This is a genomic window from Burkholderia sp. M6-3, assembly GCF_050858985.1.
In the GTDB taxonomy this organism is placed as follows: domain Bacteria; phylum Pseudomonadota; class Gammaproteobacteria; order Burkholderiales; family Burkholderiaceae; genus Paraburkholderia; species Paraburkholderia caledonica.
Genome location: NZ_CP110091.1, coordinates 1 through 461,373 on the forward strand (window position 1 = coordinate 1; position 461,373 = coordinate 461,373).

The following is a 461,373-nucleotide window of genomic DNA, read 5'->3' on the forward strand; positions in this document are numbered from 1 at the left end:
ATGGCCACGAAGCGCGCCAAGAAAACCGATGTAGTCAGCCCCAGCTCGGCGGAATTGCGCAAGGCCGTCGAGGCGATCGCTATTCAGCCGAAGAGCGGCAAGATCACGCTGCTGACACGCAAGCTGTTCAATGTGCTGCTGGCTGTCGCGCAGCAAGCCGACGAATCGGGCGATACCTATCGCGCGTTACTATCGGACATCGTCGCCAACTCTGCGTTCGATTCCAACGACACCGCTCTCGTCAAGGAGCACCTGCGCCGGATGGTTTCGGTTCAGGTCGAATGGAGCACAGGCACGTCCAGTCAAAAGCCGGGCCGGAAGTGGGGCATCTCCACGCTGATCGCAGACGCGGAAATCCTCGAGGATCCGACCACTCGCAGGGTCTGGGTGGAATTTTCGTTCGCCCCGAAGATCAAGAAGAAGCTGCTCGATCCGGTTCAGTATGCGCGCCTTAGCCTGCAGTTCCAGAGCCAGCTGCGCAGTAGCGCCGGCCTCGCGCTGTACGAAATCTGCGTGCGCTATCTGACCAATCCAAGCCATCTGACGATGCGCGAGTCGTGGGAGTGGTGGCGCCCTATCCTCTCCGGCACGCCGGACACGGAAGCGGGCGACGAAGCGAAGCGCGAATACAAATACTTCAAGCGCGATTATTTGCGGCCCGCAATCGCGGAGGTGAACGCAGTCACAAATATCTTCGTAGAGCTGATCGAGCACCGCGAGGGCCGGCGTGTTGCCGAAATCCAATTCCGCGTGACCGAGCGCAAGCAGCCTATGCTCGCTCTTGACGAGCATCCGAACGTGTTCGACAGCACACTGGTGGATCGGATGGTCAAGATCGGCATTCCGCTGAAAGAGGCGCAAACGCTCTACGCGGACAGCGAGGAAAACCGCATCCGTGCGGCTTTGCAGATGACCGAGCAACGCATGCGTAGCACGTCATTGCCGCCGGTTCGCAGTGCGCCGGCGCTGTTCAAGGACGCACTGAAGAAAGGGTACGCACCGCCTGTCGAGACTGTGGCATCTGGTGGTGGCGCTAAGGCTGCCGTCGCGGCACCCGCGGACGATCTGAAGGCGCGCCTCTTGGGCGAGTATTCTGCGTATCGCCGAAGGGAAGCACGCGAGCTCTACGACGAACAGGGTGAGTCCGAACGGGACATCGCGCGGCAGTCGTTCGAGGAAGAAGAGTTGCCGGGGCTCGGCGCCCATATGCGCGACGATTGGCGTCGCCGGGGACTCGACTCGAAGATCGTCGAGACGGCGTTCTTTGATTGGCTGGCTCGCAAGACGTGGGGCGAGCCGACCGACGGCGATCTGCTCGCATTCACACTTAGTCAGTCGCGCGCTGCCTGATTAGCCGGCACGCGGCCGGCAATTATGGTCGCGGCGGCGCATCTGACGGCGGCTGCCGCCAGACCGCTTATTGAGCGACTATTACTTCAACATCTTTTCGATCTGTCGAAGAATATCGTCCCGCTTCTCACGCGTGAGGCCCTTGAGGCGCAATTCGATGCGGTCCTCTCCGTAGGTCTTCAAGTCGCCGACCGCCACTCCATCGAGCTTTACTTCCAGCCGCTGCGCATAGCGCTGGCGACCTGCCGGCTTGGTGCTTTCCTGTGCAGTCGCTCTGCCCTTGACGATGTCGGCAACCTGCCGCGTGCTGAGGTCGTCAGAGAGGATCTTGTTGATCAGACGCAGCGTCGCGTCGGCACCACGAGCCGCGTGATATCGGCCGACCTGATACGCCATGTTGGAGCCAAAACGGTCAGGCCGCGCAACCATCTCATGCATGACTGCTTCCGGCAACTTGGCAATCGACAACGCCACGGCCACCGTCGACTCGTCCAAACCAAGATGCTCAGCCAGTTCCTTCTGGCTTTGGAAATGGCGGTCGTCCAGAAAGCGTTTCCAGACCACCGCATTGTCGAATACTGTCTGCGAATCTCGCTGGACGTTGAGATCGTAGCCGAGCTTGTAGCTCTGGATTCCAATTGGCAGATCGATAACGATCGCCTTCACTGATTCCTTGTTTGCTTCCTTCAACGCCCGCACACGTCGACCGCCGTCGCTGACGAAGTAGGTGCCGGGATTGTCATAGTCAGGAATGACGTGGATCGCCTGCTGTTGCCCTTGCTTCGCCAGATTCACGGCGAGCTCGGCAATCGATGCCTTCACGTAGAAGTGTCGTGGATTGAAGGGGCTCGGCTTGATCATCTTCAGTGCAAGCTCGATGACCTGACCCGGGCGATATCCGTGTTCAACTCTCCATGCACGATAGGCGGCGGACTCGTGTTCGGTATCGATGGTGTCGAGGCCCGAATCGGTTTGCGGGACTATGCCCGGAAGTGGTCGCACGGTGCCGTCGGTGGCTTTCGAGGCATTGCTTTTGACCAGCCCGTCGATCGCATTCAGTCGGTCTAGAGCCGTTCGCTTCTCGCTGCTGGTCGTATCAGGACGTGCTTGAAAGCCTTTGGCAAATTGGGAGGGTTTCATTCAGGGTCCTTTATGCGCATAAATTCACGGGAGCAAGGCGGCGATTTCATTCGCGCACGCCCGTACTTCGATGGCGGCGAGCTTGGCGCCGCGATCGCTCATCTGTAGTACTGTTTGACCCAATGCCATTGCCTGCTTGTAGGCTTCGCGGGTAGGAATCTGGGTCTTGAGGAGAGGAAATCCAAGCTCTTCCAACGCACGCTTGAGCTCGCGCGTGAGCATGCGCTTTTCTTCCGTCTTGTTGAGCAGGAAAACTGCGCGTAGGTCTTCGTTCATGACCTGCGCTTGCTGGACGAGTTTGACTAAGCCAATGCTCGACCAATAATCAGCGGGCGACGACGACGTCGGGATGACCGCAACGCTCGCCGCGAGCAGGACGACGCCCGAGACTTTTTCCGTAATGGAAGGTGGGCAGTCGACGACGATGATGTCGTAGTCGCTAACGAACTTTTTGATCTCACGGTGAATCTGGCTGCCGGCTTCAGAAAGATTGACGACGGGGAACGGGATGCCGGTGTCACCGTCCGAGGATGCACTGGCCCAGTGGATCAATGTGTTCTGACCGTCGGCATCCACGACCAGGACTCGCTTTCCTTTCTCGTGGAAAGCCGCCCCGAGATGCATCGCGATTGTGCTCTTCCCGACTCCACCTTTTTGCTGAGTTACCGCGATGATTTCAGCTGCCAATGTTCACCTCTCTTTTTTAAGCGCAGATGGATTTTACCTGGAAGAATTCGTATTTCAATCGTTTCTTTGGAATCGAGATGGCATTAGCCGTTCAGCCTAGGTTTATGCGCATAAAGATGCGTGGGACGCGGCGCCACGTCACGCGAGGCGACGAGGCGATGTCAAGTGAGGCGTGGCGGAGGCATAGGTGGACACACGCGCCGCCGGGTAGATGATCGGCGTTTGTGAGCGGTCCTTTTGGCGTAAGTGCCAATCGCGTTGCGGCGGGTACCCGGCAACTTTGTTGCACCGCAAGTGTTGACCGCAGAGCAAGTGCGCACGCCCCGCTGCTACTCCGCTGCGCTATATAGGTTGGCAAGCGGTGTCGATAGGACGTCAAACCCTAGCGCGCTCGTTGGCGATAGACGGTCCACCGGTTTATGCGCATAAACTGCCCTTGCCGGAGTGCGCATCTTTGTTCGCTGCGTCACAGCGGCAAGTGGATCAGGACTCATGCCTCATTGCGGCAGCTACGGACCTGGGCCATCGCGCGTCGGCAAGATAACGGGCGGTCTGATGACGGGCACAAAACCCGACGTCCACCCATTCCGGCGCCGCAGGTGCGGGAAGATGAGCCGGGCAAACCTCGGCGGCTTTATGCGCATAAAGTTGCTATCTCCAGCGCACGAAGTAGATAGGGCCGACGGAGATAAAATCGGTTCGCGGACCCGAAAGAGCGGTCCCGCCGCCGCATCGGGACTACCCATAAATCTGGCATTCAAACCAGTTCTGACCCGTGCGAGCGGCTGTCAGCATCGAAGACTTTGCATTCGCAACCGGCCGCTTCGCAGAAGCCCAGAACAACGCGTTCCTCACAAACGACGTGGCGACCGCGCCTCGCCGTCAGTCACGCACCGAGGCTGCGGCGGACGGCACCGAGACCAGTCCGACCGGACAACAAAGCATCCGCCGATAGCGGATAAAATCTGCAACAACGTCCCCGATGTAGCAGCCTCACTCCTCCAAACCAACAATGGCAATATGATCACCATCTACCACAACGCTCGCTGCTCCAAATCCCGTGCGACCTGCGATCTGATTACCAGTACGTATAGCGACGGCAAAGAGATTGTTGAGGTCATCGAATATTTGAATCATCCGCTCACCGTCGCCCAATTGCAGCAGTTGAACATCCAGCTGGCTTGTCCGGTGCGCGCTATGATCCGCGACACCGAGCCCGAATACGAGTCGCGAGGCCTATCTGAGCCCGCGTTAACCGACGCTCAGTTATACGAAGCATTGGCTGCGCATCCGATACTTCTGCAACGGCCGATCGTCGTGCGAAACGGGCGCGCAGTGATCGGCCGTCCGCCCGAGAACGTGGCGAGCTTGTTCGTCGAGGACCTCACCAGAGCGCAGCAATGAAGGGTACGGCGTAGCCCCTACGCAATGCGGTTTGGGGAGAGACGTCGGCGACCGGCGCCACATTCTTGCGCAACCGTGTTGACGGCCATGATTTGCAGTTCGTCTGAACCTCTCGGCGGTCCCCTGCGTTCAGGCAATATGCTTGCACCGACGAGTATCCGCATGCGTTGCACCGGCTCAACCAAATGCAATGACACTCGCATCGAGGCGGTGAGTCGGCGCCGGTGGAAATGAAGGCAACGCCCCGGGCAACGACAACGTGCCCAACAAAATTGACCGCCCTGGCAGTAATTAACGCAGACCTGTCCCTTCCCGATACACGACACGAACTACGCTAGCGCAGCAGGAACAGACATGTGACACCCCCGCGCGTGCGGCTCACACACACAAAACGGAGTCCGAATGCTTGAACTACGCCCATCTTGTGAAGGATGCGGAAAGTCGCTGCCGCCGAATGCGTCCGACGCGATGATATGCACCTACGAATGCACTTTCTGCGAAGTGTGCGCGCTGACGACTCTGCGCAACGTATGCCCTAACTGCGGCGGAAATTTTGCACATCGACCGATACGCACGCGTGCTCAGTTAGCAAAGCACCCGGCCCGTAGCGAGCGAACCGCCGTTGCGATCGACGAAGCCTCGCACTCCGAATTCCTCGAGCGCTATCGCGCCACGCCACCCAGCGAACGTTGACGCTTCGGGGATATCCGCAGCCACCAGGAGCAGTGCGGCAAGCACCGCGAGTCCACTGGCACCGCAGCATCAATCGTCGCCGTTCATCCCGTCCGGCGTCGAGATGCCACTCATGGTATGAGCGGCGTCACGCAGCAGGCGAATCTGCTTGCGATAGTTGCGGCAGCCGCTGCAAGTCGGCAGATGCAGCCGGATGGCGACCCATTCGCCAGTCGTCAACGGACGGTCCAACGCGTCGGACAGCAGCCGGGTGATGTGCTTACATTTCCCCATTTGCATCCTCGCTGGATAGGCCCTTCTCGCTCAGACAGGTGCGCAAGCGAAGGCGCGCGCGATAAATCAGCACGCTGCAATGGTTGGCGGTCAGTTGCAGTTCCGCGCAGATCGCATCGGTGTCGAGGTCGAGAAATTCGCGCATCATGAAAACGCGCCCAATATGCTCGGGCAGATGCTCAAGGCATGCCTCGAAGAGCGCCCAGAATTGCTGCTGACGCAGCGCCGTTTCGGGCGTCGGCCACGGGCGCGGCTTGGTCTGTTGCGACCAGTGGCCGTTGTCCTTGAACAACTCGCGATCGAGTAGCGCCTCGCCGTCGAGTTCTGACTCGAGGGCGGAGAGGTTCACCGTGCGTTGCCGGGCGCGCAGCGTATCGACGAGCTTGTGCCGCAGGATGCCGAATACCCACGTCTTATGTTCCGACTGTCCGACAAACCGGTCGGCTTGCGTCCAGGCTGCGGCGAGCGCTTCCTGGACAGCATCTTCGGCAGCCGCGGCATCGCGTAATTGCAAACGGGCGAAGCGCACCAGGTCGCGACGCAGTTGAGCCAGATAAACAGGGTCGCCGAGTGTCCCGGCGCTCGCCTGCGTCACGGTAGGCTCCGCTGCACGCTCCGCGAAGCGTGCGCGCGGTCGTCTGAATGGTTGTCGCTCATAAACGGAGAGTTTGTCTCGCACGGGGTTCGGGCACGAGCGCCATTCTGCCGCAGCTTGCGGCGCAAGCGAATGGATATTGGACATACGCGGTCTCCAACGCGGGAATTTGTAGGCGTTAGTCGCGCGGGGCGGGCATCTTGTGACAAACAGAAATCGACTATTGCGAAAAACGAAAATAACGTTCGTGGCTCGTGCACCAGGTGTTCCTCTCCCGTCAAAGGCACGCCTGTCAGGGGATAGGCTAGCGAAGCATTCGTTGCGTTTGCATTATTTCAGTTAGTGAAAAGAAGTCTTCCCATCCAGCCCATTTTTAGGCAGGCATTGAATCGCTATTCTTCGGCCATCGATCGCACCAGATCGCCAGCCAACACCACGAGGAGTAGCACCATGAAACGCATTCTGTCCGCCCTGATCGCTTCCGTCGCTTTGTTCGCCGCCGCTTCGGGCGCAGCTGAGGCTGCTGCCCCGGCGCAATGCAATGGCCCGGCATCTTACTGCAACGTGTTTTTCGGCAACTAAGCTCCGGCTGCCGGCCCCCTGCATCGATGCAGGCGCCAGAGACTGACCGCGGAATTCGCCGAGGCAAACTGTCCGAAGCAAAAAAGGGCGCCCAGATGGGCGCCCTTTTTTCGTAGCAACGTCAGAACAAAACCAATCACGGGCGGGACGCCCGTTACCGAACCCGCGCCGCTGCCTAGGCCACCCGCACATTCCTGCGCTCTGACCACGCGTTTTCACCTGTGCGGTTGCGGCCGAATCCACTGCACGCCTGCTTGAACGTGCGGTAAATCGCACACCGTCACCCATCTCGATTGATCGCCGAAAAACTGCCGCTGCCTCCAAATAGCGTAGGCCGGAGGCAGGCTTGATTGACAAGGCAAAAGTAGCACTTATCCACAAGGTTATTCAGTAAAACTGTGGATAACTTTTGCACCTGCCGCGTTATCCACCGCGCCAGCGCAAAACCGCCATACTTTTCCGCCACTTTTTTCCATGGCGGCGCGGACGGACGCCCTACGCCCGGCTTTTTGCCTATGATGACAGTCCGTACCCTTCGCGCGTCGAGCGCCTTATTCAAGGAAGCGAATCATGGCCTTACACATTGCAGTCGTCGTTGGCAGTTTGCGTCGCGAGTCGTTCAACCGTCAGTTGGCCCAAGCTGTCGTCTCGTTGGCGCCGTCCGACTTTACGTTCGAGTTCATCGACATCGGCTCACTGCCGCTCTACAGCCAGGAGTACGACGCGGATTATCCCGAAGCGGGCAAGCAACTCAAGCAGCGGATCGAGGCGGCCGATGGCCTGCTGTTCGTCACGCCGGAGTACAACCGCTCGATTCCGGGGGTACTGAAGAACGCGCTCGACTGGGGCTCGCGCCCGTGGGGCACTAATTCGTGGGGTAATAAACCGGGTGCGGTGATCGGCACCTCGGTGGGCGCGACTGGCTCAGCCCTCGCGCAGCAACATCTGCGCAATGTGCTGGCTTATCTCGACGTCGCAGTGCTCGGTCAACCCGAGGTGTTCATCAAGCACGATCCCGCGATCATCAACGAGAAGGGCGAGATTCTGAACGATGGGACGCGCAAGTTCCTGCAGACTTTCGTCGACCGCTACGTTACGTGGGTCAAGCGGCATACCGCTGCCTGACACTGTGTAGCTCCGACCGTCCTGAAGGCGGTGGCGCCGCCGCACCTCCCGGTGCGCCGCCGCTACCGCTGCTCTCGTTTGCTCTTATACGTGGTGATGCCCGGTCACGCGCTCCCAGCCGTGACGCACGGCAAGCTTGAAGCGCTCCCAGGTGCTGTCAGGCGACGTCGTCTCCCAATGCCGTCGTGCTTCCGGTTCGACGTCGTCCCACGCCCTGTCCCGATAACGCACGTCCTTGCCGATTTCCGCACCATAGCGGTAGGCCGGAACGTAGTCTTCGTAGCGCGCGTCGTCGGCGGCGTACTGCTCGTCGTAATGCGTGCGGAAATCTTCTTCGTACTCCAGGTATTCGTTCGGAATCTGGCCGCTCAGGCCGGCCGTCGGTTGGGCCGACCCGGAAACCACTTCGGACGGCTGCATCACAGCGCCTGAGCCCGGCGCAGACCCGGCTGCAATCGCGCTGCGTCCCGCGTCGGGCGCCAGCGGGTCCGCCAGAGGCTCGTTCAGCGGATCGGTCTCGCGGCTTCCGGTGAGCGGCGGCGGGACGAACGGCTCCGCGTCGGTGCTGCGAGGCGAGGTCGTGTACAGCGGATCAGCCGTCGTAGCACCAAGCCCGCTGCTCGCACTGAAACCAGGCGAGGCAGGGGTTCCGACGCCGCCTGGCGCCGCGGTTTCGGTTCTGACGGATGCCGGCGTTTCGCGGACCGTCGAAGTCGTCATTCCGGGTTCGGGGCCGCGCGGTGTTCCCGGCGTGACCGCACCGATTCCCAGTTCGTCGAGTAACGAATGCTCGCGGGCATTCTCGGTGGCCGGCTGCGTGCCCCAGTCCGGCGAACGCTCGCCGATATCGGTAGCGCCTAGCCGCGTCAGCGTGTTGCGAGCGAGTTCCGCATGCGATTCGCTGGCAGCGTCGATTACAACGAGCACGGCTCCGCGCCGCACGGCTTCGGTGTAACGCGCGGTCTCCGGCGCACGTGGGCCGCTGGCAAAGAGGCTCGAAAGAAAGCGCTCTATGTTCGCGAGAACTCCCGAACCCGCGACCTCGGCGGTGGCGGAGCCGACTGACGGTTCGGCATTGGCCTGCAACTCGATTGTCTCGCGTGCGAAACCGGTCTGTACTAGCGTCTCCCGAGCGGTTTCGGCCTCAGGATAAGTATTAAACAAACCAATCACGGTATGTCGCATGGCTGTCTCCCGTTTTTGGGTAGGACGGATAGCGCGGCGCGCGCCATCCTGACTATCCAACGGTTGCCGCAACCTTCATGCCGGATTCCGGGTTCAAGCGCCGCGCGCCCCGCCCTGCTTGCCTGCGCGAAGCGCTTCACATCGACGACGCGGCAGCCTGCCCGCCGCGCTTTTTACAATCCAGCGCAAATTGAGCAAAAACGGGGATGGTGGCGGCTGAAGCCTCTGCCCACGGTCGGTCCTATTGCGCTTGATGCGCGGCCGGATCGAGCCCGGTCGGGGCGAGTTCGCGCTGGATGCCTTGCAGAAGACCCTCAAGCAGCGCGATGTCGAAGGGTTTGGACAGTACTCGCACGTTCACGTGTCGTGCCCGATCGAGTTCTTCCGCATAGCCGGTGACGAGAATGACGGGCAGCGTTTCATCGAGCGTTCTGATCGCCTCGGCCAGATCGATGCCGTTAAGGGCGCCCGGCATATGAATGTCGGACAGCACGAGTTCGAACGGCACCGGGTCGCCAGTGCGCGCCCGCTGTGCGTAAGCGTCGCGCAGCAGACGCAGCGCCATGTCCGCATTGAACACGCATGTGACCTGGTGGCCCATCATCTGCAGCAACGCTTCAGTACCTGCCGCTACTTCCTCGTTGTCCTCGACGAGCAGGATGCGCAGCCCCTGCAGCGCGCCCTGGTGCTCTGCATCCGTTTCAACCGGCGCGTCGACCGCTGACTCTTCGGGAGCACGCGGCAGATACAGCCGCACTGAGGTGCCGGCACCCACCGCGCTGTCGATGGCCGCAAGCCCGCCTGAGCGCTCGCAGAAGGCAAAGACCTGCGGCAGGCCGAGTCCCGTGCCCATGCCCTTCGCCTTGGTCGTAAAGAGCGGCTCGAAGGCGCGCGCGAGCACCTCGGGCGCCATCCCCGCACCGGTGTCCTCCAGCGACACCTGGACGAAGTCGCCTGTCAGCGGAAAGCCGTCTTCGTGACGGAACGTAATGTTGCCCGCACGCACGGTGAAGCGCCCGCCGTTGGGCATGGCGTCGCGCGCATTGACGGCGATGTTGATGAGCGCAAGCTCGAGCTCGGCAACGTCCACGCGCATCGGCCAGACGCCGGCGCCGATATCCATCACCAGCGAAACCTTGGCGCCGAGCGACGCGCGCAGCAGGTCGCGGCATGCGGGCAGCCAACGCTCGAGCGCGACGGTTTCGTTGCGCAGCGGCTGCTTACGCGCGACGCCCAGCAACTGCCGCGTGAGCGACTGGCCGCTCTTCAGCGCCCGCTCCATGGCCGACAATTCGCGGTCCAGCCCGGGCGCGCCGCGCCGCCGTGCGATCTGTACGTTGGCGGCAAGAATCATCAGCAGATTGTTGAAGTCGTGAGCGACGCTGCCCACCAGCGTGCCGAGCGCTTCCATCTTGCGCGACTGCCGGTACGCGGATTCGATTGAACGGCGCATCGACGCTTCCGCCTGCCACCGTTCCCACGCCTCTTCTTCGGCGCTGAGCCTCCGCAGTGACAGCCAGATCACGCACCATAGCGCGACGGACGGCGTGAATATCGACAGGATCAACACGGCCAGGTGCCGATACCAGGCGGCCCACATCGCCGATGCGCGATACCCGCACATGACGTAGACCGGATAAGAGCCGACGTGCCGGAACGCGACGATCATGTTGTCGCCGTCGACATTCGAGCGCATGCGCGCGACCCCGGCGCGCCGTCCCTGGTTCATGGCCTCGGCGAACGGCGAATCTGCCGCGACGACCGCCGGTTCGCGCGGGCGACGCGGATAGTGTGCGAGGACCGCGCCGTCGGAGCGCACGAGGCTCATGGTCATCGGCGCGCCGTCGTTGCCGCCGAGCAGTTCGCGATAGAACGCGTCGAAATAGCTCGGGCGCAGCGCGACCGACACCACGCCGGCAAAAGTGCCGTCGGGCGCGCGCCGTTCGACGCCGGTGTTGAACACCTGTTCGCCGGCGACATGTCCCGTCATCACCTTCGACACGTGTTCGAGGTCGTGGCCGTCGCGAAGGCCCACAAAATCGTCGCGCTCGCCAATGGAAATCGGCGGTGCCGGATAAACGCGGCTACTCACGAGAAGCGCGCCGTCGCGGCCGAAAATGGACACGGCGGCCACTTGCGGATAGCCGCCGCCCATTGTCCGCACTTTCCGATGAATGGCGGCCTCGCGCGCGCGAATGCCGTCGTCGTCCAAGCCTTCCGTCATATCGACGATGCGCGTGTCGAGCGTCTCGTTCATGTCGAAGACCTTCAGCGCATGCTCCTCGGCGACGCGCACGGTGCGCAGCGTCATGTTGGTGGCATCGGCTTCGCGGGTTCGCAGGTCGCTGAACGCCATGATCGCCACATAGAGGCATGGCAGCACGATCGCGGCGACCAGCAGCGCGATCAACGTCATTCGCCGGATCTGGAAGTTCTGCTCCGGTACCGCGGGAAACACGGCCTCATCCTGCCCATCAGCGGAAAGGCGGCTCGCTCGGTGCGGGTCGAACCGGTTTTGGGTCATTTGTTAAGCGCTCAGGTCTTCAGGGCTGGGAGGCACGGCGGATACGAGAAGCATAGTCGCAGAATGGCGGTAGAAGTTACCGTAATTGAAGGTGCCAGACATTTCGACACCTATTCATTGCCCTTTTAAAACAGTGAAGAATCAGGAAGCGCAAACGTACACAAAAGTATAAACGGGATTGAAACTATTATTATGCGGGGCGTATTTTTTCAAATAACGTCCGTGTAAGGAAGATATTGTTATCAGGACGAAAATACCGCGTATTGCATTTCGACTGGTTTGCTTTGAGAATCGACGCAATGAGAAAAAGTGCGTCCGCTATGTTCGGACGCATACGCCGCGAGGGCATCGGATCATGCGTTTACGCGTGAGTGCCGGCGTTCGCGGAAAACAAGCGCGCGGCACGGGACCAGCCGATCCAACCAGCCGCGCCTCATCTACGGGGTAGGCTCACATGCCGGTCATAACCGTCGTCCAGCGCACGCAGCCTTGCGCGCGCCATGGTTTCGCCAGACGCGCGTCGTCGCGCCACCTCCCCGCGCGGCCACAAGCAGCCCTCCAACGAGGCAACGCACAGCTCGCGGCTTGCCAGACTCCGCCCTAAAGGAATTCCACTATCCGCCGTTAACCCGTACGAGCTTATTCCGTCTTTCGACCCGCCATGCCTTTGCCAATCGTGATCGCCGATGATTCATTGCTTGCCCGCAAGGTGCTCACCAAGGCATTGCCGCCGGACTGGGACGTCGACGTGTCGTACGCGTCGAACGGGCGCGAAGCCCTCGCTCTGTATCGTCAAGGGAAAGCCTCAGTGATGTTCCTCGACCTGACCATGCCGGAAATGAACGGCTATCAGGTGCTCGAGGCGCTGCAGCATGAGGATCTGAACACCTTCGTCATCGTCGTCTCGGCCGATATCCAGCCGATGGCCCAGGCGCGCGTACGCACGCTCGGCGCCGCGGCGTTCATCGCCAAGCCCGTGACGCCGGAGGCGGTACTGCCCATCCTCAAGGAGTACGGGTTGTATGTCTGAGCCAGTCCTCACCGAAGATCAGCGCGACGCGCTGCAAGAGGTCGCCAATCTGGCGATGGGTCAAGCCGCGACACGTCTCGCGCGGCTGCTCGATTCGTTTATCGAATTATCGGTGCCGCGCGTGAGGGTGGTGGCCGTCAGCGAGGCCGCGCAAGCGCTCCGGGACATGACCGGTATTGAAGACCGGGTCAGCGCGGTGCGCCAGGGCTTTCGTTCGGACATCAAGGGCGAGGCGCTGGTGATTTGCCGCAGCGACAGCGTGGAGGACTTGTGCGCGCTGGTCAGCGACCCGTATTCGCGCTCCGCTTACGAAGCTGTGAGCCAGAAAGAACTGATGTTCGACGTGGCGAACGTGCTCACCGGCGCGTGCGTGTCGTGCATTCTCGACCAGCTCGGCCGCACGCCGGTGTTCTCCGCGCCCGGCCTGCTCGGCGACGCCTTGACGCTCGACGAAGTGTTTCAGCCGGGCGTGCTGCAATGGGAAGTCGCGTTGCTCGTCGAAGTCAATTTCGCCCTGGAAGACCAGAGCTTCCGCGCACATCTCGTGATGCTGATGGCTGAAGAGTCCATCCGTCATATGAGCGACGCGCTCGATGCGTTGTTGTCCAGCCTATGAGCGCGCCTGCGGAGTCGTTAAGCGATCTGGTCGTCGAGCGGGTGGGCTTCGGCATCTTCGTGCTCGATCGCGACATGAACGTGTTGATGTGGAACCGGTTCATGCAGGACCACAGCGGTCTGTCCGCGGAGCAGGTGGTCGGCAAGTCGCTGTTCTCGCAGTTTCCGGAACTGCCGCGAGTGTGGCTGTCGCGCAAGATCGAAAGCGTTTTTCAGCTGGGTAGCTTCGCGTTCAGTTCGTGGGAACAGCGCCCGTATCTGTTCAAGTTCGACCACGACCGGCCGATCACAGGCGGCGTCGATTATATGCAGCAGGACGTCACGTTCATGCCGCTCACGCGCGATCGGGAGGTAGTGGCCGTTTGCGTGACCATCTCCGACGTGACCCATGTGAGCATCGTGCAGCGAGAGCGCGAGGAGGCTGTCGCCAAGCTGCAGGAGTACGCCGACCGGGATGGCCTGACCGGCATTGCCAACCGCCGCTTCTTCGAGGCGCGGCTGCTCGACGAATATACGCGCTGGCAGCGCTATGGCGGCGACATGTCGGTGCTGTTGTTCGATCTCGACCACTTCAAGAAGATCAACGACCAGTTCGGCCACGGCGTCGGCGATACCGTTTTGCGCGTGATGGCGCAGCGCGTTGCCGGGGTCGTGCGGGCGCAGGACACGTTCGGGCGTTTCGGCGGCGAAGAATTCGCGTTGCTGCTGCCGTGCACGCCGTTGGAGGACGCCATGCGCGTCGCGGAAAAAATCCGCCGCACGATCGCCGATACGCCGGTCGAGGTGCAGGGCACGAGCGTGCCCGTTACGGCGAGCGTGGGCGGCGCGGCGGCGCGTGCCGGATCGCCCGCGTATGACGTGCTTATCAACGAGGCCGATGCGGCGCTCTACAGCGCGAAGCGGCAAGGACGCAATCGCTGCGTCGCGTTGACGTGAATGGCGGCGATTGACGTTCGCGCATAGCGCCCGGTTGCGCCAGAAAGCCGGTTCTGCCCGCGGCATCACGCGCCGCACGTCGCACCGGGCTCGCCGATCACAGCGGTTGTGTCGGTCATTGCTCTGTGGAAACTGCGTCGTCGGACAAACGTTGTTATACTTTTCGCCGTTTCCGGCATCCCAGCCGTGTGTTTCGCGCGTGTCCGCGCGCGCGGGTCGCCCGCCCTGCGGCGAGGCATAAAAATTCCTGTACGCCTTTCAGCGGGCGCCCTCCTGCGGAGATCGTCTTGGCTGTATCCAATCTTGTCGTGGACGATACTGAAATCGACGCCGCTGCCGCCACGTCCGGCAGTTCGTTCTATCTCGCAATGCGCATCCTGCCGGCCGCGCAGCGCGACGCGATGTATCAGGTCTACGCTTTCTGCCGCGCTGTCGACGATATCGCCGACAGCGACATGCCGCGCGCCGACCGCGCAGCGGCGCTCGAGCGCTGGCGCGCCGACATCGACGCGTGCTATACCGGCTCGCCGCGCGCCTCGTTGCGCGCGCTGACGCGGCACATCCACACGTTCCATCTGCAGCGCGAGGATTTTCACGCAATGATCGACGGCATGGCGATGGATGCGGCCGCCGACATCTGCGCCCCCGACGAGGCCACGCTCGATCTGTACTGCGACCGGGTCGCGAGTGCGGCGGGTCGTCTATCGGTGAGGATATTCGGGATGCAGGAGGAGCCGGGCCGTTTGCTGGCACACCATCTCGGCCGCGCGCTTCAGCTGACGAACATTCTTCGCGACATCGACGAAGACGCGGGCATCAACCGTTGCTATCTGCCGCATGAGTTGCTGGCGCGTGAAGGCATCGCGGTGAAGAATCCCTCGCAGATCGCCGACGATCCGTCGCTGCCGCGCGTCTGCGCAACGCTCGCTGAACGCGCGAAAGAGCATTTCGCCGCGTCCGACGCGATCATGGACCGCGAGCCGCGCACTCAGGTGCGCGCACCGCGCATCATGTCGGGCGTGTACCGCTTGCTGCTGGAACGCACACTCGAACGCGGCTTCGACATTCCGCGCACGAAGGTCAGCAAGCCGAAGCTGCGCATGCTGTGGATCGTCGCGCGTTACGCGCTCTTCTGAGCCGATGCCGAGACTCGTACATGTGGTCGGCGCGGGCCTCGCCGGCCTGGCCGCCGCAGTGCAGTTGCAGCGGCGCGGTGCGCGAGTCGTGCTTCACGAAGCGGCGCAACAGGCCGGCGGCCGGTGCCGGTCGTACTACGACGCCAAGCTAGGCGCAACGATCGACAGCGGCAATCACCTGATGATGTCGGGCAACGCCGCGACGCTGAATTACGCGCGTGCTATCGGCGCCGTGGACGAACTGACGGGACCGGCTCTGCCCGAATTCCCGTTCGTGGACCTGGCCACTCACGCGCGCTGGACCGTGCGCCTGTCGTCGGGACGGCTGCCCTGGTGGATCTTCGATCAGAACGCGCGTGTACCGAACACTGGCCCGAGCGACTATCTGAGTCTCGTGCCGCTGCTTTTCGCCAAGCCCGGTCGCAACGTCGCGCAAACCATGCGCAGCAATGGCCCGCTGTGGGACCGCCTGCTCGCGCCGTTGTTTCGGGCAATGCTCAACGCTGAGCCGCGAGACGCGTCGGCGCTGCTGACTGGGGCAATGGTGCGCGAGACGTTGATGGCGGGCGGCCTCGCGTGCAGGCCGCTCATCGCGCGGAACGGTTTGAGCAGCGCTTTCGTCGATCCGGCGTTGCGACTGTTGCAGCATGGCGGCGCGACGATCGAGATCGGCTCGCGGCTCGAAAAGATCCGGTTTGCGGCGAACGGCAGCCGCGTAGAAGCGCTTGATTTCGCCGAGCAGAGCGTCGCGCTGGACGTCAACCAGGCTGTGATTCTGGCCGTGCCGCCGGACGTCGCGCAGACGCTGGTCCCTGGCCTGCGGGCGCCGTCCCGCTTTGCCGCGACGCTCAGCGCGTATTTCGCCGTGGAACCGCCGTTCGGCTTGCCGCCCGTCACCGGTCTCCTGAACGGCACCGCGCAATGGCTGTTCGCGTCCGACGGACGTCTGTCCGCAACGGTATATGGCGTCGGGAATGTTGTCGACACGCCGCGCGAAGAACTGGCGGCGCGCTTATGGGCCGAGGTGGCTCAGGCGGCCAATCTGCCCGCCGCGCCGATGCCGGCCTGGCAGATCGTCGTCGACGAACGTGCGACTTTTGCCGCGTCGCCGGAACAGGAAACGCTGCGTCCCGGCACGCGCACTCGCTGGAATAATCTGATGCTCGCGGGGGACTGGACGGCTACCGGCCTGCCCGCGACGATTGAAGGCGCGATCCGCTCAGGCCAGAAGGCCGCGGATACGTTGCTGAATCAACCGATGGAACGCCGATGAACGATTTATCTCAAGCCCACATGCTGGGTGCCGTCATGCCCGATTTCGCCGACGAAGCGCGAGGCACGCCTGCCGTTTCGACCGATGCGCCCAACGCGGCTATCGCATCCGCAAAATCTGCGGGTTTTGCCTCTTCGCTCGACACCTCGATCACGCGCGCAACCGAGGCGATCCTCGCCGCGCAAAAGCCGGACGGCCACTGGGTCTACGAACTCGAAGCGGATGCGACGATCCCCGCCGAATACGTGCTGCTCGTCCATTACCTTGGCGAAACGCCGAACGTGGAGCTGGAGCAGAAAATCGCGCGCTATTTGCGCCGCATTCAGCTAGCCGACGGCGGCTGGCCGCTCTTTACCGACGGGGCGCTCGACGTCAGCGCGAGTGTGAAGGCGTACTTCGCGCTGAAGATGATCGGCGACCCCGTCGACGCCGAGCACATGGTCCGCGCGCGCGAGGCAATTCTCGCGCACGGCGGCGCGGAGGCGGTGAACGTCTTCACGCGGATCCTGCTGGCCTTGTTCGGCGTGGTGTCGTGGCGCGCGGTGCCGATGATGCCCGTGGAAATCACGCTACTGCCCATGTGGTTTCCGTTCCATCTGTCGAAGGTGTCGTACTGGGCGCGGACCGTGATCGTGCCGCTGCTCGTGCTCAACGCGAAGCGGCCGCTCGCGCGCAATCCGCGCCGTGTGCGCATCGACGAATTGTTCCGCGGCGCGCCCGTGAACACCGGCATGCCGCAGCGGGCGCCGCATCAGCATGTCGGCTGGTTCCGCTTTTTCCGGGTCGTGGATACGGTGCTGCGCGCGGTCGACGGTCTGTTTCCGAAGGCCACGCGCGAGCGAGCGGTCCGCGAGGCAGTGGCCTTCGTCGATCAGCGGCTGAACGGCGAAGACGGCTTGGGCGCGATTTTCCCGGCCATGGCGAATTCGGTAATGATGTACGACGTGCTCGGTTATCCGGCCGACCATCCGAACCGGGCAATTGCGCGTCAGTCGATCGAAAAGCTGCTCGTTATCAAGGATGACGAAGCATATTGTCAGCCCTGTTTGTCGCCGGTGTGGGACACGTCGCTTGCCGCGCACGCGTTGCTCGAAACGGGCGAAGCGCGTGCCGAGCAGGCAGCAGAACGCGGCCTTGCATGGCTGCGTCCGCTGCAGATTCTGGACGTGCGCGGCGACTGGATTTCGCGCCGGCCGAACGTGCGGCCGGGCGGCTGGGCCTTCCAGTACAACAACGCGTATTACCCGGACGTCGACGATACAGCGGTGGTCGCGATGGCCATGCATCGCTCGGCCGCGCTGACGCAGTCGAGTGTCGATCGCGAGGCGATTGCGCGCGCGCGGGAATGGGTCGTCGGCATGCAGAGCAGCGACGGCGGCTGGGGCGCGTTCGAGCCTGAGAACACGCAGTATTACCTGAACAACATTCCGTTCTCCGATCACGGCGCGCTGCTCGATCCGCCGACGGCGGATGTGTCGGGTCGCTGCCTGTCGATGCTCGCGCAACTCGGCGAGCTGCCGCAAAACAGCGAACCGGCGCAGCGTGCGCTCGACTACATGCTGAAGGAACAGGAGCCCGACGGCAGCTGGTACGGCCGTTGGGGTTTGAACTACATCTACGGTACGTGGACCGCGCTGTGTTCGTTGAACGCGGCCGGCATTTCGCACGACGACCCGCGCATCAAACGCGCCGCACAGTGGCTGCTGTCGATCCAGAACGAAGACGGCGGTTGGGGGGAAGCCGGCGAGAGCTACAAGCTCGACTACCACGGTTACGAACGCGCGCCGAGCACGGCTTCGCAAACGGCATGGGCGTTGATGGGCCTGATGGCGGCGGGTGAAGTGAATCACGAGGCGGTCGCGCGCGGCATCGACTATTTGCAGCGTGAACAACGCGAGCACGGCTTGTGGGACGAAACCCGTTTCACTGCCACCGGTTTCCCGCGCGTGTTCTATCTGCGTTATCACGGCTATCGCAAGTTCTTCCCGCTGTGGGCGCTGGCGCGTTTCCGTCACCTGAAGCGCAACGGGCTTACGCGCGTTGCCGTCGGGATGTAACGGATGCTTCGCCCGACAGCGCCGTCCGCCGATGCCGACGGCAATAGCTTTCCAGTCATCGTCGTAACTGGCATGGCGTTCGAAGCGCGAATTGCGCGGGGCCAAGGCGTCGAAGTGGTCTATGCGGCGCGCGCCGATCTGCTGGAACGCGCGCTGAGTGCAGCGGTGGCGCGGGGTTGCTCCGGGATCGTCAGCTTCGGTACCGCGGGCGGCCTGGCACCGGATTTGCAGCCGGGCGCGCTCATTGTTGCCGACGCCGTCGAAGGTCCGTTTGGCCGCATTCCCACCGATCCGGCCTGGACGAACAGGCTTGCCGCCGCGCTGGCGACCGGACCGCTCGCGTCACGCTTGCGGCGCGGTTCAATGGCCGCGGTAGCGGCGCCGCTTATGTCCGCCGACGACAAGCGTGCGCTGCATCGCTCGACGGGTGCATTGGCTGTGGATATGGAATCGCATCTGGCTGGCGCAATGGCGGCCGCCCGTGGGCTGCCGTTCGCCGTGTGCCGTGCAATTGTGGACCCCGCGTGGCGTACGTTGCCGTCGGCGGCGACCGCCGGGTTGCGCGATGACGGCAGCACCGCGCTTGCGCCGATCCTGCGCGAGCTGATGCGGCAACCGTCACAGATCGGCGCGCTCATTCAGGTGGCGATCGATGCGCGCGCGGCGCGCATCTCGCTGGTGCAGGCCCGGCAAGCGCTGGGTGCGGCTGAGGCCTTGCTGAAGCTAGCCTAGCGGTTCAGCAGCATCGACGAACGCCTTGGGCGTGTGTACGCCGATCTTATTGCGCAGCCGGCGCTGAAGCCGGTTGCTGATTACCAGCAGGCGCAGACGTGGTTGGGACAGCCGTGCCCGTACTGGGCGCTGAAGCCGCACCTGGCGCTGTTGCCGGAGCCGCAGTGGTCCCTGACTTAGCCCCCGTCGTTTCACTCGCTGGTACCGAGCCCGCAGCGCCGCTTGCCGGCGCGGGCGACTCACCCGGATCCGTGTAATTCGGCACGCCCGCCGGTGCGCCCGTAGCGGCACCAGAGGCCGCATCCGGCGTGTCGGCCGTATCGCCCGGGTCTGCGTAGTTCGGAAGCGTCGCCGGCGCGCCGGCCGCGGCGCCCTTCGCTGGAATGGTTGCAGCGCCCGAGTCGTCCTGATCGTCGTATTCCGGCAGCGGCGCGGCATTGTCGCCGGTGCCGCGCAGACGCGCCCGCCGTTGCTGCGTATAGGCGTCCCGCACGAACGAGTATTTATCCAGCGCCGCTTGCTGCAAAAGATCGGTCGCGCCCAGCAGGTCGGAGCGGACGCTTACGAACTGCAGCAAGTACAGCGGATTGCGCACCGCCGGCTCCATGTAGTTCAAGGGATTGAACTTCACGTCCACCACCAGCCCCATGCTGTCGCGCACGGTGCTCGGCCCGAAAAGCGGCAAGACCAGATACGGTCCGGATGGAATGCCCCAGTGTCCAAGCGTCAGGCCGAAATCCTGATGATGCTTGGGCAGCCCGGCCGGCGTCGCCCAATCGAGCAGGCCGCCCAGACCAAATGTGGAGTTGAACGCGAAACGGACGAAATCCTCGGTCGCGTCGGTGATCTTCAACTGCAGCAGTGCATTCGCGGCGTTGGTCAAGTCACCCAGGTTCGAAAAGAAGTTGCTGACGGCCGTGCGCAACGGCTGCGGCGTCACCTTCTGATAGCCCTTCGCGACCGGCACCGCGACATAGCGGTCGAGGCCTTCGTTGAAATTGAACACCGCCCGGTTCATCGGCTCCAACGGGTCGCCGGGCTTGCGGTCGGGACCGGTTGCGCAGCCGGTTATGAGGCCGGTGGCAGCAAGCGCTAGCACAGTGGTACGCAGTTTCATGCTTATATTCCTTTGTGCTTCGCGCGACGTGGGCGCGGCTTGCCCATCAGCACGGGTTGGAAAACCACTGCACCGATGAGCGTGCAAAACAGCGACAACGCCAGCAAGCGGCCCATGCTGGACGTCCCCGGATGATGCGATAGCCAGAGGCTGCCGAACGCCGTCGCCGTAGTCGCCGCGCTGAACAGTACCGCGTGCGTCAGGCTCGACTGCAACAGGCCCGTCTGCCCATTGCGCCACGCCATCACGAAGTAAATCTTGAACGCCACGCCGACGCCGAGCATCAGCGGCAATGCAATGATATTCGCGAAGTTCAGCGGCATGCCGAACACCACGCACAACTCGAGCGTGACCAGCGCCGACACAAGCAGCGGAACCAGCGTGCGCAGCATGTCGCCAACGCGCCGCAGCGCGACCCACAGCAGGATCGCGATGGACAGCAGCGCCCAGCCCGCCGCCTGCAAGAACGCCTTGATGATCGTATCCGCGGAATGAAGGATCGAGATCGGGCCGCCAATCGCGCCGGGCTCGGCCTTTTTCACGGCATGGGCGAAGCGGGCGAGCGTGGCGTCGTCGTTCGGATCGGCGCCCGGCTTCACCTTCGGCGCGATGTCGACGAGGGCGCGGCCGTCCTTCGACACCCAGCCCTTCGAGATTTCCTTCGGCAGATTGTCCCGCGTGATCTCGGTCGGCTGCAGCAGGTTCTCCAGCTGCTTGAGCGCAATGCGCAAAGGCTCCGACATCGCGTGTTCCGCGCGGTCGCGCGTCGCGGAGTCGGCCGCGGCGAGCTTTTGCAGCGTGACCGACAGATGTTGCGCTTCGGCGGCGCCTGGACCCGGATGATCTTCGGCGGCGAGAGAAAGTTGATTCGACGCGCGCTTGAGCGCGGCGACGCGCACGGCGTCCGTGGCCTGTGGCGCGGGTTGCTGTTGCAGCGCGGGCAGCAATTGCTGCGCGGCGCTTGCGATCAGCATCATCTTTTGTTGCTGCTGCGCGGGAACGAAGGTGTCCAGAGTGGTGACGCGGCCCACTTCGGGCAACGCACGCAACCGCTCGGCCATGCGATCGGCGTCGGCAAGCGAGGGCGCGAGCACATGCACGTTGTTCACCGCGGCCTCGGGCGAATCCTTCAGCGACAGCAGCGTGGCCATCGACTCGGTATGCGGATCTTTCAGATGCAGCGGATTGAAGTCGAAGTGCAAACGCGTGAGCAACGGCGTTGCGCCGATCACGACGATCAGCGTGCCGATCAACACGGGCTTGCGATGATGGGCGAGAAAGTCGTCGACGGGTGCCAGTTGCTTGAAACCCGGCGACGCGGCTTCGCCCGGCGGGTTGAAGATCTTCAGCAACGCGGGCAGCAGTGTCATGTTGGTCAGATACGCGACGAACATGCCAACGCCGGCGATCTCACCCAACTCCGACACGCCGCGGTACGCGGTCGGCAAAAACGAGAAGAAGCTCAACGCGACCGCAACCGCGGCGAGGGTAAGCGGCACGCCGATACTGTGCGCGGTATGAGCAAGCGCGGCGGAGAGACGGTCGTCGCGATTGCGCTCCTCGCGATACTTGACGCCGAACTGCACGCCGAAATCGACGCCCAGCCCGACGAACAGCACCATAAACGCAACCGAGATCATGTTCAACGCGCCGACCATCATGAGGCCGAGCGCGGCGGTGATCGCGAGTCCAACGAACAGCGTGATGAAGACTGCCGCGATCATGCGTCCTGAGCGCAGCGCGAGCCACAGAATGACCAGCACCACGACGAACGTGCCGATGCCGTTGAGCACCGCGCCATCTTTGACTGACGCGAATTCTTCGTCCGCGAGCGGTTGTTCGCCGGTCAGACGGACGGTGGCGCCATAACGCGAGTCCAGATGCAGCGAGGCCGCCGTATCGCGAATCGCCTGCGACGCGGTCGCGCCCGGCTCGAGCGCATCGTAGTTCACGACCGGCTGCACGATCACGAACGCACGCGCCGGATTGGTCGCCGCGCTTTTGTCGACGAGCGCGCGCCACGAGAAAGCGGCTGGCTTGCCGGCCAGTACGAGGTCCAGCGTGTTGGCGCTTTGCGACAACAGGCGGCTCATGTCGGAGAGCTTCACCTGACCGATCTGCAGCGGCAGCAACAAGCTCGTGGTGAGCGTGCCCGCCAGTCCCGTGAGGCTGGGGTCGTGCGCGAGCGTGTTTACGAGCGGACGCGACTGCACGAGTTGCGACGTGGTCGACATGACCTCTTCGGTCGATGGGAAAAGCAGACCGTTATGTTCGAAGAACGGCCCACCGGCGGGTTGCGAGACCGCGACGAATTCTTTTGGCTCGGCTTTGAGCGCCGCCGTCAGCGCATTCGCTGCGGCGTCGGCAAACTCGGGCGCGCGCGCCTCCACGACGACTAGCACCGTTTGGCCGCGATCAGGGAAGGCCTGGTCCATCGCGTGCTCGAGCGTGGACCATTCCTTGTCGGTTTCGATCAGACGGCTGATGTCGGTGTTGATCTTGAAGTGATGCGCGACATAGATCCCGCTCAACACGGCGAGCACGATCGACAGCGCGATGATCCGCAACGGATGGCGCACCGAATAGGCGACGAGGCGAACAATAGATGACTTCAGCATGTAGGCGAACTTGGCCTTATCACGGGTGGCATTTTGACGAAAGTGCACAAGTATACAGAGCCCGAGCAAACCGGACCGTATTCGGCAGCAATGCGCGTAGCAAAAGCGGCTCCCGGTGCAACGTGAAGGGGCGGGAACGCAATGTCGCTATACTGGTCTATCCAGCTTTCGCCCCGATCTTACTGGTCGGCGGCGCACACTCTTTTCGGGTCTTGTCCAGCGTATGAAACGTTATCTGTCTGCTTTTCTGGCCGCGGCCGTAGTCTCAACGGCTGCCTATGCGCAAAGCGCGCCCGACGCGGTGGTAAAAAGTGCCGTCGAAGGCACGGTCTCAGCGATGAAGGCCGATCCGCAAGCTCGCGGCGGCGATATGGCCAAGATCACGCAACTGGTCGAGACGCGCTTTGTGCCGGCCACCGACTTCCAGCGCACTACGCGCATCGCGGTCGGCAAGGCATGGAGCACCGCCACGCCCGATCAGCAAAAGCAGCTCTATGAGCAGTTCACGCTGCTTCTCGTGCACACCTATGCTGCATCGCTTTCGCAGTTGCGCGACCAGGACGTCAAGTTCAAGTTTGCGCCGGCCAATGCATCGGGCGCCGCGAAAGACGTCGTGGTGCAGTCGCATGTGATCAGCAATGGCGGCGACGACGCGATCGACTACCGGCTCACCAAGGGCCCGTCGGGCTGGAAGATCTACGACATCAATATGATGGGCGCATGGCTGATTCAGGTGTACCAGACACAGTTCGCCGATCAGCTTTCCAAGGGTGGAGTCGACGGCCTGATCAAGTTCCTCACCGCGCATAACGCACGCAGCGGCGGGTAAGCCGGATCGGCAAGCCGATTGCCTGCGAGGTAGAAGCAGACAGGCAAAAGAAAAAGCGCGGTGGCCTTAAAGCCACCGCGCTTTTTTATGCATGTTTATGCAACGCGATTCTGGAGCGGCGCAGGGCCGCCCCGATTCGACGCTCAGTGCGCGGCCGTAGCCGTCTGCACCTTGTTGCCCTTGCCGGCCACCTTGATCTCTTCAAGCTTGATCTCGACGTGGCGCGAGAACACATATTCAGCCGGGCGCTGCTTGTCCAGCGGGATGTCTTTGGTGAAAGCACCCGAAGTCTTCGGGCCGCGCAGGCTGACCTTCAATGCCTTCAGCGGATGCGCAACCGTATCCATCACGGCCGTGGCTTCAAAGCCGCAGTGGACCATGCAGTCGGCGCACTTTTCGTAGTTGCCGGTGCCGTACTTGTCCCAGTCCGTGGTTTCCATCAATTCCTTGAAGGTCTTCACGTAACCTTCGCCGACCAGATAGCACGGCTTCTGCCAGCCGAACACCGTACGCGCCGGGTTGCCCCAAGGCGTGCATTCGTAGGTCTGATTGCCGGCGAGGAAGTCGAGGAACATGGCCGACTGGCTGAAAGACCAGTTCTTGCCATTGTTGCCGCGCTTGAAGATCTCGCGGAACAGATGTTTGGTCTTGTCGCGATTCAGGAAGTGCTGCTGGTCCGGCGCACGCTCATAGGCATAACCCGGCGAGACGGTGATGCCGTCCACGCCCATCGGCCCGACCGTGTCGAAGAAAGCGGCAACGCGCTCCGGCACAGCGTCGTTGAACAGCGTGCAGTTGATGTTCACGCGGAAACCGCGGCGCTTCGCTTCCTTGATGGCCGCGACCGCCTTGTCGTACACGCCGTCTTGCGACACCGAATGGTCGTGCATCTGCTGATCGCCATCCAGGTGAACCGACCACACGAAGTACGGATTCGGCTCGTAGTCGTCCATCTTCTTTTCCATCAGCAGCGCGTTCGTGCACAGGTACACGAACTTCTTACGCGCGATGATGCCCTTCACGATCTGCGGCATTTCCTTGTGCAGGAGCGGTTCGCCGCCTGCAATCGACACCACCGGGGCGCCGCATTCGTCAACGGCGCCGAGGCATTCTTCCAGCGACAGACGCTGATTCAGGATGGGGTCCGGATAGTCGATCTTGCCGCAGCCATTGCAGGCGAGATTGCAGCGGAACAGCGGCTCCAGCATCAGAGCGAGCGGATAGCGTTTGTTGCCGGAGAGGTGCTGACGCATGATGTATGCGCCGACCCGGACTTTCTGTAGCAGCGGAATAGACAAGACGTCCTCCTTAAACTTCGCGTGCGGCGAGTGGTTGCATCAGCTTCGATGGCAACTTGAATTCAACCTTCTCTTCACGGCCCGCCATCGTCGTGACATCGACGGGTCCCATTGCGCTTAGCGCATCGATTACGTTTCTGACCATTTCTTCCGGCGCCGAAGCGCCGGCCGTGATACCGATGGTCTGCGCATTCGCAAACCACTCCGGCTTCACTTCTGAACCGTCGGCGACGAGATAACTTGCCACGCCGCTTTCGCTGCCAATTTCCCGCAGCCGGTTCGAGTTCGAACTGTTCGTTGCGCCCACCACCAGCAACACATCCACCTGCTTGCTCAACTCGCGCACCGCGGCCTGGCGGTTTTGCGTCGCGTAGCAGATGTCGCGCGTGTCGGGGCCGACGATGTCGGTGAAGCGGCGCTGCAAGGCGTCGATAATGCCACGGGTGTCGTCTACCGACAGCGTGGTCTGCGTGACATACGCGAGCGGCGTATCGACCGGCAGCTGCAGATGCTCGACTTCGGCTTCGCTCTGCACCAGCAGCACTTTGCCCGGGATCTGGCCGATCGTGCCTTCTACTTCCGGGTGCCCAGCGTGGCCGATCAGAATCAGCGTGCGCCCGGCGCTCACATATTGACGCCCTTGCACGTGCACCTTGGTGACGAGCGGGCACGTTGCGTCGAGCACGTCGAGACCGCGGGCTTCTGCGTCGCGCTCAACCGTTTGAGCAACGCCGTGAGCGCTGAAGATTGCCACGGCGCCTTGCGGCACTTCATCGAGTTCTTCGACGAAACGCGCGCCTTTCTGGCGCAGATTATCGACCACGTGACGATTGTGGACAATTTCGTGGCGTACGTAGACAGGGGCGCCGTGCTGCTGCAGCGCCCGATCGACGATCTCGATCGCACGAACAACGCCCGCACAAAAGCCGCGGGGTTGGGCAAGGATGACTCGCATAAGTTGGCGGACTCCGACTGACGCGGGTTTCGAGCAAGTCGGAAATTCTGACTTTATCGCCGCGACCATCTAATTAGTTGACGTCTTGAGCCCCGGCGACGTGCCGGTACAGCAAAACCAAACGCGCATTCTAACGCTATCACGCCAGCTTTGCTTTGCCGGGGCCCCTACAGTGTTGGGCGCACGCGGCACATGCCCCTCGACCCGCCACAACTCATGCGGCAAAAATTGCACGCTGCACCGCTCTGGCGGAACCCTTAAACTACGTCGTCCTGTGAAGCGCTCGCGCCTCGCAATACAAAATGGTCGACGCTTGCTGCAAATTCGAGGGTAACGCTTAATGGGGTTGATGGCGGTGATTCTGTTTTTCCTTTCCTGTTTGTCCTTGCTCATCTGGATCGTGCTGCTGTTCGCCCGCGGCGGCTTCTGGCGCGCGCGTCCCGCCGCGCCGCTTACGCCCGAAGCGCGTAGCACATGGCCCGGCGTGGCCGCCGTGGTGCCTGCCCGCAATGAAGTCGATGTCATTGCACAGGCCGTTACGACGCTGCTTCAGCAGGATTATCCCGGCGAATTTCACGTGATCGTGGTCGACGACCACAGCACCGACGGCACCGCCGACGCTGCCCGCGCAGCCGCACTGCAGTTGCAATGCCCGGACCGTTTGACCGTGCTGAGCGCGAAGCCGTTGCCGCCGGGGTGGTCCGGCAAGGTGTGGGCGCAGTCGCAAGGCATCGAGGCGGTACGCACGCTCGGCTTGCCGGCCGACTTCTTGTTGCTGACAGACGCCGATATCGGTCATCCCGCGGAGGCCGTCACGCAACTCGTCGTCCGTGCCGACGTTGAGAAGCGCGATCTCGTCTCGCTGATGGTGCGGCTGCGCTGCGACTCGTTCTGGGAGAAAGCGCTTATTCCGGCCTTCGTTTTCTTCTTCGCGAAGCTGTATCCGTTCGCATGGGTCAATAATCCGCGCAATCGCACGGCGGCTGCGGCAGGCGGCTGCATGCTCGTGCGTCGCAGCGCATTGGAGGAAGCCGGCGGCATTGAATCGATTCGGGCCGAGCTGATCGACGATTGCAGCCTCGCGGCGCGCATCAAGCATCGCGGCACCGGGCGTCACCCGATCCGGCTCGACGTGGCGGCGCGAAGCGTGTCGTTGCGTCCTTACGATAGCTGGCGCGACATCTGGAACATGATTGCGCGCACGGCGTTCACGCAGTTGCATTATTCGCCGCTGCTTCTCGCGGGCACGCTTGCCGGCATGACGATCATCTATCTGATGCCGCCGGTCGCCGCCATCGTGCTCGGGCCAACGGGCTGGCCCGCCTGGCTCGCGTGGGCGGCCATGTGCTGCGCGTATGCGCCAATGCTCAGCTATTACCGCCGCTCGCCGCTATGGGCGCCGTTTCTGCCGCTCATCGCGCTGTTTTATGTGGGGGCGACGTTTGCGTCGGCGGTGCGCTACTGGCGTGGCAAAGGCGGGCAATGGAAGGCGCGGGTTCAGGCGCCCATGCAGGAACGTTGACGCGAGGCAGTAACGAAAAAGCGGCGCATTGCGCCGCTTTTCTTTTAGCCCTTTGTAAGCAGCATATAGAGTTGAATCACCATGTCCGGTGAAAACGTAAACGGCACCCAGCCGTGACCGGTATGGCGCATTACCAGCAAACGGTCGCCGTTCGACTGCTTCTGCACGGCCATGACCGGATTTTTCGTCGACACGAAACGCCAGCCCGGCGGGATGCCCGGAGGAGGTTCGGGTGTCATCGAGGCGCGCGCGTTCGACAGTTCCTCGATGAGCTGGCCGATCTGCTCCGCGCGCAATGCGACGGTCTGGCCGCCGATGGTCATGGTGATTTCGTTCTGCGCCGGACGGTTGATTTCCAGCGTGGGCAGAGCCGGAGGCGCAGCGGTTTGCGCACCGGCTTCGCTGACCGTGGCCTCGGCTTGGGCTTGAACTTCGACCGTTTCCGATTCGACGTCGGGCACCGCATGTTCAGCCGGCGCGTGCTGCGCGTCAGCCTGGTTGCGTGTCTCGGGGATGCTTTGGGCCTGCGGGGCCACGACAGCCTGAATGAGCTGATCGACGCCCACTTCGAGCGCGCCGAGCTGTTCGTGAAGGTTCATGCGAGATTTCTCTGGTAAGACCCGCGATTTTAACTGCTGCGCGTAGGCTTTACCTTCCGCAAATACAGCGACGTTGTAACAAAATGCTCGCGCTACGGCTTGAGATAGCCCGCATGCCGGAACCAGTCGAGCGCATCGCTCAGGCCCTCACGATACGGACGCGCCCGGTAGCCCAGTTCGCGTTCCGCCTTGGCCGAACTGAAGTACATCTTGTTCTTAGACATCTTCAATCCGTCAACGGTGACGAACGGTTCGCGCTTCGTGAACTTCGCGACCGCTTCCGCACCCATCGCGAGCGGGTAAAGCGGCCAGCGCGGCAAGCTGATGGTGGGCGCCTTACGGCCGGTGAGTGCCGCGATGTCCGCAAGCATCTGTTGAAGCGGCAGATTTTCGCCACCGAGAATGTAGCGTTCCCCGATCTTGCCGCGCTCCAGCGCCAGAAAGTGCCCGGCTGCGACGTCGTCGACGTGCACGAGGTTCAGCCCCGTGTCGACGAAAGCGGGAATCTTGCCGAGCGCCGCTTCCACGATGATGCGCCCGGTCGGCGTCGGCTTGACGTCGCGCGGGCCGATAGGCGTGGACGGGTTGACGATCACCGCCGGCAGACCCTCTTCGGCGATCATGCGTTCCACCGCGCGCTCGGCCAGCACCTTGCTGCGTTTGTACACGCCGATCGCCTGATCGGCTTTGAGCGGCGATGTTTCGTCGGCTGAATTGCCGGCGCTCGTCACCTTGAGCGTAGCCACGCTGCTCGTGTACACGATGCGCTCGACGCCTTCCTTCAACGCGGCGCGCATGGTCGCCTCGGTGCCTTCCAGATTCGAGCGCTCGATTTCGCTCGGGTCCGGCGCCCACAGCCGGTAATCGGCGGCGACGTGCAGCAGATAGCGCACGCCGCGCAGCGCGTTGCGCATGGACGCTTCGTCGCGCATATCGCCGACGACGATTTCCGCGTCGAGCGACTCGAGGTTCTGACGCGGGCTGGTGGCGCGCACCAGTACACGCACCTTGAAACCCTTCTGTTGCGCGATGCGCGCCACCGACGAGCCGACAAAGCCGGATGCGCCGGTCACGAGCACGAGATCGCCATTCTGTTCGGTCATTCTGTTTCCGTTCCCTGCGTGACAGTCGGGGGATTGTACGTGGCGAGCGGCGGCCGCGTCGTCCTCGCCTTGCGCACGGACCGGTCACGACCGTCGACGCGGCTATTTCAACCCGCGTTTCGCAAGCAGGCTCGCCGCGACGCGACTAGAATGCCCGCTTGAAAGATTGCGAGGAGAGAACGGCATGTCCCCAGATCTGGATGAGCGGATCGAAACGTATTACGTGCGCGTGCGTGGCACCGTGCAGGGTGTCGGCTTTCGTCATGCGACCGTGCGGCAGGCGCACGCGCTCGGCATCAAGGGATGGGTTGCGAATCTCGACGACGGTTCGGTCGAAGCGATGTTGCAGGGCACGGCGAATCAGGTCGACCGGATGCTGTCTTGGCTGCGGCACGGGCCGCCGGCCGCGCGCGTGACCGAGGTAGCCGGCGAAGAGCGCGTGACCGAAAAACGCTACGAGCGTTTCGAACAGCATTGAACGGCGCGTAGCCACATCGGCGGGTCGAGAGCCCGCCGCCCCTTTAGCCGTTGTGCGCTATTGCGCCACCAACAGGCTTTCGGCAAATCCCCACTCGTTTTCCAGCCACTGATGGCTGCACACGAATCCCGCATCGTCGGCGATCGCTGGCATTTCGTCGGCGCGATACTTGTGGCTGCTCTCGGTCCAGATCGTTTCGCCTGCCTTGAGCGACACCGTCAGCTTTGCGGCGGCAACATGCGCGGTAACGTCTCGCGTTGCACGCAAGTGCATCTCGACACTGCGTGCGTCCGGATTGAAACGCGCGACGTGCTCGAATGCGTCGAGCGGAAAATCGCCGCCGAGTTCGCGATTGATCCGCGCGAGCAGGTTCAGGTTGAACGACGCCGTGACGCCGATTGCGTCGTCGTAAGCGGCGATCAGCATGGGCGTGGGCTTGATGAGGTCGGTGCCGAGCAGCAACGCGTCGCCGGGCGCCAGCATGTTGCGAATGTCGCGCAGAAAGCGCGTCGCGGCGAGTCGGCCGAAATTGCCGATCGTACTGCCGAGAAAGAGTACGAGTAAGCGTTCGTCGGTTGCGCGCTTTTTGCTGACTTCCGCGAGACCTGCCAGATAATCGCGCTCATAGCCGACAATTGAAATTCTTTCGATATCGCCTAGTTCGCGCCTGCACAACTGCAACGCGGTGCGCGAAATTTCAATCGGGCAGTATGAAGTGGGGCGCTTTTTACACAGCGCTTCGAGAATGCGGCGCGTTTTGCGGCCGCTGCCGCTGCCGAGTTCGGCGACGGTTACGTCGTGCGGAAGATGCTCGACGATGTCCACCGCGTGCTTCGCCAGCAGCCGCTCCTCAGCGCGTGTCACGCCGTATTCGGGGAGCACGGTGATCACTTCGAATAACGCGGAACCGACTTCGTCGTACAGATACTTCGAGGGCAACTCTTTCTGCGGCGCATGCGTGAGGCCGCTGCGGACGTCGGCGGCGAAAGCGGAACGTTGATCGGGTGATGCGTCGAGCGAGAGGGCTGGCTGGGTCATGCTGGCTCCAGTAGTCACATGCGATGAGCGGGATGGTTGGCCGGAGGCGGCACGCGGGATCGAAACGATTGGTGCGTGCCGCGGAGGAAGCGGGCCGCCATGCGGCCGGGCTCGTTGATGTCGCAAACGCTGGTTGCAAGCGCTGCAGCGGAAGCTGGAAGCAAGATTCGCGCTTGATCGACGGAGTTGCTCGTCGAACGCGCACAGCTGACTCCCCGCGCGCGTGAAGTTATGTTCTAGTTCATCGACGCGCGTTCTGCACGGATTAATTGATGCCGCAAGAATGAAAGCGACGCGTAGTGTGTCCGTGCCACGTCGATAATCCGGCTAGAATGCCCGGCTTGCATCGCCGGATAAAACTACAAGAAGCGGCGCGCGACACGCGCTGCGGCTCACGGGACCTTTACTTCCAATGACAACTAGAATCGCGGTGCGCCGCCGTGTTGCGCCACGTGCGCATGCGCTCGCGCCGCAAGGCGAAGCTCTCGGCCAGCGGGGCGCACGATGAATCAGTATTCGCCGAAACGCGGCATCGCCTTATCGGTTAGCGCCTGCGCAATGTTCGCTCTGCTGTCGGCTTACGCGACGCTGCTCGCACCGCTCACCGGCCTCGATATTTTCGCGTGGCGTATCGTCTGGACCGTGCCGGGCGCACTGCTGCTGGTCGCGTCGCGCAAGCGCATGCCAATCCTGCGGCAACTTCTTTACCGGATGATGACTCAGCCCGCGCTCGGCGCCGCGATGCTCGCCGCCGCCGCGTTGCTCGGCGCGCAATTGTGGGTGTTTCTGTGGGCGCCGTTGCATGGCCGCATGCTTGACGTATCGCTCGGCTATTTCCTGTTGCCGCTCGTGATGGTACTGGTCGGGCGCTTCTACTATCACGAGCGTCTCGACGGTTTGCAGTGGGCAGCCGTGATATGCGCGGCTGCGGGCGTGGGTCATGAACTGTGGGTGACGGGCGCTTTCTCGTGGCCGACGTTGCTCGTTGCGCTCGGCTATCCACCGTACTTCGTGTTGCGGCGCAAAATCAAACACGATTCGCTCGCGCTATTCACCGTCGAGATGATCTTGTTGCTGCCCGTCGCAGTGGCGATGATCGTGACCGGCGGATCGCTCACGCTGATCTCCGGACGCCTCGACATGTGGCTCCTGCTGCTGCCTGGGCTGGGCGCGTTGAGCACGCTCGCGCTGGCTTCGTATCTGACGGCGAGTCGCTTATTGCCCGTCGCGTTGTTCGGCATTCTCGGCTATGTCGAGCCGGTATTGCTCGTGCTGGTGTCGATCATGTTGCTCGGCGAAACCTTGAGTGCCGCGCAGTTGGCCACGTACATCCCGATCTGGATCGCAGTCGTGCTGACAGCGTTGCACAGCATGCGGATCGTGCGCTTTGCGTGAGACTCAAGCGCCTGCGACGACCGTGCCGCTTTGCGCTCATTGGTGCGCTCACTTGTGCGCCGCCGCGCGCTGGTCTTTCGTCGGCGACGGCCCCAACTGGCGCTCTATCGCTTCACGAAGCGCAGGCCGCCAGCCAATGTAGAACATCGCTTCGGCCAGCACGAACAGCGGTCCGATCAGAAGACCGATCACGTCATCGACAAAAGCCGGCTTACGGTGCTCGTAGGCAATGTGGCCGATGAACTGAAACACCCAGCCGACCGCGAAGAGGCCGACGCCGGTTGCCAGCCACATCGCCGTGGACTGCGCCGCGATCCATTGGCCGAACACGATGCAAAGCGCGGACACGGCTGTCATCACCAAACCCAAAGGCACGTCGAGCACCAGGTAATAGAGCGTGGCCGCCGAGAACAACAGCCATGCGGGCGATAGGATCAACGGCGGCGCGGTTAGCGCGAAAGCCGGACGGCTCAGCAACACTGCCAATGCAAGCACGATCATCGGGATGCCGACGAAATGCGTGGCGATATTGCGCCGGTCGCGATGGTACGCCGCATACTGCGTAAGCTGTTGCGTCAGCGTTCTCATGGATGCCGCTCCTTCATCAAAGCCAGCATAATCGCGGCGATTGGAATCTGAAACCATCGGGTAGCCGACAATCGGTATAAGCGCGATTCAATGACCGCAAATATTCCTCGAAGTGAGCTTGCCACGCTGCTTTCGAACAGTGCATGGTTTCGGTCGGCACCGACCGTTTTGCAGACGCAATTGATCGACGCGGGCCGGGTCGAGCGCCTCGCCGCCGGCCAGCGTCTGTTCACGCGCGGCGATGCAGATGACGGCATCTATTGCGTGCTTGGCGGCGTGGTGCGAATCGGCGCGGCGAGTGAGAGCGGCAAGGAAGCATTGCTTGCCGTGATCGAACCGGTGAACTGGTTCGGCGAGATCGCGCTGTTTGACAATCGTCCGCGAACGCACGACGCGTATGCCGAACGCGATACCGAACTGTTTCATGTGACGCGCGCGGCACTCGTCGCGCTGCTTGAACGCACGCCCGCCCATTGGCACACCTTCGGCTTGCTGCTCACGCAAAAACTGCGTCTTGCCTTCGATGCAATAGAGGAAGCCGCGTTGCTGCCCGCAGCGCAACGCGTAGCGCGACGCCTGTTGCTGATGGCGGGTGGATATGGCGAGGGGGAAGCCATGCGGCGTGTCCTCAACGTGCCCCAGGAAGATCTCGCGATGATGCTCGCACTGTCGCGGCAGACCATCAACCAGGTGCTCAAGCAGTTTGAAACGCAGGGCGCGGTGAAGCTTGGTTATGCGGAAATCCAGATAGTCGACAAGGGCCGACTTCGCGAGCTTGCGCAGTTGAATCCGGATACACATTGACGGCTTGAGAGCGGCGTTGCCGCGTGATTGCCGCACGTTTCCACCGCTACGGCAACGCGAAAGCTTGCGCAAAAAAAAGGCGAGTCATGCGACTCGCCCTCCCTGAACGGCATTGCCCGGCTTCGATTAATAGCTTGATTCTTCTAATGCTTGGATGGCCGGTGCGTGCCGGAACCGTGCACGTGTTATTGCGTTTTGGTCGTGCCGGTCTTTGCGCCGTCAGCGCTCACCGGCGCATTGCTGGCCTCTTGCGCGCCGTCCGTTTTCTTGTTCGCTGCGCTGGAGTCGGCCGGAGTCTTCTTCACGGCGTTGTGCTTTTTCACAGTGTGCTTGGAAGACGTTTTCACATGCGACTTCGCGGTCGTGCCCGAAGGTGCTTTTGCGTGAGTGTTGGTGTCATTCGACGCGCCGGATTGCACGGCGGTGCTTGCCTTGAGATTCGCCTGGCCCGCGGGTTGCGTTGCTTCGGACGGTGCCGGTGCGGCAGTCTGAGCGAAAGCGGTTGACACGAGCAGAGCGGAAGCGAGAGCAGCGAAAAGCGTCTTCATGGTGTGACTCCTTGTTAAACCGGTGGATTCCTGCGAGCTTCTATTTCGCGGCTGGATTTATTCAGCGCTGCCGGTTTAACGCAGCCCGGAAGACAGCAGTTGACGATGTTCTGGTGACAAAACGTAACGGCAGAAACATATCGGGCTGCTGACCACTCTTCCGGCCTTCCTGCTCTCGACGATTCAAGACTTCAAAGGTTAGTTGAATGGATTGTCCACGACACCCGGTTTCGCATCTGGTTCGTCTTTCACTTTAGCGGGCAGCCCCGGATGCGCCTGCAAAGCTGCGACGATTGCATCCACCGCTTCCTTCAATGCGAGCGCAGCCTTCAGCCCTCGCTGGTCTTGCGTCAGTTCGAGCGTGCCGTTCAGCACGACGCGCTTCATACCGTTGCTCACGGTCATCGCGTCGCCCTGAAGGTTGAGTACGTCGTCGTCGTTCGAATAGGGTTTAAACACCTTTGAGTCCTCCCGGTCGCTGATCTTTGAGGTTCTCCGGAATGCCCGGAAAGCGAATGCCCGATGCTGCTTCGAGTTCGTGAATCGTTCTGATTTCGTAGCGATTCGTCGACACATTGTCGACCACTACCGCGAACGCGAGTTGCCGCGAAGGTACGTAGACGACCTTGAACAACTGCGTTGGAACGAACACGTGCGTGGGACCGATCGTCTGCAGTTGCTGACCGCTGAACATCGGACCGGTGACGACATATGTGTCGTCATAGGCCATTGCGATTTTGCGCACTGATGTTTCGATGCGCGCCCACAGTCGTTGATTGTTTTCGCGATTTTGCGGCACGATGTTCGCGAGCGAAAACGATTGTGCCATCGCTTGCTCATTCCAGCGATTTCCCGCAGGGCTCATATGTCCGCGATCGAATCCGCTGCGCTTGTAGTCGGCGAGCGTTGCGCCTTCGCCGTCGGGCAAGCGCGCGTCTTCGAAGAACTTGTTGGTGCGCACCATGTCTTTCGCCGCTTCAATATGATCGCGCGTCAAATGTTCGGCGGACCACAATGGACCGTGTGTGATGCCCGAATGCATGACGGCGAAATCGCTATAGCAAAGCATGCGCGTTTTGGGCGCCATCTTCTGATTGGTCAGAACGGGCCATTGCGCATTGGGTGTGAACTGGGTGCAGGAAGGCGCCGCAGTTGCGTGAGCGGCAACTGCAACGAGCAGACAGGCGAACCACTTCTTCATGGGTTAATCGGTGAAAAGAGAGGGGCGCAAAGTATAGCGTCGAGCGCGATGATCGAGCGATGTAAAAGCGAGGAGGAGAGCGTAGCGAAGAACGGCAACGTGACGCGACGTCGCGCGGGCAAAAAAATGGGCCGCCTTGCGGCGACCCGAATGCGTGGACTTCCGACACTACGCACGCAAACTTAAGGCAGGCTTAAATGCATGCGCGCGGAAAACGGTCCATCAATCGGCGAAAGGAAACGGTGCAGAGTGCTAAGCCAACGGATTCCGCACGCGCGTCGTGCGACGCGCGTGCGGGAACATCGACCGAGTAGAAAGGGTGTGGGAATTAATTGCCGAACACGCTGTTTTCGGCGTGCACGTTTTGACGATCGACCGCTTGCAAGCGCCAGAAGCCGCTTGTAGGCGCGCGGTTGCGCACGGCGGTCCACGCTGCGTCGCCTTGGGCAGCGCTCACGCGCTGCTTACGGTCGACGTGCAATCCACGAAGCGTACACAACGGCGCGTCCGTGCTCGGCGCGCACAGTGTCGTCACGTCACCTTCGTCGCGCAATTCGCCCCATGGGGGCAGATCGATCCCTTGATGCGCTTCTCTCGACCATCGGCGTTGGTCGGTGTCGAGCCATAGCACAGCGTAGTCGTGACTGACGGTGGGATCGGAACCGTTAATGAGAATGGTCAGGCGCATATCAGTTCCGTGCAAAGTACTCAGAATTGCCTTAACAGTCTATGTCGCAACGCCGGTTATTCAAGGCAAATGGTAAGACTTGTGCACGAAAATACGGACGCTACATGCACACGGCTGTACCATGTTCGCGTCGCGATCCGACCTCCGTTTTTCACCGCGCCATCTTGCTTTTTCGTTGCCGCTGCGCCGATCCTGGAGACGTGTCATGCAGCATCAATTTGTGCGTTTTGTGGCGCTGGCGGCGTGCTTAAGCGTGGTGCCGGCGACTGGTTTTGCGGCGGATAAAGCGTCGTTCGCCGAGCCCGCGCCGATCGTCTACGTGTCGGATTTCGAACTGGACGTTGCGAACGTTGCACCTGACAGTGGCCCCGGCCAACGCGTGCGCCGTCTGCGCGGATTATTGCCAAGCGGGCCGGGACCGTTGGACCACAACGCGAATCCGCAGGAGCACGCAAAGAACATCGTCAACGAAATGGCGGAGGCGCTCACGGCCGATCTGCGCGAAGGTGGCGTCGACGCACGTCGCATCGCGCCAGGTCAAACTTCGCCGGCCGCGGGCTGGCAAGTGCGCGGTGTGTTCCTGAGCGTCGACGACGGCAACCGTCTGCGGCGTGCCATGGTCGGTCTCGGCGCCGGTCAGACCGACATTCAGGTCGCCGTGTCATGCGACAGTCTTGCATCGGCGAGTTTGCCGCCTCTCTATGAAGCCGTGGAAGAGGCCGACAGCAAGCACGGGCCGGGCGCTGCCATCAAGCTCAATCCGTATGTGATCGCAGCGAAGTTCGTCATCGCAAGCGGCGACGAGAAGAAGACGATCAAGAAAACGGCTCAACAGATTTCCGATGCCGTCATCGCCAGGCTTCACGCCGCGGCGCCGTGATCGTCAAGCGAGATCCAGCGGCGCGGTCAAATCGCCAAGCGGCGCCAAACCGTTCTTTGCGAACGCACGATCACGCGCCACGACGCCGTCGAGCGGTGCCAGTCCATGCACGCGGCTGATCAGGCGAAGAATCGAGTTCGTGTCGTACACGGTGTGATCGACGTGGCCTTTTTTGGCGAGCGGTGAAATGACCAGCGCCGGAATCCGCGAGCCTGGACCCCAGCGGTCGCCATTCGGCGGCGCGACCGGATCCCACCAGCCGCCGTTTTCGTCGACGGTGACGATCACGACCGTATTGGCCCATTGCGGACTCTTCTGGATATGCTCGATCACAGTTGAGATGTGCCGGTCGCCGGATTCGACGTCCGCGTAGCCGGCGTGCATATTCAGATCGCCCTGCGGCTTGTAGAAGGTGACCGCGGGCAGACGTCCCGCGTCGATGTCGGCGATCAGGCGGTTGGTCGATGCGTCGCTGCCGAGGCCTGCATCACGCAGATATTTACGCCGCGCGGCCGTGCCAGGCGCGTAATTGGCGAAATAGTTGAACGGCTGGTGGTGATACTGGAAGTCGGGCACGGCACCGGTGTCCCGATGTTCCAACGCATATTGCCAGGCCCCGCTGTACCACGCCCAATCCACGCCCTTGTCCGTGAGACGGTCGCCAATCGTCGCGTAATTCTGCGGCGGGAGCACCCGCGGATTCGACGCATCCGCGAAAGCCGGGTTGCCGCCTTCCGCCGGGCGCACGTTGCTCGGCTGGTATGGCGGAGCCATTGTATTCACGGCATAGCCATCGGCGGTAAATGCGCCGTCGTTCACGAATTTCGGCGGACCGTCGATTGCCGATGCCGGGGAGTCCGGCGCGAGCTTCAGCCGCGCACCGGTAAGGTCGTCGCCCTCCACCACGGAGACCATTTTTTTCGCTGGGCTGTTGTGCACGTCCGGATAGAACGGCGCCTGCGCCGAGATCAGGAAAATGTGGTTCAGCCACGAGCCGCCGAACGCGGCCATGAAAAAGTTATCGCACAGCGTGTACTGCTGCGCGAGGCTCCAAAGCTTGAGCGTATCGGCGGAATTTCGGTAATGCCCCATGACGAGCCCGCCCGAATCGCCCCACGCGGCGAACTGGTTGTTGCGCCCGGCGTTGATCTGCATCTGGTTCTGATAAAAGCGATGCACGAGATCGCGCGTGATCACGCCAGTGGGCAACGGCGCGCCTTGCGCGTCGGTCAGGTGGAAAGGCCCATTGCGCAAATTGCCGATGTCCTTCTGGCCGATCATGTAGCGCTTGCCGTCCACTTCCTGCGCCTGCGGCACAAGGCCGCCCCAGATGGCAGGCAGGCGCTGCATCGGCGTCTTGCCGTCGCGGTCGAGTTGCAGATATCGCTCGGCGGTGACTGCATCGAGCGGATGCTGGATGCCTGGGAAATTGCCATACAGGTTCGCGAAGCTGCGGTTCTCCGCGTAGATCACCACGATCTGCTTGACCTGATCGCGCAACGCGGCGTCAAGCCGTAAGTCCGCGGCGGTACGCGGCGCTACGTCGCTCGCAGCCTGCTCGGTCTTGCAGCCGGTCAGTGCAAGCCCGATGCCGACGGCCGCGAGGCCGGTAAGAACACGGCGGCGTTCGGGATTGTGTGGATCGTCTGCGGTGCTGGAGGCGTTGTCTGAGCTACCAGCGTTCGGCGGCAGGGAGGAGTCGTGGTCTGTCATCGGTCGGTTCCGAAGTGTGCGTGGCGAGCGCTCAGGTGCGGCTCGGGGCGGCGCGCAAAACGCCGGCGGAAGCTATGATTCGTTGCGGATACGGCTGGACGTGCAGTCGAACTACTGCGTCAATAGATGCGGCGGTTTTTCGAGCTAGGGCAATCGGCGTTTGACACGCCAACTGTTGTGCGTTGCATCGACGGCGAGCAGCAGCCAATGTCTCGCGTTGACAGGGTGGCGCTTCTGCGTCGCATAACCGTCTACCGTCAGTTCGAGTTCGTCGTGCGCTCGCAAATGACAGGTGGCATTCGCGCCGGAGCCGTCTGCGAACTCGACGACAGCGACCACCGCGGCGGCCGCTCGCTCCGACTCTGGTAAGTGCGCTATGTGCACCGCACACCCAGGATAGAGATGCGAATCGGCAACCTGAATCTGCACGGAATCAGACATGAGCGTGGCCTCCGGACGCTTGTGCGGAACGAAGGCGCGGCAGCGGGGCCTCGCGCAGCGGACCGCATCAAAGCATAGCACCGCAAAGACGCTATGATGCTGATCTGACCTCGATGAACAGCAGAAAACGGCAGCCAAGATGGCAAAAGAAGAGCAGACAGGAGCGGGACGCAAGCAGACAAAGCCACGCGCTATGGCGGCGCCGGCTTCGCATCACGACGAGATGTCGTCGGCGCACAAAGGCGGCGCCGATTCGGCGCATTCGGTCCGCTCCACGGCCAGCGCCGCCAGCGCCGCCAGCACCGCAACTGCCGACGAAGACAGCGCCGGCGGGTCGACCTATCTCGTGCCGGGCCTTGAGCGCGGGCTGCGCATTCTCTCGGAATTCAGCGCACGTGAGCCGGTACTGGGTGCGCCGGAACTGTCGAAGCGCATTGGCATTCCGCGCACCACCACCTTCCGCTTATTGCAGACGCTCGAAGCGCTCGGCTTTCTGGAGCGCGTCAATGGCGACCGTTACTTCCGCCTGAGCGTCGCTGTGCTACGACTCGGCTTCGAATATCTGAATTCCCTGGAATTGACCGACGTCGGCACGCCGATTCTCGAACGTCTGCGCGACGCCACCGGCCTGAGTTCGCATCTGTTGATCCGCGATCAACGCGACGTGGTGTTCGTCGGCAAAGCGCAAACCCATGAGCCGATGTTCAGTTCGGTGAAAGTGCACGTCGGTACGCGTTTGCCCGCGCATGCCACTGTGCACGGCCAGGTGCTGATGGGCGACCTGACTTTCGACGAGTTGCGCCAGTTGTATCCCGAATCGCAACTGGAGCGTTACACCGAGCGCACGCCGGCCACCGTCGAAGAGTTATATGGAAGAGTGCGCGAGAGCGCGGCGCTCGGTTATGCGCTGAGCGAGGCGTCGTTCGAGCGGGGCATCTCCGTGGTGAGCGCGCCGGTGCGCGATCAGAGCGGCAAGATCGCGGCCGCGTTGACAGTCACGATCCCACGTTCCGATCTCGGCGAGACGGAAGAACGCGAGCGGCTCGTTACCGCCGTTTGCCAGGCGGCGCTTGAGTTGTCCGAGCGGCTCGGCCACCGTCCGCGCGCCGACGAACCGACGGTGATGCAGGCTCGCCGCAAACCCGTCGCGGCGAGCTAGTTCCGAGCTTCGGATCAGAACGAGTGGTGGATACCGGTCAGGATGATCGTCTGGTTCCGGCCACTCGACACACCCGCCGTAAAGAATGCGGCGTCGGTATTGGACCCCGCGCGCTCGTACAAAGCATTCACGTACAACTGCGTCGATTTCGACAACGCATAAATGTCGCCGATTTCGAACTGAGTCCAGCGGTGGCCGGCCAGCGTCGTCGTTGCCGCGCCCCCGGCTACGCTGTTAAACGGTGTGAACTGATAATTCGCACCGACGTCGTAGCTCTGATACGTGTCAGAGTGTCCGGCCGACTCCAGCTTGACCCGCGTGTACAAACCATGCACGAGCAGCTTGCCGAACTGGTATGACGCGCCCGCGCCCATGTTCTGCACCTTGTCGGCGCTGTAGTTCGCTGCCGGCACGCCCTGGAAATTCGTAATGCCGGTCGTCACGATCGACGGCGTTCGATTGTGCTCGTTCGCATACGCTGCGCCGGCCTTGAACGGACCGTTCGCATAGCTAAGCGCGAAACTCAACGTCTTGCCGGTCGAAAAGTTAGTCGTGTTGCCGAGGCCCATCATCGCGCCGACTGAAAAGCCGTTGAAACTCGCAGATCGGAACTTCACCGAGTTGTCGAACGGCACGACACCCGTGTCCGCGAGTTCGTCGATATTACCAGGGTGGAACGCGTACCAGCTGGCGGCGAGATAAGCGGTGCTCAGCGGACCCAGCACATCGAAGCTGAACGGTGTCTGATGGCCGAGTGTCACCGTGCCGATCTTGTCCGAGCTCAGACCGACAAACGCCTGGCGATTGAATAGCGTGCCCGCCTTCGCGAAGGCTCCGGTGTTCGTATAAATGCCGTTCTCCAACTGAAAGATCGTCTTCAGACCGCCGCCGAGATCTTCTACACCCTTCAAGCCCCAGCGGTCCGGCTGCATGTTGCCCTGTTCCTCGATCCACTTCGTGTGGCCGCCGACATTGCTGATATACGCGATCCCGGCATCCAGGCTGCCGTATAGCGTCACACTGCTCTGCGCCCATGCGCCTGTGGTTGCGCAGACTGCCGTCAAGCCGGCTGCAATGATGTGCTTCACCGTTGGTTCTCCTGATCACGCGACCCGAATCGCTCGCACGAATCCGACGTCCCTGATCCTTTGCTGTGGGTTGATGCAGCTTGGGTTTATGCGCCAAAACTGCTACGCTTTATGTTCCACCTATGGGCGTCTGTATCACCTATGGAAAAGTATAGTGACTTCAAAAGCGATCAAAATAAATTTTCGGTGTCCGTAGAAACCCGAATGCGCGCGGGGCGTCTTCAGTCCACAAAGCGCTCAAAGCCCCGTGCTGTAAGCCACCGCAAGGAGGACCCTCAAGCCTCGCTGTACTCACAATGATGTGTTGCAGATGCCACACATAGTGTTTTCCCCTAACCGTCCAGATTTTTATTTTTTCCCGCCGACGACACTCCTATAATTATCCATACACGAACTGATGTTCCTTATGTGGAACACGGTGCTTCAGGAGAAGGCGAGAAATGACTGAACAATGGCGCTGCGCCGGCCATGCCGGCGACCTGTCCGAAGATGCGCCGCTCGAGTTCAAGCTCGACGGCACGGAGATCGGCATCTACAAGGTGGGCGATGCGCTGTATGCGCTCGAAAACGTCTGCCCCCACGCGTATGCGCTGCTGACGCAAGGTTTTGTCGACGGCGACACCGTCGAATGCCCGCTGCACGAAGCCGTATTCCATATTCCGACGGGCAAGTGTTTGAAAGAGCCCGGCGGCCGCGACCTCAAGATGTATTCGGTCCGCCTTGCCGGCGAAGAAATCCAGATCAAGGTGGAATGACATGCGAGAGGTAGCCGTGAACTTCAATCCCTTCCTGAAGCCGTGGCTTGCGCCGCAGCCGAACAACGTCGCTGGCAAGGGCGTCATCGAAAAGCCGGGCGAGACAGAAAACTTCATCTGGCAAACGCGCAAGGCCGAGCCGACCCAATACGAAAACGACTTTGGCGATGCGCTCGAAAAAGTCTTCGAAGCGGGCGCGGTGGAGTTGCAGGAAGTCGTCGACGGTTTGAACGGCATTGGCTTCCGCACGCCGGAAGGCAATGCGTGGAGCGCCGATCGCCTCGCCGCCGAATTCCGCCTGCTCGCCGAATAAGCGCGCTTTTCCGAACACGTTTCCTCGCATCTGCATCCGGAGTCTCTTCATGACGTCCCCCGCTACAAGTCAACATGCGGCCGATCCGATCCAGTCGTATCTGGACCGCGGTCTGCGCAATTACTGGTATCCCGTCGCGCCGAGCTGGCAAGTCGGCGACGCGCCGGTCGGCATTACCCGCCTCGGCGATCAGATCGTGCTGTGGCGCGACAAGGAAGGCAAAGTCCACGCGCTCGAAGACCGCTGCCCGCATCGCGGTGCGCGTTTGTCGCTCGGCTGGAACCTCGGCGGCAGCGTCGCGTGCTGGTATCACGGCATTGAAATCAACGGTGGCGGCACCGTCACCAAGGTGCCGGCCGTGTCGGCATGTCCGCTAGAAGGTCAGAAGTGCGTGAAGTCGTATCCGGTGGAAGAACATGCGGGCGCGATCTTCCTGTGGTTCGGTGATGACGCACACAAGGAACCCGCACCGCTCAGGCTGCCGGAGGAACTGGTCGGCGAGGAGTACGCGAGCTTTCTTTGCATGTCGAACTGGAAGTGCAATTACCAGTACGCGATCGACAACGTCATGGACCCGATGCACGGCGCCTATCTGCATGCAACGTCGCATTCGATGGCCGAAGGCGACAAGCAGGCCGACATGCGTGTGCGCAAAACCGAAACGGGCTTGATGTTCGAAAAGGTCGGCCAGCGCGATGTGAACTTCGACTGGGTTGAACTCGGCGAAACCGGTTGCCTGTGGATGCGACTCGCAATTCCGTACAAGAAGAAGTTCGGCCCCGGCGGCAACTTTGGGATCATCGGCTTCGCCGTTCCGGTCGACGAAAACAACTGTCAGGTCTATTTCTGGCGTACCCGAAAGGTGCAGGGCTGGCAGCGCGACGCATGGCGCTTTATGTATCGCAATCGCCTGGAAGGCTTGCACTGGGCCGTGTTGGAACAAGACCGCTATGTGCTCGAAAGCATGGCACCGAATGCGCGCGAGCACGAATTCCTCTATCAGCACGACGTCGGCATGACGCGAGTGCGCCGCATGTTGCGTCAGCGTGCGCAACAGGACTTCGCCGCGCTCGAAGCGCATCGCGCCGAAGCCGCGCAAACCGAAGCGGCAGGCCACAGCCATGCATAACGACGCGTCCGCGACGCTCAACGGCCGGCGCGTCCTTGTGACCGGCGGCGCGCGCGGCCTCGGCGCGGCGTTTGTGCGCGCGCTGGTGCAAGCCGGGGCTCAGGTCGTATTCGGCGACGTGCTGCACGAAGAAGGGCGCGCGCTCGCCGCGTCGCTCGCGGGGGAAGGTCACGCGGCGATCTATCTTCCGCTCGACCTCGCCGATCCCGAAAGCATCAAGCAATTCGCGGAACAAGGTGCGTCGCGACTCGGCGGAATCGACGCGCTGATCAACAACGCGGCCATCACAAATTCGGGCGGCAAGTTTGCCGACGAATTATCCGTCGATACCTGGGATGCCGTAATGAATGTGAACGTGCGCGGCACCTGGTTGATGAGTACGGCCGCATTGCCGTATCTGCGCGACTCGGGTCGCGGCAGCATTGTGAACATCGCTTCTGACACAGCAATGTGGGGCGCGCCGAAGCTGCTCGCGTACGTGGCGAGCAAAGGCGCAGTGATCTCGATGACGCGCTCGCTCGCTCGCGAATTCGGCGCGCATCAAGTGACAGTCAACGCGATAGCGCCTGGCCTCACCGAAGTCGAGGCGACTGCGTATGTGCCGGCCGAACGTCACGAGTATTACCTGCAAGGCCGCGCGCTGACGCGTGCGCAGGTGCCCGACGACGTCACCGGACCCGTGCTGTTCCTGTTGTCCGATGCCGCGCGCTTCGTAACCGGCCAGTTGCTGCCGGTCAACGGCGGCTTTGTGATGAATTGATCTTGTCGAATCCAAAGGAGAAAGAGATGGCTGACGCCGATATCGAACGCAAGTCGTGGGAACAACCTGCGGACGCGAGCTTTGCACAGTGGCTGGACAGCCGCGTCGCGCGCCTGGAAACGCGTCGCTACGACTGGGACGCGCTGAAGTTTCAGGCCGACTATGACCCGAAGTATCGCCGCGCGCAAATGCGCTATGTCGGCACCGGCGGCACCGGCGTAGCGAAGGACATGAATACGGTGCCCGCAGGCGGCTTCACGTTTTCGACGATGGTGATTCCGGCCGGCAATATCGGACCCAGTCATATTCATATGGACGTCGAAGAAATTTTCTTCGTGCTGCGCGGCAAGATGAAAGTGGTCTGCGAAAAGGATGGCGAAACGTGGGAAGCCGTGCTCGGCGAGCGCGATCTGATTTCGGTGCCGCCGGGCGTGTATCGCACGGAAATCAACGTCGGCGAGGAAGACGCATTGATGTGCGTGATGCTCGGCTCGCCGAAGCCGATCACGCCCACCTATCCGCCGGATTCGCCGCTCGCGAAGCTCAAGCGCTAAGTCGTCCCTGTACAGATACCACGAAGGAAATCATGTCCGCAGTCCCGTCCGCCGACGTCGATGCAAACGCCACGCTTGAAGCGCGCCTTGCGCGCTTTCCGGCGCGGCAGATCGAACTGGCGAACCAACGTGTGCTGAGCTATCGCGAAGCGGACGGCGCCGCTGCAAACGACGCGTTGCCGCTCGTCCTGCTGCACGGCATCGGATCGGGCGCGGCTTCGTGGGTGCAGCAACTCGAAGCGCTGGACGCAAATCGTCGCGTGCTTGCATGGGACGCGCCTGGTTATGGGATGTCCACGCCGGTAGCGCCGGAGTCGCCTGTCGCCGCCGATTACGCAAGCGTGCTGACGGAATGGCTCGACGCACTTCACATTGAACGTTGCGTGCTGGTCGGCCATTCGCTTGGCGCGATCATCGCCGGTGCGTTTGCTGCGATGCATCCGCAGCGCGTGTCCGGCCTCTTGCTGCTATCGCCTGCAGGCGGTTACGGCGCGGCCTGCGCTGACGTCCGCGAGACGAAGCGCGATCAGCGCCTCGCCATGTTGAACGAACTCGGCCCGCAAGGCCTCGCCGACAAGCGCAGCGCCAACATGTTGTCCTCACACGCAAGCGACGAAGCCCGCGCATGGGTGCGCTGGAACATGTCGCGCGTGATTGCTCGCGGTTACGCGCAGGCTACGCATCTGCTTGCCAACGCCGACCTCGCCGCCGACCTCGCGCGCTTCAAAGGCCGCGTCAATGTCGCGGTCGGTGCCGACGACACCATTACGACTCCCGCGGCCTGCGAGCGGCTCGCGCTCGTCGCGGGAACCCAATTGCAAGTCGTGCCACGCGCGGGGCACGCCGGCTATATCGAAGCATCTGCCGCGTACACCGCGATCATCGACACGTTCTGCCGCGCAAGCGCCGGACAACGGAGCCAATGAATGACGTCCGACACCATCAACGAGCGTGACGCCGAAGACGACCGCAACGACAGCAACGACAGCAATACCGACACGGGCTACCGCGTGCCGGGTCTGGAGCGCGGCCTGAAGATCCTCACGGAGTTTTCGCCTCGCGAGCCGGTGCTCGGCGCTCCCGAATTGTCGCGTCGCTTGAAGATTCCGCGCACGACCGTCTTCCGTCTGCTGCAAACGCTCGAATCGCTCGGCTTTCTCGAACGCGCCGACAAGGACCGCAACTACCGACTCGGCGTCGCGGTGCTGCGCCTCGGCTTCGAATACTTGAGCTCTTTGGAACTGACCGACCTCGGCTTGCCGATCATCGAAGCATTGCGCGACGAAACGGGCCTCACGACGCACATCGTGATTCGCGACGGACGCGATGTCGTATTCGTCGCCAAGGCGCAAAGCCACGCGCCGATCTTCAGTTCCGTGAAAGTGAACGTCGGCACTCGCTTGCCCGCGTATGCAACGACGCACGGCCAGGTGCTGATGGGCGACATGACGCTCGACGAGTTGAAGAAGCTCTATCCCGAGCCGGAACTGGAACGCTTCACGAGGCAGACGCCCGCGACCGTGGAGGACCTCTATGAACGGGTCCGCGACGACGCGCGGCGCGGTTTCGCAATCAGCGAGTCGTCGTTCGAGCGCGGCATTTCGGTGGTCAGCGCGCCGGTGCGCAACGACACCGGGCGCATCGTCGCCGTGATCACGACGACGATTCCGCGCCAGGAGATCGACGCATCGCTGCTCGACAGCGGTCTCGTCGACAAGGTGCGGCGCGCGGCCGACGAACTGTCGCAACGGCTCAACTACCGGCCGGGCAATGCATCGAACGCGGGCAGCAAATACATGAAGGCATTGGGACTCAAATGATTCAAATCGATCTGAACGGGCAGGTGGCGGTGGTGACGGGCGGCTCGTCCGGCATCGGCCTCGCGACAGCCGAACTGTTCCTGCGAGCCGGTGCGTCGGTTGCGATTTGCGGCCGCAATACCGAGCGTCTTGCGCAAGCCGAGGCAGCGTTGAACGCGCAGTTTCCTGGCGCGCAACTGCTCGCGCGCCGCTGCGACGTGCTCGACGCCGAAGACGTCAGCGCTTTTGCGCAAGCGGTGCAAGCCCGCTTTGGCCGCGCTGACATGCTGATCAACAACGCGGGCCAAGGCCGCGTGTCGACCTTCGCCGACACGAGCGACGAAGCGTGGCGCGAAGAACTCGACCTCAAGTACTTCAGCGTGATCCGCCCAACCCGTGCGTTTCTGCCGATGCTTCGAGATACGGCGAGCGCCGGCAATAACGCGGCCGTGGTCTGCGTGAACTCGCTGCTCGCGCTGCAACCGGAACCGCATATGGTGGCGACGTCGTCGGCGCGTGCGGGCGTGCAAAACCTCATCAAGTCGCTCGCGGTGGAACTCGCGCCGCAGCGCATCCGCGTCAATTCGATTCTGATCGGCATCGTCGAATCGGGGCAATGGCGTCGCCGTTATGCGAAAGAAGCGCAGCCGGACCAGAGCTGGGAAGACTGGACCGCGGAACTCGCGCGCAAGAAAAACATTCCGCTAGGCCGCTTCGGCAAGCCCGAAGAAGCCGCTCAAGCGCTCTTTTATCTGGCTACGACGCCGTCGTCCTACACGACAGGCAGTCACATCGATGTTTCTGGAGGCGTTGCACGACATGTCTAACAAAACCACCGTTGGCGAACTGATCGCCGCTTTTCTCGAGCAATGCGGCGTGAAAACCGCATTCGGCGTGATCTCGATTCACAACATGCCGATCCTCGACGCGATCCACAACCGCGGCAAGATTCGCTACGTCGGCGCGCGCGGCGAAGCCGGCGCCGTGAACATGGCCGACGGTCTTGCGCGCGTTTCCGGCGGCCTCGGTGTGGCATTCACGAGCACGGGCACCGCTGCGGGCAACGCAGCGGGCGCAATGGTCGAAGCGCTGACTGCGGGCACCGCGCTGCTGCACGTGACCGGTCAGATCGAGACCGAATATCTCGACAAGGATCTCGCCTACATTCACGAAGCGCCTGACCAGTTGTCGATGCTCCAGTCCATTTCGAAGGCTGCGTACCGCGTGCGTTCCGTCGAGACCGCGCTGCCGACGATCCGCGAAGCCGTGCGCGTCGCGCAAACCGCGCCGAGCGGTCCGGTGAGCGTCGAGATTCCCATCGATATCCAAGCCGCGGAAATTGAATGGCCCGCGGATCTGGCCGCGCCGCATATCACCACGCTCACGCATTGCAGCCAGCGCGTCGCGCGACTCGCGGATCAACTGGCAAACGCAAAGCGTCCGCTGTTGTGGCTGGGCGGCGGCGCGCGGCATGCGGCAAAAGCGGTGGAACGCCTCGTCGCGCTGGGCTTTGGTGTGGTGACGAGCGTGCAGGGCCGCGGCGTATTGCCGGAAGATCATCCGGCCACGCTCGGCGCGTTCAACGTGCATCCGGCGGTCGAAAGTTTCTACAAGACGTGCGACGCGTTGGTCGTCGTCGGCTCGCGTCTGCGTGGCAATGAAACGCTGAAGTACAAGCTCGCACTGCCGCAGCCGCTCTATCGCATCGATGCCGACGCGCTCGCCGATAACCGTGGTTATCGCAACGAGATGTTCGTTCACGGCGATGCGTCGGCGGTGCTCGAAGAACTCGCCACGCTGCTGGAAGGCCGCCTGAAGGTCGATCCCGCGTTCGCGCAAGACCTGGCCTCGGCACGCGAAAGCGCCGTCGCCGATGTGGGCAAAGGCCTAGGTCCGTACAAGCGCCTCGTCGACGCGCTGCAGGAAGCAGTGGGCCGCGACTACAACTGGGTGCGCGACGTCACGATCTCGAACAGCACGTGGGGCAACCGCATGCTGAAGATCTTTTCGCCGCGGGCGGGCGTGCATGCGTTGGGCGGTGGCATCGGCCAGGGCATGCAGATGGGTATCGGCGCGGCGCTCGCGAACAGCGCGGCGAAAACCGTGTGCCTCGTCGGCGATGGCGGCTTGATGGTGAACGTCGGCGAACTCGCAACGGCTGTGCAGGAAAACGCCAACGTCATGATCGTGCTGATGAACGACCAATGCTATGGCGTGATCCGCAACATTCAGGATGCGCAATACGGTGGACGCCGCTGCTACGTCGATCTGCATCAGCCGGACTTCGCACAGTTCTGCGACAGCCTGAAGCTCACGCATTACCGCATCAAGTCGCTCGATCAGGCCGACGCGATCATTCGCGAAGGCATGGCGAAGACCGGACCGGTGCTGGTCGAAGTGGACATGCTGTCGGTCGGCTCGTTCGCGACCGCTTTCGCGGGGCCGCCGGTCAAGGAAGAGGAGCCGGAACATGCGTGAAGCGTGCTACGCGGGGCACCACGCTCCCGTCGACGTCGCGATGATCGGCTTCGGCGCCATCGGCCAGGCGGTGTATCGCTCGGTCGCCGCCGATCCGACGGTACGCGTGTCGCACGTGATCGTGCCGGAGCGTCATATGAACTCGGTGCGCGAAGTGGTCGGCTCGACGGTGGACGTGGTGGCTTCGGTGTCCGCATTGAGCAGCCGCCCGCATTTCGCTCTGGAATGCGCCGGTCACAGCGCGCTGGTCGATCACGTGGTGCCGCTGCTGAAAGCCGGCACGGATTGCGCGGTGGCGTCGATCGGTGCGTTGTCCGATGTGATGTTGCTCGACGCGTTGTCAGCCGCTGCCGATGAAGGCGACGCGACGTTGACGCTGTTGTCCGGCGCAATCGGCGGAGTCGATGCACTGGCCGCGGCGAAACTCGGTGGCCTCGACGAAGTGCTGTACACCGGCCGCAAGCCACCCACGGGCTGGCTCGGCACGCCCGCGGAACAGGTCTGCGACCTGAACACGTTGAAGGAAGAGAAGGTGATTTTCGAAGGCAGCGCACGAGAAGCGGCGCGGCTTTATCCGAAGAACGCCAACGTTGCGGCGACGATCGCTCTCGCGGGGCTCGGTCTTGACCACACGACAGTTCGACTGATTGCCGATCCGAACGTGACCCGCAATGTGCACCGCATTCTCGCGCGCGGCGCATTCGGCGAGATGTCGCTGGAAATGTGGGGCAAGCCGCTGCCCGACAACCCCAAGACGTCGGCATTGACCGCGTACAGCGCGATTCGTGCGCTACGCAATCGCGCGGCCCGCTGCGTGATCTAGTGATTTAGACGATTCAAGCCAGCAGCTTGAGCAAAACCGGAATGACCGACATGACTCACTTCGATACCAGCCTTGTGCCGACCGGCGATATTTTTATCGGCGGCGAATGGCGGCAGGGGCGTGGCAACCCGTATAAAAGCCTGTATCCGGCGGACCAGTCGGTCAACATGGAGATTTCAACAGCCAATGCAGACGACGCCCGCGAAGCCGTGGAAGCGGCCGATATCGCATGGCGTAAAGCAGATTGGTCGGGTTTGAAGCCGCATCAACGCGCGCTGATTCTGTATCGCATCGCCGATCTGATCATGGCGCGTCATGAAGCGCTCGCGCAGTTGCAGCGCCGCGACAACGGCAAGCCAATTGGCGAAACGCGCGTGCTGGTGGCCAGCGCCGCGAACACGTTTCGCTATTTTGCGGCATGCCTCGAAACGCTCGACGAAGAAGTCACGCCCTCGCGCGGCGATTATCTGACCATGAGCGTGTACGAACCGATCGGCGTGATTGCCGCGATCACGCCCTGGAATTCGCCGATTGCGTCTGACGCGCAGAAGCTCGCGCCGGCATTAGCGGGCGGCAACGCCGTGGTGCTGAAGCCCGCTGAGGTGACGCCGCTGGTATCGCTGGCGTTGGCCCGCATCTGCGAGGAAGCGGGCGTGCCGAAAGGCGTGATTAGCGTGTTGCCGGGCAAAGGCTCGGTGATCGGCGACGTGCTGGTGCGTCATCCGCTCGTGAAGAAGGTCTCGTTCACCGGCGGCACGGAGGTCGGACGCGGCATCGCGCGGATCGCTGCGGACAAATTGATGCCGGTCTCGCTTGAACTCGGCGGCAAATCGCCGACCATCGTTTTCGACGACGCCGATCTCGATCACGCGGTCAACGGTGTGCTGTACGGCATCTTCAGTTCGTCCGGCGAGGCTTGCATCGCGGGCTCGCGTCTTTTCGTGCAGCGCTCGGTCTACGGCGCTTTCATGAAGCGTCTCGTTGAAGGTGCGCGCAAGTTGCGCGTGGGCGATCCGTCGCGAGTAGAAACACAGATGGGTCCGTTGATTACGCAAGCCCACCGCGAAACGGTCGAGCGTTACGTGGCGCTGGGTCTCGAAGAGGGCGGACGTCTGCTGTGCGGCGGCGAACGCCCGGTTGGCGATGGCCGTGAACAAGGCACCTATTTTCAGCCGACGATTCTCGAAGGCCTTTCAAACAACGCTCGCATCTGCCAGGAAGAAATCTTCGGGCCCGTGCTGGTCGCAATGCCGTTCGACGACGAAGCATCGCTGCTGAAGGAAGCGAACAACAGCGTGTTCGGCCTCGCTGCCGGCATCTGGACGCGCGATTACAAGCGCGCCTACCGGACCGCCCGCGCGCTGGAAGCCGGCACCATCTGGATCAACACCTACAAGCTGTTCTCGATCTCGACGCCGTTCGGCGGCTGGAAAGAGAGCGGCATGGGACGCGAGAAAGGCCGGCTCGGCATCCGCGAATACATGCAACAGAGGAGCCTCTACTGGGGCTTGAACGACGCGCCGCTGGCGTGGGCAAACTAGGCAAGAGGCAGGTTATGACGATTCTCGGCATTGAACAGATTATCTACGGCGTGACGGATCTCGATACCTGTCGCCGCTTCTTCGCGGACTGGGGTTTGAAGGAAGTTGCGCACGACGAAACGCATGCGCGTTTCGAAACGCTCAACGGCTGCACGGTTCTCGCCGTGGATGCAAACGACCCGTCGCTGCCTCCCGCGTTCGAAGACGGTCCCACGCTGCGCGAAGTGACGTGGGGCGTGGCGAGCAAAGAAGAGCTCGACGAATTGCGTGGGCGCTTCGCCGGTCAGCCAGGCCATTTTGAAACCGACGACGCCGTCGGCTGCATCGACCCGAACGGCATGGCGATTCGCGTGGAAGTGACCCGCAAACGCGCGCTCGACATTCACGGCTCGCCGTCGAACGTGTGGGGCCAAACGTTGCGTGTGGATCAGCCGTCGCCAATCTATGAACACGCCGAACCGGTTGAAGTGGGCCACGTCGTGTTCTTCACGAACAAGCTTGCCGAACAGGAAAAGTTTTATCAGGAACTGCTTGGATTCGAAATGTCGGACCGTTATCCGGGCCGCGGTGCGTTCATGCGCTGCGCGCCGCACGGCGGTCATCACGACATTTTCCTGCTCGCGCTGCCCAACGGTAAGCGCGGTTTGAACCACGTCGCATTCACCGTGCGCGACATCCACGAAGTTTTCGGCGGCGGCATGCATATCAGCCGCTGCGGTTGGGACACGCAGCTTGGGCCGGGACGCCATCCGGTTTCGTCGGCGTACTTCTGGTACTTCCAGAATCCGGCGGGCGGCCTGATCGAGTACTACGCAGACGAAGATCAACTCACACCCGAATGGCAACCGCGCGACTTCGAACCGGGCCCGACCGTGTTCGCCGAATGGGCGATCGACGGCGGCATCGACGGCAATACGCGCCGACAGAAAAACGCGAAGGCGCCGGAAGGCAAGTTCATGACGGAGCGCAAAAATGACTGATGCTGCTACCGCAAAAGCGCAAGCCGCCCATGCCGAACTCGAAGCGCCGCGCACGATCGTCGTGATCGGCGGCGGCCAGGCCGCTGGTTGGGTCGTGAAGACGTTGCGCAAGGAAGGCTTTGACGGCCGCCTCGTGATGATCGCCGACGAAGTGCATTTGCCCTACGAACGCCCGCCGCTCTCAAAGGCCGTGCTTTCCGGCGAAGCGGATATCGACACGGTGCGTCTCGTGAAGCCCGACGATTTCGACGCGCTGAACATCGAAGCATGGCAGCCGGATTGCGCGACGTCGATCGATCGCGAGCAGCGCATTGTACGCCCGTATCGATCACCGCATCTGCACCCGTGTGATTCGGCGTGAACGCGGTGCCGACAGGATCGAATCCGGCCGACTGGATGCCGTTTTGCGCGAGCACGTTCGTGAGAATCGCGTCGAGCGTGATGATGGCGATCTGAACCGAGGGCAACGTCACTTTAGCGAGTGCGGTGCTCGACGCGAGATCGGACGGATTGCCCGATGCCGTCAACATCGCGGCAATCGCGGTGGTGAGCGTAGTGATATTGGCAACGGCGGGCGCCGTGCCGTTGGGTAGCTTCGCCAGCACGGAGACAAGCGGACTCGAGAGGCCGGTCGCGTCGTTTGCCATCAGCAGGAAAGGCGCGGTCATGCCTTTGACGGAGATGCTGTACGCGCCTTGTGCGTTGGTGGTGGCGGTCGCTTGTGCCCCGGTGGAGTCCATCAAGGTCACACTGGCGCCGGCCCATGCGCTGCCGCTCGCTACGGTGCCGGTAACCGATGTCGCGGTGGCAGTTTGCATATTGGACGAGCCTGACCCCGACCCCGAACCCCCGCCACAACCGCTCAGTTGAAGAAACGCAAAAGCCACTGCGGCCGCGACGGCGCTGCGCACTAACGTTCGATGCATGAAATCCCCGATGCTGTGATTCGTTTTGATATCGGCCCGTTATGTCGATGAGCGTTTTTCAATCGTCGTGGTGTCGTCGGATTGGAAACGATACATATGTTTTTCTCGAGCTCTAACGGCCGTTTAATTAGCGGCTGATGGCGCGTTGGGAGAATACTTCAAATCGACGCAAGTGTGCCGCGTGGCAAAAGTGAATCCGCAACGCGTTGAAGCTTACGAGTCTCCGTAAAAGCGCGGGGTTAGCCGCCGATTAGTCCGCGGTTCAGGCTTACCGGAACGATCCGCGCTTGCTAGACTGGTTTTCGGCGCTCATCTCAAGCGCATTTTTCTTCCGCCATACGACTGCCGGGCGCCTGTCCGCAGCTCACTCATTGGAGACGCCATGTCTTATATGCTGCTGATTGTCGAGCCCCCGGAACAGCGCATCGAGCGCGGCGAGGCGAAAGGCCGTGAAGTCTACGATCAGATGGTGCGTTTTGCGGCCGACCTGAAAGAGCGCGGCAAATTGCTCGCAGTCGAATCGCTCACTTCTTCGCGCGACGCCGTGCGGGTGCAGGTGCGCGACGGGCAGCCGAAACTGGTCGACGGACCCTTTGCAGAAGCAAAGGAAATGGTCGGCGGCTTTTTCCTTCTGGATTGCGACTCGCGCGAGGAAGCGGTGGCCATTGCGCAAGCGTGTCCGGCGGCCACCTGGTGCACCGTCGAGGTACGCAAGCTCGGCCCCTGCTTCGCCTAGGCTATCGGCGGCTGTTTGCTCGGGGTTTTCACCAGGCGCCCGAGCTGTCTGTCGAATCGCTCGTGCATTGCTCGTCGTGTGAGTAAGAGCAGGCCAACGCGGCACGCTCAACGAGACATCCTCGAACCTCACGACGAAAGGAGTAACCGCGATGCGATTCATGATTCTGGTGAAGGCGACTGCCGCGAGCGAAGCCGGCGAGATGCCAGAAGCGTCCTTAATGGCCGCGATGGGCGCGTACCACGAAGAACTCGCCAAGGCAGGGGTGCTGCTGGACGCCACGGGCTTGCAGCCCAGTTCGAAAGGATGGCGCGTTCGCTACAGCGGCGGTCAGCGCTCGGTGATCGACGGTCCGTTTGCTGAGACGAAGGAACTGGTCGCCGGCTACACACTGATCCAGGTGCGTTCGCGCGAAGAAGCGATGGAATGGGCGCGGCGTTTTCCCGCGCCGTTCGGCGAACAGGCCGACGGTGAAATCGAGGTACGGCAGCTCTACGAACTCGAGGACTTCGAGCCCAGCGCAGAACTTGAGCGCTTTCGTGAACTGGAAGCGGGCCGCCGCTGATTCCACGCCAATCGATTACTGGACTCATCATGCACAAGCAGATCTTCGTCAATCTCGCGGTCGATAAACTCGATCGGTCAAAGGCATTCTTCAGCGCACTCGGTTTCAATTTCGATCCGCAATTCACCAACGATCAGGCGGCGTGTCTGATCCTCGGTGAAAATCTATATGCGATGCTGCTGGTCAAAGACCTGTTCAAGTCCTTCACGCGCAAGTCGCTTTGCGATCCGAAGGAAAGCACCGAAGCGCTCGTGGGCCTGTCATGCGAAAGTCGAGGCGAGGTCGATGCGCTCGTTGCCAAAGCGCTCGCTGCGGGCGGCACCGCGCCGCGTGCGCCGCAGGACTACGGCTTCATGTATGGCCACGGTTTCGAAGACATCGACGGGCATATCTGGGAGCTGATCTACATGGACCCCAACGCGAAGGCGCCGGGTTGAGCCTGTGACGAAACCGGCCACTCACCGTGCCATCGAGGCAGTCTGGCGGATCGAGTCCGCCAAGGTCATCGCCTATGTCGCGCGAATGGTGCGAGACGTCGGGCTCGCCGAAGAACTGGCGCAAGACGCGCTCGTGTCGGCGCTCGAACATTGGCCCGACGCGGGTGTGCCCGACAATCCCGGAGCGTGGCTGATGGCGACCGCAAAGAACCGCGCCCTCGATCGCTTGCGGCAGGAAGCGTTGCACGCGCGCAAGCGCGAGGAGTTGGGACACGATCTGGACGCGCTCGAGGCGCATGTCGTGCCGGATTTCGTCGATGCGCTCGACGCCGCGCGTGCCGACGATATCGGCGACGATCTGCTGCGGCTCGTCTTCACCGCATGCCATCCGGTGTTGTCCACCGACGCGCGTGTCGCGCTCACGCTGCGTTTGCTCGGCGGCCTGACGACGGACGAGATCGCCCGCGCTTTTCTTGTGCCGGAACCGACCGTCGCACAGCGCATTGTCCGCGCGAAGCGGACGCTGTCGGCCGCGAAAGTGCCGTTCGAGGTGCCGCAGGCGGAAGCGCGTGCGCCGAGGCTTGCGTCAGTGCTGCAGGTGATCTACCTGATCTTCAACGAAGGCTATTCGGCGACGGCCGGTGACGACTGGATGCGCCCCGCGCTCTGCGAAGAAGCGCTGCGGCTTGGGCGCGTGCTCAGCGGTCTCGTGCCTGACGAAAGTGAAGTGCACGGCCTCGTCGCGTTGATGGAAATTCAGGCGTCGCGCACGCATGCGCGCACCGATGCACAGGGGCGCCCCGTTCTGTTGCTCGATCAGGACCGAAGCCGTTGGGACCCGCTTCTGATCCGTCGCGGGCTGGCCGCGCTCGACACCGCGCACGCGCTTGGCGGCGCGAGCGGGCCATACGCGCTACAAGCCGCGCTGGCCGCGTGTCATGCCCGCGCGCATCGAGCCGAAGACACGGATTGGGCGCAAATCGTCGCGCTGTATGACGCGCTTTCGCAGGTGGCGCCGTCGCCGGTTGTCGAATTGAACCGCGCGGTTGCGGTGGGTATGGCCTTCGGACCGGCGGCAGGCCTGGAGATTGTCGATGCGCTCGCGGCAGATGCGGCGCTCGCTCACTATCACTGGCTTCCGAGCGTGCGCGGCGATCTGCTTGCGAAACTCGGTCGCATGGATGAAGCGCGCGCGGACTTTGAACGTGCTGCCGCGATGACGCGCAACGCACGCGAGCGCGAGTTGTTGCTCGAACGCGCGCGGGCGGTGATGCAGTAGGCTGCCGAAGTTTGTGCGCATAAACCGGGCATAGCCGCCGCACTGCGCGCGGTTGTGCGCCGACGACGGTGTTCTCTCAGGCACTGTGGGAAGTATCACCGAAGACGCAATGGAACCTGCTAGCGGATTAACTGACGCAAGCCCAACGCGATAATAAGGCCGCCGCACACCCGGTCGACCCATGCCTTGCTGCGCCGGTACGCGGACGCGATGCGCGCGTGCGACAACGTCAGCGCAACGAAGCCATACCAGCTGCTTGCCACGACGAACACCATGCCCAGCATCGCGACGAAAGTGCCGACGCTCTCATGCGGCGGCGCCGCCGACGAAAACACTGCGGCAAAAAACGCGACCGACTTTGGATTCGCGATATTCGTCGCGAAGCCTTGAGCGAATGCCTGGCGGACGCTGCCGCCAGGTGCTTGCACGTTCTGTTGCGGGTTGCCTGCGGAAGCCTTGAAGATCAGACGTCCACCGAACCAGATCAGATAAGCAGCGCCAGCCACTTTAACGGCGAAGGCCAGCCACGGAAACGCCGCGAACACAATACCGACGCCGAGAATCGCGCAGCTCGCCCAGAACAGATTGACGAGCACAATGCCCGCGACCACCGCCAGCGCTTCGGTGCGTGTAGCGGAGGCCGCCTTATGCGCGACCGCAACGAAGTTCGGACCAGGAATCACAACGCCGGCCACATACACGGATAACACACCTAGGGATGGTCTGCAAAAGTCCTGGCGTCGAAGTCTGGTTGTCCTATCCTGGAAGAACGGGAATTAAAGGAGTTCCTCGATGACACAGCTCGGTCTTGGCCTGGATCTTTCAACGAAACGCACGCGCAAGCGGGAATTTCTCGATGAGATGAGGCGCGTTGTGCCATGGTCGAGGTTGATTGCGTTGATCGAACCGCACTATCCGAAGGGTAAGACTGGAAGGCCGCCGTTTCCGGTTGCGACGATGCTGCAGATTCACTTCATGCAGCAGTGGTTTGGGCTTTCGGACCCGGCGATGGAAGAGGCGCTTTATGACGTGCCGCTGTACCGTGAGTTTGCGGGGCTGGACGAAGGTATGACGCGTTTGCCAGACGAAAGCACGATTCTGCGGTTCCGCCACCTTCTCGAAACGCACGGACTGGCCGCGCAGATGCTCGCCCTGGTCAATGAGATCCTGAGTGAAAAAGGCTTGATGTTGAAGGCAGGGTCAGCGGTCGATGCGACCTTGATTAGCGCACCGAGTTCGACAAAGAACGGCTCTGGCAAACGGGACCCGGAGATGCATCAGACGAAGAAAGGGAATCAATGGTACTTCGGGATGAAAGCGCACATCGGCGTGGACGCAGAGTCGGGGCTGGTCCACACCGTCATTGGTACGGCAGCCAACGTGCACGACATCAATGCGGCCGAAGCGTTGTTGCACGGCCAGGAAAAGGATGTGTACGCTGACGCCGGATATCAGGGTATAGAAAAGCGATGTCAGGCGAACCCGGTACGCTGGCATGTCGCGATGCGACCGGGCAAGCGTCGACAACTGGACCTGACCAATCGTCTGGACGCGATATACAACCAGATTGAGCGCCTGAAGGCTGGCGTGCGCGCCAAGGTTGAACATCCGTTTCGCGTGCTCAAGCAGCAGTTTGGTTACACGAAGACCCGCTACCGAGGATTGGTGAAGAACACCGCGCAGATCACGACACTGTTTGCGCTGGGCAACCTCTGGATGGCGCGCAAGGCTTTAAACAAAGCGTGAAACGCCCGGCGCATCAGGCCGTGAGTCTCGGCAAACGAAGGTCATCATGCTTCAAAAGCCGCACGATCAACCTGCTGGCAGACTCTGCGGCCGATACGCCCAACGTGAAAAAAGATCGGCGCACATGAAAACATGTTGTGCAGACCTTCCCTAGAACGGCCGAACTATCTACCACGCGAAGCTCCGATCAAGCAGAGAAAAAGGCCATTGCACCGGTCGCGACGCCGGCTGCGGCAACCACGAACGACACATTGCGCAACCATTTCTTGCGCGTAAGCAGCGTGATCGCGCATAGAGCGATGGCAACCTGAATCAGCGTAGTCGCCTGCGCCCAGCGATGGTGGCCATGCAGCAGCGCCTCGCTCTTCGCGTCATTGTCGAGCACCTCTTTTTCTATCGCTTCAGCCTTCGCGCGGATCGGCTCTTTTTGCTGCTTGTACTTGTCGACATCTGCGAGAAATTTTGCATGCTCGTCAGAACTGGCGACCGACAGCGCCGCGCCCAGCTCCGCGAGGTTCTGCTTTTCGCCCTTAGCCTGGTAGTAGTTCCATTGGTTCGACGCTTCGGTCTTTTTGATCGCTGCTTCGTTCTTGTAGTACAGCGCGAGGTTCTCGCTGTTTCCGCTTTGGTACGCGCACAACGCGCCAATCGTCGCGAGAACTGCCGTTATCACGGCCATTCGGCTCCCGAAAGGGTCCGCGTCGTGGTGGCCGGCGTGCTGCACCGCATGGTCGTGTGGACCATGCACTTCATACTCTTCAGGCATCAGATTCTCCGAGGCAAACTCTTTTGTCGTATCCGGGCGTCGCGCGGGCCCGGCGGCCTCAATCTTAGCGCGTGACGTCACGACGATGGAGAAGCATGCATTCTGCGAGTGCCCCGTTGTTCGGGTTCAGGTGCGATGACCCATCCATAGCAGCAAGAGCGACAACGTCACGACAGAACCTACGGTCGATAGAAGAATTGTGCGCGATGTGATCTGTGCTTCGCGCTCATAGAACTCGGCCAGCATGAACGGGCCGGTGCCGGTGGGCAGCGCCGCGAGCACGACCGCCATTTCGACCAGCGCGGGCGAGAGCCGGAAGACGCGCGCCGCGAGCCACCATGTCAGCGCCGGCTGCACGACCAGTTTGACGAGCGTCAGCAGCAACGCAATGCCCCGTGTACCCGATTCGGACGGACGCTTTTCGGCGAGAAACAAGCCGAGGCTGACCAATGCGCAAGGACTGGCCGCGCCGCTCAGCAACTTGAGGAACGTCTCCGCGCTCGGCGGCATGGCCACGTGCAGACCGGCAAACAGCGCGCCCGCGATCGGCGACACGATCAACGGGTTGCGCGCCAGCGAGCGCAGCACTTTCAAGCCGAGCCTGTGCGGCGTGCGTTCGGTCTGCAAGCCGATTTCGATCAACACGATGGCGCCTGCAAACAGCACACAGGCGACGAGGATCGTCGCGATCGTGGTGGGTGTCAGGCTCGCCTGGCCGAACGCAATCATGCCGAGCGGAAAGCCGATGTAGCCGGTGTTCGGATACGACGCGGCAATCGCGTCGACGCTTGCATCGGCGAGATGGCGGCCGCTCAGCAGCCGCATGACGAGAATCACAGCAAAGACGCCAGCGCATGCGATCGAAAACGTGACGACAAACGCCGGCTGGTACAGCTGCTCCCATGTGGCGCGCGCCATGGTGTCGAACAGCAGCGCGGGCAACGCGAGCCAGACCACGAAGCGATTGAGTTCCGACGCCGAGTTCGGCCCGAGGACGCCGCGCCGCCGACAGGCGAAGCCCGCGAATATGAGGCCGAAAACGGGGAGCAGGATCTCGAGGGTGGCTAACATCGGTGGGAAACGCGCGAGCGATACGGCGTGTAAGAAGGCAACCCGTCAGCGTAGTGACTTGCGTTGATACAATCAAATACCGTTTTTTACGCTCGACGATACCTTTTATGCATCGTTGCTTGACTCAGGTGGACACGTGATCGACATCAAGCCGCTGCGCTATTTCGTGACGCTTGCCGAGACGCGCCATTTCGGACGGGCGGCGGCGCGCCTGAACTTGTCGCAGCCTCCGTTGAGCCGCCAACTCGCGGCGCTAGAAGCGAGCCTCGGCGTGATGCTTGTCGAGCGCGGCCCGCGCAGCGTCACGCTGACCGCTGCAGGCGAACGCTTTTACGCGGATGCAAAGGCGATTCTCGCGTCGGTCGAACAGGCGGTGAGCAATGCGCAGGCAGCAGCGTCGGGCGACGCGGGCAAGCTCGCGATTGGCTTCACGATGTGCGCCGCCTATAACGTCGTGCCCGGCTATGCTCGGGCGTTCGGCGCGGCGTACCCCGAGGTCGCGCTGAATCTGCGCGAAGTGGTGTCGAACGACCTGGCCGCGCAGGTGGTGGCGGGGCACATCGACGCCGCCATCATGTTTCCTCACGTGCCCGATAAGGGACTCGCCACGCGCACCATCTTGCGCGAGCCGCTTTGCGTCGCGTTATCGCGAGGTCACCCGCGGGCTCGTGCCCGGCGGCTCAAGATCGCGCAACTTGCCGGTGAGCCGTTCGTGCTGGCGTCCGCGGAAGTGGCGCCCACGTTACGCACGACGATCCTTGACCATTGCCGCTCAGGCGGCTTCGAACCGGACATTCGCTTTGAAGTGCAGCTGCAACAGACAGTGTTGAGCCTCGTCGATGAAGGCGTGGGCGTTGCACTCGTGCCCGCTTCCATGCGCAAGGCCCAGCTTGCGGGCGTGGTGTTCAAGCCGCTGGTGGACGCGCCTTTGATCGAGCAGGTGCTGGCCTGGTCGCCGGCGAACCGGAATCCGTGTCTGACGCGGTTCCTGGAGTTGGCTTCAGTGCGTGCTTGAGTGCGTATAACGCAAGCGCGAACGCAAGTGCAAACGCGAGTGCAATTTTTTTCGGCGAGGAATCTGCGATCATCGAAAGCACGCGCCTTAGCTAACCTCGCCTTTCCGCTGATCTTTCAATGCCGACCCAGCCGCCTGTTCTCACCACCGCCCGCTTGATCCTCCGCGCTCACACCCGCGACGACTTCCTCGACAGCCACGCGATGTGGTCCGATCCCGAGGTGATCCGGTATATCGGCGGCAAGCCATTTACGCGTGAAGAAGTGTGGGCGCGTTTGCTGCGCTACGCCGGCCATTGGGCGATGCTCGGCTACGGATATTGGGTCGTGCGCGACAAAGCCAGCGGGCGTTTCATCGGCGAAGTGGGCTTGGCCGATTATCAGCGCGATATCGAGCCCTCGCTGGCGGGCATGCCGGAAATGGGCTGGGCTTTGAGCCCTGCGCTGCATGGCCACGGCTATGCGACGGAAGCCGTGCGTGCCGCGTTGAATTGGGCAGACGAAAGATGGCCACACGCAGAGACAGCTTGCATCATTGCGCCGGAGAATGAAGTTTCGCTGCGAGTCGCGCACAAGGTCGGCTATCGCGAGCACCTTCGCACCACATACAAGGGGCAGCCGACCATCATGCTTCGGCGCGCACCTCATGCGGCGAAATAAGCCAGCACAAAGCTGGCTTATTCACCCTTGGATAGGTTGTCACTGACCTTCGCGAGACGCTGCTTTTTGTCGCGCGATGAGATCCGCTAGCCGCTCGACTTGCCGGCCTTCGGCGTCGAAGTTCGAGTTGTCGAGCCAACGTGTATAGCTCGGACGCAGCGCAGGCCATTCGCTGTCGATAACTGAAAACCATGCGGTGTCGCGGCTGCGCTGACGATAAACAATCGCCTGGCGGAAGATGCCCTCGAAGGTAAAGCCATAGCGCAATGCCGCAGCACGCGACGGCTCGTTCAGCGAGTCGCATTTCCACTCGAAGCGCCGGTAGCCGAGCTCGTCGAAAACGTATTGCATGAGCAGAAACATGGCTTCGGTCGCCACGCGCGTTCGCTTAAGACGCGGCGAATAGGTGACATGCCCGACTTCAATTACGCCGTTAGCCGGGTCGATGCGCATCAGCGCCAGCGTGCCGACCGCCTTCCCGCTTGCGGCGTCGATTACTGCGAAGTGCAGCGGATCAGCCGACGCGGCGATGCGCGTCAGATGCTCACGATAGGCGTCGACGGTTTCGAACGGGCCTATCGCGAGATACGTCCAGTCACGGGCGTCAGGTGCCGAGCGGTAGGCGTCGAAGAGATCCGCCGCGTGAGCTTCGACGTTGACCGGTTCGATCCGGCAGTAGCGGCCGGCTAGCGGCGTCCGCGCGGGCGGCTTGGCGCCGTTCCAGTCGGGCAACGGGGCTCCGATCGGCTGTTCGAACGCGTTACGTCGGGGTTCCATGTCTGCACTCCTGGCGTCTGGGGTTATCGTTGATCACAAAGAACATCATGAACGATACGGCAATCGTGGTATGTTAAAAAGATCCACACGAACCGTATCTGATAGGTCCAGCCGTCCATGATCGAGATTATTGGCCCGCTTGCTCATACAGCCGCGAACCGCGGGCTCACGGCGGGCGCCGGTATCGGCGACGCGCAGAAGCCCGCGCCGCTGCAGAAGCAGTTGATCGAGCGTTTGCAGCAGGCGATTCTCGGCGGGCGCTTGCCGGCCGGGTCGTTGCTGCCGTCGTCGCGACTGCTTTCGGCGGAAATGGGTGTGTCGCGCAACACCGTGGTCATTGCCTATGAACACCTGGCGGCAGTCGGTTATGTGGTGGCGGACAAGAAGGGCACGCGCGTAAGCCCACTGTCGAGCCGCGCGGCGCGTGGCGAGCCGCCCGCTCGATCTGCCTCGCCGAAAGTGGCCTACGCGGCCCGCGTCGGCCAGTTCACGGCGACGCGCCCGCCTGTGGATGCTGCGTTGCCGCTCACGCCCGGCACACCGGCGCTGGACCGCTTCCCGTTGGCCGCATGGCGGCGCGCGCTAGAACGTTCGATGGAGCGCGCGTTGCCGCTCGCGCTCGGCTACGGGACGCCAGCGGGTGAGCCGGCGCTGCGCGACGCCATTGCCGCGCATCTGCGGATGGCGCGCGGGGTGCGCTGCGAAGGCTCGCAGGTGGTGATCACCGAAGGCGCGCAGGAGGCGCTGAACCTATGCGTGCGCCTCTTCACGAATCCCGGCGATGTCGCGTGGATCGAGGACCCCGGCTATCGCGGCGCGAAGGCGGCGTTCAACCAGGGCGATCTGACAACGGTGCCCATGCCCGTCGACACGGAAGGCATGTCCGTGCCATCCGGCGCCTGGCGCGCGCATCCGCCGAAACTGATCTATACGTCGCCCGCGCACCAGTATCCGACGGGCGCGGTGTTGTCGGTAGCGCGGCGGCTCGAATTGATCGCCGAGGCGCGCCGCTGCGGCGCATGGGTGATCGAGGACGATTACGACGGCGAGTTCCGCTACGCCGGGGAACCGATTGCGAGCATGCAGGGGCTCGTCGACGACGCGCCGGTTCTCTACGTCGGCTCGTTCAGCAAGACGATGTTCCCGGCGCTGCGGATCGGCTTCGTCGTGTTGCCGCAGGCGATTGCCGCGCACGTCGAGGGAGCCTTGTGCGAAATGCTGCGTGGCGGGCATCGGCTGGAACAGCTTGCGCTCGCACATTTCATGGAGAGCGGCGAATTCGGGCGGCATCTTGGCCGCATGCGACGGCTGTATCGTGAGCGGCAGCAGGCGCTGCGCGAAGCGCTTAGCGAACACTTCGCGTCGTCGGAGATACTGGGCGGCGATTGCGGCATGCATTTGACACTTCGCTTGCCGCCGGGCATCGACGATCAGGCGCTTATCCCACGCGCACTGGCGAAAGGGCTAAGTCCGCGTGCGCTGTCCGGATTCGCGCTCGAGCCGCACGCCGGAACGAACGGCCTTGTGATCGGCTATGGCAATACCTCTGCGGAGGAACTCGCACCGGCCGTGCGGACCCTGTCCGAGCTCGCTGCCGGCATGGAAAAATCGCGTCGGCGCCGGGCCTGAGTTTTAGCGTTTGTCCGCGCGGCCCATGTCGCGCTATCGTGTCGTTTATGCGTGGCGGTTGCGACCAGGCAATGTCGACGGATCGCCCGCATCATGTTCCGCGCGCCGTCTGGTGCGCGTCGCCGGATGGCTGCGCAGTCTGGGCATGAAGCATCCCTTTGGTGTGGTTTTCTATGACGATTTATCCGATTGGAGATGACATGAAGGAAATCGAACCGACCCCGTGGTTTGAACTGGCCGCTGACTTGCCCGCGCGCGACGGCTGGTACGAGGTGCAATTGGCGAGCGGGGACACGGCTTTCGCCAAATTCGGCAAGGGCGAGTGGACCGAGAAGCCGGACGATGAGTTCACGCACTGGCGCGGGCTTTCCGCCGATCCATCGCAGGCGGGTGAGGGCGGCGCTGAAGACGAGGCCAAAGCAGTGACCGACGGGGCCGAAGCCGCCGGTGATGCCGACGCCAAAGGCGCAGACGAACCCATCGACGCTGAGGCCACCGCGGCGAACGGCGTACGAGCCGCATGGAACGCGTTCTTCCCAGGGCTTGGCGAAGAGCAGCACAAACCGGTGGATGCCGTTCCCAACGGAAAAGCGCCGCATTGATGCATGCAAGGGCGGCGGCTCATGGGTTGCCGCCCTGACAGATCAGACCTTCGGGCAAAACAAAGTATGAAAGTTACGCGGGAACCGGTGGCATTGCCACGCGCCACGCAGTTACTCAATCATGGACCGGTCACCATCATCACGAGCGCGCACGAGGGCCGCTCGAACGTCATGGCAGCTTCATGGGCGATGCCGCTCGACTTCGATCCGCCGAAGGTAGTGGTCGTGGTGGACAGCCGCACGCTGACGCGGCAATTGATCGAAGCAAGCGGTGTGTTCGGACTGCAACTGCCGAGCCGCAAATTCGCCGCGCAGACGCTTGCCGTGGGCACCAACGCGGGGCTCGAACTCGACAAGTTTTCGGCCTTCGAACTCGAAACGTTCTCTGCGGAAAAAATCGACGTGCCGATGCTGGCCGGTTGCATCACGTGGATGGAATGCAAGGTGAAACCCGACGATAGCCAGCGGCACGATCTGATTATCGGCGAAGTGGTGGCCGCCTACGCCGACAGTCGCGTGTACTCGAACAACCGTTGGCATTTCGGCGAAGATCCCGATCTTCGCACCTGCCATTACGTCGCCGGCGGGACGTTTTTTGCCACAGGCGACGCCTTCGAAGTGTCACCTTCGGCAAATGCTCTGAGCGCGTCGCCGGCGAGCCGGTAACGAACCCATTCGCTTTGCGCGCTCGCGCCGATCGATTCATAGAAGCCGATTGCGGGCGCATTCCAGTCGAGCACGCTCCATTCGAAGCGGCCACAGCCTGTCTCGCATGCGATGCGCGCAAGGTGGCGCAGCATCTGTTTGCCGGCGCCGCTGCCGCGCGATTTCGGCGATACGTACAGGTCTTCCAGATACAGGCCTTTTTTGCCGAGCCACGTCGAGTAGGAGAAGAAATAGACGCAAAAGCCGATCGGCTCGCCGTTCATTTCGCAGATGAGCGCGGTGGCCGTGGCTGCGGGCGAGAAGAGACTTGTTTCGATGTCTTGCACGGTGGCGACGACTTCGTGCTCAGCCTTTTCGTAGACCGCGAGTTCTGTGATGAAGCTGAGGATGAGCGGGGCGTCGGCGGCGGTGGCGGGGCGGATTCGGATGGTCAAGGTGGGTTCTGTTGTTGCGTTGAATGATCGAGTGTCGGAGCCTGATGCGCATGCAGCACGTCGGGTAGGCTAGCGCTCCTTTAGTTTGAACAGCGAGCATAGCAGTGACTGCGCGGAGGTTCCATGCGACGGACTCGTAACGGTGCTTAGTAAAGATGAAAGATCTTCAACCTGTTGTCCCATCGCGAGTTCAGGTACTCAACTGCGAGGCGGCGGTGGCACCGGTGAGGTTTGTCCTCACTGCATAGCAAGCATCCGCGATGGAGGTGTCAGGAATTTTGTGTGCTGAGGTCGGTTAAAAAATCTCAGCTCATGGCGGCGGTGAATCGCTCGCCGAACAGAATGGCGAACTGATTGACAGCTTGCCGCCAGGTGATAGGCGGCATCTTCCAATCCTTTTCGATGTTGCGCAAGGCCAGATACAGCAGTTTGCTGGCGGCTTCGTCGCTGGGGAAGTGGCCGCGATTCTTGACGATTTTGCGCAACTGCATGTGCATGCTCTCGATGGCGTTGGTCGTATAAACGATTCGACGCACCTCGGGGGGATAGGCGAAGAAGGGAATCACCTGTTCCCATTGGCGTTGCCACATGGCCGCGACGGTAGGGAATTTGCGGCCCCATTCGCTTTGCGCAAAGGCGTCGAGCGCCACTGCCGCCGCCTCGGCCGAGGCGGCCTGATAGACCGGCTTGAGCGCAGCCGCCAACGGCTTGCGGTCCTTCCAGCTCGCCAGATTCAGCGAATTGCGGATCAGATGCACGATGCAGGTCTGAATCTGGGCGGCCGGATAGACCGCTTCGATCGCCTCCGGGAAGCCGCGCAAACCGTCAACCACCGCGATCAGGATGTCGTGCAGGCCACGGTTCTTCAGTTCGTTGAAGACCTTCAGCCAGAACTTGGCTCCCTCGGTTTGCTCGATCCACAAACCCAGCACTTCCTTGCGGCCGTCGGCGCGAATGCCCAGCGCGAGATACACCGCCTTGTTCCTGACCGTGCCTTCGTCGCGGATCTTCAGCCGAAGTGCGTCGAAATACACGATCGGATACATCGCCTCAAGCGGGCGTTGCTGCCACTGTTCGACCTCGGCCAGCACTTCATCGGTGACAGTCGAAATCAGATCGGGCGACACCTGCAGGCCATACAGTTCCAGCAAATGGCCCTGGATCTCGCGCACGCTCATGCCGCGCGCGTACATGCTGATGACGTGATCGTCGAAGCCCGGCAGCCGGCGTTGATACTTGCCGACCAGTTGCGGCTCGAACGTTGCCTGCCGATCACGCGGGATATCCAGATTCAGTTCGCCGTTGGGCGTGATGACCGTCTTATGGCTCGTGCCGTTGCGGTGGTTGCCGGCCTTGCCTTGCTCAACCTCGTTCTCCAGGTGATGCGTGAGCTCCGCCGCCAGCATGCGCTCAGCCAGTTGCTTCTTCAGTTGCCCGGCCAGGCCCGATTCGCCGAGAACCGACTCCGCATCCTTGTTTTGAATCTGCGCCAGCAGTTGATCGATCAGTTCATCGGGAAACAGCTTCGGCGCCTTCGGGTTCTTGATCTTCTTAGTCACAGTTGCTTCGGTCATAGGACGTTGTTTCCGTTATCGTCTCATGACCTCGGCACACTAAAATTCTGACAGGCTCTCCGCGATCGAACAGCGCGATATCCAGATTGCTTTCCACGCGCCGTTTGGCGATCAGCTCTGTGTATGCGTCAGCGTAACTGTCCCACGTCATCTCTCTGTCCTGATACCGCCTCAGCATGCCTTTCTCCGGAGCCAGGTCTCTCAGTTCCACAAATTCAGCGCCGAGCAGCTCAGACAGAAAAAATTTCAAATCCGCTTTCTTTGCGAAGCCGGCCAACTGAGATGTATTGTTCAGACGGACGTCAAGCAGTGTGTGCACACCAGCCCCGCGCAGCAAGCTGAAAAACTTCTCCGCGGTCTTGTTCGTGAACCCAATCGTTGAAACGTCGATGTTTGTCACTTGCCTGGCGTCCTCGCTGCGTCATTTTTGGTCAAGTCATTCTTGATTCTTGGAACCAACTTCGATCACCCCTTCAAAGGCAACCATATCTCAAACCCGCCCATCCCACTAACCGGATCAAACTTCTCGTCATAGCGCTCGAAGTTAGGCGCATCGGCGGGAAGGTGTCCCGACGCCGGCAGCCACTTGTTCCAGATCGTGTTCCAGGTGCGCCGCACCGTCGACACATGCTCGCGATGACTGAACACCGCATATCTGTTCGCCGCAATGCGCAAACGACTGAACTCGCCCGGCAATGAAGAGAAGTCGTTCACTTCCACGCCGCACAGGTAGTCGATGTTGCCGGCGTCGTCCGCGTTGTAGCACACGCCATACGCGACGTTGCCCACCTGGCCCGGCACTTTGCCGACGTATGCGTTGAAGCGCTGCCATTGCGATGGAATCGCGGCGGCGCTCTCGCACGTATAGCGCGCACTTAGACCCGCGACGAGAAACGGCCTGCCATCCTCAAAGCGCGGCGGCTCCAGATGCGTAAGAAGGGTTTCGTCCATTTTGATCGGCTCCACGACGACAAGATTGTCGAGATGACCACGCGCGCGCAACGCCTCGGGCGTAAGCCCAAATTGCTCGCGAAACGCGCGCGTGAATGCTTCGTGAGAGCCGTAACCAGCGTCGATGGCGACCGTCAGTATGTCCGGCGCACCATTCGCGAGTCGCCGCGCGGCCTCGCTCAGGCGACGGCCGCGCATGTAGCGCATGACCGGCGCGCCGGTCGCTGCTTCGAAAGCACGCGCAAGGTGAAAGCGCGACACGCATGCACAGTGGGCGATGTCATCGAGAGTGAGTTCGTCGGCAAAGTGGCTTTCGATAAACCACAGCGCTTTTCCAACCGGATTCATAGCAGCTCTCATGTCAGCATGAAACCAGCATAGCCAGCCGCAGACGCGGGCATTTGATCGCGCTTGCGGTCTTGCAACGATGCAAACGACTAATCGACGCAGGCTGCGTGACCGATGCCACGAGCGCGAGCAAAGCGACCAGCTCACGCCGGCTGACAGCGCCGCGCGTGCATGTCGATCAGACGTTCTCGGTCGCCGTCGTATTGCCCGTGGGACGAGTCCGCCCGGCGGCGGACGCGCCGTGTGCTTCCTCCGCATCTGTATGTGTAGCGGCGTCCGCACCGCCTGGCCGTCCCGCGCGCAACATCGCACCGCCGATCACGCCTGCCGCCGCCGCAAAAATCGCGCCGAAGGCAAACGCCACGTGATAGCCGCTGTTGAGCGCGGCGAGCGCGTTTTGCGTCGCCAGCAAGTCACCGCTGCGCGCGGCCGCGAGACTCGCGAGTACAGCGAGGCCCAGTGCGCCGCCCATCATGAACGACGTATTGACGATGCCTGACGCGAGTCCCGAATCGGCGGGATCGACGTCGCTCATTGCGGCGAGCAGCATCGGATTGAAGGCGATGCCCGCGCCGAAGCCGAGCAGCATCATGCCCGGCAGCACATCGAGCACGAAGCTGCCACCCAGAGGTGCGCGCGCGAACAGCGCGAGCCCGCACGCGGCAACAAGCAGGCCCACCGCGAGCGGAATACGCAAACCGAAGCGCATCACCACACGCGCCGACAGGCCCAGCGAGAAGAACGCCATGATGAGATTGGCGGGCAAAAATGCGAGCCCGACTTGCAGCGGTCGATAGCCAAGCACGCGCTGCAAGTAAAGCGCGGAAATGAAGAACCACGCAAACATCGCGGCTGCCCACAGTACGCCGACGACGTTCGCCGTCGCCACGTTACGCAGACGGAACAGGCCGAGCGGCATCAACGGATGTTGAACGCGTGATTCGATGATGAGAAACGCCGCAAGCAACGCGAGCGCAACGAGCAGCAAGCCAAGCGTTTGGCCCGAAGTCCAACCAGCTTCATTGCCATTGACCACTGCATACACGGCTAGCATCAGCGAAACGGTGACCGTGACCGCGCCGGCCACGTCGAGCCGTTCGCCGTGCGCATGACCCCGTGCGGAAGGCAGCAGCGCCACGCACAACGCATACACGGCAACGCCGATCGGCAGATTGACGAGAAAGATCCAATGCCAGCTCAGCAGATTGGTCAACAGACCGCCGAGCAACACGCCGATGCTGCCGCCGCCCGCGCAAACGAAGCCATAGACCCCCATCGCTTTCGCGCGTTCGCCGGGTTCGGTGAACAGATTCATGATGAGCGACAGCGACACCGCGGACACGATAGCGCCGCCCAACCCTTGGACCGCGCGCGCACACACGAGCAAAATCTGTGAGTTAGCGAGGCCGCACGCGAGCGATGCCACGGTGAACAGCGTGATGCCGCCGAGAAACAGTCTGCGATGACCGTACAGATCGCCGAGCCGTCCGCCCAACAGCAGACACCCGCCGAAGGTCAGCATGTACGCGTTCACGACCCACACGAGCGACGTTTCCGTGAAGCCAAGATCCGCAGCGATAGACGGCAACGCGACGTTCACGATTGTCGTATCCAGCACGATCATCAGCACACCGAGGCACAGCACGATCAGCGCGAGCCAGCGTTTGTTGCCGTGAATGGAATGGGTCATGCGAGAACTCCTGAGCCGCGGTCGATGGAGATTGCCGGCGGCTTCGAGCATAGGTGCGCCGTTTCAATGCGATGCCGGACGGGCCCACGGCCCGGCGCGATGTTGATCAATCCGATGTTGATCAAGCAATTGGCAAGTTGTCGAGGGCGAGGGGTTTTTCAGTTTAGCACTCGCGAGTTTTGCGTCACAACTACGAATTCCTGGGCGGGTGGATTTTCTTTGATGTCCAAGCTGCCTTGAGACGGACTCAGACGCAAGTCGCCGATTCTGCAATTTTCCTAACGCTGCCGGGAATCACGACAGGTACGCAGGCAACTTCTCACACAGAGAAGGGGCGAATGACGGGCTGGTTTCAATCGAGTGCAAGCTGACCGTAGTTTTAAGAGTTGTCGGATGTAAAGATATTCAAATCTCCTCAACAGTTGCTACGTCGACTCCGGTCATAACAATCCAAGCCTAGTGCCGGACTTGTCGGCTTCTGCTAAGCGGTCGGCGCTTTATAGTGCGCTGTTCGCGGCCGGAGGCGACGGCGGGGGGATGGTTAAATGTAGTGGGAGAGAAGCTCATGAAAGCGAGTGCTTCGCGCAGTATGATGCTCACATGTCAATGTGCAATGCGATAGCGCCGTACATGGGAGGAGCGCGAGCCATCGCTCTGTGCAAGCAAAAGGCATTTCAAATCTATCAAGAATGTAGAGGTCATTAATGGCTAACCATCCACCATATTCTGTAGTTCTGACCTACCTCGAAGACCGTCAAGAGTTCTCCTTACAGGCCATTGATCGAGCCAAACTAACGTCTGTCGTGGCAGGCTCACTCGAGATTCCTGTTCTGCTTGACGAGCACAAATTTAACCTTGACGATGCATTCGCGCGACGGCTCGGTGCGGCAATGCTGGCCCTGATCGCACTTGGTCAACCCGCTATCGAGCAATACATGAACATTACCAAAGATCCAATCGAATAGCCGCAAGTAGCCGCGAATAGGGTGACTTGAAACCACGCGGACTGGGAGGGGCCAAGAACAAATTGGCCCTCCCCCTATGTGCACGGCAATTTACAAGCCAATGCTCGATGTCATGCGCCTCGCGCTGTGGTGGGTGCGAGCACCCCAGAGATGCCAAACATGCCGAGGATCTTGATGGCGAAACATCAACCGTATGATGTAGTCTTAAGCTACCGAGCGATCTTAAACAGTTGATCGTACATACCGTAGAAGTTGCAAAGCTCGCTCCGCTGTTGGCTGAAAGAATGGAGCTGCCTGTTTGGGATGAAGGCGACTCAACGATTGACGACGAGTTCGCTCGACGGCTTGGAGTCGCCATGCTCAACCTCATCGCTTTGGGTCAACCGGGCATTAAGCAATACATGAGGGTTACGCAAGACCCGACCGGCAGCCCGCCAAGTCCTCCAGGCAACAATTCATAAGAAAGTGACTCGGAGCCGTAAGTAAAAAGGGCGGACAGGTCGTCTGCCCTTTTTGCTTCTCATCACGCTCGGCTAGCCGGTTATCGAACAATGCGTGAGTTTACGATTCCATAGACTGGTCATACCGACTGCCTCGATAAGACCCTTTCGACCATCAGCCTTATCCGCCGCGCGTAGAAGACATCGCCCAAACCCGGGTATAACGACTGGTCGGCGAATTCGTTCATAGTAGTCCCCACGACTCTGGCGACCTTCCGGCGATTTGCCGAGCGGATGCACCGCGCGTAACTCGGGCGGCGCGAGCATGGTTTTCGGATCGCGCTCGTAACGCTTCACCTCGTACGGCACGCCGAGTTCTTCGAGCAGCCACAAGACGCGTTGCGAGCGGGAGTTATTCAAATGATGGACGGTCAGCATGGGTCGATAGATGGTGGCCAATGGAACGTCACATCATAAGGATATTGCGCAGAGGCAGGCCTCTAGCAGCTTGCCAACCTGGTCATACTCGCGACTTGCTTCCCATTAATTCGTTCGACGGTAACGTTTCGTCCAGCAATTTGCGCGCGCTTTCAATGCCGGCCACGGGCAGTCCTTTCGGATCGAGCAAGCCCACCTGCACGAGCACGCTAGCCTGATCCCAATAGATGTGCTCGTTATAAAGCTTGTCGCCGCGGAAGCACACGACCGCGAGCATAGGCACCTCGAAATATTTTCCCGTTGGCGCCACGCCCGGCAACAGCCAGTCGATTTCGCAGTCATGCGTGCAGCTGAAAATGAATTCGTCGACGATACGATCTGCGCCGATGGTCCGCGAAATCGGAATCAGCTTTGTATCAGCCGGATTCGAGTTGACGAAGTGATGCGTATAGAACCGCTTGAGGTTGTCGTGGCCGACACCGCCTGTCATGGTCGGCACGTGATTGACGTAAGGCTGCGCGACCATTGTGGGCATGACCGCTTCCACGTCGCGCGTGGCGAACTCGTGATAGCAATGCGCCTCCCACAGCGCGTTCAGATCGTAGACCGGTCCCAGCACTTTGCGCAGTAGCGCAAGCGTTCGCGAATACGCCATCATTGCCGCGGGCTTGTCGTATTGCGGACGCGCGGGCGCCGCAAACGCATGATCGCAACCGGGGTACACATACTGCTCGATTTGCGGACGTGCGCGCAGTGCAGCGCTGATTCGTTCGCGGGTTTCCGGCGGGCAGAGCGCGTCGTTTTCGGGGAAATGAAACACCATAGGGCAGCGCACGGCGGGCACTTCGTCCAGATAGGCATCGAGACCCACGCCGTAGTAGCTCACTGCGCAATCGACGTCGGTGCGTGCCGCGCTCAGGAACGCGAGCTTGCCGCCCAGGCAGTACCCGACTGCGCCGACCTTGCCGGCCTGCTCGGGCATCGCGCGCAGTGCGGCAATGGTGGCCGCGATATCGTCCACCGCCAGATCGGTGTTGAACTGATTCAGGTAGGCGAGCGCCTGCTTCATATCCGCTTCGCCATAGCCCAGTTCGATGCCTGGCTTGATCCGCCAGAAAAGATCGGGCACCAGCACCACGTAGCCTTCCTCGGCGAAGCGGTCGGCCGTCGCCTTCATGGTGTCGTTGATGCCGAAGATTTCCTGCAACAGAACGAGCCCGGGGCCCGAGCCTTGCGCGGGACGAGCAACGTACGCGTTGAAACGGCCGCCGTCCTGGGCGACGACTTCAATGAAAGAGCCGGCCATGCGTTTGTCTCCTGAGGTTTGCGAGGAATAGCGAGGAAGAGGCTACGCCATCGTACGCAATTCGAAGCGCTTGAGCTTGCCTGTTTCGGTGCGCGGCAGTGAATCGACAAAAGCGACCACGCGTGGATACTTGTAAGGCGCCACAGTGTTCTTCACGAAGTCCTGCAGTTGCGCGACGAGATTGTCGTCGCGGATGTAACCGGGGTTCAGCACTATGAACGCCTTCACGATTTGCCCGCGCGTTTCATCCGGCACGCCTATTACGCCGCATTCGGCCACCGCTTCGTGTTGCAGCAAAACGCTTTCTACCTCAGGACCCGAAATGTTGTAGCCGGCTGAGACGATCATGTCGTCGGCGCGCGCCTGATAGAAGACATAGCCGTCCGCGTCGAGATATACCGAATCGCCCGGTAAATTCCAGCCGTCGCGCACGAAATTCATTTGCCGTTCGTCTGCGAGATAACGGCAACCTGTCGGCCCGCGCACCGCTAGCTTGCCTATCGTGCCGGGCGCAACGGGTTGCATTGCGTCGTCCACGGCTTGCACGATGTAGCCCGGCACCGCGCGTCCAATTGCATGCGGACGAATCTCGTCGCCCTGCGCCGAAACAAAAATGTGGATCAACTCGGTGCCGCCAATACCGTCGATCATGTCGATGCCAGTAGCGCCGCGCCACAGCCGCCGTGTCGAATCGGGCAACGCCTCACCGGCGGACACGGTTTTCTGCAAGCTCGACACATCGTGACTCGCGACGAGCGGTGCCATCTGCCGATAGAAGGTCGGCGCGGTGAACATGATGGTTGCGTGAAAGCGCTCGACGGTCTGCAATAACGTCTCGGGCGTGAGCTTCTCGATCAATACCGTCGACGCTCCCACGCGCAACGGAAAACACAGCAAACCGCCGAGCCCGAATGTGAAAGCGAGCGGCGGCGTGCCGCAAAATATATCGCTCGCCGAAGGCTTTAGCACATGACGCGGAAACAGATCGCACATGGCGAGCACGTCGCGATGAAAATGCATGCAGCCTTTCGGCGCGCCCGTCGTGCCGCTTGTGAAGGCGATCAGACACACGTCGACGGCTGCCGTATCGCATGCGGCGAAGTCAGCGGGTTTGTTGATCGCAAGCGTGTCGAGTGAATCCACGGCATCGTCATGAAACAGCAGCGTTTGCTTTAGCTCAGCACAATAAAATTCGTCCTGAGGATCGGTGCAACGCGCGAGTTCTTCGGTCAGGCGTGCATCGCAGAGCGCCGCGCTCACTTGCGCCTTCACTATGATCTGCTTCAACTCCTTCGCGCGCAGCAGCGGCATGGTCGGCACGGCAACCAGGCCCACCTTAAGCGCAGCGAGTGCAGCAACTGCCATTTGCAATGTATTAGGCCCCCGCAACAGAATGCGATTGCCCGGTTGCAAACCCATCTCATCGACGAGTACGTGCGCGCTGCGATTGACCATCGCAAGCAATTCTTTGTAGCTCGTAGCACGCGGCTCGTTGTCGACCAGTGACCAGATAGCCGTACGCTCGCCATGACCCGCTTCGATCGTCCTATCCAGAAGTTCCGTCGCGCAGTTGAAACGCGCCGGATAAGCGACATCCGGATTGTCCAGCAGAAATACAGGCCATTGATCCTGCGGCGGAAGATTGTCGCGCGCGAAAGTATCGACGTGTGCTGACGGTTTCATCGTGGTCTCCACGGTTTCAAGCCGGCTCTATGCGCTTCAGTTGACGAGGGCTGCGTGTCCTTACTGCGGAATGACGGCGGTTGCTTCGATTTCGACCTTGGCTTGGTCTTCGATCAGCGCAACCACTTGCACCGCGCTCATTGCGATGTCGTAGTCGCCGATCAACTCGCGAAACGCACGGCCTATTTCCTTTAACGAAGCGAGGTACTCGCGCTTATCCGTCACGTACCACGTCAGGCGCACAAGATGCTCGGGCCTGCCGCCCGCTTCGTGCAGTACGGCCAGTACATTCTTGAGTGCCTGAATAGCCTGGCCCGCGAAGTCCGAGGTTTGAAAGCGCGCTTCTTCATTCCAGCCGATCTGGCCTGCAATGAAAACTTGCGTGCCGACCGCCGCGACGCCATTCGCATAACCGCGCGGCTTGACCCATCCGGCGGGGAGAAGAGCTTTTTTCATGTGCGTTGCGCCTCGCTGAGTTCAGGCTGTGGGGCGAACTTCGCCAGTGAGCCGGCGATGTCGGTGGGAATGTCGATCGAGCGGCCGCTTTCCAGCGAGGTTGTGACGAGCACCTGCTTTGCTCTAAACCGCGCCTCGCCGTTGCAGTGACCGAGAATATCGATGGTGATAGAACGCCGGCCGATAGCGGCAACGGTTAGCGTCAGCGTGATTGTTTCGCCCATCTGACTCGGGCGCGAAAACTCGCATTCCAGTTTGACGATCGGCAGGCCGAGGCGGCGCTGGCCGATCATCTGCGCGTAGTCGACGTGCAAACCCTCGTTGAACCAGTCTTCCACAAGCGCATTGGTCATCACCAGATATTGCGGAAAGAACACGATGCCCGCAGGGTCGCAGTGCGAAAAGCGGATACGTACGGGCCGTTCGAAGTGCATGGTCATTTCGCGCGTTCTCCAGCGCTTGTCGCCGCATGCTCTTTCAACAGATCGCGGCCCACGATCAATTGCTGTACTTCCGTCGCACCTTCGTAAATGCGCAGTGCGCGAATCTCGCGGTACAGCACTTCGACCGCGACGCCGCTTTGCACACCCATGCCGCCGTACAGCTGAACGGCAGCGTCGATCACCTGCTGTGCACCTTCGCTCGCGTGCCACTTGGCCATGGCTGCTTCGCGAGTCACGTTTTCACCCTGGTCGCGCAACCATGCCGCGCGATACACGAGCAGCGCACTGCTATCTATGGTCAACGCCATTTGTGCAAGCTTTGCTTGCGTGAGTTGAAAATCGCTCAAGGTCTGGCCGAACATCTTGCGCGATGCGGCTCGCGTCAGTCCTTCAGCCATCGCATGTCGTGCGAAGCCGAGCGAGGCAGCCGCCACGGACGTGCGGAAAATGTCGAGCGTGCGCATTGCGAGCTTGAAGCCTTCGCCGGGTGCGCCGAGCATCTGGCTGCGCGGCACGCGCGCGCCTGCGAAATGCAGGCGCGCCAGCGGATGCGGTGCGATTACGTCGATGCGTTCAGCGATTTCCAGTCCCCGCGTATCCGCATCGACAATGAACGCGCTGATGCCGCGCGCGCCGGGCGCTTCTCCGGTGCGTGCAAAGACCACATAGAAATCGGCGATGCCACCGTTGGAGATCCACGTTTTGTCGCCATCGAGCACGTAGGCGTCACCATCTTCGCGTGCAACGAGCGCCATTGCCGCAACGTCTGATCCGGCTTCTGGCTCGGACAACGCGAACGCCGCAATGGCGGTGCCGTTCGCCACGCGCGGCAAGTAGCGCGTTTTCTGTTCATGCGTGCCGCCAAGCGAGATCGCGCCGGAGCCAAGCCCTTGCATCGCGAGAGCGAAGTCTGCGAGGCCCGAATACCTGGTTAGCGTTTCGCGCAGCAGACAGACGGCGCGTGTGTCGATCGTGTCACCGTGGCCGCCATAGGCTACGCCGCCCACGCCATATTTCAACCAGCCGGCAGCGCCGAGTTCGCGCACCAGCTGACGACAGGTCGAATCGACATCGCCGTGTTCGACATGCGACAAATTCGAGCGGCACCATGATTCGATACCGGCAGCCAGTTCGCGATGCCGTGGCTCGAAAAAAGGCCACGCGAGCGCACTGTGCAAATCAACGTCTCTTTCAGCGCTCACCTCAGTCTCCCTCGAACACGGGGCGCGACTTCGCGGCGAACGCCTGATAAGCGCGCCCGAAATCGCGAGTACTCATGCAAATAGCTTGAGCCTGTGCTTCGGATTCAATCGCTTCGTCGATGCTCATGCTCCATTCCTGGTGCAGCATCTTCTTCGTGATGCCGTGCGCGAATGTCGGACCGGCGACGAGATCGGCGGCGAGCTGTTGCGCGTCCTCGAGAAGTGCAGAAGGCTCGCACAGCCGGTTATAGAAGCCCCATGCGTAGCCTTCGTCGCCGCTGGCGGAGCGTCCCGTGAAGAGCAGTTCGGCAGCACGTCCTTGACCGATGATGCGCGGCAGGATCGAGCACGCGCCCATATCGCAACCCGCCAGGCCGACGCGCGAAAATAGAAACGCGAGCTTGCTGCGTGCAGTGCCGAGACGCATGTCCGAGGCCATCGCGAGAATCGCGCCTGCGCCGGCGCATACGCCGTCGACTGCTGCAATCACCGGCTGCGGACAATGGCGCATAGCCTTGACGAGGTCGCCCGTCATGCGTGTGAAGAGAAGCAGTTCAGGCATTGGCAAATCGATCAGCGGTGCGATGATGTCGTGCACGTCGCCGCCCGAGCAGAAGTTTTCGCCCGCGCCGTGGATCACAATGGCCTTCACATCGGTCGCATAGGTGAGCTGGCGGAACAGATCGCGCAGCTCGGCATACGATTCAAAAGTGAGCGGATTTTTGCGCTCCGGCCGGTTCACCGTAATGGTCGCGACTTTGTTCGCGACCGACCAGCCGAAGTGCTGCGCTTCGTAACCTGCGAGTGTCAGGCGATTACCGGCCAACAGCGCGTCGGCGTTTGAATGTGGCATGTTCGTGTCTCCTGTCGCCGGGCGTTAGTCTTTCAGACTGTCCAGCAGATGTTTTTTCAATTTGCCGAGCCGCTGGTGCGTGCGCGACTTTTCCTCGAGACTGAGTCCGCCAAACAGTTCAACGACCCACTGCTCATGCGCGACCGCCATTCTGTCGAACGCTTTGCGGCCTGCGGGAGTAAGGCACACGCTGATTGAGCGGCGGTCGTTAGGGTCGGTATCGCGAGAGACCAAACCTTCTTTCTCCAGCTGATCAGTAATGCCGGTCACGTTGCCGCCCGTCACCATCAGGCGTCGGGACAGTTCCGTCATCTTGAGTCCTTCCGGATGACGTTCGAGTTGGGCCATCAGGTCGAAACGCGGCAATGTAGTGTCGAATTCGTTACGCAGACGTTTGCGCAATTCGGCTTGCACGAGGTTCGTCGTGGTCAACATGCGCAGCCACAGGCGCAAACCCATGTGGCTGTCCGCGCCAGTGCTCATTTCCAGATCCACGACGTTCTCCGCAGGCTTCGCAACGCCTTTGCGGTGCGCTTTCGTTTCTGCTGCCTTTGCATCGCTTGCTGCAATCTTCTTGACGTTGGCTGACCTGGTCACATTACTTCTCCACCGGAGATGGAAACGGATTGCCCCGTGATTGCATCGGAACCCGGCTGACACAGCCACAGCACGGCATTCGCGACCTGCTCTGGACTCACAAAGCGACGTTGCGGATTCGAGCGAAGCAGGCTTTCGCGAGCCTGCTCCTCCGTGCGCGACGTCTTGGTGGTGATCTGCTCGAGCGACGCGTGCAGCAATTCGGTCTCGGTATAGCCGGGGCAAACGGCGTTGACCGTCACGCCTTTCGTGGCAACTTCAAGCGCAAGAGAGCGCGTGAGACCGATCACGCCGTGCTTCGCCGCGCAATATGCGGCGACATACGCGTAGCCAATTTGTCCCGCCGTACTCGCCACGTTGACGATGCGCCCGTGTCTGCGTTCGAGCATGCCTGGCAGCACGGCGCGCGTGCCGAGAAAAACGCCGGTGAGGTTCACGTCTAGCATGCGCTGCCATAGCGTCATGTCGGTATGCGTGAACGGCGCGGCCTGTGCCTGCCCTGCGTTGTTGATCAGTATGTCGACGGCGCCAGCTTCGTTGAATGCTTGTGCAACGGACTCTTCTTGCGTGACATCGACGGTAATGCATGCAACGTCGCCCCATGCGCGGCATTTTTCGCGCTGAGCCTCTAGCCGCTCCGGATTGCGGCCCATCAGCGTAACGCGCGCGCCGGCGTGCAGCAGCGCTTCCGCAATGGCCGCGCCGATGCCGCTCCCGCCGCCAGTGACAACGGCATGTTGTCCCGCAAGGGGATATCGAATCGAGTTCACGTGGTTCCTTCCGCGCGCTGCGCGCGCTCTTGCGCCGAGAGGCCGGCATTTGCCGCAACCTGTGCGCGTTCACGTTCCAGATTGCGTTCGAGTTGCGACTTTGCGGCGGTGTACTGATTCGGCCATGTCACGTCGAAGTAGCCGATCTTCGCGGCCTCGTTCAATGTCCACGATGGATTCGCGAGATGCGGACGCGCGATTGCGCACAGATCGGCGCGACCGGCCGCGATAATGCTGTTCACGTGATCCGCCTCCGAAATCGCCCCCACCGCGATAGTTGCGATGCCGGCTTCGTTTCGCACGCGATCGGCGAACGGCGTCTGGAACATGCGGCCGTATACGGGCTTCTCGTCCTTGCTGACCTGGCCCGAGGATACGTCGATCATGTCTGCGCCCGCCGCCTTGAACGCGCGCGCGATCTGCACGGCGTCGTCGGGCGTGGTGCCGCCTTGGACCCAATCGTTCGCTGAAATGCGCACGGAAATCGGCTTGTCCTGCGGCCACACTGCACGAATCGCCTTGAAGACCTGTAGCGGATAACGCAGACGGTTCTCCAGCGAGCCGCCGTATTCATCGGTGCGATGGTTGGTTAGCGGCGAGAGGAAGCTCGATAAGAAATAGCCATGTGCGCAGTGCAGTTCGAGCCAGTCGAAACCTGCTTCAGCCGACATTTGCGTCGCGCGCACGAACTGCGCTTCTATCTCGCGGAGCTCCTCGTGTGTCGCTTCGCGCGAATGCTGGCTGATGCCCGGCAAATACTGCTGCGGTGATGCCGAGATGAGCGGCCAGTTGCCTTCGGTGAGCGGCTGATCGATGCCTTCCCAAGCCACGCGCGTCGATCCTTTTGCGCCGGAATGTCCGAGCTGAATGCCAATCCTGGCGTTGGACTGGACGTGCACGAGATCGACGATACGTTTCCATGCAGCGAGGTGCTCCGGCGCGTACATACCGGGGCATCCCGGCGTGATGCGCGCTTCGGGCGACACGCATGTCATCTCGGTCATAACGAGCGCCGCACCGCCCATTGCGCGCGCGCCGAGATGCATCAGATGATAATCGCCGGCGACTCCGTCGACGGCTGAATACTGCGCCATCGGCGAAACGACAACTCGGTTTTTCAACGTGACGCCGCGCAACGTGAATGGGGTGAACATTGGCGGAATAGAATGTTTTTGCGGCGCGCGTTCTACGCCTGAACGCCGCGCGAGCCAATCTTCGAAGCTGGACACGTAGCGCGCGTCGCGCTCGCGCAGATTTTCGTGCGAGATGCGCTGCGAGCGCGTGAGCAGCGAATAAGCGAACTGGTCCGGCTCGAACGATGTGTACCGGTCCACGTGTTCGAACCATTCGGTCGAATTGCGGGCGGCGTTCTGAATGCGCAATACGTCGACGCTGCGCACGTCCGTGTAATGCTTTAACGCAGCATGCAAATCGCCAGGATGCGCGCCGATGCTGTTGGCGAGTTCAATCGAATCTTCGAGCGCGAGCTTGGTGCCCGAGCCAATTGAAAAATGCGCGGTGTGCGCGGCGTCGCCCATCAGCACGACGGGTGTTTGCGTGCCGTCCGCATTGCTCCGCCAATGCACCCATTCCTGGTTGACGACACGCGGAAAACGGATCCATTGCGACGAGCCGCGCAAATGCGCGGCGTTCGACAATAGCGCGTTGCCGTCCAGATACTTCGCGAAGAGCTTTTCGCAGAATGCAATGCTCTCTTCCTTGCTCATTTCGTCGAGTCCGGCGGCGCGCCACACACGCTCCGGTGTCTCGACAATGAACGTGGACGTTTGATCGTCAAAACGGTAGGCGTGGGCCTGGAACCAGCCGAACTCCGTTTGTTCGAACGCGAACGTGAAAGCGTCGAACAGCTTCCGGGTGCCGAGCCAGACGAAGCGGCAATCGCGCATGTCCACGTTGGGCTTATAGGTCGGCGCGTACTTTTGACGAATCGCGCTGTTCGCTCCGTCGCACGCGACGATGAGATCGGCCCGGTATTCGGTGTCGTCGGTGACCTGCGTTTCGAACACGAGCTTTACGCCCAGTTCCTCGCAACGGGCCTGCAAGATATTCAGCAGACGCTTGCGACCTATGCCGCAAAACCCGTGGCCGGACGAGCGCACCTGACGTCCGCGGAAATTGATTTCGATGTCGTCCCAATGATTGAACGCGTCGAGTATTGCGTTTGCGCTTGGGGCATCGGCGGCGCGCAAGTTGCCCAGCGTCTGATCCGAGAACACTACGCCCCAGCCGAAAGTATCGTACGGGCGGTTGCGCTCCACGACGATGACCTCGTGCGCCGGGTCGCGGCTTTTCATCAACAGGCCGAAGTACAGCCCGGCCGGGCCGCCGCCGATACAGACAATGCGCATGCTGCTCCCCACTGTGAACTTGCTCGTGGAGTTAATTTAGGCCTAGATAGTTTAGGTGTCAAGCAAATATAGAGGCGAGGGTGGGGATTGGCTGCAAGGGATATTTTCGCAAGTTGTTGCCAAAGCCGAAAATGGCTCATGGCTACGTTCAGGCACTATCTTTTACCGCCAGTGAGACTCGCCCGAAATCAGGCCGGTACCAGTGGCGGCATGTCGTCGGGCGGCGACTGCACCGAATCGGAAGAAAGCGCAGCGTGCAGTGTAGCGGGATCGAACCGCCAGGACTCTGGCATACCCAGCGCTGCCCCGATCGACTCCGAACAGTGCCAACGACCCCGATGACGGCCGCGGCGGCGCAGGAAGGCGAAGAAGGGCGCGAAATCGTACGGTTCGCCGAAGTGGTCGTTGAACCACTCCACTGCGGCCCGCTCCGTCACCGGGTCGGTGGCGAATCCGACGACATCCCATCGGGCTGGGTCTAGTTTCGTAGTGATGAAGCGCACGCTCCCGTCCTCGAACGACGACGATGCACATAGATGCGCGTCGATAATTGGAGCGACGACAAGTTCGCAATGCGAATAGGGGCTGTTTGTCCACCACCGGATCAGGCGGTTTAATTTCCCGGCCAGGCCGGGACGCGTTCCCTTATAAAAAGCAACCTTCATCGATTAGCTCCAGGTGGTAACTCGCACGCGGCCGATCGTCGTCGCGGATTAGGTTGAAACACGAGCCGCTTATTCTTTCTTGCGTGAATGTGACATTCGCCGCTGCGCGATCGATGCCACTCTTCGATGCTCTGCATTGTATGAAGCCCATAGACCAATCCAGGGGCCTGCCGTCGTGCCGCTGCCCGGCGCAGATCTAACTATTAGTCGTCTGACCTTGCTGCCTTTTGAGTAAAACGGTTAGCAATATCGGTGTCCGAATCGCAAGGAGCAAGTGGCAAATAGATCCGGGATTGGCTTTGCCGTTTCGCATTTGCAATTCGCATTTTGCGATTAGAAAGCAGTGCTTATCCTCTGCCGAAGCCCCGCCGTTCAACTTTTTGCGCCTTTATCGCCCGATTTTAGGCCGCAATCGCACACTTCGAAACCTTTGAACTTAAATAGTTGCAACCAAGGTGCCACACGCGGCACCGTTAGCCGCGCCAGCTTTAGCGGCGACATCCATCAGGTTGGCCCCTAGCGCTGGTCAATGCAGCGCATCTCGCAGGTTCAAGGACTCTGATCGTCAGAGAAGCCGGAGGCAGTCGATGAACGCAGGACGGAGCGGATCTATGGCTAGAAGGGACCTCTTTTTCTCGATCATCATCGCCAACTACAACTATGGGCATTTCCTTCGACAGGCTGTCGAAAGTGCCTTGACGCAAGATTGGGACCGGCTGGAAATCATCGTTGTGGACGACGGATCGACCGACAACTCGGCCGACGTCATTCATTCGTTTGGTGAAAAAATCACGGCGATTTTCAAAAAGAACGGGGGCCAGCGGGACGCCAACAACGTAGGCTTCGCGAGAAGTACAGGCGACGTCGTCATATTCCTCGATGCTGACGACGTGCTAATGCCCGGTGCGTTGCGCGCCATTGCTTCAGTATGGCGAACCGGCCTGAGCAAGGTACAGGTGCTGATGGAGCGCGTCGACGCGCAGGGCCATCGCATACACAATGCGATTCCAAAGATTCGAAATGTGATCCCGAAGCTCCCGCCTGGACTATCGTCGGAAGCGATCCGCCACTGGGCTTATGAAACGTCCGAATACCCTACGCCGCCCGGCTCGGGAAATGCCTATGCACGCAGTTTTCTGGAAAAAATCTTTCCACTGGATGCGAGCTACGATTCGTTCACGGATTCAACCTGCATCGCCATGGCCCCCTACCTTGGCGACGTAGAAACGATCGCTGCACCCTTGGTGCTCTATCGCATGCACGGCGCTAATGACAGCGCCATGAGCGCGAGCACGAGCAACTTTGGACGAGAAATCGCGCGTGCGCTCAAGCGTCACAGCGCAGCCTGCAAGGCGTGCGCAATGACCGGCCGGCCGGCACCGCCGCTCAGCACCCTTTTCTGTGCGCCTCACTTGTTGCAATTGCGCGTTGCCTCGTTACGGCTCACACCGCGACAGCATCCTCTGCCCGGCGACAGCAGAGTTAGAGCCCTGCGCGACGCCCTTTCCATTCCTTTTCGCGCAAGTTTCGAGCGCCCGGCTTTCCGCTGTCTTATCGCCGGTTGGAGCATTGCCACCTTGCTCGCGCCGAAAAACATTGCCAGCACGCTAATCCGCCGACGGTTCATATGACAGCGGTCGCAGGCCGTCAGATCCCTTCTTACCTTCGCGCGTGACACATCATGAAGGACATGACAGTCATCATCTGCAATCACAATTACGAGCAGTTCCTGGCGGAGGCAATCGATTCAGCGCTTGCACAGGACTACATGAGCACTGACGTCATAGTGATCGACGACGGATCAACAGACGGCTCGCGCGCAATCATCGAAGGCTATGGCGCTCGCGTTAGTTCCGTCTTCAAGAACAACGGCGGCCAGGTGTCCGCCTACAATTTGGGGCTGCATCTCGCCAGAACGGATTACGTGCTGTTCCTCGATGCTGACGACGTCTTATATCAGGGCGCCGTGTCGGAGGTGATGCAGCGCTTCGAGAGCGGAAATCTTGCAAAAGTGCAGTTTCAGCTTGACGTGATCGATCATACGAGCAAGCAGATGGGCGCTTATGTACCTCATTCTCGAATCGATGGTGATTGTCGAAAGCTTCTGCTCGATGGGTGGCTCTATCCGTCACCGCCGGCGTCTGGAAACGCCTATAGCGTCAGTGCTCTTAGAAAGATCTTTCCTGTGCCAGAAACGATCAAGGACCGATATGGCGCAGATTTCTATGCAATTTATGGGTCGGCTCTAGTTGGGCCAGTATCGAGTATTCCGGTGTCACTCGGCGGATATCGCGTATATGCAAGCGCCGGGAGAGACGCATTGTTTGCTAACTCCGATCAACAGGAAAAGGCCCCCAAGGCATTCCCGTCCCGCTGGGTTACCCTTCGGGAACTGGCCTGGTGCCGCATGGGAATGCAATTGCCCGCCGACTTCCACGATTTCGCATACGAACGAGCTCATTTCTATTCAAATGTCTACCATGCTCCGTTGACGACCCGTTGGCGTTGGATGCTGAGAGATTCGCATCGGTATCTGCATGCCATTGTCGCGAACCCTTTCTGGAGCCTGAAGAAGAAATTGGGGACGCTCGCGCTATCCAGCTTGTGTCTTTTTCCATACTCCCCTGTCGCAGACTACGCGGTTCGCTACATCTGCAATCCACTGGCCCGGTGCAGCGCCGCCCGTTAGGAAGAAGACCAGTATTCACTCGTTATGCAAGGTTCGCGCATAACGAGGGCTCGAACCCTAGCCATCCTCTCACGTTTAGTAAGCTTGTCTAACTTCGAACGGCGCTGATATGCCTCATCACCAGTCACAGTCAACCGTCGGCCTGTCTAGCAACCAATACCTGGCGGGCGAAGACCTTTCGTTGGCGCAATCTGTTGGGGATTGCGCGCCGACAGATAAAGCAGTCACAGGGATAACGGATGCAGCGGCCCCAACTGTCACTGTCGTCATGGCGAATTTCAACGGCGAACGCTGGATCGGCGAAGCCATTCAGTCGGTCCAGCGACAGAGCCTTGCAGACTGGGAGCTGATCGTCGCGGATGATGCATCAACTGACGCTAGCGTCGAAATCGTCCGCGCCTTTGCCGATAACGACTCCCGAATCAGGCTTCTGACCGCGTCGTTCAACGCGGGGCCGTCCACTGTTCGTAATCGTGCGCTGGAATGCGCGCGAGGACGCTGGATCACGTTTTTGGACAGTGATGACGTCCTCGCGGAAGGACGCCTCGAGTCGCTGCTGCAGCGCGCGGAGAGTTCTGGTGCAGGCATCGTAGCGGACGATTTACTGATCGTGGACGAGGAGGGCTCGCTCACTGGACATTCCCTGCTCGGCCTTGAAGGCTTCGAAAGTTTCGATGCCGTTTCCCTGATTCGAGCGCCACGCCTGGCGTATCTTAAGCCTATGATCAACGCTGGATTCCTGACAGGACTTCGGTATGAAGAGCGACTTCGTTCCGGAGAAGACTTCGATATCCTGTTGCGCTTATTGGTCAAGCACGATGCAAGGATTGGCGTCTATCCGGCTATGGGTTACTGCTATCGGCGCCGTGGTGGTTCGCTTTCCTCTGATAAGTCAGCGGACCGACAGACGCTACGAGGCATGCTTGACGCAAATGCGCGTTTCCGCGCATCGCACACGCTTTCTGCAAGTTTGGCCGCCGCGTGCGCGCGCCGGCATCGGTCTCTCAAAGCGTCTCTTCACTGGGTCGATGTGACCGAAGCGATTCGTGAAAAGCGTTTCGTGACAGCTGTTAGACACGTAATCGATCACCCGGGAGTTCTCAGTTGCGTTATACAGTTCTTCAACAAGCGGCTTTCCCTACTCATATCTCGGAGCAAGCGCCGCGCTAGAACATTTGGCCTGTGAACTGAGTGACGCGACAACGGCAGCCGTGCACCGCGTCCGTTTCTTGATCCACCCGCATCTCTTACACATCAGGTGATGGAAATATGTTGCGTAAGCTATCGCCTGCTTGCCACCGTCGGAATCGCATCCGCGTTCGTGAATATAATCCTCGCGCTTGTGCTCGCTCCCCACTACGGCGCCGTCGGACTCGCTTTCGCCAGGGTGATTGGCGAGATAACGCTCTCTGCCATGTTGATGGTAATCATGATTCGACTTCGACTGGTTCTCTTGATACCCGGTTGCGAGCGAGCGCTAATGTTCATCAGGAACGCGTGTGGGATCCATGATCCGGCACCGGCCCCCGAGGACAAGTAACCGAGTTGCGAAGCAACAGTAGCGGCGTGAGCACCACCGGTGGAGGAGTCCTGGTACGACCTGCCGTCCGGAAAGGGCGGTGGCCGAGCGTCGGCCGCCGTCGCCGTCGCCACCCTTGGGTGTTCAACCATCCGTCCTCAGACTGATGCCCGCCAGCAACGTCGCCAGGTGTTCGATGACGATCGGTTTCACCAGATGGTGATGGAAACCGGCGTGCGCACTGCGGTGACGGTCCTGGTCCTGCCCGTAGCCGGTGACAGCGATCAGCGTCGCGTCGGCCATCTCAGGGGACGCACGCAGATGCCGCGCCAGTTCGTTGCCGTCCATACCCGGCAGGCCGATGTCCAGCAGGCACGCATCGGGGCGCTCCCGCAGCGCACGCTCGAGCGCGCTCCGCGAATCATGTTCGATGATCACCTCATGCCCGCACGACGCGAGCAGCATGCCGAGCGCTTCCGCAGCGTCGACATTGTCGTCGACGACCAGCAGCTTGAGGCGCGGGCTCGGCGCCGAATCCGCGTTCTCCGCTTGCCGTTCTGAGGCTGCGGGCTGCGCCTGCATCAATGGCAGTCTGACCACGAAGGTGCTGCCGGTGCCGGGTCCCGCGCTGAAGCAGTGCACTGAGCCGCCGTGCAACTCGACCAGATGCCTGACTAGAGCAAGACCGAGCCCAAGGCCGCCCAGCGAGCGATCAGCCGAGCGCTCTGCCTGTGCGAAGAGGTCGAACGCGCGCGCGGCCAGCTCGCGTTCCATGCCGATGCCTTCGTCGCGCACTGTAATCACCAGTTCGTCGCCCTCGGCGTCGGCGCATATTTCGATGCGGCGCCCATCGGGGGTGTACTTGGTCGCGTTGTGAAGCAGGTTGGCGGCAACTTGAATCAGCCTCGCCTTGTCGCCCAGGACGGTCGCCTCCTGCGATGGCATGTGCACCGACAGTTGCTGGCCGCGCCCCTGCATCAGTGGGCGGACCTGCTCGATCGCTTCGGCGATGACGGTTTGCGTATCGACCGGCGCCCGCGCCAGCGTGACCAGCCCGCTCGTGACCCGCGACACATCGAGCAGGTCGTTCACGAGTCTGGTCATGTGGGCGACCTGGCGCGAAATGATTGCGCTGCTGTGGCGCACCTGCGCTTCGTCGAGCCTGCTGATCTTCAGCAGTTCGGCTGCGGCGGAAATGGGCGCGAGCGGGTTGCGCAACTCGTGCGCAAGCATCGCGAGGAATTCGTCCTTGCGCTGATCAGCCGCTCTGAGCTTCTGTTCCGCCTCCTTGCGGTCGGTGATGTCACGAAAAAACGAAGCGATGCCGCCTTCGCCGGTGGGATAGGCGCGCACCTCGACCCAGATGGCGTTACCGTCCGGATGGCTCTGACAATACTCCGACGCGCCGGCATCGCCGCTTTCCATCACCCGTCTATACATGTGCGCGCAATCGGAGTCGACCGCTTCGGGCCAAAGTTGCCAGTGGCTGCGGCCGATCACCTGTTCCTTCGTGCGGCGCGCGATACGCAGGCCTTCCGCGTTGATGTAAGTGACGTTCCAGTCGCGGTCCATCAGCATGAAGCCTTCGCCGATCGTGTCGAAGATATAGCGGCTGCGGTCGCGTTCGGCGCGCAATTCGGCCTGCGCACGCGCTGCCTCCACCGCCGACCAGGTGCGCTCGGCCATCTCGCGCGCGAGCCGGATATCGCTCGCGGTCCACTGGTACGGTTCGGCGCGGTGCAGGCCGAGGAAGGCGACCAGACGCCCGGCCTTGATCAGTGGCACCGCAACGAACGCGCGGATGCCGGTCAGCGTGTATGAGCTTGCGAACTCTGCGGTGCGGGGATCGGTCGCGCTGTCGTTTGCGGTCACAATCTGGCCGGCGCGCAGCGGGTTGATGATGGCCGGGCCGAAGTCGTCCAGTGCGAATCTCTTGCCGGCGAGACTCGGCAACGGTGGCACGGCCCAGTCGCGCGGCACGAAAAAGGTGTCGCTGGTTTCCCCGCATTCGCCGTAGATCACGCGTGCGAGTTGCAATTGCTCGCCGAGCAGCGCGCTCGCTCGGGTCACGACGTCCTCGGCAGAGGTCAGCGGGCGCAGTGCCTCTGACACCTTCAGATCGAAGATCGCGCGCCGTTCTGCCAGTACGCGTTCGGTCGTCTCTATCACTGTGCAGTACATGCCGCCGACGCGTCCGGAGTTTTCGTGCAGCGGCGAATACGAGAAGGTGAAGAAGCTTTGCTCAGGGTAGCCGCGGCGTATCACGGTGAGCGGCAGGTCCTCGAAGTAGGTCGACCGGTTCGACATTGCGCCGTCGATAATGGGCGCGATGTCGGGCCAGATTTCCGCCCAGATTTCCTCGAAACGGCCACCGAGCGCAGTCGGATGCTTGTCGCCCAGGATGACCGCGTATGCGTCGTTGTAGAGAAAGCCCAGCTCGGGGCCCGACGCGACGAACATCGGAAAGGCGGAACTGAGCACCATGCCGACTGCGGTGGTCAACGGAGCCGGCCATTCCGAGGGATGCCCGAGCGGCGACGTGCTCCAGTCGAGTTCGCGTAGCAACGCGCGAACTTCGCCGCCGCCTTCGAATGCCGTGCGCCAAAAATCGGGCATTTGTACTGCTCCAGGATCGTTTTGTACGCGCTTGCCGTGATTTGGAAACACTGCTTCGCGTGGTTTTTTGTCCGGTCGAGCTTTCCCGTTTCGATGCTTGAATGCGACGAACCGGTAGCGGAAGCGGGGTAACGGACGACGGCGACGAAACGCAAATGCCACATGTCGCAAGGCCCCGTTGGGCCAACAGGGGCAAGCTCCAGCCGTTGGGGCGGCTCGCACGAAAGTGAACACACTGTCGATTCCAGCGCTCCACTATTGAACGCTGTAGCGCCGGACGTCTCGGCCCTATCGCAAGCGTTGTGCCAACGCCTGATAACCTCGTCGCCCTCTCTTCAGCGTATGCCCGTAAAAACGGTCGCCGGATTCTACAAGGCGCCACTGCATTTCTTCAAAACTCTGGGTTGACAGAGACCCGCGCCTTTTCCCCCGAGCGTCATCGCCCATAAGTTCAGGAATACACTCAGAAGCGGAAGTGAGGCCGGTGAAGTCGTGATCGAATTGAATCCGAAGAAGTTGACGTTCGACCGCCGCGCCGGGGAAGCAACCTTCGATGCCGTAATCGATCGTCCGACCGCGTTGGGTCAATCGCGTGCTGTCCTGGCATGGGCAAAACGCGGCATTCGAAGTGACCGGTGCTCCATCGATCACAATGCGTCCCGCAGCGGTCGCATGTTATCGAACGGTAGTTAAGGGTCCGCCACGGTCGTTGAGCATCTGAAGATGGCTTCGTACGGAACTCGCGGCGGCCCATGACTCTGCGCCACACCACAGTGGTTGCTCTCTCATGGGCACCGAGAGTCGCTCCGACTGTTGCTCGGAAGCCTGGCCGGTGAACGTTCCCATATAGACCAACAGTTCATGAGAGGCCGCCGTGATTGACCTCATTGTCCCGCATCAAAAAAAGCGCATCGGCCAAGCCCGCTGCGTCCGAAAAGCGATCCAGCAAACGCGCAGAGAGCCCAGCCCAATGCCGGCGCCGCTTTAAAATGCGCTCTTTATGACCCCTCCGTCGGCCCGCAACGCAGCTCCGGTTGTGGCCGACGCAAGCGGACTGGCGACATAGGCCACGAGCGAGGCGATTTCCTGCGGCGTGCCGAATCGCTTGATGAGCGATGTGGGACGCACCTTCTCGAAGAACTCCTTCTCGAAGGCTTCGAACGACTTGCCGTCGGCCTTGGCAAGGGTCTCCACAAAATCGCCGACGCCCCGCGACTTCGTCGGTCCGGGCAGCACGCTGTTGACCGTAATGCCCGTGCCCGCAACCGCCTCCGCGAGTCCGCGCGAGACCGCCAGTTGCGCGGTTTTCGTCATCCCGTAGTGGATCATCTCGGCTGGAATCTGCACCCCGCTTTCGCTCGAAATGAAAATAATGCGGCCCCAGTTGGCTTTTTTCATCGCGGGCAGAAACAGGCGAGCGAGACGTACGCCGCTCAAGACGTTGACGTCGAAGAAACGCTGCCAGTCCGCGTCGGAAATCTCTTCAAAGGGCTTGGGCTCGAAGATGCCCAGGTTGTTCACCAGAATTTCCACGTTCGGATAGCGCCGGGCGAGTTCTTCCGCCGAAGCGGCCGTACTGAGGTCGCCGGCGAATCCCTGCACGTCGGTGCCGGTTTCCGCTTTTAGCTGTGCGACCACGTCATCCACGGATGACTGCGAGCGGCCGTTCACGATCACGCGTGCGCCTTCCTTTGCCAACGTGCTCGCGATAGCGAAACCGATGCCGGCTGTGCTGCCGCTTACCAGTGCGAGTTTGCCTGTGAGATTCAAGTCCATGAGTGATTTCCTTTCCGTGGATGAAGTAAGAACGGCGGCAGCGAAGCTTTGATGCCGGATGCCGCCAAGGGGTTCACGTACGTGTAATGGATGCCCCACCATCGACCAGTGAGGCCGTACCGGTCACGAAGGACGAATCGTCAGACGCGAGATAGAGCACCGAACGCGCCAGTTCTTCCGGCTTGGCGACGCGCTTGAGCGCATGCAGCCCGGTCACGAATGCCTGCGATTCGTCGCTGTCGTTCATGCTGCGATACATCTCCGTATCCACGGCGCCCGGCAATACCGCGTTGACGCGCACCCCTTGCGCGCCGTATTCGGCGGCAAGCGCCTGCGTCAGGCCAATCAGCCCGGCCTTGCTCGCCGCGTAAGCCGCAGTACCCGGAAACGCGAACGAGTAACCGACGAACGTCGACGTGAAGATGATCGATCCGCCACCTTGCTTGAGCATTTCAGGTATCTGGTGTTTCGCTCCGAGGAACGCACTCGTTAGATTGGTCGCAAGCGCGGCGTTCCAGCCGGCTTCGGAAATGCCGGTGCTCGGGCCCATCTCACCCAGTGTACCGGCGTTGTTGTAGGCGATATCCAGACGGCCAAAGCGCCCAATTGCAAGTTCCACCAGCGCTTTCGCGAAGTCTTCCGATTGCACGTCGCCCGCCAGATATGCGGCTTCGCCACCTTCGCTTGCGATCTCGGCAGCCAGCGCTTCGAGTTCCGCCGCGCGCCGGGCGGCAATGACCACCTTGGCACCTTCCTTCGCGAACAACTTTGCAGTAGCGCGGCCAATACCTGCACTGGCACCTGTCACGATAGCGACTTTTCCGGTCAAGCGTTGCATGTTCTCTCTCCTGATGCATTCGGCCAGTGCCCTATGCCTTGGCCCGTGGAAGCAATATAGGCTTCAGTCCTTATAGCGGAAAGGTCAAAAACATGGTCGTATCAGTCAGCTTTTGTGAACGATCGGAGTTGGGATGGACCGCTTGCGCGCCTTTGAAGTTTTCGTGACCGTGGTGAGCCGCGGCGGCTTTGCGCGCGCGGCCGAAGTGCTCGGCACGTCGCCCGCCAACGTGACCCGCTATGTGAACGAACTGGAAGCACACCTCGGCACGCGTCTGTTGAATCGCACATCCAGAACGCTCTCTCTGACCGAGGGCGGCGAGACGCTTTACGCCCGTTGCAAGTCCATTCTCGACGATGTCGCCGATACAGAAGGGCTGGTGTCGTCGGCGTCGGTCCAACCCCGCGGGCGCCTGCGCATCAATGCGCCCGTGAGCTTCGGCATTCAGTATCTGGCGCCGCTATGGCCGGAGTTCATGCGAAAGTATCCCGGCATCGAAATCGACGTTGGACTGATCGACCGCGTCGTCGATATCGTCGATGAAGGCTACGATCTCGCCATCCGCATTTCGCGAGCCGGTTCCTCCAACCATGCAGCCCGCAAACTGGCGACATCGCAGAACATTCTATGCGCCTCGCCGGACTACCTGGCTCGCGCGGGAGTGCCGGCGGCACCAGCCGACCTGATGGAACATCGCTGCATCGGGTACACGTATGCAGCCACCGGCGATGAGTGGCAACTGATCGATGCTGGCTGCAAGACCCACATAGTGAAAGTCGACTGTCACATGCATACGAATAACGGCGATACGGCGCGCGCAGCAGCACTCGCCGGGCACGGAGTGATCTGGCAACCCACATTCCTGATCGGCAACGACCTACGTGCCGGCACGCTCGTTCGCGTGTTGCCCGAGTATTGTCTGCCTGAGATCGACATACTCGCCATGTATCCGAGCCGCCGACACCTGAGCGCCAGGGTGCGGGTGATGATCGATTTCCTGGTCGATGCATTCGGCGGGACGCCCCCATGGGATCGGGACGACGAGAGCCGGACAGCTGTCACGTTGAGGGCCGGTTAAAGGCGCGTCTGGAGCGATCTTCCGACACATGCGGACGATGCCGGGCCGCTGCCTCGCCAGTAGCCCATGGTCATGCCACAAGCCGCGCCTCGACCGACGACAAAGTTTATCGCGGTAGGGCGGTTTCGATCACCGCGGCCATCGCTTCCGGGAGACAACGGCGAAACTCACCGCGATTGCCCCTTCTTTAGCGTGGCTTTCCTCTGCCAGTATCAGGTCAGCGAGGCGAGGGCGACGGGAGCGGCGCTCGTGACCGGCCGAACAGCGCGGCGTCGAATCAGGTTCTCCCGTGTCGTCACCTGCTGCGATTTCTGCAGGCATAGGCCCATGTGATTGACGTCTGGAGTTTGTCGAAGCCATTGATATTCGCTCGCTGAAAGATGTACTCGCATTGAACAACCTGGCTATCGATTAGTAAAATGAATGATTTGACCGATACGATAACGGCACAGAATGGAACTGAAGCTCTTAAGGACGTTTTTGTCCGTCGTCGAATTGCGTCATTTCGGGCGGGCGGCAGACGCTCTGCACATTAGTCAGCCGGCGTTGAGCAAACAGGTTGGCGCACTCGAGGCGAGTCTGGGCGCGAAACTGTTCGAACGCGGTCGTCATGGCGCGGAGTTGACGCAGTTCGGAGAAACCTTTTTGCCCGATGCACGCGCGCTCGTCGACGATGCGGACGAGATTCTTGCGCGTGCGCGAGAGGCGGGCAGCGGCAGGCGTGGACAATTGCGAATCGGCATTTGCCTGTCGGTGCTGACAATTGCGCCGCAGATCATCGCCGACTTCCGCCAGCAATATCCGGGTGTTGCGATTGCATTGAGCGATCTGTCTTCCGATGAGCAAGCCCGCCGTATTCTGTCGGGGAAGCTGGATGTGGGCTTTATGCGGGCGCCGTCGGTCGAGGGTCTTTCGTCAGTTCGCGTGATTGACGAAACATTGGCCCTCGCGTTGCCTCCCAGTCTGGAGCGTGTGCGTCTGCCCGCCGATTTCGGCAAGTTGAACGAAATGGGTTTCCTGGCGTTGCGTCGTGGGCGCGGGCCCGGACTCGCTGCTCAAGTCGACGCCTGGTGTCGCGAACAGGGCTTCGTACCCAATGTGACGCAACAAGCCGATGATGTGCAGTCCGTGTTGGCATCTGTCGCTGCAGGCGTCGGCGTTGCATTTGTGCCTTCAAGTGCGCAACATTTGCTCCGGAATGCTACGGTCCTGCCTCTGCGCGGAACGCATGCGAAGTGGCGTGTAGGGCTGGTGTGGGCGGATAAGCAGAAAAATCCCGTTACTTCACGTTTCGTCCCGTTCGTGCGCGCTGCGCTGAAGAACCTCTAACTCCGCATCGAATTGTCGATCAGTCCGGTTGCGCGTCAACCTGAGTTCCGCGCGACCGTTCCCCGACCCGAGAACCCTGCTTCTGAGCGCGTGCGCCATGGCCAAACTTCGCCCGATATGCGGCTGGACTCGTGAGCGCGATACGTCGGAAATGCCGTCGCATTGACTCCTCCGAGCCGAACCCCGCTAGCTCGGCGACGCGGCCAATGGGTAATGCCGACTGTGCCTCGAGCATCTCACGAGCCACCGTCACGCGTTCACGCACGAGCCATTCGTATGGCGCCATGCCGGTGGCGTCATGAAATTGCCGTTGCAACGTGCGCGGACTCATTGCGGCCCATTCTGCAAGCGAGCGCAGCGTGTGCGGCAAAGCGGGATGCTGGCGCACCCAATCCATCAATTTCGCGAGACGCCCGCTGTCGTCCTGCGGCATTGGACGCGGTACGAACTGCGCCTGTCCACCCTCCCGATGAGGCGGCACCACGAGCCTTTGTGCGACGCGATTCGCGACCGCTCCACCGTAATCGCGTCGCACCAGATGGAGCAGCATGTCCAGCCCTGCCGCGGAGCCCGCCGACGTGATGATCTGTCCTTCGTCGACATACAGCGCATCGGGCTGCACTTGAACTTGCGGGTAACGCTGCTGCAGTTTCGCGGCGTAGCGCCAGTGGGTCGTCACAGTCTTGCCGTCGAGCACGCCGGCCGCTGCCAACACGAACACGCCGGAGCAGATCGAGCAAAGACGTGCTCCACGGCGGTAAGCATTGCGGATCTTCTTAAGCAGCGCCTCGGGCGGCAATTCGTCCGCATCGCGCCAGCCCGGCACCACGATGGTATCTGCGCGGTCGAGCAATTTGAGCGTGTAGGGCGCAGCGACCGTGATGCCGCCCGCGGCGCGGAGCGGGCCCGGCTCGCTCGCGCAAACCGCGAATCGATACCAGTCGACACCGAGCTCCGGACGTTCGAGCGCGAACAGTTCGGTCACGCAGCCGAACTCGAAAGTACAGAGCCGGTCATAAGCCAGCGCAACGACGAGATGATTATCCATGGCGTGATGTTACCGAAGATTGACGATTACGCCACTTATCCGGATCGCCACTCGACGCCAGAATAGGTCTCCTGGATCACTTCGCCAGGCGCTATGTTCATCCGAGGATTTATGCAGAGTTCAAACATGTCGACTACCAACGCCGTCACCGCCGTGCCCCCAGCCGACAGCGCAGCCGCACTTGCCCACTTCCGCGCGACGCTCCAATTCGAGACCGATTGCTCCGATGTCGCCAGCGCGCTCGCCAGCGGCACGCCCGGATTCGTGCTGCTCGATGTGCGCGGTCCGGCGCTGTTCGCGCGGGGCCATGTGCCGGGCGCGATCAACCTGCCACACGGCAAAATAGTCGAGTCCAAGCTGGCGGACTATCCGCCTGAAACGGTCTTCGTCACGTACTGCGCGGGTCCCCATTGCAACGGCGCTACGCGTGGTGCAATACGGCTTGCTCTCCTGGGGCGGCCGGTAAAGGTAATGATTGGTGGGATCACCGGATGGCTCGACGAAGGCGGCAGCCTCACTGTGAGCGAAGTGGAGTAGTCACGCTTCTAGCTCCCGTCAACGTTAGCTCCCAATCCGGAACGGACGATGCCTTAGGCATCGTCCGACTGCTCCGGATCGCGCGGCACGGTCATCCACCGCAAGGCCGCGCGTGTCCTCTATAACCGCTCCTCAATAAGCCTGTTACTCGCGTTGCTCTCATCGCCCGTCCATCGCCGATTGTTGCCCTTCGGACAACATGGTGAACACCTTCGCGGTGCTACTGGCGTTCGCCACCCCTAACTACAATGCGTCGCAGGCTCGGTCGAAAGGCGAGCAACCGAAGCGCGCGAGATTCGTGGTCGTGCTCGTGAGCCGCACCGTGCGGCTTACCCCACTTAATCAACAGGACTATTGAAGATGAGCGAAACAACCCGCAATGTGCAGCCTGTGATCGCCGGCCTTGGCAAAGAGGGTGCAGGCGAACTCGTGTCTTCCCGCTACGCCGTGCGCGTGGGCGATGTCGACGTCGTGCTGATTAGCGACGGCGTTCTGCCGCTGCCGACGTCCACTATGTCCACCAACGTGAGCGAAGCGGACCGCAACGAATGGTTCGATGGCCGCTTCCTGCAGCGTGACATGTTCGACTGGGCGCTGAACGTCGCACTCATGCGCAGCGGTGACCGCCTGATCCTGGTCGACTCCGGCGTGGGCGATGGTTTCGAATACTTCTCTCGCGCAGGCCGGTCGGTGATGCGCCTGGAGTCGGCTGGCATCGACCTCGCTGCAATCACCGATATCGTGATTACCCACATGCACATGGATCACGTTGGCGGACTGAACGTCGACGGCGTCAGGGCCAGGCTGCGCCCGGACGTGCGCATTCACGTATCGCGCGCCGAAGTGGAGTTCTGGAAAAATCCGGACTTCAGCAAGACGGTGATGCCTGAAGCGGTTCCTCCCGCGCTGCGCAAGGCTGCTGCAAAGTTCGTCAAACTGTACAGCGAAAACATCGTACAGTTCGATCAGACTGTGGAAGTAGCAGCGGGCGTATCGGCACGGGTGACGGGTGGTCACACGCCGGGGCACTGTGTGGTGGACGTCGCATCGAACGGCGAGAAGCTGACGTTCGTAGGCGACGCGATTTTCGAAGTCAACTTCGACAATCCCCAATGGCAAAACGGCTTCGAACACGATCCTGAAGGGGCAGTAGACGTGCGCATGTCGCTGCTGAATGAAGCTGCCAATACCGGTGCTCTGCTGGCCGCAGCGCATGTCGCGTTCCCGTCCATCGGTCATATTGCAAAGAACGGCGACGGCTTTCGTTTTGTGCCGGTTCAGTGGGACTACTGATTGATACCTGAATATCAATCGTCGTCGTATAGATTGCAATGACGGTGGCAGACAACCGCCGCGAGTTCACGAGGCTTGCGGCGGTTTTTTGTAACCGGATGCGCGACGGAAACGGTGCGTCGAATCCTCACACAATAGACAGTACCCGCGGCATGCTGATCCATGTCCAGGCACAAGCGATTCCCGATCGCCCAAAGCACATGAGTTTTAACGGTGCCGTGGCATTTAATAAGCATATCTGATCAAGCAGCCGGATAACCGGAACCTCTGCGTGTCTTCACGGTCAATATTAAATGTCGCCCTATTCAGGGGATGCCAAATGACTGCCACTCAACCGGGAGCGGTGCTCCTTTCCGACGAGGACGCCCGGCGGCAACTGCGTCGCGCCGTCGTCGCCAGTACGATCGGTACTACGATCGAATGGTATGACTTCTTTCTCTACAGCACGGTTACGGGTCTCGTTTTCGCGAAGCTGTACTTCCCGCAGTCGGATCCATTGGTCGGCACACTTCAAGCGTTCCTGATTTATGCGGTCGGCTTCATCGCGAGGCCGGTCGGTGCGGCCATTTTTGGACACTATGGCGATCGCATCGGGCGCAAAGCTACGCTGATCGTCACGCTGCTGCTAATGGGACTCGCCACATTCGCCGTCGCATTTGTTCCAACGTACGCGTCGATTGGCATTTGGGGCGCCGTCCTGCTTACGGTGCTGCGCTTCATTCAAGGCGTCGGCGTGGGTGGCGAGTGGGGCGGCTCCGTGTTGATGTCGATGGAATGGGCCCGCACCGACGCGCATCGTGGCTTCGTCGCATCGTGGCCGCAGTTTGGCGTACCAGCGGGATTGTTCCTCGCCAATCTCGCCGTGCTGGCAATGAGCGCGATTTCTGGCGACGCCTTCATCACCTGGGGTTGGCGTGTCCCTTTCTTTCTCAGCATCCTGCTGGTTGGGATCGGACTTTATATCCGGCTGAACATCCTGGAGACGCCGATCTTCGCGAAGCTTCTCGCTGAGCGCAAGATCGAAAAGACACCGATGCTCGAAGTCTTGCGTCGCCAGCCGAAAGACATTCTTCTTTCGGCCGTGGCGCGTATGGCGGAGCAAGCGCCGTTCTACATTTTTACGGCCTTTGTCTTCACGTATGGCGTGACGACACTCGGCGCGTCGCGCGATCTGTTGCTGACGGCGGTCCTGGTGGCTTCAGTGCTGGAATTCGGCACCATTCCGCTGTTCGGCCATATTTCCGATCTGATCGGACGTCGCCGCATGTATATGATCGGCGCCGCGGCGGCAGGCTTGTTCGGTTTCGTCTATTTCGCCATGGTCGACACGCGCAATCCGACGTTGATTTTCCTCGCGATCGTACTCTCGCTCGTCCCGCATTCGATGATGTACGGCCCTCAAGCCGCACTGATTGCAGAGTCGTTCACGGGGCGGCTGCGATACAGCGGTGCGTCGCTCGGTTATCAGTTGGCCTCGGTGATCGCGGGCGGTCCTGCGCCGCTGATCGCGACCGCGCTATTCGCTTACTATCATTCCGGCTACGCGATCGCGTTCTATGTGTTCGTTTGCGGAGTGCTCAGCCTGTTCGCCGCTTCGCGACTCGGCGACTACACGAACAAGGACATTTCGCAGGAATACGACGAGCCGCGCTCGATGGGCGAGAGCGGGCACGGTCATCGCCACGCCTGACTGTCAGGTGCGGCGCGGCAAAGCCCGCTGCATCGTGTAACTCGCGCTTTCCCGCCGGTGAAGCCGTCGCCGCGCCGGCGTTTTCCGACACCACGTAGTGTGACGTGCCAGCCCGTGCGTCTGTGAGATCATGCAAATCTCCATACGGATTGCGTTCTCACATGCCGACTTCCGCGTCCACCCACGGTAGTTCACTTTCGCTTGGCAGCGTCGGCACCATCCTTGCCTCGATGTTCTGCTTTGCAGTGGTCGATGCGTTGGCCAAGTCGGTTGCGCTGCAATATCCGGCCAACGAGGTCACGTTTTTCCGCATGCTTTTCGGCCTGGTTCCCGCCATTTTGCTGTGTTGCGGAGGAAGCCGGCCGCTCTCCGACCGCTTGCGGAATATCGACGTTAAAGGGCAGACCACGCGCGCGATCGCACTCCTCGGCGCCTCGGCTCTGTTCTTTGCCGGCCTGCCGTATGTGCCGCTCAGCGAAGCGGTGGCGCTCGCCTATTCGGAGACGCTGATCGTCATTGTGCTCGCCCCGCTAATGCTCAACGAGCGCTTGACGCCGCGCGGCGCCGCAGCCGCGATTGTGGGTTTTCTGGGCGTACTGCTCGTGGTACGGCCCGGCGGCGCGCAGACGTCACGGCTAGGGCCCGCGATTCTGCTGGCAAGTGCGTTTTGCGGCGCACTCTCTATCGTCCAGATCAAACGCATTCGTTCGACCGACGACTCCGCCACCACCGTTCTCTTTTTCACAGCAATGGGCACCGTGGTGATGGGTTGCACGTTGTTCTTCAGATGGCGCACGCCTTCGGTGGACGCACTGCTCGTGATGGCTGCACTCGGCGTCTTCGCGACCGCGGGCCAAATGTTGATGACGGTAGCCTTCCGCCGCGCGGATGCAGGCGCGCTTGCTCCGTATAACTACACGAGCATCGTCTGGGCGGCGCTTTTTGGCTATGTGCTGTGGGGCGAAACGCTGGAGCTTCTGTCGGTGGCCGGCATATTGATGATCGTGGGCAGCGCCATTGCGGTCGCGGTGCGCCGCAAAGCGCCCGAAGGACCTCTCGCCTGATGCGATGGCCTCCGGGCGCCGAATCAATGCAACTTGCGGCTAACGGGCGAATCGCGCTTCCGATGCAATTTGCACGAATTCGCCTCGATCAGCCGCCACTTTCCACCGTCGTCGGTCAAGCCACCTTGTAGCGCGGCGCCGGCGCATTGGTCGACAACAGCGAGAACATCGCGCGGCGCGCAGCCTCGTAGTCTTCCCACTTCTCAACCGCATGCAGTGACGGAATCGTGATCAGCTCGCCGCGATCGAAGCCGACCAGTGCTGCGTCGACCATGTCGTCGGCGGACATCACGATTGCCTTGTCGAGGTTTTCCAGCGGCAGGCCGCCGGTTTGCCAGAACTCGGTCGCGGTCGCGCCCGGCAAAACCGCTTGCACCTGAATACCCTTGTCGGCCAGTTCGTGCTTGAGCGACTGGCTGAAGGCCAGCACGAACGCCTTGCTACCGCCATACACGCCGTTGAGAACCTCCGGCGCAATAGCCACAATGGACGCAATGTTGATCAACGCTCCCTTGCCACGCGCGACGAAGCCGGGCACGGCCGCATACGTGAGCCGCGTCAGCGCGCTGACATTCAGGTCGATCATGCGCTGCATTGCATCGACGTCGCTGTCGACGAGCGACGTATGCGTGCCGACACCGGCGTTATTGACCAGAAGCGTAATGCTCGCGTCCTGTTTCAGTTTCGCTTCGACCGTTGCGAGCCCCGCTTTGTCGCCCAGATCGGCGTCCAGTATCTCGACGCTACGGCGCGTTTCGGTCGTGATGCGATTGGACAGCGCGGCAAGGCGCTCGCGGTTGCGGGCAACCAGCACGAGGTCGTAACCGCGGCGCGCAAGGCGGTCCGCGTAGATTGCGCCGATTCCCGACGACGCGCCCGTGATCAGTGCAGTGCCCTTGTGTGCTTCAGTCATGATGTCACTCCTTTGCAATGAATCGTTGATGGTGTGAACGAATTCTGTCCCGTTTTGACGGCGACGCAAATGACATATATGGTTAGGTTTCAGGACATACACTTGGACGGAGAACGGACATGCACCGCGTGGGATATTTGCTGAGCGACGGCTTTCAGGTCATGGCGATCGCCACGCAAGCTGTTTTTGAATACGCGAACCTCGTAGTGGGCGAGCCGTTCTATCAGGTGGAGAATTTTTCGCCTGCGGGCGGCGAGGTGCGTTCGTCGCTAGGTATGACCATGAACACAAGTCCGCTCAACTCGCGCCGTCAAACGGACACGTGGATCGTCGCAGGCGTGAACGATCCGCTCGCATTGCCGGCGCCCCAAGACGTGCTCGCGTTCCTGCGTAAAACCGGGCCGCGCGCGCGGCGCATCGGCGGCATTTGCACAGGCGGCTTTGTGGTGGCTGAGGCTGGTCTGTTATCGCAGCGTCGCGCCACGACGCACTGGGCCTACGCGCGTGAACTGCAGAAACGCTTTCCCGACGTTCGCGTGGAAGACGACCGCATTTATATCGTCGACGGTCCGATCTGGACGTCGGCCGGCATGACCGCCGGGCTCGATCTTGCGCTTGCGATGGTCGAAAAAGATCTGGGCGCCGAGGTGGCGCGCTCCGTTGCGCACAAGCTCGTCATGCATCAGCGGCGCTCGGGTGGCCAATCGCAGCATTCGGAAATGCTCAACCTCGCGCCCAAGTCGGACCGCATTCAGAGCGCGTTGAACTACGCGCGTGAGAACCTGAGCCGGCCACTTACCGTCGATGAACTGGCCGACAAAGCAAACCTGAGTCCGCGGCAGTTTAGCCGTGTGTTCACGCTCGAAACGGGGCAATCGCCTGCGCGTGCTATTGAGAGCCTTCGCCTCGAAGCCGCGCGCCTGATGATCGAGCAAAGCCGGCATCCGCTCGACGTCATTGCGAAAGAGACTGGGTTTCGCGACCGTCGCCATTTGCGCGAGGCGTTCATACGCGGATTTGGCGTGCCGCCGCAGGCGGTGCGTCGCGAAGTGCGTAGTGCAGCGTGAAAAAGAACGTGGTTTGCGGCGCGAAGGCAGCGCGAATTAACTGACGTCGCCCGTCTCGCGTTGCGGACGGCGCACAGCGCGCACCTTCCCGCTGTTTCCGCCGCCGCAAAAGAACTGCCCGCTGCCATCGGATTCGAGACCCGACACGCCGACGCCCTCGGGCATCTCGACGCTTTCCAGTACCTCGCCGGTACGTGGGTCGACGTGCCTCAACTCGCTTGCATCGTCTTCCCAGGTGCCGTGCCAAAGCTCGCCGTCTACCCAAGTGACGCCCGTCACAAAACGGTTCGACTCGATGCTCGAAAGCACCACGCCGGTCTCGGGATCGACCTGATGGATCTTGCGCTCGCGATACTCGCCGACCCACAATGATCCTTCGGCCCACGCGAGTCCCGACGCGCCATTGCCTCCCGGCGCAGGGATGCTCGAAAGCACGCGGCCGGTTGCCGGGTCGAGCTTGTGGATGCGGCCCGCGGCAATCTGAAACAGATGCTGGCCGTCGAAGGCGGTCCCCGCGTCGGCGGCAATTTCGATTGCGCGCAGAGTCTCCCCGCTCGCGGGATCGAATGCGTTCAGCGTCTTGCCCGTCGCAATCCAGACCTGCTGGCCGTCGTAGGTGACGCCAGCCACTTGCTGCACGTCTGGGAACGGACCATATTCGCGGATGATAGTGGCGTTCGATCGATTCATGCTGCCATCCTAATTGAGCGTGACGGGCGAGGGGAGTAACAACGTTGTCGCGAATCCAGCCGCTGGCGGGGCCATCCAGCGGCGCGCCCGGCCCCGGCCGAACGACTGGGCCTTGCCAACGGCGGCGAGCGAATCGAGGGTGCGCTGCACGGTGCGCTGGCTTGCGCCGAGTGCGAGCGCGAGCGCAGAACTCGACCACGACTCGCCATCCGCGAGCAGCGCGAGCATTGCCGCATGAGTCTCTTCGACGGGCCGCGCGAGTACCCGAACCTCTTGCCCATCGCGCGGCGCCAATGCAAAGCCACGCGGCGTCGCGCTGATATCGGCCAACGTGCCGAGCACCGTGCGAAGCCGGCCGATCTCCACCCGCAGACGCGCGCGGTGCGAGTCATCGGCATCTCTCGTTCTGAATGCGCGTGCGATCAGCGTGTCGCGCGACACGTCCGCGGGCCATGCTTCGGCAAGCTGATACGCGAGATTGAACAGTACCGGGCGCCTTGCCAGCGAGACAGCCGTACCGGATTTCTGCACGACATTGCGACAGGCGTCGACTACGAGTGCGTTAGACATTAACAGTGCTTCGACTTCGTCGAGCAGCAGCAGCCGTTGTTCGTCTCTTGCGATCAGGCGCGCGGCTGGCACGTTCAACGTATTCGATGCGCTCTCGATCTCGGCGATCAGCGCGGGAATTTCGGCGGCTCTCGCCGCGTGCCTGGCTCGTGTGAAGGCGGCGCGAGCCTTGTTGGCCTGCAAACGCCGTAGCGCGATGCTCGCCACCATGAGCTGGTGCGATGCTCGGAGCACGGGCGGCAAAGGCGCCGAATCGAATGTGCCGAGCATGCGCTCAGCCTCGTCGATATGTCCGATCAGAACAAGCCTGCGAACTTCCAGATAGCCGGCATGCGCGGCATTGACACGGTCGCCGTGTGCTTCGAGCGTCGCGCGCGCAGCGCCGAGCGCTTTCGCCGGCCACGCAAGATCGCGCGACGCCAGCGCGATCTCTGCCTCCGCCACGACACATCTCGCGCGGGCGACGGCTTGCTTCGAACCGAACGCGCGCGCCGCGCTTCGCACGAGCGCCTTGGCCCGGATGAAATCGCCCAGTTGCGCCATCGCGATGCCGCGAAGCGCGAGCGCGGGCGCGTCGCCGCGTAACGCGACGCGCTTCAATGCGCCGAGCGGATCACCCGCTGCGAGCGCCTGAGCGGCGGCCTGGATTAGCGGGTCCATGCTGATTGAAATCGCGCCACACTTGTCACTCCCACCGTCCGGAATCCCGACACTAATCTAGCACGACCGCCAACCAGTACGTCGTATCGAAAGCAATCGAGCGACGAGGAAACCGAACGGAGAGAACCATGACCACGACACATACGACCGGAACACGCGAGCAGTGGCTGGCAGCGCGCATCGATCTGCTCAACGCGGAAAAAGAGCTCACGCGGCGCAGCGACGAGCTGGCGCGCCGACGCCAGGAATTGCCTTGGGTCCGCATCGACAAGACGTACCGCTTCGATACCGAGCAGGGTATCGCGTCGCTTGCCGACCTGTTTGGAGGACGCTCGCAGCTTCTCGTCTATCACTTCATGTACGGGCCGGACTACAAGGCAGGATGCCCGTCATGCTCGTCGATCGCGGATGGCTTCGACGGCATCGCGATTCATCTGGCCAATCACGACGTGGCGCTGACGGCCGTATCCCGTGCGCCGCTCGCGAAGCTGCAGGAGTACAAGCGGCGCATGGGCTGGACGTTTCCGTGGGCTTCGTCGGCGGGCAGCGACTTCAATTTCGACTTCAACATTTCGTTCACCGAGCAGCAGCAGCGCGAGGGCACCGTCGAATACAACTATCAGCGCGGGCGTCATGCAATGGACGCGGTACCGGCGCCGGAGCCCGTCGCGCAATTCGCGGCGACTTGCGGTACCGACGCATCCACTTACGCGCGCGACCGGCCAGGACTAAGCGCCTTCGTGCTGGAAGACGGCGCGGTCTACCACACGTATTCCACGTACGCGCGTGGACTCGACGGCCTGTGGGGCATGTACCAATGGCTCGACCGTGCGCCGAAAGGCCGCAACGAGACGGGCATCTGGTGGCGCCGTCACGACGAATACGCAACGCGCTGAGGTGCATGATGAAGCCCGTGCACGCAAGCCGATGCGGTGACTTCGCGACGCAATACCTCGACATGCGTGCTTCTCGTTCGCGCGCATGCTTTTACGGTGTCTGTGCGTTGCTGTTCGCAGTCTGCGCGGCGGCAACCCTCGTTGCTTGCGGGTCAATGTCGACCATGGACGACATGCCTATGCCCGGCGGCTGGGCCATGTCGATGATGTGGATGCCCATGTGCGGCCGCACGTGGCCGGGCGGGGCGGCACGGTTCGTCGGCATGTGGGTCGTCATGATGATCGCGATGATGCTGCCGTCCCTCGCACCCGTGTTGTGGCGTTACGACGAGGCGCTTCGCAGAGCAGGGCACGCGCGAGTAGCGCTTATGACGTTGCTTGCCGGCGTGGGCTATTTAGCTGTGTGGGCCGCGTTGGGTACAGCGCTGTTTGTGTTCGGCGCGACGTTAGCGGCGCTTGAGATGCGCGTGCCCGCGGTTTCTCGCGTTGTTCCCATTGTGGCCGGCGTAATTGTGCTCAGCGCGGGCGCGTTGCAACTCACGGCGCTGAAGGCGCGTTATCTTCGCTGTTGCCGCCAGGCGGCTCAATCCTGCCTTCATGCGCTGCCTACGCGCGCGGTCGCCGCGATAAGATATGGTGTGCGGCTAGGCGTCCATTGCTGTGCGTGCTGTGCAAGCCTGACTGCGGTGCTTGCCGTTACCGGCGTGATGGATCTGCGTGCAATGGCGGCGGTCACGGTCGCTATTACGCTCGAACGCGTGGCGCCACACGGCGAATTCTTCGCGCGGGGCGTTGGATTTGTGGTGATCGGCGCCGGCTTGTTTATGATCGTGCGAGCCGCGGCGCTCGTCTAAGACTTGTATTCGACATCAGAAGAACTCACTCGATGACCCGATACGTTGCTCTTCTCCGTGCCGTGAATGTCGGCGGCACCGGCAAGCTTCCAATGGCTGAATTGCGAACTATGTGCGAAGCCGTTGGCTTCACCAATGTGCGCACGTACATTGCAAGCGGCAATGTCGTGTTCGACAGCAAGCTTGCCGAGGCATCGGTAAAAAGCCGGCTCGAGCGTTGCCTTGAAGAGTACGCGGGCAAGCCGGTGGGCGTGGCGGTGCGAACGAGCAAGGAACTTGCGCAGGTGCTGACCGCTAATCCGTTCAAGGCCGCCGCGCCGAACCGCACGGTCGCGATTTTTCTCGACACACCGCCGCCCGCCGACGCGTTGACTTACGCGAGCGGGCAGCGCGAAGAAGAAATGGCGCTCGGCGCGCGAGAAATCTACGTGCATTACAACAACGGAATGGCAGACACGAAGCTCAAAATCCCGGCCGCCAGAACGGGAACCGCACGCAACATGAACACGGTTGCGAAGCTGGTAGACATGGCAAACGAATAGCGCATGCGGGTTGTGGCATCGGCGGCATTGGCGGCATTGGCGGCATGAAAAAAGGGCGGGACGCAGGGTGCCGCCCGTCTATTAACCGCCAATTTTCAGATCAGCCGCCTAGCGCACCTTGCCCGCCTTCCACGCCGACAGCAACTGCTCGTACTTGACCGTCTCGCCCTTCGGCTTCTCGCTGGCGAGTTTCTTCCACGGCGCGTGTTGATCGGACAACCACTTCGACGGATCGCTTTGCGCATTCAGCTCCGGCGCACACACTTTCATGCCGGCGCGTTGCAATCGGGACAACACCTGGTCCATTTCCTTCGCGAGGTTATCCATTGCGGCCTGCGGCGACTTTTCTCCGGCGACTGCCGTGCCGACGTTCTTCCACCAGAGCTGTGCCATCTTCGGATAGTCGGGCACGTTGTTGCCGGTCGGCGTCCACGCGACGCGTGCCGGGCTGCGATAGAACTCGATCAGACCACCGTACTTGTCCGCGTTCTTCGTGAAGTAGTCGCTATGAATATCGGAGTCGCGAATGAACGTGAGACCGACAATCGATTTCTTCAGCGATACGCTCTTGGCGGTCACGAACTGCGCATACAGCCAGGCCGCGGCGCGCTGATTGGGCGGCGTCGACTTGAAGAAGGTCCACGAGCCGACGTCCTGGTAGCCGTTCTGCATGCCGTCTTTCCAGTATGCGCCGTGCGGCGACGGCGCCATGCGCCACTTTGGCGTGCCGTCCGGATTCGTGACATTGCCGGGCTTGAGCATCGACGCGGTAAACGCCGTGTACCAGAAGACCTGTTGCGCGATCCTGCCTTGTGCGGGCACCGGACCCGCCTCGCTGAAGGTCATGCCCGAGGCCTCGGGCGGCGCGTATTTCTTCAGCCAGTCAATGTACTTGGTCGTTGCATAGACCGCCGCGGGACTGTTGGTGCCGCCGCCGCGCGACACCGACGCGCCCACCGGATGACAGCCGTCCGGCGTCACGCGTATGCCCCATTCGTCGACCGGCATGCCGTTCGGGATGCCCTTGTCGGCTTCGCCCGCCATTGAAAGCCATGCGTCCGTGAAGCGCCAACCGAGCGACGGGTCTTTCTTGCCGTAGTCCATATGGCCGTAGACTTTTTCACCGTCGATGCTCTTCACGTCGTTGGTAAAGAACTCGGCAATGTCCTCATACGCGGACCAGTTCACCGGCACGCCCAACTCGTAGCCGTACTTCGCCTTGAACTTGTCCTGCAAGTCCTTGCGCGCGAACCAGTCGGCGCGGAACCAGTAAAGGTTGGCGAACTGCTGGTCGGGCAGTTGATAGAGCTTCTTGTCCGGCGCGGTCGTAAAACTCGTGCCGATGAAGTCTTTGATGTCGAGGCCAGGGTTCGTATAGTCCTTGCCTTCGCCCGTCATGTAATCGGACAGCGGCACGACCACGCCGTAGCGATAGTGCGTGCCGATCAGGTCGGAGTCGGAAATCCAGCCGTCGTAAATGCTTTGCCCGGATTGCATCGACGTCTGCAATTTTTCGACGACATCGCCTTCCTGAATGATGTCGTGCTTTACCTGAATACCGGTAATTTCGGTGAAGGCTTTCGCGAGTGTCTTCGATTCATAGATGTGCGTGTCGATAGTTTCCGACACCACATGTATCTCCTTGACGCCTTGCGACTTCAGTTTGGCAGACGTGTCGACGAACCATTTCATTTCGTCCATCTGCTGCTGTTTCGAAAGGGTGCTTGGCTGAAATTCGCTATCGACCCATTTTTGCGCTTCGGGTATGCCCGCTTGTGCCTGATTCGCAAGGGCACCTGACACGATGCCTGCCACTGCGAGCGCGACGATCCGTCTCCTCTGTTGCATGGTCTTCTCCTGTGTCTTTCGTGCCCCTTGAATCCGGCCGGAGCCCGCTCGGGGCATCAGCGGAACCGGGAGTTGCCAGCCTTCATTGCGTGTGTCGACTTGCTAGCCTTTCCACATGATCGCGAGCAGAACGAGCACCGAGGCCACGAATCCCGGCCACGAATTCGAGCCTTCGGCGCTGATGCCGATCCATGCGAGGTTCACATACGCCGCCGCGAGAAGACCGATGAACAGGCGGTCGCCGCGTGTGGTTGAGATGGGCAGAAAGCCCTTGCGTTCGGTCGTCGGCGAGCGCAGTTCCCACATCGTCATGCCGGCCAGCATTACGACAATGCAGCCGAAGAAGAGCGCCACTTCGGGCGTCCAGTACATCCACGTGAACATCAGACTCTCCCCATCGCAAAGCCCTTCGCGATGTAGTTGCGCACGAAGTAGATCACTAGCGCACCAGGAACGATGGTCAGCACGCCCGCCGCGGATAACACGCCCCAGTCCATGCCGGCCGCCGACACCGTGCGTGTCATCACCGCTGCGATTGGTTTAGCGTTCACGGAGGTCAGCGTGCGTGCGAGCAGCAGTTCGACCCAGCTGAACATGAAGCAGAAGAAAGCCGTCACGCCGACGCCCGACTTGATCAGCGGCAGGAAAATTTTCACGAAGAAAGCGGGGAACGTGTAGCCGTCGATATACGCTGTTTCGTCGATTTCGCGCGATACGCCCGACATGAAGCCTTCGAGAATCCACACCGCGAGCGGCACGTTGAACAGCATGTGCGCAAGCGCAACGGCGATGTACGTGTCGGTCAACCCGACGCTCGAATAGAGCTGGAAAAACGGCAGCAGGAACACGGCGGGCGGTGTCATCCGGTTGGTGAGCAGCCAGAAGAACATGTGCTTGTCGCCGAGAAAGCGGTAGCGTGAGAACGCATAAGCGGCAGGCAACGCGACGAGCACCGACATCACCGTATTCATCAACACGTAGATGATCGAATTGATGTAGCCCCAGTACCAGGACGGATCGGTGAAGATGATCTTGTAGTTCTCGAACGTCACGTGCTGCGGCAGCGTGGCGAATGCCGACATGGTTTCTTCGTTCGTGCGCAACGAAATCGACAGCATCCAGTACAGCGGAATCAGCGCGAACAACATATAGACGACGAGCACCAACGTGCGCATCCAGCGGCGCTTATCCTGCATGTTCGTCTCCTTCCGCAGCGGGGCCGCCTTTGCCTACACGGCTCATCCAGTTATAGAGAATGAAGCACAGCAGCAGGATGATGAGGAAATAGATCAGCGAAAACGCGGCGGCTGGGCCGAGGTCGAATTGGCCGACCGCTTTTTGTGTCAGGTACTGGCTGAGAAACGTCGTGGAATCGCCGGGACCGCCGCCTGTCAACACAAACGGCTCCGTGTAGATCATGAAGCTGTCCATGAAACGCAGCAGCACGGCGATCATCAGCACGCCGCGCATCTTCGGTAATTCGATGTAGCGGAACACGGCAAAGCGGCTTGCGCCGTCGATTTCGGCGGCCTGATAGAACGCATCGGGAATCGCGCGCAGGCCCGCATAGCACAGCAGTGCGACGAGCGGTGTCCAGTGCCAGATGTCCATCACGAGCACGGTGAGCCACGCGGCCGTGGGGCTCGCCGTGTAGTTGTAGTCGAAGCCGAGGCTATTGAGCCAATAACCAAGCAGACCGATATCCGGGCGTCCAAAGATCTGCCAGATCGTGCCGACCACGTTCCATGGAATGAGCAGCGGCATGGCGAGTATGACGAGCGCCGCGGATGCGCGCCAACCCGAAGCCGGCATTGCGAGCGCCAGGCCCACGCCGAGCGGAATTTCAAACAGCAGCACGCAAGCGGAAAATATGATCTGCCTGCCGAGCGCGTCGCGCAGATCGGGATCGGTCGTGATGTTGCGAAACCACTCCGTGCCGACGAACACATGCTGTGTCGGGCTGATGATGTCCTGCACCGAGTAGTTAACTACCGTCATCAGCGGCAGAATCGCGGAGAACGCGACGCAGATAAACACGGGCACGACCAGCAGCCACGCTTTCTGATTGACGGGCTTGTTCATCTCGCCGCTCCTTCGGAGATGCGTGCGTCGATTCTTTCGTCGTTGCAGAAGAACACCGTTTCAGGCGCGGCGAGGCGCAGCCAGGCCGGTCCGTCGACCACGCGCACATGCGGCTCGAGCTTGGCGTTGAACAGATGGCCGTCGCATTGTGCTGTGACGAGTTGATAGTTGCCGAGCTGTTGCGCGCGCAATACCTGCGCCTTGACCGCACCCGTTTCGCCTTCCTGTGCGAGCCGCACGAACTCGGGGCGAATGCCGAGTGTGAGCGAGCCGTTTGCATGGTCATGCGCGTGTCTTAGCGTGGCGAGTGTGTCAGTGTCCAGAGCAAGCCGTTGGGCGCCGATCCTCGCGCCTTCCGCGTCAAGCTCGATAGGGCAAAGATTCATGCCGGGACTGCCGATGAAGTAGCCGACGAACGCGTGATCCGGCCGTAGAAAAAGCGCATCCGCGCCGCCCTTCTGAACGACGCGACCGTTTGTCATGACCACGACTTCGTCAGCGAAGGTGAGCGCCTCGACCTGATCGTGCGTCACGTAAATCAGCGTGAGCTTCAGTTGCTGATGGATCTTCTTCAGCTGCCGGCGCAGCATCCATTTCATGGCCGGATCGATCACGGTCAGCGGCTCGTCGAACAGGATCGCTGCGACGTCCTGGCGCACGAGGCCGCGTCCCAGCGAAATCTTTTGCTTCGCGTCCGCTGCGAGGTTGCTCGCCTTATGCGGCAGATCCCGCGTCATATCGAGAATTTCGGCCACTTCGTGCACGCGCTTCCTGACTTCGGATGCTGGTATTTTGCGGTTGCGCAGCGGAAACGCGAGGTTGTCGAACACGCTCATGGTGTCGTAGATCACCGGGAACTGGAACACTTGCGCGATGTTGCGCTCGCGTGCGCCCAGCGCGGTCACGTCGCGTCCGTCGAACAGCACCTTGCCTTCGGAAGGCTTGACGAGACCCGACACGATGTTCAGCAGCGTGGTCTTGCCGCAACCGGATGGTCCGAGCAACGCATACGCACCGCCGTCTTCCCAGACCATGCTCATGGGTTGCAGCGCGTAGTCGTCGAGCGTCGCCGGATTCGGACGATACGCGTGCGCGAGATGCTGAAACTCAATGCGCGCCATAAGCGGCCTCCGGGCTAGATACGAGCTTCGTATCCGCGCCGAACACAAACAGTTCGTCGGGGTCGATGAATACGTCGAGTTCCGTGCCGAGTTCGATCTGATGCACGCCTTGCAACTGCGCGACGAGATCGATGCCGCCATTGAGCGTGTGCAGATGCAGATAGGTTTCCGAGCCGCTCAGTTCGGCTAGTTCGAGCCGGCATGGAACGGCGATCGCATGCGGTGTCTTCGCAGCAAGACGCAAGTGCCCCGGCCGGATGCCGATACGGCATGTGCCGTTCGCGGCGGTGCCGCGGCGGATCGGCACGTCGATGCCGATCGGCAGTCGTGCGCTGCCGTTACCGTTCAGTTCGCTCGTCAGCATGTTCATAGGCGGATCGTTGAAGACGGCTGCGGCGCCCACGTCAACCGGTGCGTTGTAGACGTCGAGCGTCGGGCCGAATTGCAGCACGCGGCCTTTATCGACGATTGCCGTATAGCCGCCGAGCAGCAGTGCTTCAAGAGGCTCGGTGGTCGCGTACACCACGGTCGTTTTGCCGTCCGCGAAAAGCGTGGCGAGTTCCATGCGCAATTCTTCGCGCAGCTTGTAGTCGAGATTGACGAGCGGTTCGTCGAGCAATACAAGCGACGTGCGCTTCACGAGCGCGCGCGCCAGCGCGCACCGCTGCTGCTGGCCGCCCGACAGTTCACTCGGCCGCCGCTCCAGCAGATGCTCGATATGCAGTTTTGCCGCGACTTCCTGCACGCGCCGGCGAATTTCGGCGGGGTCGGTCTTCTGTAGCTGGAGCGGCGAGGCGATGTTCTGAAACACAGTCATCGCCGGGTAATTGATGAACTGCTGATAAACCATAGCAAGGTTGCGCTGGCGCACACTGACGCCTGTCACGTCCTGACCGTCTACGAGCACGCGGCCCGCACCCGGCCTGTCCAGTCCCGCCATGACGCGCATGAGCGTGGTCTTGCCGGCTTGGGTAGGTCCAAGCAACACATTGATGGTGCCTGGCACGAGACGCAAATTCACGCCGTACAGATACGGTTGCCCGCCAGAAACGACACTCACTTGCTCCAGTTCCAGGACCAAATTGCTCTCCTTTCGGGCGCGAGATATGTCTGGGTGTCCGCGGAGCCGGAGCTTCGCGAAGGCGTCAATTGGTTTGCACTCGGATTACACTCAGCAAACAGAATGTCCCTTTTGTTGGTTTGTGTTTAAATCGGGGTTAACCTTACGAAAGGCGGAAATAGAGAACCTTGTCAATTTGGATGCTCTTAAGCTCGGCCAGCAGCCTTGAACTTCATTAGATGCCCAACAATTGGGAAGGCGATTTACGCCGCTTCCCTGTCCGATTTAACCTTTCGACTTAGGTTTACGTAATAATCGGCCCACGCTGCCCGTTTCGATTCACTAACCATTAAAAATGCGTAGGTCATGGCTTTTAGCGAACCAAGGTCTCCATTTTTCAGGTGGATCGTCTCTTCCGCTCAAAACCTGAGCGCCGAGAACCGGCAAATACTCCTCTCCAATCTTTTCACGCGAACATGGTCAATCGTGTTCGCGTCGATCTGCGAAATCAGCGTCTGCGCGACGGCCTACTATCTATATCCAAGCCTGCTATACGCGAGTTGGACAGGCGCCGTTGTTGCGCTACTCATGGTGCGCCTCTGGCTTATCTGGCTGTGTCGCCGCTGTAGTGCGCGGGATTTGCCCACGCCTACCTCCGCGTTTGTGCTCGCAAGCATTCTGTGGAGCGCGTTGTTCGGCTTTGGTAGCTTGCTATGCAATATCAGCGGCGACGCGACGCTCTTTCTGCTTGGCAATGTTTGCGCTGTCGGCGTTGTCGGCGGGCTGGCCGGACGCAATGCGGCCACGCCCCGGCTGGTCATGCTGCAGATCCTCTTTATTCTCGGTTTACTGGGAGTTGGTGCCGCGCTGTCGCCCGGCTCGGGGAAACTCGTGCTGCTGTTTCAGGCGCCGTTCTGTGCCGCTGGTTTCCTGACCGTTGCGCTGCGCAGTAATCGCGACACGGTCGCGCTGCTGCTCGCGCGCGAAAACAGTCAGCGGCTCGCGCATCACGATAGCCTGACGGGCTTGCCGAATCGTGCGCGCATTAATGAACTGTTGCTGGAGCGCACGGCGGTAGGCTGGTCGCATCGCGAGCCATTGTTCGCCGTTCTATTGATCGACCTGGACGGCTTCAAGGCAATCAACGACAGCCTGGGTCATGCCGCCGGCGACCAGATTCTCCAGGAGGCCGCGGTCCGCTTGCGTGAAGTGCTGCCTGCCGCCGACATCGTCGGACGCCTTGCAGGCGATGAATTCGTGGTCATTTCAGAAGCACCCGACCCGTCCCGCGATGTCCGCGTGCTGGCGGACAGAATCGTCAAAACGTTGGCCCGGCCCTTCGCGTTGAGTGAGGCGCTCGTTCATATTGGCGCGAGTGTGGGCGTCGCGCTGTGTCCCGAGCACGCGACGACCGGGCCGCAATTGCTGATCTGCGCCGACCGCGCGTTGTATGCGGTCAAGCGCAGCGGCAAGAGCGCGTACGTCATTTTCGACGCGGAGCAACACGTATCCGACGAAAACCTGAGCCTGCTGCGCAGCGACCTTGAAGGGGCGCTGCGTTCGTTCAGCGGACTGCGCATGGAGTATCAGCCGATTGTCGATGTGGCCAGCGGCTTTGTAACGGGCCGCGAGGCGCTGATTCGCTGGACGCATCCAACACGCGGCGAGCTGTCGCCCTCGGCTTTCATTCCGACTGCGGAGCGTACCGGCCTGATCCTCGCGCTCGGCGAATGGGCGCTATTGCAGTCGTGCAAGGAAGCGGTCATGTGGCGCGACAAGGTGCCGGTTGCGGTCAATGTATCGCCGGTGCAATTGCGTGAAGAGACGTTTGCGTCGATCGTTGCGGGGGTGCTTCGCAAGACGCGGCTTCCGCCCGAGCGTCTTAACATCGAGGTCACGGAGACGGTGCTGCTGAACGACGACGTCGTGACCCGGCGCAATATTTCGCGGTTGCGTGCACTGGGTATCGGCCTTGCACTCGACGATTTCGGCACGGGCTTCTCGACGATGTCGACGCTGGTGCGTTTCACATTCGACAAGCTGAAGATCGACAGTTCGTTCGTCAAGGAGTCGGTGCATCGGCGCGAATCTGCTGCGGTCGTGCGAGGGATCGTCGCATTGGCGCGCGAAATCGGCATGCCGACCACGGCGGAAGGCATCGAAACCGAAGAGCAACTCGACTTCGTGCGCCGTTCCGGCTGCACACATGCGCAGGGTTTTTTACTCGGCAGACCGGTGCAAGGCTGCGAGATCGCGCACATCGACGAAAAGCTGCCCGCGCAATCGGTGAATCCCGCCTAAGCGGTTCCATGACTGCGGCGCAGTATGGCGCCTCTATCCGACAGTGAGGAACACGTGGACTCGACACTCAAATTCCAGCTACGGCTCACCGTCTCGCTAGAACTTGCCGGCGCATTGCGCGCCGACTCTTCCGGCGCGGCGCATGTCCAGCTTCAACGAATTTTGCATCGGCATAACGCGACCGTGATCTGTCAGTACGACGCATTCGCGGACTACGTGAGCGAGGCGGAGCGGCTCGGCATCGAAAAGTATCCGCTCTATCAGTGGACGCGCGAGACGATCGAAAGCCCCGAGAAGAAAGCGAAGCACCTGCGCTCGTTCACGGTCTACGTGAATGGCGAACAGATCTACGACAAACAGACCGCCGATGCAATGGAGACCGAATTATTAGCGCTATGCAGCGAGAGCGGCGCATCCGGCGGTGTTGGAAACGGTATCGAAAGCGGTATCGAGCGCATTTCGAAGTTCGATACGAATCCTGCCAACAACCCACAGCCTCCCAGTCGTTAGCGTTTGACCCGTTTCATTCAACTGTCACTGTTTCGCGACTAGGATCACTGGTCAAGCCGCCAGTCCTTCCTACCCACAAAACACAGACATGTCGAACACAAAAAACGCTAAGGCTTCGCCAGCCGATCAGGGTGCTTCCATCGTTTCGCGTCGCGGGTTCCTGAAGTTCGCCGGCGCATCGAGTCTCGCAAGTGCAGCCAACGCGCTGTCAACGGCGCGCGCAGCAAGCGCTACGCCAGACGGCACACCGGAACAGGTACACCTGACCTGGGGCAACGATCCATCCAATGAAGTCACGGTGTCGTGGGCGTCGCTCGCGGCTGCCGTGAAGCCGCATTTGCGTATTGGCCGGGTTGGAGAAGGCAAACGGATCGTGCATGGCGTGCAGACCACGTACACCGACGGCCTCAACGGCGAAGTGGTATTCAACTATCACGCGCGTCTGCGCGACCTCAAGCCAGACACGAGTTACGAATACGAGGTCACGGCCGATAACGACAGCAACGCGGCGCGGCCCTTCAGCGGCAGCTTCCGCACCGCACCGCGAGGCCGCGCACCGTTTCGCTGGACGAGTTATGGCGACCTCGCCACGCCGAATACCGGCTGGGTGCTCTCGTCGCCGCAAAGCCGCTTCGCCGTGCAGGCGGTCGAGCGCTTTCAGCCGCTCTTTCACCTGCTCAACGGTGACCTCTGTTATGCGAATCTGAACCCGACACAGCAGCCCGAAGTGTGGCGCGACTTCGGCAACAACTGTCAAACTTCAGCCGCGAATCGTCCGTGGATGCCATGCCCCGGCAATCACGAGATCGAGTTTCACAACGGCGAGCAAGGGCTCGCGTCGTACCTCGCGCGCTACGCGTTGCCTGACAATCACACGCGATTTCAGGGGCGCTGGTACAGCTTCCGCGTGAGCTCGGTGCTGTTCATTTCGCTCGATGCCGACGACGTCGTCTATCAGGACGCCGCCGCGTTCGTGGCTGGGCCGGCACCGCTCGTGCCGGCAGCGAGCACCGGGAATCCGCCGATCGAGCCGGGCACGTCCTTCTATGTGCGCGGCTACAGCGGCGGCGAGCAAACGCGCTGGCTGGAGAAGACGCTCCGGCACGCGGCCCAGGACGACGACGTCGACTGGATCGTCGTGCAGATGCATCAGGACGCGTTGAGTTCTTCGAAGACGGGCAACGGTTCGGACAAAGGCATCCGCGAAGCCTGGCTCCCGCTTTTCGATCGTTATGGCGTGGACCTCGTGCTATGCGGCCACGATCACGACTATGAGCGCAGCTATCCCGTGCGCGGCTGCAATCACGATAAGGGCACCGATATCGCAACAGGTCGTCCCGTCGATACATTGCAGCCCAAGCCGGTGATGTCGGCAATTTCCGCTGGGGCGTCGACATTCGATACGAGCCATGGCACGATCCACCTGATTCTCGGCGGCGGCGGCACGAGCGCACCGCTCGACGTGTATGGCCTCGACGCGGGCACGGGCCTGCCGCAAGCGCGCATTTTCACGCGGCCTAACCGTCCGGTTCCAGGCAGCACGGCGGGCACGTTCGTGCGAGCGAGCGCCGATGCCGTTGAAGACGCAATCTGGTCCGCGCAACGAGACACCGGCACCGGCTACGGCATCGCCGTGTTCGATCACGAGCCGGGCCATCCGGGCGGCGAGACGACCATCACGATGAACTACTACCACGCACCCGGCGCGGACCAGACGCCTACATCGAACTACGAGCTGTTCGAAACCATCGAGCTGAAGAAGAAACGCAAGCGCTGACGCGCGAGCCGGGGAGAGGCAAGAAGCAAGAAGCAAGGGGAAGAGACGGCGCGGCAGGTTTTGTTACACGTCTTACCGGTACGCGATGAGGCGGTTACAGAAGCCTTTCGAATCGCCGGTTATACTCGCGCCGTCTCATAAAAACCAAAGACCTCTTATGTCGAAGCGAATTCTAAAAATTGTGGCTGTTGCAGCGCTCACGAGCGCGGCGTCGTTGTCGGCTGTGGCCGGCGATATGAACAATGCGCTTGGCGGCGCGCTCGGCGGCGTAGCGGGTGCGGCACTGGGCGGCGCGGTCGGCGGCAGCACGGGCGCTGTAATCGGCGGCGCGGTTGGCGGCGGCGCGGGCGGCGCGGTGACATCTAACCGCCGCGAGCGCACGGGCGCCATCGTAGGCGGCGCGCTGGGCGGCGGTGCGGGCACCGCAGCCGGCAACGCGATGGGCGGACGTGGCGGCGGCCTGATCGGCGCAGCACTAGGCGGCGGCGCGGGCTCCGCGCTCGGCGGCAATATCTCGCGCTCGAACTCGTATGCCGACGACTACTCGCGCGATTACCGGTCGGGCAAGAAGCGTCATAAGCATCGGCACTACGATTAAGCGGTGCGCCTGAGTGCGTCGGGACCGCACCGGCAATACACGTGCGGCCCGGGCACTTATGCCTTCGAAGACCCCGACGTAAACGCCAGCACCGCTTCCTTGAAGCGGGCGCTGCCATACACTTCTTCGATCAGGTCGTCATCGTCGAGTCGTTGCTCGACGACGATGCGGCGCAAGCTCTCCTTCACTGCTTTCTGCGTGACGGGCGAGAGCACCATCAACCGTTGCGCGAGCGTATGCGCCGCTTCCTGCAGCAGGCCAGGCGTGCAGACCTGATAGACGTATCCGCAGGCCAGCGCTTCGCCGGCCGTCAGATAGTCGGCGAGCAACAGCATCTTTTTGACACGCGGCGTGCCCAACGCCGCCTGGAGCCGCGCGATGTTGCGCGATGAAAGCGTATTGGACAGCGTCTTGGCAATCGGCGCGCCAAAGCGCGATGCATCGCTGCAAACACGGAAATCGCAGGCCGTGGCAAGCGCCAGACCGCCACCTACGGCCCAGCCGTCTATCACCGCGATGGTCGGCTTCGCAATTCGCTCGACTGTGCCGATCACGCGCTCCACGAACGCTTCGTATGCAACGCCATCGCGACCATCGCGGAAGCCCGTGAAGTAGCCGATGTCCGTGCCGGAGATGAAAGACTTGCCGCCGGCGCCGCGCAACAGAATGCAGCGCACGCCGCTATCCGCTTCGCACTGCGCCACGAGTGCGAGTAGCGACTCGTACATGTCGAGCGTCATCGCGTTGTGCCGCTCGGGTCTGTCGATCAGGATCTCCGCCGCGCCCGAAGGGTCGACGCTCAGGCTGACCAGTTCGCTCATGATGCGGCTCCGTTGATCTCCGCGAAGATCTCTTCGTTATGTTCACCGAGTAGCGGCGGATGGCGGCGCACGGTCGGCGGCGTGCCGAGCAGCTTGACGGGAAAGCCGATGTTCTTGACCTTGCCCTCGTTCGGATGATCGATTTCCATGCACATGTTCCGATGCCGGGCGTGGTCGCTTCCAAACGCTTCGGGATACGAAAGAATGGGGCCTGCTGGTATGCCGGCCGCGAGCAATACGTCGACCCATTCGCTGCTGTCGCGTTTGCCGAATTCCTGCTCCAGCACTTCGATCATCGCCTCGCGATTTTTCAGACGCAGCGACACGTTGGCGTAATCGGTATGGTCGATCAGATCCGGCCGCTCCAGCACGCGGCACAGCTTGGACCATAGTTTCTGGTTCGTTGCGCCCATGACGAAGTAACCGTCCCGGGCCTTCACCGCCTGATACGGCGCGCTCATTTTGTTGCTCGTGCCGAGCGGCGTCGGCGGCACGCCCGTGCCCCAGTAGTCGGACATGTCCCAGATCGAGAAGGCCATGATGGAGTCGAACAGCGACGCGTCGATATGCTGCCCTTCGCCGGTTTTCTGCGCACCGATATAAGCCGACAGGAGACCGTACACTGCAAACATCGCGCAGCCAATATCGGCAACCGGCACGCCCGCCTTGACAGGCTTGCCGCCTTTGTAGCCCGTCACGCTCATCACACCGGACATGGCTTGCGCCATCAGATCGAAGCCGGGCCGCGACGCCCACGGCCCGCTTTGCCCGAAACCTGAGATGCTCGCGTAGACGATCTTCGGGTTGATCGCCTTGATCGACTCGTAGTCGATCCGCAAACGCTGCACGACGCCGGGGCGGTAGTTCTCGACGATGACATCGGCCGTTTTGGCAAGCTTATAGAACAGCTCGCGCCCCTCGTCGCTCTTCAGGTCAAGTGTGACGGAGCGTTTGTTACGGTTGAGATTGAGGAAGCCCATGCTGTCGGGGCCCTTCATCTTGAAGCCCATTGAACCGCGCGTCTGATCGCCTTCTGGTGGTTCAACCTTGATGACATCCGCGCCCAGGTCGGCCAGCATCATGCAGGCGAACGGTCCCGCCATGACCTGACTCACGTCCAGCACGCGAATGCCCTGCAGTGGGAGATGCGCAGATTCCGTCATGTCGAGCTTCCTCCTCGGATAGTGGTGTGATGTAGCTCCACTGTCGCCGAGTGCGCAGGCTGCCGCAAGAATCGCCGCGTCATGGCTGGTTTCGCGGTTGGCGAAACCGTCGCCTGTCGCCCGGCTAGGCGCCGCCCTCCAGCAATTGAGCCACGACGTTGCGCAGCGTTTGCTCCTGAGCATGCCCTTCGACGCAGGACAATACGTAGCTACGCCGGGACCAGTCTGCGTCGAGCTCAACGGAAGCGAGCGAATCCTCGGGATGGAAGCTCTGTAAAACATCGGGCGGCATCAAGCCGACGCCGAGCCCGTGGCGCACCATGGCGAGCATCGTGTCGAAGCCGTTCACCGTGAAGTTGTTCGGGAACAGCCGCCCGCGGCTGCGATACGCGCGCTCGACCGCGGACAGCACCGCCGAGCCTTTGCCCAAACTCACAATGGGAAGGTCGAGAATGTCGTCGACGCCCACGGGCACCCGGTCGAATTCGAAATGTGCGCGGCTATAGACCAGCACGAGCCGGTCCTCCCTATATGCGGACTTGTCCAGATCCAGAAAGCCGCTTTTCTTCTCGTAGATGCCCACGTCGATCACTTTGTCGCGCAGCAGTTGCTGCACGATCTTGCTGTTCTCCTCGACAATTTTCAGTGCGATGCGGGGGTACTTGCGCTGGATCGCGGCGATTTCACGAGCGAGGAACTGAATGACAACCGCTTTCGGCGCGCCGATGATGATGCGTCCGTCGAGCCCATGATTGAGCGCCTGTGCATCGCCTTCCATGCGGTCAATCAGGTTGTCGATCTGCCGGACATACGCCAGCAACTTCGCGCCTGACTCGGTGATCTCCACGCCGTGCGGCACGCGCCTGAAGAGCTTCGCGCCAAGTTGGTCCTCCAGGTCCGACACGCGCCGCGAGGCTGCCGCGACTGCCAGGCTCAGCTTGTCGGCAGCGCGCGAGATGCTGCCTTCTTCCGCAATGGTCAGCATCAGCCGGACGGTTGTCGTGTCGAATTTCACTTTGTCTCCACATGTATCGAACGATGATGGGCGCTCGCTTCGCCCGATAGTTTAGTGTGCCGCGACAGTCGGCATCCGGAACCGGTGCGTCGGACGACCGGCACGCATCGATCGCCGCATTGGCCATAGCGTCCTGACCGTAACGATAACGAAAAGGCTATCGCCACATCCCGTTTCGACATTGGAGCTCTCGCGTTTGCGTCCGAACACTTGTCATTCAGTATGTGCATACAAGTACAGCGTCACGCTGCACCGCGCATGCATACCGGCAACGATGAATGGTCTTCAACGGCCATCTTGACGGAGACACGTTTTGGACAAGTCCACCGGTTCGCTCACGGCCGCCGCAGTGCGTCCCGCCCGGTTCAACTTCCGTTGGCATGTGCTCATCTGGCTGCTGATCGGCGGCATTATCAACTACATGGACCGCGCGAGTCTTTCCATCGAAGCGCCGGGCATGATCCAGGAACTTGGCCTGACTCGCACGCAGATCGGCCTGCTAGGCAGCGTATTTGCATGGACGTATGCGGTGATGCAATTGCCGGCGGGCTGGGTGATCGACCGCTTCGGCGCAAAACGCGCTTACGCGTTCGCGATGATCTGGTGGAGTGTCGCGACGTGGCTCACCGGTGTGGTCGGTTCGATCTCCGGACTCATCGTGATGCGCGCGTTGCTCGCGGTGGGCGAGGCGCCATGCTGGCCGACGTCGGCGAAGATCACTGCCGCGTGGTTTCCGGCGAAAGAGCGCGGCTTTGCGACGGGCGTATGGGATTCGTCTTCAACGTGGGGACCGGCCATCGCGCCGGCCATGCTCGTCGCGCTGATGGTCGCGTTCGGCTGGCGCTCGCTGTTTCATGTGACGGGCGCTTTCGGCATTGCGTTCGCGCTGCTGTTCCTGATGTTGTATCGCAACCCGATGGACAGCAAGCATCTTTCCAAAGACGAGGGCGAATACATCGAAGCAGGTGGCGGCGGTCACGAACGGTCGCTGGTCAATTCAAAGCTGCGGTGGCGGTCGCTGTTCGCGCGACGCAGCGTGTGGGGCATGAGATAGCCAACCGCGATCTCGCCGAGGGCGCCGCCCGCCCAAGGATTCGCGTCGCCCGTCGCCGCGAAACGGTTATTGATTGCGTGCGTTCGCGCAGCTTGGCGTGTATGCGGGCATTCCCGTACCGGTTCGTATGCGCTTGCCTTCATCTCGGGCGGCGCTATTGCCGGATGCGCGGCACTGTTCTACTGGTTCATGGCTCGCGAACCGATTGTGGACGACGAGGTTGCGTGAACGAGGCGGCACCAGGAAAGGGTCGTCTTCGTGGGAACGACAGGCCGAAGGTCGGGAGACGGAGTAGCCACGAGGTAGTGTCTGCGGCATCCAGCGAGAAAACCGCCGGATGCCGTTTCAAATGAAGATGTACGCCGAACACCGAGATTGCTGGCGCAACCCAAAGCGGCCATCCGCTTGAGCAGTCGGCGGCTATTGCGTGCCCGGCTGCCTCTGAGCGCCTGAAGCGGGCGTCACACGGGCGGACTCCTTGACCAGCTGATCGGTCATCGCAGCCGCGACAGGATTCGAGTTGCGCCGATTGGTCGGCTCGCGATCCGTCACGGACGGCGGCGGCGGTGTCGGAGACGCGGGCGGCGGCGGCAACGACGGATCGAGCTTCGCCGACTCGCGGACGAGCAACTCCGTCATCAAGGCGCCGACGTCGCTGGAACCATGGCGACGCAAATCTTCATGGCTACGGGCGTCGTCCGTATGCTGCGTGGCCTTGGATCTGGCGCTGTAGCGTTGAGGCTGCGATTGGGTTTGAGGTTGCACCTGCGTCTGCTGAGTCTGCGTCTGCGGTTGTGCCGGTTGCGCGAGCTGGGCTTGAGGTTGCATCTCCGCCGCTGGGATATTCGACAGTGTGGTGGCCGGTGCCGTTGTAACTGCAGGCGTCGTCGGCATAGGCGCCGCCGGTGCGGGCGCACGCACATCCCCGCCACTCACAATCGTGCCGCTATTGGTTTTGGCGCTCGCGTTCGCGTCCGGCGAACCAGGACGCGCGATACTGCCCGCGATCACATGGCTTTCGCCGTAGGAGCGCGAATCGGTCGTGTCGGGCGCGGTCAGGGCCGCTTCGGCTGGGGGCGCCGACTTCCTGTCCTCGCGCGGATAAAACAGATAGCCGCAGACCACCAGGTCCGCTAGCACCAGACCGATAATCAACGTCTTGCCGGTATTCGTCATATCTAAACTGAAGCTTCATTCAAGGCAGTGTAAGGTCCATGATAAACGACGACTCGTTGCCTCACCGTGACGCACTCGGTTGCAAATCATGCGGGAGCGGCCAGGCGTCGACGCATTACGTGGATCGTACGAAGAGTTTCTAGAGAAGTCCGCTATTTGTCACCCGCCGTTATTCAACGTTTCGGGCCATCTTTTGTAGTCGTGTGGCGCTATTTGTAGAGGTGCATCCCGGCGCTTTGCTGGTTTTCCGGAGAACCCGCAACGCATCGGGGCAATAAAGGCGCGCCGAGCATTCTCTGTTACGCTGCTCGACTCATGGCCAACACGTAGAAGGAGCGTCAAATGAGCAAGGGGTATTGGGTAACCACGTATCGCAAGATCAAAGATCCGTCGAAGCTGGCGGCCTACGGTCAGTTGGCGGGCCCGGCCGTGGCCGCTGCCGGCGGCAAGTTCCTCGTGCGCGGTGTCGCGGACGAAGTTCACGAGCAGGGCCTGAAGGAGCGGACGGTGGTGATCGAGTTCCCGTCGTATGAAGACGCAGTCGCCGCGTACGACCGCGACGACTATAAGAAGGCGCTCGCAGCTTTGGGCGATGCGGTAGAGCGCGACCTGCGGATCGTTCGCGGCGCCGAGTAATTCGCTGAGAATGCGCTAGATAAAGCTGTTTATGGCGGTCGACACCTCGACCGCCGTGACTGTACCTGGAGCAGTGCGCAACAGCGCGGTCCGCAAGGACCTATTTCACCGCGCCCAACGCCAGCCCTTTCACCAGATACCGCTGCAACCACGCGAACACGATCGACACGGGCAACGTCGCGCAAAGCGTAGCGGCCATCACCAGATGCCATTCCACCACGTACTTGCCGGCGACCATGTCGGTCACCTGCACGGTCAGCGTCTTGTTCTCCGGCGAGCGGATCAGCGTGTACACCACGGCGAACTCATTCCACGCGTTGATAAACGTGAAGATCGCCGTGACGACGATGGCGGGCACGGCAAGCGGTAGAAACACCTTGAAAACGGCCTTCGTGCGGCCGCATCCTTCGAGCCACGCTGATTCTTCGAGATCGCGCGGCACCGTTTGGAAATACGACGACAGCATCCACACAGCGAATGCAATATTGAAGGCCGCATAGGAAACGATCACGCCGATTTTCGAATCGACGAGGTTGCCGTCGCCATAAGGAATCATGGCCGCGAGCCTGAACAGGCCGACCACCAGCAGAATAGGCGACAGCATCTGCGTGACGAGCAGGAACTGGCGATACGTTCCGCGTCCGCGAAACGGGAACCGCGCCAATGCGTAAGCCGCCGGCAAGCTCACTGCGAGCGCGAGCAGCGTCGAAAGCAAGCTGATCACCGTGCTATTGCGCAGCGCCACGCCAAAATTCGCGGCTTGCCACATATCGACGAAGTTGCTCCATTGCCAATGCACCGGCAGCCAGCGCGCCGGATATACGAAGATCTCCGAAGCACGCTTCAATGCGGTGAAGAGCATGATTGCGAACGGGAACAGCACGACCACCACGAGCGGCGACAACGCGAGCCAGCACCACAGCGAGCGTTTCGCTTTTGCACTGAGCGTCATGACGGTTCTCCTTCTTTCGCTGGCTGCAAGCGCAGATACGCCATCGAGAAAACGAAAAGCATGACCAGCATGATGAGCGAAACGGCCGCGGCTTCGCCTGGACGTCCGAGCCTGAAGCCGAGTTCATACAGATACGTGACGAGAATATGCGTGCTGTTGTCCGGTCCGCCTTGCGTCATGACCCAGATAATCGGAAACGAGTTGAACACATAAATGACGTTCAGCAGAATGGTCATATTGATGAAGGGCCGCAGCAACGGCAGCGTCAGCTTGCGAAACTGCTGCCATGCGCTGGCGCCGTCGATGCGCGCCGCTTCGTAGATGTCGCCTGGCACCGATGACAATCCGCCGAGCAGAATCGTCACGGTAAACGGAATGGAGACGAGAATGCCGACCGCGATCTCTACCGGAAAAGCGAACTCGGGAGTCGCGAGCCAATGAATCGGTCCGCCGATCAAGCCGAGGCGCTGAAGTGTGACGTTGACCATGCCGTAGTCGTCATTGAAGGCCCAGCGCCACACAACGGCGGTCATCGTCAACGAGACAGACCACGGCAGCATGACGATCGTTCGCGCGACGCCGCGTCCATAGAAATCCTGATTCAGCACGAGCGCAACGGGCACGGAAATCAGCACCGTGCCGCCCACTACGAACACGGTCCAGACTATCGTGCGCCTCGCTGCCGCGAGAAACGCGGGATCGCCGAAGATCGTGTAGAAGTTCTGCAGGCCCGTGAAATCGCGAATGGCGCCGAAGCGCGACACCTCATGCAGCGATTGCCAGACAATGTTGAAAATCGGATAGCTGATGATAAAAAGCGCCAGCACGAGGCTCGGCGCAATCAGCAACCAGGGCGCTTGCAGGCGTGAAGAAGCGGAACGGCTCATACGTGCTCGATCGTGAGACGCGCCTGCACAACGGAGCGGGCGCGACGGAATGGGCCGGATAGTCGATAACGTCGATGACAGTCTTACGGCCAGCATGATGGCCGGGATGCGCGCCGCGCGTTTCTATCCGGCTGCTATTGCAGCCGCGCGGCGCGCGTCCCGTGTGCAACGAATTACCGCAACCTCACCGCGTAGGGCCGCTCAATGACCGAGCGACTTGTTGGCTTGCGTGGCCGCCGCATTCAACGCGTCAGCCGGCTTGGCTTTACCCAGATAGATCGACTGCATTGCATCGGTCACGGCCTTCGCGGTGTCTTCCCAACCTGTTACGGTCGGCGCGAAGCGAGCCGTGGGCAGCAATGCGACGAATGCTTTGGTATCCGGATCGTTGAACGCCGGGTCCGACGATTCAGCCTTTGTGGTCGGCAGGAAGCCCTCGGTCGTCGTGAACTCGACGCGCGGTTCTTTCGTGAACAGATAGTCGAGGAACTTCCATGCGGACTTCTTCACCTTCGAGTTCTTGAACATCACAATCGAGTCCGTGACCGCGTAGGTGGCGTGAGTGGTGCCCATCGGAATCGGATCGATGCCGTACTTCAGGTTCGGCGCTTCCTTCTTGATCTGTTTAGCGAGGAACGGTGCTGAGATCATCATCGCAACGCGGCCCTGCTTGAAGAGGTTCTGCACGTCTTCGCGGCTATAGCCGGTGACGCCAGGCTGCGTCAGGCCCTGATCGATCATCGACTTGTAGAGCGTCGCCGCCTTGATGCCCGCGGGGGAGTTGAACGCCGCCTTGTTGTCCTTGCCGATTACTTCGCCGCCGTTCGTCCACAGTGCGTAGTAAAAGTAGACGTCCGTTTCGATTTCCTTGCCCTGCAGACCGAAGCCGGCAATACCTTGCGCCTTCAGCTTCTTCGACGCTTCGATTACGTCGTTCCATGTTTTAGGGCCGTCGGGATAGCCGACTTTCGCAAGCAGGTCCTTGTTGTAGTAGAGCGCTCGTGCGGAAGCCGCAATCGGCAGGCCGTAGACCTTGCCGTTGATCTCGCCCGGCGCGAGGAACGGGCCAATGAAGCGGCCTTTGAAGCTTGCATCCATGTAGCCGTCGAGCGGCTCCGCCACGTCGTCCTTCACGAAGTCGAGCAGCCAGCGCGTGCCCACGATCGCGAGATCGGCATTCGCGTTGCCGGAAATATCCGTCTGGAGTTTCTGTTGCAGCGTGTCCCAGTTCACGTCTTCGATCTTGATGGTCGTGCCGGGATTGGCTTTCTCGAAGTTGCGAGCCATCTTTTCGAAGTACGGCGCGGTCGCATCGCTGTAGTGCGCGACGGTCACGCGAACCGTGTCGGCGTGAGCCGCCACGGCAATACCTGCAAACGCGAGCGCCACGGCAACTTTGCCGAGCGCGAGGGAAGCACGGGCATGCAACGACATTTCTCTCTCCTGTGTCGACCTTAGTGAGTGCATTAGCGCTTACCAAGGTCCCATCAACGATTGGTGGGATGGTCCGCTGCCGTCGCCGGCCGCTGTGGTTGAATTGTTTGAAAAAATCCTACACGGCTAAAAATGCATTGTCACGTAGGGTCTGCGATATTTCGTTCGCGGCAGGTTTTGTGCATAAGATGACTGTAGGCAAGGCATATTCTGCGTGTGGCACGTGGCGCAAAAACCCAATATTCGGGATGACGAAATGCGACGCGGCTTCCATGCTGTAATAAATTTACAGGCGATTTAGATTGGCGCGGCAAGCGTGAAAAGCGAGGCGGACATGAATCGTGTGGTGTTGGTGACGGGCGCGTGCGGCGGCATCGGCAGCGTGTTGTGCAAGCGTTTCGTCGAGCAGGGCGACTCGGTCCTCGCGCTCGACATCGATGCGGCGGCGCTGGAGCGCTTGACGAAGCAACTCGGCGAAACGCAGGTCAGCCCGATTGCGGTCGATCTGGGCGACGCGGCCGCGGTGCAGCAAGCCGTTGCATCCGCCGTTGAAAAACGCGGACCGGTGGATGTGCTCGTCGCCAACGCGGGCGCGGCCGAAGGTCTGACGCTGGCCACGACCGATGCCGCGAGCTGGCAGCGCGACATTCACCTGAACCTGAACGGCACGTATCACACTGTCGAGGCCGTGCGTTCGTCGATGATCGAGCGCAAGAGCGGAGCGCTAGTGCTGATCGGTTCCGTGAACGGTTTGGCCGCACTCGGACATCCCGCGTATAGCGCGGCTAAAGCCGGTCTCATCAGTTACACAAAGGCGCTTGCTGTGGAATTGGGCCGCTACGGCATTCGCGCGAACATCGTCTGTCCCGGCACCGTGAAGACGCAGGCATGGCAGGCGCGCGTCGACAAGAACCCGCAGGTCTTCGAAGATCTGAAGAAGTGGTACCCGTTGCGCGATTTCGCAACACCTGACGATATCGCCGACGCGGTGCTGTTTCTCGCTTCGCCAATGGCGCGCGTGATCACCGGTGTAGCGCTGCCTGTCGACGGCGGATTGATGGCCGGCAACCGTCTGATGGCTCAAGAGTTGACGCTCGAATCGCTTTGATAGAAACCGCAAGACGATGAGGAAAGCATGGCAGCAGTGCAACTGAGCGGCATCTTCAAACGCTATGGCGACACGCAGGTCGTGCACGGCATCGACCTTCATATCGACGACGGCGAATTCGTCGTGCTCGTGGGCCCGTCGGGCTGCGGCAAGAGCACGTTGATGCGGATGGTCGCGGGCCTCGAGGAGATCAGCGGCGGCGACCTGATGATCGGCGGCACGCGCGCGAATAATCTCGCGCCGCAACAGCGCAATATCTCGATGGTGTTCCAAAGCTACGCGCTGTACCCGCATTTGTCGGTGTACGAAAACATCGCTTTCGGCCCGCGAATCCGCAAGGAGTCGCCGGCCAATTTCAAGCCTCGAATAGAGGCCGCCGCGAAGATGCTCAATCTCGGCGGCTATCTCGACCGTCTGCCGCGTGCGTTGTCGGGCGGTCAGCGCCAGCGCGTCGCGATGGGCCGCGCGGTGGTGCGCGAGCCGTCGCTGTTTCTGTTCGACGAACCGTTGTCCAATCTCGACGCGAAGCTCCGCGTGCAAATGCGCACGGAGATCAAGGCATTGCATCAGCGCCTGAAAAACACGGTGATTTACGTGACGCACGATCAGATCGAGGCCATGACGATGGCCGATCGCATCGTCGTGATGAACGCCGGGCGGATCGAACAGATCGGGCGTCCGTTGGAGCTTTACGACCACCCCGCGAATCTTTTTGTTGCAAGTTTTCTCGGCTCGCCGTCAATGAACTTTGCCGAAGGCGTTCTCGTGAACCGCACGCAAGGATCGGGACTCGCATTGAAACTCGCGGACGGCGGCGAGATCGTGCTCGAAGGCGCGCCGGCTTCCGCGGCGGTCGGCGCAAAGGTCACGCTGGGCGTGCGGCCCGAACACATCGAGACAATGACGCAGACACCCGACGTGACAATGCAGGTCGAAGTCGTGGAGCCGACTGGCGCCGAAACGCATCTGTACGGGAAGATAGGCGGCGACACGTGGTGTGTGACGACACGTCAACGTTCGAAAGTCGAGCCTGGCGAGCGCGTCACGCTGCGCTTGCCGGCCGCTCATATTCACCTGTTCGATACGGAGAGTGGGCGCAGACTGGTCTGAGCCGCGTGTTGCCGATCGAAGCTGCGACCCACGCGGATTCATTTAACCCTTAAGGAACACCGGGTGTCCGCACCGAACTTGATTCCCCACATCCGCAGCGCACTCGCCAATTTGCGGCCAGCCGAACGCAAGGTCGCGGACATGGTGCTGAGCGATGTCGACTTCGCGATGCGTGCGAGCATCACTGAACTTGCGCAGCGAGCGGATGTGTCGGAGCCCTCTGTCACGCGGTTCTGCCGCGCCATCGGGGCGCACGGTCTGCGCGACTTCAAGATGCAGCTGGCGCAGAGTGTGGCGGGCGGTTTGCCGTATGCGTCGGCGGCAATCGCGCGCGACGACGACGTGCAAACCTTGATGGACAAAGTGGGCGAAGCCGCCGTCGATGGCATCACGCATGCGCGCGGCGCGCTGGATCCTGCGGTGGTCGAAAGCGCGATTGCTGCGCTATCGAGCGCACGACGCGTGTTCTTCTTCGGCGTCGGCTCGGGTTCGGGGCTGGTCGCGCAAGACGCGGCGCTGCGGTTCCTGCGCCTCGACATCGCCGCCACGGCTTTTACCGACGGTCACTTGCAGCGCCTGTATGCGGGCATGATGGAACCGGGCGACGTCGCCTTTGCCATTTCGCATTCCGGACGCAGCACGGAAGTGAACGAAAGCATCCAGATCGCGAAAGAGCGCGGCGCGACGACAATCGCGCTCACCAACGTCGGCTCGCGCCTCGCGTGGCTCGCGGACATACCGTTGCTGCTGCGCGTGCCGAGCCCGATCGATCCGAATACGCCCGGCGTCTCACGGCTCGTGCACCTTTGCATCATGGACGCGCTGGCAATCGGCGTCGCGCTCAAGGCCGGGCCGAAGACGCTGGAGAAGATGCGGCATGCGAAGGCGAGGCTGTCGTCGCATGAGCCGCAAACCGGCGATTAGGCGCTCACCCCGCTCCCATCCACCCAAATCTCCGCGACAACCTCAACGTCGCCGCGCACAGCGTTTGCGCGGGTTCGCCCGTCGCGTCGCTGTCGAAACTGCCGCTCGGTCCCATCAACGCGAGCACGAGGCAGATGCTGCCGGTGTGGTCGAACACAGGCGCGGCCAATGTGTCGATGCCGGGCACCGGCCGGCTCAGCGCACTGTCCATGCCGCCCGCGCGAACTTGCGCGAGACGCTCCCGGTACGCTTCCTTCAGCGTTGCTCCGTGCTTGTCCGCTAGCGCATCGGCAGCGTTCGAGCCCGCCAGCCGCAAATGATCCTGCGCGAGCAGACCAGCACGGACATCGTCCGCTACATAGGCGGCGAACACGCGGCCGATCGCCGTATTCACCAGCGACATGACCGTGCCCACCCGCAAGCTCACATGCAACGGCCGCGCCGATTCTTCCAGCCGCACGACCGTCGGTCCGAGCGGACCGAGCACCGCCATCGCGACGCTCATGGCCGTCGATGCCGCCAGTTCGACGACTTCCGGCTCCGCCTCGCGCGTGGGCGAGAGTCGCTGCAGGCCGATCAATCCGAGTTCCAGCGCCAGCGGCCCGGCAGCGAAACAGCCGGACGCATCGCGGCTCAGCAAGCCGATTTTCAGCAGGCTCACCAGATGCGGGAACGCTTTCGCCGGCGGCATCCCAGCCGCGGCCGCGAGATCGCGCAGCGTCAATGGCCGCGCGGCCGCGACGAGCGCCGCCAGCAGCTCGCCGGTGCTGTCGAGTGACTGAATGCCGCGCTGCGGCTTCGCATCGGAGGAAGCGGGCGGCGGAGAAGAGGTATCGGTAAGTGCAGTCACGGTGCGGTCGATGCAAGCAGGTAAGATCCGGCGGCGAGTTCACCGCCAATGTCGCGAGCCGTTGCGAGCAACGCGCGAGCGACGGGGCCATCGGCGGTCGCGTCGATTGCGCCGGTCGAGCCGATCACCGTCAACGCCAAGGCTAGATGACCGTCCGGATCGAACACTGGCGCGCTCAGGCTGCTGATGCCCGGACTCGGCGCGTCGACGCTGCACTCCAGACCGCGCGCGCGAATCTTGTCCACCGCCGCCTGAAAAGCGGCGTCTTCGCCCGGTTTGGTGGACATGCTCGGCGCAGCGCCAGACTGATTCGCCCACATCGTGTCGAGCGTTTCGCGCGGCAGATAGGCACAAAACACGCGTCCCGTGGACGTTGCCGACAGCGACATTACCGTGCCCACATGCAGATTCACATGCAATGGAAACCCCGCATGTTCGTAGCGGACAATGGTCGGCCCCTGCGGCCCCGCAATGCAGATCGCGACGCTAAACCCGATTGCCTCGGCCAGCGCGGCCACGCGCGGCACGGCGGCGCGAAACGCCGGTTGACTCTCCAGATGCAAGAGCCCCAGACGCAACGACAACGGACCGGGCTCGTAGCGGCCGGTGAGTTCATCCCGCTTGATGAGGCCAAGGCGGCTCAAGCTGACCAGATACGCGTGCGCCTGCCCCGGCGCGAGTTCGGCGGCGGTGGAGAGGTCCGACAGTGCCAACGGCGCGCGCGCCCGCGCCAGCGCGAGCAGCACCCGGCCGCTGACTTCGACGCTCTGAATGCCGCGCTGCGTCTTGCCGCTGTCCGTCGTCTGGCTGCCGCCCGAGCCTTCGCCCGGGGATGGTTTCGCTGCTTTGCCCACGCCCGTGTTCGTCCGAAAAAGCGTCCATGTTAACCGAAGCCCGCGCTACAAACCCCGCTGTCCACACCGTCATGTTAGACGTTTCGATATTTGCGTATAGCGATAGATTTCGCTATTGACAAATAAACTGACGCGGCCATAAGATGCATTCACCCCGATACACCGGCGCAGTCACAGAGTCAAAAACGGGGCGAGACAACCTTCAATAACGTCAGCCCGCGCCAAGGCGCGCCGCCGGCCGTCTCGCCTCACGTCCAACTTTTGAGGGAGACAAGCATGGCAAAGGCATTCGCATCTCAGGCCGATCTGGAAGTCAAGAAGGTCACGTGGACGCAGTTGTCCGAGAACGCCTACGCGTACACGGCGGAAGGCGATCCGAACTCGGGCGTGATCATTGGCGACGACGGCGTGCTGATCGTCGACACCACCGCCACGCCGGCCATGGCGCAAGACCTCATTGCGAAGATTCGCAGCGTGACCGACAAACCCATCAAATACGTCGTGCTCTCGCACTATCACGCGGTGCGCGTGCTCGGCGCGTCGGCGTATTTCAAGGAAGGCGCGCAGGAAGTGATTGCGAGCCGCGGCACGTACGAGATGATCGTCGAGCGTGGCGAGGCGGACATGAAGTCGGAGATCGAGCGCTTTCCCCGTCTCTTTGCCGGCGTCGAAACCGTGCCGGGCCTGACGTGGCCGACGCTCGTGTTCGAAAAGGAAATGACGCTGTTCCTCGGCAAGCTCGAAGTCCGCATCGCGCATCTTGGCGCGGGTCACACGAAGGGCGACACGGTGGTGTGGCTGCCGTCGCAGAAGGTGCTGTTTTCCGGCGATCTCGTCGAATACGACGCGGCATGCTATTGCGGCGACGCCCAACTCGAACAGTGGCCCGCCACACTCGAAGCACTGCGTGCGCTCAATGCGGAGAAGCTGGTGCCGGGCCGCGGCCCAGCGCTGACCACGCCCGAAGATGTCAACAAGGGCCTCGATTACACGAAGGATTTCGTCACCACGCTGTTGCAGCAAGGTCGCGAAGCCGTCGCACAGAAGCTCGATCTGAAGGCCGCGATGGCGCACACGCGTAAAGCAATGGACCCGAAGTTCGGGCACGTGTTCATCTACGAACATTGCTTGCCGTTCGACGTCTCGCGTGCTTTCGATGAAGCGAGCGGCATCACACATCCGCGCATCTGGACTGCGCAACGCGACAAGGAAATGTGGGACGCACTGCAAGCCTGATCTGCATACGAATAGAAGCGAATAAAAGCAGGGAAGCACAGCAGAGCAAAGCGGAGAAGGACGGAGACACAAGATGAGCATCGACTACCAGAGGCTGTCGTTCGAATACCGGCCATGCCGTGAACAGGGCGCGCAAGGCGTGCACAGCGGAGCGGAGCAGCCGGCCTACCCGGTAATCGTGGTTGGCGCGGGCCCGGTGGGCCTCGCCACGGCGATCGACCTCGCGCAGCAGGGCGTGCCGGTCGTACTTGTAGACGACGACTGTTCGTTGTCCACGGGCTCGCGCGCGATCTGCTTCTCGAAGCGCTCGCTCGATATTTTCGATCGCCTCGGATGCGGTCAGCGAATGGTGGACAAGGGCATCAGCTGGAATGTCGGCAAGGTGTTCCTCAAAGACGAACTGGTCTATTCGTTCAATCTGCAGCCGGAAGCGGGCCACCATCGGCCCGCGTTCATCAACTTGCAGCAGTATTACGTCGAAGGCTTTCTGCTCGAACGCGCGCAGCAAATGCCGAACATCGAGATTCGCTGGAAAAGCAAAGTCGTCGGTGTGGAGCAAAGCGGAACGCCGGGAACGTGCGACGCAGCCGTGACGTTGACCGTCGACACGCCCGACGGTGAGTACGCTTTGCGCGGCCGCTACGTGGTCGCCGCCGATGGCTCGCGTAGTCCGATTCGCAATTTGATGGGACTCGACAGCAAAGGCGTCACGTTCAAAGACCGGTTCCTGATCGCGGACGTGAAAATGGAAGCGGACTTTCCGACCGAGCGCTGGTTCTGGTTCGATCCGCCGTTTCATCCGAATCAATCGGTGTTGCTGCACCGTCAGCCGGACAACGTGTGGCGAATCGATTTCCAGCTCGGATGGGACGCCGATCCGGTGCTGGAGAAAACGCCGGAGCGCGTCATTCCGCGTGTGCGCGCGTTGCTCGGACCCGATGCAAAGTTCGAACTGGAATGGGTCAGCGTCTATACGTTTTCGTGTTTGCGCATGGAGCGCTTCCGGCACGGCAACGTGCTGTTCGCGGGCGATTCCGCACATGGCGTGTCGCCGTTCGGCGCACGCGGTGCCAATAGCGGCGTGCAGGACGCAGAGAACCTCGCATGGAAACTGGCGATGGTGCTCGAAGGCAAGGCATCGGACGTGTTGCTCGACACGTATGCAAGCGAACGCGAATTTGCCGCCGACGAAAACATCCGCAACTCGACGCGTTCCACCGATTTCATCACACCGAAGAGCCCCGTGAGCCGCGTGTTCCGCGACGCTGTGCTGAAGCTCGCGCGCCACCATCCGTTTGCGCGGCAGCTGACGAACAGTGGCCGCCTCTCCGTGCCCGCGGTGCTGAGCGACTCGCCGCTGAACACGCCGGATAGCGACAGCTTCGAGGGGGCGATGGTGCCGGGTGCTGCCTGTGTGGATGCGCCAGTGCAGGCGACGCGCGAACCGGCGTGGCTGCTCGCTCATCTTGGCCAGCAATTCACTGGCGTGCTTTTCTGTGGCGAACACGGCATCGACTCCCAAACCGAAGCCGCGTTGAATGGCCTTCGCACAGGCGCGATTCCTATGAAACTCGTTGTGGTCGCGCGCGGCGAAGCGCCGGCGCCCGCGATAACGGACGCAAAAATTTTGCGCGACGTGGAAGGCGTGGCGAGCGCGCGCTACGACGCGCAACCCGGCACGTTCTATTTGATCCGGCCGGACCAGCATGTATGCGCACGTTGGCGGCGACTCGACGCGAGCACGGTGGAGAGCGCGTTGAAACGCGCGTTGTGCGTGGAAGGTACGGCCTGAAACCACCGCAAGCGTAGCGATAAATAGAATCTGGAGACACGACATGGCACTGAACACGCAACCGAATCTCGCGCGTCCCGACGATTTCTACGAGGCGTTGATCGACATGCATCGCGACCTCGACGACGCGCGCAGTCAGTCCGCCAACGCGCAACTCATTCTGTTGCTCGCCAACCATATCGGCGATCACGCGACGCTGCTCGAAGCGATCCGTCTCGCACGCGAAGGCGTCGCGGATCCAGCGACACAAGGCGGCGAGATTCATCCACTGGCAGCGTAATCGACGCTGCATGTAGCGTGAACGCGCGCCCGGCTCCCTGAGTCGCGCGCACTTCATCGCGACAGTAGGGCGGTTCCGCGCATTCGCACGCCGCCATCTCAGCAGACAACAACGCGGTGCATCAAGACACCGGACCCGCGGGTCCGTAGGACCCTTCACGCCTCATGTTTGGAGATAACCGATGAGTCAATCCCTTGCCCCCGCGCTTGAGCCGAGTTCAAGCACTGCCGCGCACGACGATCTGCTGTATCGCAAAGTATCGCTGCGCATCGTGCCGTTTCTGTTTCTCTGCTACGTCGTGTCGTTCCTGGATCGAATCAACATTGGCTTCGCGCAATTGCAGATGAAGCACGACCTTGGTTTCAGCGACGCCATGTACGGTCTCGGCGCCGCGGTGTTCTATATCGGCTATGTGCTATTCGAAGTACCCAGCAATCTCCTGCTGTCGCGATTCGGCGCACGCCGCACGTTCACGCGGATCATGCTGCTGTGGGGCGTGGCGTCGGTCGGCATGATGATGGTGTCGACACCCGCGCACTTCTATCTGCTGCGGTTCATGCTCGGCGTCTTCGAAGCGGGCTTTTTCCCCGGCATCGTACTGTATTTGACCTATTGGTATCCGGCGCGCCGGCGCGCGGCCGTGCTGTCGGTTTTCTTCGCGGGCGTCGCGGTTGCGGGCGTGCTTGGTGGCCTGGTGTCGGGCTGGATCATGCGCGATATGGGCGGCGTGTTGGGTCTGTACGGCTGGCAGTGGATGTTCGTGATTGAAGGCGCGCCGGCCGTTGTGTTGGGACTCGTCGCCGCGTTTTATCTCGTCGACGGCCCGCAGCACGCAAAATGGCTTACGGCGGGCGAGAAAGCTCAACTGATCGCCGAGCGCGATGAGGACCGCACGGCATCGTCGCATTCATCACACTCGTTCATGCAGGCTTTGCGCAATCCGCGCGTCTACCTGTTTGCGTTCATCTATTTTTCGCTGACGTGCGCGTCGTTGACGCTCAGTTTCTGGATGCCGTTGATGATTCGCGACTTCGGCATTCGCGATGTTCTCTCAATCAGTCTTTACAGTGTCATTCCGAATGCAATCGGCGCGCTTGGTCTCGTGCTGATCGCGCGTCATTCCGACCGGCGCGCAGAGCGTCGGCGGCACTTCGCCGTATGCACCATTGGCGGGGGCATCGCGCTGTCTCTGTTGACGCTGCATTTAAGCAGTTTTCCGGCGATGCTCGCGATTCTGTCGCTCGCAACGCTGCTGATCTTCTCTGCGTTGCCGATCTTCTGGACCGTGCCGTCGAGTTATCTATCAGGCGCTGCGGCGGCGGGCGGGATAGCGTTGATTAGTAGCATCGGTATCACGAGCGGCATTGTCAGCCCGTGGGCGATCGGGCAGATCAAGATGCACACCGGCAGCATGGATACCGCGCTTTACCTACTGACGGCATTGCTGTTCGCGAGCGGTGTCGCGCTATTAATCGGCGTGCCGAAAGAGTCAAAGAGCGCGTGAGATCCCGCCGCTCGGAACGGGAGCCATCATGTAGAGTCGCAGTAATTCCACTGCGCCCAGTTCTGCCGATGTCTGACACCATCGAACCGCATCCGCTTCAGCATCAAGGCCCGCCCGACGTTTCGTTGTGGCGGATCGATCTGCATTTCGACATGTCGCTCGATGCCGCGGCGTTCGCGTGCCTCAGTCACGACGAGCGCGACAGAGCGCTCAACTTCCGCCAGCTTGACGACGCGCTGCGCTTCGCCTCGACGCGCGCGGCGTTGCGCGAGTTGCTCGCGCAACGCATGAGCGTCGAAGCTCACGCTGTGCGCTTCGCAATGGACGCAAACCGGCGGCCACGGCTCGCGGATTCGACAGCGCCGGATTTCAATGTGTCCCATGCGGGACGATTTGCTTTGATCGCGATGTCGAATGTTCGGCGCGTCGGTGTCGATATCGAACAGCACAGCGGCAGATTCGACTGGCGTTCCATCATGACGCTGACGCTCGACCCAGACGAAGCAGCGTGGATCGAGCGCCTCGATTCTTCCGAACAGATGGCTGGGTTCTACGACGCATGGACGGCGAAGGAAGCGCTCGTCAAAACTACGGGCGTCGGCATCACGCGAGGCTTGCAGCATCTCGCCGTACTGCCGCGCGAAGGCAATCGCGTGACGTTGCGCAATGCCATTGCGCACGACATGCGTGAGATCGCCGCGCAATGGATAGAAGCGCCGCATGGCTACGCGGCGTGCGTTGCGTGGTCGCTGCCGACGTCGATCCGGCCGCTCGCGCACTAACACGCGGACTGCCAGCACGCGCGTTGCCGCGCATCACAATGCAACTAACTGTCAGCCCCGCACCGCGCCTCCCGATATGATGGCGAAGCGCGACAACGCCGAGCAACAGAACCGCTTAGCAGCAATGCTTTCCCATCCAGACTAGCCCATGCCGACACATCCGCCCGACGCTGCCGCAGCTCCCATAGCCGACCACGCGGCGCAGCGCCTTCCTATGCTGATGCTGGCGGCCGCGTTGTCGCTGGGGAGCGCGATTGCGCTAGGCCTCGCGCGCTTCGCCTACGCGCTGCTATTGCCGTCGATGAAACTCGACCTCGGCTGGACCTTCGCTGAAGCAGGGGCAATGAACACTGCAAATGCGCTTGGCTATCTGCTCGGCGCGCTGGCGTTTCCGCGACTCGCGCGTCGCTGGCAGGCAGACAAACTGTTCGTGGCCGGGTGCGTAGCCACTGCGTTTCTCATGGCGACCAGCGGCCTGCTTGCCGATACCAATTCGCTGCTTGTGCTGCGCGTGATCACTGGCGCGAGCAGCGCTGCGGTTTTCATTAGCGGTGGCGTGCTCGCCGCGAGGCTTGCGTCGGCGAGTCCGCGCGATGCGGGCCTCGTTCTCGGCCTGTATTACGGCGGCACGGGATGGGGCATTGTCGCTTCGTCCGTACTGGTGCCGTTGACCATTCTCAACCGTGCGCATGGCTGGCAGTTCGCCTGGTTTGCGTTGGCTGCCGCATGCGCGGCATTTAGCGTGGCCGCCATCGGCGCCGCGCGCAAGATCGAGGGTGTGCACGCGGTGGCGGCAACGGCACCGGCGCACATGGGCAATACAGACGACGCCCAGCGCTGGCCGCATTTCGCTCGCGCGCTCGGCGGCTATGCGCTGTTCGGCGTCGGCTATATCGGCTATATGACGTTCATTGTCGCGTTGTTGCGCAACGCGGGTATGAGCGCCACTGTCGTCACGGGTTTCTATCTTTTGCTCGGCATCGCGACGGTGCTCTCCGCGCGCCTGTGGTCAGGGCTGCTCGACCGCATGCGTGGCGGTCAGGCGCTCGCCGTGCTCAATGCGTTGCTGGCGGTCGCGACATTGTTGCCCGCGCTATTCACGCAACCGTGGATCGCGTTCGTATCGGGCGCGCTATTCGGCGCGACGTTCCTGTCCGCCGTTGCATCGACGACGGCGTTCGTGCGCCACAACCTGCCGACGAGCCACTGGGCAAAAGGCATCAGCGCATTCACGATCGTTTTTGCATTCGGACAGATCGTTGGGCCGATGGTGATCGGTTGGGTGTCCGACGGAGCAGGTCTTGCTCGCGGCCTCATCTATTCCGCGCTGTTGCTGGCGGGCGGCGCTGTGCTCGCGGCATGTCAAAGACCGCTGCGTCGGAACTGAATGCGTGTATTGACCGCGAGCGGAGTCGGCTTATACCTGCACCGACGGAATACTTTTCATGCAGCGCAGCGCAAACATTGAGCGGCTATGACGAATGCCCGCGATCTTGTATAGCTTCTCGCGCAAGAAGCGCTCATAACCTGCGGTGCCATCGACAGCGACTTTGACCAGGTAATCGTAATCGCCCGACACAAGGTACGCTTCGAGAACTTCGGTGAGCGTCGCGAGCTCGGCGCCGAAGCGCGCGAGTGCGTCGTCGTCGTGACGGTCGAGCGTCACTTCGAGCAGCACGATGTCCGCAAAGCCGAGCTTCTGTTGATCGAGCAGCGCGACATAGCCGCGAATGTAGCCTTCGTTTTCCAGTTGACGCGTGCGATTCCAGCATGCCGTGGTCGACATGCCGACCAGTTCCGCCAGTTCCGCATTGCTTAAGCGCGCATTCTTTTGTAATGCGCGCATGATCCTGCGATCCTGATTGTCCAGCGCGCGATTTTTGGGGCTCATGGCCGACCCGGAAGGTTGTTCGTCTAACCTTGATTCTATCGGAAGAATGTCCCGAGAGTCGCTGCAACGCGTGTCGGATTTGGAAGCCTATCCAGCACGGTGGCCGGTATATTTTCAGGGTGCATTCGTGCCCGGGACAACCATCAGGCTCGACGCTAACGGGCCACTCGCGGCCACAAGCCGCTATGGGTGATCGCTGCCTTTACCGAAGGCGGCATGAGAGAAACTGCGACGCTACCGTATTGCAGCGAATGCTCGCTCTTGCACGAATGCATGTATCGCATGTATCGCGCGTATCGCGACGAGCATCACGAGGCGCATCTAGACCCGCATTAAAAAACGCGCGGCCACCTAAGGGCCGCGCCACGGGACAGGTCTCACGTGATCAATGGAAGATGAGGTACAGAATTACCAGCACGATTACCGGAACACCGAGAAGCCAGCCAAGTAGGTAAGGCATGATGTATCTCCTTTCGTATAAGGTTGGAACACGAAGGAGATTGAGCATCTCGCGTGCCCGGGTGATTTCCGATCACTGTATGCGGACGTCGAGCGCGCGCGAAAGCCCGTAAATCAAGGCAGATTCTCGCGCAACACAATACTGAACTGCACCGGCTTCACGTCGCTCATTGCATCGCGTTTGTCGCGCACGTTGCGGAAAATGCGCAAACAGTTTCCCACCATTGCTTGCGGCGTCTGTGTGATCAATGCGTCCATTGTTCCGTCGATTAGCAACGCTCGCGTGTCCGGCGTCAGACCATGTCCTACGAAAAGAATCTTCTGATCCGAGCGCGCTTCGACGATTGCGCGCCCCACGCCGTCCGATCCGCCGCCTCTGTTGTAAATGCCGGCGAGGTCTGGATGCTGCTCCAGCAGCCTGCGCGTCTGCACATAATTGCGCTCGCTGTCGTCCTGTCCTTCACGTAGTCCGATTGCGCGCACTTGCGGGAACGTGGATTCGATCAAATGAAGAAAACCGATCTCACGTTCTTCGTAACGCCGGGTCACGTTGCGGCCCGATGCGGTGCTGTTCGACGTGCTCGACGATTCGCATCTTCAAGCGATTGGGCGTTTGCTGACGCACCAGGCGAGAAGCGCCGCGCAGGCGTATGTCTCCGCGCTCGGGGACTCGGCCGCGAGTGAAGCAACGCCGCAGCGCGAGCGGTTGGCTCCTGCGCGCGGTCCCGTCTTCGTGATGGCGGGCAGCCTGTCGCCGTTGACTCAAGTGCAGATCCGCACCGCGCGCTCATATCGCCACATTGAACTGGACGCGCTGCAGATGACGGGCGAATCAGCACACAGCTATCTCATGGTGCAAGTGGCAGCAATCGTCGACGCGTTGCGCAACGGAAGCAACGTACTGGCCTTCACGTCGCGGCGCGAACCGGGCGCGATTGAATCGTCCGGCGCGTTGCCTCGGCTTGCGCATGCTTGCGCGGCATTGTTGAGGCAAGTGCTCGACGCGGAGAAATTGCAGCGTGTCGGCATTGCGGGCGGTGACACATCGAGTATCGCGGTGCGAGCGCTCGGCGCATGGGGTTTGTCGTACCTTGCGCCGCTGTCGGCTGGGGTGAGCGTGTGCCGTGTCCACGCCGACAGTCCTCAATTGGATGGCACCGAGCTAATGCTCAAAGGCGGTCAAATGGGCGATATAGATCTGTTCGAAAAACTGCTGGAAGGTCACGGCGACAACGAGCCTACTGGCTTTAGCCATTGTCGGCGAATCCCGGATACAACGTCATGCCGCCGTCGACAAACAAGGTTGTGCCCACAACGTAGTCGCTTTCATCCGATGCGAGCCAGACGGCAGCCTTGCCGATGTCTTCCACTTCGCCGACGCGGCCATAAGGAATCAGTTGCAATAGTTTGTCGCGCGCCGCGCTCGTGTCCCACGCGTCCCGGTTGATCTGCGTGCGAATCGCGCCGGGCGCAATCGAATTCACGCGGATGCGCTCCGGCGCCACTTCCTGCGCGAGTGACTTCATGAACATCTGAATCCCGCCCTTCGACGCGGCATAGTTAACATGTCCGGCCCACGGAATCACCTCGTGGACGGAACTCATGCAGATGATCTTGCCAACCGCTTTCGACACCGACGTCGGTCCGCGTCGGCGAAATTCTTTTACGGCTGCCTGAGCGGTGAGAAATTGCCCCGTCAGGTTGGTGGCCATCACCGTTTGCCAATCCTCCAGCGTCATTTCGGCAAAAGCACTGTCCTTCTGCAAACCGGAATTGGCGACGACGATATCCAACGTGCCGAAGCGAGCGCGGCACGCTTCGAACATTGCGTCGACTTCGACGGGATTCGACACATCCGCTTTAACCGCGATTGCGGCGCCGCCGGATTGATTGATTTCATCGGCGAGATTCTCGGCCGATTCAGCGTGCGAATGATAATTCAGAGCGACGGACGCGCCCGCATTCGCGAGCGCCTTTGCAACGCCATAGCCGATGCCCGAGCTTGCGCCAGTGACCAATGCAAATTGATTGGCGAGTAACTTTTCCATCGCAATTCCTCGGGCTTTGAACGTGCCTTTTGTCTAAGTACGAATATAGCGAGGCCGCCGGATTTGCGCGCAGTTCACTGCATCGCAATCCGGCGGCCTGGCCTGCGGGGACTTATTGATGATGTGACCGCATCACGAATCGGCTAAACGACGCCGGCGACAAGCAGCACGATCACAACGATGAGCACGATACCGAGACCACCCGTCGGCGCATAACCCCATGAACGGCTATGCGGCCACGTCGGCAACGCGCCAATGAGGAGAAGAATCAGCACAACCAGAAGAATAGTTCCCAACATATATGACCTCCGCTTGGTTGATGGAGTTGCCTATCGAGGAGCCTCGCACGCTTTATTGCCGTGCGTGGGACCAGGCAGCGTCGTCAACCTGCTGGAGCAAGCGTCGTGCCCAGCGTAGAACGCGAGGCGCGGTTACGCGCGTTGGCTACGCTCATATACCGGTTGCAGGTGCGGTCCTGGTGCCCGACGCGACGATGTCCGCGATGAACGCAAGGGCGAGCGCGACGCCGCCGCAAGCAAAGATCAACGCGTAGTTGTTATGCGAGTGTGAGAACAGATACGAGTAGCCATAACCACCGAGCGCCTGGAAGAGCGCAAATGCGGTTGTCGCGCGACTCCACGAGGCCCGTTGCTCGGTGTGATCGTGCGGCACGAGTTCGTGAATGCGACCGAGCGCGAGCGGGACGATACCGGGCGTAAAGACGCCGAGAATCACAGTCGACAATCCAAGGACCCATGCGTTGCCGGAAAGCGCAAGCATTGCAACGGCTACCGCTTGCAGTAGCAGTGCGACGCGATAAGCCTTGCCGTAACCGATACGATGCGCAACGTTGCCTGCGATGACTGGTCCCACGATCGCGGCAAGCCCATAGAGCACCCAGTAGTCCGCGCCAATTGCCGCGCCTCGACCGAGCCCGCGCGCCACGTAATCGACAAGCAGGATCATTGCCGGCACGAGACCGAGCGCGTTCGCCGCGTATTGCGCATACAGCGCACGCAGCCCGAGATTGCTGGCGTGTGAAGCATGACGATTGCCGGCTGCTGCAGCGGGTGCGGGAGGATTCGTCGACGGCCAGCCGAACCAGCTTACCGCCGTCAATGCGAGCGCGACTGCGCCAAGACCAAGCCATGTGGTTCTCAGCCCGAAATGCAGCAGTTCGGGTATGAGCGTTCCGGACGCTGCAATGCCAAGGCCCAGTCCGAGAAAGATCATGCCGCTGACAAAGCCGCGCCGCGGCGCGGGAATGTGCGGAAGAATAGAAGTCGCGACGAGCACCATGATGGCACCGCCGGAGATGCCCGAAAGCAGACGCCATGCGAAGAACCAGTTGATCGAGAGCGGATATGCGCAGGCGAAGAAGGCTGCGGTCACAACAGCCATCAGCAGACGCAACGCGGTACGGTTCGACAGCGCCGAGGCAAGAGGTCGCCCGATCAACGCACCGATCAGATAGCCCGCGAAGTTGGCGGCGCCGAGTGTCACTGCTTGTGACGACGTGAACCAGTGCGCCTGAATCAGTGACGGAATCAGCGGCGTGTACGCAAAGCGCGCGAGTCCGATTGCGACGAGGCTGCCGCACAAGCCGGCGAGCGTCGCGTAGAGCGATCGGGCGTCGAGCGATGTAGAGACCGGAGAGGTCAATGAGGGCGCTGAAGACATGACGATTCCTTTACCGGCCAACGTGCTGAACGTGGATTCGGCTATGGGTAAAAATGCGATGGTGTGCGCCCCGTTAGGCGCGTGATTTAGACGCCGCCGTGTCTGGCAGGTATCGCCGGCAAGCCGAGCAGCGCGAGAGCGGTTGCGGCAGCGCTCGTCAGCACGTCTCGTTGCGGATCGACCCGCGCCAACACGCGCATGCCTAGTACCGTGGCGAGCAGATGAGTGGCCGCATCGGCGGGCGATACGGTCGCAGCGATTGCGCCGCCCTTCTGCGCGGCGACAAGGCAACGATAAAAGAACTCGCGGATCTCGGCGATCTCGGTCGCGACGAGCTTACGAAATGCTTCGTCCTCCGACGAAATTTCGAGCGCCGAATTAACCAGCATGCAGCCGCGTTTGTGCGGATCGGAGACGGAGCGCTCAATTGTCTCGTCGAAGAAACCCGTAATGGCTTGAGCCGGCGGCACCGTGCTTTCGAAGCGCCTGATGCGCTCGCGCAGCGTGCAGTCCAGGTAGTGCTCGAGCGCGCGCAGATACAGCCCGCGCTTATCGCCAAATGCGTTGTAGAGGCTCGGCTGCGTGAGACCCGTCGATTTAACCAGGTCGCGTGTGGAGGTGGCCTCGTAGCCCTTGAGCCAGAAGGTCGCGCTTGCTGCTTCGAGCACCTCTTGCTCGTCGAATCCGCGGGGTCGCGCCATGATCCATGTCCTTTACCGCCTGTGCGGCAAATTCTGTATCGAACGATATAAAACTGGATTATATATCGATTGATACAGAACGCAAGGGCAATTTCGCCGGCGCATGTCCGGACCGCCGCGCCCCGCCAGCAAGGGCGCGGCGCGGCGGTTTCCAATTGCGGACATCTCACGCGTCCTACAGATAGGTGCCTTTGATGCGCCCTTCGAAGATGGCAGTGTTGACGTCGAAGTCGTCGACGTGGCCCGAGGCGCCGCCGTCGACTGTGACGACGACGGAACGGCCCCCGCGCACGAGTTTCATCTGCTCGGCGTCGAGCGTGGCTTCCTCGCGTGACGCGTCCGCGCAGCGGGGTAGGTCCTTGATAATGACGGTGGATTTCATGGCGATACTCCTCGAAGTGGGCGGGCGAGCACGGCAAGGTGCTCGCTTCTATTTCTGCAAGGTGTATGCCAATTTTCGTTCGATGAACGCGGAAGCTGTCATCTCATCGGCGACGCCGCGCCAGGCAACGATATGCGCGGCACGGCCGCCAGAAGCGCATTGCGATGAGCGAAAGACAGAAGCGAAGTGTGCGGACGTAACCCACATTTCACGTCCGCAATGTTGGGCAGCGGGCACGCGGGCAGCGCTGCGAAACAGTCCGCGCGCTGCGCCTCGCGCGACAAAAACAAAAGCGGCACGCGTCGATGACGCATGCCGCCGCACTGCTGATGTGAAAGCGAATCTAGCCGCGCCGCTTATCGCGCGTAGCGGCTACTTTTCCGATCGCCTGATGCGCGGCCGGAAAGCCGGGTGGATACTCGACGACCCGCGCGGAAACCGGCACGAGCGGCGCGGCGCGCGTCAGGCGCGTGCCAATGCGTGCACCGCCGACAATGGCGGCCATTGCCTCGCGGTCGAGTTCCACGCTGTCAGTAAGGTCGTTGATGAGAAGTCTGGCCATGGTGTGTCCGCCGAAGAAGCCGCGCGCTGCGACCGTTCACTGGTCTCGTCTGCGCTCACGGATAGGGTCAAGTGTGCTGAGGTCTCGTCGCGCTATAAGTATAGGAAATCTGTTTTGTGCCTGCCTGGCGGATATGGGCAGGCGGCATTAGGGAAGCACCCGGTCCTTCGTTATCGCCGGGACGTTGACGTTGGCAATGCCGATTAGACCGCCTGCCGAGGGCAGGCCGGCGCCGCCGGACACAGGCTTAGCCTCGGTAGGCGGCTGAGTACGCGGACTCGGGAAGGTCGCGAATCATGAGGGACGACATGGTATTTCTCCAAAGTGACGCAGAAGAAAAAAGCAACTGGCGCGAGGCGAAGCGGCATGAAGAAGCGGCCGCTTCGCCTCGCCGCTTATCGCAAGCGGATGTTGTTGCTCGCAACGTTGTTGCCGTTCGATCCGAGCAACCTGTCTGCTCAGGCGTCACTAATGCACGGCGTTTGCCAGATTTAGTAAAGGTTCCTAACAAAAGTATCAGCGCCTTTCTGGATGCGGCTTGCAGGCTGACTCGCCGTATTTGCGGCTCTCCGTTGCGGCCGGCGCAATCGCAGCGAGTGGTGACACTCTCCCGACAACCCGTCTGGTTGTGTTGGAGCATGCCCGACATTGGCTGCTCATGCATCGCGCGGGGCAATCCTGGTTTGCGAAAGCGCAGGCCGGGAGCTAGTATCGAAGCGGCACATGTAACTGGTTACGACAGCTTTCCTATCGGCCTCGGGAGCCTCGGTCGCGTGCGATCGGGGTCTATGGCAGCGGCGGCATCTCGCACAAAATGGCTAGCCTTGCGCGTGTGATTCACGACTTCCAGAACGGCGAGCTGTCCCGTGACGAGTTCGTCGCTCAACTCGACAGCACGTTGGTGACCGAAGGACTCGGTCCCGCGCAGCTGCTGGATATGCTCGGCGCCGCGCATCGCAAAGCGCCGCTGCCCGAGGACATTTACGTCGAAGTGCGGCGGCGTATCGAGCAGTTACGTTTGTCGAATGTGGCCGCTGGCGGCGACGAGACCGGCATCCAGACTACGGTTGAAATTCCATCCGCGCGCTCCGCAGGCGCAATACCCGCAGGCACCGGCGCGAGTGCGCCTAACGCATCCATCGGGTTAGGCCATGACCAGATCAAAGGCACCGGCGACACGCTGAACAACCGCTTTGTACTTGAAGAATGCCTGGGCGTCGGTGGAATGGGCACTGTTTACAAGGCGCTCGATCTGCGAAAGCTGGAGGCGTCGGACAGAAAGCCCTATCTCGCGATCAAGGTTCTCAACGTCCAGTTTCGCGGTAATCCGAATTCGCTAGTTGCGTTGCAGCGTGAGGCACGCAAGGCGCAGGTGCTCGCGCATCGCAACATCATCACGGTGTACGACTTCGATCGCGACGGGCCCATCGTCTACCTGACGATGGAGTACTTATCCGGCAAGCCACTAAGCCAGTTGCTGCGCACCCCGGGCTATCAGGGCATGCCAGTACGCGCGGCATTGCCCATCGTGCGCGGCATGTGCAGCGCGCTCGCGTATGCGCACGAACGCGGCTTCGTGCATTGCGATTTCAAACCCGCCAACGTCTTTCTCACGACGAATGCCGAAGTCAAAGTGATCGACTTCGGCATTGCCCGCGTGTTTCAGCGCCCGGAGGAAGAGAGCGATGCAACGGTCTTCGATCCGGGGAGCCTCGGCGCGCTGACGCCCGCGTATGCGAGCCCGGAAATGATCGAGCATCGCGAGCCCGATCCACGTGACGACATCTACGCGCTGGGCTGCATCACGTATGAACTGTTGACGGGGCATCATCCGTTCGACCGGTTGTCCGCCACGCAGGCGCGCAACGCAGATTTCAAGCTGCAACGACCGGCGAATCTCGATACGAGACAGTGGCGCGCGCTGCGCGCCGCGCTCTCCTTCGACCGCGCGACTCGCATGCCGAGCATCGCGCGCTTTATCGCGGAGTTCGACAACGAAGCGCGCGCCGAGAAATCGGGCACGTTGGCGAAGGCGGGGCTGGCGGGCTTCGCGGTGGTTTGCGCCACGGCTGTCGGCGTGTACGCGTGGAAGTCGGCGCCGAATCGTCAAAGTCCGGCGCAGTTGGGCGCGGGCTCGTCGCAGGGGCGCGTCGATCGGGGCGCCTCGTTGTCCACGCAATCGAGCGCTTCGGTGGCGACAGCGGGCGTGGTGTCGACTGGTTCGTCAACGGGCGCAACAACCAATGCACCAACGAACGCCTCGACGAACGCACCAACGACTGCACCGACGAATGCGTCGACAATTGCCCCACCGCCCGCATCACCCTCAGCTCCAAAGCCCGCATTGACACTCGCCGCCGTGACGCCGATGCTCGCCCAAGTGCCGTGTTCGGCGCTAACTGGATCGACGCAGGATCACACGTTGACGGTGCGCGGTTATGTCTCCCAACGCTACGGCGCCGCGCGTCTGAAAGATGGGCTGCGGGCGCTTCCCGGCGTGGATGACGTGAAACTCAACGTTCAGTCCGTGGCGGACGATAAATGCGACACCGTTAAGGCACTCGCGCCGTATTGGACGCAGAACTGGCAGGCCGGTCACATCGCCGGCTTGCAGGTACGTCCCCCGAGCGGTCAGTTGAGCGAGGGCGATCCGCTGGTTGTCGACGTGAGCACGCCCGGCTATGACTCATACGTGAACCTCGACTATTACCAACTCGACGGTAACGTGGTTCATATGGTGCCGAGCCCGCGCGCGAAGGACAATCAGGCGCCACCGCGTTATTCGGCGACGATCGGCAGCGCGGGCGACTGGGTCATTTCCAAGCCGTTCGGCTCGGAGATGGTCGTGCTTCTGATCACGCCCGCGCCGCTATTCGACAAGCCGCGCCCCGAAGCGGAATCGCGAGCCGATTATCTTCGAGCACTCGACGCGCGTCTCGCCCAGATCGGCGCGAAGTATGGCCGGGAGCGGATCGTCGCTGACTTCGCGCCGATCACCACGAAGCCTCACGCGCCATAAACCGCGCGTGCTCATCATCTCAACCGTGAAAGCGGTTGTAGCCCTGCATCACTTCAATTCTTTGACTACGCGAAAGCCGTCTTGCGATTGGCGCACACCTGAGCTGTATTTAAAGCGAGTCGCGCTGAGCATGTAGCCGCTGCCTTCCCGCCACGAGCCACCACGAATCACGCGCATGTCGCAAGTGGGGCTCTCCCACGCGCGGCCGTCTGCGGGCGCGGACTGGTACGAGTTGTGCCAGCAGTCGGCGGTCCATTCCCAGACGCTGCCGTTCATGTCGTGCAAGCCATATGGATTGGGCGCAAACGAACCTGCCGGCTCGGGGCCTTCCTTGTGCCACGGTTCGCCGCAATCCTTGCAGTTGGCGGTGCCCTTGCGCATCTGATCTCCCCACCAGTAAGCGCTTGTCGTGCCGCCACGGTCGGCGTATTCCCACTCCGCTTCAGTGGGCAGACGGTACGGCTTGCCGGTGGTTTTGCTGAGCCACTTTACATACTGCTGCGCGTCATCCCAACTGAGATCGCGAGCGGGTGCCGTCTTGTTCGCATTCGTTTCGGGAGTGAGTTTCGCACATGCGTTCGCAGCGACACATGCATTCCACTGCTCGACGGTCACCTCGTATTTGCCGATCGCGAACGGTGCCCCGATCGTCACGTGATGAACGGGCTTCTCCGATGGATCGTCGCTGCTGCTGCCCATCAAGAATGAGCCGGCGGGCAACGCGATCATGATTGGACACGCCGCACAATCGCGGCTTTCGCCCGCGACCGGCGCATGCGCTGCGGGCTTCTGAGCGGTTGCCGAGGCAGGCGGCGTTGGCGGTGCCGTAGTGCTCGCAGCGGGCGGTGTAGAAACGGCGCGCTGCCGATCTGGCGTCGCGGTAGCGGGGGGCGCTACAGGCGTTGAAGGGCGTGCGGCTTGCGGTGTCGGTGTAGCAGGTGGCGCTGCCGGTTGCGCGACGGGCGGCGCGGGGGAAGGTGCTGCAGCGGCCGCAGGCGCGTTCGATGCCGCCGCCCGCAAGCGATCTATGCGGGCATGCGCGAGCGTGGCGAAGCGCCCGTTGGGATAGGCCTTCAAATACGCTTCGTAGTCGCCGGGATAGTTACTGTCCTTGATCGAATTCCAGAACGTGATTTCGTATTGTTCACTGCTGTCTTTTGGCAGAATGCCGCGACTGTGCAGTGTCACGACAGTATCGTCGTGGGACTCGACAGTCATGACCGGGGTTTTGACCGCGTTGATTCCTGCATCTGCCGATGCCGTCAGCGTCGACGCAATCGAAGGACTCTGTTCGCCGCGCGTTACGTCGCGAACCTGGGACGCAACGTTTGCAAGCAGGCTCATCAGAGGCTGTGCTGGTGTTTCGTCGACTGTCCGCAGCAATGCCTGTGTGTAAATGCCATGGCGTATGCCGTCCGCCGCAAAACCGCCCGGCGCGGTCGCATAGGCAACGACCGTGTTCGGCGGAAGTGCGGACGCATCCGGCGCAACAGCGGCGGCGAATGGATTGTCGAGACAGGTATCGAGGATTACGAGGTTGAGTTGGCTGTCGCGTGAATGCATTGCTTGCACGACGTCATTCAGGTCGACGGCCTGGCGAAGCAACGAAGCCGGCGAGCGCATGTCCAGTCCGGCGGGAATCAGCAACGTCTGCCCCCCGATCCGCATGCCGTGACCGGCGAAATAGAATAGGCCGATACCACCTGTGGTCAAACGATCGCGTAGTTCGGCAATCGATCGTTGCATCAAAGCCGGCGTTGCGTTCGAAAGCACGGTCACGTCGTAGCCGAGCGCACGCAATGTTTTGCCGACGACTCGTGCGTCGCGCGGCGCGTTTTGCCTGACGACGTCGTGTGAATTGTTGCCATATTCGCCATTGCCTATCACGAGTGCAATGCGTGGCGCGCCAGGATAATCGTGTGCGGCTACAAACGGCGCGATTGCCCGGTCCATCGCACCAGTGCTTTCACGCGGCGCAGCGGCAAATGTATTGCCGCAATCCACCAGAATGGCCCCGGCCATCCACATCAGCAGGAATATTCGCCACATCTTCGGATCCTGTTTGTTCCGGACAGAACATAGGCATTCGCGTACAGCACCGGTCGGCGCTATGCGTCGCCGCCGCACGTACCGCGCACACGTATGGAACGCACGACGCGCTTTGGACCATCCACGTTGCAACGTATCAACAACCATAGCACGCACTTGGCGGGTCACAACCAACACTTCTACCGAGTGCGCTATACGGTTAACGAGTGTGGCGTATCTTTTTGGCAAGTTACGTCCTAAGCTGATTCACAAAGTAACGCGGCACGGTCGTTTTAACTACGCGGCCGCCGCATCGCGTGCGCGCTCGCGAACGCAGCAGAATTTGCCCGCACTGCCTCGCGCAGTCGAGGTGACCACGACCGCTCTTCGGGAGAGTGCGCTATGCGAATAACCAACGTCCCCGCTGTTCTCACCTGGAGTCTGACGGCCGCAACGCGGCTATGTGCATGGCGCACGGTTTTGCGCACCATGCTCGCCGTGATGATCGGTGGCGCGGCGCTGCCCGCCGTCACATTCGGCGCGTCGACTGCATCGCCCGCGGGCGCCGAGGAGTACATCATCTGGCCGCCCGATGGCGCCGTGATTCATGGCGGCAAGCTGTGGGTCCGCATGGGCTTGCGCAACATGGGTGTGTGTCCGAAGGGCGTCGTGTTTCCGAACACCGGGCATCATCATCTACTGATCGACACGGACCTGCCGGCGCTCGACCAGGAAATTCCATCGGACCGCAATCATCTGCATTTCGGCGCGGGTGAAACCGACGCGCGTATCGAGTTGCCACCAGGCAAACACACATTGCAACTGATTCTGGGCGATCACAATCACGTGCCGCACACGCCGCCCGTGTACTCGAAAAAGATCACCATCACCGTGCAATAAGACTAGCGCGAGCCGCGCGTTCATCGCGGACCGCTCGGAACGGAGAGACGTTCATGTACAAGCTCATCGCAGTCGCGGCGCTGGTGGCGTCGGCGACATGGGGTACGGCGGATTTTGCCGTGGCGGGAACCCCGGCGCCTGCGGGCGCTTATGCCTATATCGGCTATCCGAACGATGGCCAGGTTGTTCCAGCCAATAAGCCGTTTCGCGTGTGGTTCGGATTGCGTTACATGGGCGTAGCGCCAAAGGGCGTGAAGTATCCGAACACAGGACACCATCATCTTCTGATCGACACGGACCTGCCGCCACCGGACCAGGAAATACCCTCGGACCGCAATCACCTGCATTTCGGCGCCGGCGAAACCGAGACGATGGTCCAGTTGCCTCCCGGCAAGCATACGTTGCAGCTATTAATGGGCGACGATATGCATATTCCGCACAATCCGCCGGTGTACTCGAAGAAAATCACCGTCATTGCGCGTTGACGTGCAGCGCGTATGGCATAGACATCGAGCGGGCGGTGTCACGCGTTGACCAACCATTGCACGCAGGTTGTTGGTTGCAATCCATCATGTCGAGGCAGCCTCTCTTTACAGATAGAGCACCATCGCGAGGCTGCAATCTTCCCCAACGCCTTGCCAGCGACGTCTCGGCAAATCTCTTAGGATTGGAAAGCAAAACTGGCACAGCCTATGCGTTAGTGATACTCGAGTAGACAAGTTGCTCGAACCCAGACCGCAAGGCTGCGACTTTCCCTTTCAGGAGATTTGCCATGAACACGCTGATGATCCAGGACCTGTCCATCACCGAACAACTCGACAGTAAGGCGATGAGCGCCGTGCGCGGCGGCACCGGTCTAATGTATCCGCCGTCGTACGTGAACTTCGCACCGTTCTTTGCGCCGGACAACAGCAAGAAGGTCGATGCGACTCAACTGATCAGCACGACGCTTAATATTCAGAACGGCAACTGCAACAACGCAGCCTTCGTTACAGACGTCTCGGCCAAAATCGATCCACATGTGACGGCAAGCAACAACATCTACATGTTGTAAGCGGCGCGAGCCGACGCCGACGCCTCCCGTCCCGTGCGCGCCGGCATCGATCCTCAAAAGTTTGCGCGTCTAATCGTTCTTTTCACGCGACACCTCGTTACCGCACATCTCCCGAACCCATGTTCATGCACTGCTTCGATGGTGAAGCGGCGGCGGAGATGCTTTACTTGAAGCGTGCGTTGCGTCGTGCTGTGAAGTTGGCGTCATCGGAGAAAATCGTGTCAGCGTTGCTTGATTCACTGGTCCGTCAGCGCTCGTTCAATCACTCCACCGCGACGACGTTGCGCGGGCTGTGCGCGGCAACTGTCTGCGCCTTTTCATTGTGCGCATGCGTCGACGTCAGCATGCCCGACTACAAGCGGCCCGATACGCCTGCCAAAGCGTCGTGGTCCGATCACAAAGGCTCACCGATATCCGCGGCGGCCACCATCGAACCGGAATGGTGGAAGGGCTTCCAGGATTCGACTCTCGATTCGCTGATCGACAAGGCCATCAGCGGCAACTTCGACATCAAGGTGCTGGCCGCGCGCATCGACGTGGCCAGCACCCAAATAGGCGAAGCCCAAGCCGGCGCGTTGCCGACGATGGACCTCGGCGCCGGCGCAAGTTTTCAGAAGACCACCGGGCAGACTTTCGCGAAGCAATACAACGTTGCGGCGCAGGTCAACTGGGACATTGACATCTGGGGCAAGGTCGAGAAAGGCGTGCAGGCGCAAAAAGCCGAGTTTCATGCGAGCGAAGCCGACTGGCGCGCCGGCTATCTGGAACTGGTGTCGAATGTGTCGAGCACCTATTTCCAGCTGCTTCAGTTCGACGACCAGATAGACCAGCAGCAAAGAACACTCGTCACCAACCGGCAAATCCTGACGATCTATGAAGGACAGCGCCGCAGCGGTCTCATCCCGCAGACGCAGGTATTGCGTCAGCAGGCAGAGATCAATCGCCTGACGAATCAATTGCTCGAACTGGGACGCTCGCGCGATCTCGCGAACAACGCGTTGTGTACGCTGATCGGCGTACCTGCCGGCGAGTTTCGGTTGCCCAAAGGCCATCTGCAGCAGCGCGTGCAGTTGCCCGCCGTACCCGACGGCCTGCCTGCCCAACTTCTGGCGCGGCGCCCCGACGTGGTGGCCGCCGAGTTCAGAGTTCTGGAGGCGTACGACCTTGTCGGCGAGGCCAAGCTCGCGCAGTTGCCAACGATCAGCCTGACCGCGCATGGCGGCACGGCGAGTTTTGCTCTTACTGATTTGCTTAAGTCGTTCACATACGGCTTCATGCCCAGTATCAACATTCCACTGCTCGACCCCTCGGTGCGCGCCCATGTGAAGGTAACGCAGGCGCAATCGACAGTTGCAGAGCAGCAATATCGTGCAACGGTGATGGGCGCATTCGAAGAAGTGGAGAACGCATTGGTCAATCTGAATGCGCATAAGGCGCAGCGGGTTGAATTGCAGCAAGAGGTGGATCGTCTGCAAATCGTGGCTGATCAGATCCAGTCTCAGCTGAGGCTTGGTCTCGTGTCGCAACTGGAAGTGTTCGAAACCGAGCGGACGCTACTCGAGGCGCAGCAGTCTTTGCTGGCCAACCATGAACAGATTTTGTCCGACACGGTGCTGCTATATAAGGCACTCGGCGGCGGGTGGCCCAACGTCGACGTGCAGGCGCAAGTGAAATAGCAATAGGGCAGTACAACGCAAGTAAAGGAACACTGAGCTAATCCGCAATGTAGCCAGTGCGAGCTTTATACGGGTTTCATACCGGGCGCCCACTGGCTTCATAACCGACGACAGGGATTTGACACTCGCGATGCGTGACTTACAATCGTTGAGGAGCCGGCTTTGCAATGGCTCGCTAATAAAAGACCTTCTCGCCGTCGTCCTTCGTGCTGAATCCGCTGCACTCTCGCTGCAGCGGGTAAACGATTAGTGATCCGGATAAAATGGCCGACGGAGAAACACCCATTGCAGAGACGCGCGCGACTGTCGAAGCCGCTTTCGACGTGCTGTTGTCTCCGCTTGCGTCCGCGCAACGACCTGCGCTGGACACAATCCGGATTGTCGACAACCTGTTTGCAATTGGGCGCAGCGAAGCGCCGTTTACCGATTACCCTGCTGAGCGGATTGCGCGTCTATCGCGCCGTCACGCGCGGGTCTTCGTCGAGCACGGCGCGATTTATGTTGCGGACCTCGAAAGCAAGAATGGCACGACGGTAAACGGCACCGCAGTGCGCCAGACGCCGGCGCGTGTGCGGGCAGGCGACGAACTGTGTTTCGGCGGCGAATTGTGTTATCGCGTGAGCATTGAACCGCGCGCGCGCATCGTAGCGGCTGGCAGCACGGCACAAGCCCCTGCCTTGTTGCTCGTGCCGCAGCGCGACGATCTCGGTCTTCAGCCGATCGAAGTGCAAGCGTTCCCGTTCCTCGTCAGCAAAGCCGATGATGTCTTTTCGCGCTACAAGGACCGGTACCCACATCAGGTCAATTACATTTCCCGGCGACACGCGCATATCTTTCTGAAGGGCTCGGAGCTTTACGTCGAAGACCTGGGCAGCACGAACGGCACATTCGTCGGTGGCAAACGTCTCGACGAATCAGCGCTGCCTCTGACGGACGGCGACGTCGTTGCATTTGGCGGAGACCACTTCGTCTACAGGGTGACGCTGCAAAAACCGCCCGAAAACGAGCCGACCGTGACGCAACTGCTCCTCAATCCCTCAGTCGACGAAGCCGCGGACCCCGACAAAACAACGTTCGTGGGCGCTGCGAATTCGTTTCTCGACATCTTTTGCGTCGACCCTGCGCGGCAACGCGAGGACGAGATCAACGAGTCTGCACACGCGGCGTCGGCGCAAGCAAGACGCGCGTCGCCGGGCGGCGGGGTGCCGGCCGGCGTTGCGAAGGGCGCCAACGGGGGGCGCGATGCCGACAGCGGCGCGAATGGAGCGGATAACAGCCAGAGCGCGAGCGTTTCGAAGCGCAGGCAGCGCCGCTGGCGCCTCGTCGCGAGCGAGCTTGGCAAGACATTTGCGGGCGACGATCGTGCGGGCATGAGGCGCGTCGCCGCGTGGAGCGGCGTGGCCGTCGTGTTTTTCGCAGCCGCGGCGTTGGCGCTCTATCTGCGCGGTTCACCCGAGCGCGAGGTCAAAAATCTGCTCGCGAGCGGCGACTATACAAACGCCGTGCAGTCGGCAAAGAGCTATCTGGCGAGCCATCCCGCCGACACCAAAGTCAGCGCGCTTGCGAGCGAAGCACTGCTGAAAGCGAAGCTTCCTAGCTGGCTCAATGCACTGCAAAAGGCGCAGTTCGACCAGGCCGACGCAATGCTTGCCGACATGAAGTCGTTGAGCGCGAACAATGCGGATGCTGCGTCGTTGCTCGGTGAACTGCAATGGGTGGGCGATCTGGAGCGTTTCGTGGCGGGGCGAGGCGGCGTCGAAGCGCCGATCCACATGTACGCGGACGAAGCGACTATAGGCGGCTTGCTGCAGCGTTGGGACGACGATCCCAAGAGCCATCAACGTGCTCTCGACAGGATCGCGACATACGTACCCGTTTTTTCGGAACCGTACGCGCAGGCCTTGAGCCATCTGCGCAAGCTGGAGAGCGACGATTCGGTCTATCTCGCTGCGATCGAACGGTTAGACGGAATCATTCGCACCGAATTGGCGCGCGACAAACCAGAGGCACTGCCGTCTGTACTGGATGATTACGCGCAACGCTATCCGCGCCTCGCGGGGCTCGATCGTGTACGCGACGATCTGCGTCAATACACTGCTTTGCTCGAAGCCGCGCTGGCTCGCCAACTGTCCTCACTGCTTTCGCAGATGAAAGCGGCGCGCTTCAGCACGCTGCCGTTTCAGCAGCAATACCGGCAACTTGCGGCAACGCGTCTGCCATCGGCAGATGTAATCCAGCGGCTGGACGCTGTGTCCGAAGCGTGGAAGCGCGGCGACGCGCAACAGGCGCTGGCCGGCTTGCAGTCGATGCCAGCCGGTCCATGGTCCGATATGCTGAGCGCCGACCTGACTCGCAAAAAAGCGTTGCTCGACCAATACAGCGATTTGCAAAAAACGCGTGGTGGCAAAGATTACGACCAACGTCTGTTGTCGTTCTATGCGAGCCTGGATCCGTCGGCGGACGTCTGGTTCGCGCACTCGATCGAGAAGGACGTCGCCGCGTTGCACGATAAAGCACTGGCGCGTGCGCAAGACCTGATGCTGCGGGCGCAGAGCCTGTGGAAGCAATATCGCGCGAGCGGCTCGATCGGTGGGACGCAGCGGCTCGAAGCCGGCATCTCGCCGGGATTTCGCAACGAGGCCCGTTTGCTGTCCGACGCTCAAAGCGCAGCGCAACAGGGCATGCGTATCTATTCGCAATTGAAAGCGGACCATCCTGCCGACTTCGACCGCCTGCTCGCGGATATCGAAGCCGAAACAAGCTTGCAGCGCCGCTCGCTCACCGAGTTACGCATGGTGCTGGATCCGGGTCTTCTAAAGGCGAAGCTGGCGTTGATTGGAGGCGAGCAGAGTGAAACGCGACAGTCACCCTAGGCTGCTTTCGGAAGCGCTGGAAGATCACAGCGTCGAAGGTATCGCGATACTGACCGCCGAGCCGGTGCGGCTCGCGCGTGCGCTGATCTGGGCAATGGTCGGCTTGGTGGTGGCGGGACTCCTGTGGTCGTTCGTGGGCCGCGCGGACGTGATCGTGAGCGCACAGGGCACGCTATCGCCGGATTCGGAAGTGCGCCGCATTTATGCGCCGATCGACGGCGAGCTGGCCGACCTGTATATCGCCGAGGGCCAGCCGGTGTCGAAGGGCGACGTGCTCGCCCGGCTGAACGCGCGCGGCGCTATCGAGGCCGCGAGCAATGCGCTGCAGGCGCAACTGAAGCTCGAAGATGCGGAGCGCGACTGGAAGCAGTTTCCGCAAAAGAAGGCGCTCCTGGAACGAAGAGCCGCCGCGCTAAAGGCGCAAATGGAAGTCGAGGCCCGTCTGCATGAGAATCGCATTTCGGAAGGCACGAGCAAACTCGCGGAGGGGCAGAAAGCGGAACTCGACGAAGCGCGCAGCGTGCTCGATAACGCGCGGCGCGTGCGGGAGGCGGCGCGCCAGGAACTGGACCGCTATTCGCAGTTGTTCGCGCAGCCGGGCGGCGGCGGAATAGCCGAACTGCAGGTCGAGCAGAAGCGAACCGCTGCGATGGAAGCGGATAACGCCTATCGCGTCGCGCAATCGAAACTTGCGGAACTGGACTTCCGTTTGAGCCACGAATATGCAAAGGCGAATGCGGAACTGGAAACAAGCGGCCAGCAAACCACCGACCTTCAGCTTCAATATGACGCGGCCGTGCGCGACGTCACCGACGTCGAAGACAAGTTGCGGCTGCAACTACAGAGCGCGCGGCTTGTATCCGAAGCCGCCGCGCGGATACGTTTCGAGAACATCGACAAAGACAATTTCCTGCTGATTCTCTCGCCCGTTTCAGGTGTGATCACCGACGTCACGTCGACGCAGCGCGGCGACAAGATTCAGGCGAACTCGCCGCTCGGCGGCGTTGCGCCCAAAGACGCGAAGCCCGTGTTGAAGATCGAAATTGCCGAACATGACCGCGCGTTCCTGCACGAGGGCCTGCCGGTCAAGCTGAAGTTCAATGCGTTTCCCTACCAACGTTACGGGTTGATTAGCGGCACGCTTGCTTATATTTCGCCGGCCACCAAGCCTTCATTGCAGGACAAACAGCCGGTTTACGAGGGTCGCGTCACGCTCGATAAAGACTACTACGAGATTGCCGGCACGCGTTATCCATTGCGTTATGGCATGACAGCGAGCGCGGAGATCGTGGTGCGCGAGCGGCGGCTAATCGACCTGGGTCTCGATCCGTTCAGACAGTTGGCGGGTTGACCGTGCGGATCACACATCAACCATGGGAGCGGACAACATGACCGCGATAGTGCGAATCGATGATGAAGTTGTGGATGTCAGCGAATTCATTCGACTTCTGAAACTGACTGGCCAGTTCGAAAGCCTGATTGAGCAGATCGTGCGCGACAAGCTCACCGTGCATGCGGCGAAGAAGCAGGGCATTGCTGTCAGCGCCGACGAAATCCAGGAGCGCGCGGACCAGTTCCGGCGCGTGCGAGGCTTGCATCGGGCGACCGATATGAACCAGTACCTGGATGTGCTCAACGTGAGCCTCGACGAATTCGAGGCGTTCATCACTGACGGGTTGTATCAGGAGAAGATGCTGGAGGAGATCGGCAACGAGGCCGCCGTCAGAGACTACTTCGCGCTGAATTCACCGAAATTCGACGCGATCGAAGTGAGTCATATCGTGCTCGATAGCGAAGGCAAGGCGAAGGAAATGATCTCGTATCTGCGCGACGATCCCGACAGTTTCGCCGACATGGCTCGGGAGCATTCCATTGCCGATACGCGCGAGGCGGGCGGCGTAATAGGCAAGGTGCTGCGCGGCTCATTGAAGCCGGATATCGAGGCGAAGATCTTCAATGCGGCGGTTGGGGATCTGCTTGGGCCCTTCCCGTCAGCTGATCGATCGTGCTTTGAAATCTTTGCGGTGACGGCCAAATACCCGGCCACGCTCGACGCCGATGTCGCTGCCGAAGTGAGGCGCCTGCTGCGCGAAAGCTGGCTTATCGCGCGTGCGCAGGAACATGTGATCGAGGCGCGCTAACCGGGCGCAACCTGAAAAGCCGAATCGAGGTCCGCAAGCTTATGGATGCACCCCAGACCGCACCGTCCGCCGCCGAGTTTCTCGCTTCGGTGGAAATACTGTCGCCTTTTTCTCGCGATGAGATCGACCGCCTGGCTGAATATGCGCAGGCGCGCTTTTATTCGTTTGGCGAAACGGTATGTTCGGCAGGGGAGACCGCCGACGGCTTATACGTGGTCCGCTCGGGCTCGGTGCGCATCTTTGCCGAGGAGAACGGCAAGGAAACAAGCATGGGAGTGCGCAAGTCGGGAGAAATCTTCGCCGACATTGCGATGCTGCGAACTTATGTGCACGAAGCCTCGGTGCGGGCGTCGGCTAAGACGGAGTTGCTGTTCATCCCACGCGCGGCAATCGAGCCGGTGATCACGGCCAATCAGGCCGCGCTCGCTTTTGTCGCGAGCTATGTTGCAATCAATTCGGCCGGCGGCTTTGTTGCGCAGTTATTCGATTTGCGCGGCAAACTGAACAAGGCCGAGCTTGAAGAATACGTGCGCAGTGTGGGTGTCAAACGTGTGGCCGCAGGCAAAGAGATTCTCAAACAGGAAGCACGCGACGACAGGCGCTTATACGTCGTGCGCCAGGGTGAAGTGCGCATCGTTCGGCATGAGGAAGGGCGCGACTATACGCTCGCCACGCTCGGCGAAGGCGAAATATTCGGCGAGAAAGCGTGCCTGATGCGTCAGGAACAGATGGCCTCCGCGGTTGCGTCCACCGATGCGCGACTACTGGTGATTCCCGAGCGCACCGTTCATTTCATTCTCGAACGCAATCCGAAACTGCGCGAGGTGCTGGACGAGCGTATTCGATACGTCGACCGTGAGTTACAGCGGCAAAAGCGGCTGGAGCAACGCCGTAAGTTGCCGTTGATGCTGGACCTGCAGAGCAAGGCCGAGTTCGGCGAAAAAATAATCAAGCGTTTTGCGCTGGTCGAACAGGCCGAGGAAATGGATTGCGGGGCGGCATGCCTCGCAATGATCTGCCGTCACTACAGCATTCCGATGACGCTCGGCAAACTGCGCGAACTCGCCAATGTGACGACGCAGGGCGCGACGCTCGACAGCCTTGCCCGTGCGGGGGAATCGCTTGGCTTCACAGCGCGTGGCGTGCAATGCACGTTCGATTCGTTACGTGGATTCGATCTACCGTTCATCGTGCATTGGGAGGGCTACCACTATGTGGTGGTGTATGGGCTCTCCACGGAGTACGTATGGGTCGCGGACCCGGCGCTAGGCTTCCGCAAATTGACCGTAGAAGATTTCGAGCGCGGCTGGAGCGGCACATGCCTGCTTTTTACTGGCGGCCCGAACCTACTGCAAATGTCGGCGTCGCGTTCACCGTGGATACGCTTTGTCGGCTACCTGAAGCCGTATAAAAAAATTCTTGGTCACCTGTTTCTTGCGACGTTCGTGATCCAGGTACTCGGCGTGATTCCGCCGCTCATCATCCAGAACATTCTGGACGGCGTAATCGTGCATCAGAATGTGAGCTTGCTGCATCTGCTGATAGGCGGCCTCATCATCTCGAATGTATTCTCGCAACTCATGTCGTCGATTCGTGCGTACCTTGCCAATTTCATGGTGCGCAACATGGACTTTGCGATGATGTCGCAGTTCTTCAAGCACACGATGTCGTTGCCGTTCTCGTTTTTCGCAAAGCGCAAAACCGGCGACATATTTGCGCGTTTTCAGGAGAACCAGACGATTCGCGCGTTTCTCACGGAATCCACCGTAACGACAGCGCTGAATCTGCTAATGGTGTTCATCTACTTCACGATCATGTTCGTCTACAACGTGAAGATGACGCTGGTGCTGATCGGCTTCGTCATTCCAATCATGGCGCTGACCGCGTTGGCCACGCCCCGAATCAAGAATTATGCGCGCGAGGTTTTCAACGCATCGACGGAATCGAAGTCGTTCCTGATGGAAGCGCTCGCCGGTGTCGAAACGGTTAAGGGCATGGGCATCGAGCGGCCCGTGCGTTTGCGCTGGGAGAAGAAATACGCGAAAGCGCTGGAAGTGCAGTACCGCGCGCACGCTTTTAATATTCTCGTTGGGCTCGGCAGTCAACTGCTGAACGCTGCGACCACGATCGCGATTCTGTGGGTAGGCGCGAATCTCGTGCTCGCGCGCGAGATGACAATCGGCCAGTTGATTGCATTCAATGCATTCATGGGAAGTGTGCTTGGCCCCTTAATGGGACTCGTCGGATTGTGGAGCATGCTCAATGACGCGGGCGTCGCAATGGAGCGCCTTGGCGATGTGCTCGACATCGAGCCAGAACAGAGGCCGCAGGATCTGCCGTCACGCGTCATGCTGCCCGAACTGCAGGGCGAAATCAGCCTGAGCGGTGTGTACTTCCGCTATGGCGATAACGATTCGGCTTATGTGCTGGAGAACATCAGTTTCGACATCAAACCCGGCGAACTCGTAGCGATAGTCGGACGCAGCGGCTCCGGCAAAACGACGCTGGCCAAGTTGCTGGTCGGCTTTTACGCGCCGAGTGAGGGGAAGATGTCGATTGACGGTTACGACCTCGGCGTGGTCGACAAAGCCTATTTCCGCGCGCAGATCGGTTATGTGATGCAAAGCAATCTGCTGTTCTCGGGCACGATTGCCGAGAACATAGCCAGCGGCGACGACGCACCCGACCGCCGACGCATCGAGGAAGTGGCCAGAATGGCGGATGCGCATGCGTTTATTAGCAAGATGCCGCTCGGTTATGAGCAGATTGTCGGCGAGCGAGGAATAGGCCTGTCCGGTGGCCAGATCCAGCGGCTGTGCATTGCGCGCGCGCTGTATCACGATCCGCGCCTGCTGGTATTCGACGAAGCCACGTCTGCTCTCGATTCGCAGTCGGAGAGCAATATTCTCGGCAATATGCACGACATTCTGAAGGGCCGCACCGCAGTGATCATCGCGCATCGGCTGAGCACCATCATGCGTGCCGACAAGATTCTCGTGCTCTATGAAGGCGCAATCGTAGAACAGGGCCGTCATGAAGAACTGATCCAGCGCGGCGGCATGTACTACCAGCTGGTTCAGAAACAACTGAGTACGTGATGATGAAGATACTCGACCAGATTGAAGACATCAGTCCGGCAATTTCGTATGCCGGACTGATCGAGCGGATCGAGATTCTGCGCTCGACACTGCGGTGGTCGTCGCGGCTCGAGCGCACGGATATCGACAAGCTGCTCAGGCAAGCCACGTCGCTACGCGACGAGGTCATGCAGCTTTCGCATAAGGAGCGCTTCGTGCAAGCCGCGGCGGCAGCGGAGCCCGAACAGCGCGCTGAGCAGTCGCGCGGTGCACGCAGGCAGGCGCTACTCGAGCGCAGTTTCATTTTCGAGGGGACGTTCGGCGACAATCCGCGCCTGCTCGAATCGCTCGAAATCGCCGAGAAAGCGGCGCCGACCGACTTGCCCGTCCTGATCGACGGTGAAAGCGGAACCGGTAAGGAGTTGATGGCCAAAGTCATTCACGCCAACGGTTCGCGATCGGATAAGCCATTTATCTCCGTGAACTGTGGCGCGATTCCTGACAATCTGCTGGAGTCGGAACTGTTCGGTCATCGCAAAGGCGCGTTCACGGGCGCTTCGAACGACCGTAAAGGGAAGTTCGAAAGCGCGCATACAGGTACCATTTTTCTCGACGAGATCGGCGAGTTGCCGCTTGCGGGTCAGGTCAAGCTGCTGCGCGTGCTGGAAGCTCACGAGATTCAGCGCGTGGGTTCTGACGAAACCATTGCAGTCGATACGCGCATCGTCGCAGCAACGAATCGCAATCTGCGCAAGCTCAGCGAAGAAGGCAGGTTTCGCGAAGATCTGTTCTATCGGCTTAGCGTCATTCATGTGACGCTGCCGCCGCTGCGCGAACGCCGTGACGAGATTCCGCTGCTGATCGCATGGTTCGGCGACGAGGCGGCCGGCACGCTCAAACGCAGGCCTGTGAGATTAACCCCGCGTTTGCGGGACTTTCTGCTCAATTACGGGTATCCCGGCAACATCCGCGAATTGCGCAACGTGATGTATCGCATCTCGTGTCTTGCCGGGGATATGGCGGACATGGATCATTTGCCGACCGATATGCGCCCCGCAGCGCCGGGAACAGCGGCATTGCAAAGCGGCGCGAACAGCACAGGGCAAGAACAGATCAGCGTGGCGAACCTGATGTCGCTCAGCGATGCAAAGCGCGCCGCAAGCGACGACGCGGAGAAAGCCTTTCTGGAGCGTGGACTGCGCGAAGTGAACGGCACGGTGGCCGAATTGGCGCGGCGTATCGACATGAACCGGTCGCATCTGCAGATGCTGCTGAAGAAGCACGGCCTGCATTCGAAAGACTTCCGCAACCGTAATGTCCTCCCCACCAACCGGAACGGCGCCGCCGAGCATGCCGAGCAAGCGGAAGACGACGGCGAAGGCGATACATAACGCCGTCCGCCGTAAAAGTCGAACGGCGTGCGGCTCACGGCCTCACGGCGCCGGATTCAGAAGCGTTTTGTCCGCCGCGTGAGGGTCTTCGGCGCGTACCACGACCGCAGTAATGTTGTCGCGGCCGCCTCGCTCCAGGGCGAGGCTCACCAATTGATCGGGCGCGTTGCCGTGCGTTGCCGTAGACAATACAGATAGCATGTCGTCTTCGCCGATCTCGTTGCTCAGGCCATCGCTGCAAAGCAGGAAGATGTCGCCATCCGCAACTTCGATTGCGTCGTCGTCGAGTTCGAGCAGATCCGTCGCACCCACGGCCCGCGTGATCATGTGCTGCGCGGGATGATGCCGCGCTTCTTCGTCGGTAATCACGCCAAGCGACTTGAGCGCTTCGACCTGGCTGTGATCGCGCGTGAGCTGGCGTAGCTGTCCGTCACGAAGAAGGTACAGCCGGCTGTCGCCGGCCCATACATAACCACAGAAGCGATCGCAGGCGAGCAGCGCGACGACCGTGCTGCCAATGCGTTGCACCTGGCGGCGCGCGGCCTCTTCTCTCAACAGACGATTGGCAGCCTGTAAATGAGCGCGCGCGTCGGCCAGGAACGCTTTCATGCTGACGGGCGCGGCGAGCCGCTTCAATTCGTCGATGACGATGCGGCTCGCAACATCGCCGACCGCGTGTCCGCCCATGCCGTCGGCGACTGCCCAGCGTCCGAGTTCGGACTGGTCGAGGCAGGCGTCTTCGTTGATTTCACGCACGCGCCCCGCGTCGGAGCGCGCGGACGACGTCCATCGGAATAGGCTCGCACAAGTCACAACGGCTACACCATATCGTTTCTGCTGCGTGCGTCGGGAGAGACACTGATGTTCGAGTTGGCGCCGGTATTGCGCACATCGACCGACTGGAACTGGTTGATCATCTGGTTAGCATAGAAGTTGTTGGAAACCTCGTACAGGTTCACGACCGGCCCAATGCTCGGCGTTTCCCGCACATAAGGTTGAATCCAGCCATACACCCAGGGCGCTCCGCCGCCGCCGCGAATGGCCGCCATTGCTTTGCGGTCGAGCGCGAGGTTGAGCGAAAGATCGTTTACAGAAATAGAAGCCATGTCGTTCTCCGGTTGGCCGCGTGCGCAACGCGCGCGGTTTTAATGGATCTGGACAGGGTTCGTGCAAGTGCTATGCCAATCGCTGCATGACACCCCGCGGTTCGCCTCGCAACGTTGACTGGCCTGCGATTCCGCGCATTCGAGCACCGTTTGAGCGGTGCACCTTGGATCGATAGGTCGGCGCGTAACCGACAGACACGCTTGCGAACCGGTGTCGCGCCCAACACATTTTGAGCGCGTGGACAACAACTCACCTGCACCGTGAATCGCCATTCTGGCTGTGGCGAAAAGAGCGCCGCGCACCAACACTTCAGGCCATATTCTGTCGCTCGGCGGCCCACAGTTTGCCTCGTCGAAGAAGTGGCACTCCGCGCAAAGCCATATAAATAAAGGCTTTGGCGCACTTGGCCCGGATGATGCAAAAGACCTCGCAACAGTGTTGGAAACCAAGCGAGGCCAGCCATGAACACGATCCAAATCAAGACGAGCGACACCCGCGACGATTGCACGTCCACCATCGACTTGCCCATCGGCTCGCATCTCGTGTCAGCCCGCTGCGGTTATGAGCATCACGGCATCTACGTTGGCAACGGCCGTGTGGTTCATTACGCAGGCTTCGCCGGCTCGGTGCATCGCGGACCGGTCGAAGAAGTCGACCTCGATCGCTTCGCAGCAGGACATCCGCTCTCGATTCGCGCGGCTCCTCATGCACGTTATATCGGCGACGAAGCGGTGCGCCGCGCGCGCTCACGGCTCGGCGAAAACCACTATCGCCTGCTGACCAACAACTGCGAGCACTTTTGCGCGTGGGTTCTGCTCGGCGAAAGCCGCAGTGAACAGGTGCATTGCAGCTTGCGCCATCCGCGTACCGGCATGCATGTGCTGATGTGCCTCGTAAAGGCTTTCGTCGAAAGCGGTGCCACCGGCGCAAACAGCGGACAGCTCGCCGCATAGCTTGCGTGAGCTATCGGATCGACCTCGGGTATTCAAGTGAAGGAATGAAGGAGAACCATCATGGCAGCCGCTGAAAAGACCTTGCACTGGGCCGTCGACAAATGGCTCGCACCTACTCCGTCAATGCCCGCACGTGTTGTCGAGTTTTGCCACCGCGCTTCACATCAACGGTTCGTGCGTGTTGAAGCGCTGCGCCCGTCCGGCCTGTTGTCCATCTTCTTCTTCCGTCACGACGATGGCTCGTGGAACGTGTTTCCGCCGCAAGTAGAACGCCCCGCCATGAACGGCCATCGTCGCACCGGGCTTTGCTAACGCGGCATGTGTGCAGCCGCTTCCTTGATCAGCCACTGGCTAAACAGCAACATGGCGGGCGTCATCGCCTTGCCCTTTAGCCATGTGAGCCAGTAACTGCCAGCCTGCACTTCGACATCGAAGGGCCGCACGAGGCGGCCCGTGTTGATCTCGCGATCGAACATCAGCGCGGGCGCGAGCGCAATGCCTGCGCCCTGCATGGCCGCTTCGACCATTAGCCGGGACGAATCGAACACCGGTCCGCGAATCGGACGCGGCGCAATACCGGCGGCTGCGAACCAGTTGATCCAGTCGTCCGCGCGATACGAACGCAACAGCGTTTCGTCGACGAGATCTGCGGGCGTGGACAATCTCGCGGCAATCTCGGGCGTGCATAGCAGCGCGAGCGGCGCGTCGAGCAGGCGTGTGGCAAGTGACCCGGGCCACGTGCCGTCGCCGAAGCGAATCGCGAAGTCGAGCCCCTCAGTGGCGAGATCCACGAGATTGTTATTGGTCAGAAGCCGCAGCTCGACAAAGGGATGTGCATCGCGAAACGATTTGAGCCGCGGCATCAGCCAACCAACGGCGAATGTGCCGACCACGCCGACCGTCAACACTTCATGAAAGTGACCGCCTTCGAATTGTTTGAGCACCGCCTCGATGCGATCGAATGCGTCGGTCAGCACGGGGCGCAGTGCAAGGCCTTCATCGGTCATCGCAAGGCCGCGTGGCAGGCGTTTGAATAGCGCGGTGCCAAGACGCTCTTCGAGCGTTCTGACCTGCTGGCTGACGGCGGCCTGCGTGACGTTAAGTTCGAGCGCCGCGCGGGTGAAGCTCAGGTGCCGCGCGGACGATTCGAAGGCGCGCAGCGCATTGAGCGGAAGATAAGGTCTCATAGCCGAGGCATAAGTTTTTCTTGTGAGCGGACTAACTTATCATCGTTTGTCAGTGAAAGCTGGAAAACCGATAGTTGCGGCTTCACACAAGGAGCTGCAATGATCACGAGAAGAAAATTTGCGGGCACGATGCTGGGCTTTTCGATAGCTGGCGTTGGTGGCTTTGCTAGCGCTGTGTTGCGAAGCGGCGATGCATGGGGCAAAGACGCCGGACCGGTCAAGCGCACCACGGCGGCAACGCCGCGGCAAGAGTTGGCAAAGGCCGATACGATTCGAACGCGGCTGCGGGAGATCGAAGCAGATAGCGGCGGACGGCTCGGTGTCGCGATCGTCGACACGACTTCGGGCCTGCACGCCGGCTTACATGCGGACGAACGCTTTCCGATGTGCAGCACGTTCAAACTGCTCGTCGCGGGCGCGATATTGGCGAGGGTGGATCGCGGCGAGGAAAACTTGCAGCGACGCATCGTCTACTCGCATAGCGAGCTTGTGCCGAATTCGCCGGCGACATCGAAGCATACGCGCGAGCGCACCGGCAACACGGGAATGAGCGTCGCCGATCTGTGCAAGGCGGCGATCACGCTCAGCGATAACACGGCCGCTAACCTGTTGCTGGCGAGCTTTGGCGGTCCTGCCGCCTTGACCGCCTTTGCGCGCAGTCTGGGTGACGGCATCACGCGTCTGGACCGGATCGAGCCTACGCTTAACGAGGGGACGCCCGGAGATCCGCGCGACACTACGACGCCGAATGCAATGCTTGGCAATCTGCGCGAGCTGGCGCTGGGCGAGCATTTGACTTCGTCGTCGAGGGCGCAATTGCTCGCGTGGCTCGCGGCCAATGAGACCGGCGGCGAGCGGATTCGCGCAAAACTGCCGAAGGACTGGGGCGTTGGCGATAAGACCGGCACAGGCGATCACGGCACTGCCAACGACGTGGCGATCGTATGGCCCCCCGGCCGCGGTCCCATTCTCGTCGCAGTCTATTTGACGGAAACGGCAGGCGACGCCGCGCGTCGCAATGCGGCTATTGCGGACGTCGGCGCGCTAGTCGCGCAGTCGGTTTAGCGGCTGCGCCAACGGCCCGTGCTTTTACCCTGAAACGCGCTTGAGCATGATCAGCAGCGCGTCGAATGAAATCGGCTTGCGCGCGTACTGGATGGACGGGTTCTGCTGCACGGGAATGTCGGCGGCCGCGCTGCAGAGAATGACCGGAATGGTGCGCAGGTCCGGATCGGCGTAAAGCGCTGCGCAAAGCTCCAGGCCTGACATGACCGGCATCATGCAGTCCGACACGATGACGTCCGGCCGGGTCCTGCGTATCTGATCGAGCGCGACCGCGCCATTCGATGCGGTCAGCACCGTATAGCCGTGACGTTCGAGCAGCAGCCGCCACACAGTTAGGATGTCGAATTCGTCATCCACAACCAGAATGGTTTTCATGGGGGCTACGCCGGTCGCCGCGGCTGCAAAGTCGCGGACAAGCCTGTGGCCGAAGAAACCGCGACGCTAAACGGACTTTCAATAACATCCAGCCCGTGCGAGGAGATTACGAGCTCATGTGTAGACGGATCATGCGCGCTCTCTCGCTGCTTGACGATTGAGATTGCACGCCGCAGTCCTGCCTCGGTTTCGGCGTAGCGCAACATGACGAGATTTTCCGTAAGTGCCGATACACGGGTGCTTCGAGAATTGCCGCGGTCTGGATAGAGTGGCATTTCTTCGGTGATGAGCGCCGTGATGCCGGCTTCGCGCAACTGATGCAGCAATGCGTTCAGGAATAGCCCGAAGCGCTCGACGCGCAACGCGGAATCGCGGAAACCCTCCACGCCATCGATCACCATGCGCGTTGCCCCGATTTGTCTCGCCGTGGCAAGCGCGTTAGCGGCGATTTCGTCGACGGCAAGTTCAATGGCCGGCTGCCATTGAATGACAAGACGACCGTCCTGATACGCGTCGTTGAGGGGGATTGAAACGGCTTCTGCTTTACCGAGTAGTCGTTGCGGTCCTTCGTAAGAACCGAGATAGAGGCAACGTTCGCCGTTCGCGACACCCGCGGCAAGAAATTGCAGGCAAAGCATGGTTTTGCCAACGCCCGAAGGCCCGATCAACGTTGTAGTCGAGCCTTGTGACAGACCGCCGCCAAACAGAGTGTCGAGATGCGGCAAGCCGAAGCTGATCCGCGTTTTCAGATCCACCGGTCCGCTCGACGGGGCGCACTGCGATTCGAGACGCGGATACATGAGGAGCCCGCTCTCCGCGATGCGAAAGTAGTGCTTGCCCATCAGGTGATTGCGTGCGCGCAGCTTGTGGACTTCGATTTCGCGGGCGCGGCGCATACCGTCGCTGAAGCGGTTCAGTTCGATCAGTCCATCGACCAGCGTGTGCTCAGGATGCGGCTCGTTACCGGACAGCGGCGCGAGGAGCAGTGTCGTGCAGTCCATTGCCGCGACGAGCGCATTGAGTTCGTGAATGAACTTGGACAACGACAGTTCGGTTTCGCTGAATTCGCGCGCGCTGCGAAAGCCGTCGATGATCATGAGGCTCGGCCGGTAATCGTAGATGCTCGACGCAATCAGTTTCAGGAAGCCGTCCAGACCGTCCTGCATGAGTTCGTGATAACCGGAAACGAAAAGCATCTGCTGCGCGACTGCTTTTTCGTCGAAGAAAGTCAGGCGCTTCAGGTGTGCGAGCAACTTGTCGTGCGATTCAGCGATCAAGGTCATGTACAACACCTTCTCGCCCCGGCTTACGCGATGAAAGCCGATCTGGCTGGATAGAATCGTCTTGCCTGCGCCGGCCATGCCTTCGAGAAGATAGACGCCGCCCCGGACCAGCCCGCCGCCAAGAATCTCGTCGAGACCGGGCACGCCCGTATCAACGTTGGCGCGAAGAGAGGTCTGCGATTCGTGAATAGTCATTATGGTGTGCGTTGAAGTACAAACACAGGCGGCTCGCTGACGTCCGCCCGCGATTTAAACTAACCTTATAAGCAATGTACGTTCCCGGTACTGCCCGGCCATAACGCATGTGGAGATTGGCTGCTCGCAATTCTACGTGTCCGTCGAGCGCTTTACCACGGGCATTTGGCGGATGCCGACAGGCGGGTGAGCCGATTGCGCTCCGATACCAACGCAAGCGCAGCCAACCGGAAATGAAAAAGTTATTCTGCTTGGCGCACAAAGTACAAAACAGGTACATGCCACGCTACTTATCGGTACGGTTTTCGACTGAGCGCGAGCGAATGGCTCGTCTGACGAAGGCCACGCTTCGTGCGTTCATTAGCGAGCCGCTATATTAGCCATCCTCAATAAAGTTTGTTCTGACTGACTATGCTATCCGCGCAAATTGCGGACGAAAGTTTCGAGGTGGCGCTGCACCGCGCCGGCCGCTTCGAATTCAATACCTTCGAGCATCTGCTTTTCAATCGTTCTAACCGCCTGCTCGCATTGACGCAGTACGGCCCGTCCCTCATCGGTTAATTGCAGCAGCACGATGCGACCATGCGTGGGGTCCGGCTCGCGGCTCACCCAGTTGCGGCTCGCCATTGCGTTCATCACCTCGTTGGCAGACTGCGGCGTGATGAACGAGCGTTCGGCAAGCTGCGCGTTCGACGCCTGCCCCTTTGCTTCGAGAACGGACAGTGCGGTAAATTGCGCGAGCGTCAAGCCGAGCGGCGCCAGCGCTTCACTCATACGGCGCCGCAGGATGCGGTCGAGACTGCCTATCACATAGGTCAGCCGCAGGGTGGGCCGGCGAGTACGCGTAGTGGCGGCTTCAAGAGTCGAATTCTGGTTTTTGCTCATTGTCGGCACGAGATTCAGGCTATCCCGCATCTTATCGCGGCTTGCCGTATACAATTCGGCACCGCCTGAATTTTGCCAATACTGACATCGCACTCATGCCGAATCCGACCCGGGCTTTTCTTCTCGGCCCGCTGCTGAAAGGCGTTTCACGCTCGTTTTACCTTACGCTGCGCGTGCTGCCAGTGGGAATGCGCGACCCGATCGGCCTCGCCTATCTGCTCGCGCGAGCCGCCGACACGGTTGCGGATACCTCGCTGATCGCGCCGGAACAGCGCCTTCAGTTATTGCTGGCGTTGCGTGACCAGGTTAACGGTGTGTCGAGCGACGGCGCACTGTTCCAGCGTATGGCCGCGGAGGTCGCGGGCCAGCAGACTCAGTCGGACGAGAAGGTGTTGCTGGAATCGCTCGGTCCCGCGCTCGACGTCTTGGGGCAGTTGAATGAATCGGATCGCAAGGCCGTGCGAGGAATCGTTTCAACGCTAACCGAAGGCATGGAATTCGATTTACGCACGTTCCCCGACGAACGTTCGGGCCGCATTGCGGCGCTGCGCGAATATTCGGAGTTGGACCGCTACACATATCTCGTAGCGGGCTGCGTCGGCGAATTCTGGACCACGATGACCTACGCACATATGCCCGGCACGCTCAAAGAGCGGCCCGAGACAATGGCGAGCCGTGGCGTCCGGTTCGGCAAGGCGCTGCAAATGACCAACGTCTTGCGCGATTGCGGGAAAGACCTGCGTATCGGCCGCTGTTATCTTCCGCAAACATTGCTGGATCAACACGGCTTGAGTCCGCAAGACCTATTGTCGCCGGCCAATTCGTTGCGCGCGCGTCCGCTGATGATCGAGCTATTGCGCACCACGCTCGATCATTTCCGTGAAGCGCTCGATTACACGCTCGCCATTCCCGCGTTTTCCGTACGCTTGCGGCTTGCGTGTTTGTGGCCGATTCTGATTGGGCTCGAAACGCTGATGCTGCTCGTGGATAACGCGGCGTGGCTCGATCCGCAGAAAGTCTCGAAGGTGCGCAGGAACACGGTGTATCGAATCATTGCGTCGTCGCTGCTGCTGGTCGGTTCGAACCGGCTGGTGCGTCAGTCGACAGAGCAACGCATCCGGCACATAGAAGCCCGGCTTTGACCCGCTTGTGTGTGGTCCAACGTACTGATTAAAAACATGCCGGGCCGTAGTTTGATCGACAAATCCTTTGTCCGATCCGACTCACATGGCGCCGCCGGAAAAACAGCATTGCGACACACTCGATCTGATCCGGGCACTGGCGGCGGGCGCCGTTTGCCTCAGCCATCTGCGCAATCTGATGTTCGTCGACTACAGGTCCAGCGTGGGACTGGGCCTCGCGGGCAAGGCGTTTTATTTCGTCAGTAACTACGGGCACACGGCCGTCATCGTATTCTTTTTGCTGAGCGGGTACTTTGTCGGCGGCTCGGTGCTGCGCCAGGTCGGCACCGGCACGTGGAGCTGGCAGCGCTATCTGACTGAACGCTTATCGCGCCTGTGGGTCGTGCTGGTGCCGGCGCTGCTGCTAACGTTGTTCTGGGACCGCCTCGGTATCCAGCTCGCGGGCGGACCTTTCTATCTCGGGACTGAAGGCACATTCGATCAACAGATCAACGTTGCATCGCATCTGGGCCCGGCGACGCTCGCATGCAATCTTGTTTTCCTGCAAACCCTGGCGTGCGGCACATACGGATCAAATGGTCCGCTATGGAGCCTCGCTAACGAGTTCTGGTACTACCTGTGGTTTCCCGCATGCGTCGCGTTGTTGGGCCGCCGGCGCGGACCCGGCGGCTATGCGATCACCGCGTTTGCGCTCGGTACCATGATCGCGTTCCCTTCGCTGCAAAGCGGCTTCGGATTGTGGCTGCTTGGCGTGCTACTCGCGGTGCTGGAAAAGCGTTCTCCCGCGCGTGTGAAGCGCCGGGCTGTACCGTGGCTTACGCTCGTAAGCGGCATGGTGTTTCTCACCGCGCTTGTTTGTACACGCCTCTTTCTGCTCGATAACGACTGGATCGTCGGCGTGCCTTGCTTTTTGTTCCTCCGCTGCGTTCTGCTCGAGAATGTTCGCTTGCGCCTGCCGGTGCTGTCGCGGGCCGCAATTCTGCTTTCCAGATTTTCCTATTCGCTGTATCTCACGCATTTCCCGTTTATTCTTTTTGTAGCCGCAGTGGGTTTTAGGCAGCGCATCCCGTTCGATGCAAAAGGAGTACTCGTGCTGACCGGAATGCTCATTGCATGCTACGTGTACGCTTTCGCGGTTTATCTGTTGTTCGAGCGGAACACGCGACGGGTGCAGCAGCGCATGTGGCGGCTGCAGTCCGGGCATACAGCGCCGGAGGCAAAAGCCGCGCATGTGCGTCAGCGCGGCACTCTTACCTGACTTGGCGCTCACCCGCTTGATTTAACCCGGGTCAGCAGATAGGCCCGAATCGGGAAACCCCTAAGACCGTGTCCGGATGGTTCGCGTTAGTCTCTTCGAAAGAGGAGACATTCCATGAGGCAGGCATTCAATATTGCGGTGGTGCTGTTGCTCGGCTATCTGATGGCGGATCGGGCGCTGATGCGCGCGCAAGCCGGCGAAGTGGGGACGATCACATGCCATCAGGGCGCTGAACTGGTCAAGGCCGGCGCGCTCAAGAAGGGCTTTGGAGATGTCGGTGCGAGCAGCCAGAGCGAGAATTTTCTGTCGAGCTGCCTCGTCACGGGGCGCGGGCAAGTGGGCGATCTTATCGCTCGCGACTGAGCAGGTCCGTTCGGTCGGACGATGATCCGTTGCACCCGCAACGGTTCGCAGGGGCAAAAAAGTGCCTGGACTGACGAGTCCAGGCGAAGTCATCGGTAGCCGATGACGGAGGTAACGGATAGCAAACTGGCCCGTGATCGGAACAACCGGTCGCGGGCTTTTTCATTTTTAGCGGCTGACGCGGCTGGGCGCGTTGGCGGCGTGAGACGCGCGGTCGACTGCTGAGAACTCCGCCCCGCCTTGGCGGCGGCATATCGCGCCATTCTCAGCCTGTGCACAAACCCGGTTACCGCTTTTGCCTGCTGCGCTTAGTTGCCGAAGTAAATCGACTTCGCGCCATTCGCCGACACCGAGCGGCCGGATTCCGAAGAACCGTTCGCAACACCGCCATAGCTCGACACAGCCGGCTGCGCAGTGCCGTTTTGCGCGGCGACGCGAGCTTCTGCGGCTTGGATGTCAGCCGGATAATAAGGATCCGAGTGGGTCGGCTGATAGCCGGCCTTTTCCAGTTGAATCAGTTCCGCGCGCACCTGAGCGCGAGTCACGGGCTGGTTGGACTGCGCAAACGAAGCGACAGGAGCGGCCAGCACAGTGGCGATAACAACAGCTTGAATAAGTGATTTCATGATGAACTACCTCCAGTTCGGTCTTTATCGCGCTACGAACCTTGTTGTCCGCAGCCATTGATTACATTGTAGGTTTGCAAACTGGAGAGAGTAATGGCGCTTTTCGGTAAACTTCGTTGCTGGAATTGAGATAAACGCACGGGCGCTGTTCATTCCGGCCGACCCGCCAAGGGAGCCCCGCGTGCAGCGGCTCTCATTCACTCCCGCTGCGACAGCCGCGTGAATGCATGGCTGGTGCGCTCGTCACGCAGATCGCGGGCGCGATAGTAGTCTTTGCTGAGCCACTGCCCCAAGCCGATCAACGCCGAACCCAACACGTTTTTCAGGCTTACCCAGCGGTTCTCGGCGCGCGCAAATTTCGCCGCTGACACGACTGCGTTCGTTTCCAGTCGGTCGAGCTCGGTATGTAGAAAGTCGGCGAAATGGTGGAGCCCACGCTGATTGTTGTTCGACGATTTCTTTTCCAGTTCCACGTGATCCGGAATGAGCGACTGATTACTCACCCGAATGAATTGAGGCGTGTCGGCGCGGGGCGCGCCGGTGGTGCGGATCGCCAGGCCGACGCTCGACGAGGCTTCTGTGCGTTTGCCGAGCGGAGGCAGGTCCCACTTGTCGCAAAGATATTTCAGCACGCTGCAATGGTCGAATTGCGCGTGGCATACACCAGCGTCGCACCAAGGGGACACGAGGAGGGCGGGCACGCGTACGCCCAGCCGCCTGAAGTCGAACATGGACGTATGCTCGTCGGGCGCAACCGAGTCTGACGGTGGCGGTACGTGGTCATAGAAGCCACCATGCTCATCGTAAAGCACGACTAACAATGTGCTTTCCCACAATGCCTGATTCGATCGCAATGCGTTGTAGGTGTCCGCGATCAGCTTTTCCGCCTTCATGATGTTATGCGGCGGATGATCGTCGTTCTGTGCCTCGCCGAAGTACTTGGGCTCTATGAGCACGAACTCCGGAAATGCATCGGCTGGTCCTTCAGCATCGGGAAAGAAATTGTCGAAATAGCGGTAATTAGCGAGGTTCTCGGCTTTGCGCTGATTCTTGAATAGCAATGACGCGGGAAAGTCGTAGAAATAGACGGTCCAGGTCTTTTTAGCGTCGTTCAGGCGGTCAAAGATCGTATCCTGATCCTGCTCGGTGTACCACTTGGGATTGAGCGCGTCGAGGCCGGATGGCATTCCGACTTGCCCCTTCGAAGTGCCGGAAAGCGCGAAGTAACGGTTCGGCCAAGTTGGGCCGGGCAGAGATGAAAACCATCTGTCGCAAACAGTGAATTGCTCCCCTAGCGTGTGCAGCGCAGGCAGAAAGCCGCGCGGATAAAAGCCCATGACGTCTTGCCGCGCGGCAAGACTACTGTTGGGATAGTCGTTGGCGAAAGAGCGTACGAACCCGCTGTTGTTCGAGTCGATCTGTCTTAGCACGGCTGAATGCCCATGATCCGGATCGAGCTTCATTTGCCGTGCTCGCGTGGGCCGAGGAGAAAAGGTATGGCCCTTGCCGTCGTCGTTCGTTCTTGACGCAGCGTTGCGCACGCCGTCCAGACCCTCATGGACTTCGTCGAGGCAGCCCAGCATCTGGTCGAAGGAATGGTTTTCCATCAGCAGAAGAACCACGTGGCGAATCGGGTCGTTCTGCGCCTGTGCTTGTTGTCGTGCCGCGTTGCTGAGTTGGACGTCGTCCATGTGCATCGCTCCTGCGGGATTAAGCAAGACTGAACGTGTGAGGGCGTCAGTGTTGCAAACCTAGCGCAAAAAACGGCGCAACGAAAGCTTCATATCGCTATGAGAAGCCGGAGAAAATCGGCCCTTGCCCGCCCAGGCTCCGGCGGCCGAACACGTACGCGTGCGGCGTGGCGGCCGCCGTATGCGCCGCTGCAACCGGCGGCGTTGGTGACATCGGAATGCAAAAATGCCGTTCGGTCATTTACCGAACGGCATTTTCTTGTACCGCCGCGCTTTCGCGCGGCAAGGCGGCTCAGGTCTAGACGGCTGCCGGCCGCCATTTCAACAAGCGCTGCTCGACTGCGGTCAACAAGTAGTCCGCTGCCAACGCGACCACGGCCAGCACGATCATCGCGGCAAACACGCCGCTTGCGTTGAACGCACCTTGCGCCGTGGAAATCAGCAGGCCGATACCTTGTTTGGAGCCGAGAAATTCGCCGACCACTGCGCCGACGAGCGCGAAGCCGAAGCTCACATGCAGGCTTGCAAGAATCCAGCTCAATGCCGAGGGAATCACAACCGACGTGGTTACCTGACGGCGCGAAGCACCGAGAATCTGCGCATTCGCGATCATGTAACGATCCGCTTCGCGGACGCCCTGAAACGCATTGGCAAACACGACGAAGAACACCATGACCACGGCGAGTGCGACCTTCGAAGCCATCCCGAGGCCCAGCGCAATCACGAACACGGAGCCGAGCACCACACGCGGAATCGAGTTGGCGATCTTGATGTAGAGGCTGAACACATCTGACAGCAGCTTGTTGCGGCCGAGCAGAATGCCGCAGAACACGCCGGCAACGGAACCGATAATGAAGCCGAGTCCCGTTTCTTCGAGCGTGACCCAAACCTGCGTGAGCAGCGGGCCTTGAGACGTGCCGTTCACGAACCAGTCGACGATCTGATCGAAAATCGCGGTCGGCATCGAGAAGAAGAACGGGTCGATCCACTTCAGGCGCGCGGACAGTTCCCAGCCGCCGAGCACGATCACGAGTACGGCGATACGCAGCGCGATCACCAGCACCTGACGCTGCCGGATACGTTTTTGCGCGACCCGTTCGACCTGCGCGAGCGAGGCGGCGTCGATGCCCGAGGGCATCATCTGTTGAGGAGTTGTAGACATGTTTCGCTTTCCTTGATTAACCGATCTGCACTTCTTCGCGCAGGTCGTGCCAGATATCGCGCGAGATTTCGATGAAACGCGGGTCGTAGCGAACTTCCGACGTGACACGCGGACGCGGCAGATCGATCTCGTAGACCTTTTTCAGCGTGGCGGGGCGCGCGGTCAGCACGAACACGCGGTCAGCGAGTGCAATCGCCTCTTCGAGATCGTGCGTGACAAACACGACCGACCCGGCGCCGCCCCACAACTGCAGCAATTCGTCCTGCATCAACGTGCGCGTTTGCATGTCGAGCGCGGAGAACGGTTCGTCCATCAACAGGATTTCCGGCCGGTTGATGAAAGTTTGCGCGAGCGCCACGCGTTTGCGCATGCCGCCGGACAACTGATGCGGATAGTGCTTGCCGAACTTGTCGAGGCCCACGCGGCGCAACCACTCGTTCGCTTCTTCGTAGGCGGCGGATTTCGAGCGGCCGCGATACAGCGGACCGGCCGCGACGTTGTCAATGACCGAGCGCCACGGAAACACGGCGTCTGCCTGAAACACGAAGCCGATGCGCGGATCGATGCCGTCGACCGGCGCGCCCATCACGCGCACTTCGCCAGTAGTGGGCTTGAGCAAGCCCGTAATCATGCTGAGCGTGGTGGATTTGCCGCAGCCCGTCGGCCCGACAATCGCAACGAATTCGCCGCGCGCCACCGACATGCTGAAGTCGCGCAACGCGATGGTTGCCTTGCCGTCCGGAGAAATGAAACGGCAGGACACGTTGCGCATTTCGATAGCAGGCGTCTCGCGTGACATAGGTTGGTTCATCGGCTGGTGCCTCGCAGTTTGCTTGATGTGGATGACGTTACTTGGCCGCGGTCTTGACCGGTGCCGCCACGAAGTCGTTCGTGTAGGTCTTGGCGAGGTCAATGTGCTTGCCCTTCACCGAAGGGTTGAATGCGGAGAGCACTTTCAGCACGGTCTCCGGGCCGTCGGCGGGCATCTTGCCGTCCTTCGTAAACATGGGCAGCGACGCTTTCAGTGCACCGACGTAAAGGTCCTTGTTGTTGCCGTAGTAGTCCTTCGGCATCTTGGCCGCGATTTCTTCAGCGCTATGCGTGGCGATGAAGTTCAGCGTCTTTGCGAAAGCGTGCGAAAGCTTCGCTGCGTCGCTCTTGTGCGACTCGGCCCACGCGCGTTGCACGTAGAAGCTCGAAGCCGGATAAGTGCCGCCGAGCGCTGCGCGCGTGCCTTCGAGCGTTCGCATGTCGACCAGTACTTTCGCGTCGCCGGTCTTGAGAAGTTGCGAGACCGTCGGCTCGGTCGTCATGCCGGCGTCGATGCGGCTTTGTTTGATGGCCGCGATAAAGCTGTTGTCGGCACCTACCGGCAACAGCGTGTATTGCGTGGACGGAACACCCGCGCGTTGCGCAAGGTATTGCGTGAGGAAGCTTGTCGAGGAGCCGAGGCCGGTCACGCCAAGCGTCTTGCCTTTTGCGTCCGCCATGCTCTTGAAGCTGTCTGCCGCTTTCGTGGAGACCATTTCGACTTCGCCCGGCACCTGGCCGAAGATCACCAGCGCCTGCACTTCCTTGCCTTTGCTCTGCAGATCGATAGTGTGATCGTAGAAGCCCACTACGCCTTGCACCGCGCCTGCGAGCAGTTCGTTCTCTGCATCCACGCCGGCGGGCTGCGAGAGAATTTCAACGTCGAGGCCTTCGTCCTTGAAGTAGCCGAGTTGTTCAGTCAGCTTGGCCGGCAGGTAAATGATCTTGGTGGCGCCGCCGACCATGATCGTGAGTTTCTCCGCGTGAGCGGCGGCCGAAGCGGCGGCGAGGGCAAACGCAACACCGGACACAGCGGCAATCTGGCGCAAGGTACGCATGAGGCAGTCTCCTGGGGTTTGGCCGCCGCCCTATGGACCATGCGGCGCTTTTTGAGTGAATGACGGCGATTATAGAAATCGGAAACCTTCTGCCAGCTTTCGACGGTGTCGGCAAATAGTGAGTGTTAACCCCGAACCGCGTGAAATTGTGCCGCAAACCGCGCGCAACGCATCCAACGGAAGCTCCGGGTAGAACATGAAACTGTATGTGCCGAACCTCACGCGATACGCGCAGCGCGCTGTTTTTACGGCACAATCGACGCCCTGACTCTCGCCGTTTGTGCCATGAAGCTGCTGCTCATTGAAGACAATCCCACTCTCGCTCACTGGCTCGCGAAGATGCTGGAGCAGGAGGCATTTGCTCTCGACGCCGTGCAGGACGGCGACGCGGCGGACCGCCTGCTGCGCACGAATCACTATGACGTGATCCTGCTCGACCTCAATTTGCCGAAGCTGTCGGGCAAAAACGTGCTGCGTCGGCTGCGTCAGCGCGGCGACGCGACTCCCGTGCTGATTCTGACGGCGAGCGGTTCGATCGACGAGAAAGTGGAATTGCTCGGCGCGGGCGCCGACGACTACCTGGTGAAGCCATTCGAAGTGCGTGAGCTGATCGCGCGAATCAAGGTGGCGATCCGTCGGCAGTCGCCGTCGAAGGCGAGCGAAGTAGTGTGCGGCGACCTTGCGTTCGACATCGATACGCGTCAGTTCACATTGAAGGGCGCGCCGCTGAACGTCACGCCGCGCGAGCGCTCGGTGCTCGAAACGCTGATTCTTAGACTGGGCAAAACGGTGACCAAGCCCGCGCTCGTCGACGCAATCTTCACGCTCGCCGACGAGCCGAGCGAAGACGCGGTCGAGATTTATATCTCACGTTTGCGCAAGAAGCTCGACGGCAGTTCGGCGGCCATCGTAACGCTGCGCGGGCTCGGCTATCTGCTGCGCAAGAAAGAAGATGACCAATAGTTTGCGCGTCCGATTGTTATGGTGGTTGCTGGTGCCGCTCGCATTGTATGTGTTCGTGACTGGCAAGGCCGAGTACGACAATGCCCGGCGAACGGCCGATCTCGTGCAGGACAATCAGCTTATTTCGTCAGCGCGAATGATTGCGGGCGAAGTGGAATGGGTCGACGGTTTCCTACGCGTGGATGTACCGCCCGCTGCGCTCGAAATCTTCGCGTCGCCTTATCGCGATCAGGTGTTCTACAGCGTCAATGTGGACGACCGGCAACTGCTCGCCGGTACGCCGGAATTCCCGCCGCGTCCGGCGCAAGCGGCAGATACGCCGGACCACTACGACACCGCGCTATACGGCCAGAACGTGCGCGCCGTGGGGCTCGTTCGGCTCATGTACGACAACGGAGCGACGCGCCACGTGCGCGTCACCGTCGGCAAGACGGTGCGTTCACGCGACGCGATGGCCGAACAACTATGGCAACCGCAACTCGTGCGGCAGATCGAAATGATTGCGCTTGCGGTGGCGCTCGTGTGTATCGGTCTGACGTTCGAATTGCGTCCATTGATGAAGGTGAAAGACGAGGTGGCCGACCGCGATCCCATGCAACTCGAGCCGATCCGCGTAGACCGTCTGCATACGGAATTGCGGCCGATCGTCGAAGCCATCAATCAGTGCATTGCACGCCTCGGCGTGCAGGTCGCCGCGCAGCGCCGTTTTATCGCCGACGCCGCTCACCAGTTGCGTACGCCGCTGACGCTGCTCGGCACGCAGTTGCAGTTCGCGCGGCAGCAGGGTGGCGTGAATCCGGCGCTTGATGAAGCGCTGGCCGCCATGCATCGCAGCAACCGGTCAATGGTCGGACTTACCAACAAGCTGTTGCTGCTCGCTCAGGCCGAGGCGGCGGACAACCGGCAGGTGATCGTCGAAACGGTGGATCTCGTGCCATTGGCCATGGAAGTGGTGGAAGACTTCGCGCTGCTTGCGCAAGGGCGGCAAATCGATCTGGGCGCGGAGCTTTGCGACATGGCGCCGATGGCTGGGCACCGTGGCCTGCTTCAGGCGCTGATCGCCAATCTCGCAGAAAACGCAATCCGCTATACGGGCAGCGGCGGGCACGTCACGGTTGCAGTGACCGCCGACGCGCACAGGGTTACCGTTAGCGTGATCGACGACGGTCCGGGCATTCCAGCCGAATCTCGCAGCCGCATATTCGAACCGTTTTTTCGCGCCTCGACGGATACGGAGGGCACGGGTCTCGGACTCGCCATCGTGCGGGAAATCGCGGACGCGCACAAAGGCGATATCCTGCTCCAGGCGGGCGAGGGCGGCAAAGGCGTGCATATCGCCGTTTCCTTTCCGCGTGCCGCGTCGGGGCAGTCGCGCGCAGGCTAGCAGCGCGAGCTATTGCGGCCGGCGGCGGCTGTATCGCGTGAAAGTTCCGCGGTTGCCGCTGTGCCAGTGTCGAGATCAAAACGTATCAAAAGGCGGCGTTGTAAATCGCCAGTGCATCGGCCTCGCTGACAGGCCGCGGATTGTTCACGAGCAGGCGGGTTTGCAACATCGCGTCGCTGGCCATGCGTCCAAGCCCTTCGCGCTCGATGCCGACATCGCGCAGCCGCGCCGGAATCGCTGTCTCCGCAATCATCCGTTCGACGTTTTCGATCAGCGCCTGAGTCTTGTCCCTGGCGCTGCCGGTCGCTCCGGGCACGACCACGTCGGCCAGTTCCGCGTAAAGATGTGCCGCAGCGTCAGCGTTGAAGCGCAACACATGCGGCAGCACCAGCGCATTGGAAAGCCCATGCGGCACGTGATAAATGCCGCCGATCGGATAAGCCAGCGCGTGCACGGCGGCGACCGGAGAGTTCGCAAATGCCTGTCCCGCGAAAGTTGCGCCCAGCAGCATTGCCTCGCGCGCTTCGCGATTGTTCCCGTCCTCGCACGCGGGCAGCAGGTTGCGCGACAGCAGTTCGAGCGCCTTTATCGCGAGCATGTCGGATACCGGGTTCTTCAGATGCGCGGACGTATACGCTTCGATCGCGTGAACCATCGCGTCGATCCCCGTGGCCGCCGTGGCGGCAACGGGAAGGCCGAGCGTGAGTTCGGCGTCGAGAATCGCCAGATCGGCGATCAGTTGCGGCGCGACGACGCCCATCTTCCTGGCCTCGCCGACTGTGACAATCGAGACGGCTGTTACTTCGGAGCCGGTTCCGGCAGTGGTCGGCATCTGCACGAGCGGCAGGCGCTGCACCGTCACCTTGTTCACGCCATACATTTCACTGAGTTGCTGCTGTTGCTGTGGAGCGAGTGCTGCGATGAGCTTGGCGACATCCATCGACGAGCCGCCGCCCAAGCCCAGCACGATCTCGGCACCGGCGCTGCGCGCGCGAGCCGTCGCTTCAAGCACGATATGTTCTGGCGGATCGGCGATGACGTCGTCGATCACCGTCGCGTTCCAGCCATGCGCCGCGAGATCGGCAAGTGCCGGGTCCAGTAAGCCGCTTTTGTGCAGGAAGCCGTCCGTCACGACACACAGACGTTCAAGCGCCGGAAATTGCGCCCGCAACAAAGCGCCGAGCCGCCGAGCCGCACCGAATTCGACTATCAGCGTGGGCACCGTTTGAAAGCGGAATGCGTGCGTCATGCTGCTTCTCCCGGGACCATATGGCTCGACACTTCGCGTCGCTCCAGCAAGGGAACGACTGTGCCGAAACCAAGACGCTGAAAATGTTCGGTCTCGCGATGCTCCGCGAGGCCGTCCGCATCGCTGTACTGTTCGAGGATCACAAAATGGTCGGGTTCGAGCGGCGAGCGGAAGAATTCGTAGCAGAGGTTCTTCGGCTCCGCGCGAGTGGCGGCGGCGAGTTCGGTGAGATGCTTCACGATCGCATCTCCGTTGCCGGGCTTGGCGAAATAATGCGCGATCACCTGCAGGTAGGCATGAGCCATCAGTAACTCCAACAAGACAGTGGTCGAGATCTCACAGCGTGAAGCCGATGTCACCGCGAGCTGCCGATATTCCGAGCCAGGCAGACGCGGCGCCGAACCCCAGTTGTACCAGATTCAGATCGCCCGCTGAACGGCAAAGCCAACGTCCTGCTGCCTTCCGCGCGTGAACCCATCAGATCTGCAGGGCCATGTCACTCGGATATTGAGAATCATTCGCGTTTGCGATAGATTGTCAGTGTGTTTTTAGAGGGACGAGCGCGCCCGCCGCGTTAAACCGGGGCGCCAGCGTCGCGCCGGCACACGGCATCATCCAAAGGAATTCGTATGACCATGCTTTCGACGCCGCGGCCCACGCTCGCCGATCTGTCTATCGAGCCGGGCCTACCCACGGTCGTGTCGCCACGCGCGGGCGCGGACATGTCATTGAACGACGCCGCGTCGCTGCTGCATGCGATTGTCGGCGACACGCTCGAGCGCGTTGGCGGCGCGCTCTTTTCAGGCTTCCGGATTGATTCGATCGATGCATTCCAGGGTTTCGCCGCCTCGTTCGGGCATCCGCTGATCGGGTATGAATTCGCGTCCACGCCGCGCAGCCAGGTTGAGGGCGCGGTGTACACGTCGACGGAATATCCGCCGCATCGCTCGATCCCTTTGCATAACGAGCAGTCATACACCCGCGAATGGCCGTTGCGGATCTGGTTCCACTGCGCGCTCGCCGCGCGTTCCGGCGGCGCGACGCCGATTGCGGACAGCCGCGCCATTTATCGCGCGCTCGACCCCGCGCTCGTCGAGCGTTTTGCTCGCCGCGAACTGCTTTACGTGCGCAACTTCGGTCAGGGGCTCGATTTGCCGTGGCAGCAGGCCTTCGGCTCGGACGATCCAGCCGTGGTCGAGCGTATTTGCCGCGCGCGCGGCATTGAATGTGAATGGCGCGACAGCGAAGACGGCGAGTTGCTTCTGCGCACGCGCGAGCGTTGTCAGGCGGTGGCGCGGCATCCGCGCACGGGTGAAAACGTGTGGTTCAACCAGGCGAACCTGTTCCATCTTTCGTCGCTCGATGAAGACATGCAGGACGCACTGATCGATTCCGTCGGTCTGGAAAACGTGCCGCGCAATGTGTATTACGGCGACGGCGCGCCGCTCGAAGCCGACGCCCTCGCACAGATTCGCGGCGTTCTCGACGAAGAGCGGGTCGTGTTTCCCTGGCGGACCGGCGACATTCTGATGCTCGACAACATGTTGACGGCGCATGCACGCGACCCGTTCGAAGGGCCGCGTAAGGTGGTCGTCGCGATGGCACAGAGTTACCGTGAAGGCCAGACGGTGTAGCGGGAAACGACAACCGCGGCACGGTGTTCGGCGCACGATCGTGTGGATGGATTCGGCACAGCGTCAATGCAAATTATTCGCATCTGACGGAATTTCCGTGACTTGGGTCATCTATAAGACATATGTCTTCAGGCGTAGGATAAATCGCTGAAAGCCTTATCTGGCGGGCATCATCGCACTTCCGGCGGGTTCGCTGGCATGTTTGTTTAGCAGCGGATAGAGGAAAACGCGCATATACTCACGGTCGGGCCGTAAAAAGTAGTGCCGCGGGTCGCGCTGCGTTTTGCTGCTTCGTCGCAACTCGCTGGCTCAGCGCGTCCAACGCTCTGTCTCTCACTTCACCTAGCAAAGCATCAAACATGTCCACACCGCCGAAGATCATCTACACCCTGACCGACGAAGCGCCTGCTCTGGCGACTTACTCGCTGCTGCCGATCGTCAAGGCGTTCACGCGCTCGTCCGACGTGATCGTTGAAACGCGCGATATTTCGCTTGCTGGCCGGATCATCGCTGCATTTCCGGACTACCTGACCGCGGAACAGAAGGGTTCCGACGATCTGGCGGAACTGGGTGGACTCACAACGCGCCCCGAAGCGAACATCATCAAGCTGCCGAACATCAGCGCTTCGGTGCCGCAACTGAAGGCCGCGATCACCGAATTGCGCGATCAGGGCTACAAGCTGCCGCCGTACCCGGACGTCGCCACGACGGAAACGGAAAAAGACGTCAAGGCACGCTACGACAAGATCAAGGGCAGCGCGGTCAACCCCGTGCTGCGCGAAGGCAACTCGGACCGCCGCGCGCCGCTGTCGGTGAAGAACTACGCACGCAAGCATCCGCACAAAATGGGCGCGTGGGCTGCAGACTCCAAGTCGCATGTCGCTCACATGAGCGGCGGCGATTTTTACGGCAGCGAAAAATCGGCGCTGATCGCATCGGCCGGTGCGGTGAAGATCGAACTGACGGCTGCCGACGGCACGAAGACGGTTCTGAAGGAAAAGACGCCGGTGCAGGCGGGCGAGATTATCGACGCGTCGGTGCTCAGCAAGAACGCGCTGCGCAGCTTCATCGAAGCGGAAATCGCCGACGCCAAGAGCAAGGGCGTGCTGTTCTCGGTGCACCTGAAGGCCACGATGATGAAGGTGTCCGATCCGATCATCTTTGGTCACGTCGTGTCGGTGTTCTACAAAGACGTATTGACCAAGCACGCTGACGCGCTGGCGCAAGCGGGCTTCAATCCGAACAACGGTATCGGCGATCTGTACGCGCGCCTCAAAGACCTGCCGGCCGAAACGGCTGCGCAGATCGAAGCCGACATCAAGGCTCAGTACGAACAGCGTCCGCAACTGGCCATGGTCAACTCGGACAAGGGTATTACGAGCCTGCACGTGCCGAGCGACGTGATCGTCGACGCGTCCATGCCGGCCATGATTCGCGAGTCGGGCAAGATGTGGGGCGCGGACGGCGCACTGCACGACGCCAAGGCCGTAATTCCGGACCGTTGCTACGCGGGCGTGTATCAGGCAGTGATCGAAGACTGCAAGAACAATGGCGCATTCGATCCGGTCACCATGGGCACGGTGCCGAACGTCGGCCTGATGGCACAAGCCGCTGAAGAATACGGTTCACACGACAAGACGTTCCAGATTCCGGCGAACGGCGTGGTTCGTGTGACCGACGCAAGCGGCGCTGTGCTGATCGAGCAAACGGTGGAAGCGGGCGACATCTGGCGCATGTGCCAGACGAAAGACGCACCGGTGCAGGATTGGGTCAAGCTCGCGGTGAACCGCGCGCGTGCCACCAACACGCCGGCCGTGTTCTGGCTGGACGCGGCGCGTGCACACGATGCGCAGATCATCAAGAAGGTCGAGCAGTATCTGAAGGACCATGACACGAACGGTCTGGACATTCGCATCATGACGCCGGTCGAGGCAACGAAGTTCTCGGTCGAGCGCATCCGCGCCGGCAAGGACACGATCTCGGTCACAGGCAATGTGCTGCGCGACTACCTGACCGACCTGTTCCCGATCATGGAGCTGGGTACCAGCGCGAAGATGCTGTCCATCGTCCCGCTCATGGCAGGCGGCGGCATGTTCGAAACGGGCGCGGGCGGTTCGGCGCCGAAGCACGTTCAGCAACTGGTCGAAGAAGGTTTCCTGCGTTGGGACTCGCTGGGTGAATTCCTGGCGCTGGCAGCGTCGCTCGAACATCTGAGCAGCGCGTATCACAACCCGAAAGCGCAGGTTCTGGCCAAGACGCTGGATCAGGCAACCGGCAAGTTCCTCGACAACGACAAGTCGCCGGCGCGAAAGGTCGGCGGTCTCGACAACCGTGGCAGCCACTTCTACCTCGCGATGTACTGGGCCGAAGCACTCGCCGCGCAAACGGAAGACGTCGCGTTGCAGGCGCAGTTCGCCGGCGTAGCCAAGGCGATGGCCGACAACGAAGCGAAGATCCTCGAGGAACTGCGTGCCGCGCAAGGCAAGCCGGTGGATATCGGCGGCTACTACCGTCCGAATGTCGAACTGACGAGCAAGGCTATGCGCCCGAGCGCCACGTTGAACGAAATCGTGGACTCGATCGCGTGAAGTGTTCAGCCATGTGCTGAAGCGCGTGAGGAGCGGCCCGGGTGACAAAGCACTCGTGCACGCTTTGAAAGACGCAGTCAGGCAGGCACCTAACGCGGCATAGAAGTAAGCCGTAAGCATGACGATGGCGCTCTTGAGCGCCATCGTCGTTTCTGGATGCTCATCGCGAACGCGCGTAGTGCGGTCCATCAAACGTGAACGATTTCCCAGTCGCTCAGTTTCTCCGGAATTTCGAGTGTCGAGGTGTCGACTTCAGACAGATGCGGGCAGGTCAAGCCGCGCGCGAGGTCGTCGGCCGCTTGTTGCGGGCTGGAAAACTCGCCGAGTTTGTCATTACCGTACGATGCTTCCCAGCCGTCCTGGCCCGGCAAAATGTAGAACGCTCCTTCGGTCGATCCAAAGCGAAAGCCTTTCATTTTTAGTCTCCCAATTGCCAATAAAAACCGCTGTGCTCTGGCGGCTTCTTGCGTGGGATTCGGGGACTTTCCGAGATGGTTCTATCGCATCCAATCCACCGCACCGCATGAAGCGCCTGCTCTTGTAAAAGAGTCTATGTCAGCAGGCAGCGGAGCAAGTGGTCGTTGGGTGCTTCGTTCTAACGAAAATTGCATTTTAAAATCAGTAGGTTGCGCGCTTCATTTTGCGATGTGCAACGTGGGGCGACATTGCGAAATGACGAGTTTGTGCCACGCACCACGATTTTTTACGAAGCAGGGCCGCGTGTCGCATCGTGAAATTTTGGGTGCTTTGTAGATACACCTTCGTATGCGTTCAGGAAGGGCCGCCCGACAGCACGCGCTCCACGAACGCAATCATCACCTCGTTGAACAGCGCCGGTCTTTGCAGCGGCGCGAAGTGACTGACGCCGGGTAACACGTTCAATTCCGCACCGGGAATCGCGCCAGCGAGATATTCGGCATGCTCCCGTTTGATGAACTCGTCGTGTTCGCTTTGTGCGATGACAACCGGCACGCGGATTCGCGCGAGGTCGTCCGCGACATAGTTAGGCTCGGTCTTCATCATCTCGCTGACAGCGGCGACGAATGCGTCGAAGTCGTCGGGCGTGGCGGAAAGGCGTGCGTAGTCCTGACGGTGTCTGCTGAAACAGCGGTCGATAACCGGCGTCGCTACAAATTCTTTTGTGCCGCTGGGGTCCATGTTGCAGCCGAAGAAGAACACGCCGGCAACGCGTTGCGGCGCCACCATGCCCAGCACCATCGCCACACACGCGCCGTCGCTCCAGCCGACAATTGCCGCGCGTTCGAGCGCGAGCGCGTCCATTACGGCAAGCACGTCGGAAGCCATCAGTTCGTACTTGTACGGCCGCGCGTCGCGCGTGCTGCGGCCGTGACCGCGGCTGTCGATTGCCACCACGCGGTGTCCGGCTGCCAGGAGCGCCGGCACCTGGTAGCCCCAGTTGCCGCTGTGACCAAGTCCGCCGTGCAAAAGAATCACTGCCTCGCCACTGCCGTGAGACGCGTACCAGATTTGCGCGCCTTCGTGCTCGACCCAGCCTGACTCGTTCGACGCAGGCAGCGGCGGCGCGCCGTGCGCTTCGAAGCGTTCAAGCGAGTCGTCGTCCGGTTCCTGGAAAGCTGCCATCGCCGTTGTCTCCTCTTGTATTTCCCGCACTGTCATCGCAAGCGACAGCGTGCCAGCACAGCAGCGCGCATGGCAACGAACCTACGAGATTCTGCTGGCTCTTGGCGCCTCGCCGATTCTCGGAAACACACCGCCAGCGACCAACCGCCGTTCACTCAGAATCGAGCTTCCCGATCAACATTGCAACGAACGTCTCCGTGACACGCGGCAATGTGCGTCCACGCTTCTTGATCAGCGCGATAGGGCGCGTGAATGCCGGATCGTCGACGGGACGCACCACGAGTTCAGGCTCCGCCCGCACTTCGCGCGCCGACGCCGGCAGTATGGTTACGCCGAGCCCCGCACGAACCATGGCTACGGCGCTCATCATGTAGGTCGGCTCGCAGGCAATTTCCGGCAGGCACCGCGCGTTCGAAAACGCGCTATCGACAACCGCCCTCACACTCGTGCCTTGCGCCGTCAACACCAGCGGCGTCGCCGCAAGATCGCCAAGCGTGATGCGCCGACGCTTCGCTAGCGGGTGCCGCTTGGGGCAAACCACCACCAGCCTGTCGATGCCCGCATGTAGCACTTCCAGGTTCGCGTCGTCGAGAGCGCCGCCGGTCAATCCGATATCGGCCTCTTCGTTACGCACCAACGCATTGACCATGCTCGCGACGACATCGCGCACCTCGAAGCTCACGCGCGGCACGCTTTTCTTCAGGTCTTGAACGAGTTCAGGCAGCGAGCTTGCCGCGAAAGTCGGCAGGCAGGCGATTCGCACGGTACCGCTCGCGCCGTCGCCGAGTGCGCGAGCGTCGATCAGCACATGCTCCATGTCGTGCAGCGACTTTTGCAGAAGCGGCAGCAGATCGCGCCCCGTCGGCGTGAGCGCGACGTTGCGGCTGTTGCGGTCGAAAAGCCGCAGGCCAAGGGTTTCCTCAAGGCGCCTGATCTGCACCGTCAATGCCGGTTGCGAAAGGTGCAGGCGCGCGGCAGCTTGCGTGAAGCTGCCCGTTTGTGCGACCGCGATAAACGCGCGAATGTCCCGAAGATTCAGATCCATGATCATTTGTAATTGCTGCAATCAATTCATTTCAATTGATTTATCAGTGGGCTGAACTTACGCTGGATCGCAGTAAAAAACAACATTGGAGACAAGCACATGCTGCCATTACTGGGGCTGGCCACCATCGTCGTGCTGCTCGGCGCCATCCTGTCGAAACGTATGTCGCCCCTGGTGGCGCTCATCATCGTGCCGATCGCCGCGTCGTTGATCGGCGGGTTCGGCTTTCAAACGAGCAAGTTTGTGATCGACGGGCTCAAGGGCCTCGCGCCGGTCGTCGGCATGTTCGTGTTTGCGATTCTTTATTTCGGCACCATTACCGACGCAGGCACGCTCGATCCGATCATCGACCGCATTCTCCGCGCGGTCGGCACGCGGCCCACGCGCATCGTGATGGGCACCACGTTGCTCGCGCTGCTGATCCATCTGGACGGCTCCGGCGCGGTCTGCTTTCTCGTTACGATTCCCGCGATGCTGCCGCTCTACGACCGTCTCAAGATGGACCGGCGCGTACTGGCCGCGGCCGTTTCGATGGCGGCCGGCATCAACTTCCTGCCGTGGACCGGACCGATGATTCGCGCGTCTGCGTCGCTGCATCTGCCGATCTCGGCGCTGTTCAATCCGTTGATTCCGGTACAGGCAATCGGGCTCGTCTTCGTGTTCGGCGTTGCATTCTGGCTTGGACGTCGCGAGGAAAAGCGGCTTGGTTTCGGCGCTGCGAGCGGTGCGGTGCCGATGCCCAAACGCGAATTGACGCCAGAAGAACAGGCGTTGCGGCGACCGAAGAATTTCTGGTTCAACATCGTGCTCACGATCGTCGTACTCGGCACGATGGTCGTGATGGGCGAAAAAATTCCGCCCGCGATCATGTTCATGGTCGGCCTATGCGTCGCGTTGATGGTCAACTATCCGAACGTGGACATGCAGCGCAAGCGGATCGACGCACATGCCCGCGCCGCATTGATGATGGCCGGCATTCTTCTCGCGGCCGGCGTGTTCACAGGCGTCATGCAGGGCAGCGGCATGCTCAAGGCGATGGCGCAAGCAGCAGTTGGCTTCGTGCCGCCCGCGATGGCGAGCCACATTCCGGTCGCGCTCGGCATCATGTCCATGCCGCTTAGCATGCTGTTCGATCCCGATTCGTTTTACTTCGGGATACTGCCGGTTATCGCCGAAGTGGCGGGTCAGCTCGGCGTGCCCGCGGTGCAGGTCGGCCAGGCCGCGTTGCTCGGTCAAATGACGACGGGCTTTCCGGTCAGCCCATTGACGCCCGCCACCTTCCTCGTGGTCGGCTTGTGCGGGATCGAACTCGCCGATCATCAGCGGTTCACGTTCCCCCTGTTGTTCGGCGCATCCATCGTGATGACGATTGCGTGTGTCGCGTTGGGGATATTTTCACTGTGAGCTTTACGGAAACAGGTGTGAGCAGCATGACAGCCACTCAGCATGGACGCCTCGTGCGAATCGGCGCGGGCGCGGGCTATTCGGGCGATCGAATCGAGCCCGCGGTCGAACTCGCAGAAGACGGCGCGCTTGATTACCTCGTGTTCGAATGTCTCGCCGAACGCACGATTGCGATTGCGCAGCAGGCGCGCAGCAAAGACCCCGAACTCGGCTATGACCCGCTTCTCGAGACGCGCATGAAGGCGGTGTTGCCGGCCGCGCTACGCAATGGCGTGCGCATCGTCTCCAACATGGGCGCGGCCAATCCGCTTGCGGCGGCGCGCAAGACAGCCGAGATTGCGCGCTCGCTTGGTCTCGGCGACGTCAAGATTGCGGCGGTTACCGGCGACGACGTGCTCGATGCCGTGCGTGACGGTGCCTTCCGCTTCGAGGAATCTGGCGAGCTGGTAGCGGACTACCAGTCGCGTCTCGTCTCCGCGAATGCGTATCTCGGCGCGAGCGCAATCGTCGACGCGCTTGCGGCGGGCGCACAAATCATTCTCACGGGACGTGTGGCCGATCCGTCGTTGTTCGTGGCGCCACTGATCCATGAGTTTGGCTGGCACATGGACGACTGGCAGACGCTGGGTCAGGCGACGGTGATCGGCCATCTGCTCGAATGTGCGGGGCAAATCACCGGTGGCTATTTCTCGGACCCTGGGTTCAAAGACGTTCCCGCGCTGGCGAGGCTCGGCTTTCCCATCGCGGAAGTCGGCGAGGACGGCGCCGTGGTCATCACGAAGCTCGCGCAAGCTGGCGGACGCGTGACCGAGGCGACGTGCAAGGAGCAGTTGCTGTACGAGATCCACGATCCGCAGCGTTATTTGCAACCAGACGTGGTCGCTGATTTCTCGCGTGTGCACGTCGAGGAAGAAGCGCCAGACCGCGTTCGCGTGAGCGGCGGCCGTGGCGCGCCGCGCACGGGCACGCTCAAGGTCTCGGTGGCGTATTTCGACGGTTTTATCGGCGAGGGGCAGATTTCATATGCGGGCCCGGGTGCGCTGACGCGTGCCCGTATCGCGCTCGACATCGTGCGCGAGCGGCTTGCGCTGACCGGGGTTCAGACCGACGAGTTGCGCTTCGACCTGATCGGCGTGAACGCCTTGCATGGCGAGACTCTTGCCGCCAGTGCCGCGGAGCCCTACGAAGTGCGCGCGCGCGTGGCGGGGCGCACTGCGACGTTGGAACAAGCTGTGCGCGTCGGCAACGAAGTCGAAACCTTATACACGAACGGCCCGGCGGGCGGCGGCGGAGTCACGAAGTCGGCGCGCGAAGTCGTTGCGGTGCAATCGGTACTGTTGCCGCGCGAGCTTGTGAAGCCGACGTTCACGATGGTGGAGGCGTGAGATGAAACTACGTGAGCTGGCCCATTCGCGAACCGGCGACAAGGGCAATACGCTGAACATCTCGGTGATCTGTTACGACGTACGGCACTACGAGCACTTGCGAGCCGTATTGACGCCGCAGCGCGTGAAGGCGCATCTCGCCGATGTCGTGCGCGGCAATGTCGCGCGCTACGAACTGCCGGCCATTGGCGCGTTCAACTTCGTGCTCGGCGAAGCACTAGGTGGAGGCGTGACGCGCTCGCTCGCGCTCGACGCGCACGGCAAATCGCTCAGTTCCGCGTTGATGAGCCTTGAAGTCGAAGCGCCGCCAACGCTATGAATTGGCCGGCGGCAGTGCGGCGCCGTTCGTGCAGTGTTACTCGCCTCGCGCACTCGACTCATGCGCGCGTCGCAGCCTCTCGCGGCTGTTGCTCAGATGCATGCGCATCGCGGCGCGGGCGTCGTCGGGGTCCTGGCGCTCAATCGCAAGGTAGATGAGTTGGTGCTCGTTGAGCACGTTGCGCAAAGTCTCGATCTGATCGAGTTCTGCAATCTCCGCTGAACCAAGGCGCGTGCGCGGACTGACCGCACTCCCCAACTGGCTCAGCACGTCGAAAAAATAGCGGTTGCCACTTGCGCGCGCGATCTGCAAATGAAACTCGACGTCGTGCGCGAGGGTGTCGGTGCTGCCGCGTTCGAGTTCGGACTCGAAGCGAGCGAGCGCCGCGCGCATCTGTCTCAAGCTCTGCTCCGTGCGCCGCGCAGCGGCGAGCGCCGCAGACGCCGCTTCCACATCGATACGGAATTCAATGATCGCCATCACGTCGAGCATGCTCGACAGGTCGGCGGCGGGCAGTTGCATGCTTTTTTCAGCGGCCGGCGCGAGGACGAACGTGCCGATGCCATGACGCGTTTCTACCACCCTGGCCGCCTGCAGGCGCGAGATGGCTTCGCGCACGACAGAGCGGCTGACAGAAAGCTGCTTCATCATCGCGACTTCAGTGGGTATGCGGTCTCCTGGTCTCAGGACGCCGCGGCGGATTTCATCGGAAAGGGTGGCCACCACTTTCTCAGTTAGGCTGCTCATTGCTGTGGCTTGTTGACTAATCGGCTGGAAACACGCGGGTTGAGGGCGCGCGGGACGTCTGGTGACGTCTGGACATTAGCCATCATAGCGTCTGTCTAAAAATTCATGGCTCGACGATGATGAAGAGGCGTCGTCCGGCGCGGCCGTTCCTCCCCACAGTGACTTCCATGTCATCAGACGTCTTATTTTAACAGCCTAGCGGGCGGGAAACGCTGCTGGCGCACCCCGATACCGCACAAGGACGCGAGTTTTAGCCCAAAATAAAGGGTAAACACCACATTGGAAACCGCTGTGGATCGGCAGTAGACTGTCATCAGACAACATATCTGTGCGTCGCCGTGCCACTGCTGGCTATGCCAGTCACACATGACGCCAGATCAAAGCCGCTCGTCGGTCGCCACTGGAGACTCTCTTGACCTCTACTCTCACCGCCGCACTGGATCCACTGGGGTCCGCCGTCTCGAAGGTCAAGCGGCACGTGTTGCCGCTCTTCCTGATCATGTTCATCGCGAACTACATCGACCGCGTGAACATCGGCTTCGTCAACACCCACATGAAAACCGACCTGGGCATCGGCGCGGCGGGGTATGGGCTGGGGAGCGGGCTGTTCTTCATCGGGTACGCGCTTTTCGAAGTGCCGTCGAACGTATTGATGCAGAAGTACGGCGCGCGCGCGTGGCTCACGCGGATCATGGGCACGTGGGGTGTCGTTGCCGCGGCTATGGCGTTCGTGTCGAACGAAACGTCGTTTTACGTGTTGCGATTTCTGCTCGGCGTCGCGGAGGCCGGTTTCTTTCCGGGCGTGGTGTTCTATTTCACGCAGTGGCTGCCGCAAAAAGAACGCGGCAAGGCTGTGGCGATTTTTCTCTCGGGCTCGGCGATCGCTTCGGTGGTGTCGGGACCGATCACAGGTAGCCTGTTGTCCATTCGCGGACTCGGCCTGCACGGCTGGCAATGGATGTTCCTGATAGAAGGCGGCTTTTCTATCGTGCTGTGCGCGGTCAGCTGGATATTCCTCAAATCGCGCATTCGCGATGCTTCCTGGCTCACAGCCGAAGAACAAGGCGTTCTCGAAAGCACGATCGCCGCAGAACAGGCGGAGCGCGTGGCACACGGCGGCGCGCATCTGCCGGCCGTGAAGCTGCTGAAGGATCCGCAGATCGTGCTGTTCTGCCTCCTCTACTTCGCGATCCAGTTGACGATTTACGCGGCTACCTTCTGGCTGCCGACCATCATCCGCAAGATCGGCGGCCTGTCGGATTTCGAAGTCGGCATGCTCAACGCGATCCCGTGGCTCATCGCAATGGTCGCGATGTACTGCTTCGCATTGCTTTCGGCTAAGTGGCGTTTTCAGCAGGCGTGGCTCGCTGTCGCGCTCGTGATTGCGGCGTGTGGCCTCTTTGCGTCGACCTCGGGTAACCCGCTTCTGTCGTTTGTCGCGATCTGCTTCTCGGCGATCGGCTTCAAGGCGGCGTCCTCGCTGTTCTGGCCGATTCCGCAGGGTTATCTCGATGCGCGCGTCGCTGCAGCGGTGATCGCGCTGATCAATTCCATCGGTAATCTGGGCGGTTTCTTCGCGCCCGCCACGTTCGGGTATTTGCAGCAACATACCGGTTCGATCACCGGCGGACTTTACGGTCTTGGCGTGGCTTCGCTGATCGCGGCTGCAGCGGCTTTCCTCACGCGTAATCGGCGCGGCGACGGCAACCTGTTGCGCGATCCGCTGCAAGGCAGCGCACACTGACCGTTGTTTCGCTGGCTGCCTATCATGAGCCGTGCGCGCAAACAGTTTCCGTCCGGCACAGGTGGTGAGCGCATTTGCAAATTGCGTTGCTCGCCACCGTCCGGCTCACTATCTCAATCGGTCTAGTTCCTATGTCCACGAACCCATCCATTTCGAACGATACGCCTACCGTTACTGAACTGCGCGTCGTGCCGGTTGCCGGCCGCGACAGCATGTTGCTGAACCTGAGCGGCGCGCATGGTCCGTACTTCACGCGCAACATCGTGATTCTGCGCGACAGCGCCGGTCATGTCGGTGTGGGCGAAGTGCCGGGCGGCGAGAATATTCGCAAGACGATCGACGACGCGCGGCCGTTCGTTGTCGGTCAGTCGATCGGTAATTTGCAAGCTATCCTGAACAAGGTGCGCACGCAATTCGCCGACCGCGATGCCGGCGGCCGCGGTCTGCAGACATTCGATCTGCGCACCACGATCCACGCCGTGACCGGGCTTGAAGCTGCGTTGCTGGATTTGCTCGGACAGCATCTCGGCGTGCCCGTCGCTGCGCTGCTTGGCGAGGGTCAGCAACGCGATGCAGTGGAAATGCTGGGCTACCTCTTTTATATCGGCGATCGCAACAAGACCGACCTGCCGTATGCGAGCGGCGCCGATGGACGCGACGACTGGGACCGCGTGCGCACCGAAGAAGCGTTGACGCCCGAAGCCGTGGTTCGTCTCGCCGAAGCCGCGCAAGCCCGCTATGGATTCAACGACTTCAAGCTGAAGGGTGGCGTGCTGCCCGGCGACGCTGAAATCGAAGCAGTGACCGCGCTCGCCGAACGCTTCCCGAATGCGCGCGTGACGCTTGATCCGAACGGCGCATGGTCGCTTGAGGAAGCGGTCCGCCTCTGTCGCGACAAGCACGACGTGCTCGCATATGCGGAAGACCCATGCGGCGCCGAGAACGGCTACTCAGGCCGCGAAGTGATGGCGGAGTTCCGCCGCGCGACCGGTTTGCCAACGGCGACCAACATGATCGCGACCGACTGGCGCCAGATGGGCCACGCGATCCAGTTGCAGTCTGTGGATATTCCGCTGGCTGATCCGCACTTCTGGACCATGCAAGGTTCGGTGCGCGTCGCGCAGATGTGCAATGACTGGGGCCTCACGTGGGGCTCGCATTCAAACAATCACTTCGACATCTCGCTCGCGATGTTCACGCATGTCGCAGCGGCCGCGCCCGGCAAGATCACGGCAATCGACACGCATTGGATCTGGCAGGACGGCCAGCGTTTGACGCGCGAACCGTTGCAGATCGTCGGCGGCAAAGTGAAAGTGCCGCAAAAGCCGGGGCTCGGCGTCGAACTGGATATGGACGAGATCGAGAAGGCGCACGCGCTCTACCAGCAGCACGGCCTCGGCGCGCGCGACGACGGTGTCGCGATGCAGTACCTGATTCCGAACTGGAAGTTCGACAACAAGCGCCCGTGCCTCGTGCGTTGATTGCTTGCGACGCAGCTCGCCCGCTCATTCACATTTGACGATATTCACGCATATACAAAATGACCTCACCGCAAGAACTGAAAGCGATCGTATCCGAAGGTCTGTTGTCCTTTCCCGTGACCGACTTCGACGCGCAAGGCGACTTCCGCGCCGACACTTACGCGCAACGGCTCGAATGGCTCGCGCCGTATGGCGCGACAGCACTGTTCGCCGCAGGCGGCACCGGCGAATTTTTTTCGCTGACCAAAAGCGACTACACCAATGTAATTCGCACAGCGACTGAAACGTGCAAGGGCAAGGTACCGATTCTCGCGGGCGCGGGCGGTCCGACGCGCGTCGCAATCGAATATGCGCGGGAAGCAGAGCGCCTTGGTGCCAGCGGCGTCCTGCTAATGCCGCACTATCTGACCGAGGCTTCGCAGGAAGGTATTGCCGCGCACGTCGAACAGGTGTGCAACGCGGTAAAGAACATCGGCGTCATTGTGTATAACCGCGCGAATTCAAAGCTCAATGCCGATATGCTGGAACGGCTCGCGGATCGCTGCCCGAATCTGATCGGCTTCAAAGACGGCGTCGGCGAAATAGAGGCAATGGTGACCATTCGCCGGCGCCTCGGCGACCGTTTCTCGTATCTCGGCGGCCTGCCGACTGCGGAGGTTTATGCGGCGGCGTATAAGGCGCTGGGTGTGCCTGTGTATTCGTCGGCGGTATTCAACTTTATTCCCAAGACCGCGATGGCGTTCTATCGTGCGATCGCGGCAGACGATCATGCGACCACGTCACGGCTCATCGACGAGTTCTTCCTGCCGTATCTGGCGATTCGCAATCGTCGCGCGGGTTACGCCGTGAGCATCGTGAAGGCGGGCGCGAAACTGGTTGGTCGCGACGCCGGTCCGGTACGTGCGCCGCTGACCGATCTGACCGAAGAAGAGTGCGGGCAACTCGCTGCTCTGATCGCGAAACTCGGCCCGCAATAAGCGCGCTGCACGCGTTCGCCGCAGGCTTGGGATTTAGCCCCGGGCCTGGTGCCTAGCCGCGGCGGAACACCACGTGCGAAATCCGCTGCACCAGCAAAGCAGCGGCGAGCGCGGCCACCGCGGTCAGCCACACACCAATGTGAATGGACTGCACCAGCGCATCGCGCGCTGTGTCGATCAATGCAAGTGTGTTGAGTCCTGATGTCTTCATGTCCGCAATCAGCTTCAGGCGCGATGCTTCGTCGATCAGAATGCGCAGATCGACGAAGCGCGGCCGCCATTGCGATGCCGTGGGCTCGCCGAGCACGCTCATCGTTCGCGTAACGACGTCGCGATAATGATGCTGCACGACCGTCGCCACGATGCTCGTGCCCAGCATACCGCCCACCATTCGTGTCGATTGCAGCAGCGCGGTTGTGATGCCGAAGCGCTCGCGCCCCGCAATTTCCTGTCCGAACACATTCAGATTGTTGAGAATGAAGCCGAGGCCGATACCGACCGCGGCCATCGGTAATTCGATCCACAGGTGCGGTGTGTCCGGATTCGCAAACGCAAGACCGATCGACGCGAACAGCAGCAACGCAAAGCCGATCGAGAGGATGCGCGTCGGCTTCTTCATGTGAATCACGATGCGCGTATTCAGCAGGCTGCCGAGTGCGATGCATGCGGCAATAGGCGTGGCGAGGAGGCCGGCCTGTTGCGGAGAAAGGCCAAAGCCGCCTTGCAGCAGCAGCGGCGCGAAGAAAATCAGCGAGAACATCACGAAGCCGGACAGCATGCCGAGCGTGAACAGCGTGACGAGCTGCGAGTCTTTGAAGAGATCGAGCGGAATGATCGGATGCGTGGCGCGCTTCTCGCATACGAACAACGCAATGGCGCCGACGATCACACACACGGCAAGCGTGATGTTGGCGGCCGTCAAGCCGTCTTTCGGCACCGCTTCGATGAAAGCCTGCAAACCGCCCAGCACGGCGGCCACGAGCCCGGCACCGAGCCAGTCGATTTTGACCTCGCCGTCGTGCGGCCGCTGAAAACTCGGCAGATGCACCCAGATGAAGTAGAGCGCCGCCGCACCGACCGGCAGATTGATCAGAAACGTGGAGCGCCAGCCGAGGTGCTCGCTCATCCATCCTCCGAGCGAGGGACCCGCCGCCGTGCCAATGCCGTACGCCGCGGCCATCACCACTTGCCAGCGCACGCGGGCGCGCGGGTCGGGGAACAGGTCCGGTATCGACGCGAACGCAGTGCCGACCATCATGCCGCCCCCCACGCCTTGCAGCCCGCGCGCGATGACGAGAAACAGCATGTCGTTCGCGACGCCGCATAGGACCGACGCGACCGTGAACGTGATCACCGCGGCAATCACGAAGCGCTTGCGACCGAAGTAGTCGCCAAGGCGTCCGAACACGGGCACGGTGACGACCGACGCCAGCAGATACGCACTCGCGATCCATGCGTAGTACTCGAAGCCGTGCAGTTCCGCGACGATCGACGGCAGTGCGGTACTGACAACCGTTTGGTCGAGTGCCACGAGCATGTTGACGAGACCGATGCCGAGCATCGCGAAGAGGGCGTTCCGGAAAGGCAGCGCGGGAGCAGCGGCAGTGGAAGTCACGGATCTGGGCTGAAAGGGCGATTAGGGTGAAGCACTAAGGGCGCGAGGTCTGGACAACCGATTAATCAAAGTTGTCTGACCACTGTGGTCATTATACGGGTTTGCCCTTAGCTGAAACTATTCCTCTGCGCAAACGCAATCGCGGCGGTTCAAGACCGCGAGCAATTGGAGCTTTCCGGATGCAATCCGGCTTGGAGAGGGTTTGTCTCTACACATGCGGCCCCCATCGCTGCCGATAAATAAGCCGAGTGGTCGTGCGATGCTGCCGCGCAGCCTGAACGATTAGCGTGCGCGCATCGGTCCCACGGCCTCCTTCGACCGGACGAGACGGGAGCAGGCATGGATCGATTGAATTTCAGGCAGAAGCTCTGGGTGCCGCTTGTCGTCAGCCTGCTGGCGCTCCTTGCCGTGTCGGTGTCGGCGGCGTGGTTGTCGCGTGAGACGCGCGTTGAAGAGCGAAAGCACGACCTCGTGAATGTCGCGCACGTTGGACTCAGCATCGTGAAGGAATACGCGGCGCTTGCGCAGAGCGGCGCGCTCAGCGAGGCCGATGCGCGCAAGCAGGCACTCGAGCGGCTGCGCGGCGTGCGCTACGGCGAGGACGGCTACTTCCTCGTGCTCGATTCCAAGCCGCGCATGGTCATGCATGCGATGAAACCCGCCTTGGATGGCAAAGATCTCGCGGGCACCGCGGACGCCGACGGCCGCCATCATTACGTGACGTTTGCCTCGACGGCGCAGGCGCCGGAGGGCGGCTTCGTCGACTATGTGTTCCCGCATCCGGGCAGTCCACCGTCAGACGCAGTCGGCAAGATCGGCTACGTCGTGCGTTATGCGCCGTGGGACTGGATCATCGCGACGGGCGCTTACGTCGACGATATCGACGCCGCGTTCAAAGAGTCGCTCTATGTGCTCGGCAGCGTGGTAGGCGCGGTGGCGCTGCTATTGTCCGCGCTCGTCGCGTTCACCAATCGCAGCATTCAACGCACGATCGGCGGCGACCCGGCGTACGTCGCGCAGGTCGCCGGCGAGATCACCAAGGGCAACCTCGTTATTCCGGTCGAGATTCGCGAAGGCGATGAATCGAGTCTGCTGCATACCATGCGGCAGATGCGCGACGGCCTCGCAAAGACCATCGTGCAGATCGGCGGCGCGGCCGAGAAGGTGGCGACCGGCGCGCGGGAGATCGCGGAAGGCAACACGGATCTGTCCGCGCGTACCGAGAGCCAGGCCGCGTCGCTCGAAGAGACGGCGGCCAGCATGGAGCAGATGACTGCGATGGTCCGGCAAACATCGGAGAGCGCGCAGACGGCAAGTCAGTTGACAGCAAGCGCCGAGCAGATCGTCACCCAGGGCGGACAAATGGCAGCCGAGGCCGTGTCGACCATGCGGGAGATATCGACCGAATCGCACAAGATGGTAGAGATCATTGCGGTGATCGAAGGCATTGCGTTTCAGACCAACATTCTTGCGCTGAACGCGGCCGTCGAGGCGGCTCGCGCGGGAGACGAAGGCCGCGGCTTCGCCGTGGTGGCCGGCGAAGTGCGCACGCTCGCTCAGCGCAGCGCTTCCGCCGCAAAGGAAATCCGCACGCTGATCAGCCGCGCCGTGGGTCGCGTCGAAACCGGCGTCGAACTCGTCGACAAAACCGGTACGACGATTCAGGCGGCGAGCGACGCCATTGCGAAGTTGTCGGGCGTCATGCGCGACATCGCCGCGGCTGCCGCCGAGCAGAGCGCGGGCATCGATCAGGTCGGCGACGCCGTCACGCAAATGGACAGCGTCACGCAACAGAACGCCGCACTCGTCGAAGAGGCCGCGGCGGTGGCACAGACATTGACCGAGCAGGCGAGATTGCTGGAAGCGTCAATTCGTACTTTTCAGGTGCAAGACGATTCGCGCGAGGGTGGTGTGGAGCGGCCTGTACCGAAACACTCGAACCGGTTAGCCGTAGCGGTTTGAATGCGGGCCCCACAGTGGCGCTATGCTAGCGGTTTCGTTTGGAGACCCGCATGCCACAAACGACCCGCACCTCAGTTATCGCATTGCTATCGTGTCTTGCGTTGACTATTGGAACATCGGCGCAAGCCGACTCATCGTGCGATCCGGCATGCGGCGCGCGCGGCCAGCTTCTTGATCATCGGGTCACGTTGCGGCTCAGCGCTGCAGAATTGTCCGGTCGCCTTGCGTCGAGCCCCTCGGGGCGGCACCTCATGCGAATGGCGGGTGCGCCCGCTTGCGGCGTCGAGGTCGTGTATTTCCGCTATCGGACTATTGGCGGCGCGGGCGAGCCGACCACTGCAAGCGGTGCATTGATGACCCCGCAAGGCGAATCTGCGGTGTGCGGTGGGCCGCGTCCGCTGATGTTGTATGCGCACGGCACCACCACCGACAGCAAATACAATCTCGCCGATATCGCGCGGACCGACGCGGACAACGAAGGGGCCGGCGAAGGCCTCAGCGTGGCCGCGATGTACGCGGCTCACGGCTACATCGTGGCGGCCAGCAACTATGCGGGCTATGTTGGGTCCGATCTTCCGTACCATCCTTATCTGAACGCCGACCAGCAGTCCGCCGATATGATCGACTCTCTGCACGCGGCGCGGGCCATGTTGAACGGCGACGGCTCGCCCGCCGCCACGCGGGAGAACGGCAAGCTCTTCATTACTGGCTACTCGCAAGGCGGTTTCGTTGCGTTGGCGACGCATCGCGCGCTGCAGGCAGCAGGCGTCAAGGTGACCGCATCCGCTCCGGGCTCGGGGCCATACGCGCTTGCCGCCACCGCCGACGCCATCATTGCAGGCGAGGTCAGTCTCGGCTCGACGCTCTTCACGACGTTGGTCGTGACGGGCTATCAACACGCGTATAAGAACCTGTACCGCAAGCCGACGGAATTTTTCGAAGCCGCCTACGCGCACGATATCGAGCACGTGCTCCCCACTGCACAACCTCTCGATACGCTCTTCTCGCAACGGAAATTGCCGTCAACGCACCTTTTCAGCAGTACGCCGCCGGCTGCGCGGTTCGCGTCGATGACACCGCCCGCAGCACCATTGCTCACGCCGCCCGCATTGATGCCGCCCGCATTGACACCGCTTTTCGCCGCAGGTTTCGGCGACGCCAACCTCGTGCGTAACGCCTACCGGCGCGCGCTTCTGGAAGACGCGGCCGCCAATCCCGACGGCGCTTTCCCCGATGCAAGCGCAAGCCTCGCGCCGGCGGCCGAACCGCTGCATCCGCTGCGGCAGGCGTTCAAGCGGAACGATCTGCGCAACTGGGTTCCGAAGGCGCCGGTCCTGCTGTGCGGAGGCGGCTTGGACCCGATGGTGTTCTTCTTCAACGCCCGTATCGAGCAGGCTTATTGGCGCGGCGCCAATGTGCCTGCGGGGCTGACGTCCGTGCTGGATGTGGACTCGTCCGCGACCGGACCCGACGATCCGTTCGCCACCGTCAAGCAGGGCTTTGCAAATGCGAAGGCATCGATTGCACGGCAGGCCATTGCCGGCGGCGCGACAGACGGAGGCGGTGCCGCTGTATTGCGTTCCTATCACGGAGGGCTCGTTGCGGGCTCATGCATGATCGCCGCACGAGCATTCTTTGCGAACTTCTGAGTGCGCCTGGCTTTAGGCTCGGCGACTACGCGAACGCCGTCAATTGCCGAACAGCGTACTTTGCGTGCCGCGGGCAGGCGCAGGGCGCGCGCGTTTCGCGCCGACGTTGGCTGCGTCTGCGGGTGCTTGCGCCTGCCTGTCAGCGGCGGCTTCGAGCGACGTTTGCCCCGCTTCCAGCGACAGCAGCAACATCTTGTTCGCGAGGCCGCCCGCGAAGCCGGTTAGCTCGCCTGACGCGCCGATCACCCGGTGGCATGGCGCCACGATAGAAATTGGATTTCTGCCGTTTGCCGCGCCGACCGCCCGCACCGCGTTGATATTGCCGATCTGCGCAGCGATTTGTGCGTAAGTGCGCGTCTGGCCGAAAGGGATGGTCAGCAATGCGGCCCACACTTTCTTCTGAAACTCCGTCCCTTGAAACTGGAGCGCCAGATCGAACGCCTGCCTCTTGCCGGCAAAGTACTCATTCAACTGACGCTCGGCTTCGAGCAGAATCGGCCGATCGTCGGCTTGCATCGACTCTGCCAGGCGCACGCGGTTCGGCTTGTCGAATTCCCACAGAATGGCGGCTAGATGCTCGCCGTTGGCAACGAGCTTCAATTTGCCGACGGGAGAATCCATCAACTTGTAGGCGTAAGTCACTTATCTGCTCCTGCGAATTGAAGTGAGACAGCGCGGCACGCGAGTGGTGGCGCAATGACCCTACTGTGGACTTCCCGACTGCTGAAGACACTTCGGATCTTGCTGTCTGTTTCGTCGTCAAGTATGAAGGATTCGCGCGCGAGATGGTCAGCTATCGCTAACCGGCAGCGTGGCTTCACGCTGCACAACAGCACATCACGATATGACTCAGTAGAATTGACCCTTCGTGCACGACGGGCGCGGGCCACCGGATCTTCTTACGACTGTGACAACAACACTGGAACAACTGCGAGCGGGACAACTCTCGGGCGCACGCCAACTGAAACTCGCGTGCGGGCTCACTGAGTTTCCGCGCGAGGTTTTCGAACTCGCCGACACGCTCGAAATTCTCGATCTCTCAGGCAATGCGCTGTCAGCGTTGCCAGACGATTTCGCGCGGCTCCATAAGTTGCGCATTCTGTTTGCGTCCAACAATCCGTTCACCGAGTTGCCGGAAGTACTCGGGCAGTGCCGGCAACTGAGCATGGTTGGTTTCAAGGCGAATCGCATTGCTACGGTTGCCGGTAATGCGCTGCCGCCGCGGCTGCGTTGGTTGATTCTTACGGACAACCAGATCGACGCATTGCCACCGCAAATCGGTGACTGCGCACATTTGCAGAAGTTGATGCTGGCAGGCAATCGTCTGCGTTTTCTTCCGGAGGGACTGGCCGCATGTTCGCGGCTGGAGTTATTGCGGCTTGCGGCGAATCGGCTCGACGAATTGCCAGCGTGGCTATTTCGCATGCCGCGGCTTGCGTGGCTCGCCTATGCGGGCAATCCGTTCGGCGACGCATTGGAAGCGGCGGCGTTGACGGATACGCCGATCGCCGAAATCGGCTGGGACGATCTGCGCCTGCAGGAGCAATTGGGCGAGGGCGCCTCGGGTGTGATCTACCGCGCCGAACTACGTGAGCGGGATGGCGCATCCCGGCCCGTCGCGGTCAAGCTGTTCAAAGGCGCAGTCACGAGCGACGGTTTGCCCGACTGCGAAATGGCAGCCTGCATCCGGGCCGGCGATCACGCGAACCTGATTGCGGTCGCGGGGAAAGTAAAAGATCATCCGGCAAACGCGCACGGCCTCGTGATGGAGCTGATCGAGCCGCAATTTCGCAACCTGGCGGGGCCGCCGAGCTTCGAGTCGTGCACGCGGGACATTTACGCGGCGGGCGCACGCTTCAAAGCCGCCGACGTCCTGGATATGGCGCACGGCATTGCATCTGCCGCGTGTCATTTGCACCGGCGGGGCGTGATGCACGGCGACCTGTACGCGCACAACATTCTGCACGACGGTCGGGCACGTGTATTGTTAGGAGACTTTGGCGCCGCATCTTTCTATGCGACAGAAAACCGCGAACGCAGCGTCGCGCTTGAACGTCTCGAGGTGCGAGCGTTTGGTTGTCTGCTCGATGAATTGATCGAGCGTTGCGAAGCGAGCGATCGTAGCGATAACGGTCATGGGCGCGATGAACTCGCCGTGTTGAGAGACAGTTGTCTGAGCGAAGACGTTCAAAGCCGACCGCTATTCGAGCAGATCGCATCCGATCTCCGCGCGTTGAAGGCTCGGTAATGCTGAACTTGCAAGCGGCTTGCGGGCCGGTCAACCCGCATCCATCCGTTGGCGTCGATGCTGTTGTCGAGCGCTGCCAGCAAGGAGAGAAACCATGACGCAGGGAATGCGCCGCCGCGTGCTGATCGCCGGTGCTCTGGCTGCGGCCGGTCTCACGCGAGCGGCCGGCGCGGCAACGGTGGAAGGCGGCATGCCGAAGATCGCGCTCGTGCTGAAATCGATTAACGATCCGTTCACGGTCGCGATGGCTAACGCGGCAAAAAACTATCAGCAGCATTACGCGTCGCAATTCGCGTTGACGGTTCGCGGTACGGCGACCGAAGCCGACACGGCCGGACAGATCCGTATCGTCGACGATCTGATCAAGGCAAAGATGAACGCGATCGTGATTGCGCCGTCCGGCTCGAAACCACTGACGGCCGTGGTGGCGCGCGCAATCAAGGCGGGCATCATCGTGGTGAGCATCGACAATCCGCTCGACGACGCATCGCAGGACGCCGCGAAGATCTCCGTGCCGTTCGTCGGACCGGACAATCGCAAGGGTGCGACGCTGGTGGCGAACTATCTCGCCGAGCGGCTGCAGGCCGGCGACCAGGTAGGGATCATCGAGGGCATCGCCGCGGACCGCAACGCACAGGAACGCACGGCCGGCTACAGGGACGTCATGAGCACGGCGGGCATGCAAGTGGTCGCGACCCAGGCTGCGGATTGGGACTATGGCAAGGGCCGTGACGTCGCGTCGAAAATGCTCGGCCAGCATCCGCAGATTCGCGGCTTGCTCTGCGCGAACGACAATATGGCAATGGGCGCGGCAGACGCTGTTCGCGACGCGGGCCGAACCGGCGGCGTTTATGTCACCGGCTACAACGCGATTGAAGCGATCAAGCCGTTGATCGCCGACGGCCGTGTGCTAGCCACGGTCAATCAGTTCGCAGACCGGCAGGCCGTGTTCGGCATGGACGTCGCGTTGAAAGCCGTGACCGAGCAGAGAAAGCAGCGCGAGCTGTCGCGGACGATAGAAACGCCGCTGCAACTGGTGACGGCAGCGACACGGTAACCCCGCTTGCTGCCAGCCAACCAAATGGCGAATGCGCGGCGCTCTGACAAAGCGAACGCCAGACTGCCGGCTATCGTTCGCCTCCACAAGCGCTCAACGCGGGATCAGGTTTAGAAAGTGTCCCAGTCTTCCGTTCGGGTTGCAGCCGCAGCCCCAGCTCCACTGCTAGCCGTAGCAGCGATGGTGGGGCGCAGCGTGGGCGCCGCAGTGCGCCTGTTCGAGATCGCGCCGTTGTTCGCAGAGGCGCTTCGCGCGCGAGGCGCAGCGAAGGACGCATGCGTTGCCGACAACGCGGCGCCTTCGAGACGGAAGAACGACACCGACTGATTTAACTGCCGGCCCTGATCTTCGAGCGATTTCGACGCGGCCGCCGCTTCTTCCACTAGCGCGGCATTCTGCTGCGTGACCTCGTCCATTTGCGTGATCGCCTGATTGACCTGTTCGATGCCGCGGCTTTGTTCCGCCGATGCCGCCGCGATTTCGCCCATGATGTCGGTCACGCGTGCGACGGCCTGCGTGACTTCCGCCATTGTCATGCCCGCCTTGTCGGCGAGTGACGAGCCGTCCTGAATCTTCTGCACAGATGTGCTGATCAGGTCCTTGATCTCTTTTGCCGCGCTCGACGAGCGCTGCGCGAGGTTGCGCACCTCGCTAGCCACTACTGCGAAGCCTCGCCCCTGTTCGCCCGCACGCGCCGCTTCGACCGCGGCATTGAGCGCCAGGATATTCGTCTGGAACGCAATGCCTTCGATCATGCCGGTGATCTCGGCGATACGCGTGGAGTTGGCGCTGATCTCGCCCATCGTCCCCACCATTTGCCCGACGACGCCGTTGCCCTTCAACGCGACTTCGGATGCATTGGCGGACAAGGTGCTCGCCTGCTGCGCATTCTCGGCGTTCTGTTTGACGGTGGCGGTCAACTCTTCCATGCTCGACGCGGTCTCCTGAAGAGACGACGCCTGTTGCTCAGTGCGCGACGACAGATCCACGTTGCCCGACGCAATCTGACTCGAGCCCGTTGCGATGCTGTCCGCCGCATTGCGGACATTGCCGATCAGACAAACGAGGCTCGACTGCATCTCGCCCATCGATGCAAGTACACTGCCCGCCGGTGCAGTGCTCGCTCCGGGAACCGAGCGCAAGTCGCCCTCTGCGACGCGCCGCGTGACTTCCGCAAGCGCAACGGGCTCGGCGCCAAGCGCACGCAGCAAGCCGCGTGTGATGATGATCCCGGCTCCGACAGCGAGCGCAATCGCGCCGAAGCAGAAGACGATCAGCAGGTTGCGCTGATGTACGAATTGCTCCGCCGATTCCTGCGCCAACTGCATGGCGTGTTCATGCGTGGCCTCGGCGTATGCATTCGAAGCCTTGATCAACGCGGCGAGCAATGGCCTGCACTTGACCGCGATCTCGGCAATTGCGGCGTCGCGCTGTCCGTCCACGGCGAGCCTGTCGATCTCCAGCGCGACCGGCCGATAAAGCTGTTCGATCCGCGATATTTCGCCAGCCATAGCACGGGCCTTATCGGTCATGTCCGGAGCGCTCGCCACCATTGCATTGAATTTCTCGAGGTTGCTCTCCACTCGTTTCTCGGCATCGAGCACCGCGGCCTTTTCGACCTCGAGGTCGGCAGATGAAGAGACCAGCACCAGGTTGCGCACTGCCATCGCACGGTCGTCAACGGCGCTTCGAACCGACTCGGCCATCTGCGCGCGCGCATTGACGCCACTCATATAGCCGGTGAAGCGCTCGTTCGCATTGTTCAGCGCTTTCAGCGAAATGGCCGAGACAATCAACACGACGACAGCAAGGGAACCGAACGCGGCTGCCAGCTTTGCCTTTTCCGAGAGGTTACGAAAATTCATGATTTCTGGACTCCAGTCGACACTTTTCTGGCCGAGAACTAAGTCAAGCCTTTCGATTCCCTTTAACGCGAGGGGCAGCAGCACGCGATCCCAATCAGTTGGCGCCGGTGCTGAACGCAATAACGGCCAGCAGTGCGATGGCAATAGGGCGACTAGTTTGCGCAATTCACGCGCAAAGGTTTGCGCATCATTGATATTCGCTATGAAGCAATTGCTCAATCAGAAATCGCGACTCTCGCGCCAGTTCCGAGGCAATATGACGCCCGCGTGACATGGCAATGGCGGCCATCGCGGCTTCATCTTCTGCTGGTAAATTGCGGGTTGTTAGAAACCTGAAGCGGAAGCAGGCAATGGACGACTTATGAAATCTGAACTTCTGCTGCAAACTTACGGCTCGGACTCGTCGGGCATCGTGTGCGGCTTTGTGTTCTCGCCGACGCAACCGGGCCGGCCCATTTCCGCCGATGACGCGCTCGAATGGCTACATGCGCAGCAAAGCGCGGGTGCTGCGCCGCATGCCGACGAATTCATATGGCTGCATTTCAACCTGGCGCACAGCGCGAGTGAACGCTGGATGCGAGCGCAGCTCGATTTGCCTGAGACGTTTTTCGACGCGTTGCGGGAGGGTTCGCACTCGACGCGTATCGAGCAGGCAGACGGCGCGCTGCGCGCGGTGGTCAACGACGTCATGTTCAACCTCGAGTTCATTCCGTCGGAGATCGCGACGTTATGGATTTACACGCATCAGCGAATCATCGTGACGGCGCGTCTGAAGCCGCTGCGTTCCGTGGACCGGCTGCGCGCGTCGGTGAAAGAAGGGGAGGTTTTCCGCTCGCCAGTAGAACTGCTCGTCCATCTGATGCGCGACCAGGCCGATCTATTGGTGCAGATCGTCCGCCGCACGAGCGCGGACATCGATGGTATCGAGGACCGCTTCCTCTCTCAGCGGCCCACGCAAAACCGGCTGGATCTGGGCGCGATGCGACGCATGCTGACCCGTTTGCAGCGGATGCTTGCGCCGGAGCCGGGCGCGATTTTTCGCCTGCTCGCAAGACCGCCTCGCTGGCTTCACGCTGAAGACGTGCAGGATTTGCGCGAGTCGACGGAGGAGTTTTCAGTCGTGCTCTCCGACATGGCAGGCCTGATCGAACGCGTAAGACTGCTGCAGGAAGAGATCATTTCGAGGCTGGAAGAACAGAACAACCGTACTCTGTTCACGCTCACTTTGGTCACGGTTCTCGCGATGCCGATCAACATCGTCGCGGGGTTCTTCGGCATGAACGTGGGCGGCATTCCGTTTGCCGAGAACCGCCACGGCTTCTGGGTGATGGTAGTGCTCGTGGCCTGCTTCACGGGACTGACGGCCTGGTGGGCGTTCCGACGAAGAAAGGACCGATAGCGCGACTTGCGCATACTATTGCCGATGCACCGCGTGACGGCAAAGCGGCGGCATCGAAACGAAGTCTGTCCGTGCGGGGGCTATGCCAACGGACGTTAGAGAAAAATGAACGGCCGCACGCCGCATGTGCGGCCAACAATAATGCCAAAAGACCATGTCCAGTTCCCTTGCGCTGCTCGCCACCGTGTTCGTCTCATGCCTTTCGAGCGCGGCCGTGCTGGGTTACCTTGCGCGATGTAAGGTCGCCGGATTACGCCGCTGGCTTGCCGCGCACTGCCTGTTCGCCGTCGCATCCGGAGTGCTGTTTCTCGTGCATGGCCGCCCTTCGGCGGCCGTGATGCTTGCATCGTGCATGCTCGTGCTTGGCGGCGCGCTTCTCATGCTGCAAGGTTGCCGCGCGTTCGTCGGCAAGCCGCCGGGCCGGACAGGCGAGCATCTCGCGTTAGGCGTGTGCGTGGTTGCCGTCATGTACTGGACCTGGGAGTCGCCGAACGTCAGCGCGAGAGCTGCGGTCATGTCGTTCGCGCTTGCATATGCGCGCATCGCCGTAGGGTGGACGCTCTGGAGTTCGCGTGTGCGTGAGCGTCCGCAATACGGCCACTGGCTCGTGCTTTGCGCGGCGCTCGTCGGCGGAATCGTGTACTTCGCGCGCGGCGTTCTGAACGCTTTCTTCGCCGATCCTGCGACAAGCTGGCCGACGCACGTCGCTCCCGATTTCGCCTTTCTGGGCATCAGCATTCTTTCGTTGCCGCTCCTGTCGATCGGCCTCGTGATGGTGGCCAACGACCGGCTGATGCAACAGGTCGAAAAGCTGGCCACGTACGACGAGTTGACCGGCGCTCTCGTGCGTCGCGCATTCATGAACCGGGGCACGACGCTCTCGCAGATGGCGCGCGCGGCGCACACCGAATTGTGCGTCGCGATTATCGACATCGACGATTTCAAATCCATCAACGATCGACACGGGCATGCCACAGGCGACCGGGTTCTCGCCGATTTTGGCGCCGAAGTGCATCGGCACTTGCGTCCCGGCGACGTGTTCGGTCGCCTGGGCGGCGAGGAGTTCGCGATACTTTTTCCGCAGACGTCGATGGCGGAAGCGGCTCGCCTGGTCGGCAGCATGCTCGCCGCGGTCAGCTGCCCGCAGCCGGCTGCAAAAGGCAAGCTGTCGTATGCGTTCAGCGCCGGCATCAACGAATGCGCACAGGCGGAGAGTCTGAGCGACGCGCTGGCCGGCGCGGACGCCATGCTGTATCGCGCGAAACGAGCCGGCAAATGCCGGATCGAACTGGCGCGGACGGAACGCGCGAGCCAGCCTGCGGACGACATGGCGCGCTCGGCGTATTAGCGCCGCGCGTTGAACGTCTGCACGCTGCGTTGACGCACTATCGCGAGTTTTCACGCTCCAGCGGCTCGCCCAACACGAACGGTCCACCCTGAAAGCGCTGCGCCGGGTCGTCGCGTGAGCCGTCAGGCGCCGTTGCGGGAAAGCGCTCTGCAAACGGCGCGGAACTGTCGCGCGGATTGAAGCCAAGGAAACTGGCCTTGGTGTTGTCCCACCACTTGACCGGATTGTCCGACGCGCCGTACACCACCACATGCCCCACGCGGTTCGTGAACAGCGAGCAGCGCACGAGTTCGATGAAATCGCGATAGCTCAGGTACGTGACGAGCATCCGCGAGTTCTTCGGCTCTTCGAACGACGAACCGATGCGCATGCACACCGTCTCTATGCCGAAGCGATCGTAGTAGTAGCGCGAAAGCGCCTCGCCGAAGCATTTGGTCACGCCGTACAAGGTGTCGGGTCGCTGCGGCGCGTTGGCGTCGAGTACTTCGGTTACCGGATGAAAACCGATCACGTGGTTCGAACTGGCGAACGCAATGCGCTTCACGCCGTGTTTGCGTGCCGCCTCATAGAGGTTGTACGTGCCGGCAATGTTCGCGCCGAGAAGGTCGTCGAAAGGGGCGTCGATTGAAATGCCGCCCAGATGCACGATTGCGTCCACGCCTTCCACCAGTTGCATGACGGCCTCCCGGTCCGCCAGATCTACCACGCTCGTTTCCTCGTGCGGCGCTGACTCGCCCAGACTCGCAATGTCGGTCACACGAACCACATCGGCCCATTCTGCGAGCGCGCCGCGCAACTGGCGGCCGAGGTTGCCCGCGGCGCCCGTGAGAAGCAGTCGCCGGAACGGCTTGCGTGGTGCGGCGTCGGGTTGGGTCATCGTTTGGCTCATCGGTGAAACTCCTGCAAGTAGCTTGACTAGTTAGGTAAACGTTTTTGACAGCGGGTGAGTCGACGCGAAGCCGGGCGTTAGTGAACTTTTCGGGGTGTCGGAAGGGCCCGCATATCAGGTCTTTTCTGCGACAATCGGTTAACAAAGAGAAAACGTTACCTTCGGGATGAAAAAACTTTCTCCGACCATTCGCGATGTCGCTGCCGCTGCGGGTGTCTCGGTCGCAACCGTGTCGAAGTACATGAACGGCGCGCAACGCTTCTCCGCGCCGGTCGAGGCTCGACTGAAGGCCGCGATCGAAGAACTCGGCTACCGTTCGAACCCGCTCGCACGATCCATGATCACCGGCCGCACGCGCGCAATCGGGCTGACGATTCTCGACATCAGCAATCCGCACTTCACCAACGTCGTGAAGGGCGCGAACCGCATTGCGCTGCGCCACGATTACACGCTGCTGCTCGTCGATACCGACGAAAATCAGGCGCGCGAACGGCCGTTGATCGAAGCGCTTGCGCAGCGCGTGGACGGGCTGATCCTCAGTTCGCGCATGTCCGACAGCGAGTCGCAATGGTTGCTCGATCTCGGCAAGCCACTCGTGCTGCTGCGGCACAGCGATACGTTGCCGATTCCGAGTGTGGGCATCGACAACCGGCTCGCCACCTACATGCTCGCGCGGCATCTGCTAAATCTCGGTCATCGACAAATTGCTTACCTCGGCTTTGGACAGGCACGTATCAACGACGAGCGGATTCGCGGCGCGCGCGAGTGTCTCGAAGAAGCGGGTCTGACGCTCGATGTCTACGACGCGCATGCGCCGACCTCTCATGCCGGCGAACACGCATGTTCGCGCGTCATGCTCGGCCCGCGCAGGCCGCATGCGGTGATCTGCTATAACGACCTGATCGCGCTTGGCTTCATGAAAGAGGCCGCGTCGCTGGGTATCAAGGTGCCGCAGGAGTTGTCCGTAACCGGCGTCGACAACGTTCCGTACGGCGAATACGCAGCGCCGGCGCTGACCACGGTCGATATTCAAAGCGAGAAGATGGGCGAGCTCGCGATGCAGAAACTGATCGACGCACTTGCGGGCCACGCCGACACAGGACATTCGATGTTCGAGCCGAGGCTCATCGTCCGTGAATCGACGGCGGCCTGCGGCTGACACGCGTCGCGGTCTCACTCGCGGTTTCGCGCATTCACACATTCACGCTTCGAACTTCGCCGGCGCCATGCGCGGCGTCAGCATGTGCATCACGGCAAACGCGATGAGATAGGCAAGCGCGCCGATCGCGAACAGCACCCAGTAGTGACCGGTGCGTTGCAGCACCTGTCCGATCACTTCCGAAAACAGCACGCCGCCAATCGAACCAGCCATCCCGCCGATGCCGACAACCGCGCCAAGCGCGCGCTTCGGAAAGAGGTCCGACGCCGTGGTGAAGAGATTGGCGGACCAGCCCTGATGCGCTGCTGCCGCGAGGCCGACGATCGCAACCGCGCCCCATAGGTTGTCCACCTGCGAGACGAACGCGATGGGCAACACGCAACACGCGCAGATGAACATCGCCGTTTTGCGCGCGGCGTTCACGCTCCAGCCTGCACGTAGCAACGCCGACGAAAGCCAGCCGCCGCCGATGCTGCCCACGGTCGTCATCGCATAGATACAAACGAGCGGCAGGCCGATGTGCTGCATGTCCATGCCGCGCGACTCGTTGAGCCACTTCGGCAGCCAGAACAGATAAAACCACCACACCGGATCGGTCAAAAACTTGCCGATCAGGAACGCCCAGGTCTGCCGCTTGCGGATCAGCACGCCCCAACCGGGCGCGCGGGCGTTGGCGTTGGCGGCATCGAGCGCTTCGACTTCGTCGCGGGCTTCTTCGAGATCGTCGTCGTGTGAACGCGGTTCAGCCGAGCGGTAAAAAGCGAACCATACGGCGAGCCAGACAATGCCCAGCGCGCCGATGATCACGAACGCCGAGCGCCAGCCGAACGCCAGTGCAAGCGGCGGGATGATCGCGGGCGCGAACACTGCGCCGATGTTCGCGCCTGAGTTGAAGATGCCGGTTGCCAGCGCACGCTCGCGCCGCGGGAACCATTCGGCGGTGGTCTTGATTGCGGCCGGGAAATTGCCTCCCTCGCCTATGCCCAGCAACGCGCGAACCATTGCGAAGCCGGTTACCGAGCCTACCGCGGCGTGCAGCATCGCGGCAATGCTCCATACGAGCATTGCAAGCGCGTAGGAAATTCGCGTGCCGAGCCAGTCGACGATCCGGCCGAAGCACAGCAATCCCACTGCATAAAACGCGGAGAACGCGATCACGATGCGGCCGTACTGCACCTGGCTCCAGCCGATGTCGTGCTGCAGCAGCGGCGCGAGCAGACCGAGAATCTGCCGATCCATGTAGTTGATGACCGTCGCGAAGAACAGCAGCGCGCACACCGTCCAGCGATAGCGGCTGGCAGTACGGGCTAGACCGAGTACAGCAGTTTGCATGGATGTCTCCGTCGCGCAGCCTCGCTCGTCGCGCCGCGCTTTATATGCCGGGCGACGAGCGCCCCAAAGCCCGTCACGTACGACGCAGTGCAACAGCACCGAGTCGACGATTTGGACCTATTTAGGAAAACGTTTTTCTAAGCATAGAAGCTTTGCGGGATCTTTTCCAGTACTGAGTTTACCTAGGGTTGTGTGCGGGGCCGCAGTGGTGCGAGCATTCAGTCCTGACGAAAAGTTAATCGTTTTCTTGAGTTGTTCGGAGGCCAGTTGTGCTCCATCCAATTCCAATTAGGAGACAAACATGCGTTCCCCACTAGATCCACGCGGCGTGTGTGCCGCGAGTGCGCTGACACTTCTCATGACGGCCTGCGGAGGCGGCAGCGATACGATCCAGCCGCCTGCCGCCGCGCCCACGCCTTCTCTTCATTCAATCGTCTACGGGGCGACCGATACCAGCGTCCCGGCCGGGACCGATGTGCCCATTACGATGATGGGGCAGATGCGAGCGCTGTTCGACCTGATCAGAAAGGCGCCGGACTTTACGCAGGTCGTGATGGATCTCGGGGACGGCAGTCCGGTACACGTGCTCGACACCAACACCGGCGACAAGTTTCTGCCGGGCAAGCTGGCGCTCGGCCTTTCATACATCCTGATCGATATGAAGGCCAAGGGCGACCCGAAGTACGCGGACTACCTGGCGACGTACCAGAAGATCACCACCGCGATGATGAGCCAGACGAGCGGCGCGGATTACCTGTATGCGAACACGTCGTGGGGCGAATATTATTACCTGGTTACCCTGAACAATTTCAAGGCGCGCGGCATGCTGAATGAAGTATTCAGCGACGCGATGCTGGCTACGCTGCAAAACCGCCTGACGTTTTGCGACATGTTCGGCGCAGACTCCAGCGGCAAAACCAACACATGCCCTGCTGCCGGCGTGCCGATCGACGTTGCATCGCTCAACACCGCGCAGAACTATTACGCTGTCTCGTACGGTATTGCAGGACTACGGCAAAAGCTCGGATGGAGCAATCCGACTTTCTCGTCTGCGACCGACCCGGCCGTTGCGACGATGAGCGCACGCGATGCCTTGTTGTACACGCTCGCCAACCATATTCGAAACGATTCGTCCGGCGGGTTCTCCGACGAAGCGTCGAACACGCACACGACTTATTACGACAAGGCGCGTTTCGACAGATACAGCACGTTGCTAATCGGCGAAGTGGTGGAGCGCACACTGGAAATGGGTAATGAGGCCAATCTCACGCCGGAATTGAAGGGCTATTTGAGAAAATCGGTGGATCTCATTCTTCCGCAATTGAATGCCGACGGTGCGGGCTTCAACTACGGGCGCTCCATCGGTCCTTATGGCGACTCCGCATTCATGGAAGTGCTCACGGCGGCGGCCAATGCGGGCGTATTGACGCCGCAGGAAATGCGGATTGCCTATACGTTCATCTATAAGGCGGCCCATCGCTACGAGACGTTCTGGTATGACCCGACGTTGCCGACTCCTTCGGTGAATATGTGGGTCAAAGGCCGTGGCACCGACACATACCGCGGCAAGCCGCGCGTAATGGGTGAGAACTTCAGCCTGCTGCATCAGTACATGTATGTGGATGCGTGGTGGAGCAAGCTCGGCTTCGGCGGCAAGGCGCCTATGCCGGATTCCGACTTCCAGGCCTGGCTCGATGCGAGGCCGCGCTATACGCTCACCTGGTACAACCAGCCCACCGATACCGCGCACCCGTACAGCGCGGCGCTTGTCACGGTACGCGACGGCAATCGGGTCATCAATCTGAACCTGAGCCAGGCGCCAGACTACAACTCGTACACGCCGTATTACCCTGTTCCTTTCTCCGACAAGCTCATTTACGGCACGACGGACCTCGGCTATGCACTGCTCATTCCGCAAGTGTCGTACAACGGCAAGACGTACATACCGGTCACGTACTATAAAAATCTGAGCGTCACGCAAAGCAATGGCCAGGTGATCGTATCGTTCGATACCGCAAAGTTCAGACAAGCCACAAAGAACGCAGCGTTTTCCACCGACCTCGATTTGCAGGCACACACCGTTCTCACGTTCGGTCACGGTACGCTGACGCGAACCGATACGCTAAGCTCGGCAACGCTGACCGGCAATCTGGCCGTCGAAACGGATTTCACTTCGTTCGCCGATTTCCAGAAGACGACAGCCAGCAGCGACGGCTTCTCGGTCAACTACGCCAATAGCAGCGCGACTGCTTACGGCACGACCGGCTTCGACGGTTGCGCGCTGTCGAACTTCGACACAGCGGGCGGCGTGGCTAATCCCTTGTCGACAACACCAATCGGCCAGTTGCATTCGAAGTTTGCGTGTACCACGCAGCCCTTCACGCTGAACGCGGGCGGCAACCGTACGCTCGCCTGGAGCCTGAAGTACTCGAGCTAGTGTCGTTCAGTGGGGCTGCTCGATCATCAGATAGCGAATCACCAGCGCAGGGTCGGCTATGTCGAGTATCAGGCGCCGCAGGATGCGCTTGCGCATATGGTTCTCGTCGAGCAGCCACGGGCCGCCTGCGTCGCTCAGATAGCGGCACAGCGCGGCGCGCGTGTCGGTGTCGGAGGGCACGTTCAGGCGTACTGCGAGGAGCCCGGCGACGACGTCGTCGAGTTCCAGCGTCAGCGGACGCGAGTCGATGGTGAGCGTCAGTTCCATAGGTATTCGAACCTCACTCAAGGTGGCTGCGGCTGTTGCAAAAAGCGGCTCCGTCAGTCGCGAACCGACAGCGGAGCCGGACCGGAGCCGTGCCAAATATAAACACGGCAATGCCAGCCAAACTTTTCAATAATCGAGTTCCGGCGCGGAGACCGCACTTGTCGCCAGCATGCTGGCGGAAAGCGAAATAAGGTTTCTCGGAGCGACTTCAAGAGGGTAGTTACGAGGGAGTTTGTAACAAGATTTGTCGGCTGACGAGATAGCCGGCGCGCAGTATCGTTTGCGAAACGCGTACTTGAAAAACCTTGGCCGTCGGCCTATTTTATTTTCGCTCAGCAGTCGCGTTGCATGCGCTGCGTGTTTCGATTTGTTTGTCAGTGGGTAGATTTCCCTGATCGGCGAGCTGGAGCGCGTGGTCCGGTTCGCCCCACAGGGCGAAGGAGCAACACCATGAGCGATAAAAAATGGAACCCGTTCAAGTTTCTGCGCGGCACGGGCCGCAAGCCCGAGGCGGAGAATGCCTCGGCAAATACTTCGGCGCCGCCGTCCAGCGAGCAATGGCGCGCGGCGTGGCCTGACATTTCGCGGCTCTTTCCTCGCGATTCCTGGCGTGCCGTCGAGGAGTTCTTCCACGATCCGTTCGCAGGCCGCGGCGCGCTCGAGCGATGGTTTGGCGACTTCAGCTCGTCGCGCTTCCAGCCGCGTATCGACGTGGTCGACGAAGGCAAGATATTGCGCGTGACGGTCGAACTGCCCGGCATGGAGCGCGACGACCTGACAGTGAGCGCCGAGGACGGCGCACTCGTATTGCGCGGCGAGAAGAAGCAGGACGTGCATAGCGAGGAAGACGGTTGCTATCGGCTCGAACGGGCGTACGGAAGGTTCGTGCGCACCATCCCCATGCCGGAGAACGCCGATCCTGAGCGCACGCTGGCCAGGTTCGACAAAGGCGTGCTGACTCTAACCGTACCGAAGCAGGAGCCGACGCGGGCCGCGAGCCGCAACATTGAAATTGGCTAGCGCGATAGGAATTGCATCGCCGAGCGTCATAAGCGTCTGGCGGCGAACAGGCGCGAGGGGACCGGGCCGTTAGCTCAGCTGGTAGAGCAGCGGACTTTTAATCCGTTGGTCGGCGGTTCGAATCCGCCACGGCCTACCATCGAGTTCCGGCTAACCGGACCGGAACCGGGCCGCTGCGCCCGAAAAGAGTGCGCGTTGGCGCATCGCAGTGCAGGTCGTCACCGCGCGAGGGCACAAACAACGCCTGACGCGCGGAAAAGCAGCAACTTCTTCGTTGGCACGCTTCCCGCTTAAGGGAGTGGGCAAGGAGCCGGCGCATCATCCGGTTCGTCAAACAATTTGGAAATGGACGGCTAGGGTTCCGGCCTGCTTCGCGCAGGTGCTGGTCCGAGAGCTGTCGACCTCAGGCGAGGTTACACGGCGGGATAAAAGCCCGGGAGAGAACGCGATGTTTGCGCTGCTCCCTGCCGTCGCTAACCGTCCCCTCCGAGGTCAACCTCATGCGCAAGCTCGTTCGCTGTCTTGGCATTGCCGCCATCTCCCTCGCCACATTCGCCTCTAGTGCCGCGTTCGCCGCGGGCCGCAACGACTTCAAGGTTTGCTGGACCATCTACGCGGGCTGGATGCCGTGGGGTCAGGCGAAGACTCAAGGCATTGTCTCCAAGTGGGCCAAAAAATACGGCATCAACATCGATGTCGTGCAGTTGAACGACTACGTCGAGTCGATCAATCAGTACACCGCCGGCAAGTTCGACGGCTGTGCAATGACCAATATGGACGCGCTCACCATTCCCGCTTCGGGCGGTGTTGATTCGACAGCGTTGATCGTCAGTGACTACTCGAACGGCAACGACGGCGTGCTCATGAAGGGCAAAGGCAAACAGATTGCCGATCTGAAGGGACAGCAGATCAATCTCGTGCAGTTCTCCGTGTCGCATTACCTGCTCGCCCGCGCATTGGAAAGCGCGCATATGAGCGAGCGCGACCTCAAGGTAGTGAACACGTCCGACGCCGATATTTCAGGCGCTTTCGCGACGCCTGCCGTCCACAACGCGGTGACGTGGAACCCGATGCTCGCCGACCTGAGAGCACAGCCCAACGTGACCGAAGTCTTCGACTCCAGCAAGATTCCTGGCGAGATCATGGACATGATGGTCGTCAACACGAAGACGCTGCAGGCGAATCCCGCACTCGGAAAAGCACTGACCGGGGCCTGGTTCGAAATGGTCGCGTTGATGCACACCAACTCGGCAGAAAGCACCTCGGCTTTGACTGCAATGGCAAAAGCCTCCGGTACCGACCTCGCGAACTTCAGAGGCCAGCTTTCGACTACGGCGCTTTTCTACACGCCGAAGGCCGCACTGGATTTCGTCACCAGCCCTGACATGCCGAAGATCATGACGCGCGTCGCAAAGTTCTCCTTCGACCATGGTCTGCTCGGACAGGATGCCCGCAGCGCGGACGCCGTGGGCATGGCGTTCGACAAAAACGTCGTGGTGGGCAACAAGAACAACGTCAAGCTTCGTTTCGACCCGACCTACGTCGAGATGGCTGCCGCGGGCAAGCTCTGACACGGATATTCCCGGCTTAAAGAGGCGGTCACCATGAGATTGATCAATCGACATCCGAGCCGGATCGGCGGCCTGATGCTACTTCTGCTGCCGTTCGTCGTGCTATTGGTTGTGTACTTCATGGGGTCCGCCGAGCGGCTCAAGCTCAATCCCGATGACAAGCTGCTGCCGGGCGTGGCGCAAATGAGCGATGCGGTGAAAGCAGTCGCATTCACCGAGGACAAGCGCACGGGTGAGTACCTGTTGTGGGCCGACACGCTGTCGAGCCTGAGACGACTCGGAATCGGCCTTCTCGTCAGTGCGGTCATTGCTCTCGTGGTAGCCGTGGCAACGGGCTCGTTTCCGGTGATAAGTGCAACGCTATCGCCTTTCGTCACGGTGATCTCGATGGTGCCGCCGCTCGCGGTGCTGCCGATTCTCTTCATTGTGTTTGGACTCGACGAATTGTCGAAGGTGGTTCTCATCGTCGTCGGCATCACGCCGATGATCATTCGGGACTTGCATGCTCGCGCGCGAGAGATCCCAGCGGAGTTGTGGGTCAAGGCTCAGACGCTTGGCGCAACGAGCTGGACGTTGATCTTGCGACTCGTACTGCCGCAACTTCTGCCGCGACTGCTTGCGGCGATGCGTCTTTCGCTCGGAGCCGCATGGCTCTTTCTCATCGCGGCCGAGGCGATTGCGTCGACCGATGGTTTGGGTTACCGCATTTTCCTCGTGCGCCGATATTTGTCGATGGACCTGATTCTGCCGTACGTCGCGTGGATTACGCTGCTTGCCTGGCTCACCGACGAACTGCTTCGCCGGATCACGCAGTGGTGCTTCCCTTGGTATGGCGGAGGCGCGCGATGATCGAAGTTCGCAACGTCTGGAAAGAGTATGGCGATCAGGTTGTGCTCGAACGCCTGAACCTGACCGTTAAAGAGGGCGAGTTCTGTTCGATGGTCGGCGCGTCGGGTTGCGGCAAATCAACGTTTCTTCGACTTCTGTTGGGACAGGAGCAAGCGACGCGCGGCCAGATTCTGCTCGACGGACAACCGTTGCCGGGCGAGCCGGATGCACACCGTGGCGTGGTTTTTCAACGCTACTCGGTGTTCGACCATCTCACTGTGCTGCGCAATGTGACGCTCGGGCTGGAGCTTTCGCAAGCGAAGTTCACTGGGCGGCTCTTCGGCGCTCAACGGCGTCGGGCCCGCGACGAGGCTGTCGCGATGCTCGAACGTGTGGGCCTTGGCGCCGCCGCTAACAAGTATCCGCAGCAGCTTTCCGGCGGTATGCAGCAACGCCTTGCAATCGCTCAGGCGCTGATGATGAAGCCCCGCGTGCTGCTGCTCGACGAGCCGTTCGGCGCGCTTGATCCCGGCATTCGCCGTGACATGCACGAGTTGCTGTCTGACCTGTGGCGCGAATCGAAGCTCACCATCTTTATGGTCACGCATGACCTGAAAGAAGGGTTCACCTTGGGCAGCCGCGTACTCGTCTTCGACAAGGTTCGGGTGGACCCTCAAGCGCCCGGAGCTTACGGGGCACGCATTACCTACAACATTCCGCTCGACCGAAGCCGCGAATCCGTGTCCGCTGTTCACCTGGCCCGGGCGGCGGTGCAAGGCGCGTCGAGTCTCGAAGCAATCTCGGACTGAAGGGAACCCGGATATGAATCTGTTACTTGAAGAAACCGTGCCCGGCGGCGGTCATACGTCGCTCATCGTCAAACGCGGACAGTCGCTTCGCGTGACCGACCTGCACGGTGGCGCAAACGTCAGCGTCATGATGGTCAATGCAACGGAGAAGAGCGAGCGTCTCAACCTGCCTGACTCGTTGAAGTGCCAGCACACTGCGAAGCTCACTGCCGGCCACTGCCTGTATTCGGACATGGGCCGCGTACTCGCCGCGATCGTGGCAGACACGTGCGGCTGGCATGACAGCATCGGCGGGGTGTCGAACGCTGACGAGGTCTTCGAGCGATACGGCAGCGGGCGCTACCAGGAGTTGCGCAACGCTTTCTATCGCAACGGCACGGACAACCTGCTCGTCGAGATGAGCAAGTGGGGGCTCACCATCTCCGACTTGCTGATGACGCTGAACCTCTTCAGTCGTGTGGACGTTAGCGACGACGGAACTCTCAGCTTCGTGAAGGGCAACTCGAAGGCCGGCGATTACGTCGACCTGTATGCGCCGATGAACACGTTGGTCGTGCTGACTGCGATCCAGCATCCGCTCGACCCAAACCCCGAATATTCGCCGAAGCCTGTGAAGCTGGAATTGAGCGAGGCGGACCCGAGCGTGGCCGAAATATGTCGCACCGCATGCGATGAGAACGTGCGCGGCTTTATCAACACCGAACGATTCTTTCTCTGAGCGGGGGGCTACTCATGACCAGCGCACTTGTTGTCAGTGACAAACGTCCGGAAACTGCGGCTTTCCGCCAGACCGTCGCGGCGGGCGAACCGTGGCTTCACGAGGTGAAGGCCGGGAGTACATTGCGCATCGTCGATCTCGAAGGCAATCAGGCGGTCGACACGCTTTTCTATAGTCTCGCCGACCCTCGCGAGCGATTCGACCCGCAACGCACGCTGCGGCGTCAGAAAAGCCTGTATCTGACGGTCGGTTCGGTTCTGTACTCGAATCGCGGCAACGCGATGTTGACCATCGTTGCCGACACCTGCGGCCGCCACGATACGCTCGGCGGTGCCTGTGCGCAGGAGAGCAACACGGTTCGTTATGCGCTGGAAAAGCGTTACATGCACAGCTGCCGCGACAACTTCCTGCGTGCTTGTGCGCACGACGGCCGTCTTTCCAAGCAGGACGTCGGTGCGAACGTCAACTTCTTCATGAACGTGCCTGTCACTGCCGAAGGCGGTCTTACGTTTGAAGACGGCATTTCGGCGCCGGGCAAGTACGTCGAGTTGCGCGCGGAGATGGACGTCATCGTGCTGATTTCGAACTGCCCGCAGTTGAACAACCCGTGCAATGCCTACAACCCTACGCCCGCGGAGTTGCTGATATGGGACTGAAGCGCGTTCGCAGTTTTATCTACTTCCTCTTGCTGGTGCGCTCCGGACGCTGCGTGACTTGCACTCGCGAACAACTGAATCTGGCAAATCGCTGATGCGACTTCGGCCGTGGACGACCGCGGCTGCAAATTCCCACGGCGGGACGGCCCGCCTTTGAATCCGGGTTCCTCCCATGTTTGAGAAGATCCTCATCGCCAATCGCGGTGCAATCGCTTGCCGCATCCTCAGAACGTTGCGCGAACTCAATGTGACCGGAGTCTCCGTTTTTTCGGAGGCCGACAGGGCGAGCCGTCATGTGAGCGAAGCGCCGATTGCGCACGAATTGGGCGACGGCCCCGCAGCGATCACCTACCTGGATTCGGCGAAGATCCTCGAGATTGCTCGCCGCGAAGGCGTGCAGGCTATTCATCCAGGATATGGGTTCCTGTCCGAGAACGCAGCTTTCGGCGAAGCATGTGAAGCCGCGGGCATCGCCTTCATCGGCCCAACGCCCGCACAGTTGCGAGCATTCGGTCTTAAACATACGGCTCGGGAGATTGCGGGCAATCAGGGTGTGCCGATGCTCAACGGCACCGGTTTGCTGGAAGACTTGCCGACGGCACTCAACGCAGCTGAATCCATTGGCTATCCAGTGATGTTGAAAAGCACGGCCGGCGGCGGCGGTATCGGCATGCGAGTCTGTTGGCATGCGGACGAGCTCAGTGCGCATTTCGATGCGGTCAAACGCCTTGGCGAGAACAACTTCAGCGATTCAGGCGTGTTTCTCGAGAAATACATCGAAAGAGCCAGACATCTCGAAGTGCAGGTTTTCGGCGATGGAAAGGGGGACGCGATTGCGCTCGGTGTCCGCGACTGCTCGGTGCAGCGACGCAATCAGAAGGTGCTCGAGGAAACTCCTGCGCCTTGCTTGCCGGAAGGGATCGCAGAGGCATTGTGTGACGCTGCCGTCAAGCTTGCAAAGGCGGTCGATTATCGCTCTGCCGGTACGGTGGAATTCGTGTACGACAGCACCGCTCAGCAGTTTTACTTTCTGGAGGTGAACACACGTCTGCAGGTCGAGCATGGTGTGACCGAGCAGGTTTGGGGCGTCGACCTCGTTCGCTGGATGATCGAGTTGGCAGCAGGAACGCTCGCGCCGCTGAATGAACTCGCCGCAGGTCTCACACCGCGAGGCCATGCGATTCAGGCGCGACTCTACGCTGAAGACCCGGGCAGCGATTTCATACCGAGTCCGGGCCTACTCACCGATGTGGCTTTTCCGCAGGCCGACGGAAGTGCGCTGCGTATCGATACGTGGATTGAATCGGGCTGCGAAGTGCCGCCGTACTTCGATCCGATGCTCGCAAAGATCATCGCGTGGTCGCCGACGCGCGAAGAGGCGCGACACGCGCTGAACGATGCGTTGCAGAAAACCCGTATCTTTGGCGTCGAAACAAACCGCGACTACTTGCGCCAGATTATCGACGACGAGCCTTTTGCGTCTGGAGAACCGTGGACCCGCTGCCTGGAAGGCCTGAAGTATCGAGCGAGTACGATCGAAGTGGTCAGTGGCGGCACCCAGACCACGGTGCAGGATTTCCCCGGCCGACAGGGTTTCTGGGCAGTGGGCATACCGCCGTCGGGTCCCATGGACGACCGCGCGATGCGGCTCGGCAATCGCCTGCTCGGCAACGCGCCGGAAGCGGCTGCTCTCGAAATCACAATGAGCGGGCCGACGCTAAGATTCAACACCGACGCGGTTGTCGCGGTTACGGGTGCAGAGATTCCAGTGCTGCTGGACGACGTAACGCAACCGCTGAATACCAGCGTCTTTGTGCCGGCGGGTTCAGTGCTGGCGCTCGGTACGATCCGGGGCGGCGGTGCGCGCGCATATCTGTGTGTGCGCGGCGGCTTCGACGTTGCGCTGTATCTGGGGAGTCGCAGTACTTTCACGCTGGGCCAGTTCGGTGGGCATGGTGGCCGCGCCGTTCGCGCGGGCGACGTGCTTCATCTTTATCCGCTGCAGGATACGCAAGCTGGCGCGGCGCTCTCCAATGTGCCGAAGCTGGAAAGCGTTCGCACGATACGCGTGATCTACGGTCCGCACGGCGCGCCGGAGTACTTCAGTGCCCGTTATATCGAGCAGTTCCTCGATACGGAGTGGGAAATACATTTCAATTCGAGTCGCACCGGCGTGCGCCTCATTGGACCGAAGCCGGAGTGGGCGCGTGAAGACGGTGGAGAAGCCGGGCTGCATCCGTCGAATATTCACGACAATCCTTATGCAGTCGGTGCCGTCGATTTCACCGGTGACATGCCTGTGATTCTCGGGCCAGACGGTCCGAGTCTGGGTGGCTTTGTGTGTCCGGTGACGATTATCGAAGCAGACCTGTGGCACATCGGCCAGCTCAAGGCAGGCGACAAGGTTCGTTTCGTGCCCGTGGAAATCGAACATGCACGCGAAGCTGCACGCGAGCGTACCCGAGAGCTGGAGAGCCTTGAGATTGTGCAATGCGTGCCAGTCGAAAGACGCTCGTCGCTGACGTCTCCCATTGTTCTCGACTCGGGCGCTGCCGATGAAAGGCTCGTGGCACGCTTGTCCGGCGACACACATCTTCTGCTGGAGATTGGGCCGCCGGAACTCGACCTCGTGTCGCGTTTTCGCGGGCATGCGCTGATGCAGGCACTCGAAGCGAAAGTGCTGCCGGGCGTGATCGATCTCACGCCAGGAATACGTTCGCTTCAGATTCATTATCGGCCCGAAGATTTATCTCTTGCGCAACTGCTTGGCATCGTAGAGGAGGCCTGGGAGCAAGTCCTGTTGATGAAGGACCTTCGCGTTCCGTCGCGCGTCGTCCACATTCCTCTTTCGTGGGACGACCCCGCGTGTCAACTCGCGATCGAAAAGTACATGACGACGGTGCGCAAAGACGCACCGTGGTGTCCGAGCAACCTCGAATTCATTCGCCGCATCAACGATCTCGAGTCTATCGACGCAGTCAGGCGCATCGTCTTTGACGCGAATTATCTCGTGATGGGGCTCGGCGACGTGTATCTGGGCGCACCGGTCGCGACGCCGCTCGATCCGCGTCACCGTCTCGTGACGACCAAGTACAACCCGGCGCGGACCTGGACCGCGGAGAATTCGGTGGGCATCGGCGGCGCGTATCTGTGCGTCTATGGAATGGAAGGGCCCGGAGGCTATCAATTCGTCGGTCGCACGCTGCAAATGTGGAATCGCTATCGGAAGGTCGCGGACTTTGGCGGGCAGCCCTACTTGCTGCGTTTCTTTGACCAGATCCGCTTCTACGAAGTCTCGGCGGAAGAACTGCTGCGCATTCGCGCTGACTTTCCGCTCGGACGCTACCCGTTGCGGATCGAGGAGTCGGAGCTATCTCTGCCGGACTATCAGGCGTTCCTTGCGAGCGAATCGACCAGCATCGAAGAGTTCCGGTCCCGGCAACAGGCAGCATTCGAAGCCGAGCGTGAACGCTGGCGAGAAGCGGGCACATCGGAAGAGGCAATCGAGGCGCCCGTGGCCGAAGACGCTCAACTGGCGCCTCTGGAGGACGGCGAGGTGTCAGTCGACAGCGAGATCGCCGGGAGCCTCTGGCAGGTAAAGGTGAAGCCCGGCGACGTGGTTGCCGCAGACGACATACTGCTTATTATCGAGTCGATGAAAATGGAAATATCCGTTTGTGCACCCTGCGCCGGAACCGTCGGCGAGATTTACGTGGGTCCGGGCTCGCCTGTGCGCGCCGGGCAGCGGATTGCAGTCATTGAACGTCATTAAATACGAGGACACACAGACATGTCGTCATTTGACCTGCGCCTTCCGGCACTGCGGAATGCTTACCGTGCCGGAACCCTTGCGCCTCGTACTCTCGTCAATGAGCTTCTGCGGAAAGCCGCAAGGCTCAATGCAGAGTTCAACCTGTTCATCCATCTTTTGACCGAAGAAGAAGTCGCGCCATACCTCGATTGGCTCGATCGGCAGGACATCGAGAGCCTGCCGCTTTACGGCATTCCATTCGCCATCAAGGACAACATCGACCTCGCCGGTATTGAGACCACGGCTGCGTGCCCAGCTTTTGCGTACACGCCTACTGAGTCGGCGACGCTGGTCGCGCAACTGATTGCACTCGGCGCCATCCCGCTCGGGAAGACCAATCTCGATCAGTTCGCTACCGGTCTCAACGGCACTCGCTCGCCTTATGGAAAGTGCCGCAACAGCGTGCATCCCGATTATCCCTCCGGCGGTTCGAGCGCTGGATCGTCGTTGGCTGTTGCGCTCGGTGTGGCCAGTTTCGCACTGGGTACCGACACGGCCGGTTCCGGCCGCGTGCCTGCGGGACTAAACAATCTCATCGGACTCAAACCGACCAAAGGTATTCTGTCGACCGCGGGCGTAGTGCCCGCTTGCCGCACTCTCGATTGCGTCACGTTCTTTACTGCCACAGCAGAAGAGGCGAGCGAACTGCTCTCGCTGACAGCGCTCACCGATCCTCGCGACGCATACAGTCGCAAGAATCCGCAGTGGAATTCCGCGCGAGCCTTTGGCGCGCCGGCCGCTTTCCGATTCGGCGTTCCTTCGCAACTGGAATTCGCGGGATGTACAGAGAGTCCGGCGCTATTCGCCAAGGCTCGCGCAATGCTTGAGGCAGCAGGAGGCGAGGCTGTCGAGATCGACTTTGCCCCGTTCGTTGAAGCTGCAAATCTTCTTTATCAGGGGCCGTGGGTCGCGGAGCGTTACAGCGTGGTGGGCGAATTGATGTCGACAACGCCTGACGCGGTGCTGCCTGTCATTCGCGACGTGCTCGCCAAGGCGCCGGGCGCAACCGCTGTCGAATTGTTCCAGGCGCAATATCGTCTTCAGGCGTTGAAGGCTCGTTGCGATGCATTGATTGACACACTCGACTGCGTCCTCACGCCGACCTATCCGCGCCCTGTGACGCTTGCCGAACTGGAGCAGGATCCGATCGGGCCGAACTCATTGCTCGGTTACTACACGAACTTCATGAACCTGTTGGACTACGCGGCTGTCGCCACACCGACCGCATTCATGAAGAATGGGCTTCCGTGGGGCGTGACCGTTTTCGGGCGCGCGTTTACGGACCAATATTTGTTGGGCATTGCGGACTTGTTGCAACGGACGAGCGGCGTCGAATGCGTTGGTGGAAACACGATAGCGCTGTCGGAGGAGCGCAAGGCGACGAACGATCGAATGCTCCTCGCGGTATGCGGCGCTCACATGCAAGGCTTACCGCTGAATAAGGACCTGCTTTCTCGCGGCGCGATTTTGCAGCAGTCCACGCAGACGGCGCCGCGCTATCGGCTCGCAGCGTTGCCAGCGTCGCCAGATGGCACGCGGCGTCCGGGGCTATGGAGAATGGGCGATGGCGGCGTGAAAGTCGAGGTCGAAGTCTGGAAGATGCCTGCCTCGGAGTTCGGCTCATTCATCGCGACGATTCCGTCGCCGCTGGCTCTCGGCAAGATCGAACTGGCAGATGGCTCGTGGGTGACCGGTTTCCTGTGCGAACCGTATGGCGTTCAGGCGGGCACCGACATCTCCGAATTCGGCGGATGGCGCGCATGGCTTGCCAATGAGCGCGCCCTCGACGCTTGACTGCGGTGCCTACGCCTCGTACCGGAACACATATCTTCTCGTCCTAGTTCGTTGCTGCCATCGAAAAAGCATCGTTTGCGTGCCCCATGCAGTTTGCCGTTCCGCCGTTGTACTCCGGAGATGCAATGCGCGCGTTATCAGGAAGTCCGGTCTGACTTTCCAGGTCGCCATCGTACATCGGCAGCGCATAGTCGCTCAGGCGAATACTGACGACTTGCGCGCCCGCGCGTACCGCTGCTTCCGCGGCGATATCCAGACGCTGTTTGATTGACCGATCCGCTTCGTGTGCTGCCTCAGAATGCAACGATTTTGGTCGTCATGAGTAACTCGCTATTGAATGTGACTGACTAGCGGAGGCTGCTATCGCGCGCGCGATAACGGCTCAAGTGCAGCACGCCGGCTCGCAAAGCATGACTCAACGCGATTCTGTGCGGCTTGTCCACGCTTCTGCGTCCTCAAAATGATCCGAGCGTTGCCGGACTTCGTCCTGTTTGTAGCCGCCGGGCCTGTACCCATCGGCCTTGGCAGAAAACACTGTTTTGTTGGCCGTGTTCCAAGCATCAATCGAATTGAAAGTCGGGTGTCGCCATCCGATACTTGGCTTGTGTTTTTCCCTTGGACGAAGTACTCGGCGATGGATACACCGGCCGGATCAACGCGGTGAAAGGCTGGCAATTCGAACTCCCGGGAAGGAACGTCCCGATTCTCAACATAGCTTGCTGAGCCGTCCGTAAGGCGTGCGGTTCGACCAGGCGGATATTGGAGCAACGAACATGACGACGATTGCAGGAATCAAGATCCCCGACAGCAAATTGGCGCGTGCGGCCACGGAACTCGTTCGCGACACGGAGTCGGACCTGCTTTTCCATCACTCGACTCGCGTGTTTCTTTTCGGCGCTCTCACGGGTGAGCGCAAGCAATTGAAGTATGACCCAGAGCTTCTGTACATCGGTGCAATGTTCCACGACATGGGGCTTACCGAACAATTCAGAACGTCCCAGAACCGCTTCGAGGTGGACAGCGCGAATGCAGCGCGTAGCTTTCTCGAGCAGCACGGTATTCCCGAAGGAGATGTCGACCTCGTGTGGGACGCGATCGCGTTGCATACCACGCCGGGCATCCCGCCATTCAAGAAGCCGGTGGTTCAACTGGTGACGGCAGGCGTCGAGATGGACGTGCTCGGCTTTGCATTCGACGAGTTCACCGAGGAGCAGCGCAAGGTGGTGGTCGCTGCTCACCCTCGCGGGGAGAACTTCAAGGAGCAGATTATCAATGCCTTTAACGATGGAATGAAGCACCGCCCTGACTCGACCTTTGGGACTGTCAACGACGACGTGCTTGCGCTGAAGGACGTCAGTTTCCGTCGCAAGAACTTCTGCAGCATCATTCTTGGGAATGCGTGGAACGATTCGAATTACGCGTGCACTTGCAACGACCCGGCGCATAAGCATGGTTGAGCACATGCATGACTAACGCGTAATGTAAGCACGATGATCGCGCGCGATTCGCGAAACTGCAGGTCAGAAAGATCTCTGTCTTTCGGCGAAGACATTAGAAAGAGATACGGAGAACTGAGGTCCGCGCAAAGCGAACCTCAGTTCCTCCGAAAGCAGCCAAGCAGCAGCCGGAGAATTTGCCGAGCTGCTGCGTCCCACGAACGGCTTACTGCTTCGTCACCTGGCCATAGGCGATCACCGAGTTATCGGCTGCCTTGATGAGATAGACGATCGAACGTTGATACAGCGTCGTGCTGCCTGTAACGGGCAGGAACGTGATAGCTGCATTACCGGAGTAAGTCGTTCCGGAAGCCAGCACGCAGGTACTCGTGGTGCCGCTGACCGTCATCGTGTAGAGGTTCTTGTTCGAACCCGGCGTCGTCAATGTCAGCGTCCCGGCGACGGCGCAGCCGGAAAGGTTCCCGGTGAAGCCGCCGGCGGCGTCGATGGTCAGCGTCGTCCCACTTTGCGCCCACGTTCCCGTTACGCTCGATTGCGTGACGGCAAGCGCGTTCGCCGGATTGTAGTTCAATGCCAGGTTCACCGTTTGGCCGTTGGCGACATAGCTGCCGTTCAAGGTTTGCTTCGCGCTGTACGTTCCGCTTCCCGACGTGGCCGTATAGCGGAACCCCACCTGTGCTCTCGAAACCGCTCGTCAATGTCCAGTTCGGCTCCGCAGGCGCTGCGATGCCGCAGGCCGGCTCGACTGCCGCAGACCCACCGCAAATAAAGCCGGGAGGCATATCGCTAATGCGATGTTCCCGGACGCGCCAGTTTCTTGACGTCGGAGTGCCAGTGCAGGCGGGATAGCGATCTGAGCGACCGCTTGAAGGAAGAGTTGCTTGCGCTGAAATGAATATCAGATGTAGCCGTCATGATAACGGCCAAAGAGTTCGCCTGAACTCCATTTGCGAGACGCAGGCATTTCGCGGTCGGTTTCGCCGCGCTAAGTGTGCGTTAACCGCGTGTATCGACCCACTCGTGCGCCCAACGCGCGGAGTGCTGCAATGCCTGTTCTTCGTCGGTGAAGTAGTCGAGCGAATAGAACTGGTAAAGCCCTTCAGTGCGTGCGCTGTCGGCGCGCTCGAGCAAAAGGTTGGACGAGAATGTACCGTCGGGCAAGCGATGCGCCGATGGTTTGATGGCATAGCCGTTGTAAAGATGAATTTGTTGGTTTTGCATTTTATATTTTAATAATGTGCGAGTGCGCCTGCCGTGCGAACTTCTATTGAGTCGCGCGGACGAGTCGATTCAAAGCCATTGCGAGCCGAATCAGAACGCAGTCGGAAAGCTAAAGAGGGCGTTTAAGCCGAGGGGAGAATGAGGAGCAACGAGGCGATTGGCGCTTGAGCGAGCTGCCTGATATATGCAACTCAAAAGCGATTTGCGCCAACTGTGGGAGACAAATCTCCGCGAGGATGTCGCTGCAGCCCGATGTCCGTTGCCGGACACCGAGCCCTTCAAACTAGCTTACAGCGGCGTGATGTTGGCCGCTTGCAGACCCTTCGGGCCTTGCTTCGTTTCGAAGCTCACCTTCTGATTTTCAGCGAGCGTCTTGAAGCCGTTGCCGCTGATTTCGGAGAAGTGCGCGAACAGGTCGTCGCCGCCCTTGTCCGGGGTGATGAAGCCAAAGCCTTTGCTGTCGTTGAACCACTTAACGGTACCGGTATCCATGAAGAATCCTTGAGGAAATAAAATTGAAAATGTGCTCTGTGAAGGAGCGTTAGAAGCGTCAAGGAGGGAGAGGACAACGAATACCGCTGAGAGAGCGAGACATTGATGAACAGCAATCGAACTTCTTGAACTTCGGGTGCCACAGTAACCGCTCCGACACACCAGCGTCAACAGTTAACTTGTAACTGTCCTTTCGGGCGGCTCCACTGAGTTGGGCGAAGGCGCCGCAATGCGACCCCGTTAGCGGCTTGCCATTCCCTTCACTTCGTCGCCGCGACCATCAGAACGCGGCTGGCGCGAGGATGGTTTAGATGCCGACCTTGTGCGCGGTCACAATCAGACGCAAGCCAAGCGCTGCCACTGCGCTTGCGGCGACACGATCGATCCACGCCTTCCATTGCAAGTAGATTTCGCTCGGACGCCGGCTCGAAAAGCACAGCGCAACGACCGTGTACCAGCCTGCTTCGATGGCGAAGATCGCGGGCGGCAATGCAAAGTAGCACCACAGCGGCGGATGTTGCGGCAACAGCGCCGCGAAGATACTGCCGTAATAGACCGCCGTCTTCGGATTGCTCAGTTGGGTACTAAGGCCGATCCAGAAAGATTTGCGCGGATTCGTGGTAACGGTTTGCGTGGCGTCGAACGCGAGTGGTTTGGCGGCGCCGCGCCAGATCTTCGAGGCGAGATAGATTAGATAAAGCCCGCCGGCTACTTTGAGCCCGATGTAAAGCCATTCGACGGTGGCGAGCAACGTATATAAGCCGAGCAGCGCAATGCCGCTAAAAAAGACCCCGCCAATGCCCATGCCGAGCGCCGTGGCAAGACCGTCGCCGCGAGATAGACCGATCGCATTGCGCGCGACGATGACAAAGCTCGGTCCCGGGCTCATTGCGCCTAATAACAGCGCGGCGAGAATGGTGAGAATGGCGGTTGATGCTGGCATGGCAGTGCCTCCGTCGATTGCATATGAATAGAGCGTGTTGTCCAAACATAGCATGAGAGCGCTGGCTCTCATCTGACAAGCAGTACGAGCAGTGTAATGACCTACGCGCTCGCTGCAAGCAGCATTATGCGAATGCTAGAATTGGTTTCGATATGTTGAAGCTGCCTTCGAACACTGAGTCAGGCGGATGCAATCCTGCTATCGCGACGCATTCCGCTTGATACAGGCGCCTTTGATCGTGCGAGCGATCTTCCATGATATCTACGAGCCGTTGCTGACGGTGCGCCAATGCCGTTCTCCGAATTACCGGCGCACGCGGCACAGAACCTGAAGTTGCATGCTATACCGCCCACAAACTCCTACATTTGCTTTTGGTTCTCTTGCCTGGCTCCGTTATATCGCGATATTTGGCCTCTTGTGGCTGAGCATCGGCTGGACATTCGGCGCGACTCACGAGTCTCCACCGCATTCTTCGCTTAGCTCCGCGCGTAAAGTGAAAAAAGTCACCACCGGTGAGACGCGGCGGCGCGTCACACGCAAGCGCAAGCATGTCACCGACGACGAGCGTTCACTGCACGTCAGCAAGCTCGCGCCCAAGTCGCGTCGTCAGGCTTCGCGCGCCGCACGCGAGTCGCGCGCTTCAGGACGCGCTGCCAAACTGGCGGCGCGTCGCAACCGGCGGTCTGCGCCGGCCGCACGCGTGGTGGCTAATGCAACGCTTTCGGCTCATACGAAGCATGCGGGCCTTCGTCTTTTGCCTCGCTGCGGATATACGCCCAGGTCACGCGCATTGCTAAGGTCGAGTTCAGTCTTCGTTGTCGATGAAAGAACGCAAACGGTGCTCACCGAAAAGCAGGCCGATCGCGTCATGCCAATTGCTTCGATATCCAAACTAATGACGGCCGTTGTGTCTCTCGATGCAAGGCCCTCGTTGACGGCGCCGCTCAACGTTACCGTTCAGGATCAGGACTTCGACAAATTCACCGGCTCACGGCTTACCGTCGGTTCGGTTCTGCCGCGCGATGACATGCTGCATATCGCGCTGATGTCGTCGGAGAATCGCGCTGCCGCCGCGTTGAGCCGCGATTACGCCGGCGGCCGGCCGAGCTTTGTCGCCGCAATGAATGCAAAGGCGCGCGCACTCGGCATGCGGCATACGCGGTTCGTGAATGGCACGGGGCTGTCGCCGCAAAACGTATCGACGGCGCGAGATCTTGCTCGCCTCGTGGCTGCCGCTAGCCGCTATTCGTTGATCCGCGCTTATTCGACCGACCGGGATCAGTTAGTGTTTCCCGGTGGACCGCGCACGCGTTTGAGTTATCACAACTCGAATGCGCTCGTGCGGGGCGGCGACCGGTCGATTGTTTTGCAGAAAACAGACTTCATTAACGAAGCGGGGCACTGCGTCGTCGTGCGAATGATCGTGCATGGCAGGCCCATCGACATTGTCGTGCTGGGCGCACCAGGTCCGCGCGATCACATGGCGGACGTGATCACGATTCGCCGCTGGCTGCGTTGCTCATTGCGCTGACTAATCACTCAAGCCCGCACTTTTCTGCAGACGCAAAAAAAAGCCCGCGCAAGGCGGGCTCAACTACTCGGAGTTTCGCGATCCAGTCGCTAGACGGATCACCTTCAGTCTAGGTGAAAGCTTTGCGAAAGTGTAGGGGATTCGCGTTACATGTCGAAAAAAACCGTTTCCTTGTCGCCTTGCATATAGATGTCGAAGCGATACACGTTGGCGGTGTTCGGCTCGCGGCGCGCGATCAGGGTTTCACGCCGGTCTGCCGGAACTGCCGCCAGCACGGGGTCGCGCTCGTTGGCTTGCGCTTCGTCCTCGAAATAGATGCGCGTGAACGTGTGAAGCAGCATGCCGCGCATCGTCACGATGACGTTTAAATGGGGCGCCTCGTCGGGGCTCACGCGGCCCGGTTTCACCGTCTCGACGACAAACCGCTTTTGCGGGTCCGTGCCCGTGCCGACGCGCGCAAAGCCGCGAAAGCCGGTCTTGAGGATTTCCTCGCGCGATTCGGGGTAATGGCCATCGGCATCGACCTGGGATACTTCGAGCATGGCATCGCCGATCACTTTGCCGTCGCCGTCGAACACCTGTCCCACGATCGTGATGTGCTCGCCGGCTGCTTCGCGGTCGGCCACCACGGGCGTGAACAAGCTCTTGAAGTCGAAATCGTACTGCTGCGGGCACAGGCCGTACGCGAAATACGGTCCAACCGTCTGCGAGGGCGTTTGCTTAAGAGTGGTCATGGCTTAGCGCTCCATCGGAGTTTCGTTACGGCCGCGCAGCACGATGTCGAAGTCGTAGCCGAGCGCGTAGGCCTCTTGCGTGGTGTCGAGCGAAAATTTCGCAATCAGACGATCACGGGCCTGCTCAGGCGTGCCCTGGAAAATCGGATCAAATGCCAGCAGCGGGTCGCCGGGAAAATACATCTGCGTGACGAGGCGCGAACCGAAATGCTCGCCAAACAGCGAGAAGTGAATGTGATTCGGGCGCCACGCGTTCGAATGATTGCCCCATGGATATGCGCCCGGCTTGATCGTCAGAAAGCGATAGCGGCCTTCGTTGTCCGTGATGCAACGTCCCGCGCCCAGAAAGTTCGGATCGAGTGGCGCGTCGTGCTGATCCATTTTATGCACGTAGCGGCCAGCCGCATTCGCCTGCCAGATTTCCACGAGCGTATTGCGCACCGGACGTCCGCCGTCATCCAGCACACGGCCCGTCACGATGATGCGTTCGCCAAGCGGTTCGCCGTTACGGACCGCGTTACGCGTCAGATCGCTGTCGAGCGCGCCGAGGTCCTCGGTGCCGTAGACGGGCACGCGCTGATCGCGCAGCTTCTCCTTCAGCGGAATCAACGGACGTGTCGGGCCGCGTTTAACGGAGGAACCGTAGCCGGGATAGATGTATCCGGGATGCGACGCGAAATCGCGTGCGCTGAGAAAGGAATCGTCCATCAGTGTCTCCTTGGGGATTTGTGGGATAGGGCTTATTAACGGACTTTATCCAAACTGAACGGTTATGAAAAATGACGTTTTGGCGCTTTTCGTATAACCTTCCGTTATGCAACGCAGTCTCGCGGACAGCCGCGTCAAATTCCGTCATTTACAGTGCTTTCTGGCCGTAGCCCAATTCGGCAGCGTCCAGCGGGCCGCTGACAGCCTTTCGATTACGCAGCCGGCCGTCTCCAAGACGGTCGCGGAACTCGAAACCATTCTGGGTGTAAAACTCTTTGAGCGTGGCCGTCACGGAGCGGTGCCGACGCGGGAGGGGCAACTCTTTATGCCCCATGCAAGCGCGTGCGTCAGTGCGTTGCGGCAGGGCGTCGATCTGCTCGCGCGCGCGGAAGGCGCGGCCGCGGCCACGCTCGAAGTCGGGGTTCTGCCGACCGTCGCGGCGGCACTGATACCGCCCGTGCTCAAGCGTTTCGCGTCTCTTTGGCCACGCGTGATCGTGCGCCTTGCAACCGGCGCAAATCCTGAATTGCTCGAGCGCCTGAAAGCGGGCACGATCGAATTTGCCATCGGGCGACTAGCCGATCCCGAACGCATGGTGGGACTCAGCTTCGAGCAGTTGTTCACCGAACCGCTAATTGCGGTCGTGCGCGCGGGGCATCCGCTCGATGCAGCGCCCGGTTTGCCCTCGGCCGCATTGCAAGATTTTCCCGTCGTGTTGCCGCCGTTCGGAACGCTGATCCGACAGTCGGCGGAAAGTTTGTTGAGCGCGTGGGGTGTGCCGCCGCTGTCGGCGTTCGTGGAAGTGTTGTCGGTCTCGACCGGCCGTGCGCTGACGCTCGAGAACGACGCCGTGTGGTTTGTGCCGCTCGGCGCGGTGGAGTACGAACTGGCGCACGGCATGCTTGTGCGTCTTCCGTTGCCGTTCGCGGGCACTGGCGAGCCGGTTGGCCTGATCCGGCGCTCGGACACGCAGCCGTCAGCAGTGGGAAGGGCTTTTATCGACGCTGTGCGAGAAGTTGCTCAGTTGCGAATGGCGGCGAGCGCAAGCAGGCCCGCGGGCAACGCTGCACGCAAGCGTGCGCGCCGCACAACGCCGACGACTTGATGCGCGAAGCGCAGCGAGCGGTGCTACGCGATTAGCTGCGCGCGCAGGCCGGCTGCGGTTCTGTGAACCAGTCAGTACAAAATGAAGTTGCGAACGTCACGCTAGCCGGTGTACAAACACGTTGCAAAAGCCGTCGCCGACCGCGGGATGCAGCGCCGCGCTGCGAGTCGAGACGGGTTGCACAGACATCGGAAACACTGGAAACAGCGTCGTAAGACAGTACAAGGAGACTGCTATGCCTAGCGACTTGCCCACTCCAGACGCCGCGCTTCGCGCCGTGGCGGCGCCTGAGCACAATCCGCTCGGCACGGCCGGCCTGGAATTCGTGGAGTTTGCCTCGCGCGATCCGCAGGCGCTGGGCGAGACGTTCACGAAGCTCGGCTTCAAGGCAATCGCACGCCACATCAGCAAAGACGTCACTCTGTTCCGGCAGGGCGAAATGAATTTTCTGATCAACGCGGAACCCGATTCATTTGCTGCGCGCTATGCCGAGGAGTACGGCGCGGGAATTTGCGCGATCGGCATTCGTGTGGCCGACGCGCAACGCGCTTTCGACCGCGCAATCGAACTCGGTGCGTGGGCTTTCGAAGGCGAGAGGATCGGCGCCGGCGAGTTGCTGATCCCCGCAATTCAAGGCATTGGCGATTCGCATATCTACTTTGTCGACCGTTGGCGTGGGCGCGGGGGGCAACGCGGCGGCCTTGGCGATATCTCGATCTTCGACATCGACTTCCGTCCGATCCAGATCGACACGGCGCACGCCGACCTCAGCCATGCAGGCACGGGCCTTGTCGCTGTGGATCATCTGACGCAAACGGTCGGCGAGGGTCGCATGCAGGAGTGGCTCGACTTTTACCGCGACCTGCTCAACTTCCGCGAGATTCATGAACTGCACGCGAACTGGCATGTGTCGGCCGAATCGCGCGTGATGGTGTCGCCGTGCGGCGCGATCCGCATCCCGCTGTATGAGGAGGGCACGCGCCGGACCGACCTGATGCACGAGTATTTGCCGGATCACCCGGGCGAGGGCGTGCAGCACCTCGCGCTCGCCACAGACAACATATTTGCGTGCGTCGAGCAGTTGCTTGCAAACGGCGTCGAATTCGTCGAGCCGCCTCCACGCTATTACGAGCAGCTGGACGCGCGGTTGCCCGGACACGGCCTCGACGTCGAGCGGCTAAAGCGCACGCACGTTCTGGTGGATGGGGAGATCGGCCCGGACGGTGTGCCGCTGCTGTTTTTTCAGACCTTCGTGCGTCGCGGTGCCGGCGAGATTTTCTTCGAGATCGTGCAACGCCAGGGACATCATGGATTCGGTGAAGGTAACCTCAGCGCGCTCGCGCGGGCGCGCGAGCAAGCCGGCGCCTAAGGTCAGATTTCGCGCTGCTTTTTCGGCGATTCGTTGACGGCCGGTGCTTGCGGAATGTCGGCGCTGGTCGCCATCCACAATACTTCGGCATCCTCTTCACTTGTCGAGACTGCGGCGTGGCCGGTGCGGCTGTCGAAGTACAGGCTGTCGCCAGCGTTCAGATGTGTAGGGGCGTACAACTCGGAGTGAAGGCACACGCTGCCGCTGATCACGTACAAAAACTCTTCGCCTTCGTGACGGCCCCAGTCGTCGAACGCATCCAGCGTGTGTGCCGAGATGCGGATTCGGAACGGCAGCATTGCTTTGTGCGCGAGGTCGGTCGCAAGCAACTCCATCTGATAGCCGCGATACGCGTGACGTTGCCCTTCGCCTTTGCGCGTCAGCGCGCGACGTCCGCTTGCGCTCACTTTGGGCATCGATCCGAATAACTCGCCGATTTCGATCTTCAACCCGAGAACGATCTTTTGCAGGACGTCGAAAGTCGGGGACATGAGGCCGTTTTCCACTTTCGATAGGGTCGAGCGAGAAACGCCGCATAGGCGGCTCGCCGTTTCGAGCGTCAGATCCTGCGACTGGCGGGCAGCGCGGACGCGACGGCCAAGATCGGTCGTCGAGGGTTCAGCGGGCTTGGTGATCTGGGTGTCCATGAGGTCTGCTGCTTTCGTTGCTACCTGAGCGGTGGTTTCTGTTTCCGATAATAACATTTAGCGCGGATCGTGAAGTTAGCGCCTCGGCTGCCGAGTTGGCTGTCGGTGCGATCACGGACGGTCCTCGGACTTTCTGATTGGAAACAGGGGGTGCGGGGCGTTCAGCGCTTAATAGGCTCCACTCTGCGGCATTTCGATCGTTGTTACCAAAGGCTGTTTAAAAACCTTTCAATGACATAAAACTGACTCGGCGCGATTTGATATGCCCGTCGTCATGTGCATTAACTTAGGTTAAAAACCCGTGCGTGGATTGATTTATTGTCCCAATGTATTACGATGCTCAAACTAAAAATAGCAACAAGAAGATAAACCCTCATGTCGCAGAATCGGAAGAAACGCCAATCGGGGAATAAGGCACGCAGAAGGCCCTTGGGAAAAGCGCAGTTATTACCGCACTCGGCCGCGTACGTGCGTGAACAGTCGCTCTGCTGGCATCTGGCGTTGGCTGCTTTCAAAACCGGGAAGGGTAATGGGGATTTGCTCGCCAAAATCGTCAAAGCGCTTTATCTCGCGTGGTACCTTCAGGAGGCAGGTCATGGTGCGGTGGAGCGCGAGGTTTATCTCGAGGCTGAACGTATTCTCGATGTCGCAGCTTCGTGTGCAAGTCGGGGTGTTTGGATTATCGAAAGCGCGGATTGTCCGCCCATTATCCAGATTCTCGATCTACATGAACGGCAATTGCTTTGTGCCTGTCTTCGCTGTCGCTGAGGCGGAATTATGCATTGTGCGTTTTGGTAAAAGCGAGAAAAGGGCGCCGTGGTGATGCAGTCCTGTGAATTGCACAGTTCTTCGCGCCGATCCGTCAGTTCCTAAGGTTCCTCACTGCCGGAAGCGGCAACGAACCGACCTCTCGGGCAAGAACGGTGACGTAACCGGTGCATCCCAGCGGACATGAAGCCTACCGCTAACCCTGGCGCGCTGCTTGCTCATACAGTGCAGACCCAAATGCACGGAGCGCGAAAATGCCAAACAACGATTCAGACGAAATGGACGACCAAGGCAACGCTTCGAAGGCTACCGGAGCTTCAGGAGGCGGGTCGTTCGGTAACCAGCGCGGCGCACCAGTCACTGGTGGCGCGCCCGAGAACGGACAGAGAGGCGAAGGCGAGGTGCACCCTGCGCCAGACACTAATCCGCGAGGCAATCGCGCCCACGAAGCAACCGAGGGGCAGGACAACGGGCAAGACAAGGCATAAGCCAAAGCACACGCAGAGCGTTGACGGCGATATGCATAGCAACACGGTCGGTGGCGTTGCCGCGCAGCCGGGCAACTCCCGGATAGGCGACAGCGCCCGGCGGTACGGTTAGACGTCGAGCGATAGCAATTGCCGCGGTACAACGCGCGGTTCGGGACAGCGGTGTTCGGGCGTAATGGGTGCTGGAAACCTCCAACGGGGTCAACAATGACAGAAGCATGGCCACAATTCAATTCCCGACGACGACCCTCGACGATTCTGGCCAACACGAGTTGGCACCCTGACAAGTGGCCCGACGCAACGCTTCGCTCTTTGCGAAGCAACGAAGGGTAGATCCGCATTAGAAAGTCGACGGTCATTGGGACTGGCAGTCTTCCCGATCGCCTGGGAGACGTCTATGAACCGCAACAAGTGCCTGCACAAATGCGCGTTGTCCTGGCGCCGGGTAGTGTCGACCGGCCTGTTTGCCATCTTCTGTATTGCCTGTAGCGGCGGCTCGGGCGGCGACTCCAGCACAAGCAGTACGAACGGCGGAACCGGGTCCGGCGGATCGGGCGCCGGCGGGACCGGCTCGGGCGGATCGGGTGGGTCGGGCTCGGGCGCAACGTCTTCTGCGAGCGACGTTCTGACGTATCACAACGACCTCGCCCGTACGGGACAATACCTTGCAGAGACGACGCTGACGCCGGCCAACGTTAACCCGACCGGATTTGGCAAGGTTGCCTTCCTCGCGGCAGACGGCAAGGTCGATGCTCAACCGCTCTACGTTAGCAATCTCCCCATTGGCGGCACGGCGCACAACGTCGTCTATGTCGTGACCGAGCACGCCAGCATTTACGCATTCGACGCCGACACCAACACACAACTGTGGCAGCGCTCCCTGCTTGGCTCCGGCGAGACGACGAGCGACGATCGTCATTGCGGTCAGATCACACCGGAAATCGGCATCACGTCCACACCGGTTATCGACCGCAAGCGCGGCACAGCGGGTGTCCTGTACGCGGTCGCAATGAGTAAGGACGCGAGCGGAGGCATTCATCAGCGCCTGCATGCAATAGATCTCGTGACAGGAGCGGAGACGCTCGGGGGGCCTACCGAGATCGCGGCTACCTACCCTGGAACGGGCGCGAACAGCAGCAACGGTGTCACCGTTTTCGATCCTCAGCAATACGCGGAGCGCCAGGCGCTAACCCTCGTCAACGGCAATGTCTATCTTGCATGGACGTCGCATTGCGACCAGGGCACTTACGGCGGTTGGGTGATGGCGTACAGCGCGGATACGCTCTCGCAGACAAGCGCGCTGAACCTCACTCCAAACGGAAGTGAGGGTTCGGTCTGGATGAGCGGTGCGGGTATGGCATCCGACGGCGCATTCCTGTACCTCCTCGACGCGAACGGCACCTTCGACGCGACGCTGAATGCGCAGGGTTTCCCCATTGCAGGCGACTATGGGAACGCCTTCCTTAAGCTGTCGACTTCGCCGAGGCTTGGTGTGGCCGACTATTTCGCGACTTTCGACACGGTCGTGCAATCAGCGGGGGACGCAGATCTCGGATCGGGCGGTGCGTTGGTACTGCCGGACCAGGCAGATGCAAGCGGCACGGCCCGGCACCTCGCCTTGGGAGCGGGCAAGGATTCGAAGATCTACGTGGTCAATCGCGATGCGATGGGCAAGTTCAACACGAGCGCCAACCAGATCTGGCAGGAGATCGACGGGCAACTGCCGGGAGGCGTTTTCGGCATGCCTGCCTACTACAACCATGTCGTGTATTTTGGCTCCGTGGGCGACAATCTCAAGGCGTTCCCGGTGACCGCTGCGCTCCTCGCAACGACCCCGGCATCGCGCAGTCCCGGCACTTTCCCTTACCCGGGCGCCACGCCCAGCGTTTCGGCGAATGGAGCGTCGAATGGGATTGTCTGGGCCGCCGAGAACGGCGTCGTTGGCGCGCTGCACGCCTTTAACGCCAGCGATCTGAGCCAGGAACTCTACAACAGTAACCAGTCCGGTGCGCGAGACACATTCGGCGCGGGAAACAAGTTCATTACGCCAATGATCGCGCACGGGCACGTTTACGTGGGCACGACCAACGGCGTGGCGGTGTTCGGTTTGCTGAAATAGGGAAGAAGCTGAAGCTCGCGGCGCCCGGCCACGCGCGGCGAGCTTCAACTGCCGATCACCCTCTTTGCCTTTCTTTTCCTGACTCCGGGCTCGACTCCCACGCGCAGATCTCGCCGCTTAACCGCCTCGACAACAGCGCGAGCGATCTGCTCGAAATCCTCCTCGCGCTGCGACAAATAAAGCCATTTGCCGAGCACGGGATGCGGGGCGAGCTGCACAAACTCGTCAGTGAGATCTGCATGCCGATCACGCGACGTGCACACCAGCAGTCCATTCCAAGGCTCCTCGCCGTCGCCGACCGCAAGGCAGAGCAAGCCATCTACATAAGCCGCTTCGAAGCCGAACAAGCGCTTCCTCAGAAAGCCGGGATCGTCCTCAAAGGGCTCGAAGATCCACAGCAAAGAATTCTTAACGGATGAACCCATGACCGCTCCTGTTGGCGAGCGATCATCTTAAGGCGAAGAGACTGCATAAAGGAGACGCACAATCCCACAAGGCCTCGCGCAATAGCAACCCAGGCCGGCAACCGGCCGTTGAGCAAAATGACCAACGCTCACTTAGCCGACGCGGCAGCCCCTGCTTGCGACGAACCCGTCGCCGTAGAACCGTAGCCGGTAGTATCGCTTTGAGCGATCGCATTTTGCGCAGCAATGCGAGCTTCGGCTGCTTGAATGTCCGCGGGGTAAGTCGCATCCACAGCGACGCCCGGGTTGTATCCCGCCTGCTCGATCTGCTTCAGCTGAGCCTTCACTTCCGCGCGCGTGAGCGGCTGCTCCGACTGTGCAAGCGAGACAACTGGCGCGGCCACAACGACAACCAGCGCGACTGTTTTGATAAGCGATTTCATGATGCTTGCCTCCGGGAATGATGTACTCCGATGCCGCAGCGGATCGTCGGCACCATTCGCGGATTTTAGGAAGCCCTTATTGCAGGGAAAACCCCCAATGCAGTAATTCACTCTTGCAGCAAATGACAAGTCGGCGTGCTGTAATGGACGGTGTAAAGAATGAAGGCACTTCGTCAAACGCCGTGCCGCACGTCGACCTTGTACGCGGTGACTTGCCGGTAGGTGTCTCCTGCTCGAACAATTACATCGCCCTGTTCCGCCGGCATGTTCACCTGGTTCGGAAAGCCGCCTGCTTCGAGGCAAAGCCCTGCATGTGCCTGATAAACCACGCCGCCGCGTCCCGCGTCTCCTTTTAACCAGTTGCCGCTGTAAAACTGCAAGCCACGCTGGTCGGTTGACACGGTCAATTCCCGTCCGCTCCCCGGATCGTAAAGACACGCGACTTCGCGCATATGGCCGGCTTGATTGGCGCCAGCAGCCGCCTCGCGCAGTACGTAGCAATGATCGAAGCCGCCCGCTTGCACGAGTTGTCCGTGCGGCCAGTCGAGGCGGGCGCCAATCGGCGCGCTCTGCCGGAAGTCGAATGCATTGCCCGCTACATCCGCAAGCCTGCATGGAATCATTGCTGCATTGACTTCAAAGAACTGATCGGCGTCGATCGACAGCACGTGTCCGCGAATATCCGTGCCTGCGCGGCCCGTCAGATTGAAATACGCATGACTTGTCAGATTCAGCGGCGTGGCGGCGTCGGTAATGGCTTCGTATTCGATGGTCAACGTGCCGTCATCGTCGAGCGAATAGCGCACCTGCGTGGTGACGTTTCCTGGAAAGCCCGCGTCGCCTTCCGGCGACTCGAGCCGCATGAGCAGCGATCCGTTGTCCTCGCTGACATCCCACATCGCACGATGGAAACCTATGCTTCCTCCGTGCAGCAGGTTCGCGCCCTCGTTGCGGTCGAGCGTGTACTCGATGCCATCGAGCGTAAAACGTGCATCGGCAATGCGGTTCGCCCAGCGGCCGATCAGCCCGCCCATATACGTCGTGGCCGCGACATAATCGGCCGGCGTGTCATGCCCGAGCAGAATATCGCCGAGACGTCCGGTGCGATCCGGCGCATGCCACGAAATGAGCGTCGCGCCAAGGTCGCTGATGGCGATCTTCATGCCGTGCGCATTGCGCAGCGTGAAGAGCCGTACCGGATCGCCGCCATTGAGCGCGCCCCAGGGCTCGGATGAAAGTTGTGCGATGCTGATCATGTCGTCGATAAAAATTTGAGAAGTAAACGCATGCTCAGCCTGGCGTGGAAGCCTGGGTCGAGTTCACGCGATCCTGGTACTCGCGCGGCGTGCACCCGAGTTCACGCCGGAATACCGCATACATGTATTGGAGCGACGTGAAGCCGCAACGTATCGCCACTTCCGCACTCGATGCATCGCGCTTTGCAAGCAGCGCCTTCGCGACATCGAGTTTATGGCGCAGGATTTCCTGATGCACGGTGCATTTGCGTTCGCGTCGAAAGTACTCTTCCAGCGACGAGCGCGACACGCCCACGTAATCGGCCACCTGTTCGGTGCGAATGCCCTGGCACGCGTACTGACGGATGAAATGCCGCGCGCGCATCACATACGGACTCGCAAGCGGTTCGTGTCTTGTCGACTCGAGCACGTTGATCCCGACGGGCGGCACGAGAATGCGCCGCCCAGGAAAGCGTGCACCGCGCAGCATCTGATGCAAAAGGTGGGCGGCGGTGCGCCCCATTTCTTCGGTGCCCTGTATCACGGAGGAAAGCGGAATGCGTGTGAGCGTCCGCGTTAGCGGGTCGTTGTCGATGCCGATAATCGCGACCTCTTCCGGTACCGGAATGCCGGCAATCAAGCACGCTTGCAGCAAATGGCGCGCGCGCGCATCGGTCACGGCGATAATGCCGACGGGCTTGGGCAACTCGCGCAGCCACGCAGTCAGCTGTTCGGTCGCCTGGTTCCATGAAGGCGCGCTGGTCGACAGTCCGCGATAAATCTCACCCTGAATCTGCTCGGCGCTGTGTCCGTCCGTGCTGCGCAGATGCGCGAATGCAATTTCGCGCTGCTGCGCCCAGCGGTTCTCTTGCGCTTGCGGCAAGCTGTAAAGCGCAAAGTGTTCGAGGCCGGCGCCAATCAGATGCGTATAAGCCAGTGAAACGAGCTTGCTGTTGTCGGTCGCGATATAGGGTAAATCCGGGGGATACTGTGACGGGTCTTCGAACGACGATCCCACCGCGACGACCGGCAATGGGCAATCGCGCAATGCTTCACTCACGGCAGGATCGTCGAAATCCGCAATGATTCCGTCGCCGTCGAAGCGCTCGATACCCGTCAAGCGGCAACGAAAATCTTCTTCCAGAAAGAGGTCCCACGCCACGCGTGTGGACAGCAGGTAGTTACCAATGCCAGTAATGATCTCGCGATCGTAGACCTTGTTCGCGTTGAACAGCAGCGCGATCCGATGGGTCGTCTGTGGAGTTTGCGGACGGGTCATGGCGGTGCTGGGCATGCGGACAATTAAACCCGCAAAGCCTTCGTCTCCTATGTCGACAGAGCAGGCGCTGCAGCGTCTATCTCCGGCTCGATGTTTTTAAGCGTCCGGTTATTCTAGGCCGCGAATCGCGCACCGGTGCAAAACAAAATGGCGGGCGGTGAGAAACATCAAGCACGCTGCGCAATTTCGCAATTGCCGATGCTTGCGGCAAGCGGCAGCATGGCGTCACCTTATTGACCGGCGCGGCCATGTCCGCACGGGTTGCAGTGCAACAAATACTGGAGACGCTGATGTCCTACTTCGAACACATTCCCGAGATTCGTTATGAAGGCCCGCAGTCGGACAACCCGCTTGCGTACCGTCACTACGACAAGAACAGGAAGGTACTCGGTAAAACGCTCGAAGAACATCTGCGCATTGCGGTGTGCTACTGGCATACGTTCGTCTGGCCGGGTGTCGATATTTTCGGTCAGGGCACATTCAAGCGCCCATGGCAGCAGTCCGGCGACGCAATGGAAATGGCGCACCTGAAAGCGGATGCCGCGTTCGAATTCTTCTCGAAGCTGAGCACGCCGTATTACACGTTCCACGATACCGACGTGGCGCCCGAAGGCAGCAACCTGAAAGAATACAGCGAGAACTTTTCCCGCATAGTGGACTATCTCGCACGCAAGCAGCAGGACACCGGTATCAAGCTGCTGTGGGGCACGGCCAACCTGTTCTCGCATCCGCGTTATGCTGCGGGCGCGGCTACGAGCCCCGATCCAGAAGTATTCGCATTTGCCGCGACGCAAGTACGACACGCACTGGACGCCACTCAACGGCTGGGTGGCGAGAACTACGTGTTGTGGGGCGGACGCGAAGGCTACGACACGCTGCTCAATACCGATCTCGTGCGCGAACGCGATCAACTCGCGCGCTTCCTGCATATGGTCGTGGACCATGCGCATAAGATCGGCTTCAAAGGCTCACTGCTGATTGAGCCAAAACCGCAGGAGCCGACCAAGCATCAATACGATTACGATGTCGCGACCGTGCACGGATTCCTGTTGCAATACGGGCTTGCGAAAGACATTCGCGTGAACATCGAGGCGAATCATGCAACGCTTGCCGGTCACTCGTTCCATCACGAGATCGCAACGGCTTTTGCGCTCGATATCTTCGGCAGCGTAGATGCGAACCGCGGCGACCCGCAAAACGGCTGGGACACAGATCAATTCCCAAATAGTGTGGAAGAACTGACGCTCGCGTTTTATGAAATCCTCAAGCACGGCGGGTTCACCACGGGCGGCATGAACTGCGATTCGAAAGTTCGGCGGCAAAGTGTCGATCCGGAAGATCTGTTTTACGGTCACATTGGCGCGATCGACAACCTCGCGCTTGCCGTGGAACGCGCGGCTGTGCTGGTCGAAAACGACCGTCTCGACCAGTTCAAACGCCAGCGTTATGCGGGCTGGGACGCCGAGTTTGGACGCAAGATCCTGTCGGGCGACTTCTCACTGTCGGCGCTCGCCACCGAAGCGCTGTCGCGCGATCTGAACCCGCGTCATGCCAGCGGCCAGCAGGAGCGCATGGAAAACATCGTCAATCAGGCGATTTATAGCGGACGCTGAAGAGCACTGTTGCACGTGAATAAAACGCGCGGACATATACCGCGCGAATAAAAAAGCTTTGGGTTGTCGCTTGTCCGGACCTGCGGCTCGCAGCGCAGGCCGTCCAATCCGGAATTCCGGCTATCAAAAGAAGGAGACAGAAATGAAATTCGCAACACGTCGTACTGTACTGGGTTCGCTCGTATGTGGAGCGGTGCTGGCCACCCTGTCACTGGTGGCGCCACTTGCGCATGCCAGCAAGGATCATCCGGAGATCGGCTTCTGTATCGACGACCTTCGCGTCGAACGCTGGTCACGCGACCGTGACTATTTCGTCGCGGCTGCGGAAAAACTCGGCGCGAAAGTATCCGTGCAATCCGCCGATGCCAGCGAGGCGCGGCAAATCTCGCAGATTGAAAACCTGATCTCGCGCGGCGTCGATGTCATCGTGATCGTGCCGTTCAATTCCAAGACGCTCGGCAACGTGGTCGCCGAAGCCAGAAAGGCAGGCATCAAGGTCGTTTCCTACGATCGCCTGATTCTCGACGCCGACGTTGACGCCTACATCTCGTTCGACAACGAGAAGGTGGGAGAACTGCAGGCGGAAGGTGTTTATAAAGCGCAACCGAAGGGCAACTACTTCCTGCTTGGCGGCGCGCCGACTGACAACAACGCGAAGATGCTGCGCGAAGGACAGCTCAAAGTACTGAAGCCCGCCATCGACAAGGGCGATATCAAGCTAGTCGGGCAGCAATGGGTGCCGGAGTGGAGCGCGTCCACCGCGCTGCGCATCGTGGAAGATGCACTGACCGCCAACAACAACAAGATCGACGCAATCGTTGCGTCGAACGACGGAACCGCCGGCGGCGCGATCCAGGCACTGGCCGCTCAGCACATGGCGGGGAAGGTGCCCGTTTCGGGTCAGGACGCCGACCTCGCGGCGGTCAAGCGGCTGATTGCGGGCACGCAGACCATGACCGTCTACAAACCGCTGAAGCTGATTGCGGGCGAAGCGGCAAAGCTCTCGGTCGCGCTGGCGAAGGGTGAGAAGCCTGCCTTCAATGCGCAATACGACAACGGAAAGAAGAAGGTCGACACGGTGCTGCTGCAGCCTACGTTGCTCACCAAGAGCAACGTGGATGTAGTCATCAAGGACGGCTTCTACACCCAGGCCCAGCTCGCGAGCCAATGAGCGTAACGTGCGCGCGGTTGATGTCGATACATGCGGCAGCGTATCGGCATCAACGCGCGCCCTGCAGCGAGGCATAGCGAATGACGCAACCGTTACTGACGATGCGCGGCATCGTCAAAGCATTTTCAGGTGTGAAAGCACTCGACGGCATTGACCTGACGGTCTCGCCGGGCGAGTGCGTCGGCTTGTGCGGCGAGAACGGCGCAGGCAAATCCACGCTGATGAAAGTACTGTCCGGCGTGTATCCGCACGGTACCTGGGATGGCGAAATAATCTGGGAAGGCAAGCCGCTCAAGGCAACGAGCATACGCGACACCGAACGCGCGGGCATCATCATCATTCACCAGGAGTTGATGCTGGTGCCCGAGTTGTCGGTAGCGGAGAACATCTTTCTCGGCAATGAAATCACCCTGCCGGGCGGCCGCATGAACTACGCGGAAATGTACCAGCGCGCAGACGAATTGCTGCGCGAACTCGGCATTAGCGGAATCAACGCGGCGCAACCCGTCATGAATTATGGCGGCGGCCATCAGCAGTTGATCGAGATTGCCAAGGCGCTGAACAAGCAGGCGAAGCTGCTGATTCTCGACGAACCGTCTTCTTCGCTAACCTCGTCCGAGATTGCGATTTTGCTCGACATCGTGCGCGATCTGAAGCGGCGCGGCGTGGCCTGCGTCTACATCTCGCACAAGCTCGACGAGGTCGCAGCAGTTTGCGACACGATCACCGTGATCCGCGACGGGCGGCATGTCGCCACCGAACCAATGCATGCGCTTACCACGGACCGCATTATTTCGTTGATGGTCGGCCGCGAGATCAAGAACCTGTTTCCCCGCGAGCCGCATCCGATCGGCGACGTCATTTTCGAAGCGCGCAACGTAACCTGTTTCGACGTAACGAATCCGCGCCGCAAGCGCGTAAGCGATGTGTCGTTCGAATTGCGGCGCGGCGAGATTCTCGGCGTGGCAGGCCTAGTCGGCGCTGGTCGCACGGAGCTGATGCAGGCGATCTTCGGCGCTTATCCTGGCGTGAGCGAGGCGACGGTTTTAATGGAAGGCAAGACCGTGAAGATTCGCGCGCCGATCGACGCGATTCGCGCGGGCATCGGCATGGTGCCTGAAGACCGGAAGCGGCATGGCATCGTGCCTGGTCTAAGTGTCGGTCACAACATTACGCTCGCGGTTCTGCAGCGCTTTTCTTCTGGAGGACGTATCGATTCGGCCGCCGAACTCGACACGATTCACACGGAAATGAAGCGACTCTCCGTACGCGCCGCGCATCCTATGTTGTCGATCGCGAGCCTTTCGGGCGGCAATCAGCAAAAGGCGGTACTCACGCGAATGTTGCTGACCGACCCGAAAGTACTGATCCTCGATGAACCCACGCGCGGGGTCGATGTCGGCGCTAAATTCGAAATCTACAAACTCATCTTTCAACTGGCGCAGCGCGGCATGTCGATCGTGATGGTGTCGTCCGAATTGCCGGAAGTCCTCGGCATCAGCGATCGTGTGCTGGTGATCGGCGAGGGCGAATTGCGTGGCGATTTCGTCAACGACGGCCTCACGCAGGAAGACATTCTCAGCGCCGCTATCCGTCCCGTGCAGCGAGTCCCGAACCCAACCGCAGCGAGTGCCGCATGACGCCCGACGTTACTTCACAACGCGCCGACGATACCGCGCCGCGAGGCGCATTCGGCGGCTCACAGCGTATCCAGCAACTGTTCGCGCGTTACAAGATTCTCGCGTTGCTGATCGCCGTGGCCGCTATCTGGATTTTCTTTTCGGTTCTAACGCATGGCGCATTCGTGACGCCGCGCAATCTGTCGAACCTGCTGCGGCAAATGTCGATTACCGGCATGCTCGCATGCGGCATGGTCTTCGTGATCATTGCGGGTGAGATCGATTTGTCGGTCGGTTCGCTGCTCGGTTTGCTCGGCGGCGTGGCAGCAATACTCGACGTGAACCGCCATTGGCCGATAGGCGTCACGTTGCCGGTGGTGATGCTGCTCGGCGTGCTCGTCGGCGTTTTCAACGGATGGTGGTCCACCTACCGGCGCGTACCTTCGTTCATTGTCGGCCTGGGTGGCATGCTCGCCTATCGCGGCATTCTGCTCGGCGTGACGGGCGGCTCGACCATCGCGCCGGTGTCCGACGGTTTCGTGTTCGTCGGGCAAGGCTATTTGCCGACGCTTGCAGGCGATACGCTGGCTGTGGTGTTGTTCGTATTGCTCGCGTTTCTGACCCTACGTCAGCGCCGCAATCGCGAGCGATACCAGTTGAGCGTGGTGCCGGTCTGGCAGGACGTCGCGAAGGTGATTGGCGCAGGTGTGATCCTGGCGGGCTTCGTTGCGACGCTCGATCGTTATGGCGGCATCCCGGTGCCCGTTCTGTTGCTGCTTGCGCTACTCGGCATTTTTACGTGGATTGCTACGCAGACTGTATTCGGACGACGCATCTATGCGGTCGGATCGAACCTCGAAGCGACGCGTCTGTCTGGCGTCAACACGAATCGCGTGAAGCTCGCCATTTTTGCGTTGATGGGCCTGATGTGCGCGTTTGCGGGCATCGTGAATACGGCGCGGCTGGCGGCGGGTTCGCCATCGGCGGGGTCGATGGGCGAGCTCGACGCGATTGCGGCGTGCTTTATCGGCGGCACGTCGATGCGCGGCGGTTCCGGCACCGTGTACGGCGCATTGATCGGCGCGCTCGTCATGGCAAGCCTCGACAACGGCATGTCGATGCTCGACGTCGACGCCTATTGGCAGATGATTGTGAAAGGCAGCATTCTCGTGCTGGCCGTCTGGATCGATGTGGTGTCGGGCTCGAACAGGCGGTGAGTCGGTTGGCTATGGGGCGGCCCCGCCCCAAGTCACCACCGGTCACCCACAATTAATGAAGCACCCCACGACTCCCACCCAACCTCGCGCTTTGACGAAAGCCGCGATTCGGCGCCTCTACCGCTTCATCCGACGAATTTAAGTTCGCGCCCGCTCCCCCGTCTTACTACTATTGCGGGAACGCAGGGCGCGAAGTGGCGCCTTCACAGCTTGTTACCGGCGGCAAGCGGATAGGCAATCGTCATGAAGCGCAGAACCTTCCTTGTTGGCGGCGCGGGTGCGTTCGGCGCGTTGCTGGTCGGCTGGTCTGTGCTGCCTGTGCGGCAACGCCTCACCACGGCCGCGCCGCTGCCCGTCGAGGGCACGCAAGCGGCGCTCAACGGCTGGGTCAAGATCGCGTCGGACAATACCGTCACGATCATGATGTGCAAAGCGGAAATGGGTCAGGGCATCCATACCGGCCTCGCGATGATCCTCGCGGAAGAACTGGACGCCGACTGGTCGCGCGTGCGAGTCGAAGACGCGCCGATCGACAACATCTACAACAGCGTGCAAAGCGTCATTGACGATCTGCCGGTTCGTCCCGATCACGACAGCATCACGAAGCGCACGATCGTCTGGTACACGCGCAAATTGATGCGCGAGGCCGGCACGATGATGACGGGCGGATCATCGAGCATTAACGACCTGTGGACGCCGATGCGCGAAGCGGGCGCCTCGGCGCGCGCGATGCTGATCGCGGCTGCGGCGGCGCAATGGCACGTGCCGGCCGGCGAGTGCGTGGCGCAGGGCGGATACGTGAGTCATCCGTCGGGGCATAAGGCGAGCTTTGGCGAGTTGTCGTCGATGGCGGCTCAGCAAGCTCTGCCCGACAAGGTCACGTTGAAAGATCCCGCCGGTTTCAAGCTGATTGGCAAGCCGCTGCCTCGTATCGAGGCCGCTTCGAAGCTGAACGGCACCGCGCGTTTCGGTATTGACGCGTTGCCCGACGGCCTGCTCTACGCGAGCGTTGTAATGTGTCCCACCCTTGGCGGCACGGTCGCGAGCTTTGACGCGGCGTCGGCGGCGAAAATGCCGGGCTGCATCAAGGCTCTCGCCTTCCCGGCGTACAACGGCGGCACGGGTGGCGTTGCCGTGATTGCAAACAACCCGTTTCGCGCGATGAACGCGGTCGACGCCATCAACGTAACGTGGAAGCACGGCGCCGCGGCATCGCTCTCGAGCGCGGAAGTGGAGCACCGCCTTGCGCTCGCACTCGACGACGGCGACGGCCACGCGTACTACCATCGCGGCGACATCAACGACGCATTGAGCCGCGCGGCACACACCGTCAGCGCCGAATATCACGCGCCGTATCTCGCGCATGGCGCAGTCGAACCGCTCAATTGCACGGTGCAGGTCGCGGATGGCGCGGCGACCGTATGGGTGTCGACGCAAGTGCCGGCTCTCGCGCGGCATCACGTAGCCAAGGTTTTGCATATCGACGACGACAAGGTCACCGTGCATGCGCAGTTGCTCGGCGGCGCGTTCGGGCGGCGTCTCGAACTGGATTACATTGCACAGGCCGTGGTGATTGCACGCGAGGCGGACGGCCATCCTGTTCAAACGTTGTGGTCGCGCGCACAAGACTTCACGCATGATTTCTATAGGCCGGCATGCGTTGCCCGGTTGAGGGCCGGCCTCGATAACAACGGCAAATTGATTGCGTGGCACAGCGCATCCGCGAGTCAGGCGATCGTGCCCGAAGCGCTCTCGCGCTATTACGGCGTGCCGCGCCTCCCGATCGATAAAACCACCTCTGAAGGCGCATTCGATCAGCCATACGAATGGCCCGTCGTGCGAGTGGCGCACAAGATCGTGGAATTGCCGGTGCCGGTCGGCTTCTGGCGCTCAGTCGGACATTCGCATCAAGCCTTCTTCACCGAAAGCTTCACCGACGAACTCGCTGCCGCCGCGGGCCAGGATCCCGTGGCGTTTCGCGCGGCGCTACTGGCGCAGCACCCGAGGCATCTGGCGGTGCTGCAGCGCGTGGCCGCGCTGTCGGAATGGCACGAGCCGTTGACCCATGCCGCCGATGGCGCGCCGCGTGCGCGCGGCGTCGCGCTTCACGAGGCGTTCGGCAGTGTGGTGGCGCAAGTCGCGGAAGTATCGATCGGGCCGCGCGGGCGAATCCGCGTGCATCGCGTGGTGTGTGTTATCGATTGCGGCTTGCCTGTGAACCCCAATCTGATCCGTCAGCAGATGGAGAGCGGAATCGTATTCGGTCTCTCCGCTGCATTGCAGGACGAGATCACGATTGTGAATGGGCAGGTGGAACAGAAGAACTTCGTCGACTTTCCGGTGGTGCGGATCAACGATTGCCCGGTGATCGAAACCGACATCATGCCGAGTCGTCTGCATCCACAGGGTGTCGGCGAACCGGGTGTGCCGCCGGTCGCGCCCGCCGTGGCAAATGCGGTGTTCGCGCTGACCGGCAAGCGGCTCCGCACATTGCCCTTGAAGCTCACGTAAAGCGGGAGACACGCATGCGATCGCTGAACATCAACGGCCGAGCGGTGGCAGTGGAAGCGGAGCCCGATATGCCGCTGTTGTGGGTGCTGCGTTGCGAACTCGGCATGACCGGCACCAAGTTCGGCTGCGGCGTCGGCATTTGCGGGGCGTGCACCGTGCACCTGAACGACAAGCCGTGCCTGTCGTGTCAGACGCCCATGTCTACCCTGGATACGCAGAAGGTAACGACCATTGAAGGGATGCAAGGCGCCGAGGCCCAAGCATTGAAGGCTGCCTGGATCGATCTCGATGTGGTGCAGTGCGGCTATTGCCAAAGCGCGCAACTGATGGCCGCCTGCGCGCTCCTAAAACAGAAGCCGCGCCCGACTGACGCCGACATCGACGCGGCAATGAGCAACATCGTATGTCGCTGTGGCACGTATCCCCGCGTGCGCGCCGCGATTCACGAAGCGGCGAAGCGCCGGCCTGTGTAATAGCTGGCGCTCCATGGGCGATGGGAGTTAGCCCGCCAGCAACTCGACCACGGCCACGACGGCCGTGAAGATACCAATGCACCCGCCCAGTGCTGCTGCGCTTTTCATGAACGACGACATAGATTGGCCTCGTAACGTGTTGTGGTTGGTGGCACGTATTTAACCGCAATTGAAAGGCAAAAGAAATGTCTACAAAAATAAATCGTAAGCTTTCGCGCCGGTATTACGGGGCGTGGGTCACCGGCGTTGCCTGCTGTGATCTGACGGGCGTCGCCCCCGGTGATGTCGTCACATGCGGTGCCGCTGCCTGCGTCTCCTCCCAACCGCCGCCGAGAGCAAGGAACAGATTGACCTGGTCGATGGCCACCTGGCCTTCCGCGACTGCCACCTGAGATTTCGTCGACGTTAGCGTGCGGGTAGCGTCCAGATCCGAGATGAACGACTCGCGGCCCGCGCGATAGAGCCGATGCGTTTCGTCAGCGGATTGCGTCGCCGACTGCAGCGCGGCACGCAATGCGTCGGCGCGAGCGTAGTCGGAGGCATAGGTGGCGAGGCTCGTTTCGGTTTCGCGCAATGCGGTCAACACGACGCCGTCGAAGCGCGCGAGCGCGACCTGACTCGACGCCTGCGCTTCGCGTACGCGGCCACGCGCACCGTTCGCCGGGAACGTCCAGCTGATCAGCGGACCGAAACCCCAGCGCGCGGTCGGCGAAGTGCCGAGGTCTTCCAGAACGCCCGTCAAACCCGCCGATGCGCCGATGCTCACAGTCGGATACAGCGCGCCGGTAGCGACGCCAATGCGCGCCGTGGATGCGGCTAACTGACGCTCGGCCTCGCGCACGTCCGGTCGACGCTTGAGCAGCGCTGCGCCGTCGCCCACCGGAATCGGCTGACGGATCTGCGGCAGCTTTTCGCAAGCGAGAACGGCGGGCGGCAGGTCCGACGGCGCGCGCGCGAGCAAAGCCGCGAGCCGGTACTGCGCAATCTTGCGGCGCGCGGTGTAGCGCGGAATATCCGCGAACAACGTATCGACCTGCGTCTGGCCGCGCGTGACTTCCGTTTGATTGCCACGGCCGGCATCGCGCAGACGGCGCGATACATCCACGCGTTGTCGCTGCAATGCGAGTGACTGCTGCGCGATCTTCAGTTCCTCGGCCGCCGAGCATTGCTCGACGTAGGCGCGCACCACGTCGGCGACCACCGTGATTCTTGCGAGATCGCCGGCGGCCTGCACGGCCTCGGTGTCGGCTTGCGCCGCTTCCACGCCGCGCCGAAGCTTGCCGAACAGATCGATTTCATACGCGACGTTGATGCCGATGTTGCCTTCATTCACGACCGGCAGTTTTTCAGTCAGCAAGTATTGTTCGGCCGATTCCTGCGCGCGTTCAATCGCAACCGAGGCCTTGCCGGAAAACCCGCCCTGCGCCTGCGCGACGCCCAGCGCCTCGCGCGAGCGCGCGAGATTGGCGGCGGCCACGCGCAAGTCGGTATTCGATTGAAGCGCTTCGTCGACGAGACCGTTCAGCACGGGATCGTCGTACAGTTTCCACCACACAGCCGGTACGTTGCCGCGCGAAGTGAGCGAAGCGTCCGCGCCCTCGATCTGCGCATTCGCGAGCGGCGCGTTGACGAGTGCGTCTTTAGGCAGCGAGTAGTTGGGCCCGACGTTGATGCAGCCATTGAGCGCCGCCGTCAAAGGCAGCAGTGGCAACAGCCACAGTCGGCGTTGCAGTTGCAGTTGCGGTCGCGTCAGCCCGAGCGAACGCAGAAACGGCACGGTGCGCGGCAGTTTCATTGCGAGGCGCCCGAAGTGGCCGCGGCACTCGCAGGCGGCGCAGCGGATGCGCTCGAAGCTCCCCTGACATGCGAAGCGCGCGCATTCGCCAGGTCGCGCACCGACACCGTAGCGGTGCGCCCGGCGATCATGCGGAAATCTGCGGGCACTTCATCGAGCGCGACGCGCACCGGAATGCGCTGCGCAAGCCGCACCCAGCTGAAAGCGGGATTCACGTTCGGCAGCAGATTGGAGCCTTGCGTGCGGTCGCGATCTTCAATGCCCGCGACGATGCTTTGCACGTGTCCGCGCAGCAAATGCGGCTCGCCCATCACGTTAATGTCGACCGGCTGGCCGATGTCGATGCCGCCCAACTTGGTTTCCTCGAAGTAGCCGTCGACACGAAACGAATGCATATCGACAACCGAAAGCACCGCCCGCCCGGCAGCAACGAATTCGCCGGCACGCGGCGCGCGGTCGTTCAGGTAACCGTCCACTGGGCTCATGATCGTCGCGCGTTGCAGGTTCAGCTTTGCGGTGTCGATTGCGACGTTCGCGTCCGCGAGCGCCGCTTCCGCCTGGTCCACGCGCGAGCGGCTTTCTTCCGCGACTTCGGCGGCCACCAGATTGCCGAGTTTGCGATTGCGTACGTCCTCACGGCGCGCCTGATCGAGCGTGGCGCGGCGTTGCTGCGCGGTGGCCTGCGCCTGACGCAGCGCGAGCGTGTAACGCGCCTGGTCGATGACGAACAGCACCTGGCCTTGCCTGACCTGCTGGTTGTCCACCACTTCAACCGATGAGATCAGCCCCGACACGTCCGGCGCGACCTGGATCACGTCGGCGCGCACGTGTCCGTCGCGGGTCCACGGCGCGAACATGTAGTAGCCGACCAGCTTCCACAGCACGAGTGCCGCGGCCACGACGACGATCAGGGTCAGCACGATCTGACCGACGGAGAACCAGGTTTTTTTCACGTTGATTTCACGAAACGAGTCTGTGCGAAACGACGACGACAAGGCCCAGCACCAGCACATAGATGCCGAGGTCGAAAATGGAGCGATGCCACACGAAGCGGTAAAAGCCGACGCGCGCGAGCGCCGTGCGAATGGCGAGGTTGATCAGATAGGCGACCAGCATCAGCACGAGCACGGCTGGCACGAACACGCCGAAGATATCTATTTCACCGATCATCGCGGGAAGGGAGCAGAGTGTTGAGCGGCGGCATTACGCGTTCGCCTCAGTTGCGGGCGGCGTGGGTGTTTGCAGCGTGGCTGGAAATAGCGAAAGACGCAAGCCGACAAGCGCATGAAGCGCTTCGCGCAAATGACGTGCCGAAGCCTGCGAGTTCGCGCCCGGCGCGCCGGCATTGGCGAGCCCTTGTGCAATGACGCGCGCAACGGCCGAATCGATCGACGACATCAGGCTGTCCGGTACCGGTTCGCGCGAGCGACGGTTCACGCAGTTTTCATAATAGGCGCGCACGCCGTCGAGCGCGCGGTCGATCGCGGCGGGCGCTTCGCCGCCGAGCTTGCGCGTGAGACGTCGCAGATCAAGTGCATTGAACGCAATGCGCAGGTCGCGAAAGCTTTCGATGGAAGGATGACGATGGTCGTCAGTTGCCGCAAGCCGCGGGATCAATTGCATCAAACGGTCGAGCATGCGGGCCGCGTGATTGCGCGGGTCTTCAATTGTCCGCGTGGACGCGGTCAACGCGACGTCGGTCCAACTCGAACGCAACAGTCGCGCTGCGGCAAGTTCTGCGCCGAACGGGCGCGTGACTCGCGTCCACAGATACGCATACAGCAGCCCCGCGAGGCCCGCGAGATTGCTGTTCAGAAAGGTCAGAAAGTTGGCGTCGTAGGCGTCCTGAATGCTGATGAACGTGGCGGTGTTCACGGCGACGAGCACCGTGGCCAGGTTGAACTGCGGACGCGGAATCAGCGTGCCCACGAGAATGAACGGCGCGGCGAAGAGGACCACCAGCATCGGAAAGTCATGCACGTGCGGCAGCACCGCGAACAGATAGACGCCTGCCGCCACCACGGCGATAGCCGTAGCGACGAAAAAGCGGAAGACCATTGGCGCGGGTTCGTCGAGCGCGGCAAAAAAGCAGCAGGCTACTGCGGCAAGTGTCACGGCGCTGGCGCCGTCTGCCCAGCCCGATCCGATCCACAGACTGCACGCGAGAATGACAGCCGCCGCCGCCGATCCGGTGGAGAACAACATCATGCCGCGATCGTAGAAGCGCTCGGTGCCACCGAGCCGCCAATGACGGAAGCGAGGCCGCCATGATCCCTCTTCACGCGTGATGATGATGCGCAACGAGCGGCAGTCCTGCCATACGTCGATGACTTGCCTCATGCGCCATAACGCATTCGACAGCAATGCGCCGTCCCACGTCGCGAGCGCGGCGGGCGGCGGCTGCATCGCTGCAATGCGCTCACGCAGCGCATCTGCGGCGGCGTCCGGGTGATTGCCCGCGCTGGCTGCCGGCAGAGGCGCGTTGAACCACTTGATGACGTCGGTGAGCAGCGCCTCGAGACCGTCCGGCCACTTGTGACTGCCACTGTTGTACAGCGCGAGCAGCGGATCGGCGAGCGACGACATGATCGGCAGCAGCAATTGCATGCGTCCGCGAAGTTCCTGCGCGCGCGTGAGAATGTCGGGGCGTGTGTGGTCGTAGGCCAGTTGGCTCAACAGCAATTCCAGGCCGTTGATGGTGGTCGCGAGCCGCTGCCGCGCGGCGGAAATCGCCGTGCCCGCGATGCGGCCCGACAGCGTTTCGGTCGCGTAGAACGCGGCGTCGCGAAACCATGCGTCGGTCCGTTCGATGATGGTCGGCGCGAGCCGGCTCGGAAACACCACGCTGCCCACGATGCTCGCGCAAACAATGCCGAGGGTGATCTCTTCTGTGCGGCTAACGGCAAGATCGAACACGCCAGCCGGATTCGTGACCGCGGGCAGCGCGATGATCGGCATCGTATAGCTCGCGAGCAGGAACACGTAGCTGCGCGCAGTGCGGTCCGATACGGCGAGATAGAGCAGCGTGCCGACCCAGAGCGCGAGAATCACGCTGAACAGATACGGAGATTCGACGAAGGGCGGCACGAGCAGTACAGCCGCCGACGCGCCGAGTGCGGTGCCGAGCGCGCGATAGATCGCCTTTGAACGCGTTGCGCCGACGAACGGATTCGACACGATATAGACGGTCGCCATTGCCCAGTAGGGCCGTGGTAACTGGAGCGCCAGACCGATGTACAGCGCGATCATCGCGGCGGCAAACGTCTTGACCGAGAACAGCCAGTCGCGAACGGAGGGGTAGATCATGACGCGTTACGCCGATCTGTTGACGTTGCGTGGCGCAGTTGTGCGGCTGGGGCGGCTTGTCTTTTTGACCGGGCTCGCGGACCGCGTCGACTTCGCGGCACTGGCGCTTTCGGACTCTTCCGCGGAATCGGCTGTGAACGCGGCAAGCACGCGCAAGGTGGCTTCGAGGTCGCTGCGTGAAACGCCCTTGAGCGCCTGCGCGCGCAGTGTGACCAGTTCCTCTTCCATTTTCTCGGTCACCGCGCGGCCCGCTTTTGTCAGCACCACCGTTTTGGCGCGGCGGTCTTCGGGATCTTCGTCGCGACGCATCAGCCCCGCGGCACACAGTTGGTCCAGCAGGCGCACGAGCGAAGGTCCTTCGATGCCGATGTAATCGGCCAGCGTGACCTGACGAACCGCCTCGCCGAGCCGGCTCGCGGTGAGCAACGGCGTGGCGCAGGCCTCGGAGACGTTGAACGCGGACAGCACGCCATGACTCGTGCGCCGCCATTTTCTGGCAGCGATCACGAGTGTGCTGCTTACTTTGCGGCGTAAGGCGTCGAGATTCGTCATGGCCGGTATTGTATTTCCAAAACAATCGTTAGCAAACTATCGAATTGGAATTTTTAGCGGCGCATGGCGACGCGCGAGCGTCACGCGACCAGTCCGAGCCGGATCGTCCGCGCGAGATCGTCGAGCTGAAAAGGTTTACGCAGTACCGTGCAGCGTTCTACCGCAAGACCCGAGATGTCGATGTCGGCATAACCGGTGGCGAGAATCACCGGCAAATCGCTGCGCATCTTGCGCGCCTCGGCGATCACGTCGATGCCGTTCATGCCGGGCATCGCGAAGTCGACCATCAGCAGGTCCGGGTTGTCGTCCCGCAGGCGGTTGAGTCCGGCTCGTCCGTCAGCGGCTTCCGTCACGTGATAGCCGAGCATTTTCAGCGACTCGACGAGCATGGCGCGTACTTCGCTGTCGTCTTCGATCACCAGCACGCGCTTTTCGCCCACGGCGTTCGCTTCGATATTGGACGCCTCCGCAGCCTGCGGCGCGACGGGGTCGCGTAGCGGCAACCACACCTCGACCGTCGTACCGGCGCCTTCCTCGCTGAAGAGTCTCGCGGTGCCGCCTGCTTGCCGCGCGATGCCGTACACCTGGCTGAGGCCCAGTCCCGTCCCTTTGCCGATCGGCTTCGTCGTGAAGAACGGATCGAACACGCGCGACACGATGTCGGGCGGTATGCCCGAGCCGGTATCGGTGACTTCGATCACGACATAGCGGCCTTCGGCAAGCGTCTGATCAGGCGCCGTGCGCTGCTTCACGCGGACACTGAGCTGGCCGCCGCCGGGCATTGCATCGCGCGCGTTGATCGCGAGGTTGAGCACGGCCAGTTCCAGCTGATTGGCGTCGGCCTGGGTCCACATCTCGTCGCTTTCGAAATCGTTGCTGTAGCTGATACCCGATCCTAGCGACACGGTGATGATGTCGCGCATGCCTTGCAGCAACGCGACGACGTCGACGGCCTTGAGGTCGAGGTTGCTATTGCGCGAGAACGTCAGCAACTGGCCGGTCAGTTTCGCGCCGCGTTCCGTCGCGCGTTTGACCGTCGCCGCCATACCGCGAATGCGCTCGTCACTGCTCACCCGGGAGATCAGTTCCGAGTTGACCATGATGACGTTCAGCAGATTGTTGAAGTCGTGTGCGATGCCGCCGGTGAGTTGGCCGAGCGCTTCCATCTTCTGCGATTGCACGAGCACGGCCTGCACTTTCGCGCGCTCGTGAATCTCCATCATCAGCCGGTTGTTGGCTGAAGCGAGCTCGTGCGTACGTTCGGCGATGCGGCTTTCGAGCGAGTCGTTCAGTTGCACCAGCGCTTCCTGCGCTTCGATCCGCTCGGCCAGATGGCGGCGCGATTCATACTGCCGCGCACGGGCGCGCAGCGCCGAGGCTACCGCGCGGCGCAGTGTCTCGGAGTTCAGCGGACGTTCCAGCACGACCACGTTGCCCAGGCGCTCCAGCACTTCGATCCCGCGCGCCGAGCGATGCCCCACGCGCGTGGCCGCAAGCAGAATGAACGGAAAGTCGGACCACGCCGGCTGCTGCTCCAGCCAACGGAATAGACGCGTTGCATGCTCGCCGGCGAGCGCTTCTTCAGCGATGAGCGCGCTACCCGCGCCGGCGTCGAGCGCCTCGGTGAGGGCGTCCGCGTCGCGGCACGGCACGCATACACGATGATCCTTGTGCAGGACCTCGGCAATGACATCGGCGTCGCGGCCAAAAGGCGCGAGAATCAGGACCCGTTGCTCCATGACGTTACTGCCGCGACGTGTCGATGACACGCTCCGTCGTGCCAAGTAGCGCCGTGGTGCCGCGATAAGACGGCAAACCGGAAAGCACGCCTTCGAAGTCGCGCAGCGCTTCGCCCACTTCGACGCCGTGGCTCGTGAGCCGGAACTGGCGGATCGAGCGTTCATGGGCGTTAGCGCGGCTCTTTACCGCCGTCACGGCGGTCAGCACTTCACCGTGGTGTTCGAAATAGCGGAACAGAATGACGACGTCGCTCAGGTAGCTGATATCGATATCGTTCTGAACCTCGCCGATAATCCCATGCTGTCCCAGCACGAGCATCGTCATGACGCCTTGCTGGTTCAGATACCCGAGCAATTCGTGCATCTGCAACAGCAGATAGCGCTCGCCGGGCATTGCTTGCAGGTATGCATTGAGACTGTCGATCGCGACATATTTCACGCCTCTCTTCTCGACGGAGGTGCGAACGTCGCTCGCGAATTCGCCGGGCGAGATCTCGGCGGGATCGATCTGACGCAGCGTCAATAGTCCATTGTCGACGTAGGGCTGCAGATTCATGCCGACCGTGGCGCAACGCGCGACGAGGGTGACCAGCGTTTCGTCGAAGACATAGTAGACACAGCGTTCGCCACGTTCGAGAGCCGCAATCAGGCATGAAATCACGGTGGTGGTTTTGCCGACACCGGAAGGGCCGATCAACAGTGCATTGGTGCCGGGTATCAGTCCGCCGCCGAGCAGCGCGTCGAGGCCTGCAGTGCCCGTGCTCACCACATGTGTATCGAATTGCGTGTGATGTTCGGCCGCGACGAGGCGCGGATAGACATGGATGCCACCGGTGTCGAGCGTGAAGTCGTGGTATCCCTCGCGGAACTTGATGCCTCGCATCTTGGCAATGCGCAGGCGCCGGCGATTGCCACCATAGTCGTGCACGACGTTGTCGAGCGCGATCACGCCGTGAGCGATGCTGTGCAATTGCACGTCGCCCGGGTCGGACGTATTGTCGTCGAGCAGCAAGACCGTGCATGCGCGCGTGGCGAAATAGCGTTTCAACGCGAGGATTTGCCGCCGGTAGCGCAGTGCGTTCTGCGACAGCAGGCGCAACTCGGACAGACTGTCGAGCACGATCCGCACAGGCTTGATCTCGTCGACTTGCTGGATGACGTTTCGCACCGTTTCGCCGAGTTCGACCTCGGCCGGATGCAGCACCGTCTGCTCGAATTGCGGATCCAGACCTTCGTCGGAGAGCAGTTCCAGGATGTGGAACTGGCTCAAATCCCAGCCATGGCTGTCCGCTACCGAGATGAGTTCCGAACGCGTCTCGGACAGCGTAATGTACAGACCTGCCTGCCCTTCCTCAGCGCCCTGAAGTAAAAATTGCAACGCCAGGGTGGTTTTACCCGTTCCCGGCGCGCCCTCCACCAAGTACATGCGGTGCGGGGTGAGGCCGCCTCCCAGGATGTTATCGATTCCCTCGATTCCTGAGCAAAGGCGGTTAGGCTTGTGAGTGGCAGCGTCTTTTGACATAGCGTGGTTATAGCATCGAATAATTGGCCTGGTCCGTCAGCCGGTATCGCCAGAATGCAAGTTGCATGCCTATTGCGAAAAAACAGTAGTTGGACGGTGTGCGGCGGCACAAAAACGTGCTCAGCGCCTTGTCAGTTCGCATGGGTACTGCGCCTAAGGGAGGCGTCTGCCGGTCTCGGATAAATGAGCCTTGGGTGTTCCCAGAGTCACGACGACGCCGGCCGCCATGTCCAGTCCCGTCGTTGCGAGCGCTGCAGTTCGACGACCGCGAGCGGTCGGATTTCAATGCGCGAAAACACCGCTGGCGATGTGCCCAACACATGGACGATCGCCGCGCGGACCAGCGGCGCATGCGTCACGGCGACCACGTCGTGGACAGCCTGCGACGCGCTATCTGGCGCGACGTCTATTGCGTCGAGCCATTCGCCGATCCGCTTCACGACCTGACTGAACGATTCGCCGCCGTGAGGAGTGGCGTCGGGGTCGTGTGTCCAGGCTGCCAGCGCGTCAGGCGCTTGCGCGGCGAGATCGTTGAGGCATTGGCCGCGCCACTGGCCGTAGTCGACGTCCGAGAGCGCGGCGTCCACCTTCGCAGCGAGGCCGAGCGCCAAGGCCGTTTCGCGCGCGCAGGCGGCGGGGCTGACGAATGCGCTTGCATTGTCCGCGAACGACAGGCGCACTCGCGCAGCTTGCGCCTCGCCGAGGCCACGAGCGTCGAGCGGATCGTCGGCGGGAAAGCGGCCCGCGCGCATGGCCGCGGTCGGCGCATGGCTGACCAGTAACAGTCGCAGGTTCATTTTTGAGTTCCCGTCAATATGCGCTCGTGTCGCTGTGCGATAGCTGGCGCGGAAGTTTAGCGCGTAGAATAGCCGCACTGCGAAGCGCGGAAGCCGGTGAAAGCCCGGCGCGGTCGCGCCACTGTAATCGGCATCACAAGCCGAAAGCCAGACCTGAGCTTCGCATCATTCCTCTGCAATCGACTACGGGGCGCGCAACCCCAGGAGATGTCCATCATGACTGAAGCTGTTTTCGATACCGCCGGCCAGCCCGCCATTCAGCCCACGCCGATTCCGTTGCGTGAGCTGCTGCCCTGGGCCGTGTTCGGAGGATTGCTGCTGTTGCTCGCGCTGTATTTCGTCGGTGCGGAACAGGGCGCCATGTCTTTAGTGCCTGGCATGTACGTGCATGAGTTCGTGCACGACGGTCGCCATCTGCTCGGCTTTCCCTGCCACTAACGGAGCAGAACATGGTCGGTAAGTTGTTGTTGCGCGGGATGCTTGCAGGCATCGCCGCGGGGCTGCTCACGTTCGCGTTTGCGCGAGTGGCGGGCGAGCCGCAGGTTAATCAGGCGATTGCCTTCGAAGAGAAAGCCGGGGACGGAGCCGGCGCAATGCATGAGCATGAGCACGCCAGTGCGGGCGCCGACTCGCACGAGCAAGCGCATGAGCAGGAATTAGTCAGTCGCGATACACAAGCCGGATTGGGATTGCTGACCGGCGTAGTGGCCTACGGCGCGGCATTCGGCGGACTGTTCTCTCTGGTGTTTGCCTATGCGTACGGGCGAGTGGGGGCGATGAGCGCGCGTGCGTTGTCGGCTTGGCTCGCGCTTGGCGCCTTCGTCGCACTGGTGATCGTTCCCAACATCAAGTATCCGGCGAACCCGCCAGCGGTCGGCGACCCGGAGACGATCGGAACACGCACGGGCCTGTTTTTTCTGATGATCGCCATCTCGCTGACTGCGATGGTTTTTTCGCTGAAGGTCCGGCGCCGCGCGGCAATGAAACTTGGCGCATGGAACGGCTCGATCGTGGCCGGACTTGTGTTCATCGCCATCATTGCCGCGGTGCAGATGTCGATGCCCGTGATCGACGAAACGCCGGCCGGTTTTCCTGCGGCGCTGCTGTGGAAATTCCGTGTGGCTGCACTCGGCATGCAGGCGATCATGTGGGCGACGATCGGGCTACTGTTCGGCGCGATCGTCGAGCGGAGTTCGTTCATGCGTGTCGGGAATCGGACAGCGACCCGGTCGGCGTGAGGTCTTCTGGCGACTTGCGTTGAGCGGCTGGCTGCGTGAGTCGTTAAGGCTGTGGGTGTTGAGCGCGCGGTGGTATGACACGGGTTGGGAAACCGTAGGTGTGATTTTTTGGCCCCGTCACCGCCGCCAGTCGCGAGCACGCTCAACAACTACATGTTGACCACGCCATCGGACGACGACGCCATCGCATCATGAAAAATAACTCCCAACGTATGCCTTTGTCCCGATCTCAAACGGCTCACTCCGTGCCGCAAACTCACGCGGTACGTACCACGCGTGCCTTGCACCGGCCGATGATGAACCGCAAACACCACGGCATCTCCCTTGCGCAGCGGCACGACCTCCGCGCGTGACTGCATTCGCGGACGCTGCTCGGTCATCACGAATTCACCGCCGGTGAAATCCTCGCCGGGTCCCGACAGCAGAATTGCAACCTGTAGCGGAAACACGTGCTCGCCGTAAAGATCCTGATGCAGACAGTTATAGTCGTCGGTCATGTACTGCAGCATTAGTGGTGTCGGGCGCGTCTGGCCCGCAGCGTGGCAGCGCTCGATAAACTCCGAGTGTGCGGCCGGATAGCGGATGCCGATGCCCATCACCTCGTTCCAACGATTCGCCACCGGCACGAGATGCTGATACAACTCGCGGCGCAACTGTGCGATCAGCGCCGGCAACGGATAAGAGAAATACTTGTATTCGCCACGGCCGAAGCCATGCCGCGCCATCACTACGCGACTGCGGTACAAGTCTTCTCGTGGATACAACGCAGTGAGGGCATCGCATTCGCGCGCGTCAAGCAGCCCGTGCAGCATCGCGCAGCCATAGCCGTTCAGTTCTTCTTCGACGTGAAACCAATCAGTCGTCTCGATGCGCGCCGTCAGTGAACTTGCATGATTGCGGCTCTGCAACGGCTTCGAGTCAGTTTTTCGATCCTGTTCCGGCGATTGCGCGCGGGCATCTTTCGCCACCGTATTCATCAGAGTCTCCCTCAGCCATTTTCGAACGATGATTGAGTGTAAGCGCGTCTTTCCGGCCGCGCACTCCGACTCTTGCGCTGCAATTCCCCAACGTTGGAGGCGCGCCGATGAACCGGCGATGTGTCCGGCAAAACGATGTGTTGCGAGCGTGGAAAAGTCACACCACCCAACGATAACCTTTGCGAAGCGCGTCGCGTCGTTCATAGTAGGTGCTGTCAATGGGTCGCTCCATCGGAGGCTTGTCCATGTCGGATTCCCACCAGAAACTCGATGATTGGCTCGGCACCGAGCGAGTCGCCAAAGATCTCATTACCGCGTTTCCGCTCGCGGCTCTCGCCGCGACGCTGGATCGTGAGCAAAGCGGCGACACCGTTCCGCCGCTTTGGCACTGGCTTTACTTCTTGCCGATCGCGCCAATGTCCGAAACTGGCTCGGACGGTCATCCTAAGCGCGGCGATTTTCTGCCGCCGGTGCCGCTGCCGCGCCGTATGTGGGCCGGCGGGCGCATCACGTTTCATGCACCGCTGAAAGTGGGCGAGCGCGCCACGCGTACGTCGACCATTGCGAACATTGAAGACAAGACGGGTCGCTCGGGGCGCCTCGTGTTCGTCACGGTGCAGCACTCGATCGAGGTCGGCGGCGAACTGAAGCTCGACCAAGAGCACGACATCGTCTACCGTGACGCACCGCTAGCAGGCGCGCGGCCTCAGCAACCTCAACTCGCGCCGCAAGGCGAGCGTTGGAGCCGCATTATCGAGCCTGATCCCGTCATGCTGTTTCGCTATTCGGCGCTCACCTTCAACAGCCATCGCATTCACTACGACCATCCCTATGCGACGCAAGTCGAGGCTTATCCTGGCCTCGTGGTCCACGGGCCGTTGATTGCCACGCTGCTGGTCGATCTCGTTCGCCGCCAGCAACCCGACGCAACGCTGCAGAGCTTTGCGTTCAAGGCGCTTCGCCCGACGTTTTCGGGCCAGGCTTTCATGGTGTGCGGCGCGCCCTCGGCGGATGGGAAATCGATCGACCTATGGGCAAAAGATCACGATGGTTATCTGACGATGCGAGCGACCGCAGCGATTGAGTAATTCCGCGAACGCGAGGGGTCGACGATTATGTCCAGATAAAGACATAACGCTCAAGCGGTGAAAAATCCGGTCGTCTTACAGTTGCGTCCCGCAAATCAAAGTGATGTTTCTCTGAATCTGTAGGAGCAAGTCCCGCATTAACAGGTGATCTCGCGGAATCTCGGTTGTTTATGCGCATAATGCATCGCCGCTTGCCTGCGTGAGTGGTATCCGGGCGTCGCTCAAATTAGCTTGCGAGTCGCATGTGGCTAGGCGGCGACCCGCGCACACGGGCGTTCAGCGGCGTAACGCCTGAGCGAACGTTCTGCAATCGCAGTGACTTAAAAAATCATTAACCTCCATCGGCGCATTAATCAAGCGCAACTTGTGGTCAACAAGCACCTGAAACCTCTCTAATTGTTAAATGCAATGTCGGGTGGTTTGCTGTTAAAAATATCGGTTATCATCGCTGCCTTCAGCGATCGGTCACGGCGGCTTAATCCGGCCGGCATCAACGTTAATATCGTCGCATCGAACCAAAAAAAACTCGGATGAAGATGTCGCGTAAAAAGATTGCAATCCTCGTGGCCGCGCTTCTGATCGTGGGCGGCATCGTCATTCAGGCCGTGTGGCGTCCGTTCGCACATCGCAAGGCGACCAACGCGGGCGAAGTCGTTCTGGATATTCATCATCCCGACGCGGTGATCGACAGCGAAGCGCTGGCGCGCTTACCGCGCGACATGTTGCGCGTGCCGCTGCTTCACGACGTGCTCACGCAAGACTTCGTCGACTATTACGAATCGGCGAATACGCGCCTTTCCGCTGAAGGTGCATTGCGGCGTCTCGCGTTCGAACATCAGCTTGACTGGCGCGACGAACTGATCCGCCGCGTGTTCGACGAACCCGCGCATGTGTTGCTCTGGCGTTCGCCGGATGGCCGCCTCGGCTATTGGATCATGTCCGTGCGCCGCAACGGTCTTGCGAAGCTGTTGCAGGGCTTTGGCAACGTCGCCGCAAGCGACGCACAACTGAGTCAGGTCGCCAGGCTCTCCGGCGACGTACCGGTCTACGCGATGAAGCTCGCAGTTGGCCGAACGCTGCTGTTCGCGACGAAAGACGATCGCCTCGTCGTGCTGTCCGCGCCCGGCGTTCTGCTCGACGAAAAGGGCGGCCTGTTGGGCGAACGCGCCGATGCTGTGTCCGACATGCTGTCATCCGGTCGCGACGCCGCCGCACGCGCATATCAACTGGATGCACCAAGAGAGGCGCTGAAGGGTCATCGTCTGGTGGTGTCGGCGAATTACCTGTCGTTCGGTTATCAGGCGTTCTTTTCGGGCATCGACGCGCTGCGGTTCGACTTCTCGCCGAATGGCAGCGCGCCTGCTACCTGGCGGACCTCAGCCTTGATCGAGCCGGGCAAACTGCCGCAGCAGTGGAATAGCGCGGCCTTGTGGCACGCATTGCCGGCGAACGCCGCGGCGTGCACGAGCCTGCCCGCGGACTGGAAGGAGGCGTCGGCACTGCTTGGCAAGGTGGCCAATGGGGCGGACGCCGCCGGGGCAATCGGCGATCGTCTGACGGGCCCTGCGGCGGTGTGCTGGTATGCGAAATCCACGCTGGTTGCGCCGGTTTTCATCGCTCGAATCAACACGCAGGACAAGACACAGGACGCGGCCTCGATCGTTGCGCTAAAGACCGCCCTCGACAAAACATTCGGTGACGTGATTGGCGCATATGAGGCAAAGGCCGCGAAGACGGACGGCAACGCCGCTGACTATCGCCGTTTGCCGGTCACGAGGCGCGACCTGGGAGCAGACGTCACTGTCTGGCAGCGGCCGGTCAGCGCGCGTTCGGGCACGGCGTCGAGCAGTAGGGTGTCGTTCGCGTCGCAGTTATCGGCCGAGCGCTATTTCCCGGTGACGCTTGCGCTTGCGCACGGCTATCTGATTTTCTCGCCCGACTCACGTCTCGTCGACGACACGCTGGCAGTGCTCGACAAGCGTTACCCCGCGCTCGCCGACACGCTCGCTCCTGAGCGTTTGCCGCGCACCATTCTGACGCTGACGCCTTCGTCCGCTGCAGCACTGATCGAACGCGAAGCTGGCGCCGCACTGCCCGCCGATCAGGAGGCCGTGTTCCGCAACGCCTCGCGTACGCATCTCACACCAAAATTGCGCGCGCTCGCACACTATCCGCCGGTTTCGTTGACGCTGCCGCAAAACTTGCCAGGCTCGACCGGTTGGGTGCCGGTAGAGTGGTGGTTCGATCGCGCGAAAGGCGATGCGGGTTCGGCTAACGACTCGCCGCAAGCATCCGCAGATCAGCCCGACACAGAGGGCGATTAATGCGTCGCCTTCGCTTAGCCGGCGCGACTTCCCGCGTTATCACGACTTCACGCCGCGCATGGCTGTTGCGCATGACCGCGACGTTTGCAGCAGCGAGCGTCGCGCCTTATGCCCACGCGCTGAGTCCGGGCGCTACCGGTCCCGAGGCCGACGCGCTCACCGCGCAGCAATCTGCTGTGTTTCGCGCGTGGTTCACCCGCATCGTCGATCAGCAGATGCGCCGCGGCCCGACGCCGCGCTGGACGCAACGCGATTGTGCGGGACTAGTGCGCTTTGCCGTCGGCGAGACGCTGCGACCACACGACAGCAAATGGCTGCACGCCAACGGCATGACCGGCCTTGCCGACACGAGCAGTCTGCCGCCCGAACTGCGGTTGTCCACGGCGCAGCGAATGATCGCGAATCGCTGGACGCAACTCGACGGTTCTACTGGCGCATACGCGTCGGCCATCGCGCTGATTCAACGCAATAGCCGCTTCGTTTCGAAAGACGTCAACCAGGCACTGCCCGGCGACCTGCTGTTCTTCGATCAGGGCGACGACCAGCATCTGATGATCTGGCTCGATCGCTACATCGCTTATCACACAGGCACCGTTACGCCGACCGATACCGGTCTGCGCGCGGTCGCCGTTTCCGACCTGATGCAATGGAAAGATTCCCGCTGGCAGCCGCTCGACGGCAATCCGAATTTTGTCGGCGTGTTTCGTTTGGACTTTTTGACACCATGACCCGAATGAGCTTTGTGATCGCGACTTGCAAATGGTTGAACCCTATGCGCGGTCGCGCGACCGTTGCCATGGGCGCGCTGTTCGTGGCGATTGGGCTGATCACCGCAAGCGGCACCGCGCAGGCGGGCGACGACGCGTTGCCAGCATCGGCCGCATCGGCAGACGCCAGCATCGCCGCGAATCCGACGCTCAATCCGGCGCCGTCGAGCAACTTCGCTTCGCAGAAAGTGGACGGTCAACCCTTCTTTCTCCTCTCGGATGCGAGCTTCGGCAGCAATCAGCTCGCGCAGGTCCGGCTTGAGGCGCCCGGCCGAGATTTCAAGGACGCGTTGCAGGCATACGGCGGTGCGGACATCGTCGTGTATCGGGTGCCGAAGCCGCTCGAGTTTCTGAAGGCACAGAAGAATCTGCATCGGCTGAATGTCGCGCCGAATTATCAGGGCGAAGGCCTCGCGAACACGCTGGCTTATCTGTGGGACCGCTGGTTCACCGAGGCGCGCCGCGCATGGCAGCGCGTGCTTTCGTTCGCCACCCGCAGCAAGGCAACGGAGGCCGCGCCGCAATTCAAGCTCGGCGAACAGACCGGCAAGCAGACGCAGTTCGAGCCGAACTCGCAGTTCGCCCCGCTGAAAGGCTATGACATGGTCGCGCGTTTTCGCTATCCGATCTGGGACGCGAAAGTGATCGAGCCGCCCAAGGGCGTGCACCTCGCGGGCAGCAGCAGTAACTTTATCGAGGCGAGTTCCGGCAACGTAATGATTCCGGTCGGCAAGCTGCCGCCGGGCCTCTATATCGTCGAGGCGGTGATCGGCAACTATCGCGCGCACACGTTGTTGTTCGTGTCGGATACGGTGGCGGTCGTGAAAGCGGCATCGAGCGGAATGCTGGTGTGGACCACGCGGCGCGATAGCGGCAAGCCGGTCGCTAACACGGAAGTGCACTGGACCGACGGCGTAGGTGTGTTGCAAAGCGGCACGACGGGCAACGACGGCGCGCTCGTGCTGCAACACGTGAGCCCCGAGCGCAGCTACGTGCTCGGTGTCGATCCGCAAGGCGGCGTGTTCGTGTCGGAGAATTTCTATTACGACAGCGAGATCTACAACACGAAAATCTACGCGGTTACGGATCGGCCGATGTACCGGCCGGGCGATCCGGTCCATGTGAAGTTTATTGGCCGTACGTTTCAGAACGCGACTCAATCGTCGGCGCCTGCCGAGGCCGACATCAAACTTGAAGTGCTCGACCCGAACGGCTCGCCGGTTGCAACGTCGAAGACGCATTTCGCTTCGGATACCGGCGCGGACACGTCGTTTTCGCTGCCCGCAGACGCAAGCGCTGGCGGCTACACGCTGCGGTTCGACTACAACGGCGATGTGTATGGCAGCGCGTTTCGCGTTGCCGAATATGTGAAGCCGCACTTCGACGTCAATCTTTCAATGGATAAAGCCGACTACGCGACCGGCGAGCCGTTGAAGGGCAAAATCCAGCTGCGCTATCCGGACGGCAAGCCGGTGCGCGACAGCAAGATTTCGGTCACGCTGCGCGCGCAGAAAGTGACGATTGTCGACGGCGAACTGCACTATGCGGGGCTCTTCCCGGTCAAGCTCGAACAACAGGAACTCAAGACGGATAGCGACGGCAACGCCAGCCTGACGCTGCCCGCAGCGACCGAACCGAGCCGATATGCGCTGACGCTGTTCGCGCAGGACGGCGCCGCATACAAGGTGCGCGTGACGCGCGAAGTGTTGATCGCGCGCGGCGCGACGCCGTACCGGCTGACTACGTCTAAGTCGTTCTCGCAGCCGAAGGAATCGGTGAGCTTTGACTTGCAGGCGCTGGCCGCGGCCGACTCGGCCGCGCATGCGCCGGCGAAATGGGAATGGACGCGCCTCGAATCGCAGACGCACGCCGAAGGCGCGTTGAAAAGCGCGCCGAACGGCGCTGGCGGCAAGCTGTCCTTCGCGGTGCCATTCGATCAACCGGGTTCGTACATGTTGTCGGTCAAAGATGACGCGGGCAACCTGCTCGCCGCCGTCAGCCATTGGGTCGCGGGCGACGGCCTGAAGGCGATTCCAGGCAGCGTCGAGATCGTGTTCGATCGCGACCGGTACAAGATCGGTGACACGGCGGAAGCGCTGATCACCTTCCCGCTGCCCGTCGACGATGCGTTGCTGACGCTCGAACGCGATAACGTCGAACGACGCGCGCTGTTGAGCGCGGGCGGCGAATGGTTGCAACTGCAGCGCGTGACGCCGTCGCAATGGAAGGCGCGTATCAAGGTCGGCGAAGACTTCGCGCCCAACATGACCTTCTCCGTGCTGTACGTGCATGCGGGCGAATACGCATTTCAGAACGCGGGCATCGTCGTGGCACAGCCGCAGATCGAATTGAACGTGAAGAGCGACAAGCCTGTGTACGGTCCCGGCGATACCGTCACCCTGAATTTCGACAGCACGTTGAACGGCAAACCGGAAGCGGCGAATCTGACGGTGAGCGTGGTCGATGAAATGGTCTACGTGTTGCAGCCGGAGATTGCGCCGAACATCGTCGACTTTTTCTATCATCCGCGGCGCAATAACGTGCGGACGTCGTCGAGTCTGTCGTTCATCACTTACGACCTCGCGCGTTCGCCGCTCAAAGGTGCACCGGGCGGACCCCAACGGGCGAATTACAACGAGCGCGGCGTGAAAGTGCTCGAACGCCCGCGCCGCGACGATCAGGATACGGCCGCTTGGGAAGGCAGCCTGAAAACCGACGCCAATGGTCGCGCCACCATGACGTTCAAAATGCCCGACTCGCTAGCGCGCTGGCGCGTCACTGTGCGCGCGGCCGCGCCCGATGGCATGGTCGGCCAGCGCACCGCATACGTGCGCTCCGACAAGGCGCTGTATCTGAAGTGGAGCGGGCCGTCGCATTTCCGCATCAACGACCAGCCGGCTATCGACATGATCGCCTTCAACCAGACCGATGCGGACATGGATGCGCAGTGGCTGGTGGAAGGCGGCGGCCTATCGCTGAATCAGAAGGTCACGCTTAAGCGCGGCGCGAATTATCTGCGTCTGCCGAGCGGCGCGCTGAAGGCCGGCGTGGTCAACGCGACCTTGCGCAAGGGCGACAAGGATGTGGACCGCTTGCAGACCACGATTCGACTCGACGCGAGTGGCTGGCTCGATCTTCATCAGAATACTGTCGCGCTTGACGGCGCAGGCAAGCCGCTCAATCTGCCGCAAGACGCGCAGGACGTGAGCGTGCGTTTCGTCGGCAACGCCGCGAGCCAGTTCATGCGCGTGGCCGACGATCTGATCAACTACCCGTATGGCTGCGCCGAACAGACATCGAGCCGCTTGATTCCGCTCGCACTTGCACACGACGCGATCGGCCGCGGCGACAACGCGAGTTCGACGCAAGGAATCGAAGCGCTGTTGCGCAACCAGCGACAACGTCTGGCTATGCTCGCGGGCGTCGGCGGCACGTTCGGCTGGTGGGGCGATACGACCGGCGGCAGCGCGCTGATCACGGCATACGCGTATTACGCGGACTGGCTCGCGAGCCGCAGCCTCGGCATCAGCCTGCCGGCCGCGAACTGGCAACACGCGATGGAGGTTTATCGCGACGCCGGCGCGAAAGAGCCACTGCTTCATCGCGCGTTGGCGCTGTGGTTCATGCAGCAGATGGGCTTGCCGATCGCGACGCCGGTCTCGGGCGTGGCCGCCGACTTGATGAGCGACGCGGCGGCGGCCGCCGCCGCACCGGCTCGCAACACCGCTAATGCTACGTATGGCGCGTCGGACAGTATCGTCTTTGCGCAGCCCGATTCGCCGCGCGGCAAGCAGATGGCGATGCTGCTGATCGCGAACATGGCGCGCGCGACGGGCGCGCAGACGCCGGACGGTTTCGATGCTGCATCGAGCGCCGCGCGTGTCTCGTTGAGCAACGATCCGGCGCCGCTCGTCCAAAGCCTGCTTGCCATGTCCGGCGAAGGCGCGAGCGTCGATGCATCCGCATTGCTTGCAAGAAGCAGCGCCGATTACCCGACGCTCGACCGCGCACTGACGCTGCTTTGGCTGCGCAAGGCGCTCGGCGGCGATGTGGCGGCTACTTCGTTGCCGTCGCTGCAAGGCGCGGGCTGGTCGCGCGCCGCAACGCCGACCGGCACGCCACTCTGGAAATGGACCGCTGCCGGCGTGCCGTCCACACTCGACGCAGGCGCCGCACGCACGGACGTCAGCGCAATCGTCTCTTTCCGCAGTCATACGAGCGAAGACAGCCGTTTGAACATCGGCGTCGCCCGCCGCTTCTACAAGCTCGAACCGGTCGAGGTCAAGGCCGATCCGAAAAAGCAGGGCACGGCCGACAGCAATGTTGGGCGCTCTGCGTTCACAGCGCGTCCCGTGAAATCGGGCGATGCGATCGACAGCAATGCACTGTACGTCGACGAAGTCACGATCACGCCGCGCTCGGGCAACGCATATCACTACGGCCTGCTCGATGTGCCGCTGCCGCCGGGCGCGAGCGTCGAAGCGACGAGCTGGGGCGTGTCGATCGAGGGCTTGCCTGGCGAGAAGGAAGGCGAGAACGGCCCGCAACCGTTCGCGCGTGTTGCATCGTATGAAATGGGTGAACTCTCGTATCACCAGCCGGTGCCGGTGCTCGATCGGCCAGTGGCGTTGCGGCAACTGGTGCGCTTCGCGTTGCCGGGCACATTCGCATTGCCGCCCGCGCGCTATTTCCGCATGTATCAACCGGACGCGAAGGCGTTCGAAGGCGGCAAGAGCGATCGCGTGACCTCGTTGCGCATCCAGTAAGCGACACAGGCCATGTTCCTCGCGCTTTTCCGGACTGTCCGCGATCTTCTTGCAGCGGTGATGCTGCGGATCGCGTTCGCCGTGGGCGCGGTGTGCATGATCTGCGGCGTCACACTCGATCGCGCGTATGCGGCCGGGCCGGCTTCACTGCAGCCGGCGTCGAAACAGACATTGCGCTTCGCGTGGTTGCGCGACGGGCAAAACCAGCTGTGGCAAGCCGACGTCGACGGCGCACTTAGCGGCCTGTCTCCGCAATCCGCGCTGCTGCTGCCCGCCACGCTTGAAACGCCGCTTGGCAGCGTGTGGAAGCTGTTTGTCTACGGCTATCTGGTGGATCGAAACATCGCCACGCCAGACTACATGTGCAGCGGCGGCGATCCCGAAGAAGTGTATTGCTGCATGACGGGCGGTCATGTCGATCGCGAGCATGCGCTCGTGAAATCGTGCGGGCTCTTTTTCGAACCGGGGCGTCTGCAACTTGATCCCGCCGACTGGCGCAAATATTGGACAGCGGTACACGCGCCCGCCTGGTTGCGCGACCTTCACGCGATGACGCCGACGCATCGTGTGCCCGTCGTGCAACTGCTTGCCGCATTGCAGGCGATGCCCGTACGTCCACGCGAAGCGGCGGCCAGCACGCTGGTCTCCGTGCTGACGAGCGGGCGTGGCGAGGGAACGGTGTCGCTCTACGGCAGCCTGCTGCGCGCCAAAACGTGGACCATGCCCGATGCGGCCCGGCCAGGCGCATCGACGGGCGGCGCCGCAGGCTGGCTAGCGGATGGCACGCCGGTCTGGCTCGCCGGTCCGGGCGGCAGCGCACGCGTGCTCGCGTTGGCTGCGCCGCGCATTGCGCCGCTTCTCACGCGCGTCACGGTGCCCGATGACGGCGCATGTGTCGTCGTCGATTTCTTCAGCCGCTATCCGATTCGTGAAGTGCTCGGCCAGAAAGGACCCGCGACGGTGGCTGACGGGCCGCTGAACGGCGAGTTTCGCGTTGGTTTTGCGAACGGCAACTGGACGCGACTGACGAGCCGCGGCGAGTTGCGGCTCGACCGTAGCGCTGCGGGAGCGCCGCAAGTGGTCGGCCGCTTTGGCATGAACGACTATGTGGCGCGCGTAGTCGAGCGTGAAGGCGATACGGCGCAGCCCGAAGCGGCCAAGGCGCTCGCCGTGGCGGCGCGCACTTACGCCGTGCAGCACGGCGTATACGAGCACGGCTGTTTGCGTATCGACGACAGCAGCAACACCCAGCGCGTTCTGCCTAGCGCGCCGACTGCGGCGGCGCGCCGTGCCGCTGATATGACCGACGCGCTCGTGCTGACCGGCGTGCCTGTCCAGTATCACCACGACAAGGCCGCGGCAGGGCAAATGAGCTGGCTTGCCGCGAAAGCATCCGCGCAAACTGGCCTGACGTTCGATGCGATCCTTGCCCGCACATGGCCGCAAGCCACGCTGACTTCGTTCCAAAGCCCGTTGTCCGGCGATTGCATCGCGGTGACCGGCGCGCGCGAGTGGCTGGAGCGCAATGCGCCTTCCTGGGTGCGGCGCATGGATGGCGCGGCTGGATACGAGACGCCCGACCTGCCGGCCGTGTGTGCGGTCCGCGAAGGACGTCCGTACGCGGACGCGCAGCGCAATCGCGTCTATGTGTATCGCTTGCAAACGGAAGAGGATCGCATTGCGTTGGCGCATGAATATGTTCACCTCGCGTTTCAGCACCATCCGCGTGGACTCGACGAGGAATTTGTCGAGCGCACTGCCCGCATGCTGATTCGTACCGACAATCCGATCCAATGAACCACGTCACCTCCTTATTGTCGTTGAGCTGGTCTTCCGTGCTGCGGCGGGTTCGCCTGCGCGCCGTGATGCTCGTGGCTGTCGCTGCATGCGGCGTGTCCGGCACAGGCGTCGTTACACAGGCCCGCGCTGCTAGTGCTGATGGCGGCATCGCCGATCTCACCCGCTCGTTCGGCGGCTGGCGTCATAGCGGGTTGACCAACGAGGGCGAGCAATTCGTCGCGGCGTATCCGCGACCGCCGGTCGATCGTGGTGCGCAGCGTTACCGCACATTGATCGAGGGACGCCTGAAGCGTATCGACAAACACGCGCGCAAGCCGCCGACGCTCGTCGTCAACGGCAATCCGACGCCGCTCTACACGGACGACGAAGGCGCATTTGCGCGGCCGTGGGCATTCGGTGCGGGCTCGAACAGCATTGAACTCATTTCTGCCGACGGCAGGCAGCATCAGCGCATGCAGTTTTACGAAGCGGACGCCAGCAAGCCGCAGGCGAAGCTGCGCGCAATCGTCACGTGGAACGATCCACACGCTCAGGTCGATTTGCATGTGATCACGCCGGGCGGGCTGCACGCGTTCTTCGCCAATCCGACGCTCGAAGACGGCAGCGGCTTCGACGTCGACTCGGTGGACGGCGCGGGGCCGGGGATATTTTCATCGGCGGCGCCGGAGCGCGGCACGTGGCTGTTCTTCCTCAATTACTGGGGCAACTTTGATACGACCGGCTACAACTTCGACGCGTCCGCGCACGACCGCGACGTCATCACGGCGACGTTGACGCTGGTCTTCAACGAAAATACGCCGAACGAGCGGCGTGAAACGATGGTTGTGCCGCTGCGCAAAATCGGCGACCTCATGCTCGTGAAGAGCGAGCGACTTTGAAAGCGGGACGGGAGCAGTCACGATGAAGCCCAAAACGACGGGATGGATGAACGCGGCTGGCCGCAGCCTGCTGGTTCTCGGCTGCTTGCAGGGTGCGTCGGCCGCGCATGCAAGCGATATCGACTTCGCCGCGCCGCTGAACGGCTGGCGCAATACGAGCGGCGACAGCGAACGCTATACGCAAGACGTGCATTATCCGGCGGTGTCCGTAGCGACGCCGGAAGGGCAGTCGAAGCTTGCGCTGATCGAAGGGCAGATTCGTAACGTACCGAAAAGAAAGGGCAAGTCCGTGGGCACGCTGGTGGTCGACGGCACGCCGTTGCCGCAGCGTGTAGAGGAGGACGGCAAGTTCTCGCGGCCCTATGCGTTTCCTGCAGGCAGCAATGGCGTTGAATTGCGCGCGCCGGACGGCAGCCGCAAGCGCGTTCAGTTCTATGACGCCTATGGCGGCAAGACGCAGCCGAAGCTGCGCGTATTGCTCGCGTGGGACACGGACGGCACGGATCTCGACCTGCACGTGGTATCGCCGGACGGCGCGCATGCATGGTACGGCGATCGCGTCGTGGCGAACGGCGGCGCGCTCGACGTCGACGTCACGACTGGCTATGGGCCGGAGATTTATTCATCGGCGGCGCCGCTGAAGGGCACCTATCTCGTCTTCGTGAATTACTACGGCAGTGGTAACGACCGAAGCGACATGACCGTCGCTCAGGTGACGATCATCACCAACGAAAACACGCCGAACGAAAAGAGCGAGACGATCCGCGTGCCGATGCGCAAAGCCGGCGAACTGACGCTCGTGAAGACGTTTGTGATGCCTTGAGCGCAGCCTCGTTGCCGTTTGTCTTTTGACTTGAGACTTGCCGCGTGCAGACGATGAAAACTGTGCGCGCTCAGGTACTTGGACGACTCTTGCGCAGGATATCCACAGCCTTCTGAACAGTTTCTGTGGACAACATGATGCGGGGCGGAACGCGTCGTTGTTGACACCGCGTCTGCGCTTACCGTGCCTTACAGAGCGTCAAGTTTCAACCGGTCACGGTCGATAGAGCCTGTATCCGGCGCTACGCCGAGCGCCCTGAAGAAACGAACGGAGCTTGCAATGCAAATCGACAGTGCGTTGCCGTCAACACGACAAGCAGCTGAACGCACGACAAGGAGTGCGTCGTCAACTGCCGTCCCTGGCGACAGCGCCGCCACCGCGCGCTCTGCTACCTCGAATGCGTCGAAGCAGGACGAGGCCGTGCGCATCTCCACGGAAGGCGCAGCTGCGGCGGCTCACGACACGAATATAGTTGATGGCACGAGCGCGACCGGTGCGGACAGCGAGGGCGCATCGGCGACGGATTCGTCAGCGGTGAAGTCGTTTGCGTATGGCACGCTCGGGCTCGAACGGCCAGATCAACCGCACGAAGAGCGCAACGCTTTCTACACGGCCGGACGTTGGCTGGCGGCGGGCATCACCCTTGGCGGGATCATCTCGCTGCTTATTTGAGAACGGTGGGATTCTGAAGCTTAAGGCGGGAATTGCGCTTGCCGTGCATGGCGCACGGCAAGCGCGGTGAAGCAGAGTCAGACTTGCTGGATCAACGGTCGAGGAACGACTTGAGTCGATCGGCACGGCTCGGATGCATCAGCTTGCGCATGGCCTTGCTTTCGATCTGACGGATACGCTCACGCGTGACGTCGAACTGCTTGCCCACTTCTTCCAGCGTGTGGTCCGACTTCGTGTTGATGCCGTAGCGCATACGCAGCACCTTGGCTTCGCGCGGCGACAGCGAGTCGAGCGCATCGTCGATCGCGGCGCGAAGGTCGGCCTGCATTGCCGCGTCTGCCGGCGACGATGCCGCCGAGTCTTCGATCATGTCGCCGAGCGTGGCGTCGCCGTCGTCGCCGACAGGCGTTTCCATCGACACCGGCTGCTTGGCGATCTTGAGGATGCCGCGCACTTTCTCTTCCGACAGGTCCATGCGCTCGGCCAGCACCGACGGGTGTGCTTCCTGACCGGTCTGCTGCAGGATTTCACGTGAGATGCGATTCAGCTTGTTGATCGTTTCGATCATGTGCACCGGCACGCGGATCGTGCGCGCCTGATCGGCGAGCGATCGCGTCACGGCCTGGCGGACCCACCACGTTGCGTACGTGGAAAACTTCCAGCCGCGGCGGTATTCGAACTTGTCCACTGCTTTCATCAGGCCGATGTTGCCTTCCTGAATCAGGTCGAGGAACAGCATGCCGCGATTCACGTACTTCTTTGCGATGGAAATGACGAGACGCAGGTTGGCCTCGATCATTTCGCTCTTGGCTTTGCGCATCTTCGATTCAGCCGCGACCATCTGGCGGTTGATCTCTTTCAGATGCTTGAGCGGCAGCGAGACGGTGGCTTCAATGTCGATCAGCTTTTGCTGTTCCGACTGAATTGCCGGCAGGTGACGCTCGAGCGCGGCGCCATACGACGTCGTGCCGCGTGCTGCACGCTCGGTCCAGCCGAGATCGGCTTCATGACCCGCGAACGATTCGATGAACTTCTCGCGCGGCATGCCGCTCTTCGTCACCACGATCTGCAGAATGTTGCGTTCGATCGCGCGAACCTGCGCGACCTGATGCTGCACGTCGCCGCACAGACGGTCGATGGTGCGCGCCGTGAAGCGGATTTTCGCGAGGTGTTGCTGAATTTCCTCGCGCGCGCGCTGATATGCCTTGGAGCTGACGTCGCCGCGAGTGTGCGAAGCGTTCATCTGGTCGTACAGAATGCCGACTTGCGCGAAGATCTCGAGGCAGTCGCTCGTGAGCTGCTTCAGACGCGCTTCGTCTGCTGCAGACGAATCGGCCGGGCCGACGTCGTCGTCGCTATCGCTGTCGTCGTCTTCTTCCGTGTCCGAATCCACGTCGGCAGTCGCTTCGGCGCTCACGGTCTCTTCTTCCGCCGCGATGTTGTCTTCGTTGAGTCCGTCGACGAGTTCGTCGATTCGCAGCTCGCCGTCCGCAACCTGCTGGGCGCTTGCCAGGATCGCGGAAATTGCGAGCGGGCATGCGGCGATGGCCTGCACCATTTCGTGCAGACCGTCTTCGATACGCTTTGCAATCGCGATTTCGCCCGCGCGCGTCAGCAACTCGGTCGCGCCCATTTCGCGCATGTACATGCGCACGGGGTCGGTCGTGCGGCCGAACTCGGAATCCACCGTCGACAACGCGACTTCGGTTTCTTCGTCCGCCTGATCGTCGGAAACGACTGCCGGAGCGTTCGAGTTCAGCAGCAGCGTTTCCGCGTCGGGGGCCTGCTCGTAGACCTGCACGCCCATGTCGTTGAACGCGCTGACGATGCTGTCGATCGCCGCGGTTTGCGCGAAGTTGTCGGGCAGGTGGTCATTGATCTGCGCGTGGGTCAGGTAGCCTTGCTCCTTGCCCAGCTGGATCAGCGCGCGCATCTGGCGCTGGCGTTCTTCGGCTTGCTGCGGCGGCAGTTCGGCCGCCACGGGGATCGCTTTACCCGCGCCTTTGCCCTTGGGCGTACGGCCCGACGGAGCCTTCGTGTAGGCTGCGGTTTCGTGTTGCGAATCTTCGCGATCAAAAGGGTTCACGTATTCTCCTCGAGAGGCTTCGCTATGAGACGCAAGACGCGACCGTCAGGCGTTTCGAGCATGGCTCAACATCACCTGAGTGACTCAACGCGGTTATATGGCTGTGTGCTCTGGGGAGCAAAAAGATGAGCCCGCTTGGAGCGGGCCGATAGAAATGTGCGAAATTCGCGCGGCTCGCATTATATACGAGCTTGCGCCTTCGCGCGCATTGTGCGCAGCAATTCGTCGCACGCTGTTGCCGTAGATCCGTTCGCTGTCGGCCCGTGGCGGCGCGGAGCGGCGCGCAAAAAAGTTTGTTGCAACAACGGACAGTTCTCTCGCGACGGACGGCAGACTCCCGACTATAGACCAACTTGTTCGTGTTCACACGACTGCGTTCCACTGCGAATCGAGGGTCTACTATATGTAGGGCGAACGCTTTGCGCGCCGATTGGCGCTTCTGTGAAAGAAAATTCGTCGAAGGGGGTTGACGACCTGTCACTCGCTCTTCATAATCTCGTTTCTCTGCTGCAGATGCAGCGACGCAGAACGAAGCGGTGCCGGGTAGGTGTGGTAAGGCGGCGCGGCGTGAGGCGAACCGATCTTTAAAAACTAACAGCCGATAAGTGTGGGCGCTTGATGCGCGACGCGGGTGGATCTTCGGATTCACATAAAGCGAAAGTATCAAGTCTCACACAGTAATGAAAGGAAGGTTTGGTCATCGAGAGATGGTTGAACACTTCGTCAGTACGTTGAGTGAGCGACCGGTTGGTAAGACAACCGAAAACAGTAACAGGTTTGAACTGAAGAGTTTGATCCTGGCTCAGATTGAACGCTGGCGGCATGCCTTACACATGCAAGTCGAACGGCAGCACGGGGGCAACCCTGGTGGCGAGTGGCGAACGGGTGAGTAATACATCGGAACGTGTCCTGTAGTGGGGGATAGCCCGGCGAAAGCCGGATTAATACCGCATACGCTCTGCGGAGGAAAGCGGGGGATCCTTCGGGACCTCGCGCTACAGGGGCGGCCGATGGCAGATTAGCTAGTTGGTGGGGTAAAGGCCTACCAAGGCGACGATCTGTAGCTGGTCTGAGAGGACGACCAGCCACACTGGGACTGAGACACGGCCCAGACTCCTACGGGAGGCAGCAGTGGGGAATTTTGGACAATGGGCGCAAGCCTGATCCAGCAATGCCGCGTGTGTGAAGAAGGCCTTCGGGTTGTAAAGCACTTTTGTCCGGAAAGAAAACCTCGTGGTTAATACCCGTGGGGGATGACGGTACCGGAAGAATAAGCACCGGCTAACTACGTGCCAGCAGCCGCGGTAATACGTAGGGTGCAAGCGTTAATCGGAATTACTGGGCGTAAAGCGTGCGCAGGCGGTTCGCTAAGACAGATGTGAAATCCCCGGGCTTAACCTGGGAACTGCATTTGTGACTGGCGGGCTAGAGTATGGCAGAGGGGGGTAGAATTCCACGTGTAGCAGTGAAATGCGTAGAGATGTGGAGGAATACCGATGGCGAAGGCAGCCCCCTGGGCCAATACTGACGCTCATGCACGAAAGCGTGGGGAGCAAACAGGATTAGATACCCTGGTAGTCCACGCCCTAAACGATGTCAACTAGTTGTCGGGTCTTCATTGACTTGGTAACGTAGCTAACGCGTGAAGTTGACCGCCTGGGGAGTACGGTCGCAAGATTAAAACTCAAAGGAATTGACGGGGACCCGCACAAGCGGTGGATGATGTGGATTAATTCGATGCAACGCGAAAAACCTTACCTACCCTTGACATGTATGGAACCCTGCTGAGAGGTGGGGGTGCCCGAAAGGGAGCCATAACACAGGTGCTGCATGGCTGTCGTCAGCTCGTGTCGTGAGATGTTGGGTTAAGTCCCGCAACGAGCGCAACCCTTGTCCCTAGTTGCTACGCAAGAGCACTCCAGGGAGACTGCCGGTGACAAACCGGAGGAAGGTGGGGATGACGTCAAGTCCTCATGGCCCTTATGGGTAGGGCTTCACACGTCATACAATGGTCGGAACAGAGGGTCGCCAACCCGCGAGGGGGAGCCAATCCCAGAAAACCGATCGTAGTCCGGATCGCACTCTGCAACTCGAGTGCGTGAAGCTGGAATCGCTAGTAATCGCGGATCAGCATGCCGCGGTGAATACGTTCCCGGGTCTTGTACACACCGCCCGTCACACCATGGGAGTGGGTTTCACCAGAAGTAGGTAGCCTAACCGCAAGGAGGGCGCTTACCACGGTGGGATTCATGACTGGGGTGAAGTCGTAACAAGGTAGCCGTATCGGAAGGTGCGGCTGGATCACCTCCTTTCTCGAGCTAGACGTGTCAAACGTTGAGCGCTCACGCTTATCGGCTGTAGTAGTAAAGAAACGCAGACAGACTCAGGGGTCTGTAGCTCAGTCGGTTAGAGCACCGTCTTGATAAGGCGGGGGTCGATGGTTCGAATCCATCCAGACCCACCACTGTCTTGTCTGGTGCGCTGGGCGTCTGAATACCTCTGGGGTCACTGTATGACTGGGGGATTAGCTCAGCTGGGAGAGCACCTGCTTTGCAAGCAGGGGGTCGTCGGTTCGATCCCGTCATCCTCCACCAATCCTCAATGCGTAGGGTTCTGTGTCAGGTACACAGAGCGTTGTGCATTGGCGATTGAGCCAGTCAGTAAGGATACGCGGTTACAGCAATCGCGCTATCGGCTGAACGTTCTTTAACAATCAGGAAGAAGTAGTAAAGAGATTCACGAAAGTGTACTTAGAGATGGGTACATGAGTAGGTGAATCAGGGTTGTGATTGTATCGATGTATTTTTAAGTGATCGAAAGATTGCTTTGGAATACGGCGCAACACGAATACTCAACCTGTAACGATTGTGAATCGACAGAGACACACCCGTTATAGGGTCAAGCGAACAAGTGCATGTGGTGGATGCCTTGGCGATCACAGGCGATGAAGGACGCGGTAGCCTGCGAAAAGCTACGGGGAGCTGGCAAACGAGCTTTGATCCGTAGATGTCCGAATGGGGAAACCCACTCCGTATGGAGTATCCATGACTGAATCCATAGGTCATGTGAAGCGAACGCGGTGAACTGAAACATCTAAGTAACCGCAGGAAAAGAAATCAACCGAGATTCCCAGAGTAGTGGCGAGCGAAATGGGAGCAGCCTGTACTCTTTATCTTCATTGTTAGTCGAAGGCTCTGGAAAGTGCCGCCATAGCAGGTGATAGCCCTGTAGACGAAAACAGCGAGGAAGAACTAGGTGTACGACAAGTAGGGCGGGACACGTGAAATCCTGTCTGAAGATGGGGGGACCATCCTCCAAGGCTAAATACTCGTGATCGACCGATAGTGAACCAGTACCGTGAGGGAAAGGCGAAAAGAACCCCGGGAGGGGAGTGAAACAGATCCTGAAACCGCATGCATACAAACAGTCGGAGCCTCGTAAGGGGTGACGGCGTACCTTTTGTATAATGGGTCAGCGACTTACATTCAGTGGCAAGCTTAACCGATTAGGGCAGGCGTAGCGAAAGCGAGTCCGAACAGGGCGTTCAGTCGCTGGGTGTAGACCCGAAACCAGGTGATCTATCCATGGCCAGGATGAAGGTGCGGTAACACGTACTGGAGGTCCGAACCCACTAACGTTGAAAAGTTAGGGGATGAGCTGTGGATAGGGGTGAAAGGCTAAACAAACCTGGAAATAGCTGGTTCTCTCCGAAAACTATTTAGGTAGTGCCTCGTGTATCACCTTCGGGGGTAGAGCACTGTCATGGTTGTGGGGTCCATTGCGGATTACTACGCCATAGCAAACTCCGAATACCGAAGAGTGCAATCACGGGAGACAGACATCGGGTGCTAACGTCCGGTGTCAAGAGGGAAACAACCCAGACCGCCAGCTAAGGTCCCCAAATATGGCTAAGTGGGAAACGAAGTGGGAAGGCTAAAACAGTCAGGAGGTTGGCTTAGAAGCAGCCATCCTTTAAAGAAAGCGTAATAGCTCACTGATCGAGTCGTCCTGCGCGGAAGATGTAACGGGGCTAAGCCATATACCGAAGCTGCGGATGCACATTTATGTGCATGGTAGGAGAGCGTTCCGTAAGCCTGCGAAGGTGCACTGGAAAGTGTGCTGGAGGTATCGGAAGTGCGAATGCTGACATGAGTAGCGATAAAGGGGGTGAAAGGCCCCCTCGCCGTAAGCCCAAGGTTTCCTACGCAACGTTCATCGGCGTAGGGTGAGTCGGCCCCTAAGGCGAGGCAGAAATGCGTAGCTGATGGGAAGCAGGTTAATATTCCTGCACCATTGTTGAATGCGATGGGGGGACGGATCGCGGAAGGTTGTCCGGGTGTTGGAAGTCCCGGTCCTTGCATTGGAGAAGGCGCTTTGGCAAATCCGGGCGCGTAATTCAAGGGTGTGAGGCCAGTCACTTCGGTGACGAAGCAATCGGAAGTGGTTCCAGGAAAAGCCTCTAAGCTTCAGTTCAACAAGACCGTACCGCAAACCGACACAGGTGGGCGAGATGAGTATTCTAAGGCGCTTGAGAGAACTCGGGAGAAGGAACTCGGCAAATTGGTACCGTAACTTCGGGATAAGGTACGCCCCTGTAGCTTGACTGGCCTGCGCCAGGAGGGTGAAGGGGTTGCAATAAACTGGTGGCTGCGACTGTTTAATAAAAACACAGCACTCTGCAAACACGAAAGTGGACGTATAGGGTGTGACGCCTGCCCGGTGCCGGAAGATTAAATGATGGGGTGCAAGCTCCTGATTGAAGTCCCGGTAAACGGCGGCCGTAACTATAACGGTCCTAAGGTAGCGAAATTCCTTGTCGGGTAAGTTCCGACCTGCACGAATGGCGTAACGATGGCCACACTGTCTCCTCCCGAGACTCAGCGAAGTTGAAGTGTTTGTGATGATGCAATCTCCCCGCGGCTAGACGGAAAGACCCCATGAACCTTTACTGTAGCTTTGCATTGGACTTTGAACCGGTCTGTGTAGGATAGGTGGGAGGCTGTGAAGCGTGGACGCCAGTCTGCGTGGAGCCATCCTTGAAATACCACCCTGATCTGTTTGAGGTTCTAACCTTGGTCCGTAATCCGGATCGGGGACAGTGCATGGTAGGCAGTTTGACTGGGGCGGTCTCCTCCCAAAGTGTAACGGAGGAGTACGAAGGTACGCTAGGTACGGTCGGAAATCGTGCTGATAGTGCAATGGCATAAGCGTGCTTAACTGCGAGACCGACAAGTCGAGCAGGTGCGAAAGCAGGTCATAGTGATCCGGTGGTTCTGTATGGAAGGGCCATCGCTCAACGGATAAAAGGTACTCTGGGGATAACAGGCTGATACCGCCCAAGAGTTCATATCGACGGCGGTGTTTGGCACCTCGATGTCGGCTCATCTCATCCTGGGGCTGTAGCCGGTCCCAAGGGTATGGCTGTTCGCCATTTAAAGAGGTACGTGAGCTGGGTTTAAAACGTCGTGAGACAGTTTGGTCCCTATCTGCCGTGGGCGCTGGATATTTGAAGGGGGCTGCTCCTAGTACGAGAGGACCGGAGTGGACGAACCTCTGGTGTACCGGTTGTCACGCCAGTGGCATCGCCGGGTAGCTATGTTCGGAAGAGATAACCGCTGAAAGCATCTAAGCGGGAAACTCGCCTTAAGATGAGATATCCCCGGGGCTTCGAGCCCCTTGAAGGGTCGTTCAAGACCAGGACGTTGATAGGTCAGGTGTGTAAGCGCAGTAATGTGCTCAGCTAACTGATACTAATTGCCCGTAAGGCTTGATCCTATAACAGGTGTGTCTCGACCAGCGTTGGCGCTTCAGCGCCTACACTGGTCCGATCCCCGAAGGGGATGCGCTTGAACTCCCAGTGAGTTCGCGCCAGACACCCAGGTTGAGAGATCAGTGTTGTGCCAGAAACAACACAACCCGCACGTGCTGAACGTGCAAAACGAGAGGCATCCTCTCAACTACTTCTTCCAGATTGGCTGTGCCGCCCCAAAGGCGACCCAGCAACCCGTCAAAGCCTGATGACCATAGCGAGTCGGTCCCACCCCTTCCCATCCCGAACAGGACCGTGAAACGACTCCACGCCGATGATAGTGCGGATTGCCCGTGTGAAAGTAGGTAATCGTCAGGCTCCCCAGCAGCACCAGAAACCCCACCCCAGCAAAGGTGGGGTTTCTGCGTTTACGCGGCGAAAAAAACATCTAGGCAAACAAATCGTCGTCAATCGACGAAAAACGGCTCGAAGCTGTTCGAGCCTATTCATTCAGTCGAGCAACCGGGCGACAATTAGGCCCGCTTTCGCGTCGCAAACTGATCCGGCAGCCCCGCGGTAAAACGGTCGAGCCGCTCACTGACCTCGGTAACTGCCCAAAGCGGAGCGCGGTGCAATTGCTGGTCGTAGTTGGTCGCGATCTGTGCAAATATCGCGAATCCGTTTTCATCGAGCATCCATCTACCGGTATCTCGTCCGGTGTCGAATACCTTGGCTATCGCGCGCTCGGCCTCGCCAAGTTGCTCGCCAGTCGCTGAGCCGAAACCCGATTCGGCCAGAAAACCCGTCAGCAGCATTACTTGCGTCAACGTCTGAGCATCGCCTATCCCGCCGTCGCCTCGTCGCAACGCGTCTAGCGCCAGATGCACGCGCAAGGCGAGATCGTCGGCGGTTTGGCGTGCCATCGGCAGCAGCATCGCCTTGGCATGCCGGGCGCGTGCCGCGCCGGTATTTCGGGAAAACGGAATAGGTTGCGCCATGAAGGTCCAGTGAACGAGCTGTGCAGATGCAATAACGGCGCGCGCGTCAAAAGGTTGAGCCCTCTTGCCGTTAGCCGTCGACTCCCTTGGGCACCGTCCCCGCCAACCCAACGACAACCGTCTTGAAAAGCCGAAGTTGAATCAACATCCTTGACGCGGCCAACCGCTGTTGCCCACGCTCGTTGTGACGCAACTTGTGGGCCGATCGCCTCAGGTTGACCGCGTCGTTTACGTTAGCGTCATCGCCCCCTGGCGCCTACGCATCCCATCGGCGGCGTCGGCGGCAGGAGGCGACAAAGCAGGTCGCAACGCTTATTGCGAGCGCTCGCGATTGCGCCACGACGCTTCAACCGATCACTCCTCGCGAACCCGCATCACGAGCCTCGACGCCCCGTGTACGTGATTTCGTCGTCGCTTCGCAGACATATGCCCATGTAATCCAGGCACGTAAGCTGGCCCACGCAGCCCATGCGACTCACGCAAACTGGGTGACTCACGCAACCCACGCAACCCACGCAACCCACGCAACCCACGCAACCGACGATCCCTCGCGACTAGCTTTGCCACCAACGTCGGCCGGCAGCCTCGACCAACACTCACAGCGCCGACGCCGCCGCCAACCCCGGCAACCAACCCCATCACTCCCCCGCATCACTCCCGTCTGCCTCCGCCTCCACGGGACCAGCACTTCGCGCCCGCACCCGGCGGCGGATCTCCGAGTCGAGAATAAGTCGCCCGCGCAGTTTCCCCTTCATCCGTTTCACGTAACGCGGCGCCTCGGTCATATGGACCGTCATCAGCTCGCGCACCTTGTCGACGTCACGCTCACGCGCCGCCTTCGTGATCGCCTTGTGAATCTTGACGTTGGCTTGGCCGAACCGCTCGTGCTCGGCCTGAGGCGTATCGTTACGAAACTCGATGAGCTGCCGGATCATCTCGTTGATCAGCTCGCAACTGAAACGCAGGAACGGATTCGGGTTAGCCGCCGCCAGAATGTCGTGGAAGTTCACGTCCTCCTGGCGTTGCCGGACGATGTCCTGCCCGCCGTGCGCCGAAGCTGGCCGATCGCAGCAAGCAATGCTCGCCTCCAGCGCTTCGAAATCCTGTTCTGTCAGGTGCGGGACGGCGCCTGCCGCGAGTTCCGGCTCAAGCAGTTTGCGCACGGTGTAAATGTCGTCGATCGAAACGTCCTTGAAGAACAGATAGTTCTGCAGAAGCTGCAACGTCCGATCGAGCGGCACTTCCACGACCATGCCGCCGCCGGCAGGGCCCGTCGTCACCTTGATGAGCCCTTGAACTTCGAGCGACTTCAGCGCCTCGCGAATCGTGCTCTTGCTCACCGAGAAGAGTTGCTGCAACTCGACCTCGCGTGGCAGGCGATCGCCCGGCTTCAGGTCCTTTTCCGTGATCAGTCGCTTGATTTCTTCCGCGACCAGGTCGCCGCGCTTTTGCTGCTTGATCTCAATCGCTGCGCCAGCCTTGGTTCGATCCATGGCCATCTTCATGCTCCCATTTGTGTACTGCACCATCGGCGTTGCGCCGGCGCCCACTGCGTCGCAAGCAAACCTGCCGCGCTGCCGCCAGGAATTTTGCCTTATTGACACCGGAATTTATTGTACCTACGATCGGATTCAACCTATTTATCATGATAAATAGAACAAAGCCGATGTGGTGGAAAGTTCACCGTGGCCAGCAAGCTTTCACAGTCGTTCAGTGCGTGTCTCTTCCAAGGAGCGTCATTTTGAATCGCCGAAATATGTTGAAGCTGGCCGCGTTGTCGGCCGTTCCGGGCTCGCTGGGGTCGCTCGTCGCGCGCAGCGCCTTCGCGCAGGCAGGCAGCGTGCAGTTCGCCTGTCCGGTGCCGATGTCAGGCGCGTTCGCCGCCAACGGCAAGTATGCAGACCTTGGTATGAAGCTCGCCATCGAACAATATGGCAAGGTTCTCGGCGAACCGCTCGCCTATTCGGTGCTCGACACGGAAGGCAAGCCGGCAACAGCAGTACGCCGCGTTCAGGAAATCGCGCAACAGAAAAATGCTCGATTCTTTGCAGGCGGTATTTTGTCCTCCGAATCATTGGCGATGGGCAAGGAAGTCCAAAAAGCCGGCGGCGTCTTCATCACCACAGCGGGTGCGGACGAGATCACTGGGAAAGACTGCAACGATGCGACCTTCCGCTGGTCGGTGCCCACGTATGGCGCAATTGAACAGACCGTGCGTCCGCTGATCCAGATGATGCCGAAGGCCAAACGCTGGTACACGATCACGCCGCAATACGTGTTCGGCGACGGCCTGTTGTCCGCCGCAAAAGCCGTCTTCAAGGAGAAGGGCATCGAGCACGTGGGCAACAGTTATCACTCGCTGAACGAAAAAGAGTTCAGCGGTTATTTGACGAACGCAGTCTCCGCCAAGCCGGACGTGTTGCTCATCCTCAACTTCGGTTCGCAATCTTCCGACACGCTGCGCCAGGCGGTGAGCTTCGGCATGAAGAACAACTGCACGATTCTGCTCGCGTGGGCTTCCGGTCTCGAGCAGTTCGAATCGCTCGGTGCGGACTTGTGCGACGGCGTGTATTTCGGCGCACAGTATTGGCACGCAATCGACTCGCCGCTCAACCGCGATCTCGTCAAACGCACGCAGGCGGCCTTCAAGACGAATCCGAACTACAGCCTGGCGGGCTCGTACATCTGCACGAAGATTTTGCTGGACGGCATTGTGAAGGCCGGCAACGTCGATCCGAAAAAAGTGGTCGCCGCGCTCGAAGGCATGAAATACGATGGTTTGACAGGACCCGAAGAGGTTCGCAAAGGCGATCATCAGGTACTGAAGAACTATTATCTGTTGAAGGGCAAGGCGAAGAGCAAGATGAAAAACGCCGACGACTACGCGGATATCGTCAGTTCGGGGCAATCGTTTCTGCCGCTCGACAAGACCGGTTGCAAGCTGGCGTGATTCGCGCAGGCGCCGCGGTGTCTCGCACACCGCAGCACGTACACATGCGAGCGCATGAGAGCACGAAGCGCACGCACAAGCATAGGCAGTGAATTTCGCCAATTCCTCACACGGACGCCATGAACGTTTATCTCCTGCAGATCGTCAACGGCATCGGGGTCGGGATGCTGTATTTCCTGCTCGCGGTGGGCTTGTCGATCGTGTTCGGCCTCTTGCGCTTCGTGAACTTTGCGCACGGCGCCTTCTATCTGCTCGGCGCCTACTTCTGCTATCAGGCGATGCAGTGGTCGATGAGCTTCTGGACAGCGCTGATCGTCGTGCCGGTTGCGGTCGGCGCCTTGGCATGGGTCGTCGAAAAGCTGATTTTGCGGCACGTCTACGCGCAGCAGCACGAGTTCCATATTCTCGTGACCGTGGGCCTCGCGCTCGTCGTGCAGGAATGCGCGATCCTCGTGTGGGGGCCGCTCGGTGACAATGTGGCCGTTCCCGACATGCTGAACGGCGTGGTGATCTGGGGCAGTTTTGTTTATCCCAAGTACCGTCTGTTTGTGATCGGCTTCACGGCAGTGCTCGCGACGCTACTCTGGTGGGTGCTCGAGGGCACACGTCTTGGCAGCGCGGTGCGCGCCGGCAGCGAGTCGACGGAGATGGTCTCACTGCTCGGCATCAACGTGTTGCGGGTGTTCAGCCTCGTGTTCGCGCTCGGTGCCGCAACCGCCGCGCTCGCCGGCGTGCTCGCCGCGCCGATTCGCGGCGTCGATCCTTTCATGGGCATAGAGGCACTCGGCGTCGCTTTCGTCGTCGTGGTGGTGGGCGGCATGGGCAATTTTCTCGGCGCGCTGGTCGGTGGCCTGCTGGTTGGCATCGTGCAAAGCGTCATGAGCACGCTGTGGCCCGAAGGCGCGCGCTTGATGATTTACGTCGCGATGGCGGCCGTCCTTCTGCTGCGGCCCAATGGCCTACTCGGGAGAGCCGCGTGATCGATACTTCGAAAGCCGCCGACACGAAAGCAGTTCCGCGTGCATCGCAGCCCGTTCTGCGACACGCGCTGCATCGCTATCGGTTCCTGTTGCTCGCGCTGCTCGTCGTGTGCATCTTGCCGCTAACGTTGCGCTCCGGCTCGCTCGCGACAGAAGTGCTCGTGTTCGCGCTCGCCGCATTGGGCTGCAATCTTCTGCTCGGCCACACGGGACTGCTGTCGTTCGGGCAGGGCATTTTCTTCGGACTCGGCAGCTATAGCGCGGGGCTCGTGCTGACCAGGGCCGCGTTGCCGGTGCCCGTCGCGCTGCTGGCGGCAATCGCGATCGGCGCAATCGCGGCCGCATTGGTCGGATGGTTTTCGATCAGACAGCGCGGCACATACTTCGTGATGCTGACGCTCGCATTCGGGCAGCTGTTCTACTTCCTCGCCTACACCACGCCGGACCTGACCGGCGGCGACAACGGACTGCTCGACATTCCGCGACCGGCGCTCGGGTTGGCCGGCAAAGCACTGATTCCGCTCGCTTCCCCGTGGCAGTACTACGGCTTCGTCGCGGTACTTTTCCTCGTCGTGTTCTGGCTGTTGATGCGCGTCTCGCACTCGGTATTCGGCCGCACGCTGCTTGCGATCCGCGACAACGAAGCGCGCGCCGCCGCCGTCGGCTACGACGTCAAGCGTTTCAAGCTGATGGCGTTCGTCATCTCCGGTGCCGTAACCGGACTCGCGGGCGCACTGCATGCGTTGATGACCGGCATCGCGCCCCTGTCCAACATCGATTACCACACGAGCGAAATGATCCTCGTGATGACCGTGATCGGCGGCACCGGCAACCTCTTCGCGTCCGTGCTGGGTGCCGCTTTCTATGTGCTCTTCGCCGACTGGCTCTCGACGTTATGGCCACGCTGGCTGCTGTTGCTCGGCATCGTGCTGATGGCGGTGAGCCTGTACATGCAGCGCGGTCTATGGGGACTCGGCGAGCGCATCTGGCACGCCCTGCGCCGAAATGACAAAGCCGATGCAGACGCAGCAGCCGACGACACCGCAAAGGAGCGCGCATGAGCGAGGCAATTCTGAACGCAAGCGGCCTCGTGAAACGCTACGGTAAATTCACGGCGCTCTCCGAGGTCAATCTGCGCATCATGCCGCGCACCGTGCACTCGGTAATCGGTCCGAACGGCGCGGGCAAGACTACGCTTTTCCATGTGCTCACCGGCACTCTGCCGATCACCGCGGGAACGATTGTCTTCGACGGACACGACGTGACCCACGAGCCCGATCACAAGCGTGTGCGTCGCGGCGTCGCGAGATCGTTCCAGGTGACGAGTCTGTTCGCCAATCTGAGCGTGCAGGAAAACTTGCGGCTCGCTGCGCAAGGTGTCGACTCCGTGCGTGCGCTCAATGCATGGACGCCGCCGCGCGGCGCACTGGCTCACACCGAAACCGTCGACGACATACTCGAACGCCTCGCGTTGCAGCGTTTCAGCAAAGTGTCAGCGGGCGCTCTGTCGCACGGTCAGCAGCGGCGGCTCGAAGTCGGCATGGCACTCGCGGCGCGTCCCAAGGCAATCTTTCTCGACGAGCCGACGTCGGGCATGGGTATCGACGATCTCGACGACATGAAGCAATTGATACGCGGCCTGCGCGAGGACTACACCGTCGTCCTGATCGAGCACAACATGGGCATCGTGATGGACATCTCCGACACGATCACCGTCATGCAACAAGGGCGCGTGCTGGTGGAAGGGCGCCCCGACGAAATTCGCGGCGATGAGCGCGTGCGCAGCGCCTATCTCGGCAACATGATTACCGGAGGCCGCGCATGATTCTCGACGTGCAGCAGATTCACGGCTTCTACGGCAAAAGTCACATTCTGCAGGGCGTTTCGTTGCAGATCGCGGAAGGTGAGACGGTCACGCTGCTGGGCCGCAACGGCGCGGGAAAATCCACCACGCTCAAGGCCATCGCGGGCGTCGTCGCGCCGAAGAACGGCAGCGTGACGTTCAACGGCGCGACCATAAGCGGGCTGCAGCCACATAAGATCGCCTCGCGTGGTGTGTGTTTCGTGCCCGAACACCGCGGCATTTTCCGGTTGCTCACCGTGGAAGAAAACTTGCGACTCGGCGCGCGCAAAGACTCGCCGTGGCAACTCGACGACATCTACCGCATTTTTCCTCGGCTGAAAGAGCGACGTACGAACGGCGGCGGACAGCTGTCCGGTGGCGAACAGCAGATGCTCGCGGTTGGCCGTGCGCTGATGAATCATCCACGCCTTCTGATGCTCGATGAACCGGTGGAAGGCCTCGCGCCGGTGATCGTCGAAGAAATCGTCGCGCAACTCAAACTCATTCGCGAGGCAGGTGTGGCGATCTTGCTCGTTGAGCAGAACCTCGAAGTCTGCACGCAACTCGCGGATCGTCACTACATCATCGAACAGGGCGTGATCGTTTATTCGGGCGACAATGCGTCGTTCGCCGCCGACGACTCGATCAAGGACCGCTATCTGGGCGTCGGCGTTGTCTGAGTCCGCGCCGACTTCACTATGAGGAAGCACTGATGCAAGTTCATGAATCGCAGGCTACCGAGGCAGTGAGTCGTTTGCGCGTCGATGGCGAACGGCTTTGGAACAGTCTCATGCAGCTCGCGAAAATCGGGGCCACCGAGAAGGGCGGCGTCTGTCGGCTAGCGCTAACCGAACTGGATCGCATTGCGCGCGATCAGGTCGTTAGTTGGGCGAAGGAAATAGGCTGCACGGTTCGCGTCGACGCGATCGGCAATATTTTCGCGCGCCGCGCGGGTTTGCGCGACGATCTGCCTCCCGTGATGACCGGCAGCCACATCGACACGCAGCCGACCGGCGGCAAGTTCGACGGCAACTACGGCGTGCTCGCTGGCATCGAAGTGCTGCGCACGTTGGCCGATGCGAACGTTACAACGCTCGCGCCGATCGAGGTGGCGGTCTGGACCAACGAGGAAGGCTCGCGCTTCGTTCCCGTGATGATGGGCTCAGGCGTGTTTGCAGGCGCTTTCACGCTCGAACATGCTCTTGCGCAGCAGGACCGGGACGGCGTGTCCGTGCGCGACGCGCTGACCGCAATCGGCTACGTTGGTGAAAACGCGAAACCGCATACCGTTGGTGCGTATTTCGAAGCACACATCGAGCAAGGCCCGGTGCTGGAAGCAAACGATAAAACTATCGGCGTCGTGCAAGGCGCACTCGGTCAACGCTGGTACGACGTGACCGTGCACGGCATGGAAGCGCACGCAGGGCCGACGCCGATGGAGTTGCGCCGCGATGCGCTGCTGGTCGCCGCCGACCTCATTCACGCCGTGAACCGTATTGCGCTCGATCATGCGCCGCATGGACGCGGCACGGTGGGCTGGGTCGACGTGCATCCCAACTCACGCAACGTGATTCCGGGCCGGGTCAAACTGACGGTCGATCTTCGCGCCGCCGACGACACTACGCTGACCGCAATGGACAGCGCGCTGCGCGGCGCCTGCGCGGTCGCGAGCGAGAAAGCGGGCATCGCGGTTGACGTCGAGCCGGTCGTGTACTTTGCGCCGCAACCGTTCGCGACGGAACTGGTGGCCGCCGTCAAACACGGCGCGGACATGCTGGGCCTCTCGTCAATGGACGTGATCAGCGGTGCTGGCCACGACGCCGTGTATCTCGCGCGCGTCGCGCCTGCCGCGATGATCTTCGTGCCCTGCAAGGACGGTATCAGCCACAACGAAATCGAGGACGCGCGCGCGGATCACCTGGAGGCCGGCTGCAACGTGTTGCTTCACGCCATGTTGCGAGCGGCGCAAGTTGTCCAGACAGCGCCGATGCCGGAGGGGTCGAACGTATGAAGATCCTCATTGCGCGGATGAATCACGAGACGAACACGTTTTCGCCGGTGCCGACGCCGTTGTCCGCTTTCGGCCAGAACGGTGCGAACGCCGGCCCGAGCTTCAACGACGACGCGTTCAACGACAACAAGGGCATGCAAACCGCAATGGCCGCGTTCATCGACGCCGCTGCCCGCGAAGGCGCGCAGATCGTTACGCCGGTGTCGGCGGCGGCCAACCCGAGCGGGCCGGTAGAAGCGGCCGCATACGACGCAATCTGCGACGCAATTCTGGCAGCCGCGAGCGGATGCGATGCAGTGATGCTGGACCTGCACGGCGCAATGGTCGCGGAAAATTCGAATGACGGCGAAGGCGATCTCCTCGAACGCGTGCGCGCGGCATTGCCCAATGCCCCGATTGCCGTCGCGCTCGATCTGCACGGCAATGTCACGCAGAAAATGATCGACAACGCGGACGTAATCGTCAGCTTCAAGACCTATCCGCACGTCGATATGTATGAAACCGGCGCGCACGCCGCGCGTCTGCTGTTTGAGCTGATACATGGCAAGGCGAAGCCGGTCATCGCCTGGCGCCAGCCGCCGTTGCTCACGCACACGCTGCGCAGCGCGACCGCCGAGGGTGCGATGAAGCGTGCCGTCGACGCCGCGCGCGCCGCCGAGGCCGACGGCATGCTCGCGGTCTCGGTGTTGTCCGGTTTTTCGCTCGCGGATATCGCTGCACCGTGTATCAGCGTCGTGGTTGTCGGCAATGGCGAGCGCGCGCAGGCGGAAGCCGTGGCCGAGCGAATCGCGCAACAAATCTGGAACGAGCGCGAGGAGTTCGTCTATCGCAGCGCGCCGCTTGCGGAATCGGTTGCGCAAGCGGCTGCCCTCGCAGAAGACGCCGACAAGCCGGTGCTTCTGCTGGACCATGGCGACAACTGCATGTCGGGCGGCACGTGTGACACGATGGATCTGCTCGAAGAAGCGCTCCGGCAGCATCTGGAAGGCATCGTCACCGGGCCGTTGTGCGATCCGCAGGCGGTGGCCGCATTGATGGCCGCGGGCGTCGGCAGCACGGTGACCATCACGATCGGCAACAAGGTTGGAAGCAGTGCGGTGACGCCGCGCGCTCCCGTCGCAATGACCGGTGTGGTGCGAGCCTTGACCGACGGCGAATATGTGATCAGCGGGCCGACTTACACCGGGCAGCGAGCCCACATGGGGCGCGCCGCGGTTCTCGATACGGGCACGGTGAAACTGGTCGTGACCGAGCACACGCATGAGCCGTGGGACCTGGGCGTGTTCGAAAGCGTTGGTATCGACCCGCGTCTCGCGCGTTTCCTGCTACTCAAATCGCGCATGTATTGCCGTCCGGTTTTCGTGCCGATCTCCGCCGGGCTCGTGGAATGCGATAGCCGGGGCGTGACGAGTTCGGACTACGGCCTGTTCGCTTTCCGGAATATCCATCGCCCGGTCTTTCCGCTTGATGCAAATGCCGAATGGAGCGCGTCGTAATGAGTGGCGCGAGCGTCGACAACAAGAATGCCGTCCGGCTCTTGTACAGTTTCGACAGACTCTCTATAATTCGCGCCTCTACAGGCTCGTAGCTCAGTTGGTTAGAGCACCACCTTGACATGGTGGGGGTCGTTGGTTCGAATCCAATCGAGCCTACCAACGCATCAGTGAGGTGGACGAAAGCGGCTCTCCGCTTTCGTCCACTGTCCTGTCAAAAACAGTCGCTGTAACTCCTCGCTTTCTTCTCTCTGCATTCAGTACGTCGCGCGTTGCACGGCAGCTGTCGTTGCGGACGCATTCTCGACCGACTCAACGTCGAATCCATAGAACGAACGAGCAGTGGTGCGCAAAATCGCACCAAGAGCGATCGAATCGAGACCGGCGTCGAGCAGCGTCGACAAGGTGTCACCATAACTCGTTACCGCTTCGTATTGCGTGTGCGGCCAGTCGCTGCCCCACATCAAACGGTCCGGCCCAAACTGCTCGATTAATTGCCGTGTCGCATCCGCAACGAACCGCGAGCCCGGTGCGGTACAGCGATATGCGCCCGACAGCTTCACCCACAGACGCCCCGTCTTGCCAAAGCCGAGCAGCGCTTTGAAACCCTGGTCCTGTGTGCCCAATGCGGGATCGGGCCGGCCGAAATGATCGACCACGACTCGCACGCCGCGCTCTAGGAGCTGGTCGATCAGCGGTGCCAGATCGGCTGCGTTTCTATGCAACTCGACATGCCAATCCAGTCGCGCAACGTGGTCCAGCAACGACGTCCACGGTCGCGCGCGCAAATCCGGCAGCGTCTGCTCGATAAGGTTAAGCCGAACGCCCGTCACGCAATGCCTGTGCAGATCATCGAGCTCATTCGCGCTTGTGTCCGGGGCAACGACAGCAACGCCGCGCAAACGCTCGGTGTTCGCAGATAGCGCTTGCAACAGGTAACGATTGTCGGTGCCGAGAAAGCTGGGCTGCACGAGCACCGCATGCGTCATTCCATGCGCGTTCAGCAGCGGCAGAAAGTCGTCGAGCGTTGCGTCGTAGGCCGGCGCGTAGCGGCGATCGCCGGTCAGCGGCAAGCCCTGCTCGAAAACGTGTGCGTGGGTGTCGACGCCACCCTGTACAAACGACGGTAAGGATGCATGTGCGTTCATATTCAACTGCGCGGAGAGTTCAGGTTGAGGCGCGCTGCGTCGGCGGCATCTGCGGCATCTGCGGCCTGCTCCGGCGCGGTGTCACGCAGACGCTTGCCGCGCGTTTCCGGAAGCAGTAGTACCGCGGTCATCGCAAGCCCGTAGGCAATGGCTGCGTCGATGCCGATGGCCGCGCCGAGCGACATCGAATGGCTCATGTAGCCGACCAGGACCGGAAAGCCTGCGGATGCAATGCGCCCGAAGTTGTAGCAGAAGCCGACGCCGGTGCCACGCATGTCGGCGGGATAGAGTTCGTTGAAGAGCGGGCCGAGGCTCGCCGGAATGCCGGCGGCAAAGAGGCCGAGCGGGAAGCCAAGCACGAGCATCTGCATATTCGTCAACGGCAACATGACGTATGCGAGCACGGTGACGATGCAGCAGAAAGCGAATAATGCGATGTTGCGACGCCGGCCGATCCGATCGAGCAGGTACGCGCTCAGCATGCAGCCGCACCAGAACGCGACGATCACGACGGCGAGGTAGCCGCCGGTATTCAACACCGACAAATGCCGTTCCTTCGCGAGAAACGTGGGCAGCCACGTCATGATCGCGTAGTAGCCGCCGTGAGCACCCGTGCCGAGCACCGCACCGATGATCGTGGTTCGAAGCACGCGAGGCTGAAACACTTTCAGGATCTGACCGAACGCTGAGACCTTGGGACCGACTCTCGCGCCGGCGGGCTCAATGTGCACCGGCTCTTTCAGATTGCGCCGCACGAACAGCACGAGGCCGGCGGGCAGCAGGCCGACTGCAAACATCACGCGCCAGGCGGTGTCAGAGGGAAGCCATGAGAATACGGCTGCGTAGACCAGCACCGCGGCGCCCCAACCCACGGCCCACGCGCTTTGCACCGCGCCCATTGCCTTGCCGCGATGTTCGGTGCGGATCGTCTCCGCCATGAGCACAGCACCGGCAGCCCATTCGCCGCCGAATCCAAAGCCTTGCAGCGCTTTGAGCAGCAACAGCTGCGGGAAATTCTGGGCGAATGCGCACAGGAAAGTGAAGCCGGCGAACCAGAGAATCGTCATCTGCAAGGTGCGCACGCGGCCGAAGCGGTCCGACAGCGCGCCAGCAATCCAGCCGCCTAGCGCCGACGAGACCAGGGTCACACCGCTGATCGCGCCCGCCTGCGTGTGGTCGATGCCATACGCCGCGATGATCGCCGGAATGGCAAGCGTGAACATCTGCACGTCGAGCGCGTCCAGACCCCATCCCGCGAAACACCCCCAGAAGGTGTTGCGCTCGACAGGCGTACCCTGCCTGTACCAATTGAACATAGCCATCTCCGTCCGTTCGTCTTGCTGTTTGGTGATTCATATATATGACTGTATGAATCTTGCGCCCAATCGGACTCCAGGTCATTGGGTAATAACCCTCGCTCGCTTTCGATCGATTCAATGCGGTACAGTAGTTACTCCTCTGCATAACTGTATGAATCCATGAATACGGCGTCTTTCGTGTCCAGGCCGGACGACCGGCTGCCCCGTTATCAGCAATTGCGCGACGACCTTGTGAGCCGCATTGCCGCCGGCGAATGGGCACCCGAAGAGGCCATCGCTACCGAGGCGGAACTAGGCCAGTTCTACAACGTGTCGACCGGCACCGTGCGCAAGGCGATCGACCTGCTGGTCAGCGACGGCGTGCTCACCCGCACCCAAGGCAAAGGCACGTTCGTGCGGCGGCCGCGCTTCGACTCGTCGCTGTTCCGCTTCTTTCGTTTTGTCTCGCGCGACGGCCAGCCGGTGCGTCCCACCGCGCGCGTACTGAAGCGCGAGGTGGTGAAGCCCAGTGAAGAGATTCGCAACGCTCTGCGGATGAATGCCTCGGAGAAGGCGATCCACCTGTCGCGCGTGCGAATGATCGAAGGACAGGCGGTGTTATCGGAGGAAATCTGGCTGCCGCGCGCCCGTTTTGAAGCGCTTGCCGCGTTGCCGCTCGACAAATTCGAAGACCTGCTGTACCCGCTCTACGAACGGCTCTGCAAGCAGATGGTGGCCTCGGCAACCGAAATACTCCGCGTAGAACAGGCTACCGCCGAAACGGCTTCGCTGCTCGGCATGAAAACCGGCAGCCCGGTGATTCTGGTTCACCGCGTCGCCTCCGACTTCGCCGGCACGCCGTTCGAATGGCGTAGCACGCGTGGCGCGGCCGACACGTTCCAGTACCAGGTTGAAATCCGCTAGACCCGCGTTAGCCCGCCGGTTTCCGCCGTACATAGCTTCCCACTCAGGGTGGCGTTGCCCGTCATGCGGGTATCACCCCATGGCGCCCGGCTCAAATTCCTACAATCATATATATGACTGTATCAATTTTTATTTGCCGGGCAGTCGGGCAAGCGGAGAAACCATGTCCACACAACTAACATTCGAGCAGCAGGTCATGAAAAAGATGGCGTGGCGGTTAATGCCGCTACTCATCGTCATGTTCCTGATTTCGTTCATCGACCGCCAGAACGTCGGCTTCGCCAAGCTGGAGATGGTGCACGACCTCGGCATGACTGAAGCGTCGTACGGATTGGGCGCGTCGCTGTTCTTCATCGGCTATCTGCTGTTCGAGGTGCCGAGCACGCTCGCGCTGCATCGCTTCGGCGCGCGCGCATGGCTCGCCCGCATCATGATGACGTGGGGCATCGTAACGGTGCTGATGGCGTTTGCCCGGTCGCTGCCGGTGTTCTATTCGTTCCGCTTTGCGTTGGGCGTCGCTGAAGCCGGGTTCTATCCGGGCGTCATCTATTACCTCACGCAGTGGTTCCCGCAGAGCTATCGCACGAAAGTGCTTGGCTTCTTCACGCTCGGCAGTTCGCTCGCCAATATGCTCGGCTCGCTGATCGGTGGTCTGTTACTCACGCTGGGCGGCACCTGGGGATTTGCCGGCTGGCAGTGGGTGTTCATCGCGACCGGCCTGCCGGCTGTGGTGGTTGCATTTGTCGCGCTGAAGTATCTGCCGAATTCGGTGAGCGACGCACCGTTCCTCTCGCAACAGGAAAAGGATGTGGTGCTCGCCGCGCTCAAGCGCGAGGCGGCGGGCGATGCCAAGGCGACGCATCCGTGGGCTGCGCTGCTCGATCCCAAGGTGCTGATGTTCGCGCTGACCTACATGCTGATGTCGACGTCGCTGTACGGCGTGACCTACTGGATGCCGACGCTGCTCAAGAGCGACGGTGTGTCGTCGTCGCTCAATGGCGTGCTCAATATGATTCCGTGGGCGCTCGCCACGCTGCTGTTGCTCTGGCTTCCCGGCAAGCTCAAGCGTGAGCGCGTGGTGTTGAGGGCGATGAGCATTGTTGCGGCAGTTGGCGTGGTGGGCTTCGCGTCGAGCCTCGTGCTGCCGACCGCAACGCTGCGCTTTGCGGCGCTGTGCCTGGGCGGGGCATGCATTCCGTTACTGTATCCGTGCTTCTGGTCGCTGCCGCCGCGCTTTTTCTCGGGCGCTCGCGCCGCTGCGAGTGTCGCGGCGATCAATGCGATCGGCAATCTCGGCGGCTTCGCGGGACAGAATCTGATGCCCTATGTCGGCAAAGCGGCGCATAGCCAGATTGCGCCGATGCTGGTGCCTACTGCATGTCTTCTGACGTTGGGAATTGGTACGGGCATCGCTGCTTTGATCAGCGCCCGCCGTCGCACGACACTTGCAGCAGCAACGGTACGTTAGCGCGACTAGACGCGGTGTGACGCGGCCGTGTCTATGCAGGGCCGCTAGCACGCGTTGTTAAACCCGCGTTGTTAAACCCGCGTCAAGGACGAAGCAGGTCGAAGCTCGCCAGCACGAGTACGCCGGTCACCGCGATCAGCGCGACCGAATGCTGGCCGAAGTAGAGAAGCGCCGCAGCAGACCACGACGCGAGCGTAAACACCGCGAGCTTTTTCATCGGAACCCCAGGGACGCGGCGAGCAAGCCGCTCACTATGCCGCAGACCACCACGGCCAACGCGACGACGGTCAGGACCCGCTTCGGAAACGAGCGACCCAGCATCGCCATAGACGGTACGCTGATTAGCGGCAGCGTCATCAGCAGCGCGCCCGCAGGCCCGGCTGCCATGCCGAAAGACAGCATCGCCTGAATGATCGGCACTTCGCCCGCAGTGGGAATCACGAACAGCGTGCCGGCGATGGACAACGCGACGATCCACAGCACGCTGTTGTCGATGTCCGGCCCAACGTGCGGGAAGAGCCAAGCACGTGCCGCGCCGAGAATCAGCACCAGCACGATGTATTCGGGCACGAGACGCAGCGTCATCGTGCCGAGTATTTTCACCCAGCGCGTGAATGCGGTGCCCGGTTCATCCGTCGTGACCAGTTGCGCGATGGCTTCGCGCGACGCCTCGGCTTCCTTCGGCGTCACCATGCGGTTCACGAGATAGCCAAGGCCGAACACCATCACCAGGCCGAGAGCGAGCCGCAAGCCCATCCACTGCCAGCCGAGCACGAAACCCATGAAGATCAGTGTGGCCGGATTGAGCGCCGTATTGCCGAGCCAGAATGCGATTGCCGCGCCGGGCGCTGCCTGCCGCGCCCGCAGTCCCGCCACCACCGGCGCTGCGCAGCAAGTGCACATCATGCCGGGCAACGACATTAGGCCGCCTTTCACGACGCTGCTGAAGTCGCTGCGGCCGAGCGCGCGCGCGACCCATTGCGGCGGAATCAGCGCCTGCACCGCGGAGCCAAGCAACAGGCCCAGCACCATTGCCTGCCAGATGGCCTTGCCGTAGGCAAGCGCGTAGTCGATTGCGGACTGCCAGGACGCTGCGGGCGCGCTCGCCGACGTACCCATCAGGATCGACTTGCCGATTGAATGCTGGCTCGCGGCGACGAACGCGCGGTTGTAATACGGGAACCACTTCACATAGAAGAGTCCGACGACGGCGATCGCGAGGAATACGATCCAGCCAAGCGCGACGCGGGGCTGCCGAAGGGTTGATTGCATGTTGTTCGTAACGTTAAGGTTGGGTCAGACTAGCGCGACTGAACGCTTATCGAGTTGCGCGAGGAGCGCTTTAGCCTGATCGACGACGTCTGCGTCGTTCGGCCGAAAATTGATTTTCAGCGCCTGCGGCAGTTGCGTGAAATGCTGATGGCTGCTGCGTGCGTATGCCGGATCGTAGTGGAGTTCGATCAACTCGTTCGCGAGTTCGGCGCGGCGATTTTCGTCGACAAATTTTTGCCACCCGGCAACGCGCTCGCGGCTATGCAAGCCGATCAAGCGTTCCAACTGCGCCTTTAACGACTCAGGGTCGTCGAACAGTTGCGCGTAGTCGTGAAGCAGAAACTCCGAGCGGTCTTCGCGGCTCGTCGCCACTTCCACACAATCGCCGCGATGAAACGTGTCGAGCAGGGCGAGCGGCAGTGTGATTGCGCCGATGCGGCGGCTCTCCGCTTCAACGAACACCGGGCGCGCGGGATCGAAGGTGCGCAGCGCGCTCACGAGCAAGGTGTCAAAGCCTTTTTGCGACGGCTGCGCGACGCCGGCCCATGCGCCGAGCAGCGAGCCGCGATGCGCGGCGAGCGCTTCGAGGTCCAGCGTCTGCGCACCTGCTTCGCGGAGCGCGGCGAGGAGCCGCGTCTTGCCGCTCCCGGTCGGACCGACCAGTGCGACGTAACGGAATTGGCTCGGCAGCGTGGTCAGCGCCTCGACGGTTGCGCGCCGATAAGTCTTGTACCCGCCGTCGAGTTGACGCGCGGGCCAGCCGATCATGTTGAAGAGCGTGGTGACGGAGCCCGAGCGTTTGCCGCCGCGCCAGCAATAAACCAGCGGCCGCCAGTTGCGCGGCCGGTCGGTGAACGTCGTTTCCAGATGAAGCGCGATATTGCGGGCCACCAACGCCGCGCCCACCTTCGTGGCTTCGAACGGCGACACCTGCTTGTACATCGTGCCGACCAGCACGCGTTCCTCGTTGCTGAGCACCGGCGCGTTCATCGCGCCTGGAATGTGGTCTTCGGCAAACTCGAGAGGCGTGCGTACGTCGATGATTTCATCGAAATCACCTGCTTGATCGAGGCTGACGAGTAGGTTTTTCAAGGGCGTACGGAGGAAAAGCGGACGAAGCGCTGCCAGATAGACCCAAATTATCGCATGCGGCGTGATTGGCGGCAGGGCACGGCTTTCTGCAACTTTTCACCGCGCCTTGTTAGCCGCCGCCTTCTTTCAGATCACTTCTACGCGCCCTGCGCCTGCAACCATTTCGCCGATCACGCGGGCGTCGCCGAAACCGTCGGCGTGAAAGAGCGCCAGCACGTCGTTCACAGCATCGGGTGAACACGAAACCAGCAGACCGCCCGAGGTTTGCGGGTCCGTGAGCAGGGTGCGCGCGCTCGGCGGCAAAGTTGCGGGTAACGAAATATCTTTACCGTAAGCATCCCAATTGCGCCCTGAGGCGCCCGTGAAAACGCCGGCTTCGGCAAAGTCGACTACGCCCGGCAGCCACGGCAGGTCGGCGTAACGTACGCGCGCGGTGAGCTTCGAGCCGCGCGCCAGTTCCAGCGTATGGCCGAGCAGGCCGAAGCCCGTGATGTCGGTGAGCGCATGCACGCCGTCGAGCCCGGCGAGTTGCGCGCCCGGCCGGTTGAGCTTGGTCGTCGCGCCGATCATGGCGGCGTAGCCGTTCGCGTCGAGCCGGTCTTTCTTCAGCGCAGCCGAAAGCACGCCGACGCCGAGCGGTTTGCCGAGAATCAGCACGTCGCCGGCCTGCGCGCCCGCGTTGCGCTTCACGCGCCGCGGATCGACCACACCGATTGCGACGAGGCCGTAGATGGGCTCGACCGAGTCGATCGAATGTCCTCCCGCGAGCGGAATGCCGGCGTCCGCGCACACCGACTCGCCGCCCTTGAGCACCGCCGCAATCACCTCGTGCGGCAATACGTTGATCGGCATTCCGACGATAGCGAGCGCCATCAGCGGTTTGCCGCCCATTGCATAGACGTCGGAGAGCGCGTTGGTCGCGGCAATGCGGCCGAAGTCGAACGGATCGTCGACGATCGGCATGAAGAAGTCTGTGGTCGCGACGATCGCCTGCTCGTCGTTCAGCTTGTAGACGGCGGCGTCGTCGGCGGTATCGTTGCCGACGAGCAGGTCCGGAAAGAACGGCAGCGGCGCGCTGCGTTTGAGCAGGTCAGCGAGCAGGCCGGGGGCGATTTTGCAGCCGCACCCGCCGCCGTGCGAGAGGCTGGTGAGGCGGGGCGAGGAGCTTGCTTGGGCTTGAAGGTCGATCATTGTGGCGCGAATTTGTGGCTTCGAATGATCGCATTATGAGGGTTGTGGACTCCGTGCGCTTCGGAGTTCCCCGTAGCCGAACCGCGGCGCCGGCCGAATTCAACGCGGAATTCAACGCAGAATGTCGGTCGCTTTGTGATTCCCGTCCACGCCTTCCACGAGGATTACCGGTCCGCGAGCATGCCGCATGCGCAACGGCAGGATGCGCCGATACGCGTCCGACGCATACCAGGCGCGCGCCGTCGGAAGGTCGGGAAACTCAATCGCGACCAGGTCGCCGTGCCACTCGCCTTCCACGACGTGCGGCCGTGCGCCGTGTACGATGAATCGGCCGCCGAATGGCGCAAGGGTTGCGTCGATACCTTCGAGGTACTCGACAATCTCAGCGCACATTTCAACGTCGTGCAAATGGGCAATCGCATACGCAGTCATGTTCACTCCTCCATGCATGAAGAAACCGGAACTTGCATGCTGCGTATGATTGCCCTCGCCCGGAGGCGCGTCGATTACCTCGCAGGTAATGGAATCCGCAATGTGCGGATCTAACCGAGCCAGCCCTTGATCGACTCGATCATCGCGGAGGTCGAAATACCATAGCGGTCGTGCAGTGTCGGCAGTGCGCCCGCAGCGAGGAATGCATCGGGCAGCGCCACCTGCCTGAACGGGCACGACACTCCGGCCCGCATCAGTTCGGCCGCAATGGCCTCACCGAGACCGCCGATGGTCGTATGGTTCTCCGCCACCACGACGAGCCTGCCCGAACGCTTCGCTTCGCGCACGATCGTCTGCGTGTCGAGCGGCTTGATGGTCGGCACGTGCAGCACGCCCACGCCGATGTTGTCGCGTTCCAGCGCTTTCGCGACTTCGAGCGCACGCATGGTCATGATGCCCGACGAGATCACGAGCACTTCCGCGCCGTCGCGCAGCATCTTTGCCTTGCCGAGTTCGAACGTGTAGTCGTATTCGTCCAGCACCGCAGGCACGTTGCCGCGCAAAAGACGCGCATACACAGGGCCGTTGTGTGCGGCAATGGCCGGCACCATCTGTTCGATATCGAGCGCATCGCATGGATCGATCACGGTCATGTTCGGCATCGCGCGCATCAACGCAAGGTCTTCCGCGGCCTGGTGGCTCGGACCGTAGCCAGTGGTCAGCCCGGGCAGCGCGCAGACGATCTTCACGTCGAGGTTGTCTTCGGCAATGGCCTGGTGCATGAAGTCATACGCACGGCGCGTCGCGAACACCGCGTAGGTAGTCACGAACGGCTGCGCGCCTTCGTGCGCGAGGCCCGCCGCTGCGCCCATCAGCAATTGCTCGGCCATGCCCATCTGGTAGTAGCGTTCAGGGAATTCCTTCGCGAAGATATGCAGGTCCGTGTACTTGCCGAGATCGGCCGTCATGCCGACAACGTTGGTTTTCTGCCGAGCCAATTCGGCGAGCGCGTGACCGAAAGGCGCTGAGCGCGTGAGCTGGCCCTCGCCCGCAATGGACGCGATCATCGCCGAGGTCTTCAGGCGCGGTTTGCTCATGGTTGCGTTGCTCATGCTTGTCTCCCTGCTTCAAGTGCTTCGAGCGCCAATTGCCATTCGTGCGCATCGACGCGGATAAAGTGGTTCTTCTCGCGCTCTTCGAGGAACGGCACGCCGCAACCCATGCGCGTATCGGCGACGATCATGCGCGGCTCCTTGCCGGGATGCTTGCGGGCCGCGTCGAACGCGGCGGCCACGGCGCCGATATCGTTGCCGTCCACACGTTGCGTGAACCACCCGAATGCTTCGAGCTTCTCCACTAGCGGTTCGAACGCCATGATCTGTGTCGACGGCCCGTCGGCCTGCTGGTTATTCACGTCTACAACGGCGATCAGGTTGTCGAGCTTCCAGTGGCTCGCGGACATGATGCCTTCCCAGATTGCGCCTTCGTCGAGTTCGCCGTCCGAGAACAGCGTGTACACGAACGACTTCGAGCCCTTGCGCTTGAGTCCTAGACACCGGCCGACCGCAATCGTCAGTCCGTGTCCAAGCGAGCCGCCGGACATTTCCATGCCGGGCGTGTAGCTCGCCATGCCGGACATGGGCAGACGGCTGTCGTCGCTGCCGTAGGTCTCCAGTTCTTCGGCGGGCAGAATGCCTGCTTCGAGCAGCGCCGCGTACAGCGCGATCGCATAGTGTCCGTTCGAGAGCAGGAAGCGGTCACGCTCTTCCCACTCGGGATCTTCCGGGCGATAGCGCATTGCGCCGAAGTACGCGACGGCCAGTACATCGGCGATGTCGAGCGCTTGCCCGATATAACCCTGGCCCTGCACCTCGCCCATTAACAGTGCGTTTCTGCGGATGCGGTAAGCGTGTTCGGCAAGCGATGCCGTCGACGCATTGGATGGACTGTTCATGTCGTCTCCTGAGATTTAGGCGGAATAGTTGGAAAAGGTCAGCGGTTCACGGATTTCGCGGGCACGAGGAACACCAGGCATGCGCCGAGCGTCACCGCCACCGAGATGAAGATCAGTCCAGCTGTCGAGCGGCCTGTCATGTCGTTGAGCCAGCCCACGATGGCGGGCGAAAAGAATCCCGCAAGATTGGCGAAGCAGTTCACAGCCGCGATGCCGGCTGCCGCAGACATGCCGCCGAGCAGCGCCGTGGGCAGCGACCAGAACTGCGACGACGACGCGAGGATGCCGGCAGCCGCAATGCTCAAACACACGATCGACGCCGGCACGCTGCCGAGCGCAGGCAGGACCGCAAACCCCGCTGCCGCGATCAGCATCGGAATGGCCAGGTGAAGTCTGCGTTCGCGCCGACGGTCCGCGCTCATGCCGATCAGCGGCAGCGCGACGATCGCGCAAAGATACGGAATCGCGGTGAACACGCCCACCCACAGCGGATCGGCGACACCTGATTTACGGATGATCGTCGGCAGCCAGAAAGTCAGCCCGTACTGACCGAGCACGACACAGAAATAGATCGTGGCCATCAGCCACAAGCGACGGTCGCCGATGAACGAGCGAATCGAAATATGGGCAGTGGTGTGCGCGTTATCGCCGGCGACATTGCGTGCCAGCAGATTCTTCTCCGACTCCGTGAGCCACTTCGCTTTGGCGATACCGTCGTCGAGATACAGAAGAATCGCGACTCCAAGCACGAGCGACGGCAGAGCCTCGAGCATGAACAGCCACTTCCAGCCGGCCATATTCATCGCACCGTGGAGCGAATGCATGATCCAGCCGGACAGCGGACCGCCGACTATGCCCGCAAGCGGAATCGCCATGAAAAAGAGCGACAACGCCTTGGCTCTGCGGGCAGCGGGAAACCAGTACGTCAGATAAAGAATGACGCCGGGCGCAAAACCCGCTTCTGCAACGCCAAGCAGAAAGCGCAAAACATAAAACGCGGTGGGCGACTTCACGAAGACGAACGACGCGGAAATCACCGCCCACGTCAGCATGATTCGCGCGAGCCATTTGCGCGCGCCGACACGGTGAAGCACCAGATTGCTCGGCACCTCGAACAGGAAGTAACCGAGAAAGAAGATGCCCGCGCCCATGCCGTAGACGGTCTCGCTAAAGCGCAGATCGTTCAGCATCTGCAGCTTCGCAAAGCCGACGTTGACGCGATCCAGATACGCGCCGAGATAGCACAGCATCAGAAACGGGATCAGCCTGCGGCTTACCTTGGCGTAGGTGCGCGATTCGAAGCTCGTCGCGTCTGAGTGCGCCAACACTTCGCCGTCGATAGCAGAAGCGGTGTATTTCGATTTCATGTTTTGTCTCCTTCCATGGGCCCCGGGTTCGCCCGGGTGCCAGGAACACAGCGCCGCCTTGCGGGCGAGCGCTGTCGTCAATGAATGAGCATGCCGCCGTTGACGTCGAGCGTGACGCCAGTCAGATACGTCGAGAGATCGCTCACGAGAAAGAGGCACGCGTTCGCGACATCGGCGGCGTCGCCCAGTCTGCCGAGCGGAATGCCTTTGAGGATGTCCACGCGCATTTCCGCAGTGAGCTTGTCGCCGGTGATGTCGGTCTGGATGAGCCCCGGCGTGATCGAGTTGACGCGGATGCTGTCGGGACCGAATTCGCGGGCCATTGCACGCGCGAGACCGAGTACACCGGCTTTCGCCGCGCTGTAATGCGGGCCGCCGAAAATGCCGCCGCCGCGTTGCGCCGACACAGACGACATGCACACGATGCTGCCGTGCTTCTGCTCCTTCATTGCAGGCAGTACGGCTTGCGACATGTAGAGCGTGCCGCGCAGATTCACATCGACGATTGCGTCGAAACCTTCGGCGCTAATGTCTAGCGTGCGCACTGGCTGCGTGATGCCGGCGTTGTTGACGAGGCCGTCTATGCGCCCATATCGTTCGAGCGTGGCGGTCGCGGCCTGCACGCATGCAGCTTTATTGGTGACGTCGCAAGCAAGGCCTAGATGTGCCGCGCCCAGATCGGCTGCGGCCGCTTTCGCGTCTTCTTCGCGCAGATCGAGAATCACGACGCGCGCACCCTGGGCGGCCAGTGCCTTCGCCGTCGCCTTGCCGATTCCACGCGGGGAAGCCGCGCCCGTGACGATAACCACCTTGTTCTCGAGCAGCATCACTTGTCTCCTGAATGTTGATGTGATGGAGCCAGTGTCCGGCACGCCGCGCGTGGCATCAACGCAGTACGGCTCAACTATGCTTGAGAAATTTTCAGGTGTTCGGGAGGGCGGACGCGACGCTTGCTGCGCGGGGGTTGGCGGCCTGCGAAGCAATCCGCCGAATGAGCAGGGTGCTGGAATACCCTGGTGTCGATCTGCCGGTGTTTTTAAGCCGCGCGTTCTCTCTGACCGATTTCGCGGTCGATCCACGCGATGAATCGCGCGACCCGTGGCAACTCCGCATTCTGCGGCGGACACACCAGATGATGCGCGCCGACCTCGACCGCATGCGAGTGATCGAACACCGGCACGAGCGCGCCTTCCTTGATCCGTACCGACGCGAGCATCAGACTTTCGAGCGCGATGCCGAGTCCGAGCGCCGCCGTTTCGAGCGACATGTACGAGCGGTCGAACGAGAAATCGAACGTCTTGTGCGCGGCGGAGACACCGGTACGCCCGAACCATTGCTTCCACTGAACGAGCGGCGTTTCTGAGTAGATCAGACGATGGGCAAGAAGATCTTCCGGCGTCTTTACCGGGTGGCTCCGCAAATAGGCCGGCGATGCAAGCGGCGCAATGAACTCGTTGCGCAGCGTCCGCACTTCCAGATCGCGCCAGTTCGCATAACCGTGGCGAATGTCGATGTCGTAATAGCCGCTTGTGAACGACACATCTTCGTATGAGCATGCGAGGTTCAGCTGGATGTCCCCGTTCGCTTCCTGAAACGATGCGAGTCGCGGGAGCAGCCACATCAGCCCGAAGCTGGGGCTCGAATGCACGCGCAGAATGTCGACCTCGGTGCGGCTCGACGCGCGCTCGGTCGCGCGGCTCAGGTCCGCAAGAGAACCCGTGACGTCCGAGAGATAGCGCTCGCCTGTCGGCGTAAGCACGAGGCCCCGGCCTGAGCGGTAGAACAGCGTCTGGCCGATGATCGACTCCAGATTGCTGATCTGATGACTCACTGCCGAAGCGGTCAGCCCAAGCTCCTCCGACGCACGATTGACGCTCCCAGTTCGAGCCACGCTCTCAAAAGCGATGATGGCTTTGACGGGTGGTATGCGCATGGTGAAGTCTTCTCGGTGCGGTTGTGAAGTGTTCGGATGCCGGCCATACGAAGGCAAGCACAGTAGTGCGGTAAACCATGAACCGGTCTGGCGCAACGCAGCGAGCGCGCGAGACGCAGCCCCGATTATCCGTCAATTGTCAGTGACTGCTTCGCCGGTACGCGCTTTGCTGGATCGATGCAGGCGACGAAGCGGACCCGCGATCGCCGGCAGCAACGGCATGGAGGCGTGGCATGGGATGTGGCGCGAAAGGTGTCATGACGCTCGGGCAGGAAACAGACATTGCCGGCGAGGAAATGCTGAACATGCAGCACCTGGAGGCGAGCCCGGACGGCAAATACGTTTTGCTCGTCGAAACGGAGCGGTCCGAATGGGGCATTCAACAGCAGACCAGTTACAGGATGCCCGCGAAGCGTCTGATCGAGTTGATCAGAACACAAGGCGAGCGGGTGGACGGCTAGCCCTCGCCGGGAACCCGTTTCCATGCGACAGATGCGCGGCAGTTTAGTTCAGCGTAGGGGCGGGGGTGCGCCGGCCGTGGCGCGCGAGCGTGTCGCGGTAGATGCCCGGCACTTGGGCAAGTTGCGCGGGCGTGCCTTCCTGAACGACGCGGCCGCGGTTCATCACGATGATCCGGTCGAACGACTGCAACGTCGACAGCCTGTGCGCAATCGCGATCACCGTGCGATTCTGCATGAGACGTTCGAGCGCGGCCTGAATGACGATTTCCGAAGCGGTGTCGAGTGCCGAGGTCGCCTCGTCGAGCAGAAGTATCGGCGAGTCCTTCAGGATCGCGCGCGCAATTGCGATGCGCTGGCGCTGTCCGCCGGAGAGCTTCGCGCCGCGGTCGCCGGCTATCGTGTTCAAGCCGTCCGGCAATGCCCCGATGAAATCCATGCAGCTGGCGTCTTCGCACGCGCGCCTCACGTCGGCTTCGCTTGCATCGGGGCAGCCATAGCGGATGTTGTTGAGCAACGAGCGATGAAGCAGCGTGACGTCTTGCGGCACCACCGAGATCGCCGCTTGCAGGCTTTCCAGCGTCACTTGCGAGATGTCCTGGCCGGAAATGCGTACGCATCCGGTGGCCGGCTCGTAGAAGTGCTGAAGCAGCGCGAGCACCGTCGATTTCCCCGCGCCGGACGGTCCGACGAGTCCCACGCGTTCCCCTGCCTGGATGTGCAGCGTCAACTCGTTCAATACCCGCCTGCGGCCCGGATAAGCGAACGAGACGTTGTCGAAATCGACTGTCGCCTCACGCACCTCGAGCGGTATTGCCTTGGGCGGTTCCGGCATCGAATAGGGCGTCAGCAAAGTTTGCGATGCTTCCGCGAGGCGCGCCACGTGCTGGGTTAAATCGACGAATGCCACCGCCACGTCGCGCGAACCATGCAGAATAGAAAAGCCCAGAGAGCCGACGAGGACCACGTCGCCGGTGCTCGCTCTACCTTGCGTCCAAAGCCAGACGGTCCAGCCGAGCACGCCCGCCGACAGCACCACGGTGGCGAACGCATGCAGCAGGCGCAGTTTCTCCAGATACAGCAGACTGCGCTTGCGCGCAACGGCCTCGGCTTCGAGATGGCCGTCGAAGCGCCGTTGCTCCGCGTCGACCGCGCTGAACGCACGCACGAGCCCCATGTTGCCAATTACGTCGACCAGTTCGCCGTCTACGGAAGCCGCCTGGCTCGCGAACGCCTCGTGCCGCGACGTGCCCTTGCGCGCGAGCCAGAAAAGACACGCGGTGAGGGCTGCGGAAACGGCGACGAGCGCGACGCTCATCGGAACGCTCACCGTCGCCACCATCACGATCGCGCCGATCACGGTCAGCGTCGGCGGCAAGGCTGTCCATGCGACCGTATTTTCGATGATGTACACCGCGTTCGCCGTGGCCGACACCCGGCTCGACAGAACGCCCGGCTGTTTGTCCGCGAAAAACGAAGGCGCATGTCCCGTCAGATACTCGAACATGTCCTGGCGGATGTCGCCTGTCACGCGCACGAATGCGCGTGCCGCGACCCAGCCGGCGACGCGCCACATCAGGTTGTCCGCGAAGATGAGGCCGACGAGCACGGCAAACGCGTACATGACCGTCTGGGGATGCGCGCGTCCACTCGGCAGCGCGTCGATGAGATTGCGGATACCGTATTGCGACGCGAGCGCGAAACCGACCGCGGCCACGACGCTGACGAGCATGATGACGTGAGCCACTTTGTGGCGCGCGACATAGCGCCAGATGAGACGAACCGGCCGACCGGCATAGCGGGATAGAACGCGCGAGCGCCGCCGTCCGCGCACGCGGCTAGCGCGACTCCGATCGCTCCGATCGACGAGTTCCATGGTGCCTTCCCGAACTGGTGCGCCGGCGGGCGACGGGGTCCTTCCGGGGAGGGAGGCGTGCCATGTGTCCGGCGAAAACGCTGCGCAAGGCCTATGCCTTGCGCAGTCCCGCCGGATTACTGCAGATTACGTTGGCTTATTGCCGCTTGTCCTGCTGGCGTCGAACTGTATGACGTGTTCTGCCAGCGAGCCGTTCCTTCGCTCGATGTAAACGGTGCCGCGATACGACACTTGCCAGCCGTCGCGCGGCGCAATCAGCGGCATGCTCCCGCCGGCGCGGCTGTCTATGCCGCCTAGGCCCATTGCGGGCGCAGGAACGTTGTTCTTGAGCGTCGCGTTCGACGAGATTACGTTGTCGTGCCACGGCGACAGTCCTCGCTTTGCTTCAAGACCTTTGCCGTCGGTGTCGACGGTGTTATCGGTCGACGCCGTGTTGGCCGCGTCCACCGAGACCGTGCGGCTGCTCGCCCGGTGCACCGGGTCAGGCGAATCGGCGGTCAGCGCGTCGAGATCGATAGGCGGCAGATTCTGCGCGTTGTCGCTGCTGCCCGTTGGCTCGGCCGCGCCGGCGTTACTCGAGCTGCCAAACTCTTTCGCTTGCGTATGAGCGTCTGGAGAAGCCGTTCCGGCCGCAGGGGTATGCACCGGACTCTTTGCGGCCATTTCGTTCTGCTGTTTCTGAGTGGGATTGTCTTCCGCGTTTTGCATGTCGCTACTCCTGCCGTTGGGGACTCCGCAGCCGGGGCGCGCAAAGTCTGCCGCTCTTTCCGTTCCGCGAAGTCCGCTGCAACCCTCGTGTGAACGCATCGTATGAAAGGGTTACTTGAAGCGTTGAAAAAAATGACCGGCGCCGGTCTCGCGTATGACGTATGTCTCCGCGATGGCGGGCGCCTGGCTATACAGTCGCAGCGAACGTTCCCGGCAGGTGGAGTCGCGGCGAGCGAGGCCTGGCCAAGTTCGCTAGTTGGCGAGGCTCGGCGCTGTGACGGCGCCGTAATACGTCGCGGCGCCAGAGCCTCCGCTAGCCGACGGCGCCTTGTAGCCCGCAATGAAATGGCCGTAAATGTACGGGTTGCTGCCGTTCACCGCACCGTCGATATGAAAAGGCGCGAACCCGACGATGGGCACGGGGCTGCCCGTATCGAGCGAATTGACCACCGGCAGCAGAACATCGGCGGGAGCAGGCACCGAGTTGTAGATCGTATTCTTCACGCCGGATTGAATCCATGTCGTATCGCCGATATTGAGCGGCAACGGATTGCCGTTGGCGATCAGATTGCGGATCGATGTCACGTCCTGAACGTTGTACTGGAACGATGTCCATTGCCCGGAGCCCACGCTCGCCGCGCAACCGGGATAGTGGTAAGTCGATCCTATGCTGAACTCCTGAGGGCGGCCGGTTGCGGGATCGTTCACCGGTTGTCCCGTCGCTGCGTTCCAGTAGGCCGTATACAGGCACTTCGAAATGGCGGTCGGGAAAAGTGCGCCGGGTGCGGCGTAGCCCGGCGCCGAGATGACCGCCACAGCCGTTGCGCTGATCGGCATCGTGTTGATGCCGATGATCGGCGCCAGCACGAGCGGAAGCGGTCCACCGTTCTGCCCGGCCGCACGGCTTACAGTCACTCGCACGGCGGGTTTGTCGTAGGCGCCGGGCGACGGCACAGGCAGCGACTGCAAGCCGGCGGGTGTGCCCGTCACGTTCCAGTAGCCGCTCTGAACCTGGGCCGTGAGCAGTAGTGTGCCTTCGGTCCGGTTCAGCGTGATCGCGGACTGGGCTTTCATTTCCGCCTGCGTCCAGTTTGGGGTCGCGTAGTTCGGCCCGAGCGCTCCAGCGCCGGCAAGTGCCGCCGCATCGGCAGCGTTCTGCAGTTCGTTGCGCACGACCCACGCGCGGCCCAGGTCGACCGCGAGCGCCGTCGTGCCGATCAGCACGGTCAGGCACAGCGCGGTCATCACCGCTACGGCGCCGCGTTGCCGGTTCCGCGCCGGCGCAGGATTTTTTCGGGGTCTCATGTGAACCTCCATCGCGTGTGGATTGCGCGAGGCAGTGGCGAGCTGCCGGTTGCGCGTCGTTATTCGTAGTTCATCGTGGTAATGGCGGTGATGGGCACCGAGCCCACCAGTTGACTGACGATCGTGCCGAGTCCCACGCCGCTATACGAATAGGTGAGCGTGACCTTGAGCGGCTGACCGGTCGTGGTGCCCGACGATTGATCCACGGCCACGCTCACCGGCGACGGCGACGCGCCAAAGCTGATCAGGTACGTCGACGCATAGTTCTGCGCGACAGTGGTGATCTGTGCGGCCGTGAGTAGCGGTACCTTGTACATCACGCCGGCGCGTGCAGCTTCGCGGCTCGCATTGGTGATCACCGCCTTGTCGTACAGCGCAATGCTGAACTCGACCATGCCGAACACGATCAGCAACAGCAGAGGCAGGACGAGTCCGAACTCGACCGCCGCGACGCCCGCCTCGCGGCGCCGCCCGCGTCTGCGCGAGACCGGGCGCGTTCCGGAAAATGATGAAAAGTGCGTTGTTCGATGATTCATTTTTCGTCCCCTGTGCGCGTTGTCGTTTTCAATCAATGCGTGCGCTGCGTGCCGATGAGTGCCTCACGTGCCGAGCGTAGGCAGCAAAATGCGGTAGATGTGGATGAACGCCGGTCCCATCAGCACCGTCATCAATGCGGGGAAGATGCAGAAGATCAGCGGGAACAACAGTTTCAATGCGATCTTGGCGGCGCGTTCCTCTGCGCGCATTCTGCGGCGCGTGCGAAGCGTGTCCGACATCACGCGCAACGAAGCGCCGATGCTCGTGCCGAAGCGATCCGCCTGGACCAGCATCGAAGCGAAGTTGTCGACGTCCTCGACGCCCGTGCGCAACGCGAGGTTGCGCAGCGCCTTTTCCTTCGTGAAGCCGGACCGCAGTTCGAGCAGCATCAATTGCAGCTCGCTTGCGACTTCGGGACTTGCGAGCTGCATTTCGTTGGCCACTCGCATCAGTGCGGCGTCCATGCTGAGGCCCGCTTCCACGCAAACTGTCAGCAGATCTAGCGCATCCGGAAAGCCTTCGACGATCGCGCGCTGACGCCGCGCACGGCAGCGCGCCAGTATGATGTTCGGCGTGTAGTAGCCGATCGCCGCGAGTATGGCGAGAATCGTTGCGCTCACAGCGTACTGTCCGTTGACGACCGGCGTGCGGATCAATGCGATGAGGCCGACAAGCGGCAGCAGCAGTGCGAGCACGGTCTTCGCGGCGAAATAGAGCCCGGCCGCCGTCGATGAACGCCAGCCCGCGTTCATCAAACGCAGCCGTAACGGCGAGTCTTCCCAGCCCTCTTTTGGAATGGACAGTTGCGAAATCGGCCGCGAGATTTCCGCGATTTTCTCGGCCCAGCCCGAGCCGGCCGAAGACTGCGTTTGCCGCGACATCGACACGCCTCCGGCCTGCTGGATGCGGCGCTGCATATCCTTTGGCGTCAGCCACCACATGAGCGCAACCACGCCGGCGAATGTGGCGACGAACACGCCGCCGAGCAGCAACATGGTCCCTGAATCGAGCGTTTCCATCGTGACTCTCCAATTGGGTTTTCTTCACGCACGGCCGGCGCTATACGCGAATCCGCACGATCCGCCGCATCCACAGCACGCCGAACAGCATCGACACGAATACCGATTCGATGACCTTGAGTCCGGCGGGATCTTCCCAGAGCACCGAGAGAAAGCTCGGGTTCAACAGATTCATCGCGCCCGCTGCAGCGAACGGCAACAGGCCGATGATCCATGCAGACAGGCGCCCTTCGGCGGACAGCACGCGCACCTGATCGAACAGACGCAGCCGGTCGCGAACCAGCGACGCAATGCTGTCGAGAATCTCGGCGAGATTGCCGCCGGTCTCGCGCTGGATCAGCACCGCGATCACGAAGTAGCGCAGATCGCGCACCGGCACGCGCGTCGCAAGATTGAGCAGGGCTTCGTTCATCGTGACGCCGTAATTGATTTCGTCGAAGACGGTACGGAACTCGCCGCCCGTCGGCTCGGCGAACTCGTTGCCGAGCATGCCGATGGCGCTTGAAAACGAATGGCCCGCTCGCAATGCGCGGCTGATCATGTCGGCGGCCTCGGGCAACTGCCGCTCGAGCACACGCAGGCGCCTCGCGCGAGCGCGCAGCACGCGCAGCATTGGAAGCGCGAGGGCTGCCGCGACGGCGAGCACCATGACGAGCGTCGGCACCGGCACTGGAGAGAAACTGGCCGCGAGCAGCACGACAACGACGGCCGCCACGCTGTGCATCACGAGGCGCCCGACCGTGTGGCTCAACCCCGACTGAACGACGATCCGGTCGATCGCGTGGATGCGCGGCACCCGCATCATCAGCGCGTGGAGCGGCGCCGAATTGCTGAGCATGCGCTCCTTCAGGATGGACAGGCGCTCGCCGTGCACATGCGCGCCCGCCGACAGCGCTCTGATCCGTTGATCGAGGCGTCGCGCGGCGGGCCCATGATGGCTGTTCCACCATTGATACACCCCTTCTATACCGAGTACCACCGCAACGAACAGCAGGAAAGCGAAGGCGTAAAAGATCGGATTCATAGATGCCTCACAAAGATGAGCCGCGTGCGCCGCGCCGACCGTTACGCCGTATCGAAGCGCCGCGCCGGATCGTAGAGCTGGTCGGGCAGTGCGATGCCGAACGCCTGCAATCGTTCGGTGAACTTCGGCCTTACGCCGGTCGCGCAGAAGTGGCCGCGCACCGTGCCGTTCTGATCGATGCCCGTTCGTTTGAACGTGAAGATCTCCTGCATATTCACCATCTCGCCTTCCATGCCCGTCAATTCCTGAATGCTGACGACCTTGCGCCGGCCGTCGGTCAAGCGGGCCACCTGGACCACCACCGAGATCGCAGACGAAATCTGCTGGCGCAGATTCTTCGGCGACAGCGCGAGGCCGGCAAGGCTGATCATGTTTTCGAGGCGCGTCAGCGCATCGCGCGGCGTATTGGCGTGAATCGTGGCGAGCGATCCTTCGTGGCCGGTGTTCATCGCATTGAGCATATCGAGCGCTTCGGCGCCGCGTACTTCGCCGAGGATGATGCGATCCGGCCGCATCCGCAGCGCGTTGCGTACAAGCGTGCGTTGGGTGACTTCGCCGCGTCCCTCGACATTCGGCGGCCGCGTTTCCAGACGCAGCACGTGCTGCTGGCGCAGTTGCAACTCAGCCGCGTCTTCGATCGTTACCACGCGCTCGCCTTCGGGAATGAAGCCCGACAGGATGTTCAGCAGTGTGGTCTTGCCGCTGCCCGTTCCGCCCGACACCAGCACGTTGACCTTTGCACGCGTGAGCGCATCGAGCAGTTCGGCCATTGGCGGCGTGAGGCTTTGCGACGCCACCAGGTCGCTCATCTGCAGCGGGTTCACTGCGAAACGCCGGATCGACATGAGCGGCCCGTCCACGGCGGAAGGCGGAATGATCGCGTTGACGCGCGAGCCGTCAGGCAGGCGCGCGTCGACCATCGGACTCGATTCGTCGATGCGCCGCCCGACCCGCGAGACGATCTTCTCGATCACCTTCATCAGGTGCGCGTCGTCGTAGAAGGTCACGTCCGTGAGTTCCAGACGTCCCCCGCGCTCGACGTACGTCGTGTGGTACGTGTTGACGAGAATGTCCGATACGCTCGGGTCGCGCAGCAGCGCCTCCAGCGGACCGAAACCGAACATCTCGTCGTGGATGTCGGTCATCAACTGCCTGCGTTCGAGGTCGTTGACGGGTGCCTTGTCTTCTTCGAGGATGCGCGCGATCAGCCCGCCGATCTCCTGGCGCACCTGCTCGGCCGGTAGCCGCGCGAGACGTTCCAGTTCGACCCGATCGAGCACGGCTTCGTGGACCTTGCGCTTGAGCGTCTGGTAGGCGGCGCGCGCGAGACCGAGCGGCGCGCGTATGCCCGCCTGACGTTCCGGCAGCGCATGGACGGTTTGTGACGACATCTGTTCGCGTAGTGACATGAGATTCTCCTGGCTGACGTTATGACGCCGTCGACTGCCGCTGCGTGGCCGAGCGGCCAAACAGCCGGGCGAGCAACGGGTCATCGCGCTTCTTCTGCGGGACGACGCCTGTCGACTGATTGACGATGCTTTGTGCGAGCGCCTGTATGCTGCGCGTGAGCGCGCTGTTGCGCGCATTCTTCAGCAACGGCTCACCGAGGTTGACGGCCTCGGCAGCCGCTTGCGGGTCGTCGGCGATCAGATGCGAAGGGCGCCTGCCGAGCACCTGTTCGAGCGCGCTCGCGGCTCGCTCGTCGTGGCGGCGGTGCCGGTTCAACAGCAGGCGCATCCTGTCGGGCGGATACGCGAGCGACACCAGCATCTCCTGCAGACGGCGGCCCGCGCGCACATAAGGCATGCTTGTCTGAAGCACCAGGTGAATCTCGGCGCTGCGATCGAGCGCGACGATGGACAGCGCATTGATGCTCTGGCCAAGATCGAACAGCACCACGTCGTAACGCGGCGCCGCAACGCCGAGAATCCATTCAAGCTGTTCTTCATGAATGTCGAGCGCCTTCAACGGATCGCCTGCGCCGGCCAGCACATGAAAGCGGGGCGTGACGTGCGTGAGCGACGCATCGAGAAGCGCGGCGTCGATGCGTTCGATCTGCGCGCAGATTTGCGGCAACGTCGACGGCGGCTCCTGATCGCTTACGAGAAACGCGGCGTCGGCGAACATCTGGTTCAGGTCGACGAGCAGCACCCGCTTGCCGTGCAGCGTCGCGATCGCGTGGCCCACGTTCGCTGCGATCAGGCTCGTGCCTGCGCCGCCCTTGCACGAAATGAACGACACCATATGCGTTTCGTGGCGAGTCTCGTCGGCGTGCGGGGCCATGGCACGCTGCACGGCGGCGCCGAGCGCGCGTGCGTCGAGCGGCCAGTTCAGCACGTCGCGAACGCCCGCGCGCATTGCGGCGATCAGCGTGTCGGGCGACGTCTGCGGCAACAGCAACAAACACGTGAGGCGCGGATAGCGGTGCACCAGCAGGTTGACGGAATCGAGTTCGGCGCGCTCGATCGACGCCGCGTCGATGATCAGCACGTCGAACGCGTCGAGACTGTCGCCGCGCTCCAGCAACGTGGAGGGTGCGCCTTGCATGCGGGTCGTCGTGCAATTGCCGCAGTCCGTGACGAGGCGAACGACCTCTGACATTCGGCCCGTGTGCTCGGAGTTGATGAGGATATTGATCATGATGTTGTCGTCCGCGGAATCGTTGCCGGGTTGGCCTTGCGACGGCTCGCGCCGCTGCAAGGCTCACGTTGCCTACTCGCCGTTCGCAGGCGTAGGCATGGCCGCGCCCGCACCGCCGGCAGAGCTGCGGCCCACGCCGATCACGAATGCATTGGCGGAAGTTGTCGGTGCCTTTAGCGACGCGTTGTAGTTCGACATCGCCGCGACCGCGGCCTTGCCGTCCACGCCCGCCGTCGACGGATTTTTCGAGGCCGCGTCCGGGTCGATGATCTGGGCCTCGGTGTAACTGCGCACCGATTCACCGAAGTGCCGATCGAAGTCGGGCGTCGTCGACATGCAACCGTTGAGCGCGAAGCACGCCGGCAGGAGTAACGCAGCCCAGCGCAAGGAGGAAATGGTGTGGTTCGTCATGACGTTCTCCGAGGGGTTGCGTTAGTTGTGAGCAGCAATCTGCGCGGCTTTCGCCTCGATGCTGGCGGCGAGTGTGGCCGTGCGCGATGCTGTGTATGTGGTTCTGTTCGTCCCCGTGGGCGTGGCCGCGTGTGGTGATGACTCGACGGCTGGGGTGCTGCCACGAGCCGGCGTGCCGGCTTGCGGCTCAGGCAGCGGTCTACTCGCCGCTGAGGGATTCGGCACCATTGCGGAGACGGGCGGCTCGGCGGCGGGAACGACTGCCGGAACCTGCGGTTGCGAGGGCGCCGGAGCCATCTCCGGGGACGGCGCGGGCGCAGGCATCGGCGGTGCGGGCTTGTTGCCGACGGCCGGATCGCGGCCTTCCATGTTGCCCATCAGATAAACGTCGGCCTCGTTCGGCGTCCTCAGGTGGTCGGTGGGCAGCGGCAGATGCGCCGCCGTTTGCAACGGCTTCACGAGGTGCGGCGTGATAATGAACACGAGTTCGGTGCGGTCCTGCTGATACGACGTGCTTCTGAAGAGCGCGCCCAACACGGGTACTTCGCCGACACCCGGTATCGCCTTCAGCGTGCCCGACGCGTTGTTCTTGATCAGGCCGCCAATCGCGAAAGTCTCTCCATCGTTCATCTGCACCGTCGTGGAAGCGCGGCGCGTGGTGATCAGCGGCAAGATCGTCAGATTGTTGGTATTCGTCGCACCGACCGTAACGCCGGTGGACGACAGCTCCGACACTTCCGGCGCTACCTTCAGGTTGATGCGGCCGCCGGCGAGTACAGTCGGCGTGAACTTCAGGCCGACGCCGAATTCCTCTTCCTGCAAGACGATGGTCGCCACGCCGTTCAGATTGCTTTGCGGAATCGGAATGAAAACCTTGCCGCCTGCGAGGAATGTCGCCTCCTGCCCGCTCAACGTGACGAGATTCGGCTCGGCCAGAATCTTCACGAGGTTGTCGCCGTGCTGTCCGTCGATCGCGACATTGAATGGCCGGTTATTCGCTTTGTTCACGTCGACGATGCTCGACACCCCCGCGAGCAGGTTGCTGATCAACGCGCCGCTCCACGAGCCGAAGCCGCCCTGAATGTTCATTGCCGAGCCCAACTGATTGAGCACTGTCTTCGACACTTCTGCGACCTTCACTTCGAGCATCACCTGTTGCGGCGAGTCGACGCTCATCATGTTGAGCACGGTCGCGGCCTTCGCGTTGCCGTTCGACGCGCCGTTGGCTGCCGGCAGCGAACTGCGTGCGTATGCTTTGGCGATTTCGTGTGCCTGAATAGCGGCCTGTGCATTCGATACGCGGCCGGCGAGCACGAGGTCTCCCGCGACCGTCGAGACGCGGATGTTCGGCTCATCCGGCATGAGTTGCGACAGCGAAGTCTGCAGACCGCCGGAATCCGCGTTCACTACCACGTTGATGACCTCGCACGCGCCGCTCTTGCCTTGCACGATCATGTTGGTGGTGCCCACCGCCATCCCGACCACGTACAGCGTTTGCGGCGACACCATGGTGGCCTGCGCTATCAGCGGATTGCCCAGCGTGCGGTTGCGCACCGGTTCCGCGGTGTGCATCAGCGTCGACTTGCCGATTGGCACTACCACCGTACTTTGCTCGTTCTGCGTGCGGCTGCATGCAGGACCGCGGGCGGCGGCGCTTTGCATTGCGCTCGCGGGCTGCGCCGCCGTGGGATTCATGCTGATGGTCATTTGCACCGGACCGCGCGGCATGGGCACGGCGACGCCTTTGCCGGACATGCCGGGATCGAGCGCTTCCTGGGCGTGCACCGCCTGCGTGCCGAGCAGCGATGCGCATATCGTTGTGGTCAGCAACGCGGCGCGCATCGCACAGCCGTTCATGATTTTCCGTTGACTCGATTTCATTTTCTTTATCTCCCCGTAGCCCCGTTGCGAGCGAACTGTCGTGCGCGACACTCGGCGGCATTGCCCGACTGTTATGTGATCAAAAGCATTCCTGACTACCTTGCGTTCCGGATAGCACGCCGACACAGTCGCGCTTCGGCGCGGGGCGGGCCGTGTATTTGACGCGCGCAGGCGCCGCCGCCACAACGGGCGCGGACGCCGGCGCGGCGGGCCTGCCTAGCAGCGTGACCTTGGTCGCGCCGCCGGTGGGCAACGCGCGGTCGTCGATCTGGTTGCGCAGCACCAGCGACAGGCTGCCGACGCTGCGCGCGAGATCGAGCTCTTCAGCCTGGTCCGGCGTCACTTCGAGCGTGACCGCGTTGACGACCTTGGGCTGCGTATCGTCGCGGCTGACCTGCTGCGCGACGGCAAGCACGAGAATCTTTTCGAGGACGATCTTCGAGATGCTCTGCTGCGGGTCCGAGTTTTTCGCTTCGGGTTCCTGAGTGTTGACGATCACGTCCACATAGTTGCCGGGCAGTGCAAAACCCGCCACGCCCACGACATCGTTCACGCGCACCGTGATCGCACGCCTGCCTTCGCCGATCACGGCCGATAGCCCGCCCTTGGTGCCTTGCGGAGCGAGCTTCGATTCGATCACCGGCTCGCCGGGTTCGAGGCTCGTGCGCACCACACGCCCGTCGAGTGCTTTGGCATCCTTGAACGCGCCGGGCGGGACGCTTGCGGAGGGCCAGTTCACGGTGCGGATCATGTTCGGATTCAGCGGCTGCCCCAGACTCACTTCGGCGGTGGCCACCGCAACCGGCGTGACGGCCGACGACGAGGCCTGCAGCAACCATCGCGACGCGAAACCGACGGCGGCAAGACCCGCGAGCAGAGCCATTCCTAACATCACAATTGCGCGACTGGTCTTCATGGTGATACTCCTTTCATGCGTTGCGATGGCATCTGCTGATCAGACGCCGGCGTACCGTTTGCCGGCTTGCCCGGCATGGGATAAAAGCGTGTCTTCATGTTCCGGCGCGCTGCCGAAATAGCTGTGCCATGCATGCGCCAGGCGGTATTCGGTGACGACCGGTACGTCGCCGTGATAGAGCGCGAACGAATGCAGCACGGCGAGAAGATCGGCCGGATAACAGGCGAGAAGCGGTGTCCGGCTGCGCAGATGCAATTGCTGCAGCAGGTACTCGAACACGCCCGGTGCCTGTTCAATGTCGTATGCCGTGCATTGAGCGTCGAAGAGGCGCCGGTAGTCGTCGAGGCACAGCGGGCCGACATGGAGCTTCGAGCCGAGCCTGCGCAGAAAGGCGTTGTCGCTCAGCTCGGCAGGGGTGAGGTTTGTCGAGAATACGGGCCACACATCGAACGGGCTCACGAAGCGCGCGCCCGATTGCAGCGAGAACTGATCGACGCCGCGATCGAGCGGCGTGATCCAGCGATTGAGCAGATCGGCGGGCGCGACGCGCTGACGGCCGAGATCGTCGACGACATACATGCCCATGTTCGCCTTCATATGCGGCGGTGCCTGATAAAAGCCGCTGTTCGCGTTGTACTGAAGATCGAGCATCGCCAATGTCAGCTCGCCGCCGGACATCACCACCGGCCGTTCGCATACTCGCCAGCGGCGATCAGTGACGTGAGGCAGGGCGTTAGCGCAAGCGTCGCGATGAATCAGCGGGTCGTGCAACTGGATGACATCGCCCGCTACATGAATCGCATAGGGAACCGGCACAGCGCCTTGCAGCAACTCACCAAGCCGTTCGGCGAGGTAGGTCTTGCCGCCGCCCGCCGGGCCATAGAGCATGACCGGGCGGCCGGCGTTCAACGCGGCGACTGCGGAATCGATCAAGGGCATATCGGCGATCAGATCCGGGAAGGCGGCGCGCACGTCGTACTGCGCAATGCGGAGGCGTTTCACCGAATACGCGTTGATCATGCTCACATACGCCTGGAGCGTGACCGGCGCGGGGCCGCAATAGGTGGAGCGGCTTGCTTCGTGAGCCGCGAGAGCGCGGCCGGCATCGGTGAGGCGCAGATAGACATCGCTATCGGCCGCGCCGCGATGGGCGATTTCGACAAGATGTTCGCGCACGAGGAAGCCGATCGTTTCTTCGAGTGCCGCTGCCGTCAGGCAATGCCGCGCAATGAGATCGCCGAGCGACGATTTGCCGTTCTGCAGAAGGGACTTCAGGATCAGATGCGCGACGAAGAGCGCGGGCAAGCCGGTGTCCGCAACGGTGCGCGGCGCGCGTAATACCATCTGGTTCGTGCAACTCTGGCCGACGTCCATGTCGAGAGGTGTGCTCGTTGCCTGGGCTGTGGCCGTACCGTTCGTATTCATGTCCTGCTCCCCGGTGCCGCGCGCTACTTTGAGCACGGCTTTATCGTTTCTGATGCCGGATCGTCGTCCGGCACGCGGTTGTGAATCCGTTACGCCGTTGCCGTCAGCAAGACCGAAATGGTTCCTGCTGCGATGGCTGCGCCGTAGGGCACCGATCCCACCGATTCGATGGAAGCCGCGCCTGCTTTGCGTAACGTGGGCTGGGCAATGACCCGAAGATTCGCCCAAACCTTTCCCAACTGATGACGCCGTCCGGTACGCACGAGCATCCATATGCCGCCGATCACGCACGTGGCGAGAGCCGCATGGAACACGAGCAAAGGGCCAATCCATGCGCCGACCATCGCGAGCAGCTTGACGTCCCCCGCAGCCATGCCGCGCACGAGATAAAACGGCAGAAACAGCGCGAATCCCACAACCGCGCCCGTGAACCACGCGCCGGTGCCGTCGCCGAATCCCTTGAGCCAGCACTGCACAAAAAACGCGCCGAGCAGACCGGCGCCGACCAGCATGTTCGGAATACGCCGGCACTGGATGTCCGTGCTGGCGGCGGCGACCACGAGCGCGATGACGCACGGGGCGATCGGTGGCAGGACGTTGCTGGTAATCAACATGGCAAGCTCTCGTCGGCAATACCGCAAACTGAAGAAGGGCGATGCGATGGACGACGGCGCGAACGCGGCACGCCCATCGGCACTTCGCGCGAAACTAGGCCAGATAGCCGGAGATCGCGATGAACTTCGCCTCGAGGTTCGTCCCGATGGCCGTCACACCGACGATGATGGCGAGCGCGATGAGCGTGGCGATGAGGCCATACTCGATTGCGGTGACGCCTTGTTCGTCGTGGGCGAATGCGTCAATGGATTCAATGAGCGATTGCATGATCAACTCCCGTTCAACTGGATGGCGGCCTTGCGGGCCGGGCAGCGGCTAGCGGCAGTGGCGGCGGACGGTACGCTTGCACGATTCGTCCGCCGGCACCGGCCGGTATTTACGCGAGCTTCCCTGCGATGAAGTTGAACTTCGCGTTGAGATTGGTACCAACGGCCGTCACGCCAACGATGATGGCGAGCGCGATGAGCGTGGCGATCAAGCCGTATTCGATGGCGGTCACGCCGTCTTCGTCGCGAATGAATGCCTTTGCGCTGTTGATAAACGATTTCATGATTGATCTCCCTTTAGGATGGCTAACTTAAATGTCATCGAATAACTACGGTTTGGGTACAACGTGCTGCTCACTACAAGGGTGCTACAGAAAATGGCGTCCGGGCGCTGCGTATGAGAGCGGCCGGGCAGGAGCCGAAAACGGCCCACTACGATCCGTGTGCTGACGATGTCGCGGCGCGATTGTCAGCGGGATTGTCTGCGCGATTAGCTTGCGGAAAACAGGGGACGTAAGCGGCGCATTGAACATGACCGCTAGAGGGGATGCCAGAAGACGACGCGCGATGCGCACGGCACACCGCGAGCCCGTTCGAATGAGGATGAGAGACTGCATCTTCTGGTACTCCTTGTATTCTTTTATTTCGCAGCCGGATCGTTCTTCTCGCCGCTCGTTCTCGAGCGTTTGAGAGAAGCCCCCGTTGGCAGGACCTGGTCGATGGTCATGTCGCCGGCTGTATGAAAAGATAAAGGCAAGGAGTGGGCCAGTCATGGTCGATTCCTTAGCGTGTCGGGGTTGCAGCCAGTTGACTGCACGTCGCGAGATGCCGGTATGCGTAGTTCTGACCGACTTGCATCACTTCTGCGTCATCGTCAGGTCATTCTTCCCGTGGCGTAAAACGGCGCTTTTCGGCCATGGCTATGCTGTGCAGCCCAAATTTAGGGATTTGACCCAGGTGCGCCGTTCGCGGCTTTCCCCGACGAATTGAGGCGGTTTATCGGCCGGCATCGGACCGAATCGTTTCAACTTTGAATCGCGGGTAGCCAAGCGCGCACTGCAAATGGCCCAGTGGCGGTTTTTTGCGTGTACTGGAGCACTCACATACAAGACTTGCAACGACCTGCGTGCCCTTCGACGCTGTTGGCGCGCGCCGACGCCAAAGCGCGCCGACAAATAACGTTATCGAAATCGATTCATTCCCATGCCTCGCGCGGCTCGGTACGCTGACGTATCGACCTGACTTGAGGGCTTATGGCTCATTCCGCTCCAACTTCTTTTTCAACGCGACGGCGCATGCTGAAACTGTTGGGTGCCGTGCCCGCTCTCGCGGCGACCGGCGCTTTACATTCGCAACGTACGCTGGCTGCGGATCTAGCATCGACCACGCTCGTACTCGGTGACCAGGCCGGCGGCACGCGCGCGCTCGTCGAGGCGGCCAAAGTGCTCGACGGAGCGCCATACGCTTTTCGCTGGGCGAATTTTCAGGGGGCTGCGCCGCTGTTCGAAGCGCAGCGCGCGGGCGCCGTCGATCTCGCACCGGCAGGCGATTTGCCGGTACTCGCCGCGGCGGTCGGCGATCCGACGCTGAAGATCGTGGCAACCCGTGTGGGCTCGGGAGCGCAACTCGGCATCCTTGTCCCGCCGAACTCCGCGATACGTGCGGTTGCGGACCTGAAAGGGCGCACCGTGTTTGTGTCGTCGGCACGCGGCAGCATTTCGCAATTCCAGTTGTATGGCGCGCTCGCCGAAGCGGGTTTATCGAAAGACGACGTGACGGTGCGCTTCATTTTACCCGTCGACGCGTTTGCGGCGTTCGCTTCCGGATCCATCGAAGTGTGGGCGACATTCGATCCGTACTACGGCATTGCCGTCCAACGCGGCGCCCGCATTTTGCGCGACGGCACTGGCATCAATAGCGGGCTAGGCTTTATCACTGCGTCAGGGGCGTCGCTTGCGGACGCCGGCAAACGCGCGGCCATTGCCGACGTGTTGTTGAGGCTGCAACGTGCGGGTGAGTGGGCGTTGGCCAACCCCGATGCATATGCACAAATCTATGCAACGTTGACGCGCTCTCCGCTCGATGCCGCGAAAACGATCACGCGGCGCGCGTCGCTCAAACAGCATTTCATCAACGATAAGGATATTGCCGCGCTTCAGAGAGTGGCCGACAGTGCGAACCGCGATGCGATTTTGCCGCGCCGCGTGGATGTTCGCGCGATATCGGAGACACAGATCGCTCGACTGGCGAGCGGTTAGGGCGTTACTGCGTTCGTGCTTGAGGGCTTTAGGGAAGCAATGGCACGTCTTCAATCAAATCGGCTTTCACCGCGCGAATCCTGCGATCGACAAAATAGCCGCCGCCTTCGGTGTAGTGCAGATAGAGACGTCCGCATAAGACGCACTTCCACACTGCACAGCGGTTGTACGGAAAGTAGCGCGGCGCAATGGGCGCGTCGGCCGACCAATAGGTTGTCTTGTCCGGCAAGTACTCACTGAAAGTCGGCTCCGCATAGTCTTGCGGCAGCAGCGTGCCGATTTCCTCGAACTGCGTTTCGTCGAGAGAAAGCGGCTGCGACTGCCAGCCGTCTAGCGGCGTCTTCATGCAGGCACATGGCCCGGCGGCGCGTGCCTCTGCGGCACGCGCCAGTTCAACGAGCATTTCAGCGTTCAGATATTGCGCCATGAGGCTCACGTTCAGGGGTTCATCATCCTGTCGCGTTGAGGGGCAACCCACGAGCGGTCGAAGTTGCCTTCGGCAATCGACTTCAAGGCCGCCATCTCTTTCGCTTGTTGGCGGCGCGCGCCTTCGATAACAGCTTCGGCGTCGGCGGGCGCGATTGCGAGCAGGCCGTCTTCATCGCCGACAATGATATCGCCTGGATGGACCACCATGCCGCCGACGGTGACAGGCACGTTGATTTCGCCAGGTCCATTCTTGTACGGACCACGATGTGTGACGCCGCGTGCGTACACCGGAAAGTCGCGCTGACCTAGCGCGCCGACGTCGCGTATCGCACCATCTATCACGAGTCCCTCCACGCCCAGACTCTGAGCGAAGCTCGCCATGATCTCGCCCATCAGCGCCTGGGTAAGGTCGCCGGCGCCGTCGATCACCAGCACGTCGCCGGGTCTGCAGAAATCGAACGCCCGATGAATCGCCAGGTTGTCGCCAGGCCGGGTATGCACCGTGACCGCGGTGCCCGCAAGCGGCTTCGGCCGATGATACGGTCGCAATCCGAGCATGCCGCTCGCGCGTGCCATGTTGTCGCTGAGGAGGGACACCGCAAGTTCGCGCAATGCACCGAGAGTCGCTGCTGTAGCCTGGGGTGCCGACTCATACTCCCGCCATCCGATTGGGTTCATACAATAGCTCCTTGCGCCGCGAGTTGCCGGTCGAGTTGACGCGAAAGCCGCGGATACACGGCACGCGCGTTGTCCTCATATATGCGTTGGCGCTCCGCGTCACTAAGCCATTCGATTGCATCGATATAGCGGCGCGTATCGTCGTAATGGTGTCCGGTCTCCGGATCGATGCCTTGCACCGCGCCTATCGTTTCTGACGCGAACAGAATGTTTTCCACGGGGATTACTTTCGCGAGCAACTCAGCGCCCGGTTGGTGATAGACACAGGTATCGAAGAACACGTTTTTTAGCAGGTAATCACGCAGCAGTGGACGCTGCATGTCCTGCGCGAGGCCGCGATAACGCCCCCAGTGATAAGGCACTGCGCCGCCGCCGTGCGGAATGATGAAACGCAGCGTGGGGAAGTCCGCGAACAGGTCGCCAGTCAGCAACTGCATGAACGCGGAGGTGTCGCCGTTGATGTAATGCGCACCGGTTGCATGGAAGTTCGGGTTACACGACGACGACACGTGGATCATCGCGGGCACGTCGAGTTCGACCATCGTTTCATAGAGCGGATACCACGAGCGATCCGTGAGCGGCAGACCCGACCAGTGTCCGCCGGATGGATCGGGATTCAGATTGCAGCCTATAAAACCGAGTTCTTCGACACAGCGCCGCAATTCGTCGATACAGTTCGCGGGCGGCACGCCTGGCGCTTGCGGCAACTGGCATACGCCCACGAAGTTGCGCGGAAACAGCGAACACACGCGATGCACGAGGTCGTTGCACTCGCGTGACCAGTGCGCGTTTGCTTGCGCGGTGGCGAGATGGTGGCCCATGCTCGCAGCACGTGGCGAAAATATCGTGAGGTCGGTGCCGCGTTCGCGTTGAATACGCAACTGGCCCGTTTCGATGCTCTCGCGGATCTCATCGTCGCTAATGTTAGGGCGCGCGGGCGGCGCGTGGCCGTCCTTTAACGCGGCAATCTGCTGCGTGCGCCAGGCTTCGTGCTGCGGCGGCGAGGTCGTGTAATGCCCGTGACAATCGATGATCATGGTTTGCAATGCCTTTGCTTGTTGTCGCGATGTCCGTTACGCACGTGGCGCGGCGTCGCCTGTGGCGAGCGATTGTGTTTCGTCTTCCGATGCCGTGACGCGCATCACCAGTGCGATAACCGTGGCCACGAGCAGGAACGCTGCAATTGTCAGCAACGCTAGCTTGAAGTTGCCGGTTGCGCTGCGCACGAGACCAATGCTCCATGGGCCGACCAGGCCGCCGAACTGAGCAATGGTGTTGATGAGCGCGATGGTTGCGGCGCCTGCCGCGCCGGTTCTGAACGACGATGCAAGGCTCCAGAACAGCGGATTGCCCGCGTAGATAAACAGGCCGGTCACGCACAACAGCACGTAGGCGATCACCGGATTCGGCGCATATGCGCTGCCGGCAATGGCAAGCGCACTCATCCCGTACACGAAAGCAAGGTGTTTCTTCCGGTCGCCGGTGCGGTCCGAGCTGCGGCTGATCAGAAAGGTGCCGAGTACGCCGAGTAAAGGCGGCGCGGCGGACAGAAAGCCGACTTCGAGATTAGTAAGGTGTCCAAGGCTTTTGACGATCTGCGGCAACCACAGGAACAATCCATAAATGCCGACCAGTGCGCAGCCGAACAGGCAAGCCAGACTCCACACACGAATGTCGCCCGCCACGCGCATAAGCGGGAAGTGCGTGTTGCCGCCCAAGGCTTCTCGTTCTGCGGCGAGCGTGGATTCGAGCCAGCGCTTTTCGTCGACGGAGAGCCACTCGGCGTCGGCCGGGCGCTCGGTCATGATGCGCAGGGTGAGGAGACCGAGCAGCATTGCCGGCACGCCTTCGAGAATGAACATCCACTGCCAGCCGTGCAAACCGAGAATGCCGTCCGCGTACGTCATGAGCGCCGTGGAAATTGGTCCGCCCAGCACTGCCGAAAACGACCCGGCGATGATGTAGCCGCCCACCGCTCGCGCCCGGTAGCGCACCGGAAACCACTTCGTCAGATACACCGCGACGCCCGGCAAAAAGCCTGCTTCCATGACGCCCAGCAAAAAGCGCAGCACGTAGAAGCTCGTGTCGTTGAACACGAACGCAGTCACCGCGGCCACGGCGCCCCACGTCAGAAGAATGCGTGCGATCCAGCGCCGTGCGCCGACGCGATGCAACAGCAGGTTGCTCGGCACTTCCAGCAACATGTAGCCGACAAAGAAAATGCTGCCCGCGAAACCGAACACAGCGGGACTAAAGCCCAACTGCTTGTTCATGTCGAGTGCGGCGAAACCTATGTTGATGCGGTCGAGGTAATTGAAGAACATCATGGCGAAAAGCAGGGGCATCAGACGCCCATATACCTTTCGCATGGTTGCGGCTTCGTCGATCGGGTTCATGCTGTCTCCTACCTTGCGGCGACGGCGAGTGCGCCGTCCCTGCGTTCTTGTCATATGTGCAGGCAATGATAAGAACGGGCGGGTGAGCAGTCCAAGACCGGTTGCTTATGCTTCTATAGGCTTTTGCTTATAGTGCGGTGTTCTCAAGCGGCGGCGGAAGGCAGGCGAGGAACGCACGTAAGTGCGGCGACGCGTCGTCCGAGCGAAAAGTCGCAGCGAGCGTCGAGCGGTACCTGGAAGCCGGTCCTGTCAGGTGGCGATAGACAACGTCACTGCGGCCCAGGCGCGCTACCGACTCGCCAATGAACGTGACACCCAGCCCAGCGGCCACGAGCGCGATAGCGGTTTGAATCTCATACGCCTGATGAGCGACGAACGGCGTCAGTCCGGCATCGCGATACAACGATAGGACCGAGCGTTTGAATTGTGCATTCTGATGCTTCGGGTAAAGGATCAAAGGCGTATCGGCGAGATCGGCGATCTTCAAGCTCTTCCGCGCGGCGAGCGGATGGCCCGGCTCCAACGCGGCCACCACCCGTTCGCGCAGCAGCGGGTACGACGTGCATCCTTCGATTGCCAGCGGCTGACGGCCAATGCCGATGTGAATCCGCATGTCGCGAAGCGCATCGGTCTGTTCTTCGGTGAGCATTTCGAAGAGCTTCAGTTCCACCTGCGGATACGCTTGATGAAACGCTTTGAGCGCGGGCGGCAGAATGCTGTACATCGCCGAGCGCGTGAAGCCGACGCTGAGCCAGCCGCGCCGGCCTATGCCGATTTCCTGCGTCGCGAGGCTCGCCTGCTCCAGAGCACCGAGTATCTGGCGAGCCTCTGTACACAAGTAAAGTCCCGCTTCGGTCAGCGTGAGCGGCCGTCGAGCGCGGTCGACCAGTTGCGTGCCGAGCCGCTCTTCGAGCGAGCGGATCTGTTGGCTCAGCGCGGGCTGCGCAATGTGAAGCCGTTCAGCAGCGCGGCTGAAATTCAGCTCCTCGGCAAGAATCACGAAGCACTGTAGAGCCCTAAGATTCATAGCGATTCTATTTGACGTCGGTACGCGCAGAATACCCTACACTGTCGCCTATGATCCGCGAAAATGAGGAGCGCAATCAATGCGACTGACCGACTTCGACACGTTGACGTTCGATTGCTACGGCACACTCATCGACTGGGAAACAGGCATTTTCGAAGGATTGCGGCCGCTTCTCGAGCGCGTCGAGCAAACGCTGACGCGCGATCAGGTACTCGAAGCACACGCGCGACACGAGTCGTCGCAGCAAAAGTACACGCCTTACCGGCGATATCAGGAGTTGTTGCCTATCGTCTATAAGCGCCTCGCGGAAGAGTGGCGCGTGCCGTACACGCTCGACGACTGCATGGCTTATGGCAGATCAATTCAGAACTGGCCTGCCTTCGACGATTCAGCCGCGGCGTTGCAGTACCTGAAGCAGCACTACAAGCTGGTCATTCTTTCGAACGTGGACAATGAGAGCTTCAGCTACAGCAACGCAAAGCTAAAGGTCGAATTCGACGCAATCTTCACCGCTGAAGATATCGGTTCGTACAAACCGTCGCCGCGCAATTTCGAGTACATGCTGGAGAAGCTGGGCGAACGCGGCATCTCCAAGAACAAGGTTCTTCACACGGCGGAAAGTCTCTTTCACGATCACAAGCCGGCGAATGAGTTCGGACTTGCGTCGTGCTGGATCTATCGCCGGCATGCCAAAGAGGGGTTCGGCGCGACAATGGACCCGGGCTCCCAGCCGAAGATCGACTTTCGCTTTAACAGCATGGCCGAACTGGTGGAAGCCCATCGCAATGCTTTGGTCTAACCCGAGGCGAACGCTTACTGGTCGAAGCCGCCCTGGCACAGGTACTTGATCGACAGATAATCGTCGAGTCCGTACTTCGAGCCTTCGCGGCCATAGCCCGATTCTTTTACGCCTCCAAACGGCGCCGCTTCGCTCGACACAGCGCCTTCGTTGATACCGATTACGCCTGCTTCCAGTCGGGCGGCGACACGGTCGATACGCCGCACATCCTGCGTGAAGAAGTAAGCGGCGAGGCCGAACGGCGTGTCGTTCGCGAGACGCACCGCTTCGGCTTCGTCGCTGAAGCGGAACAGCGGCGCAACCGGTCCGAAGGTCTCTTCGCAGCACACCAGCATGCCGTCATTTGCGTCGGTCAGCACAGTCGGTGCATAGTAGTTGGGGCCCAGTTCCGTTAGGCGCTTGCCGCCGGTCAACACTGTTGCGCCTTGTTTTACGGCGTCTTCCACGTGACGCGCGATCTTGTCGATTGCGCGCTCGTTGATCATCGGGCCGATTTGCGCGCTCGGGTCCGTTGCGGGCGCAACCTTCAGGGCCGCCACGCGTTTCGCGAGCAGATCGGCGAAACGCTCATAGACACCGGCTTGCACATAGACGCGATTCGGGCATACACACGTTTGCCCGCCATTGCGGAACTTTGCTGCGATCAGACCGGTGACGGCGGCGTCGAGATCGGCGTCGTCGAATACGATGAAAGGCGCATTGCCGCCCAATTCGAGCGAGAGCTTTTTCAACGTGGCGGCGGACTCGCGCGCAAGATGCTTGCCGACCGGCGTCGAACCGGTGAACGTGATTTTGCGAACGCGAGCATCGGCGAGCCAATCGGCCACCGCTTCAATGCCCTGGTCGCGCGAAGCGGACAGCATGTTCAGCACACCGTCGGGCACGCCGGCTTCCTGTGCGAGGGCGGCGAGTGCCAGTGCAGTGAGCGGCGTGTCTTCGGCGGGCTTGGCGACCACCGTGCAACCGGCCGCGAGGGCCGGCGCGATCTTGCGGGCGATCATCGCGAGCGGGAAATTCCACGGCGTGATCGCGGCCACGATGCCGATGGCTTCCTTCACCGCGCTCATGCGTTTGCCGCGTTGCTGCTGCGGAATGATGTCGCCGTAGATGCGCGTCGCCTCGTCTGCGAACCACGTGACGTATGACGCGCCATACGCGACTTCGCCGCGGCTTTCCGCCAGAGGCTTGCCTTGTTCCGTCGACATCAGCTTGGCGAGGTCTTCGGTGTTCTCAACGATGAGCGCGTGCCAACGGCGCAGAATCTCAGCACGTTCGCGCGGCAGCTTGCCCCGCCATGCGGGCAACGCGCTGGCCGCGGCGTCGGTGGCGGCGCGTGCGTCGGCGGCACTGCTGTTCGCCACTTCGACGATCGTGTCGCCGGTCGCGGGATTAGTGACGGGAAAGCGCGCGCCGTTCGCGGCGGCGATCCATTTTCCGCCGATGAAATTCAGCGGGCGAATCAGTTCATTGCGCGTCAATGCGAGAGACATTGCGTTGCTCCTTGGGTTGCCGTTTTGACTGTATCGGGCGTACGGTTTCTGTAAGCGCGCAGCAGGTGTAGAGCAGCGCGAAGCTCGTTCCATAAGCCGATGCTACGCGCGTCCGGCAATCAATGAATCGCCTCAAAAAGCGGCCCACGGTGCGCACATTGTTTTTTTCGGGCGCCTACAGCATATTCTGCTGATTGCATTGGGGAGTTAGCGCGTTCGACACAGCCGGTCGACGCGCGCACGACACGTGGCGGCGGCCCGAGCAGCATTGACGGTCGCAGGCGTTAGTGCGCTAACGCCTGCTCGTTGCGCGCCGTCGCGCACTCGGACGTGAACGCCATGCTGGCCTGGTCGGGCGTCATGCGCGGCGCGTTGGGCGCATAGATTTTCTCGATGATGGCGGCAAACGTCTGGCGGTCTGCATCGTCGCGATAGTACTTTGCGGCCTGATCGAGCGCCTGCGCTTTGGTCTTCTTGTGCGCGCGCCACGAAGCGACCTGGCCGGCGATATCGCCAATCGCAAAGCACTGATTGCTGACCGTTTGTGCCACAGCCCGAACGGCCGTTTGAGCAAGGCATCCCGCAAGCAATGCCGATATCACCACGCGTTTCATGACGACGAATCCTGTTGGGCGCAAAGGTCGCAGTTTAACGCGGTAGCGAGCCCTTGCTGCCCGCGTCGATTCGTCGCTGTGGGCGATTATTTCTTGTCCGGCTCGGCTTCGGTGTCGGTGCCTGTTTTGCCGTTGCTTCTGTTGGTGACCGCGCCCGTTTCATCGAGTTCGTCATCCAGGTCGTCGTCGTTTTCACCGGCCGGTGGGTGGGATTGCGCCGCCATGCCGATAACAGGAACATGGCGAACGGGCAGCGAACAGGCAAGAGATCCGGCAAGAGAATCGAGGTTCATGTCGTGTGCTCCATAAGATGGTCAGCATCACTTGCAGCAAGCCCCGCACCCGGCAACGCAGGTTGCAGCTTCAAAAGAAAAAGCCGCCTCGAAAGGCGGCTTGTCTGGATCAGCAACGCACTTCCGTGCAAGGCGCTCAGTGTCCGAACGACTCCGCTTTAGCCACCGATGCATTCGCCACATGCGGCCTCGCCGCCTGCTTGATCAGCAGCGCGATGCAGGCGATGACGCCGGCCACGGCGATCGTTGCGAAGATGCCGGCGAACGTGAAGTGACGGCGTGTGAGTTCCGCCACGATGAACGAACCAGCAATGCCGCCGAAGCGTCCAATACCCAGCATCCACGCGACGCCCGTGCCGCGGCCTTGCGTTGGGTAAAAAGCGGCAGCGAGTGCGGGCATCGACGATTGCGCGGTATTCATCAGCACCCCTGCAACGAACACGATGAACACGAGCGCGCCGACATTACCCACCGCCTGGCCGATGAAATACACGCTCACGGCGGTCAACGCATAGCAAGCCGCGATGATGCGGTTCGCGTTGAAGCGATCCATCAGCACGCCGCACACTACCGCGCCTACGCCGCCGAGCGGGAACAGCGCGGAAATCAGCGTCGCGCGTTGCGGCGTGAGGCCGGCGTCCTTCAGCAGAATCGGCATCCAGTTGATCGATGCGTAGAAGATTACGAGGCCCATGAAGTACGTGATCCACAGCATCAGCGAGCCGACGATGTACGCGCGCGACAGCACTACACCCGCGCCCTTGCCGCCGGTTTGCGGCGCGGTTTCCGTCATCATGAACGAGTCCGCCTGCGCGGCTTCGCTCGAAATGCGCGACAGAGCGGCGCGAATTCGCGCAACCGGCTGATTGTTGGCGACCATGTAGCGAACCGACTCCGGCATCTTGATCACCAGCAGGACCAGCAACAGAAGCGGGGCGATACCGCCGAGCACCAGCACACTGCGCCAGCCGAAATGCGGGATCATCCACGCGGCGAGGAAGCCGCCGAATGCCGCGCCGAGCGGGAAGCCACAAAACATCAGATTGATCACGGTCGCGCGGCGGCTGTCCGGGCAGTACTCGCCCATCATCGTGACGGCGTTCGGCATGGCCGCACCGAGGCCGACGCCGGTGATGAAGCGCAGCACCGTCAGATATTCGATGCTCGTCGAAAATGCCGAGCCGAGGCAGGCGGCGCCGAACAGCAGCACCGAACCCAGCAGCATTCCCCGCCGTCCGAGCCGGTCGGACAACGGCCCCGACACCAGTGCGCCGCATGCAAGGCCGAACAACGCCGCGCTTAGTACGGGTGCGAGGGCCGGTTTCGCAATGCCCCATTCCGCGAGTAGCGACGGCGCAATGAAACCGATGGCGGCTGTGTCGAAACCGTCCAGCAGGACGATGACGAAACACATGAAAAAGACCAGCCACTGGAACGGTGAAAATGGATGTTCGTTGAGGAAGGTCTGAACGTTCACAGCGTTGCTGCGATTCATGATGCGTCTCCTGACTGCAAAAAGGCTCGTCGCAGCGAGCCTCGTCTTACTTTCCGATCGCGCGCCGTTGGGCGGCGCGCAATGCCTGCGCCTGCGACTCTGTCGGCTTCATCCATGCATGGTATGCGGACAGGGTTGCCGTCGCTATGAATTTATTTGTTCGTATATAGAACTACGATTCTTTCAGCGAACAAGCGCCACTGTAAGTAATTTGATAACGGCAGGTCAACGCGGGATTACCCGACACTGTGGCGAGGCGCGTCGAAAGGAAAGGGCGGTGACGAAGCGGAGAATAGCGCGGAGGCCGCGGCGCGGCTGAGCGCGCCGGGTAGCAACTGGAAGAGTCGATCAGAGGATCACATAGACCTTGCGCATAGTCTCGTCCACTTCCCAGAGACCTTCGGTATTGGCTTCGAAAAACAGCGTGTCGCCGCTCGCAAAGTGGACCGTCTCCTCGTTGTCGGGCGTAAAGCGCCCGTGCCCGGCGATGATGTGCATCACTTCAGCCTGCTTGACCGAGCGGCGGTAAGTGCCGGCCGAGCATTCGAAGATGCCCGTGTCGATGGCTTCCGTTCCTTTGATCACCCGCTGCACGCCCGAGACGCGGATCGGCGTGGTGCCGGGCAGTCCAGCCGTGCCCCAGTCCTCCAGATTCTGCAGATTCACGCTTTGTTTGATTTGTTGAACCTTCATGGCTTTAGCCGCCTTATATAAATGCACGCGTCCGCTTACTGGCCGCTGGTTGAAGTGTTGGCAATGGTTTGTTCGATCTTGCCGAGGCGCACGACCGTCACGCCGGGGCGCAGCTGGCGCAGCGAAGGCATGACGAGCATGCAGTTGTCGTAAGGCGTGGTGACGGCTTCGCCGTTGGACCAGCCGATGACAGCGCCGGCTTCAGGAAAGATTTCGAGCCCGGTGTACGGCCCGGCGAAACGAAAGTCCATGCTCGTTGCGACGACCGGTTCCGTTACGCGCACGATGTGCTGCACAGGCGGCAACGGCGCGAGCCAGTCAGGCGGCAGATCGCTCTGGTCGACCACACCGGCGAGCAGCAGGAAACGCGCAGTCGTGTCGCGTGCCACTGCCACTGCAGTCTGTTCCCAGTGCTGCCCGCATTCGATCAGCAACGCGTTCTTCGGGCTGGCTGCGTCGCCAAAGCCTTCATAGTCGCGCATGCGGCGGCCTTCTGGATGGCCTTCGTCGCAAATCACGGTGGCCGGTGTGCCGAGCCGCGTGGCGAGATCGATGCCTTTTTGCAGCGGCCCGGCCACGATCAGCGGCTTGCTCTTCTCGTGCATCGAGTGCAGGTCGAGCAACAGGTCGACGCTGTCGATGACCGGCCGCATCGCCCGCGCGCGCGTTAGTTCGCTGGAGGTTCGCGACACATCGTCGAGCAGGGCGGCGGTCCAGACGCGGTTGAAGTCCTGATCGACGAACCGGGCGGCGTCCGGCTTCGCGGGATCGAAGCTCAGGTAAGCCGCGACATTCGCGAACGCGAGCGTGAGGCGCCCCCGGCGCGGGCGCAACGCGCGTCGCAGCAGGTCGTCCACGACAATCGCACCGCACACTTCGTTGCCGTGCGTGAGCGCGTTGATCATGACGTGCGGGCCGGGCACGCCGGAGTCGAACGTATGAACGTAGGCAATGCCCGACGGCGATTGTTCGTGTGCCGAGATGTCGGGGAACTCGACCTCGATGGGGTAGGTGTCCATGCTCATGCGAGAGTGTCCTGGCAAAAAGATTAGTGAGCTTCAGCCGAGTTTCGCGGCAATGGCCTGACCGACTTCGGTGGTGTTCGCCTTTCCGCCAAGGTCGCCGGTATGCGGGCCTTCAACGAGTGTCGCTTCGATCGCGGCCAGAATCGCGTCGTGTGCCTCACGCTCCTTGCCCTCGTGATTGCCGAGGAAGTCCAGCATCATCGCCGCGGACCAGATCATCGCGATCGGATTGGCGATGTTCTTCCCGGCGATGTCCGGCGCCGAGCCATGCACCGGCTCGAATAGCGAAGGAAACTTGCGGTCCGGGTTCAGATTGCCCGACGGCGCGAGCCCGATGGTGCCCGTGCACGCGGGACCGAGATCGGACAGGATGTCGCCGAACAGGTTGGTGGCCACCACCACGTCGAAGCGATCCGGGTTCAACACGAAGCGCGCGCAGAGAATGTCGATGTGCTGCTTGTCCCACGTGACGTCCGGGTACTGCGCCGCAATGCCGGCTGCGCATTTGTCCCACCACGGCATGCTGATCGCGATACCGTTGCTCTTGGTTGCAACGGTGATCTTCTTGCGCTCGCGACGTTGCGCAAGATCGAACGCGAACTTCAGCACGCGTTCGCTGCCGTGCCGCGTGAATACCGATTCCTGCAGTACGAACTCGCGCTCCGTGCCTTCGAACATCACGCCGCCTACCGACGAATACTCGCCTTCGGTGTTTTCACGCACGATCCAGAAGTCGATGTCGCCGGCCTTGCGCCCCGCGAGCGGCGACGGCACGCCGGCGAAAAGACGCGCCGGGCGCAGGTTGATGTACTGGTCGAATTCGCGGCGAAACTTGAGCAGCGAGCCCCACAGTGAAATATGGTCGGGCACCGTGTCGGGCCAACCTACCGCGCCGAACAGAATCGCGTCCGCCGATTGCAGTTGCGCCTTCCAGTCGTCGGGCATCATCTGGCCGTGCTTCGCGTAGTAGTCGCAGCTCGCCCATTCGATGTGCTGATACTCGAGTTCGATGCCAAAGCGCGCTTTCACCGTGTCGAGCACGCGAAGCGCTTCGGGCATGACTTCGACGCCGATGCCGTCGCCGGGAATGACAGCGATCCGATATTTTTTCGACATGTTGTGCTCCTCCATTAGGGCTAGTACTGATTCGATAACGGTTATTCTATTCTTGCAGTTTGGCTCTAAAATGATCGCTTTAGTTAAGCCACTGTGCACGATTCGTGTACAAACCTCCACGCCAGTGAGCGACCTATGAACGCCGCCCCGTCACCCGATCTCGGCGATTTGCGCGTGTTTTGCGAAGTCGCGCGCAAAGCCAGTTTCAGCGCGGCGGCGGAGGCGTTGTCCGTGTCCGCAGCTTATGTCAGCAAGCGGATCAATGTGCTGGAGACTACGCTCGGCACGCGTTTGTTGCACCGGTCCACGCGGCGCGTGGCGATCACGGAAGCCGGCGAGCGGGTCTATACGTGGGCCGAGAAGATTCTCGACGACGTCGATCAGCTGGTGGAAGACGTGTCGACCACGCGCCGTATTCCCGGCGGCAAGCTGCGTATATCCAGCAGCTTCGGTTTCGGCCGGCGCTTCGTTGCACCCGCGCTTGCGGGGTTTTCCGAACGTTATCCGCAGTTGAGCGTGCGCCTCGACCTGTTCGACCGGCTCGTCGATGTGGCCGGCGAGGGCTTCGATCTGGACATTCGTATTGGCGACGACATCGCGCCGCATCTGATCGCGCGGCGGCTCGCGTCCAATCATCGCGTGCTATGCGCGTCGCCCGATTACCTCGCGCGGCATGGCGCGCCGCGTCAGCTAGCCGATCTGTCGTCGCATGCGTGTCTCGCGATCAAGGAGCGCGATCATCCGTTCGGATTGTGGCGCTTGACCGTGCGCGGCGAGGCGGCGTCGATCAAGGTTACGGGACCGTTGTCGACCAATCATGGCGAGGTGGCAGTGCAATGGGCGCTGGCCGGACGCGGCATCGTGCTGCGTTCGATGTGGGACGTGCGGCCGCTGCTGGAAAGCGGGCAGTTGCAGCAGGTGTTGCCGGAGGTGACGCAGCCGGCAAACTTGTGGGCGGTGTATCCGGCGCGGCTCGCGCAGTCGGCGAAAGTGCGGGTCTGCGTGGACTTCCTCAGCGAGGAGTTCGCCCAGTGGAGCCCGCCGGAACACAGCGCCTGATAATGCCTAGTGATGATTCTGCGAGAACAACGTTTCGAGCGGATAGTGGCTCTTCACGAACGGCGACTTGATGATCACGTAGCTGAAGTACTTCTCAATGCCGATGTCGCGTTCCAGTAAGCCTTCAATAATGCTTTGGTAATGGCTCACGCTGCGGGTGACGAACTTGAGCAGGTAATCGTAGCCGCCGCTTGCGAGATGGCACTCGACGATCTCATCCACGTCGCGAATCGCATTCACGAACTTGGTGAAGTCTTCGCGCCGGTGATCGGCGAGCGTGACTTCGGTGAAAACGATCTGCACGTCGCCCAGTTTTTCGAGCTGGATTTGCGCACCATAGCCGATGATGTAGCCGGCTTTCTCCAGGCGCTTGACGCGAATCAGGCAGGGGCTGGGCGAAAGGCCAACCGCATCGGCAAGCTCGACGTTGGTTATGCGGCCTTTCTTCTGCAACTGCGAAAGTATGCGCAGGTCAATACGGTCCAGCTTGCAATCGCTGCTCATCGTAACGTTGTAGCTCCGGCGGTTGGGGTAAGGGGCTTAAGGCGCCCTCTACTCTAGCATGCAGCGGCAGTACTTTTGACCTGGTTCTTAGCCGCGTTTTTGCCGCTTAGCGCGGCCCGAACGTCGGGTTGCGCGAGCACGTCGTCCAGTGTTTTTTCGAGCCGCTCGAACATCATGTCGAAGTCCGATTCGGTGTACGAGAGTGCCGGTGCAAAGCCTAGAATGTTGTCGCCGAATGCGCGGAAAATCAGGCGGTTTTCATACGCCGCAGCGGCAATGCGCTCCGACAGCTTGAGTGCCGGGTCGAATTGCGCCTTGCTGTCCTTGTTGCTGACGAGTTCAAGCGCGCCGAGCAAGCCGCGGTGACGCGAGTCGCCCACCAGAGGATGCTCGAGCAACGCGTCGAGACCGCGCGCAAAACGCGGTGCACGCGCTGCGCCATTCGCAAGCAGCCCGCCTTCGTGATAAAGCCGCAGCACTTCGAGACCGATTGCCGCGCTGACCGGATGCGCGGAATACGTGTGACCGTGGCCGACAATCGCTTCGGCGTCGCCACCGGCAATGCCTTGATAGATTTCGTCAGACATCAGCACGGCACCCATCGGCGCGTAACCGGCGGTCAAACCCTTCGCGACGGTCATCAGGTCCGGCTCCACGCTCTCGCCCTGGCATGCGAAGAGCGGACCCGTGCGGCCGAAGCCCGTGATCACTTCATCGGCCAGGAACAGAATGCCCAACTTGCGGCAGCTTTCGCGCATTGCCTTCAGCCAGCCGACTGGCGGCACGATCACGCCGCCCGAGCCTTGAATCGGCTCGCAGAAGAACGCGGCGACATTGTCCGCGCCGAGTTCCGCGACCTTCGCTTCGAGCGCGGCGACCGACGCGGCGATTAGCGCGGCGTCGTCGGCGAAATTGCTGCGGTATGCATACGGTGACGGCAGGTGATGCTGGTTCGGCAGCGGCAGATCGAAATTGCGGTGGAACGCGGGCAATGCAGTGAGCCCCGCGCCCATGCTGGACGACCCGTGATAGCCGCGTTGCAACGCGATGATGTGCTTCTTCGACGGGCGGCCCGTCGCGTTGAAGTAATGCGTGATGAAGCGGATTGCCGAGTCGACCGCGTCCGAGCCGCCGAGTGTGAAGTACACATGTTGCAGCGACGCCGGTGCCACGCTCGCCAGTTTCTGTGCGAGTTCGATCGCAGGCTCAGAGCCAAAATGAAAATAGCTGGTCGCGTAGGGCAGCTTTTTCATTTGCGCGGTGGCGGCTTCGACAATGCTCTGCTGGCCGTAGCCCACGTTCACGCACCACAAGCCGGAGAAGGCGTCGAGCAGTTCATTGCCGGCCGCGTCGCGCAGAAACGCGCCGCTGGCGGATTCGAGAACCGTGACGCCGCGAGCTTCGTGCGCACGATAGTTGATGACAGGGTGAATCAGATGCTGGCGGTCGGCTTCAATGAGCGATTGAATCGGCATGATGGGTTCTCGTCGCGGGAAAGGGCTGTTGACGGTTCCATACTACTGATCCAGGGCGATCGCCCGCTTGCCTAAACAATTGCCTGAAAAGCGCGCGCGACGCGTTTTGATGCATGCCCTTAGCATTTTGTGCTGCGGACGTTGAAAAGTGCTGCCGGGCACATGTCCAGTGACATGTGTGCCGCTTAGTAGCCGCGCGTACGGTCGATCTGACCGAGCATCGGCAGACCTTCGCGATGACGGCGCAAGTTGTCGAGCACCACGTCGACGGCGGTATCGGGCCGCGTGGCGCTGGCGATATGCGGCGTGATGCGTACGCGTGGATGCGTCCACAACGGATGGCCGGCCGGCAAAGGCTCGGGATCCGTCACGTCGAGAATGGCGTTGAGCAGTTGACCGCTGTCGAGTGCTGCGAGCAAATCAGGCTGATTCAGTTGCGGGCCGCGCCCGGTTTGAATCAGCGATGCGCCGCGCGGCAGCCTGGCAAACAGGCTCGCGTCGAGCAGGCCGCGCGTGGCGGACGTGAGCGGCAACAGGCAAACGAGTATGTCGGTGCGGGCGAGAAACGCGTCGAGCGAGCCTTCGCCCGCATAGCATTCGACGCCTTCTATTTCACGCGGCGAGCGGCTCCAGCCTGCGCACGCGAAGCCAAAAAGGCGCAGCCGTTCCAGAACCCCGGTGCCGAGCACGCCGAGTCCGAGCACGCCGATGCGCCGTTGCGCAGCCGGCTTCAGCGGCAGTTCGCGCCACACTTGCTGTTGTTGCTGAAGACCGTAGTCGAACAGATCGCGATGAATCGTCAGCGCGGCCTGTGTGACGTATTCGACCATTCCTTCCACGATCCCTGGTTCGATCATCCGCACCACCGGCACATGTGCCGGCACGCCCGACAGATCGAATTGATCGATGCCCGCGCCCACCGAAAACACGACCTCCAGATTGGGAAACGTGAGCGTGGGATTGGCAGGCGGTTGCCAGGCGGCGAGATAGCGAATCGCGGCGGGATCGCCGTGATCGGGCCAGATATGAAACGGTAGGTCGGGCGCCTTCTCGGCGAAGAGTTTCGCCCATTGCGCCCCGCGCGCCGGGTCTGCTTTATAGAGGAAGGCCATGACGGGTCAGAAAATCGCCTGATTGATGATGCCGTATTGCACGCAACCTGTCGCCTTGGCCGCCACGCTCTCCGGCGCCGCGTTGCGCACCATTCTGACGACGGTGTCCACGCGCGGCAGGCCGAGCTGCTCCAGCCATTCGGTCAGACCGCTATCGCCTGGAGTATCGACGCGCACGAATACGCCTTCATTGAGCGCGAGCCAGTGGCTGATGAGCGCCTTCGCGCGGCTCGCATCGCCGGAAAGAGGCGCGACCACCGGGCCGATCGCAAAGCCGCGTCCGAAGCGGCGAAAGAGCGCGAAGCCGACGAGTTCGCCGTCGCGGTCGAGCGCAATGCCGTCGGCGTTCTCGAGCAGCGCGGGCAGGACCTCGCTGCGATCGAGGCCGCTTGCCTGCGAAGCCAGTTCCACGAGCCGCGCGGTGTCGCTTGAACCTAACGGACGCAGACGCTCGCCGGGCGGCAACGACACGAGCGGCGGCTGAAATGCCGCGCCCTGATGCTGGTCGAGCGTGCCGGCCGCGCGGAAGCCGAGCTTTTCGTAAAGCGGCTGACCGGCGGGGGTTGCGTGCAGGAACGTGATCCGGCCGCCGAGTTCTTCGAGCAGAAGCTCCATCAGCTTTCTGCCGATGCCGCGTCCTTGCCGCGCCGGCGACACGATCACCATGCCGAGCGACGCACGGTCCGCACCGTACTTCCAGCAAAGCGCCGTGCCGATTACGCCGCTCGCGTCTTCCGCGACGAAACCCACGCCGAGCTGCACGACGAATCTCCAGTCATCCGCGCGATGCGGCCATTTGAGTTCGACCGTCAACGCATGAGCGGCGTCTATGTCGTCGAGGGTAAAGCGTCTATAGGTAATCGAATCGGGCACGCCGCACTCCATGAATGGCTAAAGGCTTACGCGTCACTTTGTCATCCGGGGCGCGGTGTGACTAGGACGATCTTTCTATGTAACGCGCTCCAGAGGGCCACATTGCAATTCGATGCAAAACACCAGGTCTGGACATGCATTACAGGCGGGTTCTGCTGCGCGGCGAATTTTGTCGGCGACATATGCCGGGCACGCGGCTCTACGATTTTGTCATTGCGATGACCTGCTACCAACACATCGCATGCGTCTTTATCCAGTCACCACACAGGACACTTTCTCATGGACAGCTTCAATCCGGACGATGTCGAGATTCGCAGCGGCCATTTCATCGGCGGCGAGTACGTGGAAGGCGGGCAGCACGGCGCGCGCCGCATGGACGTAGCGCGGCCGTCGGACGGCGTGGTCTACGCGAGCGTGCCGGTGGCCGATGCCGACATGGTGGACCGCGCGGTGCAGAACGCGTGGCAGGCGTTTCGCACCAGCGGCTGGGCGCGCATGGCGCCACGTGAGCGCGCGAAGATCATGCGCCGTTTTGCCGATCTGGTCGAAGCCGACGCGCCCGCGCTCGGCCGCCTTGAAGCGCTCGGCTCGACCCGTCCGGTCGCGCAAGCTGTGTCGTGGGACGTGCCCTTCACCGCGGAAGGCATCCGCTTCTACGCGGAGTTCGCCGACAAGCTTGGCGGCGATGTCGCGGCTACCGACCACGACCATCTCGGCATGACGATCGCCGAGCCATACGGCGTGATCGGCGCAATCGCGCCGTGGAATTTCCCGCTCGTAATGGCTTCGTGGAAGATCGCACCAGCGCTTGCCGCGGGTAATGCCGTCGTGTTGAAACCATCGGAGATGACACCGTTCTCCGTGCTGCGCCTCGCCGAGCTGGCCGTGCAGGCGGGCGTGCCGGCGGGCATGTTCAATGTGGTGCAGGGCGACGGACGCACGACTGGCGACGAACTGGTGCGTCATCCGAAGATCAGCAAGGTCACGTTCACCGGCTCGACTCGCACCGGTGCGTCGATCATGTCGGCGTGCGCGATGAGCGGCACCAAGCCCGTCACCCTCGAACTGGGCGGCAAGAGTCCGCAAATCGTATTCGCCGATGCGCCGCGTCTTGACGACGTGGCGCGCCGTATCGCAGGAGCGATTACCGGCAACGCGGGGCAGGTGTGCGTGGCTGGTTCGCGGCTGCTCGTCGAGCGCAGCCTCGCTGAACCGCTTGCCGAGCGTATCGGCAGGATCTTCGCCGAATTGAAACCGGGTGCGACCTGGGCGGCGGGCACGACGCTCTCGCCGATCATCTCCGAGCCGCAGGCGGCTCGCATTGAAAGCATCGTGGGCCGCACGATCGACGCGGGCGCAACGCTGCGTTACGGCGGCGCGCGTGCCCAGGCAGGCGGCGGATCTTCAGGCGCGTTCTACACGCCGACCTTGCTGACCGATGTCACCGCCAGCTCCGATGCCGTGCGCGAAGAAGTATTCGGCCCGGTCCTCACGCTGCAAACCTTCGACACCGAAGAAGAAGCGCTCGCGCTCGCACAGCATCCCGAATACGGGCTCGCGGCCGGCGTGCATACCGCCGACCTCGGCCGGGCGCTGCGTTTCGTGCGCGGACTCGAAGCGGGCACCGTGTGGGTCAACCGGTATGGCCGCACGTCCGACTTCATGATCCCGACGGGCGGCTACAAGCGTTCGGGCATCGGCAAGGATCTGGGACGCCAGGCTTACGAGGCCAACCTGCGCTTCAAGAGCGTGCTGATCGATCTGCGGCAATGACGGGCGCCCGCGTGCACGTTCGGCCCACGCGAGCCAAGCCTGGCAAGGCTTCCAGCCGGTAACCGCAGACTGTGCTGCGCAACGGCCTCAAAACGAATGGTTTGTGTCACAAGCAGCGCGCGAATCAGGAACATCTATGTTTTTGCGCTGATTAAATCTTTTACAGGAATGAGCTTTCCCTGTTTTCGCCAATGAGCTCGACGCGAGTTCACTATCACGATAGGACTGCACCATGATCGAATTCGAACCGAAATACATTACCTTCGACTGCTACGGCACGCTGACCAAATTCCGCATGGCCGACATGACGCGCGAACTGTACGGCCACATTCTGAAGGCCGACGACCTCGAAAAGCTGGTCGCGTTCTACGCCGGCTATCGCCGCGACGAAGTGCTGGGCGCATGGAAGCCGTATCGCGATGTCGTGGTGAATGCGCTGCGCCGTGCGTGCGCGCGCATGAATGTCGAATTCAATGAAGCCGGTGCGCAGAAGATCTATGAAGCAGTGCCGACGTGGGGTCCGCATCCGGACGTGCCCGAGGGTCTTTCGCGCCTTGCAAAGAAGTACAAGCTCGTGATTCTGTCGAACGCGTCGAATGACCAGATCCAGAGCAACGTCGACAAGCTCGGCGCGCCGTTCCATGCAGTGTTCACGGCAGAGCAGGCGCAATCGTACAAGCCGCGCATGCAGGGCTTCGAGTACATGTTCGACAAGCTGAACTGCAATCCGGAAGACGTGTTGCACGTGTCGTCGAGCCTGCGCTACGACCTCATGACCGTGCACGACATGGGCGTCAAGCATAAGGCCTTCATCAACCGCGGTCATGAACCGTCGACGCCGTATTACCAGTACTACGAAGTCGACGGCATTCCGGGGCTGGCCGCCGAACTCGGCCTGTAAGCATCTGCCGAACAAAGGACACACCGGATGAAGCTCGAATCCTATTGGCTCGACACCGCGCCGCCGTTCGTCACGGCGTGTGAAGGCCCGGTCGACGGCCTCGCCGACGTGGTGGTGATCGGCGCGGGTTTCACCGGCTTGTCGGCGGCGCTGGCGTTGGGTAAGCGCGGCGCGTCGGTAACGGTGGTGGACGCTGGGCGCGTCGGCGGCGGTGCATCCGGCCGCAACGGCGGGCAGGTGAATACGGGCGTCGCGCAAGACTTCGTCGCGCTCGCCGCGCAACTCGGTATCGAGCGCGCCAGCGCGTGTTACCGCGCGTTTGCGGATGCCGTCGATACGGTCGAGCGTCTGATCCGCGAAGAGCAGATCGACTGCGACTACATGGCGACCGGCAAGCTGAAGCTTGCGTCGAAGCCGCATCATCTCGCGCATCTGGGGAAGACCGCCGAGCTGATTCGCCGCACGGTAGACACCGACATTGAACTGATCGACGGAGAACGTATTCGCAGCGAGGTTCAGTCCGACAGTTTTCATGGCGGATTACTGCAGCGTCACGGCGGTCAGATGCATATGGGCAAGTTCACGGTCGGGCTCGCCGAGGCCGCGGTTCGTCGCGGTGCGAAGCTGTATGAAAACGCGGCGGTCACGTCGATCGTGAAAGACGGCGGCGCGCATCGCGTCGTCACCACGCGCGGCGAAGTGCGTGCGAAGCAGGTGTTGATCGCAACCGGCCCGTCGCGCCATGGACCGTTCGGCTGGTATCGGCGGCGTCTTGCTCCGGTCGGGTCGTTCATCGTGGTCACCGAGCCTTTGCCGCCGGAACTGTTGGCGAAGGTGCTGCCGAACCGGCGCGCTTATACGACCACGCGCCTGATGCATAACTACTTCCGCGTGACACCCGACTCGCGCCTGCTGTTCGGCGGCCGGGCGCGTTTCACGGCGTCGGAGCGTCCGTCCGATGCGAAGAGCGGGCGCATCCTGCAACAAGGTCTGGCCGCGATGTTTCCGATGCTGTCGGGTGCGCGCATCGACTATTGCTGGGGCGGTCTGGTGGACATCAGCGCCGACCGTCTCCCGCACGCCGGGCAACACGACGGCATTTATTTTTCGATGGGTTACAGCGGCCACGGCACGCAGATGTCCACACACATGGGTCAGGTGATGGCGGACGTCATGGACGGCCGCGAAGACCGCAACCCGTGGGGCGAGTCGGAATGGGCCGCAATACCGGGCCACACCGGCAAGCCCTGGTTCCTGCCGCTCGTGGGGACGTACTACCGTATCAAAGACATCTTTTATTGAAGTCCTGTTGTTGTGTTTGTTATTGAGCCCCACGCAGTCATCACAACTGCCCACCCTTGCGGAGAAGTTCGATGGATAAGGAAAACTCGAAACACGGCGCTTATAACCTCGGTAACGGGTTGGAGCAATTGACAGCCCGGGGCGCGTCGCGACGCGATGTGCTGCGCGCGATGGCCGCGGCCGGGATGATGTCGATGACGGGCGCCGGGCTGCTTAGCGCAAGCGGCGCTGCACTCGCGCAGGCGGCGCCCAGGCAGGGCGGCAAGATTCGCGTGGCGACACAGTCGGCGTCCGCGTCTGACACGCTCGATCCCGCGAAAGGGGCGCTCGCCACCGACTATGTTCGTTGCAACATGTTCTACAACGGCTTGACCGAACTCGACTCGCATCTCGGCGCGAAGATGGCACTCGCCACGTCGCTCGATACGAAAGACGCGACCGTGTGGGTCGTCAAGCTGCGCAACGGCGTGCAGTTTCACGACGGCAAGTCGCTCGCGCCCGCCGATGTCGTCTATTCGATCATGCGCCACAAGGACCCGGCGACAGCGTCGAAGGCCAAGACGCTCGCCGATCAGATCAAGGAAGTGAAGGCCACGGGTCCGGACGAAGTGACGATCACGCTCGAAGGCGCGAACGCCGACTTGCCGGTGATCCTCGCCACGTCGCACTTCCTCATCATCAAGGACGGCACCAAGGACTTCAAAACGGCTGTCGGCACCGGTCCGTTCAAGGTCAAGGAATTCTCGCCGGGCGTTCGCACGGTCGGCGTGAAGAACGAGAAATACTGGAAGCCGGGCCTGCCGCATCTGGACGAGGTCGAACTGATCGGCATCGGCGACGAGTCGGCACGCGTGAACGCGCTGCTTTCCGGCGACGTGCAGCTGATCAACGCGGTCAGCCCGCGCTCGGCGCCGCGCATCAAAGGCACGGGCGGCTTCTCCGTGCTGGAAACAAAAACCGGCCAGTACACGGACCTGATCGTTCGCGACGAAGGCGGCATTACCGGCACCGACGATTTTCGGCGAGGCATGATGTACCTGCAGGATCGTGAGCAGATTCGCCGCGCGGTCTTTCAGGGCTACGGCGCGATCGGCAACGATCAGCCGATCGATCCGACCAACAAGTACTACCTGGCCGGTTTGCCGCAACGCAAATTCGATCTGGACAAGGCGAAGTATCACTTCCAGAAGGCAAAGGTCGGCAGCACGCCGATCCAGATTTTCGCTTCGCCGGCGGCTGAAGGTTCGGTCGAAATGGCAATGCTGCTTCAGCAGATCGGGCCGCAAGCGGGTTTGAACCTGCAGGTAACGCGCGTGCCGGCGGACGGCTACTGGTCGAATCACTGGATGAAGCATCCGCTCGGTTACGGTTCCGTCAACGCGCGCCCGAGCGCCGATGTGCTGCTCACGCAGTTCTTCAAGTCGGACGCGCCATGGAACGAGGCGAACTGGAAGAGTGCGAAGTTCGACCAGTTGCTGGTCGCAGCGCGTGGTGAACCGGACGAAGCCAAGCGTAAGCAGATCTACGGCGATATCCAGGTGCTCGTGCATGAAAACGGCGGCATCGGCATTCCGCTGTTCCAGAGTTCGCTCGATGCCTATACGAGCAAGCTCAAGGGCCTCGGCTCGATTCCGCTTGCAGGGCTGATGGGTTTTGCATTTGCTGAAAACGTCTGGCTAGAGGCGTAATGTAAAGGCGCTCCGGTTCGGTGAACCGGGGCGCCGTTTCCCCCGCAATACGCAATGCGCGCCATCCGCGCCAAAGTGCACCGGCTCGCCGTTGCGACGCGGCGCGCATGTTGCAAAAAAGGAGGCGACTTTCAATGAAAGCACACGCGCAACGACTCATTGCCGCGCGCCTCGGCCTCGCGCTGCTCACGCTCCTGCTGGTCTCGGCCATCGTGTTCGGCGTGACGGGCCTGCTTCCCGGCGACGCCGCGCAACAGGCGCTCGGCCAGGCGGCCACGCCGGAGGCCGTCGCCGCCCTGCGGCATCAGTTCGGGCTCGATCAACCCGCGCTGCAACGCTACTTCGAGTGGCTCTTTCATATTGTGACCGGCAACTTCGGCACCTCGCTGTCCAACAATCTGCCCGTTAGCCAGCTGATCGCGACGCGCCTGCCGAACTCGCTCGTGCTCGCCGGCTTGACCGCCGTAGTGTCGGTGCCGGTCGCGCTGGTAATCGGTATCGCGTCGGCGATGTTTCGTGGCTCGCTGCTCGACCGTGCGCTCAATGTGCTGACGCTGTCGACCGTTGCCGTTCCCGAGTTTCTGGTCGCGACGGTCGCAGTGTTGATCTTCGCCGTGAAGCTGCGGTGGCTGCCCGCGCTGTCGTACCTGTCCGAGGTGAATTCGTTTGGCGCGCTGCTGCGCATCTACGCGATGCCAGTCATGACGCTGTGTTGCGTGATCGTCGCGCAGATGGCACGCATGACGCGCGCGGCGGTGCTCGATCAGCTTAACTCGTCGTATGTGGAAATGGCGTTGCTCAAGGGCGCCTCGCCGGGCCGCGTGGTGTTGCGGCATGTGCTGCCGAACACCATTGGGCCGATTGCCAATGCGGTCGCGCTGAGCCTTTCGTATCTGTTCGGCGGCGTGGTGATCGTCGAATCGATCTTCAATTATCCCGGCCTTGCGAGCCTGATGGTCGACGCCGTGACGAATCGCGACATGCCGCTCGTGCAAGGCTGCGTGATGGTGTTTTGCGCCGCGTATCTCGCGCTCGTGCTGATCGCGGATCTGTGTCAGATCGTATCCAACCCGAGGCTGCGTCGATGATGAGCCGACCTACCAATCCCCACGTTCCTCACGCCGGCACCGAGCTATACGACGTCAGCCGCGATGAACTCGTCGCCGAGACGCCACCCGTCGAAGTGGCGGGCGCGAAGCACAACGTGTTGCAACGCCTCGTGCAGCGCTTTTCGGTGCTCGGCCTGCTTGGCCTGCTCATCGTCCTGTTCTGGCTGCTGGTGGCTTTCGTCGGGCCGCTGGTCGCGCCATACAAAGGCGGCGCGCTGACGTCGACGGAAATCTTCGGCCGCTACAGCGCAGCCTATCCGCTCGGCACGGATTATCTCGGCCGCGACATGCTAAGCCGCGTTCTGTACGGCGCGCGCTATACGGTGGGCCTCGCGCTCGCCGCCGCGTTGCTCGCGAGCGTAATCGGCACGTTCTTCGGACTGCTCGCGGCGGTGTCCGGCAAATGGGTGGATGAAGTGCTGAGCCGCCTGTTCGATGCGCTGATTTCGATCCCGAGCAAGGTGCTCGCGCTCGTCGTGATCGCGGCGTTCGGATCGTCGATCACGATGCTCACCACAGTTGCCGCGCTCGCATATATTCCAGGCGCATTTCGTATCTCACGTTCGCTCGCATTGAACCTGATGGGACTGGAATACGTGCAGGTGGCCCGCGCACGCGGCGAAGGCCTGCTGTATATCGCGCGCGTCGAAGTGCTGCCGAACATGATCCATCCGATGCTCGCGGATTTCGGGCTGCGCTTCGTGTTCATCGTGCTGTTGTTGAGCGGCCTGAGCTTTCTCGGCCTCGGCGTGCAGCCGCCTAACGCCGACTGGGGTTCGCTCGTGCGCGAGAACATCGGCGGCTTGTCGGAAGGCGCGCCCGCAGTCCTGATGCCGGCGGTGGCGATTGCCACGCTGACCATCGGCATGAATCTACTGATCGACAACTTGCGGCGTCGCAGCCGTAGCCACGGAGACGCATGATGGCCGACCGGCACATGATTGAAGTGAAGGGGCTGCGTGTCGTCGCGGGCGCGGCGCACGGGCCGGTGACGGAGATCGTCAAGGGCGTCGACTTTTCGGTGGCGAAGGGCGAGGTGCTCGCGCTGATCGGCGAGTCTGGTTCGGGCAAGACGACCATTGCGCTGTCGCTGCTCGGCTATGCTCGCGCGGGCTGCTCGATCAGCGGCGGCTCGGTGCGCATCGGCGGCGTCGACGTGCTGTCGCTCGACGCCCGGGGACGCCGCGCGTTGCGCGCGCGCACAGTCGCATATGTCGCGCAGAGCGCGGCGGCCGGCTTCAATCCGGCGCGCACGATCATGGATCAGGTCACCGAGCCTGCGCTGCTGCATCAGTTGATGACCAAAGACGCCGCACGGACCAAAGCAATCGGGCTCTTTCGCGCGCTTGCGTTGCCTGCGCCGGAGACCATCGGCGAACGGTATCCGCATCAGGTATCCGGCGGCCAGTTGCAGCGCTTGATGGCCGCGATGGCGCTGATTACCGATCCGGCTGTCGTCGTGTTCGACGAACCGACTACCGCGCTCGACGTCACCACGCAAATCGAAGTGCTCGCCGCTTTCAAGAAGGTGGTGCGCGAACTCGGCACGACTGCTGTGTATGTGTCGCACGATCTTGCAGTCGTCGCGCAGATGGCCGATCGCATCGTCGTGCTGAACGGCGGTGCGGTCAAGGAGAACGGCGCGGTCGCCCAGGTACTCGACGCGCCCGTCGACGCCTACACTCGCCAGCTGCTCGCCGCGACGCGCCGCCCGGAAGCGTCATTCGACACGCCGCCAGAAGAAGCAAAGCGCGTCGCGCCGCTGCTGGAAATCCGCGGACTGTCTGCGGGTTATGGCCGCATCGACCGTTCCGGCGTGCCCGCCGTGCGGGTGCTCGATGACGTGAGTCTCACCATCGCCCGTGGTAGCGCGCTCGGCGTGATCGGCGAATCGGGCTCGGGCAAGACGACGCTCGCGCGCGTGGTCGCGGGTCTCGTCGACCGCGCACGCGGCGACGTGCTGTTCAATGGCGAGCCGCTGCCGGCGCAACTGTCGCGCCGCACGACCGAGCAGTACCGGCAGATCCAGATCGTATTTCAGAATGCGGACACCGCGCTGAATCCGAGCCATTCGATTGCGGAGATTCTGGGCCGGCCGCTCGCGTTTTATCACCATCTGCGTGGCGCCGCTGCAAAGAAACGCATGCTCGCGCTGCTCGATCTGGTGAAGCTGCCGGCTTCCATCGCGACTCGCACGCCTGCCGGTTTGTCCGGCGGCCAGAAGCAGCGCGTCAATCTGGCGCGCGCGCTCGCCGCCGATCCGGCGTTGATTCTCTGCGACGAAGTGACCTCCGCGCTCGACACGGTGGTCGGCGCGGCGATTCTCGATCTGCTCGCCGAATTGCGGCGCGAGCTTGGCGTGTCGTACATGTTCATCAGCCACGACATTTCCACCGTGCGCGCGATCTGCGACGAAGTGATCGTGCTGTACGCGGGTCAACGGGTCGAAGCGGGACAGCGCGACGTGCTCGCCGCGCCGCCGTATCACCCGTACACGGAGTTGCTCGTGGATTCGGTGCCCGAACTAAGACCCGGCTGGCTCGACGCGCGGCGTCACGTGGCTGCTTGCGCATTGCCCGCGATGGGCGAGAGCGCCGACGTGCCCGAACTCTGTTCGTTCCGGTCACGTTGCCCCGTGCGAATCGACGGTATGTGCAATATGACCGCGCCGTCGCTCAAGAAACTTCCTTCCGGCGCAGAGATTCTTTGCCACCATTCGGCGGCCGAGCTGAGCCGTTTGCAAACCCTGGAGACGATCCCGGCATGAACCAGCGATTTGTGCGGTTAGCGGAAACCGGTCGCAAGACCTTCCCGATTACCGTCGACGGTGTGCTACGCGAAGCCGCCGAAGGCGACACGCTGATGGTCGCGTTGCTCACGAGCGGAACCACGTTGCGCGATTCCGAATTCGGCGATGGCCGCCGCGCCGGCTTCTGTCTGATGGGCGCGTGTCAGGACTGCTGGGTGTGGACCGCGCAAGGCGAGCGTATGCGCGCATGCAGCACGCCGGCGGCGCCCGGCATGTCGATCGTGACGAAACTGGCCGAAGCCGGGGAGGGCGTATGGCCCCGCGTGTAATCGTGATCGGCGCGGGACCGGCGGGGGTGCGTGCCGCTGAGGCGCTCGTCGAAGCCGGGCTGCGTCCCACCGTTATCGACGAAGGCCGGCGCGACGGCGGACAGATATACCGGCGTCAGCCTGAAGGTTTCTCGCGCAGCTATGACACGCTTTATGGCACGGAGGCGGAACGCGCCGCTTCGTTGCACCAGAGCTTCGATTCGCTGAGAAGCAGGCTCGACTATCTGTCTGAAACGCTCGTATGGAATATCTCGGCGAATGCGGTGCACACAGTGAGCGGCACACGTTACGGCACGCTGCCGTTCGACGCGCTGATCATTTGCAGCGGCGCAACCGATCGGCTCATGCCCGTCAAAGGCTGGCATCAGGCGGGCACCTATAGCCTTGGCGGCGCGCAGGTCGCGCTGAAATCACAAGGCTGCGCAATCGGCTCGCGCATCGTAATGATGGGCAGCGGGCCTCTGCTGTATCTCGTGTCTGCGCAATATGTGAAGGCGGGTGCGCAGATCGCAGCAGTGCTCGACACGTCGACCTTCATGCAGCGCATCGCCGCATTGCCGCGCTTGCTCGCGATTCCCGCCGCGCTCAAGAAGGGCATTGCGTTGACGCGCGTGTTGTCGAAAGCGCGCGTGCCGGTTTATCGCGGCGTGCAGCCTCTGGAGATCAAAGGTTCCCCGCAAACCGGCGTGAGCGCCGTGGAAGCGGCGCTGCCGGGCGGCAAGCGCGTCGAGTTAGCGTGCGATGCGGTCGCGCTCGGCTATCACTTGCGCCCGGAAACACAACTTGCGGATCTGGCCGGTTGCCGCTTTGTTTTCGACGACGAAGCGCAGCAGTGGCTCGCGCAAGTGGACAACGACGGCCGCAGTAGCGTCAAAGGCGTCTATCTCGCGGGCGACGGCGCGCGCGTGCGCGGCGCGGACGCGGCGGAACGTTCCGGCCGCCTCGCGGCGCTCGCCGTCATGCACGACCATGGCATGCAGACGGAAGGCATGAAAGACATCGACGGCTTGCGCGCTGAACTGGCGCACTTCTCACGCTTTGCCGCGGGCTTGCGCGAAGCGTTTCCGTGGCCGGCGAAGTTCGCTGCAACGCTGCCGGACGAGACCATTGTTTGCCGCTGCGAAGCGATTACTGCGGGCGAGTTGCGTCGCGTCGTATACGAGGCGGGTGCGCGGGAGGCCAATCGCGCAAAGGCGTTTTCGCGCGTCGGCATGGGGCGTTGCCAAGGGCGCTATTGCGCTCACGCGGGCGCGGAGATCATTGCGGCGGCCGCTTGCGTGCCGTTGTCGTCGGTGGGACGGTTGCGCGGCCAGGCGCCCGTCAAGCCGCTGCCTGTTGCACTCACCGAGGCACTCACCGAGGAGGTGACGCAATGACCGCGGCCACTCGCAACGAAGCGGACGTCATCGTGATCGGCGGCGGCATCATGGGCACCACGACGACGTTCTTCCTGAGCCGGCGCAATCGCTCGGTGATTCTGCTGGAACGCGGTCTCACGGGGCAGCAGGCGAGCGGTGTGAACTTTGGCGGTATTCGGCGGCAAGGCCGCGCATTGCCGCAACTGGCGATGGCCAACCGCGCGTTGCGTACGTGGCAGCGTTCGGTTGAATTGCTCGGCGACGATGTCGAGTTTCTGCCGGTCGGCCATACGCGCGTGTGCTATCACCAGAAAGATGTCGAGAATTTCGATCAGTACGCGATCGACGCGCGCGCTCACGGGCTGGAGCTCGAAGTGCTGCACGGCGAAGCAATGTTCCGGCGCTTTCCCTTTCTTGGACGCGAAGTGCTGGCTGCGTCCATCTCGCCGCTCGACGGCCATGCGAATCCGCGACTGGCCGCACCGGCATTCGGACGCGCGGCGGCGCGGCTCGGCGCGCAGGTGATCGAGAACACGGAGATCGTGCGCGTCGAAAAAGACGGCGACCGTTTTCGCGTGGAAAGCGCGCAGGGCGACGTATACCGCGCCGCGCAACTGGTCATATGTGCGGGCGCCTGGGCGACGCGTCTTACCGAACAATTCGGCGAGGGTGCCCCGCTTACCGTGAGCGGTCCGCAAATGTGCGTGACGGAGCCAGTGCCCTACGTGTTCAAATCGTCGATGGGCGTGTTCACGTCCATCAAGCAGGAAGGCATCTACTTCCGGCAGATTCCGCGCGGCAATATCATCGTTGGCGGCGGTCCCGCCGGGCCGGCCGATCCGGTGACGAGCCGCGCGTCGGTCCTGCCCCAGAACACGGTGCGTCAGCTCGCGCAGATGCGGCGGCTCGTCCCCGCGCTCGCGCCGTTGCATGTGATTCGCGTGTGGAGCGGCGTCGAGAGTTATCTGCCCGATGGCGAACCGGTGATCGGGCCGAGCAGCAAGGTCGACGGTCTTTTCTATGCATTCGGCTTCAACGGCGCCGGGTTTCAGATTGGGCCGGGTGTCGGCGAGACGATGGCGGAGCTCGTCGATACGGGCAGCACGCCGATTCCACTGGACAAGTTCGCCATTCAGCGTTTCGCAAAAGAACCAGCGCCTCGCTCGAGCATCGTGACGTCATGAAACAGTCCATCACCCTCAATGCCGCGCGGGCTTTCATCGAAGCTCATTTCAACGAGCCGGTGACGCTCGCGCAACTCGCGGCACTGTCCGCGCTCAGCGTGTCGCGCTTCGCGACGGTGTTCAGGCAGCAATACGGTTCTTCGCCGTATCGCTATCTGTGCGGCGTGCGGATTCAGCGGGCTCAGACGATGCTGCTTGAAGGCGTGCCCGGCTCGGTGGTCGCCACCGAGGTCGGTTTCTTCGACCAAAGCCATTTTGGCCGGCACTTCAAACGATGCTGCGGCATGACACCCAGCATGTTCATTCAACGCGCGACGGCCAGTACTGGCAATGCGGGCAAGCAATGCAACGTGAGCGCGAAAGCTAGCGCGGTGCGTTCAGCTTCCGCCATAAGGTCGTCTTGCTGATGCCGAGGGCGTCGCAAACGGCGTCGCGGTCGCCGCCGTGCGCGGCAAGGGCGGCACGGATCTCGTCGGCTTCCACATGACGGCTGCGTTCGCGCAACGTGAGCGCGGCTTTCTTTGAGCGCGTGTGGTGCGGCTCGATAACTTCGGGCGCGATCGTGCGCAGCATGTCGCGTGTAATGAGCGGTTGCGCAATTGCGCCGTTCCCGCCCGGCGTGATTCGTGCGCCGGCGTCCGCGTGCAGTTCCACGTCCGTCTCGGTCTCCATCTCCGCAAGCTCGACCGCGATACGCTCGACCACGTTCTGCAATTCCCTCACATTGCCGGGCCACGCATAGCGCTGCAACGGTTCCGCGAGCCCGGCAAGAATGCGTTCAGCAGCGGCGGCGTCGGGCAGGCGCGCGGCGAGCCTCGGCTCACGCGCTGCGGCTTGCAATAACAACTCAACGGCGAGCGGAATCAGGTCCGTTGGACGCTCGCGCAGCGGCGGCAGCGCAATGCTGAGAATGTTGAGCCGGTAATACAGATCGGCGCGGAAAGTGCCGGCTTCGATGCCCGCGGTCAACGCACGGTGCGTCGCCGCGACAACACGAATGTCGACGCGCGTGGGCTCCGTCGAACCGAGTCTCACGACTTCCCGCTCCTGCAGCACGCGCAACAAGCGGCTTTGCAACGAGAGCGGCATTTCGCCGATTTCATCGAGAAACAGCGTGCCGCGATGCGCGACTTCAATCAGCCCCGCCTTGCCGCCTTTGCGCGCGCCGGTGAACGCGCCTTCTTCGTATCCGAACAGCTCGCTTTCCAGTAAGGCTTCGGGAAAGGCGCCGCAATTAATGGCGACGAACGCGAAGTCGCGCCGCGCGCTCAGGTGATGCATGCTTTGCGCGACCATTTCCTTGCCGGTGCCGCTCTCGCCGAGAATCAACACGGTGGCGTCCGACCTTGCGTAACGCTGCACGAGCGCGCGCACCCGTTGCATGGGCTCCGACGCGCCGACCATGTCTTCAAGCCGATACCGCGCGCTGAACTGCTGCACACGCTGACGCGAGCGCAATGTGCGGTCGAGCCGCTCGACTGCGCGCGATTCCTGGAAAGTCAGCACCGTGCCCGCCGCGGCTCCGCTTGTTGCAAGCGGCCCGCGATGCACCACATAGCTCGCGCCGCGTACCGTGCAGAACGCGTCGCCGTCCGAATCGGGCAGGCTGCCGTCGAGATCCGGTGCAAGGTCGAGAAACACGCGGCCCACTGCTTTTGCCGGGTCGATGCCCAGCACGGCGGCAAGACGCTGGTTCATCGCTTCTACGCGGCCTTCCGAGTCGAGCGCGACGACGCCGTCGCGCAAGTGTTGGAGCAGGTTGTCGAGCCGTTGACGGCGGATCGTTTCGCGCCGCGTGGCTTGCGCGACTTCGAGCGCCGTGTCGAAACCGGCGCGCACCGACGCGCGTGAGTAGAGAAATACGGCGCCCATGCCGGCGTTCGCGGCCAGGTCGGTCACGAGGCCTGGGCCGACCACCACGTCCACGCCCCGATCGCGTAGATCGAGCACGACGCTTTCCGCGTCTTGCGCCGACTGATGCGAGGCGAACGTCACGTCGAGCCCGAATGCGGTGACGAAGCGGCGAACCTCGTCGGGCGTATTGCCGTGTGTGACCAGCGCGACTTTCGAGCCGTCGCGGCGAGCGCGCGCGAGCGCGTGCATCACGTCGAAACCCGTTGGCGTAATCATCACGACCGGCACGGCTACGCGCGTTTTCAGATATGCGCCGTTCGAGCCGCCCGCAATGACGACATCAGGACGCGACGCTCCTGCGGCCTCGATCTCGCGAACAGCGTCTTCGAAACCTTGCGCAACGATACGCAGGTCGGCGCGCTCCACATATTCGCCGGCGATGTCGAAAAACAGGTCGCGCAGGCGGCTGATGCTGAGCGCCCAGATGCGCGGGCGCTGGACAGGGTCGAAAGGGGTTGTGCTCACGGCAGTGACGCGCGGTGCGCTCTCGATTGGCTAGATGCGGTCATTATGCGCGCATCCATTTCAAAAATGAAACCGGTGTATTTCATGAGTGAAATCACAGGCATTTCGCGGAAGGCGTGATCTCCGTCGAAACAGGCACTTAGCGCCCGCTGAAGCACATGGCCCGATCTTTGCATTTAACGACCCGTTCAAAAACGTGGCATTGCAACTGGAGACAGACTAATGAGCGAAGCAGACAACAGCACGCCGAACGCGGGCGCATTCAAACCTAAGAAATCCGTCGCGCTGTCCGGCGTGACCGCGGGCAACACGGCACTCTGCACGGTCGGCAAGACCGGCAACGATCTGCATTACCGCGGCTACGACATTCTCGACATCGCGGGCAATTGCGAGTTCGAGGAGATCGCGTATCTGCTCGTGCACGAAAAGCTGCCGACACAGGCCGAACTCACTGCCTACAAGACGAAGCTCAAGGCGTTGCGTGGCCTGCCCGCCAATGTGAAAGCCGCGCTCGAATGGATTCCCGCTGCCGCGCATCCAATGGACGTGATGCGCACCGGCGTCTCGGTGCTCGGCACCGTGCTGCCGGAGAAGGACGATCACAACCTGCCCGGCGCGCGCGATATCGCCGACAAACTGATGGCGTCGCTCGGCTCGATGCTGCTCTACTGGTACCACTATTCGCACAACGGCAAACGCATTGAAGTGGAAACCGACGACGATTCGATCGGCGGCCACTTTCTGCATCTGCTGCACGGTGTCGAGCCGTCGAAGTCGTGGGTCGATGCAATGCATGTGTCGCTGAACCTGTATGCCGAGCATGAGTTCAACGCGTCGACCTTCACGGGGCGCGTGATCGCGGGCACCGGTTCTGACATCTACTCGGCGATCACGGGCGCGATCGGCGCGCTGCGCGGACCGAAGCACGGCGGCGCAAACGAAGTCGCCTTCGAGATCCAGTCGCGCTACCAGACGCCGGACGAAGCGGAAAGCGATATCCGCCGGCGCGTTGAGAACAAGGAAGTGGTGATCGGCTTCGGTCACCCGGTCTACACGATCTCTGACCCGCGCAACAAGGTCATCAAGGAAGTGGCGAAGAAGCTTTCGAAGGAAGCGGGCAACAACAAGCTCTTCGACATCGCGGAAAGACTCGAATCGGTGATGTGGGAAGCGAAGAAGATGTTCCCCAACCTGGACTGGTTCAGCGCCGTGTCGTATCACATGATGGGCGTGCCCACGGCGATGTTCACGCCGCTTTTCGTCATTGCACGCACGGCTGGATGGAGCGCGCACATCATCGAACAGCGGATCGACAACAAGATCATTCGCCCGAGCGCAAATTACACCGGACCCGACGATCTGCCGTTCGTGCCGCTCGCGAAGCGCGGCTAACGCCGTCAGAGCCCTCGCGCAAGCACGTGGACCTGGCTCGCCGATATCCCGAGCCAGGGCCGCTCTTCGCCGTAGCGAGCTACACTAGACCGATTGCTTCACCCAGGCAGGAACGCGCCGTTAAAAACGCCCGCTCAATGCGATGGCCGCCGCTCTTGTTCCCGCATCATTACTGTTGGTCCCCCACGCCATGAATACTGCCTACCGCAAACGCCTTCCCGGCACCCAGCTTGATTTCTTCGATGCGCGTGCCGCCGTCGACGCAATCCAGGCCGGCGCATACGACAAGCTGCCGTACACGTCGCGCGTGCTCGCCGAAAATCTCGTGCGGCGCTGCGATCCGGTGACGCTCGTCGCGTCGTTGAAACAGATCGTGGAACGCAAGCGCGAACTGGATTTCCCGTGGTTTCCCGCGCGCGTGGTATGTCACGACATTCTCGGCCAGACCGCGCTGGTCGATCTCGCCGGTTTGCGGGACGCGATCGCCGCGCAAGGCGGCGACCCTGCGCTGGTCAATCCGGTGGTGCCGACGCAACTCGTCGTGGACCACTCGCTTGCCGTCGAGTGCGGCGGCTTCGACCCGGACGCGTTCGCGAAGAACCGGGCGATAGAAGACCGCCGCAATGAAGACCGCTTCGATTTCATCAACTGGACGAAGCGGGCGTTCCGGAACGTCGATGTGATTCCGCCGGGCAACGGCATCCTGCATCAGATCAACCTTGAACGCATGAGTCCGGTCGTGCAGGTGACCGACGGCGTCGCGTTTCCCGATACGCTGGTGGGCACGGACTCGCATACGCCGATGGTCGACGCGCTCGGCGTGATCGCGATCGGCGTCGGCGGACTGGAAGCGGAAAGTGTGATGCTGGGCCGCGCGTCGTATATGCGTCTGCCGGATATCGTCGGCGTGGACTTGACGGGTAAGCCCGCTGAAGGCATTACGGCAACCGACGTCGTGCTCTCGCTGACCGAGTTTCTGCGCAAGGAAAAAGTTGTCGGTGCATACCTCGAGTTCTTCGGCGAGGGTACGGCGAAGCTCACGCTCGGCGACCGCGCGACGATTGCGAACATGGCGCCCGAATTCGGCGCGACGGCCGCGATGTTCTATATCGACGAGCAGACCATCAAGTACCTGAAGCTCACCGGCCGCGACGACGAACTCGTGAAGCTCGTCGAAACGTACGCAAAAGAAGCCGGCTTGTGGGCCGACAGTCTCACGCATGCCGAGTACGAGCGCGTGCTGAAGTTCGATCTGTCCACGGTCGTGCGCACGCTCGCCGGGCCGTCGAATCCGCACCGGCGCTTGCCGGTTTCCGAACTGGCGGCGCGCGGCATCAGCGGCAAGGTCGAGAACGAGCCGGGCTTGATGCCCGACGGCGCGGTGATCATCGCGGCGATCACGAGCTGCACGAACACCAACAATCCGCGCAACATGATCGCGGCCGGCCTGCTCGCGCGTAACGCGAACCGGCGCGGGCTCACGCGCAAGCCGTGGGCGAAGACATCGCTCGCGCCCGGCTCGAAAGCCGTCACGTTGTATCTGGAAGAAGCGGGCTTGCTGCCCGAGCTCGAACAGCTTGGCTTCGGCGTCGTCGCGTATGCGTGCACGTCGTGCAACGGCATGTCCGGCGCGCTCGACCCGGCGATCCAGAAGGAGATCGTGGAGCGCGACCTGTATGCAACTGCCGTGCTGTCGGGCAACCGCAATTTCGACGGCCGCATTCATCCGTTCGCGAAGCAGGCGTTTCTTGCTTCGCCTCCGCTCGTGGTGGCTTATGCGATTGCGGGCACGATTCGCTTCGACATAGAGAAGGATGTGCTCGGTGTCGATGCCGATGGCAATAGCGTGACACTCAAGGACATCTGGCCGTCGGACGAAGAAATCGACGCAATCGTGGCTTCGAGCGTCAAGCCCGAGCAATTCCGCAAAGTGTACGAGCCGATGTTCGCGGTCTCGGTGGACACGCAGGAGAAAGCGAACCCGCTCTACGACTGGCGTCCGATGAGCACGTACATTCGCCGTCCGCCGTACTGGGAAGGCGCGCTTGCGGGTGAGCGCACGCTGCAGGGCATGCGTGCGCTCGCCGTGCTCGGCGACAACATTACGACCGACCACCTGTCGCCGTCGAATGCAATCTTGCCGGACAGCGCAGCAGGCGAATACCTGACGAAAATGGGTTTGCCCGAAGAAGATTTCAATTCGTACGCGACGCATCGCGGCGATCACCTGACGGCGCAACGCGCCACGTTCGCAAACCCGACGCTCAGGAACGAGATGGTGATCGAAGACGGCAAGGTGAAGGCCGGTTCGTTTGCACGCATCGAGCCGGAGGGCAAGATCACGCGCATGTGGGAAGCGATCGAAACTTATATGGAGCGCAAGCAGCCGCTGATCGTGATCGCCGGAGCCGACTATGGCCAGGGGTCGTCGCGTGACTGGGCGGCCAAGGGCGTGCGTCTTGCCGGCGCGGAAGCGATCGTCGCCGAAGGATTCGAACGGATTCACCGCACGAATCTTGTTGGCATGGGCGTGTTGCCGCTCGAATTCAAGCCGGGCGTGAACCGCATCACGCTGGCGATCGACGGCACCGAAACCTTCGACGTAATCGGCGAACGCAAGCCGCGCACGGATCTGACGCTGGTGATTCATCGCCGAAGCGGTGAGCGCGTCGAGGTGCCGGTGACCTGCCGGCTCGACACGGCCGAAGAGCTGTCCATCTACGAGGCCGGTGGCGTGCTGCAGCGTTTTGCGCAGGACTTTCTGGAGTCGTCGAAGGCGGCGGCTTAATCAATATCGTTCAGGACACTGTTTCATGGCGCATAAACCGCAGATCAGAATTCCGGCCACTTACATGCGTGGCGGCACGAGCAAAGGCGTGTTCTTCCGCTTGCAGGACTTGCCCGATGCGGCGCAAATGCCCGGCGCCGCGCGCGACGCGCTGCTGCTGCGCGTAATCGGCAGCCCGGACCCTTACGGCAAGCAGATTGACGGCATGGGCGGCGCGACGTCGAGCACGAGTAAGACGGTGATCATCGCTAAAAGCAGCAAGCCCGATCACGATGTGGATTACCTGTTCGGACAGGTGTCGATAGACAAGCCGTTTGTCGACTGGAGCGGCAATTGCGGCAATCTCTCTGCTGCAGTGGGCCCTTTCGCGATCAGCGCGGGGTTGGTCGAGGCGAACCGGATTCCGCGCGACGGCGTGGCGACCGTGCGGATCTGGCAGGCGAACATCGGCAAGACGATCATTGCGCACGTGCCGATGACCGACGGCGCAGTGCAGGAAACGGGCGACTTCGAACTCGACGGCGTGACCTTTCCAGCGGCGGAAGTGCAGCTCGAATTCATGGACCCCGCAGCGGAAGAAGACGGCGCCGGCGGCTCGATGTTCCCGACCGGCAATCTCGTCGACGATCTCGAGGTGCCGGGTGTCGGCACGCTCAAGGCAACCATGATCAACGCCGGCATCCCGACGATTTTCGTGAATGCCGAGGCGATCGGCTACAAGGGTACGGAGTTGCAGGACGCCATCAATAGCGATGAAAAGGCGCTCGCAATGTTCGAGACGATTCGCGCACACGGCGCGCTGCGCATGGGGCTGATCAAGCATCTGGACGAGATCGCGACGCGCCAGCACACGCCGAAGATCGCGTTCGTTGCGAAGCCGGCCGACTACGTGTCGTCGAGCGGCAAGCGGATCGGCTCGGGCGACGTGGATCTGCTGGTTCGCGCGATGTCGATGGGCAAGCTGCATCACGCGATGATGGGCACGGCCGCAGTGGCGATCGGTACTGCGGCGGCGATTCCGGGAACGTTGGTGAATCTGGCGGCTGGCGGCGGCGAGCGTGAAGCTGTGAGGTTCGGGCATCCGTCGGGGACGCTGCGGGTGGGGGCGGAGGCGGCAGTTGTCGGTGGCGAGTGGGTGGTCAGGAAGGCGGTGATGAGTCGCAGTGCGAGGGTTTTGATGGAGGGTTGGGTCAGGGTGCAAGGGTAGGGAGAGGCGCTCCGGTGCTGGCCGGATGCGCCGCGTCGAATACGGACTCGGACTGGGACCAGGACACGGACTTTTAGCGCGCCCGGTTGAACGTGCGTGGCTTCGCACTGGTTATAATCCCCGGGCCATCGAGAAACACTCAACGGTCAGGTCTGGAAGCTGTGATCGTGACCACGCATCGAGCCTGTCAGAATTTTAGTGTGCCGAGGTCATGAGACGATAACGGAAACAACGTCCTATGACCGAAGCAACTGTGACTAAGAAGATCAAGAACCCGAAGGCGCCGAAGCTGTTTCCCGATGAACTGATCGATCAACTGCTGGCGCAGATTCAAAACAAGGATGCGGAGTCGGTTCTCGGCGAATCGGGCCTGGCCGGGCAACTGAAGAAGCAACTGGCTGAGCGCATGCTGGCGGCGGAGCTCACGCATCACCTGGAGAACGAGGTTGAGCAAGGCAAGGCCGGCAACCACCGCAACGGCACGAGCCATAAGACGGTCATCACGCCCAACGGCGAACTGAATCTGGATATCCCGCGTGATCGGCAGGCAACGTTCGAGCCGCAACTGGTCGGCAAGTATCAACGCCGGCTGCCGGGCTTCGACGATCACGTCATCAGCATGTACGCGCGCGGCATGAGCGTGCGCGAGATCCAGGGCCATTTGCTGGAACTGTATGGCCTGCAGGTGTCGCCCGATCTGATTTCGACTGTCACCGATGAAGTGCTGGCCGAGGTCGAACAGTGGCAGCAACGCCCGCTTGAGGCGATGTATCCGATCGTGTATTTCGACGCACTTCGGCTGAAGATCCGCGACGAAGGCACGGTCAGGAACAAGGCGGTGTATCTCGCGCTGGGCATTCGCGCCGACGGCCGCAAGGAAGTGCTGGGTTTGTGGATCGAGCAAACCGAGGGAGCCAAGTTCTGGCTGAAGGTCTTCAACGAACTGAAGAACCGTGGCCTGCACGACATCCTGATCGCGGTGGTTGACGGTTTGCGCGGCTTCCCGGAGGCGATCGAAGCGGTCTATCCGGCCGCCCAGATTCAGACCTGCATCGTGCATCTGATCCGCAATTCGCTGAATCTGGCGAGCTGGAAGGACCGCAAGCCGTTGGCGGCTGCGCTCAAGCCGGTCTATCAGGCCGCCTCGGCCGAGGCGGCGGCAGTGGCGCTCGACGCCTTTGCGCAAAGCGAATGGGGCCGCAAATTCCCTACCGTCGCGGCCATGTGGCAACGCCAATGGGAACAGGTGATTCCCTTCTTCGCCTATCCCCCCGAGGTGCGTCGAATCGTTTATACGACCAACGCCATCGAGAGCATGCACATGCAGTTGCGCAAAATCGTCAAGAATCGCGGCCACTTCCCCAGCGACGAAGCCGCCAGCAAACTGCTGTATCTGGCCTTGCGCAACATCGAAAAGGATTGGAAGATGCCGCCTATCACCTGGCGGCAAGCTGTCAATCAGTTCGCCATTCTGTTCGGCGAGCGATTCACCGCCGCCATGAGCTGAGATTTTTTAACCGACCTCAGCACACAAAATTCCTGACACCTCCCACGCATCCGCCCACATGAGGCATGCGTCTGCCTCTGCTGGGCTGTGTTGCCCATCTCAACCGAATGCCCGCCGACCTACTGAAGTCTTAGCGAGATCGCACAATGAGTAAGAATAAACGCCGATCGCAAGCCGATTCTCGGCCACCCGTCGACGCTCTCCAGTACGAAAAGCTTGCGCTCTCGGCTTTCCATCTCTGTGACCGGCAGATGAACAAGCTCGACTCGTTGATCACGCTTGCGTCCACGATATGTAGGAATCCTGCTATCACGATTGACGAGCGACGCCGGCAGCAGACCATGCTGGAATTGCTCGTCAGCACCGGCGAGCAATATCAGCAGGAGCTTGCGTGTGACCGCGAACTCTTCCAGGTGATCGCACTCGACGCAAAAGGAGTGGCTAAGAAGCGCATCACGGCGAGCCGGGCGGCGCGCCTGCTTGAGGAAGCAAAGGAGGTCGCGTCGCGGGTGCCGGACATGAGCACCGGTCCGCAAGAGACCGCTTACGTCGATGAAGCGTCAAGCGACGACGTGGAAGCCGGACCCGGCCCCGACGTCACGCGCCATTGAACGCACACAGCGTTGCCGGCGACCGAAGGCCGCCGTTCTCCGTGCTGGTGTCCGTCTGACCACAGGTCGCCTTCGCAGCGTTACTTCGCCCCGTGTTTGGCCTGCCAGCGTTGCATGAAGCCGATTTCGTCATGCTGCGCCTTGATGATGTTTCTCGCCAGGCGCTTCAACTCCGGGTCTTTGCCGTACTTGAGTTCGACCTGCGCCATGTCTATCGCGCCCTGGTGGTGCGGGATCATGTGCGCGACGAAGTCTTTATCGGCGTTCCCCGTGTAGGCCGGCGCGCTCATGTCTTTCATCATCTTTTCGTCGGCGGCTTTGAATGCCGGCGTCGAGTCGCCGGAAGCCGCATCGGCTGAGGAAGACATGTCCATGCCGGGCATGGAGGCCGTATGTTGCGCGCGAACAGGCGCGGTGGCGACGGCACATGCCACGCCGCCGAACACGCACAATGCACGAAAAGCGCGAAGTTTCTTCATAGTCGATTCCCATTAAAAAGTTGTTCGAGCGACGCGCGGCTATCAGTCTCTCACCGACGGATGAAATCCCGCCGACGCGATTGCTTCCGTGAGTTGCGTCGATGTTAGCGTCGACGCGACCTTGACGATCTTCTTGGACACGTCGATGTCTACCGCGGCAGCCGGATCAAGACCGGCAATCGCGCGAGCAATCGCGTTTGCGCATCCGCCGCAAGACATATCCGGAACGGCTAATTCCAATTTCATTTTCAATCTCCTGAGAGAAGTCTCAAGACGATCTTGCACCTTCCCACGGCGGTAAGGTCAAGCCTGCGAGCATGCGTCTTTACCTTTACCGCTGACGTCAATCTGTGCCCTTCATTGGGAACGGTCCTACACAGGCGCTCGTCCGGGACGTCGATAATCGGCGTGACCTCAAGCGCAGGCCAGCGTTCGCAGCCTGCGCCAGTCGAGGTCTCACGATTCATCCACGCAGACTCATTCGCGCGATCATGCAAACCCAGTCCCCTGTATCACCCCAAGCCATTTCGCTCTGGTTCAACGAAGCGGAAGAAGCACGCCTCGCGGGTCGCTTCGACACGGCGCAGGCGCTTCTCGATCGAATCATTGTGCATGATTCGGCGCACGCGGCCGCGCTTTACTCGCGCGGACTGGTGGCGCTCGCACGGGACCAGCTGCCATTGGCACAACGTTGGATCGAGCGGGCGGTAGAAGTCGAGCCACAGCCGCCGTTCTTCGATATGTTGTGCCTCGTTCAGATCAGGCTGCGCGCGTTCGCGAGCATCGTGCAAACTGCCAGCGCGGGGCTCACGTATCAGCCGGATTCGCTTGCGCTTCACTATTACCTCGGCGTCGCGCTGCAGTTGCAAGGGCGTGCGGAAGAGGCGGCAGCAGTCTATCGCAGGTTGATCGAACTGAAGCCGGACTATGTGCAAGCGCACGCGAATCTGGGCGTCGTCGTGAAAGACCTGGGCTCGTTGAGCAAAGCCGAGCAGCACCTCAGACACGCCATGACGTTAGACCCGTCCAATCGTGGCGCGCGCGCAAGTCTCAGTCAGGTGCTGCTGGCAGCGGGCCGATACGAAGAAGCGTGGCCGTACTTTGAAGACCGTTGGGCCAATTTCGTCGATGCCGGCGGGCAGCCCATATCACAGCGGCCGGAACTCCCATGGCCGCAATGGAAGGGCGAGGATACCGGCGTGGCGGGCGGCGCGCGTCTGCTCGTTCTGCCGGAGCAAGGTCACGGCGACAGCCTGCAATTCGTGCGTTACCTACCGCTCGCACTCGAACGTTTTGCTCAGGTGGGCTATATCTGCCCGCCGTCGCTGCGGCGCCTATATGAAGAGTCGTTGTGTGCGCGCTGGCCGGGCCTGGTCATGCTCGACGACGTCATGCCTGATACCAAAGAGTGGGACTGGCAGTGTTCATTGATGTCGTTGCCCCTCGCATTCGGCACCCGCCTCGACAACATTCCGGCCGACGCGTATCTGCGCGCAGAGCCGCAGCGTTCGGCCGAGTGGCGTGCAAAACTCGGCGCGTTGTCGCGGCCGGACCTGCCGCGCGTCGGTGTCGTATGGGCCGGCGGCCACTCCGGGCTCACCGAAGATCGCGCGCGCAGCCTCACATCGGCGCAGTTCGCCCCATTGCTTTCTTTGTCGCGGATTCGCTGGATCAGCTTGCAGAAAGCCGACGACCTCGCGAAGCGTGCGAGCGCCTCGACAAAAGCGTATCTCACCGACTGGATGGACGACGTTTCGGACTTTGCGGACACCGCCGCGATCATCGACAACCTGGACCTCGTCATTTCGGTCGATACTTCGGTCGCTCATCTGGCAGCGGCAATGGGCAAGCCGGTCTGGTTGCTGAATCGTTTTGCCGGTTGCTGGCGATGGCTGCGCAATCGCGACGACAGCCCGTGGTATCCGACGGTGCGCATCTTCACGCAACCGCAACGGGGAAATTGGGACGAAGTCATCGAGCGCGTCGCGGCGCAATTGAAGCAGCGTTATGAACCGGGCATAACTTACCGTTCCTTTGTGCGCTAGCTAACTTAAAGCCGCGCCAGATTTACTGGATGGTGAGTTCGGGGTGCTAAGCTCGGGCGCTGTCGTGTTGTGATTTCTCTCGCCGGTAAGGCGGGTGCCGTTTGCCAAAATAATCGATCGAGAGGGGCCGGGCATGTTGAGAAAAGTCGTCGACAGGGCAAAACAGATCCGACGGAGCGAGCGATTCAAGCATTCCGTCGCCACGCCTCGCCGCATATCGCTTCATGCGATGCAGCGCCTCAACCGGGGCGTCTTTGCGATCGAGATCAAGGAGAACTCCGGCTTTTTCTCCGTCATGCAAATGGTGTTGTTCATCCTCATGTTTTGTGAGGAAAAATGCCTGACGCCGCGCATCAGCGCTCGCGGCGGCCTGTATGGCGATGTCGATGGAAAGGTCGACTGGTTCTCCGCGTTCTTCGAACCGGTACGCGCTCCGGCTGCCTTGCCGCTCGCGCGCAAGCTCAGGACTTCGACGGTTCGTGACCTCGTGCAGTTGGGGTTCCGGCAACGTTACGAGCACTTGCTGGAACTCGGCAGCGCAAGTGAACTGTTTTTTGCATACTATCGGCCGGCGCAGCATATCCTTCGCGAGGTCGATGCAGTCTGCGAGCACCTCGGCATCGGCGCCTTCACACTGGGCGCGCACTTCAGAGGCACTGACAAAACGCTCGAAGCGGTTCCCGTTTCGTGGAAAGACTTTTGCCGTCACGTCGAAACGACGCTAGCGGAAAATCCGCGTTTGAACCGCATCTTCATTTCAAGCGACGAACAGGCTTTTGTCGACTACTTCGTCGCGTGGCCGTTCAGCAAGCCGGTGAGCGTCGCGCCCGCGAGGCTGCTCGCGAACGGTGCGACGCCGGTTCATTTCAGCGGCTTTCCGGGGCTGGAAGTCGGTCGCGAAGCGCTGGTCTCCAGTTTGCTTTTGTCGCGCTGCGGCTATCTGGTCAAAACGCCGTCTTATCTGTCCGCATGGTCGCGAATCTTCAACCCCGCGCTGCCCGTCAAGCTCGTCGCTCCGCCGCGGCCAGATGCGTTCTGGTTTCCCGACAGCCGGCTGTGGCTCGAGCAGGAGGCGCGCGACAAAGCGGCTTGAATGCCGCGTCGCTGATGCCGCGCGACTGCCCGACTCGCGACATGCTCGAGCGGCTTGCGATATGCTTTTGTGACAAGCCGCGCGCCGAGCGCCCAAGCACATCACAAAGGACTCGCAACATGAAAGCCGTCAAGATCGGAACGCCTGCCAGCGTCGACAATCTCCAGTTGGTCGATATCGACGATCCGGGACAGCCGGGCCCGGGTCAGGTCCGCGTGCGTATTCACGCCAGCTCGTTGAACTTTCACGACTACGGCGTCGTAAGCGGCGTGCTCCCCGCCGACGCCGGGCGTATTCCAATGGCGGACGGCGCGGGTGTCGTCGAAGCGGTCGGCGAAGGCGTCGGCGAATTCAAGGCTGGCGACCCTGTGGTGTCGTGCTTCTTCCCGTCCTGGGAGAACGGTACGCCCACGATTGGCGACTTCAAAACCACACCCGGCGACGGCGTTGACGGCTATGCGCGCGAAGTCGTCGTGCTGCCGAGCCACTACTTTACGCATGCGCCGAAAGGCTACAGCCACGCCGAGGCCGCGACGCTCACCACGGCCGGACTGACGGCATGGCGCGCGCTGATCGTCGACGGTCAGTTGAAACCGGGTGCGACGGTGCTCGTGCTCGGTACCGGCGGCGTGTCGATCTTCGGCTTGCAGCTTGCCAAGGCGATGGGCGCCTCGGTGATCGCGACGTCCTCGTCGGATGCGAAGCTCGAAAAACTGCGCGCGCTCGGCGCCGATCATACGATCAACTATCGCGAGAATCCCGAGTGGGGCAAAACGGTGCGCTCATTGACCGGGGGCAGAGGCGTCGATCATGTGATCGAAGTGGGCGGTCCCGGCACGTTGCCGCAGTCGATCACCGCCTGCCGGATAGGCGGCCATATTGCGCTAATCGGCGTGCTGACCGGACGCGCGGGCCCGGTGCCCACCGCGGCGCTGATGGCACGGCAACAGCGGCTTCAGGGGCTGATCGTCGGCAGCCGGCAGGATCAGCGCGACATGACCCGCGCGCTCGAAGTGACTGGCATCAAGCCTGTCATCGACAGCACGTTCGAACTCGCGAGGCTCGGCGATGCGTTCAGGCACGAAGCGGCGGGCGCACACTTCGGAAAGATTTGCGTATCGATCTGAGCGCGACGCGGTTGAGCCTCCGCGCAGCGCGGTGACGCTCAATCGCGCTGCGCCAGATCTGCGAATGCGACGCCTTTGGCCCCGCATGCTTCGGTGAACGCTTCGTCGTAGCTGGAGAAGAACACGGTGCGGGTCAGCGCAAGCGTCGTGAACAGATCCACCAGCACCGCACGCGCGGCGGCGTCGAGTCCGCCAACGGGCTCGTCCGCGATCAGCACTTTCGTTTCGCCAATCACCGCGGCTGTCAGAAAGAACTTCTTGCGCGTGCCGAACGACATCTGTTCGAAACGCTTTTCCAGATGCGGCGTGAGTCCGAAGCGGTCGGCGAGCGCCAGCGTCGCGTCGCTGACCACCGCGTCTCTCGCCGAAGCCACGCGCTGCAGATATTCGCGACCGGTCGGATCAGGCGACGGCATGCAATCCTCCGGCACGTACGTCAGCAGCGATTGCGCGGCCTTACGCGCCGTCCGCAGTGAATGGTCGCCGATCCAGATTTCCCCTTCATCAGCCTCGATCACGCCGGCAAGCATGCCGAGCAAAGTAGATTTGCCGCTGCCGGACTCGTCGTTGAGCGCCACGCAGCCTGCGGCAGAGTCGTGCCACAGTCGCTGAAAGATGACGCGGTCGCCATAGCGCTTGCTGAGGTTTTTGAAACGAAGCATGAGAGTGACGTGTAGTGTGAGTCGCTACGCAATGCGCATTGTGAGGAGCGCGCGATCTTGGACGGGATGGCGAAGCCTACCAAAAACCCGGACGATTGCCCCGATTTACCGCGGCTTGGCGGCGGTATCGACGAAACGCTGGCCGCTAATCGCCAAACTGCATCGCCCTCACCAAAAAATAGGGCGGGGTGAAATGATAGGTCTACAGAATACGCGGCCTTTTTTGCGCTGCTAAACTGTGCGCCGGAGCAGTTTTCTTCCGCACTCATGCGCCACTCGCGCCCCCAATTTCCGCCAGCCTTAACCTGCGGGATAAGCGGTAGAAACAGGCCTTTTCTGCGATTTGGAAGAAGCAGCCGCACGGCATACTGGCTTATATGCGGCGGGTGAAAAAGGGACGCATGGTTGGGTGTCCTTTCTTCCAGGCAGGCATGGCGTCGCAATTGCCGATTCCTCTCCCAACCGCTCATCCTCTCTAATTCGATTTGTATCGGGGCTCGCTTGAGCCCGTTTTTGGAAGTGACTCATGAAGCCGGGAAAGAATTCGCTTGGGAAAACTCGCACGCGCAAAATCGTCGTTGCGGCGGCAGCGGTGCTCATCGCATTGACGCTCGCATTCAGTTTGTGGCATTACCAGAAGCGTTCCGCGCAGGTCGCGCCCGCGCTGACCGGCGTCGCCAACCAGATGCGCCACGACACGTCGGCCTGGACGCGCGAGGAGAAAGACGCATCGCAAATGCTGCGCGACATTCATGACGCGAAGGTTGCTGCAATCGGTGTGAGTCCCAGTGCGATTCTCGTGTCGAAGCGCGACGGCTCCAAATATTTCGTGACCGACCACAATGCGACCTTTTCGCACGCGCTGTTACTCGGCGAGCCGAAGAACGGCGACGCGGCTTCGTACCAACTGGTGTGGCTGCCCGACGCGGACATCCGAACGGGCGGTTCCAATTGGGTGCAGGCTTTCGACCAGACGCGCGACGTAATCAGCCTGCTGCTGCCGTTGCTGCTGATCGGCGGCATGGTGTGGTTCATGCGCCGTGAGATGCGCGGCGGCGCGACGTTGCTGGGCAAGGCGCCCACGCTGCGCTTTGACGACGTGATCGGCGCCGGCGAAGCGAAGGCGGCGCTCGCGGACATTCGCGGCTATCTGTCGAACCCGAAGCAATTCACGTCGATGGGCGTACGAGCGCCGTGCGGCATCCTGATGGTCGGCGGCCCCGGCGTGGGCAAAACGCGGCTCGCACAGGCCTTGGCAGGAGAATGCGGCGCGAGTTTCATCTCGATCACCGGCAGCTACTTCAGCGCGAAGTATTACGGTGTTGGCATCCAGAAGGTCAAACATCTGTTCGAAATGGCGCGCAAGAATGCGCCCACGGTCATCTTCATCGACGAAGCCGACGGCCTCGCGAAGCGCACCGACACGGGCGGCGGTCCCGTCGAAGCGGAGAGCAACCGCATCATCAATCAGTTGCTTGCGGAAATGGACGGCTTTGCTTCGAACGAAGGCGTGATTATCGTCGCGGCCACCAATCATCCGGACAATCTGGACGAGGCGTTGCGGCGGCCCGGCCGTTTCGATCGCACCGTGCAGGTTCGCCTGCCCGATCGCGAGGACCGCGCGAAGATCTTCCGTTTCTATGCCGAAAAGCTGAAGTCGAAGGCCGCGGACATCGACTACGATCAACTCGCGCGCCTTACCACCGGCTTGTCGCCGGCGACCGTCGCGATGGTCGTGAATCAGGCGGGGCTCGTCGCGCGCAAAGCCGGCGACACGGAAATCGCGGCAAAGCATTTCATCGAGGCGATCAAGATCGCGCGTATCGGCGACGTGAGCGGTGCGGAACGCGCATTGACCGAGGACGAACGCACGCGTATCGCCGTGCATGAAGCCGGGCATGGGCTGGTTGCAGCGCTGCTCGGCACCGGCGTACTCGAAGAGGTCACGATTCTGCCACGTGGAGGCGCGCTGGGCGTCGCGCTTATCACCAAGGCGCAGGACAAGCATCTTTATCGTGAGACTGAGATCCGTAATGAAGTGAAGGTCTTGCTCGGCGGTCGTAACGCGGAGATCCTGGCGTTTTCCGAAGCATCCAGCGGTGCCGCCTCCGATCTGCAGGAAGCGTCTCGTATCAGCCTCGACATGGTGTCGAAGTTCGGCTTCAACAGCGACGGCAATCTCTTTAGCCTCGCCGCTTTGCCCTCGCAATACGCGGGTTTGCAGATGAAGGGTGCGATCGAGCAGGCAAACGTGCTGCTCAAGGAGTTGAACGAGCAGTGCTATAGCCTTCTGCACGCGTATGAACCTGTGCTGCGCGCTATCGCCGATGAACTTCTCGAGCAGGAAACCGTGCCGGGCGAAACGGTGTATCGCCTGATCAAAGAGCACAAGAGCACGCTGAAGATCGTGCACGAGCCCGAGGCGGCCTGAGCGGCCACGCACTACTACTACGGTTGAGCGGCCTGACACCACCGCGCTACGCGAAGTCCGACGGTCCCGGAGGTGGAACCCCGGGAGGCGTTTCTGTCTCGCCCAACGGATCGCGCTTGGCTTCGTCGTCATCGGCAGGCAGCGAGTCTGCGCCTTTTTCCGGCAGAGGCTGGTCGAGCCCCGGTTCGACCGGTGTCGGGATTGCATCGCCAATGGGCTTCGAGACCTCGGTCGGCGGACCGCCCGGATCGGCCGATTTGTCCTGGTCATGCTCGTCCGGGCTATTGGGCTGAGTGGCCACGGCGCATCTCCAGTTGGTAACGGTCATGTCATCTGTCAGCAACCGCTGTGCCATGAGCGCAACCTCATGCAACCTCATGCGGCGTCTGAAGCGGTTCCCTTGTCCGGCAACGCACGCCCGCTATTCTGCTTCTCCGGTGAAGTGGACGTCAGCGTTGCCGCGTCCCTCGACTCAGCACTTACCTTGTCCGAAGCGGCATGCCGCGTCTTCAAACGAAGGATGGGTTCTTCGATGATTCGCCACGACAGCACCGCCAGGCCAAGCGAAATCGCAAACGACGCCCCAATCCCGGCCACATGTGCCCACAGCGGCACCACACCGCCGAACAGTGCTTGCGCACGATGATTGCGCGTCAGGTCCGGCACGAGGTTGTGATACAGATAGAAGCCATAGCTGATGCGTCCGAGGCCCGCAAGCCAGGGCGCTTCCAGCAGAGCCAGCACGACCGCATTCCGGCAGCACGCAATCGAACACACCAGGGCCGCTATGCACAGCCCATACGCGCCGCTGACGACGGTAAAGAGCAGGGGATTCTCGATGTCGCTCCACGCCGGCTCGGTTGCACAAAAGCCCACGAGACTAAGGCTTAAAACAAACAGGGTGGCGCCGTGTCCGAGCCAGGCGCGCACACCTCGTGCACCGCCTGCACCACGTGCACCGTCTACACCGCCGGCGTTCTCCGAAATCATCAAGCCGCCCATTCCACCGAGCGCCAGCAACCAGAAGTTGCTCAACGGATGCGTGTAGATCGTGATCTCCTGCCAATGCGCGGCACGCATCGCAAGAAGCGAAACCAGTCCCGTCACGACGATCAGCGTGCATATCGCCAGATGCCGCCGCGCTGCGAGCAGCAACAGGAGCGGTGCAACCACGAGATAGAACTGCTCCTCGATCGCAAGACTCCACAAATGCGAGTAGCGCCCCGGCCAGTAGTGCAGCACCGAGCCGATCCAGAAGTTCGACAGGTAGGCGAAGTGATACGGCATGCCGCTCGCGAGTTCCGGACTCGCCATGCCGACGAGCATCAGCGCGCCCATCACCGTGAGCATCAGGTAATAGATCGGAAAGATTCGCAGCGTCCGCCGAAACAGGAAGCGCTTGAGTTCTGCTCCGAAAACGCTGCGGCTCTGCTCGATGCGCTGCCGCTGGGCCGACAGAATGCCGATGATCAGAAAGCCGCTCAGCGCGAAGAAGATCCACACGCCCAGATGGCCTATCTCGCCAATGTCGCCGAATAGCCGGTGTTGCAGAAAGACCATCAGGACTGCAATGGCGCGCAGTCCGTCGAAGCCGGCAATCCTGTTGTTCATGTGAGTGTCTTCCAATGCGAGGGCGGTGCGCGGCGCGCGACCGTTCAGGTCGGTAATGGAAGGACCGGTGCCGCGCAAATGAAAGCTCGATCACGCAAACGAGCAGCGGCAAAAAGAAGGCGTCGCACTGACGCTCAACGCGCCCGCCGAACGCAGGTCGGCGGGCAAGCGTGTCCGGTCCACATGAGTGGCCGCCGTGCGGAGATACTTTCGTGCAGGTTGCGCGAACTCCGACGGTCATGCATGAATTCATCCTACGATGAAAAAAAGCAAAAAAAATCGCATCGTGCGATGAGCCGATTTTTTTCCAGGACGCGAGTCTGCCGTCTTTGCTCGTTCCACATGAAAGCCGCAAAAGTTGCTGCAAATCCAATGCGCGGCGAATCACTCTTACCGCATGCCGACAAGCGGATTTCAGATTGCCAGCGCGGCGGCGCGAAAAACAGGCTGCTTGTCAGCACATACAACTTGACCGCACGGCATCGGCAATAAGGCGATATCTTGACGCGTTGCTGGATAACTTTCCTGCGAGAACACGAATGGAAATTCGCCGCGGACGCTCCCTCGAAGTGGACTTCTTTCGCGGCGTCGTGCTGATCGTCATCGTGCTGGACCACATGCCCAGCAGCACGCTTTCTCACCTGATGCTGCATGCTTACGCACTTTGCGATTCGGCTGAGGTGTTCGTGTTCCTCGGCGGCTACGCGTCGGCGGCGGCGTACACAGCGGTGGTTGCGGCCCGCGGAGAGCGGGCCGCCAAGCTGCGCTTCGTGCGACGCTGCTGGGAGATCTACCGGGCTTATCTGTTGACGGCAGTACTCACGCTGCTCTCAGGCGCGGCGCTCGCATTTCTGCGACTGAACCACCCGATGGTCGAGCTTACCGGCTGGCCGCCGTTCGCCATGCAGCCCCTGCATCAGACGTTCGAAATCGCGGTGTTGCGACGGCAGCCCTACCTGTCGAGCGTGTTACCGATGTACCTGTTCTTCGCGCTCTGCGTGCCCCTTGTGGTGCCGCTGGCGCTGCGCTCGCGCATCCTGGCGCTCCTGCTCAGCACGGTTGTCTGGTGGCTCGCGCGGCCGCTAGCCGGGCTATTGAGCATTGACGACATGGCCGAGTGGGCTTTTAATCCGTTTGCATGGCAACTGATGTTCGTGCTCGGCATTGTGTGCCGGCTCGCGCCCATCAGCGAGCAGTTTCATGCCGGCGAGGCGGCGCGCTGGTTCACGCGTGCCGCGATTGCCGCGGTGCTCGCGTTTGCCGCCGTCAAACTGTTCGTGCTGACGCAGCCGTTGGCCGGCACCCTTAAACAGAATCTTTCCGTGGATCGCGTGATCAACTTCATTGTCATTGCCTGGCTTGCCGCGCGGCTCGTGCGCATGGGCAGCATCGCGCGGCTCGCGCAGCGTTTGCCCGCCGTGGTCACCGTGGGCCGGACCGGCCTCGTATGTTTTGTCGGCGGCACGCTGGTGTCGTTGATCGTGGACACAGCGACGCCGCATACGTTCCACGGCTTTCGCGGCGTATTGATCGGACTGGCCGGAGACTTCGTCGCCATTGGTGCGCTGCTCATGCTTGCGCGCGGCTGGCACGGCTGGAAGGGACAGCAGTTGCGTGCGGCTGCGAGCGGCGCGCGTTGCGGATGAGGGCGTGGTCGCGCCGCATGCGTTTCATGCGAACTCCAGGTGTCCGCGCATGGGCGCTCGCGGCCGCCGTTGCCGGTACTCCGCTGGGGCCGGGTGCTCATACGGCGTTCGCCGCGCAGAAGGAGGCGCCGCTCTCCATGCGTTGCGCCGAATTCGCGGGTGCCGTGTTGCCGCCGGAGGTTATCGCGTTGCCCACGGCCGGCGCGCAGATCGAGAGCGCTTCGATGGTCGGTGCAACCGCGCCGGGCAATCAGCAAGGCGGCGAGTATTGCCGCATCACGGGTCGTATCAAGGCACTTAAAGCGACTACACCCGACATCCGCTTCGACCTGAATCTGCCGCGGCGCTGGAACGGCCGCGCGCTGCAAATCGGCGGAGGCGGCTATAACGGCGTCGTGGTGAGCGGCACGGGCGTGATGCCGTTCTCGCCGGATCGCGCGCCGCTCGCGCAAGGCTATGCGACCTTCGGCGACGATTCCGGACATGTCGGCGATTCCTCGCTCGCGGTGTTCGGTCTCGTCGACGAAGCCGTGACGAACTTCGGCTATGCGCATCTGAAGAAGACACACGACGCCGCGCTTGCACTGATTGCGCGGGCTTACGGTCGGCCACCGCAGCGTATGTACTTTGGCGGCGGCTCAACGGGTGGCCGCGAAGGCTACACGGTGATACAGCGCTTTCCCGACGACTACGACGGCGTGATCGCCAATTCGCCCGCGCTCAACTTTTCGGGCGTTCGCCTGATCGGCGTCAAGCTCGGCCAGGCGGAATATGCAACGCCGGGCGGCTATGTTCCGCCGTTGCTGCTGGAGCAGGTCTATCAACGCACGCTCGGCGTGTGCGACCGGCTGGACGGCGCCGCGGACGGTATTGTGAGCGACGTCCCCGCATGCCGCGAGCATGAATCGGAAATCATTGAGTCGTTGCGTTGCGCGGGACGCTCGACTTCGAACGAGCAATGCTTGAGCGAGTCGCAACTCGCCACGTTGATGGTGATGCGCGACGGGTTGTCGCTGCCGTACAAACTCGCTTGGGATGTCGCCGGCTATCGCGGCTACAACGTGTTCCAAGGTACGCACCTGACAGGCTCGCTCGGATTGGGACATCAAGCTGAGCGCCTCGCCGTGCCCAGGTTTTTTGCCAACGGCTATTTGTTCGCGCAAGGTGACGGCTACATACGCTACTTCGTTGCGCGTGACGCGGGCTTCGACTCGCTCAGATTCGACCCGCAACGTCCGGGCAAATATCGCGCACAATTGACCGCGCTTTCCGAAACCATCGGCGCGATGAATACGGACGTTGCGCGCTACATTGCGCACGGCGGCAAGCTCATTACGCTGCAAGGTCTCGCCGACGAAGTCATTAGCCCGAATCAGACGATTGCTTACCATCAGGCATTGGTCGATCGCTACGGGGTGGACCAGGTCAATCGGTTCATGCGCCTTTACATGGTGCCCGGTTTTCAGCACGGCAGCGGCGCATTCATTCCTTCGGTGGACCTGCTCGGTGCGCTCGATAACTGGGTGACGCGCGGAGCGTCGCCGGAAACGTTGATCGCCACCGACATCGCCGCGGCGACCAATGGACGCTCGCGCCCACTGTGCCGCTATCCGCTGTTTCCACGCTATACGGGTAAGGGCAATGTGAATCTTGCAAGCAGCTTCGTGTGCACGGAACCCTGACCATGTGCTGCGATTCTGCTTCGATGCAACGCGCGACTTCTTTACATTGGAGCCGTTGCAAAATCCACCATCCGGTTCGCGGCGTCGCGGCGCGGTTCGAAAACAGAAGGACGGCGACGCCGCGCAGCGGCACCGCCGTCCTTCCTAACGCCACTCGTGCAGCGTCAAAAGCTGCCTGAACATCGGCCTTCGTTACTGGCCGTTCTTCATCGTGCCGTTGGTGCTGCCTGTACCGTTGCTCATGCCGTTACTGGAGCGATTGGTGGTCGCGCTATTCGGCGATGCGCCGGTACCCGTGCCCATGCCGCCACCGGTGCCGGTCACGCCCGGCGAGCCATAGCCCGAGTCGCCCGGGTGCTTCATCGTGCTGGGGCCCACGCCCGGGGTTGCGGTGCCACCTGCGCCGCCCGTCGTGCCGCCGCCAGCGCCCACGCCGTTACCGCCCGAACCGCCTGCCCCCGCGCCAGCGCCACCGCCCGCACCGCCGCCCGCCTGCGCAAAGGCTCCGCCCGAGAGTGCCATTACAAGCGCCGAAGCGAAAATTGTCTTGGTAAAGCGTTTCATGGTTCATCTCCATTAGAGTCGATCGATGTCACGCGAGCGCGTCGCACTCACATGCGAAGACTGCCGCAAGCACTGTGCCTTAAGTGCCGGCATTCAACGCGCCGGCGCAGCAGCATGGCGAGGAATCGAGCATGACGCGTTCCTGAGACGGCCCGGCCCTGCGCTGTCATCGCGTTTAGCGGCGGCGCTCGCATCGCCGTTGCGTTCAGCTGATATCGCTACGGAAACCGAACTTTCTTGCAGCGCAGCGAAGGCCTCGGCGCTGAGAACCGCCGCATGCACCGCCGAGGATGCTTTCACTGCGGCGCGATCCTTTCGCTGCACGCTTTCGCAGATTCCATTACATTGCGGGTGCGGTCGCGCTTGCGCGTCATTTCCTCCACTTTCACAGCGGTGTCTGCCATCGTCGAATCCATGCAGCCAATCGTCTCAGTCAAGAATCTGTCGAAAACCTATGCCAGCGGTTTTCAGGCGCTAAAAAACATCAATCTGGCGATCAACCGGGGAGAAATCTTTGCCCTTCTGGGGCCGAACGGGGCGGGCAAGACCACGCTCATCAGTATCGTCTGCGGCATTGTCAACGCGAGCGAAGGCAGCGTGACGGTCGACGGCCGCGATATCGCCGCCGACTATCGCGGCGCTCGCTCGCTGATCGGGCTCGTGCCACAGGAACTCACCACCGATTCGTTCGAAACCGTATGGGCGACCGTGTCGTTCAGCCGCGGCCTCTTCGGCAAGCCGAAGAACCCCGCGTATATGGAGAAGGTGCTGCGCGACCTGTCGCTGTGGGAAAAGCGCGATAGCAAGATCATCACGCTGTCCGGCGGCATGAAGCGCCGCGTGCTGATCGCGAAGGCGCTGTCGCACGAACCGCGCGTGCTGTTTCTCGACGAACCCACGGCGGGCGTCGACGTCGAATTGCGCCGTGATATGTGGAAGCTCGTGCGCTCGCTCGCGGCAAGCGGCGTGACGATCATCCTCACTACGCATTACATCGACGAAGCGGAGGAAATGGCGGACCGCATCGGCGTGATCAACGGCGGCGAAATCATGCTCGTCGAAGAGAAAACGGAGTTGATGCGCAAACTCGGCAAAAAGCAGCTGACGCTGCAGCTGGAAACTCCGCTCTCCGCGTTGCCGGCGGCGCTCGCAGGCTACGGTCTCGACGTCGCGAAGGGCGGCAACGAGTTGATCTACACGTATGAAGGCGACGGCGGTCGCACCGACATCATTGCGCTGCTCAAGGCGCTCGACGACGCCAGCATCCGTTTCAAGGACCTGCACACCACGCAGAGTTCGCTTGAAGACATCTTCGTGAGTCTGCTTCGAGGTAACCAATGAATCTCTACGCCATTCGCGCGATCTACAAGTTCGAGATGGCGCGCACCTGGCGCACGCTGATGCAAAGCATCATTGCGCCGGTGATCTCCACATCGCTGTACTTTGTCGTGTTCGGCGCGGCCATCGGCTCGCGCATCAAGGAGGTGGACGGCATTAGCTACGGCGCGTTCATCGTGCCCGGACTGATCATGTTGTCGTTGCTGTCGCAGAGTATTTCGAACGCGTCGTTCGGCATTTACTTTCCGCGTTTCACCGGCACGATCTACGAGTTGTTGTCGGCGCCAGTGTCGTATCTGGAAATCGTCGTGAGTTACGTGGGCGCGGCGGCGACCAAGTCGATTCTGCTCGGGCTCATCATTCTCGCGACGGCGGGCCTGTTCGTGCCGCTGCAAGTGCAGCATCCATTCTGGATGATCCTGTTCCTCGTGCTGACGGCGGTTACCTTCAGCCTGCTCGGGTTCATTATCGGCATATGGGCGGATAGCTTCGAAAAGCTGCAACTGGTTCCGCTCCTGATCATTACGCCGCTCACGTTTCTCGGCGGGAGCTTTTATGCGGTGAACATGCTGCCGCCGTTCTGGAAAGTCGTGACGCTGTTTAATCCGATCGTCTATCTGGTGAGCGGATTCCGCTGGAGTTTCTACGGTCTCGCGGACGTCAACGTCGAGGTGAGTCTCGCTATGACGACTCTCTTTCTGGCCGTGTTTCTTGCGATCGTTGCGTGGATCTTCAAGACGGGTTACCGGCTCAAGAGCTGATTACTTCTGCTGATAAGAGAACGGCATGACGGCGCTCGCCGTCATGCCGTTCGCATGGGTTACTGCAATACCGCCCTGGTCTACGACACGTAGGCTTTCGCGACATTGATCAATTGCACGCGGTTGCGAACATTGAACAATTGACGCAAACGCCGCAAGTGATAGTCGACGTTATGCGGCGACAGCCCGAGGAAATACGCAATTTCCTTGTCGCGCTGCCCCTGAACTACCGCCTTCAGCACCGCGTGCTGCAACTCGCTCAGCGTGACGCGCTGCTGCTCGGGCGTCATGCCGATTACGCTTTTCGCGTGCGTCCAGATGAATTCGTGAATCGTGTGCGCGAACATCAGCGTTTCCGCGACGATCGATTCGGTCATCCAGCGTGGATTGCCGATCTCCGAATTGAAGCACAGGCTCGCGCTCAACTCCGGCTCGGGCAGCGGCATCTGCGTGAGAATGCCGCTCTTTCGGCCAGTCTCCTCCAGCATGTCGATCAGGCCGCCGAGCCGCTCGCTGCGCATTTGCGCGCGCGGCAGGTCGGCGCGCATGTCGACCGTGTTCCAGAGGAACGGCATGCCGGTCGGCGAGGCCAGCGCCACGCGCGGATCGAGTTCGAAATAGCGCTCGCGGAAATAGCGCGTCAGCCAGCTTTGCGACTCGTAGCTCGTCAGCACGAACATTGTCTTGCGATGCGCGAACGTGCGCGTGGCCGTATAACTGAACGAGTTGAAGCCCAGTTGCCTGATGCGTTGCCGCACGAATTCGATGCGGTCCTGCGCACTGCCAAAACGCACCAGTGGACTGATGACGGGCGCGCGCCGTGCGGCGGGCGCGGGCGTGCCGATCTCCTCCTCGGTGAAGAGGGTCAGGAAACCAGCGGGCGCCGCGCCTGTTGCCGCGCGGCTCGATACCATCGATGCTTCAGCCGCGTGGGCTGACTTGGCGGGCTGCCGCGTGCCGGTCGGGTAGGCCGGTTGTGCGGTGACCGCCGGGTTGTATGCTGCGGATGCATGGCCGGATTCGCCCTGCGGCGAACCGGTCAGCCAATGCGGCAGCGTATCGCATTCGTGTTCCATGAAACGGTAGCTCCGGCGTTCGAAACGCGTGAAAGACGACACCCTAATGATTAGCTATTTCCGAAAATTGCGGTAGCCGGTTCCTTGCTATCATTTTCGCGATCTTGCGCTGACAGCCGACCGGTAACGCGGGTGTGACAGAGTTCTCTCATTTGCATACGGCACCTCCTTGGGAATGGACGTGATGACACGAATTCCAAAGCTGACAACGACGCTTGCCTACGACCGCTATATGGCGGGCCAAAAACTGGTGTCGAGCGTGGATCGCCCGTGGCGGCACCTGGTGTTGCGCTCCTATCTCGAACCGGACGAGCAGGAACTGCTGGAAGCACCCGGTCTGCAAGACCTCACGCTGATGACGCTCGCGAGCGGCGCCGAGCATCTCGAGCGCAATCTGAACGGGCGCTGGGAAAGCGCCGACCTTCGAGTGGGCGACGTCTGGTACGTGCCGCCCGCGCCGGTCTCCTGGCGGTGGCGTTCGATCAGCGATAAGCCGCTGTCGACCGTCCATTTACATATTGAGCGCAGCCTGATCGACAGCGTGGCCGATCAGATGGAACTCGACGGATCGCGCCGCGAACTATCGCTCAGCGACGCAATGCGGTTCCGCGACCCGCTGGTCGGCGCCATGCTGAACGCATTGCACCGCGCCGCCAGCGATCCGGCCGACTCGCGGCTTTATGTCGATGCGCTGATCCACGCGCTTGCCGCGCATCTTCTTCAACATTATTCAGGCGGCCGGCAAGCGGGGACGGCGCGCCTCGCGCAGCCCGAACGGCTGGTACCGCGCCGCATCCGCCGCGTGACCGACTACATACGCGCGAATCTTGGCGCGGATCTGGCCATTGGCGATCTCGCCGCGCAGGCTGGTTTAAGCAGCTTCCACTTTGCCCGCGTGTTTCGCCGTGAAACTGGCGAAACCCCGCACCAGTACGTGACGCGCCTGCGGCTCGAACAAGCGGCGAAGCTGCTGCGTTCGACCGATCAAACGGTGCTGCAGATTGCAATTGCGGTTGGTTACGAGAATGCCAGTCACTTCTCCGTACAGTTCAAGCGCGATTACGGCGTCACACCGCTTGGCTACCGGCTGCGCGGCTGACGGGCGGTTGGCACGCCAGCAACGGCGGGCAACTGGACAGTGTAGCCACAGGCGGGGTTCCGGCAACAGCCGGTGAGAAACGGGGACCGCTGCACTAGTAGGTGCGAGCGGCGCCCTCCGAGGCCTGGCGGCGCTGCGCCGTTCTTCGCGCTTTGGGTTGGCGGCCGGTCGACTGCGCCGTGCAAGGGAAGGCTTAGCCGGAATGCCGTCTGTAGGAATCACGCACCTTTCGAAGTGTGCTGTGCATTGCGCGGCTTGCAAACTACGAACATTCGTGGCGCAACGTGGGGCGAATCTGGCACGGGGGTGCCGCCTCCACCCGCGCACGCTGTGATTGGCGCCGGGCGCTGCTGATCGAACTGGCCTGACAGGCGGGTTGCGAACTGTATCTGTCTAAGCCTTGCACGGGACGACAGAATGACCGGCCCACGGCTTGGCCCGAGCCGCATCCGACCGACCATCCTCATCCTCATCCTCATCTCACCGACTTACCGGATACCTAGCGATGACCCGACTTCGAATCACCTCCTGCGGCCACGTCTTTATCGCCGAAACGAATCCCGACGCGCCGCAAACCGTGGCCGCCTTCCTGAAGCTGTTGCCATACCGCCAGAAGATCATCCATGTGCGATGGAGTGGCGAAGGCTGCTGGGTGCCGCTCGGCGAGTTCAAGCTCGAGAACGACGGCGTAGTGGTCGGCTTCGAGAATCACACGAGCCATCCGTCGGTCGGCGACATTCTGTTTTATCCGGGCGGCTACAGCGAAACGGAACTCCTAATCGCCTATGGCTCGTGCTGCTTCGCGAGCAAGATGGGGCAGCTCGCGGGCAACCATTTCCTGAGCATCGTCGAAGGCAAGGAGAACTTGCGCGAAGTGGGCGTCAAAGTACTGTGGGAAGGCGCGCAAGACGTGCTCTTCGAAAAGATCTGAGCGCGCTCAGCATTTCACAACGCGCCGCGACGCTCGCAGCCCCAGAGTTTTTCTACTTACGAGCCAGCATTGACTGGCTCGTATTTCTTCCAGGCCGGTTCTCGGCCACTCTCAGCATTCCGCCTAAAGCCGCTTAATTACGCAGATTCCGGATTAAGACATTTGGCAGTTTCCGTCTGAATCGTATTATGCCTTTTAGCTAATTCAAGCGAAAAATTAGCTTTTAGGATTAATCGTATTCGCGAATCATGGAGGCGACTGCACACTCGCGGTTTAAGCCTTGTTTGCCGGTTAATCCGGAACGTCCTGAGTCTGTCCATTGCAAATAATACTTAGGATGACATAAGAAAATATTGGCAAAGATTAATCGATTCCGAGTGGGAGGAATGTTGAATAAGACCTATAAAACGGTATGGAACGAAGCGAGGCGCGTCTACGTGGTGGCGTCCGAAGCGGCGAAAAGCGGCGGCGCGGGATGCGCTTCGGTATGCCGGGCCGTGGCCGCTGCGAGCGCTGGCCTGGTCGGCGCGCTGATGTTTGCGCAGCCGGCTGGCGCTCAGGAATGCGCGCCAGCCGGCTGCGCGAATGTGGCCGACGCGTTGTTCTACGACAGCGGAGCACATGACATGGTGACGCTCGGCAACTCGGGTACTCCCGTCAAGCTGACTAACCTGGCGCAAGCCGCGCTGAACTCGAACAGCACCGATGCGGTAACAGGCGCGCAACTCCACGCAACGAATGACGCGGTAGCGCAGAATTCGGCAAACCTTTCCAGCCTCGCCAGCAACCTCGACAACGGTCAGATCGGGCTGGTTCGGCAGGACCTCGGTACGGGCAATCTCACTGTTGGCGCAGGCATTGATGGCCGTTCCGTGGACTTCACCGGACTCGGCGGGCCACGTGAGCTGCTCGGAGTCGCGGCGGGCACCGGCGCGCAGTCGGCGGTCAATGTGACGCAACTCAAGCAGGTCGTGTCGACACTGGGCGGCGGCGCATCCGTCAGTGCAAGCGGCTCGACAGTCGGTCCGAGGTATTACGTGCAGTCCGCCACGCAAACCACCGTCGGCAACGCGCTTACTTCGTTGGACGCGGGCATCACGTCACTGCAGTCGCAAATCGTGTCCGGCAGCATCGGCCTCGTCAAACAGGATCTTGGTACGCGCGACATCCTGGTTGGGCCGTCGTCTACAGGTATTCGACTCAACGTAGCGGGCTTGAACGGCAACCGCACGGTCACCGGCCTGTCGCGCGGCGCGATCGGCGCGTCGAGCACCGACGCCATGAACGGTGCGCAACTGTACGGCAACGCGGCGAGTGTGGCCGCGGCGCTGGGCGGCGGGTCGGCGATCAATGTAGATGGCACCGCAAAGGCCCCTGCCTACAACATCGGCGGCGTTACATATGGCGACGTCGGATCGGCTCTAGCGGCAGCAGTCACGACGAGCGTTGCAACCAGTACCGCGACGAGTACGGCAACGGGCGCGAGCGCGATCGCGGCGGCCACTGCCAATTCGGTGCAATACGACTCTTCCGTGCACGACAGCATGACGCTCGGCAGCGCCGGCGCGCCGGTTCGCGTGACCAACGTCAGCGCTGGGCAACTCACGAGCGACAGCTTGGACGCAGTGAACGGCGGGCAACTGTTCGCAGCCAATCGGGCGATAGCGTTGAACAGCGACAACATCGCAACCCTCGACGAGCGCGTCGGCACCAACACGACGAACATTGCCAACCTCGATCAGCGCGTGAACGTGAACACAACGAAGATCGCCGGGCTCGACACGCGCACCACCACGCTCGAGGGCAACCTCACGAACGTTGCGAACCAGATCACGAACGGCGAGATCGGAGTCGTCCAGCAAGACCTGGTGTCGCGCATCATCAGCGTTGGACAGAATACGAATGGCGCACGCGTCGATTTTGCGGGCACCGGCGGCGCGCGCCAATTGACGGGCGTCGCGGCGGGCCGCACGGACACGTCGGCGATCAACTTCGCGCAGTTCAGTCCGGTCGTGGCCGGACTTGGCGGCGGCGCACAGATCGGTATCGACGGTTCGGTGATCGCTCCGTCGTATCACGTGCAAGGCAGGACGCAGAGCAACGTCGGCGATGCGCTCGGCTCGCTCGACAACGGGTTGACCACCTTGCAGCAGAAAGTCGAGGTAGGCGGCATTGGCCTCGTGACGCAGGATCCGGCCTCGCGCGTCATCCAGATCGGTGCGTCGACGGACGGCCGGGCAATCAGCGTGGCGGGCACGCTGGGCAACCGTGTGGTGACCGGCGTCGCACGGGGCTCGCTGAACGCGGCGAGTACCGAAGCGGTCAACGGCTCGCAACTCTTCGCGCAGGCAGCGAGCACGGCCACGGCGCTAGGCGGCGGCTCCACGGTGAATGCCGACGGCTCGATTAGCGCGCCGTCGTACAGGTTGGGCGGCCAGGTGGTGAACACTGTCGGCGGCGCGCTCAGCAATCTCGATGGCCGCGTCACGCAGAACAGCGGTGATATCGCTGGCTTGCAAAGCGCGGTCGGCCGCATCGGCGGAACGGTCGCGAACGTACTGCAGTACGACAGCTCGGCACATGACAAGGTGACGCTCGGCGGCATATCGGCTAATGCGCCGACAGTGCAGTTGACCAACCTGAAGAATGGCGAGGTCTCGGCAACCAGCAGCGACGCGGTCACCGGCGCGCAGCTGTGGCAAACCAACCAGCAGATCAGCAGCATCGACAAGAGCGTCAAGAACTATGCGGCCACTGGCAACGCCTACATGGCCGTCAACAGTTCCGCAGAAGCTCCGCAGGCCACCGGGAACGGTTCGCTGGCCTTGGGCGGCGGCGCGAAAGCATCGGCTGCAAACACGGTCGCGCTTGGCGAAGGGTCGGTCGCGGATCAGGCGGATACGGTCTCCGTAGGCTCGCCGGGCAACGAGCGCCGCATCACCAACCTCGCTCCAGGACAGGCGGCGGGCGACGCCGTCAACATGCAGCAATTCCAAAGCGGCATGGGCGATCTCGCCCGGCGCGCCTATGCCGGAACGGCTTCGGCGATGGCGATGAACATGGTCCCCGACGTCGACGCGACGAAGAACCTCGCAATCGGCGTGGGCACAGCGGGCTATATGGGGTATCAGGCGGTCGCGGTAGGCCTGTCGGCGCGCGTCGCGCAGAATTTCAAGGTGAAGCTGAGCGCGGGCATTAGCTCGGTGACGACCTCGGTGGGCGCCGGCGCCGCGTATCAGTGGTGAGGAGGTGAAACCAGGCGGCGAGAGGTGCCGGTGGCGGGCACCCCGCCGTGCACAAACGGCGGGGTGCGGGTGCGGCTTACTGGAACAGTTTCATCGCTTGCGCGAGCGTGTTGTACACGCCCCACGCAAGAGGAACCATCACATACAGCCAGAATACGGCGAGCTTGACCTTGTTGGTCGGGTGAACGGGTTGAACGGTCGACATGCGAGTCTCCTTATGCGCCCTTGGCGACTTGTGCGTCGGTCATGTGATGCTTGTCGTCCACACGCTTGACCAACAGATTGCAGATGAAGCCGATCACCAGCAGCACGGCCATGATGTGAACCGTCATCGTGTAGGCGTCGGCTTTTGCGACACCGTGCGCGACTTCATAGGCGCGGATGTAGTTGACCAGCACCGGGCCCGCAACGCCAGCCGCGGCCCACGCGGTCAGCAAACGTCCATGAATGCCGCCGACGAATGCCGTGCCGAACATGTCGGCGAGATAGGCGGGCACCGTCGCGAAGCCGCCGCCGTACATCGTGAGGATGATGCAGTAGGCCAGCACGAAGAGCGCCATCTGACCGGACGCGGCGAAGCTCGGCACCAGGAAGTACAGCACCGCGCCGAGCGCGAAAAAGATGAAGTAGGTGTTCTTGCGGCCGATCCAGTCCGAAGCCGATGCCCACACGAAGCGGCCACCCATGTTGAACAGCGACAAGAGGCCCACAAAGCCGGCTGCGGCGGCCGCTGTCACGGTGCCCTTGAAGCTTTCCTGGATCATCACCGAAGCCTGGCCGAGAATGCCGATGCCCGCAGTAACGTTCAGGAACAGCACGAGCCAGATCAGATAGAACTGCGGCGTCTTCAGGGCCTCGTCGATGTGCACGTGGTTGCGCGTGATCATCTTCTGCTGCGAGGTTTGCGGCGGAGTCCAGCCTGCCGGTTTCCAGTCCGCCGGCGGCACGCGAATGGCCAACGCGCCAATCGACATCGAGATGAAGTACACGATGCCGAGCACGATAAACGTTTCAGCTACGCCGATGCTCGTTGCGCTGCGGAAGTGATTCATCAGTGCGACCGACAACGGCGCCGCGATCATCGCGCCGCCGCCGAAGCCCATGATCGCCATGCCGGTCGCCATGCCGCGGCGGTCCGGAAACCAGCGGATCAGCGTCGACACTGGCGAGACGTAGCCCAAGCCGAGCCCGATCCCGCCGATCACGCCATAGCCGAGATACAGCAGCACGATCTGGTGCAGGTACACGCCCAGCGCGGAAATAAGGAAGCCGCCGCCGAAGCAGCAGGCGGCTGTGAACATCGTGCGACGCGGGCCGACGTGTTCGAGCCACTTGCCGGCGAACGCCGCCGACAGGCCGAGGAATACGATCGCGAGCGAAAAGATCCAGCCGAGAGAGGTCAGCGACCAGTCGTCGGCAGTGGATTGCGTGATGCCGATAACCTTGGTCAGCGGGCCGTTGAACACGGAGAACGCATAGGCCTGGCCGATACAGAGATGAACGGCAAGTGCCGCGGGCGGAACCATCCAGCGCGAAAACCCGGGTTTTGCGATGGTGGCTTCCTTGGAAAAGAATGGCGCGGAGCCTGAATTGTGCTGCGGCTCGGTGATACTGCTCATGGTCGGTCTCCCGGAAAGCGAAGTCTTTGTTATCGGCGCATCAGACCGAATGCTTTAGTGTTGGCGGCGTAAAAATTGCTATCGGATGCTGGTTCATATATGCGGCTCAGCTTCATATGAACGCGCGCAAATTTCGCTGGAAACTTGCTTGGTCGAACGATAGGGCGGCAGGCCCGGGTTGGCAATATGAGATAGAACTGCATAAGGCATTGCCCGAGGAAATGCGACGGAGATCTGTCACATCGCGGCAGCCATCGCGTCAATTCGAGGTACGGCCTACCGAAAAGAGCCGTTCCACCGAGACCATAAAGTAAAAAAGCCAGCAATGGCAATCGCGCCACGCCGGCTTTGTCTCAACCGCGGTCGGTCGTTCAGACAGCGCGCCCGGTTTTCATCTTCGCGGCGACTAGCACTGAAATCAGGCAACCGATCGCGAGATAGCCCGCCACCGGATGCCACGAACCGCCGGCAAAACTGACCAGCGCGACCGCGATGAACGGCGTGAAGCCGCCGCCGACCACACTCGCTACCTGGTAGCCGACACCCGCGCCGCTGTAGCGATATTCGGTGCCGAAGAGTTCGGTGAACATCGGCTGCTGAACGCTTACCACCATGTCGTGCGCGATGTTCGCGAGCATCACGGCGAACACGACGATCCACACCGTCGAGCGTGCTTCGAGGGCAAGAAAAAACGGCACCGCGCTGAACATGCCGACGAGCGCGCCGACTATATAAACGCGGCGGCGGCCGAAACGGTCCGCGAGCATTGCAAAGAGCGGAATCGTCACGCAGCTCACGGCGCCGACGAGCAGGCCGATCGTGAGGAAGAATTCGCGCGGCATGTGAAGATTCGCCGTCGAGTAGTTGAGCGCGAACGCGGTCACGATATACATCGTGAACAGCTCGGCGAGACGCAGCGCAATGATCAGGAGGAACGCCTTCGGATGACGCAGCAAAGCTTCGACAATCGGCAGCCGTACACTGCGCTCGCCGCGCGCGCCGACTTTTTCGACAAACTCCTGCGACTCTTCCATGCTCGAGCGAATCCACATCGCGATCAGCACCAGCACCACGCTGAACAGGAACGGCAAGCGCCAGCCCCAGCTCATGAACGACGCGTTATCCATAGAGCGGCTGATCAGCGCGACGAGGCCCGTCGCCAGCACGAGGCCTACGCCGTAGCCGACCTGCACGCCGCTGCTGTAAAACGCCTTCTTCTTTTCCGGCGCGCTTTCGACGGCCATCAACGCTGCGCCGCCCCATTCGCCGCCGACCGCGAAGCCCTGAATCGCGCGCAGCGTGACGAGCAGCACCGGCGCGAGCCAGCCGATCGTCGAAAACGACGGTAATAAGCCGATTGCAGCGGTAGAAAGGCCCATCATCATGACAGTGAGCACTAACATGCGCTTGCGACCGAGCCTATCGCCAAAGTGGCCGAACACAAAGCCGCCGAGCGGGCGGAACAGAAAGCCGACGCCGAATGTGGCGAAGGCGGCCAGCGTGCCCATCGCCGGGCTTACCTTCGGAAAGAACTCGGCGTTGAAGACCAGTGCTGCAACAATCCCGTACAGAAGGAAGTCGTACCAGTCGACGACAGCGCCGACAAAGCTGCCGAGCGCCGCTTTGCGTGCCCGGCTGCGCGCCGCGCGATTGTCGGCCACTGCGGCCGGCGAGAGGGTGGTGCTCATACGGTCTCCTTGGGTTCTCGAAACGACTGCCGACCGGCGCCGTCGCGGCTTACGCGGCCGTGGCTGATCGGTTGCAGGATGTGCGGAAGATTAATACGAGGCAGGCGCCGAACAATCCGCAATTCGGCGATATTGCGCGATCATCGGACGCTGCTGCGCGCATAGCGCGCGTTTTCCGCGTATACACGGAGCGGCGCGAGTTTAATTGAAGGGCAGGCGGGACGGAGCGGTGCGTGCTACCGTAAGAGGTGATGTGAAAACAACAGTCACTGATATACTACATACCGAATATTGATTTTTGCGGCGATGCAGCATATGATTGAGTCATTCGTTCACTCAATCGTTTGGAGCTACAAATGGAATTTGTTCCTCTCTCGCTGCTGGCTGCCGCTGTTGTTGGCTTGGGCTCTGCCGCCACCGTTCTGCTGGCCCGCTGGATTCCGCAGCCGGTCGCACAACTTGCAGCGCAACATGGTCGCTTCATCGGCCTTGATGAGCAGCGCGCGGAAGCGGCGGTGCCTTATCGTATGCATGTTCAACAAGAGGCGATGAATGTCGTCGGAACTTCAAACTGAAGCAGTGGCAACACCTCTGACATTGTCTTTACAGCCTATCGGCGCAAGCGCGAGCTTGCGCGATCAGGCTTACGCAATGTTGCGTCAGGCTATTGCCGACGCGGACATCTACCAGACTCGAGATGAAATCCGTCTGGACGAGCGCGTGCTGAGCGAAACGCTCGGAGTAAGCCGGACACCGGTGCGGGAGGCAATGACGCTGCTCGAGCAGGAAGGCTTTCTGCGCATGGTCCCGCGTCGCGGCATATACATCGTGCGCAAGAGCAAGCGCGAGATCGTCGAAATGATCCACATGTGGGCCGCGCTCGAGAGCATGGCTGCGCGTCTCGCGACGCAGCGCGCTACAGACGAGGAAATCGCCCGCCTGCGGCACATGTTCGATAATTTCCGCGACGCTACGCCGGCCGAGCACATTGCCGAGTATTCGGACGCGAACATCGCCTTTCACCAGGCGATCGTCGAGTTGTCGAAGTCGCAGATCATTCTCGACACCATCAAGAATATTTTTATCCACGTGCGTGCGATCCGGCGCATGACGATCTCGCAGAGCGATCGCGCGTCGCGGTCGATCGTCGACCATTTACGCATCATCGAGGCGCTGGAGAAGCGGGACACGGAACTGGCGGAACGTCTCACGCGTCAGCATTCGCTCGACCTGGCGGCGTTCGTGGAAAAGAATTGCGATTTTCTCGACTGACAACGTAAACTTAGACGAGGCCGCTGCCAGCGGTCTTGCATCAGTAGCAAAAAGCCCGCGGTGTTCGCACGCCGCGGGCTTTTTTCATTGGCGATTGGCGCGTAGGGAAACACCGCGCTTGACGTCTTGTGAAATGTGGTATGTGATATATCAACAGTGAGCGTTTGTGCAGTCCGCTCAGTGTTTTCCCTCGAACCGATGTTCGGGACGAGCAGGGATAAGCAGCAATCCCTTGTCCCGTAGGGCTCTTCAGGGAAATGCAAGTGTTGAAAAGGCCGTTGGATAACTCTTGCCTCTTCTTGATATATCACATACCGTATGTGGAGAGGTCGGGCTAAAAACGCGAAGGCGAGTCCCGGAGCGGGGCATCAGTCGACAACCGTTACAGAACCACCAAGCAGCAGTCTTTCATGGGACCGGAGTAAGCGCTCACGCGTAGACCTCCATCGATGCCAAAGCATGGGACCGGACCGAGCGCAAGAGCGCAGGCTCCGGTCGACACACAGGAGACGACCATGTCTGCAGTTGTTTCATCCCTGAACCCAAGCACAGCCAGCACCACTGCCGAAGACACGCTCAAGCAGAAGACGCGCAACGCGGGCGTCGTCTCGGGCGGCCATCTGGTCGCGAAGGCGCTAAAAAACGAAGGGGTCGATACGATCTTCACGCTGTGCGGCGGCCACATCATCGACATTTACGACGGTTGTGTGGACGAAGGGATTCGCATCATCGACGTGCGCCATGAGCAGGTCGCCGCGCACGCGGCAGACGGCTATGCACGGCAGACCGGCAAGCTCGGCTGCGTGGTCACCACCGCGGGGCCCGGCTGCACGAACGCAGTGACGGGCATCGCGACCGCGTTCCGCTCGGAGAGCCCGATCCTGCATATCGGTGGACAGGGAGCGCTGACGCAGCACAAGATGGGGTCGCTGCAAGACCTGCCGCACGTCGACATCATGGCGCCTATCACGAAGTTTGCCGCCAGCGTGTCGAGCACGGAGCGGGTCGCCGACATGATCTCGATGGCCGCGCGCGAGTGCTTCAACGGCGCGCCCGGCCCGGCTTACCTTGAAATTCCGCGTGACGTACTCGACCGCGAAGTCGACCTCTCGCGCGCGGTCGTGCCGCAGCCGGGTCACTATCGCGCGTCGACGAAATCGATTGGCGACCCGCGCGACATCGAGAAACTCGCGGACATTCTCGTCAATTCCGAGCGCCCCGCGATTCTGTACGGACAGCAGGTGTGGACCGCCCGCGGTCATGAGGAAGCGATCGCGCTGCTACGCGGCCTCGACGTTCCCGGCTATTTCAACGGCGCGAGCCGCGGGCTCCTGCCGCCGGGCGATCCGCATCACTTCGACCGCACGCGTTCACAGGCGTTTGCCAATGCGGACGTTCTCATTGTCGTCGGCACGCCGTTCGATTTTCGGATGGGCTATGGCAAGCGCATCAGTAAAGAACTGACGCTTGTGCAGATCGACATGGACTACCGAACTGTCGGCAAGAACCGCGATATCGACCTCGGCCTGGTCGGCGATCCGGGTGCGATCCTCGCCGCCGTATTGCAAGCCGCAAGTGGCCGCCTTAAGGATGACAAGCGCCAGGCACGCCGGAAGTGGATGGCGCAGTTGCAGGACGCCGAAGCGACGGCAACCGAAAAACTCATGCCGCTCTTCAAGTCGAACAGCACGCCGATCCATCCGTATCGCGTGGCCTACGAACTCAACGAGTTTCTCGCCGACGACACCGTTTATATCGGCGACGGCGGTGACGTCGTGACGATCTCCGCGCAAGCCGTTCGTCCGCGCCGCCCTGGCCAATGGATGGACCCGGGCGCGCTCGGCTCGCTCGGTGTCGGTACCGGATTCGCGCTTGCGGCCAAGATCGCGCATCCGCAGAAAGAAGTGCTCTGCTACTACGGCGACGGCTCGTTCGGCATGACCGCGTTCGACATGGAAACGGCGAACCGCTTTGGCGCACCGTACCTCGCGGTGATCGGCAACAACTCGGCGATGAACCAGATCCGCTACGGCCAGCTAGCCAAATATGGCGACGAGCGCGGCAATGTAGGCAATCTGCTGAGCGACGTGCCCTTCAGCAAGTTCGCCGAAATGCTCGGCGGCCACGGCGAGGAAGTGCGTGACCCAGCGCAGATCGCAGGCGCGTTGCAGCGTGCCCGCGAAGCGATTCATCGCACGGGGCGCTCGGCTGTCGTCAACATCTGGGTCGACCCGCGCGAGTACGCGCCGGGCACGAAGAACCAGACCATGTACAAGTAATACGGATACCTTAGGAGACACGACATGGGCAAAGCACTCGACGGCGTGCGCATTCTCGATTTCACGCATGTGCAATCGGGCCCGACATGCACGCAATTGCTGGCGTGGTTCGGCGCGGACGTGATCAAGGTGGAGCGAGCCGGAGCAGGCGACATCACGCGTGAACAACTGCGTGACATTCCGGACGTGGACAGCTTGTACTTCACGATGCTCAACCATAACAAGCGTTCGGTCACGATCGATACGAAGAACCCCGAAGGCAAGCAGGTTCTCGAAGCACTGATCCAGAAATGCGACGTGCTGGTAGAGAACTTTGCGCCGGGCGCGCTGGATCGCATGGGTTTTACGTGGGAGCGCATTCAGGAATTGAACCCGCGCATGATCGTTGCGTCGGTGAAAGGCTTTGGCCCTGGTCCGTATGAGGACTGCAAGGTGTACGAGAACGTCGCCCAATGCGCGGGCGGTGCGGCATCCACCACGGGCTTCGACGACGGCCCGCCTGTGGTGACCGGCGCGCAGATCGGCGACAGCGGCACGGGGTTGCATCTCGCGCTCGGTATCGTCACCGCGCTTTATCAGCGCACCCAAACCGGCCGGGGACAGCGTGTACTCGCGGCCATGCAGGACGGCGTGCTCAATCTGTGCCGCGTGAAACTGCGCGATCAGCAACGGCTCGAACGCACGGGTGTAATGAAAGAGTATCCGCAGTATCCGAACGGCAAGTTCGGCGAAGCGGTGCCGCGCGCGGGCAATGCGTCCGGCGGCGGTCAGCCCGGCTGGATTCTGAAGTGCAAAGGCTGGGAAACCGATCCGAACGCATACATCTACTTCATTACGCAGGCGCCGGTGTGGGCGAAGATCTGCAACGTGATCGGCAAAGAGGAGTGGGCCACCGACCCCGACTACGCGACGCCCGCCGCGCGTCTGCCGCGCTTGAAAGAGATCTTCGCGGAGATCGAGCGCTGGACCATGACCAAGACCAAGTTCGAGGCCATGCAGATCCTCAACAAGTACGACATTCCATGCGGGCCGATTCTTTCGATGAAGGAGATCGCGGAAGAACCCTCGCTGCGTCAAACCGGCACGATCGTCGAAGTCGATCATCCGACGCGCGGTAAATATCTGACAGTTGGCAATCCTATCAAACTGTCCGACAGTCCCACCCAAGTCAAGCGCTCGCCGCTGCTTGGCGAACATACCGACGAAGTCATGGCTGAACTGGGTTATTCACCCGAACAGATCAGCGCATTGCGTACCGCCGGCGCCATCTAGGCGCATTACAAAAACCGTAGTGCAAGCCGCCCGCCGCTCGCCATTCAGGCGAGCGCGGTGCCGGGCGGCGCCTTTCGAACCCGCATTGGAGACGGCAGGACATGGCATACGAAGACACGCTCTCACTGAAAGAACGCGGCACCGCCCATACGCCCGACGGCCACGCGCAGGTCGCCAACAAGGACGTCGTGCGGCATATTCTCGATCACGCCAAAGCGGAAGGCCGCACCTCGCTCACCGCGCCGGAAGGCAAGCTCGTGTGCGACGTCTACGGCATTTCGGTGCCGAAAGAAGCGCTCGCCACGACTGCGGCCGAAGCCGCGCAATTTGCTACCGAGATCGGGTTTCCGGTCGTGTTGAAGATCGTTTCGCCGGAAATTCTCCACAAGACGGAGGCGGGCGGAGTGCTCGTTGGCGTGAAGAATGCTGCCGACGTCGTGCAGGGCTTCGCAACGATCATGGAGAACGCAAAGCGCTATAACGCGCAGGCGAATCTGCTCGGCGTGCAGGTGCAGCAGATGATCGGCGGTGGCCAGGAAGTGATTGTCGGCGCGGTCACCGATCCGTCGTTCGGCAAGCTGGTGGCGTTCGGCCTTGGCGGCGTACTCGTCGAAGTACTGAAGGACATTACGTTCCGCCTCGCCCCGGCTACACGCGACGACGCGCGTTCGATGCTCGACGGCATTGCGGCCGCCGAGATGCTGAAAGGCGTGCGCGGGGGTGAGCCGGTCGATCGCGAGGCGCTCGCCGGCTTGATTGAAAACGTGTCGCGGCTCGTATCCGATTTCCCGGAGATATCGGAGCTCGATCTGAACCCGGTGTTCGCGAGCAAGCGTGGCGCGATTGCCGCCGACGTACGGATCGTGCTCGACTTCGAGCCTCCAGTCGAGCGCTACCGGCCGAGTCAGGAAGACATCGTGCGGCAGATGAACCGCATCATGAAGCCGGATCGCGTCGCTGTCATTGGCGCGTCTGCGGAAGACGGCAAGATCGGCAACTCCGTCATGAAGAACCTGATCAACGGCGGCTATCAGGGAGAGATCTATCCGATCCATCCCAAGGCCGACGAGATCATGGGACGCAAGGCTTATAAAAGCGTGCTGGACGTGCCGGGCGATATCGACGTTGCCGTATTCGCGATTCCGGCAAAATTTGTCGCCGGCGCGCTGACGGAAGTCGGCAAGAAAGGCATTCCCGGCGCGGTGCTGATTCCCTCAGGTTTTGCGGAAACGGGCAACGTGGAGGGCCAGCAGGAAATCGTTGCGATTGCGCGCGAATACGACATTCGCCTGATGGGCCCGAACATTTACGGCTTTTACTACACGCCGAAGAATCTGTGCGCAACGTTTTGCACACCGTACGATGTGCAGGGCAAGGCGGCGTTGTCTTCGCAGTCCGGTGGTATCGGCATGGCGATCATCGGCTTCTCGCGTTCGGCGAAGATGGGCGTGTCGGCCATTGTAGGTCTCGGCAACAAGTCCGATATCGACGAAGACGACCTGCTGACCTTCTTCGAACAGGACGAGAACACCGACATCATCGCGCAGCATTGCGAAGATCTGAAAGACGGTCGCGCATTTGCGGAGACCGCGGCGCGCGTCTCGAAGAAAAAGCCAGTGGTGGTGTTGAAAGCGGGCCGCACGAGTCTCGGTGCACGCGCTGCGAGTTCGCACACGGGCGCACTTGCGGGTAACGACCGCATCTACGAAGACGTGTTCAAGCAGTGCGGCGTGATACGCGCCCGGTCTCTACGCGACCTGTTGGAGTTTGCGCGCGGCATTCCGAAACTGCCCACGCCGAAGGGCGAGAACGTGGTGATCATCACCGGGGCGGGCGGCTCGGGCGTGCTGTTGTCCGATGCTTGCGTGGACAACCGTCTGTCGTTGATGACCATGCCCGCGGATCTCGACGCCGCGTTCCGCAAGTTCATTCCTCCGTTCGGCGCGGCAGGGAATCCTGTCGACATCACAGGCGGTGAGCCGCCGTCGACGTATCAGAACACGATACGCCTCGGCCTCGAAGATCCGCGCATTCACGCGATCATTCTCGGCTACTGGCACACGATCATTACGCCGCCGATGGTGTTCGCGCGACTCGTTGTCGAGGTGAAGGAAGAAATGAAAGCGCGCGGCATCGAGAAGCCGATCGTCGCATCGCTCGCGGGCGACGTGCAGGTGGAAGAGGCGGCCGAGTACCTGTACGCGCATGGTGTTCCCGCGTACGCGTATTCGACAGAAATTCCTGTAGCGGTGCTGGGTGCGAAATATCAGTGGGCGCGCGGTGCCGGGTTGATTTGACCCGACGCGTAAAACGGGAGGCGGCACGGTTTTCGTCGCGATGAGCGACGAAGATCGTGCCGAAGCGCTCAAGGAGCGGCATATGGATACGTGGATGCGTTTCATGTCGAGCGACGGCGGTTTGGTGTTCGGCCGCGTCGAAGGTGCCTACCTGCACGAGTACGAAAGTCTCGATCAGCCGGTACCGACCGGCGTGGTGTTGTCCACGCGCGCACTGACGCCGCTCGCGCCTTGTGCGCCCGGCAAGATCGTCGCGCTGTGGAATAACTATCACGCGCTTGCCGCAAAGCTCGAGAAGCCGGTGCCGACGCACCCGCTGTTTCTGCTGAAACCGGCGGGCTCCGTGATCGGCTCCGATGAGCCGATCCGCCGGCCGGCCAGCTACGCGGGCAAGATCGTCTATGAAGGTGAACTGGGCATTGTGATCGGCCGGCGCTGCCGGGATGCCGATGTCGAGGAGGCCGCGCAGGCGATCTTCGGCTACACGCTCGTCAACGACGTGACCGCTGCGGATCTGCTCAACGAGAATCCGCATTTTCCGCAATGGTGCCGCGCCAAGGGCTTCGATACTTTCTGCTGCATTGGCCCGGCGATCGTCTCAGGCTTCGATTGGCAAAGCGCGAATCTGGTGACGATGCTCGACGGCGTCGAGCGGCAGAACTATCCGCTCTCCGACATGGTGTTTTCGCCGGCCGAGCAGGTGAGCCTCATTTCGCAAGACCTCACGCTTGAACCCGGCGACGTGATCGCATGCGGTACGTCAATAGGCGTGGGGTCGATCAAGGACGGAGCGACGGTGTCGGTTTCCATCGAAGGGATCGGCACGTTGCGCAACACGCTGAACCCGGCACGCGCGGCCGGTTCAGAGACGCCGAAACCAGGCGTCGTAGCGGGACTCGTTTGAACGGTGGGTCGGTCCGCGGGCCACGAGCGCGCGGAGTTGCAGCGAGTACACGAAGGAGCATGCGTGTCGCAAGCGTCAGACAGTACCGTGTGGCTGGGGTTGTTTGTACCGTTGACGGCAACGCTTGCCGGGCTGTTGGCTTGTGCGCTCGGCTCGGTGCTTGCGGCGCTCGGGCAATTGCCGTTACACGGGCTGCCTTTGATGCTGCGGCCCTTACCGCGGATGCCGATTCATAACTCGCGCTCGCGGTCGTGCTCGAATGCGGCGCCCGGAAGTCAGCCTTGCTGGCGTGCCGCCGCGTTGGCCGCCACCGTTTCCGGCGTGTTCGCCGCGGGCCTCGGTGCCGGCGTCGCCGATATTTGCGCGGCAGTTGCAGGCGCCGTTGTCGGTGCGCAGCTCGTGCGCCGGCGCAATTTCGCACGGCAACCCCCCCTCGTCGCGCTGGTGGCGAGCGGCATGGGCCTGTCGATCGTGGTCGTCGGCGTCGGGCGGTATTTATCGCCGCCGTCGTCACTGCCGTCGTCGATCGAGGCGGTCTTCGAGCGAATCGAGCTTTGCACGGCCGTGTTCGCCGGCGCTTTGATCTTCGGCACATCGGCGATTGCATTCTGCAAAATGCGCGGCGTGTTGCCGCTTCGTGTGGCGGCGCGTCGGGGCCACGACGTCGTCAACGGCGCCGCGTTTCTGTTATGTGGATGGCTCGGCTACGGGTTCGCGACTGAAGCGGTACAGCCGTTCGGACTCGCCGCGCTGCTCGCAATCAGTGCGCTTGCATCGTCAATAGGCGTGCATGCGATGCTCAGGCGCGAGTATTCCGAGTATTCCGAGCGTTCCGGGTATTCGGAGTTTTGCGAGTGTCCGAACGTCCACGCGCATGCCCATGCCGCGCGCGGCGTTCGCAGCATTGCTGGCGCGATGGACTGGCGATCTGACGCACAGCCGGACGACATGTGTGACGCGTGGGAGGCTGGCATGGTGCGCGCGGCAGCATACCGTCACCGTCGAGGCTGGCATAACAGCGGCAACGGGCAATCGCACACTCGCGCATCTGCGGCGCGCCGCCTGCCCAACCGATTCCCGGTAAGCCGACAGCCATGAAGCCCGCCACGATGAAAGCGCAGACCTCGACGGCCAATCTGTCAGCAGAAGGAACGAGAACCACAGAGTCTCTACGCGGCGGGAACATGTTCCCGCCGCGCTGCTCATTCGCCAGTAGCGGCAAATTCGCTGTAGTACTGCGCTTTCTTCTGCAGGATCAGTTGAGCGAGAAAATCGGCGTCATAAGCGCGGTGAAGATGTGCGTGAAAGCGCTCGATAAAAGCGGTGATGCGAGCGGCTTCGCTGTTGAACTCGCTGAGAATGTCGAGCGTGGCGTGGTCCCAGCGAAAGCGCAGACCCAGATCGCTGAACGCGGCGTTGTAGGCGCTCAGATGCGGGTCGTTGGGATGGTCGGCGGTAGCGCGGGCTGTCCGTGCGCTGGCATGAGTCGCAACCGAAGCGTGGTTCATGATCGGCCTCCTGGGCTGACAAGTGATGGAACTTGCTTGCAGCATAGAAGTACTGATCGATTTGCAATAGTTAAAGTTTTATTGGATTTCCATAGGCTATTGCTTATACACGCTCAGTTCCTTCACCCGAGTGATCTTCTCGATGAGGCTCGCGCCTTCTTCCATCAGAAAGCGCTTGAACGCCACGGCAACGGGCGGCAGACGCTTGTTTTTCCGATGAACGACATACCAGTTGAGCATGACCGGGAAGCTCTCGACATCGAGCACTACGAGGTGCCCCAACTGCAACTCGAGACTGATGGTATGCGCGGACAGAAATGCGATGCCCATGCCGGCAATGACCGCCTGCTTGATCGTCTCGGTGCTCTTGATCTCCATCGCGATCTTCAGATTGGAGAGGCGACCGGCGAATCCTTCCTCCATGGAGTTCCACGTGTCCGAGCCGCGCTCACGTACGATAAATGCCTCGTTCGCCAACTGGCTCATCCTGATGTTGCGCTTTTGGGCGAGCGGATGCGTAGGCGCGGCCACGATTACGTACGGGTGCGGCGCGAACGGCTCGTTCGTGGCGTCCATTTCATGCGGCGGGCGCACCATCACCGCGAGATCGGTCTGGTTGGTCGCGAGCTGATGCAGCAACTCCTCGCGATTGTGCACTGCGAGATTCAGCACGACGCCCGCGTAGCGCCGCGTGAACTCTGCGAGCAGTCGTGGGAAAAAGTAGTCGCCGGCGCTGATGACCGCCACATTCAGCTTGCCGCCGGAGACGCCTTTCAACTGGCTCATGGCTTCGTCGACTTCGTGAAACTGCTGAATGATCGCGCGGCTGTAGTGCAGCATTTCGGTGCCGGCTGGCGTGAGGTAAATCTTCTTGCCCAGCTGTTCGAAGAGCGGCAAGCCGGCGTGCTCTTCAAGCTGACGGACCTGTGTGGAAACGGCGGGTTGCGTGAGGTGCAACTCCTCGGCGGCGCGCGAAAAACTCAAGTGGCGCGCCACGGTCTCGAATACCTTCAACTGCCGGAGCGTGGCATTGCGCATCGTCATGGCCGATGTATAAGCAAACGTGAATCAACATAATAACAAACTTTAATTATTAGTAATTCAGCAATGACCCTAGCATGAGTTTGTAAAGAAAAACGAAGCTGCCGGCCTCACACTCGGGTTAACGCTTGGATTCAGGCGTGGCGGGACCGATAGGGAATCGGCGGAAGCAGCAGAAAGGATTGGTCGGAATTAAGAACTTCCCAAAAGGCGATGATTAATTCGCTAATTAAAAGGAAGCGATTTAAAGACGCAGATATAAAAATTCCCGAATTGCAAGGCTTTTCGGGTCATAACGATAAGGCGGGACACATACAGCACGGCGCAGTGGCCGGCTGCACTAAATAATTGCGGAGACAAGGCACATGGACGATATCACTCAACAGACCACGGCCCGCGTATTCTGGGCGAACCGTTGGTGGCAGCTCGTCATCGGCATGGTGTGCATGGCGTTGGTGGCAAACCTGCAATACGCGTGGACGCTGTTCGTCGCCCCAATGGACGCGCGGCATCACTGGGGCCAAGCCTCGATTCAAATGGCGTTCGCGATCTTCATCCTCACGGAAACCTGGCTCGTTCCATTGGAAGGCTGGCTCGTCGACAAGTTCGGTCCACGGCCGGTGGTGGCGGGCGGCGCGGTGTGCGCGGGCATTGCATGGGTCATGAATTCGTACGCGACGACCTTGCCGATGCTTTACGTCTCCGCGGTTATCGCTGGGATTGGCGCGGGCGGCGTGTACGGCACCTGCGTGGGCAACGCGTTGAAATGGTTTCCCGACCGCCGCGGCCTCGCTGCGGGCCTGACCGCGGCCGGCTTCGGCGCCGGCGCAGCAGTGACGGTGATTCCGATCGCGAACATGATCACCCGCTCCGGCTACGAGCACACGTTCTTCTTCTTCGGTATTTTCCAGGGCGTCGCGATTCTGCTGCTCGCCATGCTGCTGGTGAAGCCTGTGTTGCGCAAGCACGTGCCCGCCAGGAAGAAATTCGCGGTGTCGAAGGTGGACCTCACGCCCGGCCAGATGATCAAGACGCCAGTGTTCTGGGTGATCTACGTTTCGTTCGTGGCGGTGGCGGCCGGCGGCCTGATGGCAACCGCGCAGATCGGCCCGATTGCGAAAGACTGGGGCCTTGCGCGCATTCCCATGACGATTTTCGGCGTCACGCTGCCGCTGCTGACAGCCACGCTTTCCATCGACAACGTCTGCAACGGCTTCACGCGTCCGCTGTGCGGTTTCATCTCCGACAAGATCGGCCGTGAAAACACGATGTTCGCGATCTTTATCGGCGAAGGTCTCGCGTTGCTCGGCATGATGGAGTACGGCACGAACCCGTATGCGTTCATGACGTTTGCCGCGCTGATCTTCCTCTTCTGGGGCGAAATCTTCTCGATCTTCCCGGCAATCTGCGCGGACACGTTCGGCAGCAAGTACGCGGCGGCGAACGCCGGCACGCTTTACACCGCGAAGGGCACGGCTTCGCTGCTGGTGCCGGTCGCGTCGGTGTTGTCGGCAACGGGTGGATGGAGCCTCGTGTTCACTGTTTCGGCTGTGATTACGATTGCCGCCGGCGTATCCGCGAAATTCATTCTCGCGCCGATGCGCTCGCGCTGGATCCACTCGCAGGACGAGCCTCAGCCGGGCGTGCTCGCCGTCGCGGGTAACGGCAAAGCCTCGCGGCTGAGCCACTGGCCCGAGCAAACCGGCGAATAGGCTGCCGAGCCGTTCGCGGCCGGCCATGACCTCATGAATGTTTCGTTGCAGCAACTCAAGGTGTTTGTCGCCGTCGCGCGTGAACGGAGTTTCACGCGCGCGGCGCGCGAGTTCGATCTGACACAGTCGGCGGTGAGCCGGTGTGTGCGGGAGTTGGAAGATGCGGTCGAACTCAAATTGTTCGATCGCACGACGCGCCAGGTTCAACTGACGCACGCGGGCGCAAGTCTCGAACGAAGGATTGGCCGCCTGCTCGATGAAATCGATCTGACGTTGCGCGAAGAGCGGGCCGCTTACGAAGGACACCGCGGCGTCGTCGCAGTGGCGAGCAATCCGGTGTTGTCGTCGGGATGGGTCGCACAGGGACTCGCGCGTTGTGCGACGGCATTTCCAGAACTGACGGTCACCGTCGAGGATCAGCCCCAAAGCGGCGTACTTGCGAGCGTCGAGCACGGCGAAGTCGATTTCGGCGTGGTCTCGCTGGCCGCGCCGCTCGCCAACGACCAGTTGCACGCGCAGGTCATGTTCACGACGCCGTTGCACGCGGTGATGCCGTCGACGCATCCGCTGGGCCGCCACGCCAGCGTCGCGTGGGCGGCGCTGCATGACTGGGCGCTCGTCACATTGAATGCGGACGCGGGCGTGCGTGCGGCGCTCGATCCGGCCTTCAACGCGAACGGACTGAAGCGGCGCCCGGTGCAGGAATTCGGACATGTGGCGGCGGTGTTGCGCATGGTGGAACTTGGGTTGGGCGTCGGCGTTCTGCCCGTCGACACGCATTGGCCCGCCGTCGGCGAGTCGCTGGTGAGCCGGCCGCTCGTTCCTGAAATCGCATTGACGACGCTACTCGTGCATCGCCGCAATCGCTCGCTAAGGCCGAATGCCGCGGCCGCCTGGGCGGAGTTCGCGGCGCATGGCGGAGCGCTCTCCAGGAACGCGAGTCCGGACGACGGTCCGGACGAAATCTCCAACCCGACCGCACATACAACGTCGGCCGCATCCCCGCACGCGACACCTCGCGACCCTTCACGGCCTGCGGTCGCGCGCAGCGGCGCGGCGCTTCACGAGCCGTAGCGCTCGATCGACTTGCCGAAACCGGCCTTCGCCCCGAGGCCGGCTAGCAGCAATCAGCCCAAGCAACATTTCAATGCAAGGAGCTTCATGATGGACACTGATACCGGCCTCAGGCGCCATGACCTGTTGATCGACGGCAAGCGGTTGCCGCCGGGCACGGGCGAATATTCCGTCAATATCAATCCGGCTACCGAGGAGCCGATCGCGCACGTTGCACAAGGTAGCGCCGCGGACGTCGACACGGCAGTGCACGCAGCGCGCGCCGCATTGAAGGTGTGGAACGGAATCAAGGCGGCGGAGCGCGGCCGCATTCTGTCCCGCCTTGCCAGCCTGATGCGCGCCAATCTCGACGAACTGGCCGCGCTCGAAAGTCTCGACGCGGGCAAGCCGATTGCCGCCGTCATGCGCCAGGACGTTCCGGCCGCGATCGATACGCTCGAATACTACGCAGGCTGGTGCGACAAGATCAACGGCCAGGTGGTCCCCGTTCGGCCCGACGCTTTGACCTACACGTTGCGTGAACCGGTCGGCGTGGTCGCTGCGATCGTGCCGTGGAACTTCCCGCTGATGATCGGTATGTGGAAAATCGCGCCGGCGCTCGCGTGCGGTTGCACACTGATCGTGAAGCCCGCCGAGATCACGCCGCTCAGCGCGTTGCGCATTGGCGAACTCGCGCTCGAAGCGGGCGTGCCGCCTGGAGTACTGAATATCGTCACGGGCAAGGGACGTGTGGTCGGCGACGCACTCGTCGCGCATCCAGGCGTTGACAAGGTTACATTCACCGGATCGCCGTCGGTGGGGCGCGGCATTCTGCAGGGCGCGGCGGGCAACTTCAAACGCGTGACGCTGGAACTCGGCGGCAAGTCGGCCAATCTGATTTTCCCCGATGCGAATCTCGACAACGCAGTGCGGGCCGCGGCGTCAGGCATCTTCTTCAACACGGGACAAGTGTGCTCGGCGGGCTCGCGCATTCTCGCGCATCGCGATGTCTACGACGAAGTGGTGGAGCGTCTCGCCGCGCGCGCAAAGTCGATCAAGGTCGGCGATCCGTCGTTGCGCGAGACGTCGATGGGTCCGCTTATCTCCGCCGCGCAAATGAAGACCGTACTCGGCTATGTCGATGCCGGACGCTCCGAAGGCGCGTCGCTCGTGACAGGCGGCGCGCGCATCGGCGAGCGCGGTTTCTTCGTGGAGCCGACGGTGTTTGCCAACGTCGAACACGAAATGCGCATTTCGCAGGAGGAGATTTTCGGGCCCGTGGCGAGCGTGATTCGTTTCAACGATGAAGCGGACGCTATACGTATCGCGAACGGCACGTTGTACAGCCTCGCGGCCGGTGTGTGGAGCGCGGACATTGGTCGCGTGCATCGCGTGGCACGTGACCTGAGAGCGGGGACCGTCTGGATCAATACCTACGGCTATACCGACGTGCGCCTGCCTTGGGGTGGCTCGGGCGATTCGGGCTTCGGCCGCGAGCACGGCGACGTGGCGATTGAAAACTTCACCGAGCCGAAAGCGGTCTGGCTGGCCATCGATCAATAGCAGCTGTATCTTGCCGCGCAAATGAAAAGGATCGGACGCCTCGCGGAGTCCGATCCTTTTTCAACGTACCGCGATGAAGGTGAGAAGCGCGAGAAGCGCAGGCAAACCCTATCGGATTACGCGCCTTGTAATGCCATGCGTTCGCGCAGTTTGACGAGCGCAAGCACGACGTCGATGGTAGGCGTCGGCTCGTTGACTAGGCGTCCCATTTCCTGCACCACGGTCAGAAGCGGATCGATTTCCATCGGCCGCCGGTTCTCCAGATCCACGAGCGTCGACGTTTTATGTGCACCGACCGCGCCCGCGCCGTCAATGCGCTTTTCCACGTCGACCCGAAAGTGCACACCGAACTGATCGGCAATCCGCTTTGCCTCGAGCATCATGGTGCGCGACACAGCGCGCGTGCCGGGGTCGCTCGTGAGCACGTCGAGTGTCGCGTGCGTCAACGCGCTGATCGGGTTGAAGCACAGATTGCCCCACAGCTTCAGCCAGATTTCGTCGCGGATGTTGTCGCGGATCGGTGCCTCGAAACCCGCTGCCTGCATGATCTCGTGCAACTGCTGGATGCGCGGCGTGCGCTCGCCGCTCGGCTCGCCGATCGGAAACTTCTTGCCATATACATGCTTGATGAGGCCCGGTTCCACGATTTCCGCGGCCGGATAGAGCACACATCCGATCGCCCGTTCCGGGCCGAGCTTCGTCCATTGACTGCCGTCCGGATCGACGCTCGCGAGCCGCGTGCCGGCGAACTTGCCGCCGTGCTGATAGAAGTACCAATACGGAATACCGTTGACACCGGTCACGACGGCAGTGTGTTTGCCGAGCAGCGGCTGCATCGCGTCGACCACGCCAGGCAACGAGTGCGCCTTCAACGTAATGATCACGAAGTCCTGCACGCCGAGTTCGCTCGGGTCGGACGTGCAGCGAACCGGCGCGCTGACCGTCTCGCCGTCGATAATCAGACGCGCGCCGTGCTCGCGCATTGCCGCGAGATGCGCGCCGCGCGCGATGAAACTGACGTCGGCGCCGGCGCGTGCCAACTGCACGCCCATCAAGCCGCCTATCGCTCCTGCTCCGAAGATGCAGATCTTCATGATGCCGCTCCTGTGACTATGAGAAGTCGCTTGCCCATGCCGCCTCTCGCCGAGCACGGCGGCGGGTCACTTAATGAGCATAGGGGCGTGCGGTCAATACAGATAGTTAAACTTTCTCGGCGCAAGCATTAGGCATTGCTTATGGACGGCGCGCTTCTGCTCGCGGCTCCACGCAGCTCAGGCACGTCTGACCAGCAGGAAACTAAGTCCGATGGCCGCGAGGAACGCGCCGCAGGAGCGATTGAACCAGCGCCTGACGCGAGCGCGCACAAGCCACTTGCCGAGATGCATCCCCGCCCACGAGTACAGCGCGATAGCCACGCATTCCAGCACGAGGAAGCTGACGCCGAGTGCAGCGAATTGCGGAAGCATCGGTTTCCCGATGTCGACGAATTGCGGTAGAAACGCGGTAAAGACGAGTATCGCCTTGGGATTGCCCGCTGCCACGAGGAATTCCTGGCGTGCGATCCGCGCGAGCGATGCGGGTTGCTCTTGCGTAGTGTCCACCGCAGGCGCGTCGCTGCGCCACAGTTGAATGGCGAGCCAGATCAGGTAAGCCGCGCCGCGAGTTTGATGGCGAGAAAGAACCACTCCGATGCATGCAGCACGACCGCGAGACCGGTGGCGGCGAGCGCAATCATGGTTGCAAACGCGACCAGCCGCCCGGTCCCGCCGAGAAACGCGGTCATGAAGCCATGCCGCGCGGCCACGTTGATCGAAAGCAGAATGTTCGGCCCCGGCGCGAGATTGATAGCGAAACAGGCGGGGAGGAAGAACAGCCAGGCGGTGGTGGACATGGAGCCTCGCAGGGAATGAACGCGCGGGCGCGAGCCAGGTGCAAACCCGCAAACCCGCAAGCGCGCAATTGCGCAATTGCGCAAACGGAAAACGCGCTGCGCTGGTTCCGATTGTAGCGAAAACCGGTGGCGCTTCTGCTCGCGTCTGAGCTGACGGGCGTTTGCAGGTGTCGTTGGAAGACGCCTCTGGCGGAAGCCTCTTGCAGGCCCCTCAGTTTTCAGTTCACTGCATTAATGAATCCGCTATCGCTCACCAATGCGTCGACGCTAAGCCTCACCGTGTCTTCGATCGCAATGGAACTGCTGGTGAATTTCGGCGATTTCCGTTTGACGGTCTTGGTGGTCGAGAACACGACCTTTTGCGTGGCGGAATCCGTCACCACGTAGCGCATCTTCAGTGTCCATTGCGCGGGCGAACGGACGTCGTCGACAGTGAATTTTTCGATGTTGCCGCTCAGCACTTTCCTGCCATCGTTGAGATGGAAGCCAGCAACCTTGAGACGATTCGCGATGCTCTCGCGCACCGCCTGGTTGATATCGTTTTTCAGCACCAGGGCGGTCATCGCCGTGTTTTCGATGCGATTCGGCGACATGCGCCCTTCGACAGCCGGCATGTACGCGAAATCGCGCGCGGGCGCGACGCTCAGCCAGCCTGTGGAGTGTGCCGCCGCGCGGGGCGGGCTATTCAGCCCAAACCACGACCACGAGCAGGCGGACAGCATCAGGGGCAGCGCGATTACGCCGCAGCCCTTGAGCACGATATTTCCCAAAGTCGCCGGCGTGCCCGCTGCCGGGCGCGCCGGATGACGCGAAAGCGAACCATGCCGCGCCGATTCGGGCGCTGTGCTGGAACAAGCGGCGGTCGAGATCAGAAGAGTGGCCCTTTAAGTGGTGATACATGCCGTTGAAGAACAGCATGGTAACAGCGGGCACCTGCGCGCCATCTTCGAAATAAAAAGTGCCTGGGCGTCGCCATTAGAAGAACCCGGCTTTGCCCTGTGTCATATCGACTAGCGTGCGCCGTGCGTCGTCGACCGCGTTGACCGGCAAGCGGATGGTCATCTTCACGAGCATTGCATGCGCGGTGTCGGCGAGCGCGTAGCCTTGGGCTTCGATCCATCGCCGCACTTTCGCTTCGTCGGCGTAACCGACTTCGACGGTCAGCGACCCCTGTGCGATCCGTTCGATTCGCGGCGCGTCCAGCAGCGCCGAAGCGATCGCGTCCGTATATGCACGCACGAGGCCGCCCGCGCCGAGTCTGACGCCGCCATAATATCGGACTACCGCGCCCAGCACGCCGTCCAGATCGTGATGCCGTAGCACTTCGAGAATTGGCCGGCCCGCGGTGCCGGACGGCTCGCCGTCGTCAGACATGCCGGACTGGCCGCCTGCCAGCAGCGCCCAGCACACGTGCGTTGCGGTTGGGTGCTCGTCGCGCAGACGGCGCAATTCGTCCATCGCGGCGTCGCGATCCTCGACCGGCACGGCGTACGCAATGAACCGGCTCTTGCGAATCTCAAGTTCGTGGATGTGCCGCGTGGACAGCGTGTAAGTCACCTTGGTAATTCCAGTCAATAGCGATAAACAATACAGCTCGCGAGCCCGTTGAAGCCCGAGACTCGAATGATAGCCAGTTTGCGGCGCCGGCAAGCGCGCTACGTGCGTCGCAAGTACACTGTTCGAACTGTCCGCTTGCATCGGATGGGCGCAAACAATCTGGAGACGACATGCTCGAGCTATCCTCGTTAGGCACTTTCATTGCCGTTGTATTCGGCCTCTTTCTGATTCCCGGGCCCGCCGTGCTGCTGGTTTTAACACGCACCGTGCACGGAGGACGCAAGGCCGGCATCTTCACCGGCCTTGGCATTGCAGTGGGCGACTTCATTCACACGCTGGGCGCAGCGGTTGGCCTTTCGGCCTTGCTGATGACGTCGGCACTCGCGTTCAACGCGGTCAAATGGATTGGCGCTGCGTATCTGGTTTATCTGGGCATTCGCGCATTGCGTGAAAAGCAGACCAGCGCGAATGTGCCCGCGAGCGCGCCCGTGTCCGCATCGAAAGCGTTTTTTCAGGCCATTCCCGCCGAGGTGCTGAATCCGAAGACCGCGCTTTTCTTTCTCGCGTTTCTTCCGCAATTCGTTCATCCCGAACATGGCTCGACGTTTTTGCAGTTTTCGACGTTGGGCCTGATTTTCGTCGGCATGAGCGCGCTTTACACCACGCTGATTGTATTGACGATTCGCCCGCTCGGCAGGCTCATCAAGCGCCTGACGTGGCTGCGCCGGTGGCAGAAAAAGATCATCGGTGTACTGTTTATTTCGCTTGGACTGCGCGTGGCGACGCAAACGCGCTGAGCGCCCGCGTATTCCCACCGCCTTTCTGCCATCTATGCGAGCGGCGAACTTTCTTGTCATAGTTAGCGCTTTCCCGTTCAACTGTCCTGCATTGCACGAGAATAGAGATGGACCACATCGCCGCTTCCGCAGTCACGCCGGCACGCCGGATCGAGTTCTGGTTCGACTTCGGCAGCAACTATAGCTACCTGAGCGTCATGCGCATCGAGGCTGAGGCCGCGGCGCGACGTGTGAGCGTCGATTGGCGGCCGTTCCTGCTCGGGCCGATTTTTCGCGCGCTCGGTTTCGACAATTCTCCGTTCGTTCTGCAAAAGGAGAAGGGCGCCTACGTGTGGAAGGACATGGAACGGCAGTGCCGCAAATACGGCATTGCGTTGACACGTCCAAGCGTTTTTCCGCGCGCAGCTTTACTCGCACTGCGTGTAGCGCTGCTTGGCGCGGAGCGCGAATGGATTGCTGCTTACTGTCGCGAGATCATGCAGCAGAATTTCGTGCATGACCGCGATATCGGTTCGATTGAAGTAGTGAGCGAAGCGCTCGCGAAACTCGGTTTGCCCGCGCAACAGATCATCGCCGAAGCGCAGAGCGACGCGAACAAGCTGCGTCTGCGTGAACAGACCGAAGTTGCTGCGTCGAAAGGCATTTTCGGCGCGCCTACTTTCTTTGTCGGCGACGAAATGTTCTGGGGCAACGACCGGCTGGAAGACGCGTTGGACTTCTGCTATTCGTCGCCGCGCTGACAGAAGCGCCTGCCAGGCACATGCGATACGACGGCCTGCGCAATTTCAAGCGGGGTACTTTCGGCGGGCACCACGCGGCGACTTGCTTCGGGCGTGTGCTTCATGGTCCATTCGACGAGCCGGTACGAACGTCCCCAAGGCGGTTGCAGCGGGTCAGAGACCTTGCATGAGTGAATCTGCCGGACCCATTCGTTGTCAGGCATGGCGCGCAGATGCTCGAATACCTTGTTCTCAACCATGGTGTGACCTCTTTCTTTTTCGCAGGCATGCAACCTGTCTTTTGGCGCGTCGGCAAACATCGCTGAAAAAAACGCCGCCGGTGATCAGGCGGCTCAACAGGGGATGTTGAGTCACATGGTTGCAGCAAAGAATTAAGCGAGACTTAAGATCGCGCAAAACCGTACGCGTACGCGTAGCGGTCGGGTTGAGCGCCACGCCTCGGGTCACGCATCCGGCGGCACGCCGAGCAGTTGCAACGCGCCGCCCGTTACGGCGCTGAACACCGGGCCGGCGACAGTGCCGCCATAAAAAGCCTTGCCGGCCGGGTCGTCGATCATCACGGCGACAATCAGTCTCGGGTCGCTCATGGGCGCCATTCCGACGAAGAGTGCACGGTAGCGATTCTTCGCGTAAGTCGCGCCGACCTGCTTGCGCGCAGTCCCAGTCTTGCCGCCCACGCGGTAACCTTCCACTGTCGCGGCGCGCCCCGTGCCGCCGTCGCCCGTGGCCATTTCCAGCATCGAGCGGATCGCGCGTGCGGTGCCGGGCGTGGTGACCGCGTGGCGGGTTGGAGCAGAAGCGCCCGCGTCATTGCCGCCCGCCTCGGTGCTTTCGCGTAGCAACCGCACGCGGTGCATCGTTCCGTCGCCGGCATAGGCGGTGTAGATCTGTGCGATCTGCAATAGCGAAGCGGAAAGTCCATAGCCATATGCCATGGTCGCCTGCTCGATCGGGCGCCAGCGTTTGTACGGGCGCACCTTGCCAGACGCTACGCCTGGGAATGTCAGATCGGGCCGCAACCCGAGCCCGTATTCCTGGTACTTCGTCCAGATTTTCTCGGCCGGCAAATTGAGCGCGAGCTTGGCAAGCGCAATGTTGCTCGACTTTTGCACCGCTTCCGCAACAGTCATCGCGCCGTGATTCGACGTGTCGTGGATCACTGCGGGACCGATCTTGTACCAGCCCGGCGCCGTGTCGATGACGCTTTGCGGCCGCACTTTGCCCTCGTCGATGGAAAGCGCGACGACCACTGGCTTGATCGTCGAACCCGGCTCGAACGTATCCACCACCGCGCGATTTCGCAGTTGGCGCCCGGTCAGACGCGCGCGGTCGTTCGGATCGAAGCTCGGATAATTGGCGAGCGCGAGAATCTCGCCGTTGCGCGCGTCGAGCACCACCACGCTGCCTGCTTCCGCGCGATGTCTGGCAATCGCGTCCTTCAGCTGCCCGTATGCGAGTTGCTGAATGCGCCGGTCGATGGTCAGGTGGATCGTCTCGCCGTTCTCCGCAGGTACGAGCGGGCGCGTCTCGGACACGACGCGGCCGAGCCGGTCGCGGATTACTTCGCGATGGCCGAGCACGCCGAGCAGTTGTTCGTTGGCCGCCAGCTCGACGCCTTCCTGACCGTTGTCCTCGATGTCCGTAAAGCCGACCACGTGTGCCGCCGACTCGCCTTCCGGATAGAAGCGCTTGGAATCCGCAATCTGCGTGATGCCCGCGAGTCCGAGCTTGGAAAGATGACCGGCGGTATCCGCGTCGACCTGACGCTTCAGCAGCACGAACGTCTTGTCGCCGCTCAGACGACGACGCAGTTCCGCGAGCGGCAGATCGAGCAGCTTCGAAAGCGGCGGCAACGCGGCTTCGTCGAGCAGTTTCGGGGACGCCCAGATCTCGTAAGTCGCCAGACTGACGGCCAGCATCGAGCCATTGCGGTCGACAATGCGGCCGCGGGTTGCATCCAGTTCGATCGTGCGTTGGTAGCGCTTTTGCCCTTGATCGACGTAGAAGTCGCGATTCACCACCTGAACCCAGAGCGCGCGGCCGGCGAGCGCGGCAAACGCGCCGAACACCAGCACGACGATGAACTTCGAGCGCCACATTGGAAGACGCGCAACGAGCAACTGGTTCTTTGCGACCGGCGCGTACGGGTCGCGTGGTTGAGACTTTTTCTTCTGGATCATAGAGGCGGATAAACAGCGGATTGACTTGCATCGCTCAAAGGCGGCGCGGCTCATTGTAATGAGAACGTAATATGTATGAGAGATTACTGCAAGTCAACTCGCGCGACGGGCGAAAAAAAGCCGCGCGGATCCGAAAATCCGTGCGGCTCGTGTTCAAGTGCTTCTGTCCGTCGCGTTGTCTAGTTGTCCGTTGTTTCTTGACGCTTCCCGTTGCGCTCTCGCGCGCCTGTTACGCGCTTGTCTCGCTCTTCACCGTCAGGCCGGCAGCGCAAAGCTGGAAATCGCTTCGCGCAGAACGCCCACCTGGTCTTTCAGTGAATGCGCGGCGGCAGCGGCCTGTTCCACGAGCGCGGCGTTCTGCTGCGTGACCTGATCCATTTCCCCGACCGCGCGATTCACCTGCTCGATGCCCGCGCTCTGCTCGCGCGACGCGTTGCTGATTTCCTCGAGGATCTCGTTCACGCGACGGACCGATTGCACGATCTCGCCCATCGTCGAACCCGCGTTGGACACGAGCGATGCGCCTGCTTCGACGGTATTCGTCGACGTTTCGATCAGCGCCTTGATCTCCTTGGCGGCCGTAGCCGAGCGTTGCGCAAGGCTGCGCACTTCGGCGGCGACCACCGCGAAGCCGCGTCCCTGTTCGCCCGCGCGGGCCGCCTCGACCGCCGCGTTCAACGCGAGAATGTTGGTCTGGAACGCGATGCCGTCGATTACCCCAATGATGTCGCCGATCTGCCGCGAGCTCGTCGTGATCTCGCCCATCGTACGGACCACGTCGTCGACGACGCGGCTGCCGCGCGTGGCGACGTCCGCGGCCTGACCCGCGAGTTGGGCCGCTTGCAACGCGCTGTCGGCGTTCTGCTTCACATTGACCGTCATCTGGTCCATGCTCGACGCCGTCTGCACCAGCGCGGCCGCCTGCTCCTCGGTGCGCTGCGACAGATCGGTATTGCCCGCGGCAATTTCGCTCGCGCCGACGTTGATGTTTTCGGTGCCGGTACGAACGCGCGAAACGGTATCGACGAGACCCGCCTGCATGGTGTGCAACGCATGCAGCAGGCTGCCGGCGTCGTTGTCGTTGACCGGTACGCGCGTCGCAAGGTTGCCGCGCGCCATCAGCTGCGCATGTTCGACGGCCACTTCCAGATCGCCGCCGAGCGAGCGGCGGATGCTGCGCAACACGACCAGCATGATGGCCGTGGCAACAGCGCCGAGCGTGACGGTGATGGCGAGCCAGCGCAGGAGACTTGAATAAAACGCGCGCTGCACGTCGTCCATATACATGCCGGTGACGACATACCAGTCCCACGGCTGGAAGTGCATCGCATAGCTCGTCTTGGCTACGGGCTTTTCGCTGCCGGGCTTAGCCCACAGATAGTCGACAAAGCCGCCGCCTTCTCGATTGCCTGCGTTGACGATGTCCACGAACAGATGGTTGCCCGCCGGATCGGTGAATTGCGCCATGTTCTTGCCGACCAACTCTTTCTTGAACGGATGCATCAGCATGACCGGCTGGGAATCGTTCACCGAGATGTAGCCGTCCTTGCCGTAGCGCATCGCCTCGATCGTGGCGAGCGCCTGCTTCTTCGCTTCGTCCTCGGTGATGACGTGCTGCTGCGCCAGCGTGTAGTAACGGCTCACCACGTGGTTCGCCTGGTCGATCAGCGACGTGAGCTGATCGCGCCGGTCGGCAATCATCGACGCACGGTTTTGCCATGCACCGAAGCCGCCGATCAGGATCAGGCCGAACCACAGGACGGCGATCATTGAGGCCAGTTTTTTGTTCAAAGTCATAGCAATGGGTCGTGCTTTCACAAAGGGTCGATCGGATTGGCTGTTTGCTTTTCGCTGACTGTGTTTACGGCAGTTGCCAGTTGTCTCCTGAGGGCAGGGGAAACCCGCTGTTTCAGCAGGGGTTTTGTCTGACTAAATGTCGTCTGTGGCTTGCTGAGACCCCGAGTCGCCGGTTTATAAAAATGCAATGAAATTTGAAATGCAGTAATCAATTAATCGTGAAGCGTTATTCATCGGTCTTCGCGAAAAACCCGGACTTTATTGAAATGCGCTTGTTGCAAATTGCGTTGCTGGATTACGCCGATTCGGCTGCCGGCGCCCGGGGACAGGGTGTCGTGTCAAGTTTCCACAAAACGCCAATTAATTCCAAAGGCCACGTGGTTGCGGGTCGCTGCAAAAATCGACACATTTTTCCACTTAACAGCAAGGCAGAAAAGGCAGAGCCGTCTAAATGACCAATAAATGAAAATTCCGCTATAGTCGCCATTTTCCAGTCGCCAGCCGGGCAAAAAGAGCGCCAATAAGCCCGCCACAAGGAGTACCGAAAATGAATGCCCGCGAACCCGCGTTCGTCTCCGCTTCCCGCAGCGCACGTCTGCGTCAGATGCTTGTCAGCAACGAACTCGAATTCATGATGGAGGCCCATAACGGCCTGTCCGCCCGCATCGTGCGCGAAGCAGGTTTCAAGGCGATCTGGGGCTCGGGCCTCGCGATTTCCGCGCAATTCGGTGTGCGCGACAACAACGAAGCAAGCTGGACGCAGGTGGTCGACAACCTCGAATTCATGGCCGACGCAAGCGATCTGCCCATTCTGCTCGACGGCGATACCGGCTACGGCAACTTCAATAACGTGCGCCGCCTCGTGCGCAAGCTCGAACAGCGCGGCATTGCCGGCGTATGTATCGAAGACAAGCAGTTCCCGAAAACGAATAGCTTCATTAACGGCGAAGCGCAGCCGCTCGCCGATATGGACGAATTCTGCGGCAAGATCAAGGCCGGTAAGGACTCGCAGTCGGACGAAAATTTTTCGATCGTGGCGCGCGTGGAAGCGCTGATCGCAGGCTGGGGCATGGACGAAGCGCTGCGCCGCGCGGAAGCCTACCGCCGCGCCGGCGCCGACGCGATTCTGATTCACAGCAAGCTCTCGCGCCCCGACGAAATTCTCGAGTTCGCGCGTGAGTGGGCGGGCCGTGGGCCGCTCGTCATCGTGCCGACCAAGTACTACAGCACGCCGACCGAAGTGTTCCGCGAAGCCGGCATCAGCACGGTGATCTGGGCGAACCATCTGATTCGCGCGGCGACCTCGGCCATGCAGGCGGTTGCACGAGAGATCCATACAAGCGAAACGCTCGTCAATGTCGAAGACCGCATTGCCGGCGTCAACGAAATTTTCCGCTTGCAGGACGCGGACGAATACTCGGAAGCGGAAGACCGCTATCTGTCGAGCGGCCGCGCGGCGAGCGCCGCTGTCGTGCTTGCGGCGAGCCGCGGCAAGGGCCTCGAAGCGGTCACTCAGGACCGTCCGAAGGTCATGCTGCCGATCGCCGGCAAGCCGCTGTTGCGCTGGCTCGTCGACGCGTTCAAGAAGCAGGGCGTCAACGACATCACTGTGGTCGGCGGTTATCGCGCCGATGCAATCGACACGGCCGGTATCAAGCTCGTGGTCAATGACAAGCATGCGGAAACCGGCGAACTCGCATCGCTTGCGTGCGCACTCGACAAGCTCGCGGGCGACACGCTGATTTCGTACGGCGATCTGCTGTTCCGCAGCTATATCCTGCGCGATCTGGTGGAGAGCGAGGCCGCGTTCAGCGTCGTGGTGGATTCGTCGTTGACCGATGCCGAAAACGCGAGCGTGCGCGACTTCGCATGGTGCTCGTCGGCCGACGACCGCGGTCTCTTCGGCAACAAGGTGCTGTTGCGTCACGTTTCGAGCGGGCAGCAGGCGTCGTCGGAGATTGCCGCGCAAACGCCGCATGGCCGCTGGGTCGGTCTTCTGAACGTACGCGGCGAAGGCTGCGAGCGTCTTCGGGCGGTCATGCAGCAGTTGCAGGCGCGTGCCGATTTCGCGTCGCTCGACATGCCCGCTTTGCTGAACGCGCTGATCGAAGCCGGTGAATCGATCGAGGTGCAATACGTGCATGGCCACTGGCGCGGTGTGAACGATCTCGAAGACTTCCGCCGCGCCGGCGACTTCGCGCATGGCCAGACGCCGCTCGCGGCGTCGGTCGGCACGCAGGCAACGGATTCCGCGAACGGAGCCGCGCAATGATCGAGGCGGCACAGTTCGTCGAGGCGGCGCGCGATCGCGGTTTCGACTGGTACGCGGGCGTGCCGTGCTCGTATCTGACGCCGTTTATCAACTACGTGTTGCAGGACGAGTCGCTGCATTACGTGTCGGCGGCGAATGAAGGCGACGCTGTCGCGCTGATCGCGGGTGTCGCGCTCGGCGCGCGCGATGAGCGTGGCGGAGGCACACGCCGCCGCGGCATCACGATGATGCAGAACTCCGGGCTCGGCAACGCGGTGAGCCCGCTGACATCGCTCACGTGGACCTTCCGTTTGCCGCAATTGCTGATCGTCACGTGGCGCGGCCAGCCCGGCGTCGCCGATGAACCGCAGCACGCGTTAATGGGCCCCGTCACGCCCGCGATGCTCGACACGATGGAAATTCCCTGGGAGACTTTCCCGACGGAAGCCGACGCAATCGGCCCTGCGCTGGATCGCGCCATCGCCCACATGGACGAAACGGGCCGCCCGTACGCGCTCGTCATGCAAAAGGGCAGCGTCGCGCCGTACGAGTTGAAGGCGAGCGCCGCCAGCGAGCGCCGCGTGCCGATGGCAGCGCGTTCGCAGTTCGCCAACGTGGCCGCGAGCGAACTCGCGTCGCGCCATGACGCGCTGAAGAAGGTGATCGCGCATACGCCGATCGAGTCGACGGTGGTTCTGGCGTCGACCGGTTTTTGCGGGCGCGAGCTTTACGCAATCGACGATCGTCCGAATCAGTTGTACATGGTCGGCTCGATGGGCTGCGTGACGCCGTTCGCGCTGGGTCTGGCGCTCGCGCGCCCGGACCTGCACGTCGTCGCGCTCGACGGCGACGGCGCCGCGCTGATGCGAATGGGCGCCTTCGCGACGCTCGGCGCATACGGCCCGTCCAATCTCACGCACGTGCTGCTCGACAATGGCGCGCACGACTCGACCGGGGGACAGGCGACGGTGTCGTCGCAAGTCTCGTTCGCGGGTGTTGCGGCGGCGTGCGGGTATGCGTCGGCGGTCGAAAGCGACGATCCGGCCGTGCTCGACCAGTTGTTCGAATCGGCCCCGCTCGACGGCCCGCGTTTTGCGCGCCTCGTGATTCGCCGCGGCACGCCTGACGGCTTGCCGCGTCCCACCATCACTCCGCCCGATGTGAAAACGCGCCTGATGCGCCACATCGGCGCCGCGTGAAGTCAAAGTAAAGGAGCGCCCATGCTGCTGCTCAATCCCGGTCCGGTGACGCTCACCGAACGTGTTCGCAACAGCCTGTTGCAGACGGACCTGTGTCATCGCGAAAGCGAGTTTTTCGATTTGCAGGAAGAGGCGCGCACGCGTCTCGTCGACCTGTACGGTCTCGATGCGAGCGAATGGCAAGCGGTGCTGATGACGGGCTCCGGCACGGCCGCTGTCGAAAGCATGACGGCCGCGCTGGTGCCGCAGAACGGCAAGCTGCTGGTGGTGGAAAACGGCGTGTACGGCGAGCGCATTTCGCAGATCGCCGCGCAGTACGGGATCGCGCACGAGTCGCTCAAGCACGACTGGATGCAGGCGCCCGACCTCGCGAAAATCGCCGAACGTCTCGACGCCGACAAAGCGTTCACGCATGTTGCCGTGATTCATCACGAGACGACGACGGGGCGTCTGAACGACCTCGCGGCGTTGGGCACGCTGTGCCGTGCGCGGGGCTTGCGTTTGCTGGTGGACGGCGTCAGCAGCTTCGGCGCCGAAGCGATCGATTTCGCCGACGCGAGCCTCGACGCGGTCGCCGCCACGGCCAACAAGTGTTTGCACGGCGTGCCGGGCGCCTCGTTCGTACTGGTGCGCCGCGCCGCGCTCGCGCAGGCGGCGAGCCGCACGTACTACCTCGACCTCGGGCGGCTCGCGCGCTTGCAGGATCAGCGCAACACGCCGTTCACGCCGTCGGTTCATGCGTACTACGCGCTCGTCGAAGCACTGCGCGAGATCGCCGACGAAGGCGGCTGGCGCGCCCGTCATGCACGTTACGCGGCGCTCGCGGAACAGGCGCGCGCGGGGCTGGCCGAGCGCGGCATCGGCAGCGTGTTGGCGCCGGCGGAATCGTCGGTGGTGTTGCGCGCATACCGGCTGCCGAGCGGCGTCACGTATGCGCAACTGCACGACGCGCTGAAGGCGCGCGGGTTTGTCATCTATGCGGGACAGGGCGGCCTGTCGGCCGAGCTATTCCGCATTTCGACGATGGGCAATATCCACGCCGCCGACATCGACCGGCTTTTGCAGGGCTTTACCGAACTGACGCGCTGAGCGCCGCGCTGCACGCTCACACAGGGTCTTTGTCTGGCGGCCCTTCCGGGCGCTGCGGCTCCTCGGTGTGATGACCGGGCGATGGCGGCGTCAGCGGATCGCCTTCCGGATCACGGGTCGGATCGGCGTTAGGGTCGGGGATCGGGCTTGTATGCATGTCGTAGCTCATTGCATCACCTGTGGTTGAGAACTCTGCGATAGCGGGACGGCGTCCGGCGTTCTCTTCAAGCGTAGACGCTTCCTGTCAGGCTTGACCGCCAGAGTTGCTGCGCTGATCGTCCTGTTACTTCTTCACGCGACGGCCTACGGTGAGGTGCCAATAGCGCTCGGTGGCAAAAACATCCTCGTAGTTGCCGGCGCCGAACGCGCGCAACTGGCTCTGATACGCATTGACCGCTTCGCGCTTGATCTGTCCGCGGCGCTGCGCGTCGATCGTGTGCCCGGCGCTCGGATTGGCCGGCGTCGCCACGATGCCGCGCTGCGCGAGATCGGCAAGCCGTGCCTGCACGACACCCGGCGTGCGCCGGTGAATGGCTTCTTCGTAGCCGAACCATTCGAGATGCGACAGGCGCGGCAGGATCTCGCAGCACGCTTCGAATACGCGCACGTGGTCGTCGTGAAACAGGCCGAGCGGCATCAGCAACGTGTTCGCCGTAGTTCGGTAAATGGTTTCCTCTAGCGCCGCTGCCATTTTGCTGATCGACGGCGAGTCGGAATACTGACTGTCGCGAAACGGCATTCGGAGCGGAATCGCATCGAGCAATTCAAGCGCGCGATTGTCTTCGAGCGTGCGCTCGTGTATTGCCTCATGGGCGTCGCTGAAGCCCGACTTTTCATCCCATTCGGTACGCATCGTATGCTCTGGCGGCGCGGCGAAGACCGTACAAACCGCAGCGTCCGGATGCGCGGCGAGCAATGCGCCACAACTGAACACGGCGTCGTCGAAATGAGGTGACACGATGAAAAGGCGCGGACTGGTTTCGCTCATGGGAAGTCGGGTGGTTGCGAAACGTGCGCCGCGTGAGCGGCGTAACGTTGCGTGACAATCGCGGCGTCACATCAGCTTAGGCGGAATTGGAACGAGTTGCGCGGCAGATTCGCGGTCTATTCACGGTTCCGATTGCATCGAGCATTCATCATGTTCCGCGCAAGCCCCATGCCTGAGGCCTTTTCGCTTTTGCGGCCGATCAACGTAAAGCCCGCAAATCGTCCGGCGTGTCGATATCGCGCAAGATTCCGGCGTCGTCGACATCGAGCCTCATGACGCGTTCGGAGCCGAGCAACGAGCGCGCGCCGCTGTCTCCGTCGAGGCACAGCAGCGCGTCGCGGTGGTCCGCGCCAAACCCTACGGGATGGCCGCGCTGCCCGTCGTAAAACGGCGCCACGATCGGCGCGCCGCCGTCGAGCGCGCGCGCCACCGCTTCGATCGTGGTGATCTCGATGCGCGGCATGTCCGCGAGCGCGACGATCCAGCCCTCGGCGTCCTCGCTCGCCTGAATACCGGCAGCGAGGCTTGCGCCCATGCCGCGTTCGGCGCCGGGCGCGAACGCCACGTCGCAGCCGGCATCGTTTAAAAGCCGCGCAAGCGCTTCAGCGCCCGGCCGCACCACGGCCAGCACGTGCGGCACGACCCTCAGTAGCCGGTGCGCCGCTTCCTGCGCGACCGGCGTGCCGTCGGGCAGCCGCGCAAGCAGCTTGTTTTGCAGGCCGTGCGGATCGAAGCGGGAGCCGACCCCGGCCGCGAGCAATATGCCAGTGGCGAGCGACGCGTAAGCCATGGATGGGCACCGTTGAGTAAGATGCCACCGATTGTGCGGCGCAACGCACCGCGAGGCAAGCGGCCCGCGCAGGGCGCTCAGGCCTGCCTGGTCGTCATCACCTTGTCGAGCGTTATCGGAAGATCGCGCACGCGCACACCGGTTGCGTGGTACACCGCGTTGGCAAGCGCGGCGCACACGCCCGTAATGCCGATCTCGCCGATGCCCCGCACCCCAAGGGAATTGATATACGGGTCCGGCCGGTCGATAAACGTAATATCGAGTGCGCCGATGTCGGCATTCACTGGCACGTGGTACTCGGCGAGATTTGCGTTCGTGAAACGCCCATATCGCGTATCCAGCGAGGTTTCCTCCTGCAACGCTGCACCCACGCCCCATACAATGCCGCCGAGCATCTGGCTGCGTGCGGTTTTCTCATTGAGCACGCGCCCCACGTCGTACACGCCGACCACGCGCGGCACGCGAATCGTGCCGAGGTCCGCGTCCACATGCACTTCGACGAACACCGCGCCGAACGAGTGAAACGAGTACTTCTGCTTCTCGCCGCCCGGCTTGACGGTGGACGTCGCCTCGATCGGTTTGCCGCCGGAGCGCGCGACGATCGCTGCCGCCGGATCGCGCTTCGACGGTTGCGAGCGGCTCGTTACCCAGCCGTTCTCCACGGTGATGTCGTCGAGCGCCATGCCGTGCACGGGCGACGCAGGGTCCGCCAATGCCAGCGCGATGAGGCGTGCGCGCGCCTCGGTCGCGGCGTCGCGCACGGCCGGCGAAACGCTCGCCGCCGATTGCGAGCCGCCCGACACCGGTGCCTTCGGTAGCGACGAATCGCCGAGCGCAAAGTGGATGTTTTCCGGCGCGAAGCCAAGCGCATCGGCGGCGACCTGGGTCATCACCGTGTACGTACCGGTGCCGATGTCCTGCGTGCCAGAGGCCACCATCGCAGTGCCGTCGGGCAAAATCCGCGCAATGGCGCTTGCTTCACTGCGATTAGCTGGGTAGGTGGCGGTCGCCATGCCCATGCCGATCAGCGTATTGCCGTCACGCATGGAACGCGGTGCGGGGCTGCGCCGCGACCAGCCGAATTTCTCCGCGCCGATCTGATAGCACTCGCGTAACGACTTGCCCGACCAGGGCTTGTTTTCCTGCGGATCGGCTTCCGCGTAGTTCTTCAGGCGCAACGCGAGCGGGTCCATTTTGAGCGCCGCCGCCAGTTCGTCCATTGCCGATTCCAGCGCAAACGAGCCGGTCGTCTCGCCCGGCGCGCGCATGAACGTCGGCGTGCCGACGTTGAGCGGCACCAGCCGGTGCGTGGTCACCTGGTTCGGCACCGCATACAACATACGCGTGACCATGCAGCACGTCTCGGTCCAGTCTTCGATCACGGACGTGTCCGAAATGCTGTCGTGACGCATGGCGCTCAGCGTGCCGTCGCGCCGCGCGGCCAGCACAAGGCGCTGTTCGGTGCGCGGACGTGCGCCGACCGGACCGAACATCTGCGGCCGCTCGAGCACGAGCCGCACCGGACGCCCGGTCTGTTTCGCGGCCATTGCGCACAACGACACATGCGACCAGGACGAGCCCTTGCAACCAAATCCGCCGCCGACGAACGGCGAGATCACTCGAACGTCGCCAGGTGAAATGCCGAGCGTTCTGGCCACCGCCTGCGCTTCGCCGCTCACGCCCTGGGTCGAATCGTAGAGCGTAAGCTGCGGGCCGTCCCAACGCGCCATGGTCGCGTGCGGCTCCATCGGATTGTGATGCTCGATGGGCGTCGTGTACGTTTCGTCGATATGCACCGCGCTGTTCTGCATGCCGTCTTCGAAGCTGCCACGCTGCGTGTCCGTTTGACGCCCTTGCGGTTTGTCCGGGGCATGTGCATTTGCCTTCGCCTGTGCGAAGTCGAGCGTGGCCGGCGTGCTCTGATACGTGATGCGCAACCGGCGCGCGGCATCGGTCGCATGTTCGAGCGTATCGGCGACGACTACCGCCACCGGCTCGTTGTTGTAATGCACCTGGTTGTCCTGCAGGAGCGACAGTCGACGACCCGCAGGCGGGGCCAATTGCGCCTTGCCGCCGCTCGGCAGACGTGGCGCGTTCTGATGCGTCATGACGAGCAGCACGCCGGGCACGGCCTGCGCGCGGCTTGCATCGATCGACGCAATCGTGCCGCGTGCAATCGTGCTCGTCACGAGCACCGCATGAGCGAGGCGCGCTTCCGGAAATTCCGCGGCATAGCGTGCTTCGCCGGTTACTTTGAGTAGACCGTCGGTGCGGTCGAACGGTTGACCGATCAGCGTCATGCGACACCTCCTGCGCGGCCGGCGGCCTGATTCACTGCACGTACGATCGCGCGTTGCGCGAGCTGCACCTTGAAGCGGTTGTCGGCGAGCGGCCGGGCATCGCGCAATGCGGCGGCAGCGGCGTTGGTGAGCGCGGCTTGAGTCAGCGGCTGTCCGTTCAGCATCTGTTCCGCTGCGCTCGCGCGCCACGGTTTGTGCGCGACGCCGCCCAATGCAATGCGCGCGCTCTGCACGCGCTCGCCGTCCATCTGCAAGGCAGCGGCCACCGAGACCAGGGCGAATGCGTAACTGGCGCGGTCACGCACTTTCAGGTAGTGCGAATGCGCGCTGAAAAGCGGTGGCGGCAGATCCACCGCGGTAATCAGCTCGCCGGGACGCAGCGTGGTGTCGACATCGGGTCTGTCGCCCGGAAGCCGATGAAATTCGGCGAACGGAATGCTTCGCTCCCCGGCCGGACCACTCACGCGGACCACCGCATCGAGCGCGGCGAGCGCCACGCTCATGTCCGACGGGTTGACCGCGACGCACTGCGGGCTCGCGCCGAGAATCGCGTGCATGCGGTTACGCCCTTCGAGCGCCGCGCAGCCGCTGCCCATTACGCGCTTGTTGCACTGGGAGAAAGCGGTGTCGTAGAAGTATGCGCAGCGGGTACGCTGAAGCAGATTCCCGCCGACCGTCGCCATATTGCGCAATTGCGACGACGCACCCGACAAGAATGCTTGCGATAACAACGGATACTGTTCGCGCACCAACGCGTGGTTCGCGGCGTCGCTATTGCGCACGAGTGCGCCGATGCGAATGCCGCCGTCGGGCAGCGTCGCCACGCCGTCGAGTCCGCCGATATGCGTGATGTCGATGAGCCGCACCGGCCGCTCGACACCTCCCTTCATCAGATCGAGCAGATTCGTGCCGCCGCCGATGAACACCGCGCCCGGTTGCTGCACGGCGCGCACTGCGCCGGCGACATCGGCGGCGCGTTCGTAGGTAATCGCATCCATGCCGTCGCTCCGTTAGGCGTTGCCGCGGTTATCGTGGTTGTCGTGCTGGTCACGATGGTCGGCGCCAGCCGTGCCCGCATTCTGACCGCTGCCTTCATGCGCCGCGCGTATCGCGGCCACGATATTTGCATAGGCGCCGCAGCGGCAAATGTTGCCGCTCATGCGTTCGCGAATCTCATCGTCGGAAAGTTTGGCGGGACGTTGGCGCACATCGGCGGTCACGACGCTCGCGGTGCCGCTGCGAAATTCCTGGAGCAGGGCGGTGGCCGAGCACAGCTGCCCCGGCGTGCAGTAGCCGCACTGAAACGCATCGTGCTCGATGAACGCGCGTTGCAGCGGGCTCAATGCACCATTGCTCGCGAGCCCTTCGACCGTGGTGATGGTCTCGCCTTCATGCATGACGGCGAGCGTTAGACATGAATTGATTCGGCGTCCGTTGGCGATCACCGTGCATGCGCCGCATTGTCCGCGGTCACAGCCTTTCTTCGTGCCCATCAGACCTGCGTACTCGCGCAATGCATCGAGCAAGGTCACGCGCGGTTCGAGCTGCAACGTATAGGGGCGGCCGTTGACGTTCAATTCGACGGGGCGTGGCGGCACGGGAGCAGGCGTCTGCGCGGGCGCGGCCACAGATGTTTGCGCTTGTGCGCGAAGGTGCGGTGCCGCACCGACAGTCGCGGCTGCTGCAGCCGATTGTAGAAAACGGCGACGCGAAGGTTGGTGCAAGGCGGCGGCTTCGTCACCCGGATCATGACATTCGTTATCTGTAGTCATAACGTTCTATTGACTCCGCTGAAAGGTCAATGCAGGCTGACGATGCGTCGGTATCCGAAGCTTCGCGTCCAACAACCGAGGGTAACAAATCCGGCGCAGTTGCGTGAACAACGCTGACGCAAAACGGTATTGTGAAAATAACGGAGACAGCACACATGAGAACACCCATTGGAGTCGGGCACGCGCTTCCCCTTGCAATCGTTGCCGCTATCGGTGTGAGCGCCTGCCACGGCGGAAACGACGACATCACGCCGCAGCCGCAAGCCAACGTCCTGCCCAGCTTCATCGCGGGCACCGTCAAGACACAGTCATATGACGGCAATAGTGACGACCTGCTCACGGCCGGACTCGGTAAAACTGGCCTCGCTTCAGCCACTGCTCCCGCGATTGCCAACGCCGCGCAACCGACCGCCGCGGAGCTGCGCCGACTCGCGATCTGGTCGAACTATCGCGCGCTCGTCGATATGACGAGCAACGGCGGGTATGGGCGCTTCTGGGGTCCCAATATCGATGTGAACGGCAACGACACGTTGGGCGAAGGCAAGATAGCGGGCAAGGAGTACCTCGCTTTCGCAGACGACGGCAGCGGTAAGCAGAATGTCAGCGTGCTCGTCCAAATTCCGGCGAGCTTCAATGCGGATCAACCGTGCATCGTCACGGCAACGTCATCGGGTTCTCGTGGAGTGTATGGTGCGATCTCCGCGGCCGGCGAGTGGGGTCTCAAGCACGGCTGCGCGGTCGCCTACACGGACAAAGGCTCGGGCAACGGCGCGCACGAACTGTCGACGAATCGCGTGACGCTGATCGACGGCACCTTGCAGGACGCGAATGCCGCGGGCAACGCGAGCCTCTTCACGGCCAACCTGGGCAACACGGATGCCGCCACCTACAACAGCCAGTTCCCTAACCGGTACGCTTTCAAGCACGCGCACTCGCAGCAGAACCCGGAGCAGGACTGGGGCAAGAACACATTGCAAGCGATCAAGTTCGCGTATTGGGCACTCAACGATTCGTATGGAACGTTGAACGGCTCGACGCGCACGGTACGCTATAACCCGGGCAGCATCACGACGATTGCGGCATCGGTGAGCAACGGCGGCGGCGCGTCGCTCGCAGCCGCCGAGCAGGATACCTCCGGGCTCATTACCGCAGTGGTAGTCGGCGAGCCGCAGATCAACGTGCGCGTGCCCTCGCAAGTGTCGGTGACTCAGGGCGGTGTGCCTGTCGGCGCATTCGGCAAGCCGCTCGCGGATTACATGACGCTCGCGAATCTGCTGGAGCCTTGCGCGGCGCTCGCGCCTGCCGCAGCCGGCGCGCCGTATCTGACGGCGCTGCCGCTTGCCACGACCACCGCGATTCGCACTGCGCGATGTTCGGCGCTTGCGGCTAACGGTGTGATCGCGGGGGCGGACACCGTCACCCAGGCAACCAATGCGCTCGCGCTGTTGCATCAGAACGGCTACGAGACCGACTCCGACGTGCTGCATGCGCCGATGTGGGATTCGCAGGCGGTGCCCGCCGTCGCCGTGACTTACGCGAACGCTTATGCGAGAGCGAGCGTGAGCGCGAACCTGTGCAACTTCAGCTTCGGCACGACGAGTTCGACGGGCGCGGCGGGCGTCACGCCGGCTGTGTCGCCGATGCTCACTGTGTTCGGCAACGGCAATGGTGTGCCGCCCACCAACGGTATCAACCTCGTCTATAACGCGGGCACGGCGGGCGCATTCGACCACCGGCTCGCAACCGCCGATGCGAGCTATGCGGGCGCAGCCTGCCTGCGTACGCTGTGGACCAACGGCGGGCTGACAACGAGCGTTGAAGCGATCAAGGTGAATGCGAATCTGCATGGCAAGCCCACCATCATCGTGCAAGGCCGGGCCGATGCCCTGGTGCCGATCAATCACGCGTCGCGGCCCTATGTTGGAACGAACCAGCTGCTCGAAGGCGGCGCAAGCAAGCTGTCGTTCTATGAAATCACGAACGGCCAGCACTTCGACGCGTTCCTCGGCGTGGCGGGCTTCGACAACCGCTTCGTGCCGCTGCATTACTACAACATTCAGGCGCTCAATCTGATGTGGAGTCATCTGAAGAGCGGCACGCCGCTGCCGCCGTCGCAAGTGGTTCATACGGTGCCGCGCGGCGGCTCACCGGGCGCTGCGCCCGCGTTGACCGTCGCCAACGTGCCGGCGATTGCGGCCAACCCGGGCGGCAATGCCATCACGGTGTCGAAAGGGGCGGTGAACGTGCCGAACTGATTGTGGCTGAGTGTCGATAGCGGACCACACGCGCGGTGTCTGATCGCGCGTGTGGCTGCTACGTTCAATGCCAGGCCGGGTATGAACGATGCTACCTGTATTCGGAATCAAGCGCGTTCAGAGGACAGCCGATGCAGTTCGACTACAAGCATTTCCACATCGATTGCCGCGCACGCCACGCCGACGAAGGCGTCTACTACGCGCGGGCGAAAATCACTCGCATACCGCAGAAAAACGAGCATTTCCGGTCGCACGACTCCGGTGACATCGACGCTTTTTCGAACGAAGCCGATGCGATCGCCTGCGCGCGGTCGTGGGCAATCGAATGGTGCGATGAGGCCGCCGACGCCGTGTCGGGAACGGCGTCGAAATAACTTGCGTTGCAGGAGGAACCGTCGTGGCGAGGCTGCGCATTGCGACATTCAACATCAACGGAATCCGTTCTCGCCAGGCCGCGTTGCTGCAATGGCTGGAGCGCGAAGCGCCGGACATTGTCTGCTTGCAGGAACTGAAGGCCGCCGATAGCGCGTTTCCCGCCGACGCATTGCGCGACGCGGGCTACCACGCCATCTGGCATGGCCAGAGTGCGTGGAACGGCGTGGCGATTCTGTCGAAGGGCGAGCCGCCGCTCGAAAGCCGCCGCGGCCTGCCGGGCTTCGAAGAGGACACGCATAGCCGCTATCTGGAAGCGGCCGTCGACGGCGTGCTGGTGTGCTGCCTCTATCTGCCCAACGGCAATCCGCAGCCCGGTCCCAAGTTCGAGTACAAGCTCAAGTGGTTCGACCATCTGATCGACCATGCGGCGAAGCTGCTCAAGAGCGGACATCCGGTCGTGCTGGCCGGCGACTTCAACGTCGTGCCTACCGACGAAGACATCTACAACCCGCGCTCATGGCTGAAAGACGCGCTGTTGCAGCCGGAAAGCCGCGAGCGCTACCGGCGTCTCGTCGCGCAGGGATGGACGGACTCGCTGCGCACGCATTTCGGCGAGGAGCGGGTCTACACGTTCTGGGATTATTTCCGCCGGCACTGGGACACGAATTCCGGCTTGCGCATCGACCATATTCTGCTGAGCCCGGACCTCGCGCCGCGCTTGCGCGACGCGGGCGTGGACCGCTGGGTGCGCGGCGAGCCGCATGCGAGCGACCATGCGCCGACATGGGTCGAGCTGGACATGGGCGCGTCGCGTCGCAAGACACGTAGCTGAAGCACGTATCTTGCGACTGGTAATGACGCATCGATTCGCGCGGTAGCGCTAGCGAACTATCGTCGCGCCCGGAGCCGGATGCATGCGCGCCGCGACAGCCGGGATAGCGGAGCTGGCAGGTACGTTTTCATCGATCGACGTACGTCCGCCGTCGTGGAAGAACGCTTGCTCCGCGGCCTTGTTCATTACGAGAATGCTGATGCGCCGATTGGTCGGTTCGTCGACGACATTGCTGTTGAGCGGCAGTACATCAGCAAGACCGCGCACTTGCAGCAGCTTTTCGACGTGCATACCGCCGGCCACCAGCGCGCGCCGCGCGGCATTCGCGCGCTCGGAAGAAAGCTCCCAGTTCGAATAGCCGACCGGTCCGCCGGTGTACGCCACGGCGTCGGTGTGCCCCGCGATTGAGATGCGGTTCTCGACGTCGTTGAGCGCGGCGCCGATCTGCGTGAGTATGGCGACCGCGTAGCTCTGCAGTTTCGGACTGCCCGATGCGAACATCGGGCGGTTCTGCGAATCGACGATCTCGATGCGCAGTCCTTCGTTCGTGATCGAAATGCGGATCTGGTCCTTGAAGGCCTTCAACGCAGGACTCTGTTCGATCAACGAGACCAGCTTCTCTTTCAGTTGCTGCAAACGGGCCGTGTCAGCGGGCGCGACCGTCGGCACCACGTTCACAGGTATGGCCGGTTCGATCTGGGTTTTCTTGCCGTCGCCGGGGCGCGTGTCGGAGATGTCGCGGCCGCCGCCTTGCACGATGTTCGGCCGTGCGGCTGCCGTTCCTTCGTTGCCGCCGAACAGGCTCGATAACGGCGTGTTGAAGTAGTCCTCGATGCCTTGCTTGTCGAACTTCGACGTCGAACCGAGCAGCCACATCAGCAGGAAGAACGCCATCATCGCAGTGACGAAGTCGGCATACGCGATCTTCCACGCGCCGCCATGATGCCCACCGTGGTCGTCGCCCTTTTTCGAGCGGCGCACGATGATCGGCGGCGGCCCCTCGTCCTGGGAGCCGCGTGACCTTCTTTGCGTCATGACGCGGCTCCCTCGGTGGCCGGCTTCGGCGATTTGGTCGCGCGCACGGCGTCGTCGAGTTCCTGAAAGCTCGGGCGGTCGGCGGTGAACAGCACCTTGCGGCCAAACTCCACCGCGATGGGCGGTGCATAGCCCGACAGCGAGGCGAGCAGCACCGCCTTCACGCATTGGAACGGCTTCGCTTCGGCACGGCCCTTGGCGTTCAGCAGATCGGCGAGCGGACCGATAAAGCCATACGCGAGAAGAATGCCGAGGAACGTGCCGACCAGTGCACCCGCGATCATCTCGCCGAGCACGGCGGGCGGCGCACCGACCGAACCCATGGTGTGAACCACGCCCATCACGGCGGCAACGATGCCGAAAGCAGGAAGGCCGTCGGCCATCTTCTGGATTGCATTGGCCGCCACCGACGCTTCCGCGTGATGCGTGGCCAATTCTTCATCCATCAGGTCCTGTACTTCGAGTACGTTGACGTTGCCGCCCGACATCATGCGCAAATAGTCGACGATAAAATCCAGCAGATGATGGTCGGCGAGAACGTGCGGATACTTTTGGAAAATGACGCTTTCTTCCGGCGCAAAGACGTCGGCCTCGAGCGACATCATGCCTTCCTTGCGGGCCTTCTGAAGCAGCTCATAAAGCAGCGCGATCAGTTCCAGATATTTTTCCTTGGTGTAGCCGCCGCCCTTGAAACATTTAGGAATCGCCTTGAGGGTTTTCTTCAATGTCGAAGTCGGATTGCTCACTACGAACGCACCAATTGCCGCGCCGAAAATGCACAGCAATTCGAACGGTTGAAGGAGCGCCGGTAAATGGCCGCCCACGCCAAGAAAGCTCCCAAGGACGGAGCCGATCACCAACAGCCAGCCAATCGCAACAAACATATATTCTCCATAATCTTGCGCGCCGCACGTTGTGAGAATGAGCCCTTGATCAAGGGCATTTGCGTGCGTCACAGAATTTCCGCATGTACTGGTAAACGGCTCGAAAGGGTGATTGCTGAAGAGCGCGAAGCAACCGCAATTCAAATATTGCGAGGCTCGCTCGCGCATTCATTCGGCATCGGTAAAAGCGCCCGCACCTTTTTACCGGTTGCTCTGCTAGCATGCAGAGCGACCCGCGTCAGGGCTCCTCGACGGTGAACTCTCAAGACGAACGGAGATGACTATGAAAGCCAGCACCATTGCGGAGCGCGAGGCCCGCGGACGTGCCGCCCGCGAAAAATCGAAGCGGTCGAGTCATAAAACGGTGGGCGCATTAGACCGCGATCCGATCGAGTTTATTAAGCAAAGCAGCGAAGGCCGGGTGCAGAACCTCGTGCCGCTGCGCTACGGACGCATGGCCGTGTCGCCGTTCACGTTCTTTCGCGGCACCGCGAACCTGCAAGCTCACGATCTCAGCCAGGTTCACGACAGCGGCCTGACCATGCCGATCTGCGGGGACGGGCATCTGATGAACTTCGGCGGCTTCGCGACGCCCGAGCGCCAGCTGGTTTTCGACCTGAAAGATTTCGACGAAGTGTCGGTGGGTCCATTCGAATGGGATCTCAAACGCCTTGCCGCAAGCCTCGTGCTGGCCGCGCGTCACATGCGCCTGAGCCGCGGCACAGCGGAGAATCTGATGATGACCGCCATAAGCGAATATCGCAATCGCATGGCGCAATACGCACAATGCGGCGCGCTGGAACTCTGGTATGAGCGCATTACCTTCGACCGCATGGCGGAGACCGCGCTGTCGCCGGAGCGCCGCCGCGCGGTGCGCCGCGGGATGGAGAAGGCCGCGAGCCGCACGCACGAAAGTCTGTTCGAAAAGATGGCCGAGCATGACGGCGAGCGCTGGGTGATTCGCGATTCGCCGCCTGCGCTTTTTCACGTGCTCGGCTCGAACACGCTCTTCACCGCCGAAGAGACCGATGAACTGAAAGGCTCGCACGGACACAAGATACTCGACGGCATGTGGAGCGAGTACATGAAGACGATGTCGCATGACCGGCGCGAACTGCTTGGTCAGTTCAGCCTGCAGGACGTCGTATTCAGGGTGGTGGGCGTGGGTAGCGTGGGGACGCGCTGCATGGCCGTGCTGCTCGTCGACCCAACGGGCAAGCCGCTTTTCGTACAGATCAAGGAAGCGAGGCCGTCGGTGATCGCCCGCTATTACAAGTCGCCACCAGTCAAGCATCAGGGCGAGCGCGTGGTACAGGGGCAGCGCATGTTGCAGGCCTCGAGCGACATATTTTTAGGCTGGGCGACGAGTTCGCTCGGCCGCCACTACTACTTCCGTCAATTGCGTGACATGAAGCTGTCCGCGAGCATCGAGTTGTTCGACAGCGATCTACTGGACGGTTACGCGAGGCTATGCGGCTGGGCAATGGCGCGCGCCCATGCAAAAGCGGGCAACCAGGCGGTCGAAGTGAGCGCGTATATCGGGCGCGGCGATCAGTTCGCCGAGGCGCTGGCAGTTTACGCGGCGAGCTACGCCGATCAGGTGGAGCGCGACTACGATGTCTTCGTCAAGGCATGCCGCAGCGGTGTTATCGAGGCGCGCTCGGACGAAGACATGGCGGCGGATTTTCGCATGTGACGGGTTGAGCACACCACTTGAATCAACGCTGTAAAGCGTCGACCCTCGCCTCGCGCAGCGTCACGAAGCGCAAGTTTCTTTTTCGAGCCGCCTCGATGACACGTGGCAGCACGGCGAGAATCAGCGGCTTTCCGTCGGCGGTCAGCGCGGCATTGCCGTCGTGCAGCAGTAGTATGTCGCGCGGCGCCAGACCGTCGAGCAGCCTTCGCGTGACGACTTGTGGATCGCGCTCGCGTGTGTCGTAGCCGCGCCGAGTCCACGCCGCTAACCGCAAATCTAGCTTGCGCAGCACCGGCTCCAGAAAAATATTGCGCAGGCCCGCCGGCGCGCGAAAGAACATGGGCCGCTCGCCGCTGAGTTCTTCGAGCGTGCGTTGCGCGGCATCTATCTCGCGTAGAAGAGCACCCGGAAACGTCACGGAAAACGTGTGCACGTGAACCTGCGAATGGTTTTCGAGCGCATGACCGCGCGCGACGATCTCGCGTGCGAGTTGGGGATAACGCCGCGCCTTTTCTCCTATGCAGAAGAACGTGGCGCGCACGTGCAGCGCATCGAGCAGGTCGAGTACTTGCGGCGTGACGACGGGATCTGGACCGTCGTCGATAGTCAATGCGATTGCATCCGCGTTGCGCGCGCCAGCGGGCAGGCGCGTCCAGTTCGGACCCAGCAGCGAGGTGCGCGGCAGCAGTCCGGCCACGGTAAATACAGCGTGATTCGCGAAGATCGCGGCGAGCCACCACGGCCATGCGCGGGGCGCCAGCAGCCATGCGACGAGCACGAAGACGTGCCATGCGGCGGTGGCGGTGAGCATCGCGGGATAGCCGGTCTGAGGCCACCGGCGCAGCGGTGGCGCTCCAGCGTCGTTCGGCGTGGAGAGTTGGTTCATAAAGCGTGCTTCCGGTAATTGCGCGGGCAAGCAGGGCACCGCGCGCAACGTCGAACGATACCATTGATGCGCGGACCGGCACGCTTGCGGACAGGAACCGCAATGAAAGCGCGCCGACTGCATGATGGAAGCTCTCCCAAGCGGCATTTGTGATCGACCGTCCGCTGCGGTATGGTTCGAAAAGGTGCCGAACAATCGTGCAGGAACGATGGTGCGGGGCGGCCCTTCATTCATGGAACAGGGAGACGAGCGGTGACGGTGACGGGAATCAGAAAGGTGGCTTTGGTAACGGGTGCGGGCAGCGGCATCGGCCGTGCATGCGCGGTGCGTCTCGCGGAGCATGGATATAGCGTGGTGCTTGCGGGCCGTCGTCAGGCGGCGCTCGACGCCGTAGTCGAGCAGGCGCACGCCGTGGGCGGAGAAGCGTTCGCGGTGTCTTGCGACGTGACGGACGCGGACAGCGTCGACGCGCTGTTCAACACGGTCCGCGAGCGTTATGGCCGGCTCGACTTGCTGTTCAACAACGCCGGGCGCAGCGGCACGCCGGTCGACATAGACGAACTCGATATAAACGAATGGCGTTCGGTGGTCGACACCAACCTCACTGGTGTGTTCCTCTGCACGCGCGCTGCATTCGGTCTGATGAAAACGCAGAATCCGCGTGGCGGGCGCATCATTAATAACGGCTCGATTTCGGCGCACGCGCCGAGGCCAAACAGCATTGCCTACACAGCGACCAAGCACGCGATCACGGGCCTCACGAAAGCCGTGTCGCTCGACGGCCGGAAATACGACATCGTGTGCGGGCAGATCGATATCGGCAACGCGGCCACGGAAATGGCCGAGCGTATGGCGCGCGGCGTGCCGCAGGCGAACGGCGAAATCGCGGTCGAGCCGTTGATGGACGTGCAGCATGTCGCGGACGCCGTGCTGCACATGGCGCAATTGCCGCTGTCGGCAAACATCCAGTTCATGACCATCATGGCGAGCAAGATGCCGTTTGTCGGGCGCGGTTGACGGCCACCCGCGCCAAGCGCGGCGCGGGAGATCAACATATACTGAGCGCTTTCCTTCTTTGCCTTCGCTGCCTCGCATTGCGTGCGTTCCGAGCGTGTTCACGTGAAGTCATCAGCCGTGCCCCAAGCCAGCACCGTGGACGATCCAAGACCCGCGCCACCGGTGCAGCCCGACCTCGAGGATTGTTGCCATAGCGGCTGTAGTCCGTGCGTGTTCGATCTTTATGACGACGCGCTGGAGCGCTACCGGGTCGCGCTGGCCGAATGGGAAGCGCGGCAGGCGCAACGTGCGGCAGGTGCAATCCCGACGGCGAAGCGCGGCGTGCGCAAGCGCCGGTGAAGCACCGTCGCGCGCTTCTTGCCCCGCCGCAGTCATCAGTGATCCCGTCATGACCGACCTTTTTTCCGCGCCACTCGAACCCTTCAACGAATCGCACACCCTCGACGATCTGCACGACTTCGTGCAGCGCTACCCGCGTCTCTTCGTGCTGACGGGCGCGGGCATCAGCACGGACTCCGGCATTCCTGGCTATCGCGACGACAACGGTGAGTGGAAGCGCTCGCCGCCCATCACGCTGCAGGAATTTCTCGGTACGGACGCAATGCGCAGGCGTTACTGGGCGCGCAGCATGGTCGGCTGGCCGGTCGTTGCACAGGCGCAGCCCAACGCCGCACATGTCGCGCTTGCGCGCCTCCAGGCGGCCGGCCATGTGCCGACGCTCGTCACACAGAACGTCGACGGTTTGCATCAGCGTGCGGGCAGCCGCGATGTGATCGAATTGCACGGCGGCATAGACGGTGTCGTTTGTCTCGATTGCGGCACGCAGCATTCGCGTGCGTCGATCCAGCAGACGCTCGAGGCGGAAAATCCCGCGCTGCTGAGCGTGACCGCCGAAACTGCCGCCGACGGCGATGCGCATCTCGAATGGCACGCGCTCGAAGCGTTTCGCGTTCCGGCGTGCACGAATTGCGGCGGCTTGCTGAAGCCGGCGGTGGTGTTTTTCGGTGAAAGTGTGCCGCGCGAGCGTGTCGAGGCGGCTTCGCATGCGCTCGACGCCGCGGACGCCGTGCTGGTGGTCGGCTCGTCGCTGATGGTCTACTCCGGCTATCGCTTCTGCGTGTGGGCGCAGAAGCAGCGCAAACCAGTCGCCGCGATCAATCTCGGGCGCACGCGCGCCGATCCGCTGTTGTCGCTGAAAATTGCGGCGCCATGCGCCGATACGCTGACCGCTTTAGCCGGCCGTCTCGCGGTAGATTGAACTGCGGCTCGGTACTAATACAAGCGAATGCAAGCCATGCAGCCTTCTCCAACGCAAACAATCCACACTACATCCACATGACCGAACCTATTCCGTCGATGCGGCAACATTCGCCCTCCGCCGAGCGCAATCGCGAACCGATCCTCTCGGTCTTGCGCATGGCGTTACCGGCCACGGGCCGCGTACTCGAAATTGCGAGCGGCACGGGTCAACACGCAATGTACTTTGCCGGCGCGATGCCCGGACTGGACTGGCAACCGACCGACGCCGATGCACAAGCGCGCGAGTCGATCGCCGCATGGATCGCGCACGGCGCGCCGCCAAACGTGCGCGCGCCGCTTGCGCTCGACGTGCATCAGGCAGACTGGGGCGTGGGCGTGCTCGATGCGGTGGTCTGCATCAACATGATTCACATTGCGCCGTGGAGCGCGGCGCAAGCGCTGTTCGCGGGCGCAAGCCGCCATCTCGCTGGCGGCGGTGTACTGTATCTGTACGGCCCTTACAAACGCGGCGGCGAGCACACAGCGCCGAGCAACGAGGCATTCGACCGGCAATTGCAAAGCCGCAATCCGGCGTGGGGCGTGCGCGACATGGAAGCGGTCGTGGCGCTCGCGGCATCGGAGAGATTCACGTGCGACGAGCCGGTCGCGATGCCGGCCAACAATTTCAGCCTCGTGTTCCGAAAGCGCGAAGCACAGGCGCATTGAACGCGCGGAACGGGCGCAAAGCCGTGTTGCATGCCCGATAACGAGCGGCAAACCGGCATTTCTTTTATGCTTTCACCCTCGACGTCCGGCCGACGTTCTTTCCGGCGCGGCGTCACGACACTTTTGGACACTGGAGAATTCACATGGGCAAACAGGCAATCGGCGTGGTGGGGCTGGCGGTCATGGGCCGCAATCTGGCGCTCAACATCGAAAGCCGCGGCCACGCGGTGTCGGTCTACAACCGTAGCCGCGAAAAGACCGACGAACTCATCGCCGAATATCCGGACAGGAAGCTGGTGCCGGCATTCACTCTCGAAGAGTTCGTGGAGTCGTTGGAAAAACCGCGCCGCATTCTGCTCATGGTCAAGGCCGGGGAGCCGACCGACGCGACCATCGCATCGCTCAAGCCGCTGCTGGAAAAGGGCGACATTCTGATCGACGGCGGCAACACGCATTTCACCGACACGATCCGCCGCAATCAGGAACTGGCGAAGGCCGGCCTGCACTTTATCGGCACCGGCGTGTCGGGCGGCGAGGAAGGCGCGCTGAAAGGTCCGTCGATCATGCCCGGCGGGCAACGTGACGCATACGACCTGGTTGCGCCGATCCTCACCGAGATCGCTGCAAAGGCGCCGGACGGCGAGCCGTGCGTCGCCTACATGGGCCCGGACGGCGCAGGCCATTTTGTGAAGATGGTGCATAACGGCATCGAATACGGCGACATGCAACTCATCGCCGAAAGCTATGCGGTCCTGAAGCAGGTCGTCGGCCTGTCGAACGAGGAACTCGGCAAGGTCTACACCGAGTGGAATCAGGGCGAACTCGATAGCTATCTGATCGAAATCACCTCGAAGATCTTCAGCAAGAAAGACGAGGAAACCGGCAAGGATCTGGTCGACGTGATCCTGGATCGCGCAGCGCAGAAGGGTACCGGCAAGTGGACGAGCCAGAATGCGCTCGACCTCGGCGCGCCGCTGCCGCTGATCACAGAGGCCGTGTTCGCACGCGTGCTTTCGTCGCTGAAAGACCAGCGTGTTGCCGCGAGCAAGGTGCTCGACGGGCCGAGCGCGAAACCGCTCGGAGCTGAGCGCGAAGCGTTCATTGAGTCGGTGCGCCGCGCGCTGTACTTCAGCAAGGTGATCTCGTACGCGCAGGGTTTCGCGCAGTTGCGCGCGGCTTCGGAAGAGTACAAATGGGATCTGGATTTCGGCACGATTGCCAAGATCTTCCGCGCCGGCTGCATCATCCGCGCGCGTTTCCTGCAAAAGATCACCGACGCCTACACGAAAGAAAAGACCATCGCGAACCTGCTGCTGGACCCGTACTTCCGCGATATTGCGAGCAACTACCAGTCGGCGTTGCGCGAAGTGGTGGTCGCCGCAATCAATGCGGGCGTGCCGGTCCCGGCGTTCGCGTCGGCGGTTGCATATTTCGACGCTTACCGCTCGGAGCGGTTGCCCGCAAACCTCGTGCAGGCGCAGCGCGACTTCTTCGGCGCGCATACGTTCGAGCGGATCGACAAGCCGGGCAGCTTCCACGCGAACTGGAGCTGAAGCGCTGTAACCCTAGCAGCGCGCGCCCGGCGCGCGCCGTTCTAGGGTATTGAAATGCCTGGCCGGCATTGTTGCTGCGAGCGTCGGTCATTTCGACACTCACAGGACTGGAACACCGACTATTGCAATTTACGGAATAGAGTTTCGTCGTTTTAGGGGTTTCCCCTAGATGTTGTGGCTCCTAAACTTCTATTTAAGCGCTAGGGACAAAAAGCCCGAAGCGAATCACAACAAGTTCTGGAGGTTATACATCATGAAGACTCTTATCTCTGCCGTAGTCGTCGCCGCTGCTGTTTTCGCCGCTCCTGTCGCTTCGTTCGCTCAATCGAACCAGCCGGTCACGCGCGCCCAAGTTCGCGCCGAACTGGTCCAGCTCGAGAAGGCTGGCTACAACCCGGTCGGCGACCATGTTGACTACCCCGCAAACCTGCAAGCTGCTCAAGCACGTGTCGACGCTCAGAACGGCACCGCGCAAGCCGCGGCTCAAGTAGCCAACAGCGGTTATGGCGCACCGATCGCAGGCAGCTCGCAAGCAGGCCGTGCGGTCACGACCGATCGTAGCTCGGTGTATTTCGGCAACTAATCTGGCAGTCGAACGGCGCCGCATCGGGCAGCCGTTCGCGTAAAAGCCAACCGGAGGCGCCACCTGACCGACAGATGGCCGCCGATAGAAAAACGCCGTCAAGGTTTTTGCCTTGACGGCGTTTTTCTGTTTACCGCGTCGACGGAGCGTGGCGCGTGGCAAGCGAGCTGCGCCGCGCGCCTTCTTCGTGCCCTTCGTAACGGAACCAGGCGATTCAACGAGTCGGCAAATGTGGAATCGCTTCGTTGCTCGTCAGATTGAGCTGCTGCATCTGCCGATGTGCCTTGTTCAGATGCGCCTGCGCGGCCACGCGTTGAGCTTCGAGCTGGGACACTTCCTTGCACACCTGATGCTGCCGGCTCGTCGCCGCCTGCTCTTGTGCGCTACGCCGCTGCAAATCGCTGCGTAGCCGTTCGGCTTGCGCTTCAGAGCGAGCAATCTGGCGGGCCAGCTGTTCGTTCTGCGCCTCCAGTTGCGCGCGGCGGGTTTCACAGTCCGAGAGCCGCGTCGCCTGGTCTTCGAAATGATGGAAGGCCGCTTCGGCGGCTTCGAGGTCGGCGGCTTTCAACGCACGCCAGAGCGCGCCGTCCTGATAGAGCGCGACGTAGTACGTTACCTCCTTCGCATGAAACAGAAGGCTCACCGAATACGCGAAGCTGCGAAACACGCGAAACGGCATAAGCGCCTCTTCTTCGGCGAGCCATTCGACTTCGGCCGTATTCGCGATCTGCACGCCACGCGCGCTCACCTGCGACGGCACGGTCTGCACGGGCCGCAATGTCAACACCGGACGAGCGGCGCCGCGCGCCACCGCCGCCGACGCCGGGTCGGATGCGAACCCGGACGGAGCATCGGACGAAAGTGCGGGCGACGCGTCGGACGCAATTCCGGGCGGCGCGTCGTCGGCGTCCTCGGGCGGGACGGGCGCGGCGGCATTGTCCTGCGCGACCCTGACGACATGCGATGGGCCTGCCAGCACGCTACGGCGGTTAAGGAGACTTTTCACGGCGGTTCCTCCAGTTGACTCGCCCGAAGGGCCAGACGGCGCCGGCAATAAAGCGTTCCGGCTAACTGGCGGATTGGGCGGTGAGCGAAAAGCAATGGCTCAGCGGCGCGAGTGGGCGGATGCCACGGTTGCGCCGGGGCTGCGCGTGCCTGCGGATGTCGTCCGCGAGCGCAGCTCTAATGCAGGGTGCGATGCCGGCCTATGTCCGCGAATAACGCGTGGCTCGGCTCGAGCGCAAGCAGCCACGATTCGTCGTAGCCGCTCAGAATGTCGAGCGCCTCACGCAGACGCTCGATGGCCAGCGCGGGGATTTCGACGCGCGCCTCCACGCCGCCCGACAATCCCGCGATACTCGCGAGTTGCACGAGTGCGTCGGCGGCCTCGGCCACATCGGCCGCAAAAACCAGATGCGTGTTCAACAATTCGGCCAGTCCAGGCGACGCCGCCACGTCGTCGACATTGAGTTGCACGGCGAGAAATGTGGCTTTGTTCATCGTCGACTCCATGCGGGATCCGGTCGTTTCAGTCCACGCCCCGTCGGCGCAGCAAGGTTGAGTATAGGCGAGCGTCCAAAGGTTTCAATGATCACACCATTGCGCCGGCACCCGCTCCCTGGACGTGGCGCGCGTGTCGCGCGACTTATAATGAGCGTTCAAAAAGCTGCCCGGCAGCGCCCGGCCTGGGCTGCGTCCATGGCCGATTGCGACTGGCGCAAAGGGCGCTCTCTCTACCAAATGCGTTAGCGACCATGAAGATCATTCGCAGCAAGAACTTCACCGCCACGCGCCCGTGGGGCGCGCTCGACATTGCCAACATGGGCGGCATCACGACACGTCTGCATTGGACGGATCAACCCTACAAGTGGCACGTGAACGACGGCGAAGAAGTATTCGCCGTGCTCGATGGCCGCGTGGAGATGCGCTATCGCCAGGAGGGCGTGGAGCAGGCGGCTATTCTGGAAACGGGCGATGTGTTCTATGCGTCGGTGGGCACCGAGCACGTGGCGCATCCGATCGGCCCGGCGCGCATTCTCGTGGTGGAAGCCGAGGGCAGTGTTTAAGTTTGCAGGCGCGGTAACGTGCGAGGTTGTCGTGTGCTGACCCGCGAGCGGTACGGCAATTGCTACGGGGATCGATCAAGACGATCGATCAGAAGCTCGAATCCAAAAAATGTCGAGGACAAATCACATGATGAGACCATGGCAACTGAAGGGGAGCCGTTTGCTGGCGACTGCCGCGCTAGGCGTGATACTCAGCGGCTGCGCGAGCGCGCCGTGGGACAACACGCCGTTCTACGGCAACACACAGTCCCGACCCACCACGCTCAGCACGGTGCCAGTGCCGGCGGGTTTCTATCGCGTCAATCCCGGCGATACGCTTGCCGGAGTTGCATCGGCTTATGGTCATAGGCCGCAGGACATCGCGACGTGGAACGGTCTGCCGGTCAACGCGGCCATTGCTCCCGGGCAGGTGCTGCGCGTTGCTCCGCCGATGGCGTCCGGCAGCGTCGCGGCGCCGCCCGTCGCTGCGGCACCGGCCGCGCCCACAGCACCAGCCGCACCGACGGCGGCGGCCGCGCCGCAGCAGGGCGTGCTGCAATGGCCGTTGCGGGGGCCTATCCTCAAGACCTTCGCCGCAGGCAAGTCGAACGGCATCGTGATCGGCGGACGACCGGGCGACCCCGTCAAGGCAGCCGCCACCGGCCGTGTGGTCTACGCGGGTTCGGGCATCGAGGCGTACGGCCCGCTCATCATCATCAAGCACGACGACTCGCTGATCACCGCTTACGGCCAGAACAGCACGCTGCTCGTCAAGGAAGGCGATGCGGTTGCGCAAGGCCAGACCATCAGCGAAGTCGGCGTGGACAGCCGCGGCGTCGCGTCGATCCAGTTCGAGGTTCGTCAGAACGGCCAGCCGGTCGATCCGCTCGCCTGGCTGCCTAAATCAGGCGGGTAGGCGCAGTTGAGCCTGGCTCGAGCCGGGCCTGCGCGCGGGATGAACTGCTAACTGAGCCCGGTACGCTTCAATGGACTTTCACGCGGACATGCGAGCGCCGCGTGAATTGAATACACTGTGTGGCTCACGAGCCGGCGCCGCTGCTGCCGTTCCAACCATTGCGACCGTTGCACGCGGACGGGGCAAGCCGGCCGACCGTCACGGCCTCTCACACGAAAGACGCACAGGGACACACAATGATCGATTTGCGCAGCGATACCGTAACCCGTCCGACTCCGGCGATGCTCGCGGCGATGTCAGCCGCCGAAGTCGGCGACGACGTCTGGGGCGACGACCCGACCGTGCTGCGTCTGCAGTCGACGCTTGCCGAGCGTACCGGCAAGGAAGCCGGTCTGTTCTTCCCGAGCGGCACGCAAAGCAACCTCGCGGCGTTGATGGCGCACTGCGCGCGCGGCGACGAATACATCGTCGGGCAGTTGGCCCACACGTACAAATACGAAGGCGGCGGTGCGGCGGTGCTCGGTAGCATCCAGCCGCAACCGCTTGAAAATGCCGCAGACGGTTCGATTCCGCTCGACAAGATCGCGGCTGCAATCAAACCGATCGACAACCACTTTGCGCGCACGCGTCTGCTGGCGCTGGAAAACACCATCGGCGGGAAAGTGCTGCCGGAGGGTTATGTCGCCGAAGCGGTAGGACTCGCGCGCGAACGCGGGTTGTCGGCGCACCTGGACGGCGCGCGCGTTTTCAACGCGTCGGTCGCGTCGGGCAAGCCGGTTGCGGCGCTGTGCGAGCCGTTCGATTCAGTTTCGATCTGTTTTTCGAAAGGCCTCGGCGCGCCGGTCGGCTCGGTTCTGGTCAGCAGCCGGGCGCTGATCGACGTGGCCCACCGCTGGCGCAAGGTGCTCGGCGGCGGCATGCGCCAGGCGGGCGTGCTGGCGGCGGCCTGCCTGTATGCGCTGGATCACAACGTCGAGCGTCTCGCCGACGACCACGCGAACGCCGCGCATCTGGCGGCCGGGCTGGAAGCCATCGACCAGGTGAAAGTGCAGTCTGTTGCAACCAACATGGTGTTCGCGCAGTTTCCGCAGCAGCATTGCGCGCCGCTCGAAGCCTGGCTCAAGGAGCGCGGCATTCTCACGCAGATGTTGTACGCGTCGAGGTTTGTTACGCACAAAGACGTGTCGCGTGAGGACATCGACACGTTCATCGCGGCCGTGAAGGGGTACTTTGCCGCGCGTTGATTGCGTGCCGCTCTGGAAGTAATCGAGCAAGACGTGGCAGGTGACGTATTGATCGCCTCTTAGCGAGCCGGCATCGCGCGGTGTCCGTCCGGCCGTGCTCACTCACGCTGGCCATCGAGCGGATATCAAGCTGTAATCAATTGACGAGAACGGGCGCGCTGTCCAATAGCGCGCCCGTTTTCATTTCCCCGACGTTTGCACATGCGCGCCTGCCCGATGCGACGGCGCAAGGAGCCGCAATCCGCTCGCCAGACTCGCCGCGCCCGCGAAGAAGGCGCCCGCGCCGAGCGCGAGCGTCGGCCCGTGCCTACCCGCGATCCCGAAGCTCAACGCGACCAGCGCCGCGCCGGTAGTCTGGCCGAGTAGCCGCGCCGTCGCGACGATCCCGCTCGCCCCGCCGCTGCGCTCGGGCGGCGCGCTCGCCATCAGCGCTTTCAGGTTCGGCGATTGGAAAAAGCCGAAGCCCGCGCCGCAAATCGCCATCCGGATGCCGATGTCGAGCACGTGCGGATGCACCGGCAGTAGCGCAAGCGAGGCCATTCCCGCCGACATCACCGCGAGCCCGACGGCGCCGAGCAGGCCGGGCGGATAGCGGTCGGACAAGCTGCCCGCGAGCGGCGCTGCCAACGCGACGACGACCGGCCACGGCGTCATCAGGAAGCCGGTTTCAACCTGGCTGCGGTGCAGTACATCCTCGAAATAGAAGGGCAGCGAGACGAACGCCAGGCCTTGCGCGGCGAACGAGCACACGGCGGTCACTGCCGACAGCGCGAACACGGGCCGCTTGAAAAGATCGACCGGCAGCATGGGCGCCGGGTGCCCGGCTTCACGGCGAATCAGCAGCAGGCCGAAAATCACCGCGACGGCAGCGGCGCTCAGCACGAGTTGCGTCGATGCGCGCTGGGCCGCTTCGCCCAGCGCAAAGATCAGTGCGGCGAACGTCACCACGTTCAGCAGCGCGGCGAGCGGATCGAAGTTGTGCGCGCCGCGCTCCGTGTGCGGCAGCGCGGGCCATGCGAACGCCAGCGCGAGCACCCCGAGCGGCACATTGACGGCGAACAGCCACGGCCAGGAAGCGACCGAGAGAATCAGCGACGCGACCGTCGGGCCCACCGCAAACGACACGCCGACGATGAGCGCGTTCATACCGAGCCCGCGTCCGAGCCGGTGCGGCGGATACAGGAAGCGGATCAGCGCGGTGTTGACGCTCATGATCGCGCTCGCACCGAGGCCTTGCAGCACGCGTGCACCCGCAAGCATGGGCAGGGTGGGCGCCATCGAGCAAGCGAGCGACGCGATGGTAAACAGCGCAATGCCGCCGATATAGATCCGCCGATGCCCAATGATGTCGCCGAGCGCGGCAAGCGGCAGCAGCGTCGCGACCATTGCGAGCTGATAAGCGTTGATGATCCACACCGACGCAGCGGGCGCCGCGTGCAGATCGGCGGCGATGGCGGGCAGCGCGGTGTTGGCGATCGCCGTGTCGAGCGTCGCGAGCGCGACGGCAAGCATGATCGCCGCCATCGCACGGCGGTTGGCGGCGGACATTGGAGCATCCGCGGGAAAGGGCGGCGCGGACGCCGCGCTCAGCTTGTCGGACAAGGCATGGCTCGTCGGGTGTGCGTGTCGACGCGGCACGAATCTGAACATGTGGCGCGCGAGTGGCAGGGTTGTGCGTAACGCAAGGCGCGGGCTTGTTGGGCGAACGCCCAAGGCCGCCGCGCGGCGAATGTAGCGATTGTTACAGAGGCCGGGAAATCCTGCAGCGCAAGCACGAACTGTAAGGTGTATGAAAAACGAATGTGTGTGCAACTAACTGTCAGCCCCGCGGGGCGCCTTCGAGTTGACGCGCGCCGTCGCCGGTTGCGAACGGCACCGCTCGCCGTCACACGCTTGATACGCTTGTCGTCAGCATCAGCCAGATGAAGCTTGAACTGAAGCGCTTGTTCGGCCGTCCGGACGTTACGAGCGGAAAAAATAATTGTTTCTGTCACGTGATTTGCGTCGCATCCTGTCACGCTTGCGGCGAACGCCTTCACACTTTGGCATCACTGCTTTGATCAACCGGATGCACGCGTGCAGTGCCCGTTCACGCGCGCCTTGCACCGTGCGCGTGCGCAAAAGTGGCCGGCTCTGTACGTGGCCGCCCGGACACGCGGGCATGGCATGTGCGTGACCAGCACCCGCGCTCGCCGACATCCGGGAGTCGTAAAATGTCCTACTCTGATTCTTAACCCGCCTGACCGGCACGCGCCTCCCGTCCGTCATCTGTGCGGTTCGCGCATGTCGCAGCGTTTTTTCCCGGAGGCTTCGATGACAGCCGTCGATCTGGAATTCGACCAGCTCAACAGTACCGTCGACGCGCTACGGCGCTCAATTTCCAATCGCATGATGTACGGCGTCGGCAAGGACGCCGTCACCGCGCATCCGCATGACTGGCTGCACGCCGCGGCGCTCGCCGTGCGCGACCGGCTCGTCGCCCGCTGGATGAAAACCACCCGCCTGCAATACGAGCAGGACGTGAAGCGCGTCTACTACCTGTCGATGGAGTTCCTGATCGGCCGGACCTTTACCAACGCGTTGCTCGCGCTGGGCATTCACGATCAGATGAAGGAGGCGTTAGCGAGCCTCGGCGTCGACATGGACGCGCTCATCGACATAGAGCCCGACGCCGCGCTCGGCAATGGCGGTCTCGGCCGGCTCGCCGCATGTTTTCTCGATTCGATGGCGACGCTCGGCATTCCCGGCTTCGGCTACGGCATCCGTTATGAATACGGCATGTTCCGACAGGAGATCGTCAACGGCGAGCAGGTCGAGGCGCCCGACTACTGGTTGCGCGCGGGTAATCCGTGGGAGTTTCCGCGGCCCGAGATCAAGTACACCGTGCATTTCGGCGGCCGCACCGTTCAGCGCGGCGATCAGGTCGAATGGATCGATACCGAGCATGTGAACGCAACCGCATACGACACGGTGATTCCCGGCTACGCGACCGACGCGACCAACACGCTGAGGCTGTGGTCCGCGCGTGCCACCGACGAACTGGACCTCGGCGCGTTCAACCGCGGCGACTACCGCAATGCGGTGGACACGAAGAACATGTCGGAGAACGTGTCGCGCCTTCTTTATCCGGACGACTCGACGCCGGCCGGTCGCGAGCTGCGGCTGCGTCAGGAGTACTTCTTCGTCTCAGCGACCATGCAGGATCTGATTCGCCGCTATCAGCGCACGCACAGCACGTTCGGGCGCTTCTCCGAAAAGGTCGCGGTGCATCTGAACGATACGCACCCCGTGCTGGCGATTCCCGAGCTCATGCGTCTGCTCGTGGACGTGCATCACCTGCCGTGGGACAAGGCGTGGAAACACGTCACGCAGATTTTCTCGTACACGAACCACACGCTGATGCCCGAAGCGCTCGAAACGTGGGACGTCGAGATGCTGTCGAGGCTGCTGCCGCGGCATCTCGAGATCATCTTCGAGATCAATGCCGGCTTTCTGAAGCATGTGAGCGAGCATTCGGGCCATGACGCCGAAATGATCCGCCGTATTTCTCTCGTCGACGAATACGGTCAGCGGCGTGTGCGCATGGCGTATCTGGCGATTGTCGCGAGCCACAAGGTGAACGGCGTGTCGAAGCTGCATTCGCAGCTCATGACGCGCGACATCTTCGCCGACTTCGCGCGCATTTATCCGGACCGCTTTACGAATGTGACTAACGGCATTACGCCGCGGCGCTGGCTGTCGCAGGCGAGCCCGTCGCTGTCGTCGCTGATCGATCAGCGGATCGGCACGCATTGGCGCAGCAATCTGTTCGAGCTCGAGCAGCTACGCGAGCTACGCAGCGATAGCGGCTTTGTCGAAGCATTCCGTGAAGCGAAGCGGCAGAACAAATTGCGCCTCGTGCAGCGGCTCGCACATCACACGAAGCTGCATTTCGATCCCGACGCGCTGTTCGATCTGCAGGTGAAGCGCATTCACGAATACAAGCGGCAGCTGTTGAACGTGCTGCATGTGATCGTGCGCTATAACCAGATTCGCGCGAATCCGGAGCACGATTGGGTTCCGCGTGTCGTGATGTTCGCCGGCAAGGCGGCATCCGCTTACCGGATGGCGAAGACGATCATCAAACTGATTGGCGACGTGAGTCAGAAGGTCAATCACGATCCGCTGATCGGCGACCGCCTCAAAGTGGTGTTCGTGCCCAACTACGGCGTGAGCGTGGCGGAACTGATCATTCCTGCGGCCGATCTCTCCGAACAGATTTCGATGGCAGGCACCGAAGCGTCGGGCACCGGCAATATGAAGCTCGCGCTCAACGGTGCGCTGACGATTGGCACGATGGACGGCGCGAACATCGAAATCTGCGACGCCGTGGGCCGCGAGAACATCTTCATCTTCGGTCACACGGCGGACGAAGTGGACGACCTGCGCGCAAGCGGCTACCGGCCGCGGCAAGTGTACGAGGAGAACGCAGAACTGCGCATGGCCCTCGACCAGATCCGCAGCGGCTATTTCTCGCCGGACGATCCGCTGCGCTTCTCGGATATTTTCCACACGCTGGTGGACTGGGGCGATCACTACATGGTGCTTGCCGATTTCGCCGCGTTTGCGAAGGCGCAGAGTGAAGTGGACGCGCGTTTCGTCGACAAGCGCGCGTGGACCGAGAGCGCGATCGAGAACGTGGCGGGCATGGGGCAGTTTTCGTCGGATCGAACGATCAGCGAATACGCGCGCGAGATCTGGCGCGTCGCTCCGCTCAATCTGGGCTGAGCGTTCGCGTTGCTCCGCTGCGGATGGCGTGGCTACTCAGCGGCGAGAAAAAAGGCCGCGCGTCTGTTGAACGACGCGCGGCCTTTTCTTGTTGAAGCTATGTTACGGCGTGAGGTTTTCGACCGCCCGATTCGCGTAGAGACCCAACTGGGCGCGCGGAAAATCGAACAGCACGTCGATATTCTGCATGCCCATCAGACCGATCACGATGCGGTTCTCGCCGGGCTGCGCCTTGACGATGGTCACTTGCGCGTCTTGGTAGCGGTGCACCCAGTTGCCCGAGCCGACAGCTGTGTTGTAGTTGCCCTGTATCAGCACTTTGCCCACGCTGTCGTCGCCGGTCCAGTTCGGCGCGGTATCCGTTTCAATGCGGATCATGCCGGTGGTGGCCGTGGCGAACACGAGCGGCGCGCAAAACGTCATCTTGTCGCCGACATTGATGCAGCCTCGCGGCCATTGCATCGTGCCGTCGTTCGATACGGTCATCGGCACGATCGTGTAGTCCTTCGTGATTGCGCTCGACGGGCTCAATAGCAAATACGGCTTCGCGAAGTTCGAGTGCACGAGATACCGCTCGCCAATGTGGCCGGCTAATGCGCGCAGCGGCTGTGTGCAGCAGGCGTCGCCCGGTTGCGCGGCGCCCACGCCGAAAAGCCCGGAGAAGGCCCAGCCGAATTCGCCGCTGTAGCCGTCCATCGCAACGCAATGCCTCGAGGTGGTCTGGCAACTGACGGTGTCGACCGCTTGCGCGCCGATCTGTACGGCCTTCGATCCGGCGACGCTCAGCGGCAACTTCACGGCCGCGCCGGAAACCTGCGCGCCGTTCGCGAGCAGCAGCGTGCTCGTCGGCGCTGCGCTCGCATAGTCGGAACCCGGCAGCACCGATTTCAATACACGAACCCCTTGCGTGCCCGTATCGAGCGCGACGTAGACGGGTTTGCCGTCCAGTTCGACTGGCAGGCCGAGACGCGCGTGATCCTGGTCGGCGCGTTCCACATGGAGAGGAATCAGCACGCCGTCTTTGCCGCCGTTGATCAGCGAGACCGCCGGAGCCGGCGGCGTGGGCGTCGGGAAAGTGACCGAGCAGCCGCTGAACGTTGACACCGCGCAGGCGGAGACCAGCGCGGCAGCGGTGAAACGGGAAAGTTGACGGTGCAAGTGCCGGCAGGCGGCATCGACAATAGGCAGGGACATGAGGCACGCTCGCAAAAGCGCGGTCCCTGGCGAAGGCGATGCATACGACCCTTTTACGGAAAGAGATGCACCGGCAAGGCGCCAGCAAAACGCACCAGCAAAGCCACCGGCTCTTACTGGTTGCTAGCAGTGCGAGCAGACTGCCCCGATGCCGCGGCACATGCAGCTCGTGCGGCAACGCGAGGCCCTGCGCCAGGGAACGCGCGATAACAGAAGCGGCGACTCTACCTGCGCACCGGTGCGCACTTGCAAAGATGTGTGAAGGCCTGGACCGTGGCGCGACGCGCGGCACTGGGGTCTCTTTGCGTCGATGGATATACCGCGCTGTGAGCACTGCCGGCGGCGGTTGCTTGAGCCCGCGGGCGCGGGCCCCGCTTTGACTTGCTCAGGCTTTCTACGCTGCAGAAGCGGCTGTGCTTTTAGCTTCGTTCACGGCCGCGCCGACGCGCTCGACGAACTCTCGATCGACGCTCGAAAGCGCCTCGCGTTCGCCATTGGCCGTTTGCACCATCAGACGATACGTGATGTCCTGCGTCACCCAGGTTAGCCAGCCGACAACCACCAGCATCACGCCACATACGATGCCCACCGGCGCGTGCAATACGCCGCCAACAATCCCGCCGACGAGCCCCAGCAGCGAGATGGTGACCGGCAATACCTTGTTCTTCTCCACGGTGACGACCTTCACGCTGACGATGTCGCGCAGCGGAAAGACCTGGCCAGCGGATGAGAGCGCGTTGCGCGTGACAGACACGCCGCGATCGTTGAATGGGTTTTCCATCGAGATTGAATGCAAGCTGTTGCAAAGGGCGCAGGGTACCAGACTTCAAATTCCTAAAGTTACGGATTCTTTCATTGGCTCCCAGGCCCGTGGAGCGAGGAGGCACGATATTGGTGACTAAAAAAAACAGTTACGGGTTTTTCTGACTAAATAATGGCGGAGGGTTTCAAGGGCAGATTGCGGCAGCGAGCCTAGCGTACCGCTAAATTCTGGCGCTCAGCTCGAAGCCGACGTCGAAGAATTTTTTCAACCTAGCAGGTTGTTGTTTGCAGTAGGTTTCCATTGTACGGCTGTCAACCTCGTCGGCGTGACGCCTACGTTAACATCAGGCAGGTCGTCGGCCATTGCCGACGTTGGAGCGATCCGGGTTCTACGTCAGCAACGTGGCGGACTGCTGACGGTGGCGGCATCGAACAACCCGATGACAGCTTCCCGCGTCAGCGAAGTCACACTCCCGACCCTGAACGGACGACCGACGGCGAATATTGATTGTCCCTTACTCGTCCGTAACGGACCGTCGACAGAAGTACCTAAAGCTTGGACCGCTCACATGTCTGCCTCGACGGGTTGCAGAAAAGAATGCGGGGCAACGACACATTTCAATCCACTGCATTGATAACAAGCGAACATCAATGCTTTGAAAAAATTCACTTATCGCGTCAATTTATTTGCGTGAGTATCTGTACTCAAGATTCCAGCCAAATTGGCACGCAAAAAAACGCATCGGAGACAAGCCATGCACGACGCAAGACGCGTTCGACGCGGCTAACGATTGCCACTCGGGGCCGCCAGGTCTCGTGGCCCAGCCTCCACGCATACCAGACATCGCAACCCGAGCGCCAATGGCGCGGCGGCCGCTTTGTCACGTCCGGCGCTCGTTCGAACACCCGTTTCTCATTCATCGCAATGCCCTTCAGGAGACAATCTTCATGCAAATCACCGGTATGTTGCACGGCGCGCGCCTGCTGCAATTCGTCGGATTCCCGGCGAGTGAAATCCTCGGCCCGAGCGCCAGCGAGGAAGAGATCAAGACCTTGATCGATCGCCATCGCCAGATTTTCATCAAGCCCGTCTTCAAGGGCGGAGTCGGAAAGAAGGGCAAAGCGGGCTTGCTCGGCCGCGCCACCGATCTCAAGACGGCGCTGAGCGAGAAAGAGCGGTTGTACTTTGCCCAGCATGCCGTCGGCCATTTGAAAGCGAAGGCGAATGGCGTGACGTTCGAAGCCGGCGTGCCGGCCGAGCATGAAGTCTATTTCTCGATCACCGATTCGACCCGCTTTCGTGCACCGACGATGACGCTCTCCCACAAGGGCGGCATGGATATCGAAGAGGTCGATCCGAAACATGTGGCGATGGTGCCTTTTGATGCGTTGACGGGCCTCAAGGCGTTCGTCGTGGCGAACGCGCTGAGCGAGATCGGCGCGCCGAAGGAGATCATCTCGCCGCTCGTGCAGCAGTTGCCGAAACTCTGGGAGCTCTTTCACGACTTCGGCATGACGACGCTGGAGCTTAATCCGATCCGGATGCGCGAGGACAAGAACGGACGGCTGACACCGGTCGCCTGCGACTTCAAATGCGGCTTCGATCGCGACGACCCGCGCTGGACGCGTCTTGGACTGCCGCAACACCTGTTTGCCGCCGACTACTCCGACTTCGAGCAGGAGATCAATCAATTGCGCACGCATCAGGGCCAAAGCGATGTGTACGTGATCAACGACAAGGGAACAATCCTCGCGCCGACGTTCGGCGGCGGTGCCAACTCGCTCGTCACCGAAATGCTCGGCGACGCCGCGATCATTTCGTCGGATTTCGGGGGCAATCCGCCCTACGCGAAGATGAAGGAAGTGGCCCGTATCTGTTTCAAACACTGGCTCAAGCAGTCGAACGTGCTTTTCATCATCGGCGGCAAGTCGAACAACACCGACATCTTCGAGACGCTGCGCGCGATGGCCGATGCCCTTCGTGAACACTTCAGCGAGCATGGACCGACGCCGCTCTACGTGGTGCTGGGTCGCGGCGGCCCAAACCTCGTGCGCGGCATGGCGGCGTTGAGAGACACCTGCGACTCCCTCGGCCTGCCTTACAGACTTTTCGGATTCGACTCCGACATCAGCGAAGTCATCCAGTACGCACGAAAAGCCGATGCGTGGATGCGAGAGGGTGGCCGGGCCAAGATCGCAGCACGGATCGGCGCGACCGCGATGAAAGCCGAAACGGCTCAGGCTTGAGGAGCACGACATGTATAAACAACACAGCAACCCGTTCAAGTACTTCGTCGGCGTAAACTCGCTCGCGCAGATCGCCACGCGCGACGATCGCGTGTGCGTGCTCAATATCCTCGGCGGTGAGTCTTCGGATGTGACACCCGTTAGTCATGCCTTCTCGGGCGGCAATATCGTCTTCGGTACGGCACCGGGGAAGGGCGGGCAAACGCTCTCCACATCGGCCGGCGATATCCCGGTGTTCAACAACGTCCGCGAAGGGCTGGAGGCGGGGCACCGCTTCAACTGCGGCGTGGTGTATCTGCCGCCATCGGCCGCCCGCGACGGCGTCGCCGAACTGATTCGCGTCAATCCCGACCTGAAGAAGATTTTCATCATCACCGAGAAGATCGCCGTGCATGACGCCCGCGAAATCCGCGCGATGGGTCAGCAAGCGGGCATCGACATCTTCGGGGCGAACGGGCTGGGCGTCGCGGACTCGTGGAATCGCGTGAGAATCGGCGGAGCGCTCGGCGGCGACAATCCGGACGATTCGCTGCGCAAAGGTTCAATCGCTATCTTCTCCAACTCCGGTGGATTCAGCACGACGATCGCGCAATATCTGCGCATGAGCGGCTGGGGCACATCGACCGTTATTTCGAGCGGCAAGGACGTCTACATCCACTACGCCGCGCCGGAATTCGCATTCGCACTCGCCAACGATGCGCGCAGCAAGGCCGCCGTGCTCTATTGCGAACCGGGCGGCTACTACGAAGCCGATGCGACCTTTACGAAACCGGTGGTTGCCTGCGTGGTGGGCCGGTGGAAAAGCCGGCTGACGCGCGCGGTCGGTCATGCGGGCGCGATGGCCGGCGGTTCCGATGACGCGCAAGCGAAGGAACGCTGGTTCATGGAGAAGTTCGGCGTCGACCGGCTCTTTAGCCCAGACGATCCATGCTGCTCGGCCAAGGGCGCGGTCGTCACGAACATTGCGCATATCCCGGCGGCGCTGACCGCCGTCATGCGCGCCAACGCGACGATGCCCGACTTCGAGCCCGAAGGCAGCCTCGCGCTCAAGCCGTGGTTTGGCTCCGATCAAGAGATCGAGTTGCCGTCTGATCTTGCGATTCCCGTGGTCCGCGCGGTCGCTCCGTATGACGAGCAAGTCTTGCAGGTCAACAGCCAGATCGGGGCGATTGCACCGCGTCAGACGCTCAAGGACGCATCGGGCGCGTCGCAAATGGACGCGAAAACGCAGGTCAGCAGCCTGCACGGAACCTCGATGCTCGACGCTGCGACGCGCTCGCTCGAAGCGAATGTGAACCTTGCCTTGCTGCACGAATCCGGCGGCGAGAACGACGAGAGGCTGATCAACGTAGCGATCGCGGCTTCGGTCAATCTGCATGGAACGCCGGAACTCGTCGCGGCCCAGGCGGCGCGCGAGGCGGGCAACGCCCCGAACGCGATTCTGGCGGCTGCGGCATCGATCGTCGGGCCGAATCGTCAGCGGGCGGCGCGCGATGCCGCCAAATGGCTGATTGATCGCTTCGCGGCTGCGGGCCTCACTAACGCGCTCGATGAAAGCTTCGACATCGGCCAGATCGACGCCACCGGCTGCGAGCCGCTCTTCGTCGATGCCCGCGATCCGCGCGCCGAAGCGATGCTCGCGGGACTTGCGAAGCGTGAAGCCAGGTCAGTGCTAATCCGCTGGCTGGCGGCGCAGCCGGCGCACCCGACGGCGGATGCCGTGCTCGCCGCGATCACGACCACGTTGGCGTGGGGTCCGCTCATGCGCAAGCGTGTGTCGCGCGTGACCGCAGAGAGCTTGCCTTGGTGGACGATGCTGTTCGGACGTTTGATCGGCGCTTCGGCGGATGCATCTCGTCACGCCCCGGAAGGCTTCTGCGGCTTCACCACCGAATCGCTGCTGAATGAACGCAGCCTCACCGAGGTTTGTTTCGCCGCATTGCTCGATCTCGAACCCGGCCGCGACGATCTGTTCGCCTTCAAGACGCTCGTCGGTCTCCTGCTCACCAACGGTCCAGGAGCCATCTCGGCGCAGGGTGCGAAAGGCGCCGTCTCGGCCGACGGTCCGGAAAGCCCCGAGCGCGTGCAACTCAACAAGGCGCTGGTCGGCTTTCTTTCGCATACCGGCTATACGCATGGCGGCAACGGCTATGAGGGCGTCGCGTTCCTGATCGAAGCGTTCCGGGATAGCGGCCTCGACGATCCGGCCGACCCTGAACATGGCGTGGACCTGCGCGCGCTGGCCGAGCGCTCGGTTGAGCGTTACGCGCAATACAAGGCGCGGCAGAAACGCGCGGGTAGCCTCGACATCGCGAAGCTCCCGGGCGTCAATCATCCGGTGTTCAAAGACAGGCCCGTCAATCACGACCCCCGCGAGGTGTTCATCGCAAACTTGTGCGAGAAGCGCGGGGAATACAACGTGTTCCATGCGTTCTATCGCGAAGTTGTACAGGCGTTGTTCGATGCCGGCGTGTCCCGCAACGTGTACTGTGTCAACATAGATGCGGTGATCGCGGCCCTGCTGCTGAAGATGTTGTGGCAGCCGCTTCAACGTGGTGAATTGACCGAGCGCGATCTGGAAAGCGCCGCGTTCACGATTTTCCTGTATCCCCGCATGCTCGGATGCGCGGCGGAAATCGACGATCACCTGAACCGGGGACGCAACATGGACACCCGCACGCCCGCCTCCCAGTGCCGCTTCGTGGCTTGAAAGCAACCTGGCACTGGTAACCAGCGAACATCATTTGTTCCGCAAATAGCACTTAGCGTTTCCCGCTGTCCGGGCGAGTATTCGACAAACAACAATCCGCCCGAACACCACGAAGTTCAAAGTTTTCAGGAGACACCTGTATGCATCCCTCCTCAAGCAGCTTGCCCCCGGGGCAGACGAAGACGTCCGCCGTATTACGCGTGACAGCGGGCAACTTCCTGGAGCAGTTCGACTTCTTCTTGTTCGGCTTCTACGCAACGCAGATCGCCGCGGTTTTCTTCCCGGCGGCAAGCGAGTTCGCATCGCTGATGATGACCTTCGCCGTCTTCGGCGCGGGCTTCCTGATGCGGCCGCTAGGTGCGATCATCCTCGGTGCCTATATTGATGATGTCGGCCGCCGCAAGGGCCTGATCGTCACCCTGTCGATCATGGCGAGCGGCACCATCCTGATCGCGTTCGTGCCCGGCTACGCGACGATCGGACTGTTCGCGCCGTTGCTGGTTCTGATCGGCCGCCTGCTGCAGGGTTTCTCGGCGGGTGCGGAACTGGGCGGTGTATCGGTCTATCTTGCCGAGATGGCGACGCCCGGACACAAGGGCTTCTTCACGAGCTGGCAGTCGGCGAGCCAGCAAGTGGCGATCGTCATCGCCGCCGCGCTCGGTTTCGCGCTCAATCAGTGGCTCGACACGGCGGCGATCGCTGCGTGGGGATGGCGCGTACCGTTCTTCGTCGGCTGCATGATCGTGCCTTTCATCTTCATTCTTCGGCGCAATCTCGAGGAAACGGAGGAATTCAAACAGCGCCAGCATCGTCCGAGCATGAAGGAAGTGTTTGCAACGCTCGTGCAGAATTGGACTGTCGTGATCGCCGGCGTGCTTCTGGTCGCGATGACCACCACGAGCTTCTATCTGATCACCGTCTACGCGCCGACCTTCGGCAAGACCGTTCTGCATCTGAGCACCGCCGACAGTCTGCTCGTCACGCTGTGCGTGGGCATCTCCAACTTCATCTGGCTGCCGATCGGCGGTGCGCTCTCGGACCGGATCGGACGCCGTCCGCTTCTCCTCGCGATGACGATCCTCGCGATTGCAACCGCGTACCCCGCGCTGTCGCTGCTCGCCCACGCGCCGAGCTTCGTCAACATGCTGCTCGTACTGTTGTGGCTCTCGTTCATGTACGGCATGTACAACGGCGCGATGGTCGTCGCGCTGACCGAGGTGATGCCGGTCGAAGTGCGCGTCGCCGGTTTCTCGCTCGCTTACAGCCTCGCGACGGCGGTTTTCGGCGGCTTTACGCCCGTTATCTCAACCGCGCTCATTCACATGACCGGCGACAAGGCCGCGCCCGGCTACTGGATGAGCTTCGCCGCGGTGTGCGGACTCGGTGCGACACTGGCACTGTATCGGCGCCGTCCCGTTCGGCTGCATGCGGCGTCTTGAAACATCGCATCCTTTCGCACATGAAATCCATCCTTCTGAAATTCTGTACCGCCGAGCTCGTCGGCAGCGCGGCCGTCGCGGCAAATGTACAGGCCGCCGATTTGCATGTGATGAGCTCCGGCGGCTTTACCACGGCGTACAGGCTGCTTGCCCGAAGTTCGCGGCATCGACCGGCAATACGCTCGATGCCGCGATCGGCCCGTCGATGGGCAAGTCACGGCAGTGTCATTTCGGGGTCTTCCTGGCGGCACCGGCCATGCCGCTGCGTTTCGTGTCGAGGATTGTCTGATAGAACTGCTGCGCGGCCGGCGCGAGCGGACGCCTCCTACGCCGGACGATGCCGACTCGCCTCGTCACGACCGGATCGACGAGCGGCACGCTGGTCAGGATCGGATGGTCGCGCATGGGCATCGCCATCGAAGGCACGGCGGCCACGCCGAGTCCCGCTTCGATCAGGCCGAGCATGGTGGTGACATGCCGCGTCTCGCAGACGCTCGGCACCGACGGCGCCACGGTCGTCAACGCCTGATCGAGCAGCAAACGGTTGCCGGAAGTCTTGTCGACGGAAACGTATTCATGTTCGTACAACTCGCTCCATGACACGCGCGTTTTTTTGGCAAGCGGATGATCGCGACGGCACGCTGCGACGAAACGTTCCTGCAGCAGGACCTTGAACTCGACCTCGGTCTCCTGGCTGCCCATGAAGCTCACGCCGAAATCGGCTTCACCGCTGATGACCGCGCCGAGAACTTCGTTCGCGCTCGAGTCGAGGAGCTTGACCCGGATGCGCGGATAGCGGGAGTGATAGGCAGCGACGACGCTCGGCAGGAAATAGTAGGCAACCGACGGCACGCACGCGATGGTCACGTGGCCCAGGCGGCTGGTGGAGACATCGCGGATGCCGAGCAACGCGACATCGAGATCGTCGAGAAGTTGTTCCGCGCTTGGGGCGAACACACGGCCTACGGTCGTGAGCGTGACACTGCGGGTGGTCCGCTCGAAGAGCCGCACGCCGAGCGCTGCTTCGAGCTTCTCGATGCGCCGGCTCAGCGCCGGCTGCGAGATGTTGACCGCATCCGCCGCCTTGCGGAAGCTGCCCAACTCCACGACGGCTCGAAACGCCTGCAAATCGTTGAGGTCGAAGTTGACGCCCACGAGGCATTCTCCGCTACTGGATGCGGCTATTTTGCATGATGCGAGCGGAAGCGCCCATCGAGGACAACACTCGGTAATTCAACTCGCCAGAGATCCCACTGAAGTCGGGAGCCGCAGGCCGGTGTCGTTATGTCAGCGGTCATTCATGGCCGAGAGGTGGATGCCCGGTCACGGCCGGTTGTACTCGCACGACATCTCGCCAGATAGCAGCCGCACCCACGTCAGTGACGACGCTGAAATTGTCGATGGCGCCAGACACGCTCTCGGCCCGGGCATTGACCAGCCTGATCGTTGGATAGCGCGCAAGTTGCTGCCGCGCTCGAGCAGGATGTCCAGTGGCGGCTTGTGATCGTGGCCTAGCAGGCCACGCGAGTGGCCGGCAAAGCGGTTGTGCGGACGGCCGGTGGCAAGAACGGTGACGTTGCGGCGGGCACGGCCGAACTGCAGGACGGCGGCGAGGCCGGCAAAGCTGCCGCCGATGATGATGACGACATTCCGGTGCCCTGCGTCGGATTTCGCCTTTCGCGATTATCAGGCAGTCCTATCCTCAGCTGAATAACGCAAGCTTCAACGTTTTGCGCCTTTATCCATCGATTTTAGGCCTTAATCTCTTCCTTTTGAACCGTTGAACTTAAATACTGGCAATTAGGCCTCTGCGACGACTCCACACACCGCGTCCTACGGTGCACAAGCTTTGCGATCAGGTAAATAGTCACTTACTCGTCGAAGCGAACATCCAACACGTCATGGACACCTAATTATTAGCTGGGCCGGAGGTAGCAATGAACGCTGGCCGGAGCGTATCTATGGCTGAAAATGACCTCTTTTTCTCGATCATCATCGCCAATTACAACTATGGGCATTTCCTTCGACAAGCTGTTGAAAGTGCCTTGACGCAAGATTGGGACCGGCTGGAAATCATCGTTGTGGACGACGGATCGACCGACAACTCGGCCGACGTCATTCATTCGTTTGGTGAAAAAATCACGGCGATTTTCAAAAAGAACGGGGGCCAGCGGGACGCCAACAACGTAGGCTTCGCGAGAAGTACAGGCGACGTCGTCATATTCCTCGATGCTGACGACGTGCTAATGCCCGGTGCGTTGCGCGCCATTGCTTCAGTATGGCGAACCGGCCTGAGCAAGGTACAGGTGCTGATGGAGCGCGTCGACGCGCAGGGCCATCGCATACACAATGCGATTCCAAAGATTCGAAATGTGATCCCGAAGCTCCCGCCTGGACTATCGTCGGAAGCGATCCGCCACTGGGCTTATGAAACGTCCGAATACCCTACGCCGCCCGGCTCGGGAAATGCCTATGCACGCAGTTTTCTGGAAAAAATCTTTCCACTGGATGCGAGCTACGATTCGTTCACGGATTCAACCTGCATCGCCATGGCCCCCTACCTTGGCGACGTAGAAACGATCGCTGCACCCTTGGTGCTCTATCGCATGCACGGCGCTAATGACAGCGCCATGAGCGCGAGCACGAGCAACTTTGGACGAGAGATCGCGCGCGCGCTCAAGCGTCACACCGCCGCATGCAAGGCCTGCGCAATGACTGGCACAGCGGCACCGCCGCTCAGCACACTTTTCTGTGCGCCTCACTTGTTGCAATTGCGCGTTGCATCTTTACGGCTCACACCGCGACAGCATCCCCTGCCCGGTGACAGCAGAATCAGGGCCCTTCGCGACGCCCTTTTAATTCCTTTCCGCGCAAGCTTCGAGCGCCCAACCTTTCGCTGTCTTATCGCCGGTTGGAGCATTGCCACCTTGCTCGCGCCGAAAAACATCGCCAGCACGCTGATTCGCCGACGCTTTCTATAAATTGTTCCGGGTCATCAAATGGCCTCTTATCCTCGCGTAACACATCATGAATGACATGACAGTAATCATCTGCACCCGGACGACCCATTGGCGGTGGGGGCTAAGAGATTCGCATCGGTATCTGCATGCCATTGTGTTGAACTCTTTTTCACGCACGGTCGCCGCATCATGCAGACAAGACACTAGATGCGACTACGTCCGTTTTCGATTTTTCTGAAGGGTGACCTAACTCCTTCAGACAGTGTTCAAATTTTCTAGCACGAAACGTCCGAGGCAAACACGCCCCCCGGCAAAAAACACGCGGAGATTGGTTATGCACGACCTTGTGAAGTCCACCCTGAAGGAGATATTGCCGCCGGGGCTCGTACGTTTGCTGCAGCCAAAAGATCGGTCTCTCGATGCTTGGGGAACCCCTCGGTACGGTCTGCGCGGATTGAAGCTTCCCGGCGGACAGCACTTCAATTTCCGACCGTCAGTGCCGGACCGGGCGGTGTGCGAACAGATTTTTTTTCGACGCGACTACGCAACGGACCATCTTCAACGGGCGCAAGAAATAGTCGACTTTTATGAGATCTGCCCGGATCCGATCATCGTCGACGCAGGAGCCAACATCGGAGCTAGCGCGGTCTGGTTTGCGCTCACGTATCCAAAGGCCAAGATACTAGCTATCGAACCGGACGTATCGAACTTCGAACTTCTCAAGAGCAACTCGATTCCATTCGCATCCATAGCCCCGTTGAATGCCGCCATTGCATCGACCAGTGGCACGCTTTATCTTGACGATCCCGGGGGAGGCGCCTGGGCGTATCGTACGGCTAACCAGCCCACCGAGCACTCGTATCCCGTCGAAGCGATGACGTTGGAACAGGTGATGGCGAAATCGAGCGGAACGCCATTCATCCTGAAGATCGACATCGAAGGTGCAGAAGAGGACCTCTTCTCGCGCCCCTCTGATGACATAAACAGATTCCCGCTGGTGATCATTGAACTGCACGACTGGATGATTCCAAGGAAATCGACCAGTCGGAACTTCTTGAAGTGGCATGTCGAAATGCAACGTGACTTTGTATATTCCGGCGAGAACGTTTTTTCGATTTCCAATGCGATTCGACGGGTGTGAATTGACGCCTTGTGTCACGGGTCATCACTGCGCTTTGCTAACCGGCACGACCATTCGGGCTGGGTTGTAAACCAGCCGGCGATTCGCGTACAAAATTCCCGGAGTTTCGGGCGAAGAAAGGCTGAAATGTTTCCTTGAGTGGCTAACGCATTCGGCACCGAGTGCATGCCGGAAGGCAAACTCATGCCCCACTTGTCGCTCGGCTGCCGGAACCATCATTTGTGCATGATGGCGGCGGCAAACGGCTTCCCGTCGCTACTACGGTAGCGATGATACGGAGGCAGCGATGGTGACCAGTTCGCTCTTGCGGTCCAACCAGCTGGCTGGACGCACGGACATAGCCTCTATCACGTCCTAGCGGGTTGGCGTATGGAGTCACGGCCATCATCCAATCTTTGCGGCTCAAGCCGGTATATGAGGGAATTACGAAGGTCGCGAGCCCTGAGTTCTGGTTCGCTATGCACCTTGCCATGCTCGCGGGATCCAAGACCAGCGATCCCGTTAATTGGTGGCTGATCCGCATAGGTGAAGGAAAAAATGTAGCAGTCGTCGATCCAACGGTCCAACGAATGCATCGATCGTTTCGCGACACAGCCGGGTTAGTAGGTATGTGGTATCCGGCCTGCGGCCTGCGGAAAGCGACGGCCTGTTAGGCGCAATCACCACTCTCGCACCCCGGAGGATCATATGGCACAACAGCAACATCAATCTTGCATAGAGGCCTGCGACGCGTGCGCTGCGGCCTGCGACCATTGCGCAACGGCATGCCTTTCCGAACAGAAAATGCGCGGAAACTTGCAGGAAATGCGCCGAAGACTGTCGGGCTATGAGCCGATAAGCGGCAGGCCGCTCGGTGTGGTTGCCATGCTCCTCCCAATGCTGAGGAAGCGACACGGGCGTACGCGGTGCGTAT

At 61.5% G+C, this 461,373-nt stretch carries 410 protein-coding genes, 4 tRNA genes, 3 rRNA genes, 8 pseudogenes and 2 riboswitches; of the genes and pseudogenes, 227 read left to right on the plus strand and 198 right to left on the minus strand.

All coding sequences use genetic code 11. From position 1 onward, the window contains the following. Window positions 1-1,350, plus strand: a complete 1,350-nt coding sequence (locus tag OH764_RS17255) for a replication initiation protein (protein ID WP_498850059.1) — start codon at window positions 1-3, stop codon at window positions 1,348-1,350. A gap of 81 nt (window positions 1,351-1,431) precedes the next feature. Here the strand turns inward: OH764_RS17255 and OH764_RS17260 are convergent, their stop codons facing one another. Further along, window positions 1,432-2,490, minus strand: a complete 1,059-nt coding sequence (locus OH764_RS17260) for a ParB/RepB/Spo0J family partition protein (RefSeq protein WP_498850060.1) — start codon at window positions 2,488-2,490, stop codon at window positions 1,432-1,434. 24 nt (window positions 2,491-2,514) lie between these two features. Beyond that, window positions 2,515-3,177 (minus strand): ParA family partition ATPase, encoded by a 663-nt coding sequence (parA, locus tag OH764_RS17265; protein WP_498850061.1) that lies wholly within the window; start codon window positions 3,175-3,177, stop codon window positions 2,515-2,517. Window positions 3,178-4,197: 1,020 nt separating this feature from the next. Here parA and arsC point away from each other — a divergent pair. Next, window positions 4,198-4,581, plus strand: a complete 384-nt coding sequence (gene arsC, locus OH764_RS17270) for an arsenate reductase family protein (RefSeq protein WP_498850062.1) — start codon at window positions 4,198-4,200, stop codon at window positions 4,579-4,581. 402 nt (window positions 4,582-4,983) lie between these two features. Beyond that, window positions 4,984-5,274 carry a DUF1272 domain-containing protein gene (locus tag OH764_RS17275; protein ID WP_498850063.1) on the plus strand — a complete coding sequence of 97 codons (291 nt, stop codon included), beginning with the start codon at window positions 4,984-4,986 and terminating at the stop codon, window positions 5,272-5,274. 69 nt (window positions 5,275-5,343) lie between these two features. Here the strand turns inward: OH764_RS17275 and OH764_RS17280 are convergent, their stop codons facing one another. Beyond that, window positions 5,344-5,553 (minus strand): zf-HC2 domain-containing protein, encoded by a 210-nt coding sequence (locus OH764_RS17280; protein ID WP_498850064.1) that lies wholly within the window; start codon window positions 5,551-5,553, stop codon window positions 5,344-5,346. Next, window positions 5,534-6,289: an RNA polymerase factor sigma-70 gene (locus OH764_RS17285; RefSeq protein ID WP_498850065.1), complete on the minus strand. Its 756-nt coding sequence runs from the start codon at window positions 6,287-6,289 to the stop codon at window positions 5,534-5,536. Before OH764_RS17285 ends, OH764_RS17280 begins: the two co-directional genes overlap by 20 nt. Window positions 6,290-6,592: 303 nt before the next feature. Between OH764_RS17285 and OH764_RS17290 the strand changes: the two genes are divergently transcribed. Both OH764_RS17290 and OH764_RS17295 read left to right on the plus strand, forming a co-directional pair. Beyond that, on the plus strand, window positions 6,593-6,724 hold the full coding sequence (locus OH764_RS17290; protein ID WP_020068649.1) for a hypothetical protein: 132 nt from the start codon (window positions 6,593-6,595) through the stop codon (window positions 6,722-6,724). A 570-nt stretch (window positions 6,725-7,294) separates the two neighbouring features. Then, window positions 7,295-7,849 carry an NADPH-dependent FMN reductase gene (locus OH764_RS17295; RefSeq protein WP_498850066.1) on the plus strand — a complete coding sequence of 185 codons (555 nt, stop codon included), beginning with the start codon at window positions 7,295-7,297 and terminating at the stop codon, window positions 7,847-7,849. Window positions 7,850-7,933: 84 nt separating this feature from the next. Here the strand turns inward: OH764_RS17295 and OH764_RS17300 are convergent, their stop codons facing one another. Together OH764_RS17300 and OH764_RS17305 are read right to left on the minus strand one after the other, a co-directional pair. After that, window positions 7,934-9,034 carry a hypothetical protein gene (locus tag OH764_RS17300; RefSeq protein ID WP_498850067.1) on the minus strand — a complete coding sequence of 367 codons (1,101 nt, stop codon included), beginning with the start codon at window positions 9,032-9,034 and terminating at the stop codon, window positions 7,934-7,936. Window positions 9,035-9,275: 241 nt separating this feature from the next. Beyond that, the gene (locus OH764_RS17305; RefSeq protein WP_498850068.1) at window positions 9,276-11,558 is read right to left on the minus strand and encodes a hybrid sensor histidine kinase/response regulator family protein; all 2,283 of its coding nucleotides are present in this window, start codon (window positions 11,556-11,558) and stop codon (window positions 9,276-9,278) included. A gap of 661 nt (window positions 11,559-12,219) precedes the next feature. On the opposite strand from OH764_RS17305, the gene OH764_RS17310 reads away from it, so the two are divergent. From OH764_RS17310 to OH764_RS17340, 7 genes are all read left to right on the plus strand, one after another. After that, entirely contained in the window at window positions 12,220-12,588 is a 369-nt protein-coding gene (locus OH764_RS17310; RefSeq protein ID WP_027779025.1) for a response regulator, read from the plus strand. After that, the gene (locus OH764_RS17315; RefSeq protein WP_027779024.1) at window positions 12,581-13,204 is read left to right on the plus strand and encodes a chemotaxis protein CheC; all 624 of its coding nucleotides are present in this window, start codon (window positions 12,581-12,583) and stop codon (window positions 13,202-13,204) included. The genes OH764_RS17310 and OH764_RS17315 overlap by 8 nt, the downstream gene beginning before the upstream one ends. Beyond that, the gene (locus OH764_RS17320; protein WP_498850069.1) at window positions 13,201-14,139 is read left to right on the plus strand and encodes a GGDEF domain-containing protein; all 939 of its coding nucleotides are present in this window, start codon (window positions 13,201-13,203) and stop codon (window positions 14,137-14,139) included. The genes OH764_RS17315 and OH764_RS17320 overlap by 4 nt, the downstream gene beginning before the upstream one ends. A 287-nt stretch (window positions 14,140-14,426) precedes the next feature. Next, entirely contained in the window at window positions 14,427-15,275 is an 849-nt protein-coding gene (gene hpnD / locus OH764_RS17325; RefSeq protein WP_087751889.1) for a presqualene diphosphate synthase HpnD, read from the plus strand. 4 nt (window positions 15,276-15,279) lie between these two features. Further along, complete coding sequence (gene hpnE, locus OH764_RS17330) at window positions 15,280-16,548, plus strand: hydroxysqualene dehydroxylase (protein ID WP_498850070.1); 1,269 nt, start codon at window positions 15,280-15,282, stop codon at window positions 16,546-16,548. Next, window positions 16,545-18,605, plus strand: coding sequence for a terpene cyclase/mutase family protein (shc, locus tag OH764_RS17335; RefSeq protein WP_498850071.1), 2,061 nt, complete (start codon window positions 16,545-16,547; stop codon window positions 18,603-18,605). The genes hpnE and shc overlap by 4 nt, the downstream gene beginning before the upstream one ends. A 3-nt stretch (window positions 18,606-18,608) precedes the next feature. Further along, window positions 18,609-19,337, plus strand: a complete 729-nt coding sequence (locus OH764_RS17340) for a phosphorylase (RefSeq protein WP_498850072.1) — start codon at window positions 18,609-18,611, stop codon at window positions 19,335-19,337. A 46-nt stretch (window positions 19,338-19,383) separates the two neighbouring features. Here OH764_RS17340 and OH764_RS17345 read toward each other — a convergent pair whose 3' ends face one another. Together OH764_RS17345 and hpnN are read right to left on the minus strand one after the other, a co-directional pair. After that, a complete protein-coding gene (locus OH764_RS17345; RefSeq protein WP_498850073.1) occupies window positions 19,384-20,454 on the minus strand; it encodes an MlaA family lipoprotein in 1,071 nt (356 codons plus the stop codon). A gap of 2 nt (window positions 20,455-20,456) precedes the next feature. Further along, entirely contained in the window at window positions 20,457-23,072 is a 2,616-nt protein-coding gene (gene hpnN, locus OH764_RS17350; RefSeq protein WP_498850074.1) for a hopanoid transporter HpnN, read from the minus strand. A 223-nt stretch (window positions 23,073-23,295) separates the two neighbouring features. On the opposite strand from hpnN, the gene OH764_RS17355 reads away from it, so the two are divergent. Next, window positions 23,296-23,901, plus strand: a complete 606-nt coding sequence (locus OH764_RS17355) for an MlaC/ttg2D family ABC transporter substrate-binding protein (protein WP_498850075.1) — start codon at window positions 23,296-23,298, stop codon at window positions 23,899-23,901. 143 nt (window positions 23,902-24,044) lie between these two features. On the opposite strand, the gene hpnH is transcribed toward OH764_RS17355, so the two are convergent. Together hpnH and ispH are read right to left on the minus strand one after the other, a co-directional pair. Then, entirely contained in the window at window positions 24,045-25,199 is a 1,155-nt protein-coding gene (hpnH, locus tag OH764_RS17360; protein ID WP_027779015.1) for an adenosyl-hopene transferase HpnH, read from the minus strand. Window positions 25,200-25,209: 10 nt separating this feature from the next. Then, window positions 25,210-26,154, minus strand: a complete 945-nt coding sequence (gene ispH, locus OH764_RS17365) for a 4-hydroxy-3-methylbut-2-enyl diphosphate reductase (protein ID WP_027779014.1) — start codon at window positions 26,152-26,154, stop codon at window positions 25,210-25,212. Window positions 26,155-26,503: 349 nt separating this feature from the next. Between ispH and OH764_RS17370 the strand changes: the two genes are divergently transcribed. Next, entirely contained in the window at window positions 26,504-27,676 is a 1,173-nt protein-coding gene (locus OH764_RS17370; RefSeq protein WP_498851341.1) for a glycosyltransferase, read from the plus strand. Window positions 27,677-27,720: 44 nt separating this feature from the next. Here OH764_RS17370 and OH764_RS17375 read toward each other — a convergent pair whose 3' ends face one another. Next, a complete protein-coding gene (locus OH764_RS17375; RefSeq protein WP_498850076.1) occupies window positions 27,721-28,275 on the minus strand; it encodes a hypothetical protein in 555 nt (184 codons plus the stop codon). Between the two features lie 92 nt (window positions 28,276-28,367). After that, the gene (gene hpnA / locus OH764_RS17380) at window positions 28,368-29,378 is read right to left on the minus strand and encodes a hopanoid-associated sugar epimerase (RefSeq protein ID WP_310070075.1); all 1,011 of its coding nucleotides are present in this window, start codon (window positions 29,376-29,378) and stop codon (window positions 28,368-28,370) included. Window positions 29,379-29,562: 184 nt separating this feature from the next. Here hpnA and OH764_RS17385 point away from each other — a divergent pair, with 184 nt between their 5' ends. Then, on the plus strand, window positions 29,563-29,856 hold the full coding sequence (locus OH764_RS17385; protein ID WP_020068669.1) for an acylphosphatase: 294 nt from the start codon (window positions 29,563-29,565) through the stop codon (window positions 29,854-29,856). Between the two features lie 57 nt (window positions 29,857-29,913). Here OH764_RS17385 and egtD read toward each other — a convergent pair whose 3' ends face one another. Then, window positions 29,914-30,894 carry an L-histidine N(alpha)-methyltransferase gene (egtD, locus tag OH764_RS17390; RefSeq protein WP_498850077.1) on the minus strand — a complete coding sequence of 327 codons (981 nt, stop codon included), beginning with the start codon at window positions 30,892-30,894 and terminating at the stop codon, window positions 29,914-29,916. Between the two features lie 504 nt (window positions 30,895-31,398). On the opposite strand from egtD, the gene rarD reads away from it, so the two are divergent. Further along, entirely contained in the window at window positions 31,399-32,289 is an 891-nt protein-coding gene (rarD, locus tag OH764_RS17395; RefSeq protein ID WP_498850078.1) for an EamA family transporter, read from the plus strand. Between the two features lie 48 nt (window positions 32,290-32,337). Here rarD and OH764_RS17400 read toward each other — a convergent pair whose 3' ends face one another. Beyond that, the gene (locus OH764_RS17400) at window positions 32,338-32,877 is read right to left on the minus strand and encodes an Mpo1 family 2-hydroxy fatty acid dioxygenase (protein ID WP_498850079.1); all 540 of its coding nucleotides are present in this window, start codon (window positions 32,875-32,877) and stop codon (window positions 32,338-32,340) included. Window positions 32,878-32,967: 90 nt separating this feature from the next. On the opposite strand from OH764_RS17400, the gene OH764_RS17405 reads away from it, so the two are divergent. After that, window positions 32,968-33,681, plus strand: coding sequence for a Crp/Fnr family transcriptional regulator (locus OH764_RS17405; protein WP_498850080.1), 714 nt, complete (start codon window positions 32,968-32,970; stop codon window positions 33,679-33,681). Between the two features lie 185 nt (window positions 33,682-33,866). Here OH764_RS17405 and OH764_RS17410 read toward each other — a convergent pair whose 3' ends face one another. From OH764_RS17410 to OH764_RS17425, 4 genes are all read right to left on the minus strand, one after another. Beyond that, a complete protein-coding gene (locus tag OH764_RS17410) occupies window positions 33,867-34,229 on the minus strand; it encodes a hypothetical protein (protein ID WP_498850081.1) in 363 nt (120 codons plus the stop codon). 198 nt (window positions 34,230-34,427) lie between these two features. Then, on the minus strand, window positions 34,428-34,688 hold the full coding sequence (locus OH764_RS17415; protein WP_498850082.1) for a hypothetical protein: 261 nt from the start codon (window positions 34,686-34,688) through the stop codon (window positions 34,428-34,430). Continuing rightward, window positions 34,681-35,430 carry a DNA/RNA non-specific endonuclease gene (locus OH764_RS17420; protein WP_498850083.1) on the minus strand — a complete coding sequence of 250 codons (750 nt, stop codon included), beginning with the start codon at window positions 35,428-35,430 and terminating at the stop codon, window positions 34,681-34,683. The genes OH764_RS17415 and OH764_RS17420 overlap by 8 nt, the downstream gene beginning before the upstream one ends. 328 nt (window positions 35,431-35,758) lie before the next feature. Continuing rightward, window positions 35,759-36,118: a DUF3564 domain-containing protein gene (locus OH764_RS17425; RefSeq protein WP_498850084.1), complete on the minus strand. Its 360-nt coding sequence runs from the start codon at window positions 36,116-36,118 to the stop codon at window positions 35,759-35,761. Between the two features lie 205 nt (window positions 36,119-36,323). On the opposite strand from OH764_RS17425, the gene OH764_RS17430 reads away from it, so the two are divergent. Next, window positions 36,324-36,998 (plus strand): DUF4410 domain-containing protein, encoded by a 675-nt coding sequence (locus tag OH764_RS17430; RefSeq protein ID WP_498850085.1) that lies wholly within the window; start codon window positions 36,324-36,326, stop codon window positions 36,996-36,998. A 3-nt stretch (window positions 36,999-37,001) separates the two neighbouring features. Here the strand turns inward: OH764_RS17430 and OH764_RS17435 are convergent, their stop codons facing one another. Both OH764_RS17435 and OH764_RS17440 read right to left on the minus strand, forming a co-directional pair. Continuing rightward, on the minus strand, window positions 37,002-38,711 hold the full coding sequence (locus OH764_RS17435) for an acid phosphatase (protein WP_498850086.1): 1,710 nt from the start codon (window positions 38,709-38,711) through the stop codon (window positions 37,002-37,004). A 144-nt stretch (window positions 38,712-38,855) separates the two neighbouring features. Further along, window positions 38,856-39,152 (minus strand): hypothetical protein, encoded by a 297-nt coding sequence (locus OH764_RS17440; protein WP_027779002.1) that lies wholly within the window; start codon window positions 39,150-39,152, stop codon window positions 38,856-38,858. A gap of 139 nt (window positions 39,153-39,291) precedes the next feature. Between OH764_RS17440 and OH764_RS17445 the strand changes: the two genes are divergently transcribed. Next, the gene (locus OH764_RS17445) at window positions 39,292-40,311 is read left to right on the plus strand and encodes an IclR family transcriptional regulator (protein WP_498850087.1); all 1,020 of its coding nucleotides are present in this window, start codon (window positions 39,292-39,294) and stop codon (window positions 40,309-40,311) included. A gap of 14 nt (window positions 40,312-40,325) precedes the next feature. Here OH764_RS17445 and OH764_RS17450 read toward each other — a convergent pair whose 3' ends face one another. Continuing rightward, window positions 40,326-41,399, minus strand: coding sequence for a porin (locus tag OH764_RS17450; RefSeq protein ID WP_498850088.1), 1,074 nt, complete (start codon window positions 41,397-41,399; stop codon window positions 40,326-40,328). Window positions 41,400-41,839: 440 nt separating this feature from the next. On the opposite strand from OH764_RS17450, the gene OH764_RS17455 reads away from it, so the two are divergent. The 18 genes and pseudogenes from OH764_RS17455 to OH764_RS17540 all read left to right on the plus strand — a co-directional run bounded on the left by OH764_RS17455 (window position 41,840) and on the right by OH764_RS17540 (window position 56,474). Further along, a complete protein-coding gene (locus OH764_RS17455; RefSeq protein WP_020068683.1) occupies window positions 41,840-42,154 on the plus strand; it encodes a non-heme iron oxygenase ferredoxin subunit in 315 nt (104 codons plus the stop codon). A gap of 1 nt (window position 42,155) precedes the next feature. Next, the gene (locus tag OH764_RS17460; protein WP_020068684.1) at window positions 42,156-42,467 is read left to right on the plus strand and encodes a recombinase-like helix-turn-helix domain-containing protein; all 312 of its coding nucleotides are present in this window, start codon (window positions 42,156-42,158) and stop codon (window positions 42,465-42,467) included. A 49-nt stretch (window positions 42,468-42,516) separates the two neighbouring features. After that, window positions 42,517-43,596 (plus strand): aromatic ring-hydroxylating dioxygenase subunit alpha, encoded by a 1,080-nt coding sequence (locus OH764_RS17465; protein ID WP_498850089.1) that lies wholly within the window; start codon window positions 42,517-42,519, stop codon window positions 43,594-43,596. Further along, window positions 43,589-44,356, plus strand: coding sequence for an SDR family oxidoreductase (locus OH764_RS17470; protein WP_498850090.1), 768 nt, complete (start codon window positions 43,589-43,591; stop codon window positions 44,354-44,356). Before OH764_RS17465 ends, OH764_RS17470 begins: the two co-directional genes overlap by 8 nt. A gap of 26 nt (window positions 44,357-44,382) precedes the next feature. After that, a complete protein-coding gene (locus OH764_RS17475) occupies window positions 44,383-44,910 on the plus strand; it encodes a cupin domain-containing protein (RefSeq protein WP_020068687.1) in 528 nt (175 codons plus the stop codon). Between the two features lie 32 nt (window positions 44,911-44,942). Further along, a complete protein-coding gene (locus OH764_RS17480; RefSeq protein WP_498850091.1) occupies window positions 44,943-45,836 on the plus strand; it encodes an alpha/beta fold hydrolase in 894 nt (297 codons plus the stop codon). Beyond that, window positions 45,837-46,730 carry an IclR family transcriptional regulator gene (locus OH764_RS17485; RefSeq protein WP_498850092.1) on the plus strand — a complete coding sequence of 298 codons (894 nt, stop codon included), beginning with the start codon at window positions 45,837-45,839 and terminating at the stop codon, window positions 46,728-46,730. It abuts the gene before it with no gap. Next, entirely contained in the window at window positions 46,727-47,536 is an 810-nt protein-coding gene (locus OH764_RS17490; protein WP_498850093.1) for an SDR family oxidoreductase, read from the plus strand. The genes OH764_RS17485 and OH764_RS17490 overlap by 4 nt, the downstream gene beginning before the upstream one ends. Beyond that, window positions 47,529-49,187, plus strand: coding sequence for a thiamine pyrophosphate-binding protein (locus OH764_RS17495; RefSeq protein ID WP_498850094.1), 1,659 nt, complete (start codon window positions 47,529-47,531; stop codon window positions 49,185-49,187). The genes OH764_RS17490 and OH764_RS17495 overlap by 8 nt, the downstream gene beginning before the upstream one ends. Further along, on the plus strand, window positions 49,180-50,010 hold the full coding sequence (locus OH764_RS17500) for an aspartate dehydrogenase (protein ID WP_498850095.1): 831 nt from the start codon (window positions 49,180-49,182) through the stop codon (window positions 50,008-50,010). Before OH764_RS17495 ends, OH764_RS17500 begins: the two co-directional genes overlap by 8 nt. 50 nt (window positions 50,011-50,060) lie before the next feature. Further along, the gene (locus OH764_RS17505; RefSeq protein WP_498851342.1) at window positions 50,061-51,551 is read left to right on the plus strand and encodes an aldehyde dehydrogenase; all 1,491 of its coding nucleotides are present in this window, start codon (window positions 50,061-50,063) and stop codon (window positions 51,549-51,551) included. A gap of 14 nt (window positions 51,552-51,565) precedes the next feature. After that, window positions 51,566-52,531 carry a VOC family protein gene (locus OH764_RS17510; RefSeq protein WP_498850096.1) on the plus strand — a complete coding sequence of 322 codons (966 nt, stop codon included), beginning with the start codon at window positions 51,566-51,568 and terminating at the stop codon, window positions 52,529-52,531. Further along, window positions 52,524-52,850, plus strand: a pseudogene (locus OH764_RS17515) (FAD-dependent oxidoreductase); the annotation flags it as partial. The gene OH764_RS17510 and the pseudogene OH764_RS17515, both read left to right, overlap by 8 nt. A gap of 167 nt (window positions 52,851-53,017) precedes the next feature. Continuing rightward, window positions 53,018-53,401, plus strand: a complete 384-nt coding sequence (locus OH764_RS17520; RefSeq protein ID WP_498850097.1) for a hypothetical protein — start codon at window positions 53,018-53,020, stop codon at window positions 53,399-53,401. Window positions 53,402-53,839: 438 nt separating this feature from the next. Beyond that, on the plus strand, window positions 53,840-54,193 hold the full coding sequence (locus OH764_RS17525; RefSeq protein ID WP_020068730.1) for a YciI family protein: 354 nt from the start codon (window positions 53,840-53,842) through the stop codon (window positions 54,191-54,193). 151 nt (window positions 54,194-54,344) lie between these two features. Next, a complete protein-coding gene (locus tag OH764_RS17530; protein WP_498850098.1) occupies window positions 54,345-54,758 on the plus strand; it encodes a YciI family protein in 414 nt (137 codons plus the stop codon). 29 nt (window positions 54,759-54,787) lie between these two features. Then, window positions 54,788-55,195 (plus strand): VOC family protein, encoded by a 408-nt coding sequence (locus OH764_RS17535; protein WP_027778242.1) that lies wholly within the window; start codon window positions 54,788-54,790, stop codon window positions 55,193-55,195. A gap of 4 nt (window positions 55,196-55,199) precedes the next feature. Beyond that, the gene (locus OH764_RS17540; RefSeq protein WP_498850099.1) at window positions 55,200-56,474 is read left to right on the plus strand and encodes an RNA polymerase sigma factor; all 1,275 of its coding nucleotides are present in this window, start codon (window positions 55,200-55,202) and stop codon (window positions 56,472-56,474) included. A gap of 119 nt (window positions 56,475-56,593) precedes the next feature. On the opposite strand, the gene OH764_RS17545 is transcribed toward OH764_RS17540, so the two are convergent. Further along, window positions 56,594-57,184, minus strand: coding sequence for a LysE family translocator (locus tag OH764_RS17545; protein WP_498850100.1), 591 nt, complete (start codon window positions 57,182-57,184; stop codon window positions 56,594-56,596). Between the two features lie 82 nt (window positions 57,185-57,266). Between OH764_RS17545 and OH764_RS17550 the strand changes: the two genes are divergently transcribed. Further along, a complete protein-coding gene (locus tag OH764_RS17550) occupies window positions 57,267-58,220 on the plus strand; it encodes an IS5 family transposase (RefSeq protein WP_498847679.1) in 954 nt (317 codons plus the stop codon). Between the two features lie 187 nt (window positions 58,221-58,407). Here the strand turns inward: OH764_RS17550 and OH764_RS17555 are convergent, their stop codons facing one another. Both OH764_RS17555 and OH764_RS17560 read right to left on the minus strand, forming a co-directional pair. Continuing rightward, entirely contained in the window at window positions 58,408-58,986 is a 579-nt protein-coding gene (locus OH764_RS17555; RefSeq protein ID WP_498850101.1) for a DUF4337 domain-containing protein, read from the minus strand. A 126-nt stretch (window positions 58,987-59,112) separates the two neighbouring features. Further along, window positions 59,113-60,057: an AEC family transporter gene (locus OH764_RS17560; RefSeq protein ID WP_498850102.1), complete on the minus strand. Its 945-nt coding sequence runs from the start codon at window positions 60,055-60,057 to the stop codon at window positions 59,113-59,115. Between the two features lie 136 nt (window positions 60,058-60,193). Between OH764_RS17560 and OH764_RS17565 the strand changes: the two genes are divergently transcribed. Both OH764_RS17565 and OH764_RS17570 read left to right on the plus strand, forming a co-directional pair. Next, window positions 60,194-61,072 (plus strand): LysR family transcriptional regulator, encoded by an 879-nt coding sequence (locus OH764_RS17565; protein ID WP_498850103.1) that lies wholly within the window; start codon window positions 60,194-60,196, stop codon window positions 61,070-61,072. Window positions 61,073-61,191: 119 nt separating this feature from the next. Then, complete coding sequence (locus tag OH764_RS17570) at window positions 61,192-61,731, plus strand: GNAT family N-acetyltransferase (RefSeq protein ID WP_498850104.1); 540 nt, start codon at window positions 61,192-61,194, stop codon at window positions 61,729-61,731. Between the two features lie 39 nt (window positions 61,732-61,770). On the opposite strand, the gene OH764_RS17575 is transcribed toward OH764_RS17570, so the two are convergent. Then, window positions 61,771-62,508 carry a GNAT family N-acetyltransferase gene (locus OH764_RS17575; protein ID WP_498850105.1) on the minus strand — a complete coding sequence of 246 codons (738 nt, stop codon included), beginning with the start codon at window positions 62,506-62,508 and terminating at the stop codon, window positions 61,771-61,773. 117 nt (window positions 62,509-62,625) lie between these two features. Between OH764_RS17575 and pdxR the strand changes: the two genes are divergently transcribed. From pdxR to OH764_RS17590, 3 genes are all read left to right on the plus strand, one after another. After that, window positions 62,626-64,137 carry an aminotransferase-like domain-containing protein gene (gene pdxR, locus OH764_RS17580; protein ID WP_498850106.1) on the plus strand — a complete coding sequence of 504 codons (1,512 nt, stop codon included), beginning with the start codon at window positions 62,626-62,628 and terminating at the stop codon, window positions 64,135-64,137. Between the two features lie 200 nt (window positions 64,138-64,337). After that, on the plus strand, window positions 64,338-64,739 hold the full coding sequence (locus OH764_RS17585; protein WP_481366277.1) for a hypothetical protein: 402 nt from the start codon (window positions 64,338-64,340) through the stop codon (window positions 64,737-64,739). A 66-nt stretch (window positions 64,740-64,805) separates the two neighbouring features. Further along, window positions 64,806-65,405 (plus strand): flavin reductase family protein, encoded by a 600-nt coding sequence (locus tag OH764_RS17590; RefSeq protein ID WP_498850107.1) that lies wholly within the window; start codon window positions 64,806-64,808, stop codon window positions 65,403-65,405. On the opposite strand, the gene OH764_RS17595 is transcribed toward OH764_RS17590, so the two are convergent. From OH764_RS17595 to OH764_RS17620, 6 genes are all read right to left on the minus strand, one after another. Beyond that, window positions 65,312-65,839, minus strand: a complete 528-nt coding sequence (locus tag OH764_RS17595; protein WP_498850108.1) for a GNAT family N-acetyltransferase — start codon at window positions 65,837-65,839, stop codon at window positions 65,312-65,314. The genes OH764_RS17590 and OH764_RS17595 overlap by 94 nt on opposite strands. A gap of 146 nt (window positions 65,840-65,985) precedes the next feature. After that, the gene (locus OH764_RS17600) at window positions 65,986-66,090 is read right to left on the minus strand and encodes a hypothetical protein (protein WP_498850109.1); all 105 of its coding nucleotides are present in this window, start codon (window positions 66,088-66,090) and stop codon (window positions 65,986-65,988) included. 54 nt (window positions 66,091-66,144) lie between these two features. Further along, complete coding sequence (locus OH764_RS17605; RefSeq protein WP_408968216.1) at window positions 66,145-67,413, minus strand: IS256 family transposase; 1,269 nt, start codon at window positions 67,411-67,413, stop codon at window positions 66,145-66,147. Beyond that, window positions 67,391-67,813, minus strand: a complete 423-nt coding sequence (locus OH764_RS17610; protein WP_498850110.1) for a DUF488 family protein — start codon at window positions 67,811-67,813, stop codon at window positions 67,391-67,393. Before OH764_RS17610 ends, OH764_RS17605 begins: the two co-directional genes overlap by 23 nt. Window positions 67,814-67,878: 65 nt before the next feature. Further along, complete coding sequence (locus tag OH764_RS17615) at window positions 67,879-68,712, minus strand: AraC family transcriptional regulator (protein ID WP_498850111.1); 834 nt, start codon at window positions 68,710-68,712, stop codon at window positions 67,879-67,881. Between the two features lie 178 nt (window positions 68,713-68,890). Further along, window positions 68,891-70,402 (minus strand): efflux MFS transporter permease, encoded by a 1,512-nt coding sequence (locus tag OH764_RS17620; protein ID WP_498850112.1) that lies wholly within the window; start codon window positions 70,400-70,402, stop codon window positions 68,891-68,893. A gap of 704 nt (window positions 70,403-71,106) precedes the next feature. On the opposite strand from OH764_RS17620, the gene OH764_RS17625 reads away from it, so the two are divergent. After that, a complete protein-coding gene (locus OH764_RS17625) occupies window positions 71,107-71,367 on the plus strand; it encodes a hypothetical protein (protein WP_027778228.1) in 261 nt (86 codons plus the stop codon). A gap of 716 nt (window positions 71,368-72,083) precedes the next feature. Here the strand turns inward: OH764_RS17625 and OH764_RS17630 are convergent. The 11 genes and pseudogenes from OH764_RS17630 to OH764_RS17680 form a co-directional block, all read right to left on the minus strand. Next, window positions 72,084-72,245: pseudogene (locus OH764_RS17630) on the minus strand (glutathione S-transferase N-terminal domain-containing protein); the annotation flags it as partial. Between the two features lie 82 nt (window positions 72,246-72,327). Next, complete coding sequence (locus tag OH764_RS17635) at window positions 72,328-73,551, minus strand: dienelactone hydrolase family protein (RefSeq protein ID WP_498850113.1); 1,224 nt, start codon at window positions 73,549-73,551, stop codon at window positions 72,328-72,330. Window positions 73,552-73,593: 42 nt separating this feature from the next. Then, window positions 73,594-75,234, minus strand: coding sequence for an acyl-CoA synthetase family protein (locus tag OH764_RS17640; protein WP_498850114.1), 1,641 nt, complete (start codon window positions 75,232-75,234; stop codon window positions 73,594-73,596). Window positions 75,235-75,294: 60 nt separating this feature from the next. Beyond that, window positions 75,295-75,690 carry a RidA family protein gene (locus OH764_RS17645; protein ID WP_498850115.1) on the minus strand — a complete coding sequence of 132 codons (396 nt, stop codon included), beginning with the start codon at window positions 75,688-75,690 and terminating at the stop codon, window positions 75,295-75,297. Beyond that, on the minus strand, window positions 75,687-76,130 hold the full coding sequence (locus OH764_RS17650) for an acyl-CoA thioesterase (RefSeq protein WP_498850116.1): 444 nt from the start codon (window positions 76,128-76,130) through the stop codon (window positions 75,687-75,689). Before OH764_RS17650 ends, OH764_RS17645 begins: the two co-directional genes overlap by 4 nt. Continuing rightward, on the minus strand, window positions 76,127-77,335 hold the full coding sequence (locus OH764_RS17655; protein WP_498850117.1) for an acyl-CoA dehydrogenase family protein: 1,209 nt from the start codon (window positions 77,333-77,335) through the stop codon (window positions 76,127-76,129). Before OH764_RS17655 ends, OH764_RS17650 begins: the two co-directional genes overlap by 4 nt. Before the next feature lies 1 nt (window position 77,336). After that, a complete protein-coding gene (locus tag OH764_RS17660; RefSeq protein ID WP_498850118.1) occupies window positions 77,337-78,188 on the minus strand; it encodes an enoyl-CoA hydratase family protein in 852 nt (283 codons plus the stop codon). Window positions 78,189-78,212: 24 nt separating this feature from the next. Then, the gene (locus OH764_RS17665) at window positions 78,213-78,785 is read right to left on the minus strand and encodes a MarR family winged helix-turn-helix transcriptional regulator (protein ID WP_498850119.1); all 573 of its coding nucleotides are present in this window, start codon (window positions 78,783-78,785) and stop codon (window positions 78,213-78,215) included. Beyond that, the gene (locus OH764_RS17670) at window positions 78,782-79,555 is read right to left on the minus strand and encodes an SDR family NAD(P)-dependent oxidoreductase (RefSeq protein ID WP_498850120.1); all 774 of its coding nucleotides are present in this window, start codon (window positions 79,553-79,555) and stop codon (window positions 78,782-78,784) included. The genes OH764_RS17665 and OH764_RS17670 overlap by 4 nt, the downstream gene beginning before the upstream one ends. Then, a complete protein-coding gene (locus OH764_RS17675; protein WP_498850121.1) occupies window positions 79,552-81,924 on the minus strand; it encodes an oxidoreductase in 2,373 nt (790 codons plus the stop codon). The genes OH764_RS17670 and OH764_RS17675 overlap by 4 nt, the downstream gene beginning before the upstream one ends. A 188-nt stretch (window positions 81,925-82,112) precedes the next feature. Continuing rightward, the gene (locus OH764_RS17680; RefSeq protein ID WP_498850122.1) at window positions 82,113-82,589 is read right to left on the minus strand and encodes a hypothetical protein; all 477 of its coding nucleotides are present in this window, start codon (window positions 82,587-82,589) and stop codon (window positions 82,113-82,115) included. Between the two features lie 587 nt (window positions 82,590-83,176). On the opposite strand from OH764_RS17680, the gene OH764_RS17685 reads away from it, so the two are divergent. From OH764_RS17685 to OH764_RS17695, 3 genes are all read left to right on the plus strand, one after another. After that, window positions 83,177-84,220: a glycosyltransferase family protein gene (locus tag OH764_RS17685; protein ID WP_498850123.1), complete on the plus strand. Its 1,044-nt coding sequence runs from the start codon at window positions 83,177-83,179 to the stop codon at window positions 84,218-84,220. 50 nt (window positions 84,221-84,270) lie between these two features. Next, complete coding sequence (locus OH764_RS17690) at window positions 84,271-85,278, plus strand: glycosyltransferase family 2 protein (RefSeq protein WP_498850124.1); 1,008 nt, start codon at window positions 84,271-84,273, stop codon at window positions 85,276-85,278. 109 nt (window positions 85,279-85,387) lie between these two features. Next, complete coding sequence (locus OH764_RS17695; protein WP_498850125.1) at window positions 85,388-86,464, plus strand: glycosyltransferase family 2 protein; 1,077 nt, start codon at window positions 85,388-85,390, stop codon at window positions 86,462-86,464. Between the two features lie 477 nt (window positions 86,465-86,941). Here the strand turns inward: OH764_RS17695 and OH764_RS17700 are convergent, their stop codons facing one another. From OH764_RS17700 to OH764_RS17710, 3 genes are all read right to left on the minus strand, one after another. Next, entirely contained in the window at window positions 86,942-89,413 is a 2,472-nt protein-coding gene (locus OH764_RS17700; protein WP_498850126.1) for an ATP-binding protein, read from the minus strand. Window positions 89,414-90,397: 984 nt separating this feature from the next. Further along, window positions 90,398-91,189, minus strand: a complete 792-nt coding sequence (locus tag OH764_RS17705) for an SDR family NAD(P)-dependent oxidoreductase (protein ID WP_498850127.1) — start codon at window positions 91,187-91,189, stop codon at window positions 90,398-90,400. A gap of 73 nt (window positions 91,190-91,262) precedes the next feature. Then, window positions 91,263-92,027, minus strand: a complete 765-nt coding sequence (locus tag OH764_RS17710) for an SDR family oxidoreductase (RefSeq protein WP_498850128.1) — start codon at window positions 92,025-92,027, stop codon at window positions 91,263-91,265. Between the two features lie 133 nt (window positions 92,028-92,160). Here OH764_RS17710 and OH764_RS17715 point away from each other — a divergent pair, with 133 nt between their 5' ends. Then, on the plus strand, window positions 92,161-93,105 hold the full coding sequence (locus OH764_RS17715; RefSeq protein ID WP_498850129.1) for a LysR family transcriptional regulator: 945 nt from the start codon (window positions 92,161-92,163) through the stop codon (window positions 93,103-93,105). Window positions 93,106-93,558: 453 nt separating this feature from the next. Further along, a complete protein-coding gene (locus OH764_RS17720; RefSeq protein ID WP_498850130.1) occupies window positions 93,559-94,434 on the plus strand; it encodes a LysR family transcriptional regulator in 876 nt (291 codons plus the stop codon). A gap of 19 nt (window positions 94,435-94,453) precedes the next feature. Here the strand turns inward: OH764_RS17720 and ftrA are convergent, their stop codons facing one another. Then, window positions 94,454-95,482 (minus strand): transcriptional regulator FtrA, encoded by a 1,029-nt coding sequence (gene ftrA, locus OH764_RS17725; RefSeq protein WP_498850131.1) that lies wholly within the window; start codon window positions 95,480-95,482, stop codon window positions 94,454-94,456. 126 nt (window positions 95,483-95,608) lie between these two features. Here ftrA and OH764_RS17730 point away from each other — a divergent pair, with 126 nt between their 5' ends. From OH764_RS17730 to OH764_RS17750, 5 genes are all read left to right on the plus strand, one after another. After that, the gene (locus OH764_RS17730) at window positions 95,609-96,019 is read left to right on the plus strand and encodes a rhodanese-like domain-containing protein (RefSeq protein WP_498850132.1); all 411 of its coding nucleotides are present in this window, start codon (window positions 95,609-95,611) and stop codon (window positions 96,017-96,019) included. A gap of 199 nt (window positions 96,020-96,218) precedes the next feature. Beyond that, window positions 96,219-96,377: a hypothetical protein gene (locus tag OH764_RS17735; protein ID WP_498850133.1), complete on the plus strand. Its 159-nt coding sequence runs from the start codon at window positions 96,219-96,221 to the stop codon at window positions 96,375-96,377. A gap of 2 nt (window positions 96,378-96,379) precedes the next feature. Further along, the gene (locus tag OH764_RS17740; RefSeq protein WP_498850134.1) at window positions 96,380-97,312 is read left to right on the plus strand and encodes an MBL fold metallo-hydrolase; all 933 of its coding nucleotides are present in this window, start codon (window positions 96,380-96,382) and stop codon (window positions 97,310-97,312) included. Window positions 97,313-97,631: 319 nt separating this feature from the next. After that, on the plus strand, window positions 97,632-99,002 hold the full coding sequence (locus tag OH764_RS17745; RefSeq protein WP_498850135.1) for an MFS transporter: 1,371 nt from the start codon (window positions 97,632-97,634) through the stop codon (window positions 99,000-99,002). A 161-nt stretch (window positions 99,003-99,163) separates the two neighbouring features. Next, on the plus strand, window positions 99,164-100,066 hold the full coding sequence (locus OH764_RS17750) for a DMT family transporter (protein ID WP_498850136.1): 903 nt from the start codon (window positions 99,164-99,166) through the stop codon (window positions 100,064-100,066). 115 nt (window positions 100,067-100,181) lie between these two features. Here OH764_RS17750 and OH764_RS17755 read toward each other — a convergent pair whose 3' ends face one another. Beyond that, complete coding sequence (locus tag OH764_RS17755; protein ID WP_498850137.1) at window positions 100,182-100,979, minus strand: SDR family NAD(P)-dependent oxidoreductase; 798 nt, start codon at window positions 100,977-100,979, stop codon at window positions 100,182-100,184. Between the two features lie 119 nt (window positions 100,980-101,098). Between OH764_RS17755 and OH764_RS17760 the strand changes: the two genes are divergently transcribed. After that, window positions 101,099-102,046: a GlxA family transcriptional regulator gene (locus tag OH764_RS17760; RefSeq protein WP_498850138.1), complete on the plus strand. Its 948-nt coding sequence runs from the start codon at window positions 101,099-101,101 to the stop codon at window positions 102,044-102,046. A gap of 36 nt (window positions 102,047-102,082) precedes the next feature. On the opposite strand, the gene OH764_RS17765 is transcribed toward OH764_RS17760, so the two are convergent. Then, a complete protein-coding gene (locus OH764_RS17765; RefSeq protein WP_498850139.1) occupies window positions 102,083-102,736 on the minus strand; it encodes a Vgb family protein in 654 nt (217 codons plus the stop codon). A gap of 9 nt (window positions 102,737-102,745) precedes the next feature. After that, on the minus strand, window positions 102,746-103,966 hold the full coding sequence (locus OH764_RS17770; protein WP_498850140.1) for a winged helix-turn-helix domain-containing protein: 1,221 nt from the start codon (window positions 103,964-103,966) through the stop codon (window positions 102,746-102,748). A gap of 128 nt (window positions 103,967-104,094) precedes the next feature. Here OH764_RS17770 and OH764_RS17775 point away from each other — a divergent pair, with 128 nt between their 5' ends. The 3 genes from OH764_RS17775 (at window position 104,095) to OH764_RS17785 (ending at window position 106,258) form a co-directional block, all read left to right on the plus strand. Next, window positions 104,095-104,862, plus strand: coding sequence for a DUF899 domain-containing protein (locus OH764_RS17775; RefSeq protein WP_498850141.1), 768 nt, complete (start codon window positions 104,095-104,097; stop codon window positions 104,860-104,862). A gap of 164 nt (window positions 104,863-105,026) precedes the next feature. Next, window positions 105,027-105,716 (plus strand): DUF2182 domain-containing protein, encoded by a 690-nt coding sequence (locus OH764_RS17780; RefSeq protein ID WP_498850142.1) that lies wholly within the window; start codon window positions 105,027-105,029, stop codon window positions 105,714-105,716. Between the two features lie 32 nt (window positions 105,717-105,748). Continuing rightward, the gene (locus tag OH764_RS17785) at window positions 105,749-106,258 is read left to right on the plus strand and encodes a DUF1697 domain-containing protein (RefSeq protein ID WP_498850143.1); all 510 of its coding nucleotides are present in this window, start codon (window positions 105,749-105,751) and stop codon (window positions 106,256-106,258) included. A 108-nt stretch (window positions 106,259-106,366) separates the two neighbouring features. On the opposite strand, the gene OH764_RS17790 is transcribed toward OH764_RS17785, so the two are convergent. The 6 genes from OH764_RS17790 to OH764_RS17815 form a co-directional block, all read right to left on the minus strand. Beyond that, window positions 106,367-108,106, minus strand: a complete 1,740-nt coding sequence (locus OH764_RS17790; protein ID WP_498850144.1) for an ABC transporter substrate-binding protein — start codon at window positions 108,104-108,106, stop codon at window positions 106,367-106,369. Between the two features lie 102 nt (window positions 108,107-108,208). Next, window positions 108,209-108,490, minus strand: a complete 282-nt coding sequence (locus OH764_RS17795; RefSeq protein ID WP_027778187.1) for a DUF2160 domain-containing protein — start codon at window positions 108,488-108,490, stop codon at window positions 108,209-108,211. Further along, window positions 108,490-109,302, minus strand: a complete 813-nt coding sequence (locus tag OH764_RS17800) for a carbohydrate ABC transporter permease (RefSeq protein WP_027778186.1) — start codon at window positions 109,300-109,302, stop codon at window positions 108,490-108,492. Before OH764_RS17800 ends, OH764_RS17795 begins: the two co-directional genes overlap by 1 nt. Beyond that, window positions 109,292-110,188, minus strand: coding sequence for a carbohydrate ABC transporter permease (locus OH764_RS17805; protein WP_498850145.1), 897 nt, complete (start codon window positions 110,186-110,188; stop codon window positions 109,292-109,294). Before OH764_RS17805 ends, OH764_RS17800 begins: the two co-directional genes overlap by 11 nt. After that, on the minus strand, window positions 110,185-111,309 hold the full coding sequence (locus tag OH764_RS17810; RefSeq protein ID WP_498850146.1) for an ABC transporter ATP-binding protein: 1,125 nt from the start codon (window positions 111,307-111,309) through the stop codon (window positions 110,185-110,187). The genes OH764_RS17805 and OH764_RS17810 overlap by 4 nt, the downstream gene beginning before the upstream one ends. Beyond that, window positions 111,296-112,390, minus strand: a complete 1,095-nt coding sequence (locus OH764_RS17815) for an ABC transporter ATP-binding protein (protein ID WP_498850147.1) — start codon at window positions 112,388-112,390, stop codon at window positions 111,296-111,298. The genes OH764_RS17810 and OH764_RS17815 overlap by 14 nt, the downstream gene beginning before the upstream one ends. 345 nt (window positions 112,391-112,735) lie before the next feature. Between OH764_RS17815 and OH764_RS17820 the strand changes: the two genes are divergently transcribed. The 4 genes from OH764_RS17820 to OH764_RS17835 all read left to right on the plus strand — a co-directional run bounded on the left by OH764_RS17820 (window position 112,736) and on the right by OH764_RS17835 (window position 117,555). Then, entirely contained in the window at window positions 112,736-114,670 is a 1,935-nt protein-coding gene (locus tag OH764_RS17820) for a putative bifunctional diguanylate cyclase/phosphodiesterase (RefSeq protein ID WP_498850148.1), read from the plus strand. Window positions 114,671-114,724: 54 nt separating this feature from the next. After that, window positions 114,725-115,180, plus strand: a complete 456-nt coding sequence (locus OH764_RS17825; protein WP_498850149.1) for a hypothetical protein — start codon at window positions 114,725-114,727, stop codon at window positions 115,178-115,180. A gap of 88 nt (window positions 115,181-115,268) precedes the next feature. Then, entirely contained in the window at window positions 115,269-116,957 is a 1,689-nt protein-coding gene (locus OH764_RS17830) for a purple acid phosphatase family protein (protein WP_498850150.1), read from the plus strand. 157 nt (window positions 116,958-117,114) lie between these two features. After that, complete coding sequence (locus tag OH764_RS17835; protein ID WP_027778180.1) at window positions 117,115-117,555, plus strand: hypothetical protein; 441 nt, start codon at window positions 117,115-117,117, stop codon at window positions 117,553-117,555. Between the two features lie 56 nt (window positions 117,556-117,611). On the opposite strand, the gene OH764_RS17840 is transcribed toward OH764_RS17835, so the two are convergent. The 3 genes from OH764_RS17840 to OH764_RS17850 all read right to left on the minus strand — a co-directional run bounded on the left by OH764_RS17840 (window position 117,612) and on the right by OH764_RS17850 (window position 120,554). Continuing rightward, entirely contained in the window at window positions 117,612-118,376 is a 765-nt protein-coding gene (locus OH764_RS17840) for a Clp protease/crotonase-like domain-containing protein (RefSeq protein ID WP_498850151.1), read from the minus strand. After that, complete coding sequence (locus OH764_RS17845) at window positions 118,373-119,539, minus strand: CaiB/BaiF CoA transferase family protein (RefSeq protein ID WP_498850152.1); 1,167 nt, start codon at window positions 119,537-119,539, stop codon at window positions 118,373-118,375. Before OH764_RS17845 ends, OH764_RS17840 begins: the two co-directional genes overlap by 4 nt. A 124-nt stretch (window positions 119,540-119,663) precedes the next feature. Continuing rightward, the gene (locus OH764_RS17850; RefSeq protein ID WP_498850153.1) at window positions 119,664-120,554 is read right to left on the minus strand and encodes a LysR family transcriptional regulator; all 891 of its coding nucleotides are present in this window, start codon (window positions 120,552-120,554) and stop codon (window positions 119,664-119,666) included. Between the two features lie 313 nt (window positions 120,555-120,867). Here OH764_RS17850 and OH764_RS17855 point away from each other — a divergent pair, with 313 nt between their 5' ends. After that, complete coding sequence (locus OH764_RS17855) at window positions 120,868-121,608, plus strand: MFS transporter (protein WP_498850154.1); 741 nt, start codon at window positions 120,868-120,870, stop codon at window positions 121,606-121,608. Window positions 121,609-122,028: 420 nt separating this feature from the next. Here the strand turns inward: OH764_RS17855 and OH764_RS17860 are convergent, their stop codons facing one another. Then, complete coding sequence (locus tag OH764_RS17860) at window positions 122,029-122,784, minus strand: hypothetical protein (RefSeq protein WP_498850155.1); 756 nt, start codon at window positions 122,782-122,784, stop codon at window positions 122,029-122,031. Window positions 122,785-123,126: 342 nt separating this feature from the next. Between OH764_RS17860 and OH764_RS17865 the strand changes: the two genes are divergently transcribed. Next, the gene (locus OH764_RS17865; protein WP_020068799.1) at window positions 123,127-123,420 is read left to right on the plus strand and encodes a DUF1330 domain-containing protein; all 294 of its coding nucleotides are present in this window, start codon (window positions 123,127-123,129) and stop codon (window positions 123,418-123,420) included. Window positions 123,421-123,520: 100 nt separating this feature from the next. On the opposite strand, the gene OH764_RS17870 is transcribed toward OH764_RS17865, so the two are convergent. The 3 genes from OH764_RS17870 to OH764_RS17880 all read right to left on the minus strand — a co-directional run bounded on the left by OH764_RS17870 (window position 123,521) and on the right by OH764_RS17880 (window position 126,693). Then, window positions 123,521-124,372, minus strand: coding sequence for a carbohydrate ABC transporter permease (locus OH764_RS17870; RefSeq protein WP_498850156.1), 852 nt, complete (start codon window positions 124,370-124,372; stop codon window positions 123,521-123,523). Then, entirely contained in the window at window positions 124,369-125,259 is an 891-nt protein-coding gene (locus OH764_RS17875) for a carbohydrate ABC transporter permease (protein WP_020068801.1), read from the minus strand. The genes OH764_RS17870 and OH764_RS17875 overlap by 4 nt, the downstream gene beginning before the upstream one ends. Before the next feature lie 201 nt (window positions 125,260-125,460). After that, window positions 125,461-126,693 (minus strand): ABC transporter substrate-binding protein, encoded by a 1,233-nt coding sequence (locus OH764_RS17880; protein ID WP_027778172.1) that lies wholly within the window; start codon window positions 126,691-126,693, stop codon window positions 125,461-125,463. Window positions 126,694-127,027: 334 nt separating this feature from the next. Here OH764_RS17880 and OH764_RS17885 point away from each other — a divergent pair, with 334 nt between their 5' ends. The 3 genes from OH764_RS17885 (at window position 127,028) to OH764_RS17895 (ending at window position 129,835) form a co-directional block, all read left to right on the plus strand. Beyond that, entirely contained in the window at window positions 127,028-127,801 is a 774-nt protein-coding gene (locus tag OH764_RS17885; protein ID WP_498851343.1) for an SDR family oxidoreductase, read from the plus strand. 27 nt (window positions 127,802-127,828) lie between these two features. Further along, the gene (locus OH764_RS17890) at window positions 127,829-128,911 is read left to right on the plus strand and encodes an ABC transporter ATP-binding protein (protein WP_498850157.1); all 1,083 of its coding nucleotides are present in this window, start codon (window positions 127,829-127,831) and stop codon (window positions 128,909-128,911) included. A 63-nt stretch (window positions 128,912-128,974) separates the two neighbouring features. Next, window positions 128,975-129,835 carry a MurR/RpiR family transcriptional regulator gene (locus OH764_RS17895; protein ID WP_020068805.1) on the plus strand — a complete coding sequence of 287 codons (861 nt, stop codon included), beginning with the start codon at window positions 128,975-128,977 and terminating at the stop codon, window positions 129,833-129,835. Window positions 129,836-129,839: 4 nt separating this feature from the next. On the opposite strand, the gene OH764_RS17900 is transcribed toward OH764_RS17895, so the two are convergent. Together OH764_RS17900 and OH764_RS17905 are read right to left on the minus strand one after the other, a co-directional pair. Then, on the minus strand, window positions 129,840-130,685 hold the full coding sequence (locus tag OH764_RS17900) for an IclR family transcriptional regulator (protein WP_498850158.1): 846 nt from the start codon (window positions 130,683-130,685) through the stop codon (window positions 129,840-129,842). Next, window positions 130,682-131,539, minus strand: a complete 858-nt coding sequence (locus tag OH764_RS17905; RefSeq protein WP_498850159.1) for an IclR family transcriptional regulator — start codon at window positions 131,537-131,539, stop codon at window positions 130,682-130,684. Before OH764_RS17905 ends, OH764_RS17900 begins: the two co-directional genes overlap by 4 nt. A 276-nt stretch (window positions 131,540-131,815) precedes the next feature. Here OH764_RS17905 and OH764_RS17910 point away from each other — a divergent pair, with 276 nt between their 5' ends. The 6 genes from OH764_RS17910 (at window position 131,816) to OH764_RS17935 (ending at window position 138,520) form a co-directional block, all read left to right on the plus strand. Continuing rightward, the gene (locus OH764_RS17910) at window positions 131,816-132,775 is read left to right on the plus strand and encodes an MBL fold metallo-hydrolase (protein WP_498850160.1); all 960 of its coding nucleotides are present in this window, start codon (window positions 131,816-131,818) and stop codon (window positions 132,773-132,775) included. Window positions 132,776-132,848: 73 nt separating this feature from the next. Next, window positions 132,849-134,567, plus strand: coding sequence for an FAD-dependent oxidoreductase (locus OH764_RS17915; protein ID WP_498850161.1), 1,719 nt, complete (start codon window positions 132,849-132,851; stop codon window positions 134,565-134,567). Between the two features lie 43 nt (window positions 134,568-134,610). Then, window positions 134,611-134,847: a DUF2783 domain-containing protein gene (locus OH764_RS17920; RefSeq protein ID WP_087753034.1), complete on the plus strand. Its 237-nt coding sequence runs from the start codon at window positions 134,611-134,613 to the stop codon at window positions 134,845-134,847. A gap of 181 nt (window positions 134,848-135,028) precedes the next feature. Further along, a complete protein-coding gene (locus OH764_RS17925; RefSeq protein ID WP_498850162.1) occupies window positions 135,029-136,351 on the plus strand; it encodes an MFS transporter in 1,323 nt (440 codons plus the stop codon). 68 nt (window positions 136,352-136,419) lie between these two features. Beyond that, complete coding sequence (locus OH764_RS17930; RefSeq protein WP_498850163.1) at window positions 136,420-137,133, plus strand: 4'-phosphopantetheinyl transferase family protein; 714 nt, start codon at window positions 136,420-136,422, stop codon at window positions 137,131-137,133. Window positions 137,134-137,281: 148 nt separating this feature from the next. Next, window positions 137,282-138,520, plus strand: coding sequence for an MFS transporter (locus tag OH764_RS17935; RefSeq protein WP_498850164.1), 1,239 nt, complete (start codon window positions 137,282-137,284; stop codon window positions 138,518-138,520). A 30-nt stretch (window positions 138,521-138,550) separates the two neighbouring features. On the opposite strand, the gene OH764_RS17940 is transcribed toward OH764_RS17935, so the two are convergent. Beyond that, entirely contained in the window at window positions 138,551-139,024 is a 474-nt protein-coding gene (locus OH764_RS17940) for an Lrp/AsnC family transcriptional regulator (protein WP_027778161.1), read from the minus strand. A 573-nt stretch (window positions 139,025-139,597) separates the two neighbouring features. After that, window positions 139,598-140,026: pseudogene (locus tag OH764_RS17945) on the minus strand (substrate-binding domain-containing protein); the annotation flags it as partial. A gap of 193 nt (window positions 140,027-140,219) precedes the next feature. Between OH764_RS17945 and OH764_RS17950 the strand changes: the two are divergent. Then, a pseudogene (locus OH764_RS17950) lies at window positions 140,220-140,627 on the plus strand (nucleotide-binding domain containing protein); the annotation flags it as partial. A 103-nt stretch (window positions 140,628-140,730) separates the two neighbouring features. On the opposite strand, the gene OH764_RS17955 reads toward OH764_RS17950, so the two are convergent. From OH764_RS17955 to OH764_RS17980, 6 genes are all read right to left on the minus strand, one after another. Further along, window positions 140,731-141,531, minus strand: coding sequence for an SDR family oxidoreductase (locus OH764_RS17955; RefSeq protein WP_498850165.1), 801 nt, complete (start codon window positions 141,529-141,531; stop codon window positions 140,731-140,733). A gap of 143 nt (window positions 141,532-141,674) precedes the next feature. After that, entirely contained in the window at window positions 141,675-141,830 is a 156-nt protein-coding gene (locus OH764_RS17960) for a DUF3309 family protein (RefSeq protein ID WP_020068823.1), read from the minus strand. 151 nt (window positions 141,831-141,981) lie between these two features. Continuing rightward, window positions 141,982-143,211 carry an MFS transporter gene (locus tag OH764_RS17965; protein WP_498850166.1) on the minus strand — a complete coding sequence of 410 codons (1,230 nt, stop codon included), beginning with the start codon at window positions 143,209-143,211 and terminating at the stop codon, window positions 141,982-141,984. Between the two features lie 86 nt (window positions 143,212-143,297). Continuing rightward, the gene (locus OH764_RS17970; protein ID WP_498850167.1) at window positions 143,298-143,912 is read right to left on the minus strand and encodes a TetR/AcrR family transcriptional regulator; all 615 of its coding nucleotides are present in this window, start codon (window positions 143,910-143,912) and stop codon (window positions 143,298-143,300) included. 175 nt (window positions 143,913-144,087) lie between these two features. Beyond that, window positions 144,088-144,294, minus strand: coding sequence for a hypothetical protein (locus OH764_RS17975; protein ID WP_498850168.1), 207 nt, complete (start codon window positions 144,292-144,294; stop codon window positions 144,088-144,090). 343 nt (window positions 144,295-144,637) lie between these two features. After that, on the minus strand, window positions 144,638-144,856 hold the full coding sequence (locus OH764_RS17980; protein ID WP_087753047.1) for a hypothetical protein: 219 nt from the start codon (window positions 144,854-144,856) through the stop codon (window positions 144,638-144,640). A 366-nt stretch (window positions 144,857-145,222) separates the two neighbouring features. On the opposite strand from OH764_RS17980, the gene OH764_RS17985 reads away from it, so the two are divergent. Further along, the gene (locus tag OH764_RS17985) at window positions 145,223-145,351 is read left to right on the plus strand and encodes a hypothetical protein (RefSeq protein ID WP_498850169.1); all 129 of its coding nucleotides are present in this window, start codon (window positions 145,223-145,225) and stop codon (window positions 145,349-145,351) included. Window positions 145,352-145,670: 319 nt separating this feature from the next. Continuing rightward, the gene (locus OH764_RS17990; protein ID WP_498850170.1) at window positions 145,671-147,875 is read left to right on the plus strand and encodes a serine/threonine protein kinase; all 2,205 of its coding nucleotides are present in this window, start codon (window positions 145,671-145,673) and stop codon (window positions 147,873-147,875) included. A 48-nt stretch (window positions 147,876-147,923) separates the two neighbouring features. Here the strand turns inward: OH764_RS17990 and OH764_RS17995 are convergent, their stop codons facing one another. Further along, window positions 147,924-149,924, minus strand: coding sequence for an SUMF1/EgtB/PvdO family nonheme iron enzyme (locus OH764_RS17995; protein ID WP_498850171.1), 2,001 nt, complete (start codon window positions 149,922-149,924; stop codon window positions 147,924-147,926). 381 nt (window positions 149,925-150,305) lie between these two features. Here OH764_RS17995 and OH764_RS18000 point away from each other — a divergent pair, with 381 nt between their 5' ends. The 9 genes from OH764_RS18000 to OH764_RS18040 all read left to right on the plus strand — a co-directional run bounded on the left by OH764_RS18000 (window position 150,306) and on the right by OH764_RS18040 (window position 163,015). Next, window positions 150,306-150,803, plus strand: coding sequence for a DUF4399 domain-containing protein (locus OH764_RS18000; protein WP_498850172.1), 498 nt, complete (start codon window positions 150,306-150,308; stop codon window positions 150,801-150,803). A 53-nt stretch (window positions 150,804-150,856) separates the two neighbouring features. After that, on the plus strand, window positions 150,857-151,288 hold the full coding sequence (locus tag OH764_RS18005; RefSeq protein ID WP_498850173.1) for a DUF4399 domain-containing protein: 432 nt from the start codon (window positions 150,857-150,859) through the stop codon (window positions 151,286-151,288). 287 nt (window positions 151,289-151,575) lie between these two features. Continuing rightward, the gene (locus OH764_RS18010) at window positions 151,576-151,857 is read left to right on the plus strand and encodes a hypothetical protein (RefSeq protein ID WP_498850174.1); all 282 of its coding nucleotides are present in this window, start codon (window positions 151,576-151,578) and stop codon (window positions 151,855-151,857) included. A gap of 158 nt (window positions 151,858-152,015) precedes the next feature. Next, window positions 152,016-153,533, plus strand: coding sequence for an outer membrane factor lipoprotein domain-containing protein (locus OH764_RS18015; protein WP_498850175.1), 1,518 nt, complete (start codon window positions 152,016-152,018; stop codon window positions 153,531-153,533). A 263-nt stretch (window positions 153,534-153,796) separates the two neighbouring features. Further along, window positions 153,797-156,406, plus strand: coding sequence for an FHA domain-containing protein (locus tag OH764_RS18020; RefSeq protein ID WP_498850176.1), 2,610 nt, complete (start codon window positions 153,797-153,799; stop codon window positions 156,404-156,406). Next, window positions 156,384-157,757, plus strand: coding sequence for an HlyD family secretion protein (locus OH764_RS18025; protein WP_498850177.1), 1,374 nt, complete (start codon window positions 156,384-156,386; stop codon window positions 157,755-157,757). Before OH764_RS18020 ends, OH764_RS18025 begins: the two co-directional genes overlap by 23 nt. Before the next feature lie 37 nt (window positions 157,758-157,794). Then, window positions 157,795-158,547 (plus strand): peptidylprolyl isomerase, encoded by a 753-nt coding sequence (locus OH764_RS18030; protein WP_498850178.1) that lies wholly within the window; start codon window positions 157,795-157,797, stop codon window positions 158,545-158,547. 41 nt (window positions 158,548-158,588) lie between these two features. Then, window positions 158,589-161,645 (plus strand): peptidase domain-containing ABC transporter, encoded by a 3,057-nt coding sequence (locus OH764_RS18035; RefSeq protein WP_498850179.1) that lies wholly within the window; start codon window positions 158,589-158,591, stop codon window positions 161,643-161,645. Beyond that, window positions 161,645-163,015: a sigma-54 interaction domain-containing protein gene (locus tag OH764_RS18040; RefSeq protein WP_498850180.1), complete on the plus strand. Its 1,371-nt coding sequence runs from the start codon at window positions 161,645-161,647 to the stop codon at window positions 163,013-163,015. Before OH764_RS18035 ends, OH764_RS18040 begins: the two co-directional genes overlap by 1 nt. Window positions 163,016-163,057: 42 nt before the next feature. Here the strand turns inward: OH764_RS18040 and OH764_RS18045 are convergent, their stop codons facing one another. Next, complete coding sequence (locus tag OH764_RS18045) at window positions 163,058-163,828, minus strand: PP2C family protein-serine/threonine phosphatase (RefSeq protein ID WP_498850181.1); 771 nt, start codon at window positions 163,826-163,828, stop codon at window positions 163,058-163,060. 5 nt (window positions 163,829-163,833) lie between these two features. Continuing rightward, entirely contained in the window at window positions 163,834-164,121 is a 288-nt protein-coding gene (locus OH764_RS18050) for a hypothetical protein (protein ID WP_013342362.1), read from the minus strand. Window positions 164,122-164,583: 462 nt separating this feature from the next. Between OH764_RS18050 and OH764_RS18055 the strand changes: the two genes are divergently transcribed. Beyond that, window positions 164,584-165,075: a lecithin retinol acyltransferase family protein gene (locus OH764_RS18055; RefSeq protein WP_498850182.1), complete on the plus strand. Its 492-nt coding sequence runs from the start codon at window positions 164,584-164,586 to the stop codon at window positions 165,073-165,075. A gap of 60 nt (window positions 165,076-165,135) precedes the next feature. Beyond that, complete coding sequence (locus OH764_RS18060; protein ID WP_498850183.1) at window positions 165,136-165,387, plus strand: hypothetical protein; 252 nt, start codon at window positions 165,136-165,138, stop codon at window positions 165,385-165,387. Here OH764_RS18060 and OH764_RS18065 read toward each other — a convergent pair. Beyond that, window positions 165,384-166,262 carry a LysR family transcriptional regulator gene (locus tag OH764_RS18065; RefSeq protein ID WP_027778135.1) on the minus strand — a complete coding sequence of 293 codons (879 nt, stop codon included), beginning with the start codon at window positions 166,260-166,262 and terminating at the stop codon, window positions 165,384-165,386. The two genes, OH764_RS18060 and OH764_RS18065, sit on opposite strands and share 4 nt — an antisense overlap. A gap of 99 nt (window positions 166,263-166,361) precedes the next feature. Between OH764_RS18065 and bla the strand changes: the two genes are divergently transcribed. Then, window positions 166,362-167,327 carry a serine hydrolase gene (gene bla / locus OH764_RS18070; protein ID WP_498850184.1) on the plus strand — a complete coding sequence of 322 codons (966 nt, stop codon included), beginning with the start codon at window positions 166,362-166,364 and terminating at the stop codon, window positions 167,325-167,327. Between the two features lie 24 nt (window positions 167,328-167,351). On the opposite strand, the gene OH764_RS18075 is transcribed toward bla, so the two are convergent. The 3 genes from OH764_RS18075 to OH764_RS18085 all read right to left on the minus strand — a co-directional run bounded on the left by OH764_RS18075 (window position 167,352) and on the right by OH764_RS18085 (window position 170,095). Then, window positions 167,352-167,702: a response regulator gene (locus tag OH764_RS18075; protein ID WP_498850185.1), complete on the minus strand. Its 351-nt coding sequence runs from the start codon at window positions 167,700-167,702 to the stop codon at window positions 167,352-167,354. A gap of 5 nt (window positions 167,703-167,707) precedes the next feature. Beyond that, window positions 167,708-169,180 (minus strand): ATPase domain-containing protein, encoded by a 1,473-nt coding sequence (locus tag OH764_RS18080; RefSeq protein WP_498850186.1) that lies wholly within the window; start codon window positions 169,178-169,180, stop codon window positions 167,708-167,710. 414 nt (window positions 169,181-169,594) lie between these two features. Further along, on the minus strand, window positions 169,595-170,095 hold the full coding sequence (locus OH764_RS18085; protein WP_498850187.1) for a MarR family winged helix-turn-helix transcriptional regulator: 501 nt from the start codon (window positions 170,093-170,095) through the stop codon (window positions 169,595-169,597). Between the two features lie 65 nt (window positions 170,096-170,160). Here OH764_RS18085 and OH764_RS18090 point away from each other — a divergent pair, with 65 nt between their 5' ends. From OH764_RS18090 to OH764_RS18100, 3 genes are all read left to right on the plus strand, one after another. After that, complete coding sequence (locus OH764_RS18090) at window positions 170,161-171,207, plus strand: phytoene/squalene synthase family protein (protein ID WP_498850188.1); 1,047 nt, start codon at window positions 170,161-170,163, stop codon at window positions 171,205-171,207. Window positions 171,208-171,274: 67 nt separating this feature from the next. Next, window positions 171,275-172,465 (plus strand): acyltransferase family protein, encoded by a 1,191-nt coding sequence (locus OH764_RS18095; RefSeq protein ID WP_498850189.1) that lies wholly within the window; start codon window positions 171,275-171,277, stop codon window positions 172,463-172,465. Between the two features lie 114 nt (window positions 172,466-172,579). Beyond that, window positions 172,580-172,828 (plus strand): hypothetical protein, encoded by a 249-nt coding sequence (locus OH764_RS18100; RefSeq protein ID WP_498850190.1) that lies wholly within the window; start codon window positions 172,580-172,582, stop codon window positions 172,826-172,828. A gap of 308 nt (window positions 172,829-173,136) precedes the next feature. Here the strand turns inward: OH764_RS18100 and OH764_RS18105 are convergent, their stop codons facing one another. The 5 genes from OH764_RS18105 to OH764_RS18125 form a co-directional block, all read right to left on the minus strand. After that, a complete protein-coding gene (locus tag OH764_RS18105; RefSeq protein ID WP_498850191.1) occupies window positions 173,137-173,454 on the minus strand; it encodes a DUF4148 domain-containing protein in 318 nt (105 codons plus the stop codon). 197 nt (window positions 173,455-173,651) lie between these two features. Further along, window positions 173,652-175,145, minus strand: a complete 1,494-nt coding sequence (locus OH764_RS18110; protein ID WP_498850192.1) for an alkaline phosphatase family protein — start codon at window positions 175,143-175,145, stop codon at window positions 173,652-173,654. A gap of 298 nt (window positions 175,146-175,443) precedes the next feature. Further along, on the minus strand, window positions 175,444-176,307 hold the full coding sequence (locus tag OH764_RS18115; protein ID WP_027804767.1) for an ABC transporter permease: 864 nt from the start codon (window positions 176,305-176,307) through the stop codon (window positions 175,444-175,446). Between the two features lie 16 nt (window positions 176,308-176,323). Continuing rightward, window positions 176,324-177,118 (minus strand): ABC transporter ATP-binding protein, encoded by a 795-nt coding sequence (locus tag OH764_RS18120; RefSeq protein WP_027778126.1) that lies wholly within the window; start codon window positions 177,116-177,118, stop codon window positions 176,324-176,326. Between the two features lie 37 nt (window positions 177,119-177,155). After that, window positions 177,156-178,175: an ABC transporter substrate-binding protein gene (locus OH764_RS18125; RefSeq protein WP_020068856.1), complete on the minus strand. Its 1,020-nt coding sequence runs from the start codon at window positions 178,173-178,175 to the stop codon at window positions 177,156-177,158. A gap of 285 nt (window positions 178,176-178,460) precedes the next feature. Between OH764_RS18125 and OH764_RS18130 the strand changes: the two genes are divergently transcribed. Both OH764_RS18130 and OH764_RS18135 read left to right on the plus strand, forming a co-directional pair. Continuing rightward, window positions 178,461-179,138: a response regulator gene (locus OH764_RS18130; protein ID WP_027778124.1), complete on the plus strand. Its 678-nt coding sequence runs from the start codon at window positions 178,461-178,463 to the stop codon at window positions 179,136-179,138. Continuing rightward, window positions 179,128-180,522 (plus strand): sensor histidine kinase, encoded by a 1,395-nt coding sequence (locus OH764_RS18135; protein WP_498850193.1) that lies wholly within the window; start codon window positions 179,128-179,130, stop codon window positions 180,520-180,522. Before OH764_RS18130 ends, OH764_RS18135 begins: the two co-directional genes overlap by 11 nt. An 85-nt stretch (window positions 180,523-180,607) precedes the next feature. Here the strand turns inward: OH764_RS18135 and OH764_RS18140 are convergent, their stop codons facing one another. Together OH764_RS18140 and OH764_RS18145 are read right to left on the minus strand one after the other, a co-directional pair. Further along, window positions 180,608-181,771 (minus strand): iron-containing alcohol dehydrogenase, encoded by a 1,164-nt coding sequence (locus tag OH764_RS18140; protein WP_498850194.1) that lies wholly within the window; start codon window positions 181,769-181,771, stop codon window positions 180,608-180,610. Then, the gene (locus OH764_RS18145; RefSeq protein ID WP_498850195.1) at window positions 181,768-182,076 is read right to left on the minus strand and encodes a putative quinol monooxygenase; all 309 of its coding nucleotides are present in this window, start codon (window positions 182,074-182,076) and stop codon (window positions 181,768-181,770) included. The genes OH764_RS18140 and OH764_RS18145 overlap by 4 nt, the downstream gene beginning before the upstream one ends. A 324-nt stretch (window positions 182,077-182,400) precedes the next feature. On the opposite strand from OH764_RS18145, the gene OH764_RS18150 reads away from it, so the two are divergent. Both OH764_RS18150 and OH764_RS18155 read left to right on the plus strand, forming a co-directional pair. Next, window positions 182,401-183,405 carry a Fe(II)-2OG oxygenase family protein gene (locus OH764_RS18150; RefSeq protein ID WP_498850196.1) on the plus strand — a complete coding sequence of 335 codons (1,005 nt, stop codon included), beginning with the start codon at window positions 182,401-182,403 and terminating at the stop codon, window positions 183,403-183,405. Between the two features lie 359 nt (window positions 183,406-183,764). Then, the gene (locus OH764_RS18155; protein ID WP_498850197.1) at window positions 183,765-185,993 is read left to right on the plus strand and encodes an NADP-dependent isocitrate dehydrogenase; all 2,229 of its coding nucleotides are present in this window, start codon (window positions 183,765-183,767) and stop codon (window positions 185,991-185,993) included. 188 nt (window positions 185,994-186,181) lie between these two features. Here OH764_RS18155 and OH764_RS18160 read toward each other — a convergent pair whose 3' ends face one another. The 3 genes from OH764_RS18160 to OH764_RS18170 form a co-directional block, all read right to left on the minus strand. Next, window positions 186,182-186,409, minus strand: a complete 228-nt coding sequence (locus OH764_RS18160) for a hypothetical protein (protein ID WP_020068863.1) — start codon at window positions 186,407-186,409, stop codon at window positions 186,182-186,184. Between the two features lie 355 nt (window positions 186,410-186,764). Next, window positions 186,765-187,595, minus strand: coding sequence for an alpha/beta fold hydrolase (locus OH764_RS18165; protein ID WP_498850198.1), 831 nt, complete (start codon window positions 187,593-187,595; stop codon window positions 186,765-186,767). Window positions 187,596-187,746: 151 nt separating this feature from the next. Then, a complete protein-coding gene (locus OH764_RS18170; protein ID WP_498850199.1) occupies window positions 187,747-188,640 on the minus strand; it encodes a LysR family transcriptional regulator in 894 nt (297 codons plus the stop codon). 99 nt (window positions 188,641-188,739) lie between these two features. Here OH764_RS18170 and OH764_RS18175 point away from each other — a divergent pair, with 99 nt between their 5' ends. From OH764_RS18175 to OH764_RS18185, 3 genes are read left to right on the plus strand one after another with little or no spacing between them, the layout of a single operon-like run. Next, window positions 188,740-190,044 (plus strand): CitMHS family transporter, encoded by a 1,305-nt coding sequence (locus OH764_RS18175; protein WP_498850200.1) that lies wholly within the window; start codon window positions 188,740-188,742, stop codon window positions 190,042-190,044. 26 nt (window positions 190,045-190,070) lie between these two features. Then, on the plus strand, window positions 190,071-191,429 hold the full coding sequence (locus OH764_RS18180; protein ID WP_498850201.1) for an acyclic terpene utilization AtuA family protein: 1,359 nt from the start codon (window positions 190,071-190,073) through the stop codon (window positions 191,427-191,429). 1 nt (window position 191,430) lies between these two features. Continuing rightward, a complete protein-coding gene (locus tag OH764_RS18185) occupies window positions 191,431-191,748 on the plus strand; it encodes an AtuA-related protein (RefSeq protein WP_498850202.1) in 318 nt (105 codons plus the stop codon). Between the two features lie 36 nt (window positions 191,749-191,784). Here the strand turns inward: OH764_RS18185 and OH764_RS18190 are convergent, their stop codons facing one another. After that, window positions 191,785-192,495 carry a FadR/GntR family transcriptional regulator gene (locus OH764_RS18190; protein WP_498850203.1) on the minus strand — a complete coding sequence of 237 codons (711 nt, stop codon included), beginning with the start codon at window positions 192,493-192,495 and terminating at the stop codon, window positions 191,785-191,787. Window positions 192,496-192,907: 412 nt separating this feature from the next. On the opposite strand from OH764_RS18190, the gene OH764_RS18195 reads away from it, so the two are divergent. The 3 genes from OH764_RS18195 (at window position 192,908) to kdgD (ending at window position 196,697) form a co-directional block, all read left to right on the plus strand. Further along, window positions 192,908-194,239: an MFS transporter gene (locus tag OH764_RS18195; RefSeq protein ID WP_498850204.1), complete on the plus strand. Its 1,332-nt coding sequence runs from the start codon at window positions 192,908-192,910 to the stop codon at window positions 194,237-194,239. A 131-nt stretch (window positions 194,240-194,370) separates the two neighbouring features. Beyond that, entirely contained in the window at window positions 194,371-195,720 is a 1,350-nt protein-coding gene (gene gudD / locus OH764_RS18200; RefSeq protein ID WP_498850205.1) for a glucarate dehydratase, read from the plus strand. A gap of 59 nt (window positions 195,721-195,779) precedes the next feature. After that, window positions 195,780-196,697 (plus strand): 5-dehydro-4-deoxyglucarate dehydratase, encoded by a 918-nt coding sequence (kdgD, locus tag OH764_RS18205; protein WP_498850206.1) that lies wholly within the window; start codon window positions 195,780-195,782, stop codon window positions 196,695-196,697. Between the two features lie 52 nt (window positions 196,698-196,749). On the opposite strand, the gene OH764_RS18210 is transcribed toward kdgD, so the two are convergent. Continuing rightward, window positions 196,750-198,258 carry an MFS transporter gene (locus OH764_RS18210; protein ID WP_498851344.1) on the minus strand — a complete coding sequence of 503 codons (1,509 nt, stop codon included), beginning with the start codon at window positions 198,256-198,258 and terminating at the stop codon, window positions 196,750-196,752. Window positions 198,259-198,651: 393 nt separating this feature from the next. On the opposite strand from OH764_RS18210, the gene OH764_RS18215 reads away from it, so the two are divergent. Together OH764_RS18215 and OH764_RS18220 are read left to right on the plus strand one after the other, a co-directional pair. Further along, on the plus strand, window positions 198,652-200,274 hold the full coding sequence (locus OH764_RS18215; RefSeq protein ID WP_498850207.1) for a methyl-accepting chemotaxis protein: 1,623 nt from the start codon (window positions 198,652-198,654) through the stop codon (window positions 200,272-200,274). Window positions 200,275-200,324: 50 nt separating this feature from the next. Beyond that, window positions 200,325-201,923 carry an alpha/beta hydrolase family protein gene (locus OH764_RS18220; protein WP_498850208.1) on the plus strand — a complete coding sequence of 533 codons (1,599 nt, stop codon included), beginning with the start codon at window positions 200,325-200,327 and terminating at the stop codon, window positions 201,921-201,923. Between the two features lie 39 nt (window positions 201,924-201,962). Here the strand turns inward: OH764_RS18220 and OH764_RS18225 are convergent, their stop codons facing one another. Beyond that, complete coding sequence (locus tag OH764_RS18225) at window positions 201,963-202,565, minus strand: methylated-DNA--[protein]-cysteine S-methyltransferase (protein WP_498850209.1); 603 nt, start codon at window positions 202,563-202,565, stop codon at window positions 201,963-201,965. A gap of 265 nt (window positions 202,566-202,830) precedes the next feature. Here OH764_RS18225 and OH764_RS18230 point away from each other — a divergent pair, with 265 nt between their 5' ends. Further along, the gene (locus OH764_RS18230; protein ID WP_498850210.1) at window positions 202,831-204,171 is read left to right on the plus strand and encodes a leucine-rich repeat-containing protein kinase family protein; all 1,341 of its coding nucleotides are present in this window, start codon (window positions 202,831-202,833) and stop codon (window positions 204,169-204,171) included. A gap of 94 nt (window positions 204,172-204,265) precedes the next feature. Further along, a complete protein-coding gene (locus tag OH764_RS18235) occupies window positions 204,266-205,228 on the plus strand; it encodes a type 1 periplasmic-binding domain-containing protein (RefSeq protein ID WP_498850211.1) in 963 nt (320 codons plus the stop codon). A 110-nt stretch (window positions 205,229-205,338) separates the two neighbouring features. On the opposite strand, the gene OH764_RS18240 is transcribed toward OH764_RS18235, so the two are convergent. Next, window positions 205,339-207,093, minus strand: a complete 1,755-nt coding sequence (locus tag OH764_RS18240) for a methyl-accepting chemotaxis protein (protein ID WP_498850212.1) — start codon at window positions 207,091-207,093, stop codon at window positions 205,339-205,341. 361 nt (window positions 207,094-207,454) lie between these two features. Here OH764_RS18240 and OH764_RS18245 point away from each other — a divergent pair, with 361 nt between their 5' ends. Together OH764_RS18245 and OH764_RS18250 are read left to right on the plus strand one after the other, a co-directional pair. Then, window positions 207,455-208,492, plus strand: a complete 1,038-nt coding sequence (locus OH764_RS18245; RefSeq protein WP_498850213.1) for a transporter — start codon at window positions 207,455-207,457, stop codon at window positions 208,490-208,492. A 154-nt stretch (window positions 208,493-208,646) separates the two neighbouring features. After that, a complete protein-coding gene (locus tag OH764_RS18250) occupies window positions 208,647-209,840 on the plus strand; it encodes a GGDEF domain-containing protein (protein ID WP_498850214.1) in 1,194 nt (397 codons plus the stop codon). 37 nt (window positions 209,841-209,877) lie between these two features. On the opposite strand, the gene OH764_RS18255 is transcribed toward OH764_RS18250, so the two are convergent. Then, window positions 209,878-210,729, minus strand: coding sequence for an NAD-dependent epimerase/dehydratase family protein (locus OH764_RS18255; protein WP_498850215.1), 852 nt, complete (start codon window positions 210,727-210,729; stop codon window positions 209,878-209,880). A gap of 166 nt (window positions 210,730-210,895) precedes the next feature. On the opposite strand from OH764_RS18255, the gene OH764_RS18260 reads away from it, so the two are divergent. Then, window positions 210,896-211,888: a LacI family DNA-binding transcriptional regulator gene (locus OH764_RS18260; RefSeq protein ID WP_110404409.1), complete on the plus strand. Its 993-nt coding sequence runs from the start codon at window positions 210,896-210,898 to the stop codon at window positions 211,886-211,888. 42 nt (window positions 211,889-211,930) lie between these two features. Here OH764_RS18260 and OH764_RS18265 read toward each other — a convergent pair whose 3' ends face one another. Then, entirely contained in the window at window positions 211,931-213,220 is a 1,290-nt protein-coding gene (locus tag OH764_RS18265; protein ID WP_498850216.1) for an MFS transporter, read from the minus strand. A 301-nt stretch (window positions 213,221-213,521) separates the two neighbouring features. Between OH764_RS18265 and OH764_RS18270 the strand changes: the two genes are divergently transcribed. Continuing rightward, the gene (locus OH764_RS18270; protein ID WP_498850217.1) at window positions 213,522-215,657 is read left to right on the plus strand and encodes a hypothetical protein; all 2,136 of its coding nucleotides are present in this window, start codon (window positions 213,522-213,524) and stop codon (window positions 215,655-215,657) included. A 6-nt stretch (window positions 215,658-215,663) separates the two neighbouring features. Here OH764_RS18270 and OH764_RS18275 read toward each other — a convergent pair whose 3' ends face one another. Further along, entirely contained in the window at window positions 215,664-215,924 is a 261-nt protein-coding gene (locus OH764_RS18275; RefSeq protein ID WP_110404407.1) for a hypothetical protein, read from the minus strand. Between the two features lie 450 nt (window positions 215,925-216,374). On the opposite strand from OH764_RS18275, the gene OH764_RS18280 reads away from it, so the two are divergent. From OH764_RS18280 to OH764_RS18325, 10 genes are all read left to right on the plus strand, one after another. Further along, window positions 216,375-216,944: an Hsp20/alpha crystallin family protein gene (locus OH764_RS18280; RefSeq protein WP_394340546.1), complete on the plus strand. Its 570-nt coding sequence runs from the start codon at window positions 216,375-216,377 to the stop codon at window positions 216,942-216,944. 63 nt (window positions 216,945-217,007) lie between these two features. Continuing rightward, window positions 217,008-217,083, plus strand: a tRNA-Lys gene (locus OH764_RS18285). Window positions 217,084-217,286: 203 nt separating this feature from the next. After that, a riboswitch (guanidine-I (ykkC/yxkD leader) is annotated at window positions 217,287-217,386 on the plus strand. 58 nt (window positions 217,387-217,444) lie between these two features. Then, window positions 217,445-218,515: a putative urea ABC transporter substrate-binding protein gene (locus tag OH764_RS18290; protein ID WP_408415355.1), complete on the plus strand. Its 1,071-nt coding sequence runs from the start codon at window positions 217,445-217,447 to the stop codon at window positions 218,513-218,515. 33 nt (window positions 218,516-218,548) lie between these two features. Further along, a complete protein-coding gene (locus OH764_RS18295) occupies window positions 218,549-219,364 on the plus strand; it encodes an ABC transporter permease (RefSeq protein ID WP_498850218.1) in 816 nt (271 codons plus the stop codon). After that, entirely contained in the window at window positions 219,361-220,152 is a 792-nt protein-coding gene (locus tag OH764_RS18300; protein ID WP_498850219.1) for an ABC transporter ATP-binding protein, read from the plus strand. Before OH764_RS18295 ends, OH764_RS18300 begins: the two co-directional genes overlap by 4 nt. Window positions 220,153-220,165: 13 nt before the next feature. Further along, window positions 220,166-220,870, plus strand: a complete 705-nt coding sequence (locus OH764_RS18305; protein WP_498850220.1) for an urea carboxylase-associated family protein — start codon at window positions 220,166-220,168, stop codon at window positions 220,868-220,870. A 14-nt stretch (window positions 220,871-220,884) separates the two neighbouring features. Further along, complete coding sequence (locus OH764_RS18310; protein ID WP_498850221.1) at window positions 220,885-221,526, plus strand: urea carboxylase-associated family protein; 642 nt, start codon at window positions 220,885-220,887, stop codon at window positions 221,524-221,526. 172 nt (window positions 221,527-221,698) lie between these two features. Continuing rightward, entirely contained in the window at window positions 221,699-225,298 is a 3,600-nt protein-coding gene (gene uca, locus OH764_RS18315) for an acetyl-CoA carboxylase biotin carboxylase subunit family protein (RefSeq protein ID WP_498850222.1), read from the plus strand. 18 nt (window positions 225,299-225,316) lie between these two features. Continuing rightward, entirely contained in the window at window positions 225,317-227,131 is a 1,815-nt protein-coding gene (gene atzF / locus OH764_RS18320) for an allophanate hydrolase (protein WP_498850223.1), read from the plus strand. A gap of 773 nt (window positions 227,132-227,904) precedes the next feature. After that, entirely contained in the window at window positions 227,905-228,588 is a 684-nt protein-coding gene (locus OH764_RS18325) for an HD domain-containing protein (protein WP_498850224.1), read from the plus strand. 205 nt (window positions 228,589-228,793) lie between these two features. On the opposite strand, the gene OH764_RS18330 is transcribed toward OH764_RS18325, so the two are convergent. The 4 genes from OH764_RS18330 to OH764_RS18345 all read right to left on the minus strand — a co-directional run bounded on the left by OH764_RS18330 (window position 228,794) and on the right by OH764_RS18345 (window position 231,244). Beyond that, window positions 228,794-229,261 (minus strand): hypothetical protein, encoded by a 468-nt coding sequence (locus OH764_RS18330; RefSeq protein WP_498850225.1) that lies wholly within the window; start codon window positions 229,259-229,261, stop codon window positions 228,794-228,796. Between the two features lie 323 nt (window positions 229,262-229,584). Further along, window positions 229,585-229,809, minus strand: coding sequence for a hypothetical protein (locus tag OH764_RS18335; protein WP_128586615.1), 225 nt, complete (start codon window positions 229,807-229,809; stop codon window positions 229,585-229,587). Between the two features lie 288 nt (window positions 229,810-230,097). Next, on the minus strand, window positions 230,098-230,301 hold the full coding sequence (locus tag OH764_RS18340; protein ID WP_006047703.1) for a cold-shock protein: 204 nt from the start codon (window positions 230,299-230,301) through the stop codon (window positions 230,098-230,100). A 307-nt stretch (window positions 230,302-230,608) separates the two neighbouring features. Next, on the minus strand, window positions 230,609-231,244 hold the full coding sequence (locus OH764_RS18345; RefSeq protein WP_498850226.1) for a LysE family translocator: 636 nt from the start codon (window positions 231,242-231,244) through the stop codon (window positions 230,609-230,611). Window positions 231,245-231,581: 337 nt separating this feature from the next. On the opposite strand from OH764_RS18345, the gene OH764_RS18350 reads away from it, so the two are divergent. Continuing rightward, window positions 231,582-232,775, plus strand: a complete 1,194-nt coding sequence (locus tag OH764_RS18350; RefSeq protein WP_498850227.1) for a serine hydrolase family protein — start codon at window positions 231,582-231,584, stop codon at window positions 232,773-232,775. 146 nt (window positions 232,776-232,921) lie between these two features. Here the strand turns inward: OH764_RS18350 and pcaG are convergent, their stop codons facing one another. Further along, the gene (pcaG, locus tag OH764_RS18355) at window positions 232,922-233,509 is read right to left on the minus strand and encodes a protocatechuate 3,4-dioxygenase subunit alpha (RefSeq protein WP_498850228.1); all 588 of its coding nucleotides are present in this window, start codon (window positions 233,507-233,509) and stop codon (window positions 232,922-232,924) included. Between the two features lie 3 nt (window positions 233,510-233,512). Further along, window positions 233,513-234,217 (minus strand): protocatechuate 3,4-dioxygenase subunit beta, encoded by a 705-nt coding sequence (pcaH, locus tag OH764_RS18360; protein ID WP_498850229.1) that lies wholly within the window; start codon window positions 234,215-234,217, stop codon window positions 233,513-233,515. Between the two features lie 106 nt (window positions 234,218-234,323). Here pcaH and pcaQ point away from each other — a divergent pair, with 106 nt between their 5' ends. Together pcaQ and OH764_RS18370 are read left to right on the plus strand one after the other, a co-directional pair. After that, the gene (pcaQ, locus tag OH764_RS18365; RefSeq protein WP_498850230.1) at window positions 234,324-235,322 is read left to right on the plus strand and encodes a type 2 periplasmic-binding domain-containing protein; all 999 of its coding nucleotides are present in this window, start codon (window positions 234,324-234,326) and stop codon (window positions 235,320-235,322) included. 235 nt (window positions 235,323-235,557) lie between these two features. Further along, window positions 235,558-236,691 (plus strand): 4-hydroxyphenylpyruvate dioxygenase family protein, encoded by a 1,134-nt coding sequence (locus tag OH764_RS18370; protein ID WP_498850231.1) that lies wholly within the window; start codon window positions 235,558-235,560, stop codon window positions 236,689-236,691. A gap of 2 nt (window positions 236,692-236,693) precedes the next feature. Here the strand turns inward: OH764_RS18370 and OH764_RS18375 are convergent, their stop codons facing one another. After that, window positions 236,694-237,338 carry a helix-turn-helix domain-containing protein gene (locus tag OH764_RS18375; RefSeq protein ID WP_020068920.1) on the minus strand — a complete coding sequence of 215 codons (645 nt, stop codon included), beginning with the start codon at window positions 237,336-237,338 and terminating at the stop codon, window positions 236,694-236,696. 429 nt (window positions 237,339-237,767) lie between these two features. On the opposite strand from OH764_RS18375, the gene OH764_RS18380 reads away from it, so the two are divergent. Both OH764_RS18380 and OH764_RS18385 read left to right on the plus strand, forming a co-directional pair. Continuing rightward, window positions 237,768-238,106 carry a hypothetical protein gene (locus OH764_RS18380; RefSeq protein ID WP_498850232.1) on the plus strand — a complete coding sequence of 113 codons (339 nt, stop codon included), beginning with the start codon at window positions 237,768-237,770 and terminating at the stop codon, window positions 238,104-238,106. Between the two features lie 885 nt (window positions 238,107-238,991). Then, window positions 238,992-240,713 (plus strand): PQQ-binding-like beta-propeller repeat protein, encoded by a 1,722-nt coding sequence (locus OH764_RS18385; protein WP_498850233.1) that lies wholly within the window; start codon window positions 238,992-238,994, stop codon window positions 240,711-240,713. Window positions 240,714-240,757: 44 nt separating this feature from the next. Here OH764_RS18385 and OH764_RS18390 read toward each other — a convergent pair whose 3' ends face one another. The 4 genes from OH764_RS18390 to OH764_RS18405 all read right to left on the minus strand — a co-directional run bounded on the left by OH764_RS18390 (window position 240,758) and on the right by OH764_RS18405 (window position 244,074). Then, window positions 240,758-241,138, minus strand: coding sequence for a hypothetical protein (locus OH764_RS18390; protein ID WP_498850234.1), 381 nt, complete (start codon window positions 241,136-241,138; stop codon window positions 240,758-240,760). Between the two features lie 128 nt (window positions 241,139-241,266). Further along, a complete protein-coding gene (locus tag OH764_RS18395) occupies window positions 241,267-241,560 on the minus strand; it encodes a DUF4148 domain-containing protein (protein WP_498850235.1) in 294 nt (97 codons plus the stop codon). Between the two features lie 173 nt (window positions 241,561-241,733). Continuing rightward, a complete protein-coding gene (locus tag OH764_RS18400) occupies window positions 241,734-242,816 on the minus strand; it encodes an aldose epimerase family protein (RefSeq protein WP_498850236.1) in 1,083 nt (360 codons plus the stop codon). Window positions 242,817-242,850: 34 nt separating this feature from the next. Then, entirely contained in the window at window positions 242,851-244,074 is a 1,224-nt protein-coding gene (locus OH764_RS18405; RefSeq protein ID WP_498850237.1) for a XylR family transcriptional regulator, read from the minus strand. Window positions 244,075-244,364: 290 nt separating this feature from the next. Between OH764_RS18405 and xylA the strand changes: the two genes are divergently transcribed. From xylA to OH764_RS18435, 6 genes are all read left to right on the plus strand, one after another. Further along, window positions 244,365-245,687, plus strand: a complete 1,323-nt coding sequence (gene xylA / locus OH764_RS18410) for a xylose isomerase (protein ID WP_498850238.1) — start codon at window positions 244,365-244,367, stop codon at window positions 245,685-245,687. A gap of 142 nt (window positions 245,688-245,829) precedes the next feature. Beyond that, window positions 245,830-246,858: a D-xylose ABC transporter substrate-binding protein gene (gene xylF / locus OH764_RS18415; RefSeq protein ID WP_498850239.1), complete on the plus strand. Its 1,029-nt coding sequence runs from the start codon at window positions 245,830-245,832 to the stop codon at window positions 246,856-246,858. Window positions 246,859-246,938: 80 nt separating this feature from the next. Next, a complete protein-coding gene (xylG, locus tag OH764_RS18420; RefSeq protein WP_498850240.1) occupies window positions 246,939-248,498 on the plus strand; it encodes a xylose ABC transporter ATP-binding protein in 1,560 nt (519 codons plus the stop codon). After that, window positions 248,495-249,694, plus strand: a complete 1,200-nt coding sequence (locus OH764_RS18425) for a sugar ABC transporter permease (protein ID WP_027778052.1) — start codon at window positions 248,495-248,497, stop codon at window positions 249,692-249,694. The genes xylG and OH764_RS18425 overlap by 4 nt, the downstream gene beginning before the upstream one ends. A gap of 243 nt (window positions 249,695-249,937) precedes the next feature. After that, the gene (locus OH764_RS18430) at window positions 249,938-252,205 is read left to right on the plus strand and encodes a xanthine dehydrogenase family protein molybdopterin-binding subunit (protein ID WP_498850241.1); all 2,268 of its coding nucleotides are present in this window, start codon (window positions 249,938-249,940) and stop codon (window positions 252,203-252,205) included. Window positions 252,206-252,219: 14 nt separating this feature from the next. Beyond that, window positions 252,220-252,678 (plus strand): (2Fe-2S)-binding protein, encoded by a 459-nt coding sequence (locus OH764_RS18435; protein WP_498850242.1) that lies wholly within the window; start codon window positions 252,220-252,222, stop codon window positions 252,676-252,678. A gap of 223 nt (window positions 252,679-252,901) precedes the next feature. On the opposite strand, the gene OH764_RS18440 is transcribed toward OH764_RS18435, so the two are convergent. The 8 genes from OH764_RS18440 to OH764_RS18475 form a co-directional block, all read right to left on the minus strand. Beyond that, the gene (locus OH764_RS18440; protein WP_498850243.1) at window positions 252,902-254,473 is read right to left on the minus strand and encodes an outer membrane factor lipoprotein domain-containing protein; all 1,572 of its coding nucleotides are present in this window, start codon (window positions 254,471-254,473) and stop codon (window positions 252,902-252,904) included. After that, on the minus strand, window positions 254,470-255,426 hold the full coding sequence (locus OH764_RS18445; protein ID WP_498850244.1) for an HlyD family secretion protein: 957 nt from the start codon (window positions 255,424-255,426) through the stop codon (window positions 254,470-254,472). Before OH764_RS18445 ends, OH764_RS18440 begins: the two co-directional genes overlap by 4 nt. Window positions 255,427-255,433: 7 nt before the next feature. Continuing rightward, complete coding sequence (locus OH764_RS18450) at window positions 255,434-255,643, minus strand: DUF1656 domain-containing protein (protein WP_020068937.1); 210 nt, start codon at window positions 255,641-255,643, stop codon at window positions 255,434-255,436. A gap of 33 nt (window positions 255,644-255,676) precedes the next feature. Next, on the minus strand, window positions 255,677-257,779 hold the full coding sequence (locus OH764_RS18455) for an FUSC family protein (protein WP_498850245.1): 2,103 nt from the start codon (window positions 257,777-257,779) through the stop codon (window positions 255,677-255,679). Window positions 257,780-257,785: 6 nt separating this feature from the next. After that, the gene (locus tag OH764_RS18460; RefSeq protein WP_498850246.1) at window positions 257,786-258,331 is read right to left on the minus strand and encodes a MarR family winged helix-turn-helix transcriptional regulator; all 546 of its coding nucleotides are present in this window, start codon (window positions 258,329-258,331) and stop codon (window positions 257,786-257,788) included. Window positions 258,332-258,411: 80 nt separating this feature from the next. Continuing rightward, window positions 258,412-260,070, minus strand: coding sequence for a hybrid sensor histidine kinase/response regulator (locus OH764_RS18465; RefSeq protein ID WP_498850247.1), 1,659 nt, complete (start codon window positions 260,068-260,070; stop codon window positions 258,412-258,414). Between the two features lie 4 nt (window positions 260,071-260,074). After that, window positions 260,075-261,592 (minus strand): P-loop NTPase family protein, encoded by a 1,518-nt coding sequence (locus OH764_RS18470; protein WP_498850248.1) that lies wholly within the window; start codon window positions 261,590-261,592, stop codon window positions 260,075-260,077. A 206-nt stretch (window positions 261,593-261,798) separates the two neighbouring features. Then, window positions 261,799-262,389: a histidine phosphatase family protein gene (locus OH764_RS18475; protein ID WP_498850249.1), complete on the minus strand. Its 591-nt coding sequence runs from the start codon at window positions 262,387-262,389 to the stop codon at window positions 261,799-261,801. A gap of 78 nt (window positions 262,390-262,467) precedes the next feature. After that, window positions 262,468-262,554, plus strand: a riboswitch (adenosylcobalamin (AdoCbl) riboswitch). A 51-nt stretch (window positions 262,555-262,605) separates the two neighbouring features. On the opposite strand from OH764_RS18475, the gene OH764_RS18480 reads away from it, so the two are divergent. Together OH764_RS18480 and OH764_RS18485 are read left to right on the plus strand one after the other, a co-directional pair. Next, the gene (locus OH764_RS18480; RefSeq protein ID WP_498850250.1) at window positions 262,606-262,827 is read left to right on the plus strand and encodes a CbtB domain-containing protein; all 222 of its coding nucleotides are present in this window, start codon (window positions 262,606-262,608) and stop codon (window positions 262,825-262,827) included. 11 nt (window positions 262,828-262,838) lie between these two features. Then, entirely contained in the window at window positions 262,839-263,627 is a 789-nt protein-coding gene (locus OH764_RS18485) for a CbtA family protein (protein WP_498850251.1), read from the plus strand. Between the two features lie 149 nt (window positions 263,628-263,776). On the opposite strand, the gene OH764_RS18490 is transcribed toward OH764_RS18485, so the two are convergent. Continuing rightward, window positions 263,777-264,604: a 2OG-Fe(II) oxygenase gene (locus tag OH764_RS18490; RefSeq protein ID WP_498850252.1), complete on the minus strand. Its 828-nt coding sequence runs from the start codon at window positions 264,602-264,604 to the stop codon at window positions 263,777-263,779. A 245-nt stretch (window positions 264,605-264,849) separates the two neighbouring features. On the opposite strand from OH764_RS18490, the gene OH764_RS18495 reads away from it, so the two are divergent. The 8 genes from OH764_RS18495 (at window position 264,850) to OH764_RS18530 (ending at window position 277,722) form a co-directional block, all read left to right on the plus strand. Continuing rightward, window positions 264,850-265,692: an HTD2 family dehydratase gene (locus OH764_RS18495; RefSeq protein ID WP_498850253.1), complete on the plus strand. Its 843-nt coding sequence runs from the start codon at window positions 264,850-264,852 to the stop codon at window positions 265,690-265,692. Between the two features lie 530 nt (window positions 265,693-266,222). Continuing rightward, window positions 266,223-268,016, plus strand: coding sequence for a DUF2138 domain-containing protein (locus OH764_RS18500; protein ID WP_498850254.1), 1,794 nt, complete (start codon window positions 266,223-266,225; stop codon window positions 268,014-268,016). Beyond that, the gene (locus tag OH764_RS18505; RefSeq protein ID WP_498850255.1) at window positions 268,016-268,744 is read left to right on the plus strand and encodes a DUF1175 domain-containing protein; all 729 of its coding nucleotides are present in this window, start codon (window positions 268,016-268,018) and stop codon (window positions 268,742-268,744) included. The genes OH764_RS18500 and OH764_RS18505 overlap by 1 nt, the downstream gene beginning before the upstream one ends. Further along, complete coding sequence (locus OH764_RS18510; RefSeq protein WP_498850256.1) at window positions 268,741-273,549, plus strand: alpha-2-macroglobulin family protein; 4,809 nt, start codon at window positions 268,741-268,743, stop codon at window positions 273,547-273,549. Before OH764_RS18505 ends, OH764_RS18510 begins: the two co-directional genes overlap by 4 nt. 12 nt (window positions 273,550-273,561) lie before the next feature. Beyond that, window positions 273,562-275,346: a DUF2300 domain-containing protein gene (locus OH764_RS18515; RefSeq protein WP_498850257.1), complete on the plus strand. Its 1,785-nt coding sequence runs from the start codon at window positions 273,562-273,564 to the stop codon at window positions 275,344-275,346. Continuing rightward, a complete protein-coding gene (locus OH764_RS18520) occupies window positions 275,343-276,227 on the plus strand; it encodes a YfaP family protein (protein ID WP_498850258.1) in 885 nt (294 codons plus the stop codon). The genes OH764_RS18515 and OH764_RS18520 overlap by 4 nt, the downstream gene beginning before the upstream one ends. Window positions 276,228-276,249: 22 nt before the next feature. Beyond that, entirely contained in the window at window positions 276,250-277,050 is an 801-nt protein-coding gene (locus OH764_RS18525; RefSeq protein ID WP_498850259.1) for a YfaP family protein, read from the plus strand. Between the two features lie 279 nt (window positions 277,051-277,329). Further along, window positions 277,330-277,722 (plus strand): hypothetical protein, encoded by a 393-nt coding sequence (locus OH764_RS18530; protein WP_498850260.1) that lies wholly within the window; start codon window positions 277,330-277,332, stop codon window positions 277,720-277,722. 91 nt (window positions 277,723-277,813) lie between these two features. On the opposite strand, the gene rpoD is transcribed toward OH764_RS18530, so the two are convergent. After that, complete coding sequence (gene rpoD / locus OH764_RS18535; protein ID WP_087754784.1) at window positions 277,814-279,808, minus strand: RNA polymerase sigma factor RpoD; 1,995 nt, start codon at window positions 279,806-279,808, stop codon at window positions 277,814-277,816. Between the two features lie 779 nt (window positions 279,809-280,587). On the opposite strand from rpoD, the gene OH764_RS18540 reads away from it, so the two are divergent. The 5 genes from OH764_RS18540 to rrf all read left to right on the plus strand — a co-directional run bounded on the left by OH764_RS18540 (window position 280,588) and on the right by rrf (window position 285,935). Next, window positions 280,588-282,120 (plus strand): 16S ribosomal RNA (locus OH764_RS18540). A gap of 75 nt (window positions 282,121-282,195) precedes the next feature. Further along, window positions 282,196-282,272: transfer RNA gene (locus OH764_RS18545), tRNA-Ile, on the plus strand. A gap of 54 nt (window positions 282,273-282,326) precedes the next feature. After that, window positions 282,327-282,402, plus strand: a tRNA-Ala gene (locus OH764_RS18550). Window positions 282,403-282,704: 302 nt separating this feature from the next. Beyond that, a 23S ribosomal RNA gene (locus OH764_RS18555) occupies window positions 282,705-285,583 on the plus strand. Window positions 285,584-285,821: 238 nt separating this feature from the next. Next, window positions 285,822-285,935 (plus strand): 5S ribosomal RNA (rrf, locus tag OH764_RS18560). The 16S, 23S and 5S rRNA genes sit together here with 2 tRNA genes alongside, the layout of an rRNA operon. 155 nt (window positions 285,936-286,090) lie before the next feature. Here the strand turns inward: rrf and OH764_RS18565 are convergent. Beyond that, window positions 286,091-286,555 (minus strand): hypothetical protein, encoded by a 465-nt coding sequence (locus OH764_RS18565; protein WP_498850261.1) that lies wholly within the window; start codon window positions 286,553-286,555, stop codon window positions 286,091-286,093. 638 nt (window positions 286,556-287,193) lie between these two features. Beyond that, window positions 287,194-288,054: a FadR/GntR family transcriptional regulator gene (locus OH764_RS18570; RefSeq protein ID WP_498850262.1), complete on the minus strand. Its 861-nt coding sequence runs from the start codon at window positions 288,052-288,054 to the stop codon at window positions 287,194-287,196. A 242-nt stretch (window positions 288,055-288,296) separates the two neighbouring features. Between OH764_RS18570 and OH764_RS18575 the strand changes: the two genes are divergently transcribed. The 8 genes from OH764_RS18575 to OH764_RS18610 all read left to right on the plus strand — a co-directional run bounded on the left by OH764_RS18575 (window position 288,297) and on the right by OH764_RS18610 (window position 295,994). Then, window positions 288,297-289,505, plus strand: a complete 1,209-nt coding sequence (locus tag OH764_RS18575) for an ABC transporter substrate-binding protein (protein WP_498850263.1) — start codon at window positions 288,297-288,299, stop codon at window positions 289,503-289,505. Between the two features lie 119 nt (window positions 289,506-289,624). Continuing rightward, window positions 289,625-290,485 (plus strand): branched-chain amino acid ABC transporter permease, encoded by an 861-nt coding sequence (locus OH764_RS18580; protein ID WP_498850264.1) that lies wholly within the window; start codon window positions 289,625-289,627, stop codon window positions 290,483-290,485. Next, on the plus strand, window positions 290,482-291,546 hold the full coding sequence (locus OH764_RS18585) for a branched-chain amino acid ABC transporter permease (RefSeq protein WP_498850265.1): 1,065 nt from the start codon (window positions 290,482-290,484) through the stop codon (window positions 291,544-291,546). Before OH764_RS18580 ends, OH764_RS18585 begins: the two co-directional genes overlap by 4 nt. Next, complete coding sequence (locus OH764_RS18590; RefSeq protein ID WP_027780287.1) at window positions 291,543-292,310, plus strand: ABC transporter ATP-binding protein; 768 nt, start codon at window positions 291,543-291,545, stop codon at window positions 292,308-292,310. The genes OH764_RS18585 and OH764_RS18590 overlap by 4 nt, the downstream gene beginning before the upstream one ends. After that, window positions 292,307-293,008, plus strand: a complete 702-nt coding sequence (locus tag OH764_RS18595) for an ABC transporter ATP-binding protein (RefSeq protein WP_088175899.1) — start codon at window positions 292,307-292,309, stop codon at window positions 293,006-293,008. Before OH764_RS18590 ends, OH764_RS18595 begins: the two co-directional genes overlap by 4 nt. A 32-nt stretch (window positions 293,009-293,040) precedes the next feature. Beyond that, complete coding sequence (locus tag OH764_RS18600; RefSeq protein ID WP_498850266.1) at window positions 293,041-294,339, plus strand: Zn-dependent hydrolase; 1,299 nt, start codon at window positions 293,041-293,043, stop codon at window positions 294,337-294,339. After that, on the plus strand, window positions 294,336-295,835 hold the full coding sequence (locus OH764_RS18605; RefSeq protein WP_498850267.1) for a M81 family metallopeptidase: 1,500 nt from the start codon (window positions 294,336-294,338) through the stop codon (window positions 295,833-295,835). Before OH764_RS18600 ends, OH764_RS18605 begins: the two co-directional genes overlap by 4 nt. An 82-nt stretch (window positions 295,836-295,917) precedes the next feature. Further along, window positions 295,918-295,994: transfer RNA gene (locus OH764_RS18610), tRNA-Val, on the plus strand. Window positions 295,995-296,089: 95 nt separating this feature from the next. Here the strand turns inward: OH764_RS18610 and OH764_RS18615 are convergent. Both OH764_RS18615 and OH764_RS18620 read right to left on the minus strand, forming a co-directional pair. Then, a complete protein-coding gene (locus OH764_RS18615; RefSeq protein WP_498850268.1) occupies window positions 296,090-296,980 on the minus strand; it encodes an amidohydrolase family protein in 891 nt (296 codons plus the stop codon). 2 nt (window positions 296,981-296,982) lie between these two features. Beyond that, a complete protein-coding gene (locus tag OH764_RS18620) occupies window positions 296,983-298,296 on the minus strand; it encodes an MFS transporter (RefSeq protein ID WP_498850269.1) in 1,314 nt (437 codons plus the stop codon). Between the two features lie 162 nt (window positions 298,297-298,458). On the opposite strand from OH764_RS18620, the gene OH764_RS18625 reads away from it, so the two are divergent. Together OH764_RS18625 and OH764_RS18630 are read left to right on the plus strand one after the other, a co-directional pair. Next, the gene (locus tag OH764_RS18625; RefSeq protein ID WP_498850270.1) at window positions 298,459-299,202 is read left to right on the plus strand and encodes a GntR family transcriptional regulator; all 744 of its coding nucleotides are present in this window, start codon (window positions 298,459-298,461) and stop codon (window positions 299,200-299,202) included. 163 nt (window positions 299,203-299,365) lie between these two features. Next, on the plus strand, window positions 299,366-300,670 hold the full coding sequence (locus OH764_RS18630; RefSeq protein WP_498850271.1) for an MFS transporter: 1,305 nt from the start codon (window positions 299,366-299,368) through the stop codon (window positions 300,668-300,670). A gap of 82 nt (window positions 300,671-300,752) precedes the next feature. Here the strand turns inward: OH764_RS18630 and OH764_RS18635 are convergent, their stop codons facing one another. The 10 genes from OH764_RS18635 to OH764_RS18680 all read right to left on the minus strand — a co-directional run bounded on the left by OH764_RS18635 (window position 300,753) and on the right by OH764_RS18680 (window position 309,911). After that, complete coding sequence (locus OH764_RS18635) at window positions 300,753-300,887, minus strand: hypothetical protein (RefSeq protein WP_006049077.1); 135 nt, start codon at window positions 300,885-300,887, stop codon at window positions 300,753-300,755. After that, the gene (locus OH764_RS18640) at window positions 300,884-301,942 is read right to left on the minus strand and encodes a permease (protein WP_214875830.1); all 1,059 of its coding nucleotides are present in this window, start codon (window positions 301,940-301,942) and stop codon (window positions 300,884-300,886) included. The genes OH764_RS18635 and OH764_RS18640 overlap by 4 nt, the downstream gene beginning before the upstream one ends. A 24-nt stretch (window positions 301,943-301,966) precedes the next feature. Beyond that, window positions 301,967-303,034, minus strand: a complete 1,068-nt coding sequence (mnmH, locus tag OH764_RS18645) for a tRNA 2-selenouridine(34) synthase MnmH (RefSeq protein WP_498850272.1) — start codon at window positions 303,032-303,034, stop codon at window positions 301,967-301,969. A 126-nt stretch (window positions 303,035-303,160) separates the two neighbouring features. Further along, a complete protein-coding gene (gene selD, locus OH764_RS18650; RefSeq protein ID WP_498850273.1) occupies window positions 303,161-304,225 on the minus strand; it encodes a selenide, water dikinase in 1,065 nt (354 codons plus the stop codon). A gap of 111 nt (window positions 304,226-304,336) precedes the next feature. Then, the gene (locus tag OH764_RS18655) at window positions 304,337-304,657 is read right to left on the minus strand and encodes a DUF1330 domain-containing protein (RefSeq protein ID WP_498850274.1); all 321 of its coding nucleotides are present in this window, start codon (window positions 304,655-304,657) and stop codon (window positions 304,337-304,339) included. A 110-nt stretch (window positions 304,658-304,767) separates the two neighbouring features. After that, window positions 304,768-305,769 carry a transketolase family protein gene (locus tag OH764_RS18660; protein ID WP_214875835.1) on the minus strand — a complete coding sequence of 334 codons (1,002 nt, stop codon included), beginning with the start codon at window positions 305,767-305,769 and terminating at the stop codon, window positions 304,768-304,770. After that, window positions 305,766-306,611, minus strand: coding sequence for a transketolase (locus tag OH764_RS18665; protein WP_027780300.1), 846 nt, complete (start codon window positions 306,609-306,611; stop codon window positions 305,766-305,768). The genes OH764_RS18660 and OH764_RS18665 overlap by 4 nt, the downstream gene beginning before the upstream one ends. Window positions 306,612-306,649: 38 nt before the next feature. After that, entirely contained in the window at window positions 306,650-307,978 is a 1,329-nt protein-coding gene (locus OH764_RS18670; protein ID WP_498850275.1) for an MFS transporter, read from the minus strand. Window positions 307,979-308,055: 77 nt separating this feature from the next. Further along, window positions 308,056-308,805, minus strand: coding sequence for an SDR family NAD(P)-dependent oxidoreductase (locus OH764_RS18675; RefSeq protein ID WP_498850276.1), 750 nt, complete (start codon window positions 308,803-308,805; stop codon window positions 308,056-308,058). 209 nt (window positions 308,806-309,014) lie between these two features. Then, window positions 309,015-309,911 (minus strand): LysR substrate-binding domain-containing protein, encoded by an 897-nt coding sequence (locus OH764_RS18680; RefSeq protein WP_087752993.1) that lies wholly within the window; start codon window positions 309,909-309,911, stop codon window positions 309,015-309,017. A gap of 257 nt (window positions 309,912-310,168) precedes the next feature. Here OH764_RS18680 and OH764_RS18685 point away from each other — a divergent pair, with 257 nt between their 5' ends. Further along, the gene (locus OH764_RS18685) at window positions 310,169-310,372 is read left to right on the plus strand and encodes a hypothetical protein (protein WP_498850277.1); all 204 of its coding nucleotides are present in this window, start codon (window positions 310,169-310,171) and stop codon (window positions 310,370-310,372) included. 43 nt (window positions 310,373-310,415) lie between these two features. Here OH764_RS18685 and OH764_RS18690 read toward each other — a convergent pair whose 3' ends face one another. The 15 genes from OH764_RS18690 to OH764_RS18760 all read right to left on the minus strand — a co-directional run bounded on the left by OH764_RS18690 (window position 310,416) and on the right by OH764_RS18760 (window position 325,276). Next, the gene (locus OH764_RS18690; protein ID WP_498850278.1) at window positions 310,416-312,245 is read right to left on the minus strand and encodes an ABC transporter ATP-binding protein; all 1,830 of its coding nucleotides are present in this window, start codon (window positions 312,243-312,245) and stop codon (window positions 310,416-310,418) included. 126 nt (window positions 312,246-312,371) lie between these two features. Further along, window positions 312,372-312,953 carry a DUF3005 domain-containing protein gene (locus OH764_RS18695; RefSeq protein WP_498850279.1) on the minus strand — a complete coding sequence of 194 codons (582 nt, stop codon included), beginning with the start codon at window positions 312,951-312,953 and terminating at the stop codon, window positions 312,372-312,374. 252 nt (window positions 312,954-313,205) lie between these two features. Next, entirely contained in the window at window positions 313,206-314,258 is a 1,053-nt protein-coding gene (locus tag OH764_RS18700) for a Tad domain-containing protein (protein ID WP_498850280.1), read from the minus strand. Between the two features lie 59 nt (window positions 314,259-314,317). Then, on the minus strand, window positions 314,318-314,794 hold the full coding sequence (locus OH764_RS18705; protein WP_498850281.1) for a TadE/TadG family type IV pilus assembly protein: 477 nt from the start codon (window positions 314,792-314,794) through the stop codon (window positions 314,318-314,320). A gap of 63 nt (window positions 314,795-314,857) precedes the next feature. Further along, entirely contained in the window at window positions 314,858-315,814 is a 957-nt protein-coding gene (locus tag OH764_RS18710) for a type II secretion system F family protein (protein ID WP_498850282.1), read from the minus strand. Window positions 315,815-315,854: 40 nt separating this feature from the next. Then, window positions 315,855-316,838: a type II secretion system F family protein gene (locus OH764_RS18715; protein ID WP_498850283.1), complete on the minus strand. Its 984-nt coding sequence runs from the start codon at window positions 316,836-316,838 to the stop codon at window positions 315,855-315,857. 41 nt (window positions 316,839-316,879) lie between these two features. Beyond that, window positions 316,880-318,247, minus strand: coding sequence for a TadA family conjugal transfer-associated ATPase (locus OH764_RS18720; protein ID WP_498850284.1), 1,368 nt, complete (start codon window positions 318,245-318,247; stop codon window positions 316,880-316,882). A 19-nt stretch (window positions 318,248-318,266) separates the two neighbouring features. Next, entirely contained in the window at window positions 318,267-319,478 is a 1,212-nt protein-coding gene (locus tag OH764_RS18725; protein WP_498850285.1) for a CpaE/TadZ family protein, read from the minus strand. A 72-nt stretch (window positions 319,479-319,550) separates the two neighbouring features. Next, window positions 319,551-319,889, minus strand: coding sequence for a hypothetical protein (locus OH764_RS18730; RefSeq protein ID WP_498850286.1), 339 nt, complete (start codon window positions 319,887-319,889; stop codon window positions 319,551-319,553). A gap of 21 nt (window positions 319,890-319,910) precedes the next feature. Then, window positions 319,911-321,770 carry a type II and III secretion system protein family protein gene (locus tag OH764_RS18735; protein ID WP_498850287.1) on the minus strand — a complete coding sequence of 620 codons (1,860 nt, stop codon included), beginning with the start codon at window positions 321,768-321,770 and terminating at the stop codon, window positions 319,911-319,913. Window positions 321,771-321,849: 79 nt separating this feature from the next. Next, window positions 321,850-322,686: a CpaB family protein gene (gene cpaB / locus OH764_RS18740; protein WP_498850288.1), complete on the minus strand. Its 837-nt coding sequence runs from the start codon at window positions 322,684-322,686 to the stop codon at window positions 321,850-321,852. Between the two features lie 39 nt (window positions 322,687-322,725). Continuing rightward, window positions 322,726-324,111 carry a DUF8689 domain-containing protein gene (locus OH764_RS18745; protein ID WP_498850289.1) on the minus strand — a complete coding sequence of 462 codons (1,386 nt, stop codon included), beginning with the start codon at window positions 324,109-324,111 and terminating at the stop codon, window positions 322,726-322,728. An 89-nt stretch (window positions 324,112-324,200) separates the two neighbouring features. Continuing rightward, a complete protein-coding gene (locus OH764_RS18750; RefSeq protein WP_498850290.1) occupies window positions 324,201-324,725 on the minus strand; it encodes an A24 family peptidase in 525 nt (174 codons plus the stop codon). 94 nt (window positions 324,726-324,819) lie between these two features. Further along, complete coding sequence (locus tag OH764_RS18755; RefSeq protein ID WP_498850291.1) at window positions 324,820-324,993, minus strand: Flp family type IVb pilin; 174 nt, start codon at window positions 324,991-324,993, stop codon at window positions 324,820-324,822. Between the two features lie 109 nt (window positions 324,994-325,102). Then, window positions 325,103-325,276 carry a Flp family type IVb pilin gene (locus OH764_RS18760; protein WP_498850292.1) on the minus strand — a complete coding sequence of 58 codons (174 nt, stop codon included), beginning with the start codon at window positions 325,274-325,276 and terminating at the stop codon, window positions 325,103-325,105. A 1,011-nt stretch (window positions 325,277-326,287) separates the two neighbouring features. On the opposite strand from OH764_RS18760, the gene OH764_RS18765 reads away from it, so the two are divergent. Then, window positions 326,288-327,250, plus strand: coding sequence for an ABC transporter substrate-binding protein (locus OH764_RS18765; RefSeq protein ID WP_498850293.1), 963 nt, complete (start codon window positions 326,288-326,290; stop codon window positions 327,248-327,250). 28 nt (window positions 327,251-327,278) lie between these two features. On the opposite strand, the gene OH764_RS18770 is transcribed toward OH764_RS18765, so the two are convergent. From OH764_RS18770 to OH764_RS18790, 5 genes are all read right to left on the minus strand, one after another. Further along, window positions 327,279-327,677 carry a hypothetical protein gene (locus OH764_RS18770; RefSeq protein ID WP_498850294.1) on the minus strand — a complete coding sequence of 133 codons (399 nt, stop codon included), beginning with the start codon at window positions 327,675-327,677 and terminating at the stop codon, window positions 327,279-327,281. Between the two features lie 11 nt (window positions 327,678-327,688). After that, window positions 327,689-328,357, minus strand: a complete 669-nt coding sequence (locus tag OH764_RS18775) for an RraA family protein (RefSeq protein ID WP_498850295.1) — start codon at window positions 328,355-328,357, stop codon at window positions 327,689-327,691. Next, a complete protein-coding gene (locus tag OH764_RS18780) occupies window positions 328,354-329,394 on the minus strand; it encodes an amidohydrolase family protein (protein WP_498851238.1) in 1,041 nt (346 codons plus the stop codon). The genes OH764_RS18775 and OH764_RS18780 overlap by 4 nt, the downstream gene beginning before the upstream one ends. A gap of 36 nt (window positions 329,395-329,430) precedes the next feature. Continuing rightward, window positions 329,431-330,753 (minus strand): MFS transporter, encoded by a 1,323-nt coding sequence (locus tag OH764_RS18785; RefSeq protein ID WP_204523106.1) that lies wholly within the window; start codon window positions 330,751-330,753, stop codon window positions 329,431-329,433. Window positions 330,754-330,880: 127 nt separating this feature from the next. Next, window positions 330,881-331,780, minus strand: a complete 900-nt coding sequence (locus OH764_RS18790; protein WP_498850296.1) for a LysR family transcriptional regulator — start codon at window positions 331,778-331,780, stop codon at window positions 330,881-330,883. A 79-nt stretch (window positions 331,781-331,859) separates the two neighbouring features. Between OH764_RS18790 and OH764_RS18795 the strand changes: the two genes are divergently transcribed. Beyond that, entirely contained in the window at window positions 331,860-332,579 is a 720-nt protein-coding gene (locus OH764_RS18795) for an HAD family hydrolase (RefSeq protein ID WP_498850297.1), read from the plus strand. A 14-nt stretch (window positions 332,580-332,593) separates the two neighbouring features. Here OH764_RS18795 and OH764_RS18800 read toward each other — a convergent pair whose 3' ends face one another. The 7 genes from OH764_RS18800 to OH764_RS18830 all read right to left on the minus strand — a co-directional run bounded on the left by OH764_RS18800 (window position 332,594) and on the right by OH764_RS18830 (window position 339,305). Beyond that, on the minus strand, window positions 332,594-334,069 hold the full coding sequence (locus OH764_RS18800) for an NAD-dependent succinate-semialdehyde dehydrogenase (RefSeq protein WP_498850298.1): 1,476 nt from the start codon (window positions 334,067-334,069) through the stop codon (window positions 332,594-332,596). 284 nt (window positions 334,070-334,353) lie between these two features. Further along, window positions 334,354-334,683, minus strand: a complete 330-nt coding sequence (locus OH764_RS18805; protein ID WP_498850299.1) for a hypothetical protein — start codon at window positions 334,681-334,683, stop codon at window positions 334,354-334,356. Between the two features lie 86 nt (window positions 334,684-334,769). Beyond that, window positions 334,770-334,976 carry a hypothetical protein gene (locus tag OH764_RS18810; RefSeq protein ID WP_498850300.1) on the minus strand — a complete coding sequence of 69 codons (207 nt, stop codon included), beginning with the start codon at window positions 334,974-334,976 and terminating at the stop codon, window positions 334,770-334,772. 136 nt (window positions 334,977-335,112) lie between these two features. Further along, a complete protein-coding gene (locus OH764_RS18815; protein WP_498850301.1) occupies window positions 335,113-336,471 on the minus strand; it encodes an MFS transporter in 1,359 nt (452 codons plus the stop codon). Window positions 336,472-336,819: 348 nt separating this feature from the next. Next, a complete protein-coding gene (locus OH764_RS18820; protein WP_498850302.1) occupies window positions 336,820-337,164 on the minus strand; it encodes a cupin domain-containing protein in 345 nt (114 codons plus the stop codon). A 35-nt stretch (window positions 337,165-337,199) separates the two neighbouring features. Then, window positions 337,200-338,189, minus strand: coding sequence for a M14 family metallopeptidase (locus OH764_RS18825; protein ID WP_498850303.1), 990 nt, complete (start codon window positions 338,187-338,189; stop codon window positions 337,200-337,202). A 33-nt stretch (window positions 338,190-338,222) separates the two neighbouring features. Then, a complete protein-coding gene (locus OH764_RS18830; protein ID WP_027780318.1) occupies window positions 338,223-339,305 on the minus strand; it encodes a tartrate dehydrogenase in 1,083 nt (360 codons plus the stop codon). 135 nt (window positions 339,306-339,440) lie between these two features. Between OH764_RS18830 and OH764_RS18835 the strand changes: the two genes are divergently transcribed. After that, window positions 339,441-340,364 carry a LysR substrate-binding domain-containing protein gene (locus OH764_RS18835; RefSeq protein ID WP_020071325.1) on the plus strand — a complete coding sequence of 308 codons (924 nt, stop codon included), beginning with the start codon at window positions 339,441-339,443 and terminating at the stop codon, window positions 340,362-340,364. 6 nt (window positions 340,365-340,370) lie between these two features. On the opposite strand, the gene OH764_RS18840 is transcribed toward OH764_RS18835, so the two are convergent. The 4 genes from OH764_RS18840 to OH764_RS18855 all read right to left on the minus strand — a co-directional run bounded on the left by OH764_RS18840 (window position 340,371) and on the right by OH764_RS18855 (window position 344,340). Next, entirely contained in the window at window positions 340,371-340,868 is a 498-nt protein-coding gene (locus OH764_RS18840) for an Lrp/AsnC family transcriptional regulator (RefSeq protein ID WP_020071324.1), read from the minus strand. Between the two features lie 53 nt (window positions 340,869-340,921). Beyond that, a complete protein-coding gene (locus tag OH764_RS18845; protein WP_498850304.1) occupies window positions 340,922-342,343 on the minus strand; it encodes an aspartate aminotransferase family protein in 1,422 nt (473 codons plus the stop codon). A 185-nt stretch (window positions 342,344-342,528) separates the two neighbouring features. After that, complete coding sequence (locus OH764_RS18850) at window positions 342,529-343,455, minus strand: 2-hydroxyacid dehydrogenase (RefSeq protein WP_498850305.1); 927 nt, start codon at window positions 343,453-343,455, stop codon at window positions 342,529-342,531. A 6-nt stretch (window positions 343,456-343,461) separates the two neighbouring features. Next, a complete protein-coding gene (locus tag OH764_RS18855) occupies window positions 343,462-344,340 on the minus strand; it encodes a GNAT family N-acetyltransferase (protein ID WP_498850306.1) in 879 nt (292 codons plus the stop codon). 267 nt (window positions 344,341-344,607) lie between these two features. Here OH764_RS18855 and OH764_RS18860 point away from each other — a divergent pair, with 267 nt between their 5' ends. The 11 genes from OH764_RS18860 to OH764_RS18910 all read left to right on the plus strand — a co-directional run bounded on the left by OH764_RS18860 (window position 344,608) and on the right by OH764_RS18910 (window position 357,128). Then, window positions 344,608-346,101 carry an aldehyde dehydrogenase family protein gene (locus OH764_RS18860; protein ID WP_498850307.1) on the plus strand — a complete coding sequence of 498 codons (1,494 nt, stop codon included), beginning with the start codon at window positions 344,608-344,610 and terminating at the stop codon, window positions 346,099-346,101. Between the two features lie 232 nt (window positions 346,102-346,333). Further along, the gene (locus tag OH764_RS18865) at window positions 346,334-347,002 is read left to right on the plus strand and encodes a haloacid dehalogenase type II (protein WP_027780324.1); all 669 of its coding nucleotides are present in this window, start codon (window positions 346,334-346,336) and stop codon (window positions 347,000-347,002) included. 27 nt (window positions 347,003-347,029) lie between these two features. Continuing rightward, window positions 347,030-348,304 carry an NAD(P)/FAD-dependent oxidoreductase gene (locus OH764_RS18870; RefSeq protein WP_498850308.1) on the plus strand — a complete coding sequence of 425 codons (1,275 nt, stop codon included), beginning with the start codon at window positions 347,030-347,032 and terminating at the stop codon, window positions 348,302-348,304. A gap of 71 nt (window positions 348,305-348,375) precedes the next feature. Then, complete coding sequence (locus OH764_RS18875) at window positions 348,376-349,992, plus strand: ABC transporter substrate-binding protein (protein WP_498850309.1); 1,617 nt, start codon at window positions 348,376-348,378, stop codon at window positions 349,990-349,992. A 134-nt stretch (window positions 349,993-350,126) separates the two neighbouring features. Next, window positions 350,127-351,080 (plus strand): ABC transporter permease, encoded by a 954-nt coding sequence (locus OH764_RS18880; RefSeq protein WP_498850310.1) that lies wholly within the window; start codon window positions 350,127-350,129, stop codon window positions 351,078-351,080. Continuing rightward, entirely contained in the window at window positions 351,077-352,024 is a 948-nt protein-coding gene (locus OH764_RS18885; RefSeq protein WP_498850311.1) for an ABC transporter permease, read from the plus strand. Before OH764_RS18880 ends, OH764_RS18885 begins: the two co-directional genes overlap by 4 nt. Further along, window positions 352,024-353,868 (plus strand): ABC transporter ATP-binding protein, encoded by a 1,845-nt coding sequence (locus OH764_RS18890; protein WP_498851239.1) that lies wholly within the window; start codon window positions 352,024-352,026, stop codon window positions 353,866-353,868. The genes OH764_RS18885 and OH764_RS18890 overlap by 1 nt, the downstream gene beginning before the upstream one ends. Beyond that, complete coding sequence (locus OH764_RS18895; RefSeq protein ID WP_498850312.1) at window positions 353,865-354,179, plus strand: (2Fe-2S)-binding protein; 315 nt, start codon at window positions 353,865-353,867, stop codon at window positions 354,177-354,179. The genes OH764_RS18890 and OH764_RS18895 overlap by 4 nt, the downstream gene beginning before the upstream one ends. After that, the gene (locus tag OH764_RS18900; RefSeq protein WP_498850313.1) at window positions 354,164-355,555 is read left to right on the plus strand and encodes an FAD/NAD(P)-dependent oxidoreductase; all 1,392 of its coding nucleotides are present in this window, start codon (window positions 354,164-354,166) and stop codon (window positions 355,553-355,555) included. The genes OH764_RS18895 and OH764_RS18900 overlap by 16 nt, the downstream gene beginning before the upstream one ends. After that, the gene (locus OH764_RS18905) at window positions 355,552-356,721 is read left to right on the plus strand and encodes an NAD(P)/FAD-dependent oxidoreductase (protein ID WP_498850314.1); all 1,170 of its coding nucleotides are present in this window, start codon (window positions 355,552-355,554) and stop codon (window positions 356,719-356,721) included. Before OH764_RS18900 ends, OH764_RS18905 begins: the two co-directional genes overlap by 4 nt. Further along, window positions 356,718-357,128: a helix-turn-helix domain-containing protein gene (locus OH764_RS18910; protein WP_498850315.1), complete on the plus strand. Its 411-nt coding sequence runs from the start codon at window positions 356,718-356,720 to the stop codon at window positions 357,126-357,128. The genes OH764_RS18905 and OH764_RS18910 overlap by 4 nt, the downstream gene beginning before the upstream one ends. Here OH764_RS18910 and prpR read toward each other — a convergent pair. Then, window positions 357,085-359,100 (minus strand): propionate catabolism operon regulatory protein PrpR, encoded by a 2,016-nt coding sequence (gene prpR, locus OH764_RS18915; protein WP_498850316.1) that lies wholly within the window; start codon window positions 359,098-359,100, stop codon window positions 357,085-357,087. The two genes, OH764_RS18910 and prpR, sit on opposite strands and share 44 nt — an antisense overlap. 222 nt (window positions 359,101-359,322) lie before the next feature. Here prpR and prpC point away from each other — a divergent pair, with 222 nt between their 5' ends. The 5 genes from prpC to OH764_RS18940 all read left to right on the plus strand — a co-directional run bounded on the left by prpC (window position 359,323) and on the right by OH764_RS18940 (window position 366,605). After that, window positions 359,323-360,492, plus strand: coding sequence for a bifunctional 2-methylcitrate synthase/citrate synthase (gene prpC, locus OH764_RS18920; protein WP_310068771.1), 1,170 nt, complete (start codon window positions 359,323-359,325; stop codon window positions 360,490-360,492). A gap of 190 nt (window positions 360,493-360,682) precedes the next feature. Next, window positions 360,683-363,280, plus strand: coding sequence for a Fe/S-dependent 2-methylisocitrate dehydratase family protein (gene acnD, locus OH764_RS18925; protein WP_498850317.1), 2,598 nt, complete (start codon window positions 360,683-360,685; stop codon window positions 363,278-363,280). A 25-nt stretch (window positions 363,281-363,305) separates the two neighbouring features. Further along, window positions 363,306-364,487: a 2-methylaconitate cis-trans isomerase PrpF gene (gene prpF / locus OH764_RS18930; RefSeq protein ID WP_458048285.1), complete on the plus strand. Its 1,182-nt coding sequence runs from the start codon at window positions 363,306-363,308 to the stop codon at window positions 364,485-364,487. A 238-nt stretch (window positions 364,488-364,725) separates the two neighbouring features. Continuing rightward, window positions 364,726-365,994 (plus strand): IS256 family transposase, encoded by a 1,269-nt coding sequence (locus OH764_RS18935; RefSeq protein WP_408968216.1) that lies wholly within the window; start codon window positions 364,726-364,728, stop codon window positions 365,992-365,994. Between the two features lie 146 nt (window positions 365,995-366,140). Next, window positions 366,141-366,605, plus strand: a complete 465-nt coding sequence (locus tag OH764_RS18940) for a hypothetical protein (RefSeq protein WP_498850318.1) — start codon at window positions 366,141-366,143, stop codon at window positions 366,603-366,605. Window positions 366,606-366,685: 80 nt separating this feature from the next. Here the strand turns inward: OH764_RS18940 and copM are convergent, their stop codons facing one another. Beyond that, entirely contained in the window at window positions 366,686-367,084 is a 399-nt protein-coding gene (gene copM / locus OH764_RS18945; RefSeq protein WP_498850319.1) for a DUF305 domain-containing protein, read from the minus strand. A gap of 42 nt (window positions 367,085-367,126) precedes the next feature. Next, window positions 367,127-367,324: a heavy-metal-associated domain-containing protein gene (locus tag OH764_RS18950; RefSeq protein WP_498851240.1), complete on the minus strand. Its 198-nt coding sequence runs from the start codon at window positions 367,322-367,324 to the stop codon at window positions 367,127-367,129. 251 nt (window positions 367,325-367,575) lie between these two features. On the opposite strand from OH764_RS18950, the gene OH764_RS18955 reads away from it, so the two are divergent. From OH764_RS18955 to OH764_RS18965, 3 genes are all read left to right on the plus strand, one after another. Continuing rightward, window positions 367,576-369,129 (plus strand): tetratricopeptide repeat protein, encoded by a 1,554-nt coding sequence (locus tag OH764_RS18955; RefSeq protein ID WP_498850320.1) that lies wholly within the window; start codon window positions 367,576-367,578, stop codon window positions 369,127-369,129. A 133-nt stretch (window positions 369,130-369,262) separates the two neighbouring features. Beyond that, a complete protein-coding gene (locus OH764_RS18960) occupies window positions 369,263-370,222 on the plus strand; it encodes an O-fucosyltransferase family protein (RefSeq protein ID WP_498850321.1) in 960 nt (319 codons plus the stop codon). 119 nt (window positions 370,223-370,341) lie between these two features. Continuing rightward, complete coding sequence (locus tag OH764_RS18965) at window positions 370,342-371,349, plus strand: zinc-dependent alcohol dehydrogenase family protein (RefSeq protein WP_498850322.1); 1,008 nt, start codon at window positions 370,342-370,344, stop codon at window positions 371,347-371,349. Between the two features lie 38 nt (window positions 371,350-371,387). Here OH764_RS18965 and OH764_RS18970 read toward each other — a convergent pair whose 3' ends face one another. Then, complete coding sequence (locus tag OH764_RS18970) at window positions 371,388-372,011, minus strand: ABC transporter ATP-binding protein (protein WP_498850323.1); 624 nt, start codon at window positions 372,009-372,011, stop codon at window positions 371,388-371,390. 526 nt (window positions 372,012-372,537) lie between these two features. On the opposite strand from OH764_RS18970, the gene OH764_RS18975 reads away from it, so the two are divergent. After that, window positions 372,538-374,442 (plus strand): ATP-dependent metallopeptidase FtsH/Yme1/Tma family protein, encoded by a 1,905-nt coding sequence (locus tag OH764_RS18975; protein ID WP_498850324.1) that lies wholly within the window; start codon window positions 372,538-372,540, stop codon window positions 374,440-374,442. A gap of 46 nt (window positions 374,443-374,488) precedes the next feature. On the opposite strand, the gene OH764_RS18980 is transcribed toward OH764_RS18975, so the two are convergent. Together OH764_RS18980 and OH764_RS18985 are read right to left on the minus strand one after the other, a co-directional pair. Beyond that, a complete protein-coding gene (locus tag OH764_RS18980; protein ID WP_498850325.1) occupies window positions 374,489-374,743 on the minus strand; it encodes a hypothetical protein in 255 nt (84 codons plus the stop codon). A gap of 74 nt (window positions 374,744-374,817) precedes the next feature. Further along, entirely contained in the window at window positions 374,818-376,053 is a 1,236-nt protein-coding gene (locus OH764_RS18985; protein ID WP_498850326.1) for an acyltransferase family protein, read from the minus strand. A 243-nt stretch (window positions 376,054-376,296) separates the two neighbouring features. On the opposite strand from OH764_RS18985, the gene OH764_RS18990 reads away from it, so the two are divergent. From OH764_RS18990 to OH764_RS19000, 3 genes are read left to right on the plus strand one after another with little or no spacing between them, the layout of a single operon-like run. Then, window positions 376,297-376,545, plus strand: coding sequence for a hypothetical protein (locus OH764_RS18990; protein WP_498850327.1), 249 nt, complete (start codon window positions 376,297-376,299; stop codon window positions 376,543-376,545). 47 nt (window positions 376,546-376,592) lie between these two features. Beyond that, window positions 376,593-377,699 carry an OpgC domain-containing protein gene (locus OH764_RS18995; protein ID WP_498850328.1) on the plus strand — a complete coding sequence of 369 codons (1,107 nt, stop codon included), beginning with the start codon at window positions 376,593-376,595 and terminating at the stop codon, window positions 377,697-377,699. Window positions 377,700-377,725: 26 nt separating this feature from the next. After that, complete coding sequence (locus OH764_RS19000) at window positions 377,726-379,381, plus strand: tannase/feruloyl esterase family alpha/beta hydrolase (RefSeq protein ID WP_498850329.1); 1,656 nt, start codon at window positions 377,726-377,728, stop codon at window positions 379,379-379,381. Window positions 379,382-379,573: 192 nt separating this feature from the next. Here the strand turns inward: OH764_RS19000 and OH764_RS19005 are convergent, their stop codons facing one another. Beyond that, window positions 379,574-379,945 carry a hypothetical protein gene (locus OH764_RS19005; RefSeq protein WP_498850330.1) on the minus strand — a complete coding sequence of 124 codons (372 nt, stop codon included), beginning with the start codon at window positions 379,943-379,945 and terminating at the stop codon, window positions 379,574-379,576. Window positions 379,946-380,359: 414 nt separating this feature from the next. On the opposite strand from OH764_RS19005, the gene OH764_RS19010 reads away from it, so the two are divergent. Then, window positions 380,360-381,286 carry an ABC transporter ATP-binding protein gene (locus OH764_RS19010; protein ID WP_498850331.1) on the plus strand — a complete coding sequence of 309 codons (927 nt, stop codon included), beginning with the start codon at window positions 380,360-380,362 and terminating at the stop codon, window positions 381,284-381,286. Next, window positions 381,283-382,044 carry an ABC-2 transporter permease gene (locus tag OH764_RS19015; RefSeq protein WP_498850332.1) on the plus strand — a complete coding sequence of 254 codons (762 nt, stop codon included), beginning with the start codon at window positions 381,283-381,285 and terminating at the stop codon, window positions 382,042-382,044. The genes OH764_RS19010 and OH764_RS19015 overlap by 4 nt, the downstream gene beginning before the upstream one ends. Window positions 382,045-382,124: 80 nt before the next feature. Here the strand turns inward: OH764_RS19015 and OH764_RS19020 are convergent, their stop codons facing one another. Beyond that, entirely contained in the window at window positions 382,125-383,120 is a 996-nt protein-coding gene (locus OH764_RS19020) for a helix-turn-helix transcriptional regulator (RefSeq protein ID WP_498850333.1), read from the minus strand. 175 nt (window positions 383,121-383,295) lie between these two features. On the opposite strand from OH764_RS19020, the gene OH764_RS19025 reads away from it, so the two are divergent. The 3 genes from OH764_RS19025 (at window position 383,296) to OH764_RS19035 (ending at window position 388,395) form a co-directional block, all read left to right on the plus strand. Further along, window positions 383,296-384,219 carry a helix-turn-helix domain-containing protein gene (locus OH764_RS19025; RefSeq protein ID WP_498850334.1) on the plus strand — a complete coding sequence of 308 codons (924 nt, stop codon included), beginning with the start codon at window positions 383,296-383,298 and terminating at the stop codon, window positions 384,217-384,219. 505 nt (window positions 384,220-384,724) lie between these two features. Beyond that, on the plus strand, window positions 384,725-385,150 hold the full coding sequence (locus OH764_RS19030; RefSeq protein ID WP_498850335.1) for a DUF3830 family protein: 426 nt from the start codon (window positions 384,725-384,727) through the stop codon (window positions 385,148-385,150). Between the two features lie 386 nt (window positions 385,151-385,536). After that, window positions 385,537-388,395, plus strand: coding sequence for a YadA-like family protein (locus tag OH764_RS19035; RefSeq protein WP_498850336.1), 2,859 nt, complete (start codon window positions 385,537-385,539; stop codon window positions 388,393-388,395). A gap of 76 nt (window positions 388,396-388,471) precedes the next feature. On the opposite strand, the gene OH764_RS19040 is transcribed toward OH764_RS19035, so the two are convergent. The 3 genes from OH764_RS19040 to shiA form a co-directional block, all read right to left on the minus strand. Beyond that, complete coding sequence (locus tag OH764_RS19040; RefSeq protein WP_020068039.1) at window positions 388,472-388,600, minus strand: MFS transporter small subunit; 129 nt, start codon at window positions 388,598-388,600, stop codon at window positions 388,472-388,474. 10 nt (window positions 388,601-388,610) lie between these two features. Beyond that, window positions 388,611-390,014, minus strand: a complete 1,404-nt coding sequence (locus OH764_RS19045) for an L-lactate MFS transporter (protein ID WP_027777420.1) — start codon at window positions 390,012-390,014, stop codon at window positions 388,611-388,613. A 371-nt stretch (window positions 390,015-390,385) separates the two neighbouring features. After that, window positions 390,386-391,702, minus strand: a complete 1,317-nt coding sequence (gene shiA, locus OH764_RS19050; RefSeq protein ID WP_498850337.1) for an MFS transporter — start codon at window positions 391,700-391,702, stop codon at window positions 390,386-390,388. 356 nt (window positions 391,703-392,058) lie between these two features. Here shiA and OH764_RS19055 point away from each other — a divergent pair, with 356 nt between their 5' ends. The 7 genes from OH764_RS19055 (at window position 392,059) to OH764_RS19085 (ending at window position 400,824) form a co-directional block, all read left to right on the plus strand. Then, on the plus strand, window positions 392,059-392,277 hold the full coding sequence (locus tag OH764_RS19055; RefSeq protein WP_020068042.1) for a hypothetical protein: 219 nt from the start codon (window positions 392,059-392,061) through the stop codon (window positions 392,275-392,277). Beyond that, window positions 392,255-392,974: a GntR family transcriptional regulator gene (locus OH764_RS19060; RefSeq protein WP_027777423.1), complete on the plus strand. Its 720-nt coding sequence runs from the start codon at window positions 392,255-392,257 to the stop codon at window positions 392,972-392,974. Before OH764_RS19055 ends, OH764_RS19060 begins: the two co-directional genes overlap by 23 nt. Before the next feature lie 515 nt (window positions 392,975-393,489). Then, entirely contained in the window at window positions 393,490-395,253 is a 1,764-nt protein-coding gene (locus OH764_RS19065) for a thiamine pyrophosphate-binding protein (protein WP_498850338.1), read from the plus strand. A 24-nt stretch (window positions 395,254-395,277) separates the two neighbouring features. After that, complete coding sequence (gene frc, locus OH764_RS19070; RefSeq protein ID WP_498850339.1) at window positions 395,278-396,525, plus strand: formyl-CoA transferase; 1,248 nt, start codon at window positions 395,278-395,280, stop codon at window positions 396,523-396,525. 101 nt (window positions 396,526-396,626) lie between these two features. Continuing rightward, the gene (locus OH764_RS19075; RefSeq protein WP_408255616.1) at window positions 396,627-398,822 is read left to right on the plus strand and encodes an acetate--CoA ligase family protein; all 2,196 of its coding nucleotides are present in this window, start codon (window positions 396,627-396,629) and stop codon (window positions 398,820-398,822) included. Between the two features lie 82 nt (window positions 398,823-398,904). Continuing rightward, entirely contained in the window at window positions 398,905-399,726 is an 822-nt protein-coding gene (locus OH764_RS19080) for a fumarylacetoacetate hydrolase family protein (protein ID WP_498851241.1), read from the plus strand. A gap of 63 nt (window positions 399,727-399,789) precedes the next feature. Then, the gene (locus OH764_RS19085) at window positions 399,790-400,824 is read left to right on the plus strand and encodes an NAD(P)(+) transhydrogenase (Re/Si-specific) subunit beta (RefSeq protein WP_498850340.1); all 1,035 of its coding nucleotides are present in this window, start codon (window positions 399,790-399,792) and stop codon (window positions 400,822-400,824) included. A gap of 104 nt (window positions 400,825-400,928) precedes the next feature. On the opposite strand, the gene OH764_RS19090 is transcribed toward OH764_RS19085, so the two are convergent. Continuing rightward, the gene (locus OH764_RS19090) at window positions 400,929-401,234 is read right to left on the minus strand and encodes a hypothetical protein (protein WP_027777429.1); all 306 of its coding nucleotides are present in this window, start codon (window positions 401,232-401,234) and stop codon (window positions 400,929-400,931) included. Between the two features lie 96 nt (window positions 401,235-401,330). Then, entirely contained in the window at window positions 401,331-402,278 is a 948-nt protein-coding gene (locus OH764_RS19095; RefSeq protein ID WP_027777430.1) for a LysR family transcriptional regulator, read from the minus strand. Window positions 402,279-402,640: 362 nt separating this feature from the next. On the opposite strand from OH764_RS19095, the gene oxlT reads away from it, so the two are divergent. The 3 genes from oxlT (at window position 402,641) to OH764_RS19110 (ending at window position 406,603) form a co-directional block, all read left to right on the plus strand. Further along, window positions 402,641-403,987 carry an OFA family MFS transporter gene (oxlT, locus tag OH764_RS19100; protein ID WP_498850341.1) on the plus strand — a complete coding sequence of 449 codons (1,347 nt, stop codon included), beginning with the start codon at window positions 402,641-402,643 and terminating at the stop codon, window positions 403,985-403,987. 33 nt (window positions 403,988-404,020) lie between these two features. Beyond that, entirely contained in the window at window positions 404,021-405,061 is a 1,041-nt protein-coding gene (locus OH764_RS19105; protein ID WP_498850342.1) for a LysR family transcriptional regulator, read from the plus strand. A gap of 90 nt (window positions 405,062-405,151) precedes the next feature. After that, entirely contained in the window at window positions 405,152-406,603 is a 1,452-nt protein-coding gene (locus OH764_RS19110; RefSeq protein WP_498851242.1) for an aldehyde dehydrogenase family protein, read from the plus strand. Between the two features lie 116 nt (window positions 406,604-406,719). Here the strand turns inward: OH764_RS19110 and OH764_RS19115 are convergent, their stop codons facing one another. From OH764_RS19115 to OH764_RS19130, 4 genes and pseudogenes are all read right to left on the minus strand, one after another. Continuing rightward, entirely contained in the window at window positions 406,720-407,697 is a 978-nt protein-coding gene (locus tag OH764_RS19115; protein WP_020068054.1) for a 2-dehydropantoate 2-reductase, read from the minus strand. Between the two features lie 177 nt (window positions 407,698-407,874). Next, window positions 407,875-408,494 (minus strand): annotated as a pseudogene (locus OH764_RS19120) (LysE family translocator). Between the two features lie 218 nt (window positions 408,495-408,712). Then, a complete protein-coding gene (locus tag OH764_RS19125; protein ID WP_498850343.1) occupies window positions 408,713-409,252 on the minus strand; it encodes a hypothetical protein in 540 nt (179 codons plus the stop codon). A gap of 217 nt (window positions 409,253-409,469) precedes the next feature. Next, window positions 409,470-410,051: an IMPACT family protein gene (locus OH764_RS19130; RefSeq protein ID WP_498850344.1), complete on the minus strand. Its 582-nt coding sequence runs from the start codon at window positions 410,049-410,051 to the stop codon at window positions 409,470-409,472. 170 nt (window positions 410,052-410,221) lie between these two features. Between OH764_RS19130 and OH764_RS19135 the strand changes: the two genes are divergently transcribed. Further along, a complete protein-coding gene (locus tag OH764_RS19135) occupies window positions 410,222-410,848 on the plus strand; it encodes a LysE family translocator (protein WP_498850345.1) in 627 nt (208 codons plus the stop codon). Window positions 410,849-410,955: 107 nt separating this feature from the next. Then, a complete protein-coding gene (locus OH764_RS19140) occupies window positions 410,956-411,588 on the plus strand; it encodes a 2-hydroxychromene-2-carboxylate isomerase (RefSeq protein ID WP_498850346.1) in 633 nt (210 codons plus the stop codon). Here OH764_RS19140 and OH764_RS19145 read toward each other — a convergent pair. The 3 genes from OH764_RS19145 to OH764_RS19155 all read right to left on the minus strand — a co-directional run bounded on the left by OH764_RS19145 (window position 411,570) and on the right by OH764_RS19155 (window position 415,565). After that, window positions 411,570-411,827, minus strand: a complete 258-nt coding sequence (locus tag OH764_RS19145) for a DUF2866 domain-containing protein (protein WP_020068060.1) — start codon at window positions 411,825-411,827, stop codon at window positions 411,570-411,572. The two genes, OH764_RS19140 and OH764_RS19145, sit on opposite strands and share 19 nt — an antisense overlap. A gap of 204 nt (window positions 411,828-412,031) precedes the next feature. Beyond that, on the minus strand, window positions 412,032-413,768 hold the full coding sequence (locus OH764_RS19150; protein WP_498850347.1) for a peptidoglycan D,D-transpeptidase FtsI family protein: 1,737 nt from the start codon (window positions 413,766-413,768) through the stop codon (window positions 412,032-412,034). Between the two features lie 255 nt (window positions 413,769-414,023). Further along, window positions 414,024-415,565, minus strand: coding sequence for a methyl-accepting chemotaxis protein (locus OH764_RS19155; RefSeq protein WP_498850348.1), 1,542 nt, complete (start codon window positions 415,563-415,565; stop codon window positions 414,024-414,026). A 218-nt stretch (window positions 415,566-415,783) separates the two neighbouring features. Here OH764_RS19155 and OH764_RS19160 point away from each other — a divergent pair, with 218 nt between their 5' ends. From OH764_RS19160 to OH764_RS19175, 4 genes are all read left to right on the plus strand, one after another. Beyond that, window positions 415,784-416,020: a hypothetical protein gene (locus tag OH764_RS19160; RefSeq protein ID WP_498850349.1), complete on the plus strand. Its 237-nt coding sequence runs from the start codon at window positions 415,784-415,786 to the stop codon at window positions 416,018-416,020. Between the two features lie 92 nt (window positions 416,021-416,112). Next, window positions 416,113-417,837, plus strand: a complete 1,725-nt coding sequence (gene aepX, locus OH764_RS19165; RefSeq protein ID WP_020068063.1) for a phosphoenolpyruvate mutase — start codon at window positions 416,113-416,115, stop codon at window positions 417,835-417,837. Then, window positions 417,834-419,015 (plus strand): thiamine pyrophosphate enzyme family protein, encoded by a 1,182-nt coding sequence (aepY, locus tag OH764_RS19170; RefSeq protein WP_498850350.1) that lies wholly within the window; start codon window positions 417,834-417,836, stop codon window positions 419,013-419,015. The genes aepX and aepY overlap by 4 nt, the downstream gene beginning before the upstream one ends. Window positions 419,016-419,036: 21 nt before the next feature. Beyond that, window positions 419,037-420,104 (plus strand): 2-aminoethylphosphonate aminotransferase, encoded by a 1,068-nt coding sequence (locus tag OH764_RS19175; protein ID WP_498850351.1) that lies wholly within the window; start codon window positions 419,037-419,039, stop codon window positions 420,102-420,104. Between the two features lie 16 nt (window positions 420,105-420,120). Here the strand turns inward: OH764_RS19175 and OH764_RS19180 are convergent, their stop codons facing one another. The 6 genes from OH764_RS19180 to OH764_RS19205 all read right to left on the minus strand — a co-directional run bounded on the left by OH764_RS19180 (window position 420,121) and on the right by OH764_RS19205 (window position 425,954). Continuing rightward, complete coding sequence (locus OH764_RS19180; protein WP_020068066.1) at window positions 420,121-420,261, minus strand: hypothetical protein; 141 nt, start codon at window positions 420,259-420,261, stop codon at window positions 420,121-420,123. 126 nt (window positions 420,262-420,387) lie between these two features. Beyond that, a complete protein-coding gene (locus OH764_RS19185; protein ID WP_498850352.1) occupies window positions 420,388-421,092 on the minus strand; it encodes a PIG-L deacetylase family protein in 705 nt (234 codons plus the stop codon). 199 nt (window positions 421,093-421,291) lie between these two features. After that, on the minus strand, window positions 421,292-421,882 hold the full coding sequence (locus OH764_RS19190; protein WP_498850353.1) for a nucleotidyltransferase family protein: 591 nt from the start codon (window positions 421,880-421,882) through the stop codon (window positions 421,292-421,294). 77 nt (window positions 421,883-421,959) lie between these two features. Beyond that, window positions 421,960-424,182 (minus strand): xanthine dehydrogenase family protein molybdopterin-binding subunit, encoded by a 2,223-nt coding sequence (locus tag OH764_RS19195; RefSeq protein ID WP_498850354.1) that lies wholly within the window; start codon window positions 424,180-424,182, stop codon window positions 421,960-421,962. Beyond that, window positions 424,179-425,180 (minus strand): FAD binding domain-containing protein, encoded by a 1,002-nt coding sequence (locus tag OH764_RS19200; RefSeq protein WP_498850355.1) that lies wholly within the window; start codon window positions 425,178-425,180, stop codon window positions 424,179-424,181. Before OH764_RS19200 ends, OH764_RS19195 begins: the two co-directional genes overlap by 4 nt. A gap of 12 nt (window positions 425,181-425,192) precedes the next feature. Beyond that, a complete protein-coding gene (locus tag OH764_RS19205; RefSeq protein ID WP_498850356.1) occupies window positions 425,193-425,954 on the minus strand; it encodes a CoxS/CutS family dehydrogenase iron-sulfur subunit in 762 nt (253 codons plus the stop codon). Window positions 425,955-426,109: 155 nt separating this feature from the next. On the opposite strand from OH764_RS19205, the gene OH764_RS19210 reads away from it, so the two are divergent. From OH764_RS19210 to OH764_RS19220, 3 genes are all read left to right on the plus strand, one after another. After that, entirely contained in the window at window positions 426,110-428,209 is a 2,100-nt protein-coding gene (locus OH764_RS19210) for a D-(-)-3-hydroxybutyrate oligomer hydrolase (protein WP_498850357.1), read from the plus strand. 131 nt (window positions 428,210-428,340) lie between these two features. Next, a complete protein-coding gene (locus tag OH764_RS19215) occupies window positions 428,341-428,583 on the plus strand; it encodes a hypothetical protein (RefSeq protein ID WP_408163449.1) in 243 nt (80 codons plus the stop codon). A 23-nt stretch (window positions 428,584-428,606) separates the two neighbouring features. After that, complete coding sequence (locus OH764_RS19220; RefSeq protein WP_498850358.1) at window positions 428,607-429,416, plus strand: exodeoxyribonuclease III; 810 nt, start codon at window positions 428,607-428,609, stop codon at window positions 429,414-429,416. Between the two features lie 48 nt (window positions 429,417-429,464). Here OH764_RS19220 and motB read toward each other — a convergent pair whose 3' ends face one another. Next, window positions 429,465-430,451, minus strand: coding sequence for a flagellar motor protein MotB (motB, locus tag OH764_RS19225; protein ID WP_498850359.1), 987 nt, complete (start codon window positions 430,449-430,451; stop codon window positions 429,465-429,467). Continuing rightward, the gene (motA, locus tag OH764_RS19230; protein WP_020068077.1) at window positions 430,448-431,335 is read right to left on the minus strand and encodes a flagellar motor stator protein MotA; all 888 of its coding nucleotides are present in this window, start codon (window positions 431,333-431,335) and stop codon (window positions 430,448-430,450) included. Before motA ends, motB begins: the two co-directional genes overlap by 4 nt. Before the next feature lie 283 nt (window positions 431,336-431,618). On the opposite strand from motA, the gene OH764_RS19235 reads away from it, so the two are divergent. Next, window positions 431,619-433,031 (plus strand): DUF2252 domain-containing protein, encoded by a 1,413-nt coding sequence (locus OH764_RS19235; protein WP_498850360.1) that lies wholly within the window; start codon window positions 431,619-431,621, stop codon window positions 433,029-433,031. 22 nt (window positions 433,032-433,053) lie between these two features. Here OH764_RS19235 and OH764_RS19240 read toward each other — a convergent pair whose 3' ends face one another. Further along, on the minus strand, window positions 433,054-433,917 hold the full coding sequence (locus OH764_RS19240) for a polysaccharide deacetylase family protein (protein ID WP_498850361.1): 864 nt from the start codon (window positions 433,915-433,917) through the stop codon (window positions 433,054-433,056). Between the two features lie 252 nt (window positions 433,918-434,169). Here OH764_RS19240 and OH764_RS19245 point away from each other — a divergent pair, with 252 nt between their 5' ends. From OH764_RS19245 to OH764_RS19270, 6 genes are all read left to right on the plus strand, one after another. Beyond that, window positions 434,170-434,934: an SDR family oxidoreductase gene (locus OH764_RS19245; RefSeq protein WP_498850362.1), complete on the plus strand. Its 765-nt coding sequence runs from the start codon at window positions 434,170-434,172 to the stop codon at window positions 434,932-434,934. A gap of 102 nt (window positions 434,935-435,036) precedes the next feature. Further along, window positions 435,037-435,273 (plus strand): oxidoreductase-like domain-containing protein, encoded by a 237-nt coding sequence (locus OH764_RS19250; RefSeq protein ID WP_498850363.1) that lies wholly within the window; start codon window positions 435,037-435,039, stop codon window positions 435,271-435,273. Between the two features lie 49 nt (window positions 435,274-435,322). Further along, complete coding sequence (locus tag OH764_RS19255) at window positions 435,323-436,192, plus strand: NAD-dependent protein deacetylase (RefSeq protein ID WP_087753974.1); 870 nt, start codon at window positions 435,323-435,325, stop codon at window positions 436,190-436,192. A 77-nt stretch (window positions 436,193-436,269) separates the two neighbouring features. Continuing rightward, a complete protein-coding gene (locus OH764_RS19260; protein WP_498850364.1) occupies window positions 436,270-436,899 on the plus strand; it encodes a class I SAM-dependent methyltransferase in 630 nt (209 codons plus the stop codon). 143 nt (window positions 436,900-437,042) lie between these two features. Next, window positions 437,043-438,452, plus strand: a complete 1,410-nt coding sequence (gnd, locus tag OH764_RS19265; protein ID WP_087753972.1) for an NADP-dependent phosphogluconate dehydrogenase — start codon at window positions 437,043-437,045, stop codon at window positions 438,450-438,452. 253 nt (window positions 438,453-438,705) lie between these two features. Continuing rightward, a complete protein-coding gene (locus OH764_RS19270; protein ID WP_498850365.1) occupies window positions 438,706-439,035 on the plus strand; it encodes a DUF4148 domain-containing protein in 330 nt (109 codons plus the stop codon). 214 nt (window positions 439,036-439,249) lie between these two features. Here OH764_RS19270 and OH764_RS19275 read toward each other — a convergent pair whose 3' ends face one another. Together OH764_RS19275 and OH764_RS19280 are read right to left on the minus strand one after the other, a co-directional pair. Beyond that, window positions 439,250-440,041, minus strand: coding sequence for a DUF2968 domain-containing protein (locus tag OH764_RS19275; RefSeq protein ID WP_498850366.1), 792 nt, complete (start codon window positions 440,039-440,041; stop codon window positions 439,250-439,252). A 176-nt stretch (window positions 440,042-440,217) separates the two neighbouring features. After that, a complete protein-coding gene (locus OH764_RS19280) occupies window positions 440,218-440,535 on the minus strand; it encodes a hypothetical protein (RefSeq protein WP_020068086.1) in 318 nt (105 codons plus the stop codon). 254 nt (window positions 440,536-440,789) lie between these two features. Here OH764_RS19280 and OH764_RS19285 point away from each other — a divergent pair, with 254 nt between their 5' ends. The 3 genes from OH764_RS19285 to ltaE all read left to right on the plus strand — a co-directional run bounded on the left by OH764_RS19285 (window position 440,790) and on the right by ltaE (window position 443,240). Next, entirely contained in the window at window positions 440,790-441,101 is a 312-nt protein-coding gene (locus OH764_RS19285) for a cupin domain-containing protein (RefSeq protein WP_498850367.1), read from the plus strand. A gap of 127 nt (window positions 441,102-441,228) precedes the next feature. Then, complete coding sequence (locus tag OH764_RS19290) at window positions 441,229-441,996, plus strand: peptidoglycan DD-metalloendopeptidase family protein (RefSeq protein ID WP_498850368.1); 768 nt, start codon at window positions 441,229-441,231, stop codon at window positions 441,994-441,996. Between the two features lie 236 nt (window positions 441,997-442,232). Next, window positions 442,233-443,240 (plus strand): low-specificity L-threonine aldolase family protein, encoded by a 1,008-nt coding sequence (ltaE, locus tag OH764_RS19295; protein ID WP_498850369.1) that lies wholly within the window; start codon window positions 442,233-442,235, stop codon window positions 443,238-443,240. A gap of 180 nt (window positions 443,241-443,420) precedes the next feature. Here the strand turns inward: ltaE and OH764_RS19300 are convergent, their stop codons facing one another. Continuing rightward, the gene (locus tag OH764_RS19300) at window positions 443,421-444,788 is read right to left on the minus strand and encodes an MFS transporter (protein WP_498850370.1); all 1,368 of its coding nucleotides are present in this window, start codon (window positions 444,786-444,788) and stop codon (window positions 443,421-443,423) included. 765 nt (window positions 444,789-445,553) lie between these two features. Between OH764_RS19300 and OH764_RS19305 the strand changes: the two genes are divergently transcribed. Beyond that, window positions 445,554-448,007, plus strand: a complete 2,454-nt coding sequence (locus OH764_RS19305; RefSeq protein ID WP_498850371.1) for a glycogen/starch/alpha-glucan phosphorylase — start codon at window positions 445,554-445,556, stop codon at window positions 448,005-448,007. 102 nt (window positions 448,008-448,109) lie between these two features. Here OH764_RS19305 and OH764_RS19310 read toward each other — a convergent pair whose 3' ends face one another. After that, a complete protein-coding gene (locus tag OH764_RS19310; RefSeq protein WP_498850372.1) occupies window positions 448,110-449,201 on the minus strand; it encodes a hypothetical protein in 1,092 nt (363 codons plus the stop codon). Between the two features lie 394 nt (window positions 449,202-449,595). Next, window positions 449,596-449,982: a DUF6232 family protein gene (locus tag OH764_RS19315; protein ID WP_498850373.1), complete on the minus strand. Its 387-nt coding sequence runs from the start codon at window positions 449,980-449,982 to the stop codon at window positions 449,596-449,598. A gap of 929 nt (window positions 449,983-450,911) precedes the next feature. Here OH764_RS19315 and OH764_RS19320 point away from each other — a divergent pair. The 4 genes and pseudogenes from OH764_RS19320 to OH764_RS19335 form a co-directional block, all read left to right on the plus strand. After that, a complete protein-coding gene (locus tag OH764_RS19320; protein WP_498850374.1) occupies window positions 450,912-452,210 on the plus strand; it encodes an ATP-grasp domain-containing protein in 1,299 nt (432 codons plus the stop codon). Window positions 452,211-452,220: 10 nt separating this feature from the next. Beyond that, the gene (locus OH764_RS19325) at window positions 452,221-454,920 is read left to right on the plus strand and encodes a CoA-binding protein (protein WP_498850375.1); all 2,700 of its coding nucleotides are present in this window, start codon (window positions 452,221-452,223) and stop codon (window positions 454,918-454,920) included. Window positions 454,921-455,060: 140 nt separating this feature from the next. Next, window positions 455,061-456,359: an MFS transporter gene (locus tag OH764_RS19330; RefSeq protein ID WP_498850376.1), complete on the plus strand. Its 1,299-nt coding sequence runs from the start codon at window positions 455,061-455,063 to the stop codon at window positions 456,357-456,359. Window positions 456,360-456,379: 20 nt separating this feature from the next. After that, a pseudogene (locus OH764_RS19335) lies at window positions 456,380-456,576 on the plus strand (substrate-binding domain-containing protein); the annotation flags it as partial. Between the two features lie 8 nt (window positions 456,577-456,584). Here the strand turns inward: OH764_RS19335 and OH764_RS19340 are convergent. Further along, window positions 456,585-457,514, minus strand: a complete 930-nt coding sequence (locus tag OH764_RS19340) for a LysR family transcriptional regulator (RefSeq protein ID WP_498850377.1) — start codon at window positions 457,512-457,514, stop codon at window positions 456,585-456,587. A gap of 220 nt (window positions 457,515-457,734) precedes the next feature. Beyond that, window positions 457,735-457,961 (minus strand): annotated as a pseudogene (locus OH764_RS19345) (NAD(P)/FAD-dependent oxidoreductase); the annotation flags it as partial. Between OH764_RS19345 and OH764_RS19350 the strand changes: the two are divergent. The 6 genes and pseudogenes from OH764_RS19350 (at window position 457,887) to OH764_RS19375 (ending at window position 461,298) form a co-directional block, all read left to right on the plus strand. Next, window positions 457,887-458,069 carry a hypothetical protein gene (locus OH764_RS19350; protein ID WP_498850378.1) on the plus strand — a complete coding sequence of 61 codons (183 nt, stop codon included), beginning with the start codon at window positions 457,887-457,889 and terminating at the stop codon, window positions 458,067-458,069. The pseudogene OH764_RS19345 and the gene OH764_RS19350 sit on opposite strands and share 75 nt — an antisense overlap. Before the next feature lie 251 nt (window positions 458,070-458,320). After that, complete coding sequence (locus OH764_RS19355; RefSeq protein WP_498850379.1) at window positions 458,321-459,340, plus strand: glycosyltransferase family protein; 1,020 nt, start codon at window positions 458,321-458,323, stop codon at window positions 459,338-459,340. Between the two features lie 313 nt (window positions 459,341-459,653). Further along, a complete protein-coding gene (locus OH764_RS19360; protein ID WP_498850380.1) occupies window positions 459,654-460,460 on the plus strand; it encodes a class I SAM-dependent methyltransferase in 807 nt (268 codons plus the stop codon). A gap of 458 nt (window positions 460,461-460,918) precedes the next feature. Then, the gene (locus OH764_RS19365; protein WP_498850381.1) at window positions 460,919-461,113 is read left to right on the plus strand and encodes a hypothetical protein; all 195 of its coding nucleotides are present in this window, start codon (window positions 460,919-460,921) and stop codon (window positions 461,111-461,113) included. A 34-nt stretch (window positions 461,114-461,147) separates the two neighbouring features. Beyond that, window positions 461,148-461,196: pseudogene (locus OH764_RS19370) on the plus strand (four-helix bundle copper-binding protein); the annotation flags it as partial. Window positions 461,197-461,211: 15 nt separating this feature from the next. Further along, complete coding sequence (locus tag OH764_RS19375; RefSeq protein WP_498851243.1) at window positions 461,212-461,298, plus strand: four-helix bundle copper-binding protein; 87 nt, start codon at window positions 461,212-461,214, stop codon at window positions 461,296-461,298. Window positions 461,299-461,373: the final 75 nt, after the last annotated feature.

Coding starts and splice junctions, on each gene's coding strand:
- OH764_RS17255 (WP_498850059.1), top strand. CDS start 1: ATGGCCACGAAGCGCGCCAAGAAAACCGATGTAGTCAGCCCCAGCTCG.
- OH764_RS17260 (WP_498850060.1), bottom strand. CDS start 2,490: ATGAAACCCTCCCAATTTGCCAAAGGCTTTCAAGCACGTCCTGATACG.
- arsC (WP_498850062.1), top strand. CDS start 4,198: ATGATCACCATCTACCACAACGCTCGCTGCTCCAAATCCCGTGCGACC.
- OH764_RS17275 (WP_498850063.1), top strand. CDS start 4,984: ATGCTTGAACTACGCCCATCTTGTGAAGGATGCGGAAAGTCGCTGCCG.
- OH764_RS17280 (WP_498850064.1), bottom strand. CDS start 5,553: ATGCAAATGGGGAAATGTAAGCACATCACCCGGCTGCTGTCCGACGCG.
- OH764_RS17285 (WP_498850065.1), bottom strand. CDS start 6,289: ATGTCCAATATCCATTCGCTTGCGCCGCAAGCTGCGGCAGAATGGCGC.
- OH764_RS17290 (WP_020068649.1), top strand. CDS start 6,593: ATGAAACGCATTCTGTCCGCCCTGATCGCTTCCGTCGCTTTGTTCGCC.
- OH764_RS17295 (WP_498850066.1), top strand. CDS start 7,295: ATGGCCTTACACATTGCAGTCGTCGTTGGCAGTTTGCGTCGCGAGTCG.
- OH764_RS17300 (WP_498850067.1), bottom strand. CDS start 9,034: ATGCGACATACCGTGATTGGTTTGTTTAATACTTATCCTGAGGCCGAA.
- OH764_RS17305 (WP_498850068.1), bottom strand. CDS start 11,558: ATGACCCAAAACCGGTTCGACCCGCACCGAGCGAGCCGCCTTTCCGCT.
- OH764_RS17310 (WP_027779025.1), top strand. CDS start 12,220: ATGCCTTTGCCAATCGTGATCGCCGATGATTCATTGCTTGCCCGCAAG.
- OH764_RS17315 (WP_027779024.1), top strand. CDS start 12,581: ATGTCTGAGCCAGTCCTCACCGAAGATCAGCGCGACGCGCTGCAAGAG.
- OH764_RS17320 (WP_498850069.1), top strand. CDS start 13,201: ATGAGCGCGCCTGCGGAGTCGTTAAGCGATCTGGTCGTCGAGCGGGTG.
- hpnE (WP_498850070.1), top strand. CDS start 15,280: ATGCCGAGACTCGTACATGTGGTCGGCGCGGGCCTCGCCGGCCTGGCC.
- shc (WP_498850071.1), top strand. CDS start 16,545: ATGAACGATTTATCTCAAGCCCACATGCTGGGTGCCGTCATGCCCGAT.
- OH764_RS17340 (WP_498850072.1), top strand. CDS start 18,609: ATGCTTCGCCCGACAGCGCCGTCCGCCGATGCCGACGGCAATAGCTTT.
- OH764_RS17345 (WP_498850073.1), bottom strand. CDS start 20,454: ATGAAACTGCGTACCACTGTGCTAGCGCTTGCTGCCACCGGCCTCATA.
- hpnN (WP_498850074.1), bottom strand. CDS start 23,072: ATGCTGAAGTCATCTATTGTTCGCCTCGTCGCCTATTCGGTGCGCCAT.
- OH764_RS17355 (WP_498850075.1), top strand. CDS start 23,296: ATGAAACGTTATCTGTCTGCTTTTCTGGCCGCGGCCGTAGTCTCAACG.
- ispH (WP_027779014.1), bottom strand. CDS start 26,154: ATGCGAGTCATCCTTGCCCAACCCCGCGGCTTTTGTGCGGGCGTTGTT.
- OH764_RS17370 (WP_498851341.1), top strand. CDS start 26,504: ATGGCGGTGATTCTGTTTTTCCTTTCCTGTTTGTCCTTGCTCATCTGG.
- OH764_RS17375 (WP_498850076.1), bottom strand. CDS start 28,275: ATGAACCTTCACGAACAGCTCGGCGCGCTCGAAGTGGGCGTCGATCAG.
- hpnA (WP_310070075.1), bottom strand. CDS start 29,378: ATGACCGAACAGAATGGCGATCTCGTGCTCGTGACCGGCGCATCCGGC.
- OH764_RS17385 (WP_020068669.1), top strand. CDS start 29,563: ATGTCCCCAGATCTGGATGAGCGGATCGAAACGTATTACGTGCGCGTG.
- egtD (WP_498850077.1), bottom strand. CDS start 30,894: ATGACCCAGCCAGCCCTCTCGCTCGACGCATCACCCGATCAACGTTCC.
- rarD (WP_498850078.1), top strand. CDS start 31,399: ATGAATCAGTATTCGCCGAAACGCGGCATCGCCTTATCGGTTAGCGCC.
- OH764_RS17400 (WP_498850079.1), bottom strand. CDS start 32,877: ATGAGAACGCTGACGCAACAGCTTACGCAGTATGCGGCGTACCATCGC.
- OH764_RS17405 (WP_498850080.1), top strand. CDS start 32,968: ATGACCGCAAATATTCCTCGAAGTGAGCTTGCCACGCTGCTTTCGAAC.
- OH764_RS17410 (WP_498850081.1), bottom strand. CDS start 34,229: ATGAAGACGCTTTTCGCTGCTCTCGCTTCCGCTCTGCTCGTGTCAACC.
- OH764_RS17420 (WP_498850083.1), bottom strand. CDS start 35,430: ATGAAGAAGTGGTTCGCCTGTCTGCTCGTTGCAGTTGCCGCTCACGCA.
- OH764_RS17425 (WP_498850084.1), bottom strand. CDS start 36,118: ATGCGCCTGACCATTCTCATTAACGGTTCCGATCCCACCGTCAGTCAC.
- OH764_RS17430 (WP_498850085.1), top strand. CDS start 36,324: ATGCAGCATCAATTTGTGCGTTTTGTGGCGCTGGCGGCGTGCTTAAGC.
- OH764_RS17435 (WP_498850086.1), bottom strand. CDS start 38,711: ATGACAGACCACGACTCCTCCCTGCCGCCGAACGCTGGTAGCTCAGAC.
- OH764_RS17440 (WP_027779002.1), bottom strand. CDS start 39,152: ATGTCTGATTCCGTGCAGATTCAGGTTGCCGATTCGCATCTCTATCCT.
- OH764_RS17445 (WP_498850087.1), top strand. CDS start 39,292: ATGGCAAAAGAAGAGCAGACAGGAGCGGGACGCAAGCAGACAAAGCCA.
- OH764_RS17455 (WP_020068683.1), top strand. CDS start 41,840: ATGACTGAACAATGGCGCTGCGCCGGCCATGCCGGCGACCTGTCCGAA.
- OH764_RS17460 (WP_020068684.1), top strand. CDS start 42,156: ATGCGAGAGGTAGCCGTGAACTTCAATCCCTTCCTGAAGCCGTGGCTT.
- OH764_RS17465 (WP_498850089.1), top strand. CDS start 42,517: ATGACGTCCCCCGCTACAAGTCAACATGCGGCCGATCCGATCCAGTCG.
- OH764_RS17470 (WP_498850090.1), top strand. CDS start 43,589: ATGCATAACGACGCGTCCGCGACGCTCAACGGCCGGCGCGTCCTTGTG.
- OH764_RS17475 (WP_020068687.1), top strand. CDS start 44,383: ATGGCTGACGCCGATATCGAACGCAAGTCGTGGGAACAACCTGCGGAC.
- OH764_RS17480 (WP_498850091.1), top strand. CDS start 44,943: ATGTCCGCAGTCCCGTCCGCCGACGTCGATGCAAACGCCACGCTTGAA.
- OH764_RS17485 (WP_498850092.1), top strand. CDS start 45,837: ATGACGTCCGACACCATCAACGAGCGTGACGCCGAAGACGACCGCAAC.
- OH764_RS17490 (WP_498850093.1), top strand. CDS start 46,727: ATGATTCAAATCGATCTGAACGGGCAGGTGGCGGTGGTGACGGGCGGC.
- OH764_RS17495 (WP_498850094.1), top strand. CDS start 47,529: ATGTCTAACAAAACCACCGTTGGCGAACTGATCGCCGCTTTTCTCGAG.
- OH764_RS17500 (WP_498850095.1), top strand. CDS start 49,180: ATGCGTGAAGCGTGCTACGCGGGGCACCACGCTCCCGTCGACGTCGCG.
- OH764_RS17505 (WP_498851342.1), top strand. CDS start 50,061: ATGACTCACTTCGATACCAGCCTTGTGCCGACCGGCGATATTTTTATC.
- OH764_RS17510 (WP_498850096.1), top strand. CDS start 51,566: ATGACGATTCTCGGCATTGAACAGATTATCTACGGCGTGACGGATCTC.
- OH764_RS17525 (WP_020068730.1), top strand. CDS start 53,840: ATGTCTTATATGCTGCTGATTGTCGAGCCCCCGGAACAGCGCATCGAG.
- OH764_RS17530 (WP_498850098.1), top strand. CDS start 54,345: ATGCGATTCATGATTCTGGTGAAGGCGACTGCCGCGAGCGAAGCCGGC.
- OH764_RS17535 (WP_027778242.1), top strand. CDS start 54,788: ATGCACAAGCAGATCTTCGTCAATCTCGCGGTCGATAAACTCGATCGG.
- OH764_RS17550 (WP_498847679.1), top strand. CDS start 57,267: ATGACACAGCTCGGTCTTGGCCTGGATCTTTCAACGAAACGCACGCGC.
- OH764_RS17555 (WP_498850101.1), bottom strand. CDS start 58,986: ATGCCTGAAGAGTATGAAGTGCATGGTCCACACGACCATGCGGTGCAG.
- OH764_RS17560 (WP_498850102.1), bottom strand. CDS start 60,057: ATGTTAGCCACCCTCGAGATCCTGCTCCCCGTTTTCGGCCTCATATTC.
- OH764_RS17570 (WP_498850104.1), top strand. CDS start 61,192: ATGCCGACCCAGCCGCCTGTTCTCACCACCGCCCGCTTGATCCTCCGC.
- OH764_RS17575 (WP_498850105.1), bottom strand. CDS start 62,508: ATGGAACCCCGACGTAACGCGTTCGAACAGCCGATCGGAGCCCCGTTG.
- pdxR (WP_498850106.1), top strand. CDS start 62,626: ATGATCGAGATTATTGGCCCGCTTGCTCATACAGCCGCGAACCGCGGG.
- OH764_RS17585 (WP_481366277.1), top strand. CDS start 64,338: ATGAAGGAAATCGAACCGACCCCGTGGTTTGAACTGGCCGCTGACTTG.
- OH764_RS17590 (WP_498850107.1), top strand. CDS start 64,806: ATGAAAGTTACGCGGGAACCGGTGGCATTGCCACGCGCCACGCAGTTA.
- OH764_RS17605 (WP_408968216.1), bottom strand. CDS start 67,413: ATGACCGAAGCAACTGTGACTAAGAAGATCAAGAACCCGAAGGCGCCG.
- OH764_RS17615 (WP_498850111.1), bottom strand. CDS start 68,712: ATGAATCCGGTTGGAAAAGCGCTGTGGTTTATCGAAAGCCACTTTGCC.
- OH764_RS17620 (WP_498850112.1), bottom strand. CDS start 70,402: ATGACCCATTCCATTCACGGCAACAAACGCTGGCTCGCGCTGATCGTG.
- OH764_RS17625 (WP_027778228.1), top strand. CDS start 71,107: ATGGCTAACCATCCACCATATTCTGTAGTTCTGACCTACCTCGAAGAC.
- OH764_RS17635 (WP_498850113.1), bottom strand. CDS start 73,551: ATGGCCGGCTCTTTCATTGAAGTCGTCGCCCAGGACGGCGGCCGTTTC.
- OH764_RS17640 (WP_498850114.1), bottom strand. CDS start 75,234: ATGAAACCGTCAGCACACGTCGATACTTTCGCGCGCGACAATCTTCCG.
- OH764_RS17645 (WP_498850115.1), bottom strand. CDS start 75,690: ATGAAAAAAGCTCTTCTCCCCGCCGGATGGGTCAAGCCGCGCGGTTAT.
- OH764_RS17650 (WP_498850116.1), bottom strand. CDS start 76,130: ATGACCATGCACTTCGAACGGCCCGTACGTATCCGCTTTTCGCACTGC.
- OH764_RS17660 (WP_498850118.1), bottom strand. CDS start 78,188: ATGCCACATTCAAACGCCGACGCGCTGTTGGCCGGTAATCGCCTGACA.
- OH764_RS17675 (WP_498850121.1), bottom strand. CDS start 81,924: ATGCGCATTGTCTGTATCGGCGGCGGCCCGGCCGGGCTGTACTTCGGC.
- OH764_RS17680 (WP_498850122.1), bottom strand. CDS start 82,589: ATGAAGGTTGCTTTTTATAAGGGAACGCGTCCCGGCCTGGCCGGGAAA.
- OH764_RS17685 (WP_498850123.1), top strand. CDS start 83,177: ATGAACGCAGGACGGAGCGGATCTATGGCTAGAAGGGACCTCTTTTTC.
- OH764_RS17690 (WP_498850124.1), top strand. CDS start 84,271: ATGAAGGACATGACAGTCATCATCTGCAATCACAATTACGAGCAGTTC.
- OH764_RS17695 (WP_498850125.1), top strand. CDS start 85,388: ATGCCTCATCACCAGTCACAGTCAACCGTCGGCCTGTCTAGCAACCAA.
- OH764_RS17700 (WP_498850126.1), bottom strand. CDS start 89,413: ATGCCCGATTTTTGGCGCACGGCATTCGAAGGCGGCGGCGAAGTTCGC.
- OH764_RS17705 (WP_498850127.1), bottom strand. CDS start 91,189: ATGGACTTGAATCTCACAGGCAAACTCGCACTGGTAAGCGGCAGCACA.
- OH764_RS17710 (WP_498850128.1), bottom strand. CDS start 92,027: ATGCAACGCTTGACCGGAAAAGTCGCTATCGTGACAGGTGCCAGTGCA.
- OH764_RS17715 (WP_498850129.1), top strand. CDS start 92,161: ATGGACCGCTTGCGCGCCTTTGAAGTTTTCGTGACCGTGGTGAGCCGC.
- OH764_RS17720 (WP_498850130.1), top strand. CDS start 93,559: ATGGAACTGAAGCTCTTAAGGACGTTTTTGTCCGTCGTCGAATTGCGT.
- ftrA (WP_498850131.1), bottom strand. CDS start 95,482: ATGGATAATCATCTCGTCGTTGCGCTGGCTTATGACCGGCTCTGTACT.
- OH764_RS17730 (WP_498850132.1), top strand. CDS start 95,609: ATGTCGACTACCAACGCCGTCACCGCCGTGCCCCCAGCCGACAGCGCA.
- OH764_RS17735 (WP_498850133.1), top strand. CDS start 96,219: ATGGTGAACACCTTCGCGGTGCTACTGGCGTTCGCCACCCCTAACTAC.
- OH764_RS17740 (WP_498850134.1), top strand. CDS start 96,380: ATGAGCGAAACAACCCGCAATGTGCAGCCTGTGATCGCCGGCCTTGGC.
- OH764_RS17745 (WP_498850135.1), top strand. CDS start 97,632: ATGACTGCCACTCAACCGGGAGCGGTGCTCCTTTCCGACGAGGACGCC.
- OH764_RS17750 (WP_498850136.1), top strand. CDS start 99,164: ATGCCGACTTCCGCGTCCACCCACGGTAGTTCACTTTCGCTTGGCAGC.
- OH764_RS17755 (WP_498850137.1), bottom strand. CDS start 100,979: ATGACTGAAGCACACAAGGGCACTGCACTGATCACGGGCGCGTCGTCG.
- OH764_RS17760 (WP_498850138.1), top strand. CDS start 101,099: ATGCACCGCGTGGGATATTTGCTGAGCGACGGCTTTCAGGTCATGGCG.
- OH764_RS17765 (WP_498850139.1), bottom strand. CDS start 102,736: ATGAATCGATCGAACGCCACTATCATCCGCGAATATGGTCCGTTCCCA.
- OH764_RS17770 (WP_498850140.1), bottom strand. CDS start 103,966: ATGGACCCGCTAATCCAGGCCGCCGCTCAGGCGCTCGCAGCGGGTGAT.
- OH764_RS17775 (WP_498850141.1), top strand. CDS start 104,095: ATGACCACGACACATACGACCGGAACACGCGAGCAGTGGCTGGCAGCG.
- OH764_RS17780 (WP_498850142.1), top strand. CDS start 105,027: ATGGACGACATGCCTATGCCCGGCGGCTGGGCCATGTCGATGATGTGG.
- OH764_RS17785 (WP_498850143.1), top strand. CDS start 105,749: ATGACCCGATACGTTGCTCTTCTCCGTGCCGTGAATGTCGGCGGCACC.
- OH764_RS17790 (WP_498850144.1), bottom strand. CDS start 108,106: ATGCAACAGAGGAGACGGATCGTCGCGCTCGCAGTGGCAGGCATCGTG.
- OH764_RS17795 (WP_027778187.1), bottom strand. CDS start 108,490: ATGTTCACGTGGATGTACTGGACGCCCGAAGTGGCGCTCTTCTTCGGC.
- OH764_RS17800 (WP_027778186.1), bottom strand. CDS start 109,302: ATGCAGGATAAGCGCCGCTGGATGCGCACGTTGGTGCTCGTCGTCTAT.
- OH764_RS17805 (WP_498850145.1), bottom strand. CDS start 110,188: ATGAACAAGCCCGTCAATCAGAAAGCGTGGCTGCTGGTCGTGCCCGTG.
- OH764_RS17810 (WP_498850146.1), bottom strand. CDS start 111,309: ATGGCGCGCATTGAGTTTCAGCATCTCGCGCACGCGTATCGTCCGAAT.
- OH764_RS17820 (WP_498850148.1), top strand. CDS start 112,736: ATGGCTTTTAGCGAACCAAGGTCTCCATTTTTCAGGTGGATCGTCTCT.
- OH764_RS17830 (WP_498850150.1), top strand. CDS start 115,269: ATGTCGAACACAAAAAACGCTAAGGCTTCGCCAGCCGATCAGGGTGCT.
- OH764_RS17835 (WP_027778180.1), top strand. CDS start 117,115: ATGTCGAAGCGAATTCTAAAAATTGTGGCTGTTGCAGCGCTCACGAGC.
- OH764_RS17840 (WP_498850151.1), bottom strand. CDS start 118,376: ATGAGCGAACTGGTCAGCCTGAGCGTCGACCCTTCGGGCGCGGCGGAG.
- OH764_RS17845 (WP_498850152.1), bottom strand. CDS start 119,539: ATGACGGAATCTGCGCATCTCCCACTGCAGGGCATTCGCGTGCTGGAC.
- OH764_RS17860 (WP_498850155.1), bottom strand. CDS start 122,784: ATGACGAATACCGGCAAGACGTTGATTATCGGTCTGGTGCTAGCGGAC.
- OH764_RS17865 (WP_020068799.1), top strand. CDS start 123,127: ATGAGCAAGGGGTATTGGGTAACCACGTATCGCAAGATCAAAGATCCG.
- OH764_RS17870 (WP_498850156.1), bottom strand. CDS start 124,372: ATGACGCTCAGTGCAAAAGCGAAACGCTCGCTGTGGTGCTGGCTCGCG.
- OH764_RS17875 (WP_020068801.1), bottom strand. CDS start 125,259: ATGAGCCGTTCCGCTTCTTCACGCCTGCAAGCGCCCTGGTTGCTGATT.
- OH764_RS17880 (WP_027778172.1), bottom strand. CDS start 126,693: ATGTCGTTGCATGCCCGTGCTTCCCTCGCGCTCGGCAAAGTTGCCGTG.
- OH764_RS17885 (WP_498851343.1), top strand. CDS start 127,028: ATGAATCGTGTGGTGTTGGTGACGGGCGCGTGCGGCGGCATCGGCAGC.
- OH764_RS17890 (WP_498850157.1), top strand. CDS start 127,829: ATGGCAGCAGTGCAACTGAGCGGCATCTTCAAACGCTATGGCGACACG.
- OH764_RS17910 (WP_498850160.1), top strand. CDS start 131,816: ATGGCAAAGGCATTCGCATCTCAGGCCGATCTGGAAGTCAAGAAGGTC.
- OH764_RS17915 (WP_498850161.1), top strand. CDS start 132,849: ATGAGCATCGACTACCAGAGGCTGTCGTTCGAATACCGGCCATGCCGT.
- OH764_RS17920 (WP_087753034.1), top strand. CDS start 134,611: ATGGCACTGAACACGCAACCGAATCTCGCGCGTCCCGACGATTTCTAC.
- OH764_RS17925 (WP_498850162.1), top strand. CDS start 135,029: ATGAGTCAATCCCTTGCCCCCGCGCTTGAGCCGAGTTCAAGCACTGCC.
- OH764_RS17930 (WP_498850163.1), top strand. CDS start 136,420: ATGTCTGACACCATCGAACCGCATCCGCTTCAGCATCAAGGCCCGCCC.
- OH764_RS17935 (WP_498850164.1), top strand. CDS start 137,282: ATGCCGACACATCCGCCCGACGCTGCCGCAGCTCCCATAGCCGACCAC.
- OH764_RS17940 (WP_027778161.1), bottom strand. CDS start 139,024: ATGAGCCCCAAAAATCGCGCGCTGGACAATCAGGATCGCAGGATCATG.
- OH764_RS17955 (WP_498850165.1), bottom strand. CDS start 141,531: ATGGAAAAGTTACTCGCCAATCAATTTGCATTGGTCACTGGCGCAAGC.
- OH764_RS17960 (WP_020068823.1), bottom strand. CDS start 141,830: ATGTTGGGAACTATTCTTCTGGTTGTGCTGATTCTTCTCCTCATTGGC.
- OH764_RS17965 (WP_498850166.1), bottom strand. CDS start 143,211: ATGTCTTCAGCGCCCTCATTGACCTCTCCGGTCTCTACATCGCTCGAC.
- OH764_RS17970 (WP_498850167.1), bottom strand. CDS start 143,912: ATGGCGCGACCCCGCGGATTCGACGAGCAAGAGGTGCTCGAAGCAGCA.
- OH764_RS17975 (WP_498850168.1), bottom strand. CDS start 144,294: ATGAAATCCACCGTCATTATCAAGGACCTACCCCGCTGCGCGGACGCG.
- OH764_RS17980 (WP_087753047.1), bottom strand. CDS start 144,856: ATGGCCAGACTTCTCATCAACGACCTTACTGACAGCGTGGAACTCGAC.
- OH764_RS17985 (WP_498850169.1), top strand. CDS start 145,223: ATGAAGAAGCGGCCGCTTCGCCTCGCCGCTTATCGCAAGCGGATGTTG.
- OH764_RS17990 (WP_498850170.1), top strand. CDS start 145,671: ATGGCTAGCCTTGCGCGTGTGATTCACGACTTCCAGAACGGCGAGCTG.
- OH764_RS17995 (WP_498850171.1), bottom strand. CDS start 149,924: ATGTGGCGAATATTCCTGCTGATGTGGATGGCCGGGGCCATTCTGGTG.
- OH764_RS18000 (WP_498850172.1), top strand. CDS start 150,306: ATGCGAATAACCAACGTCCCCGCTGTTCTCACCTGGAGTCTGACGGCC.
- OH764_RS18005 (WP_498850173.1), top strand. CDS start 150,857: ATGTACAAGCTCATCGCAGTCGCGGCGCTGGTGGCGTCGGCGACATGG.
- OH764_RS18010 (WP_498850174.1), top strand. CDS start 151,576: ATGAACACGCTGATGATCCAGGACCTGTCCATCACCGAACAACTCGAC.
- OH764_RS18015 (WP_498850175.1), top strand. CDS start 152,016: ATGCTTTACTTGAAGCGTGCGTTGCGTCGTGCTGTGAAGTTGGCGTCA.
- OH764_RS18020 (WP_498850176.1), top strand. CDS start 153,797: ATGGCCGACGGAGAAACACCCATTGCAGAGACGCGCGCGACTGTCGAA.
- OH764_RS18030 (WP_498850178.1), top strand. CDS start 157,795: ATGACCGCGATAGTGCGAATCGATGATGAAGTTGTGGATGTCAGCGAA.
- OH764_RS18035 (WP_498850179.1), top strand. CDS start 158,589: ATGGATGCACCCCAGACCGCACCGTCCGCCGCCGAGTTTCTCGCTTCG.
- OH764_RS18040 (WP_498850180.1), top strand. CDS start 161,645: ATGATGAAGATACTCGACCAGATTGAAGACATCAGTCCGGCAATTTCG.
- OH764_RS18050 (WP_013342362.1), bottom strand. CDS start 164,121: ATGGCTTCTATTTCTGTAAACGATCTTTCGCTCAACCTCGCGCTCGAC.
- OH764_RS18055 (WP_498850182.1), top strand. CDS start 164,584: ATGAACACGATCCAAATCAAGACGAGCGACACCCGCGACGATTGCACG.
- OH764_RS18060 (WP_498850183.1), top strand. CDS start 165,136: ATGGCAGCCGCTGAAAAGACCTTGCACTGGGCCGTCGACAAATGGCTC.
- OH764_RS18065 (WP_027778135.1), bottom strand. CDS start 166,262: ATGAGACCTTATCTTCCGCTCAATGCGCTGCGCGCCTTCGAATCGTCC.
- bla (WP_498850184.1), top strand. CDS start 166,362: ATGATCACGAGAAGAAAATTTGCGGGCACGATGCTGGGCTTTTCGATA.
- OH764_RS18075 (WP_498850185.1), bottom strand. CDS start 167,702: ATGAAAACCATTCTGGTTGTGGATGACGAATTCGACATCCTAACTGTG.
- OH764_RS18080 (WP_498850186.1), bottom strand. CDS start 169,180: ATGACTATTCACGAATCGCAGACCTCTCTTCGCGCCAACGTTGATACG.
- OH764_RS18085 (WP_498850187.1), bottom strand. CDS start 170,095: ATGCGGGATAGCCTGAATCTCGTGCCGACAATGAGCAAAAACCAGAAT.
- OH764_RS18090 (WP_498850188.1), top strand. CDS start 170,161: ATGCCGAATCCGACCCGGGCTTTTCTTCTCGGCCCGCTGCTGAAAGGC.
- OH764_RS18100 (WP_498850190.1), top strand. CDS start 172,580: ATGAGGCAGGCATTCAATATTGCGGTGGTGCTGTTGCTCGGCTATCTG.
- OH764_RS18105 (WP_498850191.1), bottom strand. CDS start 173,454: ATGAAATCACTTATTCAAGCTGTTGTTATCGCCACTGTGCTGGCCGCT.
- OH764_RS18110 (WP_498850192.1), bottom strand. CDS start 175,145: ATGGACGACGTCCAACTCAGCAACGCGGCACGACAACAAGCACAGGCG.
- OH764_RS18115 (WP_027804767.1), bottom strand. CDS start 176,307: ATGTCTACAACTCCTCAACAGATGATGCCCTCGGGCATCGACGCCGCC.
- OH764_RS18120 (WP_027778126.1), bottom strand. CDS start 177,118: ATGAACCAACCTATGTCACGCGAGACGCCTGCTATCGAAATGCGCAAC.
- OH764_RS18125 (WP_020068856.1), bottom strand. CDS start 178,175: ATGCGTACCTTGCGCCAGATTGCCGCTGTGTCCGGTGTTGCGTTTGCC.
- OH764_RS18130 (WP_027778124.1), top strand. CDS start 178,461: ATGAAGCTGCTGCTCATTGAAGACAATCCCACTCTCGCTCACTGGCTC.
- OH764_RS18135 (WP_498850193.1), top strand. CDS start 179,128: ATGACCAATAGTTTGCGCGTCCGATTGTTATGGTGGTTGCTGGTGCCG.
- OH764_RS18140 (WP_498850194.1), bottom strand. CDS start 181,771: ATGACGCACGCATTCCGCTTTCAAACGGTGCCCACGCTGATAGTCGAA.
- OH764_RS18145 (WP_498850195.1), bottom strand. CDS start 182,076: ATGGCTCATGCCTACCTGCAGGTGATCGCGCATTATTTCGCCAAGCCC.
- OH764_RS18150 (WP_498850196.1), top strand. CDS start 182,401: ATGACCATGCTTTCGACGCCGCGGCCCACGCTCGCCGATCTGTCTATC.
- OH764_RS18155 (WP_498850197.1), top strand. CDS start 183,765: ATGTCCACACCGCCGAAGATCATCTACACCCTGACCGACGAAGCGCCT.
- OH764_RS18160 (WP_020068863.1), bottom strand. CDS start 186,409: ATGAAAGGCTTTCGCTTTGGATCGACCGAAGGAGCGTTCTACATTTTG.
- OH764_RS18165 (WP_498850198.1), bottom strand. CDS start 187,595: ATGGCAGCTTTCCAGGAACCGGACGACGACTCGCTTGAACGCTTCGAA.
- OH764_RS18170 (WP_498850199.1), bottom strand. CDS start 188,640: ATGGATCTGAATCTTCGGGACATTCGCGCGTTTATCGCGGTCGCACAA.
- OH764_RS18175 (WP_498850200.1), top strand. CDS start 188,740: ATGCTGCCATTACTGGGGCTGGCCACCATCGTCGTGCTGCTCGGCGCC.
- OH764_RS18180 (WP_498850201.1), top strand. CDS start 190,071: ATGACAGCCACTCAGCATGGACGCCTCGTGCGAATCGGCGCGGGCGCG.
- OH764_RS18185 (WP_498850202.1), top strand. CDS start 191,431: ATGAAACTACGTGAGCTGGCCCATTCGCGAACCGGCGACAAGGGCAAT.
- OH764_RS18190 (WP_498850203.1), bottom strand. CDS start 192,495: ATGAGCAGCCTAACTGAGAAAGTGGTGGCCACCCTTTCCGATGAAATC.
- gudD (WP_498850205.1), top strand. CDS start 194,371: ATGTCCACGAACCCATCCATTTCGAACGATACGCCTACCGTTACTGAA.
- kdgD (WP_498850206.1), top strand. CDS start 195,780: ATGACCTCACCGCAAGAACTGAAAGCGATCGTATCCGAAGGTCTGTTG.
- OH764_RS18210 (WP_498851344.1), bottom strand. CDS start 198,258: ATGCTCGGCATCGGTCTCGTCAACATGCTCGTGGCACTCGACCAAACG.
- OH764_RS18215 (WP_498850207.1), top strand. CDS start 198,652: ATGGATCGATTGAATTTCAGGCAGAAGCTCTGGGTGCCGCTTGTCGTC.
- OH764_RS18220 (WP_498850208.1), top strand. CDS start 200,325: ATGCCACAAACGACCCGCACCTCAGTTATCGCATTGCTATCGTGTCTT.
- OH764_RS18235 (WP_498850211.1), top strand. CDS start 204,266: ATGACGCAGGGAATGCGCCGCCGCGTGCTGATCGCCGGTGCTCTGGCT.
- OH764_RS18240 (WP_498850212.1), bottom strand. CDS start 207,093: ATGAATTTTCGTAACCTCTCGGAAAAGGCAAAGCTGGCAGCCGCGTTC.
- OH764_RS18245 (WP_498850213.1), top strand. CDS start 207,455: ATGAAATCTGAACTTCTGCTGCAAACTTACGGCTCGGACTCGTCGGGC.
- OH764_RS18250 (WP_498850214.1), top strand. CDS start 208,647: ATGTCCAGTTCCCTTGCGCTGCTCGCCACCGTGTTCGTCTCATGCCTT.
- OH764_RS18255 (WP_498850215.1), bottom strand. CDS start 210,729: ATGAGCCAAACGATGACCCAACCCGACGCCGCACCACGCAAGCCGTTC.
- OH764_RS18260 (WP_110404409.1), top strand. CDS start 210,896: ATGAAAAAACTTTCTCCGACCATTCGCGATGTCGCTGCCGCTGCGGGT.
- OH764_RS18265 (WP_498850216.1), bottom strand. CDS start 213,220: ATGCAAACTGCTGTACTCGGTCTAGCCCGTACTGCCAGCCGCTATCGC.
- OH764_RS18270 (WP_498850217.1), top strand. CDS start 213,522: ATGCGTTCCCCACTAGATCCACGCGGCGTGTGTGCCGCGAGTGCGCTG.
- OH764_RS18275 (WP_110404407.1), bottom strand. CDS start 215,924: ATGGAACTGACGCTCACCATCGACTCGCGTCCGCTGACGCTGGAACTC.
- OH764_RS18280 (WP_394340546.1), top strand. CDS start 216,375: ATGAGCGATAAAAAATGGAACCCGTTCAAGTTTCTGCGCGGCACGGGC.
- OH764_RS18290 (WP_408415355.1), top strand. CDS start 217,445: ATGCGCAAGCTCGTTCGCTGTCTTGGCATTGCCGCCATCTCCCTCGCC.
- OH764_RS18295 (WP_498850218.1), top strand. CDS start 218,549: ATGAGATTGATCAATCGACATCCGAGCCGGATCGGCGGCCTGATGCTA.
- OH764_RS18300 (WP_498850219.1), top strand. CDS start 219,361: ATGATCGAAGTTCGCAACGTCTGGAAAGAGTATGGCGATCAGGTTGTG.
- OH764_RS18305 (WP_498850220.1), top strand. CDS start 220,166: ATGAATCTGTTACTTGAAGAAACCGTGCCCGGCGGCGGTCATACGTCG.
- OH764_RS18310 (WP_498850221.1), top strand. CDS start 220,885: ATGACCAGCGCACTTGTTGTCAGTGACAAACGTCCGGAAACTGCGGCT.
- uca (WP_498850222.1), top strand. CDS start 221,699: ATGTTTGAGAAGATCCTCATCGCCAATCGCGGTGCAATCGCTTGCCGC.
- atzF (WP_498850223.1), top strand. CDS start 225,317: ATGTCGTCATTTGACCTGCGCCTTCCGGCACTGCGGAATGCTTACCGT.
- OH764_RS18325 (WP_498850224.1), top strand. CDS start 227,905: ATGACGACGATTGCAGGAATCAAGATCCCCGACAGCAAATTGGCGCGT.
- OH764_RS18335 (WP_128586615.1), bottom strand. CDS start 229,809: ATGCAAAACCAACAAATTCATCTTTACAACGGCTATGCCATCAAACCA.
- OH764_RS18340 (WP_006047703.1), bottom strand. CDS start 230,301: ATGGATACCGGTACCGTTAAGTGGTTCAACGACAGCAAAGGCTTTGGC.
- OH764_RS18345 (WP_498850226.1), bottom strand. CDS start 231,244: ATGCCAGCATCAACCGCCATTCTCACCATTCTCGCCGCGCTGTTATTA.
- OH764_RS18350 (WP_498850227.1), top strand. CDS start 231,582: ATGCTATACCGCCCACAAACTCCTACATTTGCTTTTGGTTCTCTTGCC.
- pcaG (WP_498850228.1), bottom strand. CDS start 233,509: ATGACCACTCTTAAGCAAACGCCCTCGCAGACGGTTGGACCGTATTTC.
- pcaH (WP_498850229.1), bottom strand. CDS start 234,217: ATGGACGATTCCTTTCTCAGCGCACGCGATTTCGCGTCGCATCCCGGA.
- pcaQ (WP_498850230.1), top strand. CDS start 234,324: ATGCAACGCAGTCTCGCGGACAGCCGCGTCAAATTCCGTCATTTACAG.
- OH764_RS18370 (WP_498850231.1), top strand. CDS start 235,558: ATGCCTAGCGACTTGCCCACTCCAGACGCCGCGCTTCGCGCCGTGGCG.
- OH764_RS18375 (WP_020068920.1), bottom strand. CDS start 237,338: ATGGACACCCAGATCACCAAGCCCGCTGAACCCTCGACGACCGATCTT.
- OH764_RS18385 (WP_498850233.1), top strand. CDS start 238,992: ATGAACCGCAACAAGTGCCTGCACAAATGCGCGTTGTCCTGGCGCCGG.
- OH764_RS18390 (WP_498850234.1), bottom strand. CDS start 241,138: ATGGGTTCATCCGTTAAGAATTCTTTGCTGTGGATCTTCGAGCCCTTT.
- OH764_RS18395 (WP_498850235.1), bottom strand. CDS start 241,560: ATGAAATCGCTTATCAAAACAGTCGCGCTGGTTGTCGTTGTGGCCGCG.
- OH764_RS18400 (WP_498850236.1), bottom strand. CDS start 242,816: ATGATCAGCATCGCACAACTTTCATCCGAGCCCTGGGGCGCGCTCAAT.
- OH764_RS18405 (WP_498850237.1), bottom strand. CDS start 244,074: ATGACCCGTCCGCAAACTCCACAGACGACCCATCGGATCGCGCTGCTG.
- xylA (WP_498850238.1), top strand. CDS start 244,365: ATGTCCTACTTCGAACACATTCCCGAGATTCGTTATGAAGGCCCGCAG.
- xylF (WP_498850239.1), top strand. CDS start 245,830: ATGAAATTCGCAACACGTCGTACTGTACTGGGTTCGCTCGTATGTGGA.
- xylG (WP_498850240.1), top strand. CDS start 246,939: ATGACGCAACCGTTACTGACGATGCGCGGCATCGTCAAAGCATTTTCA.
- OH764_RS18425 (WP_027778052.1), top strand. CDS start 248,495: ATGACGCCCGACGTTACTTCACAACGCGCCGACGATACCGCGCCGCGA.
- OH764_RS18430 (WP_498850241.1), top strand. CDS start 249,938: ATGAAGCGCAGAACCTTCCTTGTTGGCGGCGCGGGTGCGTTCGGCGCG.
- OH764_RS18435 (WP_498850242.1), top strand. CDS start 252,220: ATGCGATCGCTGAACATCAACGGCCGAGCGGTGGCAGTGGAAGCGGAG.
- OH764_RS18440 (WP_498850243.1), bottom strand. CDS start 254,473: ATGAAACTGCCGCGCACCGTGCCGTTTCTGCGTTCGCTCGGGCTGACG.
- OH764_RS18450 (WP_020068937.1), bottom strand. CDS start 255,643: ATGATCGGTGAAATAGATATCTTCGGCGTGTTCGTGCCAGCCGTGCTC.
- OH764_RS18455 (WP_498850245.1), bottom strand. CDS start 257,779: ATGATCTACCCCTCCGTTCGCGACTGGCTGTTCTCGGTCAAGACGTTT.
- OH764_RS18460 (WP_498850246.1), bottom strand. CDS start 258,331: ATGACGAATCTCGACGCCTTACGCCGCAAAGTAAGCAGCACACTCGTG.
- OH764_RS18465 (WP_498850247.1), bottom strand. CDS start 260,070: ATGGAGCAACGGGTCCTGATTCTCGCGCCTTTTGGCCGCGACGCCGAT.
- OH764_RS18470 (WP_498850248.1), bottom strand. CDS start 261,592: ATGTCAAAAGACGCTGCCACTCACAAGCCTAACCGCCTTTGCTCAGGA.
- OH764_RS18475 (WP_498850249.1), bottom strand. CDS start 262,389: ATGAACCTGCGACTGTTACTGGTCAGCCATGCGCCGACCGCGGCCATG.
- OH764_RS18480 (WP_498850250.1), top strand. CDS start 262,606: ATGACTGAAGCTGTTTTCGATACCGCCGGCCAGCCCGCCATTCAGCCC.
- OH764_RS18485 (WP_498850251.1), top strand. CDS start 262,839: ATGGTCGGTAAGTTGTTGTTGCGCGGGATGCTTGCAGGCATCGCCGCG.
- OH764_RS18490 (WP_498850252.1), bottom strand. CDS start 264,604: ATGAATACGGTGGCGAAAGATGCCCGCGCGCAATCGCCGGAACAGGAT.
- OH764_RS18495 (WP_498850253.1), top strand. CDS start 264,850: ATGTCGGATTCCCACCAGAAACTCGATGATTGGCTCGGCACCGAGCGA.
- OH764_RS18500 (WP_498850254.1), top strand. CDS start 266,223: ATGAAGATGTCGCGTAAAAAGATTGCAATCCTCGTGGCCGCGCTTCTG.
- OH764_RS18505 (WP_498850255.1), top strand. CDS start 268,016: ATGCGTCGCCTTCGCTTAGCCGGCGCGACTTCCCGCGTTATCACGACT.
- OH764_RS18510 (WP_498850256.1), top strand. CDS start 268,741: ATGACCCGAATGAGCTTTGTGATCGCGACTTGCAAATGGTTGAACCCT.
- OH764_RS18515 (WP_498850257.1), top strand. CDS start 273,562: ATGTTCCTCGCGCTTTTCCGGACTGTCCGCGATCTTCTTGCAGCGGTG.
- OH764_RS18520 (WP_498850258.1), top strand. CDS start 275,343: ATGAACCACGTCACCTCCTTATTGTCGTTGAGCTGGTCTTCCGTGCTG.
- OH764_RS18525 (WP_498850259.1), top strand. CDS start 276,250: ATGAAGCCCAAAACGACGGGATGGATGAACGCGGCTGGCCGCAGCCTG.
- OH764_RS18530 (WP_498850260.1), top strand. CDS start 277,330: ATGCAAATCGACAGTGCGTTGCCGTCAACACGACAAGCAGCTGAACGC.
- OH764_RS18565 (WP_498850261.1), bottom strand. CDS start 286,555: ATGGCGCAACCTATTCCGTTTTCCCGAAATACCGGCGCGGCACGCGCC.
- OH764_RS18570 (WP_498850262.1), bottom strand. CDS start 288,054: ATGGCCATGGATCGAACCAAGGCTGGCGCAGCGATTGAGATCAAGCAG.
- OH764_RS18580 (WP_498850264.1), top strand. CDS start 289,625: ATGAACGTTTATCTCCTGCAGATCGTCAACGGCATCGGGGTCGGGATG.
- OH764_RS18590 (WP_027780287.1), top strand. CDS start 291,543: ATGAGCGAGGCAATTCTGAACGCAAGCGGCCTCGTGAAACGCTACGGT.
- OH764_RS18595 (WP_088175899.1), top strand. CDS start 292,307: ATGATTCTCGACGTGCAGCAGATTCACGGCTTCTACGGCAAAAGTCAC.
- OH764_RS18600 (WP_498850266.1), top strand. CDS start 293,041: ATGCAAGTTCATGAATCGCAGGCTACCGAGGCAGTGAGTCGTTTGCGC.
- OH764_RS18605 (WP_498850267.1), top strand. CDS start 294,336: ATGAAGATCCTCATTGCGCGGATGAATCACGAGACGAACACGTTTTCG.
- OH764_RS18615 (WP_498850268.1), bottom strand. CDS start 296,980: ATGAACGCACATGCATCCTTACCGTCGTTTGTACAGGGTGGCGTCGAC.
- OH764_RS18620 (WP_498850269.1), bottom strand. CDS start 298,296: ATGTTCAATTGGTACAGGCAGGGTACGCCTGTCGAGCGCAACACCTTC.
- OH764_RS18625 (WP_498850270.1), top strand. CDS start 298,459: ATGAATACGGCGTCTTTCGTGTCCAGGCCGGACGACCGGCTGCCCCGT.
- OH764_RS18630 (WP_498850271.1), top strand. CDS start 299,366: ATGTCCACACAACTAACATTCGAGCAGCAGGTCATGAAAAAGATGGCG.
- OH764_RS18635 (WP_006049077.1), bottom strand. CDS start 300,887: ATGAAAAAGCTCGCGGTGTTTACGCTCGCGTCGTGGTCTGCTGCGGCG.
- OH764_RS18640 (WP_214875830.1), bottom strand. CDS start 301,942: ATGCAATCAACCCTTCGGCAGCCCCGCGTCGCGCTTGGCTGGATCGTA.
- selD (WP_498850273.1), bottom strand. CDS start 304,225: ATGATCGACCTTCAAGCCCAAGCAAGCTCCTCGCCCCGCCTCACCAGC.
- OH764_RS18655 (WP_498850274.1), bottom strand. CDS start 304,657: ATGACTGCGTATGCGATTGCCCATTTGCACGACGTTGAAATGTGCGCT.
- OH764_RS18660 (WP_214875835.1), bottom strand. CDS start 305,769: ATGAGCAACGCAACCATGAGCAAACCGCGCCTGAAGACCTCGGCGATG.
- OH764_RS18665 (WP_027780300.1), bottom strand. CDS start 306,611: ATGAACAGTCCATCCAATGCGTCGACGGCATCGCTTGCCGAACACGCT.
- OH764_RS18670 (WP_498850275.1), bottom strand. CDS start 307,978: ATGAAATCGAAATACACCGCTTCTGCTATCGACGGCGAAGTGTTGGCG.
- OH764_RS18675 (WP_498850276.1), bottom strand. CDS start 308,805: ATGCTGCTCGAGAACAAGGTGGTTATCGTCACGGGCGCGGCTTCCCCG.
- OH764_RS18680 (WP_087752993.1), bottom strand. CDS start 309,911: ATGCGCATACCACCCGTCAAAGCCATCATCGCTTTTGAGAGCGTGGCT.
- OH764_RS18685 (WP_498850277.1), top strand. CDS start 310,169: ATGACGCTCGGGCAGGAAACAGACATTGCCGGCGAGGAAATGCTGAAC.
- OH764_RS18690 (WP_498850278.1), bottom strand. CDS start 312,245: ATGGAACTCGTCGATCGGAGCGATCGGAGTCGCGCTAGCCGCGTGCGC.
- OH764_RS18695 (WP_498850279.1), bottom strand. CDS start 312,953: ATGCAAAACGCGGAAGACAATCCCACTCAGAAACAGCAGAACGAAATG.
- OH764_RS18700 (WP_498850280.1), bottom strand. CDS start 314,258: ATGAGACCCCGAAAAAATCCTGCGCCGGCGCGGAACCGGCAACGCGGC.
- OH764_RS18705 (WP_498850281.1), bottom strand. CDS start 314,794: ATGAATCATCGAACAACGCACTTTTCATCATTTTCCGGAACGCGCCCG.
- OH764_RS18710 (WP_498850282.1), bottom strand. CDS start 315,814: ATGGAAACGCTCGATTCAGGGACCATGTTGCTGCTCGGCGGCGTGTTC.
- OH764_RS18715 (WP_498850283.1), bottom strand. CDS start 316,838: ATGAATCCGATCTTTTACGCCTTCGCTTTCCTGCTGTTCGTTGCGGTG.
- OH764_RS18720 (WP_498850284.1), bottom strand. CDS start 318,247: ATGTCACTACGCGAACAGATGTCGTCACAAACCGTCCATGCGCTGCCG.
- OH764_RS18725 (WP_498850285.1), bottom strand. CDS start 319,478: ATGATCAATATCCTCATCAACTCCGAGCACACGGGCCGAATGTCAGAG.
- OH764_RS18730 (WP_498850286.1), bottom strand. CDS start 319,889: ATGACGAACCACACCATTTCCTCCTTGCGCTGGGCTGCGTTACTCCTG.
- OH764_RS18735 (WP_498850287.1), bottom strand. CDS start 321,770: ATGAAATCGAGTCAACGGAAAATCATGAACGGCTGTGCGATGCGCGCC.
- cpaB (WP_498850288.1), bottom strand. CDS start 322,686: ATGAAGACCAGTCGCGCAATTGTGATGTTAGGAATGGCTCTGCTCGCG.
- OH764_RS18745 (WP_498850289.1), bottom strand. CDS start 324,111: ATGAATACGAACGGTACGGCCACAGCCCAGGCAACGAGCACACCTCTC.
- OH764_RS18750 (WP_498850290.1), bottom strand. CDS start 324,725: ATGTTGATTACCAGCAACGTCCTGCCACCGATCGCCCCGTGCGTCATC.
- OH764_RS18755 (WP_498850291.1), bottom strand. CDS start 324,993: ATGCAATCGCTCATTGAATCCATTGACGCATTCGCCCACGACGAACAA.
- OH764_RS18760 (WP_498850292.1), bottom strand. CDS start 325,276: ATGAAATCGTTTATCAACAGCGCAAAGGCATTCATTCGCGACGAAGAC.
- OH764_RS18765 (WP_498850293.1), top strand. CDS start 326,288: ATGCTGAAACTGTTGGGTGCCGTGCCCGCTCTCGCGGCGACCGGCGCT.
- OH764_RS18770 (WP_498850294.1), bottom strand. CDS start 327,677: ATGGCGCAATATCTGAACGCTGAAATGCTCGTTGAACTGGCGCGTGCC.
- OH764_RS18775 (WP_498850295.1), bottom strand. CDS start 328,357: ATGAACCCAATCGGATGGCGGGAGTATGAGTCGGCACCCCAGGCTACA.
- OH764_RS18780 (WP_498851238.1), bottom strand. CDS start 329,394: ATGATCATCGATTGTCACGGGCATTACACGACCTCGCCGCCGCAGCAC.
- OH764_RS18785 (WP_204523106.1), bottom strand. CDS start 330,753: ATGAACCCGATCGACGAAGCCGCAACCATGCGAAAGGTATATGGGCGT.
- OH764_RS18790 (WP_498850296.1), bottom strand. CDS start 331,780: ATGAATCTTAGGGCTCTACAGTGCTTCGTGATTCTTGCCGAGGAGCTG.
- OH764_RS18795 (WP_498850297.1), top strand. CDS start 331,860: ATGCGACTGACCGACTTCGACACGTTGACGTTCGATTGCTACGGCACA.
- OH764_RS18800 (WP_498850298.1), bottom strand. CDS start 334,069: ATGTCTCTCGCATTGACGCGCAATGAACTGATTCGCCCGCTGAATTTC.
- OH764_RS18805 (WP_498850299.1), bottom strand. CDS start 334,683: ATGAAACGCGTGGTGATATCGGCATTGCTTGCGGGATGCCTTGCTCAA.
- OH764_RS18810 (WP_498850300.1), bottom strand. CDS start 334,976: ATGAACCTCGATTCTCTTGCCGGATCTCTTGCCTGTTCGCTGCCCGTT.
- OH764_RS18815 (WP_498850301.1), bottom strand. CDS start 336,471: ATGAATCGCAGCAACGCTGTGAACGTTCAGACCTTCCTCAACGAACAT.
- OH764_RS18820 (WP_498850302.1), bottom strand. CDS start 337,164: ATGAAGGTTCAACAAATCAAACAAAGCGTGAATCTGCAGAATCTGGAG.
- OH764_RS18825 (WP_498850303.1), bottom strand. CDS start 338,189: ATGAGCATGGACACCTACCCCATCGAGGTCGAGTTCCCCGACATCTCG.
- OH764_RS18830 (WP_027780318.1), bottom strand. CDS start 339,305: ATGTCGAAAAAATATCGGATCGCTGTCATTCCCGGCGACGGCATCGGC.
- OH764_RS18835 (WP_020071325.1), top strand. CDS start 339,441: ATGAACGCCGCCCCGTCACCCGATCTCGGCGATTTGCGCGTGTTTTGC.
- OH764_RS18840 (WP_020071324.1), bottom strand. CDS start 340,868: ATGAGCAGCGATTGCAAGCTGGACCGTATTGACCTGCGCATACTTTCG.
- OH764_RS18845 (WP_498850304.1), bottom strand. CDS start 342,343: ATGCCGATTCAATCGCTCATTGAAGCCGACCGCCAGCATCTGATTCAC.
- OH764_RS18850 (WP_498850305.1), bottom strand. CDS start 343,455: ATGGCCTTCCTCTATAAAGCAGACCCGGCGCGCGGGGCGCAATGGGCG.
- OH764_RS18855 (WP_498850306.1), bottom strand. CDS start 344,340: ATGGAGTGCGGCGTGCCCGATTCGATTACCTATAGACGCTTTACCCTC.
- OH764_RS18860 (WP_498850307.1), top strand. CDS start 344,608: ATGGACAGCTTCAATCCGGACGATGTCGAGATTCGCAGCGGCCATTTC.
- OH764_RS18865 (WP_027780324.1), top strand. CDS start 346,334: ATGATCGAATTCGAACCGAAATACATTACCTTCGACTGCTACGGCACG.
- OH764_RS18870 (WP_498850308.1), top strand. CDS start 347,030: ATGAAGCTCGAATCCTATTGGCTCGACACCGCGCCGCCGTTCGTCACG.
- OH764_RS18875 (WP_498850309.1), top strand. CDS start 348,376: ATGGATAAGGAAAACTCGAAACACGGCGCTTATAACCTCGGTAACGGG.
- OH764_RS18880 (WP_498850310.1), top strand. CDS start 350,127: ATGAAAGCACACGCGCAACGACTCATTGCCGCGCGCCTCGGCCTCGCG.
- OH764_RS18885 (WP_498850311.1), top strand. CDS start 351,077: ATGATGAGCCGACCTACCAATCCCCACGTTCCTCACGCCGGCACCGAG.
- OH764_RS18890 (WP_498851239.1), top strand. CDS start 352,024: ATGGCCGACCGGCACATGATTGAAGTGAAGGGGCTGCGTGTCGTCGCG.
- OH764_RS18895 (WP_498850312.1), top strand. CDS start 353,865: ATGAACCAGCGATTTGTGCGGTTAGCGGAAACCGGTCGCAAGACCTTC.
- OH764_RS18900 (WP_498850313.1), top strand. CDS start 354,164: ATGGCCCCGCGTGTAATCGTGATCGGCGCGGGACCGGCGGGGGTGCGT.
- OH764_RS18905 (WP_498850314.1), top strand. CDS start 355,552: ATGACCGCGGCCACTCGCAACGAAGCGGACGTCATCGTGATCGGCGGC.
- OH764_RS18910 (WP_498850315.1), top strand. CDS start 356,718: ATGAAACAGTCCATCACCCTCAATGCCGCGCGGGCTTTCATCGAAGCT.
- prpC (WP_310068771.1), top strand. CDS start 359,323: ATGAGCGAAGCAGACAACAGCACGCCGAACGCGGGCGCATTCAAACCT.
- acnD (WP_498850317.1), top strand. CDS start 360,683: ATGAATACTGCCTACCGCAAACGCCTTCCCGGCACCCAGCTTGATTTC.
- prpF (WP_458048285.1), top strand. CDS start 363,306: ATGGCGCATAAACCGCAGATCAGAATTCCGGCCACTTACATGCGTGGC.
- OH764_RS18935 (WP_408968216.1), top strand. CDS start 364,726: ATGACCGAAGCAACTGTGACTAAGAAGATCAAGAACCCGAAGGCGCCG.
- OH764_RS18940 (WP_498850318.1), top strand. CDS start 366,141: ATGAGTAAGAATAAACGCCGATCGCAAGCCGATTCTCGGCCACCCGTC.
- copM (WP_498850319.1), bottom strand. CDS start 367,084: ATGAAGAAACTTCGCGCTTTTCGTGCATTGTGCGTGTTCGGCGGCGTG.
- OH764_RS18955 (WP_498850320.1), top strand. CDS start 367,576: ATGCAAACCCAGTCCCCTGTATCACCCCAAGCCATTTCGCTCTGGTTC.
- OH764_RS18960 (WP_498850321.1), top strand. CDS start 369,263: ATGTTGAGAAAAGTCGTCGACAGGGCAAAACAGATCCGACGGAGCGAG.
- OH764_RS18965 (WP_498850322.1), top strand. CDS start 370,342: ATGAAAGCCGTCAAGATCGGAACGCCTGCCAGCGTCGACAATCTCCAG.
- OH764_RS18970 (WP_498850323.1), bottom strand. CDS start 372,011: ATGCTTCGTTTCAAAAACCTCAGCAAGCGCTATGGCGACCGCGTCATC.
- OH764_RS18975 (WP_498850324.1), top strand. CDS start 372,538: ATGAAGCCGGGAAAGAATTCGCTTGGGAAAACTCGCACGCGCAAAATC.
- OH764_RS18985 (WP_498850326.1), bottom strand. CDS start 376,053: ATGAACAACAGGATTGCCGGCTTCGACGGACTGCGCGCCATTGCAGTC.
- OH764_RS18990 (WP_498850327.1), top strand. CDS start 376,297: ATGAATTCATCCTACGATGAAAAAAAGCAAAAAAAATCGCATCGTGCG.
- OH764_RS18995 (WP_498850328.1), top strand. CDS start 376,593: ATGGAAATTCGCCGCGGACGCTCCCTCGAAGTGGACTTCTTTCGCGGC.
- OH764_RS19000 (WP_498850329.1), top strand. CDS start 377,726: ATGCGAACTCCAGGTGTCCGCGCATGGGCGCTCGCGGCCGCCGTTGCC.
- OH764_RS19005 (WP_498850330.1), bottom strand. CDS start 379,945: ATGAAACGCTTTACCAAGACAATTTTCGCTTCGGCGCTTGTAATGGCA.
- OH764_RS19010 (WP_498850331.1), top strand. CDS start 380,360: ATGCAGCCAATCGTCTCAGTCAAGAATCTGTCGAAAACCTATGCCAGC.
- OH764_RS19015 (WP_498850332.1), top strand. CDS start 381,283: ATGAATCTCTACGCCATTCGCGCGATCTACAAGTTCGAGATGGCGCGC.
- OH764_RS19020 (WP_498850333.1), bottom strand. CDS start 383,120: ATGGAACACGAATGCGATACGCTGCCGCATTGGCTGACCGGTTCGCCG.
- OH764_RS19025 (WP_498850334.1), top strand. CDS start 383,296: ATGGACGTGATGACACGAATTCCAAAGCTGACAACGACGCTTGCCTAC.
- OH764_RS19030 (WP_498850335.1), top strand. CDS start 384,725: ATGACCCGACTTCGAATCACCTCCTGCGGCCACGTCTTTATCGCCGAA.
- OH764_RS19035 (WP_498850336.1), top strand. CDS start 385,537: ATGTTGAATAAGACCTATAAAACGGTATGGAACGAAGCGAGGCGCGTC.
- OH764_RS19040 (WP_020068039.1), bottom strand. CDS start 388,600: ATGTCGACCGTTCAACCCGTTCACCCGACCAACAAGGTCAAGCTCGCC.
- OH764_RS19045 (WP_027777420.1), bottom strand. CDS start 390,014: ATGAGCAGTATCACCGAGCCGCAGCACAATTCAGGCTCCGCGCCATTC.
- shiA (WP_498850337.1), bottom strand. CDS start 391,702: ATGAGCACCACCCTCTCGCCGGCCGCAGTGGCCGACAATCGCGCGGCG.
- OH764_RS19055 (WP_020068042.1), top strand. CDS start 392,059: ATGGAATTTGTTCCTCTCTCGCTGCTGGCTGCCGCTGTTGTTGGCTTG.
- OH764_RS19060 (WP_027777423.1), top strand. CDS start 392,255: ATGTCGTCGGAACTTCAAACTGAAGCAGTGGCAACACCTCTGACATTG.
- OH764_RS19065 (WP_498850338.1), top strand. CDS start 393,490: ATGTCTGCAGTTGTTTCATCCCTGAACCCAAGCACAGCCAGCACCACT.
- frc (WP_498850339.1), top strand. CDS start 395,278: ATGGGCAAAGCACTCGACGGCGTGCGCATTCTCGATTTCACGCATGTG.
- OH764_RS19075 (WP_408255616.1), top strand. CDS start 396,627: ATGGCATACGAAGACACGCTCTCACTGAAAGAACGCGGCACCGCCCAT.
- OH764_RS19080 (WP_498851241.1), top strand. CDS start 398,905: ATGGATACGTGGATGCGTTTCATGTCGAGCGACGGCGGTTTGGTGTTC.
- OH764_RS19090 (WP_027777429.1), bottom strand. CDS start 401,234: ATGAACCACGCTTCGGTTGCGACTCATGCCAGCGCACGGACAGCCCGC.
- OH764_RS19095 (WP_027777430.1), bottom strand. CDS start 402,278: ATGACGATGCGCAATGCCACGCTCCGGCAGTTGAAGGTATTCGAGACC.
- oxlT (WP_498850341.1), top strand. CDS start 402,641: ATGGACGATATCACTCAACAGACCACGGCCCGCGTATTCTGGGCGAAC.
- OH764_RS19105 (WP_498850342.1), top strand. CDS start 404,021: ATGAATGTTTCGTTGCAGCAACTCAAGGTGTTTGTCGCCGTCGCGCGT.
- OH764_RS19110 (WP_498851242.1), top strand. CDS start 405,152: ATGGACACTGATACCGGCCTCAGGCGCCATGACCTGTTGATCGACGGC.
- OH764_RS19115 (WP_020068054.1), bottom strand. CDS start 407,697: ATGAAGATCTGCATCTTCGGAGCAGGAGCGATAGGCGGCTTGATGGGC.
- OH764_RS19135 (WP_498850345.1), top strand. CDS start 410,222: ATGCTCGAGCTATCCTCGTTAGGCACTTTCATTGCCGTTGTATTCGGC.
- OH764_RS19140 (WP_498850346.1), top strand. CDS start 410,956: ATGGACCACATCGCCGCTTCCGCAGTCACGCCGGCACGCCGGATCGAG.
- OH764_RS19145 (WP_020068060.1), bottom strand. CDS start 411,827: ATGGTTGAGAACAAGGTATTCGAGCATCTGCGCGCCATGCCTGACAAC.
- OH764_RS19150 (WP_498850347.1), bottom strand. CDS start 413,768: ATGATCCAGAAGAAAAAGTCTCAACCACGCGACCCGTACGCGCCGGTC.
- OH764_RS19155 (WP_498850348.1), bottom strand. CDS start 415,565: ATGACTTTGAACAAAAAACTGGCCTCAATGATCGCCGTCCTGTGGTTC.
- aepX (WP_020068063.1), top strand. CDS start 416,113: ATGAATGCCCGCGAACCCGCGTTCGTCTCCGCTTCCCGCAGCGCACGT.
- aepY (WP_498850350.1), top strand. CDS start 417,834: ATGATCGAGGCGGCACAGTTCGTCGAGGCGGCGCGCGATCGCGGTTTC.
- OH764_RS19175 (WP_498850351.1), top strand. CDS start 419,037: ATGCTGCTGCTCAATCCCGGTCCGGTGACGCTCACCGAACGTGTTCGC.
- OH764_RS19180 (WP_020068066.1), bottom strand. CDS start 420,261: ATGCATACAAGCCCGATCCCCGACCCTAACGCCGATCCGACCCGTGAT.
- OH764_RS19185 (WP_498850352.1), bottom strand. CDS start 421,092: ATGAGCGAAACCAGTCCGCGCCTTTTCATCGTGTCACCTCATTTCGAC.
- OH764_RS19190 (WP_498850353.1), bottom strand. CDS start 421,882: ATGGCTTACGCGTCGCTCGCCACTGGCATATTGCTCGCGGCCGGGGTC.
- OH764_RS19195 (WP_498850354.1), bottom strand. CDS start 424,182: ATGACGCTGATCGGTCAACCGTTCGACCGCACCGACGGTCTACTCAAA.
- OH764_RS19200 (WP_498850355.1), bottom strand. CDS start 425,180: ATGGATGCGATTACCTACGAACGCGCCGCCGATGTCGCCGGCGCAGTG.
- OH764_RS19205 (WP_498850356.1), bottom strand. CDS start 425,954: ATGACTACAGATAACGAATGTCATGATCCGGGTGACGAAGCCGCCGCC.
- OH764_RS19210 (WP_498850357.1), top strand. CDS start 426,110: ATGAGAACACCCATTGGAGTCGGGCACGCGCTTCCCCTTGCAATCGTT.
- OH764_RS19215 (WP_408163449.1), top strand. CDS start 428,341: ATGCAGTTCGACTACAAGCATTTCCACATCGATTGCCGCGCACGCCAC.
- motB (WP_498850359.1), bottom strand. CDS start 430,451: ATGACGCAAAGAAGGTCACGCGGCTCCCAGGACGAGGGGCCGCCGCCG.
- motA (WP_020068077.1), bottom strand. CDS start 431,335: ATGTTTGTTGCGATTGGCTGGCTGTTGGTGATCGGCTCCGTCCTTGGG.
- OH764_RS19235 (WP_498850360.1), top strand. CDS start 431,619: ATGAAAGCCAGCACCATTGCGGAGCGCGAGGCCCGCGGACGTGCCGCC.
- OH764_RS19240 (WP_498850361.1), bottom strand. CDS start 433,917: ATGAACCAACTCTCCACGCCGAACGACGCTGGAGCGCCACCGCTGCGC.
- OH764_RS19255 (WP_087753974.1), top strand. CDS start 435,323: ATGACCGACCTTTTTTCCGCGCCACTCGAACCCTTCAACGAATCGCAC.
- OH764_RS19260 (WP_498850364.1), top strand. CDS start 436,270: ATGACCGAACCTATTCCGTCGATGCGGCAACATTCGCCCTCCGCCGAG.
- gnd (WP_087753972.1), top strand. CDS start 437,043: ATGGGCAAACAGGCAATCGGCGTGGTGGGGCTGGCGGTCATGGGCCGC.
- OH764_RS19270 (WP_498850365.1), top strand. CDS start 438,706: ATGAAGACTCTTATCTCTGCCGTAGTCGTCGCCGCTGCTGTTTTCGCC.
- OH764_RS19280 (WP_020068086.1), bottom strand. CDS start 440,535: ATGAACAAAGCCACATTTCTCGCCGTGCAACTCAATGTCGACGACGTG.
- OH764_RS19285 (WP_498850367.1), top strand. CDS start 440,790: ATGAAGATCATTCGCAGCAAGAACTTCACCGCCACGCGCCCGTGGGGC.
- OH764_RS19290 (WP_498850368.1), top strand. CDS start 441,229: ATGATGAGACCATGGCAACTGAAGGGGAGCCGTTTGCTGGCGACTGCC.
- ltaE (WP_498850369.1), top strand. CDS start 442,233: ATGATCGATTTGCGCAGCGATACCGTAACCCGTCCGACTCCGGCGATG.
- OH764_RS19300 (WP_498850370.1), bottom strand. CDS start 444,788: ATGTCCGCCGCCAACCGCCGTGCGATGGCGGCGATCATGCTTGCCGTC.
- OH764_RS19305 (WP_498850371.1), top strand. CDS start 445,554: ATGACAGCCGTCGATCTGGAATTCGACCAGCTCAACAGTACCGTCGAC.
- OH764_RS19310 (WP_498850372.1), bottom strand. CDS start 449,201: ATGTCCCTGCCTATTGTCGATGCCGCCTGCCGGCACTTGCACCGTCAA.
- OH764_RS19315 (WP_498850373.1), bottom strand. CDS start 449,982: ATGGAAAACCCATTCAACGATCGCGGCGTGTCTGTCACGCGCAACGCG.
- OH764_RS19320 (WP_498850374.1), top strand. CDS start 450,912: ATGCAAATCACCGGTATGTTGCACGGCGCGCGCCTGCTGCAATTCGTC.
- OH764_RS19325 (WP_498850375.1), top strand. CDS start 452,221: ATGTATAAACAACACAGCAACCCGTTCAAGTACTTCGTCGGCGTAAAC.
- OH764_RS19330 (WP_498850376.1), top strand. CDS start 455,061: ATGCATCCCTCCTCAAGCAGCTTGCCCCCGGGGCAGACGAAGACGTCC.
- OH764_RS19355 (WP_498850379.1), top strand. CDS start 458,321: ATGGCTGAAAATGACCTCTTTTTCTCGATCATCATCGCCAATTACAAC.
- OH764_RS19360 (WP_498850380.1), top strand. CDS start 459,654: ATGCACGACCTTGTGAAGTCCACCCTGAAGGAGATATTGCCGCCGGGG.
- OH764_RS19365 (WP_498850381.1), top strand. CDS start 460,919: ATGCACCTTGCCATGCTCGCGGGATCCAAGACCAGCGATCCCGTTAAT.